The sequence below is a fragment of the Paenibacillus sp. HWE-109 genome (assembly GCF_022163125.1).
GTDB lineage: Bacteria > Bacillota > Bacilli > Paenibacillales > NBRC-103111 > Paenibacillus_E.
This window is the reverse complement of record NZ_CP091881.1, coordinates 1787817-2249189: the sequence shown is the minus strand read 5'-3', so window position 1 is coordinate 2249189 and position 461373 is coordinate 1787817. Positions and strand designations below refer to the sequence as shown.

Genomic DNA, 461373 nt, shown 5'->3' with positions numbered 1-461373 from the left:
CATCACACTTGGCGCTTATTCCATTGTGAAAGATTCATTCGATCAAATCATTCCTAAATTTAAAGAAGAGTGGAAAAAGAAAACCGGCCAAACCGTAGAATTCCAAGAATCCTATGTCGCATCAGGTTCGCAAGCAACCGCGATTATCCAAGGTTTTGAAGCTGACATTGCCCCTCTCTCTCTCGAAGGAGATATCCAAAAAATCGTGGAAAAAGGCTTAATCACCCATGATTGGAAAAATAATAAATACAAAGGCTTCATCACTGGCTCGATCGCTGCAATTGGCGTACGTGAAGGGAATCCGAAAGGCATTAAAGACTGGGCTGATTTAACAAAACCAGGCGTTGAAGTGCTGATTCCAAACCCAAGCACATCCGGCGGAGCCAAATGGGATATCAATGCCGTGTATGGCGCAGGTTTGAAAGCTTCCGAAGCCGCTGGAAAACAAGACCCTGCCGCAGCCAAAGATCTGCTGGCTAAAATTTATAAAAACATTAAAGTATTGGATAAAAGTGGAGCTGACTCCCTTACAACCTTCGATAAAGGTGTAGGCGATGCTATCATCACGTATGAAAATGAACTAGTCGCTCGTATTCAATCCGGCAAAAAATATGTAGAAGTCATCCCGCAGTACACGACATCCATTGAAAATCCAGTAGCTCTCATTGATAAATATGTAGATAAACACGGAAATCGTGAAGTCGTTCAAGCATTCCTTGATTTCCTGTATACACCTGATGCACAAAAAGTATTCGCAGACAAAGGCTTCCGTTCCGTACTTCCAGAGGTAGCTAAGCTATATGAGAAAAACTATACGACACCTGCTGGTTTGTTCAACATTGAATACCTCGGCGGTTGGGATAAAGTGAACAAAGAGCTTTATGGCAAAGGCGCAATCTGGGAAACCATCCTAGCTGAAGGCGGCGCGAAGTAATACGCACAAGAAAGCCCGGGTCGAAGGGAAACCTTCGCATCCGGGCTTTCTTGTGTTCAGGATCTACGATCCCTCTAGAGTGTGGCAGTCCTTACAAATTCGCATTCCGTTCCTCTTTGCGAAGCTTACGGGCAGCAAACCTTGTTTCTGCTGTTTCAAACAGACGCTTTTCTTCATCCGTCTCAGCGATGATCGCAGGCACTGGACAAGGCTGTCCATGCTCATCCAAGGCGACAAAGGTCAAATAGGAAGTCGCCGTGCGCTTTTTCTCACCTGTCAGCAAATTCTCGGATTCCACTTTCACGAATACTTCCATGGAGCTGCGATGTGTCCACGTAACGAAGGCCTCAAGCTGAATCGCTTCTCCCAGTTTAACGGGGGCAAAGAAATCCAAGCTGTCACTGGAGGCGGTAACGACACCTCTGCGGCAGTGGCGCATGGAAGCAATCGTGGCAACTTTATCGATATATTGCATCACACGGCCACCAAATACAGTATTATGATAATTCGTATCTGCCGGCAAAATAATTTCCGTCAATATTGTTCTGGAGAGTCTTGCTGGTTTGGCTTCCACAGTATGTTCCTCCTGATGTTACTAGCGTGCTACTATTCGTAGTTCAAAGTCAGCTTCCCTGCTGCTTGCTTAGCAAGGCTGCGCGCTTCTTCCACCGTACTGCCGCTGCTGAGCGCGACAGCCATTCGACGGCCGACTTTCGTTTCCGGCTTGCCAAATACACGAACTTGCGTATTAGGAACGGATAACGCTTCTTCGAGTCCGCTGATCGTATAGGCCACCTGCTCACGATCTGCTTTGAGGGTATAGCTGGCTCCTGGTGTTAATAAGCGAATTCCTGTAATAGGCAAACCAAGAATAGCTCTGGCATGCAGCGCAAATTCGCTCAAATCCTGCGTTGCCATGGTGACCATTCCCGTATCATGCGGCCGAGGCGAAACTTCGCTGAAATAAACGCCATCTTGGGTTAAAAATAATTCAACCCCATAAATGCCATAACCACCGAGCGCATCGGTAATCGTTTTGGCCATATGCTGAGCGTCTAGAATCTGCTGCTCTGTCATGGCGTGAGGCTGCCAAGACTCGATGTAATCTCCCTCTTTTTGGATATGGCCAATAGGTTCGCAATAGGTAGTTCCTGAGACGGAACGAACGGTTAGCAGTGTGATTTCCGATTCGAAATGAATGAATTCTTCCACAATCACGCGAGCGTTCTTGGCACGTCCGCCTTCCATGGCGATGTTCCACGATTGTTCAATATGTTCCGGAGTTCGACAGACGCTTTGTCCTTTGCCGGAAGAGCTCATAATTGGTTTGATCACGCAAGGAGTGCCGATTTCAGCAACAGCCGCATGGAGTTCTTCCAAACTGTTGGCAAAAGCATACTTGGCTGTTCGCAGTTCCAGTGTTTCGGAAGCTAGACGACGGATCCCTTCACGATCCATGGTCAAGCGGGATGCCGTTGCCGTAGGAATAACGCGATAGCCTTCCTTTTCAAGTTCAACAAGAATAGGTGTTGCGATCGCTTCAATTTCCGGGACAATAAGATCAGGTCGTTCTTGTTCGATTAATGCTCTCAACTGCTCTCCATCAAGCATATTGATCACATGACTGCGATGTGCAACCTGCATGGCTGGCGCATTCGCGTAGCGGTCGACGGCAATCGTTTCAATGCCGAGGCGCTGTGCTTCAATCACCACTTCTTTGCCTAGTTCTCCTGAACCTAATAGCATGATTTTCTTAGCCTTATTCGATAACGGAGCTCCGTACATGACGAACAATTCCCCTTTCATTTTGCCCATTCTCAGATCTTCTAACAAAGACGCACTATATATGTAGTAAAAAACGAACAACTCAGAAATACAGGGTACTTCTCCCTATCATTCATAAAATACCCTGATCTATTGTAATGGATTTCGACATTAAAAGATAGATTTCAGCAGAAGTTTACGCAAAATCGGCACTAATTGCTCATGCAGCTCATCAACATGAGGGACGACAATGCTGCTGCGTCCATACATATTTCGCATCATAATCCGCTGTGTTTCGTGAATAACCCCACTCGCCAGAAAAATACTAATGACCTCAATGCCTAGGCGCCTCGCATTCATCACGGCCTCATAGGTATCGAGAATGCCGATATCGTTATAATTGGCTGCCGAAGGCTCCCCATCCGAGAAGACGATGAGGATGCGCTGCCGCTCTGTGCGGCGCAGCAGCCGCTCGGTCATCTGACGGATTGCGAAGCCGTCGCGATTGTCCTGCTGCGGCTCCAGCTGCATCAGAGCTGCCCCGCTGCCGGACGTGAGCGAAGAGGAGAAGTCAACGGCTACCTGGAACAGGTTCGGCGCCTCCTCGTCGGTAACACGGTCCGCGTCCTCCCAGAAGCCCACGATTTCATGCGGGATTCGCAGGGTATGCAGGGTCTCGTGAAACAGCACGAGACCTAGCTTGGTTTCGTCCATTTTGTCGTACATGGACGCGGAGCAGTCGACGAGCAGCGAGAACGCGGCGTCGAGCTGCGGAACCGGCGCGCGCTTCTTGTAGAAGAGGCGCGGCATCTCTTGCGTGAAGGCTCGCGTCAGACGCTTGTCGAGCCGCCCGAATAAGCGATCGCCGCGCGGGGCGATCCGCTTCTGCTCCAGCGTGCGCCGGATCGCACGCTGCAAAGGCTTCGCGAGCGGCGCTGCGCGCTCGCTCAGGCGCCTGTAGGCGGCCTCCTGCGCAGCAGTGGACCGCCCTGGCGCTAGCCACGTCGCCGTCGCGTACGCGGCGACAGCGCCCGCCCCGTGCCCCGCGGCAGCGGGCACGGCAAGGCTCTCGCGCCGGCCGGAGGCGGCGCCGGTGCGCTGGGCGCGCAGCGATCGCCCCTGGGCGATGGCGAGCGCCTGGTCGGCTGCGTCGCCCTCGCGGGGCGCAGACCCTTGCGCGGCGGTGCGTGAGCCGCGCTCCAGCTCGAACCGCAGCAGCCCCGGGCTGCGGTCGCTGGTCTCGCGGTGCCAGGTCGGCAGCCGCTCCTGGCCCGATAATTGACGCTCCCCCTCCAACTCGGGGAGCACATCCTCATTGGCGAGCCGCTTCGCGCGCTTGAGCTCGCCCTTGTAGCCCGCAGGCAGCGGCTCCGCCACGCCGCTGCCGCGCTGTGTCCAGAAGTAAGCGGCCACAGCGTCACCGTCGAGCCAAACACTCAGCGAGTCCAACATCGCCTCGCAGCAAGCTGCAACTTCTGCCGTATGTTGCGCTTCTTCCATTTGCTCCAGCAAAGGATATAACTTGACCATTCGAGTGCTCACTTCATCTGCCTCAGCGAGTTTCCAATCTACTCCTGTAAACCAGCCATAAGTAAATAGCACAACAGCGTCAGCGAACTCTTTTTTGTTCAAATGTGTCTTCAACTTATGCTGAAAATAAGCGCTTAGAATCCGATGCCGATGAGCAAAAACGCGTGCAGTTCCCGGTCGCCGAACTCGGCATATACGCTCCAAGCGCATGTCTTCACAGAGTGCGAAGAGACTGTTCGCGAGTTTAGGATACTTCGCTTGCTGGCAGAATTGTAAATACGCTTTGACAGCCTCTGCTCCTGTAAACCAGGCACTGCCAATACCGCGCAAGTAAACATCGCTTTTCATGCCAGCAGATTTATCAATTGGCGGATAATCCCACCAAAATTGACTCACCTTGATACGCGCGGCTTCTTCCTCATAATCCGCATGGAAAGCTGATTCCACCTCAACCTCTTTACGCTTGGTAAACATCCTCGCCAAATCTACAAGCTGCATCTGCAGCATGGCGTCCACTTTATCGTCTAATAAGCTCAACTTCCCTACGAACATAGGCTAGAATAACGTTTCCGCCGCATTGATAACGGCAGCACGTTCCCTTTCATCCTCCAATTTATCTGCAATTGCCCGAGCAACTGCCCGCAAGGGAGGGATGTACGCTGTCAAATCACAAGCATCCAACAGGGCTCGAATAGAGCCCGCTTCATCAGGAAGCTGCCCCATCTCAATGAGCGTCAATAGATCGGCCGAAAGCTGTACAAAGGTTTTCAACTGCTTCTCATCTTGCAGAACGGATTTGCTTTTAAGCAGATGGTATAAAGCATCTCCCTGCAAATAGGGAACATCAATCGTAATAAAGCGATTTTTGAGAGCCTCGTTGAGCGGCACGGTACCCATATACCCTTCGTTAATAGCTGCAACCACCCTGAAGTCAGGGTGGGCGGTAACGACTTCTCCTGTAAACGGATTTGTTATCGAACGCCGGTAATCCAGTACCCCGTTAATCAAGGATAACGTTTCTGGTTTAGCCATATTGATTTCATCTATGTACAAAAAGTGTCCTTTGGTCATCGCCTTCATAATTGGCCCTGGGATAAATACGATATGGGCTTTCCCCTGTTCGTCATGCGCAAGCGTCTTAAATCCAAGTAAAGCTTCGGCATCCAAATCTGTTGAACAGTTCACAGCGTGCATCGGTTGTTCAAAAAGTGCGGACACATGCTCCGCAAGCTTCGTTTTACCTGACCCGGTAGGACCCTTCAGCAGCACATTTTTGTTCAGAAATATCGCAATCAAAGCATCGGCTAAAATATCTTCATCAGGTACTTCAAATGCGGCTGAACCAATCAGTTTACGTTCGTCCTCGTCAGGAACTGAACTTCTGCTCTGTATCATTTGTTCCAATTGCTCGTGTATGATTTCGGGTACACCCGCTGTCCTTAGCATGATTCATAGTCCTCTCCTGAAACTTTCTATTGTTCCTCTTACTATTTATCAGGAAAGGTTAGCTTGTCAAGCTTTCTGCCTAGAATGCCAAAACCCCCAGCAATCAGCTGAGGGAGACCGTGAGGTTTGTTAAGGCAATATATTTTTCTGTCCTGTCGAATAGGTTGGAAACGTGTATTGAACCATCGTATTAAACTCATTCAAAAAAGGGTCCATTCGTTTATTGTTGCGTTGTTGACCATCATAAAACAGCATCCGATTCACATAATGCGGGTTCGTAGAAATAAAAATGTTGGCGTCCGGATAAATCCGCGTCAGCAAATGCTTAATGGCATTCGAACTTTCGGCAGGCAAAGGCTTGGCAGAGAGCCAATCCAACTGTGAACCTGCTCCGGAACCGAATAAACCTGCTCCAGTCTCGGGATCATTGGTTTTGCTCAACATTTTAACGCCATCATCGGTGCTCATCGCCTGCATACCGCCCATATCAACGGCTACATAGATGTTGTTGTCCGTAAGGGCAATGGCTGTTGAGCCTAGATGCGCTGCTTGAATAACTTGATCCGCCAAATCGCGGTTCATCGTCAGATGCGTGTTCGTGTGTGCTTTAATGTTATCGATTGTAGCCACCTTCATGGAAGGCTGAGGAGATTGGTTCACACTTTTAGCGCCAAGTGAGGCATTCTCATTATTTCTTAGACTCGTGTCCCAGCTTCCAGCATGGGGATTGGAAGAGCTTGCTCCAGCCTGATTTTGCGGACTAGCTGCCCCGCAGCCTGTTACTAAACCGATGAGCACCGCGGATGCGGCGAATTTAAATAGCTTTTTCCTCATAAGAACCCCTCTTTCTACCTAACATCAAGCTTTGGCAGTTTCTTTGATCTCCTGGGTATACGCAATCAGAGCAACTTCATAGCCTAACTCGTCCTTCATACGCGACTCGAGGCTGCGTAGATCTTCTAGGAGATCTTCTCGCGCATCCAGATTAGCAAATTCATACGAATCTATCGGCATGATTCCCATATTCCCCCCTTCCAGATCAACTGACATATCGTTAATATGGACATTTAACCTGATTTTTACCAAAGAAAAAAAGCCTGCTGCCTTTTAGAGGCTATGCAAGCTTTTGGATAAGGAAATGATCACGATATTCGGTTGATTACTCTTCATTTTTACGTGTTTGATCAAGTTCTTCAAGCAATTTACGAACCGCTTCCGGATCTGTCACGCCGTTTTCTTTGAAGGATCGCAGCTTCTGCAATAAATCAGCAGCTATCGCTTCATCTTCTGATGCCTGCAGTTCATGCGTAGGATCAAACCAGATATAAAATCCTTCTGGACCGTTACGCAGAAAAGAGCTGCGCCAATGCTCCGGATACGCATAGCCCTGTTCGCCAACGATTATCCCAATAACGTCATCATTCTCAATGGGCAGTAAATAATGAAAGGATTCCGGTTCCCCTGTACTTGAAAAGTCGCGGTGCATATACGCATAATGGAGATAATGTTCGCCCGTTTCGACATCTTTGGATACTTCATAAAGGTCCAGCTCCGTTTGGAGCAGTTCCTTCACCGAAGTGATGCGCGCGGCAATCAGCTCTGCAGAAATCTTGTGCAAGGTGGACAGTGATGCTTCCATATGAACCCCCCCCTCCTTCCTAGCTTTGATTCAAACTAATTTAGAACTCCGACCTACGCGTTCCTTCAGGCAATGCATTTCGTAATGAACGCTTTGGCAGCTTCCATTTGTAGAAGACAGAAAGCATTCGTAAGCTTACGATTAGAACAAAGAGTACGGCGAGCTGCCAAGTTCCTTGCATCCAGCCAAGTCCGACTAATGCACCCGCGAGCATTCCCCAAACTGCATAAATCTCATCCTTGAGAACGAGCGGTTTGCGGCCTGCCAGAACATCACGGATCATGCCTCCGCCAATCCCTGTGAGCACGGCAGCTACGATAATCGCGCTAAGTGGATGTCCCATATTCGTTGCGTAGATAGCACCTTGAATGGAGAATGCAGCAAGCCCGATGGCATCGAAAAATGCTTCCCATGTTTTCCACATTTTGATGTATCGAACAGGCATAAAGAAAACAAGCGTCATTGCGAACAAGGCAATCTGGAAATACAACCCCTGCTCCCATAGAAGAACAATCGGCTTGCCAATTAATAAGTTACGGATAATCCCTCCGCCAAAAGCTGTTACCAGACCAAGAACATAAACGCCTAATATATCATATTCCTCTTCCATCGCAACAATGGCTCCACTCACCGCGAATGCAATCGTTCCAATGATGCTAAATAACTCCCAGTTCACTTGCTGCAGCCCCTATCTCTACTCGATGTCCCAGTCCAGTTTCACTTCATTGCCGGTCTGCGAAGAACGATAAATCGCATCCAGTATTAGATTGTTCGTATACCCTGTCATGACTGACGTAATCGGCTGCAAGCCGCTTTCAATACACGATAGGAAATGCCGGGCCATCCTGACGCGCGGACCTTCGTCAAGCTCCGGGACTGTAAGTTCAACATCAGCTTCACGATCAAACATTTCTGCAAAAAGTTTGCCTTTTGTTCCGCGAATGGAGGCTCCGCCCTCAGTTCCGAGAAGCTGCACATAAGGCTGGCTATCTGTTTCAATAAGCGCTGCCCAGCTGACATCAAGCGACAAAGTAGCTCCGTTATCTAATTTGATCAAAGCGGTTGCTAAATCTTCTACATCGTAATGACCTGCCCAATTCGGCGCTCCCCAAGAGCCAATGCCTTTTTTGCGAGGTCCGAATTCCGCATAAGTCGCCCCATAGACGGAAACCGGCTTAGGATTGCCCATTAAATACAGCGATAAATCCAGCATATGGACACCAAGATCGATCAGCGGTCCACCGCCTGATTTATCCATCTGGGTAAACCAAGTTCCCCAGCCTGGAATCCCTTTTCGTCTCAACCAACCAGCTTTGGCATGATAAATATGACCAAGTGCCCCTTTTTCCGCCTGCTGTTTCACAGCCATGGATAACGTATCCCAACGCAGTTGGTGAGGTATCATCAATATTTTGCCGGCTTTGCGCTCGGCTTCCACAATCTGTTTGGCGGAAGCAAGATTCAATGCCATCGGCTTCTCCAGCATCACATGCTTGCCAGCTTCCAAAGCTTGTACCGCAATTGGAGCATGCCATTCATTCGATACAGCAATGACAACAGCATCGATAGAAGGATCCGCCAATAGCTTCTCTGTACTGTCATATACGCGTTCAATACCATGTTCTTTGGCTCTTGCTTCGGCAAGCGGCAAATAGGCATCCGTAACAGCCGTGATTTGTGCCTCGGGCACTTTTTTCAGTACTTCCATATGTACGTTGCCTATATTTCCTGAGCCAATAATTCCTATGCGAATTGGTTTACCAGTCGTCATTATGCTTAACCTCCAGAACTAGTTCAATACAATCTTATTCATTATAAATGTCGTTAACTTTCCTCGCAACTGGAAAGTCCAATCCTTTTTTGCGGAAAGACATATGTATATATTATCTTGGAAAAAGGAGTTAAAACCAATGGAACGTACATTAAAATCAACCAAATGCATTCCACACCATAAACGCCATACGATTCGCGAAATCGCTCACAAAAACGTGGGACGAATCGTCGTCGTCCAGTCATTAGCAGGAACGTTTACAGGCTGTATCGTGAGTGCTCACAACACTTTCCTTCGATTACGAGTATTCAATCCAGTCATCGGAAGATTCGTCATTATCCGAATTCCCTTTGCCATTATTATCCGCATCAGACTTTTCCCTTGTAAATCTTGTAATTAATCTTTGTGGAACTAGCCCACTTTGGGCGTTCCTTTACATATAATAAGTTGCTAAAACTTTTTTAATAGTTTGTCTCAAACATATCTAACATTTGAAATGTATGCTTACTATGTAGACCGGAAGTAAGAACGAATGCTTACTAGGTCAGTTTTCCTCCGGGAAAACGTGAAGGAGGGCTTAACATGCAAGCAATTCATATTAGATTCAAAAACAAATCCATCCCTGTTCATAATTTCACACATCGCCATTCCCACATAGAGATGCTGTCGAGTAAACTGAAAGAGTTTGAGCTTCATTTTGAATTTCGCAAGAAATTAAAAATGATCTCGATGATCGAGATCATTGGCGATGTAGCTATTTTCAAATATAACGATGGCACGAAATTATATCTGGAAGTCTCCTGATTTTATCCAGGGAAATAGTCCTTTTGCAACTGATCAAGCTCCTGCAGAGAGCGTCGCGCCCATGCTTCCATGTCCGACAGCTTGCTGATTTGCGCCGATAACGCTCTCTTCAGAGAATCTTGATACTCAGGTATGTTCCCCGTATATAGACGAATCGTTGATATCGGCATCAAGGCAATCTCTTGGTTAGCCAGTGCTCTGCGTTGGTGGAAAAAAGGCACGCTTGGATCCATGGGATTATGCAAATCCCCCTGTGTTGGATGTTCCTTTACAGCCAGAATACGGACAGCCGCTTTCATACTTGTCGTCAATTCCACAACTTCACCAAAATAAGTTCCTGTTTTGTATTCCGCGGTCACACGATCTCCTATTTGAAAACTACTCATCATTATCCATCCCTTTCATTCGTCCGTTACGCTTTCAATAATGGCATTAATCTGCGGTACAACTCATCTACCGACTGCATGCGATACATCATTTCTTTCTCTTTCCCTGCTTCTAAAATGACTATACACGGAACACTAGTAATTTGCCACTCACGGCTAATTTGCGGAAGAAAATTGATATTGCTTTTGACTAGTGGCAAAGCAGGCTGCATCGTCATAATAATATCCAGCATTCGCTCCGTAATTTTGCAAGTACCGCAGAATGGTGTATACAGAAAAACAGCAAAAGCGCCATCATCGAGGTTGTTGACTCGGTTCAATAACTCCTGCTGGGTCAAATCCTGCATCTTAATCCTCTCTTTCATCCAACCAAAACAGACTGTCAGCCGCATAGTTAATCAGGTCCGGGAAATCATCGATCTGGCTTTCATCCACTTTACGACCAAAAGATAATGTAATTTGATTGCTGTAATAACTCGCTTGGTTTCCATATGTGTACGAAATCAACTGGGTAATTTGCGGGCGATGCTCCCAGATCAAACCCAGTTCCTCTTCAATTTGCTTGCACTCCAAGGTCGGATCATTCACTTTGGTAAACAGTTTAATTGTTAACGTACAGCCAGGCTTGGCTGTTGGGTTTTCTAAAATTTCAGCCGCCAGATCACTTAAATGAACCTTTAAATTTATTTCCGCTTTACTGGGCTTATCCACTTTTCTGGCAAATTCAATCGCATAAGTGCGTGACATGGAAGACAAGTCAACAAGATCTTCCCGCCTTGTTATTAAAATATGACCATCCAAATCGAGATCATAAACGGCTCCTTCCAACACGACTTTGATATTGTCATAGATCGTTGGATCAAACATCCGGGCACCTTCTTTCATCTTTTCGCTGATTCGATTATACTTAGAACATACCACGTAAAGAAGGTGTTCCTATGTCAGACAAGCCACAAGATCAACAAGAAGAACAACAAGGCCCCAAAAAAGTCAGTCTAGCTGACGCAATCAAACAAAAGCTCGCCCAAAAGAAAGCCGATCAAGCTGCGGCTAGAGCCAACCCGAAAGCAGCTGGAAATGCCAATCAAAGCGCTAAAAGTCAAATGACCAAAAAAGTCAACAATCAACGCCGTCGTACTGGCGGCAGCTAATTCACGCTTTGCATGCGGCAAAAGCGCCCTGAGAGGTTCACATCAGGGCGCTTTTTTATTGCAGGCTTACGCGTATTGCGTTTCGCGTTGTTTCTTGACATCTTCACTTTCCAGATACTCATCATACGTAAGCATTTTGTCGATAAGACCTTTTGGCGTAATTTCCATAATGCGAGTAGCGATCGTTTGGATGAACTGATGGTCATGAGACACAAACAGCATCGTGCCATCAAAATCGACAAGTCCGTTATTGAGTGCTGTGATGGACTCCAAATCCAAATGGTTCGTAGGCTCATCGAGAATTAACACATTGGCGCCGCTAAGCATCATTTTGGAGAACATACAGCGGACTTTTTCTCCCCCGGACAGGACATTCGTTTTCTTCAAGGCTTCTTCCCCTGAGAATAACATACGTCCCAAGAATCCGCGAATGAACGATTCGTCTGGATCTTTGGAATATTGACGCAACCAGTCTACCAAGTTCAGTTCCGAGTTGAAGTAATCTTGGCTATCCTTAGGGAAATACGCTTGGGAAGTCGTAATCCCCCATGTGTATGTGCCTTCATCCGCTTCCATTTCACCCATGAGGATTTTGAAAAGCGTCGTTTTGGCAATCCCATCCGGGCCTACAAAGGCGATTTTGTCCCCTTTGTTAATCGTAAACGTCAAGTTATTCAACACTTTCACGCCATCAATCGTTTTGGACAAACTCTCAACGGCAAGCAGTTGTTTACCGGCCTCACGCTCACCTTTGAAGTGAATGAACGGATATTTACGGCTCGAAGGACGAATATCTTCAAGCGTAAGCTTCTCGAGTTGTTTCTTCCGGGATGTAGCTTGCTTGGATTTGGACGCATTTGCGCTGAATCGTGCGATAAAGGCTTCCAACTCTTTGCGTTTCTCTTCGGTTTTCTTGTTGGCATCTCTCGTCAATCGAAGCGCCAATTGGCTGGATTCGTACCACCAGTCATAGTTACCGACATACATTTGAATTTTACCAAAATCAATATCCGCGATATGTGTACATACTTGGTTCAGGAAGTGACGATCATGGGATACCACGATAACAGTACCTTCGAATCGGGACAAGAAGTGTTCCAGCCAACGAATCGATTCCAAGTTCAAATGGTTGGTAGGCTCATCGAGGAGAAGAATATTCGGATTACCGAACAAAGCTTGCGCCAAGAGGACACGCACTTTCTCGTTGCCGTCAAGGTCTTTCATTTTCGTATCATGAAGGCTTGTAGGAATACCCAGACCAATTAGAAGCTCAGCGGCATCAGATTCTGCTTGCCAGCCATCTAAATCCTGAAATTCTCCTTCAAGTTCAGCGGCTCTCATGCCGTCTTCTTCAGAGAAGTCTGCTTTGGCATACAGCGCATCTTTCTCTTCCATGATTTTAAATAACCGCGAGTGACCCATTACAACAGTTTTCAAAACTTCAATTTCATCAAACTCATAATGATTCTGTTTCAGAACAGCCATACGCTCGCCTGGCGTAATGCTGACTTCACCTGTATTCGGCTCGATTTCACCGGAAAGAATTTTGAGGAAAGTAGATTTCCCTGCACCGTTTGCGCCGATCAGACCATAACAGTTGCCTGGGGTAAATTTAATGTTGGCGTCTTCGAATAGGGCTCTCTTGCCATAGCGAAGCGTCACGTTATTAACATTGATCATGTGGAATACATACCTGCCTTTATAGTAGTTTGTTCTATCATATCATAGATAAGGGTCTTAAATCGAAGATTAAACAATTACTTGCGTTCTATTTCTTCTACTAACTCGGATAAATAAGTCCATCTTTCCATCGCTGCTTCCAGATCAGCCGTGGTTTGCTGCTCTTGTTCATACAAATCGCGCACCCGATCAAAATCGCTGCCGGCTGATTCGATCTGTTGCTTCAAGCTCGCTGCTTTATCTTCCAAGGCGGCAATCGTCCCTTCGATTTCGTCCCATTCCTTCTGTTCTTTGAAAGACAGCTTCTTAGGACGGTTCGATGAGGAAGAATTGCTTGGAATAGGAGTCGTATTGGCTGCTGACGGCGCTGATTTCGCCGCACTCGCATTGCGAATAAGTTCTTTGCGCGCCTGTTCCGCTTCTTCCTCTTCGCGTTTCTCCTCCAAATAGTCGGAGTAATTGCCGATGTAAGGCTCAATACGGCCGCTGCCGTCGAATGCGAATAGATGCGAAACCGTGCGATCCAAAAAGTAACGATCATGGGATACCGTAATGACGGCACCTGGGAATTGATCCAGATAATCTTCCAGTATGGTCAAGGTTTGGATATCCAAGTCATTCGTCGGTTCATCAAGCAGCAGAACATTCGGTTCGCCCATAAGCGTACGGAGCAAATAAAGTCTGCGTCGCTCGCCACCGGAGAGTTTGCCGATAGGGGACCACTGCAAAGTAGGCGAGAATAAAAAGCGTTCGAGCATCTGGGAAGCAGAAATCGACTCCCCATCCGAAGTGCGAATGACCTCCGCGGCTTCCTTGATGTACTCGATAACGCGCATTTTCTCGTCCATCTCGACGTTCTCTTGGGTGTAGTAAGCAAGCTTCACCGTCGTTCCCGTCTCGATCGTGCCGCTGTCCGGCTGGATGCGCCCGGCCAGCATGTTCAGCAGCGTCGATTTGCCGCTGCCGTTCGGGCCGATGATGCCCAGACGGTCTCTGGGCATCACGATGTAGCTGAAGCCGCTCAGCAGCGGCTTCCCGCTCTCGAAAGCTTTGGTGATGGCTTCCAGCTCCATCACCTTCTTGCCAAGGCGGCTGCCAGCCAGCGCCATGTCCATCTTCTCGCCGGGACCATCCACCTTGTGGTCCCGCAAATCTTCGGCGCGCTGAATCCGCGCCTTCTGTTTGGTCGTGCGCGCCTTCGCGCCGCGACGAAGCCAAGCGAGCTCGCGGCGGAGTAAATTCTGCCGCTTGTCTTCGCTGGATGCTTCGGACTCCATCCGCTCTGCTTTCTTCTCGAGGAACGACTCATAGTTGCCCTCGTAGCTGTAGATCTTCCCCCGGTCCAGTTCCAGCATGCGGTTCGTTACCCGCTCCAGGAAGTACCGGTCATGCGTAACGAGCAGCAAGGCGCCGCGCCACTTGCCGAGGAACTCCTCGAGCCAGATAGCGGTCTCGTTGTCGATATGGTTCGTCGGCTCATCCAGAATGAGCAGATCCGCCGGCTGAATAAGCACGCGAGCCATGGCGACGCGTTTGCGCTGACCGCCGGAGAGCTGGCCGACCGGCTTGTCGAACTGGCTGATGCCTAGCTTCATCAGCACAGTTTTGGCCAGGGTGCTGGCTTCCCAAGCACCCTGTTCATCCATGCGCGACTGGGCTGCGAACAGCCGCGATTGTTTCTTCTCGTTGGCAGCGTCCAGCTCCAACTCGGCAAGTGCAAGCTCATAGTCGCGAAGCGTCTTCATGAGCGGTGTATCACCGTGGAACACTTGCTCAAGAACCGTTGAGTTCGGATCGAACTCTGGGTTCTGCGGCAAGTATTCCACCCGGAAATGGTTCGCGTGCACGAGCTTGCCGCGATCCGCCGTTTCGAGCCCCGCCAGCAGCTTGAGCAGCGTGGATTTGCCTGTGCCGTTCACGCCAATGAGACCGATGCGCTGCTTCTCGTTCACCGTGAACGAGATATCGTCGAACAACACTTTGTCGCCAAATGTTTTGGTTATGTTGACTGCACTCAGTATATTCATGCTTCTACCGGCTCCATGATGTAGGCTGCAAGCAGAGCTGCTGTGTTCACTACAGCATCCATATGCGTACGCTCCATGCTGTGTGACGCATGAACACCCGGTCCTATCAACGCGGCGCGAATATCGCGTCCGCCTCTAAGCGCAGCGGAAGCATCTGAGCCGTATCTTGGATATATATCGACGGCATAGCCGATTTCAAGCTTCTCAGCAAGCTCAATCATTTTCGAAGTCATCTGATAATCGTAGGGACCTGAAGAGTCTTTGGCACAAATCGAAACATCTCTTTCACTGCCGCTCAAATCATCACCCAACGCGCCCATATCAACTGCGATAAAATCAGTGATATCCTCAGGAATGAAAGCCGAACCATGCCCAACCTCTTCATAATTAGAGAAAAACAGCTTTATGGTAAACCGTGGTTTCACGGCTGCTTCTTTTATCCATTTCAGCAAACCGAATAAGGAAGCAACACTAGCTTTATCATCCAAATGCCGCGACTTTACGAAGCCATTGGCTTTGATTTGCACGCGCGGATCGAAAGAGATGTAATCTCCAACACGAATACCCAAAGCCTGCACATCTTTCTTAGATGTCACGAGTTCATCGATACGAACTTCCATATTCGCTTCATCCCGTTTAAATTCTCTCGCATCCTCATATACGTGTACAGACGGGCGTGACGTCAAAATAGTCCCATCGTAGGCCTGCTCATCGCGCGTATGAATCTGAACGTATTCGTTCTCAATTGCCCCCATCATAAAACCGCCTAATGAGGTGATTTTCAAGGTGCCATTATCTTTAATGGATCGTACCATAGCTCCGAGTGTGTCCACATGCGCAGAAATTCCGAGCACGCGATCCTGACTCGTACCAGGAACGGTGACAATACCGCAGCCTTTATTTGTATATGTAAGCTCATACCCCAGTTTGCCAACTTCTTGTTGAACCTTTTGCATAATATGGTGTGTATAACCTGTCGGACTTGGAGTCCGCAGCAGCATCTCGAGGATGTCTGTCATATATGTTTGATCAAATTTGGTCTTCACTTGGGATTCCTCCCTTTTCTATAAATTAATTACTGCCCTATAAACACACAAAAACAGTGCAGCTCTTCTAAGGATACTACACTGTTCCCTTATGTTTTTCAAACTCAATTAGCTAACAAAATCAACACAAATCGAAGTGCCATCAAGAACTGTCTTCATATGAGCCTTCACTGCTTCATGAACTGGATGCGTATCATAAGCCTTTAAATCCTCGAGGGAGTCGAACTTCGTGATTAACGCAATATCATAAGAACGTTCCAAATGAAGGATATCGGTTCCGACTTCAAGATGTCGCAGCACTTCAATTTTGCCTTCCATATTGGTGAGTACATTTTTCGTTATTTCTACGGCTTCCGGACTGCGGTCTTTCAACTTAAAAAATACAACGTGAGTTAACATGAATCATTTCCCCCTATGAATTTAATTGGTTACTTTAGCAGACCATTCTTCAACATCCCAAACTCTGGTTACCCAGCCTTCATAAAATTCCGGCTCATGGCAAACTAATAAAACAGTGCCTTTATATGCTTTTAAAGCGCGCTGCAGCTCTTCTTTGGCTACGACGTCCAAATGGTTTGTCGGCTCATCGAACAGCAGCCAGTTGCTTTCTCGCATCAGCAATTTACAAAGACGTACTTTGGCTTGCTCGCCACCGCTAAGCTTGCTCATCGCACGAGTAATGTGCTCATTTTTGAGGCCGACCCGCGCAAGCGCTCCACGAACCTCATTCTGCGTCATCGATGAGAACTCATTCCAGACGTCATCAATCGGTGTCATATTCGGCGCTTTAACCTCTTGCTCAAAATAAGCGGGGCTCAAATAATCACCACGGAATGTTTTGCCAGTGAATGGCTCAATTTTGCCTAGAATAGTTTTGAGCAGCGTAGATTTCCCTACCCCATTGCATCCGACAATGGCAATCTTTTCGCCACGTTCAATGGTCACATTCATCTCTGGCAACAAGGGGCGATCATAGCCGATTTGCAGCTTTTCCGCTTCAAAAACGACCCTGCTGCTTGAACGTGATTCTTTGAACACAAAGGTTGGCTTCATAGCTGTCTCTGGGCGCTCAATTCGTTCAATCTTATCCAATTGCTTCTCACGACTCTTGGCTCGTGTAGAAGTTGATGCCCGAGCTTTGTTGCGCGCGATGAAATCTTCTTGCTTTTTGATAAACTCTTGCTGCTTTTCATACGCATCAATGTGCTGTGTTTTATTCATTTCAGCCATATCCAGGAATTTCTCATAATTCGCTGTATATCTAGTTAGCTTAGTAAATTCCAAGTGATAGACCACATTGACAACTTCATTCATAAATTCCGTGTCATGTGAAATCAACATAAAGGCAAACGGATAATCTTTCAGATACATTTTCAACCATTCAATATGTTCGACATCCAAATAGTTGGTAGGCTCATCTAAAAGAAGTACTGTCGGCTTCTCTAAGAGAAGCTTTGCCAAAAGAACCTTCGTACGTTGTCCCCCGCTTAGGGAGGTAACATCACGGTCAAGGCCAATCGCGTTAAGGCCAAGTCCGTTGCCCATCTCTTCAATTTTCACATCCAACAGATAGAAGCCGCCAATCTCTAGGCGCTCTTGGATTTCACCCATTTGCTCCAAGAGCACTTCAAGCTCATCTGGTGAGGCATCTCCCATCTTCTCAGTGATGCTCATCATTTCTTTCTCCGCCTCAAAAAGCGGCAAAAAGGCATCGCGTAAAATATCCCGAATCGTTCTGCCTGGTGTCAAAACGGAATGCTGATCCAAATAACCATAATGTACCCGCGGAGTCCATTCTACTTTTCCTGTATCCTTCAAAAGCTTTCCAGTCAATATATTCATCAACGTGGACTTCCCCACGCCATTCGCTCCAACAATACCAACACGTTCACCGGCCAGTAAACGGAAGGATACATTTTTGAATAATGTACGATCACCGAAACTGTGGCTTAAATCTTCAATTGTTAAAAGACTCATCTCGTAAACACAAACCCCTGTCTGTTAGAAAATAATCGCAAAGATTCGCGACTTCTTATTATAACACTGCTTCTGCCAGACAGGAAGTAGCTAAATTGCCCTCGAAAGCGCATTCACTAGAAAAATACGAATTATTGCGTCTAAATAGCTAAATACGGAATGCCAACTCTACCTTGACAATTCTAATTTCATCTCCATCCTTCAACGGATACGATTGATAGGTCACGAGTGCTTCTCCATTTAAGTAAGTCCCATTCGTTGATCCCGTATCTTGTATCGCATAGCCCTGATCTGTTTTCTTAATTTCTGCATGGCTGCGGGAAACGCCCGCCTCTTCCATAGCATAGTCAACTTTAACATTAGCCCCACCCCTCCCTATTGTAAAATGTTCTCCCGGAATTGAGATCACTTTGATTTTGCCATTGATGGACTCTTCGATTCGCGGCCCCTGCGGCTGCAGCTTTGCTTCCCCAAGAAATACGGTTTGATCTGGCTGATTATAAGTCAGCAGCGTTGTTTGCCTAGGTAAATTCCGATAATAACTTTGTGCATCGAAGGGATCCTCATCTTGTTCAGGCTCAGTTTCCAATAACTGAGAGGAGATAGTGGGATTAGCCTGTTTGGAAACAGTCTCGTTCATCATTGGCTGCAGCTTGCCCACACGTTTAAAGCTCGGGTATCCAAGATTTCGCAATACAAACCAACCATCAATTAGTAAAATGGTAACACCACATGTCATTTGCAATGTGCTATTAGACAAATCCGTCAAGTAATTTTGCCATAAAAATGCACATAACAAAACCAATAGGCCAATCACAGCAAGATTCGTTGTGGGATGGATTGGCTTAAAAGTGAGTGTTGAACCCCCGGCTTTTTCCCCTTCTTGTTCTTTAAGCTTCGACCATGCTTCTTCCTGGGCAGTACGTAACGTTTGCCAAGAAGAACCCAAATGATGGGAATGTGGTTTAGGCAAGGTTTCGATTGGTTCTACTTCTATTATTGGTGTTTGCACTGTGGAAGCAGAATCGCAATGAATGGTTTCACTTCCCATCAACATCAGTAAAAGTTCCTTGTAGGTTTGTATACTTAGTTGAGATTGCGATTCACGATGATTCAAGACTGCCTTTACAGCATCCCTTTCTTCCTCCTTCACAAATAACAAAAGCTGGTTCATTAACATCTCAAGCGAAGTGATGAAAGGGGGTTCTTCACTTAGATTTTTTAATGGCACATAAGTCAGACTAACATTTGACCAGTCGTTACCAACAAAAATGAAATTCTTATGGAGCACAAACCCCGATTCAACCAACATATAGTTTTTGCTTGTTTCCAAAGTACAAACAATAGAAAACAGGCACTGTGCAAAATGCTGCTTTGTCAACCCTTCAACCTTCAAAATATGAGCTAACATCCGTTTCGCCGAAAGATTGTAATACAAACTGATATCAAAATCTAATTCTTGTATCTCCACTGGCAAGAGATTGGGAATCGTATTGGTTTCAAGCATTTTAACTTGCAGCGATGACAAATCATTCGAGTTGAGGCCAGTCTCATTGTACAGTTTCATGTAATGACCATGCCGGTATACAAACTCATACCTAAGTCCAAAAACTTCCTGCGCCATGATTCACCTTCCTTATAAAAACGAATAATACCAAGTGAATACTGTGCTAGGCGCAACAGCATACATAAAAGGAAACTTGGTGTTGCTCTGGCGTTTCAAAGAAAATAGGCTGTCCAATTCTTGGCAAGCTATCATTGTAAATAACCAGCCAGCTAACTTATTTCCTGTAGCTATCATTCGCTTTTGGATACATAGCAAACCAAGACCAATCGCACCAGCGCACAATATCGCAAATAGGGTCAATTGCAGAACGAACAAGCCTCCCATAATTGCTCCTATTGCCGTAAAGAGTTTTACATCGCCAGCACCTAACGCACCAAGAATATAAAGGATAAACAGCGTCATGAAACCTAGCCCTGCACCAATGAGAGCAAAGAAAAACCCCCTCCAGCCAGCTGTTGCTGTGTGGAATCCCATGCCAATAATCGTTCCGCCTATAGTCAATTTATTTGGAATTATGGCGTACCTCACATCCGATATCAATGCGATTGCGATTAATATGAAAAACAGTAAATGTATGATTGTTTCCTCCACGTTAAACACCTACCCAGGCCCGCTCATAAGCTTTCTTTCTCAAAGTGATTGTGTGACTCATAAAAGGCAGCGGAAGCTTATACGTAATTTGAGCTTCTATTCCAATAAAAGCATCTCCTCCGCTTTCCATACTTGGCAAGGTCATGGATGAAACCTTAAAACTATCTTTTCGAATGGTTCCACGATCACAAAAGGCATAAACAATAGGTGTAAATGCTGCATACATTCTCGGTAAAATTTGATTTTCGTAGAGGTCGCTCAGCTCAGCTCCAGCTTTGCTCTCCCCGAACTCACGCTTTTCTTTTTCCCAACGTATTAATTCCATGAGAGAGTCGGGAATATATGCCGCGTACTCCTCCGCCAAGTTTTCAGTGTTCTTAACCTGAGATCTGGCTGACATCACTCGTTCAATAGCTGAATTAAGCATCTCGCCACCTGTGCTTTGATCATATTTTGTTTTAGCTTCCAACATCAGGAGTCGAAGTGGATATAACTGGCCTGCAATGGTTTTAGTGGCTTCAGCCACCCCAGTTTGCAAAGCCAGTTCCAATAAAGCAATTTGGATACAAATGACCATCCCAACCACAAAGGCCAAAAAGAAAGGCAGCACCAAGGAAGCCTCCAAAACAATGCTGCCTCTCTGCTCTTTGCAAAATAATCGCATCAATACAATCCCCCTCATTTCTTCAGTACGAAGCGGCAGCTGTTTGTGTAAATAAGCAGCGGTTCCCCTCTACTTTGCAGCCTAATAATCCCGTTCCATCTATGGCCTTCATCAGTTGTGGAATAAACCATAGACTAATTTCACTAGCCGCATTCCCCTGTACATAGGTGATTTCTTTCAATAAATCCTTGCCTGTGTTCAGTTCTATTAGAGCCTGCATTCTAGACATCAGCTTGGAGTTTGAGCTATGCAAAAGCAGAAAAATGCGCAAATAATCTTTATAAGTCAAACTTAAAGCAGATTTGGTTATTTTTGCAGTTAGCTCCACGGCTTCTCCATTCGTAAGCTTCGTCATATCTTGAAAAGCCTTTAGTGCTCCTTCCGCAGCAGCTGCCAGAAGAACAAGCATCGGAGAGCCAACATTTAGCAGTTCTTTTTTCGGATCCAAAAGTGCTTCTACCGTGCGAATCGCCATACGGAAAGCAAACATTTCTGCATAAGCTGAAGCGATATTCGCCTTGCATGAGGAAAATCCATATAATAAATATTCCACTTCTTGATTTGCTAAAGGATGCGAGCCAGGATCAATCAGCTCATTGGAATTTTTCGCTTTTCCTGCCGAATCCAACTCTAGCCCATACGTACGGGAATTAAATTTGGTTAAGGCATATTCATTCACATAGAGCTCGTCCCTCAATTTCTCAGCTGCGTTATTAAAAGCTTCCAACATCCCCATTGCCTTTAAGCTTACAGGTTCAGATTTCTCAAGGTCATAAGCAATTTCGCTGCCAACAATTACATCTTGTGCGTTTGCTTCACGATATTTTTGATAATATCCCACTGTGCCTCCGGGTTGTTCACCCGTACCTTGAAGACGGTTGTACATAAAGGTATCATCCCCCGTTAATGAACATCCCCCAATTGCTTCCTTCGCTTGGTCCAAAACTGCTTGAATTTGACTTTGTTGTTTCTTCTTACTCGCAGCAATGGAACTGTTTCTGTCAATCCTCTTCTTTTCTAACAAACTTTGTTCACCATAAAAATCTGTTGATGCTTTATAGAAAGCATCATTGGCCGAATTTGCTTTAACCGTTTGGTCAGGCGAATATAGATAAATCGAGGAAATGAGTTCTTGAAACGCCGAGAAAAGTGCAATAATACTAGCTGCCGAAGTTTGATATTTATAAAAGTAATCATCTCCGATGATCGGAATATTCTGAAACACCTCATTCACTTCATTCGCTGCTCTTACAACGGTATGCTCCTCATTTATTTTGGCACGTATCTCGTCGTTTCGCTGTTTAGCTATCCTAAGATCAGATTCAATTGTTTGTTGCAACTGCCGGACTATACGTTCATTCGCCGGCACTTCCAGCTTTGTTGCCATTAAAAGGGCGGTATACTCCATTATTAATTTCAATAACGCTTCTAAGTCATTTAACTTTTGTTTAAGCATTTGCAGTTGCTCTCCAAGTTCACTTTTTGATGCATGGAGCGATTGGAGCTGAAGTTTCACATTCATTATCTCTTCTCTTACCTCATCAACCGTATGTATGCCAATTTGAGCAGCCAAGCGATCTAATTCCGTAATTCGTGATTGATAATAAAGATGATACGTTGATGCCTTCTTAATTAACTCTTCACTGTTCTGCCAAGCATCGTCAAGTGCGGCTTCCCGCTGTTCAATGAGTTTTTCCAGTACAGCCGCTTGTTTCGCAAATTGCGAGCCTAACTGAAACGGAGCTGTGGTTCCACTTTTGCGGAACTTGTCTGTAATCTCCAGCGTATATTCAATTGGGGCCTTGATTTTCATATCTTCAAGCACTTGCCTCTGGAAGATGTTATGACTAGCTAAAGAATAGACAGGAGTAACTTGCATTCTTTGATCAACAGGGCGTGTATCGACATATTGAAAGGAACCTTTCGCAGATGCAGACGACAAATTAGCCGTAAATACTTGACGAAATAGTTCTTCACTTTCCAGTTGAGAAATCCCTAAACCATAAAGTCCTAACGGCTGGATCTCTCGATCAAACGATGACATTACAGAGCGTGTCGCTGCTTTCACTGCCGATTCACTCTCCCTCTCGGCTAATTTGATACGCGCAAAATCAATGAGTACCGCTTGAAACAAAAAGATAGGAACAATAATCAGAATTAAATAGACGGATACGGCTCCATGCTCTGAATAAAAGAGTCTTCTCAAAAACTCCCCCCTTACTAGTTATGAATGACAATCACTATGCCTTTACTTTCCAATTCCTTTCGAAATGAACTAGATGGTATCCCCTTACCATTAGCCCCCTTTTTGAAAAAATGCCAAACCACGCCCTGAATTTGTGTGCCTTGTTCAATCAGTTCAAGATCCTTTGGCAATTGTTCCATGCGCAGTTGAAACTCTGTCATATTATAAAAAGCTTGATGCCCTATCCCTCTAGCATCCAAGGCGTCTACAGTCCTGTTCTTACCAGATAAAGTCATTAGCACAACTTCCTTGCCGCCTACCAGCGATCTCAAATAAGCTGCTGCTTGACGTTCGGACTGAATGGTTACCGAGGGCCCTGATAGTTCGGTACGATCGGGTTCAACCAGAGCTTCCCTCGCCTTTTGCGGAGAGATTCTTCCCTTAATAGCTTTAAAATAAGTTCGTGTAATATCCGTTAAGCGTATTAGCTCGATTGGCTCCACAACATGTGAAATCCCTTTTCCGGATGTTGTCTCCGCATTGAACCATTTTTCAATAAATACGGGTATCAAAAATGGTTTATCTAACTGCACCTCAACCTGTCTATCTAAGGCGTAATTTGTAAATTTGGCCGTCCCGGTGATGCCCTGTGGCAGGATCACAGCAGATTTAGCGAGTTTTCGTTCTACAAGGCTGCTACTATTATTAGCGGGAATTGCTATTTGTGTAGTACCACCACCGACTAACAATCCGAATAAATCTGATATCTTGTCTTGCGTCAGCCTCCAGTAAAGCCCATCCGTCTCGTTTGGAGCATAATTTCCTGTGACGATATCTTTGTGACTGTTATCCCAAGTAGATGCAAGCCGCTCTGCGATCGTTATTGCCGTCTGTTGGATATATACTCGCTGATACATGTAAATACCTACAAATAGAAGCGCGATTGTACATAGTAAAATGAAAGGAAAGACGAGTGTTGCTTCCAAGGTGAAACTCCCTCGCTCACTCGAAATCAAGTTTCGATTCCTCGAACTAAGGCGCACAACTAGTTGTTGGACTTGGTGCACAGGGAGCAACAGCACTGTTATCCTTTAAGTCAGTATTTGCGTCTCCAATCAGCTTTTGAAACCACGAGACTATCCACTTTCTAAAAATAATTGCTATCGCTACTAACACAGCTACAATCAATAAAATTTCCAATGTTCCCAGCCCTTCTTCATCTTCCCAAAAGCTTTTGAAACTCCGGCCGATTGTTTCCATCTATGTTCCTCCTATTATTGTTTCATCATGAGTAAAGCAGGTGCTGCAACGATTACCATAACAATTAAGAATATAAGCACCATGGGAAAGACCAACTTCGATGAAGCTTCTTCACCTAATGTTCTCGAAACGGATTTCCTGCGCTGCCATAGATCTAACGAGAGTGATTGGAGCGACAGGACAAAATCATGTCCCCCACGTTTATGATTTAACAGCAGGGTTGACGTGAATAAGGAAACTTCATGAAGCGCACATCGCTTGCTAAAATCCTCCATAACTTTCGTGAACGATACATTCATCTCCAGCTCATGGACTGCCTGGGCGAGTTCCTTATAAAGCGGTGTTTCACTTTTTTGAGGCATTGCCTCCACGCAGCGTACCCAAGCGCGATGAACCGTCTCTCCAGCGTTTACGAGCAGTACGATCGTACTTAAAACCTCAGGCAATTCAAGAATGATCATTTGCCGCTTTTTGCGAATTTTCACATCCAAATCACGAACCATTAGCACGGGGACTATGGCGGATAGCAATAAACCAAAACCTAACAAAGACGCATCTTTGCCCGCTAGAACTGAAAGTAAGGTAAATGCCATACAGATTAACGTACTTGCTGAAACCATCTCTGTTATCAACCATTTACTGCCTTGTGCAGATAGACTTCGCCCATGTAAAGCAATTAGTTTATGATGTATTTTCGCTGTAATATCAGGCCAGTTTTCCATGACATGCAAGGTATCTACTAGGAAATAACTGTAAGGCAGTAATACCTTCAACCGATAGGGATATTGTATTTCCATAAGTTGTTTGGCATAACGCCAACTCCCCCAAAAATAGATGAGTAAACACATGCAAATTTGTACGATAAGCAACCATATCATCCACATGTTACACCTTGATATTCATGATTTTTTGAGTTAATAGGAAGCAAGCACCTAACAGCACTAAACTAACCGTCATGATCACAATTCCACTCCCGCTATACAAAGGCACCATGTATTCAGGGGATGAGAAGGCCAGAACCGCAACGATGGCAATTGGAGCAAAAAGCAGCACCCTCGATTCGAAACGTTTCTGGGCAATCATGACAGATATGTCTTGTGAAATCTCAAGCTTCTCCCCAATAACTGTTGCCGTACGCTTCATAACCTCTACCAAATTGCCTCCTGTTCGTTTGCATGTCACAAAGACATCCATAAAGCTTCTTACATCTTCCAAATCACTTCGATCGGCAAAATTTTTCAATGCAACTTCCAGTGGCTCGCCATTTTCAACTTTGCGACAAATAATACTGAACTCCAATACAATGAAACAAGCAGGATCGGGATAAAGCAGCCGCAGATCCTCTAACGCCTCTCCAAATGCCGTTTCTATCGATTTCCCGACTGTCATTGAGGAAGACAAGCAGCTAAGTGCTTGTTTAAACTGCACATATAGCTTATTTTTACGAATTTGAATCAGTTGGTGCTTGCGAACTCGTGGAAATAGGAAGCCAGTAACCGAAAGCGCTGTGGCGAGAATAAAGCTTTTGTAGAAAATATAGCCGACGACAAACGTTGGCAGTGACATCATCAAGATGGCATACCCTTTTTCTTTGAACGTTAAGTGATAGTTCGTATAATCAATTAATTGATTAATGGGGGTGATGGGAGTATTCACACGGGAAGATTCAGATTTCACGATTTGCTTTCTTCGTTCGAGGTAACCGAGGAATAGCCAGCTTAGAATAGCAACAATGATAAGCATCAGAATGATTCTCATATTGAATTGCTTTCATTCTGACAGGTGATCCACTCCGGCAGTTTCTTTCCGGCCATTTGGATTTTATGTCTATTCGTTAATTTGTTGCCTGTAAAGACAAGATCGCCAACCACTTTCCCATCTGATGTTTCACCCTTTTCTTCAAAGAGGAATAAAGGATGAAGCTGAATCTCGCCATTTGCCAGCCCCAAAACTTCATGGATCTCAGTCACTCTGCGAGAGCGATCACGAATGCGGCTTATATGAACTAAAATATCGAGCGCTGAAGCGATTTGTTTGCGGATAACTTCTACAGGGAGCGGCGCACTGCTGAGCACCATTGTCTCAAGACGACTTAACATGTCTAAGGATGTATTCGAATGCCCCGAACTGAGACTTCCATCATGTCCAGTATTCATCGCAGCTAGCATATCTAATGCCTCAGCCCCCCGGACCTCCCCTACAATTATCCGATTAGGCCGCATACGAAGCGATGAACGAATCAGGTCACGTATTGTGATTTCTCCCTTTCCTTCCGTATTTGCATTTCTGGTTTCCATCCGTACCAAATTAGGCACCGTTAGAATCTGCAATTCAGCAGAGTCTTCAATCGTAATAATCCGCTCATGGGAAGGTATCCAGGCACTCAGCGCATTGAGAAATGTCGTTTTACCAGTTCCTGTTCCCCCTCCAACAAATATGTTGTAACCTGACTCAACTAAGACTTGTAAAACACTTGCCGCTTCCTGTGAAATGCTGCCCATTTGAATTAAATCTTCCATGAGCAGCGGTTTTTCTGGAAACTTACGAATGGTCAAAGTTGGACCACTTAAAGAAGCTGGAGGCAGTACAATATTTACTCTGGATCCATTCTGCAAGCGCGCATCAACAATGGGAGTTGATTGATTGACGATACGATTCACTTTGGAAACAATCATTTGAATTAAATCTTCTAATTTTTCTTCGCTTTCTAACACAACGGGATATCTTTCAACGGCTCCTTTTCTTTCAAAAAAGATGTTCTTATGACCATTGACCATGATTTCCGTTACGGTAGGATCATCTACAAGCGGCTGAAGAACATCCAATCCTCGAAAAGAATCGAAAATTCGTTTGACAGCAAGCTGCATCTCGTTGGATGTCCAGCTAATCCTAACCGCAGCGCTGAATACGGAGTCCTCTATAAGCTCTACCAACTTGGCGTCACTGACTGTACTTGACAAATCCAACCGCTCTTTGACTTCCTGCTTTAATGCATGGAAAACTTCCTGATTCATGAAACAGCAGCTCCTTCTAAGTGGGAAGCGGACTGCGAATAACTGCGACCATGGATGACTGAAAACATTTCGTACACCTGACCTGAAAAAATAGCAGATTGCCACAACTGTTCAGGCGAACTTAAAGATTTCCACTCAGGAATGTAAGGCAGTTTAAAAGTCAGCTTCTTATCCAAGGCTTGCACATCATTCATTTGAGAACCTGTATATTTATTCATTACAAAATGTACAGTGGACTTCAAACCCAGTTGCTTATACAGAGCCTTCGTTTTGAAAAAGTCATTCAAATCATCCCGCACTAACCACAGAATGCAATCACTTAACTCTAAACTTTTCAAGATTCTAGGATAGATCGACGATTCCAAATCAATCAGGATAAAATCATAGGTATCAAGAGCGATTAATGCCTCAACGAGCAACTTGGTATGCTCACCGCTCATTTCATACATTTCCCTAATCTGATCATTCGCTATTAAATAATCAAAGCGCAATTTGGCATCATGTGATTTGTGTAATTGCAGTTTCGGGGCTAGTGAGTCTGGTGTCGATTTCAGATAATAGAGCAGTTGAGAAAATCCGCCCGAATCACCATTCAGCCATAGAGAAGCCGCGCTTATGGACTCAAGACTTAAATAGAACACCCTTTCGCCTCGTAAAGACAATTGCTTGGCTAAGTGCAGAGCAGTTATTGATTTCCCGCTGCTACCACTGCTGCTGTAGAAAGAAAGCACCTTTGTTCGTTTGGTGAGAGCGCCCATACTAGTTTGGCTCATCTCAGCGTAAAATGCTTGAAGACGCGAAAGCATTTGTTGCAGTGACTGAAACCGATAGAGAAAAGGTACTTTCGTTTCAACGTCACTGGAATTCGCAATCGTTTCACTTAAAACCATTTTGCATAAACTCGTGTTCTGATGAATCATTAAGGGGTAGTACGTCTCTGAAATTAATAGCACTCCATCCAACTGCTGACTTTCCATCACATCTAGAATAAATTCCGGCTTGGAAAACAACTTTACTTGCCATCGCTCAGCGAACTCCGAACATCGTATGAAAGCTGCGAGCCTATCGGCATATTCAGTATCATCGTCCAATATATACAGTTGTATTTTATTCATGATTCCCTCCCTCTATAATGATGTGAGCTTGGTATACATCCCGCTGCCAATTAAGAGCAGGCCTGTAATCATAAGTACAATGGCGATGCGTTTGATTGTTTCAGTTGTCATATACCACCCTCCTTCAACGTTCGGAAAACAAAAAAGCACCGCTGATGGTAGAGAACGAGTCTCCACGATCAGCGGTGCTTCCGCTTGTCCGAAAATATGTACCCAAATTATACCACATGTGACAAAAAAGACAATCTTTTTATTCCCATGGGTAATTCACCGTAAAAAAACCAGCTAACTTCTTACTCTCGACTCTTCGCATGCGTCTCATTTCTGCTCTCTGTGGTGCCGACTCATGTAATTTCGTTTCTTCTTCCGTTTCGGGAACCACTTGAGGCACTTCAACGGGCACCTTATTATCGTCCAAAGCAACGAATGTTAGGAAGGATGTCGCGGCAATTTTTCTAGCACCTGTTTTCAAGTCCTCCGTGACAACCTTCACGAAAACCTCCATCGAGCTTGTCCCCGTCCATGTGACGAAAGACTCCAAGCAGACAGAATCGGAAGTATGAATAGGTGACAGAAAGTCTACGGAATCTGTAGAGGCCGTTACAACGGACCTGCGGCAATGCTTGTGAGCGGCAATCGACGCAATGTCATCAATGTAGGACATCAACTTACCACCGAACAACGTATTGTGATTGTTTACATCTGTAGGGAAAATACGCGAAGTCTTGAAGCAGCGAGATTCTCTGGCAAAGCGTTGTTCCAACTTTCATACCCCCAATATGGATAAAAAATTCAAAATATGAACCATCATATCACACTTATTGCGCTTGTGGTTATAACTTGGGACACGTGTGTAATATAGTAATACAAGCTTGATACATTCATATGGAGGTGCTGCAATGTTTACATTTATCGTCGTATTCCTCATTACTTACGCGCTTTTTTCGATTTCAGGTGTCCTCTTCCCTACTGATCTTGCTTACTACAGTACATTGAAAAAACCGAGTTGGAATCCACCTGCGAAGTTGTTTGGACTAGCTTGGGGGATTCTTTATGCGCTAATCTCTGCCTCAGTAGCCATCGTCTATACCAAAACGGATGGTTTTCAAGAAGCTGCAACGGGCTATGTACTTATTTTGCTCATCAACTATTTAGTTAATCAGGCATTTACCTTTTTTGAATTTAAATTAAAAGATCGACGTCTTGCCTTTATCGATGCAGCACTCGTTGCAATTACCACCTTCTTCTTAATAATTGCTACGATACCCTACTCCAAATTAGCAGCATGGCTATTGGTTCCTTACTTATTGTGGTCTTGCTTTGCTACCGTGCTGGCTTGGTCGATTTATCAGTTAAACAAGGATGCTAACCGTGCTTTTTGAATTTGGAAATCCATGACCTAGAAGCGTTCACAGCTTTTTCTTTGTGTAAAATAACCGGTGGTAAAATGTGAGTAAGCAAAGGAGCTAACGCACGGTTGAGCTCGTCTGCTATATCAGGCTGGTCTTGGATAAACTGCCCTCTCCAAACCTTATGCCGAACTTCATCACGCGGGAAATCAGGTATCGTACATAGAGGAACAATCGGTAGGCTTTCGACCCATTCCTGACTAACTTTGCGGGGTAAATTCCCGTTTGCTAGTAAGTGAACCCTTTTCCCCCTTTTCTGATAGGTCTCAAATTTCTCCAACAAGGATCGAGAACGAGGACGATTGCATTTTCCGGGAGAACCGTCAAGAACGACTATAATTTCATCCGCGCTGTGACATAATTCTTGAACGGAAGCTTCTTCCCAATGAGTCGATACGTCCCAAATGACGATCGGCTTTTTAATTGTATGTAAGAGTTTAAAGGATTCAGCAGACTGCCAAGTGTCCGTTAGGCCATCCGGATGAATGGGAAACCAGCTCGAATAACCATCCGTCCACACAGTTGAAGTCGGTGCCTGTTGATCCTTCACTATGCTGTGGCTGAACTGATAACCTTTTGGTGCCCGGGTATCTCCATAGAGGAGCATGTAAAGGTCTGGTTCTATGACGGGATGCTCTACCAAGGCGTTCGGGATTCGCAGGGCATGCAAGAGCCTGGATAGCGAAATTGCTGCAAATGTCGAACCGACGCCGGCAAATAAACTGCCGATAATAATTAATTTTTCAGGGATAGCTGTCTGGTCTGCAACATCATTTTTCGCAAGATTTGGTATAGGAATTGTGGTATTCGAAGAATAGGTTCGAAGTCTCATTTTCACTTCCATTGCGGATTGACAGCGATTATGAGGGTGTTCCTGAAGTAGAAGTCCAACTGTTGATGTTATCACTTCCGGTAAGTCGGGACATAGAAGTTCAAGTGGTTTCTGAGTAATATAGGCAAATTGCCCACCTGAGTATAAATAGTAGAGCATCGCGCCCAGGGTAAATAAATCTGAGCGTGCATCCGTTTGAACGCCTAGAAATTGCTCAGGAGCAGCGAACCCTAATGTACCCATTTGCACCGTATCCGACTGCTTCTCATGATGGAAATGACGGGCTACGCCAAAATCAATTAATCGAACTTGACCGTGTTCATTCAGCATGACATTGGAGGGCTTGAGATCTCGGAAAATGATTGGCCGCGGCTGAAACGAGTGCAAATAATGAAACAAATCACAAAGCTGAAACGCGATATGCACAATTTGGGAAACAGGCAAGATCCTGCCCTTTTCTTCGAATAAGTCTTGCAAAGTAGGTCCCTGAATATAGTCCATAACCAAGAATCCTTGCCCTGCCTCTGTCATAAAATAATCGACTAATTGCGGGAGCTGTGGATGTTGAAGTTGCGCCAGCATCTCAGCTTCTTCCAGAAAACTTGTCCGATCTTCTTCCATGGAAAAGCATTCTTTCACAGCCCATTTCTTTCCTTTGAGTTTCAAATCTTCAGCAAGATACACATGACTCATCCCGCCTTGTCCAAGCAAAGCCTCTAATTGATACCGCCCCTCTAAGCATGAACCCAGCAAATTTTTATGACTTGTCACAATAGATAAAAGCCCCCTATCAGGTAAGAATTACCTTGATTATAAGAGGGCCACACATAAATATCTACCTATTTTTTCCTAATTCTATGTCTTTTGTAAATATAGTGTAAATTCTTCTCGATTGTGAAAAAGCTGTTTGGCTTTAATCAGAAAAAGGGATGGTTCCAATATGCGTAAAATATCCTTCACCGTTTGGAACGGCTTTTTATGCATCAGTTTAACCGTTATAATCGCAGTTCCGCCGCTCTGCAAGGAGTACAACAAATCAGCGACCAGACGTCCCATCTGGCGTGGGTCCCAACTCATATCACAAACAAGCAAATCAAACTCATTGTCTTTGAGCTTGACATCCCCTGCATTCTTCTTGTAAATTTTCAAATTGGGATTGCCAAGAAGCCGTGGACTCATAGCAGCTGGATCAATCGCCGTGACACGCAAACCGCGTTCTAACAATAACGATGTCCAACCCCCAGGAGCTGCTCCTATATCCAGCGCTGTTCTTGCCACACTAAAATCAATGCCGAATCGTTGTTCAGCTTCGAGCAGTTTAAATTTTGCGCGGGAAATTTGATCTTCTTCTTTCATAAAACGAATAGCGCCACCAGACCAGTCAGACAAATTATCCGCAGGCTTGGAGAGCCCTACGAACACTTTGGAAGCACTGATATACACGGAAATGATGAAATCCGAATAACGTACCACAGGTTCTGATTGAATTTCGCCGACAATAATGTCATCCAAAGCAGCTTTAATCGTAAAAGGTGCATAAGGTACATTAGCACGCTCTTCTTTGCGAACTTGAGTCGCAATTTTCTGACCGGAACCTAAACGTCCGGCACGATACGCTTCCCTAAGCCACTCTTTCAGATTTTCAATGTCCGCATCTGTGCGGCTAAGTTCCCACTCCTGATGGACAGGTTGAACATGCCGAAGAAACATGGGTTCCTGCTCTTTCAGTGCTGTTAGTGACTCTTCTGTACCCGCAGGTACTTCAAACAAAAACACTTCGGTAGGCACCAGCAAATAAAACTTGGTCATCGGAAATAATTTACGAATTTCATCTTGCGCATATTGGGCGAACCCATGATTCGAGGTGCCAATATAGGTAGTTGTTTGTGTCATAGCCGCATCCTTTATATAAACTGCAATTTCTAATCAAAAACTTTGATCCAAGGCCGATCTTGATACCATTCCAAAGCGATTTGCACATCAAAAGCCTTTTGAATATTGGCTGGGGTCAACACATCTTCTTTACGTCCAGCCGCAATGAGTTCACCTTGTTCAATAATAGCAACATGCGTAAATAAGGGGATAATTTCTTCAATATGATGCGTCACGTAAACGACGGTAATATTCTGCTTGCTTAAATCATTAACATCCCTCAAGAAACGCTCTCTCTCATACAAATCCAATCCAGCCGCGGGTTCATCCATGATCAAGATGGAAGGTTTCATCATCAGAGAACGAGCCAACATGACTTTTTTGCGCTCCCCTTGCGATAAACTGCCCAGCGGCTGATCAGCCAAATGCGGGATACGAACACGTTCCAGCATCACTAGTGCTCGATCTTTCACTTCTTGCGGGATTTCCTGATAGAAACGTAAAAAGGCATATTCCCCCGTAGCAACTACCTCAAGAACAGGATCACTTAAGTTCATTTTCTCGAATAAGGATTGCGAGATATAACCAATTTTCTTGCGTACTTCCCTCACGTCACATTGCCCATAGCGATTTCCCAGTACATCTACCGTCCCCCGGCTTGGGAATTCGTATCCATTCATCATCTCCAGCAAGGTCGTTTTGCCCGAACCATTGCGTCCTAGTAATACCCAGTGTTCTCCTGGTGCAATGTGCAAGCTGACATCATTGAGAATATGACGCTCGCCACGTATAAAGTGAATATTAGATAAATGTATCATATAACAGTAAAATCCTTTCTTATTCCTGATCCTGCTTATACGTCCCTTGAGATATTTGTATAAGCACTTCATCCGGGATTCGGTTCGGGTATAAGCCCATCCCCTCAGGTTTGGCGGTATAAAGCATTTGAAACATAGCGGTGCATGCGGAAGGACTAGAGGTATGAATATAAATGGTTCGCGGAAATTTTCGCTTCTGGAGCAGCCAAATAACAACATCCATGCCCGTTTGTGCCGATGTCCAGCCTAAGTCATGATCAAGCGATAAAATGTCTACTTCAAACTCATCCAATAATAATTGACACTCAAGGACGTTCCTGGCTAAAGAAAATCCTTGGGGACAAGGGCGCAAGTCATCTAAGTATACATGAATCATGAGCGGATTTCCTTCCTGTTCATGTGGAATGCCCACTACGGACCCTGGATCAACGATTTCACGAGAGCAATCTCCTGTAAATGGGTCCCGTCCGTACCTGAGGCTGTCTCTAGCACAATAGGCATATGGTTAAGGTATGGGGATCCAAGGAACTCTCTGAAATGATCCAGACCAATAAATCCACTTCCAATATTGGCATGACGATCTCGCTTTGACCCGTAAGGATGGAGCGAGTCATTGAGATGAACGGCTTTGAGATGTGGAAGATAATCAAGCTGCAAGGCCTTTGACTCCAAATCCCTCCAATTATGCCCCTGCCAAAGACCACTTGCAAAAGCATGGCAAGTATCCAAGCAAAAACCGACCTTGTCCGGATGCTCACAAAGCTTGCGTACCTGAACCATTTCTTCCATTGTCAATCCAAGCTGCGAACCTTCCCCTGCCTGATTCTCCAGTAAAATCACTGCTGAACCCTCATATCCCTGAGTCGCACTATTCAAACATTGTATTATATTTTTATAACCTTGTAACGGGTCTTTTCCAATATATTTTCCAAAATGCACCACCAAACCAACTGAACCACAGGCATCAGTGATGGCTAGGCCACTTTTTAAAATACTTACCATCAAATCGCGTTCGACCTCATCAGCTGCTGGGTTAAGCGGATAAGGCGCATGACCAATCGATAATAGACCATGTTCCTGACATAATTGCGCGCAAACTTGCGCATCATGAACGTTCACTTGCTTCGTTGAGAGCCGCCGCGGATTCATTGGAAAATATTGAAAAGCACTCGCCTGGATCGAGAGAGCCATTTTGGCCGCACCTGAATACCCTTTGCGTGTGCTGACATGTGCGCCAATAAATTTTGCTTGCTTTGTCATGATTGGCAGTTTGCGCAATAAAAACATTTGCGACTTGAAACTTCAGTCTTAATCAAAGGATGACCGCAGCGTACACAAGGCTCCCCTTCTCGATCATAGACACGACATTTGGCATCAAACTGCCCCGTTAGCCGGTCTCCTACAAATAAGGGCTCGTCAATATAGCCACCGAACTGAATAGCTTCAAGCAGGACGGACCTCATCGCTGCAAACAGTCGATGTTGCTCCTCTTCGGTCAAAGACGGCAGCTTACGAAGCGGTAATAAGCCCGCATAAAAACAAATTTCATCCGAATAACAATTTCCGATTCCGGAAAGAAAGGTTTGATCGACCAATGAAACTTTGAGATTGCCTTTTTTGCTTTTCAAAACTTTTTGGAACTCTCCAAAAGTAAAATTAGGCGCTAAGGGCTCTGGTCCAAGCTTCGCAAATAGTTTCTCTGCTTCTGATACTGCGTGCAAATGCAAGTAACCTAAGCGCAAACCTATAAAATATAAATTCCGCACGCCAAATCGAATCACAACTTGTGTAGTTCGATCAGGCTTTTCAGCTTCTGAGCCATAAAACATCCAACCGCCCAACATTAAATGCAAGATCAAAACTTCACCTGATCCTAGATGAAACACCAAATGCTTGGCTCTGCGGTCTAGACCAACAAATTGATTGCCAACTAGCTTATGGATAAATAGTTCAGGATCCACATTCAAGGATTTAGGACGCTCCACCTCTACGCCGGTTACTACGTTCCCTAGAATCAAACGCGACAACTGTTGTCGATATGTTTCCATCTCCGGAAGCTCTGGCATGGCATTCCCTCCTTGCTGTTTTCTTCTTTGTATATCCAAATCTAGGATAAAGTAAACAACGCCACAGGAGGGCCGGCCCACATTTCGATGATTAAATTAACCCTTCGCTGACATAGATCGGTTTAGCTTTACGCGTGGATTGAGGGGAAGCTGTCTTGCTCAGCTTAGCTTTCAAACGCCGGATGCGTTTCTCCAATGCTTCTTCAACCTCATTTTGCTTTTTGTCTCCGCGATGCAGGGAGCGGCGGCGCCACAGTTTGGCCCATGCCTCTTCCGCATAAAAAATGGCCTGATGGATATTTCTCTCCCGATGCTCATAATACATCGCTAACTCCAGATAAGCATCTATTTGCAGAGCAATACTTGCGTTTCTGATCTCGATCCATCGTTTCCACAAATCTACGGCAAGCTGATATTGCCCATTCTTCTTATAAAAGGCAGCTAATTGCAAAAGCGTGTTCTCTTGCTCTGCAGAGTTGGCCTGACTATTGCCGCTCATTAACTTGTGAAACAAGGCATCAAAGTAAGATTGAGCTTTCGCTGTGCGGTTCATTTTGTCCAGCCATTGGCCTGTTCGAAACAGTTCTTCAAGTTCTGAATGATCAATAACGGCAACATCTTCCGTTTCGTCAATTAACAATTTGCCAAAATGAGTAGCTAGCGCTGCCATCGTTACGATATCATACTCATTATGAATAAAGACACCTTCAAGGATGGATGGATTTTTCTCCGCCAAATATTGAAAATATAACGCAGGCGCCATAGAACCTGGCACATCGTCCACTCGTTCAAAGCCCAGTCTGCTTTCTTCGACCTTGCTCAAACGACATGACGGCAGTGTATTGCGCCAAATACTGCGCGAGGGGTACAGAAGATCTAATTGCAGCAGATCAGCATCGTCCAATTGGAGACGATTCAGGACGTAGCGATTCTTCAGGATCGGCCAGTCAAACGTGCGTCCATTATAGGAAACAATATGTGTAAAGCGTTCGAGCAGCGTTTGCAAATAAATGAGCATCGCCTGCTCTTCCGCAGGATTGCGAATCAGAAGCTGTTCCACAGTGAATGACTCCCCTGTGTAATAGCCGATGCCGACCATGAACGGCACGTTGCCCGCACCGACGCCGAGTCCGGTCGTCTCGGTATCGAAGAACAGCAGATCTTCGTGCCGGACGACGGCGTCATGGTCGTGAAAGCAGGACAGCTGCTGCGCAACATCGGACAGCTCCTGCAGCCGATATTTGCCGTGCATGCTGTCCGCGCCGTACAAACGGCGCCGCATGATGAACGAGCCCGCCGGGCTCGTGTGGACATGGGCGCCGATCTGCGCCCACTCGCCGTCTGCCGGAGGCAGCGGCGGCGGTGTCACTTGCGCCGCCGCCTGGCCTTTCAGACGGCCCAGCCTTTCACGGAGCCCGCTCATCGGGCACCGCCTGGATAGCGGTCGTTATGCAGTTCTTCCTCCGGCAAACGGATGGAACCAGAACTTACGTACCCGTGAGTCTTTAGCCGAATTTTAATTAAGGATCGTACAGAACCACGCATTTATAACCCCTCCAGTAAAAGAAGGGATTTTCTCTTTGCGTCCCTCCCTTCTATTTCAGTTCCAATACATGAAGGACAGCCGTCCTCACATGGACATTTTCGAATTAAGTTCCTGGCCGCTTCTTTTATTTCGTCGAATCGCTTATATACGTCTTCCGCTAATCCAATACCGCCTGGGTAATGGTCGTAAATAAAGATCGTAGGCAGCTGTGAATGTTCAGCCCTTATTTGGGAAACTACATGAATGTCGCTGCGGTCACACATTACATGAATAGGTACGATATGCCTTATCACATTGGATAATCCCATTAATAGTTGCTCTAGCGTTTTTGTTTCTAATGTGGGGTCAATCTCCGTTATTTCTACCCAGGTCGCACTGGTATGCAGTTCTTCTTCGGGAAGCTTAATTGGCCCGTATCCGATATTTTCAAAACTCGTCAAACGGATTTTTTTAAACATCGTTGCCATAACATTTACGGCTACGTCGCCATGATTTAACGACGTTGTTCGCCTTTTTTTCGTTAGGTCAGTTGATAACACTTTTAGCTTAACTGCCAGGTTCGCATCGGTGTAATATTCTACATCGACTTCCCGTACGTATGCTTTCTTATGTTCCCAGTCTAACTTTTCGACTTGAAACTGTGCGCCTTCATGCAAGTAGATTGCTTCGTCATGTAAAAGGGTCATAGCGCTAAATCTGTCCATCTCGCCGATAATTTTTACGTTTGCTACGTCCGATTGGTCGACAATTACTACGTTTTCCTGCGCTGCTGATCGCAGACTTACTTCATGGGCGGGGAAAGATTGATTTGCCCAGTAAAACGAATCGCCAGCTTGAGTAAGCACCCTTTCTTCTACCAGGTATTCCAGTATATCAGTTATCTCCAACGGGCCGAATTCTTCGCCGATTTTTACAGGAAGTTCATACGCTGCACAACGCAAATGATCTACCAGGATTAACAAATTTTCAGGGTTAATTCTCGCAGATTCCGGGGAACGCTCGAAAAAATATTCAGGATTTTGGACTACATACTGGTCTATAGGAGTATTGCTGGCTACCATAACTACCAGGGCTTCCCCATGCCGTCTACCAGCCCGGCCTGCTTGCTGCCAGGTGCTGGCGACGCTGCCAGGATACCCTGACATAATGCAGACTTGCAGCTGCCCAATATCTACACCAAGTTCTAAGGCGTTCGTGCTTACTACCCCCAGTATTTCCCCGTTTCGCAAGCCCCGTTCAATTTCCCTCCGCTGATTCGGTAAGTAGCCGCCCCGGTAGCCCCTTATGGACTTAGTCCCTAATTCATTCTTCACGATTTCTTGTAAGTGACTTAGTATTAACTCTACCCTTACCCGACTGCGGGCAAAAACGATTGTCTGTACTTTATTCGTCAGGAATTCTTTAGCAAGCTGGTTTACTTCTACCGTCGCGCTTTTCCGAAGGTTTAGCGGCTTATTTACTATAGGCGGGTTATAAAAAGCAAAATGCTTCCTTCCCCTTGGCGCGCCGTTGTTGTCAATCAGTCGCATAGGTTTACCTGTAAGCTGTTCGGCCAGTTCCTGCGGATTCGCAATCGTAGCAGACGTACAGATAAAAAGCGGATCGCTGCCGTAAAATTTGCAAATACGCTGCAGCCTACGGATTACGTTTGCTACATGGCTGCCGAATACCCCCCTGTACGTATGCAGTTCATCAATTACTATGTATTTAAGATTACTAAATAAGCTTACCCATTTCGTATGATGTGGCAGAATGGCTGAATGCAGCATATCCGGGTTCGTAATAACGATATGGCCGACGTTCTTCACTATTTGCCGAATGGCTGGAGAAGTATCTCCGTCGTAGGTAAAGCTTTTTATGTCGATACCCATTTCGTTAATGATTTCGTTTAATTCGCTTTTTTGATCTTGCGCCAGGGCCTTCGTTGGGAACAAGTAAAGCGCACGGCTGGCGTCGTCTTCGGCGATTGCCTGTAGAACAGGAAGGTTATAACATAACGTCTTGCCCGAAGCAGTCGGCGTTACAGCTACGACATTTTCGCACTTTCGGATAGTTTCATATGCAGTATGCTGGTGAATGTATAGCTGTTCAATACCTCTTTTAGCCAAGGCTGCTTTTATCCTGGCGTCTACGCTTTCGGGCATGGGTCTTGTTTTGGCTTCTGTGGGTTCAACCTCGTGCCAATTTACTATATTTTCATTACTTTTTAATCCGTTTATTAAATCCGAGAGGGATTTTTTTCTTATCATATCTTCAACTCCGTATAGAACGATTGTTCCCCTATTATATACGTCTAACACAAAATAAAAAAGCCCCTTTTCGAGAAAGGGCTTGATCATTTATGTTTAATTAATATACGTTCGTATGTCTACATCAGATCAGAGGAATCATCGTAATCATAGCGAACACCGTCTAGATCTGCACTGGCCAGATGCGTATCAACGTGGAGAGCATGCTTGGCACTCTCTTGCATTTTAAGCAAAACCTCTTGATAATCTCTAGAACGCAGCTCTTCTGCATCATATTTCATCGCTGTTCGTAAAGCTCTTTCAATTATAATGACATCATGACTAGTAAAATTCATAGTTTCCGCACCTCATCTTGAACCTCAATTTCCTACTAACTAGTTTTGCCACAATTGAGAAAACCCATACTTTACAAGGTGTATTTCAAAAATTCGTAATCCGCGTTGATTTCAGTTAAAATTAGGAAGATTACAAAAATGAGGAGGAATTCATAGTGACAACTTCTTTACCGACCGAAATCGAAAGCAATCGCCAGCCTGATCACGAAATCAACCCACAGTTCCTTACCCGGTGGTCACCACGCTCATTTACGGATCAAGAAGTAACCGAAGATGTACTCCTAAGCTTATTCGAAGCAGCACGATGGGCTCCATCCGGCAGCAATTTGCAGCCATGGCGTTTCATTATTGCAAGAACAGAAGAAGAAAAAGCCAAATTCTATGACTTTATCATGCCGGCAAATCGCGAATGGTGTGAGAAAGCTCCCGTCCTTACACTAGTTATCTCCTACACCAAAACGTCAAGAGGCGATAGCAATCCCAGCCATCAGTTCGACGCAGGCACAGCATGGGGATATCTGGCTCTGGAAGCTAACAATCAAGGTTTAATTACACATGCAATGGGCGGATTCCATCGCGATCAAGCTCGCGAAGCTCTGCAAATTCCTGAAGATTATGATATTCATGCTGTCATCGCCATTGGTCACCGTGGACCGGTAGACGCATTGTCAGAGAAATTCCAGGAACGTGAAACGCCATCAACAAGACGCCCGATTAATGAGCTTCTGTTTGCAGGAGAATTCGGTAAATCACTTTAAAAAAAGAACACTTCATCCCCTATCATCTCGGGTTGAAGTGTTCGCTTTTTTTAATACGGCGTTTCCACTTTATCTACCTTAATGACAAACCCAAATAACAAAAAAGCCCAGCTCCCGAAGGAGCTAGACTTTTTTTCCATTTAAACATAGGGTGGATCCCACGCCTTTTTATCCCAACCTAACGTGTCGCTGACAACGTTCATATCGTGGTCCAGCATGACATTGACGCCGAATGACAGCTTCTGTTTATACCAGAAACGCACATCGCGCCACTGCACTTCGTAGCCGCCATTCTTCTCGCTCCAACTGACATGAATACGCTGCGCAAAGTGCAGAAAGGCTCTGACTCCATCCGTCGTCATCGTCGCCTTCACAATGGGATGTGTAGATTCATATGAGTAATTAGAACTACTATACTCTTTCTCCAGAGTCACATTCCCTTCGCGAATCTCACCCAAGTAGTATTGATGATCCCCCTCGATGACAAATTGCCACTGGAACCAATTAAGACTCGGAATTAAATGACAAGTACCTTCCGCCAGGTTAAGTTTACTCTTAACTAACTGGATATTTCTCTTGCGCTGCGCGGCTCTAATCGCGATATAGAAGAAGCTAGCCGCGTAGATCAGGGCAAACATCTCCCCAATATGAGCACCTTCAGCGCCTCCCCAAACGAATAACCAAATTAGAAGCCCTATACTATGAAGTCCAAATAAGAAAGGTTCATACAGACTAAGCGTATCCAGATGAAACCATTTCTTCGAGAATGGGCGCAAGCACTGAACCCCGTAAACGTTAAATAAATCGAGCGCAACATGAAGGACAACAGCCGCGAAGATCCAAGCATATAAGCTAAACAGATGCTCCCAAACGCCAAACATTGCCGCAAGAGGAAGGCTGATCAGTGCCGGCCAGATGAACAAGGCTGGCAGGGAATGCGTGAATCCCCGATGGACACGCAAATACGTTGCATAGCCTCTCAGGCGAGCCAACGTATCGAAATCCGGGGCATGTGAACCAATAAGCGTACCCGCAAGTACGGCATGCGCCAAAGCAGGATCTTGTACAATCGCCGGTTCCAAACAGGCTAATCCTGCTAGGGTGACACCGAATAATAAGTGACTTCCTGTGTCCATTTTCTCATCACCAGTCCTTTGGATCAATATGTGCTAACCCGCTTCCGCTGTCGTCAAAGGCTTGCTGTCTTGCAAATCGGTGAAATCTATTTTGTATGCACCCGCGTTTTCCCAGCGTTCATGCACATTAAACCAATAAAACCAAGAGGCTGGTTGTTCACGAATGACCTGCTCGATAAAAGAATTCAGAACGACGTTAGCCGCGGCACGTTCTTTACGTCCAGAATGCTCAAATTGCTTATATAATTCAATCGGAGTACCAAACACAAGACGATGACGGAATCCCTTCATCCGATAGCCGTAGAATGGAACCACAGGCACTTGAAGCTCCAGAGCTAGCATGGCAGCGCCTTCCGGGCTCCTTGTCAGCTTGCCGAACAGTCTGGTTAAGGGAAAGTTCGGCCGCCAGAAATCACCGAGAATGAACACAACACCGCCACGGAGCACATGCCTTCTGAGCGTTCGATACATTTCAAGCTGCGGCACGCTGTCATAATCCAATCCTTTGCAACCCAAAGCTGCGAACTTTCCATACAAAGGTTTGAGTTCTGGACTGCCGGCAGAGGCAACGGTCAGGCAATCAAATTTTTGACTCAAATACCAATAATAGAAGAAAAAGTTCCCGATATGCGGCGTGTAGATGACCATTCCCTTCCCCATCGCCAGACGATAAGCTTCCTCTAGATGCTCCTCCCCCTGAACACTTAGAAAGGCCTTCGAATTTGCTTGCAGCTGCTCCGAACGGAACAAAACTTCGTATAAGGTAAACACGACATTTTGCAAATATTTCTTTGTGATTTTTGTGTAATAAACGTCAGGCAGCTCTCCCAAAAGATCGCCCAAATTTGATTTCATTCGTCTCAGAAAAGTCGTGCCTATAGCTGCATACATGATCATCGACAGGACTGTACAACTATCTGCCATCAACCTATCTGGAAACATGCGCAAACCTTTTTCAATGCGAGCAAGATTTCGTTCATTTGAAGTCAATCGTCCAATCCATTCGTACAACGCACAATCCTCCCTACTGCTTATTCCGCTAAAAAGTGCCGCTTATAACGCTTAGTGATCCGTTCTTTTTGCAGAACGATGAAGAAGTCAACGGTTTTGAACAACGCATCATACGCCGGTTCTCCGCCAATTTCAGCACCAAGCCATTGATAGCCTTTCATCAGAGGAGGCAGTTTGCGAAAAACATCCTTATCATTACTGTCAATAGGAATTTGCGCTATCCCTTGGATGAGATGAGTCGCGAGTGGTTTAATTCCGTAACGATCTGTAATCATTTGTTTTTGTAAAAGTAAGGAGTAGATCAAATTGAGTTCCTCGACCTGGTTAACATGTACGCTGGCGCATCCAATTAGATGGCTATAATTTCGCTCTGCAATGTACCCGGCAATGCCTTCCCATAGCAACTGAATTGCCCTTCCTCCACGATATTCAGGTGCTATGCAGCTTCGTCCTAGTTCAAGCGATTGTTTTTTATAAGTTGTATAAGAAGTCAAATCAAATTCCGTCTCTGAATAAAACCCAATGCCTGTCAAAGCGCGATCCCCTGGCAGCAACCGATACGTGCCTATCACTTTATCCATGTCCAAATCTTTAACGATTAGATGGTCGCAATAAGCGTCATACGCATCTCTTTCGAGCCCATCCTCATTGTGCAGCAGCATGTTGTTCTCTTCTACTACGAAAACCTGATACCTCAATCGCAGAGCTTGCTCAATGTCATTTGTACGGTTTGCTAGCATGACCGATAGATTCGTTTTCCGGGGCGCTGTATTCAGAAGTAATCCACTCAACTTCCTCACACCTTTCAACTGGAGTCTTACTTCTTCAAGGTTAACAGAGGTTTATTAAGTGTTTATTTTCGGCTTATTAATATTTTGTTTTGTTTTTTTCCCAAATGTAAAGAGACCGTCATTCGTCTTTACAACGAATGCGGTCTGCGAATTAATTAATAAAATGCATATAGACTAGAAGTCTGTTCAGCATAACTGCTGCTTGAGCTCTGGTCGCATTCGCATGCGGCTCCAGTTTAGTTTCGGTGATACCTTGCATAAGGCCATTTTCCAACGTAAATGCCATCGCTTCACGAGCCCAATCGTCAATCACATCATGATCTTTAAATGGCGTTAGCACGGCTTCAGCGGAAGCGCTTACCACTGATTGACCTGCACGCTGAATCGTTCGATTCACCATAGCCGCCATCTGCTCGCGGGAAACATGCTCGGATGGACGGAAGGTCCCATCATCATAGCCTTGGATGAGTCCAGCTTGCGCGGCCGTATTGACTAAACCAGCATACCAGTCTCCCTTAAGTATATCCCTGAAGGCAGAACCTGCTGCCGGCTCGGAGTTGTCAACCTTCATTCCTTGGGAGCGAATCAGCAAGGCCGCGAATTCAGCGCGAGAGATTTCTTTTTCAGGATCAAATTTATCACCGCTTACACCGCTGATGATTCCCTTGGAAGCAAGCTTCTCCACATCTTCACGGGCCCAGTGTGCTGACATGTCGGCAAAGGATTTAGCTGCACTGATGGCTGTATATATCCCACCACTCTGATCCTTCACAAGCATACTCCAGCTGCCGCCTACATTCATTAATTGCGAAGGTACGAAAGACGATTCCCCCGTTGTCGCATCGATTCGGACTGCCGTCGCATTGGCTGCATAGGAAGTGCCCGGCAATGCCAGTGTGCGTTCAACGTAGTTGCCGTCCCAACCGTTCAAATCACTTCCATTGACACTAATTTCGAATTCAATGGGATTAGTGAGAAGAAGACTCGCATTGAGCTCCGTCATTTTTTGACTCACTTGGGCAGCTAAGGGACCTGCGTCATGCCGGATAAGCACACGAATGAATCCATCTCCTTCGACAGCATGATTTTTTAGAAAGAGCAGTGGAATGGAAAGGCTGTTCGCATCCAGTTCAACCCGAATGACCGAATGATTATCGCTTACTTGCAGATTGTTAAAAGAACTTGTTGGAAATTGAATCACCGTCGTATCTTTGTAATCTTGTACATGCAAGGTTAGCAGGGTTGCCGGATTCGAGTTCAGCGATTGGAAGGCTGTAGCTAAACGATCCGCATCCACCGTAACTCGAGATAGAAGACCGCCTTCCGGCGAATTCTCGCGCACCAGGTTACTGCTTAGTGCAGCTCCCGCTGTATTCGCAAGCGGGGCGACAGGAGCACTTTTCAAACTAACATTAACGGATGGTCCTGTTGTAGACCAATTATTCGCAAGATCCCCCGCTTCCACTTTAAACTGATAATCCTGTCCTTCTGTTAACCCGGTTATCGTAGCCGATAACTCACTTCCACTTACAGTTGTCACTACATTCGAACCCTTGTAAACACGGTATGACGTTATACCAACATTGTCTGTCGCCGATGTCCAAGTTAATGTAGTCGATGTAGCAGTTGCCTCAGAGGACGTCACGCTGGAACCGTAGTTCCAGGTCGGAGCTGATGAATCCAGCGCACCTACCGTTACGTATATTGTCGTTGATATGCCGCTGTAAGTAACTGTAATTGTCGCCGTACCTGCCGATGAAGCAGACAGATAACCACTTGAACTGGCATAGACAACGGAGGGATTGGAGCTGACGAAGCTGGCACTTGAGGTCACAGTCGTGCTGGTATTGTTCGCATCGTAAGCACGAATAACGACATATTTGGTAGCATTCAGCTCCATATTCACATAACTGGCATCGGCTTCAATGCGGCTAACCGTGGTGGTCACATAAACGGTAGCTGAAGCCGTGAAAGATCCATAACTCGCAGTAATGTTTGCCGACCCAGATGTGACTGCCGTGATCGAGCCACTGCTATTAACCGTGGCCACCGACGGATTGGAACTGACGAAAGTGATGCCGCTGGATATCGTCTGTGTACTGCCATCATTCAGATAAGCTGTCACATAAGGATAGCGGTATGCGCCAATCTGCATGGAATAAGAGTAAGTATCAAACGCAATACGATTCAGATTGGCTAAGGTCGTCGAAACTGTCACTGTGGATGTCGTCGTTTTCCCCATATAAGAAACCGTTACATTCGTTGTTCCCGCTGAAACGCCAGTAATGACGCCACTTGTGTTAACCGTCGCAATCGCCGTATTGCTGATCGAATAGATTGCCCCTGAAGTAATACTTTGTGAATTGCTGTTGCTGTAAGTCCCCGTCAAACGAGTAGTGGATGTTTGCCCCGTTTGCACGGAATACGAAGTACGATCAAGCGCTATGCTGTTTAAAATTTGTTGGTTCCCGGGCGTCGTCCCGCCGTCAGGCCCATAAATTTGAAATTCGGCGACATTCGCATAAGTGCCAGCTGTCCCCACACTCGTCGTCGTTAAGCGAAAATAACGGGCAGTCACATTGCCTGCATCCACATACCGCGGCTCCCCGCGCTGTGAATTGCTTGTGCGATCTGTAAAGGTATACCACGTCAGACCATCCACAGAAAAATCAATCTTATACCCGTACACTTCATCTTGTTTCTCATACGTCGTCTCAAACCGCTGCACATTAAGCAGTTGTCCAAGATCGACTACCAGCCATTGCGGTAAAGACACATTGCTTGGTGCCCAACGGGTTGAAAGCTGCCCGTCTACTGCCTTGGAAGAACCCAGAGATGTCGAAAAACTGCTGTAGGCTGCTGTTGTTTTATTTAAAGATAACAGCATGAGCGGCGTATTGGATGTATATACACGAAAATCATAAATGCTTGCTCCATCGCCAGGCGTACCTACACCAAGTACTTGAATTCGGACAAAACGCGCCTGAACATCTCCCGAATCAGAGTAATACGGGAAACTGATGTCGGAATTCGATGATTGATCGGCAAATAAGCTCCAATTTATTCCATCTGCTGACGTTTCAATGGTATATTGATAGGAACTAGCCGCGTGCTCGAACACAGTCTCTACACGTTTTACATGAACATTCTGAGCAAGATCAACCGTCAGCCATTGAGGCAATTGCAAGCTGCTGGCGGTCCATTTGGTTTGAATAAATCCATCTACCGCTTGGTCTGCACTGTAGGTAGCACTGGTTACACTGGATGCGAACGCAGATTTACCTTGAGAAACTGGAATTTCAGCGGCTTTTGCATGGTGATTCCAACCAACAATACTGAATAAAATACTTACAAACACGACTAGCAATATTTCCATTACAGCCCGTCTGTAAACATAATACGTCATGTCCACCCCCTTTTATTAAGCGGTTACATTAATTTTATCAGATGAAGGACTAATCCGTATATAGTCGAATAGTCGTCTAGCAAATAGAACTAGCCCACCCCTTCCTATCAAGGGGCAGGCGGATGATTCATCCCATCTTTTCACTCAGAATCTCTGTAAGCGTGGCTGATTTCTCTGATCATAATGTAAAAAATCGAGGACATAAAGATGGATAGCAGCACTTCTGCCCATGTGATCCCCATACCTTCACCTCGGTTTTACGGGCTATGGTTAGTGTATGAGGATTCCAGGATTAAATAACTACTTTTCATTCAAAATGCCGCTTACTTTATTAAAAAGCAAGAAGCCTTCTCCACGAGTGGAGAAGGCTTCTTTTTTTTTACGCTTTACGCGGTATTTCAAAGTTCCAGAAATCTTTGGCTACATAGCTATTCGCATGAAACTGCTGTGCTTCTTGCAACAGCTCATTCACAGCATCTCCTTGATAGCGTGAGCTGATATGCGTAAGGATCAACGCGCCCGCTCCCGCGTCGCGGGCAATCTTGGCTGCATCATGCGATGTCGCATGATCGAAAGAGTACGCGAGTTCCTGCTTATCCATAGCGAAAGTCGCCTCATGCACCAACACATCCGCGCCGCGGGCTAAGTACTCAGCCCCTTGGCAATAACGCGTGTCACCAAGGATGACAACGATTCGCCCAGGTATAGGAGCTCCTAAATAATCAGCTCCATGCAGTGTTCGGCCGTCTTCCAACTGAACAGTCAAGCCTTGTTTCAATTGTCCATACACAGGGCCCGCTGGAATACCCAGTGCCGCAAGCTTATCGTGCATCAGCTTGCCTGGCTGATCTTTCTCAATAATCCGAAATCCAAAACATTCAATGCGGTGTTCCAACCGCGCTGTTTCAACGGTGAAGCTTTGATCTTCGAAAATGACGCCTTCTTGGTCGATCTCAACAATGTTCAGCGAATAAGTCAAATGTGCACCGCTCACTTCAAGGGCCGTCTCCACAAAACGTTTCAGTCCTGGTGGCCCATAAAGGGTAAGTGGTGTATCCCCGCCCAAATAGGAACGGCTCGACAACAATCCGGGCAAACCATAGAGATGATCGCCATGCAAGTGAGAAATGAAAAGCATCTCTGTACGTCCCAATTTCACCGGTGAATTCAAAATTTGCTGCTGCGTCCCTTCACCACAATCAAAAAGCCAATAAGTGCCGCGTTCTTCCAGCAAATTGAGCGCAATGGAAGTAACATTCCGCTGCTTGGAGGGCATACCCGCCCCAGTCCCTAGAAAATACAATTCCACAATCTAAACTCCTTAACCTACGTTAAAGTAACGTGCTTCTTTATGACCGAATACAATCGCTGAAACGGATGCTTCCGGCTCCATCATGAACGACTCTGTCAGCTCAACGCCAATATCTTCTGGCTTCAGAAGATTGAACAGCTTCGCTTGATCTTCCAGATTCGGACATGCCGGGTATCCAAAGGAGAAGCGTTGACCGATATATTTAGCGCCGAATCGTTCCTGCATCGTCATATCTGCGCGATCTGCAATCCCAAGTACATCCCGCATAATATGATGAATTCGCTCCGCGAAACCTTCCGCCACTTCCAAAGCAGTCGCTTGGAGGGCATGGGATTTCAAGTAGTCTCCGTTATCGCGCCATTCTTTGGCTAATTCATTAATATCATGCCCTGCTGTGACTAACAAGAAGCCAACGTAATCCATTTGACCACTCTCTACCGACTTCAAATAATCAGACAAGCACAGGTACGGCTCTTTATCCTGACGCGGGAACGTAAACGTTTCTAGCACCTTGCTGTGATCCTGCGGGTCATAGATAATGACGTCATTTCCACTCGACTGTGCAGGGAAGAAACGGTACATGCCATGAGCTTTGATAATCCCATCTTTCTGAGCTGCGTACAAAATGGAATCCACCGTATCTTTCAACTGCATAGCCTTCGCATTCTTTTCGCCTAATAGCTGTTCAACCTTGCCTTTCAGACCTAGGTGATGTCCTAGAAGCATCTGCATATTCACATATGGCATCAGATGACTGATGGGGTAATCTCTTAAAATGTGGCGCTCAGTATCCTGTGGCACATTCACGGGCAAATCCTTGGAAACAGCCGACGAACTCACACGAGTTAGCTGTGGCAAAGCTTCTTCTTTCTTCCCGGCGTCCATCACATCGGATTCCAGACTCTCCCTGAGTTCCTGAATAAGTCGTTTGCGTTGTTCAGGATCGCTGAGACGGTTAGCAATGTCGAGACCATCCATCGCATCTTTTGCATAGAGTACGACACCTTCATACTCCGGTTGGATGCGTGTTTTCGTGAACTTGCGCGTAAGCGCGGCACCACCAACCAGAATAGGCACATCAACACCAGCGGTGCGCAGATCCTGAGCGGTAATGACCATTTGCTGAGCGGATTTGACCAATAGTCCTGATAAGCCAATTGCATCCGGCAGTTCTCTGCGGTAAGCTTCGATAATTTGATCCGGCGGTACTTTGATACCGAGGTTTATTATTTTATAGCCATTGTTTGAGAGAATAATCTCCACGAGATTTTTCCCAATATCATGCACATCGCCTTTCACCGTAGCCAGTATGATTTTCCCTTTGACCGCTGTCTCCGATTTCTCCATAAATGGTTCCAGATAGGTTACAGATGCCTTCATAACTTCGGCACTTTGCAGAACCTCAGCTACGATCAACTCATTATTATTGAAAAGGCGTCCAACTTGCTCCATCCCCTTCATGAGAGGTCCATTAATGACCTCAAGCGGCGAGTAAGTTTGCAGCGCTATTTCTAAATCCGTAATCAGTCCTTCTTTCGTTCCTTCTACGACATAAGAACCAAGTCTGTCTTCGAGAGACAGATTCGAAATCTTCTCTTTCTTTTCCACTTTTTTCTCACGGAAATGCGCAACAAACTGGGCGAGAGTTTCATCTGTTGTATTATAAATGAGTTCTTCAGCCAAGTGGCGTTCAGTATCGGGAATCGAGGCATAACGCTCGAGTTTCTCCGTATTCACGATCGCATAATCAAGACCGGCCTTCGTACAATGGTACAAATAAACCGAGTTCAATACTTCACGGCCCGCATCCGGCAATCCAAAGGAAATGTTGCTTAAGCCAAGAATCGTTTTGGCCTTTGGATATTTCTCTTTAATCATCTTGATCCCTTCGATCGTTTCCACCGCAGAGCCAATATATTGCGGATCTCCCGAGCCGACAGGGAACATATTAGGATCGAAGATAATATCTTCCGGATTCATGCCATATTTCTCAGTCAAAAGCTCATAGGAACGCGTGGCAACTTCAATCTTCGCTTCACGCGAAACAGCCTGCCCTCGCTCGTCAATCAGGATACAGACAACCGCGGCACCGTACCGTTTAATCAGCGGTAAAATCCCTTCAAACTTCGTTTCCCCGTCCTCCAGGTTAATCGAGTTAATAATCGCTTTCCCCTGTGAATATTTGAGGCCAAGTTCAATAATATGGTCATACGTCGAGTCAATCATCAATGGAACTTTCACTTTTTTCACAACTTGCTGCATAAATTCTTCAACCGCATAAGCTTCGTCGATATCTGTATCCTGCAAGTTAATATCGATAACATGAGCGCCGTTCTTCACTTGATTCCGCGCGATCTCCGAACCTTCTTCGAACTTGCCTTCTTTAATCAAGCGTTTGAATTTCCGCGAGCCCGAAATATTCGTCCGTTCGCCAACCATGATTGGCCGGTTCTCAGGCTCAATGAATAAAGTTTCAATACCCGACACAGCTGGTAAATGCGTCCCGTTCTGCAATCTTGGCTTGTATTGACCAAGCGTTTCTGCCAAAGCTCGAATATGATCTGGCGTAGTACCGCAACAACCACCTGCGATGTTCAACCAGCCTTGTTCGGCAAAGCCAGCCATTTTCTTGGCTAGAGACTCAGGTGACTCATGATAGTGACCATTCTCATCGGGCAAGCCTGCGTTCGGGTAACAACTGATAGCCGTATCCGCTATATCCGACAACGTACGAATATGATCCCTCATGAACTCAGGACCTGTTGCACAGTTAAGTCCCATGGAAATCGGTTTTAAATGCTCGAGCGAAATATAGAAAGATTCGATATTTTGCCCTGCCAACGTAGTTCCCATCGGTTCAATCGTACCTGATATCATAATCGGCAGCTCAATACCTGTTTTCTCATAGGCTCTGCGAATGCCAATACTTCCTGCTTTCACGTTCAGCGTATCTTGCGAAGTTTCCAATAGAATAGCATCCACACCAGCCTCAACCAGTGCTAATGCTTGCTCATAATAGCTGTCTTCGAGTTCTTCGAAAGTTACACCGCCAGTAACCGATAAGGTTTTGGTGGTTGGCCCCATAGCGCCAACAACATAACGCGGCCACTCCGGTGTTGAGTATTTATTAGCTGCTTCAATCGCCAGTTTGGCTGCAGCAAGATTTAATTCACGGTGACGGTCCTGCAAATCATACTCGGCAAGTACGACACTTGTGGTTCCGAACGTGTTCGTTTCTATCATATCAGCGCCAGCGGCGAAGTAAGCTTCATGAATTTTGCGGATAACATCTGGACGTGTAACACAAAGAATTTCATTACATCCATCTAGATCATCGCTTCCGAAATCCTCAGCTGTTAAGTTCTCTTGCTGAATCATCGTACCCATGGCACCATCGAGGATCATAATCTTTTTCTTTAGCTGCTCTTGAATCGGCGGTTTCGACATTACATGACTCCCTTTCAACTTATCCTAAAGCGTATACGAAATAAAAACGACAATTTATGTTAAGATTTAGTGTAACAGAATACGGCTTCTATGAAAAGATTATGAATTATCTTTATTTCCTATAGGATTTATCGGAAAAATTTTTCTTCATCCATCGACAGCCTTCCTCATTTCCACTATAATACATAGTATATTTACTTAGAAAGAGGGATGCAGCATGGCACAAATAAGAATTCGCAATACCAATGAACGAATTGAAGGCGAAGCAGAAGTTAAAGCCTTCTTGGATAGTCAACAAGTTGTCTACGAACACTGGGATCCAAACAAGCTTCCTGAAGCGCTTCGCGAGAAATTCATCCTGAATGATGAAGAGAAAGATCAGATTATCAGCACGTATGAAGAAGAAATTCGCGACCTGGCCGCTAGACGCGGCTACGAAATTTGGGATGTTATCGCACTATCCGATGCAACCCCAAACATCGAGGAGCTCCTGAAGAAATTCGAACAAGTCCATACACATACCGAAGATGAAATTCGGGGCATCGTGTCCGGCAAAGGCATTTTCATTATTAAATCCGAAAGCGAAGTTGGTTATTTCGACGTTGAACTTGAGCCAGGTGACGTCATTTCCGTTCCTGAGAATACGAACCACTTCTTTACCTTAATGGACAACCGCGAAATCGTAGCGGTGCGCCTCTTCATCGAGAAAGATGGCTGGGTTGCTTACAACATCGATGACCCTGAATTTATCAAAGCGTAATTCATATTAATGAACAAAGCCCAACGGCAAAGGACCTAGCGTCCAATGAACCGTTGGGCTTATGTTTGTTTATCTCTCAAGCGTTGGCAATAATCGGTAAAATATCTTGAAGTCGTGTAACTTCATGTACCGGAACTATCTCGTCACCGCTTTGAAGGCCATGATGGTTAATCCAAATGTTACGCATTCCAACGCTGCCTGAGCCTAGAATATCCGTAGTCAGCTTGTCCCCGATCATAATTCCTTCTTCTGCCTGAATGCCGAGCAATCCCAAGGCATGATTAAAAATGGACTTCGCAGGTTTGCCTTCGCCAAACTCGCCTGATATCACAATGTGATCGAAGTAAGCGGCAATAGTCGGCACGCCAGCTAATTTCTCCTTTTGCAAGTCCGGAGAGCCGTTTGTTAAAAGCAGCAATTGATAATTCCCTTTCAATGCATCTAGAACTTGAAATGTCTCTTCATAGACCAAAGGGCGGCTGCGTCGTTCCGCAGGAAACAATTCCCCCAATTTATAACCCAGCTCACGATCTTCGATTCCAAGTGCACGAAGACCCCTTGTCCAAGATTCCGTCCGGTATCCAGGCGCCAGTTCCTCCAATTTACGAAAGTTCTCATTCTCACCTTGCGTAAAATTAGCCCATAACCCCTCAAAAGGATTAATACCAATCATCTTGGTGAATGGAAACGTATCAAATGTTTCATATAAAGCGCGTGCTTCTTTACGAACAGAAGCTTCTAATTCTACGGGATTCACAGCCACATGTTTGGCAGCTTCCGCACAAGTCGCATCAAAAGCTTCTTGCACACTGCGATCATCCCATAACAAAGTGTCATCCAAATCAAAAAGTACAGCTTTCAACGCCATCATTCATATCCCCTTTTGAATGTTGTTTCTATATGAACAAGCAATTACTCTTCGTCCGTAAACTTGATCGAATCAAGTTGAACTTTAAGATTGCCTCGAAAAGCCTCAATGTACTTCCTTCTTAATTCATTTCGCTCATCGATTTCTGCATCTGTTAAGCCCACTGTTTTGGCTTTGCGTGCAAGCTCGTTGATACGTTCGATGTTTTTATCCATTTCGTCGCTCATAAAGATCCTCCCTAGCAAAAATTCAATATGAATATTACTTTGCCATCCCAATTCAGTAATGTCAAGGAAACAACGAAAAGAGACGTAGGAACATGTCCTCGTCTCAGCTAATTAGTGAGTATGAAATCAATCGCTTTAAGAACCAGGCAGGATCAGTACCTGCCCTTCTTGCAATGAACTGGTGGTCAAATGATTGATTGCTTTGATTTTATCGATATAAGAACGAATGTTCTCCCTATTCTTTTTATGTAAGGAAGCAATCTGCCAAATCGTGTCTCCACGTTGAATAACTATTTTCTCTGGTACTACTATTGAGGAGACTTCTCTGATGACAGCTTGCTTGGCTAGTGATGTACTCGTTGTCGTTGCTGCCGGATCCCCCGCATAGGCCTGCACAATTGCACCAAATGAGAACACGGTTCCAAGAATAATTGCTAACAGAACAAAGCGAACAATAGCTTTAGTATAGCCAGAAGTGAAAGTCATCCCTTTGGATGTGTTAGCGGATCTATGAAGTGTACGTGAGTTGGTTGTGTTGGTATAAGCCATATACATGAGTAATCATCTCCCAAACATTTGTTCTTGTATTAGAATAACACGAACAAATGTTTGAGTCAACCCATTTTCTCGAACTTATGTTTGTACGAACTCGGGTTCTATGTTATACTTTGGGTAATGATTCCCAGTATTGGAGTGATAACTATTGAGCAAGATTTCGCAGCGTCAACAAGCTATATTGGATTTCATTAAGAACGAAGTGAAAGATAAGGGGTATCCACCTTCCGTCAGAGAAATCGGCGAAGCTGTTGGACTAGCATCCAGTTCTACCGTACATGGCCATTTGGAGCGTCTTGAGAAGAAAGGTTTAATTCGTCGAGATCCTACCAAACCTCGTGCTATCGAAATTCTGGGCCTCGATGGCGCAGAAACTCACTTTGCCATTTCAGTCGCGCGTGTTCCCTTAGTTGGTAAAGTAACCGCCGGTGTTCCTATTACAGCAACCGAGAATATCGAAGACTACTTCCCGCTTCCCGTGAGCATGGTCAAAGATAATAACGTATTTATGCTTAGCGTAATGGGAGACAGTATGATTGAAGCTGGCATTCATAATGGCGATTATGTCATTGTGAAACAGCAACAAACGGCGAACAACGGGGACATCGTAGTTGCCATGACAGAAGACGATGAAGCCACAGTGAAGCGTTTCTACAAAGAGCGCGATCATATTCGCCTACAACCTGAGAATTCCGCCTTACAGCCGATTCTCCTCAAGCATGTGACGATTTTAGGACGTGTCATCGGCTTGTTCCGGGATATGTAGTCAACCATCTTAGAATAACAAAGAAACCGAGCGGAGATTGTCTCCCTCGGTTTCTTCGTTTCACAGCCTATTCAACCAACTAAAATACAAGTGCCCAGTTCCCGCCACGAAAAATAGCCTCAACCGTGCCATCTTCCAAATAACCATCAATCTCCAGATCCGATGTCCCAATCATGAAATCAACATGAATCAAGCTCGTATTGCCGCCTCGTGCTTTTAATTCATCTGTCGACAAAGAAGCGCCACCTTGGATATTAATTGGGTAACAACTCCCCAGAGCAAGATGACAGGAAGCATTCTCATCAATACCTGTATTATAAAAAATTCGATTCATGTTAGAAATTGGTGAACCGTAAGGCACAAGGGCAACTTCACCCAAATAGCGGGCGCCTTCGTCCATTTCGAGCAACCGGGCCAAATGTTCATAACCTACTTCCGCTTGATAATCAACGACCTTCCCCTCTTCAAAGCGGAACGAAAAGCGATCCACCAAAGCCCCATTGACATTCAAGGGTTTTGTACTTGATACGGTACCGCGAACACCCGTTCTATCCGGCATCGTAAAGACTTCTTCCGTTGGCATATTAGCCACAAAACGGATGCCACTAGCGTTCGCTTTATCGCCGCCTAACCAAATATGATGCGCAGGCAAATCCACCTCCAAATCGGTGCCCGCCGCGCGATAACGCAGGGTTTTGTATTGTTTCTCATTCAGCAGTTTCCGAACACGTTTCAACTGTTCAATGTGAACGCGCCAAGCAGCTACGGGATCCTCTTCATACACCCGGTTCATTTGAAAAATAGCATCCCACATCGCCTCTACCCGCTGATCTTCTGGCAGATCCGCGTACACCTTGGATGCCCAGGCAACTGTCGGCGCTTTAATAAGGCACCAACTAAACGTACTCGTTCGGACATATTGTTGATACTTCGTACGAGCGGTAGCCGCAGCTTTGGAAGCCCTGGAGATTAGACTAGCCTCAATACCTGCGTACAGATCTGGATCTGGCACCTTAATATTCAGCAAGGCCCCGCCATTTTCGACAAATCGCTCCAGCATTTCCGTGTACCAAGTTGGATAATAATCCAATGCCTCATCATGCGCATGTTCAAATTTACTGCGTGTAATCACATCATCCTGCCAATGAACGTGCACGTAATTTGCTCCAGCTTCATAGGCTTTTTTCACAATAAGTCTTGTTAATTCTAAAGATTCCAGCGGAGATTCGACTAACAAATCCTGCCCTTTATTCAAGTTCACACCAATCTTAACGACAAGCTCCGCATATTTTTCCAAATTTCTCGTGAAATCGTCCATTCCTATATTTCTCTCCTTCGTGTGAAAAAGCCCATCCAATTAGGAAACTCCTAATTCTGACGGGATTCTCCTATCGTACATCATTTCGTTCCGAAAATAAAATAGTGCTCTCATCATCCTATCCAATAATATATATCTACTAAACCAATACCCTCACACTTATTTTTCAGAAGAATATGTTAATAGAAACTAAGGAAGGGAGGTAAGTTGGACATGCCTTTTACAACTGGTGTAATTACGAATACGAATACAGGAGCCGCTAACATTGTAGTAAACACAAGAAATATCGATACCCATAACACCGCGATAATAACGGTACAAATCTTTGCTTCTGTGGATTCAACGGTATTTCATACGGACTATGTATCCTCTTATATCGTGCTCGCTAATTCTTTTGATGTTCGTGAGTTTGTTATTGCTGGCAACGTTGCCTATGAAGTTCAAATTAATGTTTTAAACTCAACGAGTACAGTTATGTCTATATTCGGCATTGATGCATTCGGAAACCTGATTACCGATCAACGTATTCTTCAGCAGGACCTGACTTACATTTCTACTTTGAGTCCACCTATCCAACCTATTTACAGCCCTCATTCTTTCTTGAGGGCTTTCCTATCAGCCTCCTTACGAACTCAATGCCTTTTATTCGATTAAAATTGGTCATTCTGAAAATCTAATGAATTCCAGACGCGCTATTCCAAGCAAACGATCACCTTTCCGCCTAAAATCTGCTCGATAACACCAATTCAGTTCATTAAATCGCAAAAGTAGCCAATTTCTCGTCGATAAGCTTCATGCAGTTCATTAGATTCCCTTTGAGACCCAAACCGAAAATCGCATAGCAAAGAAGTTTCCGGTGAACGTTAACAAAAAAACCCTCAACGCCAACGGCGTCAAGGGTTTCAATTCTAGTAAAGGGAAAGATACTGATCTCTTTCCCATTGGTGAACTTGCGTTCTATACATATCCCACTCGATTTCTTTGAGCTCATAGAAGTGAGCCAAAGCATGCTCGCCAAGTGTGTCACAAATCACATCATCACGAAGCAGCTCGTCCAACGCTTGTTTCAGGTTGAGCGGCAAGCTAGGGATGCCTTGGCTTTCTCTCTCTTCTTCCGACATCACGTAGATATTGCGGTCAGTTGGAGGAGGCAGCTGCATTTTGTTCTTAATGCCGTCCAAACCAGCAGCCAGCATAACAGCGAGCGCTAAGTAAGGATTCGCAGCAGGATCCGGGTTGCGCACTTCAACGCGCGTGCTTAATCCACGGGAAGCTGGAATACGAATCATCGGGCTGCGGTTGCTTGCAGACCATGCCACATAGCAAGGCGCTTCATAACCTGGAACTAGACGTTTATAGGAGTTAACAGTCGGATTCGTAATCGCAGCAAAAGAGCGTGCATGACGAAGTACGCCTGCCATATACTGTCTTGCGACGGTGCTCAAACCTAACTTGTCGCTTTCTTCGTAAAATACGTTCACATCGCCTTTGAACAGCGATTGGTGACAGTGCATGCCTGAACCGTTCATGCCGAATAATGGTTTTGGCATGAATGTCGCATGAAGACCATGCTGTCTTGCAACGGTTTTTACAACTAATTTGAATGTTTGAATTTGGTCAGCCGCTTTGATGGCATCGGCATATTTGAAATCGATTTCGTGTTGACCAGGCGCAACTTCATGGTGAGAAGCTTCAATTTCAAAGCCCATTTCTTCCAACGTCAAAACGATATCACGGCGACAGTTTTCGCCGAGATCCATCGGAGCCAAGTCGAAGTACCCACCTTGGTCATTCAGTTCTGTTGTCGGATTCCCTTTGTCATCGGTTTTGAACAGGAAAAATTCCGGTTCTGGCCCAACGTTCATCGCTGTATAGCCCATTTCTTCGGCTTGTTTCAGCGCATTTTTGAGAATAGCCCGCGGATCTCCAGCGAATGGGTTGCCATCCGGCATATAAATATCGCAGATCAAACGAGCTACTTTGCTCTCCGTTACCCATGGGAAAATAACCCATGTATCCAGATCCGGGTATAAGTACATATCCGATTCTTCAATACGAACATAACCTTCGATGGATGAACCATCAAACATCATTTTATTATCGAGTGCTTTCTCAAGTTGGCTGAAAGGGATTTCAACGTTCTTGATGCTGCCCATCAAATCGGTGAATTGAAGGCGAATGAAACGAACATTCTCTTCCTTGGCAATACGTAGAATATCTTCTCTTGAGTAGTTGTTGTTGTAAGTCACGGTTCAGTCTCCTCTCAATTTTACAAGCGCTTACGAAAAGTTATTTATAAAACCGGGAAAGTTGACCTTGGATCAGAGAAACCTGATCAGGGCGCTTACCCCCGCCAATCAACTGCTGCTTCAACATTTTGTGCAGTTGGGAGTCAGTTAATTCTTTACGCTTAACTTCTGTGTGCTCGTTCAAAATGGTTGCGTCTTCGGAATCTTTATCCACCGGGATGAGTACCTGCTTGATACCGGCGATATTTACACCTTTTTCAATCAAGTCCTTAATTTCAAGAAGTCGTTCAACATCATTAAAGGAATAGAGGCGTTGATTACCAGCTGTTCGGGCCGGAATAATAAGTTCGTGTTGCTCATAATAGCGAATTTGTCTCGCGGTTAAATCAGTCAGCTTCATGACGATTCCGATGGGGAATAACGCCATATTTCTACGTATGTCATCACTCATGCTAATCACTCCTGATAAATAAAGTACCTCAACCTTATTGTACCTTTCTAACAAAAACGTGTCAAGGAGTGTCAGGTTTGTTCACAGTCTGAATTTTCACAACAATCCCTTGTCTTCCATATGCTGGATGGCCGTCATTACTCCTAATTTGCAGTGGGAATAGGTGAGCCCACCCTGCATATACGCGATATACGGCTCACGAATCGGCGCATCTGCGGACAATTCCAAGCTGCCCCCTTGGATGAACGTTCCTGCCGCCATAATAACAGGATGCTCATAGCCAGGCATATCCCATGGTTCAGGAACCACGTGCGAATCCACCGCAGCCGCCTTCTGGATGCCCTGCACGAACGTGATCAAGTGATCCGCGGACGTGAAGCGGATCGCTTGAATCAGGTCCGTGCGCGGCGTCTGCCAACGCGGATGGCTCTCGAAGCCCAGCTCTTCGAACACCGCAGCGGCGAAGACAGAGCCCTTGACAGCTTGCCCCACCAAGTGAGGGGCCAGGAAGAGCCCTTGAAACATCGCGCGCGTGGCGCCGAGCATGGCACCGACCTCGCCCCCGATTCCGGGGGCGGTCAAGCGGTAGGCGGCAAGCTCGACAAGGTCGCGCCGCCCGGCAATATAACCGCCGGAAGGGGCGATGCCGCCGCCGGGGTTCTTGATGAGCGAGCCCGCCATGAGGTCGACGCCAACTTGCGTCGGCTCCTGCAGCTCGGTGAATTCCCCATAGCAATTATCGACGAACACGATAAGGGCTGGGTTGATTTCTTTGACGAAGCGAACCATTTCGCCAATCTGTTCGATCGTGAACGACGGGCGCCACGAATAGCCGCGCGAGCGCTGGATACCGATCACCTTGGTGTTCGGCTGAATAGCCGCGGTGATGGCGCTCCAATCGGGAGCGCCATCTTCCGTTAAAGCGACTTCGCTGTATCCGATGCCGAAGTCCTGCAATGAACCTGTCCCATCACCAGGTTTTCCGATGACTTTGTGCAATGTGTCATAGGGCTTCCCTGTGATGTAAAGTAGATGTTCGCTTGGTCGCAGAACGCCAAACAACGCAGTGCCAATTGTATGCGTGCCTGATACAAAATGAGGACGAACTAGCGCTGCTTCTGCTCCCATCGCATCCGCATACACGAGATCCAATACTTCACGACCGCGATCATTATACCCATAACCAGTCGATGAAGCAAAATGATAATCACTTACTTTATGCTCCTGAAAAGCGCGAATCACTTTCCACTGATTCAAATCAATGGTCTTCTCAATCTGACGGAAAGCACCTTCCACGGTGCACTCGGCGCTTTCCATTAAACCCATGACTTTATCCCCGAATTGCATGATTAGTAACTCTCTCCCTCATGATCTTGTAACTCTTGCTGCGCTTGCAAGTCGAAGGCCACTAATTGATGGGCTACTTTGACATAATCATCTGTATTTAAGCGAACTTTGAACACCATGTCTTCCCCATCGACATCCGTTTCGAGCACATCTCCAATCCGATACATCAAGGAAATGATATCCCCTTTATCCGCCGGAATGCGAAACTCTCTGCTTTCGCCCATAAGCTTTTCTTGAATGACATTGCGCAAGCGTTCCAAATCTGCCGCGTTATACGCACTGATTTTCAGAAATTCGCCTTCCGTTGAGAGCATCTCCACATCATCTTGCGAACACATATCTATTTTATTGAAAATCGTCAATTGTTCTTTCTGATGCGCGCCAAGTTCTTCCAGGACCTCGGCAACAACTCGCATTTGCTCGCCGCGCATATCTGTTGAGCTGTCCACTACGTGCAGAATCAAGTCAGCCTCATTCGCTTCTTCCAATGTAGCGCGGAATGAAGCAACCAGATCATGCGGCAAATTCTGAATAAAGCCTACGGTATCGGTCAAAACAATTTCTTTGCCGCTTGGCAGTTCCATCGTCCGGGAAGTCGGGTCCAGCGTGGCAAACAATTGATTCTCAATATAGACGTCCGCTTGTGTCAATTGTTTCAATAAAGTTGATTTCCCTGCGTTCGTATAACCAACCAAGGCGACCTGAAACACACCGGTCTTCTTGCGGCGTTCCCGATGCAATGTGCGGTGGCGAACCACTTCTTCCAGCTGCGCTTTCAATTCGTCAATACGCCCACGGATGTGTCTGCGATCCGTCTCCAGTTTGGATTCACCAGGACCTCTGGTCCCGATACCTCCTCCTAGTCGGGAGAGATTCTTCCCTTGCCCAGACAATCGAGGAAGCAAGTAACTCAGTTGGGCTAGTTCAACCTGGATGATCCCTTCTCTTGTTTTCGCGCGCTGTGCGAAAATATCCAGAATTAATTGCGTCCGGTCAATAATTTTGACATCCAGCGCAGCTTCCAAATTCCGCACTTGCGCTCCCGACAATTCCTGATCGAAGATAGCCGTATTGCCGCCAAGCTCCTCAAGACGAAGCTTTAGCTCTTCTACTTTCCCTTTGCCGATAAACCATTTGGCATCCTTCGTTTCCTTGTTCTGCGTCATCGTTTCAAGCACCAGAACGCCTGCGGTTTCAGCTAACTTGACCAATTCCTGCAGGGAATACTCGGCAAGCAGTTCATTTTTCTTCTGCTTCTGCGTAACTAGACTGACGAGCACAGCTCTGTCATCGATTTCTTTCTCTACCATATGTGAAGTTGTTTTCATAAAGGTCTCCTTTGGATCTCAATCCGACGTTAGAAATAGGCTAAGAATCAGCGTATTCCTTCATCATTGTGTAGGAAATGCTTGGGAAAGTCAATTTAAGGAGCCGGAATATTTGATTATAACAGTGTGGCCGCCTGACATAGGAAAAACGGCTTTGCCAGCCTGAGAGATGCTCCTCTTAAAGGCGACAAATCATAGATGGAGGGAACTCTAGGCCGCTATTTAGGCAGAAAGCAGGGATGTCAGCGCAGTAGCGGAACTACAGGGTCTTATTTCTACGAAAAGTGCTAAATTTCATGCCAAACAGCAAAATAGCGCCCCGTAGTTCCCTTAAGCACGCGATAAGGACACTTTTGGCTGGAATAGCGTACTGCAGTTCCCTTAAGCACGCGATAAGGACACTTTTGGCTGGAATAGCGTACTGTAGTTCCCTCCGCGCGAGGTAGCTCGGGTAATTCCTCGATCACTCCAAAACATTTAGATTATATAAATGTTAAAAAGAGGCTCCCTCAAGGTAGTTACCCTGATGGCAGCCTCAGCATTCCATTCATAATTAAGCGAGTTAGGCAAACAAACCTTGACCCAGATAGGAGCCTTTGGCCGTTACGCCAGGCAGAACAGCGAAATAACCTCCGCCCGTTGTATCGGTATAGGCTAACATTTGATCAGGGAGCTTAGGGTTAGTCAAGCGCTTCTGGATGGATTCAAACTGCGTTTGAATATTCCGATTGAAGCAGACGAACAACAGTCCTGCATTAATGCGGCCCACATCGTCTAGATTCTCCATAAAATTGTAGCCGCGGCGCAGAATCCGTTCACGCTCTGAACTTTCACCAGCTCGTGGATTCGAAAGCCTGATGTGTGAATCCAAGGCTGTCACCTTCCCTTGATCATCTTCACTGAATTTCGGTTGATCCATTTCCGCATGACCGTCCAGCGGAGCCCCAGATACCTTCTGACGGCCTATAATCGTCTCTTGAGCGGAGTAGGTCTGCTGATCCCACGTCTCAATCCGCATATGAATACGTCGAACGACCATGTACGTGCCGCCGGCTAACCAGGCAGCGCCATCACCTGATTCCAGCCATACATTATTTTTCATGAAATTCTCATCATTAAGTGCAGGATTATTCGTACCGTCTTTGAAACCAAACAGATTCCTCTTGGTGCCTTGCGATTTCACGCCGAGCTGTCCGGTTTGCTGCCAACGCAGATGAGCAACACCGCGTGCCGCTTTGGCTAAGTTGCGAATCGCATGGAAGCAAATCATCGGATCATCCGAACAAGCCTGAATCACGATATCCCCGTGCGTTAATTGCTCTTGTAACGTATCTTTGTGAAAAATAGGCATTTCAGTAAGGCCAGCAGGCTTCTTCGCACGCAGACCGAATCGGTCTACGCCCTCTTTGTCAAACAGCGTTGCACCCACGGCGAAGGTAATGGTCAACTTCCCCGTATCTAGGCCGATTTGTTCCCCAGTATCTGTAGGAGGAAACTTGGCATCTTGCGGTTCTGCCGCCAATGGCTTGCCAGCCATTAACGTTGCCGCCATTTCCGTCCAATGTTTCATAAGCTCTTGCAGTTCTTTCACGTCCGATGTTGTAACATCGAAAGCAGCAATATTAGCGAAGTTCTGGGCAGGAGTTACAACTCCGGTTTGATGGGCACCATAGAATGAGATGGTTTCATTCGCAACATCCGCTGATGCCACATGAGAACCGCCAGGCAGAATTTGTTTGGTTTTCCCTAGCAAATCTCCTAATACTACACCGGCAGCACCCGCTGCCGTCATCCCCAAAAAAGCACGGCGATTCATTTTATCCCCCATACCCGTGACACCCCTTCACAATCTTTATTTATTTACTTAAAGTGCCTGGCATTTTGACAAGCGGTTCTGCCAGAGCTTCTAATTTATTTTTCAAATCCACTTGTTTGGATTGTTCAATTTTACTGAAATCATTCCAAGTTGTACCTACAGGAGAAAGTGTGTTCATCGTCTCGATAACCGTATTCAAGCTTTTGCTGATCTTCTCATCGAGTGCCGCGTCTTTCTTCTTCAATTCACCTTTAACCAGATCATAAATGGCTTTGGCACCTTCAACATTTGCCCGAATAACAGGAACTGTCGCACCGCTCCAACGCTCTTCTTCACCTGTGATTTTGCTGGACTGCGCTTCTTCCATCAGCTCACCCACGCCGGCGATGAAATCTGCTGGTTCAATGGTTGTTGAAGCAATAGCCTGCTGCATTTTCTTGCCGTCTTCCAGTAACCGAGCAGAATAGGTTTCTGCATCTTTCACATTTTTCTTCACGAACAGCAAATACTCTATGCGGTGATAGCCTGTAAATGCAGGATCTTTTTCGTTCTTGAAATCATCCACACGCGCGTCCATGACTCCGTCCAGCTCGCTGAAAGTTTCAATGATAGGCTCAATTCTCTCATAGGGCATCCGGGATTGTCCATAGGCTTCTTGTGCCTTTTTCAAATCACCGCTCTTCACAGCCGCATCAAGTTGTTCCAGAAGAGTAACCAGTTGTTTCCCTTGGTCTTGTACGTACTTGTTGTATTCTTTTGCCGCCTCTTGAAGCTCTTTGGAAGCTGAAATCACGTCTTTATTGACGGCTCCTTTGTTATCAGCGAAGGAAGCTGTCAGTTCCGTAACGGCTGTTTTCAAATTGTTATTAAGCGCCGTCAAGGTTGGATAGTCCAGCTTGTCTTGCTTCAAACCAGCTTCCAGCGGGGTTAGAAATTTTTCCACTTTAAAATAAAGCTCTGGGAATTTTGGTTTCACTTCATCTTCAAAACTAGCCCATTGATCTTCCAGTTGGGAGGATAGCTTTTTAGGATCTTTTACTTTGCTTGCATCCAATTGTGTTTTTAATTGGTCAAGACTTGTCGTTAATGCCGCCGAACCATCTTTGAAAGGAACCTTAGTTACCTCTGTTGTTTCTGATTTGCCGCAGCCTGCGAGTACCAATGCTGTAGCTGCTGTAAGAATAATAAGTTGTTGACGTTTGTTCATGGAAAAGTCCCCTCCGAGTTTCTATTTATAGGATTTATTTGTTTAGAGCTGTATTTCTAACTTGAATAGTTTTATAACGATCCCTAAGGACTGCGAAGACGGCTGCCAATAAGAGAATTAGCTGCGGAATCGCGCTTTCCAACGTGGGATACAAGGCAACGAAATCCCAGCTAGGAAGCCAAGAAGCTGTCGTTGCCGGCAAATAACCTGCCAGTTGCAGTCCGTGCACACCCATCCCGGCAAATTTGAAGCAGAGATAGAAAACAAAAAAGCTGGATACAAGGAAAAAGGGGCGCATCGGTATTTTTAACCCAATTTTCAAAATCAAGATAGAAACGATCAACAGAACAGCAACGCCAATCGCGATACCTCCAACTAAAGATTTCAAACTAATCGAGGATGCCATCCCGATCATGAATAGAACGGTTTCTGTCCCTTCACGAAAAACAGCTAGAAAGGCAAGCACACTCAGTGAAGCCAAACTTCCCGTAGCCAGAGCTTTGACGCTTTGATCCCGGATATACTGCTGCCAATTGGAAATGTTGGATTTGCTATGCAGCCAATAGCTCATATAAAGCAGCATCACAGCGGCAAAAATACCTGTACAGCCCGCGATCAAGAAGTTGTTATTGCCAAAGGCCGTTGCCGAGAAGAGCTGTTGAACAACGATCCCCAAAGCAATACTGACCACCAAGCCTCCAATGACACCAAACCAAATCCACTTCTTCTTATCCGCATGACCGGATTTCGTTAGGAATCCAAGCAGCGCGATAACGACTAGCAGTGCTTCTAAGCCTTCTCGAAGCAGAATCGTTGTAGCATCCAGCATTGAATAGCTGGTTTTCGCAGCTAATGGCCCCAGATCGGCATGCATCCGGGCAATCGTCGTGGCCGCTTCGCTTGCTTGTGCAGGTTCAGCTGACAATTGGGCATAAGCCGTAACCATGTCCCGTTCCATTGATGTGTATACAGCCGAAGATTGTGTAAGAACTATACCTTCGATTTGCAGCCAAGAATTGCGAAGAGTCTGAATGCTTGCCGAAGCACCGGCAATATCGTTCTGTTTGATCTGATCTGACGCGCTCTCGAGCAAAGTAAGCAAGCTGGCTACCGTAACATTGCCATCACTTTTAGCCACTTTACCGAAAGTATCCAGCTTTCCATCAATAAAATTTTGATTCAGATTATGCAAATCTTTCAGTCCGGCAACCAACTTAACCGCATCAACAGGCTGTTTCAGGGTTTGGAAAGAAACTTCGCCCATCGCTTGTTCGATTTTCTGATAAGCAGCCAACGAACGTTCTTTGATTCCCTCTTCGTAGGTCAACCAATTCATTTGAAACGTGTCAAACAATTTGGAGGCCTCCTCTAATTTGCCGCTTTCAGCTGCTTGTATGGCACTGACGATGCCTTCATCTGCTTTGGCCAAATCATTCTCTGCAGCCGCGTTCGCTGTAAATGGGATAGCCATGAACATCATTAACGCGATCCAACTTGCCATAAAAACTTTACGCATGTAGCCCACAACTCCCTATCGTATACAACCTGAATTCACCTTGGATAATACTGATAATCATTATCACCTTGAAAGTTCACTCTGTCTATTTTACTCCGATCGTCCTTTCTGTCAATTACTTTATAAAATAAAAAAGCCATTTAACTTAAAATAAGTTAAATAGCTCGAAGAAAATTTCATTTAAATTTCATATCTTCCGGCCGGATGGACATCAATTCAATCTTGGAAGGCGCATTGACATATTGGCTTAGCAATCTTACAGCTTGATGCCTCATTGATTTCTCGAGGATATTGCGGACATATCTCGCATTGCTGAATGCCCGCCAAGTCGATGCCTTTTCTTCGATTAAATGCTGTTTCAACTTCACAAGGGTCTGCGGCAGCAGCACATACTCACGGTCTTTGGCCATAAGCTCCGTAATCTGAATCAATTGTTCAATCGGATAATCCTCAAAATCAATTTGTATCGGAAACCGCGAAGGCAGCCCGGGATTCGTGGCCAGAAATTGATCCATTTCATCGCTATAGCCGGCTAGAATAAGAATAAATTCATTCTTTTTATCCTCCATACCTTTGACCAGCGCATCAATCGATTCTTTCCCAAAATCCTTGTCACCACCGCGTGCCAAGCTATAAGCTTCATCGATAAAGAGAATGCCGCCCATCGCTTTTTTCATCAGTTCACGTGTCTTAAGTGCCGTATGCCCAATATATTCACCGACAAGATCCGCGCGTTCCACTTCGATAAAGTGACCTTTGCTCAAGACACCCATCGCATGGAACATGCGCCCCATCAACCTGGCGACAGTCGTTTTGCCAGTGCCTGGGCTGCCTTTAAATATCATATGATACACGTGGGCGTTGCTGATCAAACCTGCTTCTGCGCGGAACTGCGCAATTTGGAGCAGCGCATAAATTTCATGAACGAGCTCTTTGACATTATCGAGACCAATCAATTGGGCCAGCTCTTTGAAAATATCCGAGAGAGGACCTTCCATTGGCGTCCTTTTTCCGTTCAGATGAGGCTCGGAATCAGCCAGCGGCGAAGCGTTCAATGGGTCGCCCACACCATCGACCGATCGCTTATGCGTGCCAGGCTCAGGCTGCCGCAAGACGATGTTGATCTGTCTGGATGGCAAGCTTCGACCACTCATGAGGATCACCTCGTTTACAGGATGGTTTAATGGTTCGTATCCATCCATCCTACGCTCGTATCATCCATTTTAGACCGCGATCGCCTTTATTCCGGCATATAGGCTTGGGTAGGCGTATAATGTTCCACGACAGGGAACGGATCATAGAAATGATGCAGCAGTTTGCGCCATTCTTGATATTCAGCCGAACCTCGAAATCCAACCGTATGATCTTCCAGCGTTTCCCACTTCACAAGCAGCAAATATTTGTTATTGTCTTCCATACAGGTTTGCAATTCATGCGAAATATAGCCTTTCATCGACGAAATAATCGACGAAGCTTGACGGAACGCGGTTTCAAACTCGGCATTTTTCCCCGCAATAACCGGTAGTATAGCGACTTCAAGAATCATGGTAACGTCCTCCTTCAAATCCTGTCATTAATACCCAAACGCCTCTTTTTGATAATGGGACGTATCCCCATGAAGTCGAATGTTGGGTTCTTGATCAATAAATTCAACAATACTTAAACAAGTCGGATGAAAATATGGCGGGTTCCACAGCTCAGCAAGCGTTCTACGTTCCAAATACGCCATCATCATCTTTAGGGTAACCGTATGAGAAATTAAAGCGATCGTTTTTCCTGCGTGCTCGTTAATCAATTGTGTCAGCGCAGGTATGACCCGATCTCGCAAATCCTCGTAGGATTCACCATGCGCAGACTTGTACAGCTGAGGAGCATGCCAGAATGCATGGAAATTGTCTGGTTCCAACTCCTCGATTTCTGCCGATATCCGACCTTCCCAGGCCCCTAAATTCATTTCTTTCCAGTCGTCAGAAACATGGATTTGCAGGTCGCGCGAACCCTTGATGATCTCTGCTGTCTGCCGCGTGCGTCCGCTGCTGCTTGCACATACGACATCGAATTCGATGTCGCTGAGCGCTTGAGACAACCAAGCGGCTTGCTGCTCACCTAACGCTGAAAGCGGTGAATCCAGATGACCCTGCATTCTCCGCTCTACATTCCACAACGTCTCACCATGACGAATCAAATAAAGCTTGGTCATTGCTTGAATACCTCCCTCACAGTCAACTATGCCATCAGCAGCAAAGCTACAAAAGAATCCTGATCCAGCGTGCCAAAATAGCGACGCAGTTCTATGTCAGCCAATCGTTCTCTAATGGCAGACTCTTCATATCGGCAGCCTTGCAAGATCCCCTCCAGCTCGGCCACATCCCCTGCTCCAAAGTAGTCCCCATAGATTTTAATTTGCTTCACATGGCCTTCTTCAATATCCAGACGCACATCAAGGGTTCCTACTCCTTCGAAGCGTTTGGAATTTTGCACTGTGCTGCGTGGAGATTTGCCATAATTCCAATCCCAATTCTGATAACGCTCTTCAGATAACGCATGGATGCGTACCCAATCTTCTTCCGTTAAGATATACGTTGGCACTTTGTCAGCATCGACTCCGAAAATAAAAGTAAGCAGTTTCGCGCGGAATTCTTCCATCAGCATCGGCTCTTTCAACAATTCCACAATGTTAGCGACTCGGCTGCGAATCGATTTGATCCCTTTCGACTGAATTTTGTCGGCATTGACGCGCAGCGCCGATACCACATTTTCAATTTCTGAATCGAATAAAAGAGTCCCGTGGCTGAACATTCTGCCTTTGGTCGCAAATTGGGCGTTGCCCGAAATTTTACGTTCACCCACTTGGATATCATTGCGTCCAGTTAAAGCCGCTTCTACCCCAAGGCTGTGAAGAGCCGCAACCACCGGTTCCGTAAACTTTTGGAAATTGTGAAATGAATTGCCGTCATCTTGGGTGATGAAGCTGAAATTGAGATTACCCAAATCATGATAGACGGCTCCACCGCCGGATAGTCGGCGAACCACATGCAGATTGTTTTCTTTGACATACTCAGGATTGATTTCTTCCAATGTATTTTGATTTTTGCCAATAATAATGGAGGATTCGTTGATATAAAAGAGAAGGTAACTTTCCTCCGCAGGAAGATGTCTCAGGGCGTACTCCTCAATGGCTAGATTAATGCGCGGATCCGTAATTCCTTCATTATGAATGAATAACATCGGCTTGCTCCTTTTATTAAAGTGATAAATTCATAGACATGGTACGATTCAAAGTAAGCATCCCTAGGGATTGATAGAAAGCAATAGCCCGCTCGTTGAATTCCCAGACGTTGAGTTCCAGCGTAGACGCACCCCGTTCTTGAGCCCAGCTAACCGAAGATTTGTAAAGCGCTGTGCCAATGCCTTGCCGCTGAGCATCGGGTGAAACAGCTAGTTCGTTGAGATAAGCATAGGTTCGGGGCACCAAAGCTTCATAGGAAGGGCTCTTCTTCATTTCGAGCATAGCAACACCAACAACCCTGCCCTGTGTTTCGGCAACCAGTATCGCTTTATTGTGCTGATCTGCAAAACTGCGATACCAACCCATCGCCACCACACGATCCAAACGGGCAAAACGATCCGGAAGCGCATCCGCATGCTCCTCCTGACCTGCATAAATGATGGTATTGACAGCCTCATAATCATCTAATTGCGCTGTTCTTATGCTAATATCCAACTGCAGCATCTCCCGCTTCTACAATGTGAGTTGGACAATTCCAACAAGCATCATTGAATTTTTATGCACAAAATTGTATATTTATTAATATTATATGTATTCATATCTAGGAGATGATCCTTTTTGAACAGCGACACTGCCCTATGTCAACACATTGATCTCATTGCGGCAAACACATGGCCTTCTGAAACCTCAACCTTCGTGGAGCATTGGCTGCTGAGAGCTTCTCGCGGCGTTACCAAACGTGCCAACAGCGTGCTGGCTATCAACGGCTTTCCCTCCAATGATAACTGGTTGGCACACATCGAGCAATTCTATCAATCCAAAGGGCTGCCTGCTGCTTTTCATGTGAGCAGTGCATCTCCAGAGGGCTTGGATGAGCTGCTGGCAAGTCAAGGCTATGTTCTCGATACCCCTTGTCTCCTCATGATCGCCTCCAGTCAATATGCAGCGGAACAGACTAGTCAGCGAATAAATCAAAGAACATCTAACGGTATTTCAACATCATGTTCAGGCACCGCGGATACGGAATGGCTGGATGCTTTCCTTGCCTTAGAGCAGTTACCTGAAGAACGGAGAACTTTCTATAGGGGTCTATTTGATAGAATGCCTGATTCGAAAGGGTTCGTCAAGCTCAAGCAAGATGGTCAAATCATCGCGCTAGGAACAGCCATTGTCGAAGGCAATTGGGCTGGTTTCGTTAACGTCGTAGTCCATGAGAACTTCCGCGGCAGAGGGATCAGTTACCTGCTGATGGATGAATTAACCAAGTGGAGTATCGCCCACGGAGCTGTGCAGCAATATTTGCAGGTGATCACCAGCAATAAACCAGCGATTCATTTGTACGAAAAGCTTGGCTATCAAGCAAGATTCAACTATCATTACCGCGTGAAGAATGATTTACCTTCCTTTGCATCATCCTAAGTTAGAATTGGATAGGATGAAAGGAGCCGTGCAACTTGGCAACAACAACGCAAGAGAAACCTGTTTTCCCACCGCAACATCAGAATCAACAGCCTGGGATCGAGTCGCAGATGAACCCTCGGCCTGAGTTTGATCAGGCACAATACAAGGCAGCCGGTAAGCTGAAGGATAAGGTCGCACTCATTACGGGAGGCGACAGCGGAATCGGAAGAGCAATCGCCATTGCATATGCCAAAGAAGGCGCTGATGTTGTGCTGGTTTATCTGAACGAGCACAGCGATGCGGAAAAGACCCACTCGCTCGTTGAGCAAGCTGGACGAAAGTGCCTCCACGTCGCTGGAGACATCGGGGATGAAAACTTTTGCAAACAGGTAATTGAGCAGGCTGTGAAACAATTCGGCAAACTCGATATCTTGGTCAATAATGCCGCTGAACAGCATCCTCAACCGAGTATTGCCGACATTACAGCCGAGCAGCTCGAACGGACTTTCCGGACGAATATTTTCTCGTTTTTCTATTTGAGCAAAGCTGCACTTCCCCATCTGAAATCAGGGAGTGCCATCATCAATACAGCTTCTATTACAGCCTATCACGGTCATGAGCAGCTAGTTGACTATTCAGCAACCAAAGGCGCCATCGTGACCTTCACGCGCTCTCTGTCGCTGCAATTAAACCCCAAGGGTATTCGCGTGAATGCCGTTGCTCCAGGACCGATCTGGACGCCTCTCATCCCCTCTACGTTCACGGCGGAGGAAGTGGCGACCTTCGGTTCAACTACACCGATGAAGCGTGCAGGGCAGCCGGGTGAGCTCGCTGCCAGCTACGTCTTTCTGGCCAGTGAGGATTCTTCCTATATGGCGGGGCAGGTTCTGCATGTAAACGGCGGGACGATCGTCAACGGCTAACCCGCAACAAAAAACAGAGACTGTCTCAGCAGGTTGTGAAAACCTAAGAGCAGTCTCTGTTTTATTATGGCTTACACGCCAGCTTTGAGCCGCATTTTCGTCAAAAACCACTTCGTATACGCCAACGTTTCCCTTGCCTCATGATAAGGCATGAACAGTACCTCAGACTTCGTAGAGGAGACAATTGGCTGTTTCAAGCCAATCGTTTCAGCAATGTCCAACGAGCGTGAACCATGGAATTGATGGGTGACGATAATCGAGCTCACCAGACCCTGCTTATCCATAATTTGCTTGCTGAACAGCAGATTTTCATAGGTGCTGGTAGCTTTAGGCTCCAGCAGAATGCTTTTGGCAGGCAATCCTTGTTTCACCAAATAATCACGCATGCCTTCCGCTTCTGTTAGCTTAGACCCGTTATGATCCAACCCGCCGCTAACGATCAATTGTTTGAATTTACCCTGCTTATATAAATTGACAGCTAAATCCAATCGTTCTTGCAGTCCAGGACTCGGTATATCCATCCGTAAAGAGGCGCCTAGAACAATCCCTACATCGACTTGATCCGGCAAAGGTTGGTTGGGAGCTACTTGTACTTTCCATTGCACATAGGCAATCCAGGCAACACCTAGTAAGAAAACAATGACGATTAGACGAAATAAGTTAGTAAACGTGCGTCTAAGCTTTGATTTCGGTAATTTTCCAGTTTTTTTAGATTTTGGAGCAACGGTTCTTTGTTTATTGTTCATAGGGGCCTTCGCTGCCATGCACGTTTACTCCTTATCCAAAAATACGCTAACTTGACGAAACAAATTCGGTGCATCGTCACTATGACAAATCAGATGATTGGATCTGGGATGCCAATGGATCTCGCGTGGCCCTCTCAGCTTACTATAAATGTAGCGTGCGCTTTGCGGATGTATCACCTGATCTTTTTCGGACTGCGCAATCATAGTCGGTATGTTCACTTGACTTAGTTCCGGTTTCAGATGCCGTACCAGTCGAGTAAATTGCCAGGTGGCTCGGAGCGGTGTCGATGTGGCTTTCACCAGACTGACTTTCCGTTGGTACTTCCACTCATCGCGAATTACTTCCAGCATTCGCCCGGGACTGACATAAATAACTGCCGTGTTCAGCAGAATAAGCTTTCTGATCGGATATCTGACGGATAAATAAGCAGCAAGCAGCCCCCCCATGGAGAAGCCAATCATATCAAAAGAACCGTGTCTCGCGGTCATGCTCTGGGCATGAGCTTCAGCCGCCCGCACCCAATCTTCCCAATGAGAAGCTTTCAAGTGGTGATAAGAATCCCCATTCCAAGGCAGATTCGGAACCTCGCAACTTTGTCCGCGTTCACGCAAATGCCGAGCTAACGGTTCGACTTCGTAGGGCCCGCCTGTAAATCCGTGGAACAATAAACAGGGTTGTTTCACTCGGCATCATCTCCCATCTCATCCTAAGTAAATATCCATGATAGAACAGACTATTTCTCTTTAATCGTGATCGATGTAATGGTCACTTTTTCCTTTGGCTTGGATGGCGTCGCTTCTCCGCCCATCTCTACTGGCGTTTCCGCGATTTTGGCAATCGTGGCCATGCCTTCCGCTGTTACTTTTCCGAAAATAGAATAATTCGGCGATTTGTTCAGGGATGCGCAATCATCACCGGAACAAATGAAGAACTGACTGCCGTTTGTATTCGGACCGGAATTCGCCATAGCGACAATGCCTGCTTCATATTTATGTGTTGTTTTCAACTCATCAGCGAATTTATATCCCGGTCCGCCGGTGCCTGTGCCTTTGGGATCTCCCGTTTGAATCATGAACGTTTTGATAATACGGTGAAACGTAATGTTGTTGTAAAACCCTTCTTTGGACAAGAAAACGAAGTTATTTACCGTTTTTGGCGCTTCATCAGCGAATAGATCAATCGTGAATGAACCTTTGGATGTTACGACATCGGCTTGATACGTTTTCTTGACATCAATCATCATATCAGGCGCCTTCGTCCATTGCTTGGCTGCTCCTGCGGCAGGTGAAGCTGTTGCGGAAGTTGCTGGCGTGGCTGTTGGAGCCGTTGTTGCTGTGCCACTTTTGGGAGTAGCTGTGCCGCCGGTTGTTTCTGTAGGTTTATTGCCGCATGCTGAGGCGAATAAAGTCAATCCAATTAATGCAATGGGAAGCAGCTTCGTTGATTTAAACAAGTTCATGTGGTTTCCTCCAAGAATGAGTTAGTTGGTGTGCCAGCTGTTAAGCTGGCGTATTCGTTATTGTGCTTTCGGTGCCAGTGCGTCCTCTTTGCCATCCTTGGGCTTATCTGCCGGTCCATCAACAGGCTTATTCACTGGAGAAGGCGATGGACTCGGACTTGGGCTCGGATTCGGGTTCGCAGTTGGGCTAGGTGTTGGACTCGTACCAGGCTTACCCGAAGGCGTAGGCGATGGTGTCGGCTTGGTTCCCGGCGAAGGCGAAGGAACAATGGGATCTTTCCCATTCCCAGGTGAAGGCGAAGGCGATGGTGATGGCGAGACACCTGGTGATGGTGAAGGACTTACGCCGCCAGGCAGTGTGTCGTCCTTAGGTATCTCGACCGTTGCCACATTCGATTTGGCGCCTTCAATATTCGTCTCCAAATTAAGAGGAACAACATAATATTGATACGTGTCTCCTCTGTTCATCGAGGTATCGTTAATACCTGGCGTCGGCGTTTGAATGATCATTTTCGCCTCTGGTTCATTGGCACCTTTACGGAACAGTCGATAAGCAATCTTGTCTCCCTGTGATGCCCATGTGACTTGCACTAGTTTCGTTTCAGGCACGTAGACAGCCGCTAAATCAGCAATGCCGCTTGGCGGTTCAGTTAAATCCTGAACACCCTCCGGTTTCACGAAATTCGTTACCGGACGACCTTTCAAGGACTCCGTCATCACTTCTTTGAAAATGGAAGACGGGCTTCCGCTGCCGATCGTGACGTAGTGCTTGGCATCTACCTTGTCGAAGCCTTCCCACACAGCGGCTGTCCACTCTGGCGTGTAACCGACGAACCACACATCACGGTCGAATTTCTCCAAGCCTTTGATATCCAAGCCTGTCGTTCCTGTTTTACCGGCAACCGGACGGTTCATTTTCGCTTGTGTCCCCGTCCCGCCCTTCTCAACTACCCCCTGCAACAGCAAGGTCATATAGTAAGAGGTTTTCGGTTGGATCACTTGTTTCTTCTCTGGCTTATAGACCGCAATTTCCTTATCGTGTGCATCTGTAATTCGGAGAATAGCATGCGTTTTGTTTTGCACGCCTTGATTCGCAAATGCCGTGTAAGCTGCTGCCATTTGAAGCGGCGACACGCCATCGCTCAGACCGCCTAGCGCGATAGCCAAGTTGCGATCATTCTTCTCATTTAATTTAATGCCTAGCTTTTCGGCAAATTTCAATGCGGTCGGCACTTTAATTTGGTCCAACAACCATACAGGAGCCAAGTTGTAGGATTTCTTAACAGCCTCAAACATCGTTACTTGACCATGAGTAATCCGGTCATAGTTTCGAGGCGAATACGTTCCATTGCCGAAAGACGTTTGGGTATCGTCCATCATGGAGTAAGGCGTATAGTTCCCGCTTTCCAAAGCAGGCCCGTAAGCAGCAATCGGCTTAAACGAGGAGCCTGGCTGTCTTTTGGAATAAACCCGACTGAAGCCCCTCGATTTATAATCTCGACCGCCAATCATCGCCATCAAACCGCCCGTTTTATTATCCATGATAACCATTGCGCTTTGAATCTTCTCGCCATCGGAAGCATCTGCTTGGAAGAATTTTGGATTCGCGTACGTTTGCTCCATCACTTTTTGAGCATTCACATTCATCGACGTGTAGATGCGATAGCCTTTTGTCAGCAATTCATCTTCATCAATGCCATACATATCTTCGGCTTCATTCATCACATAGTCAACATAAGAAGCATACGCTTGTGAGCCTTGTGTTGAAGCCGCAGGCGCCACATAATCAACAGCCGCTGCCTCTGCACGCTCAGCTTCGGTAATATAGCCTTGATCCGTCATCAGTCTTAGCACAACCGCACGACGCTCTTTGGAAAGATCCGGATTCTTGATTGGCGAATATTTCGATGGCGCCTTAGGCAAAGCGGCTAGTGTAGCCATCTCCCAGATTTTCAAGTCATTCAGATTCGATTTACCAAAGTAAACCTTGGCTGCCGCTTTAATTCCATAAGCATTGCTCCCGAAAAATATTCGGTTCAAATAGCGTTCAAGAATTTCATCCTTCGTATATTTCTCGTCCAGTGCAAAAGCAATTGACATTTCCGTCCCTTTACGGAACGCTGTTTTCTCCGAGCTGAGAAACACATTTTTGGCAAGCTGCTGCGTAATTGTGCTGCCGCCTTCTACTGCGCTCATATGTATGACGTCTTTGACCAGAGCCCTGCCAATCGCCCAGAAGTCGACCCCTGCGTGCTGCTCAAAACGGCGGTCTTCTGTGGCAATGAAGGCTTGCTTCAAGCGCTCAGGCACATCTTTAATATTGACGCTCTCACGGTTCTCGCCTTTGTAGATTTTGGAAATTTCGGTTGGCGGCTTATCTTTCCCATCCTTATCTTTGCCTTCTTCCTGGGCATAAATAAGAGTGGATTCATTTGTCGTTTCAATTTTATCAATGTTGCTCTCCAAAATCTTGAAACCACTCATAATAACGACGATATAGATGGCTAAGGCACAGATAACAGCTAATATACCTGCAATGATCGTACCCATAATCAACTTGCGAAAGCTAAACCCCTTCTTCTTAGAGCTTTTATTGCTGCCTTGTGGCTTCGATTTCGTACTCGTTGTAGTTTGCTTATTCGTAGGTTTCTCCAAATCCACCGACTCCCCCGTTGTTCATTTCTTTATCTAATAACCAACAAAAGAACAACCTTAAACAAGGTTGCTCCCACAAGTTTCTATTCGGTTAGACGATTCAGTCCATCGAAAAGTTGCAAAACGAACGAAACGAAGAAGATCTTATTCCGTTGCTTCAGCCGCAGCCATGAGTGAAACGGCACGTTGCGGTGTGAAGGTTGAGATCGCATGCTTGTAAACCATTTGTTGACGGCCTTCACTATCAATGATGATGGTGAAGTTGTCGAAAGCACGAATTAGTCCTCTGATTTGGAACCCATTAGTTAAATAGACGGTGACGGGAATGCTCTCTTTGCGTAGTTGGTTAAGAAAATTGTCCTGGATATTAATGGATCTGTTCATCAGTAGGTCCCCCTTAATGGAATGAAACTATCGCCCTGAAGGCGCTATTTTCTAATGGTGATATTTGTTAATTATATTCAATTTTATGTACAAACTTTCCTGCTAGTATATCATTAATAATTTGGAAATGGGCAGAAAAATTTGCTGAATCCGTAACATCTACCCAATGAATGTCTTTCATATGCCGAAACCAGGACAATTGTCGCTTGGCAAATCGGCGTGTATCACGCTTTAACAAGGTAACAGCCTCTTCAAGACTCATTTCGCCTTCTAGATACCCCACAATTTCTTTGTATCCGAGTGCTTGCATCGAAATCGCCTGTTTCGGACAGCCAGCGGCTAGAAGGGATTGAACTTCTTCAATAAGGCCCTCCTGCATCATCGCGTCGATCCGCTCTTCAATACGCTTGTATAAGAGGGCACGATCCATCGTTAAACCAATGATACATAGTTCGTAGGGCGATTCTTTTTTTTGGGCTGCCAAGTGGGCAGACATCGTTTCACCCGAGATATGATAAATCTCAAGGGCTCGTATAACACGCCTGCGATCATTGGCATGCAGACGATCCGCACTGCCTGGATCAATCTGCCGCAGCTTCTCATGCAGGGCTTCATCGCCATAAGTGAGCGCGAACGCTTCCTGTTCTTGGCGGAACGCCTCATCCATACTTACATCCGTAAATTGATAGTTGTAACAGACGGACTCGATATAGAGACCTGTTCCTCCAACGATAAATGGCAGCTTGCCGCGCGAATGGATATCCATAATTAAATCCTTCACACGCTCCTGAAATTCGGCAGCCGAAAAGGGATACGAAGGATCATGAATATCGATCAAATGATGCGGGACAAGCTTCTGCTCGGCAGCGCTGGCTTTGGCCGTTCCGATATCCATCCCGCGGTAAACCTGCATGGAATCTCCGGATATAATTTCGCAGCCAAATTGCTGGGCAATTTCCAGGCTCAGCTTCGTCTTGCCAACTGCCGTGGGACCAAGCAGCACGAGTAATTTCGGCTTGGCTGATGGGGCTAACACAGTCGAATCACTCCATAGGTTGTTTTGGTCGTCGATCGTAACACATGCTCGAATCCGAGCCGGGCAAACTCTTGACTGTCTCTGTTTTCTTTGAGCACGATGCTCTTGCGGGCCACACGTTTAGCTTCTGAGATTGATGCTAAACTGACCGCATCATCGTTCGCGCTGCGTCTTAGATGAGAAATCGCTTGTGATTCCTCAATAGGACTCCGAAACATCGGATCAAAATAGACGATATCCACACTCTGATCAGCCAACTGCTGCAAATAAGCGAGATGTTGCATCTTAAGGACTTTAATCCGTCTCATAGCTTCGTTAAGCTCAGCAACTTCAGATTCATAAACAGCTAGCCCTTCATGTATCAGCATCGCTGGTATGTCTTCACTTTCAATGGCAGTCACGCTTCCCTGCGAGCCAACCGCATAAGAAAACACGATGGCATCCGATGCCAGGCCAGCCGTACAGTCCACGATCACATGGCCGCTTGCGGCGCCTGACACTTCAATCAAGAGGTCTGACTCGCCTCGCTGCATGCGTTTAACACGAACGAGTGCCATGCTCGGGTGAAAAAAATACGCAGGATGTTCATCTTCATAGTACCTGATCTCATCCCTCGTCACAAGCAGTAGGGCATTATCCTGATGATTTCTTCTAAGATGTTCCAAAGCATACTTTTTGCGGGGAACAAGTCGGCCGTTATAAATAGCAGCCAACCGCCCCGCCTTTCCCCATAATTCAGGGGATGGATTATAAGAAGTTGTAACTAACACATTTTCACATCACTCGCTTAAACATTTTTTCCAGTTCATAAGTTGTAAAACTGACAACAATGGGCCGTCCATGCGGGCATGTATAAGGATTACGGCAGCTGGCAAGACGATCAATCAACGTTTCCATCTCAAGTACGCTAAGTCCTTGATTGGCTTTGATTGAGGCTTTGCAGGAACACATAATGGCCGCCTTCTCCCGCAGCTTGGCAATGTCAACAGCCTTCTTCTCGCTGAGCACCCATTCGCACATTTCTTCCACAATCCCTTTCTCTTCACCGGACGGGAACCAATGGGGATGAGCGCGCACCAGAAAAGTATTGCCGCCGAAAGCTTCCATATACACGCCAGCCTGTTCAAAAAGGGGCAGTTTATCCGCAATCAAGCCTGCCTCCGCTGGCGTAAACTCCAACGTTATCGGAACGAGCAATTCTTGGCTTGCCTCAGCAGGATTGCCAAAACGCTCATAGTAATATTCATAGTTAATACGCTCATGGGCTGCATGCTGGTCAATCAAGAACAAGCCGTCTTCGTTCTGCGCGACCAGATAGGTGCCGTGCATTTGGCCGATCGGGTCCAATCGCGGAAATGCCGGCAGCTTGGGTGCCTCGCTGTCCTCCATCTTGGGCAGCAAGTCCATAAAAGCTTCATTCGTACGCCGCTGCTGCTGAATGGATGTGCTTCTTGGATTGCTGACAGGAGGCGAGTAGGAAGGTGTCGATGCAGAAGCTGCTCGATATGTGTTCGCATTGCTTGAGTTTGGCGTACTTGGCGTACTACTCGGTGTCTGGACAGGAGGCGTCCAGGCAACCGTCTCACGCGATTTAAGCGGTTCTGGCCGATATGGCGCAACCATTTCTTTGATCTGCGGCGACGATACGGGCTCTCCGATACCGCTTGCCTCTCGTTGACTCGGCAACGAAACAGGAGCGGTGCTCTGCGTTGTCGTCGTTGACAGCGGGTTGGGAGCCGCTTCCGGTTCCAACGTCCGCGACAGATCCAGCTGCTCCTGAACGTAAGCCCCTTTGGGAGCGGCTGGCTTGACGCCTTGCGGAATCAAGACCTGCCGACCAAACAAGCGCTTCACTTCCGCTTCGATAAGCGCCGTCAATTCCGCTTCCTTGCTGAAGCGGACCTCCAGCTTGGAAGGATGTACGTTCACATCCACCAAGGACGGGTCCATCCCGATTTGCAGCACCGCAACGGGAAAGCGGTTGATCGGCAGCAGGGTATGGTACCCCTGCAGCAGCGCTTGATTCAGCGCGAAATTGCGCACATAGCGACCATTCACAATGGTCGAGATACCGCCGCGGTTCGCGCGCGTCATCTCAGGCTTCGCGACGAAGCCCGTGATGGTGTAATCCAAGCTGTCCACTTGGATGGGCAGCATTTGCTTGCCGATGGCTGTGCCATAAATGCCGGCAATGACTTGCAGCAAATCCCCATTGCCAAGTGTTTGGAGCAGTGTGTTGCCATTATGCTTCAAGGTGAAAGCAACACCGGGGTGCGCAAGCGCCAAGCGGTACAAATAATCAGAGATATGCCCGAGCTCTGTCTGAATCGTTTTCATATATTTCAACCGAGCTGGCGTGTTGTAAAATAAATCCCGTACTGTGACTTCCGTCCCACGGGATGCGGCCGTTTCTTCCACGCTTCGAATCGTGCCGCCTTCGATGACAATTTTCCGGCCCAATCCATCGTTCGTTGAACTTGTGACACATTCGAGTCTTGATACAGAGGCAATACTGGGCAGCGCCTCCCCCCGAAAGCCTAGCGTGCGAATAGAGAACAAATCTTTGCTCGTGGCAATTTTGCTTGTCGCATGGCGTTGAAAGGCTAATTCACAATCTTCCAAGGCCATTCCGGAACCATTATCCGCCACACGGATTAATTGCAGACCGCCCTCTTCAATCGTCACGTCAATCCGCGTGCTGGCGGCATCGACCGAGTTCTCAACCAACTCCTTGACCACAGAGGATGGGCGTTCCACCACTTCCCCTGCGGCAATCTGGTTGGCGATATGTTCACTTAAAAGCTGAATTTTACCCATATTTCCTAGTTCCCCTTTACAGCGCGAATGGAAACATTCTCTCCTTGGTCATTCACTTTCAATTGTGGAAAATAATCGTCAAATAGATCCACATTGATGTAACTAATCCCATTCTCAATAATCAATTTATCCTCTTCAACCGGAATCGCATGCGTGCCTTTGCTGTCGGCAATATCAACCGTATGATTCGCTTCATTCCAAGTGATGGTGGCTCCGACGAGTGCGGCAAGCCCACGGGTATTAGCAAACAATTTGCCTTTTTCATGGAAAGTGCCAAATCCGGTTGCCAGCTCCTTGCCATTATAGGTCACCGTATGTTTCGTGATTTCCACATTAATATCTGAAATGCCAGCGACTTGCAACGCCGTAATCAATTGAGCGGCAGATCCATCTACTTTGATATCCGGGGTAATCCCCACTTTGTTCACTTTGCGCTTGTTCGGTGTCAGGTACTCTTCAATCGTTACCTTCAAAGCACTTTTGTTGTCCAATTGGAAAAGTTGCTGGACGCTTCCTTTGCCATACGTTTGCATCCCAATAACTTTCGCTACTTTGTAATCCTGCAAGGCTCCCGACAGTACCTCAGATGCGCTTGCACTGTTCTCATTCGCCAAGACATACACCGGTATATTCAACTCTGATCCACCCGTGATGGTGACAGGATCATCTACACCATTGCGATCTCTCGTATGAATCAAAACGCCTTCTTTGACAAAATGCTTAGCAATGTTCTGCGCCGTATCGACCAATCCGCCTGGGTTGTTGCGAACGTCGAGAATTAATGATTTCAAGCCTTTGGCCTGAAGATCCTGGAGTTGCTTGTCAAAATCCTCGTCCGCATCACTGGAGAAATCCGTAATTTGAATGTATCCAACCCCATCGGTCAAAGCTTTACTATACACCTCAGGGACATTAACCCCTTTGCGCGTTAATTCTACGGTCAGTTCTTTACCAGCCCGTTCAACGGTTACTTTCACTTTGGAACCTTCCACGCCGACAATCTTGTTCCGCACTTCATCTATCGACGTTTTGGAGGCTGTGACGCCATCAACAGCACGCACATAATCATCACGCTTCAAACCAGCGATTTCGGCCGGCGAGCCGGCAAAAATTTCCGATAAATAGACACCCTGATCATCGATCCCGATGCGAGCGCCCATCCCGACATAGTTATTTTCCAAGGAACTGGAGAATTGACCATACTCTTCTTGGCTAAAAAAGACGGTGTACGGATCTTTCAATCCTTCGATCATTTGCTTGATGCTTTGGTTCGCCAGCGCTTCTTCTGTCACGCCACTGACATGCAGTTTGCCGATAATTTCCCGCACTTGCTGCGTTTGCAAATCTTCTTGTGCGATGGCACTGACAGGCAGTACCGTCATTAGAGCCGACGCTAACGCTAAGGATACTTTCATCGTTTTCATTCTTGGCTGTTTGTTCATATGCGGCTCTCTCCTTGGATTATCAAATGAATAATGGCATTATTGCAGCTTTTGTTTCCACTCATAAACTAAATTAAGCGCCTGCAGCGGCGTCATATTAATTAAATCGATCCCCTTCAGCTGGTCGATCACCAGCTGAGATTTGCCGTCCGGCTTCTTCTTGACGGCAGAGCTTGCTGCATGCTCTTCCTCGAAGAGTGACAATTGCTGGATCGGGGCTGCCTTCACGGGGAAGGCAGCCGCTGTCGTCGCCGCGATCTGGGCTGCGCCCGCCGCCCGCTCTTCAAACCCGTTCAGCAGCTCGTAGGAGCGCTGAATGATCGCATCGGGCAGCCCGGCGATTTCGGCACAGTAGATGCCGTAACTTGTACTGGCTGCCCCGGGAATGAGCTTGCGCAGGAACGTCACCTGCCGGCCGCTTTCTTTGACCGCCATGCAGTGGTTCCGCAGATGCGACAAACTCTCTTCCAAGTGGGCAAGCTCGTGGAAATGCGTAGATACAAGCGTCTTGCAGCCAATGCGGTCGTGCAGGAACTCAATAACCGCCTGCGCGATCGCCATGCCTTCGCCGGTCGATGTCCCGCGGCCCAACTCATCGATGATGACGAGACTCTTGCTCGTCGCCTTCTCGGTCATCACCTGAATGTCCATCATCTCGACCATGAAGGTGCTTTGGCCGCCGATTAGGTCATCCGCCGCTCCGATCCGCGTGAAAATGCGGTCGGTAACCGGAATGCGCGCGGATCGGGCAGGCACGAAACAGCCAATCTGCGCGAGCAGGCAGATCACGGCAACCTGCCGCATATACGTGCTTTTGCCGGCCATATTCGGACCGGTAATCAGCAGAATGCGGCCCTGCTCTTGCTCAAGGCGCGTATCGTTCGCGATGAACGAGCCGTCTTGGATAACCGCCTCCACGACTGGATGGCGGCCTTCTTCGATCTGGAGATCGAAGCCTTCGCCGATCTCCGGCTTGCGGAAGTGCTGCGCGGCGCTGACCGCGGCCAGCGATTGATACACATCAGCGGTCGCAATAACTTCCGCCAGCTTCTGCAATCTGGAGATATGCTGTGAAATCCGGTCGCGCAGCTCTGTGAACAGCTCATACTCCAGATCGACCATTTTGTCCTGCGCTTCCAGAATCAGCGCTTCTTTCTCCTTGAGTTCCGGCGTTACGTAGCGCTCGGCGTTGGCCAACGTTTGCTTGCGCTCATAACGGCCTTCCTGCAGCGCTGACATGTTCGCCTTGGTCACTTCGATGAAATAGCCGAACACCTTGTTGTAGCCGATTTTGAGTGACTTAATCCCCGTTGCTTCACGCTCCTGGCGCTCCAGCTCGGCAATCCATTGCTTGCCGTTTTTGCTCGCTTCACGCAATTGATCCAGATACGGCTGATAGCCTTCACGGATCATCCCGCCATCCCGAATCGAAACCGGCGGCTCATCTTCAATCGCATTCGCAATCCAGGACATAACATCCTCACAGTTGTCCATTTGGTCAACGAGCTTACGCAGTGTCTCTGAGCCAGAATTCGTGCATACCTGCTGCAGCAGCGGAACTTGCTGCAAGGAATGCTTCAAAGCTATCATATCGCGGGCATTCGCATTCCCATACGAAATACGAGCAACCAGGCGTTCCAAATCGTAAACTTCTTTCAAAGCTTGTTTTACATCGTCGCGCACGATGAGCTGATTATAGAGCAAATTGACAGCTTCCAAGCGTTCTTCGATACGTGAAACACTCATCAAGGGCTTCTCAATCCAGCGGCGCAGCATCCGGGCTCCCATCGCAGTAACCGTTTTGTCCAGCAACCATAAGAGAGAACCTTTCTTGGCGCGTTCCCGAACGGTTTCTACGAGTTCCAGATTACGTCTTGTAAAAGGGTCCATCGTCATGAATTGATCGGGTTCATATAAACGAATGTGCTTGACATGGGTCAACGCGCGTTTCTGTGTTTCTTTCAAATAAGCAAGAAGCGCTGCTACGCCCTGACGGTTCAAGGCAGACAAGGAAGTCAAAGCGGGATCGTCTGCAAAGTGCTCATCGAGCAGCTTTTCGTCCACCAGCGTCCATTCCGTCAAAACCGTGTTGCGTCCCCAAGTAACTCCCGTTTCGCGAATGGTTGTCAACAACCCCTGACTCGTAATGATTTCCGAAGGGTTGTACACATTCAACTCATCGACAACAAGTTCCCAGGAATTCGCCAGCAAAGTTGTATACAGCTCACCCGTTGAAATATCACAAGCTGTAAAAGCATAACCATCCTCACGACTGACCAAAGAAACGATATAATTGTTGCTCGATTCTCCCAGCAGCTTGCTGTCCATAACCGTTCCTGGCGTCACGATACGCACAATTTCACGGCGCACAACGCCCTTGGCTTCGGCCGGGTCTTCGACTTGCTCGCAGATCGCGACCTTGTAGCCTTTCTCGATAAGCCGGGACATATAATTCTCGGCTGCATGATGAGGAACACCGCACATCGGTATTTTCTCATCAGCGCCGCCTTCTCTGCCAGTTAAGGTAATCTCAAGCTCGCGTGAAGCATTGATCGCATCATCAAAAAACATTTCGTAGAAATCTCCCAGGCGAAAAAACAGAAATGCATCCGGGACTTGCGCCTTCACGGCCAAGTATTGCTGAATCATCGGCGTATATTGGGCCACCTTGCGTTCCTCCAACCAATCAGTGAATTCATGGTAAATCTATGAAACTATTATGTTGCTGTTTTCATATGTTTGCAATAAAACAGGTCAAAGGCACCGAATTGTTCGCCTAGGACGCTAAGTATGTTAACCATGCAGGAAGTCATAGAGACTCTTAAATCAACCTAAGAGCCTCTATAGACTGGATAAATTATTATAACATGATTTGTTCTTCAAAAGCTTCTTTCAGGGTGATACGGCGCAATTTTCCATGCCTTGCGAATATCGGCCTTTTCATCCCATGGCACCAAGGACATGATTCTCGTCTTAAGGCGATCCAAATCTGCCGAAAGGACTTCATACCCTTTCAACTGCTCAAGATCCTGCCACAGCTTCGTCACCGCACTCAGGATTCTCTGCTTATCGCCGCCATAATAAGCGGCTTGCATATCAGGGTCCTGCAAAGGCTGCCGCGGCAGCAGCCAGTAATTGTCCGCGATCAGCGAAGCTAGCGCAAAGATGCCTCGCGTGATCAGCGGCGACTGCATCCAGCTTGGCAGTGTGCGGTATTCGAAGCCTCCATGCGACTTCTTGCGAAAGTCGCCCAGGAAGCCATACCGGGGACGGCGCGCACGTGTCGTATCCCCCTCGATCAAGATCAAAGGCAGCGCGAGGTAATTATCGAGCGCCCGCAGCAAATGCCCATTCAGCCAACAGCGGCTGAAGTGGATGTGTCCGCCGAGGGGATAGCCGCCAACCGGCATGCCGCCCGAGAGCCACGCCAGGCTCTCGTCGGGGATCGCCTGCGTCGCGAGCTTCATCGTTGCCTGCAGATTTCTCGCGAGCTCACGCGGGTCCGTGCTCGGCTGCGGGCGCAGCTCGGCCAGCGGGAGGATCAGACGATGCCCGCTGAGCACGATCGCATCGCAGCCCACTTCGCCTTCCCGCGTCAGGAATTTGTCGGCGAAAACCACCTTGCCCTGCGGGCTGAGCAGCAGGAACTCAGGGTCGCTGCCGAGCATCACGCGTTCCTTCCGGCGCAGTTCCTTCGCCAGGCCGAGCTCGTAGCGATCGAGCGCCTGCGCAAACAGCTGCGCCAAGCGTTCATTAAGCTTGGGCACCGGATCCACGTCCAGCACAAGGGTATGCCCGCTGCGCAGCACGCCGATAGTCACAAGCCCATAATCCAAGCCTAGCGCGTAGATTGATTTGACTGCCTCCCGGCTAGCTCTGCGAACATGAAAACTCGCTCTAGCCGGAGACACTTCTATGTATGCTGGGTGAGCGTTTGATTTTCTTTGCTCAAACAGCGTTTTCTCCGTAAGCAACAAGGTTTCATTCTTTTCATAAACGACTAATGTCTGCAAGTGAAAGACAGCAACTTTATATTTATGAGCAAAAGCGACGTTGTCCTCTTTATGTGAAACCATGGTCTTGATCCCATGCAAATGCAGCATTTCTTCGCGTTTGGAGCGCTTTTGGGCTCTAATAATCGCTTTAATGGGCTGAAGCGCTTGCTTGAGCGGCCATTCATCATGCGCCGCTCCCCAATGAATGATAACCTTGCCGCGCCAGTCCTGAGGCAATTGGGATCCACTGGGAATCCGCGCAAGACCGGCTAACTCCAATGCATCTGGTTCCTGTGCATGCAGCAGAAATGTTTCCATATCCAAGCCCCTTATCCTCACACTATGGCAATCCCCGAATCGCAGAATGGCCTAATGCCCAATTATCGCCAAAAAACAAAAAAGAGGGCAAATGCCCTCTGCCGAATCTCTCGCGCCAGCATACACTGGCGTATAGATTCTTAATCCAAATCTTCCTCGAGCAAGTCGGCATCGAGATCCTCGAAATCTCCATCGCCGTGATCATCGAAATCCACATGCTTGTCGTCAAAGTCATTGCAGCCGTTGGTGCAAACGACTACACAGACTTTCGTTTCGGCAATCAGTTCGACTTGGAATTCGCGTTCTACCCGAATAATAACGCTGTCGCCGCTTGAAGAGATACTGGCTTCCACACAGTTCGGTTCTTGCGTTGCGACAGCAGACACTTCGGCAGTAGTCGGCTTATGTTTTTTGTCCAGATAGCTTAGTCCAACGATTTCTACATACGAAATGGTTTCTTTTGCTACGTCTGTTTTGGTGTTGCGATCGTAAGAATACCAGATGTTGATATCATAAGTACCAACTACCTCTACGCCATCTCCGGATTGGATCGCCTCGAATTGGTTATTAATAATCCAAGCGCCCAATATACTGGTCGGAGAAAAGGGCGGAGTCACGGTATGACTTACATGTGAAAATTTGCGACCTTTACCGCAGACAGCCTTTGTAATGATCTCTCTGCATTGCAAATCTTTATCTAATGACATCCTTTCAACCTCCTCCATACAATCATTCATTACAAGTGTATGCAGGACAGTAGTCTAGAGTGACAATTATTTTATATTATTTTTACTTAATAAAAATACCGATATCTGTCAGAGTCAACCTGCCTCGGGACGCTGTTTTTTTTGCTTTTTGGCGATCGATAAATAGTGCATGAGTTCCCGGTTTAGCTGAAATATCGCGGATCGCACCTCAAATTCCTCGCGGCTCTCCGGCAGCGGCATTTTTTTGTAACGAGCCTCCAGTTCTTGCAAGTCTTTCTCCGATTCGCCTGTATAGTAATCTTGCTTGACAGAGTGACTGATATCTTCAAGGATATCAGCGACAAGCTCCCCTTGCGGCAGCGTCTGGTACACTTGAGCGACTAGATCAATCATCCGATGTATCGATTCCAGCTGCTCCCCCCGCATGAAGAAATAGACACGCCAATAAGGGTCCCCTCCGAAAATAAGCCGATTTTCCATGGAGCGCTTCGCCAGCCCAGCCCCCTGCTCGATTTCTTCGCTAACCTCCAGCAGCTCTTTCCCATCCCAAATTACCGTATTATCGCGCAGATGCTTGGCCAAATTGACAAAAATAGCCGAAAATAAAACTTCAATCTGCTCTTTATGCCCTACAATCGCCTTATCTGCCTTAGGCATATAAGCAATATTGATAAGTGTCGCCGTGCCTAATCCAACCACTAGGAGAATGACTTCATTGAGAACAGCTCCCCAACTGGCATCTTCATAAGCAAAAAGATGCAGCATCACGACAGCTCCCGTCACAGCCCCTTCTGTAATTCGCAAGCGATACAGCAGCGGAAAAACAAGGAGCAGGAAGATGCCGACAACCCATACATGAAAACCGATCATACGAAACAGCAAACAACCCATTAACAGGGCAAGCAGGGACGCTGCAATCCGATGAAGTGCGCTTTGAATCCCTTTTTTCTTCGTCACTTCTATGCCAAGAATGGCAAGAAGACCTGCTGCGGCAGGTGTTTTGATTCCTAGTATATGCGCTAAATACATGGCAATGACGACCGCAAGGGCGGTTTTAAGCACACGAAAGCCCATAGCGTTTCACCTCTTTACTGGTTTTAACTATGGGCTCATTATTTCATTTTCGACAGAAAGTGGCAAGCTTCACCGATGTTTGGTCAATCTTTTTTCCAGATAAGACACGACCTGATACATCACTGTCGCGACGATCGCAATGACAAACAAAGTGGAAATGACCAAAGTGAAATTAAACACTTGAAAACCATATATGATCAAGTAACCGAGGCCTATTTGAGAAACGAGAAATTCCCCAACAATGACACCAACCCAAGCTAAGCCTACATTGACTTTCAGCGTGGAGACGATAGCGGGAAAAGAGGCTGGGAGAATAGCCTTTAGAAAGATTTTACGCTGAGATCCCCCGAATAACGTAACGACTTTGACATAGTTGTGATCAACTTCTTTAAAACTCCCATACACGACAAGTGTTGTAATGATTACGGTAATGGATAGCGTTGTGGCAATGATAGATAGGAGACCAGGACCGAGACCGACAATAAATAGAGGACCAAGCGCCACCTTGGGCATGCTGTTCAGAACTACGATGTATGGATCAAGCACCCTGGATAGAAATGGCGACCACCAAATAACAACCGCTAATGCAGTTCCGAATAAGGTACCCAAAGCAAATCCGATTATCGTCTCTACCACCGTGACCCCCACATGCGGCAGAAGACTTCCATCCAGCAATTTATCCCATAACAACTTGAAAACTTTCGTCGGGTAACTAAATAGGAGCACATCAATCCATTTTAACCGCGCAGCCAGTTCCCAGAGCGCAAAAAATAGCAGGAGAATCGCGGCTTGAACCAGCCTGACGTACTTCGTTTCCTTTTTCCTGGCCACAACAAAATCCTGATGAACTTGATTGGTCAGCATTCTATCTGCGGATTGTTTCTGCAGCTGTTTCTCGCTCATGCTTCATGCCCTCCAAATTCCTGCCATATCCTGCGAAAGAGTGCATGAAACCCAGCTAACTCCCGTGCTTCGAAAGGCGTCGTTTGCCGAATGTCATCCGGAATCTGGAAGGTTTGCCGAATACGGCCCGGATTGGGATCAAGAACAATAATGCGATCACTCATCGCAATCGCTTCTGTGATGTCATGCGTCACCAGCAGTGCCGTCTTCTGTTTGGCATGCAGCGTCTCAACAACCAGATCTTCCAACTGCAGCTTGGTTTGATAATCAAGAGCCGAGAACGGTTCATCAAGCAGTAATAATTCGGGCTCTGTGGCAAGCGTACGTACTAACGCCACCCTTTGACGCATGCCCCCTGACAGCTGCGAAGGGTAATAATCTTTGAATCCGAGCAGTCCCATCTCCTCCAATAAATGCAGAACATGCTGCTTGGTGTCCTTCGTCAATGTGCCTGTAATTTCCAGCCCCATGCAGGCATTAGCTTCAATCGTGCGCCAAGGAAAGAGATAATCCTGCTGCAGCATATAACCAACCGCGGTTGAAGGGCCGCTTACCTTCTTCCCTGCCACCGTTACAGTCCCCGCAGTGGGTTTGATGAGCCCGGCTATAATGGATAAGAGAGTCGTCTTCCCGCAGCCGCTGGGACCGATCAAACTAACGAATTCACCACGTTCAATCGTAAAATCAATCTGCTCCACAGCGAGTGTTGCCCGCTCCTCGGTTACATAGACTTGTGTTACGTCTTTAACAGTCACAGCTGAATCCATGTTCGTACTCCTCTCTCGTTCCATTCAACCGCTTCATGACACCTGCTTTAAGGTTTTACAGTGGTTCTTGCTTTTTCCGCAAAGGAATTGTTGACTAATGTTTTCCAAGCCACTCTCTCTTTCAATTCACCTGCTGAAGCCATTACATCCAACAAATTGTTCCACTCTTGTTCATCTACAATGCCATCTGTTGCAAAAGAGCCTTGGTCTTTATATCGTTTCACAACACTCTTCACGATCCCCACATCAATATCTTTGAAATAGGGCAGTACAGCCGTAGTAATTTCATCTACGCTTTTGGAGGCAACCCACAGCTGCGCGCGTTGAATCGCATTCGTGAATTTCTGTGTAGTAGCGGCATTGGACTTCAGGAAGCTTTGTTTGGTCATATACACGGTGTACGGCAAATGTCCACTTTCCACACCGAAGGAAGCGACCACAAAGCCTTTGCCTTCTTTCTCCACGATGGAAGCCTGCGGTTCGAAGAGCTGCACATACTCCCCGGTGCCCGACGAATAGGCGGAGGCAATATTCGCGAATTCAATATTTTGAATCAGCTCCAGGTCTTTCTTAGGATCAATATTATGCTTCTTGAGGGTGAACTCTCCAGCCATTTGGGGCATGCCGCCTTTTCGTTGGCCGAGAAACACGGACCCTTTCAATGCTTTCCAATCAAACGTATCCGCTTTTTTGCGAGCTACCAGGAAAGTGCCATCGGTTTGCGTCAATTGAGCAAAATTGATCACGGGATCATCCGATCCTTGCTGGGAGACATAGATCGATGTTTCCGAACCAACGAGCGCGACATCAATCGCGTTGGACAGCAAAGCCGTCATCGTTTTATCGCCGCCAGGTGTTGTTGTAAGTTCTACATCCAGGCCCTCATCCTTGAAAAAACCTTGAGACAACGCGACATACTGCGGCGCATAAAAGATCGATCGTGTTACTTCACCAATCCGTACTTTTGTGGTTTCTGTACTCTTGGTGCCGCACGCTGAAACGACAATGCTAAGCAGTAGGACGGCAGATAAGGCGATTCCCATTCTTTTCCGATTGTTCATAGACGTCCCTCCGATTTAAGTTGTACTGTATCCTATGCAGGAGCCCAGAAGTCGGTTAACGCTGATCACTCGGGAAACCGTTGTCAAAATAAAAAAAGGCTGGTACCTGCACCCATCCCCATCCCCTCTCTCGTTCTCATTGGCAGCAGCTACACAACCACTCCGTCACTCTAATGAACTGTATGATGCTTATTGACGAGAAATTGGCTACTTTGGCGATCTAATGAACTCAATTGGCGTTATCAAGCAGTTTTTAGGCGGAATAGTGACCGTTTAAGTGAGATAACATGCTGGGGATTCATTAGATTTTTTAAATGCACCATTTTGATCAAATACAGGGTATTGAGTTCGTAAGGGGATTAGTAGTCGCGCCAAAAATAAAAGAGCTAAGCAGATACAAGCTGCTTAGCTCCTTTGTCGTTCAATTATTCTTTTCCAACGAATGAATCTGGCCTGACATCAATAGTAGCTGCTTTTAGTCAGAGACGCTTAGAGCCAGCAATTAAATGTCATAAACGGCTTTGTATTTCTCTTCCAAATAAGCGACTAAGTAATCAGGATTCAATTCTTCCCCAGTCACTTGCACAATAATTTCATTCGGAGTCAACAGTTTGCCGTGTTGGTACACTTTGTCCGTTAACCATTCTTTGATGGGCACCAGGTTGCCCGCAGCTATTAACTGGTCAAAGTTCGGGAGTTCTTTGCGCAGCGTCTCGGTGAACTGCGCGGCGTACATGTTGCCTAACGCATAGGATGGGAAATAGCCAAATGCACCACCAGACCAATGAACATCCTGCAGCACACCCTCCCCATCGTTCGCAGGCACAACACCCAAATACTCTTCATATTTGGCGTTCCACGCTTGCGGTAAATCTGCGACAGCAATCGTCCCATTGAATAAGCCTTTTTCCAGCTCATAACGAATCATAATATGCAGGTTATACGTTAATTCATCCGCTTCAATCCGAATTAGGGATGGTTCGATATGATTAATCGCCCTGTAGAAGTCATTGACATCTACGTCATCAATCTGGCCGTTGAATGTCGTTTGCAGCTCTCCGTAGTACCGTTCCCAGAACGCTTTGCTGCGGCCGATAACATTTTCCCAGAATCGGGATTGTGATTCGTGAATTCCCATCGAGGTGCCCGTGCACAGATTCGTGCCGACCAGATCTTGGGAAATATTTTGCTCATACAAGGCATGACCGCCTTCGTGAATCGTTCCGAAGAGAGCGGATGTAATATCATTCGGCAAGTAACGAGTAGTGATTCTTACATCACCTGGGTTAAGGGCTGTAGCAAACGGATGTACGGTCTCATCCAGGCGGCCTGCATCAAAGTCATACTGCATCTGTTTCAAAATGGACAAGGAAAATTGCTTCTGTTTGCTGATTTCAAACTGTTGATCCAAAAAGGCGCGATTCGGCTGTTTGGGAGAAGCTTGAATCCTTTGCAGCAAAGGAACAGCTTTCTCACGCAGTGCGCCGAATACTTCATCTAATTTGTCTACGGTCATTCCCGGTTCGTACATATCTAATAACGTGTTATATTTATGACCCTCATATCCCCACAATTCAATAAATTCTTGCGTTGCAGCAACAATTTTCTCGAGGTATGGCTGGAAGGAAGCCCAATCGGAATTGTGCTTGGCGCCTTCCCAGGCGGACTCCGCTTGTGAAGTAAGAACAACATAGGCTTGATATTTCTCAGCCGGTATCTTTTTACTGCGATCGTATTCCTTCTTGCATTCCAGAACCATTTTTCGGGAAATCGCATCTAACTGCTCAAGCTCATCAGGTTGTGTAAAGAACTCTACATAGCTGCCCATCTCATCGGATGTAGACATACGGAAAACCTCTGTAGATAATTCGCCGACAACTTCCGAACGTGTTTCAATGCCTTTCTTCGGAGCGCCGGTGCGCATATCCCAATAAATTAAGGCAATAGCCTCCTCGTACTGCTTCATTTTGCGAACATAGGCCTTAAACGATTCCAGCTTGGCTGGGGCTGCTTGCACACTCATGCTTCAATCTCCTCCCAAAAGTTTCTTAATTTATCATACTTCGTCCCCTACTCAGAATCAAATTTATGCGGGAGTATGTTAGAATAATGACAGGCCTTTTGGAAAGAATCCATTTAACCGCATATATTATGAAGGAGTTGATCACTATGAACGTTACTTTTACTGATACAGCCATAGATCGCATTGCCCCGCTGCTGCAAGAGGACTCTGTCATAAATTTGGTTTTCGATACGGAGGATTGCGGTTGTTCCGTGAACGGCGTGCCTACTTTGTGGATTGTTCCCCAAGACAAAGAGGAAAAACTGGTCGCTGAAACGAATCAATTCAAACTGACTTACAAAGCCAAAGACGAAATTTTTTTCGAAGAGAAGATGACGATTGACTTTCACGATAAGAATAAATCCTATATACTAAAGAGTAATAATCAGATTTATAATGCGGGTATGAGCTTAGTAGACAAGAGATAAACGCTGCAAAAATAAAGACAAGCAGCAAAACAACTTAGTGGAGGGAAGCCCATGTCTTTGGTGAATGAGATTTTAAATTACAATGAAGAATTTGTAGAAACCCAGCGGTACAAACAATTTCTGACCACGAAATTCCCAGATAAGCGAATGGTTGTCCTCACTTGTATGGATACTCGGTTAGTTGAGCTGCTGCCTAAAGCGATGAATTTGCATAATGGCGATGCCAAAATCATTAAAAATGCCGGTGCGATCGTCTCTCACCCCTTCGGCAGTATTATGCGGAGTATCGTCGTAGCCGTCTATGAATTGGATGCCGATGAAGTCTTCGTCATTGGGCATTATGATTGCGGGATGACAGGCTTAAACTCCGATCATGTGATAGCCAATGCCAAGAAACGCGGAATCTCCGATGACGTCATTGCGACGCTAGGCCACTCCGGCATTAATTTATCTCGTTGGCTGACTGGTTTTGAACATGTCAGAGAAGGGATTGAGAAAAGTGTCAACATCATTCGCAATCATCCTCTGCTTCCCAAAAACCTGCCTGTGCACGGACTCATCATCGATCCGCAAACAGGTCGTCTTGATCTGATTGAGGATGGGTATCAAGCGGTTGACGAATCGCATACATAGCACAAAAACAGACTGTCCCAGAAGGTTGAGAACCTTGAGGGGCAGTCTATTTTAATGCTCTTATTTAGAACTGCTAACTGCCCTTACATTTTCAACGATTTTATCAAACGTTTGGCATCACCATTCGGCGTCGCCACAACTTCATACATATTAATCGTTACATTAGACTCTAATTGCTCCGACTTGATCGTTCCGAAATCGATAAATTGAACGCCGGACATAATCTTCTGCTGCCCAGTGAAGTTCATTGCCTTCGTACTTAGCAGACGTCCTTGAGAATCAACGACTTCAAAAGCCAACGTTGAGAAGCTGGCATCCGTAATGACCTGCTCCAGCCGATCTACATCCAGATCCAAGCGCAGACGATACGCATAAGATGAATCTTTGTTATAGGTCGCACTTACCGAGTAGTCATTCAATTTAATGCTGAATGGATACAAAGACACCGCGCCTTCCGTCGGTACAGCTTGAACAGTTGTTTTGTAAGAACCTACGGCCAGGCGATTCGCATCGTATAAGTTAAGGGCAAGCTTATCCGCTTTCTCAGTCCCAGGCAGCAAATAAGAATAACTAAGTACATAACTTGTGTTTGGCGCAATGTTTTTGGCAACTGTTGTTTGACGGACACCTGAATAGGTGTATCCTTCGGCATTTGTAAGATCGGTTTGGAAATCCGGAATTGCCAGGGTAGTCGTCCCTTTATTCGTAAGCTTATACTTCGCCACAACCGTTTTGAAGCCAAAATCGGCGTTCTCACTCATACCCATCTCCACTAAGGAAACATCCACATTAGAATCGATCAGATTGCTCGCTGTGAATTTAAACGGCGTACCCACGGTATAATTCTCCGCCGCCGAATAAGAGGAAACTTCTCCGCCGCTGCCCGCTCCAGCTAAGGTCGTAACCGATACTGGCAAGGTTGCTGTTTGCTTGCTGCCGGTGTCCGTACTATTCGTGTTGTTGCCTGTTGTGCCCGAGCCTGAGCCTGTTGTACCCGATCCCGTCGTTCCGCCTTGTGGCGTAGTCGAAGCAGCTGCCTGTTTCTCCAGGACAACTAATTGCAGCGCATCTGTATTGAGTCCGGCCGGCAATATCCCCGAGAAACGGAAGGTCGTCGACTCATTCGGTGACAAGTAGGTCGTCCGCACGGCGTTGTCTGTGGAGGAAACCGCCACGCTGCCGCGCAGCGCTTGGAACTCTGCCGACAAGCCGGGAATCGTTACAACCCCTTCGCTTTTATTCGTTAAAGTCACATTCGCCTGCAAATGAAGCCCGTCTGATTGCTTGCTTGCAGCGGCCCAGGATGTAGAAATAGCGAGACCGTTGTCATCCGTATTGGGATACTCTTTGCTTTCCCCGATTTTGCCAATCACGAAAGTTTTGGCTGTGCTCAAAGATCCGAGGACCGTCGTTTTCACTTTCCCTTTTGGCGAGAAGAGCAATGAGAAGTTGTTCGTATCCAGCGATGCTGGAACCGCTGCTTGTAGAATCGCCTTAATCGGCTGCTGCGGGAGCAAAGACTGTCCAGCTCCTTTGGCAAACGTTGCGGTATAAGTCAGTCCCTTGCTGTCCTGATAGTTGAATTCAAGCCCATCAGGGAGCTTGAGCGTAGCGTCGCTTAAATTTTCCAGCACAAGATCGGAATACACCATCCAAACGCCATCTTTGTAAATTTTATAGCTGCTGCCCAATTGTGCCGTAATTAAGGCATTATCTCCCAAAGTTGCGTCAATTTCTTGGAGGCTAATAACCGCTTGCTGGTGAACGGATTGCCCAGATTCCGCTAAAGCGGCGTCAACTGACAAAGCTCCAATATCACGCATCGCATTATAGTTCCACTCAAAAATATCGACCTTCAACTGACTCGCATCCAGGCTCGACGGAATCTCGGACGTAAACTTGAACGTCCCGGTTTCTCCCGCTTTCACACGCGCGGTCACTTTTTCAGTAAGCTTCGCTGTATAAGATACACCGTTCGTGTCGATAACTTTTACACCATAATTATTAAAATCAACGGGGGTGCTGCTGTTATTATTCAGCCCCAGCGAGAAGCGCAATGAACCGTCTTCGGCTCCCGCAGACAAGGCAACCTTGTCCAGCGTGAAATAGACGGAGTCGCTGAGAAACACACCCTCTTTGCCAGCGAATGCCGAAGTAGCCAATGGTAGTGTCAGGAAGCTTGCGGCCGTTAGCATGATTGCCGAACGGCTGAACAAGCGTTTCATCTTTCGTTGTTGGTTCACAGGGAGTCCTCCTTAGTTTTTGTTAATCGGAACGCAAAGCGTCGATCGGACGCAGCTTGGATGCTTTATTGGCCGGATACAGACCAAAAATGACACCCACGAGAACTGAAAATAAGAATGCGTACAAGCTGATATCGAAGGATAAGCTCGTGGTCTGTTTGGGGCTGAAATAGGGCAGCGCATAAGAGAGTCCAATCCCTAACGCAAGTCCGATTAATCCGCCCATGCCGCTGATAACGACAGCTTCTACGAGAAATTGCAGCAAAATATTGCGTCGCTTGGCGCCAATCGATTTGCGAATACCGATTTCACGCGTCCGTTCACTTACCGTTACCAACATAATATTCATAATGCCGATACCGCCGACAAGCAATGAAATCAGCGCTACAGCTACTAGTTGATTCGTAAGCGTATTGGTCGCTTCAGTCCGTGCTTTCAGCAGCTCATCCTGATTCGTTAAGACGAAACCGGTGTCGCTTTTGAATTTATAAGTCAAATATTGCTTCATCGTTTCTTGCGCTGTATAAATATCGTCTTTGGTTGGCGCTTCCACGTAGGTAGTACGGATTTGCCCTAGTTTAAAGACACGTCTGGCAGTCTCCAGTGGAACGATAACCGAGCTGTCGACGGATGCCCCGCCAATGTTGGAACCCTTCTCTTTGAGCGTACCGATGACACTGAACACGGCGCCATCAATATTTATTTCCTCGCCAACGGGGTCCAGAGTTCCGAAGTATGTTTTGGCAACCTCGCTGCCCAGCACGGCTACATTCGAGCGAAACTCAAGATCCGTAGGAGACAGGTTGCGCCCCTTGTCTACCGTCGCTTTAATGATCCCGAAGTAACGGTCATTCGTGCCAATTACATTGTATTTCTCCTGTGTACGGTCATATTTAATATTGGAGCCGTTCTTCGTCATCGTTGGCGCAATGGATTTAAATTCCGGGAAGTTCTCGAAATTCATCAGTTCATTATAATCCAATTGCGTAGCGCGCCCGTTCCCGGTTGCCGTAACAACCAACAGATTCGTCCCCATGTTCTCGTACTGCTTGGCAATTTGCTCGGAAGTCCCTTGCCCGATGGATACCAACGTGACAACCGAACTAACTCCGATGATGACGCCAAGCATGGTCAGAAATGTTCGCAACGGGCTCGAAATAATCGTCCGCAGAGACATTCTGAGCAGTTCATTTACCTTCATACGCTCACCTCTTGCTTCACAGCGCCCTTGTCCGTGGAATTCCGATAGTCATCAATGATGACTCCGTCGCGCAGAGCAACAACGCGCTGGGCATTATCGGCAATATGATGATCATGCGTAATCAGGACGATCGTATTCCCTTGTGCATTCAACTGTAAAATTAATTCCAGTACTTCTTCGCCAGTTCTGGAATCCAGTGCGCCTGTCGGCTCATCTGCCAGAATAAGCGATGGGGAGATGGCCAACGCTCGCGCAATCGCGACACGCTGCTGTTGACCGCCGGATAACTCGCTCGGCTTATGATGACCGCGTTCGCCCATACCAAGCATCTTCAGCATATTGTGTGCTCGTTCTCGCCGCTCTTTCTTCGCAATCCCCGCATAAATCATCGGAAGTTCCACATTTTCCATTGCTGATAAACGCGGCAAAAGGTTAAATTGTTGGAAAATAAAGCCGATTTTCTGATTCCGCAGTTCAGCCAGGGCGTTATCGTTCATATGTTCCGTTACGACGCCATCCAGAATATAACTGCCTGAGGTAGGAACATCCAACAAACCAATCGTGTTCATCAGCGTCGATTTCCCTGATCCACTCGGCCCGATGATCGCTACAAAATCACCTTCGGCCACAGATAGCGATATGCCACGCAAAATGGGCAGATCTTCCAGACCGCGCTTATAGGTTTTGGTAATTTCTTTAAGTTCAATGATATTCATACCACAATAGCTCCCTTCCCAGCAGTATTATCTAGCACCGCCACCGCCGTTGGTCCGGACAGCTCCTGTATTGCCGCCAGCTCCCGCTCCACCAGCTCCGCCGCCTTGGAATCCTCCTGAGCCTCCGCCACCAAAGCCGCCTGCACCGCCTGCGCCTCCGTTTTGCTGGAACTGCTGTCTCAAACGATTTATTTCGTCCTGACTTAAATTTTGCTGTCTTTTTACACCAGGCAACACGACTTTGTCGCCTTCTTTAAGCCCATCTGTTATCTCGACTTGTGTCTTGGAGCGAATCCCAATCGTAACCTCATGCTCTGTCTCTAACGTACCGTCCGCTTTTTTCAAAGTAACGACGCGTTTTCCTTTTTGCGATTGAAGAGCTTCAGGCGGGATGTAGAGAATATCTTTCTTATCTTGAATCAGGATTTCACCTGTTGCCGTCATCCCATATTTCAACACATTATCCTTATTGTCAGCAGCTAGCACCACATCATAGAAGGTAACGCCATTCGTTGTTGTCCCTACCGTAGAAACTTGCGTAACTTCTGCTGGGAACACGCGGCCTGGGTAAGAATCCACCTTAATCTCCGCTTTCATCCCCGTCTTAATGTTGGGAAGATCCAACTCATCGACTTGGACGGGCAGCTGCATTTTGGCAAAACTAGCCACAGCGCCCAGCTGTGTTCCGCTATTTACTTTGCTTCCGGCTTGATAGTTGCCTAGAATATCATTTCTCTTATTGACGAAGTCCGTGGAGAACACACCGTCGAAAGGCGCGACAATTTTGAGATTATCCACTTTATCCTGAGCTGCTGCCACTTTCAGTTTCTGACGTTCAAGCGCTGATTGTTTGGCTAGAATATCATCACCGAGCGTATCATTCACAAAGGAGGCAATCTGATCGCCCTGATGAACCATATTCCCGGTTTTGAAAGGCAGCGTAGACACGTTACCCGTTGTCCCGGCCAGAATCGTTGTCACTTTCTGATACTGCAGTGCGCCTTTGGCTTGTGAATCGACAGCACGTCCGCCAATCGTCACAGAACCAAGTACATTGGTGCCTGCGTCCATGGAGTTATCATTCGGAACCGTAATGTCGATATCAATCAATTTGCCGCCCTTCCCATCGGACTTGGGGTCCTTGGAAATCGTTTGAATCGTTCCCGTTTTCGTAATCATAAAACCATCTAACGTAATATCTACGGCATCACCCTTATGAAGCTGCGCTGCATCTTCCACGAAGAAAGGAAGTGTGACTGTCAAAGTGCTCACATCGGCGATCGTAGCAATTTTCGTTGATTTATTAATCGATGAACCGAGGTCTAGATTGGTTGCATATGTAAGCTTGCCGGAAACCGGCGCTCTTACGCCCATTAACCCTTGCTGCTGCTCAAGTGAACTCAAATCCTTCTGTAGCTGCTCATAATTAAGCTGAGCGTCTTGCAGATCACTCTCCAAGCTGGAGCTGGTGAGTTCAATCAGCACATCACCGGCTTTGACGGCTTGATTTCGTTTCAAATTTATCGATTTAATATTCGCATCCTGTGTAATTGTGATCGTTTGTGTTTCCTTAGGCTCGAATTGCGCTGTACCGGATACCGAAGAACGAATATTCCCTTTCTTCACATCGGCCGTCACCTCTTTGACATCCGCTGCTTTCGTTTTCTTTCCTTTTGCCAGATAGGCATAGGAACCCCCAGCGCACAGGATGACCGCGATACTTACAATAAGCCACTTGCTGCGATACCATTTCATGAAGTTGCTTCCTCCTTAGGGATAATTCGACCGAAGTTGATTTATTGCGCATGCTCTTAGTTGTCTTTTCATTCATGACTGCCAACCTAATCTTGCTTGGAAACAAGTAATTCCACGAGTTGTTGTTCAATGCTCTTCCCCATACTTCGAGGATCTAATTGCTGAGTTCCCCCATCCACTCGATCAATTTGGCCAGCTTCGACTGCCCGTTCTGCTTTTCGTTGCTCGATGAAAGCGTTGATTCGCTTCTCGCGTTCTTCCTGTGACAGCTCAGCATGCGGTTTATCCACCCGCTCTTTGATGCGCTTATTCACTTGTTTGGATTGTTCGTCCAAAAAAGTTCTTTGCTCGCTCGTTAAGCTGCCAAGGACTTGCTTGCGTTCGGTATCATTCATACTTCCTTCTTCCATGCTTTCACGAATGTAGGGCAGCATGGCCACGGCTTGCTTGGCCGATATGGTCAAAGAGGCATTGCGATCCATGCGAAGCAAAGCTTGAAACAGCATGACCAGCCGCATCTCCGTCAGATTCTGAACATCTTCATTCGGGCGATCTTCTGGTGAAGTGTGCCCGGCCGTTGGAGAAGGCGCAGCCTTTATCGCTGCTGAATCCGTAACAGTCAAGGGATGACTGCAAGCACTTAACAGGCAGGCCAAGAGTGTGATACTTGCTATCACTTTTTGTGTGTACCTAATCTTACATACACCTCCAAAACAAAAAATCCTGTCCACTAGCAACAGGATACGAAATAAACATGAATTAAGTTTGCTTAACTTGTAAAAAAATTGTAAACAAACTACGCAATTCGCGGAAAAGTAACACAAAACTCGGTACCTTCCCCCACTCGGCTGCGCACTTGAATGGTTCCATCCATCCCCGTTACCAAATGCTTCACAATCGTCAGACCAAGACCGGTACCTGTTGACACATCGGATCGCGAGGTTCTGGCCTCATCAGCTTTGTAGAAGCGGTCCCAAATACGAGCAAGCTCGGCATCTGTCATCCCTGCCCCAGTGTCCCTGATGTACATATGAACCTCATGTTCTTGTTCCTTCAAGGCAACCGTCAACGTCCCGCCTTCGGACGTGAATTTGAGCGAATTGTAGATCAAATTCTGCACAATTTGGGCAAAACGATCCGGATCCAACGCCACTTGCGCTGGCTCCTGCAGCGGATCCGGAAGAATAACATGAAGTGAAATTTGCTTTACAGCAATGGGTGCCTTCAATAGCTCCAATGAATTCTCCAGCGTTTCTGCCATAATCACCGGCCTCATCCGAAACACATCTATGCCATTCTGAATTTGCGCCAAATCGAGTAAATCCGTAACCAGACGTTGAAGACGCTGAACCTCTTGATCGCAAATGCGCAAGTAATGTGAATATTTCTCCTCCGGAATGACCTTATCGTTCATAGCAACGATGAAACCACGAAGCGTTGTTAGCGGAGAACGCAGCTCATGCGACACATTAGTTAGAAATTCTTGCCTGGTTCCTTCCCACTCTTCTAGTTGATCCACCATGAAGTTGAAACTGGCAGCGAGTTGACCCACCTCATCATGCGAGGTGATCGGAACTCGAGTGGTGAAATCGCCATGCGCCAGCTCGAGCGCAGCGCGATTCATTTGTTGAAGCGGCCCAGCCAGCTTGCGGGAAATTACAAAGAGAATGAATCCGACGGCAAGCAGCGAGAAGAGCAGCGGCACCATAATATTCACACGCACGGCAGATATCGCCTCACTGATATCCCCCGCTGGAAAATGCAGGATAATGACCATCGGCTGACCATTGAGCTGATAAGGAGCGTGATAGGTAAACAGGTTAATTTCCCGCCCGTCCGGCATCGTCAAACCGACCATTCCGTAACCGGAATGACCATGCAAGCCATCGATGAACAAGGCATCCATCTGCTTCGGGATTCCTCGGCCTTCACTATCAGAGGAGCCATTCAGAATAGTGCCTTTCTCATCCACGAGCCATACTTGTCCATTGATGCTTCGCGCCAAAATACGAATAGTGTATTTCAATTCCCGCGTTGTAATAGTCCCATCTTGGACAGAATTCATTAAGCGCGTGACTTCCACATTGCGTTTCTCCATCAATTCGATCTTATCTTTATAAAATAAATCCGTAAAATAGTAGTTCCAGAACAGGAAAAGGCCCGCGAAGAAAAGCACACAAGTCGCCAGAAAAGACAGAAATATTTTCAGATACAGACTGTTGTACTTGCTCACGATCCATCGTCTGACCTTAGCCATGTTGAACCACCTCAAACGAGTAGCCGATCCCCCATAATGTTTGAATGTTCCACATGTCATGCTGCCCAAGTTTTTTGCGCAAATTTTTCACATGGGCATCCACCGTTCGCGTACCGCCTGTAAAATCAAAATTCCACACATAACCAAGTAAATCTTCCCTTGTAAATACCCGACCTGGATGCGTTGTCAGGAAAAATAGCAATTCGATTTCCTTCGGTGTCAACTCCACTCTTTTCCCGCCAACCGTGACCCGGTACTGGTCCAAATCGATGACAATATTGCCAATTTCAAGCCATTTGCGGGAAGCACTCTGAGGATTAGCGGGTTCGCTTGCTATTTGCACAGTACGACGCAAAACAGCCTTAATGCGGGCAATCAGCTCATTCGGATCAAAAGGCTTGACCAAATAATCATCAACACCTAGATTAAAGCCTCTTAATTTATCGATAGACTCTCCTTTGGCTGTCAGGAAAATGATCGGTGTTTGGTGAAAAGGCGCATCCATCTTGCGAATTTGATCACAGAGTTCATACCCGGAAATATCCGGCAGCATAATGTCCAGCAGTACCAAATGAGGCCTCTCTGCGGCAATGGTTTGGAGCACCTCCTGTCCGCGCGGCAGCAAAATCGCTTCATAATTGGAATGCTCCAAATACAAGCGGACCACCTCGGCAATATTGGGTTCATCATCCACAACAAGAATTTTTCCTTCCGAAATCACTTCGCTCCACCCTTTTCTTTGCGGATTTGCTGTTGTCTTGCTCTCTCTAGAATGACCTCGGAGCGATCCCGCTTCGTATGCTTATGGGTAAGCTGCTCATCCTGCAACGGACTTGGCGCTAGCCATGTCCATCCTTTACGCTCACATGCCTCCATGCACCAAGCGGCTAACTCGGGATCGGCAATCGGTAAATTAATATCATCGTAGCTATATACATTATGTTCAATTAGCCTTAACGTTTCACTTAATAAGTGCTGAAGCTTATCGGAATCCAGTCCAAGCGAGCTGATATGAATCGCTTCCGCATTGGCTTTTGCACTTTGCAGCATTTTGAGCGCGCCTATGCGATTCCCACGGCGAATGTGGTACATCCCCACGGCGATTTGGATCAGAGCCACGTATGTTCTGCCGCGTTCATCTCCTGGATGCTCCTTCCAGAACTCCTCCATCACTTCATGGCACTCAAAATAGTCCCGCTCCGCATGAAAATAAAGTAAATAATCGAGATAAGCTTCCGGATATTGCTTCATTCCTGTTCCTCCACCTTGTTGTAATCACGACAATGCTTCTATTCTCTTCATGTTACTCGAAAGTCGTGCCATCGTCCAATCTCTCAGACAATATCTTCATGCTTTCTATCATTTTCCAACGCAACCATTCTCCCATTTGAAACGTCCAATAGAGTAGATTACTAGAAAGAGGCGTGATAGATGAAGATTGGAAAATGGATGCTTGCTGGCACTTTGCTGCTAGCCATGACCGTACCTCATGCGGTTCATGCCGCAGGTGCCACCACACCTGACAAAACGACCAAATACCGCGTTTACCAATACAATCACGTGCTGATGGAATTCGCTTCGTATACGCAAGCTGAAGCGTTTGCCAAGGGATTCACCAATAGCCACGTAGAAGAAATCGGTTCGCGCAAATGGCTGTGGAACAATTTCCCCCGCTATCAGGTTTATCAATTGGATGCAACCTTGCCGGAATGGCAATTCACCACGCTCGATGCCGCCATTGCTGAAGCTAAGAAATGGACGAACGCAAGCGTACGAGATCTGCAATCCACAGGCTGGGCTTGGAATAATTATCCGAGATACCAGGTCTATCAGAATGAAATTACCCTGGACAGCTGGAAATTCCTTACCTTGAATGAAGCCATGGCTGAAGCCAAAAAGTGGGGCAGCGCCCACATCATCAACCTGGACAACAACCAATGGGTATGGGATAACATCGCCTCTGATGTCAAAAAGCTTGTAAGCTCCGGGGAGCCCGCTTATAAAGTGTATCAAGGGACCTTTTCAGCTGATAATTGGAAATTCGCTTCGCTCGAAGATGCGATCAAGGAATCTCTGAAATGGGGAAATTCAACCGTTGTCAATACGACAACCAATCAAACCGTGTACAGCAATCTTAAAACGTATAAAGTATTTCAGAACGATTCCTTTTTACAAGACTTTACTTCCCTTGATGAGGCCATCGCCTATGCAACACAATGGGGACATAGCGCCATTTTCAAAGAAGGACATAAAATTTGGAATAACTTCGCCTCTTACCAAGTCCTGCAAAACACAGCGCTCATCGGCGAGTTTAAAACCATTCCGGAAGCATTAAACTACAGCGTGCAGTACAGCAATGCCTCCATTCAAACATTAGACCATACGCTGCTGTGGGATAATTTCAAAAAACTTCAAGTATGGGGCTGGAACGGCCAATCAGGCGCAGATACGATCAAAGCGCAAGTGAACAACACAATTGGACTGGATGTCGATTCTCCCAGCTATTTTGAACTTGCTGATGCAGGCGGCGGATTGAAAGATAATTCCAACGCTGATACGGTCAAATGGCTGCAAAAAAACGGCTACACCGTGTACCCGCTAGTCAATAATCAATTCAATTCAACCTTAACATCACAATTTCTGGCAGATAGCGCGGCCCAGGATAAATTTATTACCGCTCTGGTAGACCGCTCCGTTCAACTCGGTGTTCCAGGCATTAATGTGGATTTCGAGAGTCTGGCTGGATCGGACCGCAATGCTTTTACAGCCTTCATGACCAAATTAACCACTTATGCCCACCTGCACAGCTTGGTTGTCTCCATCGACCTTCCTCGCGGCAGTGTCAAATGGAATCATCTTTCTGCGTTCGATCATGAGAAGCTGGGCAGCTTGGTCGATTATGTAGCTATCATGGCTTACGATCAGTTCTACAAAGGCAGCACATCGGCCGGATCTGTTTCCGGACTTCCTTGGACAGACGGCGGCATACAAGAATTCCTTTCCTATGGCATTCCGCGGGACAAAATAATTCTTGGAATTCCCTACTATGTTCGCGAGTGGAAGCTGGATGCTGCTGGTGCCTTGCAAGGCAACCGAACCGTGCTTATGAAAGATATCCCTGCCCTGATGGCATCCAAAACAACCACAAAGACGTGGGACAAAACGTTTGAACAGTACAAAATCGAATATCAGGAAAATGGATTTACCTATGTATTCTGGTTGGAAGATGAGGCAACCGTCAAAGCTCGTCTGGATATGGCCAAAAAATACGACATTGCCGGTGTTGCGGCTTGGCGGCTTGGCTACGATCAAGCGGATTTATGGAAAATGATTTTGCAAAATAAATAGCTGCAACCTGAAAAGCAAAGAGCACCCCCAAGTTCCACCGGGGGTGCTCTTTTTCCATTAAATTAAACCTAATTCACTGAAAATCGTTGCCGTGCCGCAATCCGAGCAGAATTTGGCATCCGCTTTATTCACTTTACTGCACCCTTTGTGAAGAAGCGATTTCTCCTTCGTGCACTTATTTTTCAGCGGCGCCCCGCATCGAATGCAATACCGTTCTTCCTTATCCGCGACATAGTGACAGCGCACACAAGTTTGCAGCTCTTTTTCGGCCATAAAATCAACCCCTTGAAGTAAAATCCCTTCCTCCAAGTATATGTAACGACGCAGCAAAACGGTAATGCTATCCTCCGGAAATAATTCATTTCCAGACTATGTATAAAAATAGGCCTATTTCGCCCACCCTAGAAGGTAAAGGAGGTGAAATAAACATGGCAAAAGATGTCCTTTGTGAAGTGAATTCCTGTAAAAACTGGGCTAGTGGCAACAAATGCAACGCGAACTCGATTTATGTCGTGAGCCACCACGGCAGCAATCAAGCTCGTAATTCCGAAGAAACCGATTGTAAGACTTTTGAACCGAAAGTTTAACTGACCGCAAGAATGGAATGCTTAACTGCTTGAAAGAAGCGAAAGTTCGAAAAGAAGAGGCCTTCGAGGCCTCTTTTTCGCCCTCTATAGACATTGTAACCAATAATGATAATTATTATCACTCTTTCGAGGATAAATTAGTTCAATAATTTCTTTGCTGCTGCTTCTGAAAGAGAATTAACCATACTAAAGTATCTGTTGCGGCTTACCTTTTCCTGATATTTTATTAGAAAAGCAGCTATTTCAGGGAGGTTGAGACTGTTGAGGAATTCAGGTAGAAGGACTGCTGTAATTACTGGCGTGTTATTAATTGCCGGGATAGTTGCAGGTATATTTAGTGTTGTTCCTGTTATAGATGGAGCAGACTACCTTGGCGAAGCTTTTGCAAATGAAAACCAAGTACTACTGGGCGCGTTTTTCCAATTGTTAATGGTTGTTTCCTATGTTGGTATTCCTATTTTGATGTATCCGATTTTAAGTAAGCTTAATAAAGGTTTAGCTCTTGGATCTGTTGCGTTCGGCATTATTGCAGGTGCGTTCATTATTATTGGTGTAATCATTCTTCTCCTGCTATTGACATTAAGCCACGAATTCACAAAAGTGGGAACTCTGGAGATATCGTACTTCCAGACCTTGGGTAGATTGTTGCAAGCCGGACGTGATTTGGTGAACCATGTCGCAACGACACTGGCCTTTGTTTTGGCTATGTTCTTGTTTAACTGCCTATTCTACCAAACAAAACTAGTTCCACGTTGGTTGTCCGTTTGGGGTGTTATTGGATCTGCATTGTCCATATTGGCAAGCTTATTATTTATGATTCGCTTCATCGATCTGGATGCAGCCTACATGATGTTGAACATGCCAATAGCCTTTCAACAAATGGTGTTGGCTGTATGGCTAATCGTTAAAGGATTCAGCCGGGCGGAGCAGGATCCTGTATCGAATTAAGATGTAGGCTTCTAGACGAGAAAGTATCTCAGGAAGTAAGATTTGCGAGGTCCTCCAGATCTTGCGTTGGCGCTTGGCAGGCAAAATTCTGGCATACGTAAGCTGTAGCCTGCCCACCAAGCTGCAGCTTGTCTTGCACAAGCGGAATAAGCTTGCGCACTTCTTCGCCAGCCTCTCCTGGCGGGTGAAGAATCAGCAGCGTATTCGGCAGATACTGCCGCTGCACCGTGCGCAGCATCTGCTGCGTCTGCGGCTTCGCCGGGTCGCCGGCGATGACGATTTCGCTGGCTTCGCCGCAAGCGAAATCCAGCGCGGCCAGCGTCAGCGCATAGCCCGGCGGGTAAGCGGCAACAGCTCCGGCGAACGCCTGGAGCTGGACATCGGCTGCCTGCGACAGCTTCGCGTCGTAGGTCAGCCTGGATAGCCGCAGCAGGTTCAGCGCGGCGGCCCCGTTCCCCGACGGCATCGCGCCGTCGTAGATCTCTTTGGGGCGGGTGAGCAGCTGCTCGGCATCGCTGCCGTAGAAGAAGAGCCCGCCCTTCTCTTCGTCTCCGAAGAGGCGAAGCATCTCGGCGTTCAGCTGGACTGCTTCACGGAGGTAGCGCAGCTCGAACGTGGTCTCGTACAGCTCGATCAAGCCCCATACGAGGAATGCATAATCGTCCACGTAGCCGAGGAAAGCAGCTTCGCCGTCGCGATAGCGGGCGAGCAAACGCTCATCCTCGCGGCGCAGCTCGCGAAGCAGGAAATCCGCGGCTTTCGCGGCAGCCTCCGCGTAAGAAGGTTTGTCCAAGGCGCGCGCAGCCTTGGACAGCGCAGCAATCATCAGACCGTTCCACGAGGTCAGAATCTTATCATCCTTGCCCGGATGAATGCGCTGCTCGCGGTGCGCGAACAGCTTGGCACGGGCCGCCATAATCCGCTGCTTCAGCTCCTCTAGGGGAATCTGCTTCCGCTTCGCAAACGACACCAGAGTCGTGTCAATCAAATTCGGGATATTACGCCCCTCATAATTCCCCGACTCCGTAATATCGTACAGCTCCGAATAAAGATCGCCTTCGTCTATGCCAAGAACGACCTCCACTTCATCTGGCGTCCAGACATAGAACTTGCCTTCCTCGCCTTCGGAATCCGCATCCTCAGCGGAGTAGAACGCTCCGCCCTCATCCGTCATATCGCGAAGCACGTAAGTGATGATCTGCTCTGCGACCTCCGCATACTTCTCTTTTCCTGTCACTTGATAAGCTTCTATATAGGTCATAACTAGCAATGCGTTGTCATACAGCATCTTTTCAAAATGAGGAACCAACCATCTCTCATCGACGGAATATCTCGAAAATCCGAATCCGATGTGGTCGTACATCCCTCCACGATGCATAGCATCGAGCGTCTTTTCAACCATTTCAAGCGCTTTTTCCTTACCGGTTTTATAATAATACCTTAGTAGAAACGATAGATTTTGAGCGGTCGGAAACTTGGGCGAGCTGCCAAAGCCACCGTTCGCTGGATCAAATGTACGCTCATACAAACGGAATGCCTCATGGAGCGTTTCCTCCGAAACCTCGCCACCCATACGATGCTCAAGCAGTCGACTTGTCATATCTTGCATAACCTGCTCCCCTACCTCACGAATGCGTTCCGGGTCTTCCTTCCACTTCGCTGCCATCTGGGCTATGATCTCTACGAATCCAGCTCGGTTATACTTACGGCTGCGCGGGAAGTACGTTCCTGCGAAGAAAGGCTTCTTCTCCGGCGTCAGGAACACCGTCAGCGGCCAGCCGCCTCGGCCTGTCATCGCCTGGCATACCGCCATGTAGATGTGGTCGACATCCGGCCGTTCTTCACGATCGACTTTGATGGAGATGAAGTCCTTGTTTAGCATGTCTGCTACAGCTTGGTCTTCGAAAGATTCGTGTGCCATGACGTGGCACCAATGACAAGTTCTCCAGATATCCAACGTCAGCTATACCCAATAGATAAGAAGACTGGCTTATTATCGCGTTTGGCGATTTCAAAAGCCTCGTCTGACCAAGGGAACCAATCTACCAGATTGTATTGATGTTGCAGCAAATACGGCGACTTTTCCTTGGATAATCTATTGAGTTTGTTGTTCGTTGTCATGGGCATCACCTCCTTGTTTTTCTGGAAAATTTTGTTTATAGGTCAAGTTTAGCATACCCCTATTATAAAGAAAAAACCTCAGCTGCTATAGCTAAAGTTTCTGCAATGTTTTCTAGTGTTTTTGTTCAGGAGTGTTCAATAAGAATAAAGAAGCATAACCGAAAATAATAGCAAGACCATTTAGAGCAGACCATTGAAAGTGAAGTAATTGACCAGACTGCCAAAATGTGACGAGATGATTTCCCCCTAGTAAGATGCTGAGCGTAGGCAGAATCATACATAGATACTTTTTAAGAGCTGAATCTCGAGTAAATACGGAATAAAGAGCTGTGCACGCCAGAACTAAGTCGAAATATCCAATCTCCCGCTGCCAACCGGCAGCCATTCCCCAAACCGATGCAGCCGCAACCCGTTCAGTGAAGAATTGGTGAGCAATTGTAGCACCCAGTGCACTTAGCGCCCATATAACTAAAAAAACATTTGGTAGAAATTTCTTTATCATAGTGTAATCATCTCTTTTCTCGATAGTGGTATAGACTACATCTCAACACCCAAAGCTAATATGTCTTAGCGGACTGTCTGGAGCAATAAGCAGCTTAATAAGGAAATCTTGGTTTTTATTCACATATTCAAAAGAAGAAGAAGACTCTGTGAAGTCCGCTCCTGCCGCATATCCGATAGCATAGTCCTTCCAGCTTGAATATGATTTTCTAACATCCCGAGCACTGACAGTCACCATTCTCCATTTATCCTCTTCCGTTAAATATCCGAGTTCATATCCCGCGCAGCAAGCATATACGCACCAAGAATGATCGTATGCAGCTATGCCTTCCACTGGCAAGCGTGTCAAATAATGATTGGAGACAATCAGCTTTGCTCTCCTTGGATCCCCGTCAGGCAGTGATTGTATATATTCAGCGCGTTCCGATATTGAAAGCCCTGAGAGCAGCATACTACTGTCACGAAACTCTTTTCTGTGCCCAGTTTGAAAGAACCAGTCCAACTTCTCTTTTAGCATTTCGGCATCATCGATTTCCCATTTGTACAGCAATTGACGCAACCGACTTTTATTTTCGAATATTAGGTGCATATTTTTGGCAAAAGGATAAGGATTATGCCCTTTCAAGCAAAAAGACGAAAGTGCATGAATATATAAAGATAATTGTTGGCGAGCTTCGAGATTGTAATAATCCATTTTGAAACAAAGACAACTCCTTTCTACTTGCTCCATAGACCACCGAAAGCTAATACTAAAATAGTTTTGCAAGCTTAAATAACAGCTCTTTAATTTTTGCAAATAACGCCAGTAAGGGAGGCTGAGCACTCAGTTGGAGTTCCATCTCATCTGTAGGCTCTAATTCCTCCGATTGCCCAAAGCTCTTTTGCTTAATTGTGGACCTCTCGAAATCCGCAAGATAAACAAGTGCTTCGATATCGTTCGAATGGATGTCCAGTATCCGATGATAGCTTTCTCTAGCTTGGTTTAATTGTCCCAACTTGATATAACATTTTCCCAAAAGAGATAACATATCCAGATTTTCTGGCATTTTAGAAAGAAGATAGTCTAAATCCTGAATCGCATCAACCAGCTTGTCTTGTTTATAGTAAATACGAGAGCGATAGAAATAAGAATCCATATCGTCAGGAGCAATACGAATACAATGATCGAAGGCAATAAGAGCACGATTTAAATCATCCGTTCGAAAGTAAAATTCCCCTTGAAGGCGAAGCAAATCCGGATCACTGGGAAACACTTCGCAGGCCTTATTCAGCATTTCTTCCGCAGTCTGTAAGTCATGGTCTTTGAGCGCTCTCAACGCCATTACCCGATAATGCAGAAAGGCATCGTAATCAATGTTTCCTGCATCTGCAAGGAACGAATACCGCAAGCTTGTCGCATATTGCTGATCCTCAAGTGCATAAATAAACACATTAGGATACCGTTTGGAAAACAAATCCCGATCCTCTTGCGCTTTCTCCTTCCATCGAAAACTGCCTTCGAGCAGTTGCCAAACCGATCTTGGCAAATAAGGATGACTTTCTAAAAAATTGAGCATTCGTTCGTAAACGGAACGTTGAAGATTTACATTCCACATGACATCGTCATTCATTAGTTCCAACCAATAATCTGTATCGATTCGTGATATGAAAGTGTTGTATATCATTTTGACCTTACCCATAAACTCATCTAATTGATGTTCAGGACTGCGAGGTACATGATCCTGCTCTGGCAGGATCATGATGCGGTTAGAAACAGACACATGCTGACTTTCCTGCTGCTCAACTTCTTCCTCCGAAACAATACGGTTGACTGATCGGTTACTCTGCTGTTTGGCCTGCCTAAGCGCTTGATCATAAGCTTCCCGCAACCGTTGATAACCCTCCGGGTCTTCCTCAGGGTGATGGAGTTTCAACTGCTTCGCGTAAGCTCTCTTAATGACGGAACTGTCACTACTGGGATCAATTCCCAGCGCATTCCAAATATGCATGAATAGTTATCAGTCCTTTTCAAGCAGATAGATTTCTGTTTTTTATTTTGAGTTGTCATGGGGCATCACCACTTGAAAACTCCAACAGCGGGTCAAATATCCATCAAATCACCAATCCCTGAAACTCAACTGAAACTCAATCATATTGTTCATGTTTCAATGACATCCTTCATTTCATCGCAGCACTCGTTCGCCCTATAATAGAGCTGAAATGAACAACTCCCCTGAAGCGGGTTGTAAAAATGAACTATTTGCGGAGGTCGATTAAGATGGTTAAGAAACTTAAAGCGGCAATTATTGGTTGCGGCGGCATTGCATTCGAGAAGCATTTCCCTGCGCTTGCCAAATTGAAAGAGCTGGAAATGGTCGCTTTCTGCGATATTATTGTCGATAAAGCAGAAAGAGCTGCGGCAAAACATGGTGCTATTGGGGCAAAATCTTATTACGATTATAGGGAAATCCTTAAGGATGACGCTATCGATGTGATCTATGTATGTACACCAAACGACTCACATGCCGAGATCTCTATTGCGGCAATGGAGTCCGGCAAGCATGTCATGTGCGAGAAACCGATGGCCAAGAATGCAGCTGAGGCGCAAGCCATGTTGGATGCAGCTAGACGGACCGGCAAAAAGCTATCGATTGCTTACCAGAATAACTTCCGGCCGGACAGTCGTTACTTGCAGCAAATTTGCGATAATGGCGAGCTTGGGGACATTTATTTTGCCAAAGCTCATGCCATCCGCAGACGTGGGGTTCCCACCTGGGGCGTCTTTCTGGACCAAGAGAAACAAGGCGGCGGCCCGCTCATCGACATCGGCAGCCATGCACTGGATTTAACCTTGCGTATGATGAACAATTATGCACCAAAATGTGTCCTGGGATCAACTTTCAACAAGCTTAGCCGCAAAGAAAATGCAGCAAACTTCTGGGGACCTTGGGATCCTGAAAAGTTTACAGTAGAAGATTCTGCGTTCGGTTTCATTACCATGCAGAATGGAGCGACCGTTATACTTGAATCCAGTTGGGCACTCAACTCACTTGACACCCTTGAGGCAAAAACGACGCTTTGCGGTACAGAAGGTGGAGCGGATATGCGTGACGGTCTTCGCATTAACGGCGAAAGAATGGGCAGAATGTTCGCAACCACCACCGATATGAGCGTAGGCGGAGTTGATTTTTTTGAAGGCAGCGAAGAAAGCCCAAGCGATCTGGAAGCGCGGATGTGGCTCGATTGCATACTTCATGATACGGAGCCGTTGGTAAAACCTGAGCAAGCGCTAGTTGTCACACAAATATTGGAAGCTATCTATGAATCTTCGAGGACCGGGAAAGCGATTTATTTCGAATAACTTAATTCAAATCTGCGACGAAGCCGCAGGTGTGTTCACGATATTAAACCTCCTCATCCTGAGTTTATTCCAAGGAGAAGGAGGTTTTTGTGTTCCCATGATCAAATGTGGAGCGGAATTCGGATTTCGACCGTTGTCCCCTCTCCCAATTTACTTCGATAAGTTAAACCATAAGAACTCCCAAAGTGTTGCTTCAACCTTTCGTTGACGTTTCTAATCCCGAATCCATGCAAGTCATCCGTTTGTTCATCTGGATCAGTGTGTTGAAAAATCCGCTCAATTTGCTCTTCCGTCATGCCAACTCCGTCATCCTCGATATACATAATAAGATGGTCATTCTCCAGCTTTCCGCTTATCTTAATGGTGCCGGTGCTCCCGGATTTTTTATAAATGCCGTGCATAATCGAATTCTCAACAAGAGGATGCAACGTGATTTTAGGAATTCTATACGGTTGAATGCTGGCAACATCCAATTCCAATTGCACGCAATTTTCAAACCGATAATTTTGAATTTGCAAATAGGTTTGGATATGCATTGCTTCATCGCGAATCGTCACAATGTCTGCACCTTTTCTTAAACTTAGTTTATAGAACCGCGACAAGGAATAAATCAAAGATTCGATATCCGGACAATTATATTTGATGGCCATCCAATTAATTAAATCCAACGTATTGTAAAGAAAGTGCGGATTAATCTGAGCCTGTAAGGTCTTGAACTCTGCTTGAACCAATTTAAGCTCTGCTTCCTTAACCTCCTGCCCGCTCTTGTATTGTTCCTCGATTAATTCATTTATTTTTTTTATCATAAAATTAAAATTGACTGCCAGCTCACCGATTTCGTCTCTGCTATCCTTTGAAATGGTTACGGACAAATCACCCTTTTGAACCCGCCGCATGTTATCAACTAGATTGTAAATCCGTTTGGTGCTTGAAGCAGAAATGAAATAAGCCAACAGGTAAGCTAACGCTCCCATTACAAGCAGTAATACGATCAACGAATTTCTTTCATGGCTGCTTGAAGCAAGGATTTCCTTTAAGGGAACGACCGATACAATCCGCAAATCCGTTTTCTCAATATTTTTATAGCCCACAAAAGCCATTTCGTCGTTAATCTTTATTTTCTGCCAATCTCCCTCGTGCAAAGCATTCGAATATTTTTCTGGAACTCTCCAATTTTCTGTTATGCCCAAGGATGTGCTGGACTGAATGATACCTTCGCTGTTTTCGATGTATACAATTCCTGTTTCCGTTAGATCAGCAGCCTTTTTAAGCATGCTATGAATATCACTCTCCAGGATATCAATGCTCAAAACAGCTATATTCTTAGTATAGTCATCTGGTTTTTTCACCAGACGCAAAGCTGACAAAACCCTTTCTTCGATCGTCTTCCCGGAAGAATCTATCGTTACAGATGTCGTAGGGTACCACAAAATATTGACTGACTTGTTTAGTAAGTCTTCATACCACTTCTTATCGTACGCTGCTTCCAAGCTGAAAAAGTTTTGTCCATCACCGGAATACATGAGATTGTCAGGGATAAACAGACGGATATGGAAGACATCCGCATTTCGCTGCAAATAGGTAAATAACCTGCTCAAATACGTATAATCATTGATTTGATGGGGAATTTCTTCATTGGGTACAATCATTTTACTGAAGGCTCGGGTAGCTTCGGCATCAAGAATGATTAAATCCGACATATTCTTGGCATTCTCCACTCTGGATGAAAAAGAAAAGACGGCTTGATCGAACGATTGTTTAACAGAAAACATCGTGTTGTTCTGGATTGTTTGCGCAATTTTGTGGTATGCGATCAATGAAAAAATCAACAGCGGTATGATAATTAATACAAAATAGGTAATAAATAATTTCTTTTTAATTTTTTGATCCAATATATACTTCAATACGACGTTTTTTATGCTGAATGTCATAAGAAATGCCTTTCTCTGAATTCCGAAGGATTCATTCCCGTCAATTTTTTGAAGGTTTTAGCAAAATGATTGGGACTAAGATAGCCTACCCGATGTGATATTTCCAATAGCTTTATTTTTTCTTCCTTCAAAAGCCCCTTGGCTTTTTCAATTCTCACTTCGGTAATGTATTGGTTGATTGTTTTCCCCGTTTTGTTTTTAAAGATCTTGCATATATAAGTCGGCGTCAAATACATATTGTTCGCTATAGCAGCAATCGTTAAGCTTTCTTCTGCAAAGTTTTCACTGATATACTGCATGATTTGATAAATATTCTCTCCGATATTATCCATCGTTTTCATTTTGTCGAATACAAAATCAATCCGCTCCAACAAATACACTTCAATTTCCGTTAAGGTCGGGATTTTCGTAATCATTTCCCATAAGAAATCTTTCTTATGTTCATCCTCAATAATCGTAATATTGAACTCTTCAGCAAATTTATTTAATCCCACAAGCATATTGAAATATACATTTTTAATTGAATTCACGAGCAGATTTGTATTTCTTCTGAAATCATCATTTAAACTTCTTATGTAATCCTTGGCTTTTTCCTGCTCATGTTCTTTGATAAAGGCCAGAAACCTGTTGCTCAAAGATTCATCTAATACATACACACTTTCACATTCTTCCTCATACAGGACAATCCGGTTATGGCCGATAAAAAACTGCTTTTGGAGAGCGATAGCTGCAGTGAAATAGGATTCTTGAACATCCGAAATCGTATGTACTTTCTTTCCCAAAGCGATAAATAAATTGGTTTTCAAACCGACAATATGTTCAATACTCATCTTAAGCTCATCTAATAAACTCGCTGAAAAAAATAGATTGCGGATACTTTGCCCATAAAAATGGACTAAAATATGGTTTGTATGCTTAAAACCCGCTAAATGCTTGATCTGCAGGTCTTTAAAGATGGTTTCAACTGAGTTTATTATTTGATCCTTATGCTTCTGCTGTATCTCTATCTGACTATCCGATTCGATATCCAGCTTAATTAAGGCGGTCACAAAATCCCCGGTTAACGGCATATCCAGCTGTAAAGTAGCAAAGTACATCTTAATTTCATCTGGCAGCACCTGCCCGTTCGTCATTTCCAGAACGAGCTTCTCCTTAAACACGCTGCTGCTTCTTTCAAATCTTACCCTCATGTCCACGTCTGCTGCTCTTTTTCGCTCTTCTACAACAATAGCTTGGACGGCATCCTTAATTGCACTTTTCACTTCTTCCCGGTTAACCGGCTTTTCAAGATAATGGAGTGCTTTTAGATGAATAGCCGATTTCAAGTACTCCTTATCTGCATATGCACTCAAAAACAGGATTGTACATTGCGGTAAAATATCCCTAAGTTTGCTTGCAAGTTCAATCCCATCCATATCAGGCATCCTTATATCACTTAAGATGATGTCGGGCTGCAAACGCTCAGCGATTTCCAACGCTTCAAACCCATCCCCAGCGATTTCAACGACATCAACGCCAAGATCATGCCAAGGGATATACTGGAGCAAACCTTCCCTTGTTATCTTCTCATCATCAACAATAACAAGTTTTATCACAGTCAAACGCCCCTTATTCTAATAATTTGTACCCATTGTAACATAGGCCAACACCTGGAGTAATACGAGATTAAGGCTATCCCTCAAGATATACCTACTCTTGGGGATAACCTCGTTCTCCGTTCGCAATTTGGTTCTATGAGAAGCCCTACTTCGTTACGGTGATAGTCATCTTTTCGGTTGTTGTTGCTCCAGCATAGTTAATGAGTTCAGCTCGATATTCATAGGTACCTTTAGCTTTATTGGCTAAGGACGTTAGGGCGGTTTGGGCAGTCGGTGTACGATTCTCCAAAACCTGTGTATCGATGAGAACGCCGTTCTCGTATAAATGATAGGAAGTGCCGTTGGTTCCCCACCACATATTCATGCTGACATTGTAATTGCCATCCCCATCCCAATTATCGCCCGAAAGCACCGCTTTTTCTGGCGCTGCGTTCGTTACCGTTACCAAATGCGTACTGCTCGTTGTTGTGCCAAATGCATTGGTAAGCGTTGCATAGTAACGATAAGTCCCATTTTGCTTGTAGGTAATGGATGTTACGGCGGATTGAGCTGATGGTGAATTGTCGGTAAGAATTTTCGTATCGATTACGATGTCATTCTCATAAAGCTTATAGATTCTACCGTTTGCGCCGTTCCACATATTCATTGTCACCTGATAGTTACCATCCTGAAGTCCTGTGTCGTACCCATTGTCATTAGAGAGGACTGGTGTACCCGGTTTGGCTCTGCTCTTCAAACCAAGATCATTCACCGTTGCTGTAGCCGTCCCTTGATTTCCTGCTGCATCAACAAATTCGAAGGTATAGCTGCCATCAAGGTAAAATGTGTAGCTGCTCAGTCCCCCATTATTTGTAATTGTAACCGGTTTGCTCGGTACAATTGTGGCAACCACACTTTGGTCGCTTACTGGACTATAGGCCACTGTTGCAGTTGGTATTGTTCTATCGATGTTGCTCACCACATAGTTGGTTACTTGGGACACATTGCCAACAGCATTCTTTCCTCTTGCATACACCGTGTTATTGCCGGCAACAACGACAGGTGCTGTGTATGTTGTCCACGTGCCGCTAGCGCCCACTTTGTATTCTTTCACCACTGCGTCAGTTGGGTAGTTAATCGTTACCCTGACATCGGTGTTCGTCGGCACGGTGATGTCTGCGGAAAGGATCGCATCTGCTGGTGCTGTGATGTTCGGTACGGAGGTCAACGTGTAAGTCGTTCCCGCAGGACCGTTGAAGCTGAGCACATTGCCTTCCTTCGTGACTGTACCAAATTGAGCTACGCCGTCATGCTCGATTCTCCAAAAGCCCGGCTCTAGATCCGTTACGATGAATTGCGATTCATTGGAACCGCTATAGACGGCAAAAGTTACTGTTCCTGACTGTCTCTTGCCCGACTTGCTGAAAAGGACTGCTTTATCGGCTAGCTGCACGCCGACAAGTTCCGGGGCATCCAGCTTCTGTATAGGCAACGGCTGTTTGTCACCATCCATGACTTGCAGCACATTCAGGAACAAGTCCTCCTTCTCCGCTGTTCCCGGCGAAAGCTGAATACGCCATGCGCCTGGTTCTTCGGTATTATTCGGATTTGTAGGCGTTATCGGATAGTTGGTTCCGAATACATCGAATTCGTGCCCAGGACCGCCGACTTTTTGGATAACGGCATTGGATGCTTGGGGAAGCAGCGTTTGATTGACAAGCTTGCCGCTGTCACCCTTATCTGTTCGCCGGATCGTCGACGTTTTCGTAGCTTCATCTATAATAGGCTCCTCCATGCTGTGCAGCAGCCAGTACTTCTTGAAATTCGGATCAGAAGAGACAACCCGGTCAAAGACGATCATTGCCGCTGGATTTGTCGAATCCTTCAGATTCAGGAACATCATAGAACGTTGGTACTGTTCCATCTTGGCGGTGTATGCAGACGATAGATCGCCCTTAATGTAGCTGTAATCTGGTGTAATGGGATCGGGTCCGAACGCATGTCCCTGCACTTCCCCAAACTTGTAGTTGCTGCCGAACACATCCTGAAGCGTCTGTGCATCGTTGCCGCTGCGAGTCGGGCCTGTATCGAGCCACCGCTGTCCGCCGTCGTTGCCGGTTGGGCGTTCGTTCGGGTCGTACACTAGCATCGAATTATGAGCGATTGTGCGCTTGTTGTAATATTGATCGTGCGGGCCAAAATAACTACTGGCTACTCCGTTTGTCATACCAGAGTAGATACCTGAATCGATCGCAAGACCTCCCTTATAATAAATCTGGAAGCTGCCGAAATCCATATGCTCATGATTGCCGAAGCGACGGTTGCCGATCTTCATCTCGGCGACAACGCTGGATGATTGGTGTGTGGTCGTGGATACATCGTCCCAGCCTGATCTTGCAATCATCGACGCTTCCGGATCGTTAAAGTAATGTGTTAGTGGAAGATCGTTTGGCGGTTTGGCCTGCGAAGCCGTGTTCCCGTCCAGTAACAGAATTTCGTAGATCGGCATCTCATTCGGCGTATACGTTTCCATAAATTCGTTCTTGATATAGGGATCATTAAAAAGAGCAGCAGCAAGCATCGCGAGTGGTTGGTAGTGCCATACCGTGTTCAGCGGGGTGTATACGGAATTAAATTCGTCACCATCCCGCAGCATCTGTCCATCCGGTCTGCGTGCATAGATTTGTTTGTAAATGACCTTACTCTGCTTGATGGAAAAGGGGCTGGGTAGTCCCATTTTGGTGAAAATCGCCGTTGCCCACAATTCTGTGCTGTAGCGGGTAGCTCCGTAAGAACCACCCTGATGATGGGAATCAGAGGCGTAGAAATAATCACGTACCGGTACAGCTTTGTTAAGAAACTCGGGAACTACCCGATTATAAATATTCGGGTATTCATCATAAACGGCGATAGCTGCGCTGAGCAAATGGCGGAACAACTGGTCTTCGCCACCATGCCCCGTACCCAGAGCAAAATCAAAAACTTTAGTGCCAGAATCGTAATAATGCATCTCCAGATCCGCTGCGAAGCGCAGGATGGCATCCTTAAAATGTATCTTTTGCTCATTCGTGAGCAATGGATAACACCAGTCGTATACAAGTGCAACCATTTCCAAGAGCTGACCGGTATTATTATTGTAATCCCTTGGTACATATTGCGCGGTATCCACAATATTCATAGCCATATTCACGGCTTTCTGGCCTTGTGCAAGATTGTGCTCCCTGTCGAGCATATAGGCAAAGGCATTGGCATTCACCTGCGAAAGCAAACTAGCTATGATATTGCTTTGGCCAGCAGGAGCTGGCGGCAATGCGCCCCCGCCCATACCAAGATCGACAAGTTTCCAATTCGTGTTGTCCTTGGATACCAAAATGTCGAACAGATAGACGCGGCTGGTGTCATAATTAAAGATGATATCAAGTGATTGAATGAATGTATTAGAGCCCATATCCAGGGTAAAGGTTCCCATAAGGTCAAAGTTGCAGTATAAGGTATTCACATCCTTATCGATCGCCTTGTCTGCAGCAAATTCACTTGAGTTCGAGCATTTGGCACTGCTAGTCGCGCCTTGTACAGGTACCTCTACCCGTCCTCCTCCTGAGCCATTCTTGAAGACTTCGATTTCTCTGATCGCTAGCGCATTTGATCCTGTACTTCCACGACTAACAAGACGTACATAGCGAGCTTCCTCTATCGAAGGGAATGTAAACGTTTGCATTTGATTTGCTGTTGAAGTCAGATTGCTTCGCGATGTGTAGCCCTGCGTGTCTCGCAGATTTTGTAAATTTGCAAAAAGAGGCTGGAAGAACGGCATCGATTGCTTGGCCCGTATCCCTGGAATATCCCCACTTTGGACGAATAGTCTAGGGTGACCGACAATGGGCTTGGGTATGGTTGCAGCCGTATAAATAGGGGGCTCGATTGGAACCTGTACATCGGCATCTAAGACTGGACCGTCGTAGACATACACCGGCTCCCGTGTCGTTACGTAACCAGACTTTTCTACTTTGACAAAATAACGATCGGCTGGCGCGACAGCCGGGAACGAATAGCTCCCATTCGCGTTAGTCGTCACACTGGCCGTCAACTCCATGGTCGCTTCATGATCAGTTTCCTTAAATAAGCTGATCTTCGCACCTTGGAGAGGTTGCCCGTATACAAGCTCCGTTACCGTTCCAGAAACGGGACGTGGCGGGAAAGCAGGATCCGGCACCATTTGAATATTGAGGGGTGTACTGGATCCATCAACGACAAGGACAGAGAACGTTTGTGCGACGAATCCGTTTCGTACGGCTCGAAGGACGTACGAGCCTGGCGCCATGTTGGACAACGTGTACGAGCCGTCCTTGGCGCTTACAGCACTTGCGATAAGATGGGTAAAAGCTGTATCCGATACATCATACAGGTTCAAATTTACCCAAGGTAAGGAAGTTCCTAAGCCTATCTCGGTAACCTTGCCTGTCAAAACTGGCAATTTCTCTACTTTCACGTCGTCAAAATATACTTTTCCCGTCTGTGTTAAACCGCTGATTAGTCGCACCCTGACGGAAGCCGTATTTGCGGGAGCCTGCAGTGAAACTGTCATCTCGCTCCATTTGCCTGGCCCTCCGGAAACCGATACCCTGGTATCCTTAATCGTCTGGCCTGATTTATTGTCAAAAGCAAGCACGAGAACACCATATGCATTGGTCTCGTAATACGCACTAACGGTGACTTTATACGATTCGCCTTCTACCGCCGGGATGGGTAACGAGTTGACTCCATAATACCCATCGATTTTTGTATCGTTCAGAACGAGGCTGTTGACGCCTGAATGGACCGGGGATGTAGCGATCATTGCCGGATTTTCGGGCCAAAGTTGCTGCCAACCTGTGAGACCATTTTCAAAACCAGGATTACTAACAGTCACTGGAACCGAAGCTTCGGCAGACGGAACAGCCATTATTGGAACTATACCGGCTGCAAGAATGAAAATGAGCAACCACTTTACCATTTTGGACATTTTTAGCCTCCTACTATTTATGATTCTTCAAATATTCATCCATCTGCGCTTTAGTGGCATCCACATATTTCTCCACGCCGGCTTCTTTCAGCTTTTGTTTATACGTCTCAACTGCTTTGTCTACGTCATCCACAAACCCCATAAAGAGCGGTGTACCATATTGGGTGTAAAGGTTCGCTATATTGGCTGCAACGTCGCTGATATCTTTGGTATTAAGTACAAAATCTACGAGTGGATTCGCTTTATACCGCTTCTTCTCATCGTTAATCAAATCTGCATAGTTCGGCATCGTAACTGCAGGGGTTTTGATAAATTTATCGTTGGATACGCCCCATATTCCACCTTGGAAGCTTGGGCCAGGATAGCTTATTTTACCTTCAGTATTAAGCGTATAGTGCTTGCCTTCAACACCATACTTACTCAGCACATTGTACTTTTCATTATTTCTTAATAAATCTAGAACCATAAGGGCTCTTTCAGCATTCTTGGATTTGGCCCCGATCACCATAGAGTTATTAGAATAGGAATACGCATCTACACTCCCCTTGAAGAAGGCCGGAAATACTCTTACATCCCAATCTGGATGTTCTTTTGCAAAGTCAAAATAGTTTGCATTCGCACCATCAACAGTGCCCGCGAATGAAACAGCACTCTTTCCATTCTTAAATGAATCACCTATGCTAACAGGATTTGCCAATGTGTTTTTTGCCCAGAAGCCTTTTTCTTTCCAATCTTTCATTGTTTTAAGGAATTGAACAACTTCAGGCATGTCAAGAGCATAATTGAGTTTAAGAGAGCTGTCTGTCTTTCTAATCTGAATCGGACTTGTTGAATTTGCTGCCCCTGGCGCCGTGATATCATTACTTCCATAAAAGACGGCCGGAAGCATCCAGCTATCATTTTTGCCCAAATTGAAAGGGATGATGTTAGGCTCATTTTTCTTCACAGCATCCAGGAATACGCCTAAGTCATCCAACGACTTGATGTCAGGAACATTGTACTTTTTCATTAAGTCGCCTCTGACAAGCAATAAGTTGTAATAGTAATTGGTTATAGGTGCTGGCAATCCGAACATTTTCCCATCTACGTAACCAGAGCTTAATTTCGCCTTTTCTTCATTGGCAGTCATTGGTGCATATGTTTTCAACATTTCAGATGTTATTTCTTTAAACGCTCCTTTTCTGGCATTATCCGCATAATTCAACCAACTGGCGGAGTACGCTAAATCAAAATCTTCACCGGAGGTTAACATCAGTTTGTAAGCATCGGTTGTCAGTAGAGAAATTTTTACAGTCGTATTAATGTCCTGCTTCAGCATCTTATTCAGCTCATCTTCCAATATCTGAATATCATCTGATTTAGGGTTTGTCAGATACATCGTCAGATTAACCGCCTTTGAAGTATCTGGCTTCCCAGCAGCAGGAGCTGGCGTGGCGCTTGCCTTATTACTTGATGTGCTCTCCACTCCTTTATTGTCCGTTTTTGTACATCCCGTAATAAGCGACACCATAAGAAGTGAAACGGCTAAACCTTGAACAGCTTTGGATATCTTTCTTCTCATTTCTGTAACCCTCCTGTTTCATATATTGATAAGCGGTTTCCCGGGTTATCCTTTCACAGCTCCAACCGTCATTCCCTTAATGAAATACTTTTGTAAAAACGGATACAATACGATGATCGGACCAATTGTAACCATGGTCATCGCCATTTTGAATGTTTCCGAAGGCATATTGCCAACAGATATCCCCGTTTGTGAAGCTACCTGTTGGGCAAATTGCATATCATTAAACACCTTGTAAAGTTGGTATTGTAAGGGGATCAATTCGTCTTTGCTAATAAACAGCATCGCCGGATACCAATCATTCCAATAGGTAATAGCTAAAAACAAACCAATCGTAGCCAAAGCGGGAACAGACATAGGTAGATAAAGTTTGCGATATATCGTAAAATCACCTGCGCCGTCGATTTTCGCGGATTCACCTATACTCTCCGGTATGGCCGTAAAGAAGGTGCGCATAATGATAATGTTAAAGACAGAGAGCAGATTGGGAAGAAGAAGCGCCAAGTAATTATTTTTCATACCTAGGTTGATCATAATGATGTACCACGGAACAATGCCTCCGCTAAACAATGTCGTGAAGAAGAAGTAAAAGGCAAATTTATTCCTATACCTGAAATCCTTTCTATGGAGAACAAAAGATGTCATTGTAGTTAAGAACAAACCTAATGCCGTGCCTAGCACAACAAGCGAAATCGTAACACCATAAGCGCCAAATATGACTTTGGGACTTTTAAAGATCAACGCGTAGGCATCCAGTGAAACTGACTTGGGTATCAGCCTGTAACCATCCTGAAAAAGTGAGGATTCCTCTGTAAATGACCCTGATAAAGTAAGGAGAAAAGGAATAAGACATACTATCGTGAAGATAATTACAACACTGTATCCAATCATATTAAATGTGAGCATATCTCTTCTTGCTGAATGATTAACTTTCATTGCTGGCCTCCCACCTAGAATAATGCATAATCGGAATTCACTTTTTTCGCTAAATAATTGAATGTAAGGATGACTACAAAACCAATTGCATTCTGATATAAGCCTATAGCCGATGGCAGTCCCATATCATTGGCCGAGATTAAAGCTCTAAATACAAACGTATCAATCACATCCGTTGCATTGAACAGCACCCCGTTATTTCCTACTAATTGATAGAACATATCCAGATTCCCTCTGAGAATGTGTCCAATCTGCAATAATACCATAATCATGATGGTAACTTTCAATAAAGGAAATGTAATATGATAGATCTTCTGATAGATGCTAGCACCATCCAAATCTGCCGCCTCGTATAATTCAGGGTTTATTCCGGTTATCACCGCAAGGTAAATGATGCTGCCATAGCCAACAGTCTTCCAAAGATAGAAACCGACAATGATGTATTTCCATAAAGCTGGAGTGCCATACACATCTACGGGTTGAAGATGAAGCCCTTTCATTAAGGTGTTCAAACTACCAAACTCATAGTTCAACATACTATAGACAAAAGCTCCGACAACAACCCAGGAAATAAAGAAAGGTAAAAACATCGCCGCATGCGTAATCTTTTTGAAATACTTCCCCTTGATCTCTGAGAATATGATGGCAATCCCTATCGAACATACGACCCCTGTGACTATAAAGGCTAAATTGTAAAGTATCGTATTTTTGGTGAGCAGCCAGGCTTGCCCGGATTGGAAGAAAAAACTGAAATTCTTAAACCCTATCCATGGACTAAACAAGATGCCCTTGTCATATTGAAAGTGTTTAAAAGCTACGATGGCTCCAGTCATTGGTAGATAATTAAAGATGAAGAAATAGATGACAGCTGGCGCTATCATGAGAAACATCGTTCTATTTTTCTTTAATTCAAAAAGTAATCTAGTTGCTTTTTGCATATACACATCCTCTTTCATGGCAATGTTCTATTGATATACACATCGTACAATAGAAGGTATTTATAATAAATGATGCAGGATTATGATAATCAGCGGAAAACTATCCTTTTGCCACCTTGCCAAGGCATCAACCTGCCGTATTGCTCCAGCCTGACTTAGAGGAGCAAATCTGAAAAATTCAATCATTTTGTTCATGTTTCAATGACATCCTTCATTTCAAGTTGAGACCGTTCTTTTTATAATGAATCAGAAATGAACTATTTTTGTTAATTTGGGAGGTACTATTGAATGAGAAAAATGGGAATTGGTCTGCAATTATACACACTTCGAGATGAAATGGCTCAAGACGCCGCGTCGGTTTTGCAAAAGGTAGCCGAAATGGGTTATGAAGGTGTCGAGTTTGCTGGATATTACGATTTTAGCCCTGAACAGTTAAAGACGCTGCTTACCGACTTGTCGCTGAAAGCTATCAGCAGTCATGTAAACATGGAACGTCTACAGAACCATTTGGAAGAAGAAATTGCAATGAATGTTGCCATCGGCAGCAGTTATGTCGTCTGTCCCGGAATAAATCAAGCTCAGCGGCACGCTTTGCCCGAAACAATTGCTTTTTTTAACGAATGCAGCAGCCAATTCGCTAGCAAAGGCATCGCATTCGGCTTTCATAATCACTATGTTGAATTCACCGAAAATTATGGGGATCAACCATGGTTCGACGCTTTTTTGGGCAGTACTTCCCCAGATGCAATGAAAAGCGAGCTCGATGTTTGTTGGGTACATCACGCAGGCTGCGATCCCATTACATACCTTGACAAATACGCCGGGCGAGTACCTTTGATTCATTTGAAGGATATACGCAAGTTCGAAGATGGCACTTATCAAACGTTGGAGTTAGGACGGGGCGAGATGAATTTACCAGCCATCATTGCGAAAGCAGAAGCCGCGGGAACGGAATGGCTCATCATTGAACAAGACGATTGTGAACTACCTGCGTTAGAAAGTGTAAAGATAAGTATAGAATGGCTGCGTCGAAATGTTAGCTTTGCAGAAGTCAATTAATACAAATAGGATCGCCCTGTTCGAGGGCGGTCCTATTTATTTCAGGAAATATTTGCATACATGTGTCTAGAAAATTTGTATAATTAGCTAATAGAAAACATGAACGATTTACTCAAGACTAAGGTGGGATCTAATGTGCTTCATGAACGCGAGGATAAATTGCAAGCTGAAGCGCTTTATGCAGGGATGGCACATCATAAAAAGCGGTTTCGAAATCCGCATGAGTTTCTAAGCACTTATATCATCCGGCTGCAGACAAGCGGTTACTGTGAAGCACTTATCGATAACGAATTTGTCGTGATTGCGCCTGGAGACCTGCTTATGTTTCGTCCAGGCGAAAAGTACGAGCTCATCATGAAAGACACTAGCATCGACTACTATGTGATTTGCAAGGGAACATGGATCGACCAATGGTGGGCACATTTCTCCCCTCCACAAAAGACGACCATCCCCCTCGACGACGATCTCCTGAAGCAGTGGAACCAGTTGGCGAAGGAAACGTTGCGGGTGAATGACACCAGTGCAGAGCTAACGGATTATATCCTGCGCGTCCTTTGTTTATCCTTACAGCGATTGCATGAAATTGCCGGTATGGGACAAACATCAAGCCCATCCTACATTGCCTATCGCATCAAAAATTTCATCGATCAGCATGCAACAGAAGATCTCAAATTGGAACAAATTGCCAAACATGCGGGAATTAGCATTTCCAGAGCTGTCTATTTGTTTAAAACGAATTTCGGTCAATCCATCATGAGTTATGCCATTGAAGTCCGCCTTGCGATCGCATGTGAGCGTATTCGTTTCAGCGTAATGTCGCTGGAGTATATCGCTAAAGCGAGTGGCTTTAATAGCTATACCTACTTCTATAGACAATTTCGCATGCACTATGGGGTATCCCCCCGACAGTATAAAGAAGAACAGCAGAAACGCTTGAAGCTTCCGGTGGAGTAGTAGGGAGATCCTTATACGTTCCTGGATAAGTCATCGCGAATGTATAGTGCCCCAATCTGTAAAATAACTCAAAAATACCCACCGCACACTTAATCCTCAATTGTTGGATTACAAGGTGACAAATACATATTTTCTTTTTGAGTAACTATTCCTCTAGCTATTCTTTCATTCTTGCAAATTTGATACATCACACTTAGTAAATATTCGCTCAAAATCACCTTGTATTATCAAGCTATGGATCACTTCTTCTATACGATCACGACTACATTGATCCACGAGTATCATGTCGCTTCCCCAAAAGTACTTTCCATGTAAGCATTCCCCCGTTTGTTGGTTTTTTTCAGCTAGCGTTTTAATATTATTGTAGGTAAAAAATGAGGCAACCCAACTTGAACCATCTTGTAGAGTTACTATTACATCAGTATTATCATCATGTATGTTCCATTCTCCTTCAGCCCATTGTTCAGCTTCTATCCAGATGGAATGCTTATTATCATTCACTTAAATTCCTCCTTTATTTTTACTTTGCTTGTATTGGCAATTATTAAATTAGAAGAGTATTGTTTGCAAGATGTTCTCCATATTCCTTATAAAAACGTGCTTCAATCTGGAGTCGCGATTTCTTTATATTCAAAGTAATCGGCAATTCCAAGATCACAATGCAAAAAACATGCTCTCAATTGTAAGTATCCATTTAGCAGAGCAAACTGGGAAAATAAATCTCTTTTTATATTTAAGGGGTACATCCATTATTTAGCTCTCTAGCTCTCAAAATAATTCCTATTAACTTAATAGGAATTATGTGGTATCATTATTTTGAATGTATACATAACAAAGGAGTGAGTACAATCGCTATTACAACATTTAAAGCAACAGCACATCTGCAAGAAGGTGTTGTTGTCAAAGTTAGCTCCAGAAATTTTGAATTTACGATTGATGAACCTAAAAGTTTAGGTGGAACCGATACTGGTATGAATCCAGTTGAAGCGCTGCTTGGTTCGTTAGGCGCATGTCAATCCATTGTAGCCAGAGTATATGCCAAGAAGTTTGATATCAATCTTGAAGACTTCCGAGTAGAAGTCGAAGGTGATTTGGACTTGGACGGATTCTTTAAAAAGTCAGATGTTCGACCTGGTTATTCTGACATTCGCTACACTTTTTATATCAAAACAGACGCTTCCAAAGAACGGGTTGAAGAATTTGTTAAGTTTTTAGAAGAAACTTGCCCGGTTGGCGATACGATAGCAAACTTGGTCAATCTAAAGTTAAAAGATATTGTCATTGAAAACTAAGATTTATACTAGCACCCTGTCGGGTGTTTTTTATTTGCAACTAGCCTGTCTGCGGCCAGGGTTTCTAACCTTTGTGGGCCAGTAGATGAATAAGCAAGGTCGACGCCTCCAGCTGCCTTATTTCTATTTCGACCCCGTACAACAACACCTATTCGCAGCCTAAAAAGAGGCACAAAATTAAGAAAACTTAGCCTGCAGGTTAAGTCACACAGTCAATGAACCTTGAGGAAAACCAAGTTCCCTAACGAACTCAATACCCTTTATCCAGCCAAAATCGCTCATTCTGAAAATCTAATGAACTACAGGTGCTCTATCTCAAGAAAATGATCACCATTCTGCCAATAAAGTGCCGGGAAGCGCCAACTCAGTTCATTAAATTTTCAAAGCAGCCATTTTCTCGTCTATAAGCATCCTACAGTTCATTAGCTGCCCTTTAAGACCGAAAGCCTCAAAAGCAAAGAGCCAGTGGTAAACACCAATATGAAAAACCCGAGCCTGCGGCTAAGTCACACAGTCAATGAACCTTGGGGAAACCAAGCTCCCTAACGAACTCAATACCCTCTATCCAGCCAAAATCGCTAATTCTGAAAATCTAATGAACTCCAGATGCTCTATTTCAAGAAAATGATCACCATTCTGCCAATAAAGTGCCGGGTAGCGCCAACTCCGTTCATTAAATTTTCAAAGTAGCCATTTTCTCGTCTATAAGCATCCTACAGTTCATTAGCTGCCCTTTAAGACCGAAAGCCTCAAAAGCAAAGAGCCAGTGGTAAACACCAATATGAAAAACCCGAGCCTGCGGCTAAGTCACACAGTCAATGAACCTTGGGGAAACCAAGCTCCCTAACGAACTCAATACCCTCTATCCAGCCAAAATCGCTAATTCTGAAAATCTAATGAACTCCAGATGCTCTATTTCAAGAAAATGATCACCATTCTGCCAATAAAGTGCCGGGTAGCGCCAACTCCGTTCATTAAATTTTCAAAGTAGCCATTTTCTCGTCTATAAGCATCCTACAGTTCATTAGCTGCCCTTTAAGACCGAAAGCCTCAAAAGCAAAGAGCCAGTGGTAAACACCAATATGAAAAACCCGAGCCTGCGGCTAAGTCACACAGTCAATGAACCTTGAGGAAAACCAAGCTCCCTAACGAACTCAATACCCTTTATCCAGCCAAAATCGCTCATTCTGAAAATCTAATAAACTCCAGCTGCTCTATTTCAAGAAAATGATCACCATTCTGCCAATAAAGTGCCGGGTAGCGCCAACTCCGTTCATTAAATCTCCAAAGTAGCCATTTTCTCGTCTATAAGCATCCTACAGTTCATTAGCTGCCCTTTAAGACCGAAAGGCCTCGAAAGCAAAGAGAACCAGTGGTGAAGCCAATAATTAAAAGGAAAAGCTTCGCTCATCCAAAAAAAATAGGGTAAGCTCATCGCTTACCCCAAGTCCAAACTTCGTACTCACTACTGCGCCGTCTCCAACTCCAACCCTTTAACCATTCGATTAAATAAATGCCCGCTAACCGTTACAATGCCATCTTCTTTATACCCCATCTTAACGTACAAAGCCTTCGCGGCTTTATTCTCCAGATCCACAAGCAGCATAATTTTATCATGGCCAAGCTCTGCAGCTTGCTGTTCGAACAATCGCAGCAGCTTGGTTCCAATCCCTCTGCCTTGGTAATCCGCATGAACGGCGATAGAGTCCAAATAATACTCATCCTCGCGTGCTTCGCGCTCAATGCTCACCGTTGTGCTGCCAATCGCAGCTAGGCGATTAAGAAATGGACGATCCAGTTCCGCCGCTCGACTGCCATGGTAGGCTAGCATAAAGGCGATGACGCGATTGTCTTCTTCGAGCACCAACACGTTTTCGAAACTGATGCGGTTGCCTTTTTCCTGGAAAAATCCCTCCAGCACCTGACAAGCTGTCCCAACATCCTGGGTTCCCGCCAACGTGTGGGCAATATCGCCTATCGCCGTGTACATTAAGCTAATTACTGCAGCAGCATCTTCTTTTTTTGCCTGACGTATCATGATTTTCCCTCCTTTTTAAGCAACTACTCTTCTTCTCGCCTTTACGGATAAAACGTAACATAAGATGAGGACGATGGAAGCAGAAATATAGGGATAATTAATATCAATATCGAATAAAAAGCCTGCAACTATAGGTCCAACGATATTTCCGAGACTTGTATAAGCCGAGTTAAGGCCTGCAACATATCCTTGCTGATCAGGAGCTACTTTGGACATTTGAGTACTAATTGCCGGACGTAAGACATCCATTGCCAAAAACACAATAAAAGTAACCACAACAACCAACCAATATTTGTTTACAAATAAAGTTAACAGAACGAATATACCTGAAATGATTAAACTATAAGAGATTACTTTCTTCTCTCCAAAACGGTTCAAAAGCCATCCGAATAGGGTCGCTTGCACGACAGCACCGGCAATGGATCCGAATGTGATAATGTAAGCTATGTCTTTCGGTGTAAAACCAAATTTGTGGTCAACGAACAAACCAAAGATAGTCTCGTAGTTCGCCAAACCGAAAGAAGAAACAAACACGATAATCAAACTTAAAAAGTAAGGCTCTCGGTATGAATACCGCAGTTGAAGAAACAGGTTTGGTTTATCCACAGCCTTAGAGACTTGACGCTTTTCTACAGGTAATGATTCTGGCAGAATCATTGCGGTGATTACCGCTGCTAAACCGCCTGCGACTGCCGCCGCATAGAAGGGAAACCGAATTCCGTATTCCGCTAAAAACCCTCCGATACCTGGCCCAATAATAAATCCCGTTGTTATCGCTGCGGTAATGTATCCCATACCTCTGGCTCTTTCTTCATTGGAGGTAACATCTGCAGTATAGGCCATGATGGCAGGCATGATGAGTGCAGCACCAATTCCCCCCAGAAATCTAGCAGCAAAGAGCAAATAAGTCGAACTAACAGCTCCGAATAGCCACTCCGAGAGTGCAAAAATGACCATCCCAGAAACAATTATCTTTTTGCGTCCCCAAGTATCAGACAATCTTCCGGCCAAAGGTGAAAACAATAATTGTGTGAGTGAAAAAGCCGCGACAAGCATCCCTACTGTACTTCCGCTTATATGAAGTTCCGTCATGTACTTAGGCATAATCGGAACTACGAGTCCTATCCCTGTGAAGACTAGAAAAATATTGAATATGAGGAGCAATAGCGCGCCCCTGTTTCTTAGTAGTATGTTCATAATAATTCTCCTGGATGTATTTGTAATCTGCGTAAAAATGTATACTGAATGTTCATTCTGTAAAATAACAAAAAAAAGCTAATGATTCAACTGCGGTTTTCTGTAATCCCATTCAGGAAAACTTGAATCGCTAAATGATATAAGGCGAGCGCATCCTTCTGGCTTAATTTTTGAGACATCTGGCTGAGGCCCATGGTTAAACTTTCAAAAATAACGGAAAGCCCTTTTACGTTGCTTTGCTTGAATTCCCCGCTATCAATCCCTTGTTGTATCAGCGTTTCATAGAATTTAAGATGTCCATTCACCAGTTCGGTTATTCGTTCTTCAACATCACTGGCTTTCTCCTCGTTATTAAAAAATTCATTGGCAGCTTTGGTCAAAGGATGGTTTAGATCTTCAAGAACCATTTGCTCTGCAATTCCGAACATTTTCTCTGTCGTTGTAGGGTAAAGCGACTCTTTTTGTTTCCATTGGGCTTCCCATTCCCGGTCCCATTCCTCAATTAAATAGAGAAACAGCCCTTCCTTGCTTTTGAAATGATAATAAATATTCCCCTTGCTGCTGCCTGTTGCACCCACAATATCCTCAATCGAAGTTGCCTTATAACCTTTTTGAACAAACAGGCTCCTGGCAGCGTCCGCAACTCTTTTCTTGGTACTCTCGCTTTGCAGTTGCTTTTTGTTCATACGCTCGCACTCCGATTCAATGGATAATAGATTAACTAATTTCAATAATACTGAACGTTCATTCAGTATACTAGCACAAATAGCAGCTTTATTCAAGCCGCGCCATTCATCAAGACCGAGTGACATCAACTGCAAAGAGTCGAAACTCACCAGCAGTAGGGTGATTTCCGACTCTTTTGTTTCTGATTATGAGCTTTTGGCTACTGATTAGAAGTCAGTTTTGAAAGTGGGAGTCCTAATTCCAAATTGGATAGCGCTTCATCAATTGAATCAACATAGCTAGCCTCTGGATGACTGGCACAATAAAGCTGAACAGCCATCATTGCACCAGTCACCGAACCGGCAAACGTAAGTATTTCAAGATCATCTACGGTGCGATGAAGACGATCTGCCACAAGTTTGGCAATCAACAGTAAGGATTCGTTCGTCTGAATTAATGAAGCAGCACGCAGCTCTGGAACAGATGATATTAATTTCGTTCGCTCGTGCAAGGCTTCTTTTCTATCCTGATCAACGGACTCAAATACGGCCTTCAAGGACACCCGCAGCGCTTGAATGGGATTCAAGTCGAGAGGTTGTTTCTGGAATTCATGAATAATCATTGGATCAAACTCATCCTCGATAACCAGTGCTTCTTTGGTCGAGAAGTAGCGGAACAATGTACTTAGGGAAATCTCGCTTGCTTCTGCAATCTGTTCGATCGTCGTTGCATGATAACCTTGTTCGTGGAACAAACGCAGTGCTTGCTGCTGCAGCATCGATCGGGTTTTCTGTTTTTTCTTTTCGCGAAGCCCGATCTTCACTGGTTCCGCTTGTTCAGAGAGCATGAATCTATCACCTCAACTGTCATTATAACAGGTTCGATTCTTATGTTTCCAGCCCCACCGCTTCTTCTTGGGGGGACGAGATTGCAATCACTTCTCTTTTCAAAAAGAAACAGATGCAGATAACGACTATGGCAATGATGCAACTGACCCAGAAGAGATTCTGGAAAGCCTCCGAGAAAACGGATTTAATCTGTTCGATCATTTTCCAGTCAAGGCCAAACGGAATACTTCCCTGCGCGGCATCACCGATGATTGCAGCGCTGTTCGCTGGCAATGTTAAGACGAGCTTGTCAATGCCAGATTTAACGTGGGAAGCGAGCAAGCTGCCGAAAACACTGACCCCAATCGTCATCCCGAACGACTGAAATAACGTGATCGATGTAAGTGCGACACCGCTGTTCTCCTTCTCTACTGACTCTTGCACAATCAGATTATTATTAAGTAGAAAACCGTAACCGAGCCCAAGAAGAATAAAGAAGCCCAGGATTTCCATAATAGGTGTGTTCATATCAAGACTGGTCAGCAAGAAAAGAGCAAGTACAGTAAGCACCATCGATACGATGAAAATGGTTCTATAAGCTACTTTAGTCATTAATCGACCGGTTACCAGGCTCGAGACAATGACTCCGGCCATTAATGGCAAAGTAAGGTATCCGGATGCAATCGGCGAGAGGCCGAGCACGTTCTGAGCGAAGAACGGGAACGAAGCGAAGGAACCCATAATCGCTATCACCAGCGTAAATACCAGAAGCGATAGTACGACGAACGTTCGATTCTTGAAGAGATGCAGCGGCAGAATCGGTTCTTTCGCCTTATGCTCGGCGAATACGAACAAGCCGATCAAGATGACGCCGAGCGCCCACAAGCCAACGATCGGAGGCGAACCCCAAGCGAGTCCCTCGGTCTCGTGGAGAACTGGCGTTAGGAGCAGGGAAACGATCGCTCCAACGAGTAGAATCGCGCCTGCCCAGTCGATGCTCGATTTCATGTTGCCTCTGGATTCGGTCAACCCGATAGAAAGCAGGATAGCCGCAACGATGCCGACCGGGATATTGACCCAGAAAATCCAATGCCAAGAAATATGCTGCGTGAAGTATCCCCCGAGCAATGGTCCTAGGAGCTGCGGAACAAACATGACTGCACCGAAAATCCCTTGAGTTTTGGCGCGCTGCTCAACGGTAAACGTATCGCCGAAAATAACCATAGCCAGCGGCAGCAGCCCCCCAGCTCCGATCCCTTGAATGCCGCGCCCCAAAAGTAATGTCGGCATCGAGCTTGCGAATCCGCTTATGATCGATCCCCCTATGAATAAGCTCATGCTCAGAATATAAATTCGCTTACGTCCAAACAAATCCGCCAACTTTCCCAGAATCGGCATGAAAGCTGTCATCGTGAGCATGTAGATCCCAGCCACCCAGCCATACAACGACAATCCGTTCAAATCACGAATAATACTGGGCAGAGCCGTGCTAACGACGGTTTCATCAAGCTCAGCGAAAATAATTCCGATAATTAGGCCAGTTACAATTAGAACTTTGTTGTTTTTTCGTTTCAAAGTAGATGCCTCCTTTTGTTGTTCAACTTCAATAATGAAAGTTTATACCTTATGACAGTTACTGTCAAATTATATTTAATGTCACTTTTCATAAGTGCAAACTGCTCCGTTTGCTGCTGTCCGGCGGATTCCCGGAACTTCCCTACGCTCAGGCGCCAATGAAGCGGATTGTAGATGCCTTATTCGGTCCAAATTCAGACAAATTGCTAGTTTGAGGGAACTTAGATCACTTATTCCGCGGTGTTTCCGCCTCCAATCAGGCGATCTCCTAACATATAACGAACACGATCCGCAACAGCCTCATTTATGTGCATATCCCCCAATATAACGGATCAACGTTCCGCTTCATTCAGCAGACGCACAAAAAACGCCAACAGCATCCTTCGCTGTTAGCGTTCCGTTTTCACCATAAATGACACTACATCCGAAATTTCGCAGCATCCGAAGCGTCTGCAGCAGCATCGGAGGGATCTGCCTCATGCGCAGTATCCACTTCATCTGCCTCATTCGAAATACGAACATGCAGCGCTCCCATACCTCTTGATAGGCTAGCTTGTGAAGTTGAATCTGGTTGTAAAAAGTCGAGCATCGCTTGAATAGCTACTTGGGGATCGACCGTTTCTCCGCACGTATAGCAATCCAGTGCTGCGAAGCCTTTTTCCGGATACGTGTGGATTGACATGTGACTCTCGGATAAGAGAAGCAACACCGTGGCGCCTTGCGGCTCGAATTGTTTGGATTGGACCGAAAGAATCGTGGCTCCGCTCGCTTCTGCCGCTTGGACCATTTGTTTGCACAGGAGGTCAGCCGCATTTAAGTGATCAAAATGTACTCCCCAAGCATCCACAGCAACATGACGTCCATACGTTGAATATTCCATCATTCAGCACTCCTCTATTCGCATTTTACGCAATTCTCTGTTGTACACTCGTCGACGGTCATAAAAGGGCGCAACCACACCTTGCTTGTGATTGGCATGAAGTTTAGCGAAATCCAGCTCAGCGAACACGAACATATCTCGGTTCACCTCGCCTGCCTGGATTATGCCATCTGCTGAAAAAGGCACGTCGCATGGCGTAAATATGCCAGCCTGACAATATCCTTGATCCACCTGCGGACGCTCATCCGGCAATGAGCCCACCATCCCGCTTAGCACGACATAGTATTGATTCTCGATCGCTCTGGCCTGACAGCAATACCGGACACGGTGATAGCCGAAAGCACTATCTGTGTAAGAAGGGCACAATACCAATTGCACACCGCTCTCCCCAGCCAATCGGGCAAGTTCAGGAAATTCAATATCATAACAAGTCAGAATCGCCCAACGTCCCCACTGCGTTTCAATGATATTCAGCTTGTCACCTGCTGCAAGCGGCCAGCGGTTTCTCTCTTCGGGCGTTAAATGGAGCTTATTCTGCTCCTCGATGCGGCCATCCGGGAAAAAAAGGCTGGCTTTGTTTACGAAGCCTTTGTCCTCTTGGCAAATATGGGTTCCCCCAAGGATGACAACATTCAGTTCACGGCTGTAACGCTGAAAAAAGGCGATATATTCACTTGTGTAAGCATTTAGATGCCGACATGCCTCTTCATGTGTCATTACGGGCTGATGGCTAAGCAAATGCGCGGTCACATATTCAGGGAAAATAATGAGATTTGCGCCTTTTGCCACCGTCTCGCGCAATTTCATTCCTAGTCGGGACCAGAAGTCAGCGTCAGACTGGACATCTGCGAGGCCATATTGTGCGGTAGCTACTTTAAGGGTTTGCATATACATGAGCTAAAGCTCCTCCCTGTCTAGGAACGAATTTGAAGGGAATAGATGTCGGTTCGTCGATCTCGAAAGGTCAAAACATCCGTCGATTTGCGGTGGCGCTGCAAAATCTCCATGTCGACCTCCGCCATGATGACTGTCTCTGTATTCTCGCTGCATTCGCCAGCGATCCCATCCCGCGGGAAGGAGAAATCAGCAGGGGTATATACACCAGACTGTGCGTATTGAATATCGACATTGTCCACATGTGTAAGATTGCCAACAGTTCCAGAAGTCACGGTGAACACTTGATTCTCAATCGCCCGTGCCTGGGCACAATATTTCACACGAAGAAATGCTTGACGATCTTCCGCGCAAAAAGGCACGAAAATAATCTGAGCGCCTTCCTCGGCAACAATACGCGAAATTTCCGGATACTCGATATCGCTGCTTAGCTGGATCGATATCTTCCCGCAGTCTGTATCGAAAACTTCAAGCTTCGAGCCGCCGTTGATTCCCCACCATCTTCGTTCGTTCGGTGAGATATGCAGCTTGTACTGCTGTGCAATCGTTCCGTCCCGGCGGAATAAATGGCCGACGTTATAGATACGATTGTTTTTTTCGACGAAATGAGAGCCGCCAATGATGTTCACATTATATTTAACCGCTAATTCGGTAAATAACTCAACATACTGCATCGTGAACGTGCTGAGTTTTCGAACGGCAAGGCTCGGTGAGCGTTCCTCGAGGAACGAGAGCAGCTGCATCGTCACATTTTCCGGGAAAACGGCAAAATCGGATTTATAATCAGCAGAAACATCGACATAGTGCTCGCATTGTGTCGCGAACTCCTCGAAGGAGTCAATTTTTTTCATCATATATTGAATGACACAAATGCGAACAGGGAACGACAGCTTGTAGTGTGTCTTGCTGTTGCTGGGCTTATAGTCAATATTGTTCCATTCGAGCAATGCGGCGAAGTTCATGGAATCCTCGTCATCGGACAAATAGTTCGTAATAATCCGCTTCAGGGTGAAGCCGTTCATCATCTGGAAGGTGAGAACAGGATCATAAATGTTCTGTTGAAGCACTTCTTCCGCATATTCTCGCGGCGACATCATGTCACTATGTTTGTGATACCCGGGAATGCGGCCCCCAACAATGATGCTCCGAAGATTCAGCTTCTCAGCTAATCGCTTGCGAGCCTCATATAATCTTCTGCCGATTTTCATTCGACGATAGTCAGGATGCACCATGACTTCCATCCCGTACAAATTTTCACCACGCGGGTTATGGTTGCGGATAAAACCTTTATCCGTAATCTCAGAATAGGTATGCTGCTCCAAGTAATCATCGAAATTAACAATTAAGCTCGAACAGGAGCCGATGATATCGCCATCCAGTTCCACACAAATTTGTCCCTCAGGAAAAATACGAATGTGGCTCTCCAAATGCGATATCTGCCAAGGGTTCATATTCGGGAAGCATATGTGCTGCAAGGCAATTATTTTCTGGAAATCTGCGGCTTCAATGCTGCGGATTATCACTTTCTTTTCAAATTGTGAAATTTGATCGGATGTCATATGTTCTCCCCATTCAAGCGTTAGTTTGTCTTCATTATAGGAGGGGACTTTCATACCCGTATTATTGGAGAGTAAAAGGATTGTAAAATTTGACACGTTTCGTCAAAAGTTGGCGTTAAACAAAAACAAAAAGAGCCAAATGACCACCAATCCGCCTAGAAGCTGCTCGATAACGAGGATTGAGTTTAGAATGCTAGATGGATTGTGCTGACGTAAAACCGAGCCTGCGGCATGGTCACCCAGTCAATGAACCTTGAGGAAAACCAAGCCACCTAACGAACCCAATACCCTTTATTTGGCCAAAATCGCTCATTCTGAAAATCTAATGAATGCCAGATGCTCTATTACAAGCAAATGACCATCATTCTGCCAATAAAGTGCCGGATAGCGTCAACTCAGTTCATTAAATTTCCAAAGTAGCCATTTTATCGTCTATAAGCATCATACAGTTCATTAGATGCCCTTTGAGACCGTGAACCTCCAAAGCAAAGAGGTCTGTGGTGGACACCATTATGAATAACCGAGCCTGCAGCATGGTCACCCAGTCAATGAACCTTGAGGAAAATCAAGCCACCTAACGAACTCAATACCCCTTATTCGGCCAAAATCGCTTATTTTGAAAATCTAATGAATGCCAGATGCTCTATTTAAAGCAAATGACCAGCATTCTGCCAATAAAGTGCCGGGTAGCGCCAACTCAGTTCATTAAATTTCCAAAGTAGCCATTTTATCGTCTATAAGCATCATACAGTTCATTAGATGCTCTTTAAGACCGAAAACCTCCAAAGCAAAGAAGTCTGTGGTGGACACCAATATGAAAAACCGAGCCTGCGGCGTGATCACCCAGTCAATGAACCTTGAGGAAAACCAAGCCACCTAACGAACTCAATACCCTTTATTCGGCCAAAATCGCTTATTCTGAAAATCTAATGAATGCCAGATGCTCTATTTCAAGCAAATGGCCATCATTCTGCCAATAAAGTGCCGGGTAGCGCCAACTCCGTTCATTAAAACTCAAAAGTAGCCATTTTATCGTCTATAAGCATCATACAGTTCATTAGATGCCCTTTGAGACCGAGAACCTCCAAAGCAAAGAAGTCTGTGGTAAACACCATTATGAATAACCGAGCCTGCAGGCTAAGTCACCCAGTCAATGAACCCTGAGGGAAACCAAGCCACCTAACGAACTCAATACCCTTTATTCGGCCAAAATCGCTTATTTTGAAAATCTAATGAATTCCAGATGCTCTATTTCAAGCAAATGATCATCATTCTGCCAATAAAGTGCCGGATAGCGCCAACTCCGTTCATTAAATTTCCAAAATAGCCATTTTCTCATCTATAAGCATCATACAGTTCATTAGATGCCCTTTAAGACCGAGAACCTCCAAAGCAAAGAAGTCTGTGGTGGACACCATTATGAAAAACCGAGCCTGCAGCATGGTCACCCAGTCAATGAACCTTGAGGAAAATCAAGCCACCTAACGAACTCAATACCCCTTATTCGGCCAAAATCGCTTATTTTGAAAATCTAATGAATGCCAGATGCTCTATTTAAAGCAAATGACCAGCATTCTGCCAATAAAGTGCCGGGTAGCGCCAACTCAGTTCATTAAATTTCCAAAGTAGCCATTTTATCGTCTATAAGCATCATACAGTTCATTAGATGCCCTTTGAGACCGTGAACCTCCAAAGCAAAGAAGTCTGTGGTGAACACCATTATGAATAACCAAGCCTGCAGGCTAAGTCACCCAGTCAATGAATCCTGATGAAAACCAAGCCACCTAACTAACCCAATACCCTTTATTCGGCCAAAATCGCTTATTTTGAAAATCTAATGAATGCCAGATGCTCTATTTCAAGCAAATGACCAGCATTCTGCCAATAAAGTGCCGGGTAGCGCCAACTCCGTTCATTAAATTTCCAAAGTAGCCATTTTATCGTCTATAAGCATCATACAGTTCATTAGATGCTCTTTAAGACCGAAAACCTCCAAAGCAAAGAAGTCTGTGGTGGACACCAATATGAAAAACCGAGCCTGCGGCGTGATCACCCAGTCAATGAACCTTGAGGAAAACCAAGCCACCTAACGAACTCAATACCCTTTATTCGGCCAAAATCGCTTATTCTGAAAATCTAATGAATGCCAGATGCTCTATTTCAAGCAAATGGCCATCATTCTGCCAATAAAGTGCCGGGTAGCGCCAACTCCGTTCATTAAAACTCAAAAGTAGCCATTTTATCGTCTATAAGCATCATACAGTTCATTAGATGCCCTTTGAGACCGAGAACCTCCAAAGCAAAGAAGTCTGTGGTAAACACCATTATGAATAACCGAGCCTGCAGGCTAAGTCACCCAGTCAATGAACCCTGAGGGAAACCAAGCCACCTAACGAACTCAATACCCTTTATTCGGCCAAAATCGCTTATTTTGAAAATCTAATGAATGCCAGATGCTCTATTTCAAGCAAATGACCAGCATTCTGCCAATAAAGTGCCGGATAGCGCCAACTCAGTTCATTAAATTTCCAAAATAGCCATTTTCTCATCTATAAGCATCATACAGTTCATTAGATGCCCTTTAAGACCGAGAACCTCCAAAGCAAAGAAGTCTGTGGTGGACACCATTATGAATAACCTAGCCTGCAGGCTAGGTCACCCAGTCAATGAACCTTGAGGAAAACCAAGCCACCTAACGAACTCAATACCCTTTATTCGGCCAAAATCACTCATCCCAAACCCAAAAACATATAAATTTTTATATGTTAAATAGGGCTAAGCTTCGCTTACCCAAAACCATGTAAATTCTTATATGTAAAAAAAGGAGCTAAGCGTACAAGCCGCCTAGCTCCTTTTGAAATTCATCATTCGGCAATGAGTGATACCTCTTCCCACGCCGCGACTTCCTTGATCCTTTGGCCCAGAGCATCCCGAATGCCATATGTCGCCAGTGCACCGACCGGGAAATGCAGCGGCGGATTCTCACTGTTGATCATCGTGATCATCGCTTTTACCGCTTTACCTTGATCACCCTTTTTCAAAGACTCATATCCTCGGTAGAATGCTTCATAAATAGGGGCATATTCAGGTAAAGGTTCAGCTAATTTCCTTGAATGTCCCATAAATTCTGTTTCGAATACACCGGGTTCCACAATTGTTGTCTTGATCCCGAAGGGTTCTAGTTCAGCAGCCATTGCTTTGGAGAAACCTTCTACAGCAAATTTGGAAGCTGCATACAGGCTGAACGTTGGAACAGCCCACACACCAAAGATCGATGAGATATTCACATAATGACCCGATTTTTGCTTTTTGAAGACTGGCAGGGTCTCACGAATGACATCCAGCATACCAAATACATTCACATCAAATTGCTTTCTGATTTCTTCATCTGTATATTCCTCCAGCATCCCAAAAAGCCCGTATCCAGCATTATTAACAACAATATCAATCCGTCCGAATCGCTCAACAGCTTCTTGAACCGCAGCTTGAATCTGCTCTTTCTTGGTCACATCCAATGATGCAATATGGACTTGATCTGGGGATGCTTTTTGCAGATCAGCTATGTCATTCAGATTACGCGCAGTTGCCACAATTCTGTCTCCCGTGTGAAGCAATTGCTCGACAAACTTACGACCGAAACCCGTGGAAGTTCCTGTAATAAACCATACTCTACTCATAGAAAATGTACTCCTTTAAGTTAGGAATTGTTATTAAGCTAGATAGATCGGAGCGCCAAATGGGGAAGAACCTGCGCCTCCGTCTACGCTAATTTCGGCCCCCTGGACGAATGCAGCAGCATCCGAGGCTAAGAACAACGCAACATTGGCAATCTCATCCGGTTCGCCCAAACGGTTCAGCGGAATCGAACGGGTAAGCTTGGACTCTATCTGGGCTAATCCTTCAGGCTGCCCCCATATTGGCGTTCTCGTCGCTCCAGGCGAGATTGTATTCACGCGAATGCCTCGCGGCGATAATTCCGAAACCATCACTCTTGCCATGCTGCTGATCGCGCCTTTGCTAGCCGCATAGGCGGACCATCCAGGGCTACCTGCACCCGCAAGCACCGAACTGTTCAGGATGACCGAAGCCTGCGGTTTCAGATATGGCAGCGCAGCTTGAACGGTGAAAAAGACGCCAGTAACGTTAATTTTGAGAATCTCCTCGAAAACGGAAAGTTCTGTCCCCCCTACTGGGGTATGACCAGAAATACCCGCATTTGCAAAAACCACATCCAGTTCACCAAATCTCTCCACCGCTGCAGCAACAGCTTTCTCCAAGCTGGCTGGATCGGTTGTATCCGCCTGAACGGCAAAACCATTGACAGTTCCCAGCTCCTCCAACGCCGCGTCTAAAGTAACCTGATTCCTGCCGGTAATCACAACTTTCGCTCCCTCAGCCACGAACAACTTGGCGGTTGCCAAACCAATGCCGCTATTCCCACCTGTAATAAACGCTACTTTGCCATCAAGTTTTCCCATTTTCGATTGCTCCTTTGTTTTCTAGAATGATCATTCCCAAATAGCCAAAAAAAAATTTACACACTCATTTCTCTAAAATTGCTTTGGAAACATTGGCTATACGATGAAGTTTCTCCTTATTGGTTGAAGCCCGAGCTAATACCCGCAGTCCTAGAAGCGCATTGTGCAGGCTTTCCGCTAGTTCTTCGGCGCTGCGATCCGTTGTAAACTCTCCCGCTTCCTGACCCCTCCGGATAATGTCTGTGAGAAGCCGCTCCGATCGGATGAAGCTTTCACTAACCTTCGCTTCCACCTCTGAATCCTGCGAGGCAAGTTCAATAGCCATATTCACGTACAAGCAACCTGGAGGACTGTCTTCAGCAATTCCATCTATCATCAAATCGAACATAAAGTTGATAGCTTCTTTAGGGGTTGCACGTAGGACACCTGCCTCGAGCCTCGAGTTGACCAGTTTGCTGTATCGATCAGCAGCCTGAAGGTATAGCTTATGTTTATCGCCGAATGTATCATACAAACTTCTGCGGTGTATACCCATAGAAGCGACTAGATCATTCATGGATGTCTTTTCATAACCTTGCTCCCAAAACAGCCTCATGGCTCTATATAAAACGATATCTTCATCAAATTCCTTTGTTCTTGCCATTTCGTACTGTCCTCCTTTCTGAAATGATCTTAACATATTGAGAACGATCGGTAAATAATTATTTTTTACTGATCGTTCTCAATATAAGGTTTGCTTCAGAAATCTTAAATGATACCGTTGTTCCCTCGCCAGGCTTGCTTTGGATTTGCAAGCCTGCTCCATATAAGCGTGTCAATCGGCAGTGCGTATTCAGCAGCCCGATTCCCCGATTTTTTGTACCGTCATGTGTTAACAGTCTGCTAATTTGATCTTCGTTCATCCCGATTCCCGTGTCTGAAACGAAGAAATGGACAGCTTCATCTTGTTTTTCAATCCGAATTGACGCAGTATCCCGTGTCGTACGGCATTCTCCACGAGCGGCTGCAAAGCAAGCGGTGGAATCAACATGTCCAGATCCGCCTGAACTTCCCACTCTACATGCAGGCGTTCCTCGAAACGCTGCTGTTCGATATATAAATAGTTTTCCACCAGTTGCAGTTCGTTGGACAACGGAACAAGCTGGCCAGCGGTCAAGAAGGAAAAGCTGATGCGCAGATAAGACATAAAAGCTTCGGCAAGTTCTCTCATTTTGGCCGTATCCATGTCGCTAAGAGCCAGGATCGAATTCAAGGTATTAAAGAGAAAATGCGGGTGAATCTGCGCCTGCAAATAGGCGGCTTCCATGTGCAAGCGGTCGTTGACGGCTTGCTTGAGTGACGAGAGCGACCAAGCGCGATACTTTAATTCCAAAGCATCCACAGGCTTAGTCACATAATCATTCGCTCCGGCAAGGAAGCCCGCATAGATGTCTTGCGGTTCACTGCGCGCTGTCAGCAGGATAATCGGCAATTCGTACAGGGTGAAACGCTCGCGAATCAATCGTGTCAACTCATAACCTGACATGCCAGGCATCATAACGTCAGCTATAACCAGATCCCATTGGCTCCTATGCAGTCTGCGAAGCGCTTCGTTCGCGGAAGACACGGTTTCGATATGGTAATTATCCATAGATAATATATGGACCAGCACTTTCAGATTGACGGGATCATCATCAACTGCCAACACCCTGACTGGATTACCGCTAGTTGTGTGCTTCGCAATCGGATCGGTTGCCATCATGTCATAGCTGGCTGCTACCATCGCGCCCGTTTCCGCAATAAGCTGCCTTGCCGCAACCCCTGTCGTATCCATCTCACACTCTGCTCGAACAAGATCCTGCGGCAACGAAGACTGCAGTTTCTCATTCATGATGGACAGTTTGAAACTGAAAGTACTTCCCTTGCCCAGCTTAGATTGTACTTGCAACTCGCTGCCGTGCAGTTCCACTAGATCTTTGCAAATGCTAAGCCCCAGTCCGATACCGCCACTGCCAAATGTCCCTTGCTCGTACGGCTTAAAAGCACGCTTTTGCATGGCTTCATCCATACCTATACCCGTATCTTGCACATGAATCCATACATGCCCTTGGTCTTCAACGGCTGCAAGCACGACACTGCCTTCATGGGTATATTTCAACGCATTATGTACCAAATTAATTAAAATCTGCACAAGCCGTTCTTCATCGGCGCAAACGCGAGGCAGTTCATCCTCTATGCGCATGCGCAACTCAACTTGCGTTCCCTTGGTTAGAAACCGCAGCATATCAAGTACGCCAGTCGCTAAGGATTGCACGTCTACCGCTTTCATACGCACGGTTATTCGTTTTTCCTGCAATCTTACAACATCCAGCAAATCATTTAGCATAAGTGACATTCGACGACTTACCATCACAAGCAGTTCCATGTCTCGTTGACTCTGCTCATCCAGCACTTGCTTCTTCCTCGTCAGCACGCTCTGAGCGATGTTCATAATGCCATGCAGCGGCGTCCGCAATTCATGCGATGTATTGGCAAGAAAGCGATCTTTCAGCCGGTTCGCTTCTGCAAGCTGCAAGTTGAGCAGCATATTCTCGTTCGTTTGGTGAAAGTATCTTTTGAACCAATGGGCGGAAAAACTGGTGAGAGCTGCAATCATATCTATAGGATAAAACATAAACTGAGCCGGTCCCGCGTAATAGGCAATTCCCCATAAAATATTATTGATGACACAAATGACAGAAAATAGCAGAAACAACGCGCCTTCTACTTTGTTGATGACCATTTTCAGAAAATAGTAAGCTGTCCAAAAGAGCGGTACATAATAGAAGATCATGTAATGCTCTTGCTCAATGGAATAGAGTGCGGCCTCATGCGGGCCTACGAAAACAAATAGGGTATAAGCAATCAGCAAAATAATGTAACATTTAAAAGCCACGATTCTCCGTTTGACACCGCTAACCATTCTTCCCATCAGCAATAGAAAAAAACTGAACCACATATAGGCAAAAGCTTTCAGCTTCAACATCCAAGCAAATTCGGTGTCAATCCACATGTACAAAAGACCATTGTGATGGACAGCAACCGTCATAGCCGAAAGGACCATGATCATGAAAAATACGATGAACTCCGTTTTCCTTATATTCATCAAGTAAATGATCAGGATATACAACGCATGCAGCAGCAAAATCACACAGGTGATAAGTTGAAAACTGATAGAGAACAAATATTTCTGGTTGATCTCTTTGTGTAAGCCAAACTGTACAGACCTTATGATACCGCCTTTCAGCGGCGACTCATAGTTGGCAGCTCGCACGAACAAATTCAACTCTCTTTGATCTCCTGGCGCATAATTGACCAGAAATGATTTGGTTTCGGAAACATGTTTACCCGGCTCCTCGGCGAGAACACCATAATGCGCGAGCACCTGACCATCGATCTCCACCTCAGACGCGGTATAAATCGATTGAAACCATAAGCTCAACTGTTCGGATATAGGGTGATCCAACAAGATGCGGACATGATAGGTACCGTAGCCATATGATCTATTGTGCGCAGAATCAACCGCTTCATGCCAATCTCCTGGGACATGCAGTTTTAATCCCTGCGAGGCGCTGCTTAGGCTTGACGCTCCGATCCATTGCTCAGGATAAAATGTCCACTCCCCATCCATGGGAAATGAACTTACTTGGGCAAGATCCACACCGCGCAAGTCCAGAACACCTTGCTTCACAGTTGGCGAATTAGGTACGTACAGGCGATCATGCCAAGTCCAGCGCACCGCAACCAGCAAGACAATGAAAAATAGCAAAAAACAAATATGTTTTAATTTAATTTCCCGCTTCGAAATTGTCATGAAGGCCTCATTCATCAAATATATTCAATCGGACATGGTTCAGTAATTCTAGCAACTAGTTTATCACATTTCCTGTCATGATTTGCTAACAAAAAAGAAGCTGCCTAACAAGTAAATACATCTACTTGGAGGCAGCGAGTGCATGTGTTCTTCTATAATCCTAACAGGACATAAACAATTTTGGCAGCTTCCGCACGTGTCGCAGCGGCAGAAGTGGAATTCGGATCGCTGAAGCTTGAATAAGTCGTCAGTATATCCGCGTTCTTCCCAAGGATAGCAGCCGCCTTTAGCGTCATTGCTGCCATCTGCTGCTTCGTTAACGTCTGGTTAGGATTGAAATTACCTGCTGAATCCCGTTCCACGATACCTTTGCCTGCCGCCGCAATAATCGCCGGATAATCTGCGTTGCCAGATGCGCTCATATCTGCAAAGACAGTCGGCGCATCAGAGTAATCGTTAGGAATTTGCAGAGCTTTTGCGAGCATAACGGTAAAATCCGCTTTAGTAATCAGCGCTTCCGGTAAATAATAGCTCGCAGTTCCACCAGCAGTAATTCCCTTGGAAGCTACCGTTTGGATTGCTGATTTGGCCCAATAATTGGCATTGACATCATCAAATGTTTTTTCGTGAAGTTTCACCACGGTCATCGTGTACGGTTTCAAAGTAGTAGTAGCGGAGAACTGATTGACTGGGATAGTGGGATATGGATTGCTTTTCGGTTCCTGTCTCCATATGGTGTAGTCGTTAACAAGAAACTCAGGCACCGGATCTCCACCGTATGACCAGATAGGCATCATTTGCTGACCTGGCAGCGATACTTCGATTTCTTTGTTGGTCCGATTGCTGAACACGACGGTTTTAACGCCATTGCCATCCCCTAGACCCCAAGCTCCTACGTCATTCACTTTCAAGTCTTTGCCATACACGTAGTCGGCTGGCATTGCGTTATTCATCATCCTGAAATCGCCTGAAGTCATAGTCATATCATAATAATACTCATTTTCTTTCAGCAATTGCCCGATTTCTCTGAAGGTGTAGTAAGGGGGAAGAACGACCATCCCTGCCTTATTATTGGTATCAAACCGATCCTGTACGACACCAAAAAATTGATTGTCAACCAGGCAATGATAGGCCGAAATCTGCACTTTGCCGGATTTAATGAAATTCAAAAATCTTTCCATATAATGCATGGCAAAGGCAGGCGTCTTTCCTAAATGAATTCTTCCTTTTTCAGCCAAATTCGTTTCGCCGCCAAAAATAAGTCCGCTAATGCCACCGTATTCTGTAATCCAGAACTCCTTATTCGGAAATTGCAATGACTGCTCTTTGATCAATTGATATCTGTTTTCATTATTCACAGTAAGAAAGTCCATGAATTTCTCCTGCGTCAAATTGTCAAGATCATGGATGCCTGTGTATTCATGTGGGATGACAGCATCATAGATATCTGGATTTGCGGCAATAGTCCTATTCCACTCCTCCCATCTGACATAGCGATTATGGGCGGTGTCGACGAGATCAAGCGGATCATTGGGCTTATGTGCGTCAGGATTGCCTACAATGATCGTTTCTTGCCATTTATCCAAAATCACAATGCCGACTTTAATCGTCGGATCAATTTGTTTAATCGCTTTGTACACTTGGCGCGCTTTATAGACGTAGTCGGTCACCGAAGGAAAAGCAGTGCCATATTTATTCAGATAAAATTCATTGCCCATCTCGATGCGAATCGGCTGCTCCGACAGCGTTCGAATTTCCTGCACCTCATCAATGATGTCCGCTACAGACTGGTAGGCAACATTGAGTACATAAGTGCTTGGCAAATTAAGTTCATTCGGGGTCTGAAATATATCGTTCAGATAAATGCCATTTTTGCCATTATTCTTGCCGCTGACAGAAGTATACTCGAATCCCGTTGTCACATTCGCATAACGCGGATCATTCGCATTGACTAATGAACCGTCCTTATGTAAATAATAATTGGCCGCTGTGCCGTCAGGCACTCTAAGGAGATCTAACCCCAGATCCTTCATCAGCGAATTGTTTCTTGGACTGAACCATTGATCGGATCGACCGAGATCATTCAGTTTGGGATCATTCATACCATATAGAGCCGTTGGGATAGCTTGCTTCTCCCCATACACAGCAAATGATGCTGTACCATAAGCCTGTGCCGCGGCCGGAGTTACTGTGACCTGACAGGTTGCAACAATGCTGTTATTGGCAGTTACCGCTTGGATCACAGCAGTTCCTGGCGATACGGCAGTTACAGCCCTTGCTTTTGAAGCACTTCCAGTTAACTTTACGATTTGTTCGTTGCTGCTGCTCCATATAACACTGTCATCGTCCAACTCCACATTTTTGGGTTCGTAGATCGCCCTCAAGTTTTCGGTGTCACCTACACGAAGGTTCATCGTTGTTTTATAGAGCTGCAAGCTGCTCACAATCGGTCCCGTATACGGATTATCGGCAGCTGATGCTAGTACCCGTACATCGTCCAGACTCGGCTTCAATAAATTATGCCCGAATGTGACCGTTCTTTTGATAGCTGTGGATAACCCGTTGTACATCCCCATCGTTTGATAGGCGGTTTCGGTTTTTTTCTTGATTTGCACGATGACCGAATTGCCATCCACCAATAATCTGACATCGTAGCTAACCCCAGACTCTATGGTGTAATCGGCAAGCTTCGTTTCACCAACGATGCCTGATTTGTAAAATGAGATTTTATTTTGTTTCACTAACAACGAATCATAATTGCTGCTTTGGCTATCGCCAAGATCAACCCTCATGAACGCGCCTGACGCCGAAACATCAGGAATGATGAGATTGAACGTCAACAGAAATTTCTTCCATGACTTGCCTTTGATCCTCGCCTTGGAGATAGAGTTAGCGTCCTTGGCTACAAACCTGCCATCCACATATTGATAGTTCATATAATTCCCCGGTGCCGCATCCCACTTGCTTGACGCTGTCGCAAACGTATCCTCAAAAACCGCAGGCCAAGAAGCTGTTGCTTGGTCTACATCGGGAATTTGCGGGAATTCAGCTTCCGGCGAATACACTTTGACATTGTCCAAACTTGGCTTCAACAGATTGTGTCCGAAAGTCACCGTCCTTTTCTCAGCTGCAAACAGGTTGGTATACATCCCTATCGTCTGATAGACGGTTTGAACATTCTTCTTCATTTGTACGATCGCCGAATTGCCATCAACCAGTATTTTAAAATCATAGCTGACCCCAGATTCCAGCGTGTAATCAGCCAGCTTCGTCTCGCCGACGATACCTGATTTGTAAAATGAGATTTTATTGGATTTCACTAATAAGGAATCATAATTGCTGCTTTGGCTGTCACCAAGATCAACCCTCATGAATGAGCCTGCTGTCGAGACATCCGGGATCACGAGATTAAAGGTTAAAAGAAACTGCGACCAATTCCTGCCTTTGATCCTTGCTTTTGAACTGGCATTTGTATCCTTGGCTGCAAAACGTCCATTCAAATACTCATAATTCATATAGTTGCCCGTGGGAGCATCCCATTTGGCTGTGGGTGAAGCAAAAGCATCCTCGAAGACTACTGGCCATGAAGCCGATACTTGATCGATATCAGGAATGACTGGGTCTTGGGCAGATACTTGCGACGGCATTGTGCTGATAACGCTCAATAATAAAGTGATGACCATACAGACACTCACGAATCTTGTGAAAACCTTCATTTTCCATCCTCCTATTCACATTCCATTACTCCCTGGATTCAGGGAACAGCAGTTTGTACTGTTGGGGCGTTATCCCTTCTCTTTTCTTAAATTTACGAATAAAATGGGACTGGTCTAGGTAGCCGACCCGCTCCACAATCTCTTTGACGCTCATCGACCTTGCTTGCAGCAATTCCTTCGCGCGATTCATGCGAATTTCTTCCACGTAGTCGCTTAGCGTCGTTCCTGTCTGATTTTTGAAATATCGCGATAAATACGAAGGAGAAACCCCAAAGGTATCGGCAATTTGGTTGGAATTTAAGGTCACGTCCGCATAATGCTGCGCAACAAAATCCACGATTTTATCGCGCAGCTCGTAATTCCTGCTTTCCTTCTTGCGGCCCGTTTCGTCCGCAAATCGGATACAGTAACGCAGGAAGATGCGCTCAAACTCCTCCACAGTTTCAAAAGCAAAAGCTTGCAGCATCTCATCTGAATCCCGATCCTGTTCTTCCCGGGAAATTTCCTTAGCCAATTTGAGCACAGCCATAATCAACCCTTGGCATAGCGCTTGCGCGGCTCTGGGCGCCAGATCGCTGCCGCGGATTGCTTGAATTTCTTCGGCAATGACCGTGCTCGTCAATTCGCGATCGCCCAACTTAATAGCCTTAATCAATTTGGCGGCAGCCTCATCCATAAACTCATAGTGCGAGTTCGCTTCTTCCATCGGGGCATCTTGATACAGCAGAACGAGATTGTTCCCTTCCAAGAATCGACGATGCGACGTTTCAACGGCTTGCCTGTAATACACTGGCATATCCAGTACATGATGAAACAATTCGCTGATTCCTAACGTAACCGTGAAAGGGAAAAGCCGCTCAAAGAAATCGCGAATTTTTTCTGCTGCCTCATGCAGCATCTCTTCACATTCTGCGTCTTCATCCGCTTTAATCCCTACCAAGAGCGCTACACCGCGGTTCTCGGTTAAATCGATGGCATAGCCATGGCCTAACTCCATGGAGATTTCCTCCGCTACATTCATAATGCTGTATTTGAGGACATTCTGAATGATCGCTGTGTTCGTCTTCTCGAAGTTGCGGTAATCATCAATACGAATAAGCAGCACAGCGAAACGTTCATAAGCAAGCTGCATGCCCGCTTTCCCAGTCAATTCGTCCAGTTCCTCACGGGATCTCACATTGCCTTTGATCAGATCAGCCAGAATCTTTTCTTTCCATGCCGCTGATTTGGTCCGCAGATGCGAGCGCAGGTCGTTATTCTCCAGATTCATATGTTCAAATGCTTCGCTCAACCAGCCAAGCTCATTATTTTGCCGATGCACCTCGGATGACGGGTTCTTGCGAACGGAATCCAGCAGCCTCTTGATTGGCTTATAATGTTGTCTGGCAAGGAAGAGCGATAAACCAATCCCCAGCAGCAGAACAGATACCACAATGACATAAAATATCGTCTGTGTTTGCCTAACCACAGTAAGAAACTGCGCCGTCGGCACGACTACGTAGTAAGACCAAGGCATGAAGCCGGATTCGAGTTGGACGGAAGAATGCGGTCCTTCCGGCAAATTCAAACTGCTCACGATGGAGGCCGTACGATCAACAGGCAGCCATGGAAGCAGTCTGGCTGCGTCCTTCCCTTCCCCGCTTCCACTGGAAGCGGATACGATTACTCGATCATCTTTATCAATTATGAAAGCCTCGCCTTCAAACTCCTTAATTGCCCCCCCTATCGCCTTTTTCAATTCCGCCCCACTGATCAAATACAGAACCACTTGCGTCGGTTTAACCCCGTTGCCTGGGAGTGGGAACATATAGATAGCCGCGTCCAACTTGTTGGCGCCATTCACGCTTATCGACTGAACGGGCAATAAATACGGCTCCTTGAGTCCTGCAGCAAGTTGCTCGAATTCCTCATGGTTCAAATTCGCGAAAGGGTATACGTTTTCAAAAAAAGTGTCCAGATCATAGACACCGCTTGCCGCATAAATCTTCTGCTCCGGCATGCCATTGAAATACAGACCAATATCCAGCAGGTAGGAGTGTGTAGAACCATATGACCTCAGCTCTTGAATACCCTGTTTCGTCTCATAGCCGCCTTCAGAGAAAGAATACCGCAACAGCTTATTATTACTTGTGATTTGCAACGACATTTGCCGCAATTCTGTAAATCGTTGATCGATCTGATCACGGATCTGCTTCAATGAGGTGATATTGGACTGTTCGACAATCCCCTCGAGTGTATCGAAAAACTTCGTGTAGACGAAGCCTCCGATAGCGGCAAGTAGAAAGACGACTAAGAACAGATAAGAAAAAAAGTAAGTCATAAGTCGTGATACCTGAGGTGTTCTTTGCTTTTTTCCAGTGCTCATATGTCGTCTTACTCCTTTACCGGACTTTCTTAATTGCTGGCTTTATTAACCAATTGCTTCAAGGCAGCATTTTCCGTCACACATGTCCCTGCCTTTATATCATCTTCGGTAAACACGGCCATTACTATTTCCTTGGCTTTCTCCCGTTCCCTGTCATAAATGATGTAAATAAGACCTTCCCGATCCTCTACGCCATCCGGGTAAGAAATATCTGATCTTTCATCCAGAACCAACCCGCTATTCCACGTGAGTCCATCATCCTCGGACAGCATGGCGGTCAGGTGGCTTCGCCCTTTGAAGCCATAATGGTTAACCAGCAGCAAACGGCCTGATTGCAGTCTGCGTATGAAGAAACGCGAGCTCGGACCGCCAAGCGCAGTCGGCTTGCCAGGCGACCAGGAACGTCCGCCGTCCAGCGAGACACTTTCCCCGATGCCATAGAACGTTCTGACCAGCATCCAGAGACTTCCGTCCGCACGTTCAACAAGCATATGCTCGTCGAAGTGACGATTCGGAATGTCCGCAGAACCTCGCAGTTGGAAGGTTGCTCCCTCATCGGTCGACACATACACATTCGAAAAGGCTTGCTCAGGCAATTCGTTCAGCGGTGATTCGTGGCATGCCCATACAGCAATCGGGAGCAGCCATTCTCCGCTCTTCAGCACCGTTGGTTTATTCATCATAATACCATCGGCAATACGCTTCGGGCTAGACCAGACAACCTCGTCAGCTCCCGGATCCGCGCAGACGGAAGCCCACACCCCACAGCGTCCGTCGTACCAGCCAAAGCTTTGGGACCAGAATACCCACAAGCGTCCTGCAGGGTCCTTCCACAAGCAAGGATCGAAAGCCCGCACCTGATCCGGCGGATCGATCACATAAAGCAGATCCGACCAGGTCTGTCCGCGATCCTCGCTTTTCACGAGAGCGACATAATTATTGGGGCCTTCTCCTTTGCCTCCGCTATAGAATGCTGCCCACAACCTATGGTCCGGTGCGCATTCGATACCGGGGATACCTTGCCACTGGCGAACTTGGTAGCGTTCGCCGTTCACGGGCTGAATCGCCGCCCCGTCCAACGCCAAATCATAATTGGGTCTCATGGCGCTTCCTCACTTTCTGCCTAGTTGCGTTTGTAGCGATCATAAGCGTCTTTATGGATCTTCATATATTCGTCCAATCCCATTTTCTTGATTGTCGCTACATATTCATCCCACTTGGAGAACGGCGCTTTTCCCATAATGAATTGGGTCTGCATTTCACCCACATACGTGTGGATATCGTTGCTCAGCGCTTTAAGGCGATCATTCTCTTCCTTGGTGAACAAGAACGCAGGCCATATTTCTTTCGGCACGAACGGCTTCAAGTTGTTGGCTGCTGCGATAACTTCCGGCATGCCTTCTCCGGTATCCCAAGCAAACCGCTCTTCACGAACAATAGGGTGTACAGAAAATGGTGAAACAAGCTCGCGGGAAATCGTTTGATCCAGAGTCAGACCGTCTTTGTTGTTCACAATGTCCTGAACAAAGCGATATTTGCCATCCTTCATTTCGAAAGTCTTGCCTTCTACGCCCATCCAGTAGAGAACGGCTCCCTCGCCATCCAGAAAGTAATCCGCCCAACGCATCGTGGCTTCCGGCTCTTTGTTGTTCTTAGTGATAACGAAAGCACCTTGGTTTTGCAGGACAGGGCTGATGCCTCCCCAGTTCTGATCGCCAGCTGGACCTTTCAGCGCAGCGCCCAAACCAGCATAATTCGCTTTCAATTGTCCTGCTGGCACGACATTAATATTGGCAAACCCGCCTACAAGTCCTTTGGAGATTTTGGCGGTAAGGATCGTTGCATTGTTGGTGAAAATTTCTTTATCCAGCAAGCCTTCCGCATACAGTTTGTTCATGTAGGTCAGCAAATCTTTGTATTTCGGATCGGTTTGCATAAACCGCATTACCCCAGCTTTATCATCGTAGTCGACGTAAGCGTTCGCATTGCCGCGGCTGTAAAGTCCCCATGCTCCTGCTAAAGAACGCAGGGTATTATTGATATCCGTGCTGCTCAGCGGAATGCGCTCCGGATCTTTGGCCTTGAAGGCTTTGAGCACATCGTAGAGCTCATCCGTTGTTGCAGGCATTTTCTTTCCTGCTTCATCCAGCCATTTCTGATTAATGAACATCTTCGTGCCAATCCGGTGCGTGATATTGGAGGACATTTTGGGAAGTCCATAAATTTTGCCATCAGGTGCTGTGATTCCTTTGAGCACTTCTGGATTTGCTTTGAGAATTTTGGAGAAGTTAGGCGCGTATTTATCTATCAGATCATTCAATGGAATGAATAAACCTTGTTGTCCATACGTAATCATGTCCTGTGAATTAATCCCTCCGCCGTAGAAAGCATCAGGAATATCATTGGTCGCCAGCAGGAGGTTCTTCTTCTCTTCCAAGCTCGCTTGCGGAACCAGGTTCCAATCGATATGAATGCCCGTTTTTTTCTCCGCTTCCTTCCAGAGGAGCTTATCCTTCCATTCCCCTTGAAGCGGCGATTGGCCCGCCATCATCCGAAGCGTAATCGGCTGCTTCACGATTGGCATACCCGTTTCATTCAATGTCTTGCTTGCTTTAGCAGGTTGCACGGACGGTGTTGCCTTATCTGTATTGGAACAGGCCGAGAGCAGGCTTGTCGCCATAATAACAACGAAAGCGGTTTTAATGGATTTAAGATGCAGCATGATGTAAATCCCCCTATTTAGCCTTTGATAGCTCCAATCATAACTCCTTTGACGAAGTAACGTTGGAGAAATGGATATAACAGTAATACCGGCAGACTGGAAACGATAATGACGGCATATTTCAAACCTTCTGTCAGCATGATTTGGTCCACTGAAGCTTCGGAGCCACTAACCATGTTGCCCATCTGATTTTGCAAAAGAATCTGTCTAAGAATTAATTGCAGTGGATATTTCTGAGAATCCGACAAGTAGATAAGTGCATTGAAAAAAGAATTCCAGTGGCCGATTCCATAAAACAAGAGCATGACGGCTATAACCGGCATCGACAGCGGAAGGATGATGCTTATGAGCATGCGGAAATTCGAGCATCCATCGATCTGGGCTGACTCTTGCAGTTCAACCGGAATCGCCTGAAAAAAAGTTCGCATTATAATAATATTCCACATCGATACGGCACCCGGAATAATAATCGCCCAAATGGTATTAATCAAACCGAGGTTCTTGATTAACAAGTAGGTTGGAATCAACCCGCCGCTGAAAAACATCGTTATGACAAAGATAATGGTCAAAACATGACGACCTACAAAATCTTTACGTGACAGAGGATAAGCAGCGCCTATGGTTAAAAGTAGATTAAGCGTCGTGCCTACACAAGTATAAATCAATGTATTGATATATCCTCTCATAATCCCGTCATCTTGGAAAACTCGGATATAGGATTGCACGTTGATCTGCTTGGGCAGCAGCCATACTTGACCTTCAACCACAGCGGCCGGACTGCTGAATGAAGCACTTAATACGAATACAAGTGGATAGAGAACAAGCATTGTTACTAAACTTAATATCACAACATTGACAACATCGAATACGCTATCTCCTCTGGTTTGCGCTAGTCTGCCCACCTTCAATTCCTCCTTACCATAGGCTTGTATCCGTCAGCCTTTTCGAAATTCGATTCACTACGATTAACAAGATTAAGTTGATGACTGAATTGAACAATCCTACCGCCGCAGAGAAGCTGTACTGAGCCCCCAACACGCCCGATCGATACACATAAGTGGATATAATATCGGATGCGCTGATGTTTACATCATTTTGCATCAAGAACACTTTCTCGAAGCCTACGGCCATAATTTGCCCGCATTGCATAATAAACAGGATCATCACCGTTGGCATAATCGCCGGCACATTGATATGCCAGATACGCTGGAGCTTGCTGGCTCCTTCCAGTGTGGCCGATTCATGCTGCTGCGGATCAACGCCGGCCAATGCCGCGATGAACAGGATGGAATTCCAGCCTATGTTCTGCCATACACCTGAAAACACATACAACGACTTGAACCATGAAGGCTCCGCCATAAAATCAATCGGAGTTCCTCCTGCCCATAGGATGAATTGATTCACTAACCCTGTTTTTGGGGAAAGGAAAATCGCCATCATCCCTACCAGGACTACGGTTGAAATGAAATGAGGCGCATACGTGACAAGCTGTACCGTCTTCTTGAACATAACTTGCCTAATTTCATTAATTAACAGCGCGAACATGATTGACAGCGGAAAGCTGATAATTAAGTAGTACACGCTAATCAACACCGTATTCGTCAACAGCCTTTGGAAGTAATACCCTTGAAAAAATCGTTCAAAATGCTGCAGTCCCACCCAAGGACTTCCCCATATTCCTTGCACGGCGTTGAAGTCTTTGAAAGCAATTTGGACGCCATACATGGGAATGTAATCAAACACGATAACATACACAAGGGCTGGCAAGATCAATAGGTATAATTCCCAATTTCGTCTGATTCCTTTAAGCGATACGCTGTTCACAATTCTGGTTGCCCCCTCTCCGATATCCATGCATTCTGTCTCTACTCCCTGTCTTCTCCATACTAACCTCAGCTTCTCATCAGCATCTCCTCCTCCTCTGCGGGATACCTCCATCCTAGTGTCAGAGCCCCTAAATCGTATATAGAAGTCTGTTGACCTGTATGGTTCATTGATTACAATTGCGGGTTTTATAAGGTTTTTCTGCTTGTTAGGATAGATGTTTGGTCCTAGGCATGTCATAATAGAGCCTATACTTAACTTGGAGGATCTTACTATGAATCGTGAAAAAGGATTACTTGAAATTGAACGCACCCGAATCATTGCCATTGTCAGAGGTGTCGAAGAACAACATATGGCATTCGTAGCTGACGCTTTGCTGCAAGGTGGCGTGACGGTCATGGAAATTACCTTGAATACGCCTGGCGCTCTAACCATGATTACTCAACTGCAAGAAAAGCTTGGAGATCAGATGTACATAGGTGCAGGCACTGTTCTTGATTTGGACGATGCCAAACGCGCTATAGCTGCTGGCGCTGCTTTCATCGTGACACCCAACACCGATGAGGAAGTCATTCGTTTTGCTCACAGTCAACAAATCCCCATCTTCCCAGGCGCTCTAACGCCAACGGAAATTGTGAAAGCTTGGAAAGCCGGCGCGACAGCAGTCAAAGTATTCCCAAGCGCCAGCCTTGGCCTCACGTATATCAAAGAACTGATGGGACCTCTCTCCCATATTCCTATGATGGCCGTTGGCGGTGTTACCGAAGAAAACATCCACGAATTTCTGCAAATCGGCTGTTATGGCTTAGGCATTGGCGGCTCACTCATTAATCTTCCACAAATTCAAGCTGGCAACTACGCATGGATTACAAATAAAGCATCACGCTTGCTTGCTGCGTCCAAGGGCTAACGAATAGCAAAAACCTTCAGGAATGGTTCATCCTGAAGGTTTTTTTCTTTTTTTTGCTCAAACATGAATTCGCATGTATAAGACTCCCTTTCACTCCACACAATACTATTACACCACGAGATAGGAGTTGGCTAAGATGGCTAACAATAACAACACATTAGTAGTTCCACAGGCAAAAGCAGCTTTAAATCAAATTAAACTGGAAGTCGCACAAGAACTTGGAATTCCGCTGCAACCAAATGGTTACAACGGCAACCTTGCTACACGGGATGCAGGCGCTATTGGCGGCAATATCACGAAAAGATTAGTGCAAATTGCTGAGCAGCAACTTACTGGCTACACGCGCTAAACAACAAAAAAGACTACAGTCACCTTGCGGTGCTGTAGTCTTTTTGCAATTCATATGAAATTATTGAGCTTTAATAATCTCTCTGCCTTTATATGAACCGCAGTTTTTGCAAACACGGTGGGAAAGTTTGAATTCTCCACATTGTTCACACTTCACCATACCTGGAACTTCCAGTTTAAAGTGAGTACGGCGCTTATCGCGACGTGTTTTGGACGTTCTTCTTTGAGGAACAGCCATTGTCAAAACACCTCCTTAAACAACTTTTATATAATACCATTACTTTGGGTAATTGTCTAATGGATTCAGGAAAAATTTACGATAAAAAAAGTTTGCGCACTTGCTCATTCCGCAGCCAAAGGCCTCCCCAAACCAAGATTGCCAAATACACCGAAAATAAAAGGGTCGAGAAAAGCGGAGCATCCATCCGTAATTGTGTAGCGATCACGCCGCCAAAATAACCGGTTAACAAAATTGCACCCAAAATCGTCGTACGGGGAATGGCATAAAGAATCGTAGCCAACAGCCCCAATATACCGATCACAACGATATGATGCTCCTGGAACCCGAGTGAAACCGTCGATTCTACGACCACTGCGGGCTTGATCAATTTCATGCTACCGTCAAAAAGCATAAATAAAATTGCAATCCAGCTCAATACTCTACCTGTCCACAAACGTCCTTTGGATATGTTTCTTGTCATTGTTCTTCGCTCCTTTATACTGACTCCCTATTGATTACATACTACTGATTACAAACCTATATTATCACAAATTCAGTCTGTTGATTTCTACTAAATTGCTGTTTTGCAATAATATTATTGATTATCCCATCAACGCTGCTCCCACCGCTTCCAGATGCGCCTACAGTGTATCATGACCCATAGCGAAGAAGCCCTCCCGCTAGCGGGAGAGCTTTATTAGTTAGTCTGGTCCTTCTGCTTCTCTTTTCTAAACTAACGAATGCTGCGATGCTTATCAATGCGAAATTGGCGACTTTTAAGAGCTAACGAGCTGAATCATCGTTATGAAGTAGTTTTAAGGCGGAATTGTGATCATTTGCTTGCAATAACGTATCTGGAATTCGTTATCTTTTCCACTGCATTCATTTTGGTCAAATAAGCAGTATTGAGTTCGTAAGCGAGATCCACCTATGTGCCTGTTCCATGCGGCATATCCTGTTAAGAGAACTCTATGACGCTATTTAGGCAAATCGTAGCATTGCTAGGGTAGCAGCGGAACTACAGGGTCTTATTTCCACAAAATGAGCAAAATTTCCCATCAATCAGTAAAATAGCACCCTGTAGTTCCCTCACCCTCGATAAAATTCCATTTTTTCCCTTAATAACACATTCAAGGCGCTTGGCGTCGTTGGCGCTTCGTTGTCCTATTTTACTTTCACATTATCGAAACTAACTTTCTGCAAATGCGCGAAAAATCCGATTTTCCCATTGCCGAATGTCGCGTCAGTTGCGGTTAGAGCAAGTTCACCGTCCAGTAACGCGAATAAGGAGCTGCCCTGAACTGAAAAGGCAATGCGATGACTTGCACCTGTCGTCGGCGGCGTTGCCAGCCATTTAGTCGCCAGCACAGTCTGTGCGCCATTGACCATACGGCAAATTTGCAAAATACGGTAGGTCGAATTATAAGAAACATAATAATAGTTATTGCTGTCTCTGTATCTGGCGACAAGCCCCGCTTCTGAATGCCAAGTGTCTACCTTCATATCAGCGCTGACCGTGTAGTCGGTCCAAGAGCTTTGGCCTGCCACAAGCTTTAAACCGCCCTTCGTTTCATCATTATTGCTGTAAACATGGTTGGCACTGCCGTCAGATCTTAGGCTCCACGTCCCCCAACCATTGACGTCCTTCCAACTGTTCAAATTCCCCCGTTCAAAATCGTCCTGCATCAGCGTATCGAACGTCGTCACGTTGACTGAATTACTAGCCACGGATATATTGCCTGCGACATCGGTCGCTTTAATCATGTATGTGTAAGTTGTTCCTTGCGACAAGCCACTATCCGTAAACGTTAGGGACTGCGCGCCAAGCGAAGCAATTTGCGTGCCATCGCGGTAGATTTGGTACTGTGTCACGGCCCCCCCAGCATCAGTCGATGCACTCCACGCCAAATTCACTTGTGAACTGTTAAGTGCCTCGCCGGTGACATTACCTGGCGCTGTAGGAGGTACGGCATCCATACCCATTACAACAAAATTATCGTACTGCGCTTTCTGCAAATGTGCGAACAGTCCTGCCTTTCCACTCGTAAAGACGGTATCCGATACGGATAATTTCTCCACGCCGTCCAAATAACCCGTCAATAGGCTTCCTTTGGCTTCAAGCTTGAATCGATGAAAATCCCCTGTTGTCATTGGCGAAGCCAACCATTTCGTCTTGAGTACTGACTGCACGCCGTTCTGGATACGGCAGATCTGCAGGATCTGGTATTGCGAATTATAAGATAAATAATAATAGTTCTGCGGGTTTACATATCTGGCAATTATCCCGACTTCGGCTTTCCAATCGTCCACAAGGATGTCTGAGCTCACGCTGTAATCCGTCCAACCGCTTAGACCTGTAAGCAGTTTGAGCCCGCCTTTGGTATCATCAATATTGGCATAAACGTGATTGGTAACGCTATTGCTAATCTGGTTCCACGTCCCCCAGCCGTTGATATCTTGCCAATTATGAAGATTGCTTTGTTCAAAATCATCATCAAGCAGTGGCGCATAGACAAGCTCGAATGCGAAACCTTTGTCTGTCGCTAGCTGCACACCAATACCATTCGCAGTTGGAAAGACTGGAAGTTCAGCAATCCGCTCGCCATTCATCGCCAATTGATATGCTTTGTATCCATCCGCTTGGCGCGATGTATTTAAGCGAAATTGTGCTGTTCCCAATTGGGATAAGGTTGGCAATGTACCCTTGTAGAATTTCACTGATCCATCTGCTTGTGCAACGCTTTGCTCACCTGTTCCTTTAACATCCGTCGTATACATAGCCAAGATGCGGTTGCTGCTGCCAAGCGACTTCTCATCCAATGAAGAAGCGAAGAACGTTCCTCTCTCGCTAGTTGCCGTTACTTCCGCTTGATTGAATGTAAAGTTATGATTGTTCAGGGTGCCAACAGCAGCAATCGTTTTGGTTGTATCCACTTGATATGTATTCAAATTAAGATCAAAGAGGAGTTCTCCGGTATCTGAAACTAATTTATTCTGATTCAAATTTGCCAGCATCTTGATTTTAAGCGCAGCGTCGTCTAACGAATTAATGAATACCTCCGCTGTTTCTTTAAAACTCATGTCAGGCGTTAGGTACAGCTTGTTCGCAGTTGGTAGATTGCCGCTTGAGATTTGCTGGGAAGTAACATCCGGCGTAACTTTATAAACAGCAAAGGTTACCCCTGTTTCAGCATAGACCGTCTGCGTATTAAATAAATGCGGGATATACGATAAATTCTCAATGCTATCTGCAAATTGATTCGCTTGCCCCTGCGTCTGCGACCATGTCCGATCACGGACAATGACGAATTTCGGCGTGCTGGCTTGCAGGGCATTATTGCGGAACAACAGCGAGGATTCAACTTCGGATACGATGCCAAGCGGGTCCCCGGCAATCATCAACCAATTTTGTCCATACGGAATATCTTCGACGAGTTCATTTCCATTCAATTCACCGCCAAACTCAAAACGATTCATGAGATCCCAATTCTGATAGGCACCAAGTGCGCTGGTCATAATGCCAATCTCTTCTCGGCCGGCAACTGGTAGTCCGTCGTTAAACTCCGTTAGCGCGAACGGCTTCTTATACTGCTGACGCAAAGAAAGCGCAGGATAATAATAGAAATACGGACTATCTGTATCAAAAGATTTCACATAACTGGCTGCGGTTGCCGCTGAAAATGTTGTACTGAGACGCGGAAATTTCAGTGGATTATAGAGCAGTCCCGTTCCGCTGCTATCCGAGAACTTGGTTTGCACCAAGGCATGATACATATGGGTCTCATAGATATCTGCTTGCGTACGCCAACTGCTGACCAATGGGCTGTCTAAATAGTTCATTCCGCCAATTGGAACCTTTATACTCAGCGTATTTTGCAAATAACTTTTCATCTGTTCATAGGCAGTTAACGTTTTATCCGACATATATGCAGCCAGCTGATTCTGTGCATCACCACTTACAGCCCAATAATTACTTGGAAATGAAGTGGCTGCTGGCAAGTTTTTCGTACTCAGAAACTGATTGAAATCCGTCAGCAACCATTGCCGCAAAGCAGGCTTGAACGTAGAACTGGTCAAATTTACATTGGCAAGCAGCCCTTCGTTCCACGGACTGACACCAATCAATACGGGATCGTCCTTCAGAGCTAAGCCCGTATACGGATTAATGTGTGTTAGCCATTTCTGCGCTGCCGATTGCCATACCTCATAAGCAGCCGGCATCAACTGGACTAAGATGTTGGATGCATAATTATTTCCAGCATATGGAGCTAGATCGGGCACCATCGACATGTCGAAGAAAGTTAAGATATCAATAGAGACATAAATGCCACGCAATTTGAGTTGCGCAATCAAGTATTCAAGTCGATCAAGCTTCGTCAGATTAAGTTCAACGGTTGTTGAGGTTGGCTGCTCGAAGATCCCTTGCGCCCATGTCTGCATCCAATCCTGCCCATGGATGCGGATAACGTTATAGCCCATTTGTGCCATTCGATCAGCAATAGCTTTTGCTTGTTCATCAGGTGTAAACAAGGACGCATTGACCAGGTTTGCCCCATAGAAGCGCACTTTCCGACTAGGCTCATTCTCAAAATAGTAGTTGCCCTCTTCATCGATTTTCACAAATCCATGTTTGCCTGCGGGAGCCTCATTCATAAACGATAAATCCAGTGCGCTGCCGATCACGCCATGTGGATTTGTATCGATTGGATGCCAGATCTCATTCGCAGCGACCCGTACATCCCGCTGCCATACCAGCAAAAGTGTGCACAGGAATAAGAAAGCAACTGTCAACTTAGAAACTTTTCGTATTAATATCATCATTTGGCCTCCTATTTACAACGTATACTAATTACAGGATTTCCTTGCACTCGGCTTCCCTTACACCACATTTCTATCCTAATTTATTAGAAAAACAACGCAGCGTCTGACAATTCATTCACAGCCGCTGCGTTGTTGCTTCCTTATCTCGTATAATCTTCTTTCTTGAACTTGCCAGCGGCAAGTGCCGTATCGTAAGCGCCATTATAGATGTCGTTCAACTGCTGAAGGGCCGGTTCAATCGGTTTATCCGTTAGGAATAACTCTGTGAGTGTTTCCCGATACGTTTTACCTTTCACTTCCATGAACGAGCTTGGCGGCCACATCATGGATCGCTCCGTCGGTTTAACCAGGAATCCCACCGATCCTTTGGCGTTCGACGCATAAGCAGGATCTGCCGCCTCCGGGTTGAGGGCAATAATTTTGCCCGCCTTTTGCAATACCTGACTCATCTGCTTGCCGTTGAAGAACTCGAATACTTTGGCTGCTTCTTTGGGATGTTTGGAGCCGGACCAGATCGACCAGGAGCCGCCGGTTGAGGCAACGCCTCCCGAATTTACCGTTCCATCCGGTACCGGCAGTGCAGCTACACCCCAATCTGCTTTGCTTTTGAACTGATCATTCAGCACGCCGACATCCCAGGTTTGGGCAACAAACATGCCGATTTTGCCGTCTGCAAAGGCAGAGCGCATCGGGTCATTGTCCAAACTGCTGGCGCCGGGGAAAGCCCATTTGTTTTTGATGATCTCGCGAACCATTTCGACGGCTGGTTTGTATTTATCCATTTCGAACTTGCCGGTTTTCACATTGTACGTTGACGACGAGAGATCCCCGTTGCCCGCAGCGATAAGCGGGTCAATTCCCCAATCCACGTATCCGACATATTTAAGCGGAATCCCTATCCCGTATGATTCGCCTTTGCCCGCTTCGGTAATTTTCTTGGCTGCAGCCTTCATTTCACTAAATGTAACCGGCGGTTTCTCCGGGTCAAGACCTGCACTGCGGAATAAATCCTTGTTATAAATGAGACGCGAGGTGATCGCCGTCGTTGGCAGTGAATATAGCTTTCCATCTGGACTTTTGCCCGAAGTAAAGGGCTTGAGAGTGCTGATTAGCTTCTGGTCAACAAGCCCTTCAATCGGTAGCACCCACTTATTCTTGTCATAGTCGATGCCGCCAACCCGGGTGAAAATATCAGGCGCTTGATTGGTTTGCAAAGCAAGCGTTAACACTTTGGCATAGTCATCGCTTTGCACGACATAATTAATTTGAACATCTTTATTAGCGCTATTAAATTGTTTCACTTGCTCCGTCACTACATCCATGGCTGATCTGTCGTTGGACCACGCGGTTATGGTAACGGGCTCTTTGGCTGGAGCTTTGTCAGCTGTTGTGGGCTGCGAGCCCGCCGATGCGGAAGCGCTTGCATTATTGCTCTTATTTTCTGATGAAGTGCCGCAGGCACTGAGCATACTCATAGCTACAAATGGTATAACGATTACGGATAATACCGACTTCATTTTCTTGTTGTAATGGGTTGACATCGCTTCGTATCCCCCTATGGAATCCTAGAATATGTTTATAATTGTATACTACCTGAAAGCCTGACTCGATTACTTCTTCAACAGATCAACCATCTATCCCTTTACACAGGGACCACCTCCCTTATCTCGGATGTCCTTATCCTTTTAGCGCGCCGCCAGACAACGAAGTTATGAATTGTTTTTGCAGCAGTAGAAAAAGCAGCACGATAGGCATTAAGGCAATCATCGAGCCCGCCATCATAAAATGCCAAGAAGTGGCACCTGCGGCACTGCTCCTAAGCGAGTACACACCGATAATGACTGTCCGCCAATCCGGATTCGCAAGCGTAAAGACCAGTGGCAATAGAAAGTCATTCCATGAAGCTTGGAAAGAAAACAAGGCAACACTGGCTAACATCGGACGCATGATTGGCAAGGCAATCAACCGATAAATTTGAAAGAAACTAGCACCATCTATCACGGCTGCTTCATCGATTTCTTTGCTAAGCGTCTGTATGAATGATTTAATCAGAAAGGTATTGACTAGTAAACCACCAGCAGCCTGCACAATGACTACCCCATATAAGTTAAGAATGTGAAACTGCAAGGCAATTTTCATAATCGGGAATAACAGGGCTGAACCGAAACTTGCAAATATCGTAGCTGAAAATAAGACCTCCACAATACGTGTTGCCAATATCCTCTTCCTGGCCAGAACGAAGCCAAACATCGATGAATTTATCATGATAATAACAACACTAAAGAAAGTTACAAAAATACTGTTTTTGAAATATCTCGCGAAATTAGACAACTCCCAAACCTCTCGGTAATTGGCCCAACGCCATGTTTTGGGCAGCAGCGAGGAACCTTCCGACATCAGTTCATGAAGCGGTTTGAACGATGCAAAGAAGGCGTACACAATAGGAAATAAAGTGATTGCAGCTATAACGAGCAGAAAGCTGATTTTCAAAAAGGAGGGGATTAGCAGCTTATATCTCCTATTTTGATTTTTCGTTGATACGAACATGTCGATCCCTCTCATTCTTGATGCTGTGTTTTACGTTGCATGCGGAAATATAAGACAGATATGACCCCGATGATAACGGTTGCAATGATACTTAGCGCTGAACCATAGCCCTGCTGCTGGGAGGTCATGGAATCACTGAAAAAATAGCGGTAGATATAGGTAAACATGATTTCCGTCTTTCCGTATGGCCCTCCATCTGTAAGCACTTTGACGATATCGAACGTTTTTAGCGTGTACACGATCATCATCATGACAATGATGGAGAAGATCGGCCCCAGCATAGGAATCGTAATACGGATTAATTTTCTAGTCTCGCTCGCTCCTTCAAGATCTGCGCATTCATACAATTCTTTGGGAATCGTCTGCAAGCCAATGAGAAAGTAGATCATATTGACCCCAAATCCGCTCCAGATCCCAATCAAGATTAAACACGTCATCGACCAGAAGGGCGAACCCAAGAAATCGACAGGCGCCCCGATTAGATGCAGCATCTCCAGAACACCATTGATTACACCATCTACAGGACGCAGCAGGAAATAAAAGATGACGCCCATAACAGCCATACTGACCAAATGAGGCAAAAAGAAGATCGTGCGAAACCAATTGGCTGCGAATACTTTCTTGTTCAAAATGATCGCTAGAATCAGCGCAAGCGGTGCTTCAATGAGTATCTTAAACAAAGCAAAAATGAAGGTATTCCATACTGCATTCCACCAGACCTGATCCTTTAGTGCATAAGCAAAATTATCCAGTCCTACCCATCGAGGCGTCCCTGCGCCGTCATAGCTTGTAAAACTGATATAAAGCACCCACAGCATGGGAAGAAAGACAAACACGGCATATAGCGCAAATCCTGGCGTCATCATCAAATAGGCAGACAAATTATCTGCTCTTCGCCGCTTCGAGCCGGTAGATCTATTCATTTCCTTCCATCCCTTTCGTTTGTATCTCTCCGTTGTTTGGAGGTCATATTTATCTTATTTGAACCCTGCCTTGCGGTCGATGTCCTACAACGACATCTCTTGTGCTATAAAAATCAAACCGAACAGACCCGGTAATCGTTCCTAGACGCGCATGATCACGTGGGTTATAATTACGTCGATCATATGGAAATAAATCGCTTTCATATAAGCCAGGTAAGGATGTGTCGCCTTTCATGCCGTCTATGATCCAGCTCTGGATGAATCGCTCTTTGCGAACGAAACTATTTGTACTCATGATTGTGGTCGCCGTCATTCCGAATATCGTGACCAATATGATTACACAAATTTACTATCGGGACATGACCAAGGAAATTGAGCTGGACCGCATGCAGCGCGCGATTCATCAGACCAGCTCCAATCTGGATGCAACGCTGAAAACAATCGTCTCCGACATGTTCTATTTCATCGCCTATTCCGATCAGGGTGATGAACTCTTGGAAGCAGATGCCACGCCAGGCGGGCTGACCGAAGACTTGCGGAAAGCTGCCAAGCAGCTGGGTAATTTCCGCATGCGCTACCCTGAGTTTGTCGATTCCGTCTTTTTCTATCGAGATGATGGTGTTTTCTTTCATGACTCCGGATTGTCTCTGAATGAAACCGTTGATCCGTATCGTATGCAGTGGTATTCTCACTTTCAACAGAAAACAAGTGAAATCTGGGGACAACCTTCCGAGGAAGCGCTTTTTAATCAAGATAAATCCGCCAAAACCGTTTATGTAATGATGGGGATGTATGGCCTGCTCTCGCATGATGGCATGCTTGTCGTTCGTATTAATCCAGATATTTTCGGCAAATATTTTCAACATCTAACTAGCGCTAATACCACCATCCGCATTCAAAATAACCAAGGTGACACGCTTTTCGATTCGTCCACCACCACTCCAGGTGTTTCGGATGAACAGCCCGTCCAGTTTCAAGAGCGCGTGGCAGACGATGAGTTTGTCATCCATGTCAGCATCAGTGAAAGCCTTATTTATCAACGTATTAATCAAATCAAGAAAATCAATACCCTCATTGTCAGCCTTTCCATCATCTTGGCCTTTATGCTTTCCCTGCTGTTCTCATCCACCTTAACCAAACAATTGAGAAAATTGCTGCAGCTTATGCGCATTGTCGAAAAGGGCGATTTCCAGGTAGCTGCCCCTGTTCCTTATCAGGATGAAATCAGTAAGCTAAGCCATGTTTTCAATCAAATGGTCAAAAAGATTTCCCACTTGATCAGGGAGGTTTATGATACTAGGATGGAGACAATGGCCGCTCAGCTGCGGCAGCGCGAAGCCGTTATTCTCGCCATGCAAAATCAAATAAATCCGCATTTTTTATATAACACCCTTGAAACTATTAACTGCCGTGCGATTATTCATCAGACACCGGACATCAGCGTAATGTGTACCTCACTGGCCAGCTTCTTTCGCTATGCCATCGAGAAGCAGCAAATTATCGTTCCCCTGCACAAAGAAATTGAGCATGTGAAGACCTATTTGCGCATACAGGAAGAAAGGTTCGGCGAACTGTTAGTGGATATCGACATTCCAGATGAGCTATTCCCCTGCCCGACTGTTAAACTGACTTTGCAACCTTTGCTTGAGAACGCATTCAATTATGGTTTTACCGCTGAAGGCGAGTATGGACTTCGGATTTGGGGGGAAGAAGCGGATGGTAACTGCCTAATCTTCATTGAAGACAATGGAGTAGGGATGGCTGAGGATAAGCGCGACTACTTCAATCATTTGTTCATTGATGACCTTACAGAAGAATCGGATAATCATGCAGCCGCAACGTCCAAATGGGGTGAGCAAGATGAGAGTAATGATGCAGTCATCTCCGCCATCCCGATTTCTACAGGAATCGGGATGCTGAACGTTCATCGCCGGATTCGGTTGCTGTTTGGCCATCCATTTGGCTTATATTTGCTGTCCACGCCAGGCGGCGGCGTCACAGTCAGAATGACACTGCCTTGGAAAAATACGGAGGTGCCCCTGTGAATATTATTATTGTCGATGACGAACCGACCATTCGCGCCGGGCTGCGCGTACTGCTTGCGAACTGCTTTGAGAGCCTGGTCGTTACGGGCGAAGCCCGCAATGGCAAAGAGGCGCTGCAGCTTCTGGAAGATACCCGCGCTGATGTGATGCTCACCGATATCCGCATGCCAGTTATGGATGGTTTGCAGTTGATTCAATCGGTGAAGGATCGGTATCCGCACATTGAATGCATTATCTTAACCGGTCATTCCGATTTCGAATATGCACGCCTGGCTTTGCAGTTCGGCGTAACTGATTATCTCGTCAAACCCATAACGCAAGAAAAAATGAATGAAGCCATTCTTAGGGTCATTGGCCGCAATCCGAATCATTGGATCACCCAACTATCTGCGGGTATTATGCGCGAACTTAAACGAACCGTCGACAATATTGTGAAAGGAATTGCATCCGGGGACCGTTTAAGCCTTCTCCAAGCTGCAGCCATGTGGCAGCAAAATTGTCAAACTTGGAGTCTTAGTCCTACCTTGCAGAAACACCTGATCGGGTATATCAAACTAGCCTATGAGACAGAACTGCTGGCATCCTGGCCCTCCATGCCTGTTCTGGGCAGCGCTCTGGGCAGCGCTCTGGGCAGCGCTGAAATTAATGAACAGGAAGCTTATGAACGCTGGACAATCGACTTGGCTGACAAAGCAAATTGGATTTCAACGCGTACTTCACCACGCAATCGACGAATTTACGAGCAAGTCTTGTCGTATCTGGATAACCACTATGCTAATCCTGCATTGACGATTCATGACATCGCTGCACACTGCGGCATTACGGCAGCCTATTTAAGCAAATTAATTCGCGATACCGCCAATCGTCCGCTAACGGCATTGCTTTCTGAGCTGCGAATGGACAAAGCCAAGGAACAATTAAAGCAGCTGGATCATAGCAAGCTGTCCGTTGTCGCCGAAAATTGCGGGTTTGGCGACTACCCTCATTTCTCCAAACTATTCAAAAAAATGCACGGCATTTCACCCCAAGAGTTCAGGGACAAACGATCGTAGATCCTCTATATAGGCGAAAAGTACACCATATCCAAAAAAAAGAAGACGCCCTCAACGGGCAGTCTTCTTTCCCTCATTCCAATCCCCCACAACTCAGGCTCTCTTTTTCCGCGTAACGACATCGAAAATAACAGCAATAGCCAGCACCGCGCCACGGATCATATACTGGTACGAGATCCCGATCCCGAGTAAATTCATCCCGCTGGATAACGACGCCATGACGATCGCTCCGATAATCGAGCCTGTCACTTTACCAACGCCGCCTGCGGCTGAAACCCCACCCACATAGGCGGCTGCAATGGCATCTAGTTCAAATAAAGTGCCTGCTGTCGTCGTAGCCGATTGCAACCTGGCTGTGAACAGAATCCCCGATAAGGCCGAAAGCATCCCCATCGAACCAAACACGATGTACGTAATCTTCTTCACACTGATCCCGCTTAAATTCGCTGCTTCCGGGTTGCTGCCTACGGCATAAATATGTCGTCCTAATACCGTCGAACTGGTCAGAAAGTGGTACACAACCACGACCAGCAAAACAACAATTACCGTCCAAGAAAATCCATTGTACCCAGCGAGAATCCAAGTAATATACGCAATAATTGCCGAAACAAAAATTAGTTTGACCGCAAAAATAGGTTTGGAAATAACCTCAAATTGATACTTGAGCTTACTCCTGCGCTTGGATAATTCGCTGTACAAATAAATGACAATGATCACAGCACCCACGATGAGCGAAAGCAAATTTAATCCATTCACTTTAGCGATAGCTGGAATAAATCCGTTGCCGATTGCATTGAAATGATCATCTTTAATAATAATCGTACCCGTTTTTTCCGTTACACGCAGCAAAGCGCCTCTAAAAATCAGCATCCCCGCCAAGGAAGCGACAAAGGACGGAATCCCGAATTGAGCGACCAATAAACCATTGAATAAACCAACAACAATACCAAGAACGAGAATAATAGGTATCGTCAAGTAAAATGGAACTCCTGCCTGTGTCAGTAGCACCGCAGTAATCGCCCCTAGAAATCCCGCTGCAAAACCAACGGATAGATCAATATGGCGAATGACAATAACAAGCGTCATCCCTACTGCCAGTACAGCAATATAGCCTGTAGCATCAATTAAATTGCTGATGTTGCGTGATGACATGAATAATCCATCCGTCATAATGGAGAAGGTTGCCATAATAATAAATAAGGCTATATACATCCCATAATCCCGAATATTATGTTTGATCAAAGATTTTGCTTCCTGATAAAATGGCACGGGTCTTCCTCCTAATGCGTAGCAAGCTTCATTATGGTTTCTTGATCAGCTTCTTCAATCGATAGCTCGCCTGTTATTTTCCCTTCAGCCATGACATAGACACGATCACTCATTCCTAATACTTCCGTCAACTCCGACGAAATCATGATGATGCTCATGCCTTCGCTAATCAGCTTATTCATTATTGTATAAATTTCAAATTTAGCACCAACGTCAATTCCACGTGTAGGTTCATCCAGAATAAGCAAGCTAGGATTAACAAATAACCATTTGCCCAGCGACACTTTTTGCTGATTCCCTCCGCTCAAATGACCAACGGTTTGTTCGATCGAGGACGCTTTAACATTCAAAGATTGTTTATAATGATTAGCGATTTTCACTTCTTCATTATTGTTAATAACACCCTGTGAAGAAATTGCGTTCAAATTGGCTACAGACATATTTTGCTTAATATCCTGAATTAGAAATAAGCCATCCCCTTTGCGATCCTCGGTCACATAGGCGATCCCGGAATCGATAGCATCCCTTGGATGTTTGAACACTTTTTTCACACCATCTTGGTAAAGATCCCCATGCAGCTTATACGCTTTGGGGTTGCCAAAAATACTTTGTGCCAGTTCAGTCCGACCCGAACCCATTAACCCCGCAATACCTACAATCTCACCTTTGTTAACGTGCATGTGAACGTCTTTCACAACTTCTCTGCCCAGCTGAACATCGTAGGCAGTCCAATTATGAATAGCTAGAAGGGGATCGCCAATCTGTTTATTTGCTCTTTTCGGATAGATATCCTCGATTTCACGGCCGACCATGTTTTTGATAATCACACTTTCGGAAATTTCCCCTTTGGAAGCATCCAAGGTACAAATTGTCTGACCATCACGCAGAACGGTCACTCTATCCGCAATGGCTATAACCTCTTTCAGCTTGTGAGAAATCATAATACTAGTAATCCCTTGATGCTTGAGCTCTCTCAAAAGCTCCAGCAAGTTTTCACTCTCGGTTTCATTCAGCGCTGCGGTTGGCTCATCCAAGATGAGCAGTTTGACCTTCTTGCTTAAAGCCTTGGCGATTTCAATTAGCTGTTGTTTGCCAACGCCCAAATCTTTGACCAGCACTTCAGGACTAACAGTGAGCTTCACTTTCCTCAGCATTTCTTTGGATTGAAGTATCGTTTGATTCCAGTCCACCAACAGGCCTTTCCTCACTTCATTCCCGGCATAAATATTTTCATAAACAGTAAGATCGGGAAACAGGGCTAACTCCTGATAAATGATAGCAATGCCTGCCTGAACACTGTCACTGATTCTGGAGAACTGCTGCACGTTGCCCTCAAAGACGATATCCCCCGAGTAAGTACCATGGGGATAGACGCCGCTCAGCACTTTCATCAACGTCGATTTTCCCGCGCCATTTTCGCCGATCAAGCAGTGAATTTCACCGGTGCTCACCTTAAAATCAACATGCGAGAGTGCTTTGACACCTGTGAATTCTTTGGAAATCTGCTTCATTTCTAATATCCATTCATTCATAATCACACAACGCCCCTTAACAAAAAACAACGCATGAAATAGAGGAATAGTGATAGATGTGTCTATCACTATCCGTCCAACCTATGTTTGTTTGTGATTATAGACCTTTAAAATCACTGGCTTGGTAGTAACCGGAATCAATAAGTGCAGATTTAACATTGCTTTTCTCAACAACAATCACGTTCGTTTGTTTCGCTTTTACATCAATCTTACCGTTCTTGTAGGAGCCCGTCGTTTCTGGTGGTTTACCGTCCAGGATGGAAACTGCCATGCCCATAGCATCTTTCACTAGTGTACGAACATCTTTGAAAACCGTCATCGATTGTTTGCTGTCAATAATGTACTGAATGGAAGCTTTCTCCGCATCTTGACCTGTCACGAAGAAACTCGTGATCGCTTTATCTGTTGCGAATACATCCGCAATGGAGCGAGCTGTCCCGTCATTTGGCGCCAAAATCGCGACATCGCCTTTTTTATCCGCAGAAGCAGCAGTCAAATGGGTTTGAGCTTTGTTCTTTGCTTCGTTCGCATCCCAGTTCGTTGTCACCTGACCAATGATTTTGCTTAATTGATCACGGCTGAGTTCAGCAGTAGATTGCAGGGTCACAGCTTCGCTGGAGTTCGCAACTTTGAACGTGCCGTCAGCAATTTTTGGTTGAAGCACTGACCAAGCGCCTTGGAAGAACAAGAATGCGTTGTTATCAGAGGCTGCGCCAGCATACAAGTACAGAGGTTGGCCTTTGCCTTTGGCATGATCCACCAAATATTTAGCTTGTGCTTTACCTACAGCGACGCTGTCGAATGTAACATAGTAGTTAACGGCATCCGTATTCGTAATCAAGCGGTCATAAGAAATGACCTGGATACCGGCTTTTTTGGCTGCTTCAACAGAAGCTGCGGCTGCGTCACCGTCTTGTGGACAAATAATGAGAACCTTGATTCCTTTGGCAATCAAAGCATCCACGTTTTCCTTTTCTTTCGCGGAAGAACCTTGGCTGAACAAAATTTCGGTCGTATATTTCGTACCGTTTAACGCATCTTTGAATCTTTGCTCATCCTGAACCCATCTAGGTTCATCTTTCGTTGGCAAAACAATACCTACACTCACTTTGCTGCTCGACCCGCACGCTGCTGCTACAATGGTAAACAACAGGATGACTACCAGTAGAGAAATCGCTTTCAAACTGCTTTTCATTCGGTTACCCCTCTCATTTGTTTTGGCTTCACGCCAATTACATGATGAGTATATCACCCGAAATCACCTTTGATTGCGACAAATGATAGCACTTTCATTCATATTTCTAGATTATTTTGTCATTTGATATTTTCTGACTTCACGTTCTTATAAACCTCGGCTTTCTTGTGAAAGCCGTCAGCAATAATCGTGTCATCGATATTAAATTTATCAACGGCAATTGGTTCAAGCAGGATCGATGGCACATCCATTTTCTTATTGTTGACTTTTCTATCTGCCTGAATGTTTTCTCCCCTAGCCATACGTACCGCAAGTTCCGCCGCTTTTTCAGCTAATTTGGCTATCGGTTTGTAAACAGTCATCGTTTGAGTCCCTTCAACGATGCGCTGGGCAGCAGCCAGTTCTGCATCCTGCCCGGACACAGGGATTATGCCTGCCAGATGCTCGGCAGCCAACGCTTGAATAACCCCGCCAGCGGTCGCATCATTTGCCGCTACAACCGCATCAATCTGGTTGCGGTTCGCTCGAAGTGCGGTTTCCATATTCGCCAGAGCATTCGCAGGCTTCCATTCCTTCGTTGATTGATCAAACACGATATGAATATCGCCTTTCTCAATAAGCGGCTTTAGAATAGCCATTTGGCCATTTTTGAACATATGAGCATTATTATCTGTATCTGCGCCTTCGATCAGCACATAGTTCCCTTTCGGGGCCTTGGCAACAATCGCCTTCGCTTGCAGTTCCCCCGCCTTCTCATTATCAAAAGAGACATAGAGATCAACATCCGAATTGACGATTAAACGATCGTAAGACATCACTTTGATTCCTGCTTTATGCGCTTTATCCACAATAGCCGCCGAAACTTCGGCATTATGTGGAACGACCACCAGAACGTCGACTCCCTGTGAGATCATGTTCTCGGCCTGGGCTATTTGCTTCGCATCATCTCCATTCGCAGCTTGCACTTCAATCTCCGCACCAAGCCTTTCTACAGCTGCTTTAAACAAATCTCTATCTTTTAGCCATCGCTCTTCAAGAAGCGTATCAATCGATAAGCCGACCACCACTTTTTTGTTTTTCAAATCCATTACAGTGGATACAACCCTAGGTTCGGCAGTCTCCTTACAGTTTTCGATGGATGATGAGTTGTCTTGGAAAATCGAACATGCCGACAGCGAGAGTGCCAGTAAGCCAACTAAACTAAGGAGTCCACGCCATTTCCACCTGGTTATCAGAATAAACCTCTCCTTCGCAGCTAGATCTGCTTTTTCTTCGTAGGTCTGAGCAGCAGTTTACGATACTCTGTCGGAGAGCAGCCAACAAGCTTCTTAAATACTCGGCTAAAATAATTGGGATCGTTGTACCCAACTTCAAATGTGATCTCCTTGAGACTTTTATCGGACTCTTGCATGAGCTGTTTAGCCGTTTCAATGCGATATTCGGTAAGAAAGTCAATATAATTCATGCCATAATTCTCTTTGAACAACTTGCTGACATAGAAAGGGTTTCGATTCACAGCAGCTGCAATTCTTTCCAGGGAAAGATCCTCATGGGCATGTTGTTGGATAAATTGTTTGATAGTTACGAGCATATCGGACTCTACTTGCTCAACTTGAAATAAGCCGTTTAACAAGATGCGGGTCTCCGCTTTCAACTGCCTATAGTTGGATGCATAATAAGGAAAATAGGGCTTGCCGACTTCAATTCCCATTTCCTGCAGCATGTTAGTCACAATAATCAACACTTCGAAAATGCGCTGCTGCGCCATTCCGACCTGTTGGCCACTCCCTTCGAAGACATCCATGATGATAGCTAGCTTATCACTGGCCAATTCCCAGTTGCCGCGCCGTACTTCTTCAAGTACGTTTTTCTCCATCTCAAGTGCCCGGCTGCCGATCTCCACTTTGTCCTGTGGAGGCAAATCTTCGTACAAACAATAATGGGATGGCCAAGACGTATCGAGAGAGGCATGCAGCGCTTCCTGATAAGAACGGCGCATATCCCTTAAATTCTGGCAAACCCCGCCAATCCCGATGAACAAGCTGGATGTTTCGCTCTTATGAAAAGCTTGAATTAATTTCCTTGCTATCCCAACGGCTTGTGCGCGGTAGGTCATCGCTCCATCCAGAAAAACAATGAGCTGAACTTGTTTGCCAGACATTTTACCAACCCAGCACGGGATATTGAATTCCTGCAGCTGTTGGATGAAATATGCGTACAGCTCTGATGATGATAAAAGCACATGCATGACGAATCCATCCCGCACACTGGGGTGATCCAACAAAACGATCATTTCATTCACATCGGAGTAATGGACATCATCAAATAACAAATGCTCTACAATGTCCGCTTCTACCATCGGCATCATCATTTGCATCCGCTGCTTATCCATACTTCTGTCTGCATGCTCAATCCTGGCATTCTTAATCTCAGTGGCTACTCGCCCAATCGTTTCAAGGACAACTGAAATTCGGCTAGGTTTAAGCAGGTAATCATACACTCCCAATCTTATCGCCTGCTGAGCAAACTCAAACGTGTCGAACGCTGTCACAATGATAAATGCAATCCTATGGTGATCTTCCTTTATTTTCTCAATGGCTTCAAGCCCGTTCATGCCTGGCATTTTAATATCCATCGTAATCAAATCCGGCTGAAGCCTCTCTGCTGCTGCTATCGCTTCTCTCCCGTTGGATGCCTGACCCACTACCTCGATATCGAGTGAACCCTCCTCAATGATTTGTTGCAGCGCGATGCGTTCGATCGGTTCATCATCCACGATCAACAGACGAATCATATCTTTTGCCCCCTTGGCAGCCTTAATGTGATGCACGTCCCCATACCAATCTGGGATCCAATTTCAATAATATCTTCTACACCATAAAATAATTGCAGCCGGTGGATAACATTCCAGATGCCAATTCCGGTTGAATGCCCTTTATAATTCGCATTTTCTGGCTGTGTTAAAAGCCGCTTCAATTGCTCAGGCTCCATGCCTTGCCCCGTATCTTGGATTTGCACAATGACGCAATCCCCTTGATCCTTTACGCGAAAAGTTAGTGTCCCGCCTTCTTCTGCCGGTTCGATCGCATAAATAAAAGCATTTTCTGCAAGCGGTTGCAAAATAAGAATCGGCAGCTCTATGTAAAGGGCTTGATCGTCAATTTCTTTCACGACACGAAGCCGATCTCCGAATCGCGCTTTTTGAATCGTCAAGTATTCATCCAGAACCTCCAACTCATCCTTTAACGATACTTTGCTGTCTAATTTTCGAAGATTGTATCTAAGCATGCCAGCTACCGAGCTAATTAACTCGCTTGTCTTCCCTGCCCCTGCCAAATAGGCCTCCTTAGACAGCATGTTTAACGTATTAAAAAGAAAATGAGGATTAATTTGACTTTGCAAGCTCTTCAGCTCGCTTTCTTTCAGCATCAACTTGTGTTTATGAAGGTCATACTCCAATTGGGCCTTACTCTGAATATCATCGATTAAAGTGCCAATTTTCAACCTCATGCTATCTAGCGTTTTAGCTAAAAAGGTCATTTCATCATTATTGTTGATCACAATGGGATTCTTGAAATTCCCTCGCGATAATTCACGAGCAGCCTGTGTCAATCTTAACAAGGGCTGCGTTACACTGTTAACAAATCGATAAGAAAACAGCAGCAGCAGCAAGGATACCAAAGCTAATGTCCAAAAACCCATTTTTTTAATATCATCACTGCGCTTAATTATGTTGCGATAGAAAGCATCATAGGTGTTCTGTTCGCCGCTGATCAAAGTCAAAGTCGCATCCGAAATATATTTGGAAATGTGAGTTGCTTCATCAAATGCTTTGGCTGCATTCTCCTCATCATTATCCTTCTGGAATCGCACCGCCAGATCCATCGCTTCCGACTGACTTTCGAGCATATGCTGAAGATTATCGAGCGGCAATCTATTGCTTAAGTTGCGCAGCCAATTTAAATCTGACTTTGTCCTAAGCAGAGCTTTGTTTGCACTGTCGTACTGGTTCAGGCTTTCAAGTGTAGGAGACATACGAACTTTATTCAAGGAGGTCAATGATTGCTGACTTAACTGCGAGGCTTGGTTCATCTGCATATAGCGCTGTAAAATTTCGTTGTATTTTTCCACGGTTCGTTGGTTGTAAATGCTCATAGAGAGCCAAATAATCGCCATAATGATCCAAATCAGGATCGACAGCATCATCATTTTACTGCGTATGGTTTTCAAGGGCTGACTCCTTTTCACTGGCGGATGTAACCACACTGATCGTCGTGAAATAACTGCTATTCAGAGGAAGTTCAGCAGCATCCAGCCATCGTCTCATCAGTTTGACACTTAAACTCCCCATTTCTTCATAGTGTTGAGAAAGCCCTGCCTGAATTTGGCCATTCCTGAGCAGCAACCTCGTTTGCGGAGAATCATCAAAAAGAAAGATCTGATATTGTTTGGTCTGAGAACGCGCATGCGCCGCTTGCACAATACTGTTTCCAGATTCTGTGGGCAATCCAATAAAGGCACTAACCTTGGGATAATGATTTAAGATATCGTACGTTTGCATATTAGGCTGTGTAATTTCATGGTCATCAGCGGCAAATACCATCTGAATTCCTTCATATTTACTGAATACTTCACCCAAACCCTTCAATCGCATATCATCCATAGTTGGCGTTGTCATATTACGGATCACCCCGACTATTCCCTGGCCTTTCAGTTTGGCAGCAATATGCTCTCCTATCAGAATACCTTCCTGATAATGGTCTGAACCAATATACGTTTTGCGCAGGCTGCTTGGCGCATCGGAATTAATCGTAATCACCGGTATCCCTTTGGCGGTCGCTTTCTTCACCATGCGATCGAACTCTGGATGATCCAAGCCTTCGACGATAATCCCGCTCACTTTGGAAGCGATTGCAATGTCAAGCTGCTTGATTAACTCTTCAACATTCGATCGATATACGCCCCAAAAATCAATCAACATTAGATTCGTTTCAGCGGCATCACGCGCACCTTTTTGAACGTCATTCATCATGAAACTACCCTGCTCTTGCGAAATAATAACGACGCGGTCCGAGTGTTCGTTAGGCAATGGTTTTACCGCTGACATCATGCCCGATTCGCTTTGCAAAATCATTAGCAAATAATACAGAGAATAGGCCAGCGTAAAGCAGCTGCTGAGAATGATGGCAATAACGATCAATTTTTTCATGCGTTCTCCACGTTAAATGACATGACTACTATCTAGTATATACCTAAAACAAAGTAATTAGGTGTTACATAATCTATGACTTTTAGTTGAATTTTTCTATATGTACGCGTTCAGACAACAAAAATCCCAGCCAACAAACTTAAAAAAATATAAATATCAGGCGTTTGTCCAAGCGAGCAGGTTGCTGCCTGCATTAAATAGTTTAGAAACTAACAATAGGAGGTATTTGCAATGGCTTGTAATTCAACTTCAAGCGCTTTGACTTGTTGCTCAGATAAAAATTACGTCCAAGATAAGGTTTGTACACCTTGGAGCGGTACCGTTGTTGCTGCAGATATACTCATAGTCGCCTTCACTAATAACTTGAATCAGAATATTGTGGGAACCGGATATTTGCAGTACGACGTAGGACCAGCAAGTATTACACTTGATTTCCTGGATAGCGCGGGTAATCCGATCAATGCCACCCTTACTCTTGCACCTGGCACTAGTCTCGCTTTTACTTACCGAAGATTCAGTGTTATTCAGATCACACTCCCGGCAGCAACTGCTGGCACATATCAAGGAGAGTTCTGTATTACAACTCGTTACCCAATCCAATAATAAGCCAATTAGGAGGGAAATTCGCTTATGTGTCATACAGCTACAGACCTGAGTTGTTGCACGGAAAAAATTATTGTACAAGATAAAGTTTGTACGAATTGGCAATTGGTTGCTGCTGGTACCCAAACACTCTTTACTGATAACATTTCTCAGATAATCACAGGCACTGGTTATGTAAAATCTGAAATAGGTACAGGAACGATCACTGTCAATTTCCTAAGATCAGGTGTCGTAGCTCCGATTCAAACAATAACCATTCCTGCAGGCGGAAGTTCATCTTTTAGCGTTGCAAGATTCAATACAATTTCTGTTACAACAACAGCTGCGGCACAGGGTGAATTCTGCATCACAGTACGTTACAACCTATAACTACAGAGTCTAAAAGCTAGACATTTCTATGATTTATTAAGAATTGGCTAGCCATTTTTTATTATTTGCAATGTCGTTGAAATCACGTATTTTCCTTCCACATAAGACAATTCATTACCTTGTGTAACAATTTTTACGGAAGTAATGCCTTTTCCGATCAAATTGGTTGTACTGCCGGGTGGAACGAACATGGTTTTCCTCGTTTCCCCTTCAACTTCTACTTCCAGTGCTTCTGAACTATTTGAATTTGAGAAAATACTGATTTGCACAACACTCATATTTGCATCTACATCATTCTCCCATATAATAAATCCAGGTTGCTTCCCTTGGAGCATTATATTGCCGCAGCATTCTTTATCCACCACCGTGCTGATCTGAGACTTCCCAGGATCGACAGGATCAACCGGATTGACCGGATCAACGGGTCTAAAGCACGGTGGACTTAAATAGCAATTTCGATTTCGTTTTTTTATGTGCATCCGTTTGGGAGGACACGGATATACAGGAAAAACGGGTCTCCTTGGCTCCTGTTTTTCGCAACGCTTCTTCTTAGGGATGCAGCAGCATTTCCGTTTCTTTTTAGGTTTACAGGAGGATTTTGCTTCCAGAACGATCATAAAGGCAATTATTTTCTTCTTCGTCTTGCATGTTCGATTTTGCAGCTCGTTCCCTCCTCATGTAAAACCACGTTTTCGAACCTCACTTCTATTAAATGAAATTACTGATCACATGGTCATACATAATTCAGATTTATTTCAACTTATGTCAGCTCGTGCATGGACCATACGACGCCATTTGTTGAACCATTCCCCACATTGAGCGAAATTGTCAAACCGTTAGCAACGTAGAAAAGTCCAATAACATCACCTGCTGTGAGCGTAACCTCACCTGCCAGTGTAACAGCACCATTTCCAAGAACAGCCCTTAAAGTCAATAAGAGCGCAATATTTACATTGAGAATAGGTAAAAGTCCATTAATTAAACTAGTTGCAGTTGGCGATGTTCTTTGAACAGCAAAGTAAGGATTGATTCCAGCACCAAGATTTACTGTCAGAGCAGTTGTGGTGGAATAGTTGACCGTTGCTAAAATCGAATATCTTCCCGTCACTGGAACGGTGAAATTCCCTGTCACTGCATTAAAAGCGGCATTGCCAAAATACGGATTCGCAACTGACCAATTCGAAAGCTGCGAGCTCGTCGCAATGGTAAGATTAGACAAAAAAGCCGAAAATCCAACAGCCGCAAAGTTAGGCCCCGTTTCTCCAGTTGCTCCTGTTGCTCCCGTTGCACCTGTAGCTCCTGTTGCCCCCGTCACACCCGTCGTCCCTGTTGCTCCCGCCGTTCCTGTCGCTCCCGTCGCCCCTGTCACTCCCGTTACTCCCGTTACTCCCGTTACACCCGTCGTCCCTGTTGCTCCCGTCACTCCCGTCACTCCCGTTGCTCCCGTTGCACCTGTTGCTCCCGCTCCCGTCACTCCCGTCGTCCCTGTCGCTCCCGTTGCACCCGTCACTCCCGTCGCCCCTGTCACTCCCGTTGCACCCGCCGCTCCCGTTACTCCCGTCGCCCCTGTCGCTCCCGTTACTCCCGTTGCTCCCGTTGCCCCTGTTGCTCCCGTCGTCCCTGTCGCTCCCGTTGCACCCGTCACTCCCGTCGCCCCTGTCGCTCCCGTTGCACCCGTCACTCCCGTTGCACCCGTAGCACCCGTCGCCCCTGTCGCTCCCGTCGCCCCTGTCGTCCCCGTCACTCCCGTTGCTCCCGTCGCCCCTGTCGCTCCCGTTACTCCCGTTGCACCCGCCGCTCCCGTTGCACCCGTCGCCCCTGTCGCTCCCGTTTCCCCCGTAGCTCCTGCTACTCCCGTTGCACCCGTCGCCCCTGTCGCTCCCGTCGCACCCGTCACTCCCGCCGTCCCTGTTGCTCCCGTCGCTCCCGTCACTCCTGTCACTCCCGTTACTCCCGTTGCACCCGCCGCTCCCGTCACTCCCGTCGCCCCTGTTACTCCCGTTGCACCCGTCCCCCCTGTCGCCCCCGTCGCCCCAGTCGCACCCATTGGCCCTGTTGGTCCAGTTGGCCCAGTCACTCCTGTTTTCTTCGTGATGCCATCACAACTTAAACTTCCTGAACAGGAGCAATGACTAGTAGAGCAGCCGCACGATAACCTACTATATTTTGAAAAGCTCACAATAACTAGCCCCTTTCTTCTTCACGGAATAGCTCCTATTCTCTTCTTGGATATCACTCCATGCCTGCTTAAACTAACTCTATTACTAGTAAATGAAATTTCCGTCCCCATTGCTTGTACGCTAGCCTTTTCTGAAAATAAAATTTTACAACGCTCTGCTCTTCCTCATCATTTTCATTGGAAAACCATACATAAATCTTGTATTGACAGCATGCATCAAGCACTCTAATATATTATTTAGCCGACTAACTAAAAAAGGAGTTGCCTATCATGTCCCAACAACCTCAAAATGAACCCTTAACACACCTGATGTCCCATTTGCTGAAAATGCACCGCCGAACCATTGATCAAATTATTCATTCCTATGATGTATATCCAGGGCAGCCGCCTCTTCTGCTAAGCTTGTCCGTTGAAGACGGCCTAAGCCAAAGCGAGCTCGCTGCACGTATTCACAACAAACCCGCTACCCTGACGGTCATGGTTGATCGAATGGAAAAGACAGGATTAGTCGAACGTCGACCCGATCCGCATGATCAGCGTGTCACACGCGTTTACTTAACCGATAAAGGACGGGAAGTAACCGTACATGTCAAAGAAGCCATTCAGGCCACGGATGAGCAAACATTTGCCCACTTTCTGCCTGAAGAGCTGCTATTATTTCGCCGACTTCTGCTTCAAATGCAAGATAATTTGCGTCTCAAAGATTCACAAAATTAGTTAGCCGACAAACAAAAGAAAGGAACTCTTTCGATGTGGAAACTAAAATCATTTGTTAAACCTTACTGGCTGATCACCCTGATGGCTCCACTTTTGATGATTATGGAAGTCTGCATGGATCTGACGCAGCCTCGGCTGATGGCAGCAATCGTGAATCAAGGAGTTAGCCAAGGAAATTTGGCATTCGTATGGTCGACAGGCCTTCAGATGCTTGGCGTCGCCCTTGTTGGACTAGTAGGTGGCGTCGGCTGTACATATTTCACAGTCAAAGCGGCGCAAAACTTCGGCTCTGATCTCCGGCTAAGCATTTTCCAGAAAGTCCAAACGTTCTCCTTCCGCCAACTGGACACATTCTCAACTGGATCATTAATAACCCGCCTAACTGGCGATGTGATGCAAATGCTCAATTTACTGCTCATGCTGCTGCGTCAATTTACGAGGGAATTCTCTCTACTTATTGGCAGTATCCTAATGTCTATCGTCATTTCTCCCAAGCTGTCCTTGATTCTGCTCCTAGTTATTCCCGTTCAATTCGTCATTCTGTTTGTGCTGATGAAGCGTTCTACACCTCTGTTTCGCAAGATGCAGCAGCGTTTGGACAAAGTGAACACAGTGATGCAAGAAAGTACGACAGGTATTCGTGTTATCAAAGCTTTCGTTCGGGCAGCCTTCGAGCGAAGCCGTTTCTCCAAAGCTAATACTGCCTTGTTGGAATCCAGTCTTGGTTCTGCTAGGGCGCTCGCCACAAGCGGTCCTTTAATGACACTAATTTTGAATATCAGCATTGTCGCTGTAATCTGGTTCGGTGCCGGTCAGACGTGGCATGGGGAGATGGCCATAGGTGACTTAGCCGCATTCATCATCTATATCACGCAAGTTTTATATTCTTTGGTCTCGATCAGCAATACGCTTATGGTCATTTCACGTGCTCAAGTCTCGGCTGAGCGGATCTGTGAAGTACTAGAAACAGCACCGGATATGAATGAACCTGTTCATGACGGAAATAAACATAACCAAGTCTCGGCCTCTGCTTCACTAGGCTGCGAACTGGAATTTGAACATGTTTCTTTCGCTTACGATGCTGTACCGCACCAACCCGTTCTTCAAGACATCTCATTTAAAGCATTGCCTGGTCAAACCATTGGTATTTTGGGAGCGACGGGTTCTGGGAAATCAACACTTGTCAGTTTAATTCCTCGACTTTATGACACAACCAAGGGGCGTATTCTCCTTAATGGCATAGATGTGCGTGATATGCCCGTTGAGCAGCTGCGCAGTCAAATCGGCATCGTGCTTCAACAGTCGATTTTGTTTAGTGGGACGATTCGGGACAACATTCGATTCGGGAAGCCGAACGCTTCTGAGGAGGAAGTTGCAACAGCCGCACAAGCAGCAGAAGCCGATGAGTTTATTCGCAAGCTGCCTGAAGGTTATGAAGCAATGCTCGGACAACGCGGTGTCAATCTCTCCGGAGGGCAAAAACAGCGTATCGCTATCGCACGAGCTTTGTTGATGCGTTCTCCACTTCTAGTGCTTGATGACAGTACCAGCGCAATTGACCTTGGTACTGAAAGGCGCATTCAGCGATCTCTTGCGCATTTAATGGCAGGCAGCACAAGAATCATCATCGCCCAACGCATCTCGTCGGTCATGCACGCTGATCAAATTCTTGTTTTTGATGAAGGACGCATCGCAGCCCAAGGCACGCATGACGAGCTCCTGGCATCAAGCCCGATCTACCAAGATATTTATCGTTCCCAACAGAGAAAGGAGACTGCCCTTCATGGCTAATAAACCTGCGCGCAAACCGCGCGCCAAGCATACAGGCGCTACTCTTCTCCGTATGTGGGGATATCTCCGGCATCAACGTGCTGGAATAGTCACAGTTGCTGTTCTCACGATTCTTGGCAGCGGCCTCGCCCTGCTCGGTCCTTATCTAATCGGCGTAGCCATCGACGATTACATTCTCCCGAGGAATGCAGACGGACTAGTCCGTCTTTGTTTCCTGCTGCTTGGCAGTTATTTGATGATTGGAGCCGCTTCATGGATTCAATCTTATGTCATGGCTGGTGTTTCGCAACGAACGGTTTGGGAGATGCGACAGGATCTTTTTCAACATTTGCACCAACTTCCAGTAAGCTACTTTGATCAGACCTCTCATGGGGAGCTAATGAGCCGTACAACCAATGACGTGGATAATGTCTCAACAACTCTCAGTCAGAATGTCACACAAATCATTACCAGCATCATTACCATTGCAGGCTCTTTCGTGATGATGCTTACTTTGAACATCTGGCTAACTCTGATATCCCTGATGACTGTTCCAATCGTCCTATTCACTACTAGGCAAATTACGAAACGCACACAGCGATTGTTCAAAGAGCAGCAGCAGCGGCTTGGTCAGCTCAACGGCTTAATCGAGGAAACCATTTCCGGGCAAAAGGTGGTCAAAACATTCCGCCGCGAAGCCGCTTCGGTCGAGCAGCTCCATACGATCAATGAGCAATTGCGCGTTGCTGGCACAGGTGCGCAGCAGCTTTCCGGCATGATGGGGCCAAGCATGAATATGATTAATCATTTCAGCTTCATACTCTTGGCTGCTGTCGGTGGTTGGATGGTTCTGCAAGGCTGGACGATGGTCGGCGTTATTATTAGTTTTTTGAATTATTCCAAACAATTCAGCCGTCCAATCAATGATTTGGCAAATCAGTATAATATGATTCAAGCCGGCGTTGCCGGAGCGGAACGCGTATTTGAGGTCATGGATAACCCAACGGAATATGAAGCAGATTCTGGTGCGGCCTTGTTAAGCGATGTGAAAGGTGAAGTCATTTTTCAGAACGTTTCGTTTCGCTACACGGATGAAGTGCCCACACTGAAGGCGATTTCCTTCACAGCTCAACCAGGCGATTTGATCGCTCTAGTCGGGCCGACTGGCGCCGGCAAAACGACGATCATCAACTTATTGACGCGCTTCTATGACATCAACGCGGGAAGCATTACGATCGATGGCCGCGACATTCGCGATCTCAACAAGGACAGCCTCCGCAGCCGTCTGGGCATTGTGCTGCAGGATGTCTACTTGTTCTCGGATACCGTCCGAGAAAATATCCGTTTCGGCCGGCTCGACGCGACGGACGAAGAAGTCGAGGCCGCCGCGAAACTGGCCAACGCGGACGGGTTCATCAGCAAGCTGCCTAACGGCTTTGACACGAAGTTGACCGCTGATGGCGGCAACCTTAGTCAAGGCCAGCGGCAGCTGTTAACGATCGCGAGGGCGATTCTCGCCGATCCCGCGATACTTGTTCTCGACGAAGCGACAAGCGCTGTCGATACGCGCACGGAACTGCACATCCAACAGGCGATGAGCCTTCTAATGAAAGGGCGAACGAGCTTCGTCATCGCCCACCGCCTCAGCACAATACGCGAAGCTAGTGCGATTCTGGTCATCCGAGGCGGAGAAATCGTAGAGCGCGGCACCCATGATGAATTATTGGCTCAGGAAGGGCATTACTACGACTTGTATGCCAATCAATTCAGCCAGAAGACCAGCTAAACTTACAGGGATTTCTTCTGCAACAAGCATGACATAACGGGTCATCTGGGATTTGCATGATTGTGCTCGATGTGGAATAAGCATGGGATACACGCAAAAGAGGGCTGCCGCAGGGCAACCCTCTTTTTCAATTCAAATATTTGCTATTCATTGTGGAAAGACCGAACCTGATTACGTCCTGCTCGCTTCGCTTGATACAGCGCCATATCTGCGTCTCGGAGGAGTGCCTCCAAGGTATCTCCGCTATCTCCCCGCGCAGCCAGTCCAAAACTAGCCGTGATAACAATACTGCCAAAGGTGCTGCTTAAGGGAGTGTTTGCAAGTAGTGAGCGAATGCGTTCAGCCAACTCAGCGGTCTCATTCAGAGAATAAGAAGCCATAATGAAAACAAATTCTTCACCGCCATATCTCCCGAACAGAACATCCGGGTCAAGGGCTTCTCGCGCTAAACGAACCACATGCTGAATGGCGCGGTCGCCTGTTTCATGACCATAAGTATCATTGATATTTTTGAAATGGTCGATATCAAATAGAACGATAGCTACTGGAATCTTAGTCTGAGCCGCTTCATCCAGCAGCAGCTTGCTGCGATGGATAAACTCAGTGCGATTCAACAACTTTGTCAGACCGTCATAATAGGCTAACTGCTTTAATTGGTCCTGGAGCAGCCTCTGCTCCGTCACATCGATGAACATCAGCAAGCTGCCCAAGCTTTCGCCACTGCGGCCGCGCACAATGGATGAGCGAACCTGATAATAGCACGGCAGCCCACCGGCAGCCCGCCAAACAATCTCGCCTTGCTTAGTGCCATCTAGTAAGACAACAGCTGGAAAATCTGTACCTGTCAAGCGAATCCACGCTTCATCCAGTGTTAATCCAATTAAATCCAGCGTTAAATTAGGCACCATTTTATGGATAGCGCCATTAAAATCAATCAAACGATTGGCATAATCCATTACGATTACGCCTTCTTGCATACTTTCGAAGATGCTTTCTTTGGCGATGGGGACAATCGTCATGACCCGTGTGGACACCATTGCCCAAATATACACGGCAGAGGTTACGCATAAAACAAGCGGAACAGGATCAATGCTGTAGGGTGTCAAGCCCATTAAATAAACAAATGCCGAAACCATCGGCAGAAATTGTCCGATGATCAGAATGACCAACTGCAATCGATGTGCTTTCTTCGTCTTCGCCCATTTACGGATGAGGAGGACCACGGCAGCAAGCATGCATCCGAACGTATAGGCCCCATGAACAATGTACCATTGCCCAATTTCAATATCTGTCATAGGCATCGTTGTATCATTGCGAAAGAAAATTGTTTTATAGAACAAATGATGATAATCGTTCGTTGCCACCATCACGAATGTGATGACAGGAATAATAAAAAATGCAGCTACCATGGTGCGTGTAAGCTTTTTGCCAATATACTGCAGAACCAGAATTAACCCCAATGCCGGTGCGGCAGAAATACCGATATATTCAACAATCGTCCATCCTTTGATTTGTTCAATCGTCGCGCTTGCCATTTCGAACGAAACAGCGAAAATATAGATTGCTTGCGTTGCTGTGTATAAGACGAAGGTTAATGCCCCTGGAATTTCTGAACGCTTGATTAGGGCATATAAACACAGGAATGAAGTAAACACACCTGATGTTGCGACAAGCGATATTAACATGGTGATAGAAGGCTCCATAATTAGCACTCCATGAGTCATAGTTTAACATTGAGGGGAAAGTTACTTCAGGACAAGAAAGGAAACGACAGTTCCCAGACCAGGTTGACTTTGAATTCGCAGCCCTTGCCCATACATTTGTTTCAAGCGTCGATCGACATTAAGAAGCCCAATGCCCTGTCTGCCATCCAGCTGTCGTTCGAAGATGCGTTGCACCGTTTCTTCATCCATGCCACTCCCGTTATCAGCAACAGTAATCTCTGCACGATCTTGTTGGTTTTTAATCCCGATAGTGATCTTGCCGCCTTTGGATCGGCTCATGATGCCATGCCTGACGGCATTTTCCACCAAGGGTTGGATCGACAAAGGCGGGATTTTAAGATTTAGATCCGCATCGATTTCCCAAATAACCTCTAGTCTGTGTTCGAATCGCTGCTTTTCAATGTATAAATAAGAGCGAACGAATTCAAGCTCACGATCAATTAGAACGAGCCGATCAGAATTTTTAAAATCAAAGCTCGACCTCAAATAATTACTGAATTCGTTCAGAAGAAGGTGCATTTTGGACAGATCGATCTCACTAAGTGCAGCAATGGAATTCAACGAATTAAACAAGAAATGCGGCTTAATCTGTGCTTGCAGCCAGGCAGCTTCCATGAGCAGCCTTGCGTTAACAGAACGATTCAAATTAATGAGCGCATTCACTCGCGTCTTCAGTTCCGTTGCGTCCGCTGGTTTCGTCACGTAATCATTTGCCCCTGACTGGAAGCCAGCAGCAATATCTTCCGGTCTGTTACGAGCTGTAAGCAGCAGAATCGGCAGCTCTGACATCGAAAAACGTTCCCGAATTATTCGCGTTAATTCATAACCTGACATATGAGGCATCATGATATCCGTAATCACTAAATCCCAATTTCTAGTTTCCAATTGCGCCAAGGCATCCTTGCCGCTAGTTACTGCAGCTATTTCGAATGATTCAGAATCGAGGATATGTCCTAGTATTTTTAAATTTAGCGTGTCATCGTCTACGACCAATAAGGCTGGTTTCTCTTTACGAACCGTTGCCACAGATTCAAACACCGGACTAACTGCTGCGCTTGCGGCGGCAGTTTCAGCATAAACCGGCGATTTAAATTCCGCCTTCGTCTGAACAGACAGGCTAGCAAGCGGCAGCGTGAATGTAAACTTTGAGCCTTGACCAAGGAATGAAACGGCTTCAAGAGTTCCATTATGCAATTCAACCAGTTGTCTACAAATACTCAGCCCGAGTCCAATGCCACCACCTGGAGAAGCCGTTAGACTGGAATCACCCTGCTCGTAAGGCTCAAATATCCGCTGTCTCGTCTCCTCGTCCATCCCAATGCCTGTATCCTCCATGCTGATGTAAACCCTCATATCCTGGACATATCCAGATATGGTTATGTCGCCATCATTCGTAAATTTGATCGCATTATGCAGGAGATTAAACAAAATTTGGATAAGCCGGTCCTCATCAGCCATAACAGGCGGAAAGTTGTCAGCCAGGGTATTGTTCAATCGAATCGGTTTGCCTTCCAACATATAACGAAGCATGTCAATTACACCTGAAACAACCGTTTGCACCTGTAGACTTTTCACATGCAACCGCACATTGTCTTCTTTGAGAAGCGTTAAATCGATCAGATCATTCAGCATAAACGACATACGCCGACCTACAGTAAGAATCAATTCCAGATTTTTGACATTGTTCTCACTTAGAGAATGTTTATCACTGTCTAGAACAATCTGCGTCATATTCAGCATACCGTGAAGCGGATTGCGCAATTCATGCGAAGTGTTCGCCAAGAAATCATCTTTCTGTTTATCGGCTCTTTGCAGCTCTTTGGACAATTTATCCGTTTGGGCATACGTATGTATATACCTTTTAAACCAGTAAGACACGAATGCCAAAAAGGACACAACCAAATCAACAGGATAATAAAAAATTTCCACCCATCCCGCATCTTTGACGATTCCCCATATAATATTGTTCGCGAGCGCCGCCGCACCGAGTACTAAAGCAACCGCATCGGTATTGCTCTTCATCGCCGTACGCAGTGTAATGATGGGGACAATAAAAAAGGAAAGTAACACAAAGCCTATGATTTCACCAAATGCTGGTTGGACATATTGAACCGGGGCTAGAAGAATATAGACAGCAACTAAGACGCCAACGATGGAATACCAGCGAAATAGGCTTACATGCAAGTATTCCGTTAACAGCCTTTTCGTAAATTCAAGCATAAAAACAGCAGCGCCCAAAAAAATTAATAATTGAATTTTCACAATCCAATCATAATGAAGCGGCAGCCAGACCATCAACAACAAATCGTCAGATACTAATACCCATAGAGTTGAGAAAATAATAGCTCCAGCGAAAAACAACAATACCCGTTGACGCACTCCCATAAAATACAAAATGAAAGCATACACGGCATGGAGCAAAAAGGTTGTACAAACCATCAACTGCAAGATGATAGCCAACCGTGTCTCATAATTTACAGCCTGCTGGGTGCCGAAAGTAATTGAAGAATGGATACCGCCAACAAGTGCAGTTTCATAGTTCGAAACTTGAATGACGATATCGATTTGGGCTCCATCTTCCATAAAAGCAGCAGAGTAAGGTACATTTCGAGCAATATAGTCATTATCGTTTTGTCCAGGCTGCCCTGATTGTGCCAGTAGTTTCCCGTTTACATACAAAGCAGAAGCTGATGGAATATTAAACAATCGCATGCCATATGATTGACCTTCCCGAGGATCCACGAGGACGCGAAGATGATACGTTCCAAATCCATGAGATGAACGACCTTCCACGGACAGTGATTTCTTCCAGTCTCCGGGTACCTGAATGAACGCATACTCTATGCCAGATGTGTCAGTATCCCGATTAGCCTCTTTGATCAATGCATTCGGATAGAACTCCCATTCTCCATCCAATTTAAGTGCACGTGTCTGCGTCAAGTCCATCCCCCGCAAATCCAGTTGACCTCGGATTGCAACAGGCTGTTGTGGTGGCATAAACACAAAAATCCAGACGATTCGAACTGCGATCAGCAAGAACAGGAAAATACCGGTGTTTAGTAATACTTTTCGTTTAGTTTGCATAATCGTTTGTATTTCGACAATAACTGCAACTATTCCTTCCAGTATACGCCAAAAATAAAGGAGCTAAGCAGAACAAGCCGCTTAACCCCTTTTACATTTTACCCAACGAATGGAGTCTGTCCGATATCAGCAATAGTCACTTTTCGGACATACTCTTTTTTGGCGTTTGACAAACAGCAGCTATCTGCTGCAAAAAACGCTCATGATTGAAAGCCGTATGCTCGTTCCAAGGTGATTCTAGACCCGTAAATCCTGAAGTGAGATACACTTGATTATTCTTCACTGCTTGTAATCCGCTCCAAGCTGCCAATTTGGAAATACGCTGCCAGGTGGACTGAGAGATAGCATCCCTTGGCACATTCACAATGAGACGGTCTGCTGCGTAGTCTGCCAATTCGCAAGCTTCAATGTCCTTGGTCCATTCTATCTGATCTAACTGATGCCCATAGGCAAGTTGGAGATCATCATACAAGACAGTCCCCGCGCGGCGTCCCCAAAGGATCAAACGCTCATAGTAGACCACGACCAGCAGTACTTTATCATCTTGGATAGTTAACTTCAGGGATTCCCTCAAGCTTGCCGCTTTTTCATCATATTGTTTCAGCCATTTTGCAGCATCCTTCGTTCTGTTCACCAGGTCTGCGATTTGCAGCAGATGCTTGCGCCAGGTTTGATCCCAGGACAAGAAAAGCACAGGCGTTATTAGTTCCAATCTCTCCTGCTCATCCACTTTGATCCAATCATCAATCCCCAGAATGAGGTCAGGCTTTGACTGCTGCAGCGCTTCGCGATTGAACTCGTAGTGATGACTTAGCGGCACGGTAACGTCAAACGAATATTTACTCCGATAGTAATCGGTCCAATAATGATCCATAGGAGCCGCATAAGGTATGATTTGCAAAGCCAGCAGCTGACCGAAATTGACCCAACTGTAAGCAGCAATTTTCAATGTCCTGTTTTTCAAATAAACGGCTGGCGCGACGCCCATATGCTTCTTGAACAAATTGCTGAAGTACGTTTCATTCTTATACCCGACGCGAAATGCTATTTCCCTGAGCGAAAGGTCCGGCTGATCTCTCATCAACTGCTTCGCTTCATTCAGCCGCAGTTCAGTCACATATTCAATGACACCTTTACCGAATTTCTCTTTAAATAGACGCATGAAATGAAAGCGGCTGAGCCCAGCGGTCGCCGTCAATTGTTCGATTGTGATCTCTTCTGCGAAGTCACGTTCCAGCACCCACTTGGCATATTCAAGCGCCATCGCTGTTTTGTGTTCCTCATTTTTCAGCACAAGTCCCATGAATTCATAGAACCCAGCTTCACTGCTAAATCGATCTGCCAAGCTGCCATTACGCCAATTCATCCAAATCAATCGACACAAAGGGAGAACGACAGAAGCATTTAAAAGAGTAGCTTCGCCTTCCCCCGGAAAAGGATTTATGTGCAGCAGTTTCGTTGACTGCTCGTGTGACGTTTGCGCCATCTCAATGGCCCTAAACCGCATGATAATGAGCCCTTGCTCTTCGGCATGCAGCCCCGCTTCAATCAACTGACCCGGTCTGCCAATGAAGACAGCACCGGGACGCAGCTGGAAATAATGGCCATTGACCACGAGACGCCCTTCACTTGTTTCGGATACGATAAACATGAGGGAATCGGATTCTATGAAATCCCGTTCCACCGGCCATTTCATTTGCTTGTCTGTCAAGCGATCAACGGAAATTAATTTGAACCATAGTTTGGAAAATTGATCCTCATAGTCTGCATAGGTGATGGATTGTTCCTGTGTCATAGTCCGAATTATTTCACAAGCGCTTTGAGAACATCATCGATAACCAATTTGTTCGCAATCGCGTTTTGATTGAACCAGTGACCGGAATCCACCTCATACACATGCCCTTGTTTTACCGCAGGCAGTTGCTGCCATAGCGGGTTGTCCACAGGTGGTTTCGCTCGTCCTTTACCAGACAGCACGAAGATATAATCCACATCGTCCAGTTGAGCCAACGTTTCCAAGGAATACGTCTCATAATCCCCTTTGAGCAATTTCGGCTGCTTGAAGCCAATACCTTGATACAGCAATTTCCCGCTGTAGAAATTAGCCCCGAACAACTTGAAGCCTTTTTCATTGGCTGATTGGAAGAGTACGGCTGATTTATCACCTACAGCTGCGCGGATTTTATCCTTCGATTCACTTATTTGTTGATCGTATTTCTTAAGCGCTTGTTCCGCTTCGCTTGTTTTGCCTAGCACTTCGCCAAGCTTCGTCAAATTACCGCGCCAATCATTCTCATCATTGGATAGCACATAAGTAGGAGCCACTTTGGAAAACTCCTCGTAGGTCCCGTTTTTCATATAGTTGGGAGAAACGAGTATAATTAAATCTGGATTGTGGCTCAAAGCTTGCTCCGGTTTCAATCCACCTGTCATATCCAAAATGGGTACGCCTTTCAAAACATTTTGCAAATATTGCTGTGGTTCACCCGCTGCCGACCATTGGGCTGCCGGTTTCACGCCAATCGCTGTTAATGAATCTTCCAAGAATGGTGCAATAACATTTTTCGGCTGCGCTGGGATTTTCACTTCATGCCCCATTGCATCCTTCAGTATACGTTCTTTCGGTGCAACAGCTGCAGTCGCATGTGCAGTTGGCTGTGCTGAAGCAGTAGCAGTTCCCCCTTGTTTGGTATCGTTTCCGGCTCCACAGCCAGCAAGAATAACCGTTGTTAACATACAAACGACAGCTAGACCCACCCATTTTCTTGATCGTTTCATTTCTATCTCCCCTTAGATGATACTGATAATCATTATCGATATAAGGAGTATATAGGAAACAACTCTTTTTGTGAATACTTAATAATGCTGACTTTTCTTGCAATCACAGCACAATCGTGCAAGAATCCTGCTTTCGTCCCTCGAAACTTGATGCAAATCTTCCCGAAATAAGAACCCTTAGCCTAGTAATGCAGAGCTTCTAGCGATTCATCGAAAGATACGCGATCAATCGCAGGTCTGAGTTGATTCTCCACAATCGACTTAATCATCGATTCGAACATTTCGCGGCTGCCGACGTTTATGGCTTGAAGACGTGCTTTTCGCTGGATCCCTGGAATAGTATCCAATCCCTCCACACGGTCGGTAACCTGAGAGGCCACCGAACTCAATAACCTTTATTCAGCCTAAATCGCTCATTCTTAAAATCCAATGAATTCCAGATGTGCTATTTCTAGCAAACAACCATCTTTCCACCTAAAATCTGTTCGCTAGCGCCAACTCAATTCATTAAATCTCCAAAGCAGCCATTTTCTCGTCATTCTGGCGTGCTAAGCAAAACGGCTTGCCGCCCCTTTAATTAGCGAAAAAACCTATTGAGGGAACTATGGGACGCTATTTCGACAAATAGTAGAGATTCTGCCGCGATAGCGGAACTACAGGGTCTTATTTCCACGAAAAGAGGCAAATTTCCCTTGAAAAAGCAATTTAGCGCACTGTAGTTCCCTCACCCTCACAAAAATATCGCTTTTCACCAAAATAGCGTACTGTAGTTCCCTAACCTCGCTATAGTAACACTTTTTGCTATAATACACTCTGTAGTTCCCTCCCTCTCCGTGAGGCTGCTGGGGTAACTCCCCGATCACTCCACAACATATTAATTCATTTAAATGTGCGGTAGGCTTCGCTTACCCTAACACCTAAACATATGAATGGTTGCATATCAAAAAATGCACACCCCATCTTGACGATGAGATGCGCACCTGTATGCACACTTGTTCCTTCAGAGCACGCCATTTCCTTCGCTTTCTTCAAAGCCCGCTGTTCCCTTCGTTTTCCCTCAGAGCCTGCCGTTCCCTTCGTTTTCCTTCAAAGCCCGCTGTTCCCTTCGCTTTCCTCAAAGCCCGCTGTTCCCTTCGTTTTCCCTCAGAGCCTGCCGTTTCCTTCGCTTAAGCAGCTCAGGCAGCGCGATCCCGAACATCGTGATAATCACGCCAAGCCATTGCAGTCCGTTCACGGTTTCATGCAGCACGACGAATGACATAATTACCGCCGTAGGCAATTCGGCCGCACTCATAATGGTCGCCATCCCTCCTCCGATACGAGGAACACCGATAGCAAAAAATAGCGGCGGAATGACGACGCCAAAAAAGGCCAGAAGCAGCGCCCACGGCAGCAACTCTTCATGCAGAGAGCCATTGAACAAAAAATGTGGCGGAAAGATACACATCACCAGCACTAAAGATCCGGATTGCATGATCGCGCTGCGCGTAATCGGTGCCACTTGGGCGGATACTTTGCCGTTAAAAGCAATAAATAACGCGTACGTCAGCGCGGACAGCAAGCCCAGCAGAATCCCGATCCAGGACGGAGCTTCCTGGCCGCCTTTTAAATATCCACTAGCCATGATGATGCCTACAAACAAAATAAGAAGCGAAAGCAGCTTCTCTTTGCCTGGTCGCTTGCGCTCTATAATGGCTTCCAGAACAATTCCCATCCATGTGAATTGAAACAAGAGAATAATTGCAAATGAGGCCGGAATATATTGCAAAGCTGCATAATAACAAATACCGGTTAAGCCGGAAGTTGTGCCAATAGCCATCAGCATGAGCGCTTGCCGCGGCGCGACTCGGTAATTCGCAGGCGCGGAAGTGCTGCTGCTTCTGGCTGATTTGGCTGCGACCAGAACTAAGATCCACATCATCAGAACGCCGAACACATTCTGGCTGCCAACGACTTCTCCTACGTGGAAACCAGATTCATACGCTTTTTTTACAAAGGTAGACAGAAGACCAAAGCTGCAAGCACCAGCCAATACATACGCATAATATTTCATGACAGCGAACGCATCAAAATGTCTTTGACGGTCTCGCGCGTCATGATTTTATATTGCCCCACTTTGTCCTTCATAAATGATTTTTCCACCAGTTCATCGATTCGAGAGGCATCGATCCCATAGTCGCCAAGCTTACTCGGCGCGCCTAATGAGTTCCAGAAATTACGCAGCGCAAGGATGCCCTCTGAAGCAATCTCATAATCCGTCTTACCTGCCGAATCAATACCGAATACGTTCATTGCCAGCTTTTTCATCCGTGAGGGATCGTCCTCTGCACAATGCTGCATCCAGTTCGGGAATAAGATCGCCAGGCCTCCCCCATGCGGGATATCATAAATCGCTGATAAGCCATGCTCAATTTGGTGAGAGGCCCAGTCCCCGCCATCCGTGCCGCTGGATAACAATCCGTTGAATGCCGTAGTCCCCGCATACATAATCGCAGCGCGATGATCCGTATTGTTCAGATCGGCAAGCAACAACGGCGCGGCTTCAATCACCGTCAACAACACGGATTCCATGAAGCGATCGATCATCGTGGTATTTGAAGTCCTATGGAAATACTGTTCCAGCACATGAGACATCATATCCACGATGCCATAAACGGTCTGGTCCATGGGCACCGAATGCGTATAAGTCGGGTCCAGAATGGAAAATGTCGGATAAGCAAGCGGACTGCTCCATCCTCGTTTTTCATTTCGTTCCCAATGTGTGATGACCGATATGTTATTCATCTCTGAGCCTGTCGCGGCTAGCGTTAATACCGTTCCAAATGGGATTGCCCGTGTCGGTACCGCTTGGCGTGTAACGATATCCCAGAAATCTCCTTCATAATAAACTCCTGCGGAAATTGCTTTGACGCAATCGATCACACTGCCTCCGCCTACGGCCAAAATGAGTTCAATTTGATTATCACGGCAAATCTCAATCCCTGTGTTAACAGTGGTAAGCCGCGGATTCGGCTCTACTCCAGAAAGTTCAAAGACCTCGGCTTGCCTATGCTCAAGCTGTTCCTTGACAGCTTTATATACACCATTCGCCTTAATGCTCCCTCCGCCATAAACGAGCAGAACCCTTTTGCCCGCGGAACCAAGTTCCTGCTGTAACTGCTTAATCTGACCTTCCCCGAACCAAATTCGGGTTGGATTCTCCTGTACAAATGATTGCATGTCTGTTTCTCCTTTGGTGACTGAATTCCTACGAAGTATACCATAAGTAAATTCGAATTTCGAAAAAGCTTATTTCCATTTACACCTTCTTACATAGAATATACAGAGGTGAACTTATCATGCCAAATTACCGTATTATTGTGGACTTATCTGATTTCCAGCTGTACCTGCTGGATGTCAACCGAGTCGTACGGGGCTTCCCTGTTGGTATTGGCAAAATGGTTACCAAAACGCCCACAGGCGAGTATTACATTATTAACAAGCAACCTAATCCAGGTGGACCTTTTGGCGTTCTCTGGATGGGACTCAGCAAGCCCCACTATGGGATACATGGCACGAACGATCCTTCTTCGATTGGGAAGCAAACGTCTCACGGCTGCATTAGAATGCACAACGATGATGTTTTAGAGCTTGCCGCGCTTGTCCCTATTCATACTAGAGTTACCATTCGACCATAAAAACAAAAAATATCCCACATTATATGTGAGATATTCCTAGTTAAATCCGATGTACGGGCAAGGAGAAAGAGATGCTGCAGCCTTTGCCGAGGCGGCTTTCCGCCCATATTTGTCCACCATGATATTGGACAATTTCTTTGGCAATGGCAAGACCCAGCCCGCTTCCACCAGATGTACTGCGCGATTTGGAAACTTTATAGAAGCGTTCGAAAATGTGCGGCAAATCCTCTTCACTAATCCCTACGCCCGTGTCGGTTACCCGAACGACCAGTTCGAACGGTTCGGGTCTAATCGTCACAAACACGTTGATGAATCCGCCTCTAGCCGTAAATTTAATTGCATTGTACAAAATATTGGCATATACCTGTTCAATACGATCCGTATCTACGGTCAAGAGCAAGTCATCTCCACCATCATTCGGCGACATATCCAGCGTGTACGTAATGCCTGCATTCGCTGCATCCAATTCATATTTGGCAAATAGCTGACGAACCATCGATTGACAGGAGGTCGGAGCCAATTGAAAATGGAATTGTTTGGTCTCCAAGCGGCTAAGCTGATAGAGATCTGTAATGAGTCGCTGAATACCGACAATTCGCATATGGACGACTGAAAGATACTTTCTCTGCTCCTCAGGCTCCTGAATCACACCATCCAGAATAGCTTCCACATAGCCTTGAATACTCGTTAAGGGTGTACCCAGGTCATGGGAAATATTCGAGAGCAAGTCACGACGCGATGTTTCCATCAAGATCAACTCATTGGTCCGCTCTTTCACTTTGGATTCCAGGTCATTGTAAAGCCTTGCATTTTCGATGGAAATTGCAGCCTGCGCAGACAGCAGCTTAATAATATCCAAGCGGTCTGAAGTAAAGGCATTGCGAATCAAGTTATTTTCCAAATAAAAAACGCCGACGAGATTTCCCTGATGCAGGATGGGCTCACAGAAAATAGATTTCACTTCGGATGCGCGAATATAAGGATCGTGCGTAAAGAATCCTTTATTCGTAGCATCATCAAGAACGACGCCTTCTTTGGTGCGCGCCACAAACTGAATGACCGAAGCCGGAAGATCATCTTTGCTTTCTAACGATATCGCATTCACCATACAAGAATCCTTGCCATCAATCGCCAGCATCTCGGCTTCAACAAGTAAGCTGTCTCTCTCTTTCAACACAAGGACGCTTCGCTCTGCGCCGGAAGAGAACGTAACGACTTCCATCAAACGCTTGATTAACTGCTCCAGGTTGACCTCACTGGATAAGGATCTGGATGTGTTCATGATCGTCATGAAATCGAGCGCCTGCAGCGAATAATCGCTGATGTTCGTTGTACTCCAATCCTGTTGTTCCTTGAGAGAGGTCAAATAATTTGGATACCTCATTTTAAGTTCATCGGCCTTCGCTTTTGCCCCCCAGCTTAAGTAGCCGTAGTAAGCATCCACGAGGAAAGTCTTGGCGATTTTGTCCCGGCCAGCCTCTTTGTAATGCCTTCCGGCCAGCTCGCAGGCTATCGCTTCATGTTGGATGAAACCTTGCTCCCGCGCTTGCCGAATAGACTGCTCATAGGCTAGTTCCGCTTTCTGGATATGACCTGTTACACGATGCCATTCCGCATGCATGAGCAAGCTAAGATGCAGGAAATTCTCTGGACAATGGGCAGCCCATTTGTCCATTTTGCGCAGCATTTTTCGGATCAATTTGGCATGCATCCGCTGATCAGCCAATGCAGCTCCTCTATACACGGCCGCAATCGACAGCGTATAGTAGAAAAAGTTCTCAGGAATATGGAACAAACCGAATGAGACCGACTGCATCGGTTCAGCATTCTTCCCCATCTTAACCGCATCAGCAAATTGACCGAATAAATAGTACAGCATCATTTTTTTCACGGTATACTCATGTAAAATGACTTGATTCGGATGGATTTCCAGCTTGCGCACGAAGCGATCTTCTTCCTCGTCATCTGTACCGATAATCAAAGGATTTGCAGCTTTTCCTTCCAAATTCAGAATCACCATACGAAGCATTTCCAACATGAGAAGCGTATCATGATGATTGGTTTGTTCCAGAATACGGTAATGTTTAGCGAGGTCTTCCTGCACTTCGGAAAGCGCGACACCTTGAAAATCTTTGGCCAACACCTGATACGTTAAGGCATACCCAGCGAAAACCAAATCGCCATCCTCGATCCCGTTTTTGAACGACTCCTTCAAATGCTCCAAACAGACTTGCAGCGGCTTGACCCATGGCGTTACGAATAAACCGAATGAAAAATGGCTTTTGCTGCGGAACTGATGGGATTGAAATCGGGTATTCATTCTATCGCCCAATTGTCCGTACTGATACCCGAGTTGATAATCCCCAAAGCCCGATCCGAGAATCAAGCCATAGGAACCATACACATAGGCCATCACCGAGGAATTACCGTACTTCAAGGCATTTTTGGTCATGATAAACATGAAGAGGACGAATAAATTCGTATTGACGAAATACGCGGAGACCGCGATACTCATCATTAAATTCATGAGTCGTGTCATGTACGCGTCTTCCATGAGCGGCAGATCATACAGCTGCAGCGTGTTCTTGCGTCCAATCTTCGCCTTCAAATTCATATAGGCTAAGAAGATATTCACGCTGGTCGGCTCCCTGGGAATACGGAGTCCTTGCTCGGCTAAAGCCTTGAGTCCGACTTCTACACTCTTGTGCTGTTTGCCGACATTGGTGTACAAAATAACTTGCAGATTATACACTTCCAGCTTCAATTCATTCGTTCCTGCGTCTGACAGCAGCAGCTCGTAAGAGGCTTCCGCTTCATCGGCTTGACCATTCAAATAAAGCACTTCCGACTTCTCAAGTCGGATAGAGAAGCTAAGTTCAGCAAGTTCTTTTCCCTCTACGAGCGTAAGCAGCGCCAAAGACTTGTTGTAATACTGCAAAGCAGAGCGATAGGCATTGGAAGACTTGGCTTTGCGCCCTGCACGGAGATTAAACTCCAGCAATTGAATAAGCGCTTGCCGCTCCTTCAGGAGTCCTGAACCTAAGTTCATATGGTTCACAATATCGAAAAGGCGCTGCTCAATTTCTTCCTCTTGCAAGAGCTCCAAAAGCTTATTGGCGATCATGAGATGCATGTCCGGAAGTTCAGACTGCTCAATAGAACCATAGACGGCTTCTTGAATGGAATCATGCACGAACATAAATCGAATATCTTGTGCCGCTGAATTTCCTTGCGAGTCGTGATAGAACTTGTAGTCGGTTCCTACCGGAATAATCAAGCCGGTTTGAATGGAGATTTCCAGCACCTGCAGAACTTCTGTGAACCCCGTCATCGCGATAATCCCCAATGCTTCGAGATCAAAGGAAGCGCCCAAGCATGCGGCTAAGCGCAATAAATGCTGCGTTCGGGCAGGCATTCTTAGCAGCTTCTCAGCCAGGAGAAACATCAGATTATCTGTAATTCTAAGCTTCTGAATCTCCTTTATATCCCAAATCCAACGATTGTCCTCATAGCTGAAAGTAAGCAAGTTCTGCTCATACAAGGCTGTGAGGAATTGCTTGACGAAGAAGGGATTTCCCCCTGTTTTCTGGAGAATCAACTGTGCAAGCTCTGCGACTTGCTGCTGTTCGGTCTTGAGTGACTCTGCGATAAGCAGCTCTATGGCTCCGATCTCCAGTGGCTGGAGTGAAATCCGCTCGGAAACAAGCCGCACAGGCAGCTTATCCAGCAATTGAACGTGCGTAGTGGACAGCAAATTCTCGCTTTCACTGCGATAAGAACCGATGAACAGGAAATGCCGCATTTGCGAATCGTTCAAAAGCAGCTCAATAAATTGCAAGGAGGCGGCATCCGCCCATTGCAGATCATCGAGAAACAACACAATCGGCCGATCTTTCACACAGAAAGTAAAAAGAAACTGCTGGAGTAAAAAATGCAATCGATTCTGAGTTTCTTGCGGCGGCAACTGCTTGACACTCGGCTGTTCGCCGATAAGCACCAAGAGCTCAGGAATGAGATCAATCAAGACTTTACCACTTGAGCCCAACGCTCTGAGCAGCTTTCCGCGATATTCCGCGATTTGTTCATCTTTTTCGGTTAAGAGCTGTCGCACAAGCTGTCTTAACGCTTTGGCGAGCGCATGGTAGGAGACATGCTGCTTGTTCGGCTCGAATCGGCCTGGCAAGAACCAGCCATTCTCCTTCATAATCGTCTTCATCGTTTCGGCGATCAGAAAGGATTTGCCATAACCGGAATCGCCGGTGACCCAAACGGCCTCCAAAGAACCGTGAACGGCACGTCCATACACATGGAGCAGTTTCTCAATTTCTTTGGCTCGTCCGTACAATCCTTGCGGAATCTGAAACATATCCGTCATATCATAGAGCCCAATTTCAAAGATTTGCCTCTCATCTGGTGAGTTCACGATCATTAAGCAATGTTCAAGATCCTGAATGATACCGTAGGCGCTTTGATACCGTTCTTCCGCGTTCTTGGCAAGCAGTTTCATCACAATATCCGATAACGGCTTAGGGATATCCATCCGAATGTGATCAGGTGGTATCGGGGTCACAGCAAAATGCGAGTGAATCAGCTCAACCGGATCTTCCGTTTGGAACGGAAGCCTCCCGGTGAGCATTTCGTAAAACGTAACACCTAAGGAATAATAATCAGTACGATAATCAATAATGCGGTTCATTCGACCCGTTTGTTCCGGAGACATATAGCTGAGCGTACCCTCGAGCATCAAGGGATCCAGCATTTCCTGCCGTTCTCTGGTAAACGATGAAATACTGAAATCCGCCAGCTTCATAATTTGTTTTTCTGGATTTATAATAATATTGCTGGGTTTAATATCTTTATGTATGACATAACGTTGATGAATGTCCCCGACGATTTTGACTAATTGAATCGCAGAGGTTAAGAAGGTTTGCAGCGACTGGCGAAAAACAGGGAAATAAGCGGACAATGTCTCCCCATCGAAGTCCTCTAGGATAAGCGCGACACCATTCTGATGTTTGGGCAGCGCAAGCGGTTTAACAATCCCAGGTATGTCCAGCATGCTGCCGATCTCAAACTCTCGTTTCAATCTAGCAATATCCGCGGGAATAGGGAAATCTGAACGCAGTGTTTTGATGATCACTTTTTCCAAAGTTACCTTATGAATCGCGCGAAAAAGCACGGTCCGATCCCCTTGATAAATTTGTCTGATCAAATCATATTCCGGCAAAAGTAACATACAATCCTCCTAGGTAAACAAGCAGCTAGGTACGTCTCTAAAAAAGCTTGCCATCCCAAGGAAGTCCTTTTTCAAAGCGACGCTTGTCGTGGTGATGATACGGCTTCAAAACGTCAATGTTCCATAGCTCAAACGTATACATATCCCAAATTTCACACAGTTCTTCCGTCGACCCGTCTTGCATCAAAATGGCGTTTACCGCGCGGCGTGCTGCTTCATTCGCTCCCTCCATAGTAGCAAGGTTCGTATTCGTACGCACATAATCCGCGGCAAGAAACAGATTAGGAATAGCTGTGTAGGCTTCCGGTCTTAAATCCCAAGTGCCTACGCGATTAATAAGCAGAGGTTCCATATTCGTACAAGCTTGGTCTGGATTCTCAAATTGAATATCTGTGTCCAAGAACCAGGAATGCAGAACGTCGTCTTCCAGGATGACAGCGCCGTCTACATTCAAACTTTTCTTCATTTGCGCCCATACTTCCGCTTTAATCTCTTCTGCTGTACAATAAGTAGCTGATTTGCCAAATAAGATTCCTGGCGTATCCCAATCCGAAATATCGACGGATAACACGCCTTTCACCGTACCGTCTCCGTAGTTGCTTAAGTCAACATCCGGCCAGAATTGCTTCTGGGATACAGAAGTCAATGACCAAGGGGCATCCAAATAAATCACATGACCATGCGTAATAGGCAGCTCTTCCTTCAAATAGAACTGAATGCCGTTCATCCAGGCTACCGAATCCACCAGTTTCTGCACGCCTGCTAAACCTGGGTCCGCTTGAACCATCGCATCGGTGACGAATTTCCCCATCACTTCCACAGGGAATGCGGCGATATAATAATCAGCTTCGATCTCAAATGTTTGACCATTTTCGGTAATTTTCGCACCGCTTATGACACCATCTACGCAGTCGATGCTCTCAACCTTCGCAGCCAAATGATAATCAACACCGTGTCCTTGCAAAAAGTTCAGCCAAGGTTGAATCCATTTATCATTCGTCGGACCGTTTAGTAGACGTACGAAGCTAGTGCCTGGCGTTGTGATATCCAGTGTCATCTGAACAGCCACAGGACCTACCGTTTGTGTATTGGCAATTTTGGATTGGCAGGCGACAAGCGTCTTGGTAAAGCCAGCAAAAATCTTCTGAAACGCTGGGGATTGTTGTTCAGCTTCAATGAAGTTCCACCAATCAATGAGGTTGTATTCCTCACGGATGCGTTCATCGCAGCTCGTCATCACTTGCCACAGCTTCCGTCCATATTGCTCCATATCGTCAGCCGTGAGTCCCAATCCATTATCAAATAAATCTCTAATGATCACAAGAAAATTATCCAAACTAAATTCAATTTTGGCCAATAATGGAAGTAATGGTGCTGTGTAAGTAGCAATATCCAAACGTGTTACTTCCATTAAATTATCATATACAAAGCCATCTTCATAAGGAATTCGTTTCAACGTATCAATAACATGTCTATAAAAGCGAGGGAATAAGCGGAATCCATGCTCTCCAGGCAGATCCTTCCTGCCATCAACACCGCTGCCAACAAAAGGCATGCTTCTGGCTTTGCCACCTGGAATACTCTTAAACTCGTAAACCGATACCTCATAACCTCTGACAATCAATTCATGCGCGGCGCTCATCCCGGCTACCCCGCCGCCCAAAATTGCGACTTTTTTCACCAATTTTCCTCCTCAATTTGGATCATATTGTAAATAATACTGTAAATCCATCATATCATTTAGGCCAAATGAATCATAGACTTTAGTTCAATAGAAATAGAAAAAGTAAATCGCCCAGGCGTTATCCCCTTTTTCAATCTCAAGAACTTTGATCCTAAATTCCTAAATGCACACGAATCATATATAATAGAAGGAAATCCTGATGAGCCACCTAGGAGAGGATGTCATTCGCATGCACAATAAAATGGGAACAAGATATAAACCTGGAGCTCTGATCCTCTCTTTACCACAGGGAAATCTGACTTACGGTGACGATATCTTTCTAACGCGCACAGTTCATCTTTATCATATAAAGTTACAGCCCGGACAATCCGGCGTAGAATATATAAGCAAGTTAAATCACAAAGCCGCCTTCATCCACGATGGTTTTCAACATATTCTGGATACCTCCGTGGACGAAACTTCCGTAACCATTATTTTGCAAGCAAAGCCCGGCACCTTATTTTCACAACGAATGAAGGGATGGACATATCCAGCCATCGTCGCGCTAATAGCAGATTTAGGCGTCTCCCTGCTCGATGCGATGGAAGAGCGGATTACCGGATTTTCCGTGGACACTGATAATCTCTGGCTATCCGATCATGACAAACTGTCCGTTATCAATTACTGGGATGTAGGCCATCCGCAGACCCAAGGTGCTGTGGGACTATGCCGTTTAATGATTCAGCTCTTTACTGGCGCGGAGACGATTCCGGGCGCTTTCGAGGTGATGCACACCCATTTGGAGCGGGCTTCAATTCCTACGGCTACCTATGAGCAGAAAATGGCACTCATTCGTCTGATCAAACTCGTTTGCCAAGGTCAGGCCTCCCTCTCCTCCCTGATTTTCGGTTTAAGGAGTCTGCCTTCAACCACTGCAAACGTAGAAGCTGTATCGACTCCAGTTCAGCCTATTTATCAACGGGAACCATTAACCGTGACGGAAGAAACAGCTTTCATTGAGGAAGCAAATGAAATCCGCGAGGAGTCGCACGCACGGACTAACCGCAAACAGCCTGTTAGTTGGCTAACCAAAGCAGGTCTGGGTGCTATCGCAGTTTTGGTCGTCGTCATCATCGTCGTCTGGGCCTTATGGCCCTCCAATACTGATCATCCGACAGCCGTGACGCCAACCCAAACAACGTTGGCACCGACTCCTACAGCAACGCCGCCAGCTAGCGCTGTCCCGACAAAACCTGCCGGAGATGTTAACAAACAAGCGGAAGAAGTCGTCATTCCGAATCTGGTAGGCCAGACACAGGAAGAAGCTGAGCAGCTAATGCTTGCAGTAGGACTGCATTACAACTATGTCATTGAAGTAAACGATCAGCCCAAAGGGACCGTTACTAAGCAGGACCCTAAGTCTGGTACCAAGGGGCTGCAAGGCGATAACGTCACGTTTTGGGTTAGTAAGGGCAGTAATTAGCGTTTAGCGAGAGCTGGCCTTTCGGCGTGATAAGGTGAATTAAGAGTCCCTATGGACTCTTATTCAGCTCTATACTGAGCGTTAGCCAGTAATGAAATGAAATAGAGGATCTAGGATCCCTCTCGAGCCGAATTTATCTGGTTGGTGGAGTTAGAGAGAGGGTTGGGAGAACTTATACGTGGCTCAAGGGAAAGTAGCTGCCTAGTTGAACGATGCGGCAGCACGTCCTCCGTTTTTGCATAAAAAAAGAGCCCCCAAGAGGCTCTTTTTCACTTACCCTTTTACAGCCGAACCAACAGTTAACGCTTTTTCAACTTGCTCGCTGAACAGGACATACACGAGGACCGTCGGCAAGCTCGCGATCGTCATAGCCGCGCCCATAGCTCCCCAATTAGTTGTGAACTGACCTTGGAAGAATAAGAGTCCGAGCGGAAGTGTCTTCAAGGATTCCTTGGTGATCAAGATGAGGGCCATGGTGAATTCATTCCATGCCGCCAAGAAGACGAAGATCACCATCGTAGCGATCGCTGGTTTGATGATTGGCAGAATAATTGAATAGAATGTTCGGTAAATACTGGCGCCATCCATGCAGGCAGATTCTTCAAGTTCAACGGGAATACTTCGAAAGAAGCCGTAGAACACCATGCTGGAAAATGAGATGTTAAAAGCAATATAGGGAACGATTAAAGCCCAGTACGTATTAGCCAAATGGAATTCGCGCACGAGAATCGCCAGCGGTATCATAATCACCTGGACGGGAATGAACATGCCGATCACTACGTAGATGCGAGCCGCTTCCTTCCAACGCCACTGCATTCTCGCAACGGCATACGAAAACGTCACCGAAAGTACAATCGTACCTACAACGGTCGCGGCAGCCACCAGCAAGCTGTTGCTGAAGTAGACGGGAACATTGAATCGGGACCAAGCATCCACGTAATTTTCAAACCGCAAATGCGTAGGAAAACCAAATGGATTGGTAACGAAGATTTCATTATTATTTTTGAGCGAGTAAAAGACCATCCAAATCAGCGGATAGACCGACAAGCCTGCATACACCCATAAGAAGATGCCCAGGAGCGGATTCTTTTTGCGCAATTTGAGTATTCCGTTCATCTGTCATCCTCCTTAGAAAGAAATTCGTTCTCTGGCGATCAAACGGTTAATCGCAAGCGTCACAATCAAACATTCGATAACAAGGAAAGCTGCCGCGGCGCTGCCATAACCGAACTCGCCTACACGGAATGCCGAGCGATACATCAGATAAGTCAGCGTGTATGTGGAGTTCCCCGGACCCCCGCCCGTCATAATAAACATGTTGGCAAAGGCATTTAATCCACCTGTAATCGCCAAAACCAAACAGAATTTATAGGTTTCAGCCAACATCGGAATCGTAATGGAGATGTGCGCTCGTAACTTGGAAGCACCATCGATACGCGCGGCCTCCAAGTACTGTTCTGGAACGGATTTCACTGCCGCTAGCAACAGCGCGAACTGATACCCCATGTACTGCCAAGCATTTACGAAAGCAATGGCAAAAATAGCCGTCTTGCTGTTCGTCAACCAATCTTGGCGATAAGAAAGGCCAAGTGCTTCGAACACTTTATTGATCAACCCATATTCACCGTTATACATCGCCAGCCAAAGCTGACACACAACCGTAATCGAAAGCACGACAGGAATAAAGTAACTGATGCGCAGAAACTTGCTTCCCTTGAAACCTTCGGCCACGGCAAAAGCAAGCACGCTGCCGATACCAATTTGAACGACTGCCAAGATGCCTGCAAAAACAAGACCATTATACAAAGAGGTATAGAAAATGCTGTCTTGAAATAAGCGAATGTAATTATCAAGAAAAATAAAAGTGCCTTCGCTGAGTCCATCCCATTCGAATGTGCTGCGATAGAATGTTTGCAGAATCGGATAAAACACAATTACTGTATACAAAAGGAGCGCAGGCAGCGTAAACAACATAATCGCTGCCCTGTTTCCCATGAATTTGCGCATGTCATCACTTCCCTTTTTTAGTAGAAAACTCACACCGGACTTGCGATCCAGTGTGAGTTTCCTTTTCCATAGAAACTTCTTTTATTTCGCGGTTACTGCGGCTTTATTCAAGTCTTTAACGAATTGATCTGCTGTGTAGTTACCTGTCATTAAGTTTTGCGTGGCATCTTCAAGTGCTGCTTTGAATTTAGGATTGGACAATCCCCATGAGAAAGCGGTTGTGCTTGTTGTTTTTGGAATATCTTTGGACAGTTGATCCATCATAGCCGGGAATGGCTTCACGATCGGCTTGTCAACTTTCGTTGCCACGATAGGATTGCTGCGGTTTGTGTATTTGTACTCGGCATATTTCAAGGAAATGAACGATGCTACTTTCGCTGCAAGTTCTTTGTCCTTGGTGTTCGCGGATACGGCATATCCACCAGGTCCACCGCTGCCGCTGAATGCTGTTTTGCCTTTTTCGTAAGCAGTTGCGTCTGCAGCCGGAAGGTACATATAGCCTGCTTTGTCGCCAAGCGCTTTGGTTGCTGCTTCTATTTCCCATTGACCATTGATGAACATCGCTGCTTTGCCTTCATGGTAAAGGGCTGCTGCTTGGTCATAGTTCAAGTTGGTAGCACCCTTAGGCAGCATGCCAGCTTTAACAAGCTCAATGATTTTCTCTGCAGCTGTTTTGTAGGCAGGATCGTCAGCTTTAGCCAATCCTTTATCCAGCTTCGTTACTCCAGCAGGCTCGGCACGCGATACGAACATGTCATAAAGCGCTACGCAAGGCCATTTCTCTTTGGCGAAGATGGATAATGGCGTTATCCCTTTGGCATTGAAAGTTTGAACAGCTGTCATCATTTCATCGTAGGTTGTCGGCACTTTCACGCCATTTTGCGTAAATAGATCTTTATTGTAATAAAGAAGAGCTACTTCGTTGCCGGCATAAGGGAATGCGTACGTATGTCCATCATCGGTAACTAAAGTATTCATCGCGCTAGGCTGCATTTTATCTTTGAAACCGAATTTCGTTACGTAATCGTCCAAAACCAAAATGTTGTTGGATTTTTTAAATGTATCAATAATGTCCAGCCCTGCTTGGAAAATATCTGGCAAGTTGCCTGTAGCCGCATAAGTTTTCAGCTTTTGGCCATCATCTTGTGCTTGAATATCAAGCTCAAGCTCAACATTCGGCATTTCCTTCTTCAGTTCCGCAACCGCATAGTCATAAGGTGTTTTTGTATCTTCATCTGCATATTGCGCATAAATTTTGAGCTTAACCGGTTTTGCGTCCGATTTAGCCGCTGCTGTTGCTGCCGCTGTAGTTGCAGGAGTTGTTGTTGCGCTTCCCTCTTTGGTTGTGTTCGTGGATCCACAAGCCGCTAGACTTGTTGCGGCAAGTAAACTTACCAACGTGACTGCCATCTTTTTCATTTGTTTGGACCTCCCAGGCATCGTGTGCGTTTCTCTTCTTTACAAGATTGAGTATAAAAGGAAATAAGCCTTGTGATAATGGAATAACTGAGGGCTTCTTGTAAAATCCGCACATTTCAGAAATCACCGCTACAACCGATTATTCTCATATTCACTAGGGGAATATCCAAAAAACTTTTTAAAACTTTTACTAAAATAGCTGGGATCGCTAAATCCAATCTGTTCAGCAATATCCGCTAACCGGATGTTCCCTTTGCCGAGCAAATCTTTGGCTCTATGCATACGAATATGCGTCACATAATCTGTAACGGTCATCCCAATTTCCTTCTTAAATACAGCGCGCAAGTAGCTGGAATTAATAAAAACCTGTTGAGCGATTTGGTCGAGCTGCAGATCCGGATCACCATAGTGCTGTTCTATATACTCTTTGGCCGATTGAGCAATTTTGGACGAGCGCGTCTTACGATGCTTGCCTGCATAGACAATTGCCTGATGGAACAACTGCTTAATCCACATCGAAGTGGCTTCGATGGATTCCAACCGCTTAATTTCACTGTATGGGAAAAAGGCTTCTCCGAAGCAGTCTTCGATCGGATGTCCTGTTTCCGTCACATACGACAAACAAACGGAAATCAAGCCCATACTAATGACATACGTATAGTCCAGAGACAATCGCTGTTCACGAATGGACTGAAAGATTTCCTCCAGCTTCGCTTCAACCTTATCCTCGTTTTGCATACGCATTTGCATCAGGATATCTTCGTTCACCTCTGTAGGATAGAAAGCTTGTCCCCCGGTCTCGAGTGCCGTGGAACCATAAGCAATGACACGGTCATTGCCAAGCACAAATTTGTTTTGCAATCCCTCGAGCGCTTCCAGATAAGAAGAACGAATACCTTTATAACCGGGTTGACTTCGCCCCACGCCGACCGTGATGGTGAACTTCAAATATTTTTTGATTAGAAAACATAACTTCTCATAGCCACCCAGCATCGGTATTTCCAGGCTTTTTTTCCCTTGATGCTCAACTAAACAAATAATCCGCCCCTCCGGTCCATTGAAGATCAGATGGTTCTCGGTTTCCTCCAATGCTTCGTTGAGAATATTCGTTACCGCATACTTCCAAAGCAAGCGTTCACTCACTTTATTCCATTTGAGATCCATATTATCAATCTCGATGCAAGCCACAACAAAGCAAGTTGACTCGAAATACTCGCCGAATTGCGCAAGTTTCAGCCGCGTTTCCTCGTCGGAATGATTATAGTCGCTGCTGAGCAGGTGATTAAGAAAGCTCTCCTTCATCAACTGCTGATTTTCCTTGAGCGTCGACTTCTCCTCTTGCGCCCGCTGATGCTCCTTCTGCAGCTTGAGCAGCGTCAAAATCAGCTCGTCTTTGGAAAAAGGCTTGAGAATATAATCCTCAACGCCAAGTTTGAGCGCTTTGCGTGCATAGTCGAATTCGTTATGCCCCGTAATCAAAACCACACTGGTCCCAGGGTAACGCTCCTTTAATTGCTCCGTTAAGCTGAGTCCGTCCATGAATGGCATCGTGATATCCACCAAGGCAATGTCCGGATGATGGCGGTCCACCTGCTCCAACGCTTCAATCCCATTCTTAGCTTCCGCACAAATCTCAAAGCCATAAGCTTCCCAATCTAAAGCCGTACGCAAGTATTCACGGAAAATGGATTCATCATCCACGATCAATATTTTCTGCATGTCTTCTTATTCCTCACTTTGAAAAGGGAGCCACAGGGTCACTTCCGTCCCCTGCCCCAATTGACTTTGGATTTGTAGGCCGTACTCATCGCCAAAATATAACCGGATGCGATCATTGACATTCCGCATGCCGAAACCAATCGCATCCTCCAGTGTTTCCGGATTCATCGTCCAAGCCTCCAGACGGTCTGGCGGCATGCCCACTCCATCATCACTGACCCTGATCCGGATCTTGCCTTCGACGATTTCACCCGTTAATTTTAGAAGTCCGAGACTTCCTTTGGTCTTCAACCCGTGATAGATCGCATTCTCCACGAGAGGCTGGATTGTAAGCTTGGGTATCAATCCGCTTAGCGCATCATTATGAATATCGAATTCATAGTTAAATACATCGGAGTAGCGGATACGCTGGATCGATAAATAATCTTTCACATTGCGGATTTCTTCCTCCAGCGTAATCGTTTCTCGCCCTTTGCTCAGCGCAACCCGATAAAAATCGGCCAGCGCTTTGGTCGTACGCTGCACGTCCCGGGCCCGTCCCATCTCCGACAAGGTGTAGATCACATCCAGCGTGTTATACAGAAAATGCGGTTTAATTTGGGCCTGAATGAGTGCGAGTTCATATTCGCGTTTCTTTTTTTGTTCAAAATTAACGTTCGTAATGAGCTCTTGTATACGCTGAATCATCGCGTTAAAGCCGGACGCCAGAAGTCCGATTTCATCCTCGGAATCAACTTGGAATTCTTGGTCCAGTGTGCCTTCTTTGACCTTCTTCATGTGCTTGGTCAGCCCCATAATCGGCTTTGCGATTAATTGTGACAACATGCCTGCCCCCAATAAAGCAAAGAACAAACAAACGAATCCAATCAGCACGATAAGCAGCGTGATTTTGTGCGTATCTGCGGTTAAGGACTCCAGAGGCGCCATCGAGATGAGCTTCCAGCCGAAGCTGGGAACATCGGAGCTGACAACAAGCGTTTTCTCATGCTGAAAGGAAGTTAAATCCGATTGATGCGTACTGGATGTGATCCACGATTTCAATGCCGGGTCAGCCACTTCCTGAAGTACCTCCTGCGGCTGCTGTGACGATACGACCACACCTTGCTCATTGACAATGAAGTAGCTGCCATCTTGTATGGAGCCGATTTTCTGATAAATCGAGGATAAAGAGCTTTCTTTGATGTTCAAAACGAGAATCCCCAGCTTCTGTCCGGTATAAATATTCACGATCCGCTTCCCAAGCGTCATAACGGTTTCATCGGAATCATGTGTCAAATAGTCTCGCCGCTGCATGGGGTACCAAATGTTATTCCCGCTCGAGCTGTCAATCTGACGCAGCATTTCGCTGCTGCGGATCTGTTCCAAATTACGTTCCAACAAAAGATTTGATCCAAAAACCCGATTGCTCGTATCAATAAAGGCCGCAGACTGCACATCCGGAAAGACGAGCAAAGCAAAACTCAGTTGGTTCGTAATCTGTGTGTATAATTGCAGGCTCGTTTCGGGTGCCCCCTGTGATTGCGGATCTTCGACAATCAATTTATTTAAATTGATCGTCAGCATATTCGCGCAGCTTTCCACATTCGTCAACATGCCCGTAATTCGGGTAATAATCAGGGAAGAATTGTCGGAGACATTTTTGATCGTCTTCTTAACAATTGCATCTGTGTACACGTGATTGGAGACGAAGCCCAGAATAAACAACGGAATGAAGATCAACGGAAAATAAATAAAGATGATTTTATAGCGAATGCGTTGATTGCGAAACCAATGCATAGATAACCTTTTTTGTGAAAATATCATGCTATCCCCCCCTGCGATTCTTTAAACACATGGTAAAGAATTCAGCTTAGCATTGAAATATCGCGGAATCAACTGGTTGGCAAATAATCGTTTATTGGTCTAGAACAATAAGACATATAGGGATTTTCATATTGGATACAAAAAATAGCGGCTGATACAATAAAATTAATACCGATAATCCTTAGTGGAATTATAGGTTTATAGAAGGAGGTGAATCCATGCCCGAAGAGAACGCCTTTTTACACTTGCAGCAGTTGAGTGTTACCTATCCAGGTGAAGCCCAGCAGGTTTTAAGTCCGCTTAATATCCAAATCAATGAGGGAGAATTCGTTTGTTTATTAGGTCCAAGCGGTTGCGGCAAAACGACACTGCTGAACTGCGTGGCCGGTTTTCAATCCTATGAAGGGAATCTCCTGCTCCAGGGACAAACCGTAACGAAGCCTGGACGCGAGCGCGGAGTGGTCTTTCAAGAATATGCCTTATTTCCCTGGTTTACTGTGGAACAGAATGTGATGCTTGGCCCCCGAATCAACGGGCTTCCAAAAACGGAACGCATACGCATTGCTCGCAAATGCATTCAATTGGTCGGACTTGATGGATATGAAGCCTATTACCCGAACCGTTTATCAGGGGGGATGAAGCAACGGGCCAGCTTGGCAAGGGCGTTGGCGAACGAGCCGTCCATCCTGCTGTTGGACGAACCTTTTGCCGCATTGGATGAACAAACGAGAGAAACTATGCAGAGTGAATTGCTGCGCATTCAAGATGAGAGCGGGGTCACTTGTATATTCGTTACTCACAGCATTGCGGAAGCCGTTTATCTCGCGGATCGAATTCTCGTTCTATTGCCTAAACCCGGTCGTATAGCGCTGGATCTTAGGCTCAAACTGCCGCGAATCCGAGACCGGAATGATGATCGACTTTTCCATTATCAGAAAATAATCAGTTCGGTGCTGCGAGAGGAGGAAATTCCATCCTTATTCTCGGCAAGAAAACAGCTATCCAATCCCTTGGCATTATAGGCGTACTTATCTTATGGGCGTTCATTACGTCGCTGCATATTGTCCCCCCTGCACTACTTCCAGGCCCGCTTGAAGTTGGCGCAACCATGGCTGGCATGCTGGCAAACGGATCATTGCTTACGCATACGCTAGCCAGTCTTCAGCGCGTGCTGCTCGGGTTTCTGCTCGCTTTCAGTCTCGCGCTTCCGCTTGGCATCGCCATGGGCACTTGGACTTGGTTGAGAAATGCCTTATCCCCGCTGATCGAGCTCATCCGGCCCATCCCCCCGATTGCCGTGATCCCGCTAGCCATTCTTTGGTTTGGTATAGGCGAGATGTCCAAACTATTTATTATTGTGTTCGGAGCCTTATTCCCCATTCTGCTGAATGTCATCGGAGGCGTCAGTCAAACGGAAGTCCTCCATATCAAAGCAGCTCAGTCACTCGGCGCCAGCCGCTTTCATATTTTCTATTACGTTACTTTGCGGGCGGCGATCCCGAACATCGTTATTGGCATGCGCTCCGGTATCTCCATGGCTTTCATCTGCCTTGTCGGCTCCGAACTTATCGCTGCTAATGCGGGGCTTGGTTTCCTGATCCAAGAAGGTAGATCTTTATACAAAACGGACCAAGTCATTGTTGGCATGATCGCTATTGGCTTAGTCGGATTAACCATCAATCGGCTGCTAATCGCACTAGAAAACCAACTGATTCGTTGGAAATAAACGCACACACAAACGGAGGCAAACACCCTATGCAGATAAATACTCAAAGATTTACTCAGAGATTTAAACGCCTGACCCCTCATCTTCTCCTTGTTCTGGTTGTGTTTGTTGCTGCTGCGTGCGGACAAACCAAACAAGCTGCTGCTCCCTCCAGTTCACCTACTGCTGCTGCAGCGCCCAAGCTGGAAACGACTGCTCTCACCATTGGCTCAGGACGTGACCCTCAATTGTCACCACTCCTGATTATTGCCAAAGAGCAAGGTTATTTCCAAAAAGAAGGACTAACCGTGGATCTCAAATTATTTGCCGCTGGTCCCGATGTTGTTTCGGCCATTGCTTCCAAGAGCATTCAGCTTGGTTCCACGGGAGATATCCCTCCCCTTATTGCCAAAGCTTCCGGCCTGCCGCTGCAAGCAATTGCGCAGCATTCCGATATTTCAGGTGTACAAACACTAGTGGTCTATCCGGATAAAATAAAAAAACCGGCGGATTTAAAAGGCAAAAAAGTCGCCTATGTTTCCGGTACCGCATCGGAAGCCTTTTTCCTCAAAATTGTTGAAAAATACGGGATCGACGTCGGCAGCATTCAAGCCTATAAAGTAGGTCCAACCGAAATTTTGCCTGCCTTTCAGAAAAAAGATATCGACGCCTTCGTCATTTGGCAGCCCATTGCCGCTAAAGGCGTCAAAGAAGCTGGCGGACTTCAACTTCTCACCGCTACTCAATCCTATGTACCCGGGGAAGAGGGCCCCCAAGCCCTATTTGCTTCTTACTCCCTACTTGTCGGCCACAAAGACTTCCTGGACAAAAACCCAGAAACAACCAAAGCCATACTCCGAGCCTTGCGTCAAGCTGCCGCCTACATCAAATCCAATCCTGACGAATCCGCCGCCTATGTCAGCAAAACCTTGGACACAGAGGTCGATTCCATCAAAAGCATCTTCAAATTAAATAAATATGCGCTGGACATTACGCCTCAAGTCGTTGATTCCTTAGCCAGCATTTCTAACTTTCTGCTCAAAAACGAAAAAATAAAAGCCGTGCCTGATCTGAAGGAATTCATTCAAACTTCATATTTGAAAGCCGTCGATCCGGCCTTAGTTACTTGGACGCCTTAACGTGCGCAAACCCTCGATTCCACTTTGGTGGGATCGAGGGTTTTTGGCAGGTTAAGCGACGCATTGAAGGCTATCTGTTCAGAGATGGTTGCTTATGAACGAGGAGATTAGGTGGAACGAAGACTTTGGTAGAACGACCGGCACAAGTGGAACGACGGCTTTGATAGAGCGACCGGCACAAGTGGAACGACGGTTCGCACCCTCGAGAGTCTACGATCCACCATATAGAAAACCGGCTTCGCCGCCCTTAGAGATCAGCCTCTAAGTAGCGACAAACCTGCTTAGGGAACTAGAGGACGCTATTTAGGCAAAAAGCAGGGATGCTGAGGTATTAGCGGAACTACAGGGTCTTATTTCCACGAAAAACGCTGAATTTGCCTTGAAACAGCAAAATAGCGGACTGTAGTTCCCTAACCCCCGCGATATGGATACTTTTGGCTAGAATAGCGGACTGTAGTTCCCTCCCTCTGTTCGCACAAGGCGACTGGAGTCACTCCGCGCTCACTCCAAAACATATAAACTAAACAAAAGGAGTTAAGCACAAACAAGCTGCTTAACTCCCCAACTACTACGGATTCCTTACTTCCGCTGAGACTCCCGCAAAGCGGTAAAAGCTTTCATCGAACGGCACTGGCCCTCCGGAGGTTACAAACCGCTTGGCTCCCTCTCCCGTATAGAGATTGCGGGTGCCATGGAAAATCCCCTGCGGCACATAGATTAGATCACCTGCCTCGAATGGCTGCCATTCTCCGTTCAAATACACCTCCCCCTTGCCCTCGATGCCAATAAATAACTCACTGGATGACGGGTGCTGGTGCACAGCAAAGCTTTGCCCAGGCTCCTGAATGCCGCAATGGAGCGACAGTTGCGCACTTCCTGTGCCAGGCCAGAAGAGGAAATTCATGTTCGCAGGGTTCTCAACCTGCTGCGTTGGATCATTTCCTTTGTAGGCTTTCAACTGCGTTTCTTCGTTGTATAGCTCATTAAACAATCGCGGATGCGTTGCCCTAGCAGCTCCTTCAGGCAGCGGGCTTTGCCAGATATAGAGCGTAACCGTCTCTCCCTGATCCGCATGTACGGCATAGTCGACGCCAGAGGGCGCATGCAGCGCAGAAGTTGCTGATACACCCTGAGTTTCCGTTCCCACACGTGCGCTGCCAGCTCCACTATGGATAATGGCGACGATCTCTTGCGCAGTCCCTTTCTCACAGCTCGCCCATGTGCCGCCTGGCAATAGGCGCACAACTAAACCAGTAACATGCACTGCTCCCTTGTCCTCTGTGACAGGTTTCGCAAGTTGATACGTCCCTCGATCTTCCCATTCGAGCTCCGAAACTTTAATTACCGCACCTGATAATAATGGTTTAACAGCTGTTGTCATCGTAATTCCTCCTTCAACTTTTACCCTATTTAGTGAAAAGGACTCCCTGATACTTGTTCAAATGTTGCAATTGGAGCCGGCGCATAATTCACTGATCGCCCATCCGGCTTGCCGAATTTCCCGCGATCAAATACGATCTGACCGCTGCGAATCGTCACGAGCGGAACACCAGACAATGTCAGCCCTTCATAAGGCGACCATCCGCTAAATGAATGTAAATCCTTAGCCTCAACCTGCCAGGTCCGTTGATCATCCACAATGACAAGGTCCGCATCTAGCCCCGCGCGAAGACTTCCTTTGCGATGATTTAAACGAAACCGATTGGCAGGCCCTTCTGCCAGCAAGCTGACCACCTTGCTCAGTCGTTCATCCCGACTAAGCTCAGGAAGAAAGCGTTCTAGGCCTGTAAGCAGAACAGGCAGCAATTCCTGTACCCCTGGCAAGCCTGGCGGGGCTTCCCCGAACTCTGCCGCTTTCTCTTCTTGAGAATGCGGTGCATGGTCGCTTCCCACTGAAGTTAGCGCGCCATTCTTAACGGCGGCCCACAGCCTTGTCCGATCCCTGCTGCTGCGAATAGCCGGGCTCAGCTTGGTCTTCGTCCCGAGTGCAGTCGCACTGTCCAGATCAAACCACAGCTGATGCGCTGTTGTCTCGAACGTAACAGGATAACCGGCGCTAGCAGCTGTTTCCAAGAGATCCACTTCCTCCTCAGAGGAAACGTGGAGAACATGGATGGAAGTCCCGTACTTCCGTACGAGACGAAGTACTCTGGCAATGGCTGCAATAGCTCCACTCCGGGGTGCTATTGCCTCATAGGAAGCCAGATTATCCGGTAATTTATGCACCCGGCGATACAGGTGCAGAACCGCATCATCTTCCGCATGCAGCGTTAACGGAATTTGACGATGGGCGGCAAGCCGAAATATCGTTTCGAGATCGGCATCTTGATCAATCACATTACGAGCTGTGCGGTGACCTGTTAAAAAAAGCTTGATACTCGCCGCATGCTCCTGCCTAAGCACTTCCAGAGGCAGCAGCTTGCCTGGAACAACTCCGATGTGAAAGCCATAGTCAACTAAGGAATGTCCTTGAATCAGCGTTTCCTTCTCTCTGATTCGATCGACTGAATCCGTATAAGGGTGTGTATTAGGCATATCCAACACTGTCGTAATGCCACCTGTGACCGCTGCTTTGCTGGCTGATTCCCAATTCTCCTTGTGTTCAAGCCCTGGCGTGCGGAAATGAACATGGGAATCGATCAGACCCGGGAGGACATAATGCCCTCCTGCATCCAATTCCTGGTTCCCTTGAGGACGCTCCTGATCATTAAAGACAAGTACTATTTTCCCATCCTGAACCGCAATGCCTCCCGATCGGACTGCATCTTTATAAACAAGACGACCATTATAAATCACAAGATCATAAACCTCACTCACGATACCAACTCTTTTCCAATAATTTCCTTAGCAAGCCGATTTACGGGGCCCATCAGCGAAACAGCGCGAGCGTCACGGAGCAGCCTTTCTAATTTACGTCCCCGCACATAGCTGGAGCCGCCAATGATTTGCTGTGCTTCCCGACATATTTTTTCGCTCGCCTCAGAAGCGAATATTTTGGATTGGTAGGCGATTTTGGCCAGATGCTCGCCACCTTCTTTAGCGGCAACTTTATCAACCAATGCCCTGACAGCTTCCAAATTTAAATGCAAATCTGATAAGGCGGATTGAAGCAGCGGGCTGCTTTTCAAGCCTTTGCTGCAAACGTGATCCAACGCAAGCTCGTAAGCTGCTTGGCTAATACCAAGGGACACAGCTCCTAACGTTAGCCCGCATTGCCGAATGCCGTTAATCACATGTGGAGCTCCACCCAACGAACCGATAAATTGCTCAGAGGAAACAAGACATTTATTCAGATGGATAAATCCCGTAGACGAACCTCTCATGCCAGCCAAATTCGTATCCGCATCAGCCGTAATACCTTGGGAAGTTTCAATAAGGAAGAACGTTTGACTTGAATTCCCATAGGTAGATTTCTCATCATTCGCCCCTGTTTGTACGAGTACCAAATAGATATCTGCCAAACCTGCCCCTGTCGTAAAGGACTTGGTCCCTTCAATCAACCAATGACCTTCATCTAATTGCACGGCTTTGGTCGACAGGTTCTGTTTATTCGCTCCTGCCCCTGTCTCCGACCAGGCAGATGCTGCAAGCCAACGGCCATCCGCAAGCTTAGGCAAATATTGCTGACGCTGAGCTTCGGTGCCCCATTCCAGAATCCGTGAAACGACAGATAAGTGTTGAAAAGCAATAATGGCAATAGATGGATCTACACTTGCAACCGATTCAATAAACCGGCTGGCAAACAACGAGGTTTCTCCCAGCCCGCCATATTCAACGGGGACCAGACTGCCCAGCAAACCAGATTGCCGCAATGCAGCAAGCGCTTCTTTCTGTGGCGCCCCTTGCTCATCTGCCGTACCGGCAAATTGTTCCAATTGTTCAAGCAAAGCAGCTAATTCTAGGCGAACACTTTGGACTGCAGTTCCCATTCTCGCGCCGCCCCTTTCTTTAATGGCAATGAGCCGATTAACCGAACATTTTTATCCGAAATGCTGTTGTACAATAAATAATCATTCAGTTCAGAACCCGTAGTTGAGGTTGAAATTAACGTACTTCCACCTTTGGTTCTAACAGGTAACCGATACGTCGATGACTTCGATGCTTGCACGATTCGGTACACAACAGAGCCTTTGATGGAAGCGGCTGCCCCCACGCAGGCTGCGCCTGTAAGCGCAATTGTCGGGTGCCACGAAGGAACAGAAATCGCTCTGAACGATAGTGATCCCTGTTGATAACTGCCAACCACCGCAATCTTGGGAAAGACTCCCTCCGGATTTAATCCGATCAACAACGCTGCGGCTCGGCGAATCTCTTGCAGCTGAGCGAGCGCACCATCTCCGGCTTCGAATAACGCCTCTTCCGATCGGATGCCTAAAGAGTCTGCTTGTACGAATACATAGGAATTACCAGATGAAACAATAGACACCTCAATCTCGCCAAAGGACGTTGTCAGTTGATTCGTCACTTGGCCTGTAGGAAGCAAACTTCCGAGGCTTGTACCTTGATTTTCAATAAAGTGAGCTGTGCAATTCATCCCGGATCGAACAGCGTGATCTACTTCGCAAACAAGACTGTCCCCGACATTTTCTATGTACACACGCACCCTTAATCCTGGACTTGCCGAAGCCACCCAGCCCCATTTCATCGCGACTTGGATCGCTGCCAGAATGGAATGCCCACAGCTGCCTTCATAGTCGAAGGAAACCGGATTCCCTGGAACAAGCTGAAAAAACCAATAACTCAAATCGTACATCGGATGAGAGGAGGGACGAATCACCACAAATTTGGAAATTAAACCGTGCGGATGCTGACTATCATCCAAATCGGCATGAATACGGTGAAGCACAGGAATGACATCCTGCGGGTTCGTACCGATCTCCGATCCATCAATAATAATGGAAGAAGAAACGCTTCCTTCAGCGTGAGCCAGATAGGTCAACATGTGCGTCACCCCTCAAATTGATATTGTTTAGACGATGAAATCGATACCTGGAACTGATCCAGCCAAAGTTGGAAGATGGCTAAGGACCACAATGTCAAGGCTGTTCTTCCGCTGGGTGCAGTGGCTTGCAGCTGAAGCAGCTTCTCTACCGCTTTTGGATTAAACACATTTTGCCTGCGAATGGTTTCACGATCCAACGCTTGTTCGATCGCTGTAAACAGCGGAAGTCCTTTGCGCATCATGGCATCAATCGGTAAGGTGAAAGGCTGTTTTTTGCGCGTTAATATCGAGTCAGGCAGCAAGCCTTCCGATGTGCGATAGAGCAGCTTTTTCACTTTGCCGCCGTCCACTCTCCAGCTGTCTGGCAAGCGATTGGCTAAATCCAGGATGCGTGGCTGGCAATAAGGAACCCTAACTTCCACGGAATGAGCCATACTTAGATGATCGACACGACGAAGGTGATAGGAAGGCAGCCGATACTCGCGTTCGAATGATAAAATGGTGTCCAGTCGTCCGCGATTCGATCGCCTGAGCGTGTGTTCAATATGGTCCTCGATGGAACCATTTTCTTTCACAAAACTGCGGTAGTCATCACTATAAAGCTCCCAACGTTGACGCGCATCAGCTACACCGAGTGAGCCAATATAGGGCTTCACCCAATCACCCAGCGTATGCACCGCTTCTGCGAAACGATCATAACCGCCGAACATTTCATCGGCTCCGTCACCGGAAATAGTGACTTTAAAGCCAGCTTGCTGAATAGCCTCGAAAAGCGCATAACTGCTGAGTGTAATGGGATCGGCATTCGGTTGACCCAGATGAGTTACAACGGAAGGCAGCAGCTTTTGAAAATTCCTAGGGTCCATAAGTACTTCATGATGCGTTGTACCGAAACGCTGCGCAACTTCGCGAGCGTAGGCCTTCTCATCAAGCGGCCAGTCACCTACATAAGAGAGGTTAAAGGAGTGGATGCCATCATTGCTGCTGCTGGCCAAAGTGGTAATTAAGCTGGAATCCAGTCCACCACTATTCACCGTACTGACGGGAACATCGGCAAGCAGCAAGGCATTGACTTCTTCCCCCAGATGCTTGCGCAGATGGGCTGCTGTCTCCTCCAGGTTATCTGTTGGAATATTCGCATATAAATGCGTTGACCAGCGCTGCAATTTCGGTTTTTCGCCTAACCGGGCATGAAGCAGAGAAGAAGGGGGAAGTGCGTATACGCCATCGAACATTGTTCGCTCTCCGAACACCACTTTCGTCGTTAAATAGAAGTCAACTCCGGATAACCACAGTTGTTTCGGAATACGCTCGAAAGCAAGCAGTGATGGCAGCTCCGATGAGAAATAAATCGTCTGCTTTTGCTCATCCCAATAATAATAAAGCGACTTCATTCCTGAGGGGTCCGTAACCAGTGTCAATGTTACCGTATCCCGAAGATCGATAATCGCAATGGCGAACATCCCATCCAAATAACGTACAAATTCAGTCCCATATTCGGCATACAAGGCCGGAAGGATAGTGCCATCACACGTATCCGTAAATTGGTAGCCCTTCAATTCCAGCTTTTTTCTTAATGCATGATGATTATAAATTTCACCGTTAAATACAATTCGAATATGCTCTCCACCTGCATACGGCTGCTCGCCGCCATCCAAACCGACAATTGACAACCGATTGTTGCCTATAGCCCAGTTGCTTTCCGATAAGACGGACTGCTGGTCAGGTCCACCTTTGAATTGCAGATCAGATACCGCCTTCAAACGCTTTGCATCTACAAAATCATAACCAAGATAACCAAATATACGGCACATGATCTTAAACGCCTCTCTTTCTCTCCTCCGATTGTGAACAGTTAGCCTCTTTTAGTTCCCTCCTTCTTTCTGAAAAAACCAAGTAATTTCATTTACAAAGTATTCATATTTATTTACTTGGTTTTACTATTGCAAATGTACCATGCCTCTTAAAATCACGTCCAATATCAGTTCACATATCGGTTACATTGTCACAGAACTATGAAAATCCCATTATTTTACATGAAATGACAAATCCGTGACAGGATAAGTAACCGATCCAACTTCTCCAGAAAATAATCGAACAACCGCAAATTTGCGTTCATTCGCCAACTTAAAAGCATGATAGCGCCCCTGCGGCACAACAACCACATCTCCTATGGACACACCCAATTCAAAATAATGATCTCCATGAAGGCTCTTAATAATGAAAACACCTTTGCCCGCAACAACAATTCGGACTTCATCTTCCTTGTGGTAATGGACGTCTCCAAATTTTTGCAGCATATCCGGTGTCTCTACAGAGAGTACGGCGATATCCCACTTCGTGTAACCCCTTTTTTGGGCAAATTCGACAATTTGCTCCTCATAGATAGCAAGCAACTGCTGCTTTTCAACTTCACTAAAAGCTATTTTCTCATTCACAAACGCTGGCGTGAAATCTGCGTCCCATTTTTCGAAGTGAATACCTTCTCTGTGCAAATAAGCGGCAATTCGATCTTGTGCGACATATTGACGTGTAACTCTCTCATAAATACTGGACATTTACATTCCTCTTCTCTTATAAAATAGGTTTTTGTAACGGCATCTTATTGAAATAACCGGGATTTGTCAACGCATAGATTAGATCCTATATATCCTATATCGAATTTGGTATTGGAAGTTCCGAATAAGATTTGACTATACTTTTGTATGAAACCTATAGGGATACTATGAAAATGGAGTGTGCAAACATGAGTAAAACTGTTCTATTCATTAGCGGAAGTCCACGAGCAAATTCAAGAACCAGAGCGGTAACTAACGTCGTCTATCGGCTGTTAAGAGATCAACGCGGGCATGCCCAGCTAATTGATCTTCATTTGCATGAACTGCCCCTTTTTAATGGCGATCCTGCTCAAAATGAGTATGCTTCCGTCCAGGAACTGCGCGAATCAGCAGCACAGGCAGGCGGCTTCTTCATCGTTACGCCGGAGTACCATAACGGCATTAGCGGCGCTCTGAAAAATGCGCTTGATTTCCTGAATTCCGAGCATTTTCTTAACAAACCTGTGGCAATAGCTGCAGCATCCGGCGGCGGCAAGAATGGCATTAATGCGTTGAACAATTTGCGCCTTGTCTTGCGCGGCGTTTCCGCGAACGTATTGGCTGATCAATTCGCGGCTGACCCCAACCAAATCGATGAGCATGGCACATTTACAGACGAGGCTGGCGTGAAGTCGCTGAATGCCCTTGTGCATGATTTAATTGCAAACGTATGAAGTCAAGTCAACTGACACGCGGAAAGACGAGCATTCGACTTGCTCTCGCTTCTGTTCAGTGGGCTTTCTTCATCCTAACTGGCGGATTGGTAGCACCCATCGTCGTCGCCGCCGCCTTTCATCTCACGGGTCCGGAAACGGTCGGACTCCTCCAACGAACATTAGCTGTAATCGGTGTTTCATCCTTATTACAGGTACTATTCGGCCATAAACTGCCGATTCTTGAAGGGCCTGCTGGTGTTTGGTGGGGCGTATTCATTTTATTAGCCAGCAGTGTTGAAGCTGGGCCTGCCTCAGTTACCCTTTTGCAGCAAATGGAAATGGGCTTGCTGATCAGCGGGGTTCTCATCCTGCTGTTAAGTTCCTTTCATGTTATTGCACATGTGAAAAAGCTTTTTACGCCTGTCGTTATAGGCACTTATCTGCTTTTGCTTATTTTCCAATTCAGTTCATCCATCGTCAAAGGGATTCTCGGTGTAGGCTACTCAGACTCCTATATCCATGCACAAATTGCTTTGCCTGCCCTGGCAACTCTCCTTTTCACTTTTATTTGCGGGCGTTTGAAATATGTCTTTTTTCGCAATTTCTCTGTTTTGCTTGGCGTTATGTTTGGCTATGCCCTTTTTGGATTGCTCGGTTTGATCCCTGCATTCCCTGTTCTGCAGATGAGCTTTACACTTCCTTCCTTGTTCGCATGGGGGAAACCTGAATTCAATGGAGGCATTCTGCTAACGACTCTCGTCATTGCCCTGCCGCTGCTGATTAACATGATTGCTGCAATTGTGATTGTAGAGAAGGCAGCCGGCAGAGCAGCACAGAATGTGTACCGCCGTGCAGGTGTCGTGATGGGCATTAATCAGTTATTGTCCGGATTGTTCTCTGCCGTTGGGTGTGTGTCCAATTCGCATACCGCTGGATTCATCACTTCCACACAAATGACCAAACGACTGCCTTTTATCCTAGGCTGCCTGATCATCATCGCAATTAGCTTCTTCCCTTTCTTCACGGTAGCTTTAGCCTCAATTCCCGTGCCCGTCGCCTTTGCGGTTATCTTCTATTCCTTTACTCATCTCCTGACCGCCGGACTGCGCGAATATGAACCCATTCTCCAAGAGGAGAAGAAACTGCTTGTTATCGGTGTCGCCCTCTTCGCAGGCGTGGGCAGCATGTTCATTCCAGCCGCAAGTCTTGCGCATACGCCCGATGTAATGAAGCCGATTTTGAACAATGGACTTATCGTTGGCGTACTTACTTCGATTTTGTTTGAGCAAGGTATTCGCGGGAAAGATACTTTCGTCTCTTGGCTGCAAACCCGCAGCAATCAACAGCAAATTTTCCGCGAAAGGAACTCTAAACATGGCGTTAACGATCAAAGTGTACTCTGATTATGTCTGTCCGTTCTGTCTCTTAGCCGAGGATCAGCTAGAACAAGCCGCAGCTGAGCGCGATGTTATCATCGAATATAGGCCATTTGAGCTTCGACCATACCCTAAGCCTACTCTGCGGCCAGAGGATGCGTATATGCAGACCAATTGGGCCGAGAAGGTTTATCCGCTGGCTGAACAGCTTGGCGTTAAGATGGTGATGCCTCCTTTTTCACCGCAACCCTACACGCATTTGGCTTTTGAAGGCTTCCAATTTGCCCAAGAGCATGGCAGGGGCAAAGCCTACAATTCAAGGATGTACAGCGCTTTTTTCCAAGATAGCCTCGACATTGGCAGCATCGACGTTTTGACCCGGCTCGCGGAAGAACTGGGCCTTGACGGCAAAGCCTTCCGCCATGCCTTGGAACAGCGAACTTACCAAGAGCATCACCGCAAGGCGCTCCATCATGCCTGCGAGGAAGCTAAGATAACGGCTGCCCCAACCTTTGTCATCGGTGATACAGCAGTCAAATGGCTCATTTATAAAGAGCAGTTTCTGGAAGCCATTGATGCTGAGCTAGCCAAACGCCAAAGGCTCGAACGCTGGTCCGAAGGAGTAAGCTGCCACGCAGACGGCTGTTACTAAACATTTCAAGATTGGCGAGAGGAGCATGAACGATGGCACTAACCCTGAAAGTATATTCCGATTACGTCTGTCCCTACTGCATTCTGGCAGAGGGCGAACTCGAAGCCGCAGCAGCGGAACGAGGCATTGAAGTTGACTATTTGCCTTACGAGCTCCGGCCTTACCCCACACCCACCTTGCGGCCAGAAGGCGAATATATCACCAAGGATTGGCGAGAACGTGTATATCCGATTGCTGCCGAGCTAGGTATCCCCATTGTGAAGCCGCCTTTTTCACCGCAGCCCTACACTCATTTAGCCTTCGAAGGCTACCAGTTTGCCAAGGAGCATGGCCAAGCCAAGGCATACAATTCCCGGATCTATCAAGCTTTTTTCCTAGAAAGCAAGGATATTGGCAGCATCGACGTATTGACGGAGTTGGCTGGTGAGGTTGGTCTTGATCCTGCTGCCTATCGACATGCGCTGGAACAAAGGACTTACAAAGAAAAGCATGGTCAAGCGCTTCATCACGCCAACTACGAAGCTAATATTACTTCAGCCCCTACATTCGTCATCGGAGAAACGGTTATACGCGGCATGGCCTTCAAACATCAATTCTTGGACGCGATTGACCGGGAATTAGCTAAATCAGCGCGGTAAGCATAAGCGATTGTTTCAAATCATTCAAAAAGAAGCTGCTCTCGAGGTTATCAACCTTTTGAGGCAGCTTCCGCTTTTTCTAACCGACATTCACACTAGGTTCAAGTTGCTCGGCAGGATGATCATGAACAACCTGGCCATTCACAACCTGCGGATGCTGCAGCAAATTCAAGATGGGGCAAGCCAATTCCACAGCTTTGTGCAGCGCCTCAATCTCTTGGCTCGTTGCCGGTGAGATCAGATGGAGCGTGTAACCAATATTATGTAAGTAAACGGGAATCTCCTCATAACCGGGACGCCCTGCGAAGGGATGCATTTCGCCAGTTACTTCCACCTCGATCGCATGAAGTTCCACACCTCGATCAGCGGCTTGAATCAACGTTATATGCGAGAGACAACTGCCCAACACGCCAAGCTGCAATTCAGGTGAGCCTGGCCCGAGATTGAACCCGGCAAAGTCCTCGCCGCTATCACTGAGAATTTGAAAATCGCGAATCCGAATTTCACGTATCCCGCTTCTGCCTGCGACTTGGACTTTGGCTTTCAATTGCTGAGAAGCAATCCGTTCTTCTTGTTCCAAACGTTTTTTACGTGTGAGAAGCGCATTCTTTTTCTGTACTAGGTATTCTACAAGTCCACTCATTTGAAAATCCTCCTCTAAATTAAGGTCTATAATCCAACTTCATTCCCATAAGGCTCATTTGCTTTGCGTTCCAGACGCATTTGGATGTAGCCAAATAAGATCGCTGTCACCCAATACAGAATCGCAGCGGCTAAGAAACATTCCAGGAACTTGTAAGTGTCGGCTGCAAGCAGCTTCGCTTTAGCCAGCATCTCCGTAAGGCCAAGCGTGAAACCGAGCGAAGTTTCTTTGAGAATCGTAACGAAGGTATTCCCTAACGAGGGAAGTGCAATGCGAAAAGCTTGCGGCAATATGATGCGCTTCATACTTTGCCACCTCGTCATGCCAATGGAAAGCCCTGCTTCCCACTGGCCATGATCGACGGAGCGAACGGCAGCGCGGATAATCTCCGCCATATAAGCAGCACTATTGAGGCTGATACCGATAATGGTGGCTGTAAAAGCGTTCATTTCACTGAAAATCGGAATGATTTGCGGGATGCCATAGTAGAGAATAAATAATTGAACCAGCAATGGCGTTGCCCGGAAAAATGAAATGTACACTTTTGCTGCCCAAGCCAGTACCTTGATCCTCTTGCGGATCACATGTTCAAGAACGAGTCCGAGAATAAGTCCCAAAATCATGGAAATGACTGCAATGCTAATCGTCAAGTACATGTATTGAAGCAATCTAGGGATTGCTAACAGCAGGTAAGTCAAATCGAACTGCATCTGGATGGCCTCCCTTCCTCCTTAGGGACGCAAGCTCTATGGATTGGTTAAGTCTTCGGTAAACCATTTCTTCGATAAATTGCCTAGCGTACCGTCCTTGCGAAGCTCCTGAAACGCTTTGTTCACTTGTTCGACTAATTGCTTGTTCTCATCATTGGTCACAAACGGATTCGCAGCCGGCAGCACATTGAATTGTTGACCAGCCAATTGCAGTGGCAGCCCCGTCTTTTTGATCGTCGCTAATGCAGAAGCTTTCGTTGAGAATGTAGCATCCACTCGACTTAGCGCGACATCATTGAAGCCAGCCTCCGCTGTTTCATAGTTGACGACCGTAATTTCTCCTTTCTTATCAAAATCTTTGACGAAATTAATAAAATTCGTTCCAGATTGAATCGCTACTTTCTTGCCCTTCAAATTTTCCAGCGACTGAATGCCATCGTTCCCCTTCTTAACCACTAGTTGCGCACCGGAGTATACATACGGATCATCGAATAAGTACTTCTTTTTGCGTTCATCCGTTACGGAAATAGAATTGGCAATCGTATTGATTTTGCCAGTATCCAGCAGTCCGAAAAGTCCGCTGAATTCCGAAGTTTGCCACTTGATTTCATACTTAATCTTCTTGCCGATTTCCGTCCACACATCAACTTCGTAGCCTTCCAGCTTATTCGTCTCGCTATTTTGGAAAACATAGGGATAGAACCCCGCTGTTGTTCCAATGCTCAGCACCTTGTTCGCTCCTGCCGCTCCAACAGATTTCTTCGAACATGCCGTCAAACTAATGGCAAGTAAACCCGCAGCAAGCAGAATACCCGCTCTCTTACCAAACTGCAACCCCTTCGAAACTACCATTTGCTGCACATCTCCTTTAAATTTCTTTTCTTTGTATGCCCCATCGTTAACTCATTATTCTTATGAGTTTTGTAGGAATTAGCTACAAAAAAAATTATAGATGTGCTTCTACTTAATTTCCAATATGAAAATCCTTATATCTCTTATTGTTTAATAACTATGAATGACCTTGGACAAGTTTCGCGGCTTAGGCTTCTGGTGCTGCAAATGATGAAAGTAATTAATAATAAACAAACGGAACCGCTCGAAAGCTGGCGATTGCTCTGTTCGATTCAACCAGGAAAGGGCTAATGTCCGCGTGCATTCGGGGTCCATAATCGTCAAGCACTCCGTCTCTGGTTCTATTTCATTAAGGCCAAATAATTCGGGTATGAAAGCTATGCCAACTCCTGAACGAACTAGCGTCTGCATTAACCTTGGCTCTTCTACCTCAAATACAATGTTAGGTGCAAAGCCGGCACGTTGGCAAAATTCATCCGTAGATTCACGCAACCCGAATCCTGCTTTCAAACTAATAAAGGGTTCATTCGCTAATTCAGCAAGCTTCACTTGCCCTCGTCCGGCCAAGCGATGCCCTTTGGGCACCAGCAGCCTGATTTCTTCCGTCAAGAGGACCGTACTGGAAACCGAAGGAAGATCAATAGGCGGCGCTGAAATGCACAAATCAATTTCCCGCGCTTCAAGCAGCTTCTTCATGGAGGGGTAACATCCTTGATGAAAGCGAAAGTGAACACCAGGTTGTTTGGTCACGAAGTTAGCGATGACTTGCGGCAGGAAGGGTAGATGAATTGCTGCAATAGACAGCACTTCCTGATGTTTTCCAGCTAACTTTCGCGCTTCTTCCTTCCCTTTCTCCAGTTCCATAAACACACGATCTACATGCTCCAAAAAAGCCTTCCCGGATTCATTCAAGCGAATATTCCGCCCATGTCTATAAAACAATGAAACACCGAGATCCTCTTCTAATCGAGCAATCGTCTGGCTTAGGGAAGGTTGGGCGATGTTCAATTCTCTCGCTGCCTGTGTAATATGTTCACGTCTGGCTACCGTTTGAAAATATTTCAGCTGCAATAAATCCATCATAATCCCTGCTTTCCTCGATTAATGGCTTATTGAACAAAATAGACACGAAGCGTATGCGACGTGTCTACAGATGTCTGTTTGACTATATTGGTTCAAACTGGAAAATCAATAAGATTGTTCCTTATTCTAGGCGAATTCGTTCTTCTAGTCAAGAGGCTTATACGTTTATTTGCTCAATCGACTTTCTCATCTCATCGGTTAACCCGCTTAAGGCATCGGCTGAATCTGCGATTTCCTTGGCAATTCGGAGCTGATCATGGGTCAGCTTATGAATATTCGATGTGCCGTCTGAAGAGACCTTAGCAATATGGGCAATATCCACCACCGACGCTGTCACTTCTTCTGCTCCTGCGGACATCTGCTCCGTTACCGTTGAGATATCTTGAATTTGCTCGGATACGAAACGGAATTGCTCCACGATATGTGTGAAAAAAGCTTCCGCTTTTTTGGATAAGGCGGCCCCCGTCTGTACTTCCTTCATCCCGTTTTCCATCGCTTCGCCCATGCGCTCAACTTCGTTGTGAATATTTTGCAGCAAGGAAGCAATCTGGCTCGCCGAGCTCGCCGCATGGTCAGCCAGCTTGCGCACTTCACCCGCGACAACTGCGAATCCGGCGCCTTGTTCTCCAGCTCTGGCAGCCTCAATCGAAGCATTCAGTGCCAATAATTTCGTCTGTTCCGCGATCTCCGTTATCGAAGTTAAAGCAACGCCGATATCTTGCGAGTGCCCGCGCAGCAAACCTGCTCGCCGCAGCGCTTCTTCTGTTGCAGACGTGATTGTCACAAACTGGCCATTCATGTTGTGAACGATAGCCTGACCGGATTCTGCGCTTCCGAGCGCATTCGTGGAAGCATCCGATACCGTGAATGAAGCTTCCGAAATACGCTGAATGGCTGTTGCCATCTCTTCCATCGAACGAGCGCTATCATTTGTGCTGATTTGAACAGTGTTCGCTCCTTCAGCTACCTCTTCAATCGATGCACTTACTCTCGTATTCATATCCAGCAAATGGTGTGCTTGCTGATTGAAGTGCTGTGTCGTCAGAACGAACTGGTCCGAAGTAATGGACACATTGGACACGATGTTTTTGAGCATATCATTGATCTCATTGGACATTTGCAGCATGGCTTTGTACACGGTGCCGATTTCATCTACCGATTTTACCGGATTAGCGGTCAGCAGCTGTTGGGCATGCAAAAGATCCCCCTTGGCTATGCTTTCAGCACCTGCACCAATCCACTTCAATGGCCGCAACGAACGAGAAACAAACAACATAACCAAAGCGAGTCCCAATAAAGTTAGAACTAACATAAGTATGTAAATGGGAACGTTGCTCTTCATCAAACTGCTTGTCATCCGTTCCAATTCTCCCGCTTCCGTATCGATCCCCAGAATCGCGATCATCTTGCCATCGGCATTTTTCACCGCTGAATAGGTTGAAATGTATTTCCCGTATTTGGGATTTTCGATAAGATCCGAGCTCGTGGATTCACTTTTTAACAGCTTTTGTACCGCCGCTTCGGAAATATCGGTTACCTCATTGATCGGCGAAGCGGAGTCTGAATCTTTGGGCTGGCCGTCGATCATAATGAGCGGCTGGCTTTTGTCATCAATCCGCACAATATACACGTATAGAGCGCCAATCTGTTTGCGATATGTATCTAACTCCTGCCTGATCGTCCAATACAGGTCATTTTCTTTGGGTTCCTTCAGAAATTGCTCCAGTTTGCCTGCATCCATCCCCTTGCTGTAGCTTTCAGCTAACCGAATACCATAGCTAGATATCGTTTCCATTCCCGCAGATTTAGCATTGCGAAGTTCCATCCAGATGTAGCCTGCCGACAATGCCATAACAACGATCATAACGGCCGAAACTATGCGAACAACCAACCGCTTTCTTAGCCATGCAACCCCATTTAACATCGAAACTCTCCTTTAACCCAACAGTATTCGATTGATTTCGACGAAAACTTCAGAATACCTGCCTGTATCAAGCCTGTTGTTATCATTTTAAGCTAAATTTCAGCTATTTATGGTAGGTTAAAGGAACTACAACCGATTCTGAAACACGTTTGAGCAAACTAGCGTTCATTAACAATACCTAACATACACAAGGAGCCTTTAAATCCTACTGGTGGTGGCATGAAATAGAGGGTTGGGAGAACGCGCAGAGTCACTTCACTTTCAAGTGGTTCTGTCCCAGCTCCCCGCCCCTCAACCTCCTACTGCTTAACCAACTGCCACTGCTGACTGGTTGCGCCATTATCGGTAAACTGCACGATCGTCGCGCCGTTCGTTGTGGAGGATGCGCTCACATCCATCAGCTTGTTGCTGTTGCGGTTCTGCAATTTGACATAGCCGCCGCTTGTGTTCAGCGGCTTCCACTGCTGATTGTTTCCGCCATTATCCGTATATTGGATGACCGCGATGCCATCGCTTTGCGAGGCGTTGGTCACATCCAACACCTTGCCGCTATTGCGATTTTTCAGCTTATAGTAGCCGCTGCCAGCATCTACGAACTGCCACTGCTGATTCGTCCCGCCATTATCCGTGTATTGGATAATCGCTCCGCCATTGGCCGTGGACGCGCCGCTTACATCAATTAATTTGCCACTATTGCGGTCCACGATTTTATAATAGGCAGCCGTATCAATGGCCGGCGAAGTCGTGGGTGTATATTGCGCCCCAGTGATGACGAAGGTTGCGATTGCTCCCGCAGGAAGTGTATGTTGAAAGGTTTTGTTGCTGAGTGTGAGCCCCGTTATCGGAGCCACATTCTCACTGGTGCTCGTTACCGTTCTTGTTCCCGTGACAGAGCCTGTAATCGAACTGAACGCCGACAAGTCGTATGTTACAGTGTTGGCTGAGCTGCTGTCATTGATCGTCACGATAACGATTTTGTTCGAGACTGGATCATACGCCGCAATGGAATTGCCATCTTGAATATCAATGATTTTATATCCCGGACGAATGTATTTGCTCCACTGCGCCATGACCCAGTATTTCTTATTTTGGACAGCGGTGAAGGTGGAATTGGCGTCATTCAAATCATTGACATCAAGCATGCCCCATCCGCCGCCGTCTACGGCTTGCCAATACATCCAGGCTGAGTTTTTCATATAGCGCATATCGTAGACGATGGATCTGGCCATTTGCATGCCGGAAGCATCACCGTCACCATGCTCGGACATCCAGATTTTCTTGCCCGCAGCCGCTTGATTAAAGCCTACCCGGTCATTTCCCCCATACGTATGGACATTGTACTGAGAAACGACTGCTTTGGTCGCTGCTGAGAAGCTGTTGATCGTATCCCGCCCCACGTCAATGCTCGTTTCGTCAGAAGCGCTGACGGTCGTTGTAGAGCCTTGCAGCGTTAGTGCTGCTGCTACTTTTTGAATGATCTGCTCCTGATTCGGACGGTCAAAGTGGGCTCCTTCCTGACGGTTGCCGAACGTCCACCAGGAAGCCATCGGTTCATTCAGCGGCGTTAAAGTCCGGAACGTGACGCCCCAATCATCTTTGAAATGTTTGTTCACCGTGACCAAATAATCCGCGAAAGCATCATACATATCCGTTCTTAGATTGTTCGCAGCGCCATAATTGCCCGTCACACTGCCGCTTTGCGTCATCCACCATGGCGGTGAATTGGAGAAAGCTTCGGCAATGAACTCATTGGACGCGATGCGTGATTTCGCCGCTTGGAGAAACCAACGCTGGTTCGCATCCTGCGTCCAATCATAGGTCCCTTGCGTTGGCTGGAAACCGGGGACGCGTGCGCGCAGCTCCATATTGTTGGGGTAAGCTGGATTCTCGCCACCGCCAATATTATAACGGACGATATTCATATTCAGTCCGCTTGAGCTGAAGAGCTGGTCGGCATAAGTAGAGCGAACAGCCTCCGGTGCTCCCCCGATGCGATTGGCAAACCACGCCAGAGAGGTTCCCCACCCTTCCCACGTCTGGGACTGCGCATTCGGATCCACTACCGCCGTATACGTTCCGGCACTAGCCATAGGCACACTAATCGTCGCACATAAACTGGAAATGAGCATCATGGATGTCAAAGCCCCCTTCGCTTTTCTCGGGAATATCATCCTTTCATTACCTCCTATTCATTGTGTACTCTGCCTAATCAGGAGTGTAGGTTCCAGAATCGTCAGTTTCTTCACCTTTTCTTTCTGAATCAATTTGGATAAAATCAACATCGCTTGCCTGCCTAGCTGTTCACTATGCTGAGAAACGGTTGTGAGCTCCGGATTCATCGCCGAAGCCAACTGCGTATCGTCAAATCCCGCAATCGCGATATCTTCGGGAATTCGCAGCCCACGTGAAATCGCTGCTTTCATCGCACCAATGGCCACGTAATCATTAATGCATAAGAAAGCCGTTGGCCGTTCTGGCATCATCATAAACTGATCCATCTGTTTACGCCCGCAGGCCATCGAGAAATCCCCCAAACGCACCCAATCTTGGCGATAAGAGAGAGAATTCGCAAGTAATGTGCGCTTGTAAGCTTGCAATTTTTCAACCGTTGTCGTCGTTTCTGCGGTTCCGCCTATGAAGCCGATGCAGCGGTGTCCGCGATCAATCAAATGCTGCATGACCAATTGCGTACCCAAGTATTCGTCCGTTTTCACGCGATGGCAAGGGTGACCCGGCAAAGAGCCGTTAATTAGCACAATCGGAATTTTCTTCTGAATATGAACGACTTCCTGCACAAGCGCATCCGGACAATGACGTGAATTAATACGTCCGCCCATGAATAAGAGTCCTTCCACCTGCCTTTCGCAAAGCGAATTTAAATATTCGGATTCTCTGCTGCAATCGCTGAAGGTGTTGCATAGAAACAGGGTATACCCCAACTTTTGCGCAGCTCTCTCTGCCCCTCCGAACACCTCTGGGAAAAACATGTTGCTGCTATCGGGAAATAATACACCAATCATGCCCGTCTTCTTATTCACCAGACTGCGCGCCAAGACATTCGGCTGAAAGTTATGCTTTTCGATAATCGCCATAATCTTCTGCCGGGTTGATGTTCGCACAGGAGCTGTATCATTAAGAACACGGGAAACTGTCGCGACGGAAACGTTCGCTTCCCTAGCAATGTCGTAGACTGTAATAGATTCCAGGAGCACACACTCTCCGTTACATCGAATTAGCAAGAGAAAGATCGAAGGCCTGCTCTGCAACAGACCTTCGATGACCTAATTCCTATTTGCTGCTTTCTACCGTTGTTTTAAAAGCATCCAACTGCTTCTGAATTTCGGTCATCAGCTTATCAAATCCGGCTGCTTTCAATTTTGCACGGAAATCGTCCACCGCTTTCACAGGGTCGCCTGCTTTGCCGTACAGGATGGCTGGTCCCATTTGACCAACAATTTGGGTAATCGCCGTTAATTCATTCGTGACCGGCGCTTTATCGAATACAAATCGACCGTAAGGATACGCTTTTTTGACTTTGTCATACGAGGCGTACAGATCCCCTTTGCCTACCCAGTCATTGCCGTCCGGAATTTCATTCTTATCGATGCGTCCACCCCAGAAATCGGTGTAGAAGTCGTCTCTTTGCACATCATAGCCATCTGGACGATACCGTTTGCCATCTTTCACAACATATTGCACGCCTTCAAGCCCATAGTTCATCAGACGGTACACTTCAGGGTCTTGGCGAATCAAGTCATAGACCATCAAAGCGCGTTCCGGATGCTTGCTTTTGGCACCGATCGAAGTTCCGCCATGCGTGATCGACATAGACACGAGGTTATTGCGCGTCGCCGAGAAAGGGAAGAATTGCAGATCTGACCCTGGCTGCAGCTTATCCATTTTGATCCGTTCCCCGAGGAATGTTTGCGTATGGTGCTGGTCTACAGATGATTTGCCAGCTTCCAGCTCCGAGCGATTGTCGCCTTTATAGTTGAGCACATCCTCACGCCAGAAGCCCTTATCTCCCCAATCCTTCATCATTTTCGCGAAATTCACGAAAGTATCATCGAGAATCGGACTGTAGGCTTTATACTTTTCATCATACGATTTGCCGTACACGAGACCGAATAACCCCGTACTGATTGGCAGTTCAATCGCATCCGTGTATGAATTGATATAGCCGGCGATATTACCTGCCGCCGTACCGTTCGCATCCCAAGGCACAACGCCCGGCTTCTTGTCTTTGACACCCTGGAAGTAAGTTTCCATCGTCTTCCAATCTTTAATCGGCGACGTGATACCGAATTCCTTGGCCCAATCTCCCCGATACAAGAAGCCGTGATTCACCCACTGCGTATAGTGGTCTTCCGGGATCAGCATAATCTGATTCTTATATTTGGTCTCCGCCCAGTTCTCAGGCGGTACTTCCTTCCATGTTAACGGTGCGTAGACAGGCAGCAGCTTATCCAGCGGTTGGAAAGCACCTTTTTGCGCATTTTGCCATGTATCCAGCCAATCCGTTGCCACCGTGATCAAATCAACGGGCTCCCCGGAAGCGAGCAGCAGGTTGTACTTGGTTTGCCAATCTGCCCATTCCACCCATTTAATTTCCAATTTAGCATTCACTTTTTGCTTCAGAATAGCATTCAGCTTTTCCATTACTTTTTCGAACTGGCCATTTTTCGGCTTATCGCCCAGCATCACGTAGGAAATCGTTTGAAATTCAGAGGTATCGATTTTCGCTGTTGCCCCTCCTGCTGCTGTGGCTGCAGCTGTCGTTGTGGCCTTATCCGTCGAGCCTTTATCGGTGCTGCTAGGCGTCGTACAGGCTGTCAAACTCACGGCGAGCGTTGCAGCCAACGCTACACCAAGCACTTTTTTCTTTTTCTTCATCATCGGAAACTGCCTCCCCATTTTCATTTTGCAACTAGGCTATATTTTGCGTCAGCCTTTCACAGCGCCAACGGTAATGCCTTTGATAAAATATTTTTGGACCATCGGATAGAACAGAATGACGGGTCCCGTAGCGACGACCGCTGTCGCCATTTTCATCGACTCCAGAGGCATATCCCTAGGCTGAACATTGGAAGAGACGGATGAATTTTTGATAAAATCAGCGCTAGTAACGACATTGTAGAGAAACAATTGCAGCGGTCTATATTTCATATCAGGTGAGAGGAACAACATGGCATTGTACCATTCATTCCAATAACCAAGTGCGATAAACAACCCAATTGTAGCCAGCGCCGGCGTGGTCATCGGCAGAATCAACTTGGTGAAGATTTTGAAATCCCCCGCTCCATCCATTTTCGCTGACTCGGTAATCGCATGAGGGATTGAGGTCACGAAACTTTTCATCATGATGATGAGAAAAGGACTCATTAAACCTGGCAGCAGCACCGCCATATAGCTGTCTTTCAGGTGCAGCCACTGCGTCATGATCAGATAAAAAGGGACAACCCCACCTTGAAACAAGGTTGTAAAATAGATGAAAAAGGAGATCCGATTGCGATAAGGAAAGTCCGGCCGCTGCAAGGAATAACCTGTCATGGCAACTATGAATAGTCCAACCGTGGTCCCCACTATCGTGATCCCCAGTGTTACTCCGTAGGAGCCAATGATCACAGCCGGATTCTCAAAAACAATTTTGTAAGCAAATGTACTGAATTCTTTGGGCCATAAATTATAGCCATGCAGCGTGATCGATTTCTCTGCCGTCAACGAAGTTCCGAGAACGAGCAGGAAGGGCAGCAAACAACAAAGTGCAAACAGACCAATAAACAGATAGCCGAACGCCCTGATAGCTACCGAGGAAAAATCCGTTCCTCTTTGACGTGCGATGACTTGTTCCACAGGATATCCCTCCTTAACGATCCTTCATGAACCTAGTGCGTTAATTGTCCTAGAAAAGCGTATTTTCTGGCGAAGCCTTTTTAACCAGCCAGTTTGCTGTAATGACGATGAAAAAACCGAATACAGACTGATATAGACTGACAGCGCTTCCCAAAGAGAAGTTAAAGTTGTTCATTAAGGAGCGGAAAACGAAAGTTTCAATAATATCTGTCGCGTCGAATAGCGCCGTGTTATTAGCACCGACCAGATTATAAAACAAGCCGAAATTGCCACGAAGTATTCCCCCCAAGGAGAACAGCAGTAAAATAATGAACGTCGGTTTCAGCCAAGGCAGCACGATATAACGAATGCGCTGCAATGCGTTGGCACCGTCGATTTCAGCGGCTTCTACGATCTCGGAGTCCAGGCCCATAATGGCTGCGAAATAGACGATAGATCCATATCCTGTCGATTGCCATAGGTAGGTGATTACGATGATAAATGGCCAGATACCAGGGTTTGAGTAGGTTTTAACGGGATCCCAGCCGATTGATTTGAGCATGCTGTTCAGTAAACCGTAGTCGTAGCTGAGAATGTTGTAAGCGATCAAACCGACAAGCACGAAAGAGATAAAAAAGGGCAGGAACATCAAGGACTGCGTGATTTTCTTGAACCACTTTTTACGCAGCTCATTGAGCAAAATCGCAATGCTGATTTGCAGGGTGTTGCCGATCAAAATAAACGCAAGATTGTAGGCGATCGTATTGAATGTCAACTTCCATAGCGCCCCGGAGGTGACGAGAAACTTGAAATTATCGAAGCCTACAAACTGGCTGCCGAAGATGCCCGATGTATAGTTGTAATTGATAAAAGCGAGATACAATCCTGGCATGGGCAGATAGGACATCAACAAGAAAAATAAAATCGCTGGCACACACATGAACAGCAAGGTGCGATGGGTCCAAAACCTGCGAAACGGAGTTGCACGCTTTTTGATGACGAGCGATGTTCCCTCTAGTGATCGGGATGTGGTGGCAGTATCCATGCGTAAGCTCCTTTCCTATTATGTAGCAGTGACGGGTACGAAACGCAGCGGTTCCAAGCTTGCATCCGCGCTTGTTCCCACGGATTCCAACAGTATGACAACTTCATTGCCTGCTTCGTGATCGCGGAACCAAGGTCCTGGCAAGTAAAAGGATTCGTCGCTGCCCCCTCGGAATATCGGCCTATTCGCCCCGCCTTGCGTCCATAATCGGCCAACGAGATGGCCATTAAAGAACACCGTGAGTTTCATATCGCGCCCCTGAACATAAACTCGCCAGCCCAAACCTTGATTGCTGTCATCAAGCTGTCCATACAACCAGGAAACTGCTCCAGGTTTCAGCGCTATCGCGCCCTCCACAGGCTGATCTGCGGATTTGCTTAGTCGGGCATGATGCAGCAATTCCTTCTCTTGACCGGCCGCCAATGACCATGATTTCGCGGATCTTCCTTCATAGATGTTGATATGTCCATCTAATGCCCCATACGTTTTATCCAGAAAAAATGTCAATGCTGCTGTTTCACCCGCTTTAACGTAAGGCGTGAGATCCAGATAGGGATCAAGTGGATTCACTTGCCCAAGGGAGTGTCCGTTGACATAAGCGTAGGCATAGCTGAAATTGCCTGGCGTATGCAGAATCCAGCTATCTGCTTGGTCAGATAGTTGCACCCGATTGCGGTAGCAGTGATGTGCCGGTTGATCTGCGGATAACCAGCCGCCAATATGAACAATAGGCCATTGCTGATCATCCAAGTCGACTCGGGCATACTCAGCCTTGTCATCCTCTTGCTGAATCCGCTTGAATCGCCAATTGGCATTCAAATCTCTCATTGCTGTAACACCCATAATGCCAGTTAAGCCTTTCAGACTGCTCAGATGCAGGGCTGGTAAATTCGTATCATGAAAGTTGGTGTGTCCCCAAATCTCCACACGCGCCGTTAGCTCAGAATTGGCCTGCACAGACGGTGGTAGCGGCACATAATGACTCGATCCTCCTGGTATGGCCGTACCTAGATATAGTTCACCCAGGTTGAGAGAAACAACATCACTTGCCTGCTGAATAATAAAACCTTGGTAATCCCCAGTCTGCGGGATCGGCAATTGGGCTTGATACCACGCAAACCCGCGGTAAATCGCATGTTTCTCCAAATAATCGGCGGAATCTCCGATGGAAACCAACTTTTCTGCGAAAGGAATCACAGGATTCACTTCACTTTGCGTCCAGTGTGCCTCCACTTCACGACTTTCGGATGACCTCTCAAGCTGAGTTTCAACCTGCAGTTTGCCCTCTTCATCTATTCCTTCTAGAAGCAGTGCGTTAGCACGGCTGATTCCGATGACTTCCAAGAGTTGACCATCTGCCAATGAAATTGAGCTTCTGGCTTCCTTTTCTACGGATGAAAAGGACAAGGTTACACGATATTCAGCCACTTCTCGCTGCGTCATCGTGCCTTCAATCAGCTGAATTTCCGTGTCAAAAGTAAAACAAATTTCACCTTCGCCCTCCGTGTGAAACAGGAACAACGTTCGATCTGACAGCTGCTTTACTAGCAGCAGTTCTCCTGTCGCATAGTGAAGCGTACCTCCTCCTGCAATGCCCCAAGCAGCCAACGGAACCTGCGAGGGCAAGATCGGACAATGCCCGGCTATGGCGACAAGTTTCGTATAACGCGGAATCTGCTCTTCGGCGATTTGTAGGAGAACGCCTTCATCTTGCTCTTTGACATTGGCTAAGAAGAGGAGCTCACCGCCATGTTGCAGCGCTAACCGATAAGGAAGCGAACTCTGGCCTTCTGTACAGATTTCCGCCGGGCAGGCTTCTGCCAAGGAACGACCATACGTCTGAAGGATATGATGCAATAATCTACCTTCGTACGCTTCTTCGCGAATGTGTCCTTCCGGGGTAATCATGCCATGGAAATCGTAATCCGATGTCAAGAAAGATAGGGGATTACCCCAATTATTGGCCGCATTCGTAAAACCAAAATTCGTTCCCGATGCTTGCAGATAAGGTCCCAGCAACTTGGCACCTGCTGATAATAACCGGCGAAGCAGGAAGTGCGAACGATTCGTTTCCGTGACGAGCAGCGGGTATCCGCGTTTAGCTAGTTCCTCTCTGTAGAAGAGTACTTTCTCTTCAAATACAGGATCTCGATCATTCGGATAGAAGTTGCAGGTCGGCACGACGTCCTCTGCGAAACCAGTGGCTTCATACAAGCCGCCTTGACCTGCACAAGCGATTAATGGAACGCTGATTCCATGCGCATTTGCCATATCTCGCAAGGCCGAGATGTACCCTTTGGGGTCCGAGCAAGGATAGAAATCAAGCTCATTATCTAGTTGTACGGCGATAACGGTTCCACCTTGTCCCAGTTCAAACTTCTGTATTTTCGGTAAAATCTGCGCATACCATCTGGCCACATGCTGCAAGAAGTGGGGATCATTATCACGCAAATGCAGGTTCTCTTTGACCAATAAATAGGCAGGAAGCGCGCCCCCATCCCACTCGGAACAGATGTATGGCCCTGGCCTCGCGATCACCCATAAGCCTGCCTCAGCCGCATCTTGCAAGAACTGGGCAACATCCTTTTCCCCATTGAAATCCCAAATCCCCTCCTCGGTTTCATGGTGATTCCAAGGAAAATATACATCAATGGCGTTATAGCCATAAGTCTTCACTTTGAGCAATCGCTCTTTCCATAATGCTCTCGGCAACCGGAAATAAAATAAAGAAGCGCAAAGGATGATCTCGGATCGACCGTTTATTCGCAGCGCTTGCTGCGTTAATTGGATGGCAGTTTCTGTGCTTTTGGACAATTGCAATGGAGTACCTCCCTATGTTTCGCATCCGCCTTCGTTTATGAAACCCGTTTCATTCGCCAGATGTGTGATTATTGTTTGTCTTGATGCTAGTATAAGTTGTTTTAAAAGCGCTTACATTGCAGGAAACTTTAAAATATATAACAAAACGATGAAGATTCCTGTTCGTTTACATAGCAAAAAAGCGGTGAATTCTAATGGAATTCACCGCTTTTTTCCTTCTATATTTCACTGAATTCTTATACAAATCACAGAACTGTTGACTTAAACGAGCTTCTTCTAACGTTCACTGCGATATTCCTTTACGGTTTTGCCTTCCAGTTCCTTAAACACCTTGCAAAAATAAGAAGCCTCTTGAAATCCGGTTTTCTCTGCGACCTCATACACTTTCATCGAAGCATCCTGCAAAAGCAGCTTCGCCCTGCGAATCCGACAGCGGTTCATATACTCCACGATGCGCATCCCCGTTTCGCTTTTAAATAAATTAGATAAATAATTACTGCTAAGATGCAGCACTTCCGCCAATCTGACCACCGTGATATCTTCTGCATAATGCTCTTCTATATAGGCCATTGCGGTTTGAATTTCTTTGCGCATACTCGTATTTTCATAGGGATAGGGTCCGAATATTCGTCGATTAGCCTCCAGCATCAATCGCTTGATCTCGTTTAATTGGGGCAGCGGTTCTAGTAATGTCATCATCTGCTTGTATAGTTGTTCAACCTGCTCAGAGAACCGATGCCTTTCCAAAGCCGATGTCTTCACCAGAAGGATAATCTCCGTGAGCACATTCTTTAGTTCGTCAATCGGCGGTTTCACATCCAGTAAATGATGAAAAAAGAGTTCCGCTTGCGTTTCTGCTTCTGCCACACTCCCGTTTCGCATCGCGGCTGCAACAAAATGAACGGACAGTTTGCTTTTGGCGGATTCCACCTCTTGCAGCGGCAAGCATGTATAGGTATAGATTTGCCCTGCGCCTCCATATACGGATTGTATGAGCGCCGCCTCTGCTTGCTGATAGAGCACCGCCCAGTCCTTGAGACCATAACCAATTGTACTGATTCCAACCGTTGCTTTGTTTGCGTCTTGCAAGCGGTTAAGGAAGAGTGATGCTTGATGCAGCGTATCCTCCCTGCATTTGCGTTCACTTCTTTCTTGTGCAAAAGAGATCATCACAACTGTTTTCTGGTTCGTAATCGGAATGGCAAGCGTGATCATCGCTTGCGTTTCTTCTGACGCGGAGTGATCAGCGGAGCGTGGGTATGCCCCGTCGATGACAATCGCGGCTGTCGGACCCTGTTTGAACGGAAACCGCACCGCACACGCTTGGCTTGCTATTTCTTCCGCTGATTTCAGTTCCCCAAGCAGCAGCTTGCGTCCCAATAGACAGCGCATTTCATGCAAATTGGCTTCCCGGATTTGCGCTTGCTTGCGCTGCTCGTGATCCTCCAGAATTTTGCTATTCATAAGCTGCAATAACTGCTGCAGCGTTTCTGGTTCCAGATCATGCTTCAACAAATAATCTTCTGCGCCTAATTTCAAAGCTTCCTTCACGAACCGGAAATCATCGTAGGAACTGAGCGCCACGATTTTGATCGAGGCATCCTTATGCTTAACCTGCTGAATTAAATCAATGCCATTCATCTCTGGCATCGAGATGTCCGTAACAATTAAATCCACATGCTGCTGCTGCAATAGATCCAGCGCATGAACGCCATTGAGCGCTTCGCTCACAATTTGGAAGCCGTAATCCTCCCAGCGAATAATCGTTTTAATCGCATATCGGTAAATCGCATTATCCTCAACGATCATGGCGTTCAACATGCTCATTCCTCCTTTGACGATACGGTCGATATGGCATACGCACAATAGCTTTCGTGCCTGCGCCAAGCGCACTTTCGTAGCTCAGTCCATAATTATTTCCATAATAAAGTTGAATGCGCTCATTCACATTGTGAATGCCAATTCCAGTAACGCCTGGCACAGACTCTTTGCGGGTGACCGTATTCAATAAATTAGCTGCCTGTTCGTCCGACATTCCGATACCATTGTCGGCTACAATCAGAATTAGCTGATTCTCCTGAGCCTTCGCGCATACCCGAATGCAACCATTGCCTTTGGACATCTCGATTCCATGAAGGATGGCATTCTCGACCAACGGCTGCAAAACGAAATAAGGCACCTCACATCCCAAACAAAGCTCCTCTACTTCATATTCCACCCGAAAAGCATCCCCGTAACCAATCTTCTGAATATAAATATAATTGTTTAGTTGCACGATTTCTTGCTCTAATGGATGAAATTCGCCTACACGGCGAACTGAAGACTTTAACAGATCAATTACCGAGGTGACCATGCGTTCTATTTCCAACTGTTGATTCATCCGCGCATACCATTTCACCGTGCCTAACGTGTTATACAGGAAATGCGGATTGATCTGACTCATCAACACAGTGAACTCCGCTTGCTGCTTCGCGATTTGTTCCTTGTACACCGTGGTAATTAATTCATTAATACGAACCAGCATGAAATTAAAACGGACCGCTAAACTTCCAATTTCATCTTTCCCTAATGGCGCAATGCGCACATCAAAATTGCCATCTTCCACTCTTCGCATCGTCTGCTCCAAGATTTTGATATTGCGCGTCGATGATTTGGACAGTTGGGCAGCAATTCCCGTTGAAATCATAACAGCCAGCACAGAAACCAACAAGATAACTAACACCAGCACCCGCGTATCCGAAAGCAAGACAGACATGGGGATAAAGCAGAGGACCCGCCATTTCAGAGTTGGCGTTCGTTCCTGGACGAATAAATGACTGCCCGATCCGGCGTTTTCCACGGTTGCCATTGAAGCATCTTCTTCAGCAAGCTCATCCTTGGAACTTAGCAAAATCAAATTGTCCGTTACCGGATCGCCGCCGCCAGCCAGCAATTCATTGTACGGATTGAGAATGGCGACATTGTTTTGCTTGATGATCGAGCTTCCGCTTCCGAGGGAAAGGAAATAAGCAGAGTCGATGCTGAATACAATCGTCCCCAAACTGCGGTCAATTTGACTTATATCCACAAAATTTCTGACGAGCAACACTTCATTCCGCTTTCTCAGTGAAGGGGACCATCCCATATCCAGTCCATGATTCGTTAAATATGCTGCTCCATTCTTCGTTATTTCTGCGGTATCTTCTTGATTTAACGCATGATCGAGTCCTTTTTTATTTTCCCACCAATAGACTTGCCCTTTGCCCGTTTGAATCATAATGGCATTCATATAGGGATTGCCATTGCCGTATTGCGCTAACAAGAATTCCATACGACTGCGAAAAGCCGGATAATTATCGGTGTTTACCTGCTCCCCTTGTTCGGATACAATCTGGCGGATGCTGCTATCGCTCAAAATATACACCGAAGAAGTAAATATCTCCTTGGCTCTATTCTCAATGTTGTCCGATACCTGATGGATAACTTGCATCGAGAGATCTCTTGTATTGGACTCAATGAACTTGGTAGAAGCATAGATAGCAGCACCGCCTATTGCCGTTGAGATAAATAAAATGAGGATCATATTGGATAGAAATAGTTTGGTGCGAATGCGAAAATCCTTGATATGATACAGACTCCATCTTTTACCTGACACACGTCAACACCCCTTGCCGACTTCTCTCATTGGATTGGTTTGCGGATCCGATCGAAGGCTTGGTCAAGCTCCTCTATACTGGCTTCGACATTGTGATTCCGATCGAGAACAAACTTGGTCAGCGCATTGACGAAAATTTTCTGCAGATCCTGGTTCACGAAATCCGTTGTCAAGCGGGTCCAGTCATAGGTTTGACCCGTTTGGATATAAGTCTTATTCAGCTCAATATAAGTAGGATCGAAATCGCTTGGAAGCCCCTTAATGACAGATAAGGCCTTCTTGTTCGATTGAAAAATCGCCCCGACTTCCTTCGAAGCAAATAATTCAAGAGTTTGCAAGGCTGCTTCCTTATGCGGCGAATGGGGATTGACCACAATTCCTCCCGTTGATTTCAAACCAAATTTGGCATCCTTAGGATTATTCGTGTAAGGGAAGGCGAACAACCCTAAATTACTCGCCGGATTTTTCGATTTCACCCCATCCACGGTCCAAGTCCCGTTAATGATCATAGCCGCCCTTCCTTCGGCAAGCAGCAGCTGCGCCTGATTCCAATCGGTTTCAAACGGCTTCAAGTTGACATAATTCAACCGCTCGCCGTATCGTTTCAGAATGTCTCTGAAATGAATGCGATCCTCTGCAAACGTAGTTCGGCCTGCTTCAATATCAGCCATCCAGTTCCGACCGGACACGTATTGATTCGCTAAGAGATCAGCGGCGATATCCCAAATAATCGTCCAGCTGTCCTTATAACCTGCGGCAATCGGAATGATTCCAACATTCTCAAGCGCTTCGCAAGTCTCAAGAAACTGCGCCCATGTGGTTGGGGGCTTGTCAATACCTGCTTTGGCGAAAGCATCTTTGTTATAAATTACGCCCGCCCCATTAACATCAATCGGCAATGCCCAGATTCGCCCATCGGCCGACTTCACCCCATTCAGGAATTGCTCATCGATTTGTGCTAGAAATGGCTGCTCGCTTAAATCCATGGCATAGCCCGATCGAATTAAGTCCTGCGCAGATTCCAGGTTATCTATCATATACATATCCGGCATGTTGTTCGAGATCGCCCGCGTGCGCAGCAGGCTCATATAATTCCCGCCATCCACACCTGTAAGCGCGAAGGTATAGATTGGATGCTGTTTTGTATAAAGCTGTGTACCTAACTCCAGCCATCTGCGAGCTCCCTCTTCGTCAAAATGGTGGATCCATGTCAAAGTCTGCTCCTTGGGCTGCTTCTTAGGCACAGTTGTCACTTGTTGCGATTGGCAAGCCGTTATCAGCATGGTGATCGCGATCCCTAGCGCCATTAAACGTATTTTCATCTCTTTCACTCATTCCATGATAGCGTTTACAATAGTATAGCGGACAATTCTTATAAAATAAACTAGCCTGAGGATAATAAGCATGCTGCATGATCTGATACCTGCTAACCTCGGAGATGAGCCACTTCCAAGGACAAATTCGAGGGAGGGAACTACAGGACGCTATTTAGGCAAATATCGGGGATACTAGAGTAATAGCGGAACTACAGGGCCTTATATCCAAGAAAAGCGCAGAGTTTCCCTGCAAACAGCAGAATAGCGCCCTGTAGTTCCCTCTCACTTGCGATAATGCCACTTTTAGCTAGAATAGCGCCCTGTAGTTCCCTCCCTCTGTTCTTAGCGTTTTTCTTACATATACTCGCCCATTCGTAGGAATACAACATTCTTGAAGCAGGGTTCTCTAGAAGATAAGGGAGCTGTTTCTCTAAAATCATCAAGAGGGCATACGGGAATAGAGGATGTGCTATTAATTCCTCATTTTCCCATATATGCACGTTTGATTCCACGGTCTCTTGGTGGTTTACCCTCCCATGACTCAACGGGTCGCAGCCCTTACATTCCTTCGTTATACCTGTCCAAGAGGTGGAGGCCGAGATGCTCTAGTAACGGGTCTGTGCCCTTTGGGAACTACTACTCGGTACTTCCGTGCTTTTCGTCATGCGTGATCCTACGAATGGGCCAACATACGCCCCTAGTTAAAAAGCGTTGCTTCCTTCAACTTTCTGACACTCCAGCGGAGCACAATAAACAATGACCAGGATAAACTAAGCAGCTTGCTGCTGCTCCATGTCCGATTTGAATTCTTCTTGCCGTTTTACCATACCGATGATTATACGTGCTAATTTACCGATTAATTTAAAAATAGAGCGGTGCTTTTTCATCTTCATGACCTGTACATTGTGGATATGCCACTGCTGAAAACTCGGATGATTGTTGACAAGTGTGAGTACCGCTAAATACAAATATTTTCGCAATTGGGGCCTTCCACGTTTTGAAAGGGTCACTTTACCTTGATGCTTGCCTGAACTCTGATTCACGAGGTTCATCCCGGCTTGCGAGAGGATTTGTTGACCGTGCGCATACTTGCTTAGGTCCCCGCACCCTGCCAACAATGCCGAGATCATCAACGTGCTCAAACCCTTCAGACTCCGTAGTAAGGGGACCTCCGGTAGTGGTTCAAGCAGCCCTTCCAGCTCTTGTTCGAACTCTCGCAGTCGTTCAGCCAAGCGCTCATAGTCCTCAAGAAGCCTTTTCAGATCATTTCGCGCTTCCACGTACCCTACTTTACTGCCGACGGAATTGCGGGCTGCTGCGATGAGTCTGGTAGCAATCTCCATGCCGGTTCTACCCCCAGCTCGCTTCATTCCGCCTTTTTCTCTCCATAAAGATACCATCTCCAGCGGCGTTAATAGTCTTACGTCTGCCGGCAACGGAAAGATCTTGAGTGAGGCCAGGGAACGGACGGTTGTCCAGTCCTCAAAAACACGGCAGTACTCGGGAAAGTGGATGTCAAGTAAGCGGAAGATGCGGTTTTTTAGGCTTGTTTGCTGGTTCACCCAGTATTCCCGGTCATTCATGACCATACGTATGCGCTGGTAAACGTCCCCATGCTGATAATAAGGAAAGTAAAATCCCCGACAGACCGCATCTGCGATAACCAAAGCATCTTTGAAGTCGTTTTTGGACTGACTGTTGTCTCGATTCTCTTTGTTTCTATACGTGGTTAAGGGATTGACCAGAACGACTTCATGGTTGTTTTGCGTTAGCCAGTCAGTAAGATTAAACCAGTAGTGCCCCGTTGGTTCGAGTCCAATGAGGAACGAAGTGAGATTTTTTTGGGCTAGTAAATTTTGAATCCAGCGAAATAATTTTTCGAAACCCTCTCTTCCGTTTTCAAACGAAATAGGTCGTCCGATTTCGATCCCACGGAAGTTGACAGCCCGAGCAACGTGTTTTTCTTTGGCAATATCTACACCAACGATAAGATGATTCGTGGTAATTCGTTCGATCCGTTGATTTTCCGAATGTCTTTGTTTAAACTTCATAGTGAGCACTCTCCTGTTATTAGATCATGTTAGTCACTGGCCGGTGACATGATCTTAATGTACAGAGGGTGCTTGTTTTTTGCAAAACCAAAATATTAGCATCTACAGGAATGCTCTCACTTACGATAATGCCACTTTTAGCTAGAATAGCGCCCTGCAGTTCCCTCTCACTTACGATAATGCCACTTTTAGCTAGAATAGCGCCCTGCAGTTCCTTCTCACTTACGATAATGCCACTTTTAGCTAGAATAGCGCCCTGCAGTTCCCTCTCACTTACGATAATGCCACTTTTAGCTAGAATAGCGCCCTGTAGTTCCTTTGTCTCGCGTGAGGCAGCTGGGTTATTGTTCTATGTTAAGAAAAACCTAGCCTGCGGTGGACGTCATTGAGAGAAACCTAGCCTGCGGCTAGGTCACCAAGTCAATGCCCATGAGGCAAGCCCCAAGCCTCCTTACGAACTCAATAACCTCTATTCGGCTATAATCGCTCATTTTGAAAATCTAATGAATGCCAGACGCTTTATTTCAAGCAAATGATCACCATTTCGCCAATAAAGTGCCGGGTAGCGCCAACTGAGTTCATTACATTGCCAAAGCAACCATTTTCCTGTCTATAAGCATCCTACAGTTTCTTAGATGCCCTATGAGACCAAGAGCCTCCAAAAGCAAAGAAATCTGAGGTGGACGTCAATGAGAGAAACCTAGCCTGCGGCTAGGTCACCAAGTCAATCCCCTTGAGGCAAGCCCCAAGCCTCCTTACGAACTCAATACCCTCTATTCGGCTAAAATCGCTCATTTTGAAAATCTAATGAATGCCAGACACTTTATTTCAAGCAAATGATCACCATTTCGCCAATAAAGTGCCTGGTAGCGCCAACTGAGTTCATTACATCGCCAAAGCAAGCATTTTCCGGTCTATAAGCATCCTACAGTTTCTTAGATGCCCTATGAGACCAAGAGCCTCCAAAAGCAAAGAAATCTGAGGTGGACGTCAATGAGAGAAACCTAGCCTGCGGCTAGGTCACCAAGTCAATGCCCATGAGGCAAGCCCCAAGCCTCCTTACGAACTCAATACCCTTTATTCGGCCAAAATCGCTCATTTTGAAAATCTAATGAATGCCAGACGCGCTATTTCAAGCAAATGATCACCATTTCGCCAATAAAGTGCCGGGTAGCGCCAACTGAGTTCATTACATCTCCAAAGCAAGCATTTTCCGGTCAATAAGCATCCTAGAGTTCATTAGATGCCCTGTGAGACCAAGAGCCTCCAAAAGCAAAGAAATCTGCGGTGGACGTCAATAAATCAGGGATAAGCTGCGTTTCACTCCAAACCCAAAAACAGCCAATTCCCCAAAAGGGAAATTGGCTGTTTCCTTAAACTATATCATCATGAACAACGAGAAATCAACGTGACAATATGCTTAATTCTTTTTTCTCAAAGTTGAGTCTGATCTCGCCTCAATGATTTCCATCATTTTCTTCATGGATAATTGAATTTGTTCCGAGGAGGGCATAGAAAAACTGCTATAGGTTTGTTTGACAACATCCGTTAATACGGAATCGAAAATTCCATCAAAATGGTCATTCTTCATGTTCATGATGAATTCCCTCCTTTTTTAACATTAAATAGGAAATTTACACAATCTTATCATAACGCGAAGCACCAAGAATGTCAGTGCAAAAATAAATTCGTTCTTTCACATATTTCTTACATACTCATGCAAAAAGATGCAATTTTTCACCAGTTTTTACATGAGTACGCAAATAAAGAAGCCTTCTGTTCCACTGGGAAGTGGTTTTGAAGGCTTCTTTAGAATAACTTTGGGGCTATTGCCCCGCATTGAATTCCTTGAATTACTTGCTATTATGCAGTTTAACAACAGCTCTGATGGCAGCGTCAATTTCCCGCTCAACGGCACCGGAAACAACGTCGGTATGCGGATCGTAAACTTCGCGCAAATCAGCATCTGCATAGCCGTCCAAGGCGACAATCGCCCCAGCTTGTACGCCGCGAAGCGAAGCAATGACAAACAGCGCCGCAATCTCCATCTCAACAGCCAAGGCGCCCGCTTTCTTGTATTTCTGATGCGGGAATTCTTCTACGCCTTGGAAGAAAGCGTCCAACGTCACGGTAATCCCTTGTTTAACCAGACCTTCTGTCTCACTTGCCGCTTCATAAAGAGCTCGAGTCACTTCATGATCCGCGACAGCTGGAAAGCCAATCGGCACCAACTGGCGCGTTAAACCTTCTTCACGCACCGCGGCAGTGCTGACAACCAGACTGCCTGGCGGCACATCGGCCGAATAGGAGCCTGCTGTCCCTACACGAATCAGCGTCTTCACGCCGCCTTTAATTAATTCTTCAAAGCACACCGCTGCGCCTGGCGAACCTACGCCGTGACTGACCACCGTAATCGGAACGCCGGCAGATTCACCGATGAACGTCCGATATTCCCGGCTGAAGGACAGTTCGCGGGTGTTGTCTAATTTAGCCGCAATAGCTTGCGCTCTGAATGGATCTCCGCAGACAATCGCATAAGGCGTAAGCTCCTCTGAATTCACTTGTAAAATGGATAAACGCATATTAATCAAAATCCTTTCTTACCCATTCATCCTCGGGTATTGGAATCGCTTCGCCAGAAAACCGCTGTTCCTCGAAGGGGTCCGCAATATTATGGAACCCATTGCGTTCCCAGAACCCTTCGCGGTCCTCCGCCATGAATTCAATGCCCTGAATCCATTTGGCACTTTTCCAGAAATAGAGATGGGGAACAACGAGGCGCAGCGGCCAGCCATGCTTCTGGGTGAGCGGTTTGCCATCAAACGTCATCGCGAGCAAAATATCATCGCCCATTAAGTCTTCCAATGGCACATTGGTTTCATAATCATTGTCAGCATGAATCATGACATACTTGCCTTCCGGCTGCACATCCAGCAGCCGAAGAAAATCGCGAAACAAGATGCCTTCCCACACGGTATCCAGCTTGGACCAGCGCGTCACACAGTGAATATCACAAACGACTTGGGTCCGCGGCAAAGCCATCAGCTGCTCGTAGCTGAATGATTTCTCTTCCTTCACCAAACCGAATACACGCAAGGACCAAGCCGTCATATCGTACTGCGGCACTTCACCTTCATGTAAGATCGGAAAGCGATCTGTCACAACCTGCCCGGGTGGAATTCTGTCCGCAAGTTCAGGCGGAATCTCTACATTCGGAATCTGCATACGCTTGATGCGATCCGCTTTGCTGTCTTTTGCCATCTGTCATCCTCCTACTATCTGGAACTGCCATTCGCTTTCTGCGCATCTGCCAAGTAATTGCTTTTCCGGAAAAACAGCATGGCAAGCAGCGTTACGACATAAGGCAGCATCTGGGTGAAATGGGTCGGAAGTGAAAAACCTTGAAGCCGAATGCTGAAGGCATCCATTAAACCGAACAGCAAACTGGACGCCATGACACCAATCGGATTGGCTTGTCCCAGCATCGTAGCCACAAGAGCGATAAAGCCTCTTCCAGCCGTCATGCCTTCGGTAAACATCGTAACCTGTCCGAGTGAAAGCTGCGCACCAGCCAGTCCGCAAAGCAACCCGCAAATCAGCACAGCCAAGTACTGCATCCGACTCACCTTGATGCCGATACTTTTGGCGGCGACGGGATTTTCTCCCACAGCGATCAAGCGGAAACCCAAGACCGACTTGAAAAGGAAAAATTGAAGTCCAAACACGAGCACAAACGCTAGATAGACTAGCGGAGAATGCCCGGAGATAATTCCGCCAATAACAGGAATATCCTGAATAATGGGGATGTTTAATTTGGGCAGACCAATCATATTTTTATCATAGAAAGCCCCTTTGACATGAAAAATAGCTTTTAGACAAAAAGCCGTTAATCCCAGGGCCAAAAAGTTAAAGGAGATCCCGACGACGATGACGTTGGCCTGCAAATGAATGCTCATATACGCAAAAATAAGTGAAAATAACATTGTCACCGCAATCGCAATCAGAACAGCCACATAAACATTTCCCGTATAAAAATTACCTACGATGGCGGAGAAGGCACCGACCAACACGAAACCTTCCAAACCTACATTGAACAAACCGACTCGCGAACAGATCGCCCCGCCCAGTGCCGCAAGCAGAATGGGCGCAACCATTCGAATCATCGAATTGAATAAAGATACATCAAGAAGATGCTGCATCGCTCTTGCCTCCTTTCCGTCGTTTCCATAGGGTATAACTGAATTTTGCCGTGACGAACAAGATCAAAAGGGACTGAATAACACTGGAAATCTCCAGCGGAATATTCGTATTTCGTTCAACACCCATGCCGCCGGTTTGCAGCGCAGCCAGAAGAACTGCGGCTACAGCCGTACCAAGCGGATGCGCGCCTGACAGCAAGGTCGCCATAATACCGGACCAGGCATAACCTGGATTCGAAATCATCCCATCCGTGTACCTGTACTGCATACCCAGCACCTCGACTGCTCCGGCAAGGCCCGCGAACCCTCCGCTGACAAACATACTCGTCAGCATCATTTTTCGCCGATTCACACCGCCATATGCAGCGAACAAAGGATTATAGCCCAGCATCCGGATTTCATAACCCGCTACCGTATATTTGATAAATAAATACAAAAGAATCGCCAGCCCGATCGCAATGATAAAACCCGCGTGAATACTCATCCCTTGAAACAATTTGGGCAGCCAAACCGCTTTATCGACCATCATGGTTTGGGCAAGCGCAGCGGAACCCGTCTTGTCCTTCAATGGATAGGCCACCATATAACCAGCGAATAACGCTGCAATATAATTGAGCAGGAGAGTTGTAATAATCAAATTCATGCGAAATTTGGCGTCCAGCCAACCTGCGAAGGCTGACCAAATACCGCCTGCCACAATGCCGCCGATGATGGCAACGAGCAATTTCAATAGCGGTGGACCAGGCAAATAGAGGGCAAGCAACGCGCTGGATAGTGCGCCTAGAATCATTTGCCCTTCCGAGCCCATGTTAAAGAATCCGGCGCGGAAAGCGATTGAGACGCCTAACCCCACAAGAATAAGCGGAGTAGCCCGTGTTAGCGTATTGGTAAAAAAGTAGAAATTGCCAAATGCGCCTTTCCACATCTGCGCGTACGTGTCAGCAACAGAGCCACCGATCAAGACAATGGCGATAGCGCCGCCTGTCAAACCAATCAATACGGCGAGCAGCGGCTGAATCCAAGCGCTTATTGGCCATTTACGTTTAAGCATCTGAATCTCCTCCTGCCATCCATAAGCTGATCTGCTCTTCCGTTGCCTGTTCAGCAGATAATTCTCCGGCAATACGCCCTTCGTACATGACCAGAATTCGATCCGACAGTTTGAGAATTTCCGTTAACTCTGAGGAGACTAATAAAATGGCTCCCTGGTCATCCCGTTTTCGCAGCAGCTCTTCATGAATCAGCTCCATCGCCCCAATATCAACGCCGCGCGTCGGTTCTGCTGCAATCAGAAATGGCTGATTCTGAGCAATCTCCCTGGCGACAATGAGCTTCTGTAAATTACCGCCGGACAAATACTTGACCTTGGTCTCCTGGGAACCGGCTTTAATCTGAAATTGCTGAATAAAACGATCGACCATTTGTCGAAGCTCTTTCCCTTGCAGCAACCCAGAACGGCTTCTCGTTTGATGATGACCCATCGTTCCGTTATCCAGCACGGTTCCTTCCTTGGCCGCCCCCCATTGATACCGATCTTCGGGCACGTGCGATAAACCGATTTCTCTAATGTCACGGACAGAGCGGCCTGTGATATTCTCGCCTAATAGCTGGATGACCCCTTGATCGATCGGGAGCAAGCCTGTAATCGCTTGGATCAATTCAGACTGACCATTGCCGGAAATACCGGCGATGCCGACAATTTCTCCGGCCTTAATGTGCAGATTCACCCGATCCAGTACCGGCTTGCCTTTATCTCCATGAAGGCTAAGATCCTTCACTTGCAGAACAGTCTTGCCGACCTGTACATCTCGTCTGGCAGACTCCAGCAAATCTCGGCCAACCATCAGCTTGGACAGTTCTTCCACATTCGTCGCCGATGCTTCAAGCGTACCGGTTACTTTGCCGTCACGCAGCACTGTAACCCGATCCGCAATCTCCATCACTTCATGGAGTTTGTGGGTAATGATGATGAAGCTTTTGCCCTGATTGGCCAAACTTCTCATGATCACAAGCAATTCCTTCGCCTCGAGCGGTGTAAGAACCCCCGTTGGCTCGTCCAATATAATGATATCAGCGCCTTGGTACAGCACTTTAAGAATTTCTACTCGCTGCTGCATCCCAAGCGGAATGTCTGCCACTTTCTTGTTGGGATCTATCGGCAAACGGTAAGTCGCGCATAATGCTTCAACTTGCTTAACCGCCGTTTTGCGGTCAAAGGTGAGGCCTGCCTTCGGCTCATTGCCAATCACAATGTTTTCGGCCACCGTAAAAGAAGGAAACAGCATGAAGTGCTGATGCACCATGCCGATTCGATGAGCAATGGCATCTGTTGGATTCGTGAACTGGACCTCTTTGCCATTTAACTGAATAAGACCTTCCGTCGGCTGCTCCATACCGTACAAGATGCGCATTAAGGTTGTTTTACCGGCTCCGTTTTCTCCGACTAATGCATGAATTTCACCTTGACGCAGCGAGAAATCAACGTTTGAATTCGCGTTTAAAGTGCCATATGTTTTCGTAATTTGACGCATTTGAAGCAGCATGACGGTTATTCGCTCCTCTACCTAGACATGAGGAAACTGTTTACGTCACCGTAAACAGTCTCCATGGGCAATATGCGATTATTTACTTATTATTTGACTGGGTTTTCTACTTTCACTTTACCAGAAACGATATCATCACGTATAGCTTTTACTTTCGTAATAACATCCTGTCCAACGAACGGGCTTAGCGTAGATTTGCTTTCTTTCGTTACGAAAGTAAGACCAACGCCATCTTCTTTCAAGCCGTAGTCGACCGCACCGAATTTGAATGAGCCGTTAACGAAATCTTTCACCGTTTGATAAGCAACCGCATCCGTTCCTTTCAATTGGGAAAGAACGATATGCTCCGGATCTGTAACCGTACGGTCAATATCTTGACCCGACGTGTAGAAGCCTTTTTCTTTCGCTGCTTCAAATACGCCCAAATCGCCTACAGCAGATGCGCCAGCAATGAAGTCTGCGCCTTGAGCGAATTGCGTCAATGCCAATTCTTTGGCTTTAGCTGGGTCCGTGAAGCTGCCCACATAGTTCACGATGAATTTGGCATTCGGGTTAGTCGCTTTCAGACCTTCTTGAAAGCCAACTGTAAATTTCTTAATTAAAGGGATATCAACGGCTGCAACCATCCCAACAACATTTTTCTTCGTTGCAAGACCAGCTGCTGCTCCTAACAAGTAAGAAGCTTCATGTTCACGAAAAACAACGCTGCGTACGTTCGGCAGATCAACAACGGTATCGATAATCGCGAATGATTTCTTCGGATTTTCAGCAGCTACTTTTTTGAGAGCATCTTCGGATTCGAAGGAACTAGTAATGATCAGATCATAATTATCCGCTACAGCTGCACGTAAATTTTGCTCAATGGCGCTTGCATCGGTGGATTCAACCGTTTTAACCACAACACCAAATTCTTTACCTGCTTTTTTGACACCCTCATCTTCTTGGGCGAAAAATGGATTAACACCGATTTTCTCTGGCGTGATCAGAATAACTTTCTTATCCGATTTAGCTGTTGGCGCTTTCGTGGCATCCGCGCTAGCAGCCGGTGCATTCGAAGCTTTAGGGGTTGCTGTGTCCGTTTTTGCAGTTGCACAGCCAGTCATTAATACGGTTACCGCAAAAAGGGAAATTAACGCTTTTTTCATATGGTTAGCTCCTTCGTGATTTTCTATCTGTATTTGTGTAGACTCTGTTAACGATCCTACTAAATAACTCGGGTACAGTCAAAGGTTTTATTTATTTTTTCGACAAAAACCAACAAATCTGTGAAAATAGACAAAGACCCTGGTTACAGGAAGAAATTGCATTGACATTGCCGATTTAAATTGATATATTTCTCTAAATCATACTATTCCTATCAGAATTTAATTGGAGGTTATCATCATGAAACCATTACGCACATTACAATTTGCACGCGCTGTTGCATTGTCAGCCGTACTTGTCTCTTCCCTTTCAGCCTTCAGCCCCTCAGCTTGGGCTGCAGATTCCACTGCCACTACGTCCACGTACAAACAGTACTTGAATGATCATTTCAATGTTAGTCTATCTTCCAGTTTAACCAAAGGCGACTTCATCAATGCCGTTAACAGCATTCTCAAATTGAAAGCCAGCACTCCAGATAATAAATTCACTGATCTGCAAAAAGACAGCGCTTATTACCAAGCTGCACAAGCACTATTTGAAAAAGGAATTCTTACCAGCACTACGCTGCAAGGTGATTCGTCGCTGACGGAACAACAAGCTATTTTTATTGCTGTAAAAGCTGCCGGACTGAAAGAACTTGCTTACACGTATAAGGAAGAAAAGATCAAAACCGCGCTAGCGAAAGTACATATTGATTACGACGGAGATCATTCGTTCTCGCTGCAAGCTGCTCAGGAACTGGCCGCTGCCATCGACACCAATCTGCTTCCAACCGAATGGTTCTCACGTTTTCAGACAAACGCACCCGCAAGCAGCTCCTTTGTTGAAGACGTGCTGGGCAAAGTGATTGCCTTCCAAGGCCTCGACAAGAACTATATCGGAACAACAACCGATGCGGATATTTTCAGCAAAATCAATAAAGCCTGGCAAACAGAAGATCTGATCACAGCAAGTGATTTGCGTTCCGTGTTCGACACCGCTTTGAAGCAAAATTTGGTCACAGGCTACAATTTGAAGGATGCTCGCTTCGACGCCCATTTCGATCCGAAACTCGCGCTTACTTACGGTCATTCTGACATCCAACATGCCATCCAGTTAATTGGCCTGCTGCGCAGCGAGAATATCCAAGCCAAAGTTCAACTTGAACCGAAAACGTCCGCTTTCATCTATTTAAAAGAATGGGGCGAGCCAAAACAAACCGACGACTACCAAGTTGTCCAAATCGAGAACGGAAACTATATCGCCTACGCCAAAGAGTATGACATTGAATTTGAGTTCGACAATGCGCAGCAAAAGGATAACTTCCAAAAGGTGATTCTTCAATATGCCAAAAAGAACAGTGATGATCAAACCGGCCTCATCTACTCCTCATGGTGGCAGCCGCTTTACTACTCGCTGACGGACATTAAGGATTATAAAGTGATTGCAAACAACAAAATCAGCAAAGGCCATTACTATGCCCAGTCTTTCTCCCTGAATGAGAAAGCAGCTGATGTTGAATCCGGCATCAAAAAAATCAATCCTAGTCTAACGGTTGAATCCTATAAATTCTGGGTTGATGAGCCTTTCTTCCATTATTTGAAGGGCGACGATTTCAAATAAGACAAAACCAAGCGGGCTGCCCCTGAAGGTAACAAGACTTCGAGGGGCAGCCTCTTTCTGTTCGCAGATAAGAGGCTTTGGGAGCTTCTATTAGCACAATCAGCGGTCATTTTTCGCAAATAGAAGTCTCTCGAGACTCTAATCGTCAGTGAAACACGCAAAAACTCCCCAATACGAAGCAATAAGAGGCTTTGGGAGCTTCTATTCACACTACAAACGGCTGTTTTTCGCAGATAAGAGGCTTTGGAGACTCTTATCTGGGGCTGAAGCATCACGCAACAAAGGAGCTAAGCGCGTACAAGCCGCTCAGCTCCTTTGTCATGACTACTCTTCTACATGATGGTGTTGATCGGCGACAATCGTTGCTGCTTCCATCAATTCTCGCATCACATCAGATTGCAATTGGGAGTTAATATACATCCCTTTTATGAACAACTGCCCTTTTTCACTGGAGGTGTAGCGGGGTGGTATTTTATTTAAAACCAAGGCAAGGATATCTTCTTTACATTTCGTACAATCGCATTTAAGTTCATAACTTTTCGTAAACTCATCATACATATTAATCACTATTGTTTCCATCGCATTGAAGACTGCCATCCAAGTTGCTCCTTCTCTTCGTCCAATATAAGCTATTATACCGCATAAATGCTTATTCAAAAAGACAAGAAAAGAACCCCCTTTCCAACCCAATAGGTGGAAGGAAGGCTCTTCTTCTTTTATCGCATTCCACTCGGTGCTACACGGATTTCATAGACACCTGATCCCAGTTCCAGATGCAGCTCCTCATCGGTTGGATCAATCAACTTGCTGTCTGTCCCCTGACTCAACGTCTGATCATTAATCGTAACAACTGCTGCACTAGCTCCTCGCAACGTGACCCCCCCCGTCGTGTTAGGAGGAAGCTCAAACACATACACCACTGTACCGTCTGCTTCTTTTCTCCACTCACTGCGGTTCAAACCATAATTGGATTGGAAAGCAGCTTTGGCAAATTCAAGGGCAGAATCCGTCCTCGGTCGGAAGATTAACCGTTTGTACCCTGCCTGCTCATCGTCAGAATCAAGCCCCGCGACAGTTCGATACAGCCAATCACCAATGGAGCCATAAGCATAGTGGTTATAGGAATTCATATTGTCACTCCAGAATGAACCATCCGGTTTAATGCCATCCCAGTGCTCCCAGATCGTCGTGGCTCCTTTGTGGATCGCATACAACCAGGAAGGATAGTCTTCCTGCTGAACAAGCTTAACCGCAACATCGTGATAGCCATTGTCAGAAAGAACCTGACACAGATAAGGAGTTCCCACGAACCCAGTTGTCAGATGATAGTTTTGTTCCACCACATATTCGGCTAATGTCTTAGCCAAACGCTCACGTGCGCGGCCTGAGACTAACCCGAACATGAGGGGAAGGACATGAGCTGTCTGTGTATGTGCAGCCAAGCGTCCGCTGGGTGTCATGAATTCTTCGTTGAATGCAGCTAAAATATGTTCATATAATTCACTGTATTCAGTAACGTCCTCCCTACGTCCGAGGACCTTAGCAGCTTTAATAAACAGCGAAGTGGAATAGGCATAGAAACAGCTCGCTATTAAATCCCTTGGTGTAGCGCCTATGTAGCTGCCTTCTTTGGCGTCGAGCCCAAGCCAATCTCCGAAATGAAACCCCGTATTCCACAGGTATTCATTCTCTCCTTGATTACGCATATAAGTAATCCAGGCTTTCATGCTGTCATACTGCTCTTCAAGCACGCGAGTATCCCCATAAACTTGATACAGTGTCCAAGGGCAAATGACAGCCGCATCTCCCCAAGCGGAGGAGGAGTGATCCGTTTCAGACAAAACATGTGGAATTACGAAGGGCACGCCGCCATTCTCATATTGATCCGCTTTCAAATCCCGCAGCCATTTGCTGAAAAATGGCGCCACACCATAGTTAAAAGCTGCCGTCCGAATAAATACCTGCGCATCTCCTGTCCATCCAAGACGCTCATCTCGCTGTGGACAATCAGTTGGAACGTCAAGGAAATTCCCTCTTTGTCCCCAAACAATGTTGGCCTGCAATTGATTAAGCAGTGGGTTGGAGCAAACAAAGTTGCCTTTGGCAACCATATCCGTATGGATGACATGCCCTGTGAAGCGATCCGCTTCCAATGCAACGTCCAGTGGCCATCCAAGTACTTTCACATAGCGAAATCCTTGGAAAGAGAAGTGAGGCTCGTATTGTTCCTCACCGCCTCCTTTGCAAATATAGGTGACGGTTTGCTTGGCTGAACGAAGATTTCCAATATAGAAATTCCCATCTCGATCGAGCACTTCGGCATGCAGCAGCTGAATGCGGCTTCCTACAGGCAAGTCCAAGCGCATATGCACTTTCCCCACCATATTCTGGCCGAAATCCAAGACGGTTTCTCCGCTAGGCGTCTGGATTACGTCTATAGGTTTTAACCGCTCTGTTATGCGCGCGGGCTCGTTCTCTTGCATAATCAGTATGCTTTTGGAGTGAGCCAGCAACGTAACTGCGTGCCACTCTTCAACTTTACCTCTGGGCAAGCTCCATGCATCCTGTTCCAAATTGGCATCATAGGTTTCGCCATGATAAAGTTCCGACATACGAATAGGTCCCGTCGAGGCACGCCACGTATCATCACTTGCGACGACCTCGGAAGTTCCGTCCGCATAATCAATATGCAGTTGAAGCAGCAAGGCTCTTACCTCGCCGAAGATACTATGCTGGTCTTTCCATGCCAAGTTTCCTTTGTACCAGCCGTTGGCCAGCACGGCACCAATCGTATGCAGTTCGCCTTGCTGAAGAGCTGCGGTCACATCGTAGCTCTGTACCTGCAATCGATGACGATAACTGGTCCACCCCGGGGTGAACTCCCAGTCTCCAACACGCACCCCGTTCAATTCAAGTTCATAAATGCCTAAACTCGTAGCATAGATCGTTGCTTTGCTTATCGGTTTGTGTGTTGCAAATGTCTTTCTGAGATAAAAAGCGGCAGCTTCATTCGGATCAATTGAATCCCCATCCGGGGTAATCCAGGAAGCCGACCAGTCGTTCTCTCCCAGCAGTCCCAACTCGAAGAATGCGGTTTCACTCCACTCCAGTTCAAGCTCAGACTGATCCCAGGCCTTGATTCGATAATAATAGCGATGCCGCGAATGCAGCGCTGAACCTTCATAAGCAATAAGATCAGATTGCTCCGACCCTACTTTCCCTGAATCCCAGACCAAATGATCCGAATCAAAAGAATGCAGGACATCTGCCACTTGAATATGATACGCTGTTTGCACCATATTGTTATCATCCGCTTGGAATTGCCAAGTGAATCGCGGTGAGAGCGTATCCAAGCCGATTGGATTCACGCGATATTCACACGTTAAGTTCGTAATTTGAGTGCTTCCCATGTCTGATAGTACCCTCCTGCATAAATAGAAAGTGTGCGCTTGAGCCTACTTTAGCAGCACCTGATACGTCCTATTTTAGTGGATTCACGTTTACCGTAAGAGGGCTGATCTAGACATTCATATAGGTGAATTAGGACGCTTTCTCGACATTTCCCCCTCAAATGAAGGTCCAACGACGAATGATATACAGTTATGACCAATTTATGTGAATCAGGAGTTTATCATGTTACAAAAAACACACAGTATTGCCGGATTTATTTCCGCGGAAATCGTTCTTATTAGCCAGGATATCTCTTTTTTCTCCTGGGATGCTGCCGGCGTTCTGCTGCTTGGCTGTTTAGCGGGCACACTAGCGGATGTCGATAAACCGGGATCCACAATGGCCAAAGTGCTTTTCCCCTTGTCAGCCCTGCTTCGACTACTCAAGATCAAACATCGTACGCTTACGCACTCTCTCCTGTTCATGCTATTGTTAGGGATGATCGCGATGCCTTTGCCGCCTTTATTTTTCTGGGCATTTCTCATCAGTTATGCTTCTCATCCACTGATCGATTTATTGAATGAACGTGGCGTTGAACTCTTCTGGCCGATTTCGTTCAAAATTCGGATACTGCCCAAGTTTATCGCGATTGACACAGGCTCCGCCAGTGAGACCGTTTTTCGTTGGCTGCTTCTAATCGTTAGTTTGCTTGTCCCGCTTCTCCATCTCTTTCCACAGCTTCTTCATGTGGGACAGTATTTATCGTAGTTAAGGAACAGCATACTGCCGGCATTCGCAAAGGCTTCCCTCAAGGTCCATTGGCCTTTGGGGGGCAGCCTTTATTTGTTATTTGATTGCTACAATATAATCGCCTGTATCCTTGACCAAAAACCGTGCCTGATAGACACCCTTTCGATCTGGAACCGCTACACTCTGGACATGCTCACCGACCGCAGGTATGCCAAGGAAATCCGTTAATTCCTGATTCATCCCAGCATGAAAACGCAATTCAACATTCCTTCCTTTGTTAGCAGGCGATACTACAGGCTGGCTTAGTCTAACATTCCTCGTATTGTTGGATAACTCAGAATGCCTCAAGAGATCTTTGGGCACTACCAAGTTATCTGGAACAGAAACAAGCAGCACCGTCTCTGATTCGCCACGCACTACCTGCTGCACAGTTCCTGCTACATAATTAGGATTTAACGGATAGCCCGGCATATCCAGAAAGGTCTTCTCCGGCGAGACAAACGAGCACAGAACAAAAAGCGGAAACAAGCGCAGCAAACTTTTTTTGAATTCCAGCTTGTACCTTCGTGAGTGCATATCCATTCTGATAGCCTCCCTCGTTCTTTTATAGCGTCACGGCCCTATTCATGCCTTTACCATTTTTCTACCCGCTGAACATGAAATTGAAACAAAAAAAAGAACCAACCGAATGAATCGGTCCGTTCTTAGCTTCGCTGCATAGGAATAGAAATTTGAAAACAGATACACCCATCTGCGACAGACACTTCAATCGTACCTTTATAGTACTCAATGCGTTCCTTCACCACAGATAAACCAAGCCCTTGATGCTCTCCCTGGCCTTTGGTGCTGTAACCAATGGAGAACATTTGATTATAATCATCAAGTTGGAAGTCAGGCTGTACCGGATTGGATACCAATATCCTCAATTGACTCGACTCCGACCATCCACTCACCATCACATCGCGTTCCCCAAGGGGAAATTTATTGACTTCATCAAAGGCATTATCGATTAAATTCCCCATAATTTTCACAATGTCAACGGATTTCACACCTAAAGCTAAACCTTCCAGGCCTGTAAATTCGTAACTGAAATTAATTTTAGTCCGCATCGCTAGTGCAATCTTCGCTTGAATTAATGCGGCAATCGCAGGATGACCAATTCGTATAATGTCATTGACCTCGTTAATTTCTTCAATTAACTCTTTCATATATTTCATTTGGTCTTCTTTTTTACCATTTGCAAGCAGGGCATACATGGTTTGTACATGATTGAGGAAATCATGCCGCTGGCTGCGAATCGTCGCAAACATAAGATCGACGTTCTGGATATACAGCTCTTGGGTGGATTTCACAGCCGTTTCACGGCTTTTGGTAATAATACGAAACACAACATACAAAAATACGCAGCTGAATACCGTAAACAACACGATGACGAGGAGCAGGCGAACAAGCTGATTATTCAGCGTATCCTGAATCGATTGATAATCCGAAACAATGGCAATGACATAGGGAATTTCGCTTTGAACTTCGGTCATTTTTTTCTTGACAGGTACAAAGACGAAGGTTTTGAGGACAGGTTTCCCCTGCCATTTCTCTACTACACTAATGGGTTTGTTCGTCTCAATCGCTTTCCTGTAATACGCTACATCCTCTTCATTCATAATCTCGTAAGTGCCGAATAAGAGAGGGCGGTCATAGACAGATATGAAAGGAATGCCGTTATTATCTTTATATTCAATTGGCTGTGTACCAAAGGTAACGCCATTCAAACCCGCTATCTCCAAAATATCCGGGTTGGCTGATAACGTTTTTTTGACAATCGTATCTGCGCCAACATTTTCTTTGAATCGCTTGATTTTATCTGCGTTCACAAATACACAGGTCAAATAATTCGTAGTCCCATCATGAAAATAACCGAATTTGCTGACATCACTTGAGCCAGAGGCTGGAACCTCATAGATGCCTGACCAGAAATTGGGCAGCTTTTGCCCTTCCTGTATCGTCACTTGCTTATTGTCTAGCAATTGATTAAAAGCCGTGAACCAATACCCGAACGATTTGGTGCTCATTAGTTTAAGTTCCTTGGGCTCGGAAGATTTGCCGACCACGATGTCATCACCGCTGCGTTTCATTAATGTGATGCCATCAACACCTGCCCGCTTCGCCAGTTCAACTAATTGTTCGTTGGTCACCTTGGCGATATCGGGGTCCAACTGATCATTGACATAAAGGGAAACTGAACGAAGATTTTCTCCGATCAAATCTTCCACAAAGAAAGAACCAACCTCTGATTGCTCAATCGAGGTGCGAATTTGAACTGCCGTAGATTCCATACGTTCAGATAAAGCTTGTGTGAGCAGCGATTTCGTAAACCAATAATAGGAAGTATTGTTCGTAACCAGCAGCAAAATAACAATAATAAATGTGATAAAAAGGGCTTTAGCGTTGATTCTCATGAAGTTTCACACTTTCCTAATAATACATTCCACATAAACGCAGAGAAATCTTCTCTTTCAGTAGTATAGTTGGATAAGAAAGCGATGTCTATCAATTAATATCCATCGTTCAAGTATGCGTAACAGCTCTGCGCCAATAGATGACGATTCAACAAAAGCGGAAATACAAAGTAGATTTAGTTAATCAACTTGCTTTACTTGCCTCGGTTACTTTAGTAGTATAACTAGTATCGCACACATGAGGAGCTGTAAAAATGTCCAATGACGAGATCATTTTAACCCCAGACGGGTTACGTAGTTTAGAACTGGAGCTTGAAGATTTGAAAACCGTTAAACGCAAAGAATTGGCTGCCCGGATCAAAATGGCGATCAGCTACGGAGATTTGAAGGAAAACAGCGAGTATCATTCCGCCAAAAATGATCAATCGTTTATGGAAACCAGAATTCTGACCATTGAAAGAATGTTGAAAAAAGCTCGCGTCGTGACGAACACCGATTCGTCCAAAGTTCAAGTCGGCTCCACCGTTATCTTGAATGATGTCGAATTTGCTGAGAAAATCGAGTACAAGATTGTAGGCACATCGGAAGCCGATGTCAATGAAAACAAAATTTCTTACGAGAGTCCACTCGGGATCTCCTTAATGAATAAAAAAGTTGGCGACACGATTTCAGTTAATGCGCCGATGGGCGTCATCACGTACGAACTGTTGGAAATTAAACTTTAAATAGCTGATTCCTTTGTACCCAACAGGCAAAATATGCGGTGAAAAAGGCTGTCCGTCAAGGGACAGCCTTTTTATATGTGTACTCAAGTCAAGGACAACCTGTAACGGGAACTCTGGTACGCTATTTAGGCAAAAAGCAGCGATGCTGGGTCAATAGCGGAACTACAGGGTCTTATTCCCACGAAAAGCGCTGAATTTCCCAGCAATCTGCCTAATAGCGCACTGTAGTTCCTTTACCTTCGCTATCATGCCACTTTTTGCTAGAATAGCGTACTGTAGTTCCCTTACGCGAGGCCAGAAGGGAATAAGATCAGCTAACTTGCTTATGTACCCTTAGACTCCAACGTCGCGGAATACATTCAGCGCCTTTTCCATCTTAAGAATGTGCACAGCATCGTTGCTTGAGCACATGAATTTAAGATCGCCATGTCCTTCTCCTTGCAATTGGCCACGATGCTCCAGAAGCTGGATCAGTCGTTTCACGGTTCCTGAGCTGCCATCCACAATCTGGATATGTGACGGCAGCAGGTTGCGCAAGGCACGTCTGTAAAAAGGATAATGTGTGCAGCCCAGAACGACGGTGCCAAATGAGTCTAGATCGAAAGGCGCCAGCTGAGCGTGAAAATAATCGTTAATCCGTGGACCTTCCACTTGAAGCTGCTCGCAGAATTCAACCAACTCAGGCAATGGCAGCGAATCCACCATGCCTGTATCATCAATGCGAGAAACCAGTTCGCGATATTTGGATTCCTTCAGCGTTAGCGGCGTCGCGAATACCAGCACCCTTTTGCCCGATGAACGGTTCATCTCTAGCGCAGGTTTCACCGCGGGCTCCATCCCAATGATAGGCATATCATAAAGCTTTCTAAGCTCTGCAATCGCAATGCTGGTCGCCGTATTGCAAGCAATGACGAGCGCTTTGACTTCCTCATGATGAATGGTTTCCACGCAGGCTTTGACAAAAGCAAGAACCTCATCCTTGGATTTCGTCCCGTAGGGAACGTGCAGCGTATCAGCAAAATATAAAAAATCTTCCTGAGGCAACTGCCTCATGGCTTCGTGCAAGACCGATATTCCGCCTATTCCTGAATCAAAAAAAGCTATTCTCATCGTATTCACCCTGTATGTATTCTGGCTTACTTATAGCAGTCCGGCGGTAACCAGCCCGTTGCGAATCCCCTCTTCATCCACATGTGTGGTGACATGGTCCGCATAAGGCAGCAAATCTTTATGGGAATTGCCCATCGCAATGCCGAATCCGACATAGGACAGCATTTCCATATCATTCAATCCATCGCCGAACGCAACGGCTTCTTCCGGTTTCAAACCAACAAGCTCCAGCAGCGCGGCAATGCCTTGTGCCTTGGAACCGCCTGCAGGCAGCACATCAATCGCATGTTGATGCCAGCGAATAAGCTTAAATTCCTTATGCAATTCCTCATACAATTGTTCGTCTCCGTCTTCACAATGCAGAAAAATTTGATAAATATCATTCGTTTTCCAAAAGTGAGGGTCGAAGCCAGGCAAATCAACCTTCAACGAGGACACAGATCCAATAACAAAGGGATGATCCTCGGTATCTGTGAAGAAGGAATGCTCACCTTCAAAGACTAGGGAATGCTTATGTTTGGCAGCTAGCTCAACCAAAGCTTCAATGCTGCTTTTGGCGATAATTCGTTTATAGAGCGGTTCTCCGCGATATACGGCATAGCCGCCATTCAAGCAAACATAGGAATCAATGCCGAGCTGTTCAGCTAGCGGTTTAATAAAATACGGCGCTCTCCCCGTAGCAATGACGGGCTCAATCCCTTGCTCTTTGAGCTGATGTATGGCTTGTACAGTACTAGCTGGGACTTGTTTTTCTTCATTGACTAAGGTTCCATCGATATCAAAAAAGACAATTTTATACACAGTGTGATTCTTCCTCTCCCTAGGCAGCAACGAGCGTTGCCAGCCAACTCTCTTTCTCTCATTAAACACCAAAAAGCAATAAAAAACAAAGAAAAAGAGAATCCCCTCGGCTTCTCTCCACGGCTTGCTATACAATTTCATCAATGATCCCTACCGACAAGGCTTCATCAGGGCTCATATACCAATTACGCTGGTTCTCCTGAACGCGAAGCAGCTCTTCTATGCTCAGCGTCGTTTTCGATAGAATATATTGATCATAAATGTTTTGCAGGCGCTGTGTTTCATCCACGCGGTTTTTCAGATGCTCCAAATGCCCATCTATATGAGTGGATACGGAATGATACATAAACGTGCTCAGTCTGCCCGCGTGCCGCTTATGTCCACTAACAGCTATCAGTAAGCTCATGCTTGCAGCAAGTCCATACACATAGGTATGCACTGGCGTCTTGCTATTATCAATTACATTGATTAGCGCCAACCCATCGTACACGCTGCCCCCGTTGCTATTAATGATCAGGTCAATGGGGACGCGCTTGAAATCCTTCTCTTTTTTATCTTTGTCATCATCAAATTGATTTACTTTCATGATTTGCTCGATGATTGCTTTCACAGAGCTTTTATTGATGCCATCGAAAAGATACAAGGTTCTGTCACTCATAACATGCCTCCTGTCCGTATGGCCTACTGATACAGACAGTCTATTCCTGTCTCCTAGACTTTGTAACTATTTTCAATGATTTTTGGGCAAAAAAATGCCATCAAGTCGATTTCTCTGCTTGACAGCATTGCATTTGCTATATGAATTCTTCGTCTTGATGCTGAAAATGAGCCAATGAAACGAATCGTTGGTCTGTGATCGTTACCCCTTCTGCTTGCAGAAGAAAGCTTTGCATATGTGATCCCTCATCATCCTGTATCGCGATTTCACCTTTGGCATTAATCACTCTATGCCAAGGTAGACGATGTTTGGTGCTCATCGCATGTAAAATACGCACAACCTGCCTAGCTCCCCTTGGACTACCGGCAAGTCGCGCGATCTGTCCATACGTCATGACTTTGCCCTCAGGGATGGATCGGATGATTTGAATAACACGCTCCGTGAACGGTGTCATTGTGTTTCGGCGAATTTAATGCAAACTGGTTTGGACAGTTTAAGCTCGCTTCCGGTTGGCTTTAATTTGCCGGTTACCGCATCTCTGGAGAAGGAAACGATATTGTCCGTATCCTTATTGGCTACGAGCACATGCTTCCCATCAGGCGAAATGGCGAAATTACGCGGATGTTTGCCAAGCACAGGCGCATATTCCACGATGGATAATAACCCTGTCGCGGCATCAATCGCATATACCACAATGCTTTCATGTCCGCGATTTGAGCCATATAGAAAGCGGCCATCTGGAGATACATGAATATCCGCGCAAGCATTTTCACCTTCAAACGTATCAGGCAAGGTAGAAATCGTTTGAATTTCTGTTAATTCTCCGCGTTCTTCGTCATAACGGAACGCCGTAACCGTCGAACTTAGTTCATTGATCACATACCCGAATGCATAGGACGGGTGGAAAGCAAAATGCCTTGGACCTGATCCCGGATTGACTTGCACTTCGCTATGAGGAAACAGTTTCTTCTCCGCTAGGTCAAGTTTATACAGCTTTATCTTGTCCAAGCCTAAGTCGCAAACCCCTATGTAACGGCTGGTGCGATCCAAGAAAACAGAATGTGCACGGGGTCTATCCTGCACGGTGAGGACGCTTGCTCCATGATGCTGCTGAATATCCGCTGTTGTCCCTATGCCGCCATCGTCTAATATTGGAGATAAACCAACCATTCCGCCATGATAGCTGGCGACCATCACGACTTGGTTGTCATGATCTAGCTGAATATGACATGTCGTTGCTGGCAAGGTTATCTCATTATTCAGGAATGTTAAATCCCCATTGGCAGGATTAACCGTATAAGCGCTAGCCGCACCGCAGCGCTGCTGATTAGCATCCAAGCCTTCCGTCAACGCATATAGTCTCCAATTTGTCGCATCGACAGTTAAAAAGGTTGGATTCTGCAAACCATCTACTTGATGCGTGAGCTCCAAGCTGCCATCCTCCGTATCGTATTGACAGGTGTATACACCTGGATTAGCCGCGTCAGCGTAAGATCCTATGAAAGCAAATGTCTTTTTCGTCATTTCCCCATGCCACTCCTATTCATCTATCATTTTCTAGATGCATTATCTCAAATCCGCATGAAAGGAGCAAGCGTTCGGCAGGATCAGCGGGATTGGACCGGGGGGCTTGGCCGCTTGGCTGCGCCGTCTGTTAGGCCCGCCTAAACTGCAGCAAGCTAGCTTGGCATCTTTTTCGAGTTAAGCTGGCACCCCGTTTCATAATCCGGTATACTTTAAGTATCTAAATTAAGCTGGTCGTGAAGCACACGCCGCTTTCCATGATGTTAGTCCGGATTCATTTCTGGTCGAGCATAGTGGAAAGCGGCGTTTTGTTTTATTATCCAGCAATTCTAATGAAAGTGGGATGAGAGGAATGAAATTTGAACAAGCGTTCGAGGCATTCATGTCTTCACAAATTATGGAGGAAACGAACAATCGCAGGCGAGAACGGTTAGAGCGTGGGCTCGGCTATGCAGAAATAGAATTTCTACGAAGCGTTTGGTATCCAGCGGCAGGAAATTTCAATCACTTATACCCTGAATGGGAGGTAAAAGATTTCTCCAACAGCTATCGTTATTTGGACTTTGCCTATATGCCCGGTCAAGTAAAAGGCGCGATCGAGATTCAAGGCTATGGCTCCCACGCCCGAGATATGGAAATTTGGAGATTCAAGGACCTGTGTATTCGGCACTGTTATCTGGCTTTGGACGGATGGGTCGTCATGCCGCTTGCCTTTCCTTCAATTACAGAGTCACCCAAGCAGTGCCAGCAGCTTATTCTTTCTTTTATCGGAAAATTTATTTCGACGCACGTGCCCGTATCTCTGTCTTGGGTTGAAAACGAAACCATCCGATTCGCACGAGGCTTGCTTCGTCCCTTCCCACCATCTGAACTTTCAGCTCATCTCAAAGTCAGCACAAAATACGCAAGGATAATTTTGCATCGTTTATGCGACATGCAACTGCTAGTTGTTACGAAAGGGCAGGAACGAGCCCGCATGTACCAGTTGAATCTAGCCGTTTAAGCTGGAAATGAGCAACACCCCTTTCGAGACGGAACTATGATCCGCTAAATAGCTCAAAAGCAGCAAATTGCAGTTGAAAGGGAACTATGATCACTTATTCCACCTCAAAGGGGTGAAATTCCAGCAAATTAGGTAAAATAGCGTACCATAGTTCCTTCTGACTAGCTGAATGGCTGCTTTGTTGATAAATAAGGGAACATAGTTCCCTTTCGGGAAGGGGAAGGGTGGCGAGGCGAAGGGACTGAGGGGGAGGTAGGGCTTGACAAGGGGCGAGGCTTGGCAAAGGACAAGACTTGGCGAAGGACTAGGCTTGGTAAAGAACAAGACTTGGCGAAGGACTAGACTTGGGTAGCAGCTAGATCCAACTTGAGCCCGCTGACTCAGTTAAGTTCCAGCTGGAAGTGAGCCCCCCTTTCGAAACGGAGCTATGATCAGCTAAATAACTCTAAAAGCCGCAAATTGCAGATGAAAGGGAACTATGATTACTCTCTGTGCTTCCAGTTACTCCTTGTTGCTTTCCCCTTGCTACTCTCCTTGCTATTAGTTACTTCCAGCTACCCTTAGTTACTTACAGCTACTCTTAGTCACTTTCAGATGCTCTTAGTCACTTGCTGCTACTCTTAGTCACTTTCAGATGCTCTTAGTCACTTGCTGCTACTCTTAGTCACTTTCAACTGCTCTTAGTCACTTTCAGCTACTCTTAGTCACTTTAAGCTGCTCTTAGTTACTTGTAGCAACTCTCAGTCACTTTTAGATTGCTCTTAGTTACTTGCAGATGCTCTTAGTTACTTACAGCTACTCTTAGTCACTTTCAACTACTCTTAGTCACTTTCAGATGCTCTTAGTCACTTTCAACTGCTCTTAGTTACTAACAGCTATCATAGTTACTCTCTGCTACTTGTCACTCTCAGCTCCCCATACTTACACCCAACTGGATCAGCTCCGCCGCGGCAGCAATCAAAAAAATAAGAAGGCCGGACTACACGTCCGCCTTCTCTAATTCAACTAAACCTTGCGCGAAGTCAGCTTCGCTTGTGTGAACAGCAGCAGGTAGTCGTAGCCGCCTGCTTTGGAGTCGGTTCCCGACATGTTGAAGCCGCCAAACGGATGCACCCCAACCAGGGCGCCTGTACATTTGCGGTTAATATACAAGTTGCCGCAATGTACCGTGTCCAGTGCCTCCTCAATACGCTGTTCATCCGCTGAGAAATACGAACCGGTCAAACCGAACTCCGTATCATTGTACATTGCGATAGCATCCTGCCAGTCTTTGGCTTTGGCAATCGCGAGCACGGGTCCGAAAATCTCCTCCTGCATCAAACGTGCTTTGCCGCTAACATCACCGAAGACCGTTGGCTGAATGTAATAGCCGTTGCCTTCTGCTTTGCTGCCGCCTGCAAGCAGTGTTCCTTCTTGTTTGCCAATCTCGATGTAATCCAGAATACGCTCATACGAAGCTTTATCGATGACAGGACCAGCCGCGAAGTTAAGCTCTGGCAAACCGCTTTGCAGCTTGCCTGTCAATGCAACCACTTTGGCTACCACTTCCTCGTAGACGGATTCCACGATGATGGCACGGGAGCCAGCTGAACATTTCTGGCCTTGGAAACCAAAAGCGGAAGCCACAATCGCTGCTGCTGCGGCATCAAGATCGGCTGTTTCGTCGACGACGATCCCGTCTTTTCCGCCCATTTCAGCGACTACTCGTTTGATCCAGATTTGGCCTGGCGCCGTATCCGCAGCAAGTCTGTTAATACGCAAGCCAATTTCCTTGGACCCAGTGAAGCTAATAAAACGTGTCTTAGGATGCGTCGTCAAATAATCGCCAACTTCCGCTCCACTGCCGGGAATGAAGTTAATAACGCCAGCTGGAAGTCCAACTTCCTCCATCAAGGCAACAAATTTGTGAGCAATTACCGGTGTCGTTGAAGCTGGCTTCAGCAGCACCGTATTTCCGGAAACAACCGCTGCTGTCGTCATCCCTACACAGATGGCAAGCGGGAAATTCCAAGGAGGAATAACAACGCCTACCCCAAGTGGGATATAGGAAATGCGGTTGTTCTCACCTGGAATTCGCACAAGCGGCTGGGTTTCATTAATCTCGCTAAGACGGATCATTTCACGCGCATAAAACTCTATAAAATCAATGGCTTCCGCCGTATCTACATCGGCTTCCACATAGTTTTTGCCTGATTCAAGAATCATTAATGCAGAAAATTCATGCTTGCGCTCACGCATCAGCGCAGCAGCTTTCAGCAAATACTCCGCGCGTTCGCGGGCGGGAACTTTTTTCCAAGATTCAAACGTCTCCAAAGCCACGTTCATCGCTTTCTCAGCGAGCACTTGATCTGCTTTGCTCACATAACCAATGATTTCATCGACATTTCCAGGGTTAATCGATGTAATTTTTGCCTCGGTCACTACTTTTTCAGCACCGATATGAAGCGGATATTCGCGCCCCAGCTCGCTTTTCACTTTGGAGATAGCTGCTTGCAGCGCCTTCTGATTCACCTCAAGATTAAAATCTGTAAAAGGCTCATTCGCGTAAGTACTAACCGTTTTATAGGTGGGCATAATAAATCTCCTCTCTATTTGAACATATTTTTAAGCACAAACCAGACATTCGCTGGACGTTCAGCCAGCCTTCTCATGAAATAACCGAACCAATCCACACCATAAGGCACATAAACGCGGACCCGGTAGCCTTCTTTGACTAGCTGTTTTTGCAACTCTTCGCAAATGCCATAGAGCATTTGAAATTCAAATTGCTGATTGGGTATTTGCTGGTCATGGACGAATTGTTTGGTGAACTGAATGATCGCTTCATCATGACTGGCAATCGCCGTATAGTGAGCATTTAGCAGATGTTTCTGAATGATTTTTTTATAATTCTCATCAACATCACTTTTTTCTGGAAATGCTACTTGCGGGGATTCCTTATAGGCCCCCTTCACAAGTCGCAGATTAGCTGCTAGCACATCTAAATCATCTATATCCTGCATGGTGCGGAACAAATAAGCTTGGATGACGATCCCTACATTGTCATAGTCTTGGCGAAGTTCTCTGTAAATATCTAAGGAGATTTGGCAATGCGCGAAATCCTCCATATCAATGCGTACGAAGTTATCATACAACCGCGCACGATCCAGAATTCGTCTCATATTGCTGATGCATAGGTCCCTGCTGATGTCCAGACCCAGCGATGTCATTTTTAAAGAAAGATTGGAGGTAACCCCTGACTCCGCAATCGCATCCAAAGTCTGCATGCACATAGCGGCAGATTCCAACGCTTCCTCTTCGCTAAAAACGAACTCGCCCAAATGATCCAAAGTCGCTACGCGCCCATCCTGATTCAGCGCATGTACAGCTGCGATCGATTGGGCAATCGTTTCTCCGGCCACAAAACGAGCCGCTCCAAAGCGCAATCCGTATTTTTTAGCTAACCGGTTTGCTGTGCGACTTTTGCCCAGCGATTGAAACATATTACGCATCATAAGTTCCATATGTGTGATCCCTCCCAAAGGGAATTGTACAATATTGTTCAATATTTAATTTAATTGTACAACATAACCGTTAATTTGAACACTATTAATTCAAATTAATCACAAGTGTTTATCGAAAGTTTTTATCTTTCTTTTCTTTATCATACTCAGAGCAACTACTCAACGTGTTGAATCGCCCCCCCTTTCATGGTAAATTTATAGCAAATGCTGCTACACAAAATGAGGTCATTATGTTCAAAAATGAACACATCCCGTTGAACACTACCATTGTCCAACTCCCATTAGAAATTTCCCTGCTAGAGATTGCTGCCTATTTGCAGCAAGGAAAAGCGGTCTTCACCGAATTGAACGATGTCATAAGTTTATTCATACCAGAAGAAGCCTCTCTGCTGTCTTGTTTTAAAGCCAGCACGCTTCATGATCTATTAGAAGAAACCAGTTATTTTACGACGCAAGCTATATCGTTACCTTCCAGCTCACTTCTTCCCGAGCTCATTCAGACAACGAATCGACCGGTGCTTATCAAAGATAAAAAAGGCACTGTTCAGGGATACGCCACGTTATTAGACCTTTATCAGGCTTCTGTTCTTGAACAACACAAATGGGCCTCCTATTTCGCTGTGCTGGCCGATACCGTCACAGATGCTGTGACCGTTGTCGATCGAGATGGAGCCGTTATCTGTTGGAATCATGTCGCCGAAGAACTGTATCATCTGCCAAGTGCCGATGTGCTGGGGAAACGTATCGGTGAACATTTTGATGTGGAGACGCTGATGGTCCTGAAAATTTTGGACGAAGGCCGCGTTATTCGCAATACGTACCATCGCCCAAGACCTGACACGCACGTCCTGATTAATGCTTCACCGATCCGCGACGGACATGGTCAGATTATTGGCGGAATCGCTACGGAACAAGATATTACACAGTTGGTGCGGCTAAATGAACAACTTACGACCGCTGATTCATATGGTATTGCCCAAGTCGAGCAAGCGAATGATTTATTCAGCTTGATTTCGGGCAAAGGCCCCGCCATCGGTAAAGTCATCCAATGGGCCAAGAAGGTCGCCGCTACAGAAACACCCGTCCTCCTCATCGGAGAATCGGGTGTCGGCAAAGAACAGCTGGCTCATATCATTCACCAATCCAGTTCAAGAGCCCAAGAACCGTTCTTGACCTTGAATTGCGGGATTGTACCTTCGGGATTGCTTGAAGCTGAACTTTTCGGTTACCAAGGGGGTGCCTTCAGCGGAAGCGAAAGCGGGCAAGCCGGGAAATTAGAGCAAGCCAAAGACGGCACCCTGTTTATCAATGAAATCGAGAAGCTGCCTCTGGATCTACAGGCCAAGCTTTATCATTCCCTGACACAGCAAACGATCATCCGTTCCGGCGGCACGCTGCCAATCGGCGTGCGAACACGAATTATCATTGCAACAACGGCGGACTTGGCCGGCAAACTAGCGAAGCAGGAATTCCGTTCTGATTTGTACTATGCGCTCAACGTGATATCCATTCGGATTCCGCCCCTGCGAGATCGAACCGAAGATATCCCTGCCATGGTGCAAATGTATCTCAAGCAGTTTTCCTTACAGTACCAGAAGCCGGTTCCGACGCTCTCACCGGAAGTTCTTCTGGCCTTCACCAACCACGATTGGCCGGGCAATATCCAGGAATTAAAAAACGTAATCGAACGCTGTCTCATTCTCAGCGACGAAGATACGATCCAGCTTGAGCACCTGCCCACAGCTTTGCAGCAGTTGCAGCCAAGTCTTGCTCTCGCGGAGTCTGATAACCAGACCAGCCTAAGGGCGAAAATTTCCGAGGATGAAGAAATGATTTTCATTGAGGAAGCGCTGGTCAAAACAGGAAGAAACAAAAGCGCAGCCGCTAAGCTGCTCGGCATATCCCGCGGCACTTTGTACAATAAAATGAGAGAGTTTGGATTGGAGTAACAGGTGAGCTCAACAATCACAATTGTTGAGTTTTTTTATTTGTCGAAATGAATGCATTCCGCTAAACTTAATGAAGCGCTCAGGTCAACGAGGGGGCACACGGGGAGGAATTCGCATTGAAACCTGCTTTAGTCCTGCAATCAGTTAAACGAAGTCCTTATCTCGAAGTATTATGGGTATCAACCAAATTGGGATTGACCTCCTTCGGAGGACCGATCGCGCATCTGGGCTATTTTCATCATGAATATATCCAAAAAAGAAAATGGATGGACGAGAAAAGCTATGCTGATCTCGTAGCTCTCTGTCAATTTCTCCCTGGTCCTGCGAGCAGCCAGGTCGGAATTGGGATCGGAACGATTCGTGCTGGACTGCTCGGAGGAGCTTTAGCCTGGCTTGGCTTCACGCTGCCTTCCATTCTCATCCTTCTGTTCTTCGCACTCCTCGTAAAAACGATGGACATGAGCAGTGCCGGATGGATTCACGGACTCAAAATCGTAGCTGTCGCGATTGTCGCACAAGCTGTCCTCAGCATGGGCAAAAAACTCGCTGCAACGAAGAGCACCGCCTCCATTGCACTTGTTGCCGCTTCTATCACATTGCTTTGGCATGAAGTTTACAGCCAACTCTTGATTATCTGCCTAGCCGGACTTATTGGCATGTTTGCCTTCCAAACAGTGCCCCAACAGGAGAACAACAGTCTCATCGAGATCAGAGTTCCTCGCTCAGCAGCCATTCTTTGTCTAATTCTGTACATATTGCTAATGGTTGTTCTCCCAACGATAAGTAGTCTGGGACACTCTCAATCACTTGCTCTTTTCGATTCTTTTTATCGTGTCGGTTCCTTAGTTTTTGGAGGCGGGCATGTCATTCTTCCACTCTTGGAACGTGAGGTCGTACCGCCAGACTGGATCAGCAAAGAAGTGTTTCTGGCTGGATATGGCGCCGCCCAAGCTGTCCCAGGTCCACTTTTTACATTTGCCACTTATTTGGGTGCTATGTTCCTTGGTTTCAAAGGGGCTGTTGTCGGCACTCTGGCGATTTTTCTGCCTGCCTATTTACTCATTGTCGGGGCTTTGCCATTTTGGAAATCCTTACGCGCTAGTCTCAAAGTCCAGGGCGCACTCATCGCCATTAATGCCGCCGTTGTTGGCATCTTGCTGGCAGCCTTGTACAATCCGCTTTGGACAACGGCTATTGTCCATTCCACTGATTTCGCTCTTGCCCTTCTCCTTTTTGGTTTACTGGTCGTTTGGAAATCCCCCCCTTGGATCATCGTGCTGCTTGGGGCTGGGGCTGGTGAGGTTTTGACGTATTTGGGGTAGATCCCCCTAGAAAGGGCCATCCTTACCCTTCCGCATGAAGAGATAAGAGTCTCAAAGAGCTCTTATATGTGCAAAAGCAAGCTCATTTTGGGGAATAGAAGTCTTTGCAGACTCTTATCCCCAGCCAATTCCGGTCAAACTCCTCCAAATGAAGAGATAAGGGTCTCCGGGAGTTACTACTTACCTTCTTCCAAACGCGGAAAACGAAACTCCCCACGAAAAGTAACAATAAGCGTCGAGAGTACAGGTAAATTTTGTTTACGAAGGGTTGAAATGAAGCCGCGCGCGCGGGCGAACTGATGAGCCCCGTCCCAGGTACGGAATAAGCCGGAGACTTTGGCTTTGACCTTGGCCATCCGCAAGTCTCGTTCGGCGACATTGTTGTCAAAAGGAACACGGACATCTTGAATAAACCGGTTGAATAAACCGGAGAATCGGTTCCTTGTGACGACGGAAACGTTCACCCAGATTGGCCGATTTACTTTTGCTTTGCCTGCCTTGCGGTCCGGTTTTGGCTTTGGTACGCCCTTGATTCCATTCCAGCTCGCCCTGCTGCAGGATGTCATCGTACCAATTCTCTAGCCATTTAACCGTACTCGGAGCTAAGCAGCACAAGACTTTACGGGCGGCTAGCGTGAGACGCCAGGCTACTTGTAGCAAGCGTTTCATCTGCACGGCCCACTGGTGATGATCATAATCGGCGATTCCTTGGCATTCCCGCAGTAAGTGCGCATTGCATAAGGCATGCTGGAACGTGTATTTTTCTTTAAAATACGGCCCGTTGCAGTCATGCACTAGAATGCCCGAGTAAGCCGGCAGCAGACCGATGGCATCAAAAGCGAGGGTGCCCCGGTTTTCGTGAACCGCCTGGAACGTCCAGTCCACATTAGAGAGGGTGTGCAGCCATCGCTGTTTGCCATCGACGTGAATGCCGGTTTCATCAGCGTGCAAAACATCGGCATTCAGCAGGTTTTGGCGAATTTGTTCCTCATAGGGACCTAGCTGCTTGTGCGATTTCTTCAAATGGGCGATGACCGTAGCCTCGCTCAGCGAATGCCCGGTCAGGTCCGCAAACATCTCGCTCACCCTTTTCAGTGGAATCATATGGTACGCACTCACATACACGATCCAGCCCGTAACACCAGCTCCATATTGGACAGAGGCGCTGACATGCGACGGAAAAGCAGCCTGATGAACCCCGCTACACTGCGGGCAGCAGCTCGTATGAGCGCGAAACTCGGTTGTCTGGATGCGTGGTTCAGGCAGATCGATCTGCTGACGCCGGTCGTAGCCTATACAGTTCTCCTGGTCCATTGGAGCATGACACGCAGGGCAGGTAGTTAGGCAAAAGTCGAGGATGGCATCCGGATCATCCACCATACTAAGTGTGTGTCCTTCATGACCTAGGGGTGCTCCCTTTTTGCCACCAGCGATGCGGGAGTTTGCGGGCTTACGAAACCCGTCACTTGAAGGCGGCTTGCTACTATTCTTGCTGTTAAGCCCTAGCTGGCGCTCCAACTCGGCTACTCTGTTTTCCAGTTCAGTGATCCGTTCTAGCAGTTTCGTAATGACCTTCTCGATTTGATCTGGACTACTGTGGCTAATTTGTTTGATTTCTTCGAGGCTCATTTTCATCCTGATCCCTCTTCTCCATTAAATTCGTTAAGTATTCTTAACCAATTTTTAGGGGTTTGAATAAGGGGACCTAAGTAGTAACCTCCGGGAGCTCTTATATGCACAAAAGTCGGCACATTTGGGCGAATAGGAGCCGTTGGAGACTCTTATGTCTAGTAATGACTACACCCAAGTCAAACAAATAGAGGCCGGCAGGCTTTCGCGTGCCGACCCCCCTTGCCCAAAATCAGTCCGGCATCGTCGATAATTGCTATTATTCCTCTATCAAGGCCTCTCCGAACGAATATGTTTTCGTCCCCTTCACACCGGGTTTGACAGCGAATAGGCCACCGGCATGCGGTTGATCCGCGGCCTGTTCCGGTTGAAGCCCCTTGCGCGCCGTCGTAATATACAAAACATCTAAATCCTTGCCACCAAAAATGCATGATGAGGCTTTGGCTGCGGGAACTGCAATGGACGACAGCTTTTGCTTGGTGCGAGGATTCCAGCGGGACACCTGCCAACCGTCCCAATGCGCAATCCAGAGCATCCCCTCTTCATCGATGGTCATGCCGTCGGGAAATCCTTGCTCATCCCGAAAATCGATTAAGACCTGCGGGTTGCTAATATGTCCTCGCTCCGCATCAAAATCAAAACTGTACACCAACTTCTTCATCGAATCTACGTAGTACATTTCTTTCTCATCCAGGCTCCAGGCGATACCGTTGGACACGCCGACCCCATCAAACACTTTGCGATAACTGCAATCCGTGTCCAGCACATACAATGCGCCGCTTTCCGATTGTTCTGCGTTGTCCATGGTGCCCGCCCAGAACCTTCCTTGGGCATCGCACTTCCCATCATTAAAGCGATTGCCAGGGATATGCGCTTCTGGATCTATCAAGGCGGTTAATGTACGATCCAATAGATCGTACATTTGAAAACCCGATTGCGTAGCTAACATCACCTTGTTATCCCCTGCAGGCACAACGGCTCCAACATATTCGCCGATTGAAAAATCCTCGTTTTCCCCTGTAACTGGATCGAACCGCCCGAACTTTTGCCCTATAATATCAACCCAATACAGCTTTTCTTCCTTGGCATACCAGCTTGGCCCTTCTGCCAGGGTCGCCTTAGCATCCAGGACTAGCTCCACTTTCTGAAAACTCATTTGCCAAACTCCTCTCTTTGTTAACGCTTAGGATTCTTAGAATGCTTAGGATGATTTCACGGCATGAATAGGAGGAAACGCAACCTCAACTGGAAGTGGAGATAATTTATCCATTCGCGTAGCCAGCGCATTTTTATCCTTGAAAGTGACATGGCTTCGCTCGAAAAGCACGGGAGACTCGAGCCCGCACGATGCGCCTAACATGAAGACACCTTCACGCAAAGTAGCCAAATAGTTCGCTGTGCGAAAACGCTTCTCTTCGACGACAAGCCCTTGCTTGAGCTCCGGCTTATGACTTGTGACGCCTGTCGGACATTCATTGGTATTGCATTTAAGCGCGTTGATGCAGCCAATTGTATTCATCGCTGCTCTTGCTACATTTACGAGATCAGCGCCGAAAGAGAAGGCAATCGCCATTTTATCGGCTGTTGCCAGCATACCACTGGCGAATACTTTGACGCGATCCCTAACGCCATATTGACGCAGTGTATTATCAATGATGAGGATCGCCGAGTAAAGCGGCAGCCCTAGCGAGTCCGCCATCTCCATGTAAGTGGCGCCTGTGCCGCCTTCCCCGCCGTCAACGGTGATGAAATCCGGCGCCTGGCCGGTTTCCTGCATGTATGCGGCCATCTCTTCAATGGCATGTTCACTGCCTGCTACGACTTTAATCCCAACCGGTTTGCCCGAAATCCGCCGCAATTTCGCAATAAAGTCAAACAAGCTGGGGATATCATTGAAATCGGTAAAGCGATTCGGCGATTCCACATCATAATTCCAATCCATCGGTATGCCGCGGATTTTGCGGATCATCGGGGTCAGCTTGCTCTTCGGCAGCTTGCCGCCCCGCACTTTAGCGCCTTGCGCCAGTTTCAGCTCAATAAGCTTTACTTCCGCTCTCCCAGCGGTGCGCAGAAATTCAGCTTCATCGAAGGTACCGATGGCATCGGAGCGCGAACCATTCTTCGCCGAACCAATTTGATAAATGAGGTCGGTTTCTTTTTTAAGCAAGTAGCCGCTGGCAGCCAGCCGATTTACAGCCAGAATGTAAGGATGATCCTCCATTGCAAAAACATCCATGGAATCGTATTCGATATGCGCTAATTCCTTAAGAATTTCAAAATTGGAAACGAGCTTGCGCTTCTTAATGAAGTCATAAACAATAAGTTCATCCGGTTGCACAGGCGTTTGGTGCGTGTGTTCCAGCATTTCATACACTTTGGATAAATGATAGGGCGCTAAGCCCCCTTCACCCGTGTTCATCCACGTTCCTGTTGCAATAGCAGCACCTTGCGCCAGCGCCATGACCGCATGATCGGATAACGACCCGAAACTCATGGCCGAAATTCCAATGAACCCTTTGGTTTTGTACGGCTCCGGCACTTGATTGTATTCACCGATAACAACCGCGTGCTGATCCTGCAGCAGCCATGGATTCGAAGAGGTTTGGAACCTTTTCTCCTTTCTGGAGATCATTCCCTCACTCATGATTTGATATTTGTAGGTGGTTGTAATCGGCTTGGATTGATCGACGGCAAGCTCATTCATATTTTTGGGAAACATCGAATTATTCAAGAAAAAGCCTTCTTGCGAAAAGTCTTTGCGCGAGCCAAAGCCAATAACCGTTGAGCCATATTTGCCCGCTTTGGCAATATAGCCTTGCGTATCGCGATCAATCGGCTTGCCCTCCTTATCTCCCCAAATAAAATATTGCCGCAGCTCGGGCCCAAGCATCTCGAATACATAACGCAGTCGACCGATGACCGGATGTGTTTTGAGAATGGAATGCTGCTTCTGAATATAGCGATCCCACACATACACACCCGCAACACCTACTGGCAGCGCTAATATCACTACTTTGGTCATAATATCAATAAACGTCCATAGCCATTCGAACATGTGCAACCCCTCTTTTCCCATCTGTATACAAGATACATTCGCAGTGAATGAGGCAGATTCCTCTAAGGAAACGCATACAACTTCCAACTTCTGCCTATCGAACAGAACGAACAAGATAATCAGGCGCATCAGCAAATAGCTTATCCTTGTTCCGCTGCCATCTTTTCCTACTTTTTCTTTGGCATCTTACACGCCGCGTGATAGAATGGAGTTTTCATCAGCTTTATGCTAATTCACCAGGAAGGTAAAGGTCATTCATGAATTCTTCAAATCGATTGCGTACTTTCAACTTTTTGTATTTTGCCTTACTCGCCATGTTCATTTCATTTCTTCCCGTTTATCTGGATGCACAGGGTCTGCCTGCAACGAAGATTGGCTTGATTATCGGAACAGGCGGTATCATCACGATATTCTCACAACCTCTATGGGGCATGATCAGCGATCGAACCAAAACCATTAAGAAAATTATGCTGCTCCTCTTAGGCTGCTCCACGATCATTGGTTATCTGCTGTATGCTTCCAATAGCTTTCTAGTGCTGCTTATGTTTACGATGTTGATGTACTTCTTCCTCATGCCGCTTGATCCTTTGACGGAGAGTCTTAATTTCCAAACGGCTGAAGCCAACGGTGTTAGCTATGGCTCCATCCGGACTTTTGGCGCTGTCGGCTATGCCGTCATGTCGCTGGCTGTGGGCTACACGATTCAATATCTAGGCCTCAATAGCTTGGCTCTTTTATTCGCAGCATTTGGTGTCATCAGCGTCCTCATCTGCTTTTCCCTGCCTGATGCGCCTGTAACTGGCAAACCGATCACGCTAACTAGCTTGAAAAAGTTCCTAAGCAATAAAGAAACCATTTGGTTCTTAATGTTGATCTTCATTATTGCAGTCCCTCAGCGTATCAACGATACGTTTCTGGGTGTCTATATTCGCAAATTAGGCGGCAGCCCGGATTTAGTCGGCTTAGCCTGGTTTCTTGCCGCGGGCAGTGAAATTCTCGTATTTGCGCTCAGCTTCTGGTGGCTCCGCAAAGGCAAAGAATTGGCGATCATCGCCTTCTCGGCTGTCTTTTACTTTATCCGCTTCTTCATGTCCGCCTGGGTAACAGACCCACATGTGCTCGTTTATTTGCAGCTATTTCAAACCTTCACTTTCCCCATCTTCTACTCGGCAGCGATTCAATATCTGTACCGAATCGTGCCTGAAGAATGGCGTGCCACTGGACAGACCGTCTTGGCTCTGCTCTTCTTCGGCGTATCCGGAATCGTCGCTTCGTATATCGGCGGATGGTTCTATGAAAGCTTTGGTGGAAAGCCTTTATACCTATGGATTTCAGGGATGTCCTTTATCGGCCTGCTGTTTAGCTTGATTCTCAGCGCCATTTATGGAAAAAGGAAGATGGTATCCTAAGTTTTTTCTGTTAAAATGGAAAGCACAGAGATGGAACGGGGGCAAACAACATGGACTACATTATTCTTGATATCGAATTTAACGGCCGCAAATTTGCAAGTGACTTGCCGATGGAAGTCATCGAGATTGGTGCCGTAAGGCTGAATGCTTCCTTAGAAGCAGTAGATGAGTTTTCTTTCTTGATCAAACCGGTATATTTCTCCAAACTGAACAGCTTTATTAAGAAAAAAACCGGCATCCCGCAAGAAGAAATCGATCAAGCGGACGGTTTCCGCAAAGTCATCGGGGATTTTATTGCTTGGTTAAACCGCAGTGAACAACTGCTCCTGATCACTTGGGGCGGCGAGGATTTGAAACGCATTGTATTCGATACACGCATGCATAAGCTGGATGATGCTTACTGGATGGCAGCGAATTATTTTGATCTTCTAAAAGGATATATCCGCTACAAGAATGTGAACAATGATGTGAGCGTCGAAGGCGCATTGCTTGACCTGAATATTGAAGCCGAAGGTTCGGCACACCGAGCCTTGGACGATGCGCGGATGACCGCGGAAGTATTTCGGGCGATTTATGGCCACCTAGACTTCGACCGCAAACAGCAGTACATTGACGTATATGCCAATGCCAAAGAGCGCCGGCTTGTGAAGACGGCCATCAAAGCCATCACCTCGCAGAAGGTTGTACCTACATGGGAGCTGTTAATGGAGCATTATTTTACAGATAAAATGGCCCTTACCGATCCACGGAAAATTGCCGAGCTCCAGACGCTTTTTGCCGCCGAGATGGTTAAGGCGAAGCCCATGCCCGTTCAAACGCCTTCACAGCAATAAAACCAATCTAGCCCGCGGCTAGCATTAAAAAAGCCAATCCAGATGACCTCCTTGCGGACAAGTCAACGGAATTGGCTTTTTCTCATACAAATCAAAACTGGTCAACACCCAAGCGGTTCGTGTAACCCGTTGGCATAAATTCATGTTCACTGCGATTCGAACCGTTCTGTTGAAGGGTGAACAACGTGTCTGTGAGCTCCATAAACCACTGTTCATCCCGTGTTGTCAAAGCAATATCAATTAAGCTCTTGACTTGATCTTCTATATCAAATGCCGCTACAGGCAATTTCTTCATATCCTGCTGAGCGACTTCCATCACTTTGCCAATCGCAGAATCATGATCGGATGCGATGACATAGATGCGAGCCACTCCATGCCGACTATCCATCGATTGAACAAAACCGTGAATCAATTCATCCTCATTGGTCGTTGCCATAACCCAATCACTGATTTTAATGCTCATCATCATCACCGCCACTTCTTATTTGTAAGTAACTTTATACTGTAATTATATTTGTTACAGAATGAAAAGTCAAGCGCCCTTTCTATTTTTCCATATGCACATCATTAACAGGATCAATGGATATACCAGTCCCAGAATCAAAGCCTCTGAGGTCCATGTCGAAGAGTCCCACTTACTTTTGTAGACAAAGTTCGGATAGATGACAAGCGAAAGGACGGTCACAATCATGCCTAATGGAAAAATAAGTACTTTCCCTTGATTGGGCAGTTGAAACACTTGCCCGAATCCTACAATCATCGCATAGAAATACAGGGTAAGCTTGAAATAAACAAAAACGAACCATAGAAACGCGACAATCACCTCGATACGCTGCAAAAAATTACCGACATTAATCTTCCTTGCCAGCACATAGGTTGGATATATTTGCGTTTCTGTGTTTGCCGGGCCCAGTACAGTCGTACTTACCACAACAAGGATCATCAGCATCAGGCCGCTGAGCAAGCCTCCGTAGACATAAGCTTTTCCTATTTGGGGCTTCCACACCACCACTGAATTAAAAGCGGCAAAAGTGATAAATAAGGGCAAGTAGGAATAGTTCACCACCTGCAAGGCGCCGCGTATCAACGACATCCCCTTCAATTCACTTATTGGCAGCAATTGGCCAGGTTTGATCTCTGGGATAATTAACAAAATAAAGACGACAAACAAGAGGATAATCCACGGAAAAAAAATTTCCGCCGTACGGGCTAAATTGGCAATACCAAAATTAACGCCGATCATAACAGCGATAATAAACAAAACATGAATAGCTTGAAGCGGAGTATCCGGCATAATTTGCGTTGTAATAAAGCTGCCAATGTAATATAAAACCTGAGCACAAGTAATCAGCAGTGTGCAAATAATGATCATGCTGATCCCTTTGCCCATCCAGCGGCCAAAGAGCTGTTCATTCATTTGATACAAGCTTTTCTCCGAATTCCGCTTGAAAATGAGCATATACAACCATAAGAAAAACATCCCGCTCCCTGTCCCAATCACCTCGAGAAGCCAAGCATTCTGCTTGGCTTCATTGGCTAAGGCTGATGGGACGACCAGAATGGTTGTTCCGACCATGAAGAGAAGGACAAGTATCATCATTTGCCTCGGGGAAAGCATCTCATTCATTATCAGCACCTCCGTTTCACGCTTTAATGAGATCCATCGCAAGCAACAGTTTCGTGATCGGCTGCATAATCAGAGAGATCCAATCTCCTGGATTAGGAATCGGTTGCCCCAATACTCTTAACATGACTAAAAGGTTCCCTAAGCCTAGAAAAATAAGATAAACGGCTGCATTCCCCTTGGCCCCTTTACTGCGTAGTTTCGGAACTTCAATACTAGCGAAAAAGATAGAAATCGCGAGTATACAGATTCCCAGCACCATCTCTCCCTACTCCTCTACACGATTTACTGGCGATTTACCGATCGTGCCTGTACTGTTGATATTCGTATCAATTTGAATATGGATTGGCAGTTGGTTAAACGTCTTGTCCCAGTCATTCTTGTATTGGTTCCAATAGGTGGGATCCGCGCGGTGTACAGCTGTGCCAAATCCAAACACATCGGTTCCTAAGCTTTTAGCTTTCTGAATGGCTTTCTCCATCAGCGATTTTTCTACTTCGGAAACTTTTTCGTTCACCATGTTAATCGTCTCCATTTTGGTTAGATCAATCTGGCATCCAACACTTGAAATGCTTCCCTTCACCATGCTTTTCACCCAAATTTCCGGTTTATTATTGATCATCTTACTGCGAATATGCGTGTGGACATTCGAAATATCAATCCCTATATTGCCTCCTTCCTGACAAGGAATATGAATTGAAGTACGTTGAACACGATCCGTAATCAGTGAAAAGCCCCTTGCTTCGTTTTCATCCAACCAGCCCAGCAGCTTATCCTTCTTAAACATGCCAATTCCCGCATGCTCGAACTTCACTAACGGTGACGCAAGCCGCAAATTCGCTGCTTCTTTTCCTTTTGTTTTGTCCCCGCTGATCCGAATCCCGCTGAGTACAGGGTCCATCCCCTCGCCCAGTATATTGTTGACGACTTCGTCCAGCTTAATGGATGCGACGTGCGACCATTCCTTATTCGCCACTTCCAGCGCATTAAAGATGTAGTTAGCCGGAATTTTTTCCAACGGGGTAAAGATGCTTAACACTTCTTTCGCTGAGCTTTCCCTGGCAATGACCACATTGAAATCCGAACGAATTTCATTGCCCCGCATCAAAAAATCAAGCGGTTTGGCAATTCCTTGCTTCGCCACATGCTCCGAGATGACCACAATCCGGATATGGGCAAAAAATATTTTCCTAGCGAGTGAAGCCGTCAATCGACGAACAGCTTCATTCAAGGTAATCCCTTTGGCCGAATACACAACAATCGATGTGTTGGCGCTATCTTGTTTTTTAGAAAAATCGGCTGGATTTACGATCTGAACGGTTAAGACATACTGATTGTCTTCTATGTCAATGCCGATTCCCTGCGCAATGGATATGGCATTCAATTCTTTGCGGCTCCAGCAGCCGCTTGTCATTAGCACAGCAGCGATCAGACATATAACCAGCAATAGTCGATTAATCACACCCACCTCGAGGAAATTCACTTTTTCACACTACTGCGGCTTGCGTTTGGCTTCCTCATTCTGCTTGCTTATTTGGCTAATGCGTGAAAAGGTTCTTTGGAAAGGCAGTCGAAACATCGCGTCTCTTTGCCTATCCAATTCCAGTGGCGCAAACGGGCTCAGATAAGGTACGCCGAAGGATTGCAAGCTGTTTAAATGCATGACGAGAACGAGCAGACCGACAAAAATACCTACCAATCCAAAGGAGGCTGCCAAAGCCATCATCGGGAAACGAAGAATACGAATGGCATTGGATAAGTCATAAGAGGGAAATACGAAACTGCATATCGCCGTTATCGAGACAACAATGACCATCGCGGCCGAAATGATTCCGGCTTCAACAGCGGCTTGACCGATAACCAAGGTGCCCACGAACGACAACGCCGAACCGATACTTCGCGGCATACGGAGCGCTGCTTCCCGCAATACTTCGAACGTGACCTCCATCATCAAGGCTTCGATAAAAGCCGGGAACGGCGTCCCTTCTCGCTGGGCGCTCAAGCTGATCAACAGTGATGTCGGGATCATTTCTTGATGATATGTTGTAATCGCAACATAGAGGGATGGCGCCAATAAGGCGATAAGAAAGCCCGCATACCTCAGCATGCGGATCAAAGTGCTTATATCGACTCGGTGATAGTAATCTTCGGATGCTTTAAGGAAAGTTTCGAACAAGGCCGGCGCAATTAATACGAAGGGCGTTCCATCCACTAGAATCGCGATCTTCCCCTGCATCAGCTCCAGCGCAATCACATCAGGCCGCTCGGAGTTGTATAATGTAGGAAACACGGTTATTTGCTGATCCTGTATCATTTCCTCAATATTGCTGCTTTCGAAAACACCATCAATCTGAATGCTGTTCAATCGTCTCCGCACCTCAGCAATCAAGGACTCGCGGGCAACGCCTTTTATGTAAATAAGAATCATATCCGTCTTCGTTACGTTGCCGATCCGAAATGTTTCTAACCATAGATTCGGATCCTTTATTTTTCTTCGAATCAGTGCTGAATTCGTTCTGATGGATTCTGAAAAAGCTTCCCGCGGGCCGCGAATCACGGTCTCTACACTGGTTTCCGAAACGCCTCTGTCCTTCCAGCCCTTGGTATTGGCCGCCAGGGCAATCGCCGAGCCTTCAACGAAGATAACAGAATCCCCGGACAGCACATGGTTGAGGACCAGTTCCATATCAGAGATTTGATTGATTTCGCCAATGGCGAGTGTAAAAGATTCCATGATCTTTAGCGGATCATCTTCGGGACCTGCAAGGATCGATTCCGACATCAACGATCTCATGATAAAATCATTGATAATCGTCACATCAACCAGGCCATCTGTGTAAATAATCGCCATGGGTCTGCCAATCGCGTGAAACATACTTTCACGAATAATGATATCCGAGCTGTAGCCAACGATTTGTTCAATATAATCGATATTCGTTTTCAGATTAGGTGATATCGGCGTAGAAGTCGATGGTGCCGATTGAACAGTTTGCGGTTCTATATGCTTCTTCGAACGCAACCAACGAGCAAACATGATGGATTCCCCTAAAGCAGTTTGACATGCCTTCATTATCCCCTCTAAATTCTGGTATATACATCATTGGAATTGATCAAATTTACAATCTCCTGATCACTCTTTATACTTAGAGGATTGTTAGTTCCGTTCATTCATCACTATTTTGGCAAGGAGCTTCTTAATGAGTTCTACTCCCCTTTTAAATGACAGCCAGTGGTTGAAGTTAATCGAGTATGTAGCCGCCACCTATAATGAAGTTACACTAAGTCGAGGTTTTACACATTTTAAGCAGGAACAGGTAAAACAACTTACGATTTCTGAAGGGCGCACTGTTCAAGCCCGAGTTGAGGAAGCCGATACCTATCAGGTTTCTTTGAACCTGGACAAGCTTAGTCTGAGCCAATGCACATGCCCGGTTCAGCATGCTTGCAAGCATCTAGCCGCCGTCATGATGGAGCTGGCTGACCGCCAGGGTTACCTTCCATCGCAAATTATGAACGCCAAACTCTATCTCAAACGGGCTGCTGCCAGCTCCGACCTGGACTCTGCCATGCAGCAATTGCCCAATATGGATGTCACGGGCTGGCATCGCTGGCTGAATCAATACACGTCATCTATCAAACCGTCCTTGGATCAGAGCACCTATGCGGAAAGTTTACGAAAAAGCTTGGCGTCGATAACCAGGGCTTCTGTTCCTTTTACAGATCGGGAATATCCCTACTGGGAACTCCATCAATCCTTGTTTATTTTGCGCAAAATAAAGGAACTGCAGTTGCAAGCTGGTCCTATTCACTATTCGTCTTCAACAATTTACCGTATCGCTGAGGATCTGCAAATTTGGCTAAAAAACCAGGGAGACGCCGTCGGTTCATTGGAAAGCAGCGCCCTGCTGCAACAGACTTCAGCCTACTGCAGAGAACAGATGGCCGAAGATGCCGGTCAGAAGTATCATGATTTTGGCATCTATATGACCTTCTGGCAATATTGGATTCTCCCTGGGCCTGAGGCTGCCTCTCTCCTTCCTGCAGAGATCGCAGAGTTGGATAAATGGTTGGATGAACATCCGACTCCTTCCCTTGCCGCAGCCAAAGCTTTTCTGCTTTTACGGATGGCCAAAGGCGATATGGCCTGGAAAGCGCTAGAAGAAAGTCCAGGTTTCAAAGCTGCTCCAGCTAGTTTATTCATCACTTTTCTAACGCTACTTATTGAAACTCAGAACTGGGAAATCCTTGTGGATTGGCTGCATAAATCCAGCTCTTTTTTCAATACGAGACGAACCAGAGAGCTTGAAATCTATGCAAATATGTGGAAAACAGCCATTGCACACGTTCCAGAATCCGAGGAACAAATGTGGCGCATTTTCGAAGATTTCCTGCCGCAGTCCTTGCGTGTCATTGAACAAATGCTGTATGAGCAAGAGAAATGGAAGCCTTGGCTAGAGATGCAAATGCTGTTTGGCCACGATCCCTTTCACCACCGTGTCAGTGTGCTCCAGCCAATCGAAAAGGCTAACCCTTCGCTGCTGCTGCCCTATTTCCATCAAGCGGTGGATCATTATGTGAGTTTGAAAAATCGGCGCGATTACAAAGCTGCGACCCGGCTGCTGAAACGTCTGGAAAAAGTATACAAAAAAATGAAACAACCCGAGCGTTGGGACTCATACTTCTCAGGGTTCGTAGAACGTCACAGCCGTTTGCGGGCTCTGCAAGAGGAGCTCAGGAAAGGAAAGCTTCTAGAATGATCACTAAACTGCATGATATGACGATCCATGTGACCTTAGCCGAAACCGGCGATGCATTGCTGTGGGGATTTCAAGATGGACGTGATCTACCCGGTGAAACCTTGCGCAAGCTGCTCTTCACCTGGCATGAGCCCTCCTGCTATGGAACATTATTGGAAGTAAAGCCAGCAGGCGATGTCACTGTCGTTATCCTTCCCGTAGAGATGGTTCTTCCGTTCTTCGCTGATCCAAGTTTTATGGATGTTCTAAGGTGGGAAGGCGGCAATGGCTGCGCAAAAGGGCTGCTAGAAACTGCCCATCTGCTTCATCAAGCCGCCAAGCAAGGCCACTATGTGCCAAGTTACCAAGCTTACCGTGAAGGAACACTGCTGTGGAACTGGGACGTTGAAGCCGCAGAACTTAAAGAACTTGATTGGGCATCACACTATGGTCGAGCTGAGTTCAATCAAGTGAAATCGGGCTTGCAGGCTGCATTCTCCGCAGTCGTAACGGCTGAGCACTATCCCGATGAAGCTGCGCTTGCTGATCTTAGGCGTGAATATCCGGCACTGTTTCACGGACGTAAGTCCACGAATGCTTCCGCCAATGCCTATACAGAAGATGAATGGCTGCAATCGCTCGGCTGGAAGCCTGATACAACGCCCTTCCGACCAGCCCTTCAATTGCTGGAACCTGATGAGGAAGACGACGAATGGCGTCTTCGTCTCGTCTTGCAGGATAAAACGGAAGGCGCAATAGTAACGCCAATCCGCCTATTCACAGATGGACAAGCCACAGGCGCATGGCCTGGTGATTGGGGTTCATCCATTCAAGATCGCTCCCCTGGCTGGACAGCAAGATTGCAAGAAGCTTTGCCTAATTTGAGCGATGGGGATGAGCTATTGGCTGAACCGCTAAGCGATGAAGCGGCATGGGAATTTCTGACCACAGACAGCCGCCACCTCCTTGAAGATGGCTGGCACGTCATGCTGCCAGCCTGGTGGGAAGCTGCCTCGAAGCGGAAGCCGCGTTTGCGCGCCAAAGTAACTTCCGATGTTGGCGGCGGCGGCAAAGGTCAATCGCTGTTTGGTCTCAATGCCTTGGTCAACTTCGATTGGCGCATAGCGATTGGTGATTCAGAGCTTAGCGAAGCTGAGTTTGCGGCACTTCTAAGCCGCAACGAACGCCTCATCCGATTTCGCGGTCAATGGGTTTATTTGGACCCCGCGCTGCTGGAGCAAATCCGCAGGCTGATGGCGAGTGTCAATCCAGATGAAGGTTTGTCCTTGCAGGATATTTTCCAACTGCATCTGCTCAATGAAGCTGAGAACGGCGCTAAGCAGCCAAACGCAGGCCTCACCGAAGAAGAAGAAAAAGAGCAAGAAGCACGCATTCAGTTGGAAGTTGAATTGAACGCGCATCTGCTTGCCCTGCTGCGCCAGCTTGGCCAGCCTTCCGAACTAACCTTATTAGAAGTTCCGACGGGGCTGCGCGCGCATCTGCGTCATTACCAGCTCGAAGGCTTCACTTGGCTGAGCTTCCTGCGCAAATTCGGCTTGGGAGCTTGTCTAGCAGATGATATGGGACTTGGGAAAACGGTCCAATTCATCACTTACTTGCTGCATCATCAAGCGGAGTCTTCCTCTCCTGCTCTGCTTATCTGCCCTACTTCCGTGCTTGGCAACTGGCAGAAAGAGCTCGCCCGTTTTGCGCCAGAACTCAAGGTTGTGCTGCATTATGGCAAGGGACGACTAAGCGGAGATGCGCTGAATGCCCAATTGAAAGAGGCGGATATCGTCCTCACCTCTTACACGACCGCATTAATGGACCAAGACACACTGCAAGAAACCGTATGGAGTTCCCTTTGCTTGGACGAAGCCCAGAATATTAAAAATGCCCAAAACAAACAATCCGCGGCTGTCCGAGCCATTGAGGCCAAGCACCGCATCGCCTTGACAGGCACACCGATTGAGAATCGATTATCAGAGCTTTGGTCCATCTATGATTTCCTCAATCCCGGTTATCTGGGCAACCAGCGCGGATTTCAACACCGCTTCGCCAACCCGATTGAGAAGCATCAGGATGAGGAGCGCACGGTTCAGCTCCAGAAGCTCGTGAAACCTTTTATGCTGCGCCGCAAAAAGAAAGATCCTGCGATCCAGCTTGATTTGCCGGACAAGCAGGAAATGAAGGTCTACATGAATCTGACCGCCGAACAAGGCGCTCTGTATGAGCAGGCGGTCAAGAGTCTGCTTGAGCGGATGCAGAAGCTCGAGGGCATGGAGCGCAAAGGCGCCATCCTCGCAGCGTTAACGCAGCTCAAACAGCTCTGCAACCATCCGCTGCTGCTGACGAAAGAAGCGATGCTCTCCGAGGATGCGCTGCAGGATGAAAACCAGCGCGAAGCTTTCGTTGCGCGATCCGCGAAGCTGGAGCGGATCGTAGCCATGGTCGGCGAGCTTAGGGATGAAGGCGAGTCTTGCCTGATCTTCACGCAGTACGTCGGCATGGGACGTATACTCGCTGATGTTTTGCAAGCAGAGCGGAACGAGCCTGTGCTTTACTTGAATGGCAGCACGTCCAAAACAGAACGTGACAAGATGATTGACACGTTCCAAGCAGGCGGCGCTAACGGTCCTGGGATCTTCGTACTATCCCTGAAAGCCGGCGGCGTCGGGTTGAACTTGACCGCGGCGAATCACGTGTTCCACTTCGATCGCTGGTGGAACCCCGCCGTGGAGAACCAGGCCACCGACCGTGCCTATCGCATGGGACAAACGCGCAACGTGCTCGTGCATAAGTTCATCTCTCTAGGCACATTGGAGGAACGAATCGACGAGATGCTCGAGAACAAGATGAGCCTCAGCGAGAATGTCATCTCCACCTCCGAAGGCTGGATCACGGAATTGTCCAACGATGAGCTTCGCGACTTGTTCACGCTTCGAAAGACTTGGTGATAGTGAGATGAGGCGCGGAAAGTAGCAGTTGAAACGGATTTAGAGCCACTGGGTGCACTTATCTGTGGCTGAAGCGCGGATTAGCTAGCTTCTTGAGTGAATAAGAGTCTTTGGAGGCTTCTATCTGCGCCGAAAGTAGTTGTTTCCGCGGATTAAGAGCCTCTGGAGGCTCTTATCTGTGGCTGAGGCGCGAATTAGCTAGCTTCTTGAGTGAATAAGAGTCTTTGGAGGCTTCTATCTGCGCCGAAAGTAGTTGTTTCCGCGGATTAAGAGCCTCTGGAGGCTCTTATCTGTCATCAGCACAGATGGGCTGACGAGCAATTAGTTGTGCCTAGCTTAACCATTAGGCGCGCCAGTAAGAAAAGCGGCTTTGCCGCCCTAAGAGATGAGCGTCTTCATAACGGTTTTCAGCAAACTAGCGGATCCTAGTTCGCTTTGGGCTTTGCCATGACAGAGAGCGTCGTGTGAAAAGGAACTATGATCCGCTAAATGCCGGGAATTGGGGTAAACGTAGCATGAAAGGGAACTGGGATCCGCTAAATGGCGGAAACTGGGTTAAATGCAACATGAAAGGGAACTGAGATCCGCTATTTAAGCGGAACCTGCTGATTCCGCCGGAAAACTGGTGACATAGCGGATCGTAGTTCCCTCTGGCGTGGAATATGGCGGTTTTCAGAATGATAGCGTACTGTAGTTCCCTCAAACTCGCTATAATGACACATTTCCCTATAATCGCGGATTGACGTTTCCTTATCTCCGCGCGATAGCTAAGCTAGAGGATCTCATCCTGCCAAGGCTTGTTTATACCTCCAAACCAGCAGCAATTCAACACATAAGTACGTTCACAGCTACCTTGTTCTCCTCTCATCGCAATGTACAAAGAAACCGTTCCTTTCGTAAGTGGGTGGGTGGTACCTCCATTTACCAAAGAACGGTTTCTTTTTGTTTACAAAAAATGAGAGGGTGTCCCAAGTCATTTCCATGACTTATGGGACACCCTCTTAATCATTTAGTGCAAACCCTCTAACGCGACTTCTGTTTTCACCGCGCTTGATGGCTGCTCCTTGCCTCGGCGCAAGAACAAGCCCAAGAAAACACCTGCGATCGCAATGAACAGCATCACACGGAACGTATGCCCGAATGCTTCGGGCGCAACAGCAAGCATCGCTTTTTGCAAGTCCGCCGGTCCGTTCACGGGAATCTTCTGCGCGGCAATCGTTGAACTCACACGAGAAGAAAGTATCGTTACCAGCGTCGCCACTGCGAAGGAATTAATAACCTGCTGCATGGCACTGGTCAGGGAGGTTACCCGGCTTACCAAGTCCGATGGAGCTTTCTTGATTAAATGAGAGTTAAGCGGCATCATCATCAGTCCCATGCCTGAACCAGCCATAATAAGCGGAAGGATTAAATCAGAACCTTCTGTTGTTAGGTCGACATGCGAATATTGGAAGATCGCTCCGGAAACTAAGCTTAATCCGACAACGACTAGCCAGCGCACCCCGATTTTATCAAACAAATAACCACCAATCGGCATCATAACAGCAGAGGCGATCGCTTGCGGGAATAATGTCATTCCAGTGTCAAAAGCTCCGTAGCCGCGGGCCTGCTGCAAGAATTGCGGCAGTAGGAAGATCGCGCCAAAAAGACAGAACTGCAGCACCCATTGCACGAAAATACCAAAAGAAAAGTCAATGGATTTAAACACGCGCAGCTCAAGCAAAGGTACCTTGGCTTTCAATTCAACGATGATGAAAGCAATTAATGCGACAGCGCCAATGATAATTCCGCCAAGCGTTTTGCCGGAGGACCAGCTTTCAGCGCCTTGCGTAATTCCATAGGATAAGGCTGCGAAAGCAATCGGCCCAAGAATCATACCAGGTAAATCAAAGCCTGCTATTTGTTTACGAGCCACCTTAGGCAGCTTCCACAAGCCAAATATAAAACTGAAAATACCAACAGGAAGATTAATCAGGAAAATCCAGTGCCAGGAATGATATTCGACCAACCAACCAGCGAGAATAGGTCCAATCGCGGGAGCTAACAATATAGGAACGCCCAGCATCCCCATGACCTGACCGATTTTATTCGGAGGGCTAAGCCGGAATACATACGCCATGGCTACAGGCATAACGAAGCCGCCGCCCAAACCTTGCAAGATACGGAAAATAATGAGCCATTCAGCACTATTGGGGGTCGCGCATAACACGGATGCGATCGTGAACAAGAGGACGGATGTCAGAAAAACATTCTTTGCCCCAAATCGATCGGATAACCATCCAGCTAACGGAATGACCGCAGCAGTAGCCAGCATATAGCCTGTTACTGTCCATTGTATCGTCGGCAAGTCGGTTTTAAAATCAACGACCAACTTCGACAAGGCCACATTCATAGCCGTTGAATCCAGAATAACCATGAAAATACCTGTAATAATAGCGATCAACGGTACCAAAATACTGCTAATCTTAAATTCCGGTGCTTGATCACCGGATGCTGATGTTTGACTCACGTATGGTTCCTCCTTCGACAATCTCTCTCTTTTTGTGTTACAATAGTAACGGACAATTGTCCGCAACCCAATAATACGGACAATTGTCCGTTTTGTCAAATGATTATTTTGTAATCGGATTGCTGTTCAGGAGGCGTACGCAGATGAAACATATAGATGAACCCCAAGATTCCTTGTATGCACTTGAAGTTGAAGCTAAACTTAGCTGTGGTCGTCGCGAAGAGAAAGATTCGGAGTACCGCAGACGCATTCTGACGACAGCTCGCAACTTGTTCAAGACCCATAAGATTGACACCGTCACCATGCATCAGATCGCCAAAGAAGCAGGCGTTGGACAAGGGACACTGTACCGCAGATATGCACATATTGGTGAGGTATGCAGTGATTTACTGCGTTCAACCACCTCGCAATTTATCGCGTCACTGGAAGCAAGGATCGCGGATACAACTCGGGAAGGCACTGCCTTAAATCAAATGTCCGAAGCGATCATCATGATTATTGACTTCATCGATGATAAAGCTTCCTTGCTCTCTGCCATCAACCTGATTTACACGGATAAGGAACGGTTCTATTTGCATAAAAAACCGATTTATGTTCGTTTGCACAATCTGCTTGCCCCATTAATTGAGCGGGCCGTGAATCAAGGTGAAATCGAACAGATTGACGTTACCTTAACAGTGAATACCATCCTTGGCTCCCTCATGCCCGAACAATATTTGTATCACAGAGAAGTTCTGGGCTATACCAAGGAGCAATTCATCTCGGGTATCTGTCGACTATTCGTGAAAGGAATCTGAGTTCATGCGATCCGATATGAATGAAAGTCAGCGCACCTTTTGGAAGAAATATATTGCGAAGGCCAGACTGGATATGTCATATGCAGCCTATACCAAGGTCCCCTTTTCCTGGAAAGACGAGAATACCGCGTGCCCCTTTAATCGGCTTTATTTTATTCGTGAAGGGGAAGGCTACGTCCGGATCGGGGATCAAACGTATTATCCTAAGCCCGGAGAATTGTATCTCCTCCCTGCTGGCAGCGATCAAGCTTATGGGACCATCAGTGAGGATACGTTCGGCAAATACTGGTGTCATTTCACAGCGAAAATCGGAGATTTGGATTTATTTCAAATTTTGCAGACTTCCCCCTTCATCCCGCTCAAGGATCCGGAGGCGTTTCAACTCCAGTTCGATCAGCTCATTGCCTATGCCAAAAGTGACGAATTAACTTCTGAATTCCGAATCAATGCGATACTGTTGGAATTTATCGCAGCGTATATCGAGCAAAGTGAAGTTGTTAAGCTCAACATTGCCTCAACGCCTACTTTTGAGAAAATGAACAGTGTGCTTCAATACATGGAACAGCACATTGCAGAGAACGTATCGGTCGATACCTTATCTCGTATCGCACATTATCATCCTAACTATTTTATCAATGCTTTCAAGCAGTTTACCGGGTATTCTCCGATTCAATATATGAATCATTTGCGCTCAGAGAAGGCGAAGGACTATCTCACTACTACCGAGCTTAATGTATCGCAAATCGCCGATATGCTGGGGATGGAACTATCCTATTTCTCGCGCATGTTCCGTGAGCAGACCGGCTTCAAACCGACAGCTTTTCGTGAGCTGAAACCTAAGATACCCACTGATTTCTCTGCGTTGTAAACGACTACAAAAAGGCCTGTGCTCTGAAAGTTCCGCGGACGGAACATTCAGAAACACAGGCCTTTCATTTGTATGTCTTACGGGTAAAAAGCGTTAGCTTTGTTCGTTGTCGGGCACCAACGGGAATTCAGCAAAAATTTGATCAGCGTATTCTTAGCCCGCTCGGAGCCGATATAATTCAGGGATTCTGCGGCATGGGCACGCACATACCGATTCTCATCCTCCAGCGCTGCGGCCAATTGCGGTACTGCGGCTTCCGCCGACGCCCCCAAACGAGATAGAGATAAGCTAGCCATGAAGCGAACTTGCGTGTTCACATCCTGCAGGGCATTCGCCAACCCAGCGACAATCTCGTCGATTGGAGCCGTCATATAACCAAGCGCATCAACGACCGCGATGCGGATCGCATCTGCCGGATGGCCCAGCAGTTGAAGCAGCGCAGGCACCGCCTTCGCAGCTAACCTGCTTAGTTCGCCTAATGCAAATACCGCGCGTACGACGACAGCTTCTTCCTTATGATTTAAGGCTTCGATCAAGCCGTCTACAGCCTCTTTGCCAGCAGCGGATAAACCATAAGCTGCAACGCGAGAAACTTGTTTCTGATCACTGTACAATCCTTCCAACAAAGCTTCAACACCTTGAGGACCACGCCTCGCCAAATCATATGAGGCATTGATAGCTGTAGGTTCGAAGCCACCCAATTGACCTGCCAGCGCCTTGATCTGTTCAGGATCAGTTGAAGCGGTTCCCGCCAAACTGCCTATTTCCCCGGAAAGCCAATTCCACGTTTCTTCCCACATCAGATCATTCTCCGCAATAGGCGCCAATAGATTGACCGGTCTCTTCCATCCGGTTTCTTGGTTATTCCAACTCGGTTCCTGCGGCATCTCTGTGCGCATGAATTCAAATTTCAACATATAGCGGGGCTGCCCGAGAAGGTTGGGCGTTGAGCGATGCCAGATATCATAATGGATCAACGCAAAGGTCCCTGCCTCGCCGTTCGCCAGCACTTCACCCTGCGGTTCATTCGATTCGAAGTTGCGAGAATCATAATTCTGAGTCCCTGGCAGAATGCCGGTTGGTCCTAATTCCACGGGTGTATCTTGCGGGAAATACATGATCATTGCCCAATTCGGATGGTGATTCCGCATCCGCTCATAGCCCCAGTAGCTGTCCTTGTGCCAGCCTCCGGCTGTTGCCGACGCATTAAAGTGACCATGCCGGTGGGCATGCATCATGTAATTAGCGCCAAGCACACTCGTTAGTGCTCCGGTGACAACCGGGTGATCAAATATTTTTTGCACTTCGCGGATACGCGGCAGCAAGTTATTACCCGGGTTCCCCTCCTCGGTGTATACGGTATTCAATTGTTCCAAGAGTTGTTGATGAAATTCGGGTGAAAAATCAGTTTTGAGTAACAGACACCCGTTTGTAATAAAAGTCCGCATTTGCTCATCTGTCAATAATAATGGTGTATTTGGCTGCATGTAAATCTGGCCTCCTTGGCGTTGGATGATTGCAGTAACAATACCCTTATTATAAGAGCGACACCGGCAAGTATTAATAGACGATCTTAATCAGAGGTAGCACAAAACTAAGATAGCTTTGGCTTAGTCCGGATGATCCCAGCTTCGTACTCCCCATTGTCCATCCCTCCTATATTGAGTTATGATCATTTAATAAAAGCATTATTATCGCATAATACGCCAACTATCTATCTAATTTTGTGTAATGCTTCTCGTATTTAGCTTTTGGAGGAAGTGAGGCCCCTAATGACATACCCACCGAATTTAATGGAACGCACGCCTGGATGGAGCAGCAGCTATCCGATCTGGTTCTATCGCAACCACCCCGATAATGCGAGTAAGGACGCCAACATTCTCTATCTCCATTGGCATGAGCATTTCGAAATTATTGACATGCAATTCGGCCAAGCTGTCTTTCATATCGATAGTCGTCCCTACGAAGTCGCCGCCGGGGATCTTCTATTCATTCCCTCCGGCGCGCTGCATGTGGGCTACAGTACCGCAGATGAGGAACTCGAATATGTTGCAGTTGTCTTTAATGCTGCTCTGCTTCGGGTACTGCCGCCTGATCCTGCTTACGAGCGGTACATCTTGCCCTATCTGGATGGCCGTGTCCATTTCCCGGCTAAGCTTCCTGCATCCGATGAGCTTGCCGAACCATTTCGCAGGCTAATTCGTGAGTCTACCGCTGAATTTGAGTTAAAGCCGCCCGCTTACGAGCTGGTTATCAAACATAACTTTCAGCTTCTGTTCACCCGATTGTCGCGGCAGTACTTGCCGGACAAGTTTGCGGATAAACCCGTTCCTGCCCGCCATTCGGAATCATTCAAACCGCTGATTGAATATCTGGAAGCTCATATTGCTGAACCGCTTTCAGTCGAGCAGGCTGCGAAGATGGTTCATTTAAATCCTTACCATTTTTGCAAAACGTTCAAAAAAATGACCGGACGCACTTTCGTCGATTATATGAACGGGCTGCGCATTCATGAAGCTGATCGCTTGCTGCGGGAAACAGATGCTACGGTAACGCAAATCGCCGAGCGCATCGGCTGCGGGAACCCGAACTATTTTACCAAGCTGTACAAAAAATATAAAAATTATCCGCCCTCCGAAGCAAGGCGAAGATCGCTGCCCCCCTATTGATGCATAACAGCAAGATACCGAGATAAGATGAAAGTCACCTTGGAGAAGGATGCGCATGGCACATGAGTTTACGAGTTTATAGCAGCGATGGCATGACATAGGCATACACCGCAATGAAGTGGCAGCTGCTTCCACCTAGGACGAACAGATGCCAGATCGTATGATGATACCTTAATTGGCGCCACAAAAAAAACACTAAGCCTATAAGATAAGATGATACACCCAATAAAATCCACACTACAGCCGCGGCAGGAAGCCGCTCGTACAAAGGAGCGATCAGGGATATCATGAAGGCTCCCATCATGAGGTAGAAACAGAGTCCCCATGGCAGAAAACGGTGGATAATGAACTTCACATAGCGAACGCCGCCGATGGCCAGCACCCAGATCAGCCCAAGTAATGAGTAGCCGATCCAACCGGGCAGCGTGATGAGCAAGAACGGCGTATAGGACCCTGCGATCGCAATAAAAATGGCTGCGTGATCCAGCCGCTCGAACCGCTCTCCCCATTTGCGTGAACGAGAAGCGTGGAGCAGCGTCGAGGACAAATACACCAAACAATATGATGCGCCGTAGATCAGATTGCTAATTGTGTAGGTCAAATCCTCGAACAATGAGGATCGCTGAAGCAGCATCACAAGTCCGAATATGCTGAGCACCATGCCGATGCCATGACTGATCGCATTCCATCGTTCTTCCTTTAAGTGCAGTCTATCGTCCATACAAAAGGGTCACTCCTCTCTGATTATGCTAGGTTTTCCCATGGTCGGGACTAGTATGTAATCAGGTGGATGACCCTTTTTTTGATTTCCAAGCTTACGTGGACTTGTTAAAAAAATTCTCCCAACAGGTGCGCAGTTCCTTTCGATGCGTGTACATCATCAACAGCACATTGCCAAGCCAAATCCAGATGATTGCATGGCCAAAGTCCCTAATAAACAAATACCACCCGACAAGAAGCAGGCCAAGCACAACCTGCAAGCCATCTGCCGCTGAGGAGGCGGGCTTTCCTTTATTCAACAGCTTGAATCCACCTAGGAGAATAGCTAGAATCACAGCAAGGGCAAGGGAAATCTCAAATCCGCTCAATGCGCTCCATACGCCGAACGTTACAGCGATTGCTTTGCCGCCTCTCCCTTTGAGAAATGGCGAGAAAGCGTGCCCCACAATAGGGGCCAATGCAATGGGAATCATTGAATTGCCCAGCATATTTTCACTCTTCACTAAAATGAAAAGAAGGACATACCCTTTTAGAAAATCAAGGATAATCCCTGCTATTCCCCATCTATACCCGGCTGCTTTCCATAGGTTAAGCCCCCCAGGATTCCCGTCCCCTACTGCGTTCAAATTATGACGAGCCCATCTGCCAAGCCAATAAGAAAACATCAAAGAGCCGCAAGCAAAGGCCAACACCGTCCATACAAGGGTCATGGTCATCGCCTGCTTCCTACTTTGACTTGCCGTCCTTTCCACGCTACATGGCCTAGGAATACCACTTGATAAATAGAATACAGCATTACAAAAATAAAGAATAACGTCGATAACACATGCAGAATCGGCATGATAACGCCAAAAACACCTACATACTTAACAAAATAGAAGATTTGAACGATATACAGCAAATAGCCTATGAACAGCGGCACCCACCAGGAAGTGTGGAGAAACAGAAAAAAGGATTCAGAAATAAGCAACCCTGCCACCCAAAGCGCGACGAGAAAAACAGTTCCCGCTCTTAGCTTAGACGTACCTAATACAGCCCCTTTCCCGAAGCCTTGAATCTGGCTTTTGAGGCCTTGCGGATACATCCGAAAGGAGACCAAACCACTCCCTAGAAAATTCGTAACAGCAATCCCCGCTCTCCGAAATGTAGCCCCCAAGTTCAGATCATCCAACATCTCCGATTTAATGCTTTCATGTCCATGAATCGATTCGTAGTCTTCGCGCGTGGTTAATATGCAGGAGCCATAGAGACCTTTTTGGGGATTATTCTTTTCAAATGGGGACGTGAAGGCGAATACGCCGAGAAAATTAAAGATCAGGGCAAGTCGCTCCACCCACTTCACGGTAAAATGAAAAGGAACAACAGAAATAACGCCTCCGGCTTTGTGCCTAACTTTCACCAAGGACTCCAATGCACGCGGCGCCAGCTTAATATCTGCATCAAGAAAAGCAAAATAATCACCTGTAGCTTGTAAATATCCATTCCAGACAGCCCAGTTCTTACCCGTCCAACCATCGGGAAGACTCGTATTGGCAATGACCTTGGCGCCGTAGCTGTCAGCTACTTCCTGCGTATCGTCCTCGGAGAAATCATCAACGACAATAATCTCATAGGGCTCCAGCGTTTGAATCTTCAAAGCATGGAGCAGATGAGGCAGATTGCCCGCTTCGTTTCTAGCAGGGATAATGACGGACACTTTGACGGCGTGCAAGATGAGATCCGCTTCCACCTTGAGCACATTTTTTCGAAACAACAGGAAACCTGAGAGACATCCGATTACACATAATAGCCCTATCGCCATCCTCGAAACCTCCTCTTCCACATTGCGCACAACCGCTCGATAATCAGGCAGCCCTTTCCCTTGGGGAGATTCAGCTTGTATTCATATATATGAACTTGAAGGAGAAATTAAACCCATCCATTTGGAGGGCGACGCGCATTCCCTTTCCTGCATACGATCAGCCCGCGGATTATGTTATAATGGTCCATATCACATTACTGGAGGCAATTGGGCATGAAAATATATGTTATCCTCTCCTTCGACGGCGAAGGAATGGACAATGTTTACGTCGGACCTGACGAGGAGAAAGCTTTGTCTTTTAAACCGGAAGACTTTGAGAATTGCGACGCTCTATTCGTAGAGATTTGGGAAGACGGCGAGAAAACCGATGATTTCCGCTTGGAAACGGATGAGGGCGAGTCGACGGATAGCACGAATACCACACAGACATAGAAAGGCGGAGACCTGATGGATTACAGTTTTACAATCGAACCCCTGTCGCACACGACCTTCGAAGATGAGTCTGACCAGTTGGATCAGTGCAAAGAATGGGGTTTGCTATCGGAGAAAGCAGCCAAAACGAAAGCTTTTTTCTATAAGGGAAATGGCCAGAACATCCCTTGCAACATTATCGGTTTCGTAGATAAAATGACGGCAGTCATCGAATTCGAAAACAAGCAGCTGCACTGTATTCATCCTTCCTATCTCAAGGAAATGCAGGCTGCCAATTATAGTCAGAGGCTTGCAGCCGCCGAAGATTCCGGTGCCGCTGAGGAAGGTGAAGTTTTACCAGAGATCAGTGCCGTTACGACAGATGACGTGTCGGATTCTGAAGCTCCTGCGGAGCTGGAAGTTCCTAAAGAGCCAGATGTTCCTAAGGCCAAAGCAGACAAGCCTGCTGCTTCCAAAAGCAAAACCAAGAAAGAGAAAGCACCAAAATTGGAGCTTCCTGAAGATAAGGTAAAAATGATCGCTACGGTCAGCGAATTTACAACCGTACCTAACAATTTCTCGGATACGGAAGATGAAGTCGTCATCTATGAAGCGGTTTCCATCACAGACCCCGCAACTGAAATCGGGACTGCGTGGTCCAGCCACAGCAATACGCTCAAGAAGCTGGAACTGCAAATCGGCGATACGCTCACGTTCGAATGCAAAATTGTGGCCAAGAAATTGTCCAAACATCCCGTGCCTTACAAGATCAATAACCCGGCCAAAATGCAAAAGGTTGCCGTTGAATAGCACGAACAGGAATAGCTCTTGCTAAATCATGCAATGTCTCACGCAATTCGAGAGATGCGCTGATTTATCGGGAGCTTTTCTCGCAAATAACGATTGTCATCCTACATAGCGAGGTGTGCCTCTTATGACCTTCATCCAGGATCTCGGCCTCCATGAAATTCCGCTTTATTTCACCTATCGCCGCAGTACAATTGGAAGTTCTGAATACCAAGGCACGTTTCATGCCCATCAAGGCGTTGAAATGTTGTATATACATGAGGGACACGGCACGCTCATTGTCAATCAAAAAAGCTACGAAGTAAGCGCTGGCATGCTTTGTATCTTCCAACCCTTTCAACTCCACCACATTCAGATGAATGCTGATCAGCCTTTCACTCGTTCCATCGTGCATTATGAGCCATCGCTTTACGAGCCTTATTTCGAAAAGTGGCCCAGCCTGCACGCCTTTTTCAAGATTATGTACACGAGCAAACTGCCCGCGCCCTGCCTATCCAAGATAGACGAGCCCGAGCCGTTATTATCCCTATTTCCTAGTCTCGAGGAAAAGCTGCGCACTCTGCCCAAGAAAGATTATCTGGAAGAGTTCTCCTTATTCCTGATTGCTTACTTTCGCGCTTTTAGAACCATCTGGGAACGCAGTGACATCCAGTCCAACACGGTGATTACACGGCAGAAACATCAAGCTGAACGTATTCTGAATTGGTTGGAAAGCCACTTTACCGAGCCCTTGCGCTTGGAACATATGGCTAGCGAACTTCATCTGTCGCCGCACCATCTATCCCATCTCTTCAAGGAATGCACGGGCAGCAGCATTTCTGACTATGTGACTGCCCGCCGTATCCAGCAAGCGGTCCAATTGCTGAATGCGACGGATCAGTCGATCGCCCAAATCGGTGAAGCCATCGGACTTAGCAATACATCCTATTTTTGCAAAATATTCAAAAGCCACATGGGCAGTACGCCCCATCAATTCCGCAATCGGCACCAGCGTCGCTAGCAGCCAAGTCTTCAGGAGATTAGCCTTGCGTAATATGAATCGCATCACGCTGCGCAATTAAGCACAATTCGGCTGCTTTGAACGTGTGCTCCTGGGTCATGGCAAGCTCTGTGCGCTGGAGACAATCCAGAATCAGCTGACCAAAATAGGGGAATCCTACTTGACCATTCACAGCAAAATGCTGCTCACCGTCTTTATTCACCAGATACACATGGTCGCTCGTCTTGTCTCTGGCGATATCCACGTATTTGCGAAGCTCGATGTAACCCTCGGTGCCCAGAATGGTCATGCGGCCATCCCCCCATGTGCTCAGCCCATCCGGCGTCAGCCAATCCACACGGAAATACCCCGTTGCGCCATTGTCCGCTATTAGCGTAGCATCGCCAAAATCCTCAAAAGTCGGGTGCTGTGGAAATTGATAATTGGCAACCTTGCTGTGAACCACCTTCGCATCCTTCGCCCCTGTAAAATAGAGAAACTGCTCAATTTGATGACTGCCGATATCGCACAATATACCGCCAAATCGCTCCCGATCAAAAAACCAATCCGGTCGACTGGATAAGCTGATCCGATGCGGTCCCAAGCCGATGACTTGCAGTACGCGGCCGATTGCCCCTTGTTCGATCAGCTGCCCTGCATAGATGGAGCTTTCGACATGAAGCCGTTCACTATAATAAACGGCGAATTTCTGCCCCGTTTGGGCGACCATGGTACGCGCAGCTTCCAACTGCTCCAGCGTCGTAAATGGCGCTTTATCTGTGAAATAGTCCTTCCCGCTGGACATAACGCGAAGCCCGAGCGGACCGCGATCAGACGGAATTGCTGCACTAGCCACAAGCTTCACTTCAGGGTCTTGCAAAATTTGTTCTAGCGAAGCCGCGATACGCACTTCTGGATATGTGCTCACAAACTTGTCCACTTTGACAGGATCCGGGTCATAGACCCACTTTAAAACAGCGCCTGCTTCTTTCAAGCCATTGCACATGCCATAAATATGCCCGTGATCCAGAGCTGCAGCTGCGAATACAAATTCACCTGGCTCGCATACGGAATGAAAGCTTCCGATAGGCGCGTAGTTCATACCATCACTTTTTTGTATCATGGTCAATCCCCTGTTCATACCGTTATTTTTGGACTTCCTGCTGCAAGTATAGCAAGAATACGTTTACAAAAGTGACGGGATCTTGTGCGAAAATACCACTATTTTGCGGTTTTTGGCATCTTGCGCAGGTGGGCAGAGGCTCGCGGGGCGGCAGACGGGTTGACGCGGGCTGCCGCCGGAGCGCGGGCGGGCTCGGGGCGGCGGGGGCGACGGTGGTAGGGGCGCGGGGCGGAACAGCCGGGTGCTGGCGAGTAACATGAGATAACAACCTTCTCCCCCTGAGAAATGGGCTTTATTCCAAGCAACAAGTCCTGTTAAGGGAACTCCAGTACTCTATTTAGGCAAAAAGCAGAGATGCTAGAGGGTTACGGTCAGGCCCCCTAATTCCGGAGAATCGGTTGTACAACAAGGTGTTATCTTCGTATTGCTTGTTTTTTGAAGCGCTGTCGGCTTCTTTTGCTAGTTAAATGGCGAGCACATAGCTGGACGTATCCATCGATGCTTTTTCTACCCACCTCATAAATGCGGCTGGCGATCGTTTACCGAGGCTTCTATGCATGCGACGATTATTATAAAAATCCATGTACGTATGAATAGCTCGATAAGCTTCTTCAAACGTTTCAAAGCTTTCTTTCCTCAATAAGTCACGCTCTAATGTGGCATGGAATGATTCGATATAGGCATTTTTATTGGGCGTTTTGGGTGGAATCCGCTCGTGAATCATCGTTTCATCCTCACACATGTCTCCAAAAGCCTTGCTAATAAACTGAGGACCGTTGTCTGTGCGAATAATCGGCTTGCTTGCACCTGATGCTATGCGTGAACGTAGAGCGTCTTTAACCGCTTGGCAAACATGCTTAGCTTCGCAGCTGGATCCAAGATGATAGCCGACGATGCTTCGATCAAATACATCGATAATATCCGCGAGATAAAAGAATTGATCATAGCCTGCTACGTACCCATATTTGATGTCTAATTGCCATAGTTGGTTGGACGCGTTAATGGTATGATTGCGGGCTAAACGTCTCGGATAATGAATCTTTTTGCGCCGCTGCGGATTTAAAATACCGAGCTTCTGACATAACCGATACACTTTCTTTTTGTTGATTACAAGGCTATGTTGAACGCGCAAACACTCCGTCAGTAGAACGTAACCATAACTATGCTCCTCACCCGAAACTAGCTCTAACAGCCATTCCTCAATCTGGGCATTGCTTACGATTTGACCCGTATGCGTCTTCGAGTGAAGTGTGGCTGGACGCCCCCTTCCAGGTGCTGAAGGGCGCTTTAGCGAAGAACGCATAACTTTGTGACGGTCGTAGTAGGTCGAAGAAGCCACATTAGTTAGGCGCAGTACAGTCGTTATGGGATGTCCCTGCTCGATGAACGTTTGGGCAATGTTGAGTTTATCTTCGAGGCAGGGCTGGACTTTTTTACAAGTTCTCTCAGAATATTGTTTTCCAACTCTTTCTCTCCGAGTGCTTTTAGCGCACAAGCATATTTTTCTTCCAGTTCAGCTAGGCGCTTGGATTCAGCCATACGTTCATCTAATGTTGGTAACGCATCATCCCCAAAGGTCTCTTGATATTCCTTTACCCAGTTACGGATGGTTTTTGGCGATACATCATATCTTCGCGAAAGAACACCCGTCTTAATTCCACCAAGCGCTTCTTGAGCTACCTTGAAACGCACTTCTTCAAACACCTTGTTACGTTGTTGCACGGTATTCGCCTCCCTAATAAAAAGTGTACCTTATTTCCCGTGGTATTCTCCAATCTAATTAGGGGGCTTAATAGCAAAAGCGGCCCATTCTGCGTGATAGAAGTCTTTGGAGACTCTTATCTTCCATCACGTAAAAGATCACCAACAGCCTAAACGCTACTTCATAGCGTCGGTTCGGTTCGTTAGATCATGGATGAACAGTGTTGTGCAAATCACATTTTATCGAGCTGACGAGAATAACGATTAGTTGGCCGCATGCACCAACGATGGCTTGCTCTCCCATACGGTGCTGGGCAATTCTCGGCGAAGGACGGGCATGACTTCTGATGCGAAGCGCTCAACTTGTTCGCGCTGTTCCGCCTCGGTTAAGCCATCCACACTGATGCTCACCACTTGGTGACCATATGCTGCGTGGTAGTTCAAGATTTTCTCGATCACCTGCTCCGAACTGCCTACGAGCACAGGACCATTGGCGATATTATCTTCCAAATCCCGGAATGGCGAGTTATTGTGCTGCGCTGACGCCGTAGACCGGAACGCATCATAATAAGGACGATATCGCTTGATTGCTTCTTCCGAAGTATTGGCAAGATACAAGCTGCCGAAGCCCGAGCCTACTACGGCTTGGCTGGGATCATGACCGTAGTACGCGAGTCGCTCTCGGTAGTGATCAATCAAGGCTTTGTACTTCGCCTGCGGATGGAAGGTATTCGAAGAGAAAATAGGTTCACCATATTTAGCTGCTAATTCCGTGGAGAGCTGACTGGATGCACTGCCATGCCATATTGGAATCGACTTCTGAAACGGTCTTGGCTGTGTAGTCACTTCATTCAGCGGCGGGCGATAACGGCCCTCCCACGTCACGTTTTCCTCCGTCCACAGCTGCTTGAGCAGCGCATACCGCTCGGCCATTGATTCCCACTGCTCGTCTTCGGTAATCCCGAACAGCGGATAGTGGCGCGGGTCATTTCCCTTGCCGATGATTAATTCCAGTCGCCCGTCGGACAAATGGTCCAGCGTTGCATAATCCTCTGCGACGCGCACCGGGTCAAGCACGCTCAACACGGTTACGGTCGTTAACAACCGAATCTTCGACGTTCTTGCGGCGATAGCCGTGAGCACAACCGGCGGCGATGAGGAAAGGAACGGAGCTCCGTGCCGCTCCCCCACGCCATATGCCTCGAAGCCTAGCTCCTCTGCGAGTTCCGCTTGCTTGAGAACATTTTCGAATTTCTGCCGAGTTGTCAGACTTTCACCGGACAGCGCATTCGGGAGATTCATCATAAGACTGAATAAAGCGAATTTCATGTTCTGTCGACTCCCTTCAGCTGTTCAAATCCTTTTGATAAGCCAGTACTAAATCCCAGTTCCCGCTATAAATCGGCACACGATAATAACCAACCCGCTCATAAAGGGCGGCTGCTTCCGGCTGCTTGGGTCCCGTTTGCAGCTTAATGCTCGTATAGCCGAACTGAGTGGCGAGCCGCTCCGCTTCGGATAGAATCGCTTGCGCTACGCCTTTCCGGCGGAAATCCGGCCTCGTATACATCCGTTTCACTTCGACTGTCGTCTCATCGATAGGACGCAAGGCGCCACATCCGACAGGGTGTCCATCCAATCTGGCAACGATGAAAGCAGCGCGCGGAACTTCGACGTCTGAAGCTTGAAAGCCGGCTGTTCCGTCCGATTCGTAAAGCCGCCCCAATTCCACACTTAACTCTTTGATCAATTGTTCAGAATCCGATGTTCTAATATCTTCTTGCGCGGCAAGGACAGTTGGAATCTTCGGATTGTTTTTGTTACTGCTAGTGTTGTTACTGCTAGTATTGCTAGTATTGCTACTGTTGCTCTTATAGATATAAGCAAAATAAGCATCAGCTAAGCTTCTCACCCCACGAACAATCTCAGCTTCACTCACATAGCTGAAACAGAGTCTCGCATAATGAAACCCTTCGGGGTTGACATAAAAACTTTTGCCATCCACGAAGCTAACGCCCCGATCTGCGGCATCCTGCAGGAAGTCACTTGTATTCACATGGTCCGGGAAACGGAGCCAAATATAGAAGCCGCCCTCCGGCAAATGAAAGCTTACATGCTCACCGAAACTTTCGCGTACGGCTTTGGCCATGATGTCCCTTTGATTGCGATAATGATCAATCAGGCTATCCACATGTTCTTGAAAAGCAAAACCACTGAGCAGCTTGGCCACGATCTCTTGTGTAAATACGCCGATGCTGCCGCCAAGGCTCAACAGCCTTATTTTCGCAATCACACTTGAATCGGCGATGATCCAACCTAAGCGAAGGCCAGGAGCAATGATTTTGGAAAAAGTATTGAGATAGATCACTCTCTCTGGATATAACGTGTATAGCGGTGGATACGTGTTGCCTGTGAAATTCAGTTCGGAATAGGCGTCGTCTTCCAAAATAAAGAAATTGTAAATCTCAGCCAGCTGCGCAAGGCGTTTCCTGCGTTCAAGGGAGAGCGTAACCCCACCGGGATTATGATAGGTAGGCATGGTATAGAGAAATTTAGGGATCGGTTTGTTGTTCTGCCTCGCATCCAATAGTGCATTCTCGATCAAATCAACACGTACACCCTCATCATCAATCGGAAAAGAGGTAATGACCGCTTCGGCCGTGCGGAAAGCTTGCAGCGCACTGAAAAAAGAAGGCGATTCTACCCATACGTGATCGCCGGGATCAACGAGAATACGCGTCGCCAAATCGATACCTTGCGTGGAGCCGTATGTCACCAGGATTTGATCGAGCTCAGCGTGAATCCCGTGAACCTTGGAGCGAGCCTGAATCCACGATAGAATTTGGCCAGGACCTCCGGAGCCTGAGTACTGCAAAGCTTTTCTGCCATGCAAAGTGACGGCATCTGCTGCTGCTTGCGACAATTGTTCAATCGGGAATAAATGCGGTGCTGCAAAGCCAAAGGATAAGTGCACATGATCCGGTTTGGTCACGGTTGTGCTGCCAATGGACGGTGTCGTTGGTATCCGTTTGGCAAAAGAAAAAGGTGTTATGGTTTGGGACATTGTTGTAACCTCCACTTCCCTCAATTTACTGTCTGACATAGCTTGGATTCCACTGCAGCCACCATTTCTCCAGCCATTTCGCAGCGCTGTCCGATAATTTACCCAACAATGCATAAATGAGAATACTGAGAACGATAACGTCCATTTGGAAAAATTCCCTGGCACTATTCGCCATATAGCCCAAGCCTGATTTGGCTGCAACCGTTTCGGCCACGATGAGCGTGAGCCACATAATGCCTAGTGCGTAACGCAGACCGACCAGGATAGAAGGCAAAGCACCCGGCAAAATAATATGCCAATACAAGGCTAAGCGATTTAAACCATATACTTTTCCCATTTCAATCAAGCCTGGATCAATCGAGCGAATGCCATGGAACGTATTAAGATACACCGGGAAGAAAACGCCCAAGGATACAAGCACCAGCTTCGCTGACTCATCAATCCCAAACCAGATGATCACCAGTGGGATCAGGGCGAGATGGGGAATCGTTCGAATCATTTGGATGGACGAGTCCGCCAATTTCTCCGCTACTCGCGAGAATCCATTCAGCAGGCCAAACAGAAACCCTATGCCTCCGCCAAGCAGCAGTCCACTGAAAGCTCGCCTGGCACTTATCGTAATGTGAGTCAACAACTCACCTGATTTCAGCATAGCGACAAAGACGCTTAGCACTTTGACGGGCTGTGGCAGCACATTCGCACCAACAACCCCGGTTGTCGTCAAAACATGCCAGGCGATGATGATAACAATCGGAATAATCCAAGGAGCGATGACAAAGAAGCGTTGTTTTCCTTTCGATTCTTTCATTTGCACACACACCTTTCCACATATCACCAACTTATGGCGCTGCTGTTATCTTCTTGAGTTCTTCCTCGAAGGCCCGGCTCCATGTAGCGCTGACATCAATTTTATTTTTCAATACCCCTACACTTGTCAGTGCATCGGCCACATCCTGCTCTGAAGCAATGGCTTTATCGAAATTAGAAGAAATTTTGGAAGGACGTTGGATCTCGCCTTTTTTGAGTGTGTCCAGTGCCTGTTCAACCGGTTGCTTCGTATTAGTTGCTGTAATTTCAGCCCATTTCTGCTGATTATTGCGTGTCCATGCGTAAAACTTATTCAATCTGCTCAAAAAATCTACGATTGCCGCATGCTTGGCCGGATCACTGATCGCATCTGGTGTTGCTTCATATAAAAAGTTTCCAGATAAAATATCTTTGGCACTGGCCAGTTCTGTTGCGCCATTCTGATGGGCAGAAATAATCGCATTCCCGTAACTCGCTAAGGCATCCACTTTGCCGCTAATTAACGCACTAAGTCCATCCGACGTAGATAAAGGCACCGCTTCAACATCCGTCCAAGAGAGACCCGCATTCTGCAAGATTTTCACCAAAAAGTAATGCGCTGTCGTCGCGTTCACATAGGCAACTTTCTTGCCTTTCAGTTCAGCGACACTTTTGATCGGCGATCCTTTGGGGACGACAATTTCTTGGTTTAATGTCGTAGATTCAAAGGAGGCGATGACCTTGAAATTACCGCCATTAGCAGCCTGCGAGGCAAAAATAGGTGGAATTTCGCTCGTTGAGCCTAGGTCCAAATTGTTCGCCGCCATTGCCTCCAACTGGAGATTGCCACCTTGAAACACGCTGAATTGCAGCTTATAAGGCGTATCCGTCAAACCAGCTTCTTTGAAGCCGATTTCCAAATTGGCCCACCCCGTCTGTCCGACGCGAAGTGTCACTTTGCTCAAGTCTACGGCAGGTGCTGATGCTTTGGTCTGCGCCGCTGCCGAAGGTGATGGTGCGGGAGAACTAGACGACTTGGCACCTCCCGCTGTTGTTGCTTGGTTGGCACAACCCGCCGCAAATGCGAGTACGAATAAAGAAACAATGGTTTGGCTGAATCGTTTTTTGGCTGTTGACATAAGAAATGACTCCCCTTCTATTTATAAAATATGTTTATTGCTGAACGTAATTTTCCTGCGCGATGCGCTGTCCCCATTGATCAGCCGTTTGGATGGCTTGTGCGAGCAATGTCTCATTCACCGCAAAGGATAAATGACTGATCGCTTCCTCACGCAGTTGAACGCCTTGGGCAATCGTCGCTGCCACTTCCGCAGACGGCTGTTCAATCCCAAGCTCCTTAAGCGTAATGGGGAGTTGGAGTTGGTGGAGTAGACTAGCGAGACGATGAATCTCATCTTCTGCTCGCTTCTCCAGCACGACCTGAGTTAGTAATCCGAAGGCAACCTTCTCACCGTGCAAGGTGTCTTTCGTTTCTGGAAGGAAGGTCAGACTATTATGGATGCCATGGGCAATGCCCGCACGCGGTGTATTTCCTTGAGCGCTTCCTGCTAATCCCGCCAGAACAATGACAGCATCCACAGCTTCTTTAAACGCAGGTGTGACTTCTCCTGTCCCCGCCGCTTCATAAGCTGACTTGGCATATATCTGCAATCGTTCTAGGGCTAATTTGGCTATTTGTATCGAGATTCGTATATCCAATCCATCCGGCTCTTCGTTGTGATTGACGACCGTTTCGTACCATTTCACGAGCGTATCGCCGATGCCAGAAGCCAAGTACCGCTTAGGAGCAGCTACCAATACTTGCAGATCAGCAAGCACTAATGAAGGGGACTGCTTCAGCAGCCTGTACGAGGATGAGCGGCCCAACTCATCGTAGAGCACGGATAAAGCAGCCCAAGATGCGCAGGTTGCAGCTATGGTCGGCACCGCAACAACGGGAATACCCAAATGGTCAGCGACTGCTTTGGAGATATCCAGGGATTTGCCGCCGCCGATACCGATAATGACATCAACTTCTTTGTCTGCTGCAATGTTTCGATAGGTTTGAATCTCCGTCGTCGTCACTTTGCCACTGAACAAAGCAATGGAATATGTAATCCCGGATTCTTGCAGGCCCAAAAGAAAGGAAGATGAACTAATTGCCTCAAGGGCCTGTTTCCCAGCAATAATAAGTGCTTTTTGACCGAGTGGAGCGATAAGTGCTCCGCCTTTTGCTAAAATGTGTGACTCATTCCAGTACTGATTTGGTGCTTTGAAAGATATCATTCGCCTTGGCCCCTTCCCTTGCATCATATTCACGACAATTCCTATCGTTTATATAGGATTTATTTTCATACTGTATCATTTGCCTGCTATTTGCGTCTAATCGATCTTTCCTATTCGTACATTTGTTCAATAGAAATGTTCTATTCGAAGGTTATTCCTTGTGCAATCTGGGGGTAAACGAAGCTAATGTTCTAATTTAAAGGAAATTCACAAATTATGTCGAATATATGCGTATATTCTTTGCGCACATGTAACGGTACTTTTTGCTATTTTCGAGGAGGAAGGTCTTTGACAGCTTTAGATAATCTAACAGGCCTCTTGCAGAATTTGGCTAATATTACGTTGTTCATCATCATTATTAATCATCTCTCGCCTTATTTGACCACCCAAAGGTGGTATTATCAGCAGCTTGCCTATGGCGTTATGTTCGGTCTAGCGGGTATTATTTCAATGCACATGCCTGTTCAAGTGACTTCTGGTGTGTTTCTTGATATGAATGTGGTGTTGTCTGCTGTATCCGGAAGTATGGGAGGCGGGCTTTCATCACTGATAACCATTCTGCTTATCGGCGGCTTTCGGTATTCGATCGGGGGCAGCGGCATGCTTCCTGGCGTGTTTGCCATTCTAACATCCGGTTTGATGGGGATCTTTTTTTATCATTACAAGAAGCCTTTTGGTCGTAGGAGAAGTGTGATTTCTACGGGCATCTTCAGCCTGCTCATTGCTATTCAAAGTATTGCCTGGAGCGTCCTGCTTCCTCAGCACATTGCCATGCTCTTGATTAAACAATTCGCAGGACCTATCCTGATCCTCTATCCGATTGCCATTTTTACGATTCAACATTTTATACAAGTAGAAGTACAGAGAAATCATAATTCGTTGTTCGATACAATTACAGGCCTCCCTAATCTTCAGCGAATGTCCAAACTGATGAAGAAAATCATCCATACGCATGCCAAATCCACGTTTTTATTATTCACCGTCAATAATTTGAAGGTCATTCATGATTTACATGGCTTGCAGGTAACCAATCAACTCTTGCAAGAAGTTGGCAGCCGCATTTCAGCTCATTTGCCGAGCGGAAGTTATGTAGGGCGCATTACTTATAATGAATTTCTGATTCTGCTGCCGCTTGCCAGAGATGAAGCGTACATCCATGAGTGGAACCGTCAAGCCTTGAATTCGCTTGTCAAAGGATACAACGGGGGAACACCTGCCATTGAGATTTCACTCAGCACAGGAGTTTATATGTATGAGGGCCGTTCGATTGAGGTTGAGCAAATTATTGAGCAAATCCGAACTGCGAATTACTATGCCCAGAAGCAAGGCAATAACCGGATTGTACTCTATAAAGAACAATTGACTTTAGATCAGCTTCACCATGCGAATTTATCGGAGTCGCTTCGGAGCGCTTTGACTAGAAATGAATTCCATCTGATGTATCAACCGCAAATTGACCTGCAAACCAGCAGCATCCGTGGCTTTGAAGCTTTGCTTCGCTGGCAGCATGGCGTGCTGGGCCCTATTATGCCTAATGAATTCATCCCCATTGCCGAAGAGAATGGCATGATCATTCCGATTGGCAAGTGGGTTATTCAACAGGCTTGTGAAACGCTAAAAACCCTATTGGTTACTTGTCCCTATGCCATCATGGCTATCAATATCTCGCCTGCGCAGCTTAGAGAAGATGATTTCGTGGAAAGTGTTGTCCAGATGGTGCAAAGTGCGGGTATCTCCCCCTCTTCCATCGAACTGGAAGTAACAGAGAGCGCTCTGATCGAGTCCATAGATACCGCCGCTAAGCGCCTGAATCAGCTTATGGAAGCAGGCTTCAAACTCGCGCTCGATGACTTCGGCACTGGGTTCTCTTCCTTGAGTTATTTAAGAACGTTGCCCTTCCATCTCATCAAAATCGACAAAAGTTTCATCCAAGATCTGTCCCACCTCGAAGATGAACGCAATCTAACTTCTGCCATCATTCATTTAGTCAAGAAATTGAATTTATCTGTGATCGCTGAAGGGGTTGAAACCAACTATCAACTGGACATCCTCAAAACGTTAGACTGTGATAACGTGCAAGGTTATTATTTTAGCAAGCCTCTGGTTGAAAATCAGCTCTTGCCTTTTCTAAACAGCCATACCTTGTCTAGAAAGTAAGCAAGAGCGATACCCATTACATAGCGAAGCAAATCTAGTTTTAGAAAGCCTTGCCCTAGGATGAGGCCGCCGAGAACTGTATGCCTAAGAGCAACTATCCAATCCGCTTGATATAATTGACTGAATTCTATGGCAAAACTGAATAAGACGCTCAACCCAACAGCCCAGAGAAGACTTTTGTTGTACCCAACAAATCGGAATCCTAGATACACCATACTGGCCCAGAGAATATCCCCGGCATGGATGGCAATGACAGGTGGCAGCAAGCTCGCAAAGTGTCTTGAGCCAATGCCTAGAAGTATCGTCACGAAGACGGCAATTCCGTACTTGCTCATTTATTTTTCCTCACGCACACGCCTGATTCTTCTTAGGAATGCGGACAACGGAAGCTTTCCTTTAATAATACCGACCAACTCAGCACCCGCAAGAATCAACAACGCAACCAGCAACAACAACATAACAAGGGTTATCCCCGATTGAGACGCTTTGGTGAGTATAATCGCACAAATCCCCAAGAAGGCAGATATGACGTACAAGGTATACACCGTTTTACGACGACTAACCCCTAGATCTGTCAATCGATGATGCACATGACCCCGGTCAGCTTCATACACAGGACGCCCTTGCAGAGCGCGACGCACCATCGCAAGCAGCGTGTCCAATATCGGAACACCTAGAATTAATAACGGGACAATAAACGAGACAAAAATAGCCTGTTTGAACCCAAGGATGGCAAGGACAGCCAATACAAATCCAAGGAAGGCTGATCCGGATTCCCCCATAAAAATGGAAGCAGGCTCGGCGTTGAATAGATAAAACCCTGCTAAACTCCCCAGTAATGTTGCGCTAATTATCAGAACAGGCACATTGCCTGTCATCGCAGCGATGATACATAATGCTAAACAGGATATGCCCGCAATACCTGTCGCCAGACCATCTAACCCATCGATCCAGTTCAGAGCATTAATCATGCCCACAATCCAACCTATGGTTAACAGAATAGAAAGCCATGCCGGGAAATACATGTCACTGCCAAATGGGATATGGATCTGATCAATCGTAAACCCGGACAAGGCTACTGTCGATGCTGCCAGCAGTTGACCGAGCATTTTCCACTTGGCACTCAATGTATAAACATCATCAATTACCCCAACAACTTCAATGATACATGCGGCTATGAATAGTCCCCAAAATGCCGGCAGAGTTGGTGCTAGCTTGGCATAAAACAAGGCTGCTGCTGACATAAAAGAAATAAAGATAGCCAATCCCCCCAACCGGGGCATAATCGAACTGTGCATCGTGCGATGATTCGGCACAGCTACCGCTCCTATGGCAATGGACAGCCGTCTTATGAACGGCATAATCAGAATCAATACGATTCCTGAAGTTAATAACGCAGCTATGGATGACAGGATCACGCTCAAATCACTCTCCTTTTTTTCTACTAAATTAGACTGCTCCTGCCCGAGAAAAGTTTCAATTTTTTGGCAACATTAATAGAGACTGTTGGTTAAGTCGCGATACCTACTTAACAAACAGCCTCTTCAAATCCGAGCATCCTAATAATCAACTTAATGACGCTGCTTTCTCCTTAGTTCCAATTCCTTCTTCAAGGCATTCTCCACAGATTCTGCCAATAGATCGAATTTTTCCGCCACGGAGTAGGAAAGCACAACACCGCAATGCGTGCAGCGATGCATTTGCAGTTCCGTTAATTTTGCGCAGCTTTTACATCTAATCACTGTTCGCATACCACCTTCCACAAAATCAGTAGATGACCAGCACCATTTCACATTTCACATTTCACGAGACCATTAACTCTATTATACACAAACCTATCAAAAAGAAACGTCCGCTGCGCAGCGAAAACCAATATTTCCCGTAGAGCTGTCTGGCGTGTTCTTACTGCGGGCAGCTACTCGGTAGCGATTACAATAGGAACGATGGCACAAATATGAGCCGCCACGCATCGCGCGGGCTTCTCCTTTAGGTGGACCGCTTGGGTTGTCGCGCTTGTCTTTGATATGGAAATTTGGGCTGAACCAGTCGGAGCACCATTCCCAAACATTGCCTGACACATTATATAAGCCATAGCCATTGGGTTCGAAAGCCTTTACAGGCGCAGTACCGGCATAGCCGTCACTTTTGTTATTCTTATCCGGGAATTTCCCCTGCCAAATATTGCACATGTGCTTGCCGCCGGGCTTCAGCTCGTCTCCCCAAGGGTAGCGTTTCTTCACTAAGCCTCCCCGAGCAGCGAATTCCCATTCTGCTTCCGTCGGCAAACGCTTCCCGGACCAGCGACAATAGGCCATAGCGTCATGCCATGATACCTGTGTGACCGGATGATCCATCCGATCCTCCACATGCGAATCCGGGCCTTCGGGATGCTGCCAATCCGCACCTTCTACAACCCACCACCATGGTGTTTGCTGGACCGTGGTTTTCACCTGCTTGGCTGTTTCTTCGGACACGAACAAATGGAAAACAAAGGACCATCCGAACGATTCCGCTTCCGTCTTGTAGCCTGTTTGATCAACGAACTGCTTGAACTCCGCATTCGTTACCGCACAAGGATCTATATAGAAAGCTTTAACCGTTACTTCGCGCACAGGACCTTCTCCATCGGAAGGGAAGCCTTCCTGATCATCCGTCCCCATTAAAAAAGTTCCGCCTTGTATCAGAACCATGTCATGCAGTTTCGGAACGTTCGGAGCATCTGTTTGAGCAACTTCAAGCGTGGGGATTGGTGGCTGTTCCTGTCCCGCGGTATGACGGCTCGCCGAACAACATGCTTTACTGTTTGTATCCATAGATAGCTTCCTTTCTCAACTCTAAAATGGTATTTACTCTTTTAATCTATAACTAACAAAAGCTAATTGGCGGCTATCTGGCGACCAAGAATTCACATTCAATGTACCCTGACCACCAAACAGTTCAACTAACCGCTTGGAAGGTCCGCCCTCACTGGACATTAAGCGAATCTCCACCTGTTTGTTCGGAGGATGATCACCGGGAGCCACGTCCCCTTTTCGATAGGAGAGGTAGGCAACGGTTTGGCTGTCTGGTGAAATGTGCGGAAACCAATTATTGCTCTCGTCGAAAGTCATCTGTGTCTGTGCGCTTCCGTCCACATCCATCCGCCATACCTGCATAAGTCCGGTGCGAACGGAATTAAACCAAATATGTCGGCCATCAGGGGAGTATTCTGGCCCATCATCAAGACCAGGCAGATTCGTTAATTGTGTTTCTACGCCGCCTATCGCCGGAATGGTATAAATATCATATTGGCCGTTTCGCTCTGCGCAATAAGCCAATTGCTTGCCGTCCGGCGACCATCCATGCAAATAGCTTGGCGCCAGCGGAGTAATTAAGACAGGATGGCCGCCGCTAAGCGGAAACACATAAATTCGGGATTGACCGTCTTCCTGCGTATGATTACTAACAGCGATATATGAATTATCAGGTGACAGTACATGGTCATTGTTGCAATGCGCAGCAAATCCAGCTTCTATTAACGTACTTTCACAACTTGCAATATCAAAGGAAAATAAGCTTCCTTGGCTGTTATAGATCAACCTTCGGCCATCGAGCGTCCAATTCGGCGCTTCGATTAGGCCATCGAATGTGGCGAGCAGCGTTCTCTCTCCAGTTAAGCAGTCGACGGTTTCCAGCATACTGATCACATTGCGATCTTCCATCTTATTGGGTACTGGTAATGTATACACAGCTTGTCTTCCCCCTCTCGTTGACTATTCCTAGATTGAACAGCAAACTTCTACTCTCCTCAGGTTAACAGGCAAATCACAAGCTGTAAACTCAAAAAGCCGGGAGCATCCGCTCCCAGCTTTCTCAATTTTATTTCACTTTACTCTGCAGCAGCTCGACAAGCTGTTTGCCAGGGTCGCCAAACCCGCGATTGCCTCCACCATTACCGTTGCCAGTGCCGCCAGGCCCTTTGCCGTCACCTTGACCTCTTGCTGGCTTTTGCTCACTTCCTGTTCCTGACGCTGCGTTGCCAGTGCTGCTCGCATCCGGCTTTGCAGCCGCGTCTGGTTTCGTCTGATCACCGGTTGGGGCATTGCGTTTACCGCCGCCAGTTCCGCCATTCCCCGCAGTTCCGCCATTTGCCTCCGGATTACCTCCATTGCCACGATTGCTCATGCGGGTTGCTGCATCATCCATATATTTCTTCTGAGCTTCAGTAAGCTTCTCTAGCAGCTTGGTTTTATTCTCGTCCGTTAGTTCGCCTTTGGCAACGGCATCTTCCGCAACCGGCAGCATGATTGTCGCTTGATCCTTCGTGATCGCGAGTCCCTCCGCTTTATCCAGCATAATCAGCGACTGCATCGTGCTGAACATTTGTCGCTGTTCCGTACTCATTGCTGTACGGTTCGCTCCGTTCGCCGCCGGCGATGGCTTAGCACTTTGATCTTGCTGCTGTGCAGGCTTTGTTGTCGCCGCTGCAGCTGCATTGTTGGTTGTTGGTTGACTAGCATTTCCGCAACCTGCTAATAACACGGGAATAAGGATGCAGAGTCCCGCCATCTTTTGTATTTTCATATTATCATCACTCCTATGTCGATATGTACAACCCTATCTTACTTTCCATTTATGAACAAAATTTGAAGCGAACCTGAAGTCCCGATAAATGTTTGCTTAAAATTAGGTGAGTATGGGGGCAGGTATAGCTAAGATAAGAGCCTTCAAAGACTCCTATTCTACAGAATGATCCGACTTTGGGGCATATAGGAGCTCCTAGTGTATCTAAGTCAATAGAGTGGACACAAAAAAAGAGCTAAGAAGTTAGTTTTATTTGCTTGTAGTATTGGGATTCAAACTTGTCTGGAGACAAATAGCCAAGCTTGCTGTGCGTACGTTTCCTGTTGTAGAAAAACTCAATGTACCAGTAGATTCGTTGGTGTGCTTCTTGGCGGCTTTGAAATTTATATCTGTACACCAATTCCCGCTTGAGAATGCTGTGAAAAGCCTCTATACAAGCGTTATCGTAGCAATTGCCTTTACGGCTCATACTACGAATCATATGGTATTCTTTCAGTTGTTTACGGTACTCATTAGATGCATACTGCGATCCCCGGTCTGAATGATGGATAAGGCCTTTAGGCGGCCTTTTGGCTTCGTATGCTTGATTTAAGGCGTCTAGCGTCAGTTCCACGGTCATGCGATTGCCCAGCTGCCAGCCAACGATTTTGCGGGTAAACAAGTCAAGAACGCTTGCTAAATAAAGGTTTCCTTGACGTGTATGGATGTACGTGATGTCGGTAACCCATACTTGATTCGGTCTTGTACACACATCAAAATGCTGATTTAACCAATTTGGCGCAATCGGGTGGCTGTGATTGGAATCCGTTGTTTGTACCTTGAATTTCCCTATAGCTTGTGAGCGTAAGCCCTTCTTTTTCATGATGCGTCCAACCGTTTTGACAGCGACTTTGAAACCTTTTTTTCTCAGTTCCTTTGTGATTTTCGGACTCCCGTAATTCCGATCCGATTCCAAGTACTCCTTTTCCACCTCTTTAGCCAACGCTTCGCGGTGCTTTTTCCGCTCACTTGGGGGTGTGGTTCGCCATTTATAATAGCCGCTCTTGGATACACCTAGTACGCTGCACATCTTCTCAACTCGAAATGTTGAACGGTGGTCATCAATGAACTTGAATCTCACTTCGGGTCTTTGCTGAAGATGTGCAGCGCCTTTTTTAAGATAGCTAGTTCTTCCTCTAGGTCTTTGTTGCGTTGTTCCAAGTCTTTCATGATCCGGTCATGGCTACGTAGATTGCCACTTCCTACGAAGGGCTCATCTGGAAATTGGCGATATTTACTGACCCAACTGCTCAATGTTTTCGCTGGAATGTTCAGTTCGTTTGCAATATCCGGAATCGATTTACTATGTTGTTGAATGTACTTAACCGTTTCTTCTTTGAACTTTTGATTGTACCGTTGGCGGAATTCATTCATCTCGGACACCTCGTCATTTAGATATGTCTATTATCTAATTTCCCAATTCGTTGTGTCCACTGTTAAGTCTAAATGCATAGAGACTCTTATTTCTTTGTTTTGAGGTACTTTGTAAGGGATTTGGCGACGATAAGAGCCTCCAAAGACTTCTATTCTACAGAATGAGCAGAATTTGGTGCGTATAGGAGCTCCTAAAGGCTCTTATTTCTTTGTTTTGAGGTACTTTGAGGGGTTTTTGGATGGGAGGCACGGGAGGCATCAGGGATGCGAGAGTTTTGAAGTCATTGAAGGTGAAAACAGCAGCAGAGTAGATACAATAATAAGAAAAACGGCTTCGCCGCCCTGATTGATGAGCGTCCTCATAACAGTTTTCAACACTCTAGCGGATCGTAGTTCCCTTTGGGCTGTGCAATGACAAAGAGCATCGTGTGAAAAGGAACTATGATCCTCTATATGGCAGGAAATGGGGTAAACGTAGCATGAAAGGGAACTGAGATCCGCTATTCAAGCGGAAACTGCAGATTTCACCCGGGAAATGGTGGAATAGCGGACCGTAGTTCCCTCCCTCTGTTCTTAGCGTTTTTCTTACATATACTCGCCCATTCGTAGGAATACAACATTCTTGAAGCAGGGTTCTCTAGAAGATAAGGGAGCTGTTTCTCTAAAATCATCAAGAGGGCATACGGGAATAGAGGATGTGCTATTAATTCCTCATTTTCCCATATATGCACGTTTGATTCCACGGTCTCTTGGTGGTTTACCCTCCCATGACTCAACGGGTCGCAGCCCTTACATTCCTTCGTTATACCTGTCCAAGAGGTGGAGGCCGAGATGCTCTAGTAACGGGTCTGTGCCCTTTGGGAACTACTACTCGGTACTTCCGTGCTTTTCGTCATGCGTGATCCTACGAATGGGCCAACATACGCCCCTAGTTAAAAAGCGTTGCTTCCTTCAACTTTCTGACACTCCAGCGGAGCACAATAAACAATGACCAGGATAAACTAAGCAGCTTGCTGCTGCTCCATGTCCGATTTGAATTCTTCTTGCCGTTTTACCATACCGATGATTATACGTGCTAATTTACCGATTAATTTAAAAATAGAGCGGTGCTTTTTCATCTTCATGACCTGTACATTGTGGATATGCCACTGCTGAAAACTCGGATGATTGTTGACAAGTGTGAGTACCGCTAAATACAAATATTTTCGCAATTGGGGCCTTCCACGTTTTGAAAGGGTCACTTTACCTTGATGCTTGCCTGAACTCTGATTCACGAGGTTCATCCCGGCTTGCGAGAGGATTTGTTGACCGTGCGCATACTTGCTTAGGTCCCCGCACCCTGCCAACAATGCCGAGATCATCAACGTGCTCAAACCCTTCAGACTCCGTAGTAAGGGGACCTCCGGTAGTGGTTCAAGCAGCCCTTCCAGCTCTTGTTCGAACTCTCGCAGTCGTTCAGCCAAGCGCTCATAGTCCTCAAGAAGCCTTTTCAGATCATTTCGCGCTTCCACGTACCCTACTTTACTGCCGACGGAATTGCGGGCTGCTGCGATGAGTCTGGTAGCAATCTCCATGCCGGTTCTACCCCCAGCTCGCTTCATTCCGCCTTTTTCTCTCCATAAAGATACCATCTCCAGCGGCGTTAATAGTCTTACGTCTGCCGGCAACGGAAAGATCTTGAGTGAGGCCAGGGAACGGACGGTTGTCCAGTCCTCAAAAACACGGCAGTACTCGGGAAAGTGGATGTCAAGTAAGCGGAAGATGCGGTTTTTTAGGCTTGTTTGCTGGTTCACCCAGTATTCCCGGTCATTCATGACCATACGTATGCGCTGGTAAACGTCCCCATGCTGATAATAAGGAAAGTAAAATCCCCGACAGACCGCATCTGCGATAACCAAAGCATCTTTGAAGTCGTTTTTGGACTGACTGTTGTCTCGATTCTCTTTGTTTCTATACGTGGTTAAGGGATTGACCAGAACGACTTCATGGTTGTTTTGCGTTAGCCAGTCAGTAAGATTAAACCAGTAGTGCCCCGTTGGTTCGAGTCCAATGAGGAACGAAGTGAGATTTTTTTGGGCTAGTAAATTTTGAATCCAGCGAAATAATTTTTCGAAACCCTCTCTTCCGTTTTCAAACGAAATAGGTCGTCCGATTTCGATCCCACGGAAGTTGACAGCCCGAGCAACGTGTTTTTCTTTGGCAATATCTACACCAACGATAAGATGATTCGTGGTAATTCGTTCGATCCGTTGATTTTCCGAATGTCTTTGTTTAAACTTCATAGTGAGCACTCTCCTGTTATTAGATCATGTTAGTCACTGGCCGGTGACATGATCTTAATGTACAGAGGGTGCTTGTTTTTTGCAAAACCAAAATATTAGCATCTACAGGAATGCTCTGGCGTAGAATATGGCGGTTTTCAGAATGATAGCGAACTGTAGTTCCCTCAAACTCGCTATCAGGACACATTTTGCTAGTATCGCGGCTTGACGTTCCCTTCTCCGTATGAACACATCGCGGAGAAACGTCCCCTGCACCGATAGGGCACCACTTTAAGATCGTGGCCCCCTTCACATGCGAGCAGCTTAAACTCTTTTTCGGGTCACTACAATCTCGAAATTTTTGGATTTCTTTCAGCACTACGGGACGTATCTTTTTGCCATGATTGCCTCGCTCATTCTGGAAATCTAATGAATGCCAGATGCTCTATTTCAAGAAAACGGTCACCTTTCCACCTAAAATCTACTCGATAACGGCAATCCAGTTCATTACATCTCCAAAGTAGTCATTTTCTCGTCTATAAGCATCATACAGTTCATTAGATTCCCTCTGAGACCGAAGACCACAAGCAAAGAAGATAGCAAAGAAGTCTGCGGTGGACGCCAATAAATAAGGGTTAAGCTTCGCTCTCCCATACCCAAAAACATATAATATGGAAAAAAGCATCTGCTAATCCCATGGACTAGACAGATGCTAATTCCGTATCCTATCAGCCGAAGTATGCCGTCCTAATTGTTCGCGGCAAATTTGCGGACCGTCTCCTCATTCAGCGAGAAACCTAGTCCCGGTTCGTCCTTTATCGTCAACCAACCGTCGCCGTAAGCGGGCAGTCCGTCGATGAGTTCGTGTCTGAGCGGATTCAGCAGTTGATTGTATTCGAACAAATACGAATTTTTGAACGCTGCCATGACTTGACTAGACGAAGCAATGACAATACCCCCTCCTACGCCGTGAGGAGAAAGTTTAACCCCGAACGCCATGGCCAAAGCATTGATTCGTGTCATTCCGGTAATGCCGCCGCACCTGGAAATATTGGGCATAATAACATCGACGGCGCCACGCTTCAATATTTCCCGAAACCCGTGTACCGAAAACTCGTTTTCACCTGTGGCGAGCGGAACGTTGATCGCCCGGTGAATCGCGTACAGACCGTCAACGTCTTCCGGAGAAATCGGTTCTTCGAACCATCCGATCCGGTACGGCTCCAACTCTTTGGCGAACATGATGGCCGAACGAACATCATAACCGCAATTCATGTCCAGCAGCAGCCGTATGTTGGGTCCGACTTCTTCCCGGACGGCGGCCACATGGGCGATGTCCGTCTCGATGCCTCTGCCGACCTTCAGCTTGATGGTGCGAAATCCTCGATTCACAAACTCTCGGGCTTTGGTTTTCGTCTCCTCGACGGTTTGAAAAAACTGAACGGGACTCGCATAACATTCGATGCGTTCATGCTGTTTTCCCCCGATTAACGTATGAACCGGCACCCCGAGCAATTTTCCTTTCAAATCCCACAGGGCAATATCAATACCGCTGATCGCCTCCCAAATTACCCCCCGGGTATGGCCGATTTTTTCCGGGAAGGCGACGAGCGCCTCGAAAATGCATGAGGTGTGCAACGGATCTTTGCCGATGAGCATGGGGCCGATGACTTCGTTGATAAACACCGCGCTCATTTTCGGGGTGGGCAGTCCGAACGCTTCCCCTACTCCAGTCGTGCCGTCTTCGGCTGTGATGACCACAACCGTCGAATATTGACCGTATCTGGGATAAGTGGCGAAATTAGAGGAGGGATACAACAGCGACTCAGGGACTTTATCCAACCCGCCAAACATATCTTCAAACCGCGCAATCAGAGGCAACGCTTCTACTTTACGAATTTTCACGACTATTCTCCTATTTACGTTATTTTGAATACGCTTACCACACGTTAAACAGGTGGTAAGCGTATTTGTTTAATCCGGAGTTATCCTTTCACAGCCGAACTCATCATTCCGCGGATAATAAATTTTTGCCCGATCAAGAAAACGATCAGCATCGGCAATACGCCGGCGGTGGCCGCTGCCATCATGCCGTTGTAGTCGATCGTGTTTTCCAGAATAAAGTTTTGCATCGCTAACGGGACTGTATATTTGCTTTTGTCGATCAAGAAGACGAGTGCGTTCTCGTAATCGTTCCAGTGCCAGGAAAAATCTAGAACGGCCAAGGTTGCCAAAGCCGGTTTCGACACCGGCAAAACAAGCCGCAGGAAAATGCTCGCATGACCCGCGCCGTCTATCATTCCCGATTCGATAATATCTTTGGGAATCGACGCGAAAAATTGGCGTAACATAAAAACCCCGAATATTGTGAACAAGCCCGGCAAAATGAGTGCCCAGTGAGTATTATAAATTCCCAGCCTGTCGAACATCAGAAATCTCGGCACAAACAAGACTTGCGGCGGAACCATCATCATAGAAAGATACAGGAAAAACAGTACATTCCGACCTTTAAACTCAATTTTGGAAAATCCGTAGGCCGCCATCGCCGCCAGGAAGGTAGCTCCGATCGCATCGATTAGCGAAATTTTAATTGAATTGAAATAGTACCTCCAGAAGCTGTTGGAACCTGTCCACACTTTCAGATGGTGTTCCAGGATGGGCTTCTGCGGCAACCACTCGACCGGATAGGCGAACACTTCCAACGGGGTCTTGAACGATGTGCTGATCATCCATATAAATGGATATATCATATAGCACCCTAGCACGATCATGACCAAAGTCACGCCCCATTTTTGCATGGCCTTCCTTCTGTAACGGGACATGAACCGAGGCCGCGGGCGTATGGCTGCTATCGGTGGCTTGGTGTCTGTCATCGAAGGGTCCCCCCACTCGCGATTAATCATGAACCCACCTCTTTTGTAATACCCATTGGAGCAAAGTCAGTACAAATATGAAGGAAAAAAGAATCCACGATGCAGCCGAAGCGTATCCCATTTCGTAATAGCGAAACGCCGTCTTATAGATAAATAAGGATAAGACCATTGTGCTATTTCCCGGACCGCCTTGCGTGATAGCCTCGATAATGCCAAACTGTTTAATCGTCACGATAAATCCAGTAACGAGCAAAAACAACGTTGTCGGGCTAACCAAGGGAACGACAATATGCCAAATCCGTTGCCAGACTGTAGCTCCTTCGATAGAGGACGCTTCCAACAATTCGGAGGGGATGTCCTGCAGCGCAGCCAAATAGATGATCATGTTGTAACCCAGTAAAAACCAGATCCAGATCACGTCGATGGCCGCCATGGCCATATCTGTGGAAGCGAGCCATTCCGGAGGGTTGGTCACCCCCAAAGAATGCAAAAACTGGTTGATGGGTCCCTTCTGCGGATGGAACAACAGCATCCAGACGAAAGCAATCGCTACGCCGCTCGTAATATAAGGCAGGAAAAACATCGCCCGCAGCAGTTTTTTGAAATAGACACTGTCATTCAACACGGCAGCCACGGCAAATGCCAGTCCGATGGATATGGGAACCGCTAGCAAAAATTTCAGCGTCTGGAGCATAGCCGAGTAAAATTTCTCATCTTGTAACAAATGGGTATAGTTTCCGAAGCCGATAAAATCTCTTGTTTTACTTGTAAACTGCCAATCAAAGAAGGAGAGCCACAACGAATACAGGGCAGGCAGCGCGAAGAAAATGAGAATGCCTAATACACTCGGCGCCACGAACAAATATCCGGCAAGCTGCTGTCTTTTCATCCAATTTGTTTTCATACCGGTTCTCCAAGATCATTTGGCATTTTTCAAATATTCGTTATGACGCTTTACCATATTGTCGATCGTCTGGTTGAGCGGCTGCTTGTTGATCAAATATTTTTCGTATTCTTCTCTCCGCATATCGACGATCTGCTGATTCAGTTTCGGCACATAAGAGGGCATCTCGTGGTACAATGTTTTTTCCAGCGACGGCACATCATACGTGTCCTTCGCATCTCCCAACAGCAGCTTCAGCACCTGTTCCCGATTCACCGCTTTCGAAGACGGCAGACGTCCTCCTTTGGCCATAGGCAGCATTCCACCATCGGCGTACCATTTCAGAAACTTCCATGCCGCTTCTTTATGAGCCGTCTTGGCGTTGATTGAAATCGCATCGCCTAATCCGCTGAATACTTTGAAGTCTTTTTGATCCTTGTTGACCCCTTTTGGCGGCGGCGCCAGAGCGATTTTGAAATTCCGTGGATAATCTTTCAAATTGTTGGTAAAACGGAATGCATAATTGCCGCCGTTGAACATGAATGCCTCTCCTTTGAGAAACGTAGCCTCAACCGGCATTTTGGTCGAAATTTGTTCGGCCAGCGTAGGAGTCGTTTTATCGGTATGCATCATGTCGTGGAGCATTTGTAAATACGTTTTGATATATGGATTGTCGAAGTTCGATGTACCGTCCGCCTTCGTATATCCTTGCGCGACCAGGGAACCGTCAAGGGAAGCGACATGGTAGCCCGTGCCCGTATCCTGAACCAGACCCCATTTGTTCTGCGCTTTTAATTTCGTCGAGTATTCCCGCACGTCCTCCCAGGTCCATTCGTAAGGCACCGGCAACCCTGCTTTGTCAAGCGCGTCTTTGTTCAGGAAAAACAATTCTTTGATAAATTTCGTGGGCAGCGCATAGTATTTGTCGTTGATTTTCCAATCAGCCGCTGCCGGACCCATCATTTTGTCGATGTCGTAATCCTTGAATTCACTCAGGTTAAGCGTGTACCCCGCTTTCGTTCTTTGCTCCAGCCGCGGCAGCAAATACGTAGCGAACAAGTCGATCTGCTGCCCGGTCAAGAGCGCCGTATCCAGCTTTAAATTCCCCGCATCGTCATTGACATAGCGAACATATTCCACCTGAATATCGGGATTCGCCTTGTTCCAGGTCTCGACCACTTCCTTCGGACCGGCATCTTCGGGAACCCCTCCCCAAAACATCAATTTGATCGGTTCCGTTTTTGCAGCCTCCTCCTGCTTGCCGCTCTTCTCAGCAGGCTTTTCGGGCGCCGGAGCCGATGTACTGCAGGCAACGAGCCCAAGTGACAACACCAAACTTACTAACAACGACGACATTCTCCGCGCTTTCATATTGACCCTCCCCATTGAATCTGGTTGATACATCTCCATTTTAACAATATGAAAGCGATCCCATAAGTGACAGAACATTTGCGTTTCTAGCATAATTCACATATTGCCGTGATGCGTTTTGCGGTAATGCCCCGGAGCAATGCCCTTGTACCGCTTGAAAATGCGCACGAAATAATTGATGTCCATAAATCCGACCTGCCTCGCGATTTCTTCGATCGACACCGTCGTTTCCCGTAAAAGCGCAAGCGATCTTTCGATTCTGTACTGATGAATAAAACTGATCAGGTTGACTCCAGTCTCCTTTTTGAACAAATTGCTCAGGTAGGTATCGTCAAGAACAACGATTTTCGCCAACATTTTCACAGTAATATCCTTTTCAAAATTTTGCCGGATATACGCAAGAACCTGAGTGATTTGCGGGTGACTGCTGATCTCGCCAGATTGCGACGACAGCCGGGCATCCAGATAGCCGTTAACGCGGCCGATCATTGTCCAGAGAAGCTCATTCGCCGTTGCCGCCTGCACAATCGCCTCTTGACCTCCGGAAGGAACCTGGGCGATTCGCCGAAACATTTGATCCCAAGCGATACAAGCTTCCTTTATCTGATACATAGGCACCAAATATGCGGACAATTCGGACCAAAGTTGGCGCAAAATGCCCGCGCAATCATCCCGCTTGAAATTTTCAAAACTCCAAATTAGTTTCCGTTCATATTCCCATCCGTGAAATTCAGCATTCTTTCTTAGCCGCTGCAAGGAGGATATCCTGTTTGCGACCTGTTTTCCATACCAAACCTGATCGAACTCCATCAACGCCCCTCTCCATGCGGGCAGCAAATCCTTGGGTGCCACGACGGGGGACAGCAGAAACCCGGCTTCTTCCTGCGAAGGACGCAGATCGCATTCCGCAGGCAACCAATAAAATACCGAAGCGACTCCCATCTTGTTAAAAACATGCACGATGGCATCGCGGAGGATATGCGGTTCCTCCGATGTCACCATCGTCTCCATCCGCCGGGAATTCGCTATGGCGTCCGCACATACGGCCACCGCCAGTCTTCGGGACGAATCGCCTTCCAGAGGAACGGCAGGTTCCTCCGCGTCTGCGCCGGACCTTCCCCACACCCGGTCCCACATCATACTGTAATAGCTGTCAATTTCCAAATGCGTGCGCCGGGAGGCATGCAGATCCAACTCCCGCCTCACTTTCTTCAACGTTTCCTGCAGCTTCTCAGCGCTCAGCGACAGCTTCAAAATATAATTGGACGCTCCATATTCCAAAGCCTGACGCGCATAATCGAAATCGTTGGCGCAGCTTAGCATGATGAACTTGCTGTCAATCTGTTCTTCGCGAACCTTTTGCAGCAATTCCACGCCGTCCATCAAAGGCATGATAATATCACAGATGACAATATCCGGCTTATGCTCCCGTATGAAAGCGAGCGCCTCGAGGCCGTTGCCGGCTTCGCCAGCCAGACGCAAGCCCGCGCTTTCCCAATCGATAATTTCGCGAAGCATGTCTCTTGTAAACTGTTCATCTTCCACGATCAATATCGATTTCCATTTCATCTGCGGCACCCCCTTTCGAGAAAGGCGGGGACAGCAGCAGCGGCAATTGGATGCGAACCAGGGTTCCTTGCGGAATGGGAACAAACTCCAATTTGGCGTTTTCCTTGAACAGCAAATCCAGCCTTTCCTGCAAATTTTTAATGCCGATCTTCTGCCTTCTACGCGGAGGGGCCATATCCGGAATCTTCGTATGATGAATCCCGATGCCGTTATCTTGAATTTCGAGAACTAACTGATGGTTCTCCTCCTTCACGCCAATACGGATAATCCCTTGTCCTTCAAGTATGCAAAATCCGTGAAAAATGGCATTTTCCACGATCGGTTGCAGGCTTAGTTTGGGAACTAACGCGCATCGGAGCCGCTCATCGCATTCGAGCGAGATCTCGAACCATTTCTTGTAACGATATTGTTGGATGCGAACAAATGCTTCTACCAGGACCAATTCATCTTCCAGCCGGATCAATTCGACTTCGGAATTGAGACTCGTCTCCAGCAGATCGCCCAAAGACAAGCATATTTCCGTAATCTCCTTGTTTTTATCGCGCAGCGCAATGCCTTTCACGGTGTTGAGCGTGTTCAACAGGAAATGAGGATTCATTTGCGACAGCAGCATCTGAAAACGAACCGCTTCCCGCTGCTTTTGCTCCCTTTTCAGTTCTTCAATCATCGCGTTTAAATCGGACATCATCTGGTTGAATGCGACCGTTAATTGCAAAATTTCCCCTCTGTATGAATCGGTCGGCAAATATACATTCAGTCGTTGATTAACAGCCTTGCTCATTTTTAACTGCAGTCGATTTAGAGGGTTGGTCACTGTTCGGGAAATGAAATAGGTCATGAACACAAACAAAATCGTTAGCGAAAAAAAGGCGACAATGTACTTATGTTTAATCTTGTTGATTTCTTCATACAGGGAATCCAGTGGAATGCGGTTAACCAGATACAAACGGAGCCTGGGGTTATAAGTGTAATTGACGAGCATTTTCGATCCGTGATCGGTAAAATAACCGCTGCCTTCGCCATGATTGAGGATGCTGGTTTTCATCCGATCCGTCCACTCGCTTAACATCGCCGTATGCGCCAACAACTCGCCTTCACTGCTCATGAGCAAATAGTCTTGAGGGCTTTCCTGTTTTTTGGTCACATTATGAAACCAGTTTGCATAATTCATGCTGATGCGCGTTACGCCGTACGCTTCATTCCGCGAATCCCGCAGCAGTGCAAACAACGTAATCAAATAAGGACTGCTCTTGCGTTCCGCAGCCAAATAATTGTCGTCTTGTGGAACCCAAACGGTCTCAATTCTTTGGTTAATTACCTTTTGTACGGTTGGCAACTCGAAGAATTTCTGTGCGTCAAGCTTTTCGTCAGGCTGGAACGACGTGTACAAATTTTGGTGAAAATCCGCGATTGTGTAAAATACAAATGGGGAATTGAACAAAAAAAGACTGCTGTCAATATGAACAATCTTTTCTTCTATCAGGTTTCTCCGCTCCAACACCGTGTAGTTGTCAGGATGCTTCAGGATATTACCAATCGTGGAATCGCTTTCAATTAAGAGAAGCGTTTTAAACACAATCGTCATCAGATCGTCCAGCGACTGCTCCATTCGAATGAGCTGCTCGTGGCTGCTTTGGCTGACTTTATCCTGCAGCGTCATTTGAATGTGATAGAAAAAATAAATCATTAAGATGGACAACGGGAAGATGATAAAACATAGAAAAGCGAGCCACAGCTTGTTTCTTAATTTGTGCGGTGTGAGCCATGCCCATATTCTCATCATTGATGTCTCCCTCGTGTATCACTTATTTGTGCTAACTCTTACTGCAAAGGTGAGCATTTGATACGTTGCAGCATCATTCGCCCCTACTTATTCAGTATATCCAATCGGACCTCCTCTTGTAATGGAAGAAAGATGAGAAATGAAGATTTCAAAAACCGCTTTTGGAGTTTTGGAGGAGATTTGAAGATATTGAAGGTGAAAACCGGAGTATAGTGGATACATAAAAGAAGGGCTGCTCCCTAGGTTCATTAACCTCGCGGGAGCAGCCCCTATTCTCACATCATCTAACCAACAACTGCAGCAATAAATTTTTCCAGTGCCAACGTATCTGTGATGTTCTTATTACATGCCTGACTATCCATGCACAAGTAGTTGCCCACAGATTTGTAGTAGTCCGGTGAGGACTTCGCTGGCCTTGTTTTGGAAACGGCGGAGAACAGAACAAGCTCCTCAAACCGATTGCATAAGAAGCAGAAGTTTTTCTTAGAAGTCAGCGTGTACTTCCCTTCAATTCCCACGAATTGCCCGTTCTGATGATACACCAGAAACAACTTATTCGTGGAGATATCCACCCAACTCAGATACGTGATGTACCGATAATCGATCGCGGATAAATCCGGGACCTTGAGCTTTTTATTTTTGGGAAATAACTTCTGAATCTGTTTCTCCGTGATGGCTGGAAATTCCGATACATACGGCACAAACTGCCGCAGATAAGCTTGGAAATCCTCCGCTTTTTCCACGGTAGAAATGCTTCCCAGCATGGCTTTTTCGCTATCAGGAACATCCGGAAATAGGTCGACAATTTTGCTTTGAACGCTATATTTCACCGATTCCAAGACTTTGAGATCTGCATTGGTTCTAAGTGTATTTTGCAGCAGGTCGGCTTGTTTCTTCATAAAATTATATTGATGGTTTCTAATAAATGGTTTATACATGGTTTGTTCAGCCCCTTATTGGATAACTTATTGAATAAGGCGCAAAGCCAAGTATTAGAAACGAATTTGTTTACTTGGGCGATGATTTTCATTTCACGATCAACCCACACAAAGTATCGCCTCTAAACTTAGGCTTTGCATGAGGCTGTGCCAATCTGGCAATCTTTTATTGCCATATCTATACCACTCCCTTGCATCTAGGTTATGGTTATTATAGTGAAACTTCCACGATGAGGTCAACGGAAAAAATCATTTTACACAAAATTTCACCGGATTCTGAATGCGGTTCAATTAATTGGACGCATAAGGTCTGGCAAATTTCGCAATGAAACGGTTGGGATATTCGGAAGGAAGAGCGCTTGCTTCATCCAGTCGATCCCAGATGTCCTGCGGCATTCGCCAACCTACGGCCCCCATATTATCTGCAAATTGTTCAAGCGTTGTTGCACCAAAAATCGGCGATGTGATGCCTTTTCTTTGCAATAACCAGGCTAGAGCGATCTGCGCCGGAGTCTTATCCAATTCTCTAGCTGCCGAATAGACAGCATCCAAAATAGTGAAATTACGCTCTGTTCCGCGCAATGCCCAAGCACTTTCGCCCACTTTGGCTGAGAGGCGCCCAGATGTCGGCTCTTCTCTCGTATAACGGCCAGTAAGGAAACCACCGCCGAGCGGAGCCCAAGGAATGACGCCAACATTCTCTTCCAAGCATAATGACATCATTTCACGATCCATTTCACGGCTGACAAGGCTGTACTGCGGCTGGATGGAAATAAAGCGCACATAGCGGTTTGCATCACTGCAAGCGAGAGATTTCATCAGATGCCAAGCAAAAAAATTAGAACAGCCGATATACCGGACCTTCCCTGAAGTGACCAGATCATCAAGCGCGCGAAGCGTTTCTTCAATTGGCGTTAGATGATCCCACACATGAACTTGATAGAGATCAATATAGTCCGTCTGGAGCCGCTGCAAGCTCTCTTCCACGCTTTGTAAAATATGTTTGCGCGAAATACCCGATCCGTTCGGATGGTCAGCCGTTTGCATACGTACCTTGGTGGCTAAAACAACCTCTGAGCGAATATCCTTGATCGCTTTGCCTACAATCTCTTCCGAACGGCCAGCGACATACACATTAGCCGTATCCAAAAATTGCCGCCCTGCTCCTTGAACTGATGGATCATCCGAATGGCATCCGCCTCGCTGGTTGTATTGCCAAAACTCATCGTCCCCAAACAAAGCTCCGAAACGGCAAGCCCACTGCGACCTAACGTTCTAATTTGCATAATGATTAACCTCCAACCGAATTTTGTTTACTTGTCTGTTTGTTTCTTTATCTGTTTGTTTACTTATCTGTTCGCGCTTTGTTGTATTTCGCAATTAATTTGCGGAATTGCAACTCTTTCTCTGTGATAAATTGTTTCACATACTCATTCCTGTTTCTGGCTTGGAAGGCTTGTTCCAATCGGTGAATCTCAGCATCCAACCAGTCCAAGGTGACTGTAGCGGATTCCACCAATTTCTTGCGACGTTTGGTTTGGCTCCATTGCTGCAGAAACAAGCGCACGGAAACCAAATATTGCATGCGATCCCAAGCAACTTTGCAATCCAATCCCAAGCGTATAGTACGTTCATACAATTGGACGGCTTTCCCCATATTCACCACTGTGAAGAATTCGATAAAAATACCGTACTCTTTCAAATAAGAAGGACCTTCAATTGCTCTATACGCTTTATTCGCCGTAAGAATCGCTTGGTCAAATTCACCTAATTTAAGCAGCGGATGAATGATTTGGCTGTATGTATTTTGTGGAATCGTACGGCAGCTTAGTTTTCCTTCTAAGATCGGTTTGAGGACGTGCATCCCTCTTTTATAATGATTAATTCTGAAATGGTAGACGCCAAATAAATTCTGCTCACAGGCTTGGCAGTCCGAAATGCGATCTCTGGGCGCTTCTCTCCACTGCTTATACTGTAAGGAGGCTTCTTTTAAATCACCTTGCGAAAGATAAAAATTCACTCGCTGTTGATAGTAAGCCCTCAAAGAGAAACCATATTGCAAACACTTTTCCTTAAAATCGGCAAAAAGCAGTTCAATTTGTTCCAGGCTGAATTGAGGGATACGCCAAACATGGTTCAGAACCCATTTATAATGCCACATAATCGTTGTACTTGAATAGTCACTCGGATTCTTCTCGAATTTGGCTAAACACCATGCGAATGAAATAAACAATCTTTCCGGGCAACCGCATTCAATAGCCGCATCTGTATACTCCATTCGTGAGTCGTAAGCATCTTGCTCGGTCAAATAGGCATCCGCAATGCGAATCATTTCTTCCTTTATCGCGAGTTTCTGTTTGCCATTCGGCATTCTCCATGCTTCACTTCGCAGATTATTGTACCTGGTCTTCACTTGTTCGTACCACCTGCCCGCTCTAAGCCGAGATTCATAAAGCTGAGCAGCGAGTCATTCATTAGCCGCAGCTCTTCCGAACTCAATGGATGATTGCCCATTAATAAGGATTGTGTATAAAACATATGTATACAAATCTCCTGAAGCTTGGGATCATTCGATGCAATTGCCTTTCGCACAAGAGGATTGTTGTAGTTAAAGCAGAGTCTTGCGTAAGGTTTCTCATACAATTCCGTGCGAATTACTTGGATAATATTCGCGAACAATGGGTTGGATTCCTTCTCACTTTCTTCCGCCAGCTTAAAAAAGTTAACATCCTGATTCGTATTATAGAGCACAGGAAGCTCGGCCGGTTCAAACCATCTAACCAAACTGCGACATTGATACGGATCAAGCAAGCTATCTGACAACTCCAAAAACGGATTAACTTCCTGCTCTTCGCTCCTATTTAACGTTTCAAACCGATTGGAAAACTCCAAAATATTCAAAACCGAAACTTGAACATGCTTGAATACACTAGGGACCTTACGAATGAGTTCAAAGTCATGGACATATCCACCATTAATTACCATTAGTTCTTGCGCTTTTGCAACTCTAACAACCTGTCTGAATTCGTCCAGCGAGGAAGTTATGAGAAGGGAACCATGACTTTCCATCATTTTCGTCATAGTCAGATCGCCATAGGAGGTTTCGAAGCTCAAATACGGAATAAATAACGCGTATAATTCCTCATCTTCAACTGCCATCGCTTTAATAGAAGCATAATGAACTAGAATAATTCTTTTAAAAAGCGCAGGATCTTCTTTGGCCAATCGAATCAGATGCGCCTTGATACACTCGCCAAGTTCATCCCTTACGGCAAAAAACAGATCATTCTCCTGAAAAGTCTCTCTTGATGCTGTTGGTTTCAAGCTATCCGTATTCACAATCCCATTGACGAAGAATGCCCATGGCGGCAGAATATTGTTCATTTTATTGGAGAGCAAGATTTTCTTCAAATAAACCCGGTGGTTCTTCTCCTCTTGCAAGCTAACGGAATAAGGAAGAATATACGCAACTCCCTTCACACCGCCAAGCAACGAATGCAATGGAATAACATCCATTGGCTTGTTGTAAGTTATTTCTTCGTAATAAGCCATCGCGGCGTCTCTATCCATCTCCCAGGGTGGCAGTGATTCGTTCACGCGACGATCCCACTCATCCTTAATCAAATGAATCGGAGACGCAAGAAACTGTCCAAAATCCTCGAGCAGCTCACGTATTTTACCGTATGTAAAATATTCTTCATATTCCGGTTTTGCCTTGAGATAGACCGTTGTGCCAATAGCGACGTCATTTTGCAGTCTTTTTATCTGATACGTGCCATCCGGCCTTCCCCTCCACTCCAGTGAAATGCCCTCTAGAGCGGAGCGAGTAATTAAGACGATTTCATTGCTTACCACAAAACAAGATAACAGCCCTACCCCGAATTGCCCGATAAAATCATTCGTTGTATCCAAATTTTGTTTCTTAATCGTGCTGCCGATGCGCGCCAAAAACTGCTCAATTTCAATCTCCGTCAACCCGCTTCCATTATCCTGGAATGAGATTGTATGCGAGGAAGGGAAGATCTCCACCTTCACAATTTCATCAAATGTGTGGCCTAGTTGCTTTCTGGCCGTAATCGCATCCACGGCATTTTGCAGCAGTTCACGGACAAAGATACCTGGATCCGAATAAAGATGGTTGGACAATAAATCGATTATACCTTGCAAATTCACTTGAAACTTCATCGTACTCATTTATTTATCCCCCTTCTCGCGCATAATCTATCGTAGGCATGCATGCTTTAAATAAGCTTTAAAACTCGTTATATTCATGCGGATATGGCGATTGCTGCCTTCGAGCTTACTCATCATCACAGCGCCTTCCATAATAGATAATGTAAAGGTGGCTAAAGCTTCAATATCGAGATCAGCTTTAAACTCCCCGCTTTCCACCCCTTGTGAAATAATAGCACGCATCTTAGCCAGCGTAGCTTCCAAGCCTTGCTGCGCTCTCTTCCGCAGGATGGGATGGCCGTCGTCGCTTTCGACCGCTGCATTCAGAAGTGGACAACCGCCGATAAATGGCGGGTTTTCCACCACATTTTCATAAATATGCAAATAAGCCAGCAGCTTGTCTGACGCCGTTTCTTGTTGATTGATCGCTTCTTGCATCTTGCTGCCAACTACGCTGCCCGCATAGTTATAAGCCTCAAGCGCAATCTCATCTTTATTGACAAAATGGCGATAAATGCCACCCTTCTTAATGCCTGTTAACTCCGTTATATCCGACAAGGATGAGGCTGAATAACCTTTCTGGTTAAAAAGCTCCGCCGATTTAGCAATAATATGCTTGCGGGTATTTTCTCCTTTTTGCATATACATTCCTCCGATACGCGCGTGAAATAGCCCTTTCATTATAACAAATGAATATCAACTATTGAAAAGAAAAATGATTATGATATGATAAAGATACCAATCGGTATCTTTATTTAAGGGGAGTGTTCAATGGGAACGACATGGCTTAACGAATCTAAATATGCATGGCTTGGATTAGGCTCGCTTTGGATAATTGGCTTTATTAGCGCACTGACTCGATTCATCATGGCTTATTTTCAAGTGCAGATTTCAGAAGACCTGGGCATCAGCCGGGGCTTTATTTCGATGGCATGGTCAACGAATTTATTGATTGCAGCTCTATGCGCGCCTCTGGGTGGATGGCTTGTCGATCGTTATGGTCCTAAGAAAATCATGCTGGCTAGCGCAATTATGAGTACTGTCGGCACGGGAACCGTCGTATTCGGGCATGACTCTCTCCTGTTTTTTATTGGATATGGCGTTATCTCAGGGTTTGTTGGCATCGGTTCAACTACGACCTATATGCTGATGTTTAAATGGTTCCAGCACCATCGTGCCAAAGCTACTGCGCTTCTGGCAAGTGCTTCCTCCGTTGGATTGGCGATCAGCACTCCGATTTTCGTTTCATCGAGTTGGCTGACTTGGAAGGATGCCTTCCTAGCCTCATTTGTCCTAGGTATTATCGTCACTTTACCTGTCATTTGGTTTGGCATTAAGGCGGCGGCTTCGCCAAATAAAGCAAATTCACAAGATGCAGAGCTTCAACCAGTGACGAAGGAGACGCAACCGGAAGCTGAGAATCCTCCATTCAAAAGAGCAGCCCGCCATGTGCCGATCTTCATCGTGGTTTCGCTCGCCTTGTTTACTTGCGGCTTCAATATGGGGACTGTGGAAATGAACTTGGTCGCTATTCATCAGTTGGCGAATGTAACTCCAAGTATGATTGCTCTATCGATGAGTGTGCTAGGCGTTTTGGAAATTACGGGTTCTCTTCTGTTTGGCTACTTGCTAGATCGTCTCAATAAGCTAGTCATGATGAGCATTCTGTATGGCATTCGCGTACTGGGATTTGCTTTCCTCTTCCTGCATGTCGGATGGTCACCTCTCTTGTTTGCCATCGCCTTTGGTATCACCTATTTAAGTGCCATTCCTGGCGGACTGCTGATTGTCAATGAATCTGCCAACGGAAAAGGCCGTCAAACGGGCTTCCTGCTCCTGTTCCATCAAGGCGGCGGCATCCTTGGAGCGCTGATCGGCGGACTTTCCTTCGATTATTTCCACAATTATCAAGTACTGATTGGTGTTGACGTCGCCATCTGCTTGCTGATGACACTCAGTTATTTCTTTCTATATACAACTCGAAAACGTAGACCTCTTGTTCATGTAGTGAGCGCCTCTGTTTAATTATTAGTGGGGGCTCTCCCCCACTTTTTTCCCCCAATTATGTGACTTCCTCCAGCAAATTCATATTATCCGCCTGCCCCTTCTCCTAATTTCAACATCAGCAAGGGCTATTTCGTATGATCTTCCAATGAAATCGGGCAATTCGTACGGTTTTGGACAGAAGTGTACCTATCCACAGCCAGAATAGTTTATATATAATCGGACTTGTGCAGCAGCTTGAAGACCGCCATTTCTAAAGCGCTTACAAGGAGGTGCATACTCGCAGCCACGCAACGGCGCATACGAAGAAGAATTATCTACCCACAATTCAAGCAAACGACAAAGGAGCTAGAAAAGATGAAAAATAAGCTTCAACGCCACAGGAAAATTTGGCTGGGATTGCTATTAGCTATCGTGGTCATTGCGCAAATTGGATACGTCCCTGCCGGTGGGAGCATCGCCAAAGCGGCAGACAATGGATTAGCGCAGAAGCCTTATATGGGCTGGAGCAGTTACAGTATGCAAGTATATGACGGTCCCGCTGGCAATTGGATATCCGAGGCCAAGATCAAACAAATGTCCGATGCGATGCACGAGAAGCTGCAAGCTCACGGCTATAATCGGATTAATATCGATGCAGGTTGGAACGGCAGCATGGATGGATATGGAAGACCGGTTCCCAGCACAACGTTATATCCCGGCGGATTCCAGAATCTGATCGACTATGTGCACGCTAACGGTCAGAAAATCGGCATTTATTTCATTCCGGGCTTATCGCCCGATGCCGTGAACAACAATCTTCCGATTTATAATGCTCCCGGCTGCACAATCGGCGACATCGCCGTCAAACCCTACAAATACGCGGACTATTGGAATATTGGTTATAAAATCGATTTCAGCAATCCTTGCGCGCAGAAATATATCGATTCCATCGCAGATTTGATTGCTTCCTGGGGCATCGATTTCGTCAAATTCGACAGTGTCACACCGGGATCAGGTCATAACGATGTGACCATTGACGCTCGCGACGACGTGAAAGCTTGGTCCGCTGCGCTCGGCAGGCATAACATTTGGTTCGAGCTGTCGTGGGCTCTTGATCACAACTATGTGGATTATTGGAAAAAATACGCCAATGGTTGGCGCGTCGATTGGGATGTGGAATCCTACGATCGCGAGGTCGGCATGACACAATGGGCTAATATCGCCCGTTTGTTCCCCGATGCAGCATTATGGTGGCGAGATGCCGGTCCAGGCGGCTGGAATGACTTCGATTCCTTGAATGTCGGCAACGGCTCAACTTCTGGACTGACCAAAGATGAAAGGCAAACAGCGACGACCCTATGGGCAGCTTCATCCGCTCAATTGTATACAGGGGACGATTTAACCAATTTGGACGCCTATGGCCTCGAGTTATTGACCAATGATGAGGTCATTGCCGTCAACCAAGCAGGCCGACCGGTACACCCGGTTTCCACAGCTACCAGTCAACAGGTATGGTATGCCAATAATGGAGATGGAACATATACCGTGGCGCTTTTCAATCTTGGCAACAAAGGCACGGGCGTCAGCGTGAATTGGAGTGATATAGGCCTAAGTGGGTCAGCTTCTGTTCGTGACTTATGGAGCCATACTGAGCTCGGCACATTCACTTCCGGTTTAGGTCAAATTTACCTGGAGCCCCACGCTTCGCGCTTGTTCAAAGTAACGGCGCAGAATGGGACATCGATCGTCAATGACGACGACACGGGAATGAGATATACAGGCAGTTGGACGCGTAATGGCGGCCAAGAACGAGCACGCGATGCACAGGATTTGTCAATTGCCATTACCGATTCTTCCTCTGCTTCTTCGAATCCAGCTACGGGCGACAACACGCAGCCGCCTAATTCGCCTAATCAGTCTGTAACCCATTCCGTCTATATCAATGACAATGATCCGACCATTCAATACACGAACAGATGGGGTTACAGCAGCGGCAGGGCATTCAATGATTTTTCCGGTGATGTTCACTACGGAGAGCCTGACAATGGTATTGAACCAGAGTTTACCTACACGTTTACAGGCACCGGCATCGAGGTGTTATCCGAGCAAGGCTCCAGTAATGGCCGCATGGATATCTATGTGGATGGTTTGCTGAAGGCAACAGCCGACTCAGAGGGTTCGCCGCAAGCAGGTCAGCATTCGGTGTATCAAGTCACCGACTTACCACAGGGACCACATACGCTCAAGGCAGTAAGAAATGGCAGTGGTCAATACTATTTCATCCTAGATGCTTTGAAGGTGACAACCGCATCGCTGCTTAGCCCACCTTCCGCAACTGCTTTTGATAAAGATCAGCCATCCGATATTACGACGCAGCTTGTGCTTGGCGCAAATTCGCTCCGTAGTATTAAGAATGGATCGACCTCCCTTCAGTTGAATACAGACTACACAGTAAGCAACAGTATTGTAACGATCAAAAAAGAATTCTGGCTGCAGCAGCCTTCCAGTCAATTGACAACACTGGATTTCGCTTTTGCCGGCGGGGATACCCAATCGCTGTCCATCGCGGTTACCGGGACATCGCTGCATCCCACAACCGCCAATTTTGATAAAAAAGCTTCTGCTCAAGCCGATGTAGCAGCAACGTTGACCCTAGGTGGCAGCAACAGCCTTTCTAGCATCATGAACGGAACAGCCCCTCTGACCGCAAATGAAGATTATACGATTTCAAACGGTCAAGTCAAAATTCTCAAATCTTATTTGATTCAGCAGCCAATCGGCGTCACCAATTTGACATTCACATTCAGTTCCGGGAATCCGCAGACATTAGCGATCACGATAAGCAACTCAGCATCTCCTGGACGATTTGCTTACATCAACGACGATCATCCCGGCATTCATTACACTGGATCATGGAATCGCAGCACCAATCGCCCTTTTAATGATTATGGCAAAGATGTGCATTATTTGGAGCAAAATAACGACTACTTCACCTACACGTTTACTGGAACAGGCATCACTTATATAACCGAGGTCGATCAAGGCCAAGGCGATGTCGATATATATATCGACGGGCAGCTGCATGGCACTGCACATACCTATGGGGCCAATGCACACAATGACGCTCAAAGGGACGTCTACACTGTTTCAAATTTACCGCTCAGTGTTCATACACTCAAAGCCGTAAAAAAAACCGGACAATTTATGCTGCTTGACGCTTTGAAAGTTCAGCTTCCCGATCTGATCGACATCTCATCTGCGGATTTTAACAAAGCTGGATCTGCACAAGCTGACGTTACCCTCAACATCGTTGGCAACTCGCAAAGCCTAAGCGGCATTTCGAACGGAAGCCAAGCCCTCCGTAATCACACGGATTATGAAATTTCCGGCAATCATGTCACGATCAAAAAAGACTATCTGGCAACTCAACCCATCGGCACGTCGAAACTCACTTTCTCCTTTGTGGGCGATTATGCGGATGATATTCATGCTGCCGCCGCCAATGGAGACCTCTTCGAATATACGTTCAAAGGTACGGGCATTGAACTCTTGGCCCCTTTAGGACCAGAGCAAGGAGAAATGGACGTATTTATCGATGGCGTTTTGAAGCAAACTATTAATGCTTATTCAACCATACGAAGCTCCCAACAAAGCTTGTTTCATGCAGACTCACTGGCAGCTGGTACGCATACCCTCCAAGTCGTCAAGAAAACGGGCAGCATCATGCTGGTGGATGCACTTAAATTCAACGTAGCTGCCCAAGCAACACTTCCTCCGACGAGTGGCGGAAGCTATGGCGGCGGTGGAGCTGGCTCCAATACTGGAGCCGTTAATGTTGTACGTACAACGCAAGCTGATGGAAGCAGCCAAGACGAAGTGAAGCTTACTAACGACAACTCACAGGCACTGGTCGACAAGGCCAAAGCTGCTGGGCTCAAGTCAGCAGTCATCACCCTGCCGGATGCCAAGGATGAAGTATCGCTAACCAAGATCAGCATTCCACAAAGTTCGCACAGCTTAATCGAAAAGAGCGGCTTGGGCTTGGATCTCGACACTGCCCATGTAAAAATTCATATTCCAAGCGTTTCGCTTCATGGCTTTAGCCAAGATGCCTACTTTAATCTAACACCCGTCAAATCGGCGGATGCCACTCAGAAACTGGCGAATCGGGCCCATTCGTCCAAAATTGTGCTAGCCGTTGCCGGAAAAGCCAACGTTACTTTGCTTGGCCATCCAATTGAGATTGAGACCAACCTGCAAAACCGCGAAGTCACCGTGGTGCTGCCAGTGAAGTCCACGGATTGGCATGATGCCGATTTGGAACAGCTTGGTGTGTACATCGAACATAGCGATGGCACGACTGAGTTCAAGAAGGTCGTTCTTACAACGTTCAATGGCGGCAAAGGCGTCCAGTTCACAATTACCAAATTCAGCACATTCGCATTATTGAAAGTCGCAACGGATTCTTCGCTTTTCTCGCATACTCCTTACATTCAGGGCTATGATGGCGGCTTTTTTAAACCGGACAATCAAATCACTCGTGCAGAAATGGCTATGATTCTTTCGCGAATTGCAACCAATCAAGAAGTAATAAGCGATCCATTATACACAGATGTGAAACCAGATCACTGGGCATCAGAAGCTATCGCAAAAGTGGCCCGGATGGGGCTCATGCAGGGCTATGCAGATGACGCCTTTAAGCCAGATCAGCCGATAACCCGCGCCGAAATGGCCGCTCTTGCCGCTAAATTCGCACCTGACTCCGTTGAATCAGGCGTTGGCTTCTCTGACACCATTGGCCATTGGGCAGAAGCCGTCATTAAAATTTCACAAAAAGCAGGATTTATCAGCGGATATTCCGATGGCTCCTTCGGCCCTGCTAACCCGATAACACGCGCCGAAGCCGTTACTGTAATTAATCATATGCTAAGCAGAGGCCCCCTCTTCGGAACAGAACATTCGTCATGGATGGACGTGCCTGATAATCACTGGGCAAGCCGAGATATTGAAGAAGCTTCGGTCAAACATTCCTTTGAACCAAGGTCCAATGGAGGAGAACAAACGACGAAATAAAACATAGCGCTAAGGAACAAATAGAGTCATCAACAGTGAGCCTTCATTGTTGATGACTCAAAATAGTCACATCTTACTCTGGAAACCTATAACATATTCGACAGCATTCGCCGAAATAAGATAAGGATAATTTATCCATAGCAAAGGGAAAACATGACCCCTTATAAAAAAGAGAAACTTCGGAGGCTGTGCGCAATGAAACTTACGCTTTTCAAGAAACTGCTTTTTAGCTTTGTGATCGTTCTACTGCTACTTTCGGCAATAAGTGTGACGTCCATCATGCAGATGAAATCAATGGGCGAGACAGGACGACAAACAACACAAACCGGGTTGCCTAATGTCATCATGCTAGGAAACCTGAATCATGATCTCAAGAACCTCGATGACCTTATGCTGCGCATTCAATTGAACATGCAAGATAAATCCCAAGGCAATTATGCAACAGGCAGTTCAACGGAGGATAGCGTTTCCTCACCATCAGATCGAGCAAAAACATTGTTTGAGGAAATTCAGAAGAAAGTCAAACTTCTTGAAACTATCCCTCATGTAGATGATGATAATAAATTAATCAAAGTGTTCCAAGAACAATGGACACAATACGCCAATCAATTTCCTTCCACGTTGGCAGGTGCTCAGAAACACGGAGAAGAAGGCTTGAGACTTATTCAGCAATCGGATTCCAATCTTGGCAGCTGCAGCATTCTAATCGAATTGTTTACCAAAAGAATTCAGGAACAATCAGATGGTTGGGCAACCGATCTCGATTCTACCTACAAAGCAGGACTAGGTTGGATTATTACTTTAAGTGCGATTGCCATCATTCTAGGTTTGGTTATTTCCTTCCTGATCGCTCGCCATGTATCTCAGCCCATCATTACCTTAAGTAAAGCTGCTAAACGGATTTCCGACGGAGACCTCTCCAGCCAATATGTTGCACTGACTCGACAAGATGAGATTGGAGGACTCAGTACCTCTTTTGCTCAAATGTCTGATCATATGCGAACGATGATCCAAACGGTCAATGGCCATGCACAAAGTGTTGCTTCTTCCGCCGATCAATTGAGAGTCAGTTCCAATGAGATGCAGCAAGTGTCCGAGCAAATTACATTGACAGTACAAGAAGTTGCCAGCGGAGCAGATCAACAGACGCTAACCATGGAGGAAACTTCTCGTTCTATGGAGGAAGTCGGTGCAGGTATTTATCGAATGGCAGAAAGCGCTTCTTCCATCGCTGAATCTGTCGAATGGACCAAACAGCAAGCAGAAGCTGGGGAATCCTATGTGCAAAACACCGTTCAACAGATGGAATCCATCCATAATTCCGTACATCAAACGGATCAGGTCATGGCTTTGCTGGAAATCAAATCCCAAGAGATCGGCCATATCCTGCAATCTATTCAGGACATTACCCAACAAACAAATCTGCTTGCCCTCAACGCAGCTATTGAGGCTGCAAGGGCCGGTGAACAAGGACGCGGGTTTGCGGTTGTAGCTTCAGAAGTGCGTAAACTGGCAGAGCAATCAAGTTCATTCTCGAGTGAAATATCTAAGCTGTTAGGCGAAATTCAATCCACTGTTCACGAATCAGGCGATGCCCTTGGCCATGTGAAAGATGAAGTGCAAACGGGCATCCTACTCGTTCAGAAAACAGAGCAAAATTTCGGGGAAATCTTGCAGTCAACCTCCCAGGTTGCATCGCAAATTCAAGAGATGGCAGCAACTTCTGAACAAATGTCTGCAGGCGCCCAGGAAATCACAGCATCGGTGCAGCAAGTTGCGTCAATCGCCAAACAAACCGCAACTTCCTCTCAAAACGTCTCGCATTCTACAATCAACCAGTTGGAAACAACGGGTGAAGTGAATGTGGCAGCACAATCTTTATCCGAGATGGCAGAGGAACTTCAGCAAATCTTGGCTCGCTTCCGAACGGCTTAATTGATTCAACCAAAGTGGTTGTGCAACTTACTGCACAACCACTTTTTTATGTCACTTGAGGGGAATCGAAACGTTAAAGAAAAACGGCTTCGCCGCCCTGAGAGATCAGCCTCTTCGTAGCGACAAAACCTGTTAAGGGAACTAGAGGACGCTATATAGGTAAATAGCAGGGATGCTGAGGTATTAGCGGAACTACAGGGTCTTTTTTCTACGAAAAACGCTGAATTTGCCTTGAAACAGCAAAATAAAGGACTGGAGTTCCCTCCAAGCGAGGCAGCTGGGTTTACTATCTCCGCACAACGTAAAAAAGACTCCACGAAGCGGAGTCTTTTCTTTATATCTTCAAGTCTGCCAGTCTGCTAATGGCGATCCCGGCTAACAAAGCGGCTCCAGTTGGCAAGCACTCCTCATGGAGTGTGAACTTAGGATGATGAAGTCCATAGGCATGCTCGGCATCTTCCACAGGACCGGATCCAAGCCAAAAGAAACAACCAGGGATGCGCTCCAAATAGAGCGAGAAGTCCTCGCCAGCCATGGTCGGCTTTGCTTCCACCCTATTTTCAGGCAAAAGCATTTGGTCAATGACGCTCTCTACATGCTGCAGAGCATCATCATGATTAATGAGTACTGGTGTTTGCTCTATATAGCGAACCTTGGCTTCACAGCGGTAAGCCTCAGCAATCGAACGGATTATGCGCGTTAGCCGATCCCCCATGCCGAGCTGCGTTGTCTTGGCGAATGTTCGAACTGTCCCCGTCAATGCAGCCCGATGGGGAATAACATTATTCGCTTCGCCCGCTTGAAAGCTGCCAATTGTAACGACCGCCGGCTCGAATGGCGAGATCTCTCGGCTGACTGCCGTTTGCAGACCCATCACGATAGCCGAAGCAGCTACGATGGGATCAATGCTTTGATCGGGAATAGCACCATGGCCGCCCTTACCGGTCAGTTCGATCTCAATCCTGTCGACTGAGCCCATTAAAGCACCTTGCCGAGTTGCCGTCTTCCCATGAGCTAGCGTTGGCAAATTGTGTAGTCCATAAATTTCATCAACGCCAGCGAGCGCGCCATCATCGATCATGGCCTTCGCACCGGCATTAATCTCCTCCGCTGCTTGGAACAGCAAGCGAATCCGTCCGCGAAGAGGAACGCGGCAATTGACAAGCAGCTTAGCTGCGCCCAGTAACATAGCGGTATGACCATCATGTCCACAGGCATGCATCCGCCCAAGCTTCTTGGAGGCAAAAGGCAAATCCGTCTCTTCCTGAATAGGAAGAGCATCCATATCTGCCCGCAGGGCGATAGTTGGCCCGTCTTCGCTGAATCGAATATCGGCTGCAAGACCATGGCCGCCAACACCAACTGTGGGCTCGAGCCCCAGCAAGCGAAGACCATCGGCGACTTTGGCTGCTGTCTCGCCTTCCTCCAAACTCAGTTCAGGCTCTTCGTGCAAGTTGCGGCGGAACGCCACAATGGCAGCTTGATTCGCTTGCGCTTCATGCAGCAAAGAAGTCAACTCATCCTGCAAATCGCTAGCCTTCATAGCTGCTCACCCCCATCTTCTGACTTCTCATGCGGTTTGCCTTGGCCAAACAGTTCCTTCATGATACGTGTTCCTGTCGGAGTGGCCGCCAAGCCCCCCTTCGCGGTTTCACGATATTTGTCCGGCATGGTAGCGCCGACTTCAAGCATCGCACCGATGACTTCATCGGATGGAATTGCGCTGCGAACACCCGCGATCGCCATCTCTGATGCCGTGATTGCCGAAACAGCGCCAAACCCATTCCGTACAATGCAAGGAATTTCAACAAGTCCTCCAACAGGGTCACAGATCAGACCCAGTGAATTCTTCAGGGCCAATCCTACCGCGTGAACAGCTTGATCAGGTGATCCACCCCGCAGCTCCGTCAGAGCACCGGCAGCCATCGCGACCGCAGAGCCAATCTCGGCTTGGCAGCCGCCCTCTGCCCCCGAAACGAACGAACGGTTCGCAATCACATAGCCGAGCGCACCAGCGGTGAACAAGCCTTTCGTCATCAGCTCATCGCTCCAGCCGAAGTGTTCCTGCACACTCAAAAAAACACCGGGGATCACGCCGCAAGATCCTGCCGTTGGCGTCGCAATTATACGCCCCATGCTGGCATTTACTTCCGAAACTGATAACGCGTAAGCTAGCGCTTTGCCAGCAACAGGACCCAGGAGGAAAGTTTGCGCCTCAATCAAGGCCATGACCCGTTTGGCATCATTACCTGTTAGACCGCTGCGCGACAACGTATCCCTCGTCAACCCACGGTTTACAGCATCTTTCATCACCAGATAATAGCTGTGCATTTTATCGCTTTCCTGCTGCAAGGAACGTCCTGATTCCTGCGCTTGCTCCTCCAGCATAAGCTGATGAATCGGCTTTTCCTCCTGAACACAAAGCGCCGCAAGCTCATGTAAATGAGAAAATCTCATATAACCTCCCGGGGCTTGAAGATCCCATTTTAATAATGACCATAATTAGGAAAGAACAAGCAAACGCAGTGAACGCACAGCATCTATTGCAGAAACGGCACGCACCAGTTCATCTGGAAATTCACTGTCTGCCTCAATTACGGTTAGAACTTCACCACAGCGGCTGCGACGGTCAACATCCATAGAACCAATATTCACGCCACTTTGCCGAAAACAACCGGTAATCTCAGCCAGCATGCCAATCTGGTCGGTATGTGTAATGACCATCGTCGGGAAACTAGCTGAGAAACGGACATCGAAATCATCGATACCGACAATTTCAATATTTCCGCCTCCAATAGAAGTACCTAATACAGTTAAGTCAGAAAAGCCCTCTGCTTTCAGGCATATGCGCACTGTGTTTGGATGACCGACGATACCTTGTGAGGGAATAAGCAGCAGCTCCATCCCCTGCTCCTTCGCAGCTTCCAACGCCTCCGGAATCCGCTCGTTATCCGTGCCCCAACCCAGCAAACCTGCGGCAAGTGCCACATCCGTGCCATGACCGCGGTACGTCTCCGCGAATGATCCGTAGAGATAAAGTTCAGCGCGCTCAGGCTGCCTGCCGAACAACTGACGCGCAGCTAGCCCGATCCTTACTGCGCCGGCTGTATGTGAACTGGAGGGTCCTATCATGTCAGGTCCAATGATCGAAAACACGTCCTTAAACCGCATGCAATCCCCTCCTTTAAATGAACCTGCCGCTTCGCCAGCCTATCGAAATCTTCGTTTATGACAACCATTCGGCCAAATGCTTTTTCACAAATGCATCATCATTCAATTGCGGATAATCGCGATACATCCGATCGATTTCTTCCGATTGTCCAGGTGACAATTGTTCATGCGGATTCAAACACCATGTTCCTTTGATTAGCCCCTGGCGGCGCAAAACTTCATGAATGCCAGGGATACAGCCAGCAAATGCATGAGCAGGATCGAAGAACGCTGCATTCGAATCGGTAACTTCCACGTTGCGTGTCAACCAATCCAAGGCGATTTGATCATGTAATCTTGCTTTCTTCACTTCAGCCAGAAGCTCAACTGCTTTATGCGTCCAAACAGCCCAATGACCGAGCAGCCCACCAACGATGCGCTTTTCCACGCTTTGACCCTCAACCTGAAAACGATAGACCGTCAACAAATCATTGACGATATTATCATCATTGCCGGTGTACAAGGCGATCTCATCACGACGATCAGAGTAACAAACGGCGCGAGCAACATCGATTGTTTGATAGCGGTTGAACGGGGCCATTTTGATGGCGACAATGCCAGGGATGTTCGCGAACTCTTTCCAAAAATCGAAACTGAATACTTTCCCTCCAACAGAGGGTTGCAAATAAAAGCCGATAACCGGAATTTGTTCCGCTATTCGTGCGGTCCGCTCCAGAATTTGCGCCTCGCTCCAATCGCTCAGTCCACCCATGGACAGAAGTCCTGTGTCGTACCCAAGCCCTTTGGCGATATCGGTCTCGTGCAGCGCCTGCTCCGTTGGACCACAGATGCCGGCTACCTTAAGGAATGGCCGATCCAATTGCGCGCGATCCACTTCCTCTGAAGCCATCCGCAGCACTTTTTCAAACAAATTAAACTTAGGGTCACGAATTTCAAATTGCGTCGAGTGCACACCAACCGCGATGCCGCCCGCTCCGCTTGCCATATAATATCGGGATAATGCCCGTTGACTTTGTTCATCCAACTGTCGATCCGCATTCAGCGCAAGCGGATGTGCCGGGATGACCAGCCCGTCATGCAGCGCAATTTTCTGTAAAGTAGATAATTCCCGCCGTGTCGCCATGTTTAGAATTTCCCCTCTCTCTCCTGAAAGTGAGTCGGTTTGTTGATCATGCTGCCGCCATGTTGCAGCCATTCTGCGACCCAATCAAACATTTGCAGCAGGGAAACGCGCGGATAACCGAATAATTGCATGCTTTTGGAAGCATTGCTGAGCAAGGCAGTTTCGGATTCTTGACCGACAAACTGCGGTTCAATACCAAGTCGCAATCCTAATTGCTGAGCAGCATATTTGACGGAAACCGTCTCAGGACCTGTGACATTCAGGAAATTAGCCGGGCTTTGCGTCGCAAGCAGCGAACGAATGGCAATCTCATTGGCATCTCCTTGCCAAATACAGTTAAAGTGTCCCATTGCCAAATTAATCGGACGTCCTTCTTTAATCGACTTCGCGATTTCAAGCAGTACGCCATAACGCAGGTCGATCGCGTAGTTCAAACGGTACACTAACACCGGTGTTCCATTCTTTTGACTATAGTGCTCGAATACCCGCTCACGGCCCAGACAGGACTGTCCATACTCACCGATTGGTGCTGGAGCAATAGATTCATGCGCGCCTCCATAAGTCACTGGCGTAAAAGGATAAACATTTCCTGTAGAGAACACGACAATGCGTGATTGGCTGAATTTCTCTGCTACACGCCCCGGTAAATAAGCATTCATAATCCATGTAAAATGTTCCTTGCCCGTCGTTCCGAACTTTGTTCCTGCCATGTAAATGACATTTTTTACGTCAGGCAGCTCTTGCAATGCTTGATCATTGAGCAGATCACAAGCTATAGTTTGCACGCCGTAAGACTGTAGCTCGTCTTTTAATCCAGTCTCGGAGAAACGCGAAACACCATAGACGACTTTCTTCACCCCTGCCGCCGCAATAGCATTCATAGCCAGCTTCGCAAGGCTGGGTCCCATCTTCCCGCCAACCCCAAGAAGCATGATATCCCCGTCTAATTCCCGCATAAACTCTATTAATGCCGCTGACGGCTCCGCCATTACTTGATCCAAATCTTCCAATGTTCTCATCCTGTCTTTCCCCTCTCACCTTGCATATTGTGCGATTATGAAAAAAGTATACCGTGCCCGATACATAAAAGACAAATCTATTAATTGTCTTTAAATAAAGGAGAAGCTCCCACGATTTCAGATGAAAAACGCTTTGCAGCGAGAAAACATCCGAATGTGCAGGAACTTCTTTCCATGGCTACATATTTTCCAAAAATGAGAGACGAAACAATTGCTTAGGCCTTCCTTTGGGCACTTTCACAGACCCTGCAATCGTGATCAGATCATGATCCATCCATTGCAGTAAAAGTCGATGTGTGCTGCGCACGGTTATGCCAAGAATCGTGGCTAGGTCATGCACTTCATAATCCAACTTGCTCGTCCTCGCGACAGTGGCTAATAGTCGGCTTAAATAGGCCGAAGTCATTCCCGCATCCTCGGCTTTTTTGAGAAGCTCAGGATCTGTGACGGACAAATCGCGGCTTAGTGAATCCGCCATTTCCAAGGGGCCAATTAACGTCTTGTCTTCACGAACAATGAAGCAAGTATTGCCTCCGGCTTCTTTGCACCGCCGCAGAGCCAACCTGGCATGCGTGCCCGCTTCATTCGCGCTGCGTCCGAAGCCGATACCCATGCTTAACGACAGTCCGAGCGATTTCCAGATTTCCCTGGCCAATGGCACCGTCTTGTACCCAACCGTTTCTCGTTCGAAGATGCCTCGTGTCGTAAAGAATAAGTACTCATCGGCCCCCAGATGGGTCAAATAACCATCAAGCGATTCCACATAATCGATCAACATCCGGTGAATATCAAGCTTAAAGCGCTGGATATCGTGTTCGGATCCTTTGAACTGCAGCCTTTTGCCGAAGTCGTCCACATTCAGCATACCGACTAGAATCTGCGCCTCTTTGCTACGTCTCGTCTCCGTTGACAAGAGTGCTCGTTCCAACACAACCGTAATGTTTTGATCCGTCGGCTTGATCCATTCGCACGGAATCCCTTTCTTCGTGAGTGCATCCGCAACCTCACTCTCCGTTGTTAGAGCAGCCAGGGTGCTGCCACTCACATAGGCAGCGGTATGAAACGCCACAAGCTCGCCTGCTCGCGGATAGGGCTGACCGTCATAAACCTGAAAGCTGGCTGGCGCCTCGCCGATTTCGGCGACGATTCTTCCTACAGCGGAGGCCGTGAAAGAATCAATGCTGTAGACGGCTGGCTTCGTGTCATGCCAGCGCCCGCTTTTGAGACGATAAAGCGCACTGAATAAACCGGTATCCGTTAGTGGAATCACATGCACGGGCAGCGGGGTAACCACTTGCTCCTTCACCCTTCGGTACAGGGTAGGGCCGGTAATCAGGAGCACCTCGACCTTCGTCAACAGTTCTTCCGCAGCGGCTGGCGCTTCCTCCACCGAACATATTCGCGCCACAGGATGAAAGGAAGGAAAGGACGAAGTGATGACATGCAGCACCTTGTTCACCAACGCTTCCGGTCCAAGAATCCCGATGGCGATCCGATTGGCAATATCCATAACAGGCTGACTCCTTTAAGTGGTTAGTGACCCCATTATAACCACATGCTGCCCAGATGGACAAGGGATTTACCCTATTCACATGTTATTCGCTGATTTTGGGTCAACAGAAATGCTAGCATGGACGCGCCGCCGCACCGTCCAATTAACTCAGCTACTTTCCCTTGCAGCTACTCTACGCGCTCTCCCCACCATCTATCTGACTCCATCAACAAGACAAATTCGACTTTAGAGGAATCAGCGATCCTCTTATCCAGCCTGAGCCCGTGCAAAATGGACTCCCCGCACAACAAATACGAGCCTTTGAAGGCTTCTATCGGAGTAAAATGTACTCACTTGCGAGAGATAAGAGTCTTTGGAGACTGCTATGACTTCCCACATCCAATCAAAATTGGATTTTCTGGAAAATAAGAGCCTCCAAAGGCTTCTATCCGAGTAAAATGAGCTCATTTACACGGAATAAGAGCCTTTGGAGACTGCTATTGGCTACAATCTGTCCATTGCCGCGGTACCACGCTCGACTTCATCAAGCTGGGAACCAAAATAGAGCCAAACAGCATGTGCTGTCTGGCTCACTCTTATTTCATCACTAATCGCTCATACCTACTCGCTAGCGATCAGCCAGCACACCACGAAGAAACTTCAGCGTCCGCCCAAAAGCATCCTTGGCGGATGCAGCATGGTAACTTGGACGCGTGTCATTGAAGAACGCATGCTGAGCAGCTGGGTAAATGTAGTACTCGAAGGATTTGTCCGCGGCTTCCGCTTGCTCCGCAAAGCCTGGGATCTGCTCCGAAATCCGCGTATCAAGCTCGCCATACAGTCCCAGCAGCGGCGCTTTGATGTTCGCTAGCAGTTCTGGCGATGGCGGATTGCCATAAAAAATGACTCCGCCGCGAAGCGCCGGGTCATGGCCCGCAAGCGCGGCTGAGAGCGCGCCGCCCAAGCAGAATCCGACCGAGGCCACGCCCTGGCCCTGTGTCGGCTCATACTCATCGCGCAGAAATTGCGATGTCGTCTCCAACTGCTGGACGAAGTCACTCCATCTCGTCTGCAAATTAAGGAGAAGATTCAGCGTCTCGGTGATTTGGATCTGCTCCGCTTCCGGATATCCAGCCAACGCCTCTGCCCGTTCCTCGGGATTACGCCATGCAGATGAAGGAATCGCGTTCAGAAACGCCTGTGCCGCAGCTACGCGAGGCGCTTCAAGAACGGCTTCCCTCGACTGATTGCGGGAAAATAAATCAGGTGCAAAAGCCACAAACCCCGCTTCTGCAAATCTTCGGGTTACGTCCTGGATGTGCGCATCCAAACCCCAGATTTCCTGAATAATAATCACGGCAGGAAGCGGACCAGCCGCATCTTCCGGTCTCGCCGCATAGCCTGTATATGCTCCTTGTCCATAATGAACCCATTCTGACACAACACTCATGATCAATTCCTCCTATGGTCGACTGCCTTTATTTGCCTACAAGTTCCAAATGCGCTTGACGCGTGATTGCATCAATTTCATTCAATTCATCCACATTTAATCTTTCATGAGCTGTCGGCCACGCGTCCGTAATATGATGAGGCTTCGACGCCCCCAGAATAGCCGAGGTAATGCCTTGTCTGCTCAGCACCCAGCTAAGCGCCAACTGTGGCAGGGTCCACTTTTTCCGCGCAGCAATGGGCTTCAATCGCTCTACAATGCGGAAATGATGCTCCTGCTCCAGCAAGGTCTGAATCCGTTTTTCACCGAAAGCGCCTCTTGTACCGGCTGGAGGCTGCTCGCCATAAGCATATTTGCCTGTCAAAAGCCCTCGGCCGAGCGGACTATAGACGATAACGCCTACGCCTTCCGAAATGGCAAATGGCAGCAGCTCCTGTTCGATGCCGCGCGTGATAATGCTGTATTCCGGCTGAACGCTTTGGAACCGCTCCAAGTGCAATTGCACGGAGATCCCGTGCGCTTTGGCAATTTGCCAGGCTGCATAATTGGAAGCGCCGATGTAACGGACTTTCCCCGATCGAACCAGATCGTCCAGTGCACGCAGACTTTCTTCAAGCGGAGTCTGCTCATCAAAACGATGAACTTGGTACAAGTCTATGTAATCGGTCTTTAATCTTTGCAAACTGTTATCAATCGCCCGATGAATATGATACCGGCTTTGTCCAGCATCATTAATGCCCAGCCCGACACGTCCATGAACCTTCGTTGCCAGAACGATCTGATGTCTGCGCGCGCCAAGCAAATTACCGAGAATCGTCTCAGATTCTCCCGTCTCAAGCGGATTATCCTTATCCATGCCCGAGCCGTAGACATCTGCCGTATCCACCAAATTAATACCGGCCTCAAGCGCTGCATCCAACACGTCGGCCGATTCTTTCTCGCTGATCCAGCGGCCAAAGGCCATAGTCCCCAAACTCACTTCAGATACTTGCAATCCTGTTCGGCCTAATGTTCGATAGCCAATACTCATACCATCATCTCCCTAATCTTGCTATTCATACTTACAAAATAATCCAGGATAAATACCGACTCCAGGAAAGACAAAAAACGAAGCAGCACTTCTGTTGAAGCACGTCTCCGTTGATACGGTAGAACAATCGACAGCACATATGCATTTCATTGCCAAGTTCTCAATGCCAAGTCATTCACTTGGATTAAACTCATCGTATCACCCCGGCATAAACACGTCAAGCCATGACCTCGGATATCCGAGCAGCATGGCTTTGGTCGTTTAATACCAACTTGTAAATACCGATGATGTCCCATAAGCAAGCGGAATGGCAGCCCCAATCATCAGCAGCGGCCCCCACCAAGTAAAGAATGAAATGCCGGCGAATAAGCTGATTAACACGATGGCTGGCAGCACTAATACGGGAATTGCTGTTTGCAGCGCTTGATGCTTATCGGTGTCCTGTATTGGAAAAAGGGTCAAGAACGGCGCTCTTAATTCATCTTTGCAAAAGGATTTCCGCCAGAAGACCAGCAAACAAGCGGCGATTATCCAAACAATGATTTTAAGCGCACCAGGCAGAGCAAACATAGCCCCGCTAAGCACAACAACGAATTGGAGCGTTTGTTTCCACTGCGTGCCGCTTCTGTAAAAGGACTTGGTCAACAAATCAGCGAGCCCATTGCCGGCCCCTTTTCCCTTGAACAAGCGCTGTGATCTGGCAAAAAACAGCGGATACTTCCGCGTTGGTTTTCTTTTCTTCTCCAGTACGCGGATTAACATTAACGAGACGATTCGCATCCGCGCATCACGTTCTCTGGCAATGTCCGCGAAAAAGGTCCCTTTTTCTTGCAAACGAGCCCGGGTTAAGAAAACAACCAAGACCACCAGCAAGAGGATCGCTACCCAATTGTACAAGGCGTGATTTGCCTCAATGACGATAAACTGGTACACAAAAAATGCGCCTGCAAAAATGACGATTCGCAAAAGCCACAGCACAATCCCGTAGAACCGCAGTGCGAGCAGTTGACGTAACAAGCCAAAGTTAAGCTTTAACACATAAGTTAGCAGCCAGAAAGCAATCACTTGCGTCACGCTGTAGGAATAGCTTTGCATCAATAGCGGAAGAAAAACAAGGATCAACAAAAGCGTCGTTAAACCCTGCAAAACCAAAGAATACCTGTAGCCAAGCACCATCAGGTGATGAAACCACGTCTGGTTCTGCCTGAGAAAGAGCTGATCGCCTTCCTCCACAAAATATCGAATCGTGCCCAGCCAAGTAAATAGATAGAAGACAACAGCCACTACCATTGGCGTTATCCAACTAAACCAAGCAGGCTGCTTCACCCACCATGAATAATACTGATACCCAGCCACAATGATCAGCGGAATAACAAAATAAATCGCAATGATCCAATCCACTGCCATCCGCAAAGCTTTATATTGAAAGAACCAATCCGAACGAACTCTTCGCGTAAATAGCTGAAAGCTGCTGTTCAACAATGCGCTCCCTCCTTTCATAATAAGGAATGGAAGCAGTCGAAGAGCGGCGCTTCCGGCATGCCGCATTGTTGTTGAATATCCTGCAACGTTCCATTGGCGACCAATCGTCCGCCTGATAGCAGCACAAACGATGTACAGATGCGTTCTGCCGTATCTAGTACATGTGTACTCATTAGAATTCCTGCGCCGCGCTTGCGTTCTTCATCCAGCATTCCCAAGAAATCTTTGATCGCCTTAGGGTCCAGACCGATGAAGGGCTCGTCCACAATATACACATCAGGCTTATTCAAAAATCCGAGGATCAGCATAATTTTCTGCTGCATCCCTTTGGAGAATTTACCAGGTAAATGGTGCTTCTCATCCAATAGTCGAAAACGATGCAAGAGATCATCCGCGCGCTCAAGGAATACCGTACGATCCAGTTCATAGACGGAAGCCGCGAATTCCATATGCTCCCATAATGTCAATTCATCGTACAGAATCGGGTGCTCCGGAATGTAGGCATAACTTTTGCGTTCACCCATAAAGGAGATCTTCCCTTTAAAATCCTTCAACAAACCTAGGATACTCTTAATCGTCGTACTCTTTCCTGCTCCATTGGGACCCAATAAACCGACCAGTTCCCCTTGCTTCACGTCAAAATGAATCTGTTTAATGGTATCAGGCTGTTCCTCATACCCAGCTTGATCAATATGTACTTGTAAAACAGCTAATCGTTCATCTGACACTTACTTTCGCCTTCCCTTCTGCCCATCGCTTACCTCATCATATAGCACGGATCACGAATTTCCAACATCATCTTTTCAGCATCATTTATGAGCGGCTGTGTATTGATCCATATACTCCTTCAGGATTGAACTGCCCACGCCTTTGGACCAAGCATCAATTTGATTCTGTACGCCCTCATAGGTGCTTTCTCCCATAACGTACTTGAGCATCGCTTCATTGACATTTTTCAAATGATCCGGTGTTTTGGCCAATGTAGAAGAAGCATAGAAAATAAAAGGGTTCTCAATGCCGATTGTGCTGATCGCATCCAATGCCGATTTCTGCGCTGCTAATACTTCCGGTCTCGTGCTGTTTGCGTAAATATAAGGATCATATCTGTTTTCGAGTACCCATTGATCCGGACGTTCGGCATTGAACACATTCGTTTGTTCCGGTGTACGATGAACCACGCCATCTATATAACCGTTTGAATGAACGCCGATAACGCCCGTTTTGGCAAAATGAAAGTTATCTTCATTCGCTGAGAAGTTCAAAAAATTCACGATGCTCTGCACTTTGTCTTTGGGTACGGACGAGGGGATCGCCCATATGCCATAGAAGCCAGTCGTGACAATCACACCTTTGTCGCCTTTGGGACCCGTTAAGACTGGAATGAAGACAGGATTTGCCTTCGGGTCCGCTTTTTTGAGCTTATCCAGATACAAATCACTCATAAGGCTTGCGTTGCTCACAATTGCCCCTGCCGTTCCTGCAAGGAATTTGTCTACAGATTGCTGGGATTTAATAATTGGCGATTCCAAGTCTACTAATTGCTCACTCCATAGCTGTTTGAGCCAGTCCAGATATAATTTGTATTGGGGTGCTTGGATCGCCGCAACGGCTTTATTCCCTTCCACTTTATATCCATAAGGAAGCCCGAAAGCAAACGTAAAAGGCAGTGTTTCATTGAATGGCGGATTCCAGTCCACTTCGTTGCTAAGCGTAAGCGGAATCGTTTTGCCGCCGCCAACCGGGTCTTTCTTTTTGAAAATTTGGAGATCATGATAGAACTCATCCAACGTTTGCGGAAGAGGCAGCTGGTAGGCATCCAACCAGTCTTTGCGTATAACAACATGGGCCAAGCCGCCGCCATACAGACCACGCGGTCTTGGAATACCATAGTTTTTGCCATCTACTTGAAGTCCTTGCAGCGTAGCTGTGGGGATGAGATTCAAGTTTTTTTGTCCTTGCAAATACGGCGTGATCTCGTGAAAAGCGCCCTGTTTCACAAGCTTCTGAAATTTATCAATCGGATCCGTCCAAAGGATCAAATCATAGGAATGACCGGAAGACAGCGCCACGTTCATTTTATCCGAGTAAGCATCGCCGGGGACGAAATCGACTTCAAGCTTCACATTGCCGCGTTGTTCCAAATCAGCCTGCGCCTTGTTGTTCGTACTTGGCGTCTGCCCGAAGAGGATCGCAAGCGCCTTAATTTTCGTTGGCGCAGAGGCTATTGTGCTATCTGAGGACGACGTATTGGTTGCTTTTGGGTTTGCGCTTGATCCAGGTTTCGTTTCTGATGAGCACGCCACAAGCGGCATACACGCTATAAGCATGGTCACTGCCATAATCAATGATTTTTTTCTTGTCATGTTAGTCAGTTCACCCTCCAATTCAAAACGATTCCACATCCTGCTAATTTGTTTTATGCTATGATTATACAGCAGTTGGAGGGGAGGATCTCAGTGCAAATTCAATTCCTGCATTTTTTGCGAAGAAGCTTTCTCGTTAAAATTCTTATCCTCATGATGACCTTGTTCTTGATCCCCTTGTTAATCTTGGCCTCCATTTCACAGCACGTTGCGAATACAGCCGTTGAAGTCCAAGTAAATAAAGTCAACTATCAAGTCGTCGGCCAAGTGATGGATCGCATTGAACTCACGATGAACCAACTTGAATCCTTGGGCTACCAATATGGATCGCTGCCTGCAATTGAGCGTGTTTTATCGCCAAATAACAGCCCCTTCAGCCATGTCATGCAAATCAATGATATGATCGCTTCCCTGAACAATGTAGTTTCTATTGCCAGTACAATTCAAGGTATAACCGTGTATTCCGTGTGGAGTGATCAACTTATTCCCACTACAGGAACAAGTGCTGAAGATCTAGGTCGTTATAAATTACTTATCCAAAATTTCATGGCTTCGACGGCTACGCGGAGCTATATGAATTTCCCCCCCGATGAACTAAATTCCACGTATGTGAATGCGGCTGTCTATATGCAAAAGATCCCCTACGGGACCAAAGAAGATGCCCGAGGTGTTCTGCTAATTGCACTGCGTGATACCTTGTATCAGCAGTTAACCGCCAAGATTGAATTAGGCAATCTTAGTACACTCGCTATTACTACACCGAATGGCAGCATCATTGAAGCCAAAGGCCCTTCAAGTCCTTCTCAGACACAAGACCGCATCTACGCCATTTTGAATCAGTGGAATGAGCAGCAGCAGCCTTCACAATTTCAATTTGAACAATCCATCGTCTCGCTTCGTCAGTCTGAACAATTCGATGGCAGTATCGTCATCTCGGAAATTCCTTCCAGTGAAATTACACAAAGCACGGGCACGATTAGGGCAACCGTTCGTTTCTTTCTTTTCCTGTTAACCTTCCTGGGGCTGCTCGCCACCCTTGCTTTCGGTTTTTATTTATATCAGCCCTTAATCGGCATTCGCAGACAAATTGAACGCATCAAACATGGCGATTTTACGCCATACCAAGCTGTGAATACGCAGAATGAAATTGGCGAACTCAGCGTCGTACTGAACGCCATGTCCTCCCGTTTGCAATCGCTTATGTCGGAACTGCAAGAAACCGAAGAAATCAAGAGACGCAACGAAATTAAATTTCTGCAATCCCAGATTAATCCTCACTTTTTGTATAACAGCTTGAATACCATTCGTATGTTCGCCATGTTGAAAGATTATGATAAAATCAACGTGCTCATGGGGCGGCTCACGGCTTTGCTTCGCTATTCAATGGAAAGCTACGAACAGACTGTGCCTTTTCACCGGGAAATTGACTACTTGCGCGATTTTCTTGCGATGCTGGAGCTGCGCTATAATCGACATTTTCATTTGCATGTGGAAGCAGATCCCAGTCTAATGGAAATGCAAGTTCCACGGATGCTGCTGCAGCCGATGATTGAGAACGCCATTTTTCACGGCATCTTGCCTGTTGCTGACATGGATGGACAACTGACCATTCGGCTTCGACCAGACTCACGCACGAACCGGCTGATTCTTGAAATCGAAGACAATGGCGAAGGGATCGAAGCCAGTCGATTGCGGATTATTGAGCACAAGCTGCATCAGCAGGAAATTAGCGAAAATATTGGTTTGAAAAACGTTTGGGAACGCGTCAAACTTGTCTTCGGCGCGAATTCCGAAGTCACCATCCAGAGCCTTCCACATCAGGGGACACTCATACGTTTCACCCTGCCGATGAAGTCTATCACGAACTAAAGGAGCTGTTGTCCATTGGTGCCGCCGTATACCGTAATTGTCGTCGAAGACGAAGAACCCGCGCGTCGTATTTTCCGCCAAATGATTGAGCTGCGCAGCGATTTGTTCACCTGCATCAGCGACGCCGAGAACGGCTCCTTGGGTTTGGAGCAAATTAAGCAATATCAGCCCCATTTTGTCATAACCGACATTACTATGCCCAAAATGAGCGGGTTGGATATGCTGCGAAACATGCAGGATTTATCGCTCAAACCGCATGTGCTGATTTTAAGTTGTCATGAGGATTTCCACTTTGCACAGCAAGCGATGGGTTTAGGTGCTTCCTCTTATCTGCTCAAAGACCATTGTCTCAACGAGCCCCATCTGCTGACATCTGCGATGGAGCAGTGTATTCCCTCCATTCGCCTTGCGAATGAAACGAACCAACTACGGGAACGTCTCGAGCATAAGCTCAAGACCAACCAATTGGATATCGACCGCAGCGCCTTTTTGGACATGATGTTGGGCAATGAAACTGCATGGCTGAGCCATTTGAAGGAATCAGGGTATCCGCTGCACGAGGGCCCTCACACCATGTTTTTGATCGAGCTGGATCGGAGATCCCTGCGTTTCTCGTTAGATCAAGCGGAAGAATTGAAAATTTGGCAGTTTGCCTGCTTCAATGTCATGTTTGAAGTTTTGGGTATCTTTGGTCCGAGCCACATTATTACTTTGGATAGAGGCCGTTTCATGGTCATTGGCAGATTTGAACGCGATGATGTTGATATTAGCGCCCAATTAGGGCATTCGCTGCAAAATTACTTAAAAATGCCCTCTTATATCTTGCAAATTAAACTTCCAGATACTCAGATTGAAACTTGTTTGCCCGTAATCAAAAAGTGTTATCAGGAACGTCATCCCTTCTTTTATCAAACCGAGCTCATTGCCCAGAAATCCGCCCAGACGTTTATTAACAACCAGACCTTCACCACACTCCCTGCGGAAGATAGGCAGCTTTATTTGAAACAATTGCGGGGCGAATTGCTGGTAGCAGAGTCTCCTCCCGCCAGTAACCAGCCATCCCGCGTTTGGCAAGAAGCACTTCACAGCAACTGGCAGCCAGATCATGTCAAAGCGCTCTATCTCCATGCTTTTGCGATGATACAGCCTTTGCCCGATACGGAACAGGAACACCAGGATTTAATTATCTCGCTGCGCAAAGATGTGGACCTCTGCCAAACATTTGGGGCCGTGCATGATGCCACATCCGCTGCTTTTCACCGATATCAGCTGATCTCCAAAAAGGGGAATGAAGCCGAGCTTGCGGTAGCTGATGTTATCCAAGCCATTACTTCCGATCTGAGCAAAACCTACTCCCTGGAAGCGTTAGCGGAGTCTTGCAACTATAACAGTCATTACTTAGGGCAATTATTCAAAAAGGTGACGGGTGAGCTGTTCTCTCAGTACATCACCAATCGGCGGCTTGAACGCGCCAAACTTCTGCTGCTGACGACTGAGCTCAAAACCTATGAAGTTGCTCATCGAGTAGGCTTGCCAAACTACCGCCATTTCAATCGGATGTTCAAAAAGGCGACCAACTGCTCGCCATCCGAATTTCGCGATAAATTTAAAACTTAGCAGCAGCTTGGCTTTAACAAGGGCTGTCCCTCAAGTAGTTCAACCTACTTGAGGGACAGCCCTTTTGGTATTTCCATATGATCTCCATACCTGTGAAAGTATAGGAGATCATCACGCGATAGACATGGCCTAAAGGTCGCATAATGTATCCTAATGGTAGGTCTTGCGTGTGCAATATAGGCAAGGCAAAATGCGTATTCTATAATGCGGATGAGGCCCACGAAGGGGTCATCCAAGGAAGAAGAAGGTGGGAAATTAATGCGAAAAAGTTTATTGCTAGCTATTATTTTTCTGTTAGTTGTTAGCGTTGTACCCCCGCTGGATTGGTTACCCGGTGCGGCTTCCCAAGCACAGGCAGCCAATGCGAATCTCGTCCTTAACGGTTCCATGGAACTCACGGCTACAGCGGCAGCGGGTTCCGGCTGGACGACAAAAAGCGCCAACTCCTGGGGCGTGTCCGTATTATCAGGAACGCCTGCGATCACAGTGGATAACTATCACGGATATTTGAGTGTGAACGCGGTAAAAGTGAGCGCTACTGCAGCCAGCAGCGCTACGATTAACCAAAGCGGCATTCCTGTGACAGGCGGCGTCACGTATAAGCTGATTGGCGCTATTCGCAGCCAATCGCTCGTCGGCATCGGCTCCGCATCTGGTGCCAATATCCGAGTTATCTTCTATAATGCTTCGAATAGTGAAGTAGGTTCAGGCCAGATCACCTCCGACGTTCTCAAGGGTTACAAAGATTGGGTAACACCTATTCCCTATGAGAAGAATCTGGTAGCTCCGGCAAATGCTACGAATGCCAAAATTGAACTCAGTTTCGCCGGTACAGGCAGTGTCTGGTTTGATGAAATTCAACTGTTCCCCTGGATTCCTGTCACCGGAGTTACTCTCCAGCAGCCTTCAACTCGCGTTGAAGCAGGAAAAACAACAACCGTCCCGGTTCTTGTCTCTCCGCCAAATGCAAGCAACCCCACACTTGAGTGGTCCAGCTCCAATGCGCAGGTGGCAACCGTTCAGCAAGGCGTTGTGACAGGAATAGCCGCCGGAACGGCAATTATCACAGCGCAGACGCCAGCAAGCGCCGTAGAACCAAGCTTCTCTGTCACTTACCCGGTAACCGTAACAAGCGCGAATCTCCTGCCCAATGGTTCCTTCGAAGAGGTAACGGCAGGTACGTCTAATGGTTGGACGAATGATTCCGCTAACTCCTGGCAGGCAACTTCATCTTACGGCAGTCCAGTTGTCTCTGTCAGCGATAGTGTTTATCATGATGGCGGCCATGCCATACGGATCAGCGCCGATACGAAGAGCTCGGCTTCTGTCGCAACGACGATCAATGTTGCAAGCAATCAGATTTATCGTCTAAGCGCTTGGATGAACACACAGAACTTAGTCGGAAAAGGGGCTTCCTTGCGGATTAATTGGCTCAACGCCGCTAATGCTGTTGTAAGCAGTGCCAATGTGCCTGCTGTCAGCTTGACCGGCACCCAGAACTGGGTGCTCAAAGAAGACAACGTGCAAGCACCCGCTACCGCAACCAAAGCACGCATCTATGCGATTTATGATAACAGTACCGGTTTAGCTTTTTTCGATGAGATTCAACTCTTGCCATGGACACCCATTGCGAGTGTTTCCCTGGGCGCAGCGAATGGCAGTTTGGACGTAGGAGACTCGCCAATATCACTTAGTGCCGTGTTCATTCCGGCACAAGCCACAGATAAACGACTTACTTGGAGCTCATCCAATCCGTCGGTCGCGACAGTTGTCGACGGGAAAGTCACAGCCGTTTCACGCGGTATAGCGATCATTACGGCTACCTCTGTCGACGGCGGCGTCTCCGCTTCGTATTTCTTAAATGTCAATGCCGCTAGCATCTTAGAAAACGGCAACATGGAGACAACAGATTTCAATTATGCCGGCAGCGGTTGGAACACTAGCAAAGACACAAAAATTGCCAAATGGGGCGCTTATAGTCCAGACAGCTTGCAAAAGCCTGTAGCCGACTGGGATTCAAATTCTCATTCCGGCGGAAAAGCCTTGAAGATTACGGCGGCAACCAGTGGCAGCATGAGTTTAAATCAAATCAAACCAGTGGTGCCTGGCCAGTACTACAAAGTCACAGGTTGGATCAAAACATCACAAATTGCTGGCGGACGCGGGGTTGCCATCCGGCTAACTTCGAACACACCCGCTTACCAGGATACACACATTTTCCCGATCAGTTATCTCAGTGGCAACAATGATTGGGTTCAAATTGATGAAATTGTTCAAATACCTGCATCTGCTAATTCAGCTCGCATAGATTTAAATCTCGACACTAGCACAGGAACAGCTTGGTTCGATGATATCAAACTGTTTCCATGGACACCTATTAGCGACCTGACTTTGCCAAGTTACAGCGGGTACGCAGTCGTTGGTCAGTCTCTCTCTATTCCTGCCACGATTGCGCCAAGCAATGCGTCTAATCCATTTTTAACCTGGAGCACATCCAATCCAAACCTTGTCACTGTCACGACGGATGCTTACAGCACTACGGCTACCGTCAAAGCAATTGCTGGCGGCGTTGCAACGGTAACTGGAGCTACCTACGGAAATAAAGAATCCGTAACATATGTCGTTATGGCCGAAGACCCAACAGACATTACGGCAAGCAATGCACAGCTTCAAGTGAATCAGGACGCCTCCTTGCATGGAACCGTAACTGCTGCAGATACAGGCGGTCACACACTAACCTATTCCAAAATTGTTGAACCGAAGAATGGGCAACTCTTCGTAGAAACAGGCGGTGCGTGGACTTACTATCCCAAGGAAAATTATATCGGGAAAGATCGCTTCGCCGTGCTGGTGAGTGATGCAAATGGCCACTACGCCACATCGACGATACAAGTTACTGTTAATGCCATTCAGCATGCGCCTACGCTAGATCCAGTCGTCATCATTCGCAATAGAGATCTTGGCAATCAATTCGTAGGAACTCTGCTTGGCAAAGATCGTGACAATGATACACTGAGCTACACCTTGGTCCAAACAACCAGTCACGGGTCGCTCACACTAGGCACTTCTGGCAATTATGAATACATTCCGACTGCAGGCTACTACGGCTATGACGCATTCATAGCTCGTGTTGATGATGGCCACGGCGGCACAGCAACAACTACGATGACGATCTTCATTGGGTTGCCAGGAAGCCAAATCATTGCAAATCTCAAGACTAGTCAGCCCAATCAGCAGCATCCCCGGCTTATGGCCAATGCGGATGACTTCGCAAGGATGCGAGATATGTTGACAACGAATCCTGATCCTACAGCGCAAGAATGGTTTGCCAAGATACAAGCTGCTGCCGACGTCTATGTGAACAGCACGCCTTTGCTCGATTACAAGGTATATCAGCCTGGTAATTCTATTCTGCCTGTCGCGCAAGATTTGCTGAAACGCATTCAAACCTTGGGGCTAACCTATCAACTGACAGGGCAAACCCAATATGCCACGAGAGCCATCAGCGAACTCGAGCATATGGAGAACTATCCTAATTGGTCAGGAGACAGCAATTTCCTGAGCATCTCCGAGATGGCGCATACCGCTGCTATTGGGTACGACTGGCTCTACCAGGCCATGACTCCAGCCCAGCGAACTGCGCTTAGGCAGAACATGATGACCAAAATTATGCTGCCAGCCAAAAAAGCTTATATCGATGGCACCTCAGACTGGTGGACCCGTTCACCAAGCAATTGGAATCTTGTCGTCAATGGTGGGCTCGTAACAGCAGCACTAGCCATTGCAGACGAAGATGATACGATTCTGGATGATCCCCTTCTGAAGGATGCGACCAAAAGCGTCAAAGTTGTGGAGAGTGTCCTGGAAAAAGGGCTCGATAGCGTGCAGATAGGCATGTCCGTTTTTGCCACTGATGGTGCCTGGTCCGAAGGTACGGCCTATTGGGATTATGCAGCCGTTTATTTCACCTATATGCTCTCTTCCCTGCAAACCTCTCTAGGTACGAATTACGGGTTGTTGAATCGTCCCGGCATCCCGGAAACTGGCAATTTCATGGCCAATTTATCAAGTGTCAAAGGACCGTTTAACTACGGTGATTCGGACTATCAGTTCATCGCTACACCGGAATTGTTGTGGTTAGCCAAGCATCTGAACACACCGGATATTTCTTGGTACCGTCACTTCGCTTATGACAAAACAGGGCAAGTAACACCCATGGATCTGGTCTGGTATCGACCAGGCTTCTACAGCACAACGGCACCAACGAATCTGGATAATGTTTACCGGGTTCATGATCGGCCTGGTCGCGTAGATGTGGCTACATTCCGTGATTCTTGGAACGATCCAGGCGCATTTATTGCTGGGATCAAAGGCGGAATTAATGATCATAATGTCACAGGCTCCCTGCACGAAGATCTCGATAGCGGTACATTCATCCTAGATGCGCTTGGCGTGCGTTGGGCACTTGATTTGGGTAAAGGAAATTATGCGGACCCAGGCTATTTCATCATTGAACCTGATGGGAAAACAAACCCGCTGCGCTTTGATTATTATCGGAAAAGAGCCGAGGGACAAAATACGCTCGTAATTAATCCTGATAATCAACCCGACCAATCCCTCACGGCTGTCTCACAAATCACGAATTACCAAACTTCTGCGCCGGAGGGCGGGTTTGCCATTGTTGACACGACTTCAGCTTACCGAGATGAAGTCGTCCATTCGCAAAGAGGTCTGATGCTGTTCAATCAGCGCAGCGAGTTTCTCGTCCAAGACGAAGTTCAAACCAAGGCACCTTGGGACATGTATTGGTTTATGCACACGAACGCAGACATTGACATAGCACCTGACGGGAAATCTGCCATCCTAACCCAAAACAACAAACGCTTGTATGCCCAGCTATTGTCACCAACACAGGGCACCTTCTCACAGATGAATGCTGAACCTTTACCTACTTCTCCTCATCCGACTCAAGATGAATTGACGAATGTGCGCAAGCTGGTGGTTCAGTTAACGAATGCCGGCAATACAACCATCGCGATCCGTTTCGTACCGCTTGTAGCCGGTCAGTCCAAACCGCTAGACACGCCAACTGTTACACCGCTTGCGAATTGGCAGCTGAGCACGACAGCACATGCTTCCTTGTCTTCCATGACGATCAATGGCCAGCCTTTAAGCACATTCACATCGGCCAAACGCAGCTACACCATTGATCTTCCTTATGGGACATCGCAAGTGCCAACGATTACCGCTGTATCCTCCGATCCGTCCGATACGGTGACGATTATTCCAGCAGCCCAGCTTACGGGCTCAACCCAAGTGCAAGTCACACACCCGCAAGGTGGCGTACTGCCAAGCACTTATTACATTAGTTTCAATGTCAAAAGCAAAGTTGGCTTGCCCACTGATGCCCCTCAGCTGCCGATTACTTACTACCAAGCGAGCAGCATTGTACCAGAGTTTCCGCCGCAAAATACGCTCGATCAAGACTTCAACACCTATTGGTCAGCCAAAGGCCAACAGTCGATTCAGTACCAGCTTAACCAACCGTCGACTGTCGGATCTGTCTCTATTGCATGGCATCGAGGCTCAGAACGTGTCTATACCTTCCAAATCGAAGGTTCCAGCGATGGTACGAATTGGACCCCTCTGTATGCCGGAAACTCCGGAAGCATCAGCGGTTATGAAACCTACGATGTGATCGACACGAATGTGCGGTTCGTCAAAATTATTTGTACGGGCAACAGTGCTTCCGTATATAACAGCATCTCGGAAGTATCCGTTTCAGGCAATTAACAAGATAAGCGGTTTCGCCGGACGCAGAGTTGAGCGCTTAACAGCGACGAATTTTATATAAAGGAACTCTAGGGCTCTATTTTGGCAAATTGCAGCGATTACAGGATATTAACGGAACTACAGGGTCTTATTTCCACAAAAAGCGCTGAATTTTCCAGCAAACAGCACTATAGCGCCCTGTAGTTCCCTCAACATCGCTAGATGGACACTTTTGGCCAGAATAACGGCTTGTAGTTCCCTTACCTCCGCGCATTGACCCCTATCATGGTGGGGGCCTCTAGGCAAACATATACAAGCAAAAGACCGCCAGGGAATTTTCAACCCTGACGGTCTTTTGTTTATAAACCTCTATTCTAGCAACCTTCGTTCAACGATGGTTTACTGCCGCACCGTCGAATCCATCAGCTACTTTTCCTTGCACCAACACTCCGTGTTCTCCCAGCCATTTATCTAGCTCCACCACCACCAGCACCTTAGCAGCTTCCGCGTGGTTCCGGCTTATACTTGCTTCTCATATAAGCTCCCTAACCAGCTATGTTCCCCCGCATGCAATTCATAGGTGCCGATATAAGTAAACTCCTGTTTGCGATAATAAGAATTCAACACCTCATTGGTAGCCATGCAATCCAGTCTTACGTACTTTTTGTTGTGAGACTTCACATAAGCTTCGATCCACTTGAGAAAGTATTCACCGTATTTGTGTCCTGACTTTGTTCGGCGAACCACAAACCTGTGCAAATAACCGGACTCTTCATTATGTAAATCTCCCCACACGCGAGGATCAGACCATTGCAGAGCGAAGCTGCCTACATATTCCCCGTTATGCTTAGCCAGAAAAATCTGTCTATCCTCAAAATAAGCCAGCACGACATCACGATTAAAATGTTCAGGACGCCATTGATTAATGCCTTTGGACAGCATCCAATGCGCAGCTTCAAGCCATAAGGCCAACACGTCATCCACTTGTGCGGGGGAAGCCTCAACGATTTCTACATCTTCCAATTATGAAACACTCCTGACGATTCGAAATTACATTATCCCAATAGATTAACTTGGTATATGAAGGATTATGAATTTAACTTTACCATTCTCTTCTTTTCGCTGTCAATCCATGGCTTTAGGATAGCCAATCGTAGGAGGAAGCTTCTAACCGCTTCTGATAATACGGAGAGACGATGTAGGGTTTACCAGCTTGCAAGACGAGCTGATCCCCCTCTGTCAATCCGAGATTGCGTGATGCCAAGCGCTCCACCAGCCTTTGCCGCCACATTGCTAATGCGTCATGCCACTCTGGATGAGAAGCCAAATTCACACTTTCGCTCAGGTCTGTTTGCAGATCAAACAACTGCTCTGTTCCCAGCCGGGGAAACCAGATATATTTGATTTTGCCATCCGTCAGAAATTGCATCTCCTGCTCTTCGGAGTAACAGGTGGCATGTTCACCGTGAATATACGTGCGTTCATGCCCCGTATCGCCGCTCATTAATCCTTTCATGCTGATTCCATCCAGCTTCGTCTTCACTTTCAGACTGAGAAAATCAAGGATGGTGGGCATGACATCTTGGATGACGACAGGGTGAGAGACTTCCCTGAGAACGGGTTGCTGCCAAGTAGCAGGAGGCTTCACAATGAGCGGAATACGCGCCGATCCTTCATAAGCGTACGTTTTGCGCCACAAATTGTGATCCCCCAGCATGTCGCCATGATCAGACAGAAACACGAATAAGGTGGGGTCAAACAAGCCTTTCTTTTGCAGTACCCTTATTAATCGCCCCAACTGATGGTCGATGAAAGTAATGGAACCATAGTATCCCTGCCGCGCGCGCCGGATGGTTTCCGGACTTTGAACGCCACGCCACGCGTCAGGCTTCAATGCTTCTACCGGATCGTTATGCTGCTCATCCCAGTCGCCGCGATAAGGCTCAGGAATCGGCTTATCCCCATAAAGGTCAAAGTAATACGATGGCGGATCATAAGGGGAATGCGGCCTGGCAAAAGATACTTTTAAGAAAAACGGCTTGGTGGGATCCCGCCTTTCTACGAAGGAGATGGCTTCATTAACCGTCCACGCCGTTGGATGAAGAGCTTCAGGAGCATGATAAGGCCGAGTCATCCAGCTATTCCAGCCAATGCCATGATCAGAAATATCGTACGGGCCGCTGCGCTGCTGCAAAAACCAGCTCCTGTAATCCGACACGAAGCCAGGATCTTCTTGGCGCCCAGATTCATCCAAGACCGTCTCATGGAATCCATTCCTAGCTCGCTGCGGGTAAAAGTGCATTTTGCCTACGCCAAAAGTTTGATAGCCAGCCTCAGCAAGCGCACCTGGCAAGGTGTAGTCGAAGCCTACCCCCATCGGCCCCTGTCCTCTGCCCATCCCGAGAATTCCTGTATGCCAGGGGTCCAAGCCTGTAAGCAGGGAAGCCCTGGCTGGCACGCAGGATGGCGATGGCGAGTAAGCATGTGTAAAGCGCGTCCCCTGTGAGGCCAGCCAATCCAGATTAGGCATCTCTACGACACTATTACCATAACAGCCCAGCGCATCAGCACGATGCTGATCCGTCATGATCATGATGACGTTATTCATCAGCTTTTCACCCCAGTCAATGCAATTCCTTGGATAAAATACCGCTGCAGCAAAATAAACATCAAGATCAGCGGCAGGACGGAAATACAAGCAGCCGCCATCATAAGCGGATAATCCGTGGCAAATTCGCCAACGAAGCTGGCGACCCCTAAGGACAGCACACGCATTTTGTCCGAACTAGTTAGAATCAAGGGATTCAAGAAATCATTCCATGAAGCAATGATGACAAAGATCGATAATGAGATCAGTCCCGGCTTCGAGAGCGACAGATACAAACTCCAGTAAATCCGAGGATAGGATGCGCCATCCATTTTGGCGGCTTCGCCGATTTCAATAGGTAAGGACAGGAAGAATTGGCGCAGCAGGAAGATGCCAAAACCGCTGGCAAGCCCCGGAACAATTAGCGCTTGGTACGTATTCAGCCAGCCTAACTGTTTCATTAGAATAAAAGTAGGCAAGAGTGCGAGTTGGTGCGGCAGCATCATGACGGATAAAACCAGCAAAAACACAGTATTTTTCCATGGAAACCGCATGGTGGCGAAGGCAAACGCAGCCAGCGAGCAGAACAGCAGCTGCCCTGTTGTTTTGACCACGGTCACGAACAACGTGTTGCCGAAATAACGCAAGAACTCGGTTTTTTGCAGTACTTTGCCATAATTCGCAAACTGCCAGGCAGCTGGCAATATCGTTGGCGGCGCCTGCATAGATTCCGCAAAAGTTTTGACGGAAGTAAGAGCCATCCACACCAAAGGCATCGCCATTGCCATAACGCCCAGCAGAAGTGCAGCGTGCAGCAAGAATCTTCCTAATTTCACATGTACCTCTCCTTATCCTGAATAGTGAACCCATCTACGCTGTAATTTCATCTGGATCATAGTCACCACGAAAATAGCCAGGAAAAGAACAACGGCCTGCGAGGAGGCTGCACCCATGTGAAATAGGGTAAACCCTTCCTCATATACGTTATAAACGACGCTTCGCGACGTATTCAAAAGTGCTGGATTGCCATTGGTCATGACGAATACGAGATCAAACAATTGGAGCGCTTGTATCGTTGCCGTTAGGATCACAAAAAATAAACTGGGCGACAACAGCGGCAGTGTAATTCTAAAAAAGGTATAGGATCTGCTCGCTCCATCCATCTCAGCCGCTTCATAGTAACTGGGTGCGATGCCTTGAAGTCCTGCAAGTAGCACAATCATATGATGTCCAAGTGAAGACCACACGCTAACGATGATAACGGATGGCATGATGTAACTAGGATCAGAAAGCCAATTCGGCGCAGGCAAATGCAGCGCGTGAAGAACGGCATTAATGGGGCCATAATCGGAGTTAAACAACCATTTCCAGATCAAACCAACCGCAGTTGACATCGTAACAACCGGCACGAAATACATCGTTCGATAGAAGGTGCGTCCGCGAATGTTTTTGTTCAGCGCAGCGGCAATGACCGTTGCGATTGCCACAGAAACAGGCACGCTTATAAGCGCAAATAAGAAGGTATGACGACAAGCTTGAAGGAAATGCTCGTCATGCATGAGCCCGATGTAATTGTTCCAACCTGCAAAGCTGGCTGTAGAAAGACCGTCCCAATCCAGGACGGAAATAACGATAGAAGCTGCTGCTGGCAGCAGGTGAAACAAACCGAGAAACAGGAAAGCGGGCAGAATGAAGACATACGCCCACCAAGCCTCCGCGGTTCTACTGCGCCACCTCCTACTTGCGGAGACGCCACCAGCCATATGAGGAGCGGCTGCTCTAGCTGCGCTGTGATTATCCAATGGAAGACGCCCCTTTCTGTTTACTTCTCTTTGGCTAACAAATCATTCATTTTGACAGCCGCGTTGTCTAACGCTTCTTTGACCGGCGTTTTGCCGAGCAAAGCGTTCGTCACTTGTTCAATAAGCATATTCTGCCATTCTGCCGTGTTTTTCGAAACCGGATAAGGTCCTGTTTGGTCAACGGTGCGGATGAAAGCTTTCATATCCAGCGATGGAATGGCTTGCAGCCAGAGATCGACGGACCCTTTGTGCGCCGGATAGTTAAAGGCGCTTTTGGCAAGCAAATCTTCGCCCACTTTCCCCGTCAATACTTTCAAAACTTCCCAAGCTTCTTGCTGATGTTTGGATTTCTGATTGATAACCCAGCTTGATCCATGTATATAGTAGCCTTTTTGTTTGCCAGCCGGCAGTTCGGCCACACCAAGCTTGTCACCTAGCATTTTGTATAAGGTTGAGGCATCGAACGATCCGCCAGGAACCATAGCCGCTTTACCTGAGCCGAAAATTTGCGTAGGCTTCGTTTCAACCTGCTGTTGAGCCGTAGGCGAAATCCCCTGATCGATGAAATCCTTCATAAACTGGATAGCAGATTGTGTTTCCGGCAAATTCAGACCTGATTTGTTATGTTCATTGTTGATGACGGAGCCGCCAGCTTGATAAATAAGCGGATAGAAGCCGGTTTGGATTTCGTTAGCCGCGATATAACCGTATTGTTTTTGACTTTTATCTGTAAGCTTTGCCGCGTTCGTCTTCAACGTCTCCCAAGTCCACGTATCATCGGGGTACGGCACCTTTGCTTTATCAAACAGTTCCTTGTTATAAAATAAGCCGACTGTACCTTGGAAATAAGGGATACCGTACTGCTTGTTGTTGTATCTGTACAGCTCATTGATCCCTTTCGGATAGACGGACGTATCCCATTTATCGCGATCTACCAAAGGTTGGAGATCCGCCAACAAATTCAAAGAAGCAAATTTATAGAAGTTGGGACCATTCATCAAGAAGAGATCAGGCCCTTCCCCGCCAACCAGCGAGGTTTGCAGCTTCGTATAGTAATCTTTGACAGGTGTTATGGTCAAATTGACTTCTACGTTGGTATGGTCTTTCGTGTACACGGCGACAGTTTGATTGATCGTTTCTTTTAATTCTTCTACCCAGACAGCCAAATTAAGGGTTACTTTCTCCTTCGGTGCAGCTGTTGCTGCCTTGACGGCATCAGATGACGCCTTGGGACTGGCAACACTTGTCGTAGTTCCCTGTGAGCAACCTGACAATAAAGCACCAATCGTCGCAATGCTTACTACAACACTTCCGGTTTTCCGCATTTTTCTTCCCAATCGCATTTTCATAAATAAATCCTCCTAATTCGATTTTCTGGTTCTGGCATGATGGACGGCTTTTTTGGTCCGTTCCAATGCTTCAATATGTACGTCATAATTCCGATCAACTAGCCCCACATACAAAATATCAATGACATTCAACTGCGCAATCCTGGAAGCCATGGCTCCGTTGCGAAAGTCTTTTTCAACCGTACTGGAGAACAAGTTAATCTCAGCAAACTGTGCAATCGGGTTCACCCCAAATTGGGTCAGCGAAATTAATTTAGCCCCGTTTTGCCGGGCGAGTTCCATCGCTTCGAGTACTGTTTGCGTCTGGCCAGTATAGGAAATAGCGAGCACCGCATCCTCCGCAGTCAAGTTTGCTGCGATGATGGTTTGCGCGTCTTCACTATAGCCAGGTTCACACCACAGCCCCAGCCGAACGGCTTTATGCCTGAAATCGTCTGCGACTACGGAGGATGACTCGATGCCAAACAGAGCAATTTTGCGCGCACGGAACAAGGTGTTAATCGCTTGTTCCACGGCCTCCGCATCAAGCACTGACAACGTATCCTTGATCGATTTGATGTTATTGTTGGAGATTGATTCCAATAAATCACTCGTCGATCCTTTGACTTGGAATTGCTGATACACATTCGGATCTTTCTGCTCGATGGCAACATCAGAAGCAATGCCGATCTTGAGCTCTTTGAATCCCTTGTACTTCAAGGATTGGGACAAACGGATAAGCGTTGCTTTGCTAACTGCTGCCTGCTCTGCCAGTTTCTGAATCGAACATTGCACAGCCAGTTCCGGATGATCCAGAATAAATCGGGCCGCTTGCTGTTCCATTGGCGTCAAGGAATGAAAGGCCTCACGAATACTGATTAAACCGCCTTTGACCATCTGATACCCCCCTATCTCCGGATAATTGTTACATTATTTTCTTATTTTTTCGGACAAAAGTTTCATTTTGCCGTAAAAAAAAAGCCATAAAAAAAGCCAGATAAGAAGACGGCAAAATAACTACCGTTCCTTCCATCTGGACCTCTAGTTTACTAGTCGGTATCCTGGACAAAAACTATGTGCTTCTCATAATAAACACATTATTCATAGTTGTCAACTCAGAATTAAAGCTCATTTTCGTTCATCCGATTTTGCTAAGATCGATGCTACGATTTCTGCTATCATCTCTCCGGTAAATCCATGCCGCATTTCTGTAATGAACTCAATAAATAACAGTGACAACAACTTGTGAATATCCATGTCTAAGGAATCTTCATAGTTACATACCCAATCGGCAAAGAACACGTCTACCCGTTTGACCTCAGATTCGCGAAGACCCACATTCAAAGTTAAGTATCCCTTCGATCCATCCACGCCTCCTTTGCCAGGCAGGCTCCACTGAAAGTTAGGAACTCTATCAGGAAACGATAGGTTCCGTTCTTTTACATACGTATTCGCATTTAATAAATCCTCGTAGTTGCTTTTCAAATTCAACATGTAATCATACATATCTTTCCCTTGTCTTACATGACTTAGAAAATTGTCAAACAAGAGCTTGACCAGGAAAGTTTTATTCAATCCCGGAAGTTCTTCCTCTGTGGTATACAGCAAATCTTCTATAAAAACGTCCGCACGATCGAAATAATCACGAGGCGCACGAACCTTCACGGTCAAATAGAAAGCGGGCGCGGCCCGATGAAAAATGCTTGTCCATGATTTCAAAGTGAGCATACAAGCGTCCTCCTTTATCTCTCTCTTACTATGTATTCCGAATCTAGCAATTTTATGACAGATGAGTATTCGCTTTAACCCCAATTTAATCTACAAATGAGCGGCAAACGGCTCTTGACTTATACATCGCGCCGCGATATACTCCATAATATGATATATCGCGGCGCGTTATATCGAAAGGCGATCTAGCATGGAAGGATTTCGCCATACCAAAGGAGACTTCCCAATGAGTAACGATAAGCTTCAACGCAGCTACCTGCCCATGTCTGAAACCGCCTATTACATCCTGCTTTCTCTTGCCCAGATCCGTCACGGATATGGCATTATGCAGCATGTGGAGGAGATTACGAAGAGCAGAATCAAGCTAGGACCAGGCACCTTATACGGTAGCCTTTCGAAGATGGAAAAGGATAAGTTAATTGCTGTCATCGCCGAGGAAGATCGGCGGAAAATGTATCAGATAACACCACTGGGACGCGAAATCCTCACGCAAGAAATTTCTCGTATCCGTGAGCTGTTCCATAATGCGAAGCAGATGGAGGATGATCCGCATGTCGGAAATTAAAAAAACAATAAAAATTTGGGCTAGCTGGAATAGTGATAAATTTGAAGACTATCTGGAAGAGATGGAAGCTCAAGGCTGGAACCTCATAACGATTAAAAAACTTGGATATCGGGTGCATTTTATTAAGGGAATGCCCCGGAAGATCCGCTACTGTGTCGATTTCCAGAACAAAAAAAGTCCAGAGTACGAATCCCTTTGCCGTGAGGCAGGTTGGAAATGCGAATTGTCATCCAGCGGTTGGTATGTATGGAGTATGCCTTATACCGATGAACGGCCAGCTATTTATACCGATATTGACTCTCTCATCGATCGCAACAAACGGCTGATGAGCATAATGATTGTCCTCATGTCGGCCCAAACCCCCGTATTTATGATGAATATCGCTAGTGATCCTTTTCGGCTTACACTCACCATTTTTTATGTGCTATTATACGGACTTTTCTTTTATGGCATTTATCAATTGAACAAAACAAATCGGAAATTGCGCGAGAAAAATCAGCTTTGAGCGCAGCACCCGCGTACAGCACAAAGAACCTTGCTTCCATCAAGGATGGAAGCAAGGTTCTTAAGAGGCACGCCACGATAAATCATCCGTTTCAAAGCCGGCTTGCTCCTCTCACGCGTTTCTTCCTATCTTCTCATTTCTAGGTAAGAATCACATGAGCAAACGGCCGGAACCGGGTGGGCAATCCTTGCAAAAACACATACTGCTGTCTGTAAACACGTCTTTCACTAGACGCAGATAATCAATAGATTGCTGCCGATCATAACCGGCTGTCGATATCCGTTGGCATTCTCCACTCATCAAATGATAGATCTGCAGCTGCTCGGGCGGTTTACCGAATGCCTCATAGCTGCATACAATGGTCCAATGAACGAACAGTTCAATAGCCGCTTCACTCGGCTCCATCATATATTTATGGATGGTGAATAAGTTCTCAGTTACCTCCATGACTTGCACAATCATCGAGAGATGGCTTTCCAGCTCTTGAACCCAAACGCTTCTGCTCTCAAACACCATAAACGGTTCATCTGAATGATCCGAATCGGACAGGAACTTATACAGATTAGCCACCACGATGCGTTTGACATCCCAATAGAACGCAGAAGATTTGAATTTATGTACTTTGTTAGTCCAGCGACGCTCGAACATTGCGGCTAATGTCATCTCTGTTCGGTATTGGGGATGTAGACAATGCCAATCATGAATGGCGTGATAGGCTGCATATTGTGTGAGCTGCTTCCATTCTGGATCTTCATGAGATTGGGTTCGCGCATCGGAAAAATTAGCGTGAATCCAATTCTCAAGTTGATAATCAGCTAGCAGTGGCGGCGTTGCAATCTTGTAGTCCTGTTGAATGTTCATTGAGATTCACACTCGGATGGACTAAGCGCCAAGCGACTGGACGAATTGTTTGCCAAATTCACGGCATAATACTTTATCATCCTTGGAAGGCGACAACTCAACTTTCAATCCGTCGAGCGTTACTTCCGCGCCAAGCTCTTTCAATTTTGTTATCAATGTGTCGACAGCTGCCCCGTATTCCGCATAGGAAGAATCAGCAGACCCGAACACAGCCGCCTTTTTCCCATCTAACTGAATGTCATCCATCTCATCGTAAAAGTCGAGGAAATCATCGGCTAAATCTCCGTCTCCCCATGTATAGCTGCCCAGGATGATACCGTCATATTTCGTAATCTCCTCGGCATTCGTGTCAATGACATTTTTCACGACAGGCTCAATCCCTGCTTCTTGCAACCCTTCTGCAATGGCCTCCGCCATTTCTTCCGTGTTACCTGTCATGCTTGCAAAAACTACGATTACTGAACTCATTTGTATTCCTCCTGTTAGTTGTTATTTATTTGGATTATTGCTGGATTCCTCATTGTTCCTAAGAGCTGCCGCTTTGGGTTTCTTTATGTAGCCAGCGTTCGAATTTGCTTGTGAATCCTTGCTTTGCTGATCGCGCTTATGATTATTCTTTTTAACCAATTCATACAAAAGACCCACGGTCCGACACGCTCCTTTCCTGCCTCCACAAAGTTGAGAATGATTTTCATTTGCATTTGTCAATATGAATGATAACTATTCTCAGTCGAGTTGTCAATATGTCTGTGACATTTTTTTTGAAAAATATCTAACACGAAGAAGCATTCCCATAAAATTTCTACAACCATTCCTTTACAGGCATATTCTTTGCGCGGTATATTTACATTAGAAGGGAGATCGGTATCATGGGCATGACGATTACAACGATGAGTGCGCTTGCCGAGCCCAACCGCTTACACATTGTCGAGCTACTACGTGACGGCCCCCTTACGGTAGGAGAAATCACCGAACAACTTGGGCTAGCACAGCCACAGGTTTCCAAACACCTTCGTGTATTAAGTGATTGCGGTTTCGTTGAAGTACACCCTAGCGCCAATCGGCGCATTTACACGCTGCAGCCTCAGCCGCTTATAGAGATGGATGCCTGGTTGGATTCATTCCGTCGCATGTGGGAAGAACGATTCGACCGCTTGGACGATTATCTGAAGCTGCTTCAGAGCAAAGAGGAAAAACAGAGCAGCACGGAAGGCGCGGAAGATAAATAATCCGCCCCAAAGCGAACTAGGATCCGCTATCATGCTGAAAAACGCCTAATTCCACTCCAATGGGAACTACGATCCGCTATTTCACCATTTCCCGGTCGGAATCAACTTTTCCGCTTAAATAGCGTACCTCAGTTCCCTTTCATGCTACGTTTACCCCATTTCCCGCCAATTAGCGGATCGTAGTTCCTTTTCACACTACGTTTTCTCTAGAATGTGCCGCTTTTGGCGCGTATTGGAGCTTTGAGAGGTCTTTATTAGCTTGGAAATAAAAAATGGCTGCTCCCTAGGTTTACACCTTGTGAGACAGCCTCTTTGATGCGATTATTAATCCCAGGCACTGATTCGTATTGAAGCAGCACAAGCTGCCGTGCCGTTCAGTTAATGATTCCAGGTCTAGTCAACTTCACGGTGACATGCGGCTCTATCTTGATCCCGGGATAAACCTCATCCCAGTTCGACGTTGCCCAGTAGTCATGGTGAAAGGCAATTAACCTTCTGCCAATTCCCAAAGCATCACAGTTAAACTTCTGAAGTTTTTGAATGACTTGCCTCGCATCTTCTGTTAATTCTGAGGAAATAAACTCATTTAGTTTTTTAACATTGCTTTCATCGAACTGATGCTCCTTCGGATATTCCTCCACTTGAGCTTTCATCGTTAACTGGATATTAACTTGTACTTGTTGATCAACGATAGCAAGCTTTATCTGACTATGGGCTTTGTAGACCCGCAGCGTTAATAAGCTGCCCACTTTATCTGTATTTTTTTCCGTTTTCACGCTAAAAGTAGCTGTTTCACCCATTTGTCCAGCCAATAATAAATAAATAGGCGATTCCGAATCGGATAGAAATCCTGACAAAACCTGGTTGCTAAAAAGGGCAACCCCCTTCACCCTGCTGCCGGAATGTCCAGGCCCCATATAGGGAAGGACAATATCCTGACCAGGATCATGGATAAACTTCAGAACAGATTGCAAGTTGATATTCGGAACAATCGTAGCCTTCTCAGCGCCGATTACTTGCCTGTCTAAGTTAACGATTAAGTTGGGCTTATGCTTATGCTCATTGGCTAAGAAATCATTAGCTTTTCCATCGATAACGACAATTTTGGCGCTTAAAGCGCTTTTGGGATCTCGGTAAAACACATCCAAAATATCACCAAGCTTATTTTTCGCCATTTTATCGCCAATAGCGACTAATCGATTCTTGGAAGTGTCCGGCTCTCTCGTCAGCTCTTTGGCAAGATTAACCCTCGTATCCCTTGGCGTATTGCCTTCTGCCGCGACTAAGCGCGGCTTGCTTTTTTTATCCACCACGACAAAAGTCGTCCTCAGGTTTGCTTGCGTCCCCTCATCCAATCCTGTATTCAGAATCAGCCTTACATCCTTTAACAATATTTGATCCCAGCAGCCAGTTAATACACAGATAAGCACGCATAAGCTCACTGATTTATACCACATTTTCATTCTACCACCGTCTTATTTTTTCTGTGCTTCCACACGGTGACTGCAAATAGAAGAATAGGTAATCCATAGATCATAATTAAAGTTGCTTTCGAGAACCACTTATTGATCTTTTCCATTTGCAAGACATCACTGGGTATCAAAACAAGCAGCCAACAAACCATAACCACGATGAAGGTTACCAGGGTTGGTTGGTTCACTTTCAGCAACTTCTGAATACTCGTCGCAGCGAAAAAGACGTAATTTGCGATGGAGGTCATAACAATCGGAACCCAAAAAGACAGGAAGATAAGATCAGTGCGCTCAAAAAATCGGAAGGAAACCGCTTTGAGCATATAAAGTACAGGCTCAGGTACGATATCCATTTCTTTCGGACTGAAAAATACAAAGCATGAAATTACGATAATCAAATAGAAAGTAGTAATGATAACGTAAGACAGCATCATTGTTTTCAGTACCGTTCGATCCTTTGATTGAATCTGCGGATAAATCACGAACATCAGCTCAAAACCGGCCATGGCAATCGCTGCATTCTCTATCCCTTTGATGATAGGCCAGCTCCCCGATAAGCCAATAGGCAGCAGGTAAAGTACATTCCCTTTGAATAGAGGAAACATGACCAAGCCCAATAAGATAACCAAGATACTCGATAGAAGCACTTCAAACCGTGCAATCATGCGCAAGCTCTCTTTGGCCAAGTAAAAGGTGGTGAACATCATTAATGCCATAATGACCCATCTTGGCGTTGTCGGGAAAATCCATGAAGAAATAATTCTTGTGTAGTTTAATAGCACAATACTAGCCAAAGCAGTGAAATAGGCGATAAATAGAACGCTGATCACTCTGCCCACCAGTTTTCCCACCAGCTTTGGCAAAATGTCCATAAGGGTCAGCTCCGGGTATCTCCGGCATATCCCCCAGATAAGCACAATGATAATTTGGGTCGTAAGGCCAGCCAAAAGCAGCGATATCCAACCATCCCCCGATGAAATGGCGTGCAAGGTGAACGGCAACGTTAATGCGCCTTCGCCGATAGCAGTTTGTATCGTAAAAAAGGCTAACTGTGTCGATGAGATCTTATTTTTTGTTTCTCCCATGTTTCACCGAGCCTCTCAACCATAAATTCCTCCACTTCTTCTGAGGTTTACTATCCTGAGGCCTCTGGTTCATTTGCCAGATGGACATTCGGATAAAGGTATCTTTCATTCCCTTCCAATTCAGTGGTGACAGCGGGTAGAAGTAAGGAATACCCAATACTTCCAGCTTGCACATGTGAATCAACAGGATTGATAATCCAAAGGCGATTCCAAGAAAGCCAAATGAAGCAGCTAGAATCATAATGGGGAACCTGAGGATACGGAGCGTCTCTCGAAATTCGTACGAGGGCACAACAAACGAAGATATTGCCGTTAGTGCAACAACAACAATCATAATATTAGAGACAAGACCCACTCGGACAATGGCATCTCCGATAACCAATCCTCCTACGACGCCGATGGTTTGTCCGACAGCCGAATGCAAACGCAGCCCCGCTTCTCGGATTAGCTCCACGGTTAACTCCATGAGCATCGCTTCCATAATCGGCGGGAAAGGGATATCCAGCACCGCGTTCTGCATGGGCAGCACCAATTCGTTCGGAATCGTCTCGAAATGGAAACTGACCACTGCGATATAAATGGCCGGCAGCGTGATAGCGATGAAAAAACTGGAAACCCGCAGCAGCCGAAAAAAACTGCCATTCAGAATACGCAGATTATAATCATCCGGCGATTGATAGAAAGCAAAGAAACTTACAGGCAGAATAATGGCATTCGATGAACCATCGGCCAGCAAAGCGATGCGCCCCTCCATAAGATTGGCCGATACACGGTCAACCCTTTCGGTGCTCAGCAGCTGTGGAAATGGTGAGTACGGTGCATCTTCGATGAATTGCTCGACAATGCCGACCGAAGAAATATAATCAATGCTGATCTCTGCAATCCGCTTATTAATCTCCTCGACAATTTCCAGATTCGCCAGTTGATCCATATAAACAATAGCCAACTTGGTGTCGGCCTCCAATCCAACATGGGCATAACGTATGGCTAGATGCTGGCTTGTTATTTTCTTGCGAATCAAGTGCAAGTTAATATCCAGTCGTTCAATGAATCCCTCATGCGAATTACCCAGCACCTTTTCATTGACAGGTTCCGTAATGCTTCTCTGATAACTCGATGGGGTATGGAAGAGATACAGATCCGCATCATCATCGAAATAAATCACACAATAGCCTCTTAATAAAGCGTCTACAGCTTGTTCGAGCAGACAGGTAATCTGCATCTGCCCCAAGGTAATGGTTTGCAGAAATTCTCCCTGTTCAGTGTGTTTAAGCGGCGTCAAAACACCATCTTGAATCGACTGCTCATTCACTAAAGTAATTAAGTAAACGATATGTATCGGCTTATGATTCCAACTTAACGTATGTATAATTAAATCATTTGCATGATTAAATTCCTTCTGAAAGTAGGTCCTTACATCTTGAGTTAAATGATGCATGTCCTCACCTTTCGATCTTTGATTTCACCATTACAGGGTATTCTTCCGCGGTTTCATCTACGCTATACATTATTTCCCTTGGATAAAAATAGTTGGAATGGCAAAACCTAAAAGCAATCAAATCCAAGGTGATAGCCATGTTGATATTCTTATCCGCTCTAATCCTGCTCATTATTGGTCATCCCCCCAAAAAAGTTCGTGAACAAGACAGCCGAATCGTGATTGCCTATGTCTCTTTATTTCTATTAGGCCTTATTCTGGCTTTACTTCATTTAACCGGAACGTTGTACATCCTCTCGACCTTATTTCAAAATGTGATGCACAGCATCGTTGTAAAGGCAGGCGCTTAAGATGTCTTTTTTTGATAAGCTGCTCAAAGGGTCCACGGTCCCTGCACCTCCTCCCCTCCATCAGGAATCAGCCCGGTTGCAAGCGCTCGCCGATCTGCAGTTGAGTACTAGCCTGGAAGAAAACTTGGCTGCAATCAAAGAAACTATTCAGCATGCGTCCGATTTAATCGTTCGTGAAATTATTTTGCAAAGTGAGGAAAATCTGGAGATTCGAGCGGTTGTTATGTACATTGACGGACTAGCGGAGAAAGATATTGTTCACCAATGCGTTATACTTCCGCTTATGAAAATGGAGCAAACAACACAGATAACACTAAGTTATATCGAGAATTATGTGATTACAGCCAGTGGAATTAAGCGGGAGACCACTTTGAAAGAAAGCATCTCGGGGCTTCTGTACTCGAGCACGCTGTTGATCATCGATGGGTTTGCTGAGTCTTTGCTTATCACATCAGAGGGATGGGAGCATAGATTCGTCTCCAAGCCTACCGTAGAGCCGATCATTCGGGGGCCTCAGGATGCCTTTAATGAGGTGCTTAGAACCAATACGGCTTTGATCAGAAGGAAAATTAAGGATCCCCAACTCGTTTTCTATCCCATTCAAATTGGTACTCGCACATTAACGGATGGCGTTGTCGCTTATTTGCAGGACGTCGCCAACCCCAGCATTGTGAAAGAGGTCAAACGGAGACTTTCTTTGGTTGATACGGAGGGCATTCTGGATAGCGGGCAATTGGAAGATTATTTGGAGGATTCACCTCGCTCCCCCTTCCCGCAAGTCAGCTCGACGGAGAGAGCGGATAAGGCTGCGGCAGCTCTTCTAGAGGGGAAAATTGTTGTGCTTGTGGATGGCACGCCATTCGCCCTGCTCATGCCGATTACATTCCCGGAATTCCTCCTGTCGACAGAGGATTATTATACCAACTATCTAGCGGTTACGATGCTTCGTTGGGTACGGTTCTTCGCGATCATGATGGCGCTTATGCTTCCCTCCATTTATATTGCAATTACTTCTTATCACCAAGAAATGCTGCCGACGCAGCTGATGCTTGCGATTGCAGCCAATCGCAGCGGGATTCCATTCCCAGCTTTCTTCGAAGCCTTGATTATGGAAATCAGTTTGGAACTGCTGCGGGAAGCCAGTCTTCGTCTGCCAGGCTCCATGGGACAAACGATCGGTATCGTTGGCGCATTAGTGATCGGACAAGCGGCTGTACAAGCGAATATTGTCGGTCCGGTTCTAACCATCATCGTGTCGTTTACCGCTATCGGAACCTTCGTCATTCCTAATTATAATGCGTCTCTAGCCATCCGTTTCCTCCGCTTCCCTTTAATGGTCTTAGCCGCAGTCTTCGGTATTTTTGGCATCGTCTTTGGCACCAGTATGATTCTCATTCATATGATCCATTTACGTTCTTTTGGGGTCAGCTACCTGGCTACGTTGACACCTCAGACTTTAAGTGCTGTAGACGATTCCTTTATTTTCAAAAAACCTTCCTATGCCTTGAATTATCGACAACGTTTTCTCGGGCTCAAAAAGCAAAAACCTTAGACAGTTGGAGGAACCTTCTTGCTCTCACCCAATCTAACGACCAAACAAACACTTTTACTTCTCTGTTTTAGTGTCTATGGTACGCTTTTCTTTACACTGCCGCGCAACCTGACACAAGCAGCAGGACACAACGGCTGGCTATCGATTCTAATCGGCAGTCTCCTGGTCATCCCCATTATTTGGCTGATCTCAGAAGTAGGATCATCTATGCAGGAAAAAAGTATTATCGCCTATTGTTTAAGTCTATTCGGACCTGTCTTTGGACGCCTCTTTGCGCTCCTGTTGCTAGGTCCTTTACTCCTTTTTTCAGCGATTACGGTTCGCATCATTACAGAGTTATTCGTTACATTAATACTGCCGGAGACTCCCCTTGAACTCATTGTTGTCATGATGTTAATTCTAAGATATTACTTAGCTCACGGCGGAATACTATCCATTGCACGTTGGAGCGAAGTTATTCTACCTGGCATTGCTGTATTAATGCTGATTTTATTCGTACTCTCATTGGAAAATGTCGAGTTCCAGCGCATGCTGCCTCTTTTCAACGCCTCGATGCTGGATACGCTCAAAGGCTCCTTGGGCATCTGCAGCGCGTTCTCGGAAATGACACTGGTGCTATTTATTTATCCACACGTCAAAAATAAAAGCAAAATGATTCATACGATGGTTTGGACAATAATTATCGTTACCTTTTCGTTCGAAATCGTCTTTCTTGTTACCTTGGGCACCTATGGCAGCGCGTTTACGCAACGACTCACCTTCCCGGTTATGGAATTAATCAAAGATATTGCCATCTTTGAATTTATTGAACATCTGGAAAGTCCTTTTCTGGCACTATGGATTTTCCTGAACTTAACCAAAGGGACATTCACCTTTTATTGTTGTTGTACCGGCTTCCAAGATTGGTTTGGAACTAGTCATTTTCGTGGCCTTATGATTCCGATAAGCGTAATTATCTTCTATTTGTCATTAATTCCTGACAATGTTTATAACGCCATCGTCGAATATGAAATTGCCAAAGGCGCGGTCTTCTGCTTCTACGCCCTGCTTCTTCTAACCATTCTATGGCTTGCTGGCAAGTTGAAAGCAAGGAGATCCGCACATGAAGAAAACCGTTAAAACCATGCTCTTGCTAAGCTTGTTGCTAACTTTAACTACCGGTTGTTGGAATCGGCATGAATCTGATAAAGTCGAATATGTCTTAGCGGCGGGCATTGATATCAACGATCGTGGACAAATCGTGCTAACTGTCCTCACCCCCGTTCTTGAAGAAATGAAACCATCCGGCGGGTTTAAGGGCGAGCAAAAAAAAACCTTGAGCGTAGCAGGCAATACAACCTTCGAAGCAGCGCGCAATTATATTAAAATCACCGGAAGAAAGCTCTTCTGGGCTCACTTGCAGGTGCTCTTGATCGGGGAACAAGCGGCTAAAACCAATACACGTCAATACTTGGACTTCTTCTCATCAGACCCCGAACTCCGTGGGACCGCTAATATCGCTATGGTGAGTGGACGTGCGCTGGATTTACTGGAATCCAGTCCTGATATTTCTACCCTATCTTCAAGATATATGAAAGACCTCTTGCTGAATACCGATTTGGAAGGAAAATCCAGCAAAGTATTGTTAACTGAATTCCTTCGCAAGCTTGCGGAACCTATCGGCGGCCAGCCTTTCATGCCGATTCTCCATTTAATCGAACAAAATGATTATGTAAAATCCATAGTCGGCATGAAGCCTTACTAAGGAAAAGATACCCATCAATCCTCCTTATTCTACGCTTCCGGCTCAGCCGTATTTCATAATGGTCAACTTGCTGGAACGTTGAGCGGTCAGGAGACACGAGGTTTTCTCTGGGCAATAGAAAAGTTGAAATCTGCGATCGTTGTAGTCCCCTGCCAGAACGAAAAGGATTGCCACATATCGCTAGAATTAGCGGGAGAGAAAAAGAGCGTCAGGAGGGTTACCTATCAAGATGGCCAAGCTTCCATCCGCATTCATATTGCATTGGAATTCAATATTGGCGACAAAGCGAGCACTACGTTCAAAACAGATGAGAAATCGATTGCCTATTTAGAGGGACAATTCGCCAAAAAGGTCGAAAACGAAGTGAAAGTGGCTTTCCGAAAAATAGCTGTCGATTATAAATCAGATATTTTTGCTTTCGGCAATAGTCTGGAAGACAGAAATCCCAAACAGTGGAAACAAATCAAGGATCAATGGGAGGAGACGATCTTACCGCATGCTGATCTTGAAGTTCAAGTGAAAGCCAAGCTCCGAAGAACGTCCAGGAACTTGTATTCTCCTTGGGTGAAATCCCCGGAATCGTAAGAAACCCCCTCATCCGATGACTGAGGGGGTTTTCCCAATCCTAATCTTTCTCCAACAATATTCCTTGACAGGAATATTCCATTCGGGGTATATTATGAATACAAGGACGGTACATACCTAAGAAACGAGGTGGCCTGATATGAAGGGACCCAAACACAGAGACCGAGACTTGAAGACACTCGATTCATTTAAGGAACATCACAACTATGGATATAACGACATTTAGCGCGCTGGCTGAACCTAATCGATTGCGTATTGTGGAGCTGCTACTGGACGGCCCTCTGCCCGTTGGGGCAATCGCCGAACGGCTTGAACTCCAGCAACCGCAAGCCTCGAAACATTTGCGCGTACTGCTCGATGCCGGACTCGTCGAAGTTCAGGCCATGGCAAATCGGCGCAACTACAAGCTACGCCTGGACCCCTTTCAGGAGTTGGATGCTTGGCTCAAAACATATCGGGTAGTATGGGATGAGCGATTTGACGCCTTGGAGAATTACCTGCAGAAACTAAAGTTAAAAGAACACAAAACCAATTCAAACTCAGGAGGAATCCGCAATGACATCCAAAATGATAACTAAAATAGAAGGTCAAGTCCTTATTCTTGAGCGTGAATTCCAAGCTCCTCGTGCACTTGTTTTCAAAGCATTCTCAGAGGCTGAACATTTGAAGCATTGGTGGGGACCTCGCGGCTGGGAAGTTACCGTTTGCACGGTCGACTTCCGCCCGGGCGGAGTCTGGCACTATTGCATGAAATGTATGGATAAAAACCAAGGTGATTTTTACGGTTATGAATCTTGGGGCAAAGCCGTTTATGGCGACATCGTCCCAGCTGAAAAAATCGACTATGTCGACTTCTTTTCAGATGCCGAGGGCAACGTAAAGGAAGATCTGCCATCCAGTGAAATTAGCATGTTGTTTGAAGAGCACGATGGGAAAACAAAATTGATCAGCCGTTCTAAATATGCGTCTGAGGAAGCACTGCAGAAGGTAATGGACATGGGTATGGAGCAAGGTATCACAGAAACTTGGGATCGCTTATCCGAGCACTTGCAGTCCCTTCAATAAGAATTGGTTCTATAAAGGAGCTTTCCACACGGCCCATTGGGCTTGTTGGGATAGCTCTTTTTTTATATGTTCAGATGATTATCGCGCATTCTGCTTACTAAAGTTGAGAAACTAACAAAAAACGAGTAAACTATAACTTAGATAAGGAGGCGACAAGCTTATATGACCGATCAAATAGCAAACATGGAAATTGGAATTAGTACATTCTTAGAGACAACACCAGACCCAAAGACCGGAGAGGTGATGAGTCACGCCGAACGACTGCGCAATGCGGTTGAGGAGATCGTGCTGGCTGATCAAGTAGGCTTGGATGTCTATGGCATTGGCGAGCATCATCGCGCCGATTATGCGGGAACTGCTCCAGCCGTCGTGTTGGCTGCTGCGGCCGCCATGACCAAGAATATCAGGCTGACCAGCGCGGTAACTGTGCTGTCCTCTGATGATCCCGTTCGCGTCTATCAAGCCTTCTCTACCCTTGACGGCATCTCGAATGGCCGCGCCGAAATCATGGCAGGTCGAGGCTCCTTCGTCGAATCCTTCCCGCTTTTCGGATATAGCCTAGAGGATTACGACGAATTATTCGAAGAAAATCTGGAACTGCTGCTCGCGATTAGAGAATCGGAAAAGGTAACTTGGCGCGGCGGCCACCGCCCTGCCATTAACAATCTGGGCGTCTATCCCAGATCCGTTCAGAGCCCGCTTCCCGTATGGATTGCCAGTGGCGGGAATGCCCAATCCGCTGTGCGCGCTGGCATGCTGGGACTTCCGATCGCCTTCGCCATCATCGGCGGCATGCCAGAGAGCTTCGCTCCCTTGGTCGCTCTCTACAAAGAAGCCGCTGTGCGCGCTGGGCATGACCCAAGCAAACTGCAGATCGCAACGCATTCGCATGGGTTTGTAAGCGACACGACTGAGCAGGCTGCTGAGTCCTTCTTCGCTCCAACCCAAGCCCAAATGAATGTCATCGGACGTGAACGCGGCTGGGGACAAAGCTACAACAGGGCGACATTCGATGCCGCAAGAAGCCTCCGCGGGGCGCTTTATGTCGGAGATCCGGAATATGTGGCAGAGAAAATTCTGCTGCTGCGCAAAAACTTGGGCATCTCTCGTTTCTTCCTGCATGTGAACGTCGGCACAATGCCGCACCGTGAGGTTCTCCGCGCTATTGAACTGCTGGGCACCAAAGTTGCCCCTATCGTTCGCAAGGAGATTGCCCGTTTAGAGGCCAAATAAAGATCATTGGTAAAAACGGCTTCGCCTTCTTACGAGATGACCCTCTTAAAAGTGGAAAATTTTTATTTAAAGGAACTCCAGGACTCTATTTAGGCAAATAGCGGGGATGCTTGGGTATTAGCGGAACTATAGGGTCTTATTTCCACGAAAAACGCTCAGTTTGCCTTGAAATAGCAAAATAGCGGACTATAGTTCCCTCACCCCCGCGATATGAGCAATTTTGGCTAGAATAGCGGACTGTAGTTCCCTCCGCGCGCGAGGTAGCACTTTCAGCTACCTTTCCGGCAAAAAAGAAGTGTATAAGCCGTCACTGGCTTATACACTTCTTTATTTAAGAGCATCGCCGGATTCGCGCGTTGAAATCAGTAAGCCGCGACGCCGATTCGATTAATGATCTCCTGAATAAAAGCCGGCTCGTCCTCCGGTGTACGCGAGGTAATCAGATTGCCGTCCACCACGACTTCCTGGTCGACGAAAGTGCCTCCTGCCGCTTTGACCTCATCGGCAATTCCCGGGTAAGCCGTCAACGTCCTGCCTTGCAGCAAGCCGGCTTTGGCCAGTACTTGCGGCCCGTGGCAGATCGCTGCGATCGTCGTGCCCGCTTGGTCGGCTTTTTGGACAAAAGCCAGAATATGTTCATTCTCCAGCAGCTTGGCCGGAGATTTCCCTCCAGGAATCACGACAGCTTGATAGTCTCCCGCATTCGCTTCCTCAGCGGCTAGATGCGAGGTGTACGAAATCGTGCCTTTCTTGCCGTTTAGCAGTGCGCCTTTTTCCAAACTGATAATGACAACATCGGTTCCATTTTGCGTTAGCGCCTCATAAGGATTCTTCATTTCTGAGTCTTCGTAACCGTCTGCGAGTAGAAAAGCAACTTTCTTGACCATCATCTTCATCTAGATCCACTCCTCTTTTTACATGTATTCACATGCTTACCTTATACGATTACCCTTTTTGGCTATTTAAATAACAGACAACGGTTAGAAAACTGGAAAATCAGATTCTGAAACCGATAGAAAGGGTAAAAGGTGAGGAGGAGGTGTTCAACATGACAAATTTTCCCAACGATAATACGAATGAGCAAAAGAAAACTCCAGAGATTACACCGGAGCTCATCCCAGAAATCAAGCCGGATGTCCCCCCAGAGTTTCAACCAGCGGTTACGCCCGAAATAACGCCTAAACAGGTGCCTGAGGTTCGACCTGAGAAAATTACAGAAATTCCGGCGATGCCAGAAAATCAATCGTGACGTGAAAGTAGAGCTTTCCCCTTGCTGGCCAATGGCCTTGGGGGAAGCCCCTTGTGTACGAAAAGCCTGATGCACGGAAGTACTAATGAACTCAAGTACCTTTATTTGATCAAAATGGGCACATTTGAATTTATAACGAATTATACATGCTTTATTTCACATAAATGATCACGATTCCGCCTAATAATTACTGTATAACGCCGTTTCAGTTCGTTAAATTTCTAAAGTGCCCATTTTCTCGTCTATAAGCATCGTACAGTTCGTTAGCTATGGCTGACTGATGGGTGACAGGTGACTGGATGACTTTGGACGTACATGATGCCGCATCGCCCAACAAACTAGCTACTTTTCCTTGCAGCAACTCTACGCGTTCTCCCAGCCATCTATCTAACTCCGCCATCTGAGCAAATTCGACTCTAGAGGGATCGTAGATCCTCTATCTTCCATTACCCTAGGCGGCGATAAAGAGGCATTTTCCAATGAGACAACTGTTACGCAATGGAATGCTGGGAGCTGATGCGTTCTACCCCCGCCCTACTCCTTGACCGATCCTAACGTGATCCCATGAATAAAAAACCGCTGCAAAAACGGATAAATCACTAAAACCGGGATCATCGCTATAAATATTTTGGCGGAGTTCAAGGTCTGGTTGGACAGCTCACTCATCTTCTGAATTTGCTCCGCTGTCATCGTATTGGCGTCGACAATGACGACCAATTGCTGAATATAAGTCTGCAGCGGATAATGATCCGCATTGGACATCAGCACAAGGCCGTTAAAAAATTCATTCCAGTGATACACGATGCTAAACAAAGTGACAGTCGCCAGAACGGGGACGGCTAACGGAATAAATATTTGGATCAGCATGTACCAAGGACCTGCCCCATCTACAAGCGCAGCTTCCTCCAGCTCTTTAGGTAAATTGCGGAAGTAATTGATTACCAAGATCACACTGAAAATCGGCACACTGTTGCCAAGCACCAACGCCCAAATATTGTTGATTAAACCCAATGATTTGACCGTTTGATACCACGGAATCAATCCCCCGTTGAACAGCATCGTGAAGACCAGAATCCACATGAGCACATTGCGGAACGGCAAATCCTTGGCATTTTTGGATAACGGATAACCCATCAGAATAATAATGACGAAATTGAGACTCGAACCTAGAACGACACGTTGAATGGAAATCCAGAAGGAATTGAAAAATTTGCTGTCGCCCATGATCTCCTGATACGAGTTGAAATTAAAGCCCACAGGCCATAAACTGACCTGCCCTGATGAAGCAGCCGCATTATCACTCAATGAGACGGCCAGTGTATACCACAATGGCAGCACACACATGATGGAGATCCCGACCAGCAGCACGATGAGCACAAGATCGAATGCTTTGGAGCCGAGTGTTGTCTCTTTAACCATAGTCATGCTCCTTTATATTAAAAAATACGATAATTTGCAAACTTAGCAGCTAGAAAATAGGACGTCGTAATTAGTACAAAACTAATGACCGATTTCAATAATCCCATAGCCGTGGCCAGTCCATATTGTAAATTCAGCAATCCTGTCCGATAGACCCAGGTATCAATAATATCACCGCTTGAATACACGAGTGGATTATACAGATTAAAAATTTGATCGAAACCTGCGTTAAGCACATTGCCCAAACTGAGGACAGAAAGCAAGATAACCGTCGTTATGATGCCGGGGAGCGTGACATGCCATAATCGCTGCCAACGCGATGCGCCATCTATCGCCGCAGCTTCGTAGAGTGAAGGATTAATACCGGTTAAAGCGGCCAAAAAGATAATCGTATTGAACCCAAATTCCTTCCAAACATCACTGCCTACAATGATAAAAGGAAACAATTCCGCCTTGGCAAAAAATAAGGTCGGGCTGATGCCAAAGATGCCCAAAATTCCGTTTACAGGACCTTTATAAGACAATACGTCCAAAAGGATGCCCGAAAGAATGACCCACGATAAGAAATGCGGCAAGTAAACAATCGTTTGCACCCATCTTTTTAAGATGGCAATCCGCAATTCATTCAGCATCAGTGCAAAGACAAGCGGCACGATCATGTTCGCAATAATTTTCATAACAGCAATAAACAGCGTGTTAACAAAGACGGTTTTGCTATCGTTGAGCGTAAACATATACCGAAAATTTTCCAACCCAACCCAATCCGAATGAAACATGCCTAACCCTGGATTAAAATCTTGAAAAGCAATCACGATTCCGAACATAGGGACAATGCTGAATAGCGTCAACCAGATAAAGCCTGGAAGCAGCATAAGATAATAATGTTTGGCAAACCCTTTCGTAACCATCCGATTCATCACTTCCATTCTCTCTGTTGTGAAGCGAAGGCGCCAGCTTTCACTGACGCCTCCAAGGTTAGCTTACTTAGCTATTTCATCGATTTCCGCTAGAATCTGATCTCCGCCCTGCTTCTTCCAGTCCTGAACAAACTTATCGAAAGAATCCAGCGGTGCAGCCCCCATAATAATTTTCAGGAACGTTTCCTTTTCCAACTTATCCAGTGTAGCCCACTTGCTTTCCGTCGTTTTCGTTTGTGAATACGTCACACTGTACATTTTCTTGTATGGCTGTTGCAGCGGAGCCATACCTACCAAGGTGGAATACATTCTTTTCCAAGCGCCTAGGTCGGCATTAGGATTCCAATATTGAATATCCAGCTTATCGTAAGGCTCAAGTTTCACTTTTTTTATGTTCTCGGCATCCGCTTTGAGCAATTTGTAGCCTGGAAGATCAAGTTCTTCCGGTTTTTTGGTGCCAGCCAGAACCTCTTTTATCATTTTGTACGTAACATCCATTTCATCCATCGGAGCAAAAACGATACGTAAAGGGTAGTTGCCAATATTCACTTTGACATCAAATTTGGATTCATCACGAAGCAGCAAATTCTCCATCTGAATAGCAGCTTCTGGATGTTCGTATCCTTTGCGGACAACGAGATACTGATTCGTTGGGTTCCCCATATGCGGTGTAAATTCCCCATTCACATCCAGCGGTGCAGCATAGGCTTGCCAGTTTGCTTTGGGATTATTTTTGATCGCATCGGCCAAAGGACCATAACCGCCAGCCCACCACAAGCCAAAGTAAATACCGGACGTGCCATTCTTAATTAGCTCCTGAGCATCCTTGCGGATGGTCATTTCTTTGTCTATTAAGCCTTTGGCATATAAATCACGGAGCTTGGATAGCGCTTGCTTCGTTTCCGGCTGCAAAGAGCCGTAGGCCGTTTTCCCGTCTGCCCCTTTTACCCAAAATCCTGGGTAGGAATGGTAGGAGGCAAAGATCGGATCAAAACCATAGTTATTATTATTAGGATTGATAAAATCCGCGTTCAGCAATCCCCCAAGTTGCGGACCTGTGATCCCGATCGTATCCGCTTTCCCATTGCCATCAGGATCTTGTTCAACAAATGCTTTGGCTACTTTCTCCAGATCATCCATCGTTTTGGGCGGCTGCAAGCCTAGTTTATCCAACCAATCCTTGCGAATCCACATCATATGAACCATATCAGATTCGGTCGTGACGTTCGGAAGGGCATACATCTTGCCGTCAACGGTAACGGATTTCAGGGCAAGTCCTTGCGTCGTTTCAATGATATGCTTGAGCGCAGGTGAGGCGTATTTGTTATAAACTTCGGTGAGATCAGCAAGCTGCCCACTTTTCACCATTTGCCTGAATTGGGTATCTTTCACGACCAGAGCATCCGGCAAATCATTGCTGGCAATGGATAGATTCACCTTCTGATCATAGTCTTTGCCCGTGGCAGCCTGCCAGACGATTTTCGTATCAATATTCAAATTCTCTTTGATATAACGGGTATACGGGTTGCTTTCCGGGGAATCTCCGGCTGGCAAACTCTTATCTGCGGCGTCAACATCTTTGCCTATCTTGATCGTTATCGGCTTCGCCGATTTGGCGAACGGACCTGCCTCACCAGACCCAGCAGCCGTCTGTGTGCCACCTGTTGCTGCCGGTACCGCAGAAGCTTTTGGTGATTCTTTCGTTTTACCTGCATCCGAACAAGCGGATAATACAACTAGCATGCCAGCGAGCAGCAGCATCATGCTTTTTTTAGACTTGCTCATGTATGGCCCCTTCTTTCGCTTTTAGAATTTGTCTACACCCTAAAAGTACCATGTAATCTGGGATGTGATGGATAGAAAGCGGTTACAGGTTTAGAGGGGGAAATGACTGCAAATCACACAATCTTCTTCCCTAAATCCGTTCCAATCAGCATTTGACCCTCTATTTATCGGACATTTCTCTACCTATGGTTGCTTTCTGTCGATATTCACTCGGTAATTGACCTGTCTGCTCCCGAAACGTGCGGCTGAAATACTTCTCATCCATATAACCCACTTGCTCAGCAATCAAGGCGATCGTTTGATTCGTATACTGCAGGAGTTCCTTCGCTTTCTCCATGCGATTATGGCGCAAATGCTCACTGAAACTGATGCCAACGATTTCTTTGAAGCATTGACTGAAGTAGCTTCTGCTCATATTCACCCTTTTGGCGATATGCAATGCAGTCGTTTGCTCGCTCAAATCTTCCTGCGCAATGTGCACAGCTTTCATAATACAAGCCACAACTTCCTGGGAAAATGATGGCTTATCCATTGCTTTCCTAATGAATTCACGTGTTTGCACGAACCACTCGTCCACCTCACGCCAATTGCCAAAAGCATCCGGCAGCTGAATATCCACTTTATGCACACGGCTAAAAAGTTCATTCCACTTGTCAATCAACGCATACAGCAGCCCCATCAACTTCGTTGGCGGCAGCTGCAGTTGCTTCAAATCTTGCCTATAGCTGGCAAAAACCTGGTCTTGATATATCCACTCGTGCCCAGACCACTGTTCCTTCACCAAAGATAAGTCCTTCTCGTTAACGTCCAATTGAGCTGAGGCCCAACCTCCCTGAACCTCCTCATCATAAAAGGTCGCTTGGGGAGGAGGTACCTGCTTCTGCTCTTCCAGAATCCGTTTATGAATTCTTCCCAGCACTTCGTCAAAAATTTCTTTTTCCAGCTGAACCTTGGCAATATAATCAATAGCTCCCAGTCGCAAAACCTCTTGAATATATTCAAAATCCTGATGAAACGTTAACACGACTGTATAGATGTGGGGAAATTGTTTGCGAACAATCTTCAGCAGTTCAATCCCCGACATAACGGGCATAGCCAAATCCGTCAACAGTAGATCCACCGCATTCGCTGCCAGGAACTCCAGCGCTTTCTCACCGTTGCTCGCTTCTCCCACAACCTCCATATCAAAACGGTTCCAAGGCATGGCTGAAATAAGCCCTTTTCGCACTAATTTATCATCATCGACAATTAACACTTTAATCATGACGAGCTTTCACCTCCGTAATAGGTAATGACACCGTTATCGTTGTCCCTTTTCCGCGTATGCTTTGAATTCGCAGTTCTGCTTGGTCTCCGTATTGCGACTCGAGCATTCGCTTCACATAATTAAGTCCAATGCCCATGCCGACTTTCGTGTTCTCAGCATCCGGATTGTTCAACAAATTGTGAATCGTTTCATCTGACATCCCTGAGCCATTATCTCGAATGGCGATCTGAATTGCGCTGTTTAGCGTGACATCCACCTTGATATAACCATCATCGCTTAACCCGTGGTAGAGTGAATTCTCAACAAGCGGCTGCAAAATAAACCGTGGAATCGGCACATCCCACACCTCTTGATCGACATGCATTTGCACATCAAACTTAAAGTCATAGCGAATTTGTTGTAAAATCAAATATTGCTTTAAAGCTTCAATTTCCTCCTTAATCGTTGAAGCCTGCCCCAACTTCCCCAGATTATAATGCAGCAGCTTATTAAGCGATGACACCAGTCGATCGATCTCCGTTTGCCCATTCATAAGCGCTAACCAATGCACCGTATCCAGCGTATTCATTAAGAAGTGCGGATTAATTTGGTAGAGCAGCTTTTCGACTTCCAAATCGACCCTTCGCTTCTCCTTCAACTCTACCTCGGCGAATAACGTCCAAATTTGCTCCTTCATTGAACGAAATTGATGCAATAAGAAATCAAACTCGGGAATATTCGTTTTGACCGCCACAGTCTGCGCTCTGCTTTGAGCCATTAGCTTGATTTCTTTATTAAAACCATTTAAAGGGCGGTAAACCATCTTCCATAGAAGCCAAGCCAACAGCAAACTCATGCCTAGAAAAATCAGCGAAAACAAAGCAATTTGTACAAACCATTGATTCATTTCTTTGTTGTAATCAGCTTTTGGAATCATAGAGACCAGACTCCACCCTTGATTGCTAACTTGCCTGAACCAGTAATAATCTGTGAGCGTGCCAAAGGTTTGATTTGGGGCAAAATTGGGGAATATCGTATCTTTCGCAAATACTTCCGGAAGATCACTAAACGCAATCCGCCCCTTATTATCGAGAAAAATATGCGAATTCACGCCGCCAAATTGATCGCTGTTCAAAATATTTTGCGTTAAATGAAACCCCGTTTCAATATACACATAAACATCATCACGAAGTGGCAAATCCACCTTGCGCATGGCAGACAGCACGAACTGATTATCGAACCGATTGTTGCTGACATGCGGCCCATAATAAGAAATTCCCGAGTATTCAGCGAGCAGCGGCAGATTCTCCGGCGTGAACTTCTCCTTCACGGCCGAATTTTCAAGATCATACGTACGATCATTCTGAAAATAATACAACGTTAACCCGATGTTTGGATTCGTGAACGTGACTAAACTTAGTTCATCCTTCAAATCACTGAGCATTTGCGACCGTTCAAACGATTGACTGACTGGAAGCTGCAGCATCTCATCCAACTTCTTGCCCACACTTCCGGCAAAAGCAAGCTGCTGCGAGACATGATTCAAGTTGCTTATCGTGCTTTCCAGCGACAACTCCACCTGCTTCAAATTGCTTTGAATGCCGTTCTGAATTTTGTTCGTCAGAATCGAATAAATCGTGTAGTAGGAAATAAGCACAATACAAATAAACGGAATTGACGTGCTGAATAAGAAGATAATAAAAATCCTCTTCTTTAAAGTTAAATAATCCGTTAATGCCGACTTCACCTTCGCGCTCATGGTGCCTATCAAATGAAGTCCCTCCTCCCCTATCACTTTGTTCACCTTTTGAACTAATTCGCGGATAAACACCTATTTCCTCTATGCGCCAAAAATAGCTAATGGGAAGGTTGGGGCTGGCTTCTGTTGAATCTTAACGCTGTTTTACAGCGTTACAGAATAATAAAACCGTCAGGATTCCTGACGGTCGGGTCATTACCTAGCCGCGTGCTGTCACATCGTCTACAAACTGGCTACTTTACCTTACACCTACTCTATGCGTTCTCCCAACCCTCTATCTAGCTCCAGCAACAGAACAAATACAAACTCCTGAGGGATCCTGTAAAACATGCTTAATGGCTGAGGAACATCTTCTGAAAGCGATTGCAGCGGGGTTTAAGGTTGATATACAGCGTTAAAGTGGAAGTATGTGTGGAAAACCCATTTGTAACGCTGTAAAACATCCTTAAAGCTGGGGAACAGCTACATGAAAGCGATCGCAGTAGGATTTAAAGTTGAAATTCAGCGTTAAAGTGGAAGTATGTGCGGAAAACCCATCTGTAACGCTGTAAAACAGCGTTACAGAATAATAAAACCGTCAGGATTCCTGACGGTCGGGTCATTCCTAGCCGCGTGCTGTCGCATCGTCTACAAACTGGCTACTTTACCTTACACCTACTCTAAGCAGTCTCCCAACCCTCTATCTAGCTCCACCAACAGAACAAATACAAACTCCAGAGGGATCGTAGTTCCTCTATATTGTTGACTTCACGCAATAGAAGCATTCCGCGCATCCTGGTTCCTCTAAGTCGAACGTACTGCCTCATCGTCCAACCTAATCAGCTACTTTACCTTACACCTACTCTATGCAGTCTCCCAACCCTCTATCTAGCTCCACCAACAGAACAAATTCGAACCTCCTACCGTTTACGATCCCGCTCCAGCGCCTGCTGCTGGATCTGGATCGCCCGGTCGATCTTCAGGGCTTTGAGCTGGCTGACATAGCTGTCGAATGTGTCGGGGGATTCAACGCCGAGGATGATTTTCAGCGACATTTCGTCAACAAGGGTCGTCACATCATTCATGATCGAGGAAAGCTCTGCATTCTCCAGCTCTGTCTTGGGAATTTGCGGGAGGATGTTGCTGTCGACGTCTGTGTCCGACCAGATTTGCACGGCCTTTTTCTGCTGCGGCAGCGTGTAGAACTGCTCCATGTACCGGACGTCCTGGACGAAGGGGCCAAAATAGCTAGATCTGCTGTACATCGCCAACGCTTGAGCAGGTGCAAGCTTGTCGGGGTTTCGCAAAATGAGATCCGTATACGTTGGATAACCGTTCACTAGTTTGTAGCTGATTCCTTCCACGCCGAAATTAAACAGCATGTGCCCCTCTGGACTGTAGCCGTAGTCCAACAGCTTCGCTGCTTCTTCCGCGTGCTTGCTTTTGCTGGAAATCGCTACGCCGCCAGTTCCTTCATACGCATAGCTACGCTGACTGAATTTGGGGCGGTCGCCCTTCTTAAGAACTGGATATGGCGCCGCTTCGAACATGGCCTTCTTGTCCTTATCCTCAACGAGCGGCTGCCACTTGCCGAGCCCTGCGCCTGCATTCCAGATCGTTGCGCCGCTGCGGCCCGAGATCATATTGGCATCCATCGTTTTCGTATCCACCGTAGCAATATTCTTGTCGATCAACCCCTCCGCATACCACTGCCGGAAAGTCGTCAGAAAGTCTTTATATCCCTGCTCAGCAGCGCCGAACTTCACATGACCTTGGTCCACGTAGAAGCCTTTCTTGATCCCGAAAGCCCCCACAAACCCGCCGCCTTCAATCCCGAACAGCGTGTTTGGAACCCCAAGGAACGTTAATGGCGCTTCCACGCCTTTCTTCTCCTTGAAAGCTTGCAAAACCGCATGCCACTCCGCGATCGTCGTCGGCGTCTGCAGCCCCAGTTCCTCCAGCCAATCCTTGCGAACAATTGGCCCTTGGTACGTGCGAAGCTGATCATCGCCGCGAATGAAGGGAAACACATAGTAGCTGCCGTCATCCGTTTTAATTTGTTTGTCGACGTCCGGATGTTCACTTAAATATTTCTTTAAATTCGGCGCATACTGATCGATAAGTTCATTCAACCGGATGATATAGCCGTCATTAATCGCTTTGACGGGTCCACCGGGAAATTGGTTCCACTCATACTCCATCATATCGGGCAAATCTCCCGAAGCCAGGAGCACATTTATCGCTTCTTTGGCTTGATTGGTCGGTGGTTGAATGAATTTGAGCTGAACGCCTGTCCGCTTTTGCCATTCTTGGAAGAAAGGAACCTCCAGGAAGCTGGGCTTCACGCTGCCCGCATTGCCATTAAGCTCTGCCCAATAAGTCAACTTTGGCTTAGCCGGATTATCGTCTGGAACCGAATGCTGCGGACTGTCCGAACAAGCGGTCGCCAGCACCGTCACGAAGGTCAATGATACCATCAGCCATGCGTATGATTTTCTTGTGCGTCTCATCTAATGCCCCTCCGTAACCTAACCCATTTCTTTGAATTTGCCTGGGGTGATGCCTTCATATTTCTTGAACACGCGGATAAAGGTAGCTACTTCATTGTAGCCAACGATTTTGGCGATGTCGGAAATGGAGTCTTTTTTGCTGCCCATCATCCTCTTCGCTTGTTCAATGCGGTACTTCGAAATGTAATCCAACAGCCCGTCCCCGGTCTGCTCTTTGAACAATTTGGAAATGTAACTGCCTTTCAACTCAAATCGTTCACCAATTGTATTGACACTCAAATTAGCATCATGATAGTGCTCCGCAATATGCTTCATTACGCCTGAGATCAGATCGCGCAGCGTTTCTGTCCGTTCCTTGGATAGATTCGACTCAACTTTAGCTGCTGCAAAAACGCAAACTTCTTGAAGCAAGGTTTGAAGTTCATGCTGCATTTCTGTGAAGGTATCGCACGCAATAATATTTTCCATCCACAAAGGATTATTCCCCAAAAAACCGCTATCGCTCTCCCCAAGCTCATTAATCGCCTTCACCATCGTGCCGACTAAATTGAAAATGAGACATTTGGCCAACGTTAGAGATACAAACGGTTTGTTAAAATTCCGTTCCGTCACATCGTTCATGAACGATGAAGCTTGGTTATAATCGCCAACTTTGATCAAGTTTATGATCATTTGCTCCACTTGCAGCGGATAATAATAGCCTAACTGAGACTTGTCGTCAGCGTCTCTGCGTAAGTCATCGTAGGCAATAATCTCTTTCTTGCCGATAATCATTTTATATTCCATCGCATCCATTGCCTCTTGATAGGCCATAGCCGCACCGGACAGCATTGTATGAACCCCCCCGATGGATACGGTTAAATCCATCCGAAACCGAGTGAGAAACCGCTGCGCTTCGGATGCAATCCATACCAAATCCGCATTCAAGTCGGACGTTTGTATATCTCCAAAATTAATCAAGCAAGCCATCATCTCGTCCATTTCGGCCACATATCCTGCATGCTGACGTTGTCCGACAAGTTCTTCGACGACATTGGTAATGATGAACTGAACCAACTTGCGCCGCTCATTCATATCCATACCAGGCAAATTCGTATGAAGGCTTTCATGATTCTCAACAGCGAATAAAATAACAGCAAATTTGTTAGATATCAGTTCAATATCGAATGATTTGAAAGCCTCTTCATAAGAAATTAGTGTATCCATTTTCCCTTTCATTAGGCGGCTGAGCATATTGGAGCGCAACAGATGATGGTGAGATTGCAGCTGCAGCGCAATTCTCTCTTTTTCATCCAGCGTATGGAAGATTTCATTTTGGATAAAATGCAATTCATTTCCGTCATCTCTATCCGTCAACGAACTTCGATCAGAAATCGATTTCACCAGCTGGCGAATCGGCGAATAATTGCGGCGCAGGAAAAACCAAGTCAACACACCTGCTCCCAGGATGCTGATGAAAATACTGATATAGGTGAATTTGCGGACATATTCCGCTTTCTGCCAATAAATCGTACTGGGAATGACCAGCACGTATTTCAAATCGGATATTTCGGATTGAATATAGGAAAGCTCAGGATCTCCGTTCGCGGACGGTGCATAAATGACGTGATCCGCGTCCATCAACTGCTGCACGATCACATTTTCCTTATCCGTCACTGGTAAATTGGACATCAGAACTTGATTGTCATGGTTAAGAATTAAAATTTGACCGCCATTGAACAGCGAAATGCTTTCCATCGCTTTCTGGAATCGCGCCATATCCGCCATAACGACGACAGTCCCCGCTTGTTTTCCATTCAAATCTTTGGGCAAATGCGTAATATAAGCAATTGACGATTGCGGACTGGCCGAATCGACATGCGGCAGCAGCACGAACTCGTTATTGGGCGCATTGTTCATCGTATCCAGCCACTGCTCGTAACGCAGTGAGCCTGTGTTATGAATCGTATTGAAGGCTGTTTGTTTGTCACGAATATTGCCAGGTCGAAGGACCGAGGAACCTTGATCCCACGTTACATAAAATTCGTCGATCGTCGCATAGGAAGTCTGATACATCCTGAAATCTTTGACTAACTGATAGGCAAGAAATTGCGCATCGCTTGCTGGTTTAGTCGAATACATTAACGTTTGAAGCTTGGTGTTCCAGGAAATCTCCATATTGAGACGTTTCATTAAGTCAATTTGTGTATCTATGGAATATCGTACCTGCTTGAGCAAAGAATCATTGGCACGATGGATTTCACTTTTCAACGCTTGACTGGACTGCGAATAAATGATCAAGCTCATCATCATCGGGATGAATAATACAGCACTGTAGGAGATCAGCCAAGTAAAAATAATACTCTTTCGTTTCTGCCAAAGCACATGGAGATTCACATGGTTCTCCTCCCAAAGTTTGAGTGATATAAATATGAAGGGATTGTCTCCACCTCTAGTATTATAGCAATAAATACAGCGGGAGGAATGTCCAAAAAGAGGAATTGGATGGACAAAAGAGCAAATAGAAGCCAATTCATTGGCTTCTCGCTCTTTCTTTACCCCTTCAAAGATCCGACCATAACGCCTTTGACAAAGAATCGCTGCACGAACGGATAGACGCATAGGATCGGCAATGTCGCTACAACAATCGTCGCATATTTAATCGTTTCCGCCATTTGGAAGCGATCTCCCGCATCAGCTCCGGCGGACATGCCGTCCGTTGAGTTGGCAATCAGGATCTCGCGCAGCACCAGCTGCAAAGGGAACAATTCCCGGCTTTTGATAAATACGGAAGCATAGAACCAACCGTTCCATTTATCCACCGCATAATACAGGATCATCACTGCAATAACCGGCATGGAAAGCGGGATGATGATGCGGAACAGGATCGTAAAGTGGTTTGCGCCATCGATTTTCGCCGACTCCTCCAAACTGTCCGGGATGCCCATGAACGCTGTTCGCATAATAATTAAGTTAAACGTTCCGATGGAAAAAGGTATGATCGTTGCCCATAACGAGTCGAGCAGTCCGATATTTTTCACGACCAGATACAAGGGAATCAGCCCGCCATTGAAGAACATTGTGAAGACGATGATCATCATAAAGGCTTTATTCCAAATCACATTTTTCCTCGAAAGTACATACGCCCCTAATGCCGTCATGAACAAGTTCACGACTACGCCCGCCACAAGAATAAACAGGGTATTCCGATAACCGATCAAAATGCCCGGATTGCTCATGACATTTTTGTACGCTTCCAAACTAAAGCCCAGCGGTCTGAACAGGATACCCTTGAAAGCAATCAGTTGGCTTGCATCGCTCAAGGAAGCCATGACGACGTAGAGCAGCGGGTACAAGGTAACAACAACAAGGAATATCAACACCGCATAAATCCCGATATCGAACGATCTTTCCAACAAACCAGGTCCTTTTTTCATCACTTTCACCTCACCATAAACTGCTTTTATTGACTTTGCGGCTAATATAATTCGCGGATATGAGCAGCACGAGATTAATAACGGAGTTAAACAAGCCTACCGCGGAGCTGTAGCTCCACCCGAATTCCAGCAACCCTTTGCGATATACGAAGGAAGAAATAACGTCGGCTGTATCGTAGGTAACCGGATTGTAGAGCAGAATGATTTTCTCAAAGCCTACGTTCAGCAAATTCCCCATTCGCAAAATAAACATGATCGCAATCGTCGGCAGGATGCCAGGCAGCGTAATATGAAGAATTTGCTTCCAGCGCGTAGCTCCATCCATTCTGGCTGCTTCATACTGCTCCTGATCAATGCTCATTAAGGCCGCGATATAAATAATCGACTCCCAGCCAATTCTTTGCCAAATTTCAGACAAAATGTAGATGGAACGGAACAACTGCGGCTTCTGCAGCATCGCTTGTCCATCGTAGCCCATCAGCATGAACAGCCTGTTAATCACGCCGTCTGCATTCGTGAAGTCTGTGATAATTCCACAAATGACGACAAGTGAAATAAAGTACGGCATATATGTGATCGTTTGCGCTACACGCTTGAACATCTTGCTGCGAACTTCATTTATGAGCAATGCCAAAATGATTGGCGCAGGAAATTCGAAAATGAGGGAGTACAGACTGATTACAATCGTATTTTTCAGGATTCGCCAGAAATAATAGCTGCCAAAAAAATCTTTGAAATGAGCGAAACCGACCCATTCACTGCCCAAAATCCCTTTCATGGGCGAATATTCTTTGAAAGCAATCAGTGCGCCGTACATTGGCGCGTAGTGGAAAATAACATAATAGGCGAGAACGGGAATCATCATGATATATAAATACTTATTAAGCATCAAATCGCGCACATATTTATTCGTGCCTGCCTTCGGTTTGCGTGTTTGCATTTGCTGTATCGGCTCAGCCTTCGCCATGTTCGTCGTCACCTCTATTCAAACGGATAGAGAGGGCAGATCGGCCCTCCCTCGTATTCAATTTTTAACGTTTGTTAAAACGGTCGTACGCTGCTTTTTGAATTTCAATCGCGCGGTCTAATTTTAACGATTTCATTTTGGCTAAATACGAATCGAACTGAACGACTTTCTCATTCCCCAGAATGATCTTGAGCGTCATTTCGTCCACCAATGTATTGATATCACTCATAATTTTGGCGTACTCCGTACTTTCCTCCGGTGTTGGGGTAACCGGTGGCAGGTTGTACTTGGCCGCATCTGTTTTCTTCCAAATGTTCACTGCGCTGCGCTGCGTTTCCAAGGTGAAAAACTGCTCTGCATACCGTTTGTCTTGGACGAATGGCCCGTTGTAGCTGCCGCGGGTATACAAGGAGATCGCTTGCGCCGGAGCTAATTTATCCGGGTTTTTGAGCAGCAAATCCGTATACTTCGGATAGCCGTTTTCATCCTTGTAGCTTACACCTTCCGTTCCAAAATTGAAGAACATATGACCCTCATCGCCATATCCATAGTCAAGCAATTTGGCCGTAAGCGCCGGATCTTTGGCCTTCGTCGAGATCGCAACCATACCGCCGGAGTCAAAGGCAGAACCGCGTTGGCCGAATTTAGGCGTATCGCCCTTCTTCACAACCGGGTAAGGTGCCGCGACCAATTGCGCTTTGGGATCTTTGCCCTGAACTAGCGGCTGCCATTTGCCGATACCGCCACCGGCATTCCCGATGCTAGCCCCCGTGGCTCCTGAGGCAAATCCGCCATCGAGTGCTTTGTTGTCCGCTGTGGCAATATTTTTATCCAACAGACCTTCTTGATACCATTGGTGGAATAAGTTCAAATACTCTTTATACCCGCTTTCCGCTGGGCCGAATTTAATCGCGCCATCTTCCAGATAGAAATTGCGGTTGACTCCGAAAGCTCCCAAGAACGCGCCGTTATACGATTCATTGAAGAAACGCGGCTTGCTTACAAAAGAAAGCGGAGCTGCTGCGCCTTTCTTCTCTTTGAACGCTCTTAAAGCTGCTGTCCACTCATCAATCGTCTCTGGAACCGGCAGCCCCAGCTCATCCAACCAATCCTTGCGGATAATAGGTCCCTGGAAAACCTGCAGATAGTCGTCGCCTCGAATAAAAGGGAAGGCGTAATAACTGCCATTATCGGTTTTGATCAATTTGTCGACCTCTGGGTGTTCTTTCAAATACTTTTTCAAATTCGGCGCATATTTATCAAATAAATCATTCAGTTTAAGAATGTAGCCATCCTTAATGGCTTTCTCAGGTCCTCCCGGGAAATCATTCAGGAAGTTATATTCGATCATATCCGGCAAATCCCCGGAAGCCAGCATCACGTTAAGGGCTTCCTTCACTTGACCTGTCGGCGGCGCTGTGAATTTCACCGGCACGCCCGTTTTCTTCTGCCAATCTTGGAAGAAAGGCACCTCGCTATGCGCGGTTTTCACACCGGTTAGATTTCCGTTCATTTCTCCCCAGTAGGTCAGCGTTTTATCTGTTTTCATCGGATACGTTGTTGCTGTCGTCGCAGCAGGCGCTTGTGTATCTGTTGTTGGTTTCGTATCTGCCTGTGAGGAACACGCGATCAGCGTTGATCCCATCATCATGACAGCTACTGTAGAAGCTAGCATTTTCTTCATTCAAATGACCCTCCAAATGTGTAGTAGGAAATGTGAGATGCATCTCTTTCCTAAGACTACGGGATGAGGCCGCCGTGCGATATGAGCAAAAACCGAAAAACCATGCTGATTTCAACATGGCCGATTGACGATTTCGCAAATTTCATGGGTAAAAAAAGAAAGAGCCTTCCCCAAGAGGCCATTTTTCACCTCGAGGAAAGCTCTCTTTTTCGCTAAACCTATACCAAGCTCGACAACGCCTTCGCGTACAAAGCATGTCCGTACTCATTGGGGTGGTTGATGTGATTGATGAGCAGGCTTGCTTGTGATTTGCCTGCCGCCAGCTCTTGGTGCCACAGTTGCTGAACATCAGCAAGCCCTACCTTGTAAGTTTGGGCTAATCGGCGCAGGGCATCCGCATAGTCAGTCACATTCTCACTGGCAAAATGCCACTTAACGTTAGGCAGACAAGGTGTAATTAAAATAATAACAGCGTCTGTCTGCGCTTGAATACGTTCAATCATTGCAGCTACATTCTGTTCATACGCCTGAAGAGGCACACCATTTCCGCCGGATTCGCTCACATTCTGGTCATTCATGCCATAACCGATTGTCACCAAATCAGGGCTAGCTGCGATCACATCCGCTTGCAGACGCTGCAAGCCGCTTGGACTGGCTTCACCACTAATGGCTTTATTCGTCAAAGTTACTTCCGCATGAGGGAATTGCTCCCGCAGATGCTCTCTGAAACGTTCAGCGAAAGTATGGTGCGGATTCAGGATCTCTGCGCCCGCCGAGATGCTGTCACCCAACACAACATAGGAGATAGCCTTTTTATTTTGCAGCTTCTCCCTCCATAGGGCTGACATGCCGCCCGAAGCGACTGCTCCCTCGTTAGGAGCTTCGTAATCGTAGTCTGCATAAACGGTAAACAAACGGTTAGACACGTTGGCAAATTCACGATGGTCAAACTTTGGCAAACCGTAAAGCGGATGCTGCTGCCAATCAGGCAATCGCCCACTCGCTATCCGGGTAAGGGTTCCCTTCTCATAGTCAACCGTATAGTCGATTCCCTCCGTAAATGTGATGGAATCAGGATACGAATCTTCCGGTTGACTTCTAAGGTGAATACGGCCCCCTCCGGAAAGTGGCCAATACCGCATAATTTGCTCTTCCGTTCCAGCGAATACAAATGTTTCTCCAATCTGTCTGCTAATCCCCACTCTGACACACTCCTACTAAATCAATGATTACCAGAGTATATCAATTTTACCTGTAATCCCCTTCAGCAATAAGCGGTCTTGGTGTACGGATCCAGATAAATCCAAATACTCTTTGTCATTCAATCGTACTTCCACAAGCCCGTTCTGTAAAGCCTCTACCGGAGGAAAAACAGTTACATCTGCGTTGCTTAAATGCCAAACCGACAGATTACGATTGGATTGCCTTTTCCATGTTGGAAAGGCTTGATTCTCTCGGCACAGAACTTTCGTTCGGTCTTTTTGCAAGACGAAGATGCGGCACTCCTCATGGAAAGTTCGATCCAAAGCATACAGCCCTGTCGCTCCCCCCAACTGAACCGATTGCCCAGGAAATAAAGGTACCCCTTCCGGCATTCCTAAATGCAATTGCACTGTCGTATCTTGTTTACAGCCAGTGAACCAGAACGCGTTCTCGTGACGCGACACGAAGAAGAGCGCTGCTTGCGAGGACTGATTTTGTTTCTTTTGTGTTATCGCGTATCCAAACACTTGGAGCATGTATCGCAGAAGGACAGAGGAATCATAGCATTCATCTGGTTGGCGCACTGGCAAGTGAGTAACACCGGCAGGTTCAAACGGCAAGGAACCGCGCATCCAGCCCATTCGCCCTTTGTTTACTGCTCTCGATATAGCAAACACACGTTCCCTCCCCTGTTGAGTGGCAGATGCGTGAACCTGCGCATTCGAACCTGCGCGCAAGGTGAGCGCAAGGCCTCCATCACCAATTTCGGCACGATGCCTGAGCAGATGCGCTGGCTCGTTATTGTCCACTTCATCTTGCTTCAAAGAGATATGGAGTTGGAAATCCCCTTCCAGTTCCTCATCTCTTGTAAGTTGCAGCAGTTCCAGCAAGGCAGGTTCGCGGACATCGCCATAAAATAAGACATGAGCGCCCTCTTGAACGAGTTCTTCAATCTCAGAAAGTCGCTCTGCGCTCAACCCCAATGTCGATACAAGCAGCACGGTGCCTTTCATCTTGGCTTTAGCTTCCTCACTCATCATACGGAAAGTATCCGTCCCTAGGACTGTATTCAGGGGCAAGCCTTCATTAATCGCATTGCGAATCAGCCAGTCATGGAAAAATACGCGTCCAGTTGCCTGATTGTCTGCCTTCGCCGTTTCATGAATCTCACGGAACGGATACAGCCATGTGACAAGTCCTGGTTGATCAGGCGCATCCTTGAACGCTTTCTGAATATGTTGAAGGATTTCCGCCGCAGCTTCGCCATCCAGTTCGCCATATTCCGTGTCAATCGTGAGAATTTGAACGACACCAGGCGGCTCAACATCGCCATTCGCATTCACCCTTGCTGCTGCGAGTGGACAATAAATGTCGTGCGGCTCACGATCATAGTAATCCCACCAAGGATTTTGCCAGAACCAAGGGTCGTTGGCATAGAAACGGTAGAAATACGTATCCTTGGGAATCTCCGCTATTTTGGATAAATGCCCCGTTATTTCCAGTCCGAAATCATAGTTAAGCGCTCCCCATGGCGAATTCGGCGCCGGATAGTCGAGATACTCTCTATCATAAAGATCCAGCATGGGAATGTAATCTTTGGCGATATCCATCCCTGTTCCATAATTAGTGCCTCTGATTTCTGTGTGGACGCCAGGACATTCCCGCTTGAAGATGTCCCAAAACGAAAGCATCTTGGACGAAATTTCTTCATAATCAGCAATGCCCAGGTTGGTCCCGTCATAATTAGCACCCAAATATGTCCATGGGAAATACGAAATCGCAAAGCCATTGGAAAACCAGATGTAATCAAAGCCAAGCGCCGGCAAATAATGGTGGCATTGCTTGCCAAGAAACTCGCCGAACGGCAAATCTTCCGGAATGCCATTCGGATAGGCGGCATAGCTGACAGCATCGGATTTCAACTTCGACCAACTGCACACAACGGTGTAGTGTGATTTCAGATTTACATAAGTTCCGCCGAGCTCTGCGCGATTAATTTCTGGATGGTCCTTATATTTGAAATCCGAGTAGGCAAATTCCGGTCCGGCATCGAAGGTGGCTCCAACCTCCATCTGCAAGCCATACTGCTGCTTAGCAATCCGCTTAATTGAGGCAATTACCCGCTTGAGATCCCCGTATGTGAAGGAAACTGGCGACTCCGTATAGCGCTTGGCAATATGGGGATCATTTGAATCAGACACATGACTGAACATTTCTTCATTTGCGAAGCCAATATACCGCGCCCACTCGAATGGCTGTTCCAAATCATCGTTCCATGTGAGAATTTCACTGCCGTCGGAAACCCAGAGCAGCATCGAGGCGGTTTCCGCCATATCGAGCAGCGGCTGCCACTGGCGAAGAGCTTCTGCAATCACAGCGTCAATCGCCGATGGTTCTAGACTTTTGAACGGTTTCAGGCTCATTTCCAGTGAAGCCCGTTTGAGCTTCTTGTTTGTAGGATGGGTAGGCATTTCCTTCATCTCCTTGGACCTTGTTGTTGAAAAAAGAGAACTGTCACATCTTCCTGCGCAATCTGCCACGGCAGCGTCTCACTTGCTTGCACTCGCAAGACCGACGCTTCCCCCGTCTTCGTAAGACTCTTGAGTTGACCTGCTACGGCAAACGACAGGTTGGCCGTCGTTTCAAGTCCCTTATTCATAATAATTAAGATCACGCCTTCGGGATGCTCTAATGTTCTCATCCTCAAATCCGCATGGCTGTTCGCCAGCCTGACAGTTCCATCGATGCGCTTACCCGCGTGCTCTTGAAGCAGGGACAACAAGCGGACATCTGGTTTAGCAAAATAGTGTTGGAAAAAGTTGGTGCCTATCCGAATAACTTGGCCACCTGATCCGCATTCCTCTTTGACCATGGCCGCACTTCCATCTGTGAATCGCCCCCAGACCTCAGCGCTACCCAGCGGTTCAAGCGGCAGCCGATAAAACCAACCCGGCCATTCGCTGCCATGAAGTCCAGTAATGCTAAAGGATTCTCCATCTGTCACAATATCCTTGAATTGAGCTCCGAGCAGTTGGGATGCTTCAAGCATCGTTGCCGGATCCAATTTGCCATTGCGGTCTTTCATTCCGATCAATCCATCGGCGATTAACAAACCGCCACGACTTACATAAGCCCTGAGCACTTCTATTTCTGCCAATCCAAGCACAATTGTATTCGGCAGCACAAACACCTGGATCGCCTCCGGTATCCCCTCATGTACCAACCGATCTTCATTGATAAAGATGACTTCCGCAGACAGGTCGGAGAACATGAGGTACGCGCCTGCCAGCGCATCCGCATACATATTGACATTGCGCGGATTGCCGGGGTCATGACCAGTGCCTTCAACAGCGCCGAGCGCCCAGGAGGCTTCCGAATATAGCACCATGACATGCGCTGCTTCGCTTCTGCTCAGATCGAACAATGGCTGATGCTCCGCAATGACGCCAGCCGCTTCCTTCACGGCCTCGAGCCTTGGCGATGAACCGCCCCACGGGTTCAGAAGCGCCCATTCCCCTGCTTCGTAGCCCGAGTTCCGGGCATTGAAACACCAGAAGACAACGGCTTTGGCCCCGCTGCCCAAGCCCTCCCAGATCCATTCGCGGATAACCTCCTTGGATGGTGTGTATGCCTGGCCAGCGGAGTATAAGGTCAGCCCGCCCTGAAGCTCTGTGACCCAGAACTTTCCGTCCGGGTGGCGCGTTGCGCTCTTCATCAAGTCGGCGAAGAAAGCGACCGACTGCCCCCACCTCTTCTCCGGAAAGCGCAGCGAATGCCACATCGGATGCGCCGAACAACCAAGGAAATCAACGACCTCACTCTGCTGCCAGATGGATTGTCCCCCGCCTTGCATCTCAGCCCCAAGATTATGAGGATTAATGTGGACCTCGTGGCTAGAGCCATTTTCCCGAATAACATCCCGGATCCAAGCCAACTGCTGATTCATGTTGTACACAGAAAACCGCGACCAACTGAGCCGTTCGGCAAAAGATTGAAACGGCTGCGCATTCAGCTGACTCCCCTCATCGTCATCCGCTGCCAACGCCTCGAAGCTTTCGTATTGTGTATACGAAATTTGATTATAGGCTTCGATCGTATCGAAGTTCTCCCGGATGTACCTTGCATAGGCCTCCATAGCAAATTTGCTCTTGGTTATATAACGGGTAGGCTCGTTCCACAAAATCCAGGAGTCAAGCGCAGGATGATTCCCATAACGCTGAGCGATCTTCTCCACATAGCCGCGTGCTTTGGTTTGGTAGGCTGGATCATCCAAATCCGAGACAGATTGCGGGCCATCGGTCAATTTCATCCAACCGGGAGGACTGACCGACATCAGCGTGGGAACGACCTTCAGCCCACATATTGAAGCTTCATCCAAACAAGCATCATAGGACCCAAATTGCCATTCCCCTGCTCGCGGTTCCACCTGTTCCCAAATCATAAACAGCCGAATCACCGTCAGACCGTGTTCCTGCATGCTTCTTACCCATGCTCTCACCGCTTCTTCTGTATCATCTTTGTTAATAAATAATTGACTGCCTATTCGCAAGGACTCGCCCATCTTGTCTAACTCCCTTTCGCTTTCTCCCTAATGCCTTATTCACCAATGATTTATTCGTTCTGGCTTATTCCTTCACACTGCCCAAAATAATCCCTTTCGTGAAATACCGCTGCAAGAAGGGGTAGATGACCAATATCGGTAAAGCGCCCAAAAATATTTGCGCTGCGCGAGCCGTTCGATCAGAAATCAAACTGAGTACTTCCAAGTCGGTGTTGCTTTTAATTAACGTGTCCAGTCCAACAACAACCGTGTACAAATAGCTCTGAAGCGGATAGTTAACCGGCGTATTCATGAATAAAATACCGTCAAACCATGCATTCCAATGCGATACGGTGGCAAATAAGGTGAGAGTCGCCAAGGAAGGCGTTGACAATGGCAGGTAAACGCTCCATAATGTGCGCCAAGCACCGGCTCCATCAATTAAAGCAGCCTCCTCTAGTTCCTTGGGCAAAGCACGGAAAAAATTTAATAAAATAACCACATTATAGACTGGAACAGCATGAGTAAGGACCAAAGCCCAAATCGTGTCCAGCATACCAAGTGACCGCATAGTCATGTATAACGGAATAATGCCTCCGCTAAACAGCATCGTAAAGACGAAAATCCATACATAAATCGTTCTGCCTTTGAATTTCCCAGCTTCTTTGGACAAGGGATAGGCCACCAGAATGGTCAAAACCATATTGATAACCACGCCCAGGAACACTCTTTTGACTGAAATGAAAAAAGAAGTCATGAATTCCGGTTTCTCGATAATAAATTGGTACGACTTCCATGTAAATTCCACAGGCCAGAACGTAACAGACCCCGTAGCTACCGCATTATTTGAGCTTAATGACATCGCTAGCAAATGAATTAATGGCAGCACGCAGAGGACAGATATACCAATCAGAAACACATAGTTCACAACAGTAAAGCTTCTTAATGCCCATGAGGCACTCTTGCTCATCACGATCTTCCCCCTTCTGCTCAAAAAATGCGATAGTTAGCAAAGCGATAAGCCAATACATACGAAACGGAGATAAGAATTAAGGAAACAAGCGATTTGAATAAACCAACAGCTGTCGCAACGCCATACTGAGCATCGACCATACCGATCCGATAGACGAAGGTGTCGATAATATCTCCGCTTTCATAGACCACTGGACTATACAGGTTAAATACTTGTTCGAAGCCCGCATTCATCACATTGCCGATACTGAGTGTAGCCAGAAGCACGATAATGGGCGCCATTCCCGGCAGCGTAATATGGAGAATTTGTTTAAACCGGTTCGCGCCATCCATGGTCGCTGCTTCATAAAGCGCGGGGTTAATGCCCAGGATAGCGGCCAAATACACAATCGTGCTGAAACCAAACTCCTTCCACTCGTTGGTCACAACAAGCGTGAAGGGAAACCAGTGATTGCTCCCGAGGAAGAAGATCGACGGCAAGCCGAGTGCGCGCAGGGCGGCATTCACGATCCCATCTTTGGGCGAAAGCACATCGAGCAAGATCCCGCTCAGAATGACCCACGATAGAAAGTGCGGCAGGTACACCAACGTCTGAATCAGCCTTTTGAAAACTTCTTTGCGCACCTCGTTGAGCAAGATCGCAATGACAATGGGCACTACGAGTCCAACAACAATTTTCATGAACGCAATATAAATGGTATTCCACAGCACGCGGTAGAAATCGGGCAGTTCCAATAGATAACGGAAGTTATCCAAACCGATCCATTTGGAATGAAACAACCCTTGCGTAGGCATGAATTTCTGGAAGGCAATAACGATGCCAGCCATCGGATAATACTGAAAAATAAGGATTGCTGCCAATCCGGGAATGAGCATCAAATGCAAGGGCATCTGCGCTTTCCATTTTAGTCTGTTCACATCTTTTCCCCCTTACCGGATGAAAAAAGAGGCTGGAATCGCTCCAACCTCTTCCATATATTTATTATAAAATCAACGGGCAGGCTTGCGATACGGGACATTATTGCGGGTCTTGCCTTATTTTAACCAGTTAATATGGTATCCCGGTACACCTGTGGAGTGATGCCCGTTATCTTCTTGAACAGCCTTGTAAAATAGGGGGCAGATTCCAATCCGACGAGTGCGGCAATCTCATGAATTTTATGCTCGCTTGTCATTAACAGTGTCTTCGCCCGTTGAATGCGCACCTCGGTAATATAATCGAGCAGCCCTTGACCTGTGGTCTGTTTGTACATCCTCGACAAATAAGGGGGACTGAGATACACAAGCTCTGCCAGGCGTGTCAACGACAGTTCTTCTTGCAAGAAGGCATGGACGTAATGATGAATTTGGCCGATCATATCGCTTGTGCGCTCCGCTTTTTTTAGTCCGTTGTAGTCCGCCAGAGATAGACCGATTCCTGCCAAATAGTGCACAGCAGCGAGCGGATTGTTATGCAGAAAAGGATTCACTAGCTCTTCGATTCGAAACGAACCCCCTAGCTGCGGCATCAAGTGCCGTTTGTTGATGTACGTCAGCAAAAAAGCGGATAAATGCGAGAACGCTTCATATCCGAGTGCCTCTCCAGAGGAACTGGTCGCCAGCAGGCGAATCGCATCTTCGAGTTCCGTAAACAGATGATCGCAAGCTTCCTTTTCCCCGTTATCCAAATATGCTTCCAGTAATTCCAGCTTCCGCAATTGAATGCGCAGATCCTGCTCGTCATAGAAATCACGACTGGACCGCAGCTCTTCCTTGTTCGCATTCGGCTGCTCCGTCAGCAGCATCTCATGCCCCTTCCCTACACCGTAGGCCAACTGCAGCTTGAGCTGCTCTATGCGCTGCATCAAAGACTCCCAGCTGCAGAAGCTGGAGGCCAGCATCAAGGAGACCGGCACCTTGAGCAGCCGACGGCAAGCGGCCTGAATGAGTTCAGCCCCACCAGCAAGCGAACGGAGCGCTTGTTCTTGCAGCGGCTGATTGTCCGCAGGAGCGGTTGGCTGCACGAGCCAAATAAACCGATTGCGATCATACGGCAGCGCGATGAGCGCAAGCGACCCTTTCAAATATTCCTCGGCAATATTATGAACGGAATAGAACAGCAGCGATTGATCCGCAGGAGCGGCGAATGATCCCCACTCATCCATGCGTCCAATTGCGAGCAAGACAGAGCGGCTTGCATCCAAGCCGATCGAGAGCTCCTCGAAGCGGCGAACCCGAACGGGCAGCACTTCTGTCTCGCCATGAATCAACTGCAGCAAATAGTCTCTGCGGATCGTCGGCAAAGCTGTGCGCAGCTGATCTCTGGACCGCTGCAGAATCTCTTCGCGGTCAATTTCCAGCGCAATATCCTGAATCGCCTTCTCCACAGCGTGAATAATCGCTTCATCACCCTCCGTTTTGAGAACAAAATCAATCCCGCCTTTGCGAATCGCCGTCTGCGCATAGGAGAAATCGTCATAGCCCGTAAGGAAGATAATGCGGCATCGCGGCCACCTTTTTCGCGTTATGTCGGCAAGCTCCATTCCGCTCATCCCTGGCATCCGGATATCCGTCAGCAGGATATCCACTTTGCCGGCTTCCATTTTCTCCAGCGCTTCCTTCCCTGAGTGGGCTTTGACAATTTCAAACTCCATTTCCTCCAGTTCCAGCAATGTTTCTGTCAAATAGTGCACGGCCAATGGCTCGTCATCAACAATCATCATCGTCAACATGGGATCACGTCCTTCTTAATCATGGTTCATCATGGTGTTATCTGAATAGGAGAACGGAATGCACACGGAGACAATTAATCCCCCACCCTCTCGGGATGCTAGGTGAACCCCCGCTTTATCGCCGAATCTCAGCCGCAATCTGCGGTGCACATTCAACATTCCGGTAATTTCTTCGGAAGCATCCTCATCGAGCATTTTGGCTTTGTAAGTCCGCAGCTCTTCCTCCGTCATACCTTGTCCGTTGTCTTCCACATGAATAGCGACTAAAGACATTCCGTCTTCCAGTTCACTATGAGTCGCATAGACGCGAAGATGGCGATCCGTATGATCCAGATCAAAGCCATGATGATAAGCATTTTCTACTATTGGCTGCAAAATAAGTCTAGGCACGATGATCATCTTGCACGCTTCCGGCAGCGGATCCATGGTGAACGTGATCCGATTCATATAACGGATTGTTTGGATCTCGGCAAATGCACGCACATGACTCAGCTCTCGTTCCAACGGCACCTCTTCGCTGCCATTGCGCGTCATATACTGGAAATAATCACCCAGAAACTTCGTAAACCGTGTTGAATTATCAAAGTCATGCGCTTTCGTCATTCGATACAACAAATAAAAGCTATTGTATAAGAAATGAGGGTTGATCTGCGATTGCAGCTGCTTGAGTTCGGATTGTTGGGCGCGAATTTTTTGTTCATAGATTTCAAAAATCAGTTTTTTCAAATGCGCCACCATATTATTAAATTGTTCATATAAATAATTGAATTCATCGCTGCTTTTGTAAGTTAACTCGACTTGCAAATCACCGGATTCCACTTTGCGGAAAGCCCGAACAAGTCTGCTGAGCGGCCGATGGATAATCCGATATACATAATAGGAGAACAAAACAATTACAATTAATGCAATAAAGGAAATGAGCCACAGATAGATTTGGTAATGCTCAAGCGGTCCCATGACAGCCTTTTCTGGAACAAAAGCCAATACGGTAAGGTCTAATGAGGACGAATAAGCAGCAACAGTCAGCAGTCTCTGCTTGCCAACCGTGACAATGTGATTCTCAACTGGAGTCGCTTGAGAGGGATGATCACGCCAGGTTGTCATGCTTTCGCGGACCGTTTTGCTAATGATCGCGTACGCTTCGTTATTTTGCGTATTGACGAGGTCCCAGTCGTCTTTCACGATGGCAGCACCGCCAAGTTCATAACTTGAAATTTGTGTGAGGTACTTTTGCATAGCCGGAATGGATAACTCCAGTTCCAGCACGAACACCGGATCGCGTCCATCTATCAACTGATTGCTCGGATAATATTCTCTCATATATAAGCGATCGTCATCGAGGTAAAAAAGCCCTTTGTGCAAAGAGGTGGCATCCCGTTTCAACGCATCCAGCCGATCTCTGGGCAGTGTTCCTGCCAGTTCTTCTGATGAAATGATTTTGTTGATCGGCGGGATATAGACACTTGCCTTGGCTATATAAATACTCGATTCCTTCAAGAGTACAAGTCGCTGCTGAAAGCGTTTGACCGTGACCAACTTCTGATATTCCGTCAAGCTCTCAGGCGTTACACTCAGAGATACCAGGTCCTCATCATTCACATATTGACGCTGGATGCGGCCCATCCGGTCAATTTCATTTTCCAGCGAAGTTCGATAGAACTGGATCTGCGATTGCAGTGATTTGGAAATTTCATTGCGGACAAGCTGTGCTCCCCATTCATTAATACGGGTTCCAATCACATACATGGGTGAGATTACGATTAAAAAGGTCAAGATTAATTTGCCAAGTATCGAAAATCGTCTTTTGCCCAAGTTCATGCGGTTAACCCCTCACCTGTTCGTCCTAATTTTCACTATACAAAAGATTGCTTCCGTTGGATATAATACAGCCTCCTTATGACAATAAAAAGCAAGTAAAACAAAAATGTCTCGTATCCGCTTCACGAAGCCTCAGTCAACGGAACGACGATTCGTTATTAGAGGATCTACGATCCCTCTGGTGTCGAATTTGTCTGGTTGGTGAAAAAAACCAGACCCCCAAGCTCAGCTTGAGGGCCTTCTCTTCACAACTATTTGTTCTTCGCATACCAATCGTTGACTTCTTGATCGATCTTATCGCCGCCCAACTTTTTGTACTCATCGGCGAATTTGTCAAACTCATCAATGGAGGAGTCGCCCATGATGATTTTAGTGAATGTCTCTGCGACTTTTTTCTTGAGTGTCGGCAGCTTCTCCGACATGGTCGGCGTTGCAGGAGCTAGAAACAGATTATACTGGCCAAGCTTCGCTTTGTTGTATTTGTCGATGACACTGTAGGAGCCGCCTTCGCCCATAACAAAATTACCACCCCACTGGGAATCATCGCCAGCAAGATATTTTGACACACGGTCGAAATGAATGCTTGCCGGGAAGCCGAGTTTGCTTCCATCGCCAGCTTTAATTGCTGCTTGCACCAAGCCAAAAGCCTCCAGGTTCAAGTTAAGCGGATCGAGTGAAACTGGCGCATATTTGGCTGGCATAATACCGGTTTTGGTGTCGGTAATAAACGGATTTGGATCCGGTGCATACGATTTTTCATAGAAACGATTTGTATAAATATTCGCTAAATTAATCGCTGCTTCCGGATGTTTTGCCCCTTTTTTAACCACATAGAAGGTATTAGCTGTATCATACAACTGCGGTATAGCCGGTTTGCTGTCAATGGACAACAGCGGGAATGCTTTCCACTGGGCTTTAGGGTCTTTCGTATGGTTTTCCTTCTGGATGTATCCGGCATCAGAAACGTAACCGTAAGCTAAACCAACACGGCCAGCCGCAACGTCTTCTTGAATTTTGGCCGGCGGCTTAACGCCAAACTCCTTATCGAGTATGCCGTCTTTATACAATTCCTGAAGCTTCTTTAGTGGCTCCTTGAGTTCCTTCTGAACAGATCCATAGACAATCTTACCAGCTGCATCTTTGATGAAAATATCGGTAAAAGCATGATAGCTGTTAAAGAAACCGCGCAGCGAGCCATGTCCGTAGTCGAGGAAATCTTTGTTGACCGCGAGTCCGATTGTATCTGCTTTGCCATTGCCGTCTGGATCTTGCTTGGCAAATGCCGTAGCGATTTTGAATACATCATCCATCGATTGCGGCTCAGGCAGGTTCAGTTTCTTCAACCAATCGGTACGAACATAGAGCATTTCTGCTGTACTGACACCCCCGTTACTAAACGTATGCGGAATGCCCAGCAGCTTGCCGTCAATCGTAGCTGCCTTTAAACCAATGCCTTGGTCTTGACTCATTAAACTCTTCAGAAACGGAGTCGAGTACTGCTCCCATACTTTGGTTAAATCCTCCAGCATCCCGGCATCTGCAAGACGCTTCATTTCTTCCTTATTCACCTCGAGGAAATCCGGAATATCGCCGGAAGCAATCGAAACGTTCAATTTCTGATGATATTGCGTACCATCCACCGACCACACATTCTTGACTTTGATTCCGTAATCCTGTTCAAAAATTTTCGTCCAAATATTACTGTCAATGGAATCCCCTGCAGCATACTTGAATGAAGCATCCACCGAACGTACTGTCGTTACTTCAATAGGCGGATCATACTTGGTCATAGGCTTAACAGCAACCTCAGTTGTCGGTTTAGCAGTCGTACCAGCAGCAGCTGCTGTAGCTGCAGTTGAAGCCTCCGGCTTATCGGCAGAATTACTGCAAGCGCTCGCGATTAACGATAACAGCATGATGGAACCTAGCGATACGGCGCCGTATTTTCTTCCTTGTTTCATTGCCATTTCCCCCTCGTTTGCCTATTCATATTGGATACGCTCTCATTATAGAATTTCACGAGCCTGACTCGAAACAGGACATTCTTGCGAACCTTGCCTTTTTTTATTCATTTGTCTTTATCATCGCGGATTGTCGCATAGAACGCAATATAGCCAAGCGGCTTCACCGCCCTGAGAGATCACCACTTCAAAGCGACAACTCCTACCGAGAGGAACTACAGTACGCTATTTAGGCAAATTGCAGGGTTGCGAGGGTCATAGCGGAACTACAGGGTCTTATTTCCTCGAAAAACGCTGGATTTCCCGTGAAACAGTAAAATAGCGGACTGTAGTTCCCTCAACCTAGCAAAAATGCCGCTTTTTTCTAAAATAGCGTACTCTAGTTCCCTCCCATAGCGCAAGACGACAGGGGACTCCTCGATCACCCAAAACATATAAATGATAGCACAAAAAAAGCCTTTTCTCCCCTTTAACGGGAGAAACGACTTCTTTTGTGCCTGAACAACAAGCTGCTATTGCCGGCTAGCCTGCCAACCTGCCAACCTGCCTGCCTGTCTGTCTGTTTGTCTGCCGGCCGGCTAACCCGTCCATCTATCTGTCAGTCTGTCGGCCGCCTAACCTGTCTATCTGTTTATCTGTTTGTCTGTTTATCTGTCTGCCTGTCTGCCGGCAGACCTACCTATCTACCTATCTATCTACCTATCTATCTACCTATCTATCTACCTATCTACCTATCTACCTATCTACATCTACCTATCTACATCTACCTATCTACATCTACCTACCTACCTACCTATCTATCTATCTATCTATCTATCTATCTATCTATCCTCTGTCCATCAACCTGCAGTAGACAAAGCTACCCGTTCACACTTAGCTTTTCTCAACAATTTGCTCCAGGCCTGTTTCAGCGGAACGATACACAGCCTCCAGTGCAGCGATAACCCCTCGCGCATAGGCAGGTGAACAGCTTGTTTCACTGCGCTGTTGTATAGCTGTGAGCAAATCCATATACTGCAATTCGAAAGGGGGGATGCTATCTCCAATATCCACTTCCTCATACGGTCCCCCCCGGCTGATCCATAAACTGTCACCCGTCATAAGTTTCAACATGCCTCCGGTGAAAATCAATTCCGTTTCGTTGCGGGAAGCGCCCAAATAACCGGATTGCGAAATAGTCGCAGGAATTCCGCTCTCCAGTTCCAGGTAAATCAGCCCGCTTCCTTCAACATTCCCGCGAGTTCCATGGAAGCTGGCCGATGCCCTTAATTTGTTTACGGCTTGATCAGTGAGCCACTGAATTTTATCGAGTGAATGTGTACCTAGATTCGCTAAAATACCACCGCCCGACTTCTCTTTCTCAAGAAACCATTGTGGTCGGGATTCATGGAAATAATTCGTGTGGCGCACATCATTAATCATTACCAAGCTCCCGAGCTCTCCGCTTTGGAGGATGCTTTTGGCAACTCTATTTTCCGCTATATAATGCTGGGTATGGCCGACCAGAAGGCGAATATCCGCCTTGCGCGCGGCTTCAATGATGTCGTCACACTCCGCAACGGACAGTGCCATTGGTTTTTCCAACATCAAATGGCAGCCTCGTTCAGCCGCATAAATAGCCGCCTCTCTGTGCAAAAAATGCGGCAATGCAATGACCACAACGTCCGGCTGTTCCGTGTCTATCATTTCTTTATAGTCACCATACGCCTTAATATTGTAGCTTTGCGCGATTTCCTCGGCTTTTTTGAGATGGATATCTACGACTGCACAAGCCACGAAGCCATTCGTTTTCTGGATCGCGTCGAAGTGATTTTTGGCAATAATTCCCGCGCCAAGCACCGCTACACTTAATTCTGCTTTTTGCATAGGTGTCCCTTCTTTCTGTTAACTTTATAAAATGACCGGTCGGCCGGATTCACGACTTTCATTAGCCGCCTCCAGAAACCGAATAATTTGCAGCGTTTCCGCTAGCTCAATATCCGCTTTTTTCGTAACGAACATGCTCATAATCTGCTCAAGCAAGCTGGCATAATACGATTTGGGATGCCCGTAGACATCGATGAATTGTGTCTTCTTTTCCCGATGCAGCAGTGCCCCAAAATCCGAATTCCCTTGACGATTCCCACGAATCGTACCGATAGCCCCATTTTCCCAGAGGCCTGTAATTACATCATGATGCTCATTCGATACGGCAGAAACCTGCACGCAACCTGAACCCAACGCTCTATACAGCATTTCCACCGTATGAATCCCGTACCAGAATACACCGGGCTGCGTAGCTTGCAAGGCCATTGGGCCATAGCAGTCCATCCCAATAACAGGGCCATGCTCGGTTGTTAGCAACGCCTCCGTAAAGCTCTCCGCATAACGAAGCGCCGAACAGCTCATCAGCGGCACCCCATGCTTATGAGCTAAATCAGCTATCTCTCTCGCTTCCCGAGAAGAAAGAGCAAAGGGCTTATCAATGAAAGTCGGTTTGCCGTAAGGGGCAATACGGCGAAATTGGTCCAAATGAATGCGTCCATCCACTGACTCTAGCAGAATCGCATCGCACGTCTCCGCAACTTCTTCCAAGGAATCAACGATTTTGACGCCAAATCGATTGCGTACTTGTTCGGTAAAGCCTTCCACACGGGAGTAACTCATCTCAAAGTCAGGCGAAACCTCGGAATAGGCGACGATAACTTCTCCGCCTGGTATATGATAAGTATGGTTCTGGTCATGCAGCAATTCGGTAAATGCGACTACATGCGATGAATCCAGACCGATAAGGCCAATTTTCAGCTTTTTCTCCGACATCAGTTAATCATTCCTTCCTTCATCTATGTATATTTTAAATAGTAAATCTATTAAAGACAAGTCTTTAAGTAGTCCTTTTGTTTTGTTAAAAGCACAAAAACCGTCATAGTGAACATGACGGCGCTATCAACAGCTATCCTTGTTTATTCTTGTATTGTGTCGGCGTACTGCCTGTATAGCTTTTGAACAGCTTGCAGAAATAACGATAATCAGAAATGCCAACGGCCCCGGATACTTCGTAAATCTTCATTGATGTCCGTTCCAGCAGTTCACTCGCTTTGTCCATCCGCACACGGTTCAAGTAGTCAGAGAAGTTCTCTCCTACTTCCTGTTTGAACATCTGGCCTGCATAGGATGGATGTAGTTGGACCAGCTTCGCAAGCTCTACGACCTGCACATCCTCTTTGTAGTGCTCGTGAATGTACCGGCACATCAGTTGGATCTCTTTGCGGACCGTCACGGGCGGATGCAGCCGTTTATTGAACCACTCCCTAATATCCTGGATGATTGCGCTCCACCATTCTTGATAGGCAGCCCACGTTTCCAAGCGGTCAATCTCCGTTAAGCGTGCAATTGCCGATTCCGGGAGACTCACAAGTTCAGGTTGGAGGATTTGCTTTGTCACACGAACCAAATCTGCCGGGTGGATCGGTGGATCGGCAAGCTGCCTCATCACGGACACACTTTCCTGAAAAGCTTCTGCATTTTCACGCTGCAAAGCCTTGACCGCATTGGCCGTCCAAGTTCGAATCAGTTCAGGTTCCAGTCTCCGCAGCGCGATCCCCAGTTTGCCGACAATGTCGGAATCGGGCTTATAGAAGTAGGCTGCCAATCCATCTATGCCTTCACGCAAGCATTCCGCAATGCACGTTGCGGTTACTGATTGCTTGCCAAGATCCTGCACATGTCCGACATGAACAAAACTTTTGATCGATGAAATGCCTTGCAAAACCTTCCGCACAGCCAATGCTAATTGGTTCAAATGCAAAATCGTGATCTGCTGCTTAGATCCAATAAGAAGGAGCAGGCGATTATGCCGGATTGGAAAAAGGAGGAACTTTCCGGCTTCCCAGGCCATTTGGGTATCCGCATTGGCTTCGAGCAATTTACCTATTTGTCTTTGCAGCTGAACAAGATCCTCGTCCGAAAGTTGTTCAGCCTCCTTACCGACAGACGCGCGCCATCCAATCGTCAATCCCGCTGCATAACTTACTGGCTGCATGCCAATCAACCATTCCCCGGGCATTGGAGGGATGTTGACGTTGCGGTAATCAGAGACAAGGCGGTCTGTCCATTGCCGCTTCTTCACCCACATTTGCTCCCGAGCAAGCTCTAACTGCATTTCCAATTTCTGATCGACATCCATCTCTTGCACAATATCTTCAGCCACCTTGCGGCAAGCTTCGAGGATTTGTTCCGGTGTCTGTGCCAGCTTAATTAAATAATTATCGATGCCAAGGCCGATTGCTTTGCGGGCATATTCGAATTCACCATAGGCGGTCAGAATAACAATCCGGACTCGAGGCCATCGCTTGCGTACATAAGCAGCGAGCTCCAAGCCATTCATATTCGGCATCGTAATATCCGTAAGCAGCAAATGGGGCAAATCTCGCTCCATCATGGCTATTGCCTCTTCCGCGCCAGAAGCCGCCCCCATGAAAACAAACCCCGCATCAGACCAAGGAATCCGCTCAGAAAAGCGTTCGCGTATCCATGATTCATCATCGACCATTAACAATTTTAACATGACACTCACCTCTTCACCCTATCAAGTCTCTAACTGCTCGTTTATCGGAAGATCAATCGTCACGGTAAGTCCCTCATCTTGCTCGTTATAGAAGTGCAGCCCATAAGGATAACCGAAGGTCATGCGAATTCGTTCCTGAACATTGCGCAGCCCCAGATTATTCAATCCTTTATGCGGATTGGTCGAGCTGGCTTCCTCCGTCAACAAGGTCAGTTGATCGGGATCGATACCTGGGCCGGTATCGGAGACTTCCAACGTCATGGCATCCGCTCGCCCTTTTTTTCCCGAAACAATGATATGGTTGACCCCCTTCTTCGTTAACCCGTAAAAAATACTGTTTTCAACCAGCGTAATCAAGGTTAACTTAGGAATCGACGTCTGCATATATGCTTCCGGTACGGCAACGTCCATCTCGAATACATCGCCATAGCGCAAACTCATAATCTGGGCATAATTGTCCAGCTGCTGCAGTTCGTCCTCTACCGTTACGATATCCCCGACCTTATCGGTCGAATACTGCAGCAATCCCATCAGTGAACGAATCATTTCGCACATTTTCTCCGTCTGCTCGGTTTCCCCAAGGCAATAAATAGCATTCAGCGTATTATTCAAAAAATGGGGGTGAATCTGAGATTGCAGCACCTTCAATTCATGATGCCGTTTCCTCTCTTCCGCTTCCCGCAAATCATCAAATAAAGATTGAATATCATCCATCATCCCATTGAAGCCGTTAGCAATATGCGTAAACTCATCGTTGCGTTTAAGCGTAATCCGAGCTTCCAGTTCCCCCCGCGCAGCGGCTTTGAATTGCCGGGTGATGGCTGTCACCGGTTTGCGAATATAGCTCGTTATCCAGACGGATACGATAATCGCCAGGATAATCGCCATGAGCAGCACAAGCACCAATTGACGCTTCAGCGAATCCAGCAGCGGGAAGGCTTGCGACTCTTCAATGACGGAATAGACGACCCAATCCCAGCGATTCTGATTGCTGCTGAGCACCGTATAATTGCCATACGAGGTATGAATCTCATTATACGAAGAGCCCCTCTTCTGGGTCAGCTCGTGCAAGGCTTCCTTCATTTCCAAATGATCCTTAAACATCTTCGGGTAATCCAAGTACGTATTGGTTGATAAATATTCCCCATGTCCTGTAAACAAATAGATGCGCCGCTGTTCACCCTGGATAATCTGCGGTCCTGTAAGCGCACTCAAATTTAAATCCAGCGCAATAACGCGGTTGCTGTCAATTTGCTTAGACACGGTAATAACTGAACGTTCACTACTGGTGTACGCTGGACTCCACCAGAAACCAGTTTTGCTAGTCTGGGATTTAATCTCCTGAATGCGATCTGGCGTTATGTAGAAACGATACCCGTAAGGGGAACTAATCTTCACTTTATCGTATTCAATCAGATAGATACTGTGGATTTGGTCTTGATGGTACGTCATGATATTATCAATCAGCGCGGTGTAGTCGGACTCATCCATTTTATTGTATAAAACAGGGTTGGCTAGAAAAATCAATTGACTCTGCAAAGAGTTCATTAGAGTTTTGATATAATTTTCGACTTGGACGACAGAAGCTTGCAGCTCCTTTTCATTGTTTTGCCGGATTGGGTTGAACAACCGTTGGTATCCAAAGGCACCGATGAACAGAAACACGATGATGACAGACAAAAAAGTAAGAATAAACAACTTCGTACTGACGCTGGAAGTAAATCTCGTTCCTGTTAGCCGTCGAATCATGCAAGATCACCTCTTATGCGATTCCTCTTTTTTCAATTATAGCATGGTCCTTAGGATCGATTATAGGTCCAGTAGAAATGCGAAACTAGTAGACGTTTTCAAGAAACTGTGTGTGGATTCAAGATTCGCCTCAAAAAAGGTTTGACAGTCCATTTACGATCGCATACCATTTGAATATGATCCAGATAAGAACCAATATTTCCAACTAACGACGGATCTAAATGACGTAAAGAAAGGAGTTGTTTGTTGAGGAGTTGTTCAAATTTGAGAGAGAGGTGAGTGTATGACTACGTTTAAAGCAACAAAATATCCGTTTTACAAATGGTGGTTGTGCAGTATATTAGCTTTACTGGGTCTTATCTTTGTGGCTGACACCACAGCGCGCGCTGGTGATATGATTTCAGAAATCACGGTACCGAACGCGCAATTTGAACTGCTGCCGGAATCGGGAACCCTGCCTCCGAATTGGAGTTATTACACGGGTGGTGCTCCGCAGACAGGCCTTTCTTTATCTACAACCGAGAAATTCAATGGCAGCAGAAGCCTGCGCTTTGTCAAAACATTACCGTCTCCCCTCCCTACGCCTCCGGCGGCCCCCCCTCCTCTTGGTGCAGAGAGTGCCCAATTAGCCGTTGAACCTGGCGATACCTATGAAGCCTCCATTAAACTCAAAATCCAAAGTTACAGCGGAACGCCGGCACTATGGATTCGCTGGTATGATGCAAGCCACCAACTGCTCGGCAAACAAGCCGTTTATCATTTACCCATCAATACGACATTGAATCAATGGCTGGATATCAAGGTGAAAGGAATGGCGCCATACAACGCCAAATTTGCGACGATTTTCGTGTACGTCCCAACAACCAGTGAAATGACGGCAAATGTGGATGAGGTACAATTTTTCCGGATAGGCGATTATAACCTTCTTATTAACCCCGGTTTTGAGGACGGAACGGTCACTGATATTCCTAAATGGAGCGTATCCGGAGTTTTGCAAGCGTATACATCCTTTGAGCGGATCACATCGGATAAGCCTGTGGGCGGTGAAACAGCAAGTTTACGAATAACAGACAGCACAAGCACCGGCAGCATCGACTTCCTCAGCGACCCCATCTTCGTCGTGACTGGCACGGAATTTGATGTGAAAGCCAATGTGAAATTAAAGTCCGGCACACAGAAATTAGAGCTCAAATTTTACAGTAATTCCGCTGGCACAAGCGAAGTCATACCACCCCCTCCTGGTACCTTCTTCAAAAGTATTGCCAACGTGCCCACGGATCCGAATTCACCGAATGCAACAACTTGGACCCCTGTCAGTTTTCAAGGCAAAGCTCCACCATCAGCGATACGCGCACGGGTTGTCATTTCTTCTTCGCCAGCTGATACGAGCGAGGCACTGTATGACAACATCTCTTTGTATCCCGTCGGGCTTGATGTGCCGCACACGCACAGTTCGCCGATTAATTTGGGCAATGTGGCACAATCGTTATCTACACAAGGCGGAGCGATCTCCCGCACAAATAATGAGATTTATTTCGTCACCAACGGGAATCCGGGAACGTTCTATGCCGTGAATGCGACCACTGGCGCGATTAATTATTCGGAAGTTGTGTATGGCACAACGAATACGTGGGCTGTGGCAGTAGCTTCGAATAATCAGGTGTATTTCAGCAGCACGAATGACGGTAAACTATGGCGATACGATCCTGTGAACCATAAAATTGAATGGATCGGCACCAACCCGGCTCCCAATAGCAAGTTCACCTGGGACCTGGATGCGGATGCCAATGGCAAATTAATTGGTTCCACCTACTCTGATCCGAATGATGGAAGAATATTCGAATTTAATACCAGCACCAATACATTTAGTTCCAGTCTTGTGACAGATGGATTCGTCATGAAACCTGGTCAAGACTACGTGCGTGGGGCTGCCGTTACTAATGATTACGTTTATGCCGGCATAGGTGCAAATCGCTATTTAATCAAGATGAACAGGACAACACAGGTCAAAACGCAGATCCCCCTTCCTGTCTCCTTTCAAGGAACTGAGGGTTTTGTCCATAATATCTGGGTCTATAATGGCAAATTGTATGTCTTAACCGGCACAACCATTGTGGTTATGGCTGAGAGTTCTCCACACACCGAGTACACACAAATCGGGTATACAGACAGCAAGATTTCTCCCCCATCGCCATATAATGCTGATCTCCTCTATTATCGCAATGTGACAACCAGTACCCTGTGGGTTTACAATGCCTCTACCAAAGACAGATCACAAGTTTTGACAACAGGAGGTGCTCCGATCCATCTGCCCCTTGAGGAAATGAGAGCGGTCGAGTGGATTTCTATCGGCGGCGTCAATAAACTCGCCATGCTTTTCGCCGATACTTCTTATCTTCTCTTTGATCCGGCAACAGCTTCACTCTCAACAGTCTCTTTGAATATTCCGAAGAATGGGATTAATATTCAAAGCTTGGCCAGAGAACAGGGGAGCAGCAACATATTTATCGGAGGCTTCATTGATTCGATGAGCATGTTTAATGAATCGACACCTAACAGTATTAACGCCTATTCCAATCCAAATTCCCCGCATCAAATTGAAGAGATGGGGTTCCTGAACGGGAAAACCTATTTGGGTGTATACGGCGGCGCAAAAATTTATCGCTATAACCCATCAGTTGCTTATCATTACGGGGAAACGCCTTCGGACAATCCAGGGCTTGTGTATACGGTTCCTACGACGGAGGAGCAAGATCGACCTTATGCGTTTGCATCAGGCGACAACAAGCTGTTCATTGGAACCGTCCCTTCCTATGGCAAATTAGGAGGTTCATTAACCGTCTACAATGAATCCACTGCAACTTGGACGACCAAACGAAACGTGGTAGCGAATCAGAGCATCACGTCTCTCGCCTACAAGAACGGTATCCTCTACGGCGGTTCGTCCATTGAAGGCGGTTTAGGGATCAATCCCACAGCCACGGCTGCCAAACTGTTCAAATGGGATATCGTTGGCGGGAATATCAACAGTATTCCAACAAGCGATTTGAACATTCCGAATTTCACACCCACGTTGATCGGCCATTTCACTTTTGACGCCAACAACAATCTTTGGGGCGCCGCCTATGGAACCAAAGCAGCGGGTGGAACGACTTTCGTCATTTTCCAATTAAATCCATCTGATTTCTCCGTTATGAAGTCCTATTTCATCTATGACAACAGTTCACCTGGCAATGCATGGCGAGGATTCTATTTGTACTTTGGAAGTGACGGCTTGCTCTACACAACGGTAGGTCGCTACCTCACGGTTTTCGATCCCAATGATTTATCCCGAAATACCAAGGTTGTGAATAGAAACGTTCAATTGATGATATTAGGCGCAAACGGAGATATTTACTATACAACAGGCGGGCCAGAGCTTTATACGCTGCCTAAATCTCCGTAACTGGTCGCAAATAAGGACCTGGCCAGCGGGCTAGGTCCTTCAATTGCCTTGCGATCCTAGTTAGACGTACATCGAATCCTTCAACTGGCGGCAAACACTTTCGAAATCATCAAGTCTTGCCCAGTACAGCTTGAACATATGGCGCATCGCTTCCAATTCTTTAAATGTCACATTCATGTCTGAATAGAAGCTGAACGTTGGAATAATGTCCCGGTACATCATGTAACGGGACGGTCTGGACAATGTTTCTTTTCCAGTAGACTCGGCAACGGTTTTGAAGCTTGGAATGCTGAGCGTCGTCTTGCGAAGATGCATTTGTGCTTCTGACGAAGCAAGGAAATCCACCAAAGTTTTGGCTGCATCTTTGTTTTTGCTCAACTTATGAATTGCCAATCCAATAATTAATAACTGAGTCTTCGCCTCTTTGGAGTAAGGCAACGGAGCGATATCATAGGCGAATTCGGCATTGCGCAAATGGTTCAAACTGTAATAGCTGGTTACGATCATCGAAGCCTTCTGCTGCAAGAAAAATCGTTCCGCATCCGAATCGTTTTCTGACATATAGACCGTTTCCGGATTCATGTCTTCAAATAATTGGTAGCTGATCTGCATCGCTTCTTTGAAATTCTCATTATCCAGCATCAGCTTCCCTTGCGCATCTCTTTCAAAAACGACGCGGTTCTGCAGCAAGAACAGCGGCCAGCGATTAATCGACTGCAAATGAAACAGGATGCCAATCCGATCCTGCTTCTGTCTGATGGCTGCAGCCGCTTTTTGCACGTCCGACCACTTCCAACTGCTGTCCGGCTCAGGCCAATTCGCTTCTTGGAAATGATCTTTGTTGTAACAGAGCACGATCGGCGAAAAAATCATAGGCTGCACATACAAATGATTGTCTTCAGCGAATGGCTCCTGCAGAAATGGGTATGTGCTATCTCGGCGTTCCATCGTTTCCAGAATATCCCCGACAGCCCCTTCTCCGCGAATAGATTCATAATTGTACGTATTCATCGTGATCAGATCGATTCCGTCCCTCTGCAGCGCCTCTTTGACATTCTGGCTAAAATACGATTGTGACAGCGGAATCATCTGCACATCCACGTGAGGGTGCCGGTGTTTGAACATCTCGACCAACTGCAATAAGTTGGCTTCCAGCGTTAAGCTGGGGTAATATCCGAATTTCAAAGTAACCCTTTCGCTTAAACCAGGTCCAACGACACGCGTGCCGATACGCGGCACCTTCTCGATCATCTTCTGATCCAGCAAGGTGTCCAACCCTTTGCGAATGGAATTCTTGCTAAGTTGAAACTGCTCAGCCAGCATTAATTCAGATGCCAGATACTCGCCAGGCTTGAGATTCCCCGTTACGATATCTGTACGAAGTGAGGTGACCATCTCTTCCAAGCGGTTTCGGAAGGTAGATCGTTTAGGTTTGCCCGCCATTATATCCCAGAACCTCCGAGTAATTCAAACTATTGGTCTCTATCTGGGTTATATTATAGCGTAAACGTTTGCAATTCACCAACAGTTAAATTTCAACAACAGTTCCTTGTATAAAGTGATCTCCAAGCAGCAACTTAATTAGCTTCGTTGCCACATCCGCAGGAGAAGCCAGCATACCGCGATCTTTGACCATTTGAAAAATATCCGCAGAAGCGAAGGTTTCCTTGTCCATATTCCTGGCTTCTGTCTGTAGAGCCGTATCAATCATACCTGGCCAAACGGACACCACTTTTACAGCATCTGCTCCTTCTCCCTGCTCAGCTCCAACGCCTTTGGAGAACACGTCCAGCCCGGCTTTCGAGGCAGAATAAACGCTCATACCTGGAAGCAGGTTTTTGGCGGAGCTTGAGGAGATGTTCAACACTCGTTTTTCCGCATGATAAGGCTCAGATAAACGAATGAACGTAGATGTCATCACAATAGGGGCAAGTAGATTTACGGTGAGATTCTGTTTGAACTGCTCTGTGTTTCCTTGCTCAATTCTAGATAACGGAGTCACTACGGCTGCATTATTAATCAGGTAGATTCCTTCCGCGTTCGTTCTATCTATCCTGCTGAAGGCTTGTTCCATGACCAGAGCAATCTGGTCAACCTCGTTTAAATCAATTTCTAGGTAGTCCATTTGTGGATCTTTAGAAATAAGTGCCTTGTTCATCGTTCTCGACAGACAGATCAAATGGTGTTCGGGATGAATAAGTTGTTCAGCAAGAGCTTCACCGAGGCCGCGAGAGGTGCCAGTAAGCAAGAAATATTTCATTCCATATCACTCCTTAAAAGTAGTAATTAGTACCTAGTACTAGTACCAGATCAATATAACCCATTTTGTGGAATAAATCAATTTCTGCTCTTTGCGCAGCCGTTCAATAAAACCGGCTTCGCCGCATTGAGGGATGAGCATCTTTTTAAGGGGCAAAATTCTATCAATGGGAACTATGGTACGCTATTTGGGTAAATAGAAGGGGTATGAGGTTGATAGCGGAACTACAGGACCTTATTCCCACGAAAACCTTGCAAATATGGTCACTTTGGCAGGATTAGCGCACTGTAGTTCCCTCAAGCCCGTAATCATGGTGCTTTTTGCCAAAATAGCGGACTGTAGTTCCCTCAAGCCCGCTATCCCGACACTTTTGCTATAATAGCGGACTGTAGTTCCCCCAAGCCCGCTATCCTGACACTTTTGCTATAATAGCGGCTTAATCTCCACGCGCGAGCAGCTCAGGGAATTCCTCGATCACTCCAAAACAAATTGTGAAGAACCTAGTCATAGGCCAGGTTCTTCACCATTTTGTGCTCGAGGATGAGCCTGACAGACGAATAGGCAAGCTAGAAGTGCTTATCTATCCCTAGCAGGCGCCTTTCGCATAAATAAGTACTTTCAGCTGCCTTATTTTCAATATCCAGCACCTAATGCAAGATTTTCTGGGCTAAGAAGGCTAGATCAGCCAGATCCACTTTACCATCCTTATTGATATCAGCTTTCTTATGCAATGACCATCCGCTGTCGGTTGATTTCATATTCAATCTACTTGCAACGTAGCTATAATCCCCGATATCGATCCCATCGCCGACATTGACAATATCTCCTGTGGATGAGGTTATCCGATTGCTCTCAAACTCCACGGTTGCCGCTTGCAGTTGAGCGAGAGCTTGATTCACTTGCTCCTCCGTTGCAGTTTCTACATCGGCGATGTTCTGCGCTGCATGGATGACAGCTTGTAAAATACTTTTTAGATTAGCCAGCGTACTCGTGAAATATTGACCTGGCTGCAGGCCGCCAACGGCTGAATTGTAAGCTGCATTCGCAGCCATGAGGGCGTCCAACAAAGGACCTTTATTCACCAACTTTTGAATCAAAACATGAATGCTCCGAGAAGCAAGCACGGTCTTCGCACCTTCTGAATCGGCAGCAACACCTGTGAAAGTAAATGTTGTATCACCGAGACTAGCCCCACTTTTAACCTTAAAATAGGTTCGAATTAATTCCGCACTCCCATATACGGCACCAGTAACACCTGGATTTCCGATAATAAACCGCACCTGCCCCGTGTTCACATTGTTATATACATCCGAAATAACAGTACTAGGCCGTAAAATTTCGGGACCATCGACAAACTCATATTTCGTTGGGTCATAGGAGATACTGGCATCTACCCCAGAGACATTCAGCACATTCCGCAGACCTAAATCGAGCCTTACCCATTCATCCAAGTTCACACTTTGTTGGTAGGTTGCGCCTGTAACAGATGGCTGAGGCTCAATCACTTGCAGGGCAATTGTGTTCACCGTCAGTGCCTGTGAACCGTCAATTTGAACAACAGCACTAATGGTTGCGGTTCCCGTGGTGTCCCCCGCAACCGCCTTGCCATCCACAATAGAAACAATGCTTGGATCTGAACTTGTAAACATCACTTTGGAAACCGCATTGACATTCGCCGCCTTATTGTTCATCAGAGTTCCAGCTGTCACTTTCAAGGTAGTGGACGTCATCTTCTCGAGAACCACCGAGTCCGCAGCAATCGTTGCCTCTTTCAGTGGCACTGGGAGAATCCCAATCGCACCGCCTGCTTTGTAATAGATGGTCCCCTCTGCGCCAATATCGAAAATTTCCACATCATCGAGCAGTTTGACATAATTCAAGTTAGGCGAATGCGTATCGAAGACCGTCAGCTTGCGGCCAATCGCTGCAAAGAGCAGCCCATCGTCACCCCAGCGCATAATAAATTGGCGCCAGTTGCCGAATGATTTTTGATTCCTGTTCAAAACTTTGTATGTAACAACTTGATCAGTGGCCGGATTAATGGCATAGAGCACGACTGCCATACCGCCTTCTTGATCGATCTTCCCGTACGCGGAGCCCCATAATAAACCATCGGGACCAAAGGTCAATGCACCAATTAATTTGGGTTCTATAATTTCCGGGATATTCAGATCCCACTCTTTTACTTTTACCTTGTGGATGACATCATATTTGAACAGCTTTGCTTTGGCATTCGGCGCGGATGCAATGCCTAGCCCACCTTCGACGGTCGTACCGCCGTATAGAATACCCGTACTGGTCTGATAAGCAAGCCCTGCTATGCTTTGATCATCAACAATTTCACTCTGAATATCCCATGTGTTTGTGATGGAATCATAGATGGCCATCGCACCTTCCAGATGGCCATAATGCCCAACGGTGCCAATGAACAATTTATTGTCTGCAGTTTCCATCGTAAAAGGCCGATCTCCCCCGTCGTTAGAGAGACTCTTAAACAAAATTGGATTCGTCCACGTTTGTTGGTACGGCATATGGTAAGGTTGGGTCGGATCGTATTTGACAATCTCCGCGCTCACATAAGAACCGGCATAACCATAACCGTTCATCCAAACACTTTCTTCGATTTGGAGCGGAGCGTCCTCGGATACTTTGAGCTTACGTTCCTCAACATCGTAGATGCCGAAGCCCATCATGAATGCACCTACCAGCATTTGCTTCTTCTGCTCATCCAAACGGAAGCTGCGAATTTCAAGCGGTATTCGCTGCAAACCATTCAAATCTACATACGTGCTGCTTCCATCATGTGGATCGAAGAGCGAGTACAGCACATTAGGCGAACCCTGCACAATACCGAGCAGCTTGCGGCCTGCTTTGGGATGACCGCTGGGCATCGTTACCCATCCCATCCCTTTTACCTCGCCAGGAAGTAAAGCGTCGCCAGCTTTTTGAATGGCATTGGTCGTGCTGTTGTAGGTCCATATTTCACCTGTATTCGCATGATGCCAGTAGTAAAGATTCGGGTGTTCAGGATCTGGTGGAGATAGATACGTGTCAAACACATCATAATCCCCGTAGCCAGCTGTGAAAATTTGCTCTTGTGTCGATTCATTAAACACCAATAACGAGGTGCTGTTCGCTACAAAAATGAGGCCATTATATACCCATATTTCATGAATAAAGCCAGCTGTACCAGAAATCACGTTGCCCGCTTTATCTTTCAACGTAATTTCCGTCTTTTCTCCAGTTACACGATCCATTCGGAATAAATGTCTTATAGAGCCGAGTCCCGCGTAAACATATTGATCCGTAACGGCAATCCCGTGCACGTAGTCCCCATCCGGATTCACATTGCCATAATCACGATATTCCCCGGTATCCGTCTTGTAAGAAAACACCTTGCCTGTACCGTAAGTTCCACCGAATACATACGATCCTGAAGCTGCTGATGAACCTTCCAGTTCCATCATATTGCTGTCTTTCACGCCAACCGGCCTGCTTGCAATCATTGTCAGTGTTTTCGCATCTGGATCATATTTGGAGATATTGCCCAAAGCACCGCCTGTATACACATTACCGTCCGCTGCCAATGTCAACGAGTAGGTCGTGTCTTCGGGAAGCGCTTTTTGGAAAATAATCGCTCCTGTGATGGCATCGAAAGCATAGAAATTGCCCGGCGAACCACTGGTCGTCACATAGATTTGACCGCGAGCAGTATCCACAATGGAAACTAAGGATTTTGCACCAGAAATCGGTTCTATGTTGTTTTTGCCGCTTGCATTCTTCACATAGGGTGTACCATATTTCACAGGCAGGTTTAAGAAATCATCATTCTCGGAAACACTGAAATCATCCACGTAGATGACATCCTTGCTCGCTTCAGCGGAATAACTGGTTACTCTTGCAGCAACCGTCCCCGCCGGAGCAACCCCCTCAGCGGCAAAAGAAAGCCAAGAATTATACGTCTTTAAATCTTGCGATGATCCCCTTCCTAATTCAATGCCCTTATTGTCGAAAAAGGAGAGGAAGAAAGCAACCGCGCTGCTCCCGGTTTCCATATAGACCGATCCGGAAACCGTGTACCTTTTGGCTGGCGAAGCAGGGAAATAGGAACTGGTCATAGAAGCTTTATTTGTTGCTGAATCATCCACAATTTTAAGACTTTGCGTTCCTGAATGCGCTTTCTCATTAGTGATTACAGAGGACGTATTTGCCAGTTGCGTATTGTTAAGCCAATTCCAGCCTGGCGTGATCCCCTCTGTGAACGGTTCTTCGAAAGAGCCGTTCTTCAACCAAGATTTAGATAGATGAACATCATCGAAATAGGCCTCCGTCTCCGTCGCTGCACTGTTCACGGTGAACAGGACAGCTGCATATGCGGCATTGCTTGGTGCAATACCCGAAACCTCTAGTGAAAACCATGTATTCATGGGCATCAACGCGACAGGAATCGTATTGATACCTTGTGTGGAGGTCAGAAGCGTGTTAGCGCTGTCATACCAACGAATCATGATGCCTGACGCCCCGCCATTCATCGATTTGTAATGAGCTTTGGCCTTCGCCTGGTAGGGTACTCCTCCTGTTATGGCGACCTTCTTGCTTTCAAAGTAGGAAGAACCCTTCACTGCCCCGGCATTCGGATGATACAATCTTGCACTCTTCGTACCGGAAGCTACCGTCCCGGTGTCTATTGTCAAAGTTGCTCCTGTGCCTAGCCCCGTTCCCCAATCTGGTATTTTGCCGCCTACTAACGGGTTCTCAAAATTTGCATTAAGCAGCGGAAGCTCTCCCTCCGTAGGAGGAACACCAGGATTGTTGTCAGCAAACACATGGCCTATGGGCATAAGCATCCCCACTAATAGGCTGAAAATGAGCAAGACGAACAAAATTCTGACGTTCTTAATAGATAATGACATGATATTCCACCTTCCTTGGCATGAATTGGATTCGCTTTCAGTATAAACGGCGACAAAAGAGTTCCGATATGAACAATTTCCCATTAAGATGAATCATATGATTGTCATGCACAATTTGAATAGCCAAAATGTATATTCAGATATTGCTTCGTTTGAAACGACCCTTTATGATGGTTTTATCAAATAAGCAGGCGTAAGAGGAGCTGATGATTCATGGAAGAGTCTGATTCCAAGATTATTGCCATTGCCGCCGGGTTTACCCATTATTCCAAACCTTACAATTACCCTCGCACTTTACTCGATACGTTTATTATTCGGCTTCAACTGGACGGGGACTGCAGCGCCCTTATTGATGACAAATTAGTTCCACTCGCTCCAGGCGATCTGCTTATGTGTCAACCCGGACAGCTGTATCAGCTCGTTTTGAAAAAAGGCAGCAAAGATTATTATCTCATTTGCCAAGGTTCCTGGGTGGAGCAATGGTGGGCTAAGCATCAGTTTGCCACACGCATGACCCTGCCGATGGACGACGACCTCATCTATCTGTGGGAACATTTGGCCAAAGAAATCAATCACAACAGCGAGCCGATGCAAGATCTTATCGAGAATTTGATCCGTGTCTTCTGCTTTCATTTGCAGCGTTTAATGAGCAAATCTGTCCAAAAAGATAAGCCTTACCGTATGAAAAGATACATAGAACTGCACGCAATGGAAGAAATTACGCTGGAGGATGTGGCCAAGCACATCGGGGTTGGGGTCTCGTGGGCCGTTCATTTGTTTAAACATGCTTTTGGACAATCCATCATGGATTATGCCATTGAAGTCCGCCTCGAAACCGCCAAACAGAAGATCCGCTCAAGCGCGATGTCCCTGGAGCAAATCGCAGAAATATGCGGGTTTAACAGCTATTCCTATTTCCACAGACAGTTTCGCAAAAGGTACGGCATCTCACCCAGACATTACCGGGATGAACAATGGCATCGCCCCTCTCCTGCATCCAACACTCAAAATGCAACCAAATAAAAGAGGCTTTCTCAAGGTTGTAAACCTCGAGATCAGCCTCTGATTTCTGCCTGCTAAGTTACAGTCTGCGAAGAACTTTCCTCTCTAACGTTGCTGCTCCACGTACGCAAGCAGATTTTGGATCAGCATCGCAGCCTGCGCCCGATTGGATGTTTCTTTCGGATGGATGCCCTGATCATATCCTTGAATCAGTCCAAGTTTCACGAGTATCGCAACACTGCCGATGGCATAATCGGAAATAATGGACACGTCATTGAACTCACTTAGAACGGATTCACTGGTTGCTAGGCTTAATTGCGCCGCGTGCAGTGCCCGATCCGTAAGCACCATCATATCCTCTCTTGTAATTGAGGCTTGGGGCCGGAAATTGTTACTTTCGTCCCCTTGTACAATATCCAAACCTCTAGCCTGCGCCAATGCTGTTGTATAGTACAGGCCGTCCTGCACATCATCGAAGCTCTGACCTGCCTCGCCCTTGAGCTTCAGTGTCCGCATAAGCAGAACAACAAAATCTGCGCGCGTTATCGAAGCATCCGGACTGAACATACGATCCGAGGTGCCAGTAACGATGCCGGCTTTGGCCAGTGCTTCAATGGCTTTAATGGCCCATTCGAAATCATCTAGATCATCGAATAGATAAGGACTTTTTATCGTAAAATTATGCTTAGCATCTATCTGAAGTGTCGCACTTGCAAGTGCCGAATCGACAGTCTTCACCTTGCTGATGCGCAGCTCAACTTGTCCATAGCGAACGGCTTCGAACTTCACTTTATATAAGATTTGATCACCGTCGATTCCCTTGACTTGACCAACACGTGTATGCGCAAGTTGAATGTGATTCTCCTTTTGAATAGGTCCAACCGAAAATCCCGCTACCTCTGTCTTAGCTTCTATCAGTTTCAATTTTGTGGCATCCACATCCAGATTAATTTCAAAAGCATAGAGATCTTTGAGATGGCTTCCTTTGATCAGAACTTCCACCGTATCGCCTTTGGAAGGCGTATCATTCGAGACGGATAACGTATAAACAGGTTGCTTATCTACTTCCGTTGCCGCAGATGCGAATGGAAGATTCATCGTAAGTAGAATCAGTAACGCCAAACAACGGGTACCCCATTTCCGCAAGCCCATTCGGATTCCCCCATCTCCATCATAATGTGTATGGATAACTAACAGGAAAACCCGCCACGCAAGATACATTTCGTATCAGTCATGGCGGAGTTTTACCTGTTGGATGTTACATCAAACTATTGCAATATTTTTTGTGCAACCGCAGCCAAATCTTGGATATCCACTTGATTATCATTGTTATAATCTGCCTTCTTGTATTGTTCCCAATCTGGATCAGCAGAAGTTTTCCCATAAGCAGCTGCAACAATGGCCAAATCGCCAATGGAGAATTTGCCATCTCCGTTCGTGTCCCCAGGTGTTCTGGTATTAACGGATTGCGTAAATGTTTGCAACGCTGCATTCAGTGTTGTTACGGCTTGCGCCACTTGTTGACGCGTCGCATCAGGGTTCGCAGCGACTGCTTTCGCTTGATTAATTGCCGCTTGCAGCGCAGCTTTCGCTCCGGCTGGATATTGACCAGCTTGTGTGCCTTCAACTGCCGCATCATACGCAGCTTGCGCATCTGCAATTCGCGTATTAAGCGCCGTAAGATCAACACTTGCTTTAATCGCTAACGGATGAGTAGCACCATCCATTTGCACTTCAATCCCTTGCCCATCCGCCAGCGTCAATTGCGTTAGCGTAATGACTGTATTCGCAAGATCCTCTGGCGACTTCGCTTTCCAATGAAGCTTAATCAATTCGCCATTGGTGCTTGTGCCGCTTACATTGGCTGTGATCAAGCGAATTTTATTGGATTCCAGCTTCTTATCTACGAGGATTAAACCCTCCTTCACTGCATCCGCAGAAACGAATTCCAGCAGATTTCCATCGAATCCTATGCTGATATCTTGTGCGTAGACACTTGTCGCAACTCCATTAACGACTAATGTTGTATCAAAAGATTGCCCGCCAGCAACCGTAGACGGTCCCGTCAATGATGTGCCAGCAGTCGTACTGCCAAATACATTGACTTCCCTGACAGACCACCAACTTGACGATGTTCCCGTTTGTACAACCTTGATATAACGAGCATTTTGCGCTGAGAAATTGGCTGTAACGACGGGTCCAGTGCCTGTTCCGCTGGCAATTGGACTGCCCCAGTTCGTGCCATCTGTAGAAACATACACCTCATAGCCACGCGCATAATCTTGACTGCTTCCAGTTGAGTCCATCACAATCTTATAAATGCTTTTGACCGCTTTCATATCCAGTGTAAAAGATTGCCCTAGAACCATCACCGTTCCTGTGCTCCAACGCGTATTCATGGAGCCATCGATCAGATTCGCCGCACCATCTCCGCTTGTCGGGGATGAAGTCGCTGTCCAGCCCGTGCGGTCCAACGGTTTGGCCGGTGTTGTTCCGCTCGCCGTATTGCTGGCTGCGGATACGTTGCCTGCCGCATCTTTTGCCTTAACCGTATACGTGTAGGCTGTTGCTTCAGCTAACCCTGTGTCATTATACGAGTTCGAAGCTGGTGTTGCGATAAGCAATCCATTTCGATACACTTCATAGCCAGCTACGCCCACGTTGTCAGTGGAAGCAGTCCAGCTCAAATTGATTTGGCTGCTCGAATTCACCGTAGCCGTCAAATTCGCCGGCACTGTTGGCGCAGTCGTATCTCCAGCGTCCGAGCCAATGAATTCCGTTACCGTTTGCCGCATCGCATTACCCGGTGAATTGGCATAAACGCTGCCTCCGGTTGAGTTGATAATATGCGTGATTTCGCTGCCAGGCGTTCCGTTCAACCAAATCGTTGTCGCATGGTGAATTTTTACACCATCCACTTTTGGTACTTCAATTGCGCTCTCGAGCTTAACAGCCGCATCTTTGAAGTATGCGTACACACCAAGGCCCCAAGCTTCATGACTGGTTACAGAATCAGCAACCTTATAAGAAGCATACCCCTTGACGGTTCCGTTTTGACTCATCCAAGCTGCTTGATTGGGAACATCATAAGGAATTTCTGATTGATAAAAGTAGACCCGCCCGCCATTGCCATTCCACAACGTTTGATACTCATTATGGTGTTCATTAAACAGGCCATACAGAGTGACATTGTTGCCATTCACGACGAGACCGTTCTTCGAAACGTTGTTCGTCCATGCAGCCCCAGCGCCATGGTCTGCGCGCCACAACCAGAAATGATCACCGATCACCTGATTGCTGTTAATCTTGAGCGCCACATCATTGGACCCCGCCGTAGCACCGCCTGTTCGGAAGAAAATATCATGCAGCGAAGTGGGATTAGCCGAATGATCCGCTGCGCTGCCGGTAGGACCAACTTCGAGAAGAGTAGCCGATGTGATGGGCCCTGCTTCATAAACAAGACCTGCAATCTTCACGCCATCGACGTCAGCAACTGTCATTATCGCTTTGCCAGTATCCGGTATTAACGTAGGAAGCCCTAGACCGAGTACGACTGTATTGGCATTATTGATACGAATCGTATCATTCAAGTGATAGATTCCCGGCGTAAATAAAAGATTCTTGCCCTGCCCTAGCGCTTCATTAATACTGGCCGCATTGGAAGTATCCGGACGCGCTATGTAGAACTGATCGATTCCAATCGATTGGCCTGGCGTCGAGCCATTCGCCCAGCTAACTCCCTGCGTATTCGTTTGAAGCGAGGGTACGAACACCTGGTACTGCCCAGCATCATTGATATACACATAAGGTTTCTCACGAATAATTGGCGTTTTTTCCACTACCGTGTAAGGTGGATCCGGGAATTGACCAGCAGGCGGTTTGGCATCACCAACGAATACCATGTTCCAAACCCCGTTGGACCAACTGGCATATTGGCTGTTTCGCGTTAACCATTGCTGCTGTGAAGCTGGCACGATCGCGTTGTCTACAATCGAATCTGCGAGAAATCCTCCGCTTGCCCATCCAGCATTCCAATTCGCATCAAAATCAAACAATTGCAGCTCGCCCTTGATATGAAGCCTACGAAGAGGCGCAGCCTGTGAAACCGCAATTTGCGTTTTGCCGCTTGATGGCGCAATCGTCAGGTTCTCGATCGACCGCCAGAAATTGCGGGTCGCATTGCCGTTATCCCAGTCCGCATTCACATTCAAACCGCCGTTGATCGTCACATCCCCTGGATTCCGACCGAGCCCCACCACTTGCGTGTTAAAACCAACATTGAAGTTAACATTATAGCTGCCTGGCTTGAACAGGAAGGCATCTCTTTCGTTTCCAAACTCGTTGGACTCTTGTCGGCTGAACACCGAATTCGTAATGCCTTGAATGTCAGAGGCCGACATCGAAGGATCAAACACATATACATTGGGGCCAAAAATCGATGAGTTGGCCTCCGTAATTGGCGTAGCCGCCTTGGAAACGCCAGGAATCAATAAACTAAGAGCAACAGCCATCACAGAAATTGATGAAACAATTTTACTTATCTTTCGCATCTTTTACCTCCCGTATAGTTAAATCCGTTCAGTTTCGTTGTCCACTCTCAATGCGTAAGCGTTTGCATTATTAGTACTCGAAAACTCCTTTCCTTGTGAATCTGGCGTGTATTCGTAGTTGATAGAACCATCATAGAAAAATAACCCCCCTTTTGAAAGGGGAGAAATTAAGATTAAAGGGTTGGTTTATCAAGATTATGGGATAAATTAACTTATCATGGAAGGTACTTTGCGCGTTACCGGGAAAACCTCCTGTGGATTCGGCACTCATTTGGCCTTTTCCCTGCTGTTAAGGTTGTTTTTCAGCCTTACAGATGCCGATTCCTGTCCTGCCTTAGCGTTAGCGATGTTTTTCAGCGTTATCTCCGTGGATTCGGCACTCTTCTGGCCTTTTCCCTGCTGTTAAGGTTGTTTTTCGGCCTTACAGATGCCGATTCCTGTCCTGCCTTAGCGTTAGCGATGTTTTTCAGCGTTATCTCCGTGGATTCGGCACTCTTCTGGCCTTTACCCTGCTGTTAAGGCTGTTTTTCAGCCTTACAGATGCCGATTCCTGTCCTGCCTTAGCGTTAGCGATGTTTTTCAGCGTTATCTCCGTGGATTCGGCACTCTTCTGGCCTTTTCCCTGCTGTTAAGGTTGTTTTTCAGCCTTACAGACTCCGATTTCTGTCCTGCCTTAGTGTTAACGATGTTTTTCAGCGTTATCTCCGTGGATTCGGCACTCATTTGGCCTTTTCCCTGCTGTTAAGGCTGTTTTTCAGCCTTACAGATGCCGATTTCTATCCTGCCTTAGCGTTAGCGATGTTTTTCAGCGTTATCTCCGTGGATTCGGCACTCATTTGGCCTTTCCCTGCTGTTAAGGCTGTTTTTCAGCCTTACAGATGCCGATTTCTATCCTGCCTTAGCGTTAGCGATGTTTTCAGCGTTATCTCCGTGGATTCGGCACTCATTTTGCATTTAGACTTAACAGTGGACACAGCGAATTGGGAAATTAGATAATAGACCTATCTAAATGACGAGGTGTCCGAGATGAATGAATTCCGCCAACGGTACAATCAAAAGTTCAAAGAAGAAACGGTTAAGTACATTCAACAACATAGTAAATCGATTCCGGATATTGCAAGCGAATTGAACATTCCAGCGAAGACATTGAGCAGTTGGGTCAGTAAATATCGCCAATTTCCAGATGAGCCCTTCGTAGGAAGTGGCAATCTACGTAGCCATGATCAGTTCGTGAAAGACTTGGAACAACGCAACAAAGACCTAGAGGAAGAACTAGCTATCTTAAAAAAGGCGCTGCACATCTTCAGCAAAGACCCGAAGTGAGATTCAAGTTCATTGATGACCACCGTTCAACATTTCGAGTTGAGAAGATGTGCAGCGTACTAGGTGTATCCAAGAGCGGCTATTATAAATGGCGAACCACACCCCCAAGTGAGCGGAAAAAGCACCGCGAAGCGTTGGCTAAAGAGGTGGAAAAGGAGTATTTGGAATCGGATCGGAATTACGGGAGTCCGAAAATCACAAAGGAACTGAGAAAAAAAGGTTTCAAAGTCGCTGTCAAAACGGTTGGGCGTATCATGAAAAAGAAGGGTTTACGCTCACAAGCTATAGGGAAATTCAAGGTGCAAACAACGGATTCCAATCACAGCCACCCGATTGCGCCAAATTGGTTAAATCAGCATTTTGATGTGTGTACAAGACCGAATCAAGTATGGGTTACCGACATCACGTACATCCATACACGTCAAGGAAACCTTTATTTAGCAAGCGTTCTTGACTTGTTTACCCGCAAAATCGTTGGCTGGCAGCTTGGCAATCGTATGACCGTGGAACTGACGCTAGACGCCTTAAATCAAGCATACGAAGCCAAAAGGCCGCCTAAAGGCCTTATCCATCATTCAGACCGGGGATCGCAGTATGCATCTAATGAGTACCGTAAACAACTGAAAGAATACCATATGATTCGTAGTATGAGCCGTAAAGGCAATTGCTACGATAACGCTTGTATAGAGGCTTTTCACAGCATTCTCAAGCGGGAATTAGTGTACAGATATAAATTTCAAAGCCGCCAAGAAGCACACCAACGAATCTACTGGTACATTGAGTTTTTTTACAATAGGAAACGTACGCACAGCAAGCTTGGCTATTTGTCTCCAGACAAGTTTGAATCCCAGTACTACAAGCAAATAAAACTGATTTCTTAGCTCTTTTTTTTGTGTCCACTCTATTGACTCAGATACATTTGGCCTTTTCCCTGCTGTTAAGGTTGTTTTTCAGCCTTACAGACTCCGATTCCTGTCCTGCCTTAGCGTTAGCGATGTTTTTCAGCGTTATCTCCGTGGATTCGGCACTTCCAGCTGCCTTTTCTGCCCTTCGCCTACCCAATATCGCCTTTGATAGATCCTCGTCCCTTTCACTTTAGCCTACCCAATATCGCCTCCGATGGATCCTCTTCCCTTTCACTTTCGCCGTGCTGCCACATCCGTCCTAGCTTTTAGCTACTCTCCCTCACTGCTACTCCCAGTGTTCTCCCAACCAGCTATTAAACTCCATCCCCCAGACAAATTTCGGCTTCAAGGGATCGACGATCCGCAGCCACACCTTTTGCGCGTAGATTTGAGAGAAATAACGCCTCCTCGTTCCGCATCAATTTCTCAGAAAAACTAGCCTTAAGCTTAGTTCTCTTAAATTTGCTGCTCGGCGATAAATAAGCAAGGGAGGTGGTCTTATTCCCGCCTACTCTCCCATTTAGCCTATGATAAGGCCACATAACGTGCCTATTCGCTGCATTCACTGGCATGCCGGGCACATAAAAGAATAATAAGCACTTGCATCTTGCCTATGCCTCCCAAACAGGTGCCATTCGAACAAATAAGCACTTCCCGCTGTCATATTCCCCCCCTTTCGTCGCCATTGTTTCACTTCACCCGTTTCCATCTTCTCCGCTCCCCTCGCTCACCCCTTATCGCCTCTGATACCCACTCCACAACACCAAAAAACCGCCCAACAAACCACAGCATCACACACTGCAGAAGTTGGTCGGTCTTTTCACTTATTTAAAACCCGTCAAAGCAATTCCCCGAATAATCTGTTTCTGGAAAACGAAAAACAAGACAATGAGCGGGATGACCGACAAAGAGGCGCCAGTCATTACCAACACCCAGCTGGCGCGGTCTTTCAGCTCGCTGGAGAAATAAGAAATCCCTACCGGAATCGTCAGATGCTCCGGAGTTTGTGTGACGATCAGCGGCCAGATAAACGCGTTCCAGCTGCCTAAGAAAGACAGGATGCACAAGGTAGCGAGCGCCGGCTTCACAAGCGGAACGGCAATGCGCAGCATGATGCTCCACTCGTTCATGCCATCGATTCGGGCCGCATCCAATAGATCGCTAGGCAATGATTCCAAGAACTGTTTCATCAGGAAGATACCAAACGCCGAGATCAAGCCCGGAAATAAAATGCCCGCATAGGAATCTACCCACCCGAACTTGACCGTCAGCAAATACCAAGGAATGATCAACATTTCGGTAGGGACCATCAGCGTACTAAGGATCGCAACAAAAATCAGCTTCTTGCCGACAAAAGTGAATTTAGCCAATACATAGCCGATGACTGTATCAAAAAGACAAACACTTAACGTTGTGATCACAGCGACAACCAAGCTGTTTCGAACCCACTGGGTGAACGGGGTCTTTTTAAACACTTCCACATAATTGTCTAGTGTCAGCCCCGTCGGTATCACGCTTAGCGAGAAAGCGTCCGTTGAATCCTTCAACGACGTAGCAATCATCCAAACCAGCGGAAAAATCATCCCGATACTGCCCACACTCAATAGCAAATACCAAGCTGCTTTACGCAGAACCCCACCTCCTTTACTCATAATCGACTCGCCTGTTCAGCACTTTCATTTGGATCAGGGACAACGAGAGAATGATGACGAACAGGATGATGGTTGCTGCGGCAGCCTCTCCCATTTTGAAATGCTTAAAAGCCAAATTATAAATATAAAGCACCATAGATATAGTTGAGTTCAGCGGCCCTCCGCCTGTCATATTTAAGATCTGTGTAAAAGATTGCAGGAAACTTATACTGGCGATGACAACCGAAAATACAATGACTGGGTTCAGCAAGGGCAAGGTGATATGCCACAGTCGCTGCCAACTATTCGCGCCATCAATGGCCGCCGCTTCCTCATAGGATTTGGGGATCGTCTCCAAGCCTGTTAGGAAAATCAGCATTTGGAAACCGACACTTTGCCAAATCATAACAGCAATAACGACATAGATCCCTTGGGAAGGTGAGCCGAGAAAGAGCTGCGGTTCCAAACCAATTTTAATCAGCCAAGCATTCACAATGCCATTCTTCAACAGCGTCCATCGAAACACCCAACTAACAGCTACAACACTTGTGACATATGGGATAAAATACAAGGTGCGAAATAAACCTTTGAAGCGATTCACCCGCTGCAGCAAAAGCGCAATAGCGAGACCAGCCAGCAGCTGCACCGGCACACCAATAACAACGTATTTAACCGTGTTCCGCAAGGCAATGAGAAAGATCTCATCGTGAAACAGCTGAACAAAATTTTGCAGCCCAATGAAGGGCTTTTCTTCCGACAGCATATCCCACTCCCGCACACTGATGTTGAACGAATACAAGATAGGCGCGATACGAATGCCTAGAAAAAACAATAATGGAATCAGCAAGCAGCTGTAGACGAAGACATACTTATGCCTGACCATTATTTTTTATCCTGTTTGGCCCAATACTCGTCATATAGCTTTTGCGTTTTGGCAACGAGCTCGTCATAAGCTTTGTCGTAGGGTACTTTGTTCAATACCACTTGATCGACGGCATCCGTGAAATAGTCTTTTTCCAACTTCTCATCTACAAAATAGTGCGCATGCGCATAAGACAGTTGGCTAATGAACGGCCCCAGTTTCTCATCCTTTTTATAGATATCTTGCAGCGCTACATCCTTCTTGGCCGGGAGTTCCCCTACCTTCTCAACCCACTGCTCCTGCACTTCTTTGCTTGTCAGAAATTGCAAGAACTTCGTTGCGGCTTCAAGCTTTTTGCCCTGCACGTTTTTGGTGATGGCATTCGCCCAGAAGGACACCTGTGTCGCTTTATCTTTATATGAAGGCAGTGGGGCGATGGCATAATTCAAATTTGGAGCATCCTTTTTGATCGCGCCAAGCTGGAAAGATCCGTCGATCGTAATTGCGGCATGACCGCCTTTAAACGCTGTAATATCATCATTGTAGAAGTCCTTGGTGCCCAATTGATGCACAAATGACAGGTCAATTAAATATTTGAATGCCTCTAGGCCCGCAGGTGTTTCTTTCCACAAAACTTTGCGTCGATCATCGCTGATATCTTTGCCGCCAGCCTGATAAACGAGCGCATCGCGGAACCAGTGATGCAATTGAGCGTTCGGCTGCCAAGCTAGTCCTTCTACGACATATTGGCCGTTTTTATCCTTTTCCGTCAGCTTCTTGCCCTGTGAAACCAGTTCATCCCACGTCGCAGGCGGTTTGTTCGGATCAAGCCCAGCCTTGGTATATAGATCTTTATTGTAAAATAAAGCGAGCGTCCGAACGGCTGTCGGAATCGCATAATATTTGCCGTTCAGCTTCGCTGTGTCCACGAACGGGAAGAACTCTGCCTTGATTTTATCCTCGGAGAAGGCGCTGTCCGGCAAAGGCTGCAGATAGCCGGATGCAACGTATTTGGGCAGCCAGCCATAGTACAGATTGATAACATCCGGACCTTTCCCCGCCGGAACGAGCGTGGCTACTTTTTCGTTGTACTGATCATACGGGAAGTTCGTCTGCTTGACTTCTATATTCGGATTTTGCTTTTGAAAATCGGCGATTAGTTTTGTGATCAGGTCGACCTTTGCGGGAAACTGATACTGCCAGTATTCGATGGTCACCTTTTCAGCTGGGCTGGATGCGGTTGCTGCAGCGCTCTGAGTTGCACTAGGACTAGTGCTGGCTGCCACTGACGTCGCTGTTGGCTGACTGCCTCCTGCCGAGCATCCGGTTAACAAAATCACAAATCCCAGGGATGAAACGATCGCGCCCTTGGTCGTACGGTTATTGATTGTCATCTTTTTTCTCCTCCACTTACATATGTTGGCTGATTGATATTCAGCAGTTTTCTGGCATTATTCCCAAAAATAAGTTCGATGTCTGTTTCCGAAAAACGCAGATCCCTTGTTACCCTTACTTGATCCTGCAAGTAACGGTTCACGAAACCTCGCGGAAACGCACTCGAATCCGTTCCAAAAAGAATGCGTTCAGGGCCAATCAGCTCGTACGTCTTGCGAAATAACGTCTCCAGTGTCAATTCATACGGACTCCAGCGAATCCATTGATTGGACCCCGAAGTATCAATGTGTACATTGGGGCAGCTCCAGCACAAATGCAGCAGCTCTTGGAAGTACCCAGCACCAAAGTGTGGAATAATGAACGGAATTTCGGGATATTCCCTGGCTACATTGAAGATTGCTAAAGGATTAATGTTCAAATGCTGCGCAATGCCCCCCGTATGACCTAAAAGTCCAAAATGGATCAGCACCGGCAGCTTTCTTTCCGCCAAAAAGCGCCAAACCGGGGTCAGTTTCGGATCATGAAAAGGAAGCTCCACTAAGGGACCGAAGAGTTTATAGCCTTTCAAGCCAAGTTCGTCCACAGCTCTCTGGAGTTCCTCAGCCGCATTAGGCTCCTCTATCGAATGGTGGGCAAAGCCCGTCATACGATCTGGATATTGCTGTATTTGCGCAGCGAGATCATCATTGCTCCAGGCCGTAAGGAAATTGATCCCGCCAATCTGATGGCGATCCAATTCATCTATCCAGCGATCTACGAGCGGACGGCTGGCTTCCTCTTCTGAATCGGGCTGGTTGGGGAAATCCCAGGTGAGGCGCATACGTTCGTTGCGCTCCGCTTTGTGAAGCTCAATAAATTCGTTGCGCGCCGCCCAAGGCCATTGATAAGGCAGATGGGCGTGCAAATCAAACACTTTGAAACCATTTTTAAACAACATGGTATTTCCTCCTTCTGTGTCTCTTGGTCATAAGGGTAAGTTTGGACAACAAAAAGGAGATGTGCCCTATCTTCTCAACAGAAGAAAACTCATCTCCGGGTGTCCGGTCAATTCTTATAGGAACAGCTTCTGAAGCTCGCGCTCAACATTCTCTTGTGCAGCGCGTATGGCTCTTCTTTTATCGGTGAGCCACGCTTTATCATTGTTTAATCGCTGTGTCTGTCCATTCAAGGCCCGCTCCACCTCGTTGGCGTTGGGTCCTCCGATCAATGTCCTGACCTGAACGAAATGTTTGGCATTCAAGGCCAGCGCTAGTTTCTCCTCATTGAATGACAACTTCCTGCCAATGACCTCCAGCGCTGACTCGTTCAGCACACCCAAGGTCAAGAATCGTTTGTCATTGCCGTTAGCGAGCGCTTTGCGCACAGAAGCACTGACAATATGATGGGCAGTGCGGAAGGAAAGCTTCTCTTCCCGCACCAAAGTATCTGCCAGCTCCGTGACGGTAGAGAAGCTTGCTTCTGCCCTAGCCTCCAGCGCCTCCTTGTTGATGGATAGCGTTGCGATCACATTCGCCAATAGCCGATACACCGATGAGAGAACGGCAAGACTTTTCCAGGCGTATGGCTGCATATCGTCCTCCGTATCAACAATATCGCCGAAAGGTGTATTATGTATCATACTTAAAACCGTTTGTGTAAGACCAACACAGCTGGACAAGAGTGAACGCATATGTTCAATCGAAACCGGATTTCGTTTCTGCGGCATGATCGAACTGATTTGAACATAGGGCGCCGCCACCTGCAGCACCGCGAATTCCTGCGTGCTCCACAGCAGCAGCTCTTGAATGAAACGGCCCAGATTAATCGCTGCAAGCTGCACGCCCGTCGCGATTTCACCGACATAATCGGCTCCGCTAACGGCATCGTATGCATTCTCGATTAGACCATCGAAAGCCAGCAGCTTTGCCATCCGCTGCCTGTTCAGCGGAAATCCGGATGTCGTTAACGCTGCCGCTCCCATGCTGCTGCGATTGCAATTCGCATACGCACTTTGCAATCGGCGGATATCGCGACTTAAACTATCCGATACAGCTGCCGTATAGTGGCCTAACGTTGTTGGCTGAGCTTGCTGCGTATGCGTATAGCCGATCATGATCGTATCCACATGCGAACGCGCAAACTGCAGCAGATGCTCTTCCAGAAATAAGGCAGATTCCAACGTATGCAGCAGCTTTTCTCTCAGCGTGAGCCGATAAATCGCGATCCCCATATCATTGCGGCTGCGCCCGATGTGCAGATTGCCTGCCGCTTCGCCGGCCAACAAGTGAAGCTCCTGCTCCACTTCAAAGAATAGATCCTCAAATTCCCCCGTATAGGAAGATGCGCGAAGCCGCTCGGCATCTAACGCTTGCAGAGCGCGTCCAATGGCGTCGGCATCTTGTTCATCAATTAACGACTGCTCGCGAAGCATAATCAAATGGGCTCTGTGAATATCCAGCATTGGGCTTAGCAACTGCTCTTTGGCGTGGTCATAGGCAGGGCTTAACACCACTTCCGCATACGTCTTTCCTGGAAAAGCATGATTCTGATCTAATGCCGGAGCTGCTTGATTAGGCATCGGAAACTCCTCCTAGTTAAGAATCGTGCGCAAGAATTCAATAATAGCCGTTTGCTCCTGGTTTCGTTCTTTGGGTCGCTGCTCTTTCAAATAATTAAGAAAAGCTCTGCGCACATCTTCATCTAATTCAGCAAGAGCTAGATCCCTTCCCTGCCACTGCGGATGCTGCTCCCAGAATTCTTCTTTCCAATCACGAATACGAGCCGTTATCACATCAGGGCGTTCAATAAATACCCCAAGTTCCTCCCCCGCTTCATCAAAAAAGACATACGTAGGAATATGATTTTTTCCATCCTCTTGCAAATAAGCGGCGGCAATATCTTGGTTATCCGGGTCACGCAGCAAAATATGCAGCTTCAGCTTGCCTGTCACTTGTTCAATCTTGGCAAACAGCGGCAAATTAGCAACGACATCTCCACACCAGTCATGAGCCAAAACCAGCACATGAACAGGCTCGGCAAGCCCTGCGAAATAAGCAAGCTCCTGCTCGCTTAAGACATAATGATCGTAATTGTCTTGCAGCCTGTCGACATTTACTTGGGCACTTTCAATAAATTGCGGGTACGTCAAAGCTTCCCTAAACGCTCTTTCCCTGCGTTCTTGCGAAATGCCCGTTACTTTTTGAATACTCATCGGTCTTCCTCCTGCTGTCAATTTATTAAATTCCAATTTGTTTACTTGGTTATTAACCGAATGGTAACACCGGCCCCTAAATTCTGTCAAATAGATCTTTTCTATTCAACCTTTAAAGGACACATTCCGTATGCTCGTCATTTCCCCACTCATCCCACGAACCCTCATAGGGGCGAATATCTGGATAACCCATTAATCGTAAAATAAAATACGTATGCGCTCCCCGCTGATTCGATTGGCAATAAGGAATAATCGTGTGGTCAGGTCGCACGCCAAGCGTTTCAAACTCTTGTTTTAATGTTGTGTACTTCTTGAAATGTACAACACCGTTGCCGTCGGCAGCGCTTAGCGCATCCTTCCACTCTTTATGGACCGCGCCCTTGATATGGCCGCCCTTCCGGTTCGTACGCTGATCGGCTCCCGTATACTCGAGCGCTGAGCGAGCATCCAATAGAATGGCGTTATCCACACCCTTTTGTATACGCTCTTTGGTAACGACTAGCTGATCTTGAGCAACCAGATTAATCCTTCCTTCTGCCACCTCTGCAGCTTGTGTCGACACCGCGTTGCCTGCTGCAAGCCAAGCCGTGTAACCGCCGTGCAGCAATTTCACGCGATCCCTCAGTCCGAAATATTCCAGCACATAGAAAATGCGCGTCGCAAATACACCCGCTCCATCGTCGTAAACGATAATCGTTGTATCCCTACTAACTCCGCGTTTCTCAAGTTCGCGTTGAGTTATCTCTGGAGCAGCGAAGGCAGGACGCTCTGCATCCTTTACTACCTTCACAGGCAAACTGATAGCTCCAGGGATATGCCCGGATTCATAGCCTTGCGTTCGCGTATCCAAAACAACGATATCTGGGTTGCTGCTGTTATCTTTCACCCACTGGGCATCGACCAGCAAGTGTTGGTTGGGATATTCGGACTGTTCGGACTTGTTCTGAATGGTCATATTTGATTCCCCCTTTTATCCCTATTATAGACCTAAATTCTCACGCAATGTACCGCCCGCATAGGATTCCGGGAACAAGCCTCTTCGCTGCAATTCCGGCACGACTAGGTTCAGAAAATCCTCCACGCCTCCAAAAGACAGCTGAGGCATCACACTAAAGCCATCCGCCGCACCGGTCGTATACCATTCCTCCATCACGTCGGCTATTTGCTCAGCCGTGCCTGCTATGCAGAGCTGACCATTGCCGATCCAATGTTTCGTCAAAAACTCCCGCAGCGTCAGCTTCTCCTTTTGCACAATGTTAAGCACCATTTGATAGAAAGTTTGATACGCATTGACTTGGGTTGATTCCGGCAGTTCAGGGAAAGGGTCATCGAGCGCATACACCGAAAAGTCGATCCCCAGCAGGTTGGACAGGGACATCACGGAACGTTCGATGGAGCCCAGCTCACTTAGTTCGCTTGCCTTTTCCCTGGCTTCAGCTTCCGTTGCTCCCACGATAACATGCAAACCGGGCAAAATTTTGATGCTGTCGGGAGAGCGCCCCTCCTTCGCCGTCCTTGCTTTCACATCTTGATAAAAAAGCCTAGCCTCCTCAATTGTATGCTGAACCGTAAAGATAAGCTCGGCATAGCGCGCAGCCAAATTCTTCCCTTCGTCAGAAGCGCCTGCCTGCACAAGAATTGGCCTGCCTTGCGGCGGACGCATAATGTTAAGAGCACCTCGCACCGTAAAGTAAGTACCTTGATGATGAATATCATGGACCTTATTGGCATTCGCATAAATTCCCGACACCTTATCTTGAACAAGGGCATCTTCTTCCCAGCTATCCCACAGTTTGAGTACAACATCGGCAAATTCCTGCGCCCTAGCGTAGCGATGAGAATGCGACGGCAGCTGCTCCATCCCGAAGTTATGCGCTGTTCGCTGCACCCCTGTCGTCACCATATTCCACCCCGCGCGCCCTCCGCTAATATGATCTAACGATGCGAATAATCTCGCCACATTATACGGTTCATTGAAGCTCGTAGACATGGTTGCGATTAATCCAATGTTCTCTGTCACCGCCGCAATAGCCGATAATAACGTTAACGGTTCAAAGCCAAATATGGGGCCATGCTGAACAGCTTTGACTTCAACCGACAAGCCATCCGCCAGAAAAAGCGAATCAATTCGTGCAGCTTCCGCCTTTTGCGCCAGCCGCTGGAAATGCTTGATGTCATGGATCTCCTCAACTTTGGTGCTCGCATGACGCCATGCTCCCCGATGCGATCCGGCATTGTGCAGCATGAGATTCAGAATCATTCTTCGGTTTGTTGTACTCATAATCATCACCTTTGCCTGTAAATGAAATGGACTTCCAGAGTGATAAGAACCCTCGTGCTCTAATTGTAAATATTTCCACCTGTTTTGTAAACAAAGTTTAGTGGAATAGTCGGATTTAAATTAAGAGGCTGTTCCCTAAGTCAATTTAGTGACTTATGGGCAGCCTCTTTCTTTCAATGATATTGCACTACATGGAAAAGCTACCGTTAATTTAGGTATTTTTGCATGAAAACCCGGTTTATATGGAAAATCTCCCGTTATTTCTGATAATTTCTCACCGAATAGCGATTTCCCACTAAATTAGCGGTAGATTTTCCAGTTAGATGACCGTGTAGAATTAGTAAAGCCAAAATAGCAGGAGAAATTCCTGTTAGATTTCACTCCAAATCTAACCTTTTGAGTCAGCCTCCTTCGGTTAAGAAAAACGGCTTTGCCGCCATAATAAATCAGCCTCTTCTTAGCGGAAAAACCTAGTAAGGGAACTAGGAGACGCTAATTAGGTATAAAGTAGGGATACGAGGGTAATAGCGGAACTACAGGGTCTTATATCCACAAAAAACGTAAAAATTCCCATGAAACAGCAAAATAACGTACTGTAGTTCCCTCAACCTCCCGATAATGACACTTTTGGCTAGAATAGCGCACCGTAGTTCCCTTACGTCCGCGCGAGGCAGCTGGAGTAACTCCGCGTTCACTCCAAAACATATAAACTCTTATATATCAAGAAATTTAGTTGCTTTCCCTCGCAGCTATGCGGGAAGGATCACGTATCTTCCCCCCAATTCCACAGGGAATTGAAGGATTGGATTGTCCGCCGATTGGCGAGCCAGCACGCGGCCATCCTCATTGGTTACCGCAAGAGGAACTGCGCTGCGAATCGTACAGGTTCCACTCTGCGCAGCAAGCAGTGTGCCTCTGGCAAATACGCCATCACACCACGCGATGCCGACTTCATATCCGCCGCGGGCGCGCAAACCGCGGACACGCCCGCTTGGCCAAGCGCTTGGCAGCGCGGGGAGCAGTACAATCTCATCCCTGTGGGATTGAAGCAGCATTTCGGCTATCGCAGCCGTCGCGCCGAAGTTGGCATCAATTTGAAATGGCGGATGATCGCCAAACAAATTCGGATGCACAGCATGATCCAGCAGTGCCACAACATTGGCATGTGCCTGGTCGCCCTCATTCAACCTCGCCCAGAAGTTGATGATCCATGCGCGGCTCCAACCCGTATGACCCCCGCCGTGGGCAAGCCGTCTTTCCAGCGTTAGGCGAGCTGCTTGCGCCAATTCAGGCGTATGATGAATCGTAATCTGCTCGCCCGGATGCAGAGCAAACAAGTGAGAGATATGACGATGACCAGGTTCCAACTCCTCATAATCTTCTGCCCATTCCATCAACTGTCCGTGCTGACCTATCGCAGGCTTAGGAAGACGCCCCCTTGACTCCGCCACTTGTTCAAGGAACAAGTCATCTTCGCCGAGCAGCCGTCCTGCTTCCACACAGGCGCCAAAAAGTGCATGAATGATTTGCGAATCCATCGATGGTCCAATGCTGAGACAGCCGCTATTGCCACTTGGCAAACGGTACGTGTTTTCTGGCGAGAGGGATGGAACGGTCACAAGGCGACCCTGCTCATCCTCCACAAGAAAATCAAGAAAGAACAGCGCCGCTTCCCTGAGAATCGGATACGCCCGTTTACGGAGAAACGCCATGTCCAAATTAAATCGATAATGCTCCCATAGATGCAAAGACAGCCAGGCGCCGCCCATTGGCCAAAAGACAGCTGGCACATAGACGCCGCAAATGTCCGTCTCCGCCCATAGATTCGTCGCATGATGCGCCGTGAAGCCGCGGGCACCGTAAATCTCCTTGGCAGTCTTTCGCCCATTCACGCACAGCCGATCCAGAAGGTCGAATACGGGTTCGTGGCATTCCGCTAGATTGCAAACTTCAGCCAGCCAATAGTTCATTTGCAAATTAATATTCAAATGAAAGTCGCTTTCCCATGGGGGCGTATGACTTTCATTCCATATGCCTTGCAGATTAGCGGGCAACGAACCCGGACGGGAGCTCGCCATGAGCAAATAACGGCCGAATTGAAAAAACAGCACTGTCAATCCGTGATCTGATTCCCCAGCCCGAATACGAAACAGCCGCTCGTCAGTAGGCAGCTCAGACCCATCCTCATCAGGCGCATCGATCTCCAACTGAACGCGCTCAAATACCGCGCGATGCTCCGCATCATGCGCTTCGCGAATCGCCTCAAACCCCTTGGCAGCAGCCGCTTCAACACGTGTACAGCATATCGCAAGCGGATCTTCATAACGAAACGTTGTCGCCGCTGCCACATACAAGGTTACGCAATCAGCAGACTCCACAGAGAGGTAATCACCGATGATTCGTACCGCGCCGCCCTCTGCTGCAGCATGCAGCAGGGCTGAATAGCGGACGCCATCAGGCCCGCTTTGACCGTTCATCTGGATGCTGTCAGCACCCTTTCGCCCTGTCGTTCCCTCGAAAGGACGACGACTCAGATTAGCCGCGAAGCTAAGTGCTCCAGGCCGATCTGACGTAAGCCTAACAACAAGCACATGATCAACCGTGCTGACCATAGTTTCCCTTTGATACTTTGTTTCTCCCAATCTATAGGACACTTTGATAATGCCCGACGCCAAATCCAGTTCCCGCACATAATCATGGACGTCTCCATCCATATCGCGAAAATACAGGTGGATATCCCCCAGTGTTTGATAAGGAGCCAAATACTTGGGCGCCGCCGTCAACGCCATCCGTGCCAAATATTCCGCATCTTGCGGGCGGCCTTCGAACATCAAGCGACGAATTTCTTCCAGATGTTTGTGCGCATCAGGCTGCTCTCTCGTCTTAGGTCCCCCATACCATAGGGAATCTTCATTGAGTTGCATCCGCTCTTCCTTAATCCTGCCGAATACCATAGCGCCCAGCCGTCCATTCCCAACAGGAAGTGCTTGCACCCAAGCGTCAGCAGGCTGTTTGTACCATAGTTTCAAATCTTGCGCGCACATGAGAATCAACCGCCCTTTTTGGCTGTGTGGTGAAAGCTGAGATTGCGTAGTGAAACTTCCCCATCCCGCTGGGTAATTTCAATATGGACGCCGCTTACTTGAACAGCTGGAATTCGTATAATCGCCTTATGTCCGATGTTTTGACCTTCATAGAGGGTTACGGGGCGCTTCGATTTATGACTGATAATGGTAATTTTAAAATGGCGGATATGCTCTCCGTTCGACAAATCCTCTTGTAAGATAATGCAGTCCAGCAGATGGGACTCCTGCGGCTCATAAATCCATGTGTCATTCTCTCTCACGCACGCTTCAAGCGTAGCGATTGGGCTGCCAAATTGGCTGCGAATTTCCGCACCGAACTCCAGCAAACGCGCGATATCCTTAGCTGGAAGTCTCCCTTCACGGTCAGGTCCGATATTCAGCAGCAGGTTAGCGCCCCTGCCGATAGACAGCTCGTATAGACCCATCAGCTCATCTTTGCTTTTGATCAGATGCTCATCGTTGTCGCTATAAAACCAATTGGCTCGCAGCTGAACATCACACTCTGCAGGCAGCCACAATTGGCCTTCCAACTGCTCCAATTTTTCCGTTAAAATCGAAAACTCCGTGGAATCAGCAACATTCCAGCAAGGTATCGGAGCGATGCCATCCTCATTGCCTACCCAACGAAAGTCCGGGTCTCCCATGTTAAAAATGAGAATGCCAGGCTGCAGCCGGCGGATTTCACCAATGATTCGTTTCCAATCATACTCATGTTCTTCGGAACCGCAGCCGTCAAACCACAGAATGTCGATCTCGCCGTACGCTGACAACAATTCTGTAATCTGATTAACGAAGTAATCGTCGTACGCTTTAGCGTCCTGATTGTAGAAATTGGCCGAGCCATCGAATGGCGAATAATAGAGCCCTGGCTTCATATCGTACTTCCGGCAAGCGTCGACGAATTCGCGAACCACATCGCCTTTCCCTTCTTTCCACGGAGAACCCGCTACGGAGAATGTCGAGTAACGCGTCGGCCAATTCGAAAAACCATCGTGATGTTTGGCGGTTAGTACCGCATAATTCATACCGGCCTCTTTGGCCGTTCTAATCCACTGTTCACAATCCAGCTGTGAAGGAAGAAAGGTCGAGGGCTCCATCTTTCTTTCATCGAAGTCGTGGTAGCCCTCATAGAAAGTCCGCAAACCGAAGTGCAGGAACAGTCCGAACTCCCAATCCTGGAAAGCAAGCTGTCTGGCTGTTGGTATCAAATGCTGTGTTGATTGCATCGTAGTTCTCCTCCCTAAGAGAAAACCCGACAACGCCTAAATTACGGCACGATCGGGTTTGAATGGTTGTCGACTCTCTTATTTCGCTTTCTCTTTGTAGAAGTCGTTAGTTTCTTTAATATGCTGTTGGAAGCTTGTATCATCTTTAAATTGTTTCACGAATTTGTCCCAGTCCTCAAGGGAGTTTTTCCCAATGATGACGTTCACGATCATATCATTCAGCTTCTTATCCCAGTCAGCGCCTTTTTCTTTGAATGCTGCAGATTTCATCAAGCCGTAAGTCGGATCTGGAATGGAACTGATCGTATCGATAACTTTTTTGTTTTGTTCAAGCACGTCAGTTGGAATGCCGGAAATTTTGGCTCTGGAATACTTATCGAAGTATCCGGTTACCCATTGTCCTGTCGTATCGCCCGAATAGCCTTTTTTCTTGCCTTCTTCCGTTTGCTCAACACTTCCGTCCGGCTTCACTTTGTAGTCAACATCATTGATGCCATAAGCAGCCAAGTTGTATCCTTCAACGGATGCCGTATAGTCGTAAACTTCAAGAATTTTCTTAAGTTTCGCCTCGTCCACGGATTTTTTATTGATTAAGAATTGTCCGTAATAGCCGCTGGCTTGCTCATAGTAAGCTTTGCCATCTGCCGCTTTTGGCATTTCAACAGCAATAAGATTAGCCTGTGGATTTACTTTTTGCAGTTCCACGTTGTATTTGTAAGCATCAATGACATTTGCAATTGCCACGCCTGCTTTCCCCTGCACGAGCATATCTTTGATTTGCGCTGTTTTTAGAACAGGGAAATCAGGTAGAATGCCTCCTGCTTTGTATGTTTTATTCCAGAATGTCAACGCGTCTTTGGCTTGGGACGTCCACCAGTAAGGGACTAAGCTGCCGTTCTCATCCTTCCACTTCGTTCCCGTTCCAAACATGGAGAGCACATAGCTGGAAGGCCCGGGAGAACCAGGCATAACAGCGCCGTAGGTATCGGCTTTGCCATTGCCATCCGGATCTTTTTTGGCGAATGCCTCGAGAACTGTGTACAGCTCATCCATCGTTTTGGGCTGCTGCAAACCAAGCTTATCCAGCCAGTCTTTGCGGATCAGCAGTGATTCATGGCCGTCCAGCGGCCGAACACGTGGAAGCGAGTACAGTTTGCCTTTCAATGAAGCGTTCTTGTAGACGTTTTCCGGATATTTGGCCAAATTCGGGTAGTTTTTAATATAAGAACTCAATTCCCAGAAAGCACCTTGATCAATCGCATTCAGGAACGCAGGCGTTGCATTGAAATCTTCCACAAAAAGGACATCCGGCAAGTCGCGGGATGCGAGCAGCGCATTTAATTTCTCCGAAATTTGAGCGGATGGAATCCAGCTCAGGTTCAGATTGACATTCAGTTTCTCATTCAGCTTTTTGACAGCTTCCAGCTCTCCCGTTGGTGCCGCGGCGAAAGCTAGTGTCGTAATCGAGATGTTCGTTGGCGCTGCCGGTTTGCTGCTTGCTGTGCCAGCTTTCGTTTGTCCTTCATTCGTTCCTTTGCTGCAAGCCGCCAAGGAAGCGACCAGTCCTGCTGCTGTTAAGATGACAGCCATTTTTTTAACCATTGGTTTCATGTAAAGACCTCCCGTTATATGATTACTATACTATCAAATCAAACGTCCTGTCGCACGGTCATCTCGAACCCGCCTCACCCCTTTCAAAGCGGAAGCCATTATCCTTTCACAGAGCCAACCATCATGCCTTTGACAAAATATTTTTGCAAAAACGGATATACCATTACGATCGGTAAGGAGGAAAGGACGACAGCAGCCATTTTGATGACTTGCGGCGGAACGGTTCGTTCACTCTCCAACATCGCAGCCATGGAAGGATCGGCCATTTGTGAAGCTGAGATCAGCAGCATTTGGAGCAGCACCTGCAGCGGACGCAAACTGTCACGATTGATGTAAAGCACTCCGCTGAAGTACGTATTCCAGTACGCTACTGCGTAAAATAAACCGAAGGCGGCAAGCGCCGAAACTGAAATTGGCAGCATGATGCGAAAGAACACGCCGATATCCGAGCAACCATCCATTTTGGCTGCTTCCTCCAATTCGTCCGGGATTTCCTGATAAAAGTTTTTCATCAAAAAGACGTACCATGCACTAGTCAAAGCCGGCAAAATCAGCGCCCAAATGGAATCCATTAACCCCAAGCTGTCTACGAGCAGGTAGTTCGGTATCATCCCCGGATTAAAGAGCATCGTCATAAGGATCGCGACAAGGAAAAACTTTTTCCCTTTTAAGCGTTTGCGTGATAGTACGTACGCCAATGCACTGGTTACAATTAAACTTACCAAGGTGCCGAACACCGCCAGAAATCCGCTGACCCCCATAGCGTGAACGAAGGCATTCGTTGAGAAGATGTA

Annotated in this window: 365 protein-coding genes and 6 pseudogenes (2 of these 371 running past the window's edge); 76 read left to right on the top strand and 295 right to left on the bottom strand. The window is 46.6% G+C overall.

Features of this window, described 5'->3' with window-relative positions; all coding sequences use genetic code 11:
• Positions 1-934, top strand: partial view of a sulfate ABC transporter substrate-binding protein gene (locus LOZ80_RS08990; RefSeq protein ID WP_238171106.1) — the 3' portion only. Its footprint begins 185 nt before the window's first position; 934 of the gene's 1119 nt are visible here — the last part of the coding sequence; its start codon lies off the left edge, out of view; it ends in the stop codon at positions 932-934.
• A 91-nt stretch (positions 935-1025) separates the two neighbouring features.
• Here the strand turns inward: LOZ80_RS08990 and LOZ80_RS08985 are convergent, their stop codons facing one another.
• The 9 genes from LOZ80_RS08985 to LOZ80_RS08945 all read right to left on the bottom strand — a co-directional run bounded on the left by LOZ80_RS08985 (position 1026) and on the right by LOZ80_RS08945 (position 9084).
• Positions 1026-1508: an acyl-CoA thioesterase gene (locus tag LOZ80_RS08985; RefSeq protein WP_238171105.1), complete on the bottom strand. Its 483-nt coding sequence runs from the start codon at positions 1506-1508 to the stop codon at positions 1026-1028.
• A gap of 32 nt (positions 1509-1540) precedes the next feature.
• Positions 1541-2719: a formate-dependent phosphoribosylglycinamide formyltransferase gene (gene purT, locus LOZ80_RS08980; protein WP_238172936.1), complete on the bottom strand. Its 1179-nt coding sequence runs from the start codon at positions 2717-2719 to the stop codon at positions 1541-1543.
• A 150-nt stretch (positions 2720-2869) separates the two neighbouring features.
• Entirely contained in the window at positions 2870-4735 is a 1866-nt protein-coding gene (locus LOZ80_RS08975) for a vWA domain-containing protein (protein ID WP_238171104.1), read from the bottom strand.
• A 48-nt stretch (positions 4736-4783) separates the two neighbouring features.
• Entirely contained in the window at positions 4784-5674 is an 891-nt protein-coding gene (locus LOZ80_RS08970) for an ATP-binding protein (protein ID WP_238171103.1), read from the bottom strand.
• 129 nt (positions 5675-5803) lie between these two features.
• A complete protein-coding gene (locus LOZ80_RS08965; RefSeq protein WP_238171102.1) occupies positions 5804-6508 on the bottom strand; it encodes a hypothetical protein in 705 nt (234 codons plus the stop codon).
• A gap of 24 nt (positions 6509-6532) precedes the next feature.
• The gene (locus LOZ80_RS08960; protein WP_238171101.1) at positions 6533-6760 is read right to left on the bottom strand and encodes a hypothetical protein; all 228 of its coding nucleotides are present in this window, start codon (positions 6758-6760) and stop codon (positions 6533-6535) included.
• 73 nt (positions 6761-6833) lie between these two features.
• Complete coding sequence (locus LOZ80_RS08955; protein WP_238171100.1) at positions 6834-7313, bottom strand: hypothetical protein; 480 nt, start codon at positions 7311-7313, stop codon at positions 6834-6836.
• Between the two features lie 40 nt (positions 7314-7353).
• Entirely contained in the window at positions 7354-7989 is a 636-nt protein-coding gene (locus LOZ80_RS08950) for a trimeric intracellular cation channel family protein (protein ID WP_238171099.1), read from the bottom strand.
• Positions 7990-8007: 18 nt separating this feature from the next.
• Positions 8008-9084: a Gfo/Idh/MocA family protein gene (locus LOZ80_RS08945; protein WP_238171098.1), complete on the bottom strand. Its 1077-nt coding sequence runs from the start codon at positions 9082-9084 to the stop codon at positions 8008-8010.
• Positions 9085-9223: 139 nt separating this feature from the next.
• On the opposite strand from LOZ80_RS08945, the gene LOZ80_RS08940 reads away from it, so the two are divergent.
• On the top strand, positions 9224-9484 hold the full coding sequence (locus LOZ80_RS08940; protein WP_189013866.1) for a hypothetical protein: 261 nt from the start codon (positions 9224-9226) through the stop codon (positions 9482-9484).
• 182 nt (positions 9485-9666) lie between these two features.
• On the top strand, positions 9667-9888 hold the full coding sequence (locus tag LOZ80_RS08935) for a hypothetical protein (RefSeq protein ID WP_189013867.1): 222 nt from the start codon (positions 9667-9669) through the stop codon (positions 9886-9888).
• Positions 9889-9890: 2 nt separating this feature from the next.
• On the opposite strand, the gene kapB is transcribed toward LOZ80_RS08935, so the two are convergent.
• From kapB to LOZ80_RS08920, 3 genes are read right to left on the bottom strand one after another with little or no spacing between them, the layout of a single operon-like run.
• Positions 9891-10277, bottom strand: coding sequence for a kinase-associated lipoprotein KapB (kapB, locus tag LOZ80_RS08930; protein WP_238171097.1), 387 nt, complete (start codon positions 10275-10277; stop codon positions 9891-9893).
• 23 nt (positions 10278-10300) lie between these two features.
• Complete coding sequence (locus tag LOZ80_RS08925) at positions 10301-10621, bottom strand: thioredoxin family protein (RefSeq protein WP_238171096.1); 321 nt, start codon at positions 10619-10621, stop codon at positions 10301-10303.
• 1 nt (position 10622) lies between these two features.
• Positions 10623-11141, bottom strand: a complete 519-nt coding sequence (locus LOZ80_RS08920) for a hypothetical protein (RefSeq protein ID WP_238171095.1) — start codon at positions 11139-11141, stop codon at positions 10623-10625.
• A 71-nt stretch (positions 11142-11212) separates the two neighbouring features.
• Here LOZ80_RS08920 and LOZ80_RS08915 point away from each other — a divergent pair, with 71 nt between their 5' ends.
• Entirely contained in the window at positions 11213-11425 is a 213-nt protein-coding gene (locus LOZ80_RS08915; protein ID WP_238171094.1) for a hypothetical protein, read from the top strand.
• Between the two features lie 66 nt (positions 11426-11491).
• On the opposite strand, the gene LOZ80_RS08910 is transcribed toward LOZ80_RS08915, so the two are convergent.
• The 16 genes from LOZ80_RS08910 to LOZ80_RS08835 form a co-directional block, all read right to left on the bottom strand.
• Entirely contained in the window at positions 11492-13105 is a 1614-nt protein-coding gene (locus LOZ80_RS08910) for an ABC-F family ATP-binding cassette domain-containing protein (protein ID WP_238171093.1), read from the bottom strand.
• A gap of 77 nt (positions 13106-13182) precedes the next feature.
• On the bottom strand, positions 13183-15132 hold the full coding sequence (locus LOZ80_RS08905; protein WP_238171092.1) for an ABC-F family ATP-binding cassette domain-containing protein: 1950 nt from the start codon (positions 15130-15132) through the stop codon (positions 13183-13185).
• Positions 15129-16178: a M42 family metallopeptidase gene (locus LOZ80_RS08900; protein WP_238171091.1), complete on the bottom strand. Its 1050-nt coding sequence runs from the start codon at positions 16176-16178 to the stop codon at positions 15129-15131. The genes LOZ80_RS08905 and LOZ80_RS08900 overlap by 4 nt, the downstream gene beginning before the upstream one ends.
• Positions 16179-16286: 108 nt before the next feature.
• Complete coding sequence (locus LOZ80_RS08895; protein WP_238171090.1) at positions 16287-16577, bottom strand: Dabb family protein; 291 nt, start codon at positions 16575-16577, stop codon at positions 16287-16289.
• A gap of 21 nt (positions 16578-16598) precedes the next feature.
• The gene (locus LOZ80_RS08890; RefSeq protein ID WP_238171089.1) at positions 16599-18155 is read right to left on the bottom strand and encodes an ABC-F family ATP-binding cassette domain-containing protein; all 1557 of its coding nucleotides are present in this window, start codon (positions 18153-18155) and stop codon (positions 16599-16601) included.
• Positions 18156-18303: 148 nt separating this feature from the next.
• Positions 18304-19779, bottom strand: a complete 1476-nt coding sequence (locus tag LOZ80_RS08885; RefSeq protein WP_238171088.1) for a DUF6382 domain-containing protein — start codon at positions 19777-19779, stop codon at positions 18304-18306.
• A 12-nt stretch (positions 19780-19791) separates the two neighbouring features.
• Complete coding sequence (locus LOZ80_RS08880; RefSeq protein WP_238171087.1) at positions 19792-20313, bottom strand: A24 family peptidase; 522 nt, start codon at positions 20311-20313, stop codon at positions 19792-19794.
• Position 20314: 1 nt separating this feature from the next.
• Complete coding sequence (locus LOZ80_RS08875; RefSeq protein WP_238171086.1) at positions 20315-20980, bottom strand: TadE/TadG family type IV pilus assembly protein; 666 nt, start codon at positions 20978-20980, stop codon at positions 20315-20317.
• A gap of 19 nt (positions 20981-20999) precedes the next feature.
• The gene (locus LOZ80_RS08870; RefSeq protein ID WP_238171085.1) at positions 21000-23183 is read right to left on the bottom strand and encodes a hypothetical protein; all 2184 of its coding nucleotides are present in this window, start codon (positions 23181-23183) and stop codon (positions 21000-21002) included.
• Between the two features lie 14 nt (positions 23184-23197).
• Positions 23198-24148 carry a hypothetical protein gene (locus LOZ80_RS08865; RefSeq protein ID WP_238171084.1) on the bottom strand — a complete coding sequence of 317 codons (951 nt, stop codon included), beginning with the start codon at positions 24146-24148 and terminating at the stop codon, positions 23198-23200.
• A gap of 46 nt (positions 24149-24194) precedes the next feature.
• Positions 24195-24422, bottom strand: coding sequence for a Flp1 family type IVb pilin (locus LOZ80_RS08860; RefSeq protein ID WP_238171083.1), 228 nt, complete (start codon positions 24420-24422; stop codon positions 24195-24197).
• 14 nt (positions 24423-24436) lie between these two features.
• A complete protein-coding gene (locus LOZ80_RS08855; RefSeq protein WP_238171082.1) occupies positions 24437-25300 on the bottom strand; it encodes a type II secretion protein F in 864 nt (287 codons plus the stop codon).
• A 7-nt stretch (positions 25301-25307) separates the two neighbouring features.
• Entirely contained in the window at positions 25308-26165 is an 858-nt protein-coding gene (locus LOZ80_RS08850; protein WP_238171081.1) for a type II secretion system F family protein, read from the bottom strand.
• 11 nt (positions 26166-26176) lie between these two features.
• Positions 26177-27436 carry a TadA family conjugal transfer-associated ATPase gene (locus LOZ80_RS08845; protein WP_238171080.1) on the bottom strand — a complete coding sequence of 420 codons (1260 nt, stop codon included), beginning with the start codon at positions 27434-27436 and terminating at the stop codon, positions 26177-26179.
• Positions 27433-28551 (bottom strand): P-loop NTPase family protein, encoded by a 1119-nt coding sequence (locus LOZ80_RS08840; protein WP_238171079.1) that lies wholly within the window; start codon positions 28549-28551, stop codon positions 27433-27435. Before LOZ80_RS08840 ends, LOZ80_RS08845 begins: the two co-directional genes overlap by 4 nt.
• A gap of 250 nt (positions 28552-28801) precedes the next feature.
• On the bottom strand, positions 28802-29314 hold the full coding sequence (locus tag LOZ80_RS08835; RefSeq protein WP_238171078.1) for an acyl-CoA thioesterase: 513 nt from the start codon (positions 29312-29314) through the stop codon (positions 28802-28804).
• Between the two features lie 136 nt (positions 29315-29450).
• On the opposite strand from LOZ80_RS08835, the gene LOZ80_RS08830 reads away from it, so the two are divergent.
• On the top strand, positions 29451-29933 hold the full coding sequence (locus LOZ80_RS08830) for a TspO/MBR family protein (protein ID WP_238171077.1): 483 nt from the start codon (positions 29451-29453) through the stop codon (positions 29931-29933).
• On the opposite strand, the gene LOZ80_RS08825 is transcribed toward LOZ80_RS08830, so the two are convergent.
• The 10 genes from LOZ80_RS08825 to LOZ80_RS08785 all read right to left on the bottom strand — a co-directional run bounded on the left by LOZ80_RS08825 (position 29917) and on the right by LOZ80_RS08785 (position 39678).
• Positions 29917-31563: a serine/threonine protein kinase gene (locus LOZ80_RS08825; RefSeq protein WP_238171076.1), complete on the bottom strand. Its 1647-nt coding sequence runs from the start codon at positions 31561-31563 to the stop codon at positions 29917-29919. The genes LOZ80_RS08830 and LOZ80_RS08825 overlap by 17 nt on opposite strands.
• Before the next feature lie 84 nt (positions 31564-31647).
• Positions 31648-32685 (bottom strand): SAM-dependent methyltransferase, encoded by a 1038-nt coding sequence (locus tag LOZ80_RS08820; RefSeq protein WP_238171075.1) that lies wholly within the window; start codon positions 32683-32685, stop codon positions 31648-31650.
• A gap of 29 nt (positions 32686-32714) precedes the next feature.
• A complete protein-coding gene (locus tag LOZ80_RS08815; protein ID WP_238171074.1) occupies positions 32715-33482 on the bottom strand; it encodes an ABC transporter ATP-binding protein in 768 nt (255 codons plus the stop codon).
• 19 nt (positions 33483-33501) lie between these two features.
• Positions 33502-33858 (bottom strand): cyclic-phosphate processing receiver domain-containing protein, encoded by a 357-nt coding sequence (locus LOZ80_RS08810; RefSeq protein ID WP_238171073.1) that lies wholly within the window; start codon positions 33856-33858, stop codon positions 33502-33504.
• A 35-nt stretch (positions 33859-33893) separates the two neighbouring features.
• Positions 33894-34742 (bottom strand): deoxyribonuclease IV, encoded by an 849-nt coding sequence (locus LOZ80_RS08805; protein ID WP_238171072.1) that lies wholly within the window; start codon positions 34740-34742, stop codon positions 33894-33896.
• Positions 34739-35548, bottom strand: a complete 810-nt coding sequence (locus LOZ80_RS08800; protein ID WP_238171071.1) for an Fpg/Nei family DNA glycosylase — start codon at positions 35546-35548, stop codon at positions 34739-34741. Before LOZ80_RS08800 ends, LOZ80_RS08805 begins: the two co-directional genes overlap by 4 nt.
• Before the next feature lie 91 nt (positions 35549-35639).
• The gene (locus tag LOZ80_RS08795) at positions 35640-36971 is read right to left on the bottom strand and encodes a ribonuclease H-like domain-containing protein (protein WP_238171070.1); all 1332 of its coding nucleotides are present in this window, start codon (positions 36969-36971) and stop codon (positions 35640-35642) included.
• Positions 36968-37093 carry a hypothetical protein gene (locus LOZ80_RS39145; protein ID WP_283214746.1) on the bottom strand — a complete coding sequence of 42 codons (126 nt, stop codon included), beginning with the start codon at positions 37091-37093 and terminating at the stop codon, positions 36968-36970. Before LOZ80_RS39145 ends, LOZ80_RS08795 begins: the two co-directional genes overlap by 4 nt.
• On the bottom strand, positions 37094-39340 hold the full coding sequence (locus LOZ80_RS08790) for a DEAD/DEAH box helicase (protein ID WP_238172935.1): 2247 nt from the start codon (positions 39338-39340) through the stop codon (positions 37094-37096).
• A gap of 122 nt (positions 39341-39462) precedes the next feature.
• Positions 39463-39678 carry a hypothetical protein gene (locus LOZ80_RS08785; protein ID WP_238171069.1) on the bottom strand — a complete coding sequence of 72 codons (216 nt, stop codon included), beginning with the start codon at positions 39676-39678 and terminating at the stop codon, positions 39463-39465.
• A gap of 155 nt (positions 39679-39833) precedes the next feature.
• Here LOZ80_RS08785 and LOZ80_RS08780 point away from each other — a divergent pair, with 155 nt between their 5' ends.
• Positions 39834-40436, top strand: a complete 603-nt coding sequence (locus LOZ80_RS08780; protein WP_238171068.1) for a nitroreductase family protein — start codon at positions 39834-39836, stop codon at positions 40434-40436.
• A gap of 140 nt (positions 40437-40576) precedes the next feature.
• Here LOZ80_RS08780 and LOZ80_RS08775 read toward each other — a convergent pair whose 3' ends face one another.
• The 6 genes from LOZ80_RS08775 to metH all read right to left on the bottom strand — a co-directional run bounded on the left by LOZ80_RS08775 (position 40577) and on the right by metH (position 51539).
• Positions 40577-41572 (bottom strand): metal-dependent hydrolase, encoded by a 996-nt coding sequence (locus LOZ80_RS08775; RefSeq protein ID WP_238171067.1) that lies wholly within the window; start codon positions 41570-41572, stop codon positions 40577-40579.
• 33 nt (positions 41573-41605) lie between these two features.
• A complete protein-coding gene (locus LOZ80_RS08770; RefSeq protein ID WP_238171066.1) occupies positions 41606-42583 on the bottom strand; it encodes a lysophospholipid acyltransferase family protein in 978 nt (325 codons plus the stop codon).
• Between the two features lie 20 nt (positions 42584-42603).
• Complete coding sequence (locus tag LOZ80_RS08765) at positions 42604-43374, bottom strand: GNAT family N-acetyltransferase (protein WP_238171065.1); 771 nt, start codon at positions 43372-43374, stop codon at positions 42604-42606.
• A 151-nt stretch (positions 43375-43525) separates the two neighbouring features.
• Positions 43526-46780 (bottom strand): discoidin domain-containing protein, encoded by a 3255-nt coding sequence (locus tag LOZ80_RS08760; RefSeq protein ID WP_238171064.1) that lies wholly within the window; start codon positions 46778-46780, stop codon positions 43526-43528.
• A 379-nt stretch (positions 46781-47159) separates the two neighbouring features.
• Positions 47160-48089, bottom strand: a complete 930-nt coding sequence (rnz, locus tag LOZ80_RS08755) for a ribonuclease Z (protein ID WP_238171063.1) — start codon at positions 48087-48089, stop codon at positions 47160-47162.
• Positions 48090-48101: 12 nt separating this feature from the next.
• Positions 48102-51539, bottom strand: coding sequence for a methionine synthase (gene metH / locus LOZ80_RS08750; protein ID WP_238171062.1), 3438 nt, complete (start codon positions 51537-51539; stop codon positions 48102-48104).
• Positions 51540-51756: 217 nt separating this feature from the next.
• Between metH and LOZ80_RS08745 the strand changes: the two genes are divergently transcribed.
• On the top strand, positions 51757-52299 hold the full coding sequence (locus tag LOZ80_RS08745; RefSeq protein ID WP_238171061.1) for a 1,2-dihydroxy-3-keto-5-methylthiopentene dioxygenase: 543 nt from the start codon (positions 51757-51759) through the stop codon (positions 52297-52299).
• A 76-nt stretch (positions 52300-52375) separates the two neighbouring features.
• On the opposite strand, the gene LOZ80_RS08740 is transcribed toward LOZ80_RS08745, so the two are convergent.
• From LOZ80_RS08740 to LOZ80_RS08730, 3 genes are all read right to left on the bottom strand, one after another.
• Positions 52376-53167 carry an HAD family hydrolase gene (locus tag LOZ80_RS08740; protein ID WP_238172934.1) on the bottom strand — a complete coding sequence of 264 codons (792 nt, stop codon included), beginning with the start codon at positions 53165-53167 and terminating at the stop codon, positions 52376-52378.
• A gap of 44 nt (positions 53168-53211) precedes the next feature.
• A complete protein-coding gene (locus LOZ80_RS08735) occupies positions 53212-53394 on the bottom strand; it encodes a DUF896 domain-containing protein (protein WP_238171060.1) in 183 nt (60 codons plus the stop codon).
• Between the two features lie 135 nt (positions 53395-53529).
• Complete coding sequence (locus tag LOZ80_RS08730) at positions 53530-53949, bottom strand: LysM peptidoglycan-binding domain-containing protein (protein ID WP_238171059.1); 420 nt, start codon at positions 53947-53949, stop codon at positions 53530-53532.
• A gap of 148 nt (positions 53950-54097) precedes the next feature.
• On the opposite strand from LOZ80_RS08730, the gene lexA reads away from it, so the two are divergent.
• A complete protein-coding gene (gene lexA / locus LOZ80_RS08725) occupies positions 54098-54715 on the top strand; it encodes a transcriptional repressor LexA (RefSeq protein WP_173215639.1) in 618 nt (205 codons plus the stop codon).
• Positions 54716-54794: 79 nt separating this feature from the next.
• Here the strand turns inward: lexA and LOZ80_RS08720 are convergent, their stop codons facing one another.
• Complete coding sequence (locus LOZ80_RS08720) at positions 54795-56033, bottom strand: aminopeptidase (RefSeq protein WP_238171058.1); 1239 nt, start codon at positions 56031-56033, stop codon at positions 54795-54797.
• A gap of 213 nt (positions 56034-56246) precedes the next feature.
• Between LOZ80_RS08720 and LOZ80_RS08715 the strand changes: the two genes are divergently transcribed.
• Positions 56247-56687: a hypothetical protein gene (locus LOZ80_RS08715; protein ID WP_238171057.1), complete on the top strand. Its 441-nt coding sequence runs from the start codon at positions 56247-56249 to the stop codon at positions 56685-56687.
• Positions 56688-56941: 254 nt separating this feature from the next.
• Here LOZ80_RS08715 and glnA read toward each other — a convergent pair whose 3' ends face one another.
• The 12 genes from glnA to LOZ80_RS08655 form a co-directional block, all read right to left on the bottom strand.
• Positions 56942-58282, bottom strand: a complete 1341-nt coding sequence (gene glnA, locus LOZ80_RS08710) for a type I glutamate--ammonia ligase (RefSeq protein WP_189013971.1) — start codon at positions 58280-58282, stop codon at positions 56942-56944.
• Positions 58283-58322: 40 nt separating this feature from the next.
• The gene (locus LOZ80_RS08705) at positions 58323-58733 is read right to left on the bottom strand and encodes a MerR family transcriptional regulator (RefSeq protein ID WP_189013973.1); all 411 of its coding nucleotides are present in this window, start codon (positions 58731-58733) and stop codon (positions 58323-58325) included.
• Between the two features lie 96 nt (positions 58734-58829).
• Complete coding sequence (locus tag LOZ80_RS08700) at positions 58830-60080, bottom strand: methionine gamma-lyase family protein (protein WP_238171056.1); 1251 nt, start codon at positions 60078-60080, stop codon at positions 58830-58832.
• Between the two features lie 2 nt (positions 60081-60082).
• Positions 60083-61408, bottom strand: a complete 1326-nt coding sequence (gene hflX, locus LOZ80_RS08695) for a GTPase HflX (RefSeq protein WP_238171055.1) — start codon at positions 61406-61408, stop codon at positions 60083-60085.
• Between the two features lie 562 nt (positions 61409-61970).
• Positions 61971-63236, bottom strand: a complete 1266-nt coding sequence (gene efeB, locus LOZ80_RS08690) for an iron uptake transporter deferrochelatase/peroxidase subunit (protein WP_238171054.1) — start codon at positions 63234-63236, stop codon at positions 61971-61973.
• 28 nt (positions 63237-63264) lie between these two features.
• On the bottom strand, positions 63265-64431 hold the full coding sequence (locus LOZ80_RS08685) for an EfeM/EfeO family lipoprotein (protein ID WP_238171053.1): 1167 nt from the start codon (positions 64429-64431) through the stop codon (positions 63265-63267).
• A gap of 34 nt (positions 64432-64465) precedes the next feature.
• On the bottom strand, positions 64466-65947 hold the full coding sequence (locus tag LOZ80_RS08680) for an FTR1 family iron permease (RefSeq protein WP_238171052.1): 1482 nt from the start codon (positions 65945-65947) through the stop codon (positions 64466-64468).
• 176 nt (positions 65948-66123) lie between these two features.
• Positions 66124-67101 (bottom strand): AAA family ATPase, encoded by a 978-nt coding sequence (locus LOZ80_RS08675; protein WP_238171051.1) that lies wholly within the window; start codon positions 67099-67101, stop codon positions 66124-66126.
• Positions 67102-67187: 86 nt separating this feature from the next.
• Positions 67188-67493, bottom strand: a complete 306-nt coding sequence (locus LOZ80_RS08670; RefSeq protein WP_238171050.1) for an antibiotic biosynthesis monooxygenase family protein — start codon at positions 67491-67493, stop codon at positions 67188-67190.
• Between the two features lie 27 nt (positions 67494-67520).
• The gene (locus LOZ80_RS08665; RefSeq protein ID WP_238171049.1) at positions 67521-68147 is read right to left on the bottom strand and encodes a histidine phosphatase family protein; all 627 of its coding nucleotides are present in this window, start codon (positions 68145-68147) and stop codon (positions 67521-67523) included.
• 26 nt (positions 68148-68173) lie between these two features.
• On the bottom strand, positions 68174-69175 hold the full coding sequence (locus LOZ80_RS08660; RefSeq protein WP_238171048.1) for a lipoate--protein ligase: 1002 nt from the start codon (positions 69173-69175) through the stop codon (positions 68174-68176).
• A 16-nt stretch (positions 69176-69191) separates the two neighbouring features.
• A complete protein-coding gene (locus LOZ80_RS08655) occupies positions 69192-69671 on the bottom strand; it encodes a GNAT family N-acetyltransferase (protein WP_238171047.1) in 480 nt (159 codons plus the stop codon).
• A 123-nt stretch (positions 69672-69794) separates the two neighbouring features.
• Here LOZ80_RS08655 and LOZ80_RS08650 point away from each other — a divergent pair, with 123 nt between their 5' ends.
• Both LOZ80_RS08650 and LOZ80_RS08645 read left to right on the top strand, forming a co-directional pair.
• Positions 69795-70595 carry a GNAT family N-acetyltransferase gene (locus LOZ80_RS08650; RefSeq protein ID WP_238171046.1) on the top strand — a complete coding sequence of 267 codons (801 nt, stop codon included), beginning with the start codon at positions 69795-69797 and terminating at the stop codon, positions 70593-70595.
• Between the two features lie 35 nt (positions 70596-70630).
• Positions 70631-71500 carry an SDR family oxidoreductase gene (locus LOZ80_RS08645; protein ID WP_238171045.1) on the top strand — a complete coding sequence of 290 codons (870 nt, stop codon included), beginning with the start codon at positions 70631-70633 and terminating at the stop codon, positions 71498-71500.
• A 71-nt stretch (positions 71501-71571) separates the two neighbouring features.
• On the opposite strand, the gene LOZ80_RS08640 is transcribed toward LOZ80_RS08645, so the two are convergent.
• From LOZ80_RS08640 to LOZ80_RS08560, 17 genes are all read right to left on the bottom strand, one after another.
• A complete protein-coding gene (locus tag LOZ80_RS08640) occupies positions 71572-72264 on the bottom strand; it encodes a YdcF family protein (RefSeq protein WP_238171044.1) in 693 nt (230 codons plus the stop codon).
• A 6-nt stretch (positions 72265-72270) separates the two neighbouring features.
• Positions 72271-72930, bottom strand: coding sequence for an alpha/beta hydrolase (locus tag LOZ80_RS08635; protein ID WP_238171043.1), 660 nt, complete (start codon positions 72928-72930; stop codon positions 72271-72273).
• A 50-nt stretch (positions 72931-72980) separates the two neighbouring features.
• Positions 72981-73706, bottom strand: a complete 726-nt coding sequence (locus LOZ80_RS08630) for a peptidylprolyl isomerase (protein ID WP_238171042.1) — start codon at positions 73704-73706, stop codon at positions 72981-72983.
• Positions 73707-73763: 57 nt separating this feature from the next.
• Positions 73764-76361 carry a transglycosylase domain-containing protein gene (locus LOZ80_RS08625; RefSeq protein WP_238171041.1) on the bottom strand — a complete coding sequence of 866 codons (2598 nt, stop codon included), beginning with the start codon at positions 76359-76361 and terminating at the stop codon, positions 73764-73766.
• A gap of 144 nt (positions 76362-76505) precedes the next feature.
• Positions 76506-76745: an RNA chaperone Hfq gene (gene hfq / locus LOZ80_RS08620; RefSeq protein WP_056620871.1), complete on the bottom strand. Its 240-nt coding sequence runs from the start codon at positions 76743-76745 to the stop codon at positions 76506-76508.
• Positions 76746-76812: 67 nt separating this feature from the next.
• On the bottom strand, positions 76813-77781 hold the full coding sequence (miaA, locus tag LOZ80_RS08615) for a tRNA (adenosine(37)-N6)-dimethylallyltransferase MiaA (protein ID WP_238171040.1): 969 nt from the start codon (positions 77779-77781) through the stop codon (positions 76813-76815).
• Positions 77775-78494 (bottom strand): class I SAM-dependent methyltransferase, encoded by a 720-nt coding sequence (locus LOZ80_RS08610; protein WP_238171039.1) that lies wholly within the window; start codon positions 78492-78494, stop codon positions 77775-77777. Before LOZ80_RS08610 ends, miaA begins: the two co-directional genes overlap by 7 nt.
• A gap of 61 nt (positions 78495-78555) precedes the next feature.
• Positions 78556-80598: a DNA mismatch repair endonuclease MutL gene (mutL, locus tag LOZ80_RS08605; RefSeq protein WP_238171038.1), complete on the bottom strand. Its 2043-nt coding sequence runs from the start codon at positions 80596-80598 to the stop codon at positions 78556-78558.
• A 5-nt stretch (positions 80599-80603) separates the two neighbouring features.
• Positions 80604-82040, bottom strand: a complete 1437-nt coding sequence (locus LOZ80_RS08600) for a S41 family peptidase (RefSeq protein ID WP_238171037.1) — start codon at positions 82038-82040, stop codon at positions 80604-80606.
• A 39-nt stretch (positions 82041-82079) separates the two neighbouring features.
• Positions 82080-84707: a DNA mismatch repair protein MutS gene (gene mutS, locus LOZ80_RS08595; RefSeq protein ID WP_238171036.1), complete on the bottom strand. Its 2628-nt coding sequence runs from the start codon at positions 84705-84707 to the stop codon at positions 82080-82082.
• A 212-nt stretch (positions 84708-84919) separates the two neighbouring features.
• Positions 84920-86353, bottom strand: a complete 1434-nt coding sequence (locus LOZ80_RS08590; protein ID WP_238171035.1) for a putative amidoligase domain-containing protein — start codon at positions 86351-86353, stop codon at positions 84920-84922.
• A gap of 140 nt (positions 86354-86493) precedes the next feature.
• The gene (locus tag LOZ80_RS08585; RefSeq protein ID WP_189014423.1) at positions 86494-87060 is read right to left on the bottom strand and encodes an outer spore coat protein CotE; all 567 of its coding nucleotides are present in this window, start codon (positions 87058-87060) and stop codon (positions 86494-86496) included.
• Between the two features lie 114 nt (positions 87061-87174).
• The gene (locus tag LOZ80_RS08580; RefSeq protein ID WP_238171034.1) at positions 87175-88134 is read right to left on the bottom strand and encodes an aromatic acid exporter family protein; all 960 of its coding nucleotides are present in this window, start codon (positions 88132-88134) and stop codon (positions 87175-87177) included.
• 69 nt (positions 88135-88203) lie between these two features.
• Positions 88204-89037 (bottom strand): ABC transporter permease, encoded by an 834-nt coding sequence (locus tag LOZ80_RS08575; protein WP_443147017.1) that lies wholly within the window; start codon positions 89035-89037, stop codon positions 88204-88206.
• Positions 89034-89804, bottom strand: coding sequence for an ABC transporter ATP-binding protein (locus tag LOZ80_RS08570; protein ID WP_238171033.1), 771 nt, complete (start codon positions 89802-89804; stop codon positions 89034-89036). The genes LOZ80_RS08575 and LOZ80_RS08570 overlap by 4 nt, the downstream gene beginning before the upstream one ends.
• A gap of 47 nt (positions 89805-89851) precedes the next feature.
• Positions 89852-90865 (bottom strand): ABC transporter substrate-binding protein, encoded by a 1014-nt coding sequence (locus LOZ80_RS08565; protein ID WP_238171032.1) that lies wholly within the window; start codon positions 90863-90865, stop codon positions 89852-89854.
• Between the two features lie 502 nt (positions 90866-91367).
• Positions 91368-92888: a carboxypeptidase M32 gene (locus LOZ80_RS08560; protein WP_238171031.1), complete on the bottom strand. Its 1521-nt coding sequence runs from the start codon at positions 92886-92888 to the stop codon at positions 91368-91370.
• Positions 92889-93034: 146 nt separating this feature from the next.
• Here LOZ80_RS08560 and LOZ80_RS08555 point away from each other — a divergent pair, with 146 nt between their 5' ends.
• Complete coding sequence (locus tag LOZ80_RS08555; protein ID WP_238171030.1) at positions 93035-93355, top strand: iron-sulfur cluster biosynthesis family protein; 321 nt, start codon at positions 93035-93037, stop codon at positions 93353-93355.
• Positions 93356-93406: 51 nt separating this feature from the next.
• The gene (locus tag LOZ80_RS08550) at positions 93407-93988 is read left to right on the top strand and encodes a beta-class carbonic anhydrase (protein WP_238171029.1); all 582 of its coding nucleotides are present in this window, start codon (positions 93407-93409) and stop codon (positions 93986-93988) included.
• An 83-nt stretch (positions 93989-94071) separates the two neighbouring features.
• Here the strand turns inward: LOZ80_RS08550 and LOZ80_RS08545 are convergent, their stop codons facing one another.
• From LOZ80_RS08545 to LOZ80_RS08510, 8 genes are all read right to left on the bottom strand, one after another.
• Positions 94072-96231, bottom strand: coding sequence for a hypothetical protein (locus LOZ80_RS08545; protein ID WP_238171028.1), 2160 nt, complete (start codon positions 96229-96231; stop codon positions 94072-94074).
• A gap of 22 nt (positions 96232-96253) precedes the next feature.
• Entirely contained in the window at positions 96254-97432 is a 1179-nt protein-coding gene (locus LOZ80_RS08540) for an ABC transporter permease (RefSeq protein WP_189014440.1), read from the bottom strand.
• The gene (locus tag LOZ80_RS08535; RefSeq protein WP_283214745.1) at positions 97429-98148 is read right to left on the bottom strand and encodes an ABC transporter ATP-binding protein; all 720 of its coding nucleotides are present in this window, start codon (positions 98146-98148) and stop codon (positions 97429-97431) included. The genes LOZ80_RS08540 and LOZ80_RS08535 overlap by 4 nt, the downstream gene beginning before the upstream one ends.
• A gap of 27 nt (positions 98149-98175) precedes the next feature.
• Positions 98176-99903, bottom strand: a complete 1728-nt coding sequence (locus LOZ80_RS08530) for an efflux RND transporter periplasmic adaptor subunit (protein WP_238171027.1) — start codon at positions 99901-99903, stop codon at positions 98176-98178.
• Between the two features lie 86 nt (positions 99904-99989).
• Positions 99990-100580, bottom strand: a complete 591-nt coding sequence (locus tag LOZ80_RS08525) for a hypothetical protein (RefSeq protein WP_238171026.1) — start codon at positions 100578-100580, stop codon at positions 99990-99992.
• A gap of 119 nt (positions 100581-100699) precedes the next feature.
• Positions 100700-102160, bottom strand: coding sequence for a sensor histidine kinase (locus LOZ80_RS08520; RefSeq protein WP_238171025.1), 1461 nt, complete (start codon positions 102158-102160; stop codon positions 100700-100702).
• Complete coding sequence (locus LOZ80_RS08515; RefSeq protein WP_238171024.1) at positions 102153-102881, bottom strand: response regulator transcription factor; 729 nt, start codon at positions 102879-102881, stop codon at positions 102153-102155. The genes LOZ80_RS08520 and LOZ80_RS08515 overlap by 8 nt, the downstream gene beginning before the upstream one ends.
• A complete protein-coding gene (locus LOZ80_RS08510) occupies positions 102878-103411 on the bottom strand; it encodes a DUF309 domain-containing protein (RefSeq protein ID WP_238171023.1) in 534 nt (177 codons plus the stop codon). Before LOZ80_RS08510 ends, LOZ80_RS08515 begins: the two co-directional genes overlap by 4 nt.
• 180 nt (positions 103412-103591) lie before the next feature.
• On the opposite strand from LOZ80_RS08510, the gene LOZ80_RS08505 reads away from it, so the two are divergent.
• The gene (locus tag LOZ80_RS08505; RefSeq protein WP_238171022.1) at positions 103592-105508 is read left to right on the top strand and encodes a glycosyl hydrolase family 18 protein; all 1917 of its coding nucleotides are present in this window, start codon (positions 103592-103594) and stop codon (positions 105506-105508) included.
• 57 nt (positions 105509-105565) lie between these two features.
• Here the strand turns inward: LOZ80_RS08505 and LOZ80_RS08500 are convergent, their stop codons facing one another.
• The gene (locus LOZ80_RS08500; protein WP_189014451.1) at positions 105566-105781 is read right to left on the bottom strand and encodes a hypothetical protein; all 216 of its coding nucleotides are present in this window, start codon (positions 105779-105781) and stop codon (positions 105566-105568) included.
• 155 nt (positions 105782-105936) lie between these two features.
• Here LOZ80_RS08500 and LOZ80_RS08495 point away from each other — a divergent pair, with 155 nt between their 5' ends.
• Both LOZ80_RS08495 and LOZ80_RS08490 read left to right on the top strand, forming a co-directional pair.
• Positions 105937-106095 (top strand): DUF1540 domain-containing protein, encoded by a 159-nt coding sequence (locus LOZ80_RS08495; protein ID WP_238171021.1) that lies wholly within the window; start codon positions 105937-105939, stop codon positions 106093-106095.
• Between the two features lie 261 nt (positions 106096-106356).
• Positions 106357-107043, top strand: a complete 687-nt coding sequence (locus tag LOZ80_RS08490; RefSeq protein WP_238171020.1) for a DUF4386 domain-containing protein — start codon at positions 106357-106359, stop codon at positions 107041-107043.
• Between the two features lie 28 nt (positions 107044-107071).
• Here LOZ80_RS08490 and LOZ80_RS08485 read toward each other — a convergent pair whose 3' ends face one another.
• The 5 genes from LOZ80_RS08485 to LOZ80_RS08470 form a co-directional block, all read right to left on the bottom strand.
• Positions 107072-108964 (bottom strand): thioredoxin domain-containing protein, encoded by a 1893-nt coding sequence (locus tag LOZ80_RS08485; RefSeq protein ID WP_337951010.1) that lies wholly within the window; start codon positions 108962-108964, stop codon positions 107072-107074.
• Between the two features lie 38 nt (positions 108965-109002).
• On the bottom strand, positions 109003-109164 hold the full coding sequence (locus LOZ80_RS39310; protein WP_337951009.1) for a DUF255 domain-containing protein: 162 nt from the start codon (positions 109162-109164) through the stop codon (positions 109003-109005).
• Between the two features lie 112 nt (positions 109165-109276).
• The gene (locus LOZ80_RS08480) at positions 109277-109666 is read right to left on the bottom strand and encodes a hypothetical protein (protein ID WP_238171019.1); all 390 of its coding nucleotides are present in this window, start codon (positions 109664-109666) and stop codon (positions 109277-109279) included.
• 42 nt (positions 109667-109708) lie between these two features.
• Entirely contained in the window at positions 109709-110395 is a 687-nt protein-coding gene (locus LOZ80_RS08475) for a DUF1266 domain-containing protein (protein WP_238171018.1), read from the bottom strand.
• 19 nt (positions 110396-110414) lie between these two features.
• Entirely contained in the window at positions 110415-111653 is a 1239-nt protein-coding gene (locus tag LOZ80_RS08470; RefSeq protein ID WP_238171017.1) for a J domain-containing protein, read from the bottom strand.
• A 269-nt stretch (positions 111654-111922) separates the two neighbouring features.
• Here LOZ80_RS08470 and LOZ80_RS08465 point away from each other — a divergent pair, with 269 nt between their 5' ends.
• The gene (locus LOZ80_RS08465; RefSeq protein ID WP_238171016.1) at positions 111923-113005 is read left to right on the top strand and encodes a Gfo/Idh/MocA family protein; all 1083 of its coding nucleotides are present in this window, start codon (positions 111923-111925) and stop codon (positions 113003-113005) included.
• 101 nt (positions 113006-113106) lie between these two features.
• Here the strand turns inward: LOZ80_RS08465 and LOZ80_RS08460 are convergent, their stop codons facing one another.
• The 7 genes from LOZ80_RS08460 to LOZ80_RS39140 all read right to left on the bottom strand — a co-directional run bounded on the left by LOZ80_RS08460 (position 113107) and on the right by LOZ80_RS39140 (position 125145).
• Entirely contained in the window at positions 113107-114936 is a 1830-nt protein-coding gene (locus LOZ80_RS08460) for a cache domain-containing sensor histidine kinase (RefSeq protein WP_238171015.1), read from the bottom strand.
• Complete coding sequence (locus LOZ80_RS08455) at positions 114933-116531, bottom strand: response regulator (RefSeq protein WP_238171014.1); 1599 nt, start codon at positions 116529-116531, stop codon at positions 114933-114935. Before LOZ80_RS08455 ends, LOZ80_RS08460 begins: the two co-directional genes overlap by 4 nt.
• 148 nt (positions 116532-116679) lie before the next feature.
• Positions 116680-121515, bottom strand: coding sequence for a heparin/heparin-sulfate lyase HepB (hepB, locus tag LOZ80_RS08450; protein ID WP_238171013.1), 4836 nt, complete (start codon positions 121513-121515; stop codon positions 116680-116682).
• A gap of 13 nt (positions 121516-121528) precedes the next feature.
• Positions 121529-123076, bottom strand: coding sequence for a DUF3502 domain-containing protein (locus tag LOZ80_RS08445; protein ID WP_238171012.1), 1548 nt, complete (start codon positions 123074-123076; stop codon positions 121529-121531).
• A 45-nt stretch (positions 123077-123121) separates the two neighbouring features.
• Positions 123122-124012, bottom strand: coding sequence for a carbohydrate ABC transporter permease (locus tag LOZ80_RS08440; RefSeq protein ID WP_238171011.1), 891 nt, complete (start codon positions 124010-124012; stop codon positions 123122-123124).
• 14 nt (positions 124013-124026) lie between these two features.
• On the bottom strand, positions 124027-124950 hold the full coding sequence (locus LOZ80_RS08435) for an ABC transporter permease (RefSeq protein WP_238171010.1): 924 nt from the start codon (positions 124948-124950) through the stop codon (positions 124027-124029).
• Between the two features lie 60 nt (positions 124951-125010).
• Entirely contained in the window at positions 125011-125145 is a 135-nt protein-coding gene (locus LOZ80_RS39140; protein ID WP_283214744.1) for a hypothetical protein, read from the bottom strand.
• A 93-nt stretch (positions 125146-125238) separates the two neighbouring features.
• Between LOZ80_RS39140 and LOZ80_RS08430 the strand changes: the two genes are divergently transcribed.
• Both LOZ80_RS08430 and LOZ80_RS08425 read left to right on the top strand, forming a co-directional pair.
• Complete coding sequence (locus LOZ80_RS08430) at positions 125239-126009, top strand: sugar phosphate isomerase/epimerase family protein (RefSeq protein WP_238171009.1); 771 nt, start codon at positions 125239-125241, stop codon at positions 126007-126009.
• A 135-nt stretch (positions 126010-126144) separates the two neighbouring features.
• A complete protein-coding gene (locus LOZ80_RS08425; protein ID WP_238171008.1) occupies positions 126145-126963 on the top strand; it encodes an AraC family transcriptional regulator in 819 nt (272 codons plus the stop codon).
• Between the two features lie 165 nt (positions 126964-127128).
• Here LOZ80_RS08425 and LOZ80_RS08420 read toward each other — a convergent pair whose 3' ends face one another.
• On the bottom strand, positions 127129-127464 hold the full coding sequence (locus LOZ80_RS08420; RefSeq protein ID WP_238171007.1) for a hypothetical protein: 336 nt from the start codon (positions 127462-127464) through the stop codon (positions 127129-127131).
• Positions 127465-127811: 347 nt separating this feature from the next.
• On the opposite strand from LOZ80_RS08420, the gene LOZ80_RS08415 reads away from it, so the two are divergent.
• Positions 127812-128255: an OsmC family protein gene (locus LOZ80_RS08415; RefSeq protein ID WP_238172932.1), complete on the top strand. Its 444-nt coding sequence runs from the start codon at positions 127812-127814 to the stop codon at positions 128253-128255.
• A 1465-nt stretch (positions 128256-129720) separates the two neighbouring features.
• Here LOZ80_RS08415 and LOZ80_RS08410 read toward each other — a convergent pair.
• From LOZ80_RS08410 to LOZ80_RS08320, 19 genes are all read right to left on the bottom strand, one after another.
• On the bottom strand, positions 129721-130293 hold the full coding sequence (locus tag LOZ80_RS08410) for a GNAT family N-acetyltransferase (RefSeq protein ID WP_238171006.1): 573 nt from the start codon (positions 130291-130293) through the stop codon (positions 129721-129723).
• Positions 130294-130308: 15 nt separating this feature from the next.
• Positions 130309-131490 (bottom strand): MFS transporter, encoded by a 1182-nt coding sequence (locus LOZ80_RS08405; RefSeq protein ID WP_238171005.1) that lies wholly within the window; start codon positions 131488-131490, stop codon positions 130309-130311.
• An 86-nt stretch (positions 131491-131576) separates the two neighbouring features.
• Positions 131577-132176: a TetR/AcrR family transcriptional regulator gene (locus tag LOZ80_RS08400; protein WP_238171004.1), complete on the bottom strand. Its 600-nt coding sequence runs from the start codon at positions 132174-132176 to the stop codon at positions 131577-131579.
• A 200-nt stretch (positions 132177-132376) separates the two neighbouring features.
• On the bottom strand, positions 132377-133003 hold the full coding sequence (locus LOZ80_RS08395; RefSeq protein ID WP_238171003.1) for an acyl-CoA-like ligand-binding transcription factor: 627 nt from the start codon (positions 133001-133003) through the stop codon (positions 132377-132379).
• Between the two features lie 40 nt (positions 133004-133043).
• Complete coding sequence (locus LOZ80_RS08390) at positions 133044-134558, bottom strand: MDR family MFS transporter (RefSeq protein ID WP_238171002.1); 1515 nt, start codon at positions 134556-134558, stop codon at positions 133044-133046.
• Between the two features lie 418 nt (positions 134559-134976).
• Positions 134977-135438, bottom strand: a complete 462-nt coding sequence (gene speD / locus LOZ80_RS08385; protein ID WP_238172931.1) for an adenosylmethionine decarboxylase — start codon at positions 135436-135438, stop codon at positions 134977-134979.
• Between the two features lie 3 nt (positions 135439-135441).
• The gene (locus LOZ80_RS08380; RefSeq protein WP_238171001.1) at positions 135442-136332 is read right to left on the bottom strand and encodes a carbon-nitrogen hydrolase family protein; all 891 of its coding nucleotides are present in this window, start codon (positions 136330-136332) and stop codon (positions 135442-135444) included.
• 20 nt (positions 136333-136352) lie between these two features.
• On the bottom strand, positions 136353-137891 hold the full coding sequence (locus tag LOZ80_RS08375) for a bifunctional GNAT family N-acetyltransferase/carbon-nitrogen hydrolase family protein (protein WP_238171000.1): 1539 nt from the start codon (positions 137889-137891) through the stop codon (positions 136353-136355).
• A gap of 2864 nt (positions 137892-140755) precedes the next feature.
• Positions 140756-141568 carry an SDR family NAD(P)-dependent oxidoreductase gene (locus LOZ80_RS08370; RefSeq protein ID WP_238170999.1) on the bottom strand — a complete coding sequence of 271 codons (813 nt, stop codon included), beginning with the start codon at positions 141566-141568 and terminating at the stop codon, positions 140756-140758.
• Between the two features lie 33 nt (positions 141569-141601).
• A complete protein-coding gene (locus tag LOZ80_RS08365; protein WP_238170998.1) occupies positions 141602-142369 on the bottom strand; it encodes an SDR family NAD(P)-dependent oxidoreductase in 768 nt (255 codons plus the stop codon).
• 64 nt (positions 142370-142433) lie between these two features.
• The gene (locus LOZ80_RS08360; protein WP_238170997.1) at positions 142434-143012 is read right to left on the bottom strand and encodes a TetR/AcrR family transcriptional regulator; all 579 of its coding nucleotides are present in this window, start codon (positions 143010-143012) and stop codon (positions 142434-142436) included.
• Between the two features lie 58 nt (positions 143013-143070).
• The gene (locus LOZ80_RS08355; protein WP_238172930.1) at positions 143071-143325 is read right to left on the bottom strand and encodes a sensor histidine kinase; all 255 of its coding nucleotides are present in this window, start codon (positions 143323-143325) and stop codon (positions 143071-143073) included.
• Entirely contained in the window at positions 143268-146201 is a 2934-nt protein-coding gene (locus LOZ80_RS08350) for a hybrid sensor histidine kinase/response regulator (RefSeq protein WP_238170996.1), read from the bottom strand. The genes LOZ80_RS08355 and LOZ80_RS08350 overlap by 58 nt, the downstream gene beginning before the upstream one ends.
• 152 nt (positions 146202-146353) lie before the next feature.
• Complete coding sequence (locus tag LOZ80_RS08345) at positions 146354-149917, bottom strand: S-layer homology domain-containing protein (protein ID WP_238170995.1); 3564 nt, start codon at positions 149915-149917, stop codon at positions 146354-146356.
• Between the two features lie 25 nt (positions 149918-149942).
• Positions 149943-152282 carry a helix-turn-helix domain-containing protein gene (locus tag LOZ80_RS08340; protein WP_238170994.1) on the bottom strand — a complete coding sequence of 780 codons (2340 nt, stop codon included), beginning with the start codon at positions 152280-152282 and terminating at the stop codon, positions 149943-149945.
• A gap of 29 nt (positions 152283-152311) precedes the next feature.
• Complete coding sequence (locus LOZ80_RS08335; protein ID WP_238170993.1) at positions 152312-153385, bottom strand: sialidase family protein; 1074 nt, start codon at positions 153383-153385, stop codon at positions 152312-152314.
• A gap of 20 nt (positions 153386-153405) precedes the next feature.
• Positions 153406-155004, bottom strand: coding sequence for a type 2 periplasmic-binding domain-containing protein (locus LOZ80_RS08330; protein ID WP_238170992.1), 1599 nt, complete (start codon positions 155002-155004; stop codon positions 153406-153408).
• A 17-nt stretch (positions 155005-155021) separates the two neighbouring features.
• The gene (locus tag LOZ80_RS08325; RefSeq protein WP_238170991.1) at positions 155022-155906 is read right to left on the bottom strand and encodes a carbohydrate ABC transporter permease; all 885 of its coding nucleotides are present in this window, start codon (positions 155904-155906) and stop codon (positions 155022-155024) included.
• 13 nt (positions 155907-155919) lie between these two features.
• Positions 155920-156858: an ABC transporter permease gene (locus tag LOZ80_RS08320; RefSeq protein WP_238170990.1), complete on the bottom strand. Its 939-nt coding sequence runs from the start codon at positions 156856-156858 to the stop codon at positions 155920-155922.
• 244 nt (positions 156859-157102) lie between these two features.
• Between LOZ80_RS08320 and LOZ80_RS08315 the strand changes: the two genes are divergently transcribed.
• Together LOZ80_RS08315 and LOZ80_RS08310 are read left to right on the top strand one after the other, a co-directional pair.
• Positions 157103-157738, top strand: a complete 636-nt coding sequence (locus LOZ80_RS08315; RefSeq protein WP_238170989.1) for a bifunctional 4-hydroxy-2-oxoglutarate aldolase/2-dehydro-3-deoxy-phosphogluconate aldolase — start codon at positions 157103-157105, stop codon at positions 157736-157738.
• 136 nt (positions 157739-157874) lie between these two features.
• Complete coding sequence (locus LOZ80_RS08310) at positions 157875-158087, top strand: alpha/beta-type small acid-soluble spore protein (protein ID WP_238170988.1); 213 nt, start codon at positions 157875-157877, stop codon at positions 158085-158087.
• Positions 158088-158147: 60 nt separating this feature from the next.
• Here the strand turns inward: LOZ80_RS08310 and rpmF are convergent, their stop codons facing one another.
• The 6 genes from rpmF to LOZ80_RS08280 form a co-directional block, all read right to left on the bottom strand.
• Positions 158148-158324, bottom strand: coding sequence for a 50S ribosomal protein L32 (gene rpmF / locus LOZ80_RS08305; RefSeq protein ID WP_189014536.1), 177 nt, complete (start codon positions 158322-158324; stop codon positions 158148-158150).
• Between the two features lie 76 nt (positions 158325-158400).
• On the bottom strand, positions 158401-158787 hold the full coding sequence (locus LOZ80_RS08300; RefSeq protein ID WP_238170987.1) for a DoxX family protein: 387 nt from the start codon (positions 158785-158787) through the stop codon (positions 158401-158403).
• 683 nt (positions 158788-159470) lie between these two features.
• Positions 159471-163127, bottom strand: a complete 3657-nt coding sequence (locus LOZ80_RS08295) for a fibronectin type III domain-containing protein (RefSeq protein ID WP_238170986.1) — start codon at positions 163125-163127, stop codon at positions 159471-159473.
• A 140-nt stretch (positions 163128-163267) separates the two neighbouring features.
• Positions 163268-164668: an ABC transporter substrate-binding protein gene (locus LOZ80_RS08290; protein WP_238170985.1), complete on the bottom strand. Its 1401-nt coding sequence runs from the start codon at positions 164666-164668 to the stop codon at positions 163268-163270.
• 136 nt (positions 164669-164804) lie between these two features.
• On the bottom strand, positions 164805-165674 hold the full coding sequence (locus tag LOZ80_RS08285; RefSeq protein WP_238170984.1) for a carbohydrate ABC transporter permease: 870 nt from the start codon (positions 165672-165674) through the stop codon (positions 164805-164807).
• Between the two features lie 11 nt (positions 165675-165685).
• Entirely contained in the window at positions 165686-166597 is a 912-nt protein-coding gene (locus LOZ80_RS08280; protein WP_238170983.1) for a carbohydrate ABC transporter permease, read from the bottom strand.
• Between the two features lie 233 nt (positions 166598-166830).
• Here LOZ80_RS08280 and LOZ80_RS08275 point away from each other — a divergent pair, with 233 nt between their 5' ends.
• Both LOZ80_RS08275 and LOZ80_RS08270 read left to right on the top strand, forming a co-directional pair.
• Positions 166831-168642, top strand: a complete 1812-nt coding sequence (locus LOZ80_RS08275) for a sensor histidine kinase (RefSeq protein WP_238170982.1) — start codon at positions 166831-166833, stop codon at positions 168640-168642.
• Positions 168639-169694 (top strand): response regulator transcription factor, encoded by a 1056-nt coding sequence (locus tag LOZ80_RS08270; protein ID WP_238170981.1) that lies wholly within the window; start codon positions 168639-168641, stop codon positions 169692-169694. Before LOZ80_RS08275 ends, LOZ80_RS08270 begins: the two co-directional genes overlap by 4 nt.
• A gap of 93 nt (positions 169695-169787) precedes the next feature.
• On the opposite strand, the gene LOZ80_RS08265 is transcribed toward LOZ80_RS08270, so the two are convergent.
• The 7 genes from LOZ80_RS08265 to LOZ80_RS08235 form a co-directional block, all read right to left on the bottom strand.
• Positions 169788-170963: a sugar ABC transporter permease gene (locus LOZ80_RS08265; protein WP_238170980.1), complete on the bottom strand. Its 1176-nt coding sequence runs from the start codon at positions 170961-170963 to the stop codon at positions 169788-169790.
• An 11-nt stretch (positions 170964-170974) separates the two neighbouring features.
• Entirely contained in the window at positions 170975-172495 is a 1521-nt protein-coding gene (locus LOZ80_RS08260; RefSeq protein WP_238170979.1) for a sugar ABC transporter ATP-binding protein, read from the bottom strand.
• A gap of 97 nt (positions 172496-172592) precedes the next feature.
• Positions 172593-173690 (bottom strand): sugar ABC transporter substrate-binding protein, encoded by a 1098-nt coding sequence (locus LOZ80_RS08255; protein WP_238170978.1) that lies wholly within the window; start codon positions 173688-173690, stop codon positions 172593-172595.
• Between the two features lie 119 nt (positions 173691-173809).
• A complete protein-coding gene (gene xylF / locus LOZ80_RS08250) occupies positions 173810-174922 on the bottom strand; it encodes a D-xylose ABC transporter substrate-binding protein (RefSeq protein WP_443147056.1) in 1113 nt (370 codons plus the stop codon).
• A 23-nt stretch (positions 174923-174945) separates the two neighbouring features.
• Positions 174946-176484: a response regulator gene (locus LOZ80_RS08245; protein WP_238170976.1), complete on the bottom strand. Its 1539-nt coding sequence runs from the start codon at positions 176482-176484 to the stop codon at positions 174946-174948.
• Complete coding sequence (locus LOZ80_RS08240) at positions 176481-177920, bottom strand: sensor histidine kinase (protein ID WP_238170975.1); 1440 nt, start codon at positions 177918-177920, stop codon at positions 176481-176483. Before LOZ80_RS08240 ends, LOZ80_RS08245 begins: the two co-directional genes overlap by 4 nt.
• Complete coding sequence (locus tag LOZ80_RS08235) at positions 177901-178899, bottom strand: substrate-binding domain-containing protein (protein WP_238170974.1); 999 nt, start codon at positions 178897-178899, stop codon at positions 177901-177903. The genes LOZ80_RS08240 and LOZ80_RS08235 overlap by 20 nt, the downstream gene beginning before the upstream one ends.
• A gap of 231 nt (positions 178900-179130) precedes the next feature.
• Here LOZ80_RS08235 and LOZ80_RS08230 point away from each other — a divergent pair, with 231 nt between their 5' ends.
• Together LOZ80_RS08230 and LOZ80_RS08225 are read left to right on the top strand one after the other, a co-directional pair.
• Positions 179131-179502 carry a DUF3992 domain-containing protein gene (locus tag LOZ80_RS08230; protein WP_238170973.1) on the top strand — a complete coding sequence of 124 codons (372 nt, stop codon included), beginning with the start codon at positions 179131-179133 and terminating at the stop codon, positions 179500-179502.
• A 27-nt stretch (positions 179503-179529) separates the two neighbouring features.
• On the top strand, positions 179530-179871 hold the full coding sequence (locus tag LOZ80_RS08225; RefSeq protein WP_238170972.1) for a DUF3992 domain-containing protein: 342 nt from the start codon (positions 179530-179532) through the stop codon (positions 179869-179871).
• Between the two features lie 47 nt (positions 179872-179918).
• Here the strand turns inward: LOZ80_RS08225 and LOZ80_RS08220 are convergent, their stop codons facing one another.
• Together LOZ80_RS08220 and LOZ80_RS08215 are read right to left on the bottom strand one after the other, a co-directional pair.
• On the bottom strand, positions 179919-180488 hold the full coding sequence (locus tag LOZ80_RS08220) for an S-Ena type endospore appendage (RefSeq protein ID WP_238170971.1): 570 nt from the start codon (positions 180486-180488) through the stop codon (positions 179919-179921).
• Positions 180489-180631: 143 nt separating this feature from the next.
• Positions 180632-181948 carry a hypothetical protein gene (locus tag LOZ80_RS08215; RefSeq protein WP_238170970.1) on the bottom strand — a complete coding sequence of 439 codons (1317 nt, stop codon included), beginning with the start codon at positions 181946-181948 and terminating at the stop codon, positions 180632-180634.
• 372 nt (positions 181949-182320) lie between these two features.
• On the opposite strand from LOZ80_RS08215, the gene LOZ80_RS08210 reads away from it, so the two are divergent.
• The 3 genes from LOZ80_RS08210 to LOZ80_RS08200 are packed head-to-tail and all read left to right on the top strand — an operon-like array spanning position 182321 to position 186323.
• A complete protein-coding gene (locus LOZ80_RS08210) occupies positions 182321-182767 on the top strand; it encodes a MarR family winged helix-turn-helix transcriptional regulator (protein WP_238170969.1) in 447 nt (148 codons plus the stop codon).
• Positions 182768-182800: 33 nt separating this feature from the next.
• Positions 182801-184558 carry an ABC transporter ATP-binding protein gene (locus tag LOZ80_RS08205; protein ID WP_238170968.1) on the top strand — a complete coding sequence of 586 codons (1758 nt, stop codon included), beginning with the start codon at positions 182801-182803 and terminating at the stop codon, positions 184556-184558.
• Positions 184551-186323, top strand: coding sequence for an ABC transporter ATP-binding protein (locus tag LOZ80_RS08200; protein WP_238170967.1), 1773 nt, complete (start codon positions 184551-184553; stop codon positions 186321-186323). The genes LOZ80_RS08205 and LOZ80_RS08200 overlap by 8 nt, the downstream gene beginning before the upstream one ends.
• A gap of 143 nt (positions 186324-186466) precedes the next feature.
• Here LOZ80_RS08200 and LOZ80_RS08195 read toward each other — a convergent pair whose 3' ends face one another.
• The 7 genes from LOZ80_RS08195 to LOZ80_RS08165 form a co-directional block, all read right to left on the bottom strand.
• Positions 186467-188026, bottom strand: a complete 1560-nt coding sequence (locus LOZ80_RS08195) for a histidine kinase N-terminal 7TM domain-containing diguanylate cyclase (protein WP_238170966.1) — start codon at positions 188024-188026, stop codon at positions 186467-186469.
• Positions 188027-188068: 42 nt separating this feature from the next.
• Complete coding sequence (locus LOZ80_RS08190) at positions 188069-191044, bottom strand: hybrid sensor histidine kinase/response regulator (RefSeq protein WP_238170965.1); 2976 nt, start codon at positions 191042-191044, stop codon at positions 188069-188071.
• A 223-nt stretch (positions 191045-191267) separates the two neighbouring features.
• The gene (locus tag LOZ80_RS08185) at positions 191268-192926 is read right to left on the bottom strand and encodes an AraC family transcriptional regulator (RefSeq protein WP_238170964.1); all 1659 of its coding nucleotides are present in this window, start codon (positions 192924-192926) and stop codon (positions 191268-191270) included.
• A gap of 8 nt (positions 192927-192934) precedes the next feature.
• Entirely contained in the window at positions 192935-193909 is a 975-nt protein-coding gene (locus LOZ80_RS08180) for an ABC transporter substrate-binding protein (RefSeq protein WP_238170963.1), read from the bottom strand.
• A gap of 182 nt (positions 193910-194091) precedes the next feature.
• A complete protein-coding gene (locus tag LOZ80_RS08175; protein ID WP_238170962.1) occupies positions 194092-194289 on the bottom strand; it encodes a hypothetical protein in 198 nt (65 codons plus the stop codon).
• Between the two features lie 734 nt (positions 194290-195023).
• Positions 195024-195962, bottom strand: a complete 939-nt coding sequence (locus LOZ80_RS08170) for an EamA family transporter (RefSeq protein ID WP_238170961.1) — start codon at positions 195960-195962, stop codon at positions 195024-195026.
• A complete protein-coding gene (locus LOZ80_RS08165) occupies positions 195959-197128 on the bottom strand; it encodes an iron-containing alcohol dehydrogenase (RefSeq protein ID WP_238170960.1) in 1170 nt (389 codons plus the stop codon). Before LOZ80_RS08165 ends, LOZ80_RS08170 begins: the two co-directional genes overlap by 4 nt.
• 119 nt (positions 197129-197247) lie before the next feature.
• On the opposite strand from LOZ80_RS08165, the gene LOZ80_RS08160 reads away from it, so the two are divergent.
• Positions 197248-197586, top strand: a complete 339-nt coding sequence (locus LOZ80_RS08160; RefSeq protein ID WP_238170959.1) for a L,D-transpeptidase — start codon at positions 197248-197250, stop codon at positions 197584-197586.
• Between the two features lie 40 nt (positions 197587-197626).
• On the opposite strand, the gene LOZ80_RS39435 is transcribed toward LOZ80_RS08160, so the two are convergent.
• The 3 genes and pseudogenes from LOZ80_RS39435 to LOZ80_RS08150 form a co-directional block, all read right to left on the bottom strand.
• The gene (locus tag LOZ80_RS39435) at positions 197627-198106 is read right to left on the bottom strand and encodes a sensor histidine kinase (protein WP_443147055.1); all 480 of its coding nucleotides are present in this window, start codon (positions 198104-198106) and stop codon (positions 197627-197629) included.
• Positions 198107-198136: 30 nt separating this feature from the next.
• A pseudogene (locus LOZ80_RS08155) lies at positions 198137-202822 on the bottom strand (AAA family ATPase); the annotation flags it as partial.
• A 37-nt stretch (positions 202823-202859) separates the two neighbouring features.
• On the bottom strand, positions 202860-204503 hold the full coding sequence (locus LOZ80_RS08150) for a hydroxysqualene dehydroxylase (protein WP_238170957.1): 1644 nt from the start codon (positions 204501-204503) through the stop codon (positions 202860-202862).
• Between the two features lie 202 nt (positions 204504-204705).
• Here LOZ80_RS08150 and LOZ80_RS08145 point away from each other — a divergent pair, with 202 nt between their 5' ends.
• Positions 204706-205968: a PASTA domain-containing protein gene (locus LOZ80_RS08145; RefSeq protein WP_238170956.1), complete on the top strand. Its 1263-nt coding sequence runs from the start codon at positions 204706-204708 to the stop codon at positions 205966-205968.
• 273 nt (positions 205969-206241) lie between these two features.
• Here the strand turns inward: LOZ80_RS08145 and LOZ80_RS08140 are convergent, their stop codons facing one another.
• The 5 genes from LOZ80_RS08140 to LOZ80_RS08120 form a co-directional block, all read right to left on the bottom strand.
• Positions 206242-207084, bottom strand: a complete 843-nt coding sequence (locus LOZ80_RS08140) for a carbohydrate ABC transporter permease (protein ID WP_238170955.1) — start codon at positions 207082-207084, stop codon at positions 206242-206244.
• A gap of 12 nt (positions 207085-207096) precedes the next feature.
• On the bottom strand, positions 207097-207975 hold the full coding sequence (locus LOZ80_RS08135) for a carbohydrate ABC transporter permease (RefSeq protein ID WP_189006792.1): 879 nt from the start codon (positions 207973-207975) through the stop codon (positions 207097-207099).
• Positions 207976-208056: 81 nt separating this feature from the next.
• Positions 208057-209394 (bottom strand): ABC transporter substrate-binding protein, encoded by a 1338-nt coding sequence (locus tag LOZ80_RS08130; protein WP_238170954.1) that lies wholly within the window; start codon positions 209392-209394, stop codon positions 208057-208059.
• Between the two features lie 129 nt (positions 209395-209523).
• Complete coding sequence (locus LOZ80_RS08125; protein WP_238170953.1) at positions 209524-211113, bottom strand: response regulator; 1590 nt, start codon at positions 211111-211113, stop codon at positions 209524-209526.
• A 6-nt stretch (positions 211114-211119) separates the two neighbouring features.
• Entirely contained in the window at positions 211120-212916 is a 1797-nt protein-coding gene (locus LOZ80_RS08120) for a sensor histidine kinase (RefSeq protein ID WP_238170952.1), read from the bottom strand.
• A gap of 218 nt (positions 212917-213134) precedes the next feature.
• Here LOZ80_RS08120 and LOZ80_RS08115 point away from each other — a divergent pair, with 218 nt between their 5' ends.
• The 3 genes from LOZ80_RS08115 to LOZ80_RS08105 all read left to right on the top strand — a co-directional run bounded on the left by LOZ80_RS08115 (position 213135) and on the right by LOZ80_RS08105 (position 215760).
• Entirely contained in the window at positions 213135-213938 is an 804-nt protein-coding gene (locus tag LOZ80_RS08115; RefSeq protein ID WP_238170951.1) for an ABC transporter ATP-binding protein, read from the top strand.
• An 86-nt stretch (positions 213939-214024) separates the two neighbouring features.
• Positions 214025-214642 (top strand): ABC transporter permease, encoded by a 618-nt coding sequence (locus LOZ80_RS08110; protein ID WP_189006804.1) that lies wholly within the window; start codon positions 214025-214027, stop codon positions 214640-214642.
• A gap of 29 nt (positions 214643-214671) precedes the next feature.
• Positions 214672-215760, top strand: coding sequence for an ABC transporter substrate-binding protein (locus LOZ80_RS08105; protein WP_238170950.1), 1089 nt, complete (start codon positions 214672-214674; stop codon positions 215758-215760).
• Between the two features lie 568 nt (positions 215761-216328).
• Here LOZ80_RS08105 and LOZ80_RS08100 read toward each other — a convergent pair.
• The 6 genes from LOZ80_RS08100 to LOZ80_RS08075 all read right to left on the bottom strand — a co-directional run bounded on the left by LOZ80_RS08100 (position 216329) and on the right by LOZ80_RS08075 (position 223260).
• Positions 216329-217141, bottom strand: coding sequence for a cupin domain-containing protein (locus LOZ80_RS08100; protein ID WP_238170949.1), 813 nt, complete (start codon positions 217139-217141; stop codon positions 216329-216331).
• 29 nt (positions 217142-217170) lie between these two features.
• A complete protein-coding gene (locus LOZ80_RS08095; RefSeq protein WP_238170948.1) occupies positions 217171-218577 on the bottom strand; it encodes a dihydroorotase in 1407 nt (468 codons plus the stop codon).
• A complete protein-coding gene (locus LOZ80_RS08090; protein ID WP_238170947.1) occupies positions 218574-219689 on the bottom strand; it encodes an acyl-CoA dehydrogenase family protein in 1116 nt (371 codons plus the stop codon). The genes LOZ80_RS08095 and LOZ80_RS08090 overlap by 4 nt, the downstream gene beginning before the upstream one ends.
• Complete coding sequence (locus LOZ80_RS08085; protein WP_238170946.1) at positions 219659-220702, bottom strand: PrpF domain-containing protein; 1044 nt, start codon at positions 220700-220702, stop codon at positions 219659-219661. Before LOZ80_RS08085 ends, LOZ80_RS08090 begins: the two co-directional genes overlap by 31 nt.
• A 5-nt stretch (positions 220703-220707) precedes the next feature.
• Entirely contained in the window at positions 220708-222516 is a 1809-nt protein-coding gene (gene asnB, locus LOZ80_RS08080) for an asparagine synthase (glutamine-hydrolyzing) (RefSeq protein ID WP_238170945.1), read from the bottom strand.
• A gap of 213 nt (positions 222517-222729) precedes the next feature.
• Positions 222730-223260 carry a cupin domain-containing protein gene (locus LOZ80_RS08075; protein ID WP_238170944.1) on the bottom strand — a complete coding sequence of 177 codons (531 nt, stop codon included), beginning with the start codon at positions 223258-223260 and terminating at the stop codon, positions 222730-222732.
• A gap of 188 nt (positions 223261-223448) precedes the next feature.
• Between LOZ80_RS08075 and LOZ80_RS08070 the strand changes: the two genes are divergently transcribed.
• Genes LOZ80_RS08070 through LOZ80_RS08055 form a run of 4 tightly spaced genes read left to right on the top strand, consistent with a single transcriptional unit; the run spans position 223449 to position 226621 of the window.
• Complete coding sequence (locus LOZ80_RS08070; protein WP_238170943.1) at positions 223449-223973, top strand: NADPH-dependent FMN reductase; 525 nt, start codon at positions 223449-223451, stop codon at positions 223971-223973.
• Positions 223970-225358 (top strand): purine/pyrimidine permease, encoded by a 1389-nt coding sequence (locus tag LOZ80_RS08065; RefSeq protein WP_238170942.1) that lies wholly within the window; start codon positions 223970-223972, stop codon positions 225356-225358. Before LOZ80_RS08070 ends, LOZ80_RS08065 begins: the two co-directional genes overlap by 4 nt.
• Positions 225330-225983: a DsbA family oxidoreductase gene (locus tag LOZ80_RS08060; protein WP_238170941.1), complete on the top strand. Its 654-nt coding sequence runs from the start codon at positions 225330-225332 to the stop codon at positions 225981-225983. Before LOZ80_RS08065 ends, LOZ80_RS08060 begins: the two co-directional genes overlap by 29 nt.
• 32 nt (positions 225984-226015) lie before the next feature.
• The gene (locus LOZ80_RS08055; RefSeq protein ID WP_238170940.1) at positions 226016-226621 is read left to right on the top strand and encodes a DsbA family oxidoreductase; all 606 of its coding nucleotides are present in this window, start codon (positions 226016-226018) and stop codon (positions 226619-226621) included.
• A 79-nt stretch (positions 226622-226700) separates the two neighbouring features.
• On the opposite strand, the gene LOZ80_RS08050 is transcribed toward LOZ80_RS08055, so the two are convergent.
• The 22 genes from LOZ80_RS08050 to LOZ80_RS07945 form a co-directional block, all read right to left on the bottom strand.
• Positions 226701-227264 carry an OsmC family protein gene (locus LOZ80_RS08050; RefSeq protein WP_238170939.1) on the bottom strand — a complete coding sequence of 188 codons (564 nt, stop codon included), beginning with the start codon at positions 227262-227264 and terminating at the stop codon, positions 226701-226703.
• Between the two features lie 26 nt (positions 227265-227290).
• The gene (locus LOZ80_RS08045; protein WP_238170938.1) at positions 227291-227974 is read right to left on the bottom strand and encodes an amino acid ABC transporter permease; all 684 of its coding nucleotides are present in this window, start codon (positions 227972-227974) and stop codon (positions 227291-227293) included.
• A gap of 36 nt (positions 227975-228010) precedes the next feature.
• Positions 228011-228826 (bottom strand): amino acid ABC transporter substrate-binding protein, encoded by an 816-nt coding sequence (locus tag LOZ80_RS08040; RefSeq protein ID WP_238170937.1) that lies wholly within the window; start codon positions 228824-228826, stop codon positions 228011-228013.
• Positions 228827-228976: 150 nt separating this feature from the next.
• Positions 228977-229909: a LysR substrate-binding domain-containing protein gene (locus tag LOZ80_RS08035; protein ID WP_238170936.1), complete on the bottom strand. Its 933-nt coding sequence runs from the start codon at positions 229907-229909 to the stop codon at positions 228977-228979.
• 157 nt (positions 229910-230066) lie between these two features.
• Positions 230067-231833, bottom strand: a complete 1767-nt coding sequence (locus tag LOZ80_RS08030; protein ID WP_238170935.1) for a methyl-accepting chemotaxis protein — start codon at positions 231831-231833, stop codon at positions 230067-230069.
• 299 nt (positions 231834-232132) lie between these two features.
• The gene (locus LOZ80_RS08025; protein ID WP_238170934.1) at positions 232133-234004 is read right to left on the bottom strand and encodes an RICIN domain-containing protein; all 1872 of its coding nucleotides are present in this window, start codon (positions 234002-234004) and stop codon (positions 232133-232135) included.
• An 18-nt stretch (positions 234005-234022) separates the two neighbouring features.
• On the bottom strand, positions 234023-235045 hold the full coding sequence (locus tag LOZ80_RS08020; RefSeq protein WP_337951008.1) for a LacI family DNA-binding transcriptional regulator: 1023 nt from the start codon (positions 235043-235045) through the stop codon (positions 234023-234025).
• A gap of 76 nt (positions 235046-235121) precedes the next feature.
• Positions 235122-236729 carry a DUF3502 domain-containing protein gene (locus LOZ80_RS08015; RefSeq protein ID WP_238170933.1) on the bottom strand — a complete coding sequence of 536 codons (1608 nt, stop codon included), beginning with the start codon at positions 236727-236729 and terminating at the stop codon, positions 235122-235124.
• 48 nt (positions 236730-236777) lie between these two features.
• Complete coding sequence (locus LOZ80_RS08010) at positions 236778-237686, bottom strand: carbohydrate ABC transporter permease (protein WP_189006856.1); 909 nt, start codon at positions 237684-237686, stop codon at positions 236778-236780.
• A gap of 49 nt (positions 237687-237735) precedes the next feature.
• A complete protein-coding gene (locus LOZ80_RS08005; protein ID WP_373291140.1) occupies positions 237736-238605 on the bottom strand; it encodes an ABC transporter permease in 870 nt (289 codons plus the stop codon).
• Between the two features lie 123 nt (positions 238606-238728).
• Positions 238729-241530 carry a beta-galactosidase gene (locus LOZ80_RS08000; protein ID WP_238170931.1) on the bottom strand — a complete coding sequence of 934 codons (2802 nt, stop codon included), beginning with the start codon at positions 241528-241530 and terminating at the stop codon, positions 238729-238731.
• A 276-nt stretch (positions 241531-241806) separates the two neighbouring features.
• The gene (locus LOZ80_RS07995) at positions 241807-243351 is read right to left on the bottom strand and encodes a response regulator (RefSeq protein WP_238170930.1); all 1545 of its coding nucleotides are present in this window, start codon (positions 243349-243351) and stop codon (positions 241807-241809) included.
• The gene (locus tag LOZ80_RS07990) at positions 243329-245164 is read right to left on the bottom strand and encodes a sensor histidine kinase (protein ID WP_238170929.1); all 1836 of its coding nucleotides are present in this window, start codon (positions 245162-245164) and stop codon (positions 243329-243331) included. Before LOZ80_RS07990 ends, LOZ80_RS07995 begins: the two co-directional genes overlap by 23 nt.
• A 26-nt stretch (positions 245165-245190) precedes the next feature.
• The gene (locus tag LOZ80_RS07985; protein WP_238170928.1) at positions 245191-246486 is read right to left on the bottom strand and encodes an ABC transporter substrate-binding protein; all 1296 of its coding nucleotides are present in this window, start codon (positions 246484-246486) and stop codon (positions 245191-245193) included.
• Between the two features lie 764 nt (positions 246487-247250).
• Positions 247251-248531, bottom strand: coding sequence for an IS110 family RNA-guided transposase (locus LOZ80_RS07980; RefSeq protein WP_238167177.1), 1281 nt, complete (start codon positions 248529-248531; stop codon positions 247251-247253).
• 1420 nt (positions 248532-249951) lie between these two features.
• Positions 249952-250128 carry a hypothetical protein gene (locus LOZ80_RS07975; RefSeq protein ID WP_238170927.1) on the bottom strand — a complete coding sequence of 59 codons (177 nt, stop codon included), beginning with the start codon at positions 250126-250128 and terminating at the stop codon, positions 249952-249954.
• 256 nt (positions 250129-250384) lie between these two features.
• Positions 250385-251113 carry a nucleoside phosphorylase gene (locus tag LOZ80_RS07970; protein WP_238170926.1) on the bottom strand — a complete coding sequence of 243 codons (729 nt, stop codon included), beginning with the start codon at positions 251111-251113 and terminating at the stop codon, positions 250385-250387.
• 1 nt (position 251114) lies between these two features.
• Positions 251115-251792 (bottom strand): sulfite oxidase-like oxidoreductase, encoded by a 678-nt coding sequence (locus LOZ80_RS07965; protein ID WP_238170925.1) that lies wholly within the window; start codon positions 251790-251792, stop codon positions 251115-251117.
• A gap of 14 nt (positions 251793-251806) precedes the next feature.
• A complete protein-coding gene (locus LOZ80_RS07960; protein WP_238170924.1) occupies positions 251807-252730 on the bottom strand; it encodes an ABC transporter permease in 924 nt (307 codons plus the stop codon).
• The gene (locus tag LOZ80_RS07955; protein ID WP_238170923.1) at positions 252714-253781 is read right to left on the bottom strand and encodes an ABC transporter permease; all 1068 of its coding nucleotides are present in this window, start codon (positions 253779-253781) and stop codon (positions 252714-252716) included. Before LOZ80_RS07955 ends, LOZ80_RS07960 begins: the two co-directional genes overlap by 17 nt.
• The gene (locus LOZ80_RS07950) at positions 253774-255273 is read right to left on the bottom strand and encodes an ABC transporter ATP-binding protein (protein ID WP_238170922.1); all 1500 of its coding nucleotides are present in this window, start codon (positions 255271-255273) and stop codon (positions 253774-253776) included. The genes LOZ80_RS07955 and LOZ80_RS07950 overlap by 8 nt, the downstream gene beginning before the upstream one ends.
• An 89-nt stretch (positions 255274-255362) precedes the next feature.
• On the bottom strand, positions 255363-256418 hold the full coding sequence (locus LOZ80_RS07945) for a BMP family lipoprotein (protein ID WP_238170921.1): 1056 nt from the start codon (positions 256416-256418) through the stop codon (positions 255363-255365).
• Positions 256419-256656: 238 nt separating this feature from the next.
• Here LOZ80_RS07945 and LOZ80_RS07940 point away from each other — a divergent pair, with 238 nt between their 5' ends.
• Positions 256657-258018 carry a hypothetical protein gene (locus tag LOZ80_RS07940; protein WP_238170920.1) on the top strand — a complete coding sequence of 454 codons (1362 nt, stop codon included), beginning with the start codon at positions 256657-256659 and terminating at the stop codon, positions 258016-258018.
• A gap of 324 nt (positions 258019-258342) precedes the next feature.
• Here the strand turns inward: LOZ80_RS07940 and LOZ80_RS07935 are convergent, their stop codons facing one another.
• Together LOZ80_RS07935 and LOZ80_RS07930 are read right to left on the bottom strand one after the other, a co-directional pair.
• Positions 258343-258615, bottom strand: a complete 273-nt coding sequence (locus LOZ80_RS07935) for a late competence development ComFB family protein (protein ID WP_238170919.1) — start codon at positions 258613-258615, stop codon at positions 258343-258345.
• Between the two features lie 119 nt (positions 258616-258734).
• Complete coding sequence (locus LOZ80_RS07930) at positions 258735-261428, bottom strand: alpha-L-rhamnosidase (RefSeq protein ID WP_238170918.1); 2694 nt, start codon at positions 261426-261428, stop codon at positions 258735-258737.
• Between the two features lie 223 nt (positions 261429-261651).
• On the opposite strand from LOZ80_RS07930, the gene LOZ80_RS07925 reads away from it, so the two are divergent.
• The gene (locus LOZ80_RS07925) at positions 261652-262176 is read left to right on the top strand and encodes a metal-dependent hydrolase (protein WP_238170917.1); all 525 of its coding nucleotides are present in this window, start codon (positions 261652-261654) and stop codon (positions 262174-262176) included.
• Between the two features lie 78 nt (positions 262177-262254).
• Here the strand turns inward: LOZ80_RS07925 and LOZ80_RS07920 are convergent, their stop codons facing one another.
• Positions 262255-262740, bottom strand: coding sequence for a hypothetical protein (locus LOZ80_RS07920; protein ID WP_238170916.1), 486 nt, complete (start codon positions 262738-262740; stop codon positions 262255-262257).
• Positions 262741-262862: 122 nt separating this feature from the next.
• Entirely contained in the window at positions 262863-264614 is a 1752-nt protein-coding gene (locus LOZ80_RS07915) for a sensor histidine kinase (RefSeq protein WP_238170915.1), read from the bottom strand.
• Between the two features lie 254 nt (positions 264615-264868).
• Between LOZ80_RS07915 and greA the strand changes: the two genes are divergently transcribed.
• Positions 264869-265339: a transcription elongation factor GreA gene (gene greA / locus LOZ80_RS07910; protein ID WP_238170914.1), complete on the top strand. Its 471-nt coding sequence runs from the start codon at positions 264869-264871 to the stop codon at positions 265337-265339.
• Between the two features lie 333 nt (positions 265340-265672).
• Here the strand turns inward: greA and murI are convergent, their stop codons facing one another.
• The 5 genes from murI to LOZ80_RS07885 form a co-directional block, all read right to left on the bottom strand.
• Complete coding sequence (gene murI / locus LOZ80_RS07905) at positions 265673-266449, bottom strand: glutamate racemase (RefSeq protein ID WP_238170913.1); 777 nt, start codon at positions 266447-266449, stop codon at positions 265673-265675.
• Between the two features lie 30 nt (positions 266450-266479).
• Entirely contained in the window at positions 266480-267250 is a 771-nt protein-coding gene (locus tag LOZ80_RS07900; RefSeq protein WP_238170912.1) for a Cof-type HAD-IIB family hydrolase, read from the bottom strand.
• Between the two features lie 127 nt (positions 267251-267377).
• Positions 267378-267908 (bottom strand): ATP-dependent Clp protease proteolytic subunit, encoded by a 531-nt coding sequence (locus LOZ80_RS07895; protein ID WP_238170911.1) that lies wholly within the window; start codon positions 267906-267908, stop codon positions 267378-267380.
• Positions 267909-268044: 136 nt separating this feature from the next.
• Positions 268045-268362, bottom strand: coding sequence for an MGMT family protein (locus LOZ80_RS07890; protein WP_238170910.1), 318 nt, complete (start codon positions 268360-268362; stop codon positions 268045-268047).
• Positions 268359-269432: a lactonase family protein gene (locus LOZ80_RS07885; protein WP_238170909.1), complete on the bottom strand. Its 1074-nt coding sequence runs from the start codon at positions 269430-269432 to the stop codon at positions 268359-268361. The genes LOZ80_RS07890 and LOZ80_RS07885 overlap by 4 nt, the downstream gene beginning before the upstream one ends.
• 352 nt (positions 269433-269784) lie before the next feature.
• Here LOZ80_RS07885 and LOZ80_RS07880 point away from each other — a divergent pair, with 352 nt between their 5' ends.
• On the top strand, positions 269785-270435 hold the full coding sequence (locus LOZ80_RS07880) for a transcriptional regulator (protein WP_238170908.1): 651 nt from the start codon (positions 269785-269787) through the stop codon (positions 270433-270435).
• A 1005-nt stretch (positions 270436-271440) separates the two neighbouring features.
• Here the strand turns inward: LOZ80_RS07880 and pruA are convergent.
• Entirely contained in the window at positions 271441-273009 is a 1569-nt protein-coding gene (gene pruA / locus LOZ80_RS07875) for an L-glutamate gamma-semialdehyde dehydrogenase (RefSeq protein WP_238170907.1), read from the bottom strand.
• A 14-nt stretch (positions 273010-273023) separates the two neighbouring features.
• Positions 273024-273938: a proline dehydrogenase family protein gene (locus LOZ80_RS07870; protein ID WP_238170906.1), complete on the bottom strand. Its 915-nt coding sequence runs from the start codon at positions 273936-273938 to the stop codon at positions 273024-273026.
• 230 nt (positions 273939-274168) lie between these two features.
• Here LOZ80_RS07870 and LOZ80_RS07865 point away from each other — a divergent pair, with 230 nt between their 5' ends.
• Both LOZ80_RS07865 and chrA read left to right on the top strand, forming a co-directional pair.
• On the top strand, positions 274169-275887 hold the full coding sequence (locus LOZ80_RS07865; RefSeq protein WP_238170905.1) for a sigma-54 interaction domain-containing protein: 1719 nt from the start codon (positions 274169-274171) through the stop codon (positions 275885-275887).
• Between the two features lie 116 nt (positions 275888-276003).
• Positions 276004-277209, top strand: coding sequence for a chromate efflux transporter (gene chrA, locus LOZ80_RS07860; RefSeq protein WP_238170904.1), 1206 nt, complete (start codon positions 276004-276006; stop codon positions 277207-277209).
• A 176-nt stretch (positions 277210-277385) separates the two neighbouring features.
• Here the strand turns inward: chrA and LOZ80_RS07855 are convergent, their stop codons facing one another.
• The 5 genes and pseudogenes from LOZ80_RS07855 to LOZ80_RS07840 form a co-directional block, all read right to left on the bottom strand.
• A complete protein-coding gene (locus LOZ80_RS07855) occupies positions 277386-277565 on the bottom strand; it encodes a hypothetical protein (protein ID WP_238167693.1) in 180 nt (59 codons plus the stop codon).
• A pseudogene (locus LOZ80_RS39430) lies at positions 277566-277619 on the bottom strand (hypothetical protein); the annotation flags it as partial. It abuts the gene before it with no gap.
• Positions 277594-278844, bottom strand: coding sequence for an IS66 family transposase (gene tnpC / locus LOZ80_RS07850; RefSeq protein WP_238167694.1), 1251 nt, complete (start codon positions 278842-278844; stop codon positions 277594-277596). The pseudogene LOZ80_RS39430 and the gene tnpC, both read right to left, overlap by 26 nt.
• Before the next feature lie 253 nt (positions 278845-279097).
• Positions 279098-279994, bottom strand: a complete 897-nt coding sequence (locus LOZ80_RS07845) for an SMP-30/gluconolactonase/LRE family protein (protein WP_238170903.1) — start codon at positions 279992-279994, stop codon at positions 279098-279100.
• 45 nt (positions 279995-280039) lie between these two features.
• Positions 280040-281893, bottom strand: coding sequence for an FMN-binding glutamate synthase family protein (locus LOZ80_RS07840; protein ID WP_238170902.1), 1854 nt, complete (start codon positions 281891-281893; stop codon positions 280040-280042).
• A 257-nt stretch (positions 281894-282150) separates the two neighbouring features.
• Between LOZ80_RS07840 and LOZ80_RS07835 the strand changes: the two genes are divergently transcribed.
• Together LOZ80_RS07835 and LOZ80_RS07830 are read left to right on the top strand one after the other, a co-directional pair.
• Positions 282151-283302 (top strand): MFS transporter, encoded by a 1152-nt coding sequence (locus tag LOZ80_RS07835; protein ID WP_238170901.1) that lies wholly within the window; start codon positions 282151-282153, stop codon positions 283300-283302.
• A 50-nt stretch (positions 283303-283352) separates the two neighbouring features.
• Positions 283353-284135, top strand: a complete 783-nt coding sequence (locus LOZ80_RS07830) for a 3'-5' exonuclease (RefSeq protein WP_238170900.1) — start codon at positions 283353-283355, stop codon at positions 284133-284135.
• Positions 284136-284226: 91 nt separating this feature from the next.
• Here the strand turns inward: LOZ80_RS07830 and LOZ80_RS07825 are convergent, their stop codons facing one another.
• The 5 genes from LOZ80_RS07825 to LOZ80_RS07805 form a co-directional block, all read right to left on the bottom strand.
• A complete protein-coding gene (locus LOZ80_RS07825) occupies positions 284227-284604 on the bottom strand; it encodes an IDEAL domain-containing protein (RefSeq protein ID WP_238170899.1) in 378 nt (125 codons plus the stop codon).
• 63 nt (positions 284605-284667) lie between these two features.
• Complete coding sequence (locus tag LOZ80_RS07820) at positions 284668-285762, bottom strand: GerAB/ArcD/ProY family transporter (RefSeq protein WP_238170898.1); 1095 nt, start codon at positions 285760-285762, stop codon at positions 284668-284670.
• A 16-nt stretch (positions 285763-285778) separates the two neighbouring features.
• On the bottom strand, positions 285779-286021 hold the full coding sequence (locus LOZ80_RS07815) for a hypothetical protein (RefSeq protein WP_238170897.1): 243 nt from the start codon (positions 286019-286021) through the stop codon (positions 285779-285781).
• Positions 286022-286027: 6 nt separating this feature from the next.
• Complete coding sequence (locus tag LOZ80_RS07810; RefSeq protein WP_238170896.1) at positions 286028-287221, bottom strand: Ger(x)C family spore germination protein; 1194 nt, start codon at positions 287219-287221, stop codon at positions 286028-286030.
• Between the two features lie 30 nt (positions 287222-287251).
• Positions 287252-288793 (bottom strand): spore germination protein, encoded by a 1542-nt coding sequence (locus LOZ80_RS07805; protein ID WP_238170895.1) that lies wholly within the window; start codon positions 288791-288793, stop codon positions 287252-287254.
• Positions 288794-288956: 163 nt separating this feature from the next.
• Here LOZ80_RS07805 and LOZ80_RS07800 point away from each other — a divergent pair, with 163 nt between their 5' ends.
• Together LOZ80_RS07800 and LOZ80_RS07795 are read left to right on the top strand one after the other, a co-directional pair.
• Complete coding sequence (locus tag LOZ80_RS07800) at positions 288957-290516, top strand: SWIM zinc finger family protein (protein WP_238170894.1); 1560 nt, start codon at positions 288957-288959, stop codon at positions 290514-290516.
• Complete coding sequence (locus LOZ80_RS07795; RefSeq protein ID WP_238170893.1) at positions 290513-293452, top strand: DEAD/DEAH box helicase; 2940 nt, start codon at positions 290513-290515, stop codon at positions 293450-293452. The genes LOZ80_RS07800 and LOZ80_RS07795 overlap by 4 nt, the downstream gene beginning before the upstream one ends.
• A 1009-nt stretch (positions 293453-294461) precedes the next feature.
• Here LOZ80_RS07795 and LOZ80_RS07790 read toward each other — a convergent pair.
• Positions 294462-295961 carry an MDR family MFS transporter gene (locus LOZ80_RS07790; RefSeq protein ID WP_238170892.1) on the bottom strand — a complete coding sequence of 500 codons (1500 nt, stop codon included), beginning with the start codon at positions 295959-295961 and terminating at the stop codon, positions 294462-294464.
• Positions 295962-296104: 143 nt separating this feature from the next.
• On the opposite strand from LOZ80_RS07790, the gene LOZ80_RS07785 reads away from it, so the two are divergent.
• Positions 296105-296758, top strand: a complete 654-nt coding sequence (locus LOZ80_RS07785) for a TetR/AcrR family transcriptional regulator (RefSeq protein ID WP_238170891.1) — start codon at positions 296105-296107, stop codon at positions 296756-296758.
• A gap of 4 nt (positions 296759-296762) precedes the next feature.
• Positions 296763-297626, top strand: coding sequence for a helix-turn-helix domain-containing protein (locus tag LOZ80_RS07780; protein WP_238170890.1), 864 nt, complete (start codon positions 296763-296765; stop codon positions 297624-297626).
• Between the two features lie 77 nt (positions 297627-297703).
• On the opposite strand, the gene LOZ80_RS07775 is transcribed toward LOZ80_RS07780, so the two are convergent.
• Complete coding sequence (locus LOZ80_RS07775; RefSeq protein WP_238170889.1) at positions 297704-299113, bottom strand: HEAT repeat domain-containing protein; 1410 nt, start codon at positions 299111-299113, stop codon at positions 297704-297706.
• Between the two features lie 285 nt (positions 299114-299398).
• Between LOZ80_RS07775 and LOZ80_RS07770 the strand changes: the two genes are divergently transcribed.
• Complete coding sequence (locus tag LOZ80_RS07770) at positions 299399-300295, top strand: helix-turn-helix transcriptional regulator (RefSeq protein ID WP_238170888.1); 897 nt, start codon at positions 299399-299401, stop codon at positions 300293-300295.
• A 76-nt stretch (positions 300296-300371) separates the two neighbouring features.
• On the opposite strand, the gene trhA is transcribed toward LOZ80_RS07770, so the two are convergent.
• From trhA to LOZ80_RS07755, 3 genes are all read right to left on the bottom strand, one after another.
• Positions 300372-301016: a PAQR family membrane homeostasis protein TrhA gene (gene trhA / locus LOZ80_RS07765; protein WP_238170887.1), complete on the bottom strand. Its 645-nt coding sequence runs from the start codon at positions 301014-301016 to the stop codon at positions 300372-300374.
• A 94-nt stretch (positions 301017-301110) separates the two neighbouring features.
• Complete coding sequence (locus LOZ80_RS07760; RefSeq protein ID WP_337951007.1) at positions 301111-301731, bottom strand: glycerol-3-phosphate acyltransferase; 621 nt, start codon at positions 301729-301731, stop codon at positions 301111-301113.
• Positions 301728-302816, bottom strand: coding sequence for a glycosyltransferase family 2 protein (locus tag LOZ80_RS07755; RefSeq protein WP_238170886.1), 1089 nt, complete (start codon positions 302814-302816; stop codon positions 301728-301730). Before LOZ80_RS07755 ends, LOZ80_RS07760 begins: the two co-directional genes overlap by 4 nt.
• 213 nt (positions 302817-303029) lie before the next feature.
• Between LOZ80_RS07755 and LOZ80_RS07750 the strand changes: the two genes are divergently transcribed.
• The 3 genes from LOZ80_RS07750 (at position 303030) to LOZ80_RS07740 (ending at position 305034) form a co-directional block, all read left to right on the top strand.
• Complete coding sequence (locus LOZ80_RS07750) at positions 303030-303248, top strand: hypothetical protein (protein WP_238170885.1); 219 nt, start codon at positions 303030-303032, stop codon at positions 303246-303248.
• Between the two features lie 15 nt (positions 303249-303263).
• Positions 303264-304037: a hypothetical protein gene (locus LOZ80_RS07745; protein WP_238170884.1), complete on the top strand. Its 774-nt coding sequence runs from the start codon at positions 303264-303266 to the stop codon at positions 304035-304037.
• Between the two features lie 124 nt (positions 304038-304161).
• A complete protein-coding gene (locus LOZ80_RS07740; RefSeq protein WP_238170883.1) occupies positions 304162-305034 on the top strand; it encodes an AraC family transcriptional regulator in 873 nt (290 codons plus the stop codon).
• Between the two features lie 19 nt (positions 305035-305053).
• Here the strand turns inward: LOZ80_RS07740 and LOZ80_RS07735 are convergent, their stop codons facing one another.
• The 8 genes from LOZ80_RS07735 to LOZ80_RS07700 form a co-directional block, all read right to left on the bottom strand.
• Complete coding sequence (locus LOZ80_RS07735) at positions 305054-306133, bottom strand: Gfo/Idh/MocA family protein (protein ID WP_238172927.1); 1080 nt, start codon at positions 306131-306133, stop codon at positions 305054-305056.
• Positions 306134-306599: 466 nt separating this feature from the next.
• Positions 306600-307475: an IS3 family transposase gene (locus LOZ80_RS07730; RefSeq protein WP_238168157.1), complete on the bottom strand. Its 876-nt coding sequence runs from the start codon at positions 307473-307475 to the stop codon at positions 306600-306602.
• 23 nt (positions 307476-307498) lie between these two features.
• Positions 307499-307858 carry a transposase gene (locus tag LOZ80_RS07725; protein ID WP_238167655.1) on the bottom strand — a complete coding sequence of 120 codons (360 nt, stop codon included), beginning with the start codon at positions 307856-307858 and terminating at the stop codon, positions 307499-307501.
• A gap of 243 nt (positions 307859-308101) precedes the next feature.
• Positions 308102-309166 (bottom strand): LLM class flavin-dependent oxidoreductase, encoded by a 1065-nt coding sequence (locus LOZ80_RS07720; protein WP_238170882.1) that lies wholly within the window; start codon positions 309164-309166, stop codon positions 308102-308104.
• A 16-nt stretch (positions 309167-309182) separates the two neighbouring features.
• Entirely contained in the window at positions 309183-310901 is a 1719-nt protein-coding gene (locus LOZ80_RS07715) for an aminotransferase class I/II-fold pyridoxal phosphate-dependent enzyme (RefSeq protein WP_238170881.1), read from the bottom strand.
• Positions 310902-310926: 25 nt separating this feature from the next.
• Positions 310927-311709 carry an ABC transporter permease subunit gene (locus LOZ80_RS07710; protein WP_238170880.1) on the bottom strand — a complete coding sequence of 261 codons (783 nt, stop codon included), beginning with the start codon at positions 311707-311709 and terminating at the stop codon, positions 310927-310929.
• A 31-nt stretch (positions 311710-311740) separates the two neighbouring features.
• Complete coding sequence (locus LOZ80_RS07705; protein WP_238170879.1) at positions 311741-312826, bottom strand: ABC transporter substrate-binding protein; 1086 nt, start codon at positions 312824-312826, stop codon at positions 311741-311743.
• A gap of 34 nt (positions 312827-312860) precedes the next feature.
• On the bottom strand, positions 312861-313973 hold the full coding sequence (locus LOZ80_RS07700) for an iron-containing alcohol dehydrogenase family protein (RefSeq protein ID WP_238170878.1): 1113 nt from the start codon (positions 313971-313973) through the stop codon (positions 312861-312863).
• A gap of 288 nt (positions 313974-314261) precedes the next feature.
• Between LOZ80_RS07700 and LOZ80_RS07695 the strand changes: the two genes are divergently transcribed.
• On the top strand, positions 314262-316130 hold the full coding sequence (locus tag LOZ80_RS07695; RefSeq protein ID WP_238170877.1) for a putative bifunctional diguanylate cyclase/phosphodiesterase: 1869 nt from the start codon (positions 314262-314264) through the stop codon (positions 316128-316130).
• Here LOZ80_RS07695 and LOZ80_RS07690 read toward each other — a convergent pair.
• The 21 genes and pseudogenes from LOZ80_RS07690 to LOZ80_RS07590 all read right to left on the bottom strand — a co-directional run bounded on the left by LOZ80_RS07690 (position 316085) and on the right by LOZ80_RS07590 (position 338599).
• Complete coding sequence (locus LOZ80_RS07690; RefSeq protein WP_238170876.1) at positions 316085-316465, bottom strand: ribosomal maturation YjgA family protein; 381 nt, start codon at positions 316463-316465, stop codon at positions 316085-316087. The genes LOZ80_RS07695 and LOZ80_RS07690 overlap by 46 nt on opposite strands.
• On the bottom strand, positions 316466-317548 hold the full coding sequence (locus LOZ80_RS07685) for an MraY family glycosyltransferase (RefSeq protein ID WP_238172926.1): 1083 nt from the start codon (positions 317546-317548) through the stop codon (positions 316466-316468).
• A 153-nt stretch (positions 317549-317701) separates the two neighbouring features.
• Entirely contained in the window at positions 317702-317872 is a 171-nt protein-coding gene (locus LOZ80_RS07680; protein ID WP_238170875.1) for a hypothetical protein, read from the bottom strand.
• A 96-nt stretch (positions 317873-317968) separates the two neighbouring features.
• A complete protein-coding gene (locus LOZ80_RS07675) occupies positions 317969-318943 on the bottom strand; it encodes a formylglycine-generating enzyme family protein (RefSeq protein ID WP_238170874.1) in 975 nt (324 codons plus the stop codon).
• Between the two features lie 33 nt (positions 318944-318976).
• On the bottom strand, positions 318977-319858 hold the full coding sequence (locus LOZ80_RS07670) for a TolB family protein (RefSeq protein WP_238170873.1): 882 nt from the start codon (positions 319856-319858) through the stop codon (positions 318977-318979).
• A 130-nt stretch (positions 319859-319988) separates the two neighbouring features.
• Positions 319989-320693 (bottom strand): hypothetical protein, encoded by a 705-nt coding sequence (locus LOZ80_RS07665; RefSeq protein ID WP_238170872.1) that lies wholly within the window; start codon positions 320691-320693, stop codon positions 319989-319991.
• 235 nt (positions 320694-320928) lie between these two features.
• Positions 320929-322106 (bottom strand): annotated as a pseudogene (locus LOZ80_RS07660) (IS3 family transposase).
• Positions 322107-323107: 1001 nt separating this feature from the next.
• Positions 323108-324388: an IS110 family RNA-guided transposase gene (locus LOZ80_RS07650; protein WP_238167177.1), complete on the bottom strand. Its 1281-nt coding sequence runs from the start codon at positions 324386-324388 to the stop codon at positions 323108-323110.
• Between the two features lie 215 nt (positions 324389-324603).
• Positions 324604-324809, bottom strand: a pseudogene (locus LOZ80_RS39425) (transposase zinc-binding domain-containing protein); the annotation flags it as partial.
• Positions 324810-325114: 305 nt separating this feature from the next.
• Positions 325115-326248 (bottom strand): mandelate racemase/muconate lactonizing enzyme family protein, encoded by a 1134-nt coding sequence (locus LOZ80_RS07645; protein ID WP_238170871.1) that lies wholly within the window; start codon positions 326246-326248, stop codon positions 325115-325117.
• 104 nt (positions 326249-326352) lie between these two features.
• Positions 326353-327270 carry a carbohydrate ABC transporter permease gene (locus LOZ80_RS07640; RefSeq protein ID WP_337951006.1) on the bottom strand — a complete coding sequence of 306 codons (918 nt, stop codon included), beginning with the start codon at positions 327268-327270 and terminating at the stop codon, positions 326353-326355.
• The gene (locus LOZ80_RS07635; RefSeq protein ID WP_238170870.1) at positions 327263-328144 is read right to left on the bottom strand and encodes a carbohydrate ABC transporter permease; all 882 of its coding nucleotides are present in this window, start codon (positions 328142-328144) and stop codon (positions 327263-327265) included. Before LOZ80_RS07635 ends, LOZ80_RS07640 begins: the two co-directional genes overlap by 8 nt.
• 15 nt (positions 328145-328159) lie before the next feature.
• Positions 328160-329494, bottom strand: coding sequence for an ABC transporter substrate-binding protein (locus LOZ80_RS07630; RefSeq protein ID WP_238170869.1), 1335 nt, complete (start codon positions 329492-329494; stop codon positions 328160-328162).
• A 96-nt stretch (positions 329495-329590) separates the two neighbouring features.
• Positions 329591-331063 carry a response regulator transcription factor gene (locus LOZ80_RS07625; protein WP_238170868.1) on the bottom strand — a complete coding sequence of 491 codons (1473 nt, stop codon included), beginning with the start codon at positions 331061-331063 and terminating at the stop codon, positions 329591-329593.
• Positions 331029-332846, bottom strand: a complete 1818-nt coding sequence (locus tag LOZ80_RS07620) for a sensor histidine kinase (RefSeq protein ID WP_238170867.1) — start codon at positions 332844-332846, stop codon at positions 331029-331031. The genes LOZ80_RS07625 and LOZ80_RS07620 overlap by 35 nt, the downstream gene beginning before the upstream one ends.
• A gap of 284 nt (positions 332847-333130) precedes the next feature.
• Complete coding sequence (locus tag LOZ80_RS07615; protein WP_238170866.1) at positions 333131-333784, bottom strand: FusB/FusC family EF-G-binding protein; 654 nt, start codon at positions 333782-333784, stop codon at positions 333131-333133.
• 291 nt (positions 333785-334075) lie between these two features.
• The gene (locus LOZ80_RS07610; RefSeq protein WP_238170865.1) at positions 334076-334933 is read right to left on the bottom strand and encodes an aldo/keto reductase; all 858 of its coding nucleotides are present in this window, start codon (positions 334931-334933) and stop codon (positions 334076-334078) included.
• Complete coding sequence (locus LOZ80_RS07605) at positions 334885-335070, bottom strand: hypothetical protein (RefSeq protein WP_238170864.1); 186 nt, start codon at positions 335068-335070, stop codon at positions 334885-334887. The genes LOZ80_RS07610 and LOZ80_RS07605 overlap by 49 nt, the downstream gene beginning before the upstream one ends.
• A gap of 59 nt (positions 335071-335129) precedes the next feature.
• Positions 335130-336197, bottom strand: a complete 1068-nt coding sequence (locus tag LOZ80_RS07600; protein ID WP_238170863.1) for a hypothetical protein — start codon at positions 336195-336197, stop codon at positions 335130-335132.
• On the bottom strand, positions 336194-337978 hold the full coding sequence (locus LOZ80_RS07595; RefSeq protein ID WP_238170862.1) for an HSP90 family protein: 1785 nt from the start codon (positions 337976-337978) through the stop codon (positions 336194-336196). Before LOZ80_RS07595 ends, LOZ80_RS07600 begins: the two co-directional genes overlap by 4 nt.
• A 27-nt stretch (positions 337979-338005) precedes the next feature.
• The gene (locus LOZ80_RS07590) at positions 338006-338599 is read right to left on the bottom strand and encodes a TetR/AcrR family transcriptional regulator (RefSeq protein WP_238170861.1); all 594 of its coding nucleotides are present in this window, start codon (positions 338597-338599) and stop codon (positions 338006-338008) included.
• A 129-nt stretch (positions 338600-338728) separates the two neighbouring features.
• Here LOZ80_RS07590 and LOZ80_RS07585 point away from each other — a divergent pair, with 129 nt between their 5' ends.
• From LOZ80_RS07585 to LOZ80_RS07575, 3 genes are all read left to right on the top strand, one after another.
• Positions 338729-339982 carry an MFS transporter gene (locus LOZ80_RS07585; protein WP_238170860.1) on the top strand — a complete coding sequence of 418 codons (1254 nt, stop codon included), beginning with the start codon at positions 338729-338731 and terminating at the stop codon, positions 339980-339982.
• 336 nt (positions 339983-340318) lie between these two features.
• Positions 340319-345016, top strand: a complete 4698-nt coding sequence (locus tag LOZ80_RS07580; protein ID WP_238170859.1) for a X2-like carbohydrate binding domain-containing protein — start codon at positions 340319-340321, stop codon at positions 345014-345016.
• A gap of 195 nt (positions 345017-345211) precedes the next feature.
• Positions 345212-346951, top strand: a complete 1740-nt coding sequence (locus tag LOZ80_RS07575; protein WP_238170858.1) for a methyl-accepting chemotaxis protein — start codon at positions 345212-345214, stop codon at positions 346949-346951.
• 334 nt (positions 346952-347285) lie between these two features.
• Here the strand turns inward: LOZ80_RS07575 and LOZ80_RS07570 are convergent, their stop codons facing one another.
• From LOZ80_RS07570 to LOZ80_RS07520, 11 genes are all read right to left on the bottom strand, one after another.
• Positions 347286-348494: a M20 metallopeptidase family protein gene (locus tag LOZ80_RS07570; RefSeq protein ID WP_238170857.1), complete on the bottom strand. Its 1209-nt coding sequence runs from the start codon at positions 348492-348494 to the stop codon at positions 347286-347288.
• Complete coding sequence (gene sdaAA, locus LOZ80_RS07565) at positions 348491-349408, bottom strand: L-serine ammonia-lyase, iron-sulfur-dependent, subunit alpha (protein WP_238170856.1); 918 nt, start codon at positions 349406-349408, stop codon at positions 348491-348493. The genes LOZ80_RS07570 and sdaAA overlap by 4 nt, the downstream gene beginning before the upstream one ends.
• A gap of 45 nt (positions 349409-349453) precedes the next feature.
• Complete coding sequence (gene sdaAB / locus LOZ80_RS07560; protein WP_238170855.1) at positions 349454-350122, bottom strand: L-serine ammonia-lyase, iron-sulfur-dependent subunit beta; 669 nt, start codon at positions 350120-350122, stop codon at positions 349454-349456.
• 55 nt (positions 350123-350177) lie between these two features.
• Positions 350178-351245: a dihydrodipicolinate synthase family protein gene (locus LOZ80_RS07555; RefSeq protein WP_238170854.1), complete on the bottom strand. Its 1068-nt coding sequence runs from the start codon at positions 351243-351245 to the stop codon at positions 350178-350180.
• Positions 351246-351247: 2 nt separating this feature from the next.
• A complete protein-coding gene (locus LOZ80_RS07550; protein WP_238170853.1) occupies positions 351248-352264 on the bottom strand; it encodes an NAD-dependent epimerase/dehydratase family protein in 1017 nt (338 codons plus the stop codon).
• A gap of 178 nt (positions 352265-352442) precedes the next feature.
• Positions 352443-353774: a hypothetical protein gene (locus LOZ80_RS07545; RefSeq protein ID WP_238170852.1), complete on the bottom strand. Its 1332-nt coding sequence runs from the start codon at positions 353772-353774 to the stop codon at positions 352443-352445.
• Positions 353775-354384: 610 nt separating this feature from the next.
• Complete coding sequence (locus LOZ80_RS07540; RefSeq protein ID WP_238170851.1) at positions 354385-355206, bottom strand: dienelactone hydrolase family protein; 822 nt, start codon at positions 355204-355206, stop codon at positions 354385-354387.
• A gap of 28 nt (positions 355207-355234) precedes the next feature.
• Complete coding sequence (locus LOZ80_RS07535) at positions 355235-356236, bottom strand: aldo/keto reductase (protein WP_238170850.1); 1002 nt, start codon at positions 356234-356236, stop codon at positions 355235-355237.
• A 261-nt stretch (positions 356237-356497) separates the two neighbouring features.
• Positions 356498-357715, bottom strand: coding sequence for an ABC transporter permease (locus LOZ80_RS07530; RefSeq protein ID WP_238170849.1), 1218 nt, complete (start codon positions 357713-357715; stop codon positions 356498-356500).
• Positions 357716-357732: 17 nt separating this feature from the next.
• A complete protein-coding gene (locus LOZ80_RS07525; protein WP_238170848.1) occupies positions 357733-358446 on the bottom strand; it encodes an ABC transporter ATP-binding protein in 714 nt (237 codons plus the stop codon).
• 81 nt (positions 358447-358527) lie between these two features.
• On the bottom strand, positions 358528-360081 hold the full coding sequence (locus LOZ80_RS07520) for an extracellular solute-binding protein (protein WP_238170847.1): 1554 nt from the start codon (positions 360079-360081) through the stop codon (positions 358528-358530).
• Between the two features lie 93 nt (positions 360082-360174).
• Here LOZ80_RS07520 and LOZ80_RS07515 point away from each other — a divergent pair, with 93 nt between their 5' ends.
• From LOZ80_RS07515 to LOZ80_RS07505, 3 genes are all read left to right on the top strand, one after another.
• Positions 360175-361950, top strand: coding sequence for a sensor histidine kinase (locus tag LOZ80_RS07515; protein ID WP_238170846.1), 1776 nt, complete (start codon positions 360175-360177; stop codon positions 361948-361950).
• Between the two features lie 18 nt (positions 361951-361968).
• Positions 361969-363567 carry a response regulator transcription factor gene (locus LOZ80_RS07510; protein WP_238172924.1) on the top strand — a complete coding sequence of 533 codons (1599 nt, stop codon included), beginning with the start codon at positions 361969-361971 and terminating at the stop codon, positions 363565-363567.
• 258 nt (positions 363568-363825) lie between these two features.
• On the top strand, positions 363826-369360 hold the full coding sequence (locus tag LOZ80_RS07505; RefSeq protein ID WP_238170845.1) for an Ig-like domain-containing protein: 5535 nt from the start codon (positions 363826-363828) through the stop codon (positions 369358-369360).
• Between the two features lie 498 nt (positions 369361-369858).
• Here the strand turns inward: LOZ80_RS07505 and LOZ80_RS07500 are convergent, their stop codons facing one another.
• From LOZ80_RS07500 to LOZ80_RS07470, 7 genes are all read right to left on the bottom strand, one after another.
• On the bottom strand, positions 369859-370362 hold the full coding sequence (locus tag LOZ80_RS07500) for a GNAT family N-acetyltransferase (protein WP_238170844.1): 504 nt from the start codon (positions 370360-370362) through the stop codon (positions 369859-369861).
• Positions 370363-370477: 115 nt separating this feature from the next.
• Positions 370478-371947 (bottom strand): arylsulfatase, encoded by a 1470-nt coding sequence (locus LOZ80_RS07495; RefSeq protein WP_238170843.1) that lies wholly within the window; start codon positions 371945-371947, stop codon positions 370478-370480.
• A complete protein-coding gene (locus tag LOZ80_RS07490) occupies positions 371947-372762 on the bottom strand; it encodes a carbohydrate ABC transporter permease (protein ID WP_443147016.1) in 816 nt (271 codons plus the stop codon). The genes LOZ80_RS07495 and LOZ80_RS07490 overlap by 1 nt, the downstream gene beginning before the upstream one ends.
• A gap of 12 nt (positions 372763-372774) precedes the next feature.
• The gene (locus LOZ80_RS07485; RefSeq protein WP_238170842.1) at positions 372775-373728 is read right to left on the bottom strand and encodes a carbohydrate ABC transporter permease; all 954 of its coding nucleotides are present in this window, start codon (positions 373726-373728) and stop codon (positions 372775-372777) included.
• A gap of 20 nt (positions 373729-373748) precedes the next feature.
• On the bottom strand, positions 373749-375077 hold the full coding sequence (locus LOZ80_RS07480; RefSeq protein ID WP_238170841.1) for an ABC transporter substrate-binding protein: 1329 nt from the start codon (positions 375075-375077) through the stop codon (positions 373749-373751).
• 12 nt (positions 375078-375089) lie between these two features.
• Positions 375090-375953 (bottom strand): MurR/RpiR family transcriptional regulator, encoded by an 864-nt coding sequence (locus LOZ80_RS07475; RefSeq protein ID WP_238170840.1) that lies wholly within the window; start codon positions 375951-375953, stop codon positions 375090-375092.
• Positions 375954-376184: 231 nt separating this feature from the next.
• Complete coding sequence (locus tag LOZ80_RS07470; protein ID WP_238170839.1) at positions 376185-376784, bottom strand: hypothetical protein; 600 nt, start codon at positions 376782-376784, stop codon at positions 376185-376187.
• A gap of 226 nt (positions 376785-377010) precedes the next feature.
• Between LOZ80_RS07470 and LOZ80_RS07465 the strand changes: the two genes are divergently transcribed.
• Both LOZ80_RS07465 and LOZ80_RS07460 read left to right on the top strand, forming a co-directional pair.
• Positions 377011-377349, top strand: a complete 339-nt coding sequence (locus LOZ80_RS07465) for a PadR family transcriptional regulator (RefSeq protein WP_238170838.1) — start codon at positions 377011-377013, stop codon at positions 377347-377349.
• Positions 377336-377854: a DUF2812 domain-containing protein gene (locus LOZ80_RS07460; RefSeq protein WP_238170837.1), complete on the top strand. Its 519-nt coding sequence runs from the start codon at positions 377336-377338 to the stop codon at positions 377852-377854. Before LOZ80_RS07465 ends, LOZ80_RS07460 begins: the two co-directional genes overlap by 14 nt.
• A gap of 150 nt (positions 377855-378004) precedes the next feature.
• Here LOZ80_RS07460 and LOZ80_RS07455 read toward each other — a convergent pair whose 3' ends face one another.
• Entirely contained in the window at positions 378005-378715 is a 711-nt protein-coding gene (locus LOZ80_RS07455; protein WP_238170836.1) for a hypothetical protein, read from the bottom strand.
• 21 nt (positions 378716-378736) lie between these two features.
• A complete protein-coding gene (locus LOZ80_RS07450; protein ID WP_238170835.1) occupies positions 378737-379183 on the bottom strand; it encodes a flavodoxin in 447 nt (148 codons plus the stop codon).
• A gap of 401 nt (positions 379184-379584) precedes the next feature.
• Between LOZ80_RS07450 and LOZ80_RS07445 the strand changes: the two genes are divergently transcribed.
• Positions 379585-379944 carry an ArsR/SmtB family transcription factor gene (locus LOZ80_RS07445; RefSeq protein ID WP_238170834.1) on the top strand — a complete coding sequence of 120 codons (360 nt, stop codon included), beginning with the start codon at positions 379585-379587 and terminating at the stop codon, positions 379942-379944.
• A 374-nt stretch (positions 379945-380318) separates the two neighbouring features.
• Here the strand turns inward: LOZ80_RS07445 and LOZ80_RS07440 are convergent, their stop codons facing one another.
• The 3 genes from LOZ80_RS07440 to LOZ80_RS07430 are packed head-to-tail and all read right to left on the bottom strand — an operon-like array spanning position 380319 to position 383939.
• Positions 380319-381407 carry a Ger(x)C family spore germination protein gene (locus LOZ80_RS07440; protein ID WP_238170833.1) on the bottom strand — a complete coding sequence of 363 codons (1089 nt, stop codon included), beginning with the start codon at positions 381405-381407 and terminating at the stop codon, positions 380319-380321.
• Positions 381404-382501: a GerAB/ArcD/ProY family transporter gene (locus LOZ80_RS07435; RefSeq protein ID WP_238170832.1), complete on the bottom strand. Its 1098-nt coding sequence runs from the start codon at positions 382499-382501 to the stop codon at positions 381404-381406. The genes LOZ80_RS07440 and LOZ80_RS07435 overlap by 4 nt, the downstream gene beginning before the upstream one ends.
• Positions 382482-383939 carry a spore germination protein gene (locus tag LOZ80_RS07430; RefSeq protein WP_238170831.1) on the bottom strand — a complete coding sequence of 486 codons (1458 nt, stop codon included), beginning with the start codon at positions 383937-383939 and terminating at the stop codon, positions 382482-382484. The genes LOZ80_RS07435 and LOZ80_RS07430 overlap by 20 nt, the downstream gene beginning before the upstream one ends.
• A 137-nt stretch (positions 383940-384076) precedes the next feature.
• Between LOZ80_RS07430 and LOZ80_RS07425 the strand changes: the two genes are divergently transcribed.
• The 8 genes and pseudogenes from LOZ80_RS07425 to LOZ80_RS07390 all read left to right on the top strand — a co-directional run bounded on the left by LOZ80_RS07425 (position 384077) and on the right by LOZ80_RS07390 (position 390468).
• The gene (locus tag LOZ80_RS07425) at positions 384077-384289 is read left to right on the top strand and encodes a hypothetical protein (protein ID WP_238170830.1); all 213 of its coding nucleotides are present in this window, start codon (positions 384077-384079) and stop codon (positions 384287-384289) included.
• A 1-nt stretch (position 384290) separates the two neighbouring features.
• A complete protein-coding gene (locus tag LOZ80_RS07420) occupies positions 384291-385841 on the top strand; it encodes a spore germination protein (protein ID WP_238170829.1) in 1551 nt (516 codons plus the stop codon).
• Between the two features lie 18 nt (positions 385842-385859).
• Entirely contained in the window at positions 385860-386960 is a 1101-nt protein-coding gene (locus tag LOZ80_RS07415; RefSeq protein WP_238170828.1) for a GerAB/ArcD/ProY family transporter, read from the top strand.
• On the top strand, positions 386944-387585 hold the full coding sequence (locus LOZ80_RS07410; RefSeq protein WP_238170827.1) for a Ger(x)C family spore germination protein: 642 nt from the start codon (positions 386944-386946) through the stop codon (positions 387583-387585). The genes LOZ80_RS07415 and LOZ80_RS07410 overlap by 17 nt, the downstream gene beginning before the upstream one ends.
• Before the next feature lie 48 nt (positions 387586-387633).
• Positions 387634-388170 (top strand): annotated as a pseudogene (locus tag LOZ80_RS07405) (Ger(x)C family spore germination C-terminal domain-containing protein); the annotation flags it as partial.
• A gap of 206 nt (positions 388171-388376) precedes the next feature.
• Entirely contained in the window at positions 388377-388748 is a 372-nt protein-coding gene (locus LOZ80_RS07400; RefSeq protein ID WP_238170825.1) for an ArsR/SmtB family transcription factor, read from the top strand.
• Positions 388726-389235, top strand: a complete 510-nt coding sequence (locus LOZ80_RS07395; RefSeq protein WP_238170824.1) for an SRPBCC domain-containing protein — start codon at positions 388726-388728, stop codon at positions 389233-389235. The genes LOZ80_RS07400 and LOZ80_RS07395 overlap by 23 nt, the downstream gene beginning before the upstream one ends.
• A gap of 183 nt (positions 389236-389418) precedes the next feature.
• Complete coding sequence (locus tag LOZ80_RS07390; RefSeq protein ID WP_443147054.1) at positions 389419-390468, top strand: LLM class flavin-dependent oxidoreductase; 1050 nt, start codon at positions 389419-389421, stop codon at positions 390466-390468.
• Positions 390469-390830: 362 nt separating this feature from the next.
• Here LOZ80_RS07390 and LOZ80_RS07385 read toward each other — a convergent pair whose 3' ends face one another.
• Positions 390831-391364 (bottom strand): type 1 glutamine amidotransferase domain-containing protein, encoded by a 534-nt coding sequence (locus LOZ80_RS07385; RefSeq protein ID WP_238170822.1) that lies wholly within the window; start codon positions 391362-391364, stop codon positions 390831-390833.
• A gap of 152 nt (positions 391365-391516) precedes the next feature.
• On the opposite strand from LOZ80_RS07385, the gene LOZ80_RS07380 reads away from it, so the two are divergent.
• Positions 391517-391717, top strand: coding sequence for a hypothetical protein (locus LOZ80_RS07380; RefSeq protein WP_238170821.1), 201 nt, complete (start codon positions 391517-391519; stop codon positions 391715-391717).
• A gap of 205 nt (positions 391718-391922) precedes the next feature.
• On the opposite strand, the gene LOZ80_RS07375 is transcribed toward LOZ80_RS07380, so the two are convergent.
• The 23 genes from LOZ80_RS07375 to LOZ80_RS07265 form a co-directional block, all read right to left on the bottom strand.
• Entirely contained in the window at positions 391923-392117 is a 195-nt protein-coding gene (locus LOZ80_RS07375; protein ID WP_238170820.1) for a hypothetical protein, read from the bottom strand.
• 134 nt (positions 392118-392251) lie between these two features.
• On the bottom strand, positions 392252-393136 hold the full coding sequence (locus tag LOZ80_RS07370; protein WP_238170819.1) for a carbohydrate ABC transporter permease: 885 nt from the start codon (positions 393134-393136) through the stop codon (positions 392252-392254).
• A 17-nt stretch (positions 393137-393153) separates the two neighbouring features.
• Complete coding sequence (locus tag LOZ80_RS07365; RefSeq protein WP_238172922.1) at positions 393154-394044, bottom strand: ABC transporter permease; 891 nt, start codon at positions 394042-394044, stop codon at positions 393154-393156.
• A 72-nt stretch (positions 394045-394116) separates the two neighbouring features.
• Positions 394117-395838, bottom strand: coding sequence for an extracellular solute-binding protein (locus LOZ80_RS07360; RefSeq protein WP_238170818.1), 1722 nt, complete (start codon positions 395836-395838; stop codon positions 394117-394119).
• Positions 395839-395998: 160 nt separating this feature from the next.
• Complete coding sequence (locus LOZ80_RS07355; protein ID WP_238170817.1) at positions 395999-397102, bottom strand: response regulator; 1104 nt, start codon at positions 397100-397102, stop codon at positions 395999-396001.
• Positions 397095-398843: a sensor histidine kinase gene (locus LOZ80_RS07350; RefSeq protein ID WP_238172921.1), complete on the bottom strand. Its 1749-nt coding sequence runs from the start codon at positions 398841-398843 to the stop codon at positions 397095-397097. The genes LOZ80_RS07355 and LOZ80_RS07350 overlap by 8 nt, the downstream gene beginning before the upstream one ends.
• Positions 398844-399742: 899 nt before the next feature.
• Entirely contained in the window at positions 399743-401332 is a 1590-nt protein-coding gene (locus LOZ80_RS07345; RefSeq protein ID WP_238170816.1) for an extracellular solute-binding protein, read from the bottom strand.
• 18 nt (positions 401333-401350) lie between these two features.
• On the bottom strand, positions 401351-403708 hold the full coding sequence (locus LOZ80_RS07340; RefSeq protein WP_238170815.1) for an AraC family transcriptional regulator: 2358 nt from the start codon (positions 403706-403708) through the stop codon (positions 401351-401353).
• Between the two features lie 158 nt (positions 403709-403866).
• Entirely contained in the window at positions 403867-404748 is an 882-nt protein-coding gene (locus tag LOZ80_RS07335) for a carbohydrate ABC transporter permease (RefSeq protein WP_238170814.1), read from the bottom strand.
• Positions 404749-404758: 10 nt separating this feature from the next.
• Positions 404759-405688 (bottom strand): ABC transporter permease, encoded by a 930-nt coding sequence (locus LOZ80_RS07330; protein WP_238172920.1) that lies wholly within the window; start codon positions 405686-405688, stop codon positions 404759-404761.
• Positions 405689-405779: 91 nt separating this feature from the next.
• Complete coding sequence (locus LOZ80_RS07325; RefSeq protein ID WP_238170813.1) at positions 405780-407399, bottom strand: extracellular solute-binding protein; 1620 nt, start codon at positions 407397-407399, stop codon at positions 405780-405782.
• Positions 407400-407617: 218 nt separating this feature from the next.
• Complete coding sequence (locus LOZ80_RS07320; protein ID WP_238170812.1) at positions 407618-408601, bottom strand: SGNH/GDSL hydrolase family protein; 984 nt, start codon at positions 408599-408601, stop codon at positions 407618-407620.
• Positions 408602-408628: 27 nt separating this feature from the next.
• Positions 408629-411073, bottom strand: coding sequence for a hypothetical protein (locus LOZ80_RS07315; RefSeq protein ID WP_238170811.1), 2445 nt, complete (start codon positions 411071-411073; stop codon positions 408629-408631).
• 5 nt (positions 411074-411078) lie between these two features.
• Entirely contained in the window at positions 411079-413163 is a 2085-nt protein-coding gene (locus LOZ80_RS07310; RefSeq protein WP_238170810.1) for a beta-galactosidase, read from the bottom strand.
• A gap of 64 nt (positions 413164-413227) precedes the next feature.
• Positions 413228-414112 carry a carbohydrate ABC transporter permease gene (locus LOZ80_RS07305; RefSeq protein WP_238170809.1) on the bottom strand — a complete coding sequence of 295 codons (885 nt, stop codon included), beginning with the start codon at positions 414110-414112 and terminating at the stop codon, positions 413228-413230.
• A 20-nt stretch (positions 414113-414132) separates the two neighbouring features.
• On the bottom strand, positions 414133-415005 hold the full coding sequence (locus LOZ80_RS07300) for an ABC transporter permease (protein WP_443147053.1): 873 nt from the start codon (positions 415003-415005) through the stop codon (positions 414133-414135).
• 149 nt (positions 415006-415154) lie between these two features.
• Positions 415155-416825, bottom strand: coding sequence for a response regulator (locus LOZ80_RS07295; RefSeq protein WP_238170807.1), 1671 nt, complete (start codon positions 416823-416825; stop codon positions 415155-415157).
• Positions 416826-416840: 15 nt separating this feature from the next.
• Entirely contained in the window at positions 416841-418643 is a 1803-nt protein-coding gene (locus tag LOZ80_RS07290) for a sensor histidine kinase (protein ID WP_238170806.1), read from the bottom strand.
• A 251-nt stretch (positions 418644-418894) separates the two neighbouring features.
• Entirely contained in the window at positions 418895-420604 is a 1710-nt protein-coding gene (locus LOZ80_RS07285; protein ID WP_238170805.1) for an extracellular solute-binding protein, read from the bottom strand.
• An 873-nt stretch (positions 420605-421477) separates the two neighbouring features.
• The gene (locus tag LOZ80_RS07280) at positions 421478-422470 is read right to left on the bottom strand and encodes a Gfo/Idh/MocA family protein (protein WP_238170804.1); all 993 of its coding nucleotides are present in this window, start codon (positions 422468-422470) and stop codon (positions 421478-421480) included.
• A gap of 24 nt (positions 422471-422494) precedes the next feature.
• A complete protein-coding gene (locus LOZ80_RS07275; RefSeq protein WP_238170803.1) occupies positions 422495-423403 on the bottom strand; it encodes a Gfo/Idh/MocA family protein in 909 nt (302 codons plus the stop codon).
• 133 nt (positions 423404-423536) lie between these two features.
• Entirely contained in the window at positions 423537-425150 is a 1614-nt protein-coding gene (locus LOZ80_RS07270) for a response regulator (RefSeq protein ID WP_238170802.1), read from the bottom strand.
• A gap of 21 nt (positions 425151-425171) precedes the next feature.
• On the bottom strand, positions 425172-426899 hold the full coding sequence (locus LOZ80_RS07265) for a cache domain-containing sensor histidine kinase (protein ID WP_238170801.1): 1728 nt from the start codon (positions 426897-426899) through the stop codon (positions 425172-425174).
• 283 nt (positions 426900-427182) lie between these two features.
• Between LOZ80_RS07265 and LOZ80_RS07260 the strand changes: the two genes are divergently transcribed.
• On the top strand, positions 427183-430344 hold the full coding sequence (locus LOZ80_RS07260) for a hypothetical protein (RefSeq protein ID WP_238170800.1): 3162 nt from the start codon (positions 427183-427185) through the stop codon (positions 430342-430344).
• 60 nt (positions 430345-430404) lie between these two features.
• On the opposite strand, the gene LOZ80_RS07255 is transcribed toward LOZ80_RS07260, so the two are convergent.
• The 3 genes from LOZ80_RS07255 to LOZ80_RS07245 all read right to left on the bottom strand — a co-directional run bounded on the left by LOZ80_RS07255 (position 430405) and on the right by LOZ80_RS07245 (position 437517).
• On the bottom strand, positions 430405-431787 hold the full coding sequence (locus LOZ80_RS07255; RefSeq protein WP_238170799.1) for an extracellular solute-binding protein: 1383 nt from the start codon (positions 431785-431787) through the stop codon (positions 430405-430407).
• A gap of 85 nt (positions 431788-431872) precedes the next feature.
• On the bottom strand, positions 431873-432604 hold the full coding sequence (locus LOZ80_RS07250; RefSeq protein WP_238170798.1) for a (S)-benzoin forming benzil reductase: 732 nt from the start codon (positions 432602-432604) through the stop codon (positions 431873-431875).
• A gap of 647 nt (positions 432605-433251) precedes the next feature.
• Positions 433252-437517: a cohesin domain-containing protein gene (locus tag LOZ80_RS07245; RefSeq protein WP_238170797.1), complete on the bottom strand. Its 4266-nt coding sequence runs from the start codon at positions 437515-437517 to the stop codon at positions 433252-433254.
• A gap of 213 nt (positions 437518-437730) precedes the next feature.
• On the opposite strand from LOZ80_RS07245, the gene LOZ80_RS07240 reads away from it, so the two are divergent.
• Positions 437731-438540, top strand: a complete 810-nt coding sequence (locus tag LOZ80_RS07240) for an AraC family transcriptional regulator (RefSeq protein WP_238170796.1) — start codon at positions 437731-437733, stop codon at positions 438538-438540.
• A gap of 84 nt (positions 438541-438624) precedes the next feature.
• Here LOZ80_RS07240 and LOZ80_RS07235 read toward each other — a convergent pair whose 3' ends face one another.
• The gene (locus LOZ80_RS07235; protein ID WP_238170795.1) at positions 438625-439671 is read right to left on the bottom strand and encodes an S-layer homology domain-containing protein; all 1047 of its coding nucleotides are present in this window, start codon (positions 439669-439671) and stop codon (positions 438625-438627) included.
• Positions 439672-439787: 116 nt separating this feature from the next.
• Complete coding sequence (locus LOZ80_RS07230) at positions 439788-443069, bottom strand: discoidin domain-containing protein (protein ID WP_238170794.1); 3282 nt, start codon at positions 443067-443069, stop codon at positions 439788-439790.
• A 1026-nt stretch (positions 443070-444095) separates the two neighbouring features.
• On the opposite strand from LOZ80_RS07230, the pseudogene LOZ80_RS07220 reads away from it, so the two are divergent.
• Positions 444096-445273, top strand: a pseudogene (locus LOZ80_RS07220) (IS3 family transposase).
• 848 nt (positions 445274-446121) lie between these two features.
• On the opposite strand, the gene LOZ80_RS07215 reads toward LOZ80_RS07220, so the two are convergent.
• The 12 genes from LOZ80_RS07215 to LOZ80_RS07160 form a co-directional block, all read right to left on the bottom strand.
• A complete protein-coding gene (locus LOZ80_RS07215) occupies positions 446122-446949 on the bottom strand; it encodes a carbohydrate ABC transporter permease (RefSeq protein ID WP_238170792.1) in 828 nt (275 codons plus the stop codon).
• A complete protein-coding gene (locus LOZ80_RS07210; protein WP_238170791.1) occupies positions 446942-447811 on the bottom strand; it encodes a carbohydrate ABC transporter permease in 870 nt (289 codons plus the stop codon). Before LOZ80_RS07210 ends, LOZ80_RS07215 begins: the two co-directional genes overlap by 8 nt.
• Positions 447811-449184, bottom strand: coding sequence for a sugar ABC transporter substrate-binding protein (locus LOZ80_RS07205; protein ID WP_238170790.1), 1374 nt, complete (start codon positions 449182-449184; stop codon positions 447811-447813). The genes LOZ80_RS07210 and LOZ80_RS07205 overlap by 1 nt, the downstream gene beginning before the upstream one ends.
• Positions 449181-450122, bottom strand: a complete 942-nt coding sequence (locus LOZ80_RS07200) for an amidohydrolase family protein (RefSeq protein WP_238170789.1) — start codon at positions 450120-450122, stop codon at positions 449181-449183. The genes LOZ80_RS07205 and LOZ80_RS07200 overlap by 4 nt, the downstream gene beginning before the upstream one ends.
• A 114-nt stretch (positions 450123-450236) precedes the next feature.
• Positions 450237-451742 (bottom strand): argininosuccinate lyase, encoded by a 1506-nt coding sequence (argH, locus tag LOZ80_RS07195; RefSeq protein ID WP_238170788.1) that lies wholly within the window; start codon positions 451740-451742, stop codon positions 450237-450239.
• A gap of 12 nt (positions 451743-451754) precedes the next feature.
• A complete protein-coding gene (locus LOZ80_RS07190) occupies positions 451755-452375 on the bottom strand; it encodes a thioredoxin family protein (RefSeq protein ID WP_238170787.1) in 621 nt (206 codons plus the stop codon).
• Between the two features lie 112 nt (positions 452376-452487).
• Positions 452488-453330 carry a sulfurtransferase gene (locus tag LOZ80_RS07185; protein WP_238170785.1) on the bottom strand — a complete coding sequence of 281 codons (843 nt, stop codon included), beginning with the start codon at positions 453328-453330 and terminating at the stop codon, positions 452488-452490.
• A gap of 24 nt (positions 453331-453354) precedes the next feature.
• Positions 453355-454656 (bottom strand): LLM class flavin-dependent oxidoreductase, encoded by a 1302-nt coding sequence (locus tag LOZ80_RS07180; protein ID WP_238170784.1) that lies wholly within the window; start codon positions 454654-454656, stop codon positions 453355-453357.
• Positions 454657-455405: 749 nt separating this feature from the next.
• Positions 455406-457700, bottom strand: coding sequence for a glycoside hydrolase family 95 protein (locus tag LOZ80_RS07175; RefSeq protein WP_238170783.1), 2295 nt, complete (start codon positions 457698-457700; stop codon positions 455406-455408).
• Positions 457701-457705: 5 nt separating this feature from the next.
• Positions 457706-458968, bottom strand: a complete 1263-nt coding sequence (locus tag LOZ80_RS07170) for an alpha-L-fucosidase (RefSeq protein ID WP_238170782.1) — start codon at positions 458966-458968, stop codon at positions 457706-457708.
• Between the two features lie 78 nt (positions 458969-459046).
• Complete coding sequence (locus LOZ80_RS07165) at positions 459047-460579, bottom strand: type 2 periplasmic-binding domain-containing protein (RefSeq protein WP_238170781.1); 1533 nt, start codon at positions 460577-460579, stop codon at positions 459047-459049.
• A gap of 98 nt (positions 460580-460677) precedes the next feature.
• Positions 460678-461373 carry the 3' portion of a carbohydrate ABC transporter permease gene (locus LOZ80_RS07160; RefSeq protein WP_238170780.1) on the bottom strand. The gene runs 183 nt beyond the window's last position, so the window shows 696 of its 879 coding nt (coding positions 184-879); the start codon falls outside the window, past its right edge; the stop codon is at positions 460678-460680.

Bases quoted from the DNA above. Each gene is read 5' to 3' on its own strand.
- purT (WP_238172936.1), bottom strand. From the start codon at position 2,719: ATGTACGGAGCTCCGTTATCGAATAAGGCTAAGAAAATCATGCTATTA.
- LOZ80_RS08975 (WP_238171104.1), bottom strand. From the start codon at position 4,735: ATGCTGCAGATGCAGCTTGTAGATTTGGCGAGGATGTTTACCAAGCGT.
- LOZ80_RS08970 (WP_238171103.1), bottom strand. From the start codon at position 5,674: ATGCTAAGGACAGCGGGTGTACCCGAAATCATACACGAGCAATTGGAA.
- LOZ80_RS08965 (WP_238171102.1), bottom strand. From the start codon at position 6,508: ATGAGGAAAAAGCTATTTAAATTCGCCGCATCCGCGGTGCTCATCGGT.
- LOZ80_RS08955 (WP_238171100.1), bottom strand. From the start codon at position 7,313: ATGGAAGCATCACTGTCCACCTTGCACAAGATTTCTGCAGAGCTGATT.
- LOZ80_RS08945 (WP_238171098.1), bottom strand. From the start codon at position 9,084: ATGACGACTGGTAAACCAATTCGCATAGGAATTATTGGCTCAGGAAAT.
- LOZ80_RS08940 (WP_189013866.1), top strand. From the start codon at position 9,224: ATGGAACGTACATTAAAATCAACCAAATGCATTCCACACCATAAACGC.
- LOZ80_RS08935 (WP_189013867.1), top strand. From the start codon at position 9,667: ATGCAAGCAATTCATATTAGATTCAAAAACAAATCCATCCCTGTTCAT.
- kapB (WP_238171097.1), bottom strand. From the start codon at position 10,277: ATGATGAGTAGTTTTCAAATAGGAGATCGTGTGACCGCGGAATACAAA.
- LOZ80_RS08925 (WP_238171096.1), bottom strand. From the start codon at position 10,621: ATGCAGGATTTGACCCAGCAGGAGTTATTGAACCGAGTCAACAACCTC.
- LOZ80_RS08920 (WP_238171095.1), bottom strand. From the start codon at position 11,141: ATGTTTGATCCAACGATCTATGACAATATCAAAGTCGTGTTGGAAGGA.
- LOZ80_RS08915 (WP_238171094.1), top strand. From the start codon at position 11,213: ATGTCAGACAAGCCACAAGATCAACAAGAAGAACAACAAGGCCCCAAA.
- LOZ80_RS08910 (WP_238171093.1), bottom strand. From the start codon at position 13,105: ATGATCAATGTTAATAACGTGACGCTTCGCTATGGCAAGAGAGCCCTA.
- LOZ80_RS08905 (WP_238171092.1), bottom strand. From the start codon at position 15,132: ATGAATATACTGAGTGCAGTCAACATAACCAAAACATTTGGCGACAAA.
- LOZ80_RS08895 (WP_238171090.1), bottom strand. From the start codon at position 16,577: ATGTTAACTCACGTTGTATTTTTTAAGTTGAAAGACCGCAGTCCGGAA.
- LOZ80_RS08890 (WP_238171089.1), bottom strand. From the start codon at position 18,155: ATGAGTCTTTTAACAATTGAAGATTTAAGCCACAGTTTCGGTGATCGT.
- LOZ80_RS08885 (WP_238171088.1), bottom strand. From the start codon at position 19,779: ATGGCGCAGGAAGTTTTTGGACTTAGGTATGAGTTTGTATACCGGCAT.
- LOZ80_RS08860 (WP_238171083.1), bottom strand. From the start codon at position 24,422: ATGGAAACAATCGGCCGGAGTTTCAAAAGCTTTTGGGAAGATGAAGAA.
- LOZ80_RS08855 (WP_238171082.1), bottom strand. From the start codon at position 25,300: ATGATATGGTTGCTTATCGTACAAATTTGCATGTGTTTACTCATCTAT.
- LOZ80_RS08850 (WP_238171081.1), bottom strand. From the start codon at position 26,165: ATGCTTATCATTGTTGCTATTCTAAGCTGGCTATTCCTCGGTTACCTC.
- LOZ80_RS08845 (WP_238171080.1), bottom strand. From the start codon at position 27,436: ATGAATCAGGAAGTTTTCCATGCATTAAAGCAGGAAGTCAAAGAGCGG.
- LOZ80_RS08840 (WP_238171079.1), bottom strand. From the start codon at position 28,551: ATGAATAAAATACAACTGTATATATTGGACGATGATACTGAATATGCC.
- LOZ80_RS08830 (WP_238171077.1), top strand. From the start codon at position 29,451: ATGTTTACATTTATCGTCGTATTCCTCATTACTTACGCGCTTTTTTCG.
- LOZ80_RS08820 (WP_238171075.1), bottom strand. From the start codon at position 32,685: ATGACACAAACAACTACCTATATTGGCACCTCGAATCATGGGTTCGCC.
- LOZ80_RS08815 (WP_238171074.1), bottom strand. From the start codon at position 33,482: ATGATACATTTATCTAATATTCACTTTATACGTGGCGAGCGTCATATT.
- LOZ80_RS08810 (WP_238171073.1), bottom strand. From the start codon at position 33,858: ATGATTCATGTATACTTAGATGACTTGCGCCCTTGTCCCCAAGGATTT.
- LOZ80_RS08805 (WP_238171072.1), bottom strand. From the start codon at position 34,742: ATGACAAAGCAAGCAAAATTTATTGGCGCACATGTCAGCACACGCAAA.
- LOZ80_RS08800 (WP_238171071.1), bottom strand. From the start codon at position 35,548: ATGCCAGAGCTTCCGGAGATGGAAACATATCGACAACAGTTGTCGCGT.
- LOZ80_RS08795 (WP_238171070.1), bottom strand. From the start codon at position 36,971: ATGAGCGGGCTCCGTGAAAGGCTGGGCCGTCTGAAAGGCCAGGCGGCG.
- LOZ80_RS39145 (WP_283214746.1), bottom strand. From the start codon at position 37,093: ATGCGTGGTTCTGTACGATCCTTAATTAAAATTCGGCTAAAGACTCAC.
- LOZ80_RS08785 (WP_238171069.1), bottom strand. From the start codon at position 39,678: ATGAATTTTACTAGTCATGATGTCATTATAATTGAAAGAGCTTTACGA.
- LOZ80_RS08775 (WP_238171067.1), bottom strand. From the start codon at position 41,572: ATGGACACAGGAAGTCACTTATTATTCGGTGTCACCCTAGCAGGATTA.
- LOZ80_RS08760 (WP_238171064.1), bottom strand. From the start codon at position 46,780: ATGACGTATTATGTTTACAGACGGGCTGTAATGGAAATATTGCTAGTC.
- metH (WP_238171062.1), bottom strand. From the start codon at position 51,539: ATGTCGAAACCGCCGATTCAAGAGCAGCTAAAGAAAAAGATTATGATC.
- LOZ80_RS08745 (WP_238171061.1), top strand. From the start codon at position 51,757: ATGGCACAAATAAGAATTCGCAATACCAATGAACGAATTGAAGGCGAA.
- LOZ80_RS08740 (WP_238172934.1), bottom strand. From the start codon at position 53,167: ATGGCGTTGAAAGCTGTACTTTTTGATTTGGATGACACTTTGTTATGG.
- LOZ80_RS08735 (WP_238171060.1), bottom strand. From the start codon at position 53,394: ATGAGCGACGAAATGGATAAAAACATCGAACGTATCAACGAGCTTGCA.
- LOZ80_RS08730 (WP_238171059.1), bottom strand. From the start codon at position 53,949: ATGTATATGGCTTATACCAACACAACCAACTCACGTACACTTCATAGA.
- LOZ80_RS08720 (WP_238171058.1), bottom strand. From the start codon at position 56,033: ATGGACGATTTCACGAGAAATTTGGAAAAATATGCGGAGCTTGTCGTT.
- LOZ80_RS08715 (WP_238171057.1), top strand. From the start codon at position 56,247: ATGCCTTTTACAACTGGTGTAATTACGAATACGAATACAGGAGCCGCT.
- LOZ80_RS08705 (WP_189013973.1), bottom strand. From the start codon at position 58,733: ATGAGTGATGACATACGTAGAAATATGGCGTTATTCCCCATCGGAATC.
- LOZ80_RS08700 (WP_238171056.1), bottom strand. From the start codon at position 60,080: ATGCAATTCGGGGATAAAGTCATGGGTTTAATGGAAAGCGCCGAGTGC.
- hflX (WP_238171055.1), bottom strand. From the start codon at position 61,408: ATGAAAACAACTTCACATATGGTAGAGAAAGAAATCGATGACAGAGCT.
- efeB (WP_238171054.1), bottom strand. From the start codon at position 63,236: ATGGGGGATAAAATGAATCGCCGTGCTTTTTTGGGGATGACGGCAGCG.
- LOZ80_RS08685 (WP_238171053.1), bottom strand. From the start codon at position 64,431: ATGAACAAACGTCAACAACTTATTATTCTTACAGCAGCTACAGCATTG.
- LOZ80_RS08680 (WP_238171052.1), bottom strand. From the start codon at position 65,947: ATGCGTAAAGTTTTTATGGCAAGTTGGATCGCGTTAATGATGTTCATG.
- LOZ80_RS08675 (WP_238171051.1), bottom strand. From the start codon at position 67,101: ATGAGTGGTCGAAGCTTGCCATCCAGACAGATCAACATCGTCTTGCGG.
- LOZ80_RS08670 (WP_238171050.1), bottom strand. From the start codon at position 67,493: ATGATTCTTGAAGTCGCTATACTACCGGTTATTGCGGGGAAAAATGCC.
- LOZ80_RS08665 (WP_238171049.1), bottom strand. From the start codon at position 68,147: ATGACCAAGCTTTATTTGATTCGTCATGGTGAGACGTTGTGGAATGTA.
- LOZ80_RS08660 (WP_238171048.1), bottom strand. From the start codon at position 69,175: ATGTTATTCATTCATAATGAAGGAATTACGGATCCGCGCATTAATCTA.
- LOZ80_RS08640 (WP_238171044.1), bottom strand. From the start codon at position 72,264: ATGGCAGCGAAGGCCCCTATGAACAATAAACAAAGAACCGTTGCTCCA.
- LOZ80_RS08630 (WP_238171042.1), bottom strand. From the start codon at position 73,706: ATGAACTTGTTTAAATCAACGAAGCTGCTTCCCATTGCATTAATTGGA.
- hfq (WP_056620871.1), bottom strand. From the start codon at position 76,745: ATGAACAGATCCATTAATATCCAGGACAATTTTCTTAACCAACTACGC.
- mutL (WP_238171038.1), bottom strand. From the start codon at position 80,598: ATGGGTAAAATTCAGCTTTTAAGTGAACATATCGCCAACCAGATTGCC.
- LOZ80_RS08600 (WP_238171037.1), bottom strand. From the start codon at position 82,040: ATGAACAAACAGCCAAGAATGAAAACGATGAAAGTATCCTTAGCGTTA.
- LOZ80_RS08590 (WP_238171035.1), bottom strand. From the start codon at position 86,353: ATGGAAACATTTCTGCTGCATGCACAGGAACCAGATGCATTGGAGTTA.
- LOZ80_RS08585 (WP_189014423.1), bottom strand. From the start codon at position 87,060: ATGTCATTAGATAAAGATTTGCAATGCAGAGAGATCATTACAAAGGCT.
- LOZ80_RS08580 (WP_238171034.1), bottom strand. From the start codon at position 88,134: ATGGGCTTTCGTGTGCTTAAAACCGCCCTTGCGGTCGTCATTGCCATG.
- LOZ80_RS08575 (WP_443147017.1), bottom strand. From the start codon at position 89,037: ATGAGCGAGAAACAGCTGCAGAAACAATCCGCAGATAGAATGCTGACC.
- LOZ80_RS08570 (WP_238171033.1), bottom strand. From the start codon at position 89,804: ATGGATTCAGCTGTGACTGTTAAAGACGTAACACAAGTCTATGTAACC.
- LOZ80_RS08565 (WP_238171032.1), bottom strand. From the start codon at position 90,865: ATGAACAATCGGAAAAGAATGGGAATCGCCTTATCTGCCGTCCTACTG.
- LOZ80_RS08560 (WP_238171031.1), bottom strand. From the start codon at position 92,888: ATGAGTGTGCAAGCAGCCCCAGCCAAGCTGGAATCGTTTAAGGCCTAT.
- LOZ80_RS08555 (WP_238171030.1), top strand. From the start codon at position 93,035: ATGAACGTTACTTTTACTGATACAGCCATAGATCGCATTGCCCCGCTG.
- LOZ80_RS08550 (WP_238171029.1), top strand. From the start codon at position 93,407: ATGTCTTTGGTGAATGAGATTTTAAATTACAATGAAGAATTTGTAGAA.
- LOZ80_RS08540 (WP_189014440.1), bottom strand. From the start codon at position 97,432: ATGAAGGTAAATGAACTGCTCAGAATGTCTCTGCGGACGATTATTTCG.
- LOZ80_RS08535 (WP_283214745.1), bottom strand. From the start codon at position 98,148: ATGAATATCATTGAACTTAAAGAAATTACCAAAACCTATAAGCGCGGT.
- LOZ80_RS08530 (WP_238171027.1), bottom strand. From the start codon at position 99,903: ATGAAATGGTATCGCAGCAAGTGGCTTATTGTAAGTATCGCGGTCATC.
- LOZ80_RS08520 (WP_238171025.1), bottom strand. From the start codon at position 102,160: ATGGCTAAGGTCAGACGATGGATCGTGAGCAAGTACAACAGTCTGTAT.
- LOZ80_RS08510 (WP_238171023.1), bottom strand. From the start codon at position 103,411: ATGAAGCAATATCCGGAAGCTTATCTCGATTATTTACTTTATTTTCAT.
- LOZ80_RS08505 (WP_238171022.1), top strand. From the start codon at position 103,592: ATGAAGATTGGAAAATGGATGCTTGCTGGCACTTTGCTGCTAGCCATG.
- LOZ80_RS08500 (WP_189014451.1), bottom strand. From the start codon at position 105,781: ATGGCCGAAAAAGAGCTGCAAACTTGTGTGCGCTGTCACTATGTCGCG.
- LOZ80_RS08495 (WP_238171021.1), top strand. From the start codon at position 105,937: ATGGCAAAAGATGTCCTTTGTGAAGTGAATTCCTGTAAAAACTGGGCT.
- LOZ80_RS08485 (WP_337951010.1), bottom strand. From the start codon at position 108,964: ATGGCACACGAATCTTTCGAAGACCAAGCTGTAGCAGACATGCTAAAC.
- LOZ80_RS39310 (WP_337951009.1), bottom strand. From the start codon at position 109,164: ATGACAACGAACAACAAACTCAATAGATTATCCAAGGAAAAGTCGCCG.
- LOZ80_RS08480 (WP_238171019.1), bottom strand. From the start codon at position 109,666: ATGATAAAGAAATTTCTACCAAATGTTTTTTTAGTTATATGGGCGCTA.
- LOZ80_RS08475 (WP_238171018.1), bottom strand. From the start codon at position 110,395: ATGGAGCAAGTAGAAAGGAGTTGTCTTTGTTTCAAAATGGATTATTAC.
- LOZ80_RS08470 (WP_238171017.1), bottom strand. From the start codon at position 111,653: ATGCATATTTGGAATGCGCTGGGAATTGATCCCAGTAGTGACAGTTCC.
- LOZ80_RS08465 (WP_238171016.1), top strand. From the start codon at position 111,923: ATGGTTAAGAAACTTAAAGCGGCAATTATTGGTTGCGGCGGCATTGCA.
- LOZ80_RS08460 (WP_238171015.1), bottom strand. From the start codon at position 114,936: ATGACATTCAGCATAAAAAACGTCGTATTGAAGTATATATTGGATCAA.
- hepB (WP_238171013.1), bottom strand. From the start codon at position 121,515: ATGTCCAAAATGGTAAAGTGGTTGCTCATTTTCATTCTTGCAGCCGGT.
- LOZ80_RS08445 (WP_238171012.1), bottom strand. From the start codon at position 123,076: ATGAGAAGAAAGATATCCAAAGCTGTTCAAGGTTTAGCCGTTTCACTT.
- LOZ80_RS08440 (WP_238171011.1), bottom strand. From the start codon at position 124,012: ATGAAAGTTAATCATTCAGCAAGAAGAGATATGCTCACATTTAATATG.
- LOZ80_RS08435 (WP_238171010.1), bottom strand. From the start codon at position 124,950: ATGCAAAAAGCAACTAGATTACTTTTTGAATTAAAGAAAAATAGAACG.
- LOZ80_RS39140 (WP_283214744.1), bottom strand. From the start codon at position 125,145: ATGAACAAAATGATTGAATTTTTCAGATTTGCTCCTCTAAGTCAGGCT.
- LOZ80_RS08430 (WP_238171009.1), top strand. From the start codon at position 125,239: ATGAGAAAAATGGGAATTGGTCTGCAATTATACACACTTCGAGATGAA.
- LOZ80_RS08410 (WP_238171006.1), bottom strand. From the start codon at position 130,293: ATGATACGTCAGGCAAAAAAAGAAGATGCTGCTGCAGTAATTAGCTTA.
- LOZ80_RS08405 (WP_238171005.1), bottom strand. From the start codon at position 131,490: ATGAACATACTACTAAGAAACAGGGGCGCGCTATTGCTCCTCATATTC.
- LOZ80_RS08400 (WP_238171004.1), bottom strand. From the start codon at position 132,176: ATGAACAAAAAGCAACTGCAAAGCGAGAGTACCAAGAAAAGAGTTGCG.
- LOZ80_RS08395 (WP_238171003.1), bottom strand. From the start codon at position 133,003: ATGCTCTCTGAACAAGCGGAACCAGTGAAGATCGGGCTTCGCGAAAAG.
- speD (WP_238172931.1), bottom strand. From the start codon at position 135,438: ATGGAATATTCAACGTATGGACGTCATGTTGCTGTGGATGCTTGGGGA.
- LOZ80_RS08380 (WP_238171001.1), bottom strand. From the start codon at position 136,332: ATGTATATGCAAACCCTTAAAGTAGCTACCGCACAATATGGCCTCGCA.
- LOZ80_RS08375 (WP_238171000.1), bottom strand. From the start codon at position 137,891: ATGACATCCGATCAAATTTCACAATTTGAAAAGAAAGTGATAATCCGC.
- LOZ80_RS08370 (WP_238170999.1), bottom strand. From the start codon at position 141,568: ATGAGTAGAGTATGGTTTATTACAGGAACTTCCACGGGTTTCGGTCGT.
- LOZ80_RS08365 (WP_238170998.1), bottom strand. From the start codon at position 142,369: ATGGGAAAACTTGATGGCAAAGTAGCGTTTATTACAGGTGGGAATAGC.
- LOZ80_RS08360 (WP_238170997.1), bottom strand. From the start codon at position 143,012: ATGGCAAGAACAAAGGAATTTGATGAAGATATCGTTTTATATAGAGCC.
- LOZ80_RS08350 (WP_238170996.1), bottom strand. From the start codon at position 146,201: ATGACAATTTCGAAGCGGGAAATTAAATTAAAACATATTTGTTTTTTG.
- LOZ80_RS08345 (WP_238170995.1), bottom strand. From the start codon at position 149,917: ATGAAGGTTTTCACAAGATTCGTGAGTGTCTGTATGGTCATCACTTTA.
- LOZ80_RS08340 (WP_238170994.1), bottom strand. From the start codon at position 152,282: ATGAGCACTGGAAAAAAGCAAAGAACACCTCAGGTATCACGACTTATG.
- LOZ80_RS08335 (WP_238170993.1), bottom strand. From the start codon at position 153,385: ATGAGACCCAATTATGATTTGGCGTTGGACGGGGCGGCGATTCAGCCC.
- LOZ80_RS08330 (WP_238170992.1), bottom strand. From the start codon at position 155,004: ATGCTGCATCTTAAATCCATTAAAACCGCTTTCGTTGTTATTATGGCG.
- LOZ80_RS08320 (WP_238170990.1), bottom strand. From the start codon at position 156,858: ATGGATATCGGAGAGGGGGCAACCAGAATTGTGAACAGCGTATCGCTT.
- LOZ80_RS08315 (WP_238170989.1), top strand. From the start codon at position 157,103: ATGAATCGTGAAAAAGGATTACTTGAAATTGAACGCACCCGAATCATT.
- LOZ80_RS08310 (WP_238170988.1), top strand. From the start codon at position 157,875: ATGGCTAACAATAACAACACATTAGTAGTTCCACAGGCAAAAGCAGCT.
- rpmF (WP_189014536.1), bottom strand. From the start codon at position 158,324: ATGGCTGTTCCTCAAAGAAGAACGTCCAAAACACGTCGCGATAAGCGC.
- LOZ80_RS08300 (WP_238170987.1), bottom strand. From the start codon at position 158,787: ATGACAAGAAACATATCCAAAGGACGTTTGTGGACAGGTAGAGTATTG.
- LOZ80_RS08295 (WP_238170986.1), bottom strand. From the start codon at position 163,127: ATGATGATATTAATACGAAAAGTTTCTAAGTTGACAGTTGCTTTCTTA.
- LOZ80_RS08290 (WP_238170985.1), bottom strand. From the start codon at position 164,668: ATGTCAACCCATTACAACAAGAAAATGAAGTCGGTATTATCCGTAATC.
- LOZ80_RS08285 (WP_238170984.1), bottom strand. From the start codon at position 165,674: ATGTTCGTATCAACGAAAAATCAAAATAGGAGATATAAGCTGCTAATC.
- LOZ80_RS08280 (WP_238170983.1), bottom strand. From the start codon at position 166,597: ATGAATAGATCTACCGGCTCGAAGCGGCGAAGAGCAGATAATTTGTCT.
- LOZ80_RS08275 (WP_238170982.1), top strand. From the start codon at position 166,831: ATGCCGTCTATGATCCAGCTCTGGATGAATCGCTCTTTGCGAACGAAA.
- LOZ80_RS08260 (WP_238170979.1), bottom strand. From the start codon at position 172,495: ATGAATGAATGGATATTAGAAATGAAGCAGATTTCCAAAGAATTCACA.
- LOZ80_RS08255 (WP_238170978.1), bottom strand. From the start codon at position 173,690: ATGAAAAGCAGTTTGAAAGCGATTTCTCTACTGGTAGTCATCCTGTTG.
- LOZ80_RS08245 (WP_238170976.1), bottom strand. From the start codon at position 176,484: ATGATTCGTCTGTTGATCGTGGATGATGAACCGATCGAACGCATCGCG.
- LOZ80_RS08235 (WP_238170974.1), bottom strand. From the start codon at position 178,899: ATGAAAAAATTGATCGTTATTGCCATCATTCTCAGCAGCTGCTTTACG.
- LOZ80_RS08230 (WP_238170973.1), top strand. From the start codon at position 179,131: ATGGCTTGTAATTCAACTTCAAGCGCTTTGACTTGTTGCTCAGATAAA.
- LOZ80_RS08225 (WP_238170972.1), top strand. From the start codon at position 179,530: ATGTGTCATACAGCTACAGACCTGAGTTGTTGCACGGAAAAAATTATT.
- LOZ80_RS08220 (WP_238170971.1), bottom strand. From the start codon at position 180,488: ATGATCGTTCTGGAAGCAAAATCCTCCTGTAAACCTAAAAAGAAACGG.
- LOZ80_RS08210 (WP_238170969.1), top strand. From the start codon at position 182,321: ATGTCCCAACAACCTCAAAATGAACCCTTAACACACCTGATGTCCCAT.
- LOZ80_RS08205 (WP_238170968.1), top strand. From the start codon at position 182,801: ATGTGGAAACTAAAATCATTTGTTAAACCTTACTGGCTGATCACCCTG.
- LOZ80_RS08200 (WP_238170967.1), top strand. From the start codon at position 184,551: ATGGCTAATAAACCTGCGCGCAAACCGCGCGCCAAGCATACAGGCGCT.
- LOZ80_RS08195 (WP_238170966.1), bottom strand. From the start codon at position 188,026: ATGGAGCCTTCTATCACCATGTTAATATCGCTTGTCGCAACATCAGGT.
- LOZ80_RS08190 (WP_238170965.1), bottom strand. From the start codon at position 191,044: ATGCCACCACAACAGCCTGTTGCAATCCGAGGTCAACTGGATTTGCGG.
- LOZ80_RS08185 (WP_238170964.1), bottom strand. From the start codon at position 192,926: ATGACACAGGAACAATCCATCACCTATGCAGACTATGAGGATCAATTT.
- LOZ80_RS08180 (WP_238170963.1), bottom strand. From the start codon at position 193,909: ATGAAACGATCAAGAAAATGGGTGGGTCTAGCTGTCGTTTGTATGTTA.
- LOZ80_RS08170 (WP_238170961.1), bottom strand. From the start codon at position 195,962: ATGAAATATTATGCGTATGTATTGGCTGGTGCTTGCAGCTTTGGTCTT.
- LOZ80_RS08165 (WP_238170960.1), bottom strand. From the start codon at position 197,128: ATGCAATCATTTGTACAGGAGAATCCAACCCGAATTTGGTTCGGGGAA.
- LOZ80_RS08160 (WP_238170959.1), top strand. From the start codon at position 197,248: ATGCCAAATTACCGTATTATTGTGGACTTATCTGATTTCCAGCTGTAC.
- LOZ80_RS08145 (WP_238170956.1), top strand. From the start codon at position 204,706: ATGAGCCACCTAGGAGAGGATGTCATTCGCATGCACAATAAAATGGGA.
- LOZ80_RS08140 (WP_238170955.1), bottom strand. From the start codon at position 207,084: ATGAACGGAATACTCAAATTGCGCAAAAAGAATCCGCTCCTGGGCATC.
- LOZ80_RS08135 (WP_189006792.1), bottom strand. From the start codon at position 207,975: ATGCGCAAATTCATGGGAAACAGGGCAGCGATTATGTTGTTTACGCTG.
- LOZ80_RS08130 (WP_238170954.1), bottom strand. From the start codon at position 209,394: ATGAAAAAGATGGCAGTCACGTTGGTAAGTTTACTTGCCGCAACAAGT.
- LOZ80_RS08125 (WP_238170953.1), bottom strand. From the start codon at position 211,113: ATGCAGAAAATATTGATCGTGGATGATGAATCCATTTTCCGTGAATAC.
- LOZ80_RS08120 (WP_238170952.1), bottom strand. From the start codon at position 212,916: ATGATATTTTCACAAAAAAGGTTATCTATGCATTGGTTTCGCAATCAA.
- LOZ80_RS08115 (WP_238170951.1), top strand. From the start codon at position 213,135: ATGCCCGAAGAGAACGCCTTTTTACACTTGCAGCAGTTGAGTGTTACC.
- LOZ80_RS08110 (WP_189006804.1), top strand. From the start codon at position 214,025: ATGGCTGGCATGCTGGCAAACGGATCATTGCTTACGCATACGCTAGCC.
- LOZ80_RS08105 (WP_238170950.1), top strand. From the start codon at position 214,672: ATGCAGATAAATACTCAAAGATTTACTCAGAGATTTAAACGCCTGACC.
- LOZ80_RS08100 (WP_238170949.1), bottom strand. From the start codon at position 217,141: ATGACAACAGCTGTTAAACCATTATTATCAGGTGCGGTAATTAAAGTT.
- LOZ80_RS08090 (WP_238170947.1), bottom strand. From the start codon at position 219,689: ATGGGAACTGCAGTCCAAAGTGTTCGCCTAGAATTAGCTGCTTTGCTT.
- LOZ80_RS08085 (WP_238170946.1), bottom strand. From the start codon at position 220,702: ATGTTGACCTATCTGGCTCACGCTGAAGGAAGCGTTTCTTCTTCCATT.
- asnB (WP_238170945.1), bottom strand. From the start codon at position 222,516: ATGTGCCGTATATTTGGTTATCTTGGTTATGATTTTGTAGATGCAAAG.
- LOZ80_RS08075 (WP_238170944.1), bottom strand. From the start codon at position 223,260: ATGTCCAGTATTTATGAGAGAGTTACACGTCAATATGTCGCACAAGAT.
- LOZ80_RS08070 (WP_238170943.1), top strand. From the start codon at position 223,449: ATGAGTAAAACTGTTCTATTCATTAGCGGAAGTCCACGAGCAAATTCA.
- LOZ80_RS08065 (WP_238170942.1), top strand. From the start codon at position 223,970: ATGAAGTCAAGTCAACTGACACGCGGAAAGACGAGCATTCGACTTGCT.
- LOZ80_RS08060 (WP_238170941.1), top strand. From the start codon at position 225,330: ATGGCGTTAACGATCAAAGTGTACTCTGATTATGTCTGTCCGTTCTGT.
- LOZ80_RS08055 (WP_238170940.1), top strand. From the start codon at position 226,016: ATGGCACTAACCCTGAAAGTATATTCCGATTACGTCTGTCCCTACTGC.
- LOZ80_RS08050 (WP_238170939.1), bottom strand. From the start codon at position 227,264: ATGAGTGGACTTGTAGAATACCTAGTACAGAAAAAGAATGCGCTTCTC.
- LOZ80_RS08045 (WP_238170938.1), bottom strand. From the start codon at position 227,974: ATGCAGTTCGATTTGACTTACCTGCTGTTAGCAATCCCTAGATTGCTT.
- LOZ80_RS08040 (WP_238170937.1), bottom strand. From the start codon at position 228,826: ATGGTAGTTTCGAAGGGGTTGCAGTTTGGTAAGAGAGCGGGTATTCTG.
- LOZ80_RS08035 (WP_238170936.1), bottom strand. From the start codon at position 229,909: ATGATGGATTTATTGCAGCTGAAATATTTTCAAACGGTAGCCAGACGT.
- LOZ80_RS08030 (WP_238170935.1), bottom strand. From the start codon at position 231,833: ATGTTAAATGGGGTTGCATGGCTAAGAAAGCGGTTGGTTGTTCGCATA.
- LOZ80_RS08025 (WP_238170934.1), bottom strand. From the start codon at position 234,004: ATGATATTCCCGAGAAAAGCGAAGGGGGCTTTGACATCCATGATGCTC.
- LOZ80_RS08015 (WP_238170933.1), bottom strand. From the start codon at position 236,729: ATGATGAAGAAAAAGAAAAAAGTGCTTGGTGTAGCGTTGGCTGCAACG.
- LOZ80_RS08005 (WP_373291140.1), bottom strand. From the start codon at position 238,605: ATGTGTGTGCCAGCGATTTTATTTTTCTTGTTGATGTCCTATCTGCCC.
- LOZ80_RS07995 (WP_238170930.1), bottom strand. From the start codon at position 243,351: ATGTTGAACGCCATGATCGTTGAGGATAATGCGATTTACCGATATGCG.
- LOZ80_RS07985 (WP_238170928.1), bottom strand. From the start codon at position 246,486: ATGAAAATACGTTTAATGGCGCTAGGGATCGCGATCACCATGCTGATA.
- LOZ80_RS07980 (WP_238167177.1), bottom strand. From the start codon at position 248,531: ATGAAGTTTAAACAAAGACATTCGGAAAATCAACGGATCGAACGAATT.
- LOZ80_RS07975 (WP_238170927.1), bottom strand. From the start codon at position 250,128: ATGAACATGAAGAATGACCATTTTGATGGAATTTTCGATTCCGTATTA.
- LOZ80_RS07970 (WP_238170926.1), bottom strand. From the start codon at position 251,113: ATGCGTTTATCCATTTTACAAGTGAATTCAGAGGAGCTTACGCCTTAT.
- LOZ80_RS07965 (WP_238170925.1), bottom strand. From the start codon at position 251,792: ATGGCAAAAGACAGCAAAGCGGATCGCATCAAGCGTATGCAGATTCCG.
- LOZ80_RS07960 (WP_238170924.1), bottom strand. From the start codon at position 252,730: ATGCAGCATCTTCTTGATGTATCTTTATTCAATTCGATGATTCGAATG.
- LOZ80_RS07955 (WP_238170923.1), bottom strand. From the start codon at position 253,781: ATGCTTAAACGTAAATGGCCAATAAGCGCTTGGATTCAGCCGCTGCTC.
- LOZ80_RS07950 (WP_238170922.1), bottom strand. From the start codon at position 255,273: ATGCTGCTTCAAATGCGTCAAATTACGAAAACATATGGCACTTTAAAC.
- LOZ80_RS07945 (WP_238170921.1), bottom strand. From the start codon at position 256,418: ATGAAAAAAGCGTTAATTTCCCTTTTTGCGGTAACCGTATTAATGACT.
- LOZ80_RS07940 (WP_238170920.1), top strand. From the start codon at position 256,657: ATGAAACCATTACGCACATTACAATTTGCACGCGCTGTTGCATTGTCA.
- LOZ80_RS07935 (WP_238170919.1), bottom strand. From the start codon at position 258,615: ATGGCAGTCTTCAATGCGATGGAAACAATAGTGATTAATATGTATGAT.
- LOZ80_RS07930 (WP_238170918.1), bottom strand. From the start codon at position 261,428: ATGGGAAGCACTCAAATTACGAACTTAACGTGTGAATATCGCGTGAAT.
- LOZ80_RS07925 (WP_238170917.1), top strand. From the start codon at position 261,652: ATGTTACAAAAAACACACAGTATTGCCGGATTTATTTCCGCGGAAATC.
- LOZ80_RS07920 (WP_238170916.1), bottom strand. From the start codon at position 262,740: ATGGATATGCACTCACGAAGGTACAAGCTGGAATTCAAAAAAAGTTTG.
- LOZ80_RS07915 (WP_238170915.1), bottom strand. From the start codon at position 264,614: ATGAGAATCAACGCTAAAGCCCTTTTTATCACATTTATTATTGTTATT.
- greA (WP_238170914.1), top strand. From the start codon at position 264,869: ATGTCCAATGACGAGATCATTTTAACCCCAGACGGGTTACGTAGTTTA.
- murI (WP_238170913.1), bottom strand. From the start codon at position 266,449: ATGAGAATAGCTTTTTTTGATTCAGGAATAGGCGGAATATCGGTCTTG.
- LOZ80_RS07895 (WP_238170911.1), bottom strand. From the start codon at position 267,908: ATGAGTGACAGAACCTTGTATCTTTTCGATGGCATCAATAAAAGCTCT.
- LOZ80_RS07890 (WP_238170910.1), bottom strand. From the start codon at position 268,362: ATGACACCGTTCACGGAGCGTGTTATTCAAATCATCCGATCCATCCCT.
- LOZ80_RS07885 (WP_238170909.1), bottom strand. From the start codon at position 269,432: ATGACGAAAAAGACATTTGCTTTCATAGGATCTTACGCTGACGCGGCT.
- LOZ80_RS07880 (WP_238170908.1), top strand. From the start codon at position 269,785: ATGAAATTTGAACAAGCGTTCGAGGCATTCATGTCTTCACAAATTATG.
- pruA (WP_238170907.1), bottom strand. From the start codon at position 273,009: ATGCCCACCTATAAAACGGTTAGTACTTACGCGAATGAGCCTTTTACA.
- LOZ80_RS07870 (WP_238170906.1), bottom strand. From the start codon at position 273,938: ATGGAACTTATGATGCGTAATATGTTTCAATCGCTGGGCAAAAGTCGC.
- LOZ80_RS07865 (WP_238170905.1), top strand. From the start codon at position 274,169: ATGTTCAAAAATGAACACATCCCGTTGAACACTACCATTGTCCAACTC.
- LOZ80_RS07855 (WP_238167693.1), bottom strand. From the start codon at position 277,565: ATGGCCAAGGTCAAAGCCAAAGTCTCCGGCTTATTCCGTACCTGGGAC.
- tnpC (WP_238167694.1), bottom strand. From the start codon at position 278,844: ATGAAAATGAGCCTCGAAGAAATCAAACAAATTAGCCACAGTAGTCCA.
- LOZ80_RS07845 (WP_238170903.1), bottom strand. From the start codon at position 279,994: ATGAGTTTTCAGAAAGTGGAGCTAGTCCTGGATGCTAAGGCGACCCTG.
- LOZ80_RS07840 (WP_238170902.1), bottom strand. From the start codon at position 281,893: ATGTTCGAATGGCTATGGACGTTTATTGATATTATGACCAAAGTAGTG.
- LOZ80_RS07835 (WP_238170901.1), top strand. From the start codon at position 282,151: ATGAATTCTTCAAATCGATTGCGTACTTTCAACTTTTTGTATTTTGCC.
- LOZ80_RS07830 (WP_238170900.1), top strand. From the start codon at position 283,353: ATGGACTACATTATTCTTGATATCGAATTTAACGGCCGCAAATTTGCA.
- LOZ80_RS07825 (WP_238170899.1), bottom strand. From the start codon at position 284,604: ATGATGATGAGCATTAAAATCAGTGATTGGGTTATGGCAACGACCAAT.
- LOZ80_RS07820 (WP_238170898.1), bottom strand. From the start codon at position 285,762: ATGAATGAGATGCTTTCCCCGAGGCAAATGATGATACTTGTCCTTCTC.
- LOZ80_RS07815 (WP_238170897.1), bottom strand. From the start codon at position 286,021: ATGGTGCTGGGAATCTGTATACTCGCGATTTCTATCTTTTTCGCTAGT.
- LOZ80_RS07805 (WP_238170895.1), bottom strand. From the start codon at position 288,793: ATGTTTGCTCGTTGGTTGCGTTCGAAGAAGCATATAGAACCGCAAACT.
- LOZ80_RS07800 (WP_238170894.1), top strand. From the start codon at position 288,957: ATGAGTTCTACTCCCCTTTTAAATGACAGCCAGTGGTTGAAGTTAATC.
- LOZ80_RS07795 (WP_238170893.1), top strand. From the start codon at position 290,513: ATGATCACTAAACTGCATGATATGACGATCCATGTGACCTTAGCCGAA.
- LOZ80_RS07785 (WP_238170891.1), top strand. From the start codon at position 296,105: ATGAAACATATAGATGAACCCCAAGATTCCTTGTATGCACTTGAAGTT.
- LOZ80_RS07780 (WP_238170890.1), top strand. From the start codon at position 296,763: ATGCGATCCGATATGAATGAAAGTCAGCGCACCTTTTGGAAGAAATAT.
- LOZ80_RS07775 (WP_238170889.1), bottom strand. From the start codon at position 299,113: ATGCAGCCAAATACACCATTATTATTGACAGATGAGCAAATGCGGACT.
- LOZ80_RS07770 (WP_238170888.1), top strand. From the start codon at position 299,399: ATGACATACCCACCGAATTTAATGGAACGCACGCCTGGATGGAGCAGC.
- trhA (WP_238170887.1), bottom strand. From the start codon at position 301,016: ATGGACGATAGACTGCACTTAAAGGAAGAACGATGGAATGCGATCAGT.
- LOZ80_RS07760 (WP_337951007.1), bottom strand. From the start codon at position 301,731: ATGACCATGACCCTTGTATGGACGGTGTTGGCCTTTGCTTGCGGCTCT.
- LOZ80_RS07755 (WP_238170886.1), bottom strand. From the start codon at position 302,816: ATGGCGATAGGGCTATTATGTGTAATCGGATGTCTCTCAGGTTTCCTG.
- LOZ80_RS07750 (WP_238170885.1), top strand. From the start codon at position 303,030: ATGAAAATATATGTTATCCTCTCCTTCGACGGCGAAGGAATGGACAAT.
- LOZ80_RS07745 (WP_238170884.1), top strand. From the start codon at position 303,264: ATGGATTACAGTTTTACAATCGAACCCCTGTCGCACACGACCTTCGAA.
- LOZ80_RS07740 (WP_238170883.1), top strand. From the start codon at position 304,162: ATGACCTTCATCCAGGATCTCGGCCTCCATGAAATTCCGCTTTATTTC.
- LOZ80_RS07720 (WP_238170882.1), bottom strand. From the start codon at position 309,166: ATGAAATTCGCTTTATTCAGTCTTATGATGAATCTCCCGAATGCGCTG.
- LOZ80_RS07715 (WP_238170881.1), bottom strand. From the start codon at position 310,901: ATGTCCCAAACCATAACACCTTTTTCTTTTGCCAAACGGATACCAACG.
- LOZ80_RS07710 (WP_238170880.1), bottom strand. From the start codon at position 311,709: ATGAAAGAATCGAAAGGAAAACAACGCTTCTTTGTCATCGCTCCTTGG.
- LOZ80_RS07705 (WP_238170879.1), bottom strand. From the start codon at position 312,826: ATGTCAACAGCCAAAAAACGATTCAGCCAAACCATTGTTTCTTTATTC.
- LOZ80_RS07700 (WP_238170878.1), bottom strand. From the start codon at position 313,973: ATGATATCTTTCAAAGCACCAAATCAGTACTGGAATGAGTCACACATT.
- LOZ80_RS07690 (WP_238170876.1), bottom strand. From the start codon at position 316,465: ATGAGCAAGTACGGAATTGCCGTCTTCGTGACGATACTTCTAGGCATT.
- LOZ80_RS07675 (WP_238170874.1), bottom strand. From the start codon at position 318,943: ATGGATACAAACAGTAAAGCATGTTGTTCGGCGAGCCGTCATACCGCG.
- LOZ80_RS07665 (WP_238170872.1), bottom strand. From the start codon at position 320,693: ATGAAAATACAAAAGATGGCGGGACTCTGCATCCTTATTCCCGTGTTA.
- LOZ80_RS07650 (WP_238167177.1), bottom strand. From the start codon at position 324,388: ATGAAGTTTAAACAAAGACATTCGGAAAATCAACGGATCGAACGAATT.
- LOZ80_RS07640 (WP_337951006.1), bottom strand. From the start codon at position 327,270: ATGATTAATCGCGAGTGGGGGGACCCTTCGATGACAGACACCAAGCCA.
- LOZ80_RS07635 (WP_238170870.1), bottom strand. From the start codon at position 328,144: ATGAAAACAAATTGGATGAAAAGACAGCAGCTTGCCGGATATTTGTTC.
- LOZ80_RS07630 (WP_238170869.1), bottom strand. From the start codon at position 329,494: ATGAAAGCGCGGAGAATGTCGTCGTTGTTAGTAAGTTTGGTGTTGTCA.
- LOZ80_RS07625 (WP_238170868.1), bottom strand. From the start codon at position 331,063: ATGAAATGGAAATCGATATTGATCGTGGAAGATGAACAGTTTACAAGA.
- LOZ80_RS07620 (WP_238170867.1), bottom strand. From the start codon at position 332,846: ATGATGAGAATATGGGCATGGCTCACACCGCACAAATTAAGAAACAAG.
- LOZ80_RS07615 (WP_238170866.1), bottom strand. From the start codon at position 333,784: ATGTATAAACCATTTATTAGAAACCATCAATATAATTTTATGAAGAAA.
- LOZ80_RS07605 (WP_238170864.1), bottom strand. From the start codon at position 335,070: ATGCAAATTAGAACGTTAGGTCGCAGTGGGCTTGCCGTTTCGGAGCTT.
- LOZ80_RS07595 (WP_238170862.1), bottom strand. From the start codon at position 337,978: ATGAGTACGATGAAGTTTCAAGTGAATTTGCAAGGTATAATCGATTTA.
- LOZ80_RS07590 (WP_238170861.1), bottom strand. From the start codon at position 338,599: ATGCAAAAAGGAGAAAATACCCGCAAGCATATTATTGCTAAATCGGCG.
- LOZ80_RS07585 (WP_238170860.1), top strand. From the start codon at position 338,729: ATGGGAACGACATGGCTTAACGAATCTAAATATGCATGGCTTGGATTA.
- LOZ80_RS07580 (WP_238170859.1), top strand. From the start codon at position 340,319: ATGAAAAATAAGCTTCAACGCCACAGGAAAATTTGGCTGGGATTGCTA.
- LOZ80_RS07575 (WP_238170858.1), top strand. From the start codon at position 345,212: ATGAAACTTACGCTTTTCAAGAAACTGCTTTTTAGCTTTGTGATCGTT.
- LOZ80_RS07570 (WP_238170857.1), bottom strand. From the start codon at position 348,494: ATGAAGGCTAGCGATTTGCAGGATGAGTTGACTTCTTTGCTGCATGAA.
- sdaAA (WP_238170856.1), bottom strand. From the start codon at position 349,408: ATGAGATTTTCTCATTTACATGAGCTTGCGGCGCTTTGTGTTCAGGAG.
- sdaAB (WP_238170855.1), bottom strand. From the start codon at position 350,122: ATGCGGTTTAAGGACGTGTTTTCGATCATTGGACCTGACATGATAGGA.
- LOZ80_RS07555 (WP_238170854.1), bottom strand. From the start codon at position 351,245: ATGGCGACACGGCGGGAATTATCTACTTTACAGAAAATTGCGCTGCAT.
- LOZ80_RS07550 (WP_238170853.1), bottom strand. From the start codon at position 352,264: ATGAGAACATTGGAAGATTTGGATCAAGTAATGGCGGAGCCGTCAGCG.
- LOZ80_RS07545 (WP_238170852.1), bottom strand. From the start codon at position 353,774: ATGGATATTGCCAATCGGATCGCCATCGGGATTCTTGGACCGGAAGCG.
- LOZ80_RS07540 (WP_238170851.1), bottom strand. From the start codon at position 355,206: ATGAGTGTTGTGTCAGAATGGGTTCATTATGGACAAGGAGCATATACA.
- LOZ80_RS07535 (WP_238170850.1), bottom strand. From the start codon at position 356,236: ATGAGTATTGGCTATCGAACATTAGGCCGAACAGGATTGCAAGTATCT.
- LOZ80_RS07520 (WP_238170847.1), bottom strand. From the start codon at position 360,081: ATGACAAGAAAAAAATCATTGATTATGGCAGTGACCATGCTTATAGCG.
- LOZ80_RS07505 (WP_238170845.1), top strand. From the start codon at position 363,826: ATGCGAAAAAGTTTATTGCTAGCTATTATTTTTCTGTTAGTTGTTAGC.
- LOZ80_RS07495 (WP_238170843.1), bottom strand. From the start codon at position 371,947: ATGAATAACGTCATCATGATCATGACGGATCAGCATCGTGCTGATGCG.
- LOZ80_RS07480 (WP_238170841.1), bottom strand. From the start codon at position 375,077: ATGAAAATGCGATTGGGAAGAAAAATGCGGAAAACCGGAAGTGTTGTA.
- LOZ80_RS07475 (WP_238170840.1), bottom strand. From the start codon at position 375,953: ATGGTCAAAGGCGGTTTAATCAGTATTCGTGAGGCCTTTCATTCCTTG.
- LOZ80_RS07470 (WP_238170839.1), bottom strand. From the start codon at position 376,784: ATGCTCACTTTGAAATCATGGACAAGCATTTTTCATCGGGCCGCGCCC.
- LOZ80_RS07465 (WP_238170838.1), top strand. From the start codon at position 377,011: ATGAGTAACGATAAGCTTCAACGCAGCTACCTGCCCATGTCTGAAACC.
- LOZ80_RS07460 (WP_238170837.1), top strand. From the start codon at position 377,336: ATGTCGGAAATTAAAAAAACAATAAAAATTTGGGCTAGCTGGAATAGT.
- LOZ80_RS07455 (WP_238170836.1), bottom strand. From the start codon at position 378,715: ATGAACATTCAACAGGACTACAAGATTGCAACGCCGCCACTGCTAGCT.
- LOZ80_RS07450 (WP_238170835.1), bottom strand. From the start codon at position 379,183: ATGAGTTCAGTAATCGTAGTTTTTGCAAGCATGACAGGTAACACGGAA.
- LOZ80_RS07445 (WP_238170834.1), top strand. From the start codon at position 379,585: ATGGGCATGACGATTACAACGATGAGTGCGCTTGCCGAGCCCAACCGC.
- LOZ80_RS07440 (WP_238170833.1), bottom strand. From the start codon at position 381,407: ATGAAAATGTGGTATAAATCAGTGAGCTTATGCGTGCTTATCTGTGTA.
- LOZ80_RS07435 (WP_238170832.1), bottom strand. From the start codon at position 382,501: ATGGGAGAAACAAAAAATAAGATCTCATCGACACAGTTAGCCTTTTTT.
- LOZ80_RS07430 (WP_238170831.1), bottom strand. From the start codon at position 383,939: ATGCATCATTTAACTCAAGATGTAAGGACCTACTTTCAGAAGGAATTT.
- LOZ80_RS07425 (WP_238170830.1), top strand. From the start codon at position 384,077: ATGTTGATATTCTTATCCGCTCTAATCCTGCTCATTATTGGTCATCCC.
- LOZ80_RS07420 (WP_238170829.1), top strand. From the start codon at position 384,291: ATGTCTTTTTTTGATAAGCTGCTCAAAGGGTCCACGGTCCCTGCACCT.
- LOZ80_RS07410 (WP_238170827.1), top strand. From the start codon at position 386,944: ATGAAGAAAACCGTTAAAACCATGCTCTTGCTAAGCTTGTTGCTAACT.
- LOZ80_RS07400 (WP_238170825.1), top strand. From the start codon at position 388,377: ATGGATATAACGACATTTAGCGCGCTGGCTGAACCTAATCGATTGCGT.
- LOZ80_RS07395 (WP_238170824.1), top strand. From the start codon at position 388,726: ATGACATCCAAAATGATAACTAAAATAGAAGGTCAAGTCCTTATTCTT.
- LOZ80_RS07390 (WP_443147054.1), top strand. From the start codon at position 389,419: ATGGAAATTGGAATTAGTACATTCTTAGAGACAACACCAGACCCAAAG.
- LOZ80_RS07385 (WP_238170822.1), bottom strand. From the start codon at position 391,364: ATGAAGATGATGGTCAAGAAAGTTGCTTTTCTACTCGCAGACGGTTAC.
- LOZ80_RS07380 (WP_238170821.1), top strand. From the start codon at position 391,517: ATGACAAATTTTCCCAACGATAATACGAATGAGCAAAAGAAAACTCCA.
- LOZ80_RS07375 (WP_238170820.1), bottom strand. From the start codon at position 392,117: ATGGCGGAGTTAGATAGATGGCTGGGAGAACGCGTAGAGTTGCTGCAA.
- LOZ80_RS07370 (WP_238170819.1), bottom strand. From the start codon at position 393,136: ATGGTTAAAGAGACAACACTCGGCTCCAAAGCATTCGATCTTGTGCTC.
- LOZ80_RS07365 (WP_238172922.1), bottom strand. From the start codon at position 394,044: ATGGTTACGAAAGGGTTTGCCAAACATTATTATCTTATGCTGCTTCCA.
- LOZ80_RS07360 (WP_238170818.1), bottom strand. From the start codon at position 395,838: ATGAGCAAGTCTAAAAAAAGCATGATGCTGCTGCTCGCTGGCATGCTA.
- LOZ80_RS07355 (WP_238170817.1), bottom strand. From the start codon at position 397,102: ATGATTAAAGTGTTAATTGTCGATGATGATAAATTAGTGCGAAAAGGG.
- LOZ80_RS07350 (WP_238172921.1), bottom strand. From the start codon at position 398,843: ATGAGCGCGAAGGTGAAGTCGGCATTAACGGATTATTTAACTTTAAAG.
- LOZ80_RS07345 (WP_238170816.1), bottom strand. From the start codon at position 401,332: ATGAGACGCACAAGAAAATCATACGCATGGCTGATGGTATCATTGACC.
- LOZ80_RS07335 (WP_238170814.1), bottom strand. From the start codon at position 404,748: ATGAAAAAAGGACCTGGTTTGTTGGAAAGATCGTTCGATATCGGGATT.
- LOZ80_RS07330 (WP_238172920.1), bottom strand. From the start codon at position 405,688: ATGCAAACACGCAAACCGAAGGCAGGCACGAATAAATATGTGCGCGAT.
- LOZ80_RS07325 (WP_238170813.1), bottom strand. From the start codon at position 407,399: ATGAAGAAAATGCTAGCTTCTACAGTAGCTGTCATGATGATGGGATCA.
- LOZ80_RS07315 (WP_238170811.1), bottom strand. From the start codon at position 411,073: ATGCCTACCCATCCTACAAACAAGAAGCTCAAACGGGCTTCACTGGAA.
- LOZ80_RS07310 (WP_238170810.1), bottom strand. From the start codon at position 413,163: ATGGGCGAGTCCTTGCGAATAGGCAGTCAATTATTTATTAACAAAGAT.
- LOZ80_RS07305 (WP_238170809.1), bottom strand. From the start codon at position 414,112: ATGAGCAAGAGTGCCTCATGGGCATTAAGAAGCTTTACTGTTGTGAAC.
- LOZ80_RS07300 (WP_443147053.1), bottom strand. From the start codon at position 415,005: ATGCCCTTGCATTTGATGCTCATTCCCGGATTGGCAGCAATCCTTATT.
- LOZ80_RS07295 (WP_238170807.1), bottom strand. From the start codon at position 416,825: ATGTTGACGATGATGATTGTTGATGACGAGCCATTGGCCGTGCACTAT.
- LOZ80_RS07290 (WP_238170806.1), bottom strand. From the start codon at position 418,643: ATGAACTTGGGCAAAAGACGATTTTCGATACTTGGCAAATTAATCTTG.
- LOZ80_RS07285 (WP_238170805.1), bottom strand. From the start codon at position 420,604: ATGAAACAAGGAAGAAAATACGGCGCCGTATCGCTAGGTTCCATCATG.
- LOZ80_RS07280 (WP_238170804.1), bottom strand. From the start codon at position 422,470: ATGCAAAAAGCAGAATTAAGTGTAGCGGTGCTTGGCGCGGGAATTATT.
- LOZ80_RS07275 (WP_238170803.1), bottom strand. From the start codon at position 423,403: ATGTCGGAGAAAAAGCTGAAAATTGGCCTTATCGGTCTGGATTCATCG.
- LOZ80_RS07270 (WP_238170802.1), bottom strand. From the start codon at position 425,150: ATGTTAAAATTGTTAATGGTCGATGATGAATCATGGATACGCGAACGC.
- LOZ80_RS07265 (WP_238170801.1), bottom strand. From the start codon at position 426,899: ATGATTCGACGGCTAACAGGAACGAGATTTACTTCCAGCGTCAGTACG.
- LOZ80_RS07260 (WP_238170800.1), top strand. From the start codon at position 427,183: ATGACTACGTTTAAAGCAACAAAATATCCGTTTTACAAATGGTGGTTG.
- LOZ80_RS07255 (WP_238170799.1), bottom strand. From the start codon at position 431,787: ATGGCGGGCAAACCTAAACGATCTACCTTCCGAAACCGCTTGGAAGAG.
- LOZ80_RS07250 (WP_238170798.1), bottom strand. From the start codon at position 432,604: ATGAAATATTTCTTGCTTACTGGCACCTCTCGCGGCCTCGGTGAAGCT.
- LOZ80_RS07245 (WP_238170797.1), bottom strand. From the start codon at position 437,517: ATGTCATTATCTATTAAGAACGTCAGAATTTTGTTCGTCTTGCTCATT.
- LOZ80_RS07240 (WP_238170796.1), top strand. From the start codon at position 437,731: ATGGAAGAGTCTGATTCCAAGATTATTGCCATTGCCGCCGGGTTTACC.
- LOZ80_RS07235 (WP_238170795.1), bottom strand. From the start codon at position 439,671: ATGGGCTTGCGGAAATGGGGTACCCGTTGTTTGGCGTTACTGATTCTA.
- LOZ80_RS07230 (WP_238170794.1), bottom strand. From the start codon at position 443,069: ATGCGAAAGATAAGTAAAATTGTTTCATCAATTTCTGTGATGGCTGTT.
- LOZ80_RS07215 (WP_238170792.1), bottom strand. From the start codon at position 446,949: ATGAGTAAAGGAGGTGGGGTTCTGCGTAAAGCAGCTTGGTATTTGCTA.
- LOZ80_RS07210 (WP_238170791.1), bottom strand. From the start codon at position 447,811: ATGGTCAGGCATAAGTATGTCTTCGTCTACAGCTGCTTGCTGATTCCA.
- LOZ80_RS07205 (WP_238170790.1), bottom strand. From the start codon at position 449,184: ATGACAATCAATAACCGTACGACCAAGGGCGCGATCGTTTCATCCCTG.
- LOZ80_RS07200 (WP_238170789.1), bottom strand. From the start codon at position 450,122: ATGTTGTTTAAAAATGGTTTCAAAGTGTTTGATTTGCACGCCCATCTG.
- argH (WP_238170788.1), bottom strand. From the start codon at position 451,742: ATGCCTAATCAAGCAGCTCCGGCATTAGATCAGAATCATGCTTTTCCA.
- LOZ80_RS07190 (WP_238170787.1), bottom strand. From the start codon at position 452,375: ATGAGTATTCAAAAAGTAACGGGCATTTCGCAAGAACGCAGGGAAAGA.
- LOZ80_RS07185 (WP_238170785.1), bottom strand. From the start codon at position 453,330: ATGACCATTCAGAACAAGTCCGAACAGTCCGAATATCCCAACCAACAC.
- LOZ80_RS07180 (WP_238170784.1), bottom strand. From the start codon at position 454,656: ATGAGTACAACAAACCGAAGAATGATTCTGAATCTCATGCTGCACAAT.
- LOZ80_RS07175 (WP_238170783.1), bottom strand. From the start codon at position 457,700: ATGTGCGCGCAAGATTTGAAACTATGGTACAAACAGCCTGCTGACGCT.
- LOZ80_RS07170 (WP_238170782.1), bottom strand. From the start codon at position 458,968: ATGCAATCAACACAGCATTTGATACCAACAGCCAGACAGCTTGCTTTC.
- LOZ80_RS07165 (WP_238170781.1), bottom strand. From the start codon at position 460,579: ATGAAACCAATGGTTAAAAAAATGGCTGTCATCTTAACAGCAGCAGGA.